Annotated in this window: 408 protein-coding genes, 6 tRNA genes, 16 pseudogenes and 2 riboswitches (2 of these 432 only partly in view); of the genes and pseudogenes, 193 read left to right on the top strand and 237 right to left on the bottom strand. The window is 67.1% G+C overall.

Annotated elements, in window-relative coordinates; genetic code table 11:
- From PSm6_RS29910 to PSm6_RS29900, 3 genes are all read left to right on the top strand, one after another.
- Positions 1-33 carry the end of a dienelactone hydrolase family protein gene (locus tag PSm6_RS29910; protein ID WP_265169158.1) on the top strand. It extends 693 nt beyond the left edge of the window, so 33 of the gene's 726 nt are visible here — the last part of the coding sequence; the start codon falls outside the window, past its left edge; the stop codon is at positions 31-33.
- A 150-nt stretch (positions 34-183) separates the two neighbouring features.
- Complete coding sequence (locus PSm6_RS29905; protein WP_265169157.1) at positions 184-3882, top strand: PAS domain S-box protein; 3699 nt, start codon at positions 184-186, stop codon at positions 3880-3882.
- Positions 3879-4886 (top strand): HD-GYP domain-containing protein, encoded by a 1008-nt coding sequence (locus PSm6_RS29900; RefSeq protein WP_021216868.1) that lies wholly within the window; start codon positions 3879-3881, stop codon positions 4884-4886. The genes PSm6_RS29905 and PSm6_RS29900 overlap by 4 nt, the downstream gene beginning before the upstream one ends.
- Before the next feature lie 64 nt (positions 4887-4950).
- Here the strand turns inward: PSm6_RS29900 and panB (PSm6_RS29895) are convergent, their stop codons facing one another.
- On the bottom strand, positions 4951-5781 hold the full coding sequence (panB, locus tag PSm6_RS29895) for a 3-methyl-2-oxobutanoate hydroxymethyltransferase (protein ID WP_021216869.1): 831 nt from the start codon (positions 5779-5781) through the stop codon (positions 4951-4953).
- An 85-nt stretch (positions 5782-5866) separates the two neighbouring features.
- Here panB (PSm6_RS29895) and PSm6_RS29890 point away from each other — a divergent pair, with 85 nt between their 5' ends.
- Positions 5867-6667: an AraC family transcriptional regulator gene (locus PSm6_RS29890; RefSeq protein ID WP_031286840.1), complete on the top strand. Its 801-nt coding sequence runs from the start codon at positions 5867-5869 to the stop codon at positions 6665-6667.
- On the opposite strand, the gene PSm6_RS29885 is transcribed toward PSm6_RS29890, so the two are convergent.
- From PSm6_RS29885 to PSm6_RS29870, 4 genes are all read right to left on the bottom strand, one after another.
- Positions 6664-7527, bottom strand: a complete 864-nt coding sequence (locus tag PSm6_RS29885; protein ID WP_265169156.1) for a pirin family protein — start codon at positions 7525-7527, stop codon at positions 6664-6666. The genes PSm6_RS29890 and PSm6_RS29885 overlap by 4 nt on opposite strands.
- A 67-nt stretch (positions 7528-7594) precedes the next feature.
- The gene (locus PSm6_RS29880) at positions 7595-8014 is read right to left on the bottom strand and encodes an OsmC family protein (protein WP_021216872.1); all 420 of its coding nucleotides are present in this window, start codon (positions 8012-8014) and stop codon (positions 7595-7597) included.
- Between the two features lie 78 nt (positions 8015-8092).
- Positions 8093-9373 carry a methyl-accepting chemotaxis protein gene (locus PSm6_RS29875; protein WP_371877167.1) on the bottom strand — a complete coding sequence of 427 codons (1281 nt, stop codon included), beginning with the start codon at positions 9371-9373 and terminating at the stop codon, positions 8093-8095.
- 237 nt (positions 9374-9610) lie between these two features.
- The gene (locus PSm6_RS29870) at positions 9611-10501 is read right to left on the bottom strand and encodes a substrate-binding periplasmic protein (RefSeq protein WP_265169154.1); all 891 of its coding nucleotides are present in this window, start codon (positions 10499-10501) and stop codon (positions 9611-9613) included.
- A gap of 91 nt (positions 10502-10592) precedes the next feature.
- Between PSm6_RS29870 and PSm6_RS29865 the strand changes: the two genes are divergently transcribed.
- Positions 10593-11624: an amidohydrolase family protein gene (locus tag PSm6_RS29865; RefSeq protein WP_021216875.1), complete on the top strand. Its 1032-nt coding sequence runs from the start codon at positions 10593-10595 to the stop codon at positions 11622-11624.
- A 199-nt stretch (positions 11625-11823) separates the two neighbouring features.
- Here PSm6_RS29865 and PSm6_RS29860 read toward each other — a convergent pair whose 3' ends face one another.
- Positions 11824-12165: a BRO-N domain-containing protein gene (locus tag PSm6_RS29860; protein WP_021216876.1), complete on the bottom strand. Its 342-nt coding sequence runs from the start codon at positions 12163-12165 to the stop codon at positions 11824-11826.
- Between the two features lie 611 nt (positions 12166-12776).
- Between PSm6_RS29860 and PSm6_RS29855 the strand changes: the two genes are divergently transcribed.
- From PSm6_RS29855 to PSm6_RS29830, 6 genes are all read left to right on the top strand, one after another.
- Positions 12777-13241, top strand: coding sequence for a DUF3859 domain-containing protein (locus tag PSm6_RS29855; protein WP_043246178.1), 465 nt, complete (start codon positions 12777-12779; stop codon positions 13239-13241).
- A 480-nt stretch (positions 13242-13721) separates the two neighbouring features.
- Complete coding sequence (locus PSm6_RS29850) at positions 13722-15677, top strand: DUF1302 domain-containing protein (protein ID WP_043246176.1); 1956 nt, start codon at positions 13722-13724, stop codon at positions 15675-15677.
- Positions 15678-15732: 55 nt separating this feature from the next.
- Positions 15733-17103, top strand: a complete 1371-nt coding sequence (locus PSm6_RS29845; protein WP_043246174.1) for a DUF1329 domain-containing protein — start codon at positions 15733-15735, stop codon at positions 17101-17103.
- Positions 17104-17259: 156 nt separating this feature from the next.
- Entirely contained in the window at positions 17260-17994 is a 735-nt protein-coding gene (locus tag PSm6_RS29840) for a response regulator (protein WP_265169153.1), read from the top strand.
- Positions 17995-18183: 189 nt separating this feature from the next.
- Positions 18184-21009 (top strand): hybrid sensor histidine kinase/response regulator, encoded by a 2826-nt coding sequence (locus PSm6_RS29835; RefSeq protein ID WP_265169152.1) that lies wholly within the window; start codon positions 18184-18186, stop codon positions 21007-21009.
- A 91-nt stretch (positions 21010-21100) separates the two neighbouring features.
- Complete coding sequence (locus tag PSm6_RS29830) at positions 21101-21832, top strand: hypothetical protein (RefSeq protein WP_265169151.1); 732 nt, start codon at positions 21101-21103, stop codon at positions 21830-21832.
- 146 nt (positions 21833-21978) lie between these two features.
- On the opposite strand, the gene PSm6_RS29825 is transcribed toward PSm6_RS29830, so the two are convergent.
- From PSm6_RS29825 to PSm6_RS29810, 4 genes are all read right to left on the bottom strand, one after another.
- Complete coding sequence (locus tag PSm6_RS29825) at positions 21979-23604, bottom strand: methyl-accepting chemotaxis protein (protein ID WP_043246170.1); 1626 nt, start codon at positions 23602-23604, stop codon at positions 21979-21981.
- Between the two features lie 210 nt (positions 23605-23814).
- Positions 23815-25032, bottom strand: a complete 1218-nt coding sequence (gene fabB, locus PSm6_RS29820) for a beta-ketoacyl-ACP synthase I (protein WP_043246168.1) — start codon at positions 25030-25032, stop codon at positions 23815-23817.
- 11 nt (positions 25033-25043) lie between these two features.
- Complete coding sequence (gene fabA / locus PSm6_RS29815) at positions 25044-25559, bottom strand: 3-hydroxyacyl-[acyl-carrier-protein] dehydratase FabA (protein WP_021220691.1); 516 nt, start codon at positions 25557-25559, stop codon at positions 25044-25046.
- A 209-nt stretch (positions 25560-25768) separates the two neighbouring features.
- Positions 25769-27697, bottom strand: coding sequence for an ATP-binding protein (locus PSm6_RS29810; RefSeq protein WP_021220690.1), 1929 nt, complete (start codon positions 27695-27697; stop codon positions 25769-25771).
- 320 nt (positions 27698-28017) lie between these two features.
- Between PSm6_RS29810 and PSm6_RS29805 the strand changes: the two genes are divergently transcribed.
- From PSm6_RS29805 to PSm6_RS29745, 13 genes are all read left to right on the top strand, one after another.
- Positions 28018-29040 (top strand): NAD(P)H-dependent glycerol-3-phosphate dehydrogenase, encoded by a 1023-nt coding sequence (locus PSm6_RS29805; RefSeq protein WP_043246165.1) that lies wholly within the window; start codon positions 28018-28020, stop codon positions 29038-29040.
- A gap of 30 nt (positions 29041-29070) precedes the next feature.
- Complete coding sequence (locus PSm6_RS29800; RefSeq protein WP_021220688.1) at positions 29071-29418, top strand: DUF4389 domain-containing protein; 348 nt, start codon at positions 29071-29073, stop codon at positions 29416-29418.
- Entirely contained in the window at positions 29415-29879 is a 465-nt protein-coding gene (sixA, locus tag PSm6_RS29795) for a phosphohistidine phosphatase SixA (protein ID WP_021220687.1), read from the top strand. Before PSm6_RS29800 ends, sixA begins: the two co-directional genes overlap by 4 nt.
- Positions 29880-29902: 23 nt before the next feature.
- Positions 29903-30337 (top strand): hypothetical protein, encoded by a 435-nt coding sequence (locus PSm6_RS29790; RefSeq protein ID WP_021220686.1) that lies wholly within the window; start codon positions 29903-29905, stop codon positions 30335-30337.
- A 376-nt stretch (positions 30338-30713) separates the two neighbouring features.
- Positions 30714-32381 carry an AMP-binding protein gene (locus PSm6_RS29785; RefSeq protein ID WP_265169150.1) on the top strand — a complete coding sequence of 556 codons (1668 nt, stop codon included), beginning with the start codon at positions 30714-30716 and terminating at the stop codon, positions 32379-32381.
- 55 nt (positions 32382-32436) lie between these two features.
- Positions 32437-32880 (top strand): hotdog fold thioesterase, encoded by a 444-nt coding sequence (locus tag PSm6_RS29780; protein WP_021220684.1) that lies wholly within the window; start codon positions 32437-32439, stop codon positions 32878-32880.
- A 61-nt stretch (positions 32881-32941) separates the two neighbouring features.
- Positions 32942-33751: an AraC family transcriptional regulator gene (locus tag PSm6_RS29775; RefSeq protein WP_265169149.1), complete on the top strand. Its 810-nt coding sequence runs from the start codon at positions 32942-32944 to the stop codon at positions 33749-33751.
- 109 nt (positions 33752-33860) lie between these two features.
- Positions 33861-34670, top strand: a complete 810-nt coding sequence (locus PSm6_RS29770; RefSeq protein WP_021220682.1) for an alpha/beta fold hydrolase — start codon at positions 33861-33863, stop codon at positions 34668-34670.
- Entirely contained in the window at positions 34667-35530 is an 864-nt protein-coding gene (locus tag PSm6_RS29765) for an alpha/beta hydrolase (protein ID WP_265169148.1), read from the top strand. The genes PSm6_RS29770 and PSm6_RS29765 overlap by 4 nt, the downstream gene beginning before the upstream one ends.
- A gap of 50 nt (positions 35531-35580) precedes the next feature.
- Positions 35581-36243 carry a glutathione S-transferase family protein gene (locus PSm6_RS29760; protein ID WP_265169147.1) on the top strand — a complete coding sequence of 221 codons (663 nt, stop codon included), beginning with the start codon at positions 35581-35583 and terminating at the stop codon, positions 36241-36243.
- 8 nt (positions 36244-36251) lie between these two features.
- Complete coding sequence (locus tag PSm6_RS29755; RefSeq protein ID WP_265169146.1) at positions 36252-37070, top strand: DUF4892 domain-containing protein; 819 nt, start codon at positions 36252-36254, stop codon at positions 37068-37070.
- A gap of 75 nt (positions 37071-37145) precedes the next feature.
- On the top strand, positions 37146-38219 hold the full coding sequence (locus tag PSm6_RS29750) for an AI-2E family transporter (protein WP_021220678.1): 1074 nt from the start codon (positions 37146-37148) through the stop codon (positions 38217-38219).
- 164 nt (positions 38220-38383) lie between these two features.
- Positions 38384-39916 (top strand): YdgA family protein, encoded by a 1533-nt coding sequence (locus tag PSm6_RS29745; protein ID WP_043246299.1) that lies wholly within the window; start codon positions 38384-38386, stop codon positions 39914-39916.
- 196 nt (positions 39917-40112) lie between these two features.
- Here the strand turns inward: PSm6_RS29745 and PSm6_RS29740 are convergent, their stop codons facing one another.
- The 3 genes from PSm6_RS29740 to PSm6_RS29730 form a co-directional block, all read right to left on the bottom strand.
- Positions 40113-40901: an EF-hand domain-containing protein gene (locus tag PSm6_RS29740; protein WP_265169145.1), complete on the bottom strand. Its 789-nt coding sequence runs from the start codon at positions 40899-40901 to the stop codon at positions 40113-40115.
- A 112-nt stretch (positions 40902-41013) separates the two neighbouring features.
- Positions 41014-42048 (bottom strand): ATP-binding protein, encoded by a 1035-nt coding sequence (locus tag PSm6_RS29735; protein WP_265170589.1) that lies wholly within the window; start codon positions 42046-42048, stop codon positions 41014-41016.
- Entirely contained in the window at positions 42045-42809 is a 765-nt protein-coding gene (locus PSm6_RS29730; protein ID WP_031288188.1) for a response regulator, read from the bottom strand. Before PSm6_RS29730 ends, PSm6_RS29735 begins: the two co-directional genes overlap by 4 nt.
- 307 nt (positions 42810-43116) lie before the next feature.
- Here PSm6_RS29730 and PSm6_RS29725 point away from each other — a divergent pair, with 307 nt between their 5' ends.
- Together PSm6_RS29725 and pyrF are read left to right on the top strand one after the other, a co-directional pair.
- A complete protein-coding gene (locus PSm6_RS29725) occupies positions 43117-43857 on the top strand; it encodes a ZIP family metal transporter (protein WP_021220673.1) in 741 nt (246 codons plus the stop codon).
- Between the two features lie 82 nt (positions 43858-43939).
- Positions 43940-44638 carry an orotidine-5'-phosphate decarboxylase gene (gene pyrF, locus PSm6_RS29720; protein WP_021220672.1) on the top strand — a complete coding sequence of 233 codons (699 nt, stop codon included), beginning with the start codon at positions 43940-43942 and terminating at the stop codon, positions 44636-44638.
- Between the two features lie 129 nt (positions 44639-44767).
- Here pyrF and PSm6_RS29715 read toward each other — a convergent pair whose 3' ends face one another.
- Complete coding sequence (locus tag PSm6_RS29715) at positions 44768-45772, bottom strand: NADP-dependent oxidoreductase (RefSeq protein WP_021220671.1); 1005 nt, start codon at positions 45770-45772, stop codon at positions 44768-44770.
- 228 nt (positions 45773-46000) lie between these two features.
- Here PSm6_RS29715 and PSm6_RS29710 point away from each other — a divergent pair, with 228 nt between their 5' ends.
- Positions 46001-46765, top strand: a complete 765-nt coding sequence (locus tag PSm6_RS29710) for an SDR family oxidoreductase (RefSeq protein ID WP_021220670.1) — start codon at positions 46001-46003, stop codon at positions 46763-46765.
- A 141-nt stretch (positions 46766-46906) separates the two neighbouring features.
- Positions 46907-47791, top strand: a complete 885-nt coding sequence (locus PSm6_RS29705; protein WP_021220668.1) for a bile acid:sodium symporter family protein — start codon at positions 46907-46909, stop codon at positions 47789-47791.
- A 286-nt stretch (positions 47792-48077) separates the two neighbouring features.
- Here PSm6_RS29705 and PSm6_RS29700 read toward each other — a convergent pair whose 3' ends face one another.
- Together PSm6_RS29700 and PSm6_RS29695 are read right to left on the bottom strand one after the other, a co-directional pair.
- Entirely contained in the window at positions 48078-49289 is a 1212-nt protein-coding gene (locus PSm6_RS29700; protein WP_021222683.1) for a benzoate/H(+) symporter BenE family transporter, read from the bottom strand.
- Positions 49289-49900 carry a LysE family translocator gene (locus PSm6_RS29695; protein ID WP_021222682.1) on the bottom strand — a complete coding sequence of 204 codons (612 nt, stop codon included), beginning with the start codon at positions 49898-49900 and terminating at the stop codon, positions 49289-49291. The genes PSm6_RS29700 and PSm6_RS29695 overlap by 1 nt, the downstream gene beginning before the upstream one ends.
- A gap of 154 nt (positions 49901-50054) precedes the next feature.
- Between PSm6_RS29695 and PSm6_RS29690 the strand changes: the two genes are divergently transcribed.
- Both PSm6_RS29690 and PSm6_RS29685 read left to right on the top strand, forming a co-directional pair.
- Entirely contained in the window at positions 50055-50273 is a 219-nt protein-coding gene (locus tag PSm6_RS29690) for a hypothetical protein (RefSeq protein ID WP_265169143.1), read from the top strand.
- Positions 50273-50686, top strand: coding sequence for a hypothetical protein (locus PSm6_RS29685; RefSeq protein WP_265169142.1), 414 nt, complete (start codon positions 50273-50275; stop codon positions 50684-50686). Before PSm6_RS29690 ends, PSm6_RS29685 begins: the two co-directional genes overlap by 1 nt.
- Position 50687: 1 nt before the next feature.
- On the opposite strand, the gene PSm6_RS29680 is transcribed toward PSm6_RS29685, so the two are convergent.
- Positions 50688-51146, bottom strand: coding sequence for a MarR family winged helix-turn-helix transcriptional regulator (locus PSm6_RS29680; RefSeq protein WP_031289025.1), 459 nt, complete (start codon positions 51144-51146; stop codon positions 50688-50690).
- An 82-nt stretch (positions 51147-51228) separates the two neighbouring features.
- Here PSm6_RS29680 and PSm6_RS29675 point away from each other — a divergent pair, with 82 nt between their 5' ends.
- Genes PSm6_RS29675 through PSm6_RS29660 form a run of 4 tightly spaced genes read left to right on the top strand, consistent with a single transcriptional unit; the run spans position 51229 to position 53985 of the window.
- Positions 51229-52395 carry an aminotransferase-like domain-containing protein gene (locus PSm6_RS29675; protein ID WP_265169139.1) on the top strand — a complete coding sequence of 389 codons (1167 nt, stop codon included), beginning with the start codon at positions 51229-51231 and terminating at the stop codon, positions 52393-52395.
- Between the two features lie 14 nt (positions 52396-52409).
- Positions 52410-53012 (top strand): glutathione S-transferase family protein, encoded by a 603-nt coding sequence (locus tag PSm6_RS29670; RefSeq protein WP_021222678.1) that lies wholly within the window; start codon positions 52410-52412, stop codon positions 53010-53012.
- Positions 53013-53042: 30 nt separating this feature from the next.
- Complete coding sequence (locus PSm6_RS29665; RefSeq protein WP_021222677.1) at positions 53043-53591, top strand: GNAT family N-acetyltransferase; 549 nt, start codon at positions 53043-53045, stop codon at positions 53589-53591.
- Between the two features lie 43 nt (positions 53592-53634).
- Positions 53635-53985, top strand: coding sequence for a GFA family protein (locus tag PSm6_RS29660; RefSeq protein ID WP_021222676.1), 351 nt, complete (start codon positions 53635-53637; stop codon positions 53983-53985).
- Positions 53986-54384: 399 nt separating this feature from the next.
- Here PSm6_RS29660 and folE read toward each other — a convergent pair whose 3' ends face one another.
- The 4 genes from folE to PSm6_RS29640 all read right to left on the bottom strand — a co-directional run bounded on the left by folE (position 54385) and on the right by PSm6_RS29640 (position 56819).
- Positions 54385-54945: a GTP cyclohydrolase I FolE gene (gene folE, locus PSm6_RS29655; RefSeq protein WP_021222675.1), complete on the bottom strand. Its 561-nt coding sequence runs from the start codon at positions 54943-54945 to the stop codon at positions 54385-54387.
- A 235-nt stretch (positions 54946-55180) separates the two neighbouring features.
- A complete protein-coding gene (locus PSm6_RS29650; RefSeq protein WP_021222674.1) occupies positions 55181-55843 on the bottom strand; it encodes a class I SAM-dependent methyltransferase in 663 nt (220 codons plus the stop codon).
- A gap of 74 nt (positions 55844-55917) precedes the next feature.
- Positions 55918-56127, bottom strand: a complete 210-nt coding sequence (locus PSm6_RS29645) for a cold-shock protein (protein ID WP_021222673.1) — start codon at positions 56125-56127, stop codon at positions 55918-55920.
- 350 nt (positions 56128-56477) lie between these two features.
- Positions 56478-56819: a winged helix-turn-helix transcriptional regulator gene (locus tag PSm6_RS29640; protein WP_265169135.1), complete on the bottom strand. Its 342-nt coding sequence runs from the start codon at positions 56817-56819 to the stop codon at positions 56478-56480.
- Between the two features lie 90 nt (positions 56820-56909).
- On the opposite strand from PSm6_RS29640, the gene PSm6_RS29635 reads away from it, so the two are divergent.
- Positions 56910-57458, top strand: a complete 549-nt coding sequence (locus PSm6_RS29635) for a carboxymuconolactone decarboxylase family protein (protein ID WP_265169134.1) — start codon at positions 56910-56912, stop codon at positions 57456-57458.
- On the opposite strand, the gene PSm6_RS29630 is transcribed toward PSm6_RS29635, so the two are convergent.
- The 3 genes from PSm6_RS29630 to PSm6_RS29620 form a co-directional block, all read right to left on the bottom strand.
- Positions 57459-58016 (bottom strand): Smr/MutS family protein, encoded by a 558-nt coding sequence (locus PSm6_RS29630; RefSeq protein WP_043244135.1) that lies wholly within the window; start codon positions 58014-58016, stop codon positions 57459-57461.
- Between the two features lie 43 nt (positions 58017-58059).
- Positions 58060-58380: a hypothetical protein gene (locus PSm6_RS29625; protein ID WP_021222669.1), complete on the bottom strand. Its 321-nt coding sequence runs from the start codon at positions 58378-58380 to the stop codon at positions 58060-58062.
- 100 nt (positions 58381-58480) lie between these two features.
- Complete coding sequence (locus PSm6_RS29620) at positions 58481-59077, bottom strand: cysteine hydrolase family protein (protein ID WP_021222668.1); 597 nt, start codon at positions 59075-59077, stop codon at positions 58481-58483.
- A gap of 150 nt (positions 59078-59227) precedes the next feature.
- Here PSm6_RS29620 and PSm6_RS29615 point away from each other — a divergent pair, with 150 nt between their 5' ends.
- Together PSm6_RS29615 and prmB are read left to right on the top strand one after the other, a co-directional pair.
- Entirely contained in the window at positions 59228-59359 is a 132-nt protein-coding gene (locus tag PSm6_RS29615) for a hypothetical protein (protein ID WP_021222667.1), read from the top strand.
- Between the two features lie 47 nt (positions 59360-59406).
- Positions 59407-60321 (top strand): 50S ribosomal protein L3 N(5)-glutamine methyltransferase, encoded by a 915-nt coding sequence (prmB, locus tag PSm6_RS29610; protein WP_031289021.1) that lies wholly within the window; start codon positions 59407-59409, stop codon positions 60319-60321.
- A 153-nt stretch (positions 60322-60474) separates the two neighbouring features.
- Here the strand turns inward: prmB and PSm6_RS29605 are convergent, their stop codons facing one another.
- On the bottom strand, positions 60475-61254 hold the full coding sequence (locus PSm6_RS29605; RefSeq protein WP_021222665.1) for a hypothetical protein: 780 nt from the start codon (positions 61252-61254) through the stop codon (positions 60475-60477).
- Between the two features lie 58 nt (positions 61255-61312).
- The gene (locus PSm6_RS29600) at positions 61313-62299 is read right to left on the bottom strand and encodes an alpha/beta hydrolase (RefSeq protein WP_021222664.1); all 987 of its coding nucleotides are present in this window, start codon (positions 62297-62299) and stop codon (positions 61313-61315) included.
- A gap of 130 nt (positions 62300-62429) precedes the next feature.
- On the opposite strand from PSm6_RS29600, the gene aroC reads away from it, so the two are divergent.
- The 5 genes from aroC (at position 62430) to mtnC (ending at position 66744) form a co-directional block, all read left to right on the top strand.
- Positions 62430-63521: a chorismate synthase gene (aroC, locus tag PSm6_RS29595; RefSeq protein ID WP_265169131.1), complete on the top strand. Its 1092-nt coding sequence runs from the start codon at positions 62430-62432 to the stop codon at positions 63519-63521.
- Positions 63518-64672 (top strand): MFS transporter, encoded by a 1155-nt coding sequence (locus PSm6_RS29590; RefSeq protein ID WP_265169130.1) that lies wholly within the window; start codon positions 63518-63520, stop codon positions 64670-64672. The genes aroC and PSm6_RS29590 overlap by 4 nt, the downstream gene beginning before the upstream one ends.
- Complete coding sequence (locus tag PSm6_RS29585; RefSeq protein WP_021222661.1) at positions 64669-65283, top strand: methylthioribulose 1-phosphate dehydratase; 615 nt, start codon at positions 64669-64671, stop codon at positions 65281-65283. Before PSm6_RS29590 ends, PSm6_RS29585 begins: the two co-directional genes overlap by 4 nt.
- A gap of 85 nt (positions 65284-65368) precedes the next feature.
- The gene (locus PSm6_RS29580) at positions 65369-65914 is read left to right on the top strand and encodes a 1,2-dihydroxy-3-keto-5-methylthiopentene dioxygenase (RefSeq protein WP_021222660.1); all 546 of its coding nucleotides are present in this window, start codon (positions 65369-65371) and stop codon (positions 65912-65914) included.
- A gap of 146 nt (positions 65915-66060) precedes the next feature.
- Complete coding sequence (gene mtnC / locus PSm6_RS29575; protein WP_265169129.1) at positions 66061-66744, top strand: acireductone synthase; 684 nt, start codon at positions 66061-66063, stop codon at positions 66742-66744.
- A 13-nt stretch (positions 66745-66757) separates the two neighbouring features.
- Here the strand turns inward: mtnC and PSm6_RS29570 are convergent, their stop codons facing one another.
- Positions 66758-67642, bottom strand: coding sequence for an endonuclease/exonuclease/phosphatase family protein (locus tag PSm6_RS29570; RefSeq protein ID WP_265169128.1), 885 nt, complete (start codon positions 67640-67642; stop codon positions 66758-66760).
- A gap of 138 nt (positions 67643-67780) precedes the next feature.
- Here PSm6_RS29570 and PSm6_RS29565 point away from each other — a divergent pair, with 138 nt between their 5' ends.
- Genes PSm6_RS29565 through PSm6_RS29555 form a run of 3 tightly spaced genes read left to right on the top strand, consistent with a single transcriptional unit; the run spans position 67781 to position 68771 of the window.
- The gene (locus tag PSm6_RS29565) at positions 67781-67978 is read left to right on the top strand and encodes a PLDc N-terminal domain-containing protein (RefSeq protein WP_021222657.1); all 198 of its coding nucleotides are present in this window, start codon (positions 67781-67783) and stop codon (positions 67976-67978) included.
- 50 nt (positions 67979-68028) lie between these two features.
- The gene (locus tag PSm6_RS29560) at positions 68029-68220 is read left to right on the top strand and encodes a PLDc N-terminal domain-containing protein (RefSeq protein WP_043244146.1); all 192 of its coding nucleotides are present in this window, start codon (positions 68029-68031) and stop codon (positions 68218-68220) included.
- Positions 68217-68771: a histidine phosphatase family protein gene (locus PSm6_RS29555; RefSeq protein WP_265169127.1), complete on the top strand. Its 555-nt coding sequence runs from the start codon at positions 68217-68219 to the stop codon at positions 68769-68771. Before PSm6_RS29560 ends, PSm6_RS29555 begins: the two co-directional genes overlap by 4 nt.
- 5 nt (positions 68772-68776) lie before the next feature.
- Here the strand turns inward: PSm6_RS29555 and PSm6_RS29550 are convergent, their stop codons facing one another.
- Together PSm6_RS29550 and PSm6_RS29545 are read right to left on the bottom strand one after the other, a co-directional pair.
- The gene (locus PSm6_RS29550; RefSeq protein WP_265169125.1) at positions 68777-69277 is read right to left on the bottom strand and encodes a methylated-DNA--[protein]-cysteine S-methyltransferase; all 501 of its coding nucleotides are present in this window, start codon (positions 69275-69277) and stop codon (positions 68777-68779) included.
- 3 nt (positions 69278-69280) lie between these two features.
- The gene (locus PSm6_RS29545; protein WP_021222653.1) at positions 69281-70171 is read right to left on the bottom strand and encodes a DNA-3-methyladenine glycosylase family protein; all 891 of its coding nucleotides are present in this window, start codon (positions 70169-70171) and stop codon (positions 69281-69283) included.
- Between the two features lie 169 nt (positions 70172-70340).
- On the opposite strand from PSm6_RS29545, the gene speE reads away from it, so the two are divergent.
- Entirely contained in the window at positions 70341-71201 is an 861-nt protein-coding gene (gene speE, locus PSm6_RS29540) for a polyamine aminopropyltransferase (protein ID WP_265169124.1), read from the top strand.
- Positions 71202-71536: 335 nt separating this feature from the next.
- Here speE and PSm6_RS29535 read toward each other — a convergent pair whose 3' ends face one another.
- The 4 genes from PSm6_RS29535 to PSm6_RS29520 all read right to left on the bottom strand — a co-directional run bounded on the left by PSm6_RS29535 (position 71537) and on the right by PSm6_RS29520 (position 75279).
- Positions 71537-72853 (bottom strand): MFS family transporter, encoded by a 1317-nt coding sequence (locus PSm6_RS29535; protein ID WP_265169122.1) that lies wholly within the window; start codon positions 72851-72853, stop codon positions 71537-71539.
- A gap of 505 nt (positions 72854-73358) precedes the next feature.
- On the bottom strand, positions 73359-73898 hold the full coding sequence (locus tag PSm6_RS29530; protein ID WP_265169121.1) for a GNAT family N-acetyltransferase: 540 nt from the start codon (positions 73896-73898) through the stop codon (positions 73359-73361).
- A complete protein-coding gene (locus PSm6_RS29525; RefSeq protein ID WP_265169119.1) occupies positions 73898-74242 on the bottom strand; it encodes a hypothetical protein in 345 nt (114 codons plus the stop codon). Before PSm6_RS29525 ends, PSm6_RS29530 begins: the two co-directional genes overlap by 1 nt.
- A complete protein-coding gene (locus PSm6_RS29520) occupies positions 74239-75279 on the bottom strand; it encodes an AraC family transcriptional regulator (protein ID WP_265169117.1) in 1041 nt (346 codons plus the stop codon). The genes PSm6_RS29525 and PSm6_RS29520 overlap by 4 nt, the downstream gene beginning before the upstream one ends.
- Before the next feature lie 164 nt (positions 75280-75443).
- Here PSm6_RS29520 and PSm6_RS29515 point away from each other — a divergent pair, with 164 nt between their 5' ends.
- The 5 genes from PSm6_RS29515 to PSm6_RS29495 all read left to right on the top strand — a co-directional run bounded on the left by PSm6_RS29515 (position 75444) and on the right by PSm6_RS29495 (position 80177).
- Positions 75444-76919, top strand: a complete 1476-nt coding sequence (locus PSm6_RS29515) for a flavin-containing monooxygenase (protein WP_265169115.1) — start codon at positions 75444-75446, stop codon at positions 76917-76919.
- On the top strand, positions 76903-77841 hold the full coding sequence (locus tag PSm6_RS29510; protein WP_021222646.1) for an alpha/beta hydrolase: 939 nt from the start codon (positions 76903-76905) through the stop codon (positions 77839-77841). The genes PSm6_RS29515 and PSm6_RS29510 overlap by 17 nt, the downstream gene beginning before the upstream one ends.
- A gap of 1 nt (position 77842) precedes the next feature.
- Complete coding sequence (locus PSm6_RS29505; RefSeq protein WP_265169113.1) at positions 77843-78604, top strand: SDR family oxidoreductase; 762 nt, start codon at positions 77843-77845, stop codon at positions 78602-78604.
- Positions 78605-78958: 354 nt separating this feature from the next.
- The gene (locus tag PSm6_RS29500) at positions 78959-79300 is read left to right on the top strand and encodes a ribonuclease E inhibitor RraB (RefSeq protein WP_021222644.1); all 342 of its coding nucleotides are present in this window, start codon (positions 78959-78961) and stop codon (positions 79298-79300) included.
- A 133-nt stretch (positions 79301-79433) separates the two neighbouring features.
- Positions 79434-80177, top strand: coding sequence for a type 1 glutamine amidotransferase (locus PSm6_RS29495; RefSeq protein WP_021222643.1), 744 nt, complete (start codon positions 79434-79436; stop codon positions 80175-80177).
- A gap of 198 nt (positions 80178-80375) precedes the next feature.
- On the opposite strand, the gene ydcS is transcribed toward PSm6_RS29495, so the two are convergent.
- The gene (gene ydcS, locus PSm6_RS29490) at positions 80376-81533 is read right to left on the bottom strand and encodes a putative ABC transporter substrate-binding protein YdcS (RefSeq protein WP_265169110.1); all 1158 of its coding nucleotides are present in this window, start codon (positions 81531-81533) and stop codon (positions 80376-80378) included.
- A 395-nt stretch (positions 81534-81928) separates the two neighbouring features.
- Here ydcS and PSm6_RS29485 point away from each other — a divergent pair, with 395 nt between their 5' ends.
- From PSm6_RS29485 to PSm6_RS29470, 4 genes are all read left to right on the top strand, one after another.
- On the top strand, positions 81929-83338 hold the full coding sequence (locus PSm6_RS29485) for a circularly permuted type 2 ATP-grasp protein (RefSeq protein ID WP_021222641.1): 1410 nt from the start codon (positions 81929-81931) through the stop codon (positions 83336-83338).
- Positions 83339-83341: 3 nt separating this feature from the next.
- A complete protein-coding gene (locus PSm6_RS29480; protein WP_021222640.1) occupies positions 83342-84292 on the top strand; it encodes an alpha-E domain-containing protein in 951 nt (316 codons plus the stop codon).
- Entirely contained in the window at positions 84289-85092 is an 804-nt protein-coding gene (locus tag PSm6_RS29475; protein WP_265169108.1) for a transglutaminase family protein, read from the top strand. Before PSm6_RS29480 ends, PSm6_RS29475 begins: the two co-directional genes overlap by 4 nt.
- A 133-nt stretch (positions 85093-85225) precedes the next feature.
- Positions 85226-85957, top strand: a complete 732-nt coding sequence (locus PSm6_RS29470) for a proteasome-type protease (protein ID WP_021222638.1) — start codon at positions 85226-85228, stop codon at positions 85955-85957.
- Between the two features lie 681 nt (positions 85958-86638).
- Here PSm6_RS29470 and PSm6_RS29465 read toward each other — a convergent pair.
- The 4 genes from PSm6_RS29465 to PSm6_RS29450 form a co-directional block, all read right to left on the bottom strand.
- On the bottom strand, positions 86639-89461 hold the full coding sequence (locus PSm6_RS29465) for a DUF4132 domain-containing protein (protein WP_265169107.1): 2823 nt from the start codon (positions 89459-89461) through the stop codon (positions 86639-86641).
- A gap of 22 nt (positions 89462-89483) precedes the next feature.
- On the bottom strand, positions 89484-89927 hold the full coding sequence (locus PSm6_RS29460; RefSeq protein ID WP_021217205.1) for a hypothetical protein: 444 nt from the start codon (positions 89925-89927) through the stop codon (positions 89484-89486).
- A gap of 90 nt (positions 89928-90017) precedes the next feature.
- Positions 90018-90812: a cytochrome c gene (locus tag PSm6_RS29455; RefSeq protein WP_021217206.1), complete on the bottom strand. Its 795-nt coding sequence runs from the start codon at positions 90810-90812 to the stop codon at positions 90018-90020.
- Positions 90812-91168, bottom strand: coding sequence for a rhodanese-like domain-containing protein (locus PSm6_RS29450; RefSeq protein ID WP_021217207.1), 357 nt, complete (start codon positions 91166-91168; stop codon positions 90812-90814). The genes PSm6_RS29455 and PSm6_RS29450 overlap by 1 nt, the downstream gene beginning before the upstream one ends.
- A gap of 120 nt (positions 91169-91288) precedes the next feature.
- On the opposite strand from PSm6_RS29450, the gene PSm6_RS29445 reads away from it, so the two are divergent.
- The 3 genes from PSm6_RS29445 to PSm6_RS29435 all read left to right on the top strand — a co-directional run bounded on the left by PSm6_RS29445 (position 91289) and on the right by PSm6_RS29435 (position 96088).
- Positions 91289-92176 (top strand): AEC family transporter, encoded by an 888-nt coding sequence (locus PSm6_RS29445; RefSeq protein WP_021217208.1) that lies wholly within the window; start codon positions 91289-91291, stop codon positions 92174-92176.
- Positions 92177-92722: 546 nt separating this feature from the next.
- Complete coding sequence (locus PSm6_RS29440; RefSeq protein ID WP_265169103.1) at positions 92723-93928, top strand: acetyl-CoA C-acetyltransferase; 1206 nt, start codon at positions 92723-92725, stop codon at positions 93926-93928.
- Between the two features lie 15 nt (positions 93929-93943).
- Positions 93944-96088: a 3-hydroxyacyl-CoA dehydrogenase NAD-binding domain-containing protein gene (locus tag PSm6_RS29435; protein ID WP_265169101.1), complete on the top strand. Its 2145-nt coding sequence runs from the start codon at positions 93944-93946 to the stop codon at positions 96086-96088.
- Between the two features lie 57 nt (positions 96089-96145).
- On the opposite strand, the pseudogene PSm6_RS29430 reads toward PSm6_RS29435, so the two are convergent.
- The 7 genes and pseudogenes from PSm6_RS29430 to PSm6_RS29400 all read right to left on the bottom strand — a co-directional run bounded on the left by PSm6_RS29430 (position 96146) and on the right by PSm6_RS29400 (position 106128).
- Positions 96146-98433: pseudogene (locus PSm6_RS29430) on the bottom strand (ATP-dependent DNA helicase).
- Complete coding sequence (locus tag PSm6_RS29425; RefSeq protein ID WP_265169099.1) at positions 98403-100058, bottom strand: VRR-NUC domain-containing protein; 1656 nt, start codon at positions 100056-100058, stop codon at positions 98403-98405. Before PSm6_RS29425 ends, PSm6_RS29430 begins: the two are co-directional and overlap by 31 nt.
- 107 nt (positions 100059-100165) lie before the next feature.
- Positions 100166-101128: a hypothetical protein gene (locus PSm6_RS29420; protein WP_043244168.1), complete on the bottom strand. Its 963-nt coding sequence runs from the start codon at positions 101126-101128 to the stop codon at positions 100166-100168.
- Positions 101129-101212: 84 nt separating this feature from the next.
- Positions 101213-102235 (bottom strand): FecCD family ABC transporter permease, encoded by a 1023-nt coding sequence (locus PSm6_RS29415; protein WP_043244169.1) that lies wholly within the window; start codon positions 102233-102235, stop codon positions 101213-101215.
- Positions 102232-103196: pseudogene (locus tag PSm6_RS29410) on the bottom strand (ABC transporter substrate-binding protein). Before PSm6_RS29410 ends, PSm6_RS29415 begins: the two are co-directional and overlap by 4 nt.
- Complete coding sequence (locus PSm6_RS29405; RefSeq protein WP_265169096.1) at positions 103193-103966, bottom strand: ABC transporter ATP-binding protein; 774 nt, start codon at positions 103964-103966, stop codon at positions 103193-103195. The pseudogene PSm6_RS29410 and the gene PSm6_RS29405 overlap by 4 nt, the downstream one beginning before the upstream one ends.
- Positions 103967-103989: 23 nt before the next feature.
- Positions 103990-106128, bottom strand: coding sequence for a TonB-dependent receptor (locus PSm6_RS29400; RefSeq protein ID WP_265169095.1), 2139 nt, complete (start codon positions 106126-106128; stop codon positions 103990-103992).
- A gap of 107 nt (positions 106129-106235) precedes the next feature.
- Positions 106236-106437: riboswitch (cobalamin riboswitch) on the bottom strand.
- Between the two features lie 251 nt (positions 106438-106688).
- Here PSm6_RS29400 and PSm6_RS29395 point away from each other — a divergent pair.
- Together PSm6_RS29395 and PSm6_RS29390 are read left to right on the top strand one after the other, a co-directional pair.
- On the top strand, positions 106689-107132 hold the full coding sequence (locus PSm6_RS29395) for a PaaI family thioesterase (protein ID WP_265169094.1): 444 nt from the start codon (positions 106689-106691) through the stop codon (positions 107130-107132).
- 3 nt (positions 107133-107135) lie between these two features.
- A complete protein-coding gene (locus tag PSm6_RS29390; protein ID WP_265169093.1) occupies positions 107136-108164 on the top strand; it encodes a zinc-dependent alcohol dehydrogenase in 1029 nt (342 codons plus the stop codon).
- Here the strand turns inward: PSm6_RS29390 and PSm6_RS29385 are convergent, their stop codons facing one another.
- Positions 108165-108632: a MarR family winged helix-turn-helix transcriptional regulator gene (locus tag PSm6_RS29385; protein WP_043244173.1), complete on the bottom strand. Its 468-nt coding sequence runs from the start codon at positions 108630-108632 to the stop codon at positions 108165-108167.
- A 116-nt stretch (positions 108633-108748) separates the two neighbouring features.
- Between PSm6_RS29385 and PSm6_RS29380 the strand changes: the two genes are divergently transcribed.
- Positions 108749-109354 (top strand): glutathione S-transferase, encoded by a 606-nt coding sequence (locus tag PSm6_RS29380; RefSeq protein WP_265169091.1) that lies wholly within the window; start codon positions 108749-108751, stop codon positions 109352-109354.
- 195 nt (positions 109355-109549) lie between these two features.
- On the opposite strand, the gene PSm6_RS29375 is transcribed toward PSm6_RS29380, so the two are convergent.
- A complete protein-coding gene (locus PSm6_RS29375) occupies positions 109550-110827 on the bottom strand; it encodes a hypothetical protein (protein WP_265169090.1) in 1278 nt (425 codons plus the stop codon).
- A 185-nt stretch (positions 110828-111012) separates the two neighbouring features.
- On the opposite strand from PSm6_RS29375, the gene PSm6_RS29370 reads away from it, so the two are divergent.
- Positions 111013-111354: a hypothetical protein gene (locus tag PSm6_RS29370; protein WP_148304319.1), complete on the top strand. Its 342-nt coding sequence runs from the start codon at positions 111013-111015 to the stop codon at positions 111352-111354.
- 171 nt (positions 111355-111525) lie between these two features.
- On the opposite strand, the gene PSm6_RS29365 is transcribed toward PSm6_RS29370, so the two are convergent.
- The 3 genes and pseudogenes from PSm6_RS29365 to PSm6_RS29355 form a co-directional block, all read right to left on the bottom strand.
- Entirely contained in the window at positions 111526-112737 is a 1212-nt protein-coding gene (locus PSm6_RS29365) for a Bcr/CflA family efflux MFS transporter (protein WP_167837249.1), read from the bottom strand.
- An 18-nt stretch (positions 112738-112755) separates the two neighbouring features.
- Positions 112756-115806, bottom strand: a pseudogene (locus PSm6_RS29360) (efflux RND transporter permease subunit); the annotation flags it as partial.
- A 1-nt stretch (position 115807) separates the two neighbouring features.
- The gene (locus PSm6_RS29355) at positions 115808-116929 is read right to left on the bottom strand and encodes an efflux RND transporter periplasmic adaptor subunit (RefSeq protein ID WP_265169088.1); all 1122 of its coding nucleotides are present in this window, start codon (positions 116927-116929) and stop codon (positions 115808-115810) included.
- 148 nt (positions 116930-117077) lie between these two features.
- On the opposite strand from PSm6_RS29355, the gene PSm6_RS29350 reads away from it, so the two are divergent.
- The gene (locus tag PSm6_RS29350; protein WP_265169086.1) at positions 117078-117722 is read left to right on the top strand and encodes a class I SAM-dependent methyltransferase; all 645 of its coding nucleotides are present in this window, start codon (positions 117078-117080) and stop codon (positions 117720-117722) included.
- 29 nt (positions 117723-117751) lie between these two features.
- On the opposite strand, the gene PSm6_RS29345 is transcribed toward PSm6_RS29350, so the two are convergent.
- From PSm6_RS29345 to PSm6_RS29330, 4 genes are all read right to left on the bottom strand, one after another.
- Complete coding sequence (locus PSm6_RS29345) at positions 117752-118405, bottom strand: peroxiredoxin (protein WP_265169084.1); 654 nt, start codon at positions 118403-118405, stop codon at positions 117752-117754.
- 114 nt (positions 118406-118519) lie between these two features.
- Positions 118520-119086: a DUF4291 domain-containing protein gene (locus PSm6_RS29340; RefSeq protein ID WP_265169082.1), complete on the bottom strand. Its 567-nt coding sequence runs from the start codon at positions 119084-119086 to the stop codon at positions 118520-118522.
- 43 nt (positions 119087-119129) lie between these two features.
- Positions 119130-119837: a DUF1963 domain-containing protein gene (locus PSm6_RS29335; protein ID WP_265169081.1), complete on the bottom strand. Its 708-nt coding sequence runs from the start codon at positions 119835-119837 to the stop codon at positions 119130-119132.
- An 83-nt stretch (positions 119838-119920) separates the two neighbouring features.
- Positions 119921-120361 (bottom strand): MarR family winged helix-turn-helix transcriptional regulator, encoded by a 441-nt coding sequence (locus PSm6_RS29330; RefSeq protein ID WP_265169080.1) that lies wholly within the window; start codon positions 120359-120361, stop codon positions 119921-119923.
- Between the two features lie 72 nt (positions 120362-120433).
- Here PSm6_RS29330 and PSm6_RS29325 point away from each other — a divergent pair, with 72 nt between their 5' ends.
- Positions 120434-121168 carry a siderophore-interacting protein gene (locus PSm6_RS29325; RefSeq protein ID WP_021222220.1) on the top strand — a complete coding sequence of 245 codons (735 nt, stop codon included), beginning with the start codon at positions 120434-120436 and terminating at the stop codon, positions 121166-121168.
- A 71-nt stretch (positions 121169-121239) separates the two neighbouring features.
- Here PSm6_RS29325 and PSm6_RS29320 read toward each other — a convergent pair whose 3' ends face one another.
- From PSm6_RS29320 to PSm6_RS29310, 3 genes are all read right to left on the bottom strand, one after another.
- Positions 121240-121704 carry an SRPBCC family protein gene (locus PSm6_RS29320; protein ID WP_021222219.1) on the bottom strand — a complete coding sequence of 155 codons (465 nt, stop codon included), beginning with the start codon at positions 121702-121704 and terminating at the stop codon, positions 121240-121242.
- Between the two features lie 71 nt (positions 121705-121775).
- Positions 121776-122018, bottom strand: a complete 243-nt coding sequence (locus PSm6_RS29315) for a hypothetical protein (protein ID WP_021222218.1) — start codon at positions 122016-122018, stop codon at positions 121776-121778.
- Between the two features lie 115 nt (positions 122019-122133).
- On the bottom strand, positions 122134-123081 hold the full coding sequence (locus tag PSm6_RS29310) for a LysR family transcriptional regulator (RefSeq protein WP_021222217.1): 948 nt from the start codon (positions 123079-123081) through the stop codon (positions 122134-122136).
- Between the two features lie 145 nt (positions 123082-123226).
- On the opposite strand from PSm6_RS29310, the gene PSm6_RS29305 reads away from it, so the two are divergent.
- Together PSm6_RS29305 and PSm6_RS29300 are read left to right on the top strand one after the other, a co-directional pair.
- Positions 123227-123976: a 3-oxoacyl-ACP reductase family protein gene (locus PSm6_RS29305; protein ID WP_021222216.1), complete on the top strand. Its 750-nt coding sequence runs from the start codon at positions 123227-123229 to the stop codon at positions 123974-123976.
- Between the two features lie 452 nt (positions 123977-124428).
- On the top strand, positions 124429-125400 hold the full coding sequence (locus tag PSm6_RS29300) for an IS110 family RNA-guided transposase (protein WP_043247430.1): 972 nt from the start codon (positions 124429-124431) through the stop codon (positions 125398-125400).
- A 234-nt stretch (positions 125401-125634) separates the two neighbouring features.
- Here the strand turns inward: PSm6_RS29300 and aauR are convergent, their stop codons facing one another.
- From aauR to PSm6_RS29260, 8 genes and pseudogenes are all read right to left on the bottom strand, one after another.
- Positions 125635-126957 carry a two-component response regulator AauR gene (gene aauR, locus PSm6_RS29295; RefSeq protein ID WP_021222215.1) on the bottom strand — a complete coding sequence of 441 codons (1323 nt, stop codon included), beginning with the start codon at positions 126955-126957 and terminating at the stop codon, positions 125635-125637.
- Position 126958: 1 nt separating this feature from the next.
- A pseudogene (locus PSm6_RS29290) lies at positions 126959-128857 on the bottom strand (sensor histidine kinase); the annotation flags it as partial.
- 94 nt (positions 128858-128951) lie between these two features.
- Positions 128952-129686, bottom strand: coding sequence for an amino acid ABC transporter ATP-binding protein (locus PSm6_RS29285; RefSeq protein ID WP_021222213.1), 735 nt, complete (start codon positions 129684-129686; stop codon positions 128952-128954).
- The gene (locus tag PSm6_RS29280; RefSeq protein WP_037022405.1) at positions 129683-130348 is read right to left on the bottom strand and encodes an amino acid ABC transporter permease; all 666 of its coding nucleotides are present in this window, start codon (positions 130346-130348) and stop codon (positions 129683-129685) included. The genes PSm6_RS29285 and PSm6_RS29280 overlap by 4 nt, the downstream gene beginning before the upstream one ends.
- A gap of 5 nt (positions 130349-130353) precedes the next feature.
- Positions 130354-131100 carry an amino acid ABC transporter permease gene (locus PSm6_RS29275; protein WP_021222211.1) on the bottom strand — a complete coding sequence of 249 codons (747 nt, stop codon included), beginning with the start codon at positions 131098-131100 and terminating at the stop codon, positions 130354-130356.
- 133 nt (positions 131101-131233) lie between these two features.
- Entirely contained in the window at positions 131234-132142 is a 909-nt protein-coding gene (locus tag PSm6_RS29270; RefSeq protein ID WP_021222210.1) for a glutamate/aspartate ABC transporter substrate-binding protein, read from the bottom strand.
- 418 nt (positions 132143-132560) lie between these two features.
- Entirely contained in the window at positions 132561-133448 is an 888-nt protein-coding gene (locus tag PSm6_RS29265) for an SDR family NAD(P)-dependent oxidoreductase (RefSeq protein ID WP_265169074.1), read from the bottom strand.
- Entirely contained in the window at positions 133445-135007 is a 1563-nt protein-coding gene (locus PSm6_RS29260; RefSeq protein WP_265169073.1) for a flavin-containing monooxygenase, read from the bottom strand. Before PSm6_RS29260 ends, PSm6_RS29265 begins: the two co-directional genes overlap by 4 nt.
- Before the next feature lie 114 nt (positions 135008-135121).
- Between PSm6_RS29260 and PSm6_RS29255 the strand changes: the two genes are divergently transcribed.
- Positions 135122-135853, top strand: a complete 732-nt coding sequence (locus tag PSm6_RS29255; protein WP_148304318.1) for a TetR family transcriptional regulator — start codon at positions 135122-135124, stop codon at positions 135851-135853.
- 66 nt (positions 135854-135919) lie between these two features.
- Here PSm6_RS29255 and PSm6_RS29250 read toward each other — a convergent pair whose 3' ends face one another.
- From PSm6_RS29250 to fnr, 4 genes are all read right to left on the bottom strand, one after another.
- Positions 135920-136756 carry a metal-dependent hydrolase gene (locus tag PSm6_RS29250; RefSeq protein WP_265169072.1) on the bottom strand — a complete coding sequence of 279 codons (837 nt, stop codon included), beginning with the start codon at positions 136754-136756 and terminating at the stop codon, positions 135920-135922.
- 144 nt (positions 136757-136900) lie between these two features.
- Complete coding sequence (locus tag PSm6_RS29245) at positions 136901-137866, bottom strand: fatty acid desaturase family protein (RefSeq protein ID WP_265169071.1); 966 nt, start codon at positions 137864-137866, stop codon at positions 136901-136903.
- Between the two features lie 162 nt (positions 137867-138028).
- Positions 138029-138577 (bottom strand): adenine phosphoribosyltransferase, encoded by a 549-nt coding sequence (locus PSm6_RS29240; protein WP_265169069.1) that lies wholly within the window; start codon positions 138575-138577, stop codon positions 138029-138031.
- Positions 138578-138630: 53 nt separating this feature from the next.
- Positions 138631-139365, bottom strand: coding sequence for a fumarate/nitrate reduction transcriptional regulator Fnr (gene fnr, locus PSm6_RS29235; protein ID WP_021222203.1), 735 nt, complete (start codon positions 139363-139365; stop codon positions 138631-138633).
- Between the two features lie 150 nt (positions 139366-139515).
- On the opposite strand from fnr, the gene PSm6_RS29230 reads away from it, so the two are divergent.
- Positions 139516-139995, top strand: a complete 480-nt coding sequence (locus PSm6_RS29230) for a hypothetical protein (protein WP_021222202.1) — start codon at positions 139516-139518, stop codon at positions 139993-139995.
- A 6-nt stretch (positions 139996-140001) separates the two neighbouring features.
- Here PSm6_RS29230 and hemN read toward each other — a convergent pair.
- The 14 genes and pseudogenes from hemN to ccoN (PSm6_RS29160) all read right to left on the bottom strand — a co-directional run bounded on the left by hemN (position 140002) and on the right by ccoN (PSm6_RS29160) (position 153858).
- Positions 140002-141383: pseudogene (gene hemN, locus PSm6_RS29225) on the bottom strand (oxygen-independent coproporphyrinogen III oxidase).
- A 203-nt stretch (positions 141384-141586) separates the two neighbouring features.
- On the bottom strand, positions 141587-142270 hold the full coding sequence (locus PSm6_RS29220) for a sulfite exporter TauE/SafE family protein (RefSeq protein WP_021222200.1): 684 nt from the start codon (positions 142268-142270) through the stop codon (positions 141587-141589).
- Complete coding sequence (gene ccoS / locus PSm6_RS29215; protein ID WP_265169067.1) at positions 142263-142499, bottom strand: cbb3-type cytochrome oxidase assembly protein CcoS; 237 nt, start codon at positions 142497-142499, stop codon at positions 142263-142265. Before ccoS ends, PSm6_RS29220 begins: the two co-directional genes overlap by 8 nt.
- A 61-nt stretch (positions 142500-142560) precedes the next feature.
- On the bottom strand, positions 142561-144960 hold the full coding sequence (locus PSm6_RS29210; protein WP_265169065.1) for a heavy metal translocating P-type ATPase: 2400 nt from the start codon (positions 144958-144960) through the stop codon (positions 142561-142563).
- Positions 144961-144970: 10 nt separating this feature from the next.
- A complete protein-coding gene (locus tag PSm6_RS29205; RefSeq protein WP_265169063.1) occupies positions 144971-145471 on the bottom strand; it encodes a FixH family protein in 501 nt (166 codons plus the stop codon).
- 14 nt (positions 145472-145485) lie between these two features.
- Positions 145486-146900: pseudogene (ccoG, locus tag PSm6_RS29200) on the bottom strand (cytochrome c oxidase accessory protein CcoG).
- 134 nt (positions 146901-147034) lie between these two features.
- Positions 147035-148009, bottom strand: a complete 975-nt coding sequence (gene ccoP, locus PSm6_RS29195) for a cytochrome-c oxidase, cbb3-type subunit III (RefSeq protein ID WP_043243476.1) — start codon at positions 148007-148009, stop codon at positions 147035-147037.
- On the bottom strand, positions 148006-148194 hold the full coding sequence (locus PSm6_RS29190) for a cbb3-type cytochrome oxidase subunit 3 (protein WP_265169062.1): 189 nt from the start codon (positions 148192-148194) through the stop codon (positions 148006-148008). The genes ccoP (PSm6_RS29195) and PSm6_RS29190 overlap by 4 nt, the downstream gene beginning before the upstream one ends.
- Before the next feature lie 5 nt (positions 148195-148199).
- Positions 148200-148811 (bottom strand): cytochrome-c oxidase, cbb3-type subunit II, encoded by a 612-nt coding sequence (ccoO, locus tag PSm6_RS29185; RefSeq protein ID WP_043243475.1) that lies wholly within the window; start codon positions 148809-148811, stop codon positions 148200-148202.
- On the bottom strand, positions 148811-150250 hold the full coding sequence (gene ccoN, locus PSm6_RS29180) for a cytochrome-c oxidase, cbb3-type subunit I (protein WP_031288829.1): 1440 nt from the start codon (positions 150248-150250) through the stop codon (positions 148811-148813). The genes ccoO (PSm6_RS29185) and ccoN (PSm6_RS29180) overlap by 1 nt, the downstream gene beginning before the upstream one ends.
- 433 nt (positions 150251-150683) lie before the next feature.
- On the bottom strand, positions 150684-151622 hold the full coding sequence (gene ccoP / locus PSm6_RS29175; protein WP_021222191.1) for a cytochrome-c oxidase, cbb3-type subunit III: 939 nt from the start codon (positions 151620-151622) through the stop codon (positions 150684-150686).
- The gene (locus tag PSm6_RS29170; protein WP_021222190.1) at positions 151619-151804 is read right to left on the bottom strand and encodes a CcoQ/FixQ family Cbb3-type cytochrome c oxidase assembly chaperone; all 186 of its coding nucleotides are present in this window, start codon (positions 151802-151804) and stop codon (positions 151619-151621) included. Before PSm6_RS29170 ends, ccoP (PSm6_RS29175) begins: the two co-directional genes overlap by 4 nt.
- Positions 151805-151810: 6 nt before the next feature.
- Positions 151811-152422: a cytochrome-c oxidase, cbb3-type subunit II gene (gene ccoO, locus PSm6_RS29165; RefSeq protein WP_021222189.1), complete on the bottom strand. Its 612-nt coding sequence runs from the start codon at positions 152420-152422 to the stop codon at positions 151811-151813.
- Positions 152423-152433: 11 nt separating this feature from the next.
- Positions 152434-153858 (bottom strand): cytochrome-c oxidase, cbb3-type subunit I, encoded by a 1425-nt coding sequence (ccoN, locus tag PSm6_RS29160; protein ID WP_021222188.1) that lies wholly within the window; start codon positions 153856-153858, stop codon positions 152434-152436.
- Between the two features lie 111 nt (positions 153859-153969).
- On the opposite strand from ccoN (PSm6_RS29160), the gene PSm6_RS29155 reads away from it, so the two are divergent.
- Positions 153970-154587, top strand: a complete 618-nt coding sequence (locus PSm6_RS29155; protein ID WP_021222187.1) for an alpha/beta family hydrolase — start codon at positions 153970-153972, stop codon at positions 154585-154587.
- A 7-nt stretch (positions 154588-154594) separates the two neighbouring features.
- Here PSm6_RS29155 and PSm6_RS29150 read toward each other — a convergent pair whose 3' ends face one another.
- Positions 154595-155071, bottom strand: a complete 477-nt coding sequence (locus tag PSm6_RS29150) for an Lrp/AsnC family transcriptional regulator (RefSeq protein WP_021222186.1) — start codon at positions 155069-155071, stop codon at positions 154595-154597.
- 130 nt (positions 155072-155201) lie between these two features.
- On the opposite strand from PSm6_RS29150, the gene kynB reads away from it, so the two are divergent.
- The 5 genes from kynB to PSm6_RS29125 all read left to right on the top strand — a co-directional run bounded on the left by kynB (position 155202) and on the right by PSm6_RS29125 (position 161054).
- Positions 155202-155843 carry an arylformamidase gene (gene kynB / locus PSm6_RS29145; RefSeq protein WP_021222185.1) on the top strand — a complete coding sequence of 214 codons (642 nt, stop codon included), beginning with the start codon at positions 155202-155204 and terminating at the stop codon, positions 155841-155843.
- Between the two features lie 8 nt (positions 155844-155851).
- A complete protein-coding gene (gene kynU, locus PSm6_RS29140) occupies positions 155852-157102 on the top strand; it encodes a kynureninase (protein WP_021222184.1) in 1251 nt (416 codons plus the stop codon).
- Positions 157103-157169: 67 nt separating this feature from the next.
- Positions 157170-158477 carry an OprD family porin gene (locus PSm6_RS29135; protein WP_371876995.1) on the top strand — a complete coding sequence of 436 codons (1308 nt, stop codon included), beginning with the start codon at positions 157170-157172 and terminating at the stop codon, positions 158475-158477.
- A gap of 34 nt (positions 158478-158511) precedes the next feature.
- Complete coding sequence (locus PSm6_RS29130; protein WP_265169061.1) at positions 158512-159972, top strand: amino acid permease; 1461 nt, start codon at positions 158512-158514, stop codon at positions 159970-159972.
- 74 nt (positions 159973-160046) lie between these two features.
- Positions 160047-161054 carry a virulence RhuM family protein/type II toxin-antitoxin system death-on-curing family toxin gene (locus PSm6_RS29125; RefSeq protein ID WP_021222181.1) on the top strand — a complete coding sequence of 336 codons (1008 nt, stop codon included), beginning with the start codon at positions 160047-160049 and terminating at the stop codon, positions 161052-161054.
- Between the two features lie 55 nt (positions 161055-161109).
- Here the strand turns inward: PSm6_RS29125 and PSm6_RS29120 are convergent, their stop codons facing one another.
- The 6 genes from PSm6_RS29120 to PSm6_RS29095 form a co-directional block, all read right to left on the bottom strand.
- The gene (locus PSm6_RS29120; protein WP_031288824.1) at positions 161110-162675 is read right to left on the bottom strand and encodes a methyl-accepting chemotaxis protein; all 1566 of its coding nucleotides are present in this window, start codon (positions 162673-162675) and stop codon (positions 161110-161112) included.
- A 93-nt stretch (positions 162676-162768) separates the two neighbouring features.
- Positions 162769-163401 (bottom strand): putative glycolipid-binding domain-containing protein, encoded by a 633-nt coding sequence (locus tag PSm6_RS29115; protein WP_021222179.1) that lies wholly within the window; start codon positions 163399-163401, stop codon positions 162769-162771.
- A complete protein-coding gene (locus tag PSm6_RS29110) occupies positions 163340-163714 on the bottom strand; it encodes a DUF2834 domain-containing protein (protein ID WP_021222178.1) in 375 nt (124 codons plus the stop codon). Before PSm6_RS29110 ends, PSm6_RS29115 begins: the two co-directional genes overlap by 62 nt.
- Before the next feature lie 76 nt (positions 163715-163790).
- Positions 163791-164138, bottom strand: coding sequence for an MmcQ/YjbR family DNA-binding protein (locus tag PSm6_RS29105; RefSeq protein ID WP_021222177.1), 348 nt, complete (start codon positions 164136-164138; stop codon positions 163791-163793).
- 10 nt (positions 164139-164148) lie between these two features.
- Complete coding sequence (locus tag PSm6_RS29100; RefSeq protein ID WP_265169060.1) at positions 164149-165348, bottom strand: MFS transporter; 1200 nt, start codon at positions 165346-165348, stop codon at positions 164149-164151.
- Positions 165349-165436: 88 nt separating this feature from the next.
- Complete coding sequence (locus tag PSm6_RS29095; RefSeq protein WP_265169059.1) at positions 165437-166345, bottom strand: LysR substrate-binding domain-containing protein; 909 nt, start codon at positions 166343-166345, stop codon at positions 165437-165439.
- 176 nt (positions 166346-166521) lie between these two features.
- Between PSm6_RS29095 and PSm6_RS29090 the strand changes: the two genes are divergently transcribed.
- The 3 genes from PSm6_RS29090 (at position 166522) to PSm6_RS29080 (ending at position 168928) form a co-directional block, all read left to right on the top strand.
- Entirely contained in the window at positions 166522-167028 is a 507-nt protein-coding gene (locus PSm6_RS29090) for a DUF1993 domain-containing protein (protein WP_043243466.1), read from the top strand.
- Between the two features lie 154 nt (positions 167029-167182).
- A complete protein-coding gene (locus PSm6_RS29085; RefSeq protein WP_371876994.1) occupies positions 167183-168193 on the top strand; it encodes an alpha/beta hydrolase family protein in 1011 nt (336 codons plus the stop codon).
- 126 nt (positions 168194-168319) lie between these two features.
- Positions 168320-168928, top strand: a complete 609-nt coding sequence (locus tag PSm6_RS29080) for an FMN-dependent NADH-azoreductase (protein ID WP_021222172.1) — start codon at positions 168320-168322, stop codon at positions 168926-168928.
- A 61-nt stretch (positions 168929-168989) separates the two neighbouring features.
- Here the strand turns inward: PSm6_RS29080 and PSm6_RS29075 are convergent, their stop codons facing one another.
- The 3 genes from PSm6_RS29075 to PSm6_RS29065 all read right to left on the bottom strand — a co-directional run bounded on the left by PSm6_RS29075 (position 168990) and on the right by PSm6_RS29065 (position 172494).
- The gene (locus PSm6_RS29075) at positions 168990-170351 is read right to left on the bottom strand and encodes a class II 3-deoxy-7-phosphoheptulonate synthase (RefSeq protein WP_021222171.1); all 1362 of its coding nucleotides are present in this window, start codon (positions 170349-170351) and stop codon (positions 168990-168992) included.
- Positions 170352-170429: 78 nt separating this feature from the next.
- Complete coding sequence (locus PSm6_RS29070; RefSeq protein ID WP_021222170.1) at positions 170430-171164, bottom strand: sulfite exporter TauE/SafE family protein; 735 nt, start codon at positions 171162-171164, stop codon at positions 170430-170432.
- Position 171165: 1 nt separating this feature from the next.
- Positions 171166-172494, bottom strand: a complete 1329-nt coding sequence (locus tag PSm6_RS29065; protein ID WP_021222169.1) for a flavin-containing monooxygenase — start codon at positions 172492-172494, stop codon at positions 171166-171168.
- Positions 172495-172669: 175 nt separating this feature from the next.
- Here PSm6_RS29065 and PSm6_RS29060 point away from each other — a divergent pair, with 175 nt between their 5' ends.
- On the top strand, positions 172670-173416 hold the full coding sequence (locus PSm6_RS29060) for a spermidine synthase (RefSeq protein ID WP_021222168.1): 747 nt from the start codon (positions 172670-172672) through the stop codon (positions 173414-173416).
- Here PSm6_RS29060 and PSm6_RS29055 read toward each other — a convergent pair.
- Both PSm6_RS29055 and PSm6_RS29050 read right to left on the bottom strand, forming a co-directional pair.
- Complete coding sequence (locus PSm6_RS29055; RefSeq protein WP_021222167.1) at positions 173371-174105, bottom strand: alpha/beta fold hydrolase; 735 nt, start codon at positions 174103-174105, stop codon at positions 173371-173373. The genes PSm6_RS29060 and PSm6_RS29055 overlap by 46 nt on opposite strands.
- 20 nt (positions 174106-174125) lie before the next feature.
- Complete coding sequence (locus PSm6_RS29050) at positions 174126-174917, bottom strand: crotonase/enoyl-CoA hydratase family protein (protein WP_021222166.1); 792 nt, start codon at positions 174915-174917, stop codon at positions 174126-174128.
- Positions 174918-175279: 362 nt separating this feature from the next.
- Here PSm6_RS29050 and PSm6_RS29045 point away from each other — a divergent pair, with 362 nt between their 5' ends.
- Complete coding sequence (locus PSm6_RS29045) at positions 175280-176962, top strand: DEAD/DEAH box helicase (RefSeq protein ID WP_043243461.1); 1683 nt, start codon at positions 175280-175282, stop codon at positions 176960-176962.
- A gap of 247 nt (positions 176963-177209) precedes the next feature.
- Here PSm6_RS29045 and PSm6_RS29040 read toward each other — a convergent pair whose 3' ends face one another.
- Positions 177210-177977 carry a DODA-type extradiol aromatic ring-opening family dioxygenase gene (locus PSm6_RS29040; protein ID WP_265169054.1) on the bottom strand — a complete coding sequence of 256 codons (768 nt, stop codon included), beginning with the start codon at positions 177975-177977 and terminating at the stop codon, positions 177210-177212.
- Between the two features lie 100 nt (positions 177978-178077).
- On the opposite strand from PSm6_RS29040, the gene PSm6_RS29035 reads away from it, so the two are divergent.
- The gene (locus PSm6_RS29035) at positions 178078-178734 is read left to right on the top strand and encodes a thiopurine S-methyltransferase (protein ID WP_265169053.1); all 657 of its coding nucleotides are present in this window, start codon (positions 178078-178080) and stop codon (positions 178732-178734) included.
- 59 nt (positions 178735-178793) lie between these two features.
- Here PSm6_RS29035 and htpX read toward each other — a convergent pair whose 3' ends face one another.
- From htpX to PSm6_RS29015, 4 genes are all read right to left on the bottom strand, one after another.
- Positions 178794-179666, bottom strand: a complete 873-nt coding sequence (gene htpX / locus PSm6_RS29030; RefSeq protein WP_021217366.1) for a protease HtpX — start codon at positions 179664-179666, stop codon at positions 178794-178796.
- A gap of 85 nt (positions 179667-179751) precedes the next feature.
- The gene (locus tag PSm6_RS29025) at positions 179752-180204 is read right to left on the bottom strand and encodes a hypothetical protein (RefSeq protein ID WP_021217365.1); all 453 of its coding nucleotides are present in this window, start codon (positions 180202-180204) and stop codon (positions 179752-179754) included.
- A gap of 2 nt (positions 180205-180206) precedes the next feature.
- Entirely contained in the window at positions 180207-180953 is a 747-nt protein-coding gene (locus PSm6_RS29020; protein ID WP_021217364.1) for an SDR family NAD(P)-dependent oxidoreductase, read from the bottom strand.
- Positions 180954-180964: 11 nt separating this feature from the next.
- The gene (locus tag PSm6_RS29015) at positions 180965-182176 is read right to left on the bottom strand and encodes a pyridoxal phosphate-dependent aminotransferase (RefSeq protein ID WP_021217363.1); all 1212 of its coding nucleotides are present in this window, start codon (positions 182174-182176) and stop codon (positions 180965-180967) included.
- 147 nt (positions 182177-182323) lie between these two features.
- On the opposite strand from PSm6_RS29015, the gene msrB reads away from it, so the two are divergent.
- From msrB to PSm6_RS29000, 3 genes are all read left to right on the top strand, one after another.
- The gene (msrB, locus tag PSm6_RS29010) at positions 182324-182722 is read left to right on the top strand and encodes a peptide-methionine (R)-S-oxide reductase MsrB (RefSeq protein WP_021217362.1); all 399 of its coding nucleotides are present in this window, start codon (positions 182324-182326) and stop codon (positions 182720-182722) included.
- Positions 182723-182829: 107 nt separating this feature from the next.
- A complete protein-coding gene (locus PSm6_RS29005) occupies positions 182830-183315 on the top strand; it encodes a glutathione peroxidase (RefSeq protein ID WP_021217361.1) in 486 nt (161 codons plus the stop codon).
- Positions 183312-183782, top strand: a complete 471-nt coding sequence (locus PSm6_RS29000; RefSeq protein WP_265169050.1) for a MarR family winged helix-turn-helix transcriptional regulator — start codon at positions 183312-183314, stop codon at positions 183780-183782. Before PSm6_RS29005 ends, PSm6_RS29000 begins: the two co-directional genes overlap by 4 nt.
- Here PSm6_RS29000 and PSm6_RS28995 read toward each other — a convergent pair.
- Positions 183763-186086, bottom strand: a pseudogene (locus tag PSm6_RS28995) (response regulator). The gene PSm6_RS29000 and the pseudogene PSm6_RS28995 sit on opposite strands and share 20 nt — an antisense overlap.
- 97 nt (positions 186087-186183) lie before the next feature.
- Here PSm6_RS28995 and PSm6_RS28990 point away from each other — a divergent pair.
- Together PSm6_RS28990 and msrC are read left to right on the top strand one after the other, a co-directional pair.
- Positions 186184-187071 (top strand): ATP-binding protein, encoded by an 888-nt coding sequence (locus PSm6_RS28990; RefSeq protein ID WP_265169049.1) that lies wholly within the window; start codon positions 186184-186186, stop codon positions 187069-187071.
- Positions 187068-187550, top strand: coding sequence for a free L-methionine (R)-S-oxide reductase MsrC (gene msrC, locus PSm6_RS28985; protein ID WP_021217357.1), 483 nt, complete (start codon positions 187068-187070; stop codon positions 187548-187550). Before PSm6_RS28990 ends, msrC begins: the two co-directional genes overlap by 4 nt.
- A 63-nt stretch (positions 187551-187613) precedes the next feature.
- Here the strand turns inward: msrC and PSm6_RS28980 are convergent, their stop codons facing one another.
- Positions 187614-188276, bottom strand: coding sequence for a glutathione S-transferase family protein (locus PSm6_RS28980; protein WP_265169048.1), 663 nt, complete (start codon positions 188274-188276; stop codon positions 187614-187616).
- A 33-nt stretch (positions 188277-188309) separates the two neighbouring features.
- A complete protein-coding gene (locus PSm6_RS28975) occupies positions 188310-189077 on the bottom strand; it encodes a hypothetical protein (protein ID WP_265169046.1) in 768 nt (255 codons plus the stop codon).
- A gap of 232 nt (positions 189078-189309) precedes the next feature.
- On the opposite strand from PSm6_RS28975, the gene PSm6_RS28970 reads away from it, so the two are divergent.
- The 6 genes from PSm6_RS28970 (at position 189310) to PSm6_RS28945 (ending at position 189868) form a co-directional block, all read left to right on the top strand.
- A tRNA-Glu gene (locus PSm6_RS28970) sits at positions 189310-189385 on the top strand.
- 25 nt (positions 189386-189410) lie between these two features.
- Positions 189411-189486: transfer RNA gene (locus PSm6_RS28965), tRNA-Gly, on the top strand.
- A gap of 32 nt (positions 189487-189518) precedes the next feature.
- A tRNA-Glu gene (locus PSm6_RS28960) sits at positions 189519-189594 on the top strand.
- 7 nt (positions 189595-189601) lie between these two features.
- Positions 189602-189677: transfer RNA gene (locus PSm6_RS28955), tRNA-Gly, on the top strand.
- Between the two features lie 32 nt (positions 189678-189709).
- A tRNA-Glu gene (locus PSm6_RS28950) sits at positions 189710-189785 on the top strand.
- A 7-nt stretch (positions 189786-189792) separates the two neighbouring features.
- Positions 189793-189868: transfer RNA gene (locus PSm6_RS28945), tRNA-Gly, on the top strand.
- A gap of 57 nt (positions 189869-189925) precedes the next feature.
- On the opposite strand, the gene PSm6_RS28940 is transcribed toward PSm6_RS28945, so the two are convergent.
- Positions 189926-190936: an ABC transporter substrate-binding protein gene (locus tag PSm6_RS28940; RefSeq protein ID WP_265169045.1), complete on the bottom strand. Its 1011-nt coding sequence runs from the start codon at positions 190934-190936 to the stop codon at positions 189926-189928.
- A 190-nt stretch (positions 190937-191126) separates the two neighbouring features.
- Entirely contained in the window at positions 191127-192014 is an 888-nt protein-coding gene (locus tag PSm6_RS28935; RefSeq protein WP_265169043.1) for a LysR substrate-binding domain-containing protein, read from the bottom strand.
- Positions 192015-192123: 109 nt separating this feature from the next.
- On the opposite strand from PSm6_RS28935, the gene PSm6_RS28930 reads away from it, so the two are divergent.
- From PSm6_RS28930 to PSm6_RS28920, 3 genes are all read left to right on the top strand, one after another.
- A complete protein-coding gene (locus tag PSm6_RS28930) occupies positions 192124-192867 on the top strand; it encodes a sulfite exporter TauE/SafE family protein (protein ID WP_265169041.1) in 744 nt (247 codons plus the stop codon).
- Between the two features lie 47 nt (positions 192868-192914).
- The gene (locus tag PSm6_RS28925) at positions 192915-193706 is read left to right on the top strand and encodes an AraC family transcriptional regulator (RefSeq protein ID WP_021217686.1); all 792 of its coding nucleotides are present in this window, start codon (positions 192915-192917) and stop codon (positions 193704-193706) included.
- A gap of 79 nt (positions 193707-193785) precedes the next feature.
- Positions 193786-194400 carry a LysE family transporter gene (locus PSm6_RS28920; RefSeq protein ID WP_265169039.1) on the top strand — a complete coding sequence of 205 codons (615 nt, stop codon included), beginning with the start codon at positions 193786-193788 and terminating at the stop codon, positions 194398-194400.
- A 34-nt stretch (positions 194401-194434) separates the two neighbouring features.
- Here PSm6_RS28920 and fahA read toward each other — a convergent pair whose 3' ends face one another.
- Positions 194435-195730, bottom strand: coding sequence for a fumarylacetoacetase (fahA, locus tag PSm6_RS28915; protein WP_265169038.1), 1296 nt, complete (start codon positions 195728-195730; stop codon positions 194435-194437).
- A 3-nt stretch (positions 195731-195733) separates the two neighbouring features.
- A complete protein-coding gene (gene hmgA, locus PSm6_RS28910) occupies positions 195734-197035 on the bottom strand; it encodes a homogentisate 1,2-dioxygenase (RefSeq protein ID WP_043246931.1) in 1302 nt (433 codons plus the stop codon).
- Between the two features lie 102 nt (positions 197036-197137).
- On the opposite strand from hmgA, the gene PSm6_RS28905 reads away from it, so the two are divergent.
- On the top strand, positions 197138-197926 hold the full coding sequence (locus PSm6_RS28905; RefSeq protein ID WP_021217682.1) for an IclR family transcriptional regulator: 789 nt from the start codon (positions 197138-197140) through the stop codon (positions 197924-197926).
- A 669-nt stretch (positions 197927-198595) separates the two neighbouring features.
- On the opposite strand, the gene hppD is transcribed toward PSm6_RS28905, so the two are convergent.
- The 6 genes and pseudogenes from hppD to PSm6_RS28875 all read right to left on the bottom strand — a co-directional run bounded on the left by hppD (position 198596) and on the right by PSm6_RS28875 (position 204480).
- Positions 198596-199672 carry a 4-hydroxyphenylpyruvate dioxygenase gene (gene hppD, locus PSm6_RS28900; protein ID WP_021217994.1) on the bottom strand — a complete coding sequence of 359 codons (1077 nt, stop codon included), beginning with the start codon at positions 199670-199672 and terminating at the stop codon, positions 198596-198598.
- Between the two features lie 164 nt (positions 199673-199836).
- Complete coding sequence (gene maiA, locus PSm6_RS28895; RefSeq protein ID WP_043246932.1) at positions 199837-200472, bottom strand: maleylacetoacetate isomerase; 636 nt, start codon at positions 200470-200472, stop codon at positions 199837-199839.
- A gap of 216 nt (positions 200473-200688) precedes the next feature.
- Positions 200689-202005, bottom strand: coding sequence for an MFS transporter (locus PSm6_RS28890; RefSeq protein ID WP_148304382.1), 1317 nt, complete (start codon positions 202003-202005; stop codon positions 200689-200691).
- A 240-nt stretch (positions 202006-202245) separates the two neighbouring features.
- Positions 202246-202602: a hydroxyisourate hydrolase gene (locus tag PSm6_RS28885; RefSeq protein ID WP_043246933.1), complete on the bottom strand. Its 357-nt coding sequence runs from the start codon at positions 202600-202602 to the stop codon at positions 202246-202248.
- Positions 202599-203104 (bottom strand): annotated as a pseudogene (locus tag PSm6_RS28880) (nucleoside deaminase). Before PSm6_RS28880 ends, PSm6_RS28885 begins: the two are co-directional and overlap by 4 nt.
- A 44-nt stretch (positions 203105-203148) precedes the next feature.
- Positions 203149-204480, bottom strand: coding sequence for a nucleobase:cation symporter-2 family protein (locus PSm6_RS28875; RefSeq protein ID WP_265169034.1), 1332 nt, complete (start codon positions 204478-204480; stop codon positions 203149-203151).
- 157 nt (positions 204481-204637) lie between these two features.
- On the opposite strand from PSm6_RS28875, the gene PSm6_RS28870 reads away from it, so the two are divergent.
- Complete coding sequence (locus tag PSm6_RS28870; protein ID WP_031287214.1) at positions 204638-205552, top strand: LysR family transcriptional regulator; 915 nt, start codon at positions 204638-204640, stop codon at positions 205550-205552.
- A 10-nt stretch (positions 205553-205562) separates the two neighbouring features.
- On the opposite strand, the gene PSm6_RS28865 is transcribed toward PSm6_RS28870, so the two are convergent.
- Positions 205563-206129, bottom strand: coding sequence for a TetR/AcrR family transcriptional regulator (locus PSm6_RS28865; protein WP_265169033.1), 567 nt, complete (start codon positions 206127-206129; stop codon positions 205563-205565).
- Between the two features lie 164 nt (positions 206130-206293).
- Between PSm6_RS28865 and PSm6_RS28860 the strand changes: the two are divergent.
- The 4 genes and pseudogenes from PSm6_RS28860 (at position 206294) to PSm6_RS28845 (ending at position 209010) form a co-directional block, all read left to right on the top strand.
- Positions 206294-207090, top strand: a pseudogene (locus PSm6_RS28860) (crotonase/enoyl-CoA hydratase family protein).
- 86 nt (positions 207091-207176) lie between these two features.
- Entirely contained in the window at positions 207177-208091 is a 915-nt protein-coding gene (locus PSm6_RS28855; protein WP_043244790.1) for an alpha/beta hydrolase family protein, read from the top strand.
- Between the two features lie 10 nt (positions 208092-208101).
- Positions 208102-208533 (top strand): hypothetical protein, encoded by a 432-nt coding sequence (locus tag PSm6_RS28850; protein ID WP_265169032.1) that lies wholly within the window; start codon positions 208102-208104, stop codon positions 208531-208533.
- A gap of 90 nt (positions 208534-208623) precedes the next feature.
- Positions 208624-209010, top strand: coding sequence for a hypothetical protein (locus tag PSm6_RS28845; protein ID WP_265169031.1), 387 nt, complete (start codon positions 208624-208626; stop codon positions 209008-209010).
- A gap of 36 nt (positions 209011-209046) precedes the next feature.
- On the opposite strand, the gene PSm6_RS28840 is transcribed toward PSm6_RS28845, so the two are convergent.
- Genes PSm6_RS28840 through PSm6_RS28830 form a run of 3 tightly spaced genes read right to left on the bottom strand, consistent with a single transcriptional unit; the run spans position 209047 to position 210451 of the window.
- Positions 209047-209391, bottom strand: coding sequence for a hypothetical protein (locus PSm6_RS28840; protein ID WP_043244793.1), 345 nt, complete (start codon positions 209389-209391; stop codon positions 209047-209049).
- A 33-nt stretch (positions 209392-209424) separates the two neighbouring features.
- A complete protein-coding gene (locus tag PSm6_RS28835) occupies positions 209425-209805 on the bottom strand; it encodes a hypothetical protein (RefSeq protein ID WP_043244794.1) in 381 nt (126 codons plus the stop codon).
- Positions 209806-209836: 31 nt separating this feature from the next.
- Entirely contained in the window at positions 209837-210451 is a 615-nt protein-coding gene (locus PSm6_RS28830) for a hypothetical protein (RefSeq protein WP_043244795.1), read from the bottom strand.
- A 138-nt stretch (positions 210452-210589) separates the two neighbouring features.
- On the opposite strand from PSm6_RS28830, the gene PSm6_RS28825 reads away from it, so the two are divergent.
- Positions 210590-210808 carry an AbrB/MazE/SpoVT family DNA-binding domain-containing protein gene (locus PSm6_RS28825; protein ID WP_043244796.1) on the top strand — a complete coding sequence of 73 codons (219 nt, stop codon included), beginning with the start codon at positions 210590-210592 and terminating at the stop codon, positions 210806-210808.
- Between the two features lie 8 nt (positions 210809-210816).
- On the opposite strand, the gene PSm6_RS28820 is transcribed toward PSm6_RS28825, so the two are convergent.
- Entirely contained in the window at positions 210817-211578 is a 762-nt protein-coding gene (locus tag PSm6_RS28820) for a DUF2092 domain-containing protein (protein ID WP_265169029.1), read from the bottom strand.
- Between the two features lie 123 nt (positions 211579-211701).
- Here PSm6_RS28820 and PSm6_RS28815 point away from each other — a divergent pair, with 123 nt between their 5' ends.
- Together PSm6_RS28815 and PSm6_RS28810 are read left to right on the top strand one after the other, a co-directional pair.
- Positions 211702-212598, top strand: coding sequence for an alpha/beta fold hydrolase (locus PSm6_RS28815; RefSeq protein WP_265169027.1), 897 nt, complete (start codon positions 211702-211704; stop codon positions 212596-212598).
- Between the two features lie 84 nt (positions 212599-212682).
- The gene (locus tag PSm6_RS28810) at positions 212683-213279 is read left to right on the top strand and encodes a chalcone isomerase family protein (protein ID WP_265169026.1); all 597 of its coding nucleotides are present in this window, start codon (positions 212683-212685) and stop codon (positions 213277-213279) included.
- Between the two features lie 12 nt (positions 213280-213291).
- On the opposite strand, the gene PSm6_RS28805 is transcribed toward PSm6_RS28810, so the two are convergent.
- The 4 genes from PSm6_RS28805 to PSm6_RS28790 form a co-directional block, all read right to left on the bottom strand.
- Entirely contained in the window at positions 213292-213702 is a 411-nt protein-coding gene (locus tag PSm6_RS28805) for a DoxX family protein (RefSeq protein WP_265170588.1), read from the bottom strand.
- A gap of 67 nt (positions 213703-213769) precedes the next feature.
- Positions 213770-214555: an HvfC/BufC N-terminal domain-containing protein gene (locus tag PSm6_RS28800; protein ID WP_265169025.1), complete on the bottom strand. Its 786-nt coding sequence runs from the start codon at positions 214553-214555 to the stop codon at positions 213770-213772.
- Positions 214552-215391: an MNIO family bufferin maturase gene (gene bufB / locus PSm6_RS28795; protein ID WP_265169024.1), complete on the bottom strand. Its 840-nt coding sequence runs from the start codon at positions 215389-215391 to the stop codon at positions 214552-214554. Before bufB ends, PSm6_RS28800 begins: the two co-directional genes overlap by 4 nt.
- 16 nt (positions 215392-215407) lie before the next feature.
- Positions 215408-215680 carry a BufA1 family periplasmic bufferin-type metallophore gene (locus PSm6_RS28790; RefSeq protein ID WP_021217973.1) on the bottom strand — a complete coding sequence of 91 codons (273 nt, stop codon included), beginning with the start codon at positions 215678-215680 and terminating at the stop codon, positions 215408-215410.
- 202 nt (positions 215681-215882) lie between these two features.
- Between PSm6_RS28790 and PSm6_RS28785 the strand changes: the two genes are divergently transcribed.
- The 3 genes from PSm6_RS28785 (at position 215883) to PSm6_RS28775 (ending at position 217772) form a co-directional block, all read left to right on the top strand.
- Complete coding sequence (locus tag PSm6_RS28785) at positions 215883-216449, top strand: sigma-70 family RNA polymerase sigma factor (protein ID WP_031287212.1); 567 nt, start codon at positions 215883-215885, stop codon at positions 216447-216449.
- Positions 216446-217087, top strand: coding sequence for a DUF1109 domain-containing protein (locus PSm6_RS28780; protein WP_265169023.1), 642 nt, complete (start codon positions 216446-216448; stop codon positions 217085-217087). The genes PSm6_RS28785 and PSm6_RS28780 overlap by 4 nt, the downstream gene beginning before the upstream one ends.
- 82 nt (positions 217088-217169) lie before the next feature.
- Positions 217170-217772, top strand: coding sequence for a flavin reductase family protein (locus PSm6_RS28775; protein ID WP_265169022.1), 603 nt, complete (start codon positions 217170-217172; stop codon positions 217770-217772).
- A gap of 144 nt (positions 217773-217916) precedes the next feature.
- On the opposite strand, the gene PSm6_RS28770 is transcribed toward PSm6_RS28775, so the two are convergent.
- From PSm6_RS28770 to PSm6_RS28745, 6 genes and pseudogenes are all read right to left on the bottom strand, one after another.
- Positions 217917-219506 carry a malate:quinone oxidoreductase gene (locus tag PSm6_RS28770; protein WP_021217969.1) on the bottom strand — a complete coding sequence of 530 codons (1590 nt, stop codon included), beginning with the start codon at positions 219504-219506 and terminating at the stop codon, positions 217917-217919.
- A gap of 397 nt (positions 219507-219903) precedes the next feature.
- A complete protein-coding gene (locus PSm6_RS28765; RefSeq protein WP_265169020.1) occupies positions 219904-221160 on the bottom strand; it encodes an HD-GYP domain-containing protein in 1257 nt (418 codons plus the stop codon).
- Positions 221161-221389: 229 nt separating this feature from the next.
- A complete protein-coding gene (locus PSm6_RS28760) occupies positions 221390-221884 on the bottom strand; it encodes a DUF1543 domain-containing protein (protein ID WP_265169018.1) in 495 nt (164 codons plus the stop codon).
- A 116-nt stretch (positions 221885-222000) separates the two neighbouring features.
- On the bottom strand, positions 222001-225375 hold the full coding sequence (locus PSm6_RS28755; RefSeq protein WP_265169016.1) for a PAS domain-containing protein: 3375 nt from the start codon (positions 225373-225375) through the stop codon (positions 222001-222003).
- A 215-nt stretch (positions 225376-225590) separates the two neighbouring features.
- Positions 225591-226001 (bottom strand): PA2817 family protein, encoded by a 411-nt coding sequence (locus PSm6_RS28750; RefSeq protein ID WP_265169014.1) that lies wholly within the window; start codon positions 225999-226001, stop codon positions 225591-225593.
- A gap of 88 nt (positions 226002-226089) precedes the next feature.
- A pseudogene (locus PSm6_RS28745) lies at positions 226090-228536 on the bottom strand (acyl-CoA dehydrogenase).
- 161 nt (positions 228537-228697) lie between these two features.
- On the opposite strand from PSm6_RS28745, the gene PSm6_RS28740 reads away from it, so the two are divergent.
- From PSm6_RS28740 to PSm6_RS28715, 6 genes are all read left to right on the top strand, one after another.
- On the top strand, positions 228698-229366 hold the full coding sequence (locus PSm6_RS28740) for a transglutaminase-like domain-containing protein (RefSeq protein WP_265169012.1): 669 nt from the start codon (positions 228698-228700) through the stop codon (positions 229364-229366).
- A 185-nt stretch (positions 229367-229551) separates the two neighbouring features.
- The gene (locus PSm6_RS28735; protein ID WP_021217961.1) at positions 229552-230172 is read left to right on the top strand and encodes a glutathione S-transferase family protein; all 621 of its coding nucleotides are present in this window, start codon (positions 229552-229554) and stop codon (positions 230170-230172) included.
- A gap of 85 nt (positions 230173-230257) precedes the next feature.
- Positions 230258-231190, top strand: a complete 933-nt coding sequence (locus tag PSm6_RS28730; protein WP_265169011.1) for an ABC transporter ATP-binding protein — start codon at positions 230258-230260, stop codon at positions 231188-231190.
- The gene (locus PSm6_RS28725) at positions 231187-231966 is read left to right on the top strand and encodes an ABC transporter permease (RefSeq protein ID WP_021217959.1); all 780 of its coding nucleotides are present in this window, start codon (positions 231187-231189) and stop codon (positions 231964-231966) included. Before PSm6_RS28730 ends, PSm6_RS28725 begins: the two co-directional genes overlap by 4 nt.
- Positions 231967-232520: 554 nt before the next feature.
- Entirely contained in the window at positions 232521-233540 is a 1020-nt protein-coding gene (locus tag PSm6_RS28720; RefSeq protein ID WP_043244814.1) for an efflux RND transporter periplasmic adaptor subunit, read from the top strand.
- Entirely contained in the window at positions 233537-236599 is a 3063-nt protein-coding gene (locus PSm6_RS28715) for an efflux RND transporter permease subunit (protein ID WP_265169010.1), read from the top strand. The genes PSm6_RS28720 and PSm6_RS28715 overlap by 4 nt, the downstream gene beginning before the upstream one ends.
- 274 nt (positions 236600-236873) lie before the next feature.
- Here PSm6_RS28715 and PSm6_RS28710 read toward each other — a convergent pair whose 3' ends face one another.
- Entirely contained in the window at positions 236874-238955 is a 2082-nt protein-coding gene (locus PSm6_RS28710) for a TonB-dependent receptor family protein (RefSeq protein ID WP_265169009.1), read from the bottom strand.
- Positions 238956-238977: 22 nt separating this feature from the next.
- The gene (locus PSm6_RS28705; protein WP_043244817.1) at positions 238978-239913 is read right to left on the bottom strand and encodes a LysR family transcriptional regulator; all 936 of its coding nucleotides are present in this window, start codon (positions 239911-239913) and stop codon (positions 238978-238980) included.
- Positions 239914-240074: 161 nt separating this feature from the next.
- On the opposite strand from PSm6_RS28705, the gene PSm6_RS28700 reads away from it, so the two are divergent.
- Positions 240075-241304, top strand: a complete 1230-nt coding sequence (locus tag PSm6_RS28700) for an acyl-CoA dehydrogenase (RefSeq protein WP_021221223.1) — start codon at positions 240075-240077, stop codon at positions 241302-241304.
- Positions 241305-241376: 72 nt separating this feature from the next.
- Here the strand turns inward: PSm6_RS28700 and PSm6_RS28695 are convergent, their stop codons facing one another.
- From PSm6_RS28695 to PSm6_RS28675, 5 genes are all read right to left on the bottom strand, one after another.
- Positions 241377-242405 (bottom strand): MerR family transcriptional regulator, encoded by a 1029-nt coding sequence (locus PSm6_RS28695; RefSeq protein ID WP_031288382.1) that lies wholly within the window; start codon positions 242403-242405, stop codon positions 241377-241379.
- 85 nt (positions 242406-242490) lie between these two features.
- Positions 242491-242697, bottom strand: a complete 207-nt coding sequence (locus PSm6_RS28690; RefSeq protein ID WP_021221225.1) for a hypothetical protein — start codon at positions 242695-242697, stop codon at positions 242491-242493.
- A gap of 6 nt (positions 242698-242703) precedes the next feature.
- The gene (locus PSm6_RS28685; protein WP_265169008.1) at positions 242704-243699 is read right to left on the bottom strand and encodes a TerC family protein; all 996 of its coding nucleotides are present in this window, start codon (positions 243697-243699) and stop codon (positions 242704-242706) included.
- Positions 243700-244350: 651 nt separating this feature from the next.
- Positions 244351-245478 carry an IS481 family transposase gene (locus PSm6_RS28680; RefSeq protein WP_265170587.1) on the bottom strand — a complete coding sequence of 376 codons (1128 nt, stop codon included), beginning with the start codon at positions 245476-245478 and terminating at the stop codon, positions 244351-244353.
- A gap of 517 nt (positions 245479-245995) precedes the next feature.
- Positions 245996-247366, bottom strand: coding sequence for a substrate-binding domain-containing protein (locus PSm6_RS28675; RefSeq protein ID WP_371876993.1), 1371 nt, complete (start codon positions 247364-247366; stop codon positions 245996-245998).
- Positions 247367-247667: 301 nt separating this feature from the next.
- On the opposite strand from PSm6_RS28675, the gene PSm6_RS28670 reads away from it, so the two are divergent.
- Positions 247668-247994: a YegP family protein gene (locus PSm6_RS28670; protein ID WP_021221228.1), complete on the top strand. Its 327-nt coding sequence runs from the start codon at positions 247668-247670 to the stop codon at positions 247992-247994.
- Between the two features lie 72 nt (positions 247995-248066).
- Here the strand turns inward: PSm6_RS28670 and xthA are convergent, their stop codons facing one another.
- Positions 248067-248879 (bottom strand): exodeoxyribonuclease III, encoded by an 813-nt coding sequence (gene xthA, locus PSm6_RS28665; RefSeq protein ID WP_265169006.1) that lies wholly within the window; start codon positions 248877-248879, stop codon positions 248067-248069.
- A gap of 134 nt (positions 248880-249013) precedes the next feature.
- On the opposite strand from xthA, the gene PSm6_RS28660 reads away from it, so the two are divergent.
- From PSm6_RS28660 to PSm6_RS28645, 4 genes and pseudogenes are all read left to right on the top strand, one after another.
- The gene (locus tag PSm6_RS28660) at positions 249014-249667 is read left to right on the top strand and encodes a GNAT family N-acetyltransferase (protein WP_031288386.1); all 654 of its coding nucleotides are present in this window, start codon (positions 249014-249016) and stop codon (positions 249665-249667) included.
- 37 nt (positions 249668-249704) lie between these two features.
- A pseudogene (locus PSm6_RS28655) lies at positions 249705-251434 on the top strand (autotransporter assembly complex protein TamA).
- Positions 251431-255078 carry a translocation/assembly module TamB domain-containing protein gene (locus tag PSm6_RS28650; protein ID WP_265169005.1) on the top strand — a complete coding sequence of 1216 codons (3648 nt, stop codon included), beginning with the start codon at positions 251431-251433 and terminating at the stop codon, positions 255076-255078. The pseudogene PSm6_RS28655 and the gene PSm6_RS28650 overlap by 4 nt, the downstream one beginning before the upstream one ends.
- A gap of 346 nt (positions 255079-255424) precedes the next feature.
- Entirely contained in the window at positions 255425-255613 is a 189-nt protein-coding gene (locus PSm6_RS28645) for a YjfB family protein (RefSeq protein WP_021218087.1), read from the top strand.
- A 37-nt stretch (positions 255614-255650) separates the two neighbouring features.
- Here PSm6_RS28645 and PSm6_RS28640 read toward each other — a convergent pair whose 3' ends face one another.
- The 9 genes from PSm6_RS28640 to PSm6_RS28600 all read right to left on the bottom strand — a co-directional run bounded on the left by PSm6_RS28640 (position 255651) and on the right by PSm6_RS28600 (position 267423).
- The gene (locus PSm6_RS28640; RefSeq protein ID WP_021218086.1) at positions 255651-257135 is read right to left on the bottom strand and encodes a sensor domain-containing diguanylate cyclase; all 1485 of its coding nucleotides are present in this window, start codon (positions 257133-257135) and stop codon (positions 255651-255653) included.
- Positions 257136-257214: 79 nt separating this feature from the next.
- Positions 257215-258042: a DUF4824 family protein gene (locus tag PSm6_RS28635; RefSeq protein WP_265169003.1), complete on the bottom strand. Its 828-nt coding sequence runs from the start codon at positions 258040-258042 to the stop codon at positions 257215-257217.
- Complete coding sequence (locus PSm6_RS28630) at positions 258039-259112, bottom strand: DUF2157 domain-containing protein (protein ID WP_265169001.1); 1074 nt, start codon at positions 259110-259112, stop codon at positions 258039-258041. Before PSm6_RS28630 ends, PSm6_RS28635 begins: the two co-directional genes overlap by 4 nt.
- A 235-nt stretch (positions 259113-259347) precedes the next feature.
- A complete protein-coding gene (uca, locus tag PSm6_RS28625) occupies positions 259348-262989 on the bottom strand; it encodes an urea carboxylase (protein WP_265168999.1) in 3642 nt (1213 codons plus the stop codon).
- A 261-nt stretch (positions 262990-263250) separates the two neighbouring features.
- Positions 263251-263886, bottom strand: a complete 636-nt coding sequence (locus tag PSm6_RS28620; protein WP_021218082.1) for an urea amidolyase associated protein UAAP2 — start codon at positions 263884-263886, stop codon at positions 263251-263253.
- Positions 263887-263896: 10 nt separating this feature from the next.
- The gene (locus PSm6_RS28615; RefSeq protein WP_021218081.1) at positions 263897-264625 is read right to left on the bottom strand and encodes an urea amidolyase associated protein UAAP1; all 729 of its coding nucleotides are present in this window, start codon (positions 264623-264625) and stop codon (positions 263897-263899) included.
- Positions 264626-264638: 13 nt separating this feature from the next.
- Positions 264639-265439 carry an ABC transporter ATP-binding protein gene (locus PSm6_RS28610; protein ID WP_021218080.1) on the bottom strand — a complete coding sequence of 267 codons (801 nt, stop codon included), beginning with the start codon at positions 265437-265439 and terminating at the stop codon, positions 264639-264641.
- Positions 265436-266251 (bottom strand): ABC transporter permease, encoded by an 816-nt coding sequence (locus tag PSm6_RS28605; protein WP_021218079.1) that lies wholly within the window; start codon positions 266249-266251, stop codon positions 265436-265438. Before PSm6_RS28605 ends, PSm6_RS28610 begins: the two co-directional genes overlap by 4 nt.
- Positions 266252-266355: 104 nt before the next feature.
- Entirely contained in the window at positions 266356-267423 is a 1068-nt protein-coding gene (locus PSm6_RS28600; protein ID WP_021218078.1) for a putative urea ABC transporter substrate-binding protein, read from the bottom strand.
- Positions 267424-267489: 66 nt separating this feature from the next.
- Positions 267490-267589: riboswitch (guanidine-I (ykkC/yxkD leader) on the bottom strand.
- Positions 267590-267909: 320 nt separating this feature from the next.
- On the opposite strand from PSm6_RS28600, the gene PSm6_RS28595 reads away from it, so the two are divergent.
- Positions 267910-268446, top strand: a complete 537-nt coding sequence (locus PSm6_RS28595; protein WP_265168998.1) for a hypothetical protein — start codon at positions 267910-267912, stop codon at positions 268444-268446.
- 128 nt (positions 268447-268574) lie between these two features.
- Here PSm6_RS28595 and PSm6_RS28590 read toward each other — a convergent pair whose 3' ends face one another.
- A complete protein-coding gene (locus tag PSm6_RS28590; RefSeq protein ID WP_265168997.1) occupies positions 268575-269480 on the bottom strand; it encodes a LysR family transcriptional regulator in 906 nt (301 codons plus the stop codon).
- A gap of 96 nt (positions 269481-269576) precedes the next feature.
- Here PSm6_RS28590 and PSm6_RS28585 point away from each other — a divergent pair, with 96 nt between their 5' ends.
- From PSm6_RS28585 to PSm6_RS28565, 5 genes are all read left to right on the top strand, one after another.
- Positions 269577-271364 (top strand): alkyl/aryl-sulfatase, encoded by a 1788-nt coding sequence (locus PSm6_RS28585; RefSeq protein ID WP_265168996.1) that lies wholly within the window; start codon positions 269577-269579, stop codon positions 271362-271364.
- A 123-nt stretch (positions 271365-271487) separates the two neighbouring features.
- Positions 271488-271733, top strand: a complete 246-nt coding sequence (locus PSm6_RS28580; protein ID WP_021218074.1) for a DUF1145 domain-containing protein — start codon at positions 271488-271490, stop codon at positions 271731-271733.
- A 484-nt stretch (positions 271734-272217) separates the two neighbouring features.
- Entirely contained in the window at positions 272218-272850 is a 633-nt protein-coding gene (gene lapG, locus PSm6_RS28575) for a cysteine protease LapG (protein ID WP_307735125.1), read from the top strand.
- Between the two features lie 10 nt (positions 272851-272860).
- Positions 272861-274810, top strand: coding sequence for a cyclic di-GMP receptor LapD (gene lapD / locus PSm6_RS28570; RefSeq protein ID WP_021218072.1), 1950 nt, complete (start codon positions 272861-272863; stop codon positions 274808-274810).
- Between the two features lie 646 nt (positions 274811-275456).
- Positions 275457-275903, top strand: coding sequence for an aldo/keto reductase (locus PSm6_RS28565; protein ID WP_021218071.1), 447 nt, complete (start codon positions 275457-275459; stop codon positions 275901-275903).
- Positions 275904-275944: 41 nt separating this feature from the next.
- On the opposite strand, the gene PSm6_RS28560 is transcribed toward PSm6_RS28565, so the two are convergent.
- Positions 275945-276283, bottom strand: a complete 339-nt coding sequence (locus tag PSm6_RS28560; RefSeq protein WP_021218070.1) for a hypothetical protein — start codon at positions 276281-276283, stop codon at positions 275945-275947.
- A 136-nt stretch (positions 276284-276419) separates the two neighbouring features.
- Positions 276420-292481, bottom strand: coding sequence for a retention module-containing protein (locus PSm6_RS28555; protein ID WP_265168993.1), 16062 nt, complete (start codon positions 292479-292481; stop codon positions 276420-276422).
- Between the two features lie 352 nt (positions 292482-292833).
- On the opposite strand from PSm6_RS28555, the gene PSm6_RS28550 reads away from it, so the two are divergent.
- From PSm6_RS28550 to PSm6_RS28520, 7 genes are all read left to right on the top strand, one after another.
- On the top strand, positions 292834-294183 hold the full coding sequence (locus PSm6_RS28550) for a TolC family outer membrane protein (protein WP_031288730.1): 1350 nt from the start codon (positions 292834-292836) through the stop codon (positions 294181-294183).
- 34 nt (positions 294184-294217) lie between these two features.
- Positions 294218-296374, top strand: a complete 2157-nt coding sequence (locus tag PSm6_RS28545) for a type I secretion system permease/ATPase (RefSeq protein ID WP_031288729.1) — start codon at positions 294218-294220, stop codon at positions 296372-296374.
- Positions 296364-297725, top strand: a complete 1362-nt coding sequence (locus tag PSm6_RS28540; RefSeq protein WP_037022326.1) for an HlyD family type I secretion periplasmic adaptor subunit — start codon at positions 296364-296366, stop codon at positions 297723-297725. The genes PSm6_RS28545 and PSm6_RS28540 overlap by 11 nt, the downstream gene beginning before the upstream one ends.
- A gap of 132 nt (positions 297726-297857) precedes the next feature.
- Positions 297858-298295, top strand: coding sequence for a nucleoside deaminase (locus PSm6_RS28535; RefSeq protein WP_043245969.1), 438 nt, complete (start codon positions 297858-297860; stop codon positions 298293-298295).
- A gap of 63 nt (positions 298296-298358) precedes the next feature.
- On the top strand, positions 298359-298898 hold the full coding sequence (locus tag PSm6_RS28530) for a hypothetical protein (protein ID WP_265168991.1): 540 nt from the start codon (positions 298359-298361) through the stop codon (positions 298896-298898).
- Positions 298899-298930: 32 nt separating this feature from the next.
- On the top strand, positions 298931-299278 hold the full coding sequence (locus PSm6_RS28525) for a hypothetical protein (protein WP_265168990.1): 348 nt from the start codon (positions 298931-298933) through the stop codon (positions 299276-299278).
- Positions 299279-299281: 3 nt separating this feature from the next.
- Entirely contained in the window at positions 299282-299455 is a 174-nt protein-coding gene (locus PSm6_RS28520; protein ID WP_265168989.1) for a hypothetical protein, read from the top strand.
- 103 nt (positions 299456-299558) lie between these two features.
- On the opposite strand, the gene PSm6_RS28515 is transcribed toward PSm6_RS28520, so the two are convergent.
- Positions 299559-300530, bottom strand: a complete 972-nt coding sequence (locus PSm6_RS28515) for an IS110 family RNA-guided transposase (RefSeq protein ID WP_265167841.1) — start codon at positions 300528-300530, stop codon at positions 299559-299561.
- A gap of 719 nt (positions 300531-301249) precedes the next feature.
- Between PSm6_RS28515 and PSm6_RS28510 the strand changes: the two genes are divergently transcribed.
- Complete coding sequence (locus tag PSm6_RS28510; RefSeq protein WP_265168988.1) at positions 301250-301738, top strand: GFA family protein; 489 nt, start codon at positions 301250-301252, stop codon at positions 301736-301738.
- On the opposite strand, the gene PSm6_RS28505 is transcribed toward PSm6_RS28510, so the two are convergent.
- Both PSm6_RS28505 and PSm6_RS28500 read right to left on the bottom strand, forming a co-directional pair.
- The gene (locus tag PSm6_RS28505; protein ID WP_265168987.1) at positions 301739-303244 is read right to left on the bottom strand and encodes an MFS transporter; all 1506 of its coding nucleotides are present in this window, start codon (positions 303242-303244) and stop codon (positions 301739-301741) included. It lies immediately after the preceding gene.
- Positions 303245-303372: 128 nt separating this feature from the next.
- A complete protein-coding gene (locus PSm6_RS28500; protein ID WP_265168986.1) occupies positions 303373-304191 on the bottom strand; it encodes a PH domain-containing protein in 819 nt (272 codons plus the stop codon).
- A gap of 295 nt (positions 304192-304486) precedes the next feature.
- On the opposite strand from PSm6_RS28500, the gene PSm6_RS28495 reads away from it, so the two are divergent.
- Both PSm6_RS28495 and PSm6_RS28490 read left to right on the top strand, forming a co-directional pair.
- Positions 304487-305359 (top strand): RNA ligase family protein, encoded by an 873-nt coding sequence (locus PSm6_RS28495; protein ID WP_021222453.1) that lies wholly within the window; start codon positions 304487-304489, stop codon positions 305357-305359.
- Positions 305356-306495, top strand: coding sequence for an AAA family ATPase (locus PSm6_RS28490; RefSeq protein WP_265168984.1), 1140 nt, complete (start codon positions 305356-305358; stop codon positions 306493-306495). Before PSm6_RS28495 ends, PSm6_RS28490 begins: the two co-directional genes overlap by 4 nt.
- 12 nt (positions 306496-306507) lie before the next feature.
- Here the strand turns inward: PSm6_RS28490 and PSm6_RS28485 are convergent, their stop codons facing one another.
- Together PSm6_RS28485 and PSm6_RS28480 are read right to left on the bottom strand one after the other, a co-directional pair.
- On the bottom strand, positions 306508-306951 hold the full coding sequence (locus PSm6_RS28485; protein WP_265168982.1) for an SRPBCC family protein: 444 nt from the start codon (positions 306949-306951) through the stop codon (positions 306508-306510).
- 40 nt (positions 306952-306991) lie between these two features.
- The gene (locus PSm6_RS28480) at positions 306992-307564 is read right to left on the bottom strand and encodes a TetR/AcrR family transcriptional regulator (RefSeq protein ID WP_265168980.1); all 573 of its coding nucleotides are present in this window, start codon (positions 307562-307564) and stop codon (positions 306992-306994) included.
- A gap of 119 nt (positions 307565-307683) precedes the next feature.
- On the opposite strand from PSm6_RS28480, the gene PSm6_RS28475 reads away from it, so the two are divergent.
- On the top strand, positions 307684-309123 hold the full coding sequence (locus tag PSm6_RS28475) for an amidase (protein WP_265168979.1): 1440 nt from the start codon (positions 307684-307686) through the stop codon (positions 309121-309123).
- A 6-nt stretch (positions 309124-309129) separates the two neighbouring features.
- On the opposite strand, the gene PSm6_RS28470 is transcribed toward PSm6_RS28475, so the two are convergent.
- The 13 genes and pseudogenes from PSm6_RS28470 to gbpA form a co-directional block, all read right to left on the bottom strand.
- Positions 309130-309594, bottom strand: a complete 465-nt coding sequence (locus PSm6_RS28470) for a type II secretion system protein M (protein ID WP_043245986.1) — start codon at positions 309592-309594, stop codon at positions 309130-309132.
- A gap of 40 nt (positions 309595-309634) precedes the next feature.
- Entirely contained in the window at positions 309635-309937 is a 303-nt protein-coding gene (locus tag PSm6_RS30785) for a hypothetical protein (RefSeq protein ID WP_503827124.1), read from the bottom strand.
- Positions 309938-310110: 173 nt separating this feature from the next.
- Positions 310111-310713, bottom strand: a pseudogene (gene gspL / locus PSm6_RS28460) (type II secretion system protein GspL); the annotation flags it as partial.
- A 5-nt stretch (positions 310714-310718) separates the two neighbouring features.
- Entirely contained in the window at positions 310719-311594 is an 876-nt protein-coding gene (gspK, locus tag PSm6_RS28455; RefSeq protein ID WP_265168977.1) for a type II secretion system minor pseudopilin GspK, read from the bottom strand.
- Entirely contained in the window at positions 311587-312168 is a 582-nt protein-coding gene (gspJ, locus tag PSm6_RS28450) for a type II secretion system minor pseudopilin GspJ (protein WP_265168976.1), read from the bottom strand. The genes gspK and gspJ overlap by 8 nt, the downstream gene beginning before the upstream one ends.
- On the bottom strand, positions 312165-312533 hold the full coding sequence (gene gspI, locus PSm6_RS28445) for a type II secretion system minor pseudopilin GspI (RefSeq protein ID WP_371876991.1): 369 nt from the start codon (positions 312531-312533) through the stop codon (positions 312165-312167). Before gspI ends, gspJ begins: the two co-directional genes overlap by 4 nt.
- On the bottom strand, positions 312520-313002 hold the full coding sequence (gene gspH / locus PSm6_RS28440; protein ID WP_265168972.1) for a type II secretion system minor pseudopilin GspH: 483 nt from the start codon (positions 313000-313002) through the stop codon (positions 312520-312522). Before gspH ends, gspI begins: the two co-directional genes overlap by 14 nt.
- 309 nt (positions 313003-313311) lie before the next feature.
- Positions 313312-313746 (bottom strand): type II secretion system major pseudopilin GspG, encoded by a 435-nt coding sequence (gspG, locus tag PSm6_RS28435; protein WP_265168969.1) that lies wholly within the window; start codon positions 313744-313746, stop codon positions 313312-313314.
- Positions 313747-313761: 15 nt separating this feature from the next.
- Complete coding sequence (gspF, locus tag PSm6_RS28430; RefSeq protein ID WP_265168967.1) at positions 313762-314970, bottom strand: type II secretion system inner membrane protein GspF; 1209 nt, start codon at positions 314968-314970, stop codon at positions 313762-313764.
- A gap of 1 nt (position 314971) precedes the next feature.
- Positions 314972-316444: a type II secretion system ATPase GspE gene (gene gspE, locus PSm6_RS28425; protein ID WP_184491721.1), complete on the bottom strand. Its 1473-nt coding sequence runs from the start codon at positions 316442-316444 to the stop codon at positions 314972-314974.
- Positions 316441-318339, bottom strand: a complete 1899-nt coding sequence (gene gspD, locus PSm6_RS28420) for a type II secretion system secretin GspD (protein ID WP_265168966.1) — start codon at positions 318337-318339, stop codon at positions 316441-316443. Before gspD ends, gspE begins: the two co-directional genes overlap by 4 nt.
- Positions 318336-318857 carry a type II secretion system protein N gene (locus tag PSm6_RS28415; RefSeq protein WP_052351289.1) on the bottom strand — a complete coding sequence of 174 codons (522 nt, stop codon included), beginning with the start codon at positions 318855-318857 and terminating at the stop codon, positions 318336-318338. The genes gspD and PSm6_RS28415 overlap by 4 nt, the downstream gene beginning before the upstream one ends.
- Before the next feature lie 104 nt (positions 318858-318961).
- Positions 318962-320503, bottom strand: coding sequence for an N-acetylglucosamine-binding protein GbpA (gbpA, locus tag PSm6_RS28410; protein ID WP_265168965.1), 1542 nt, complete (start codon positions 320501-320503; stop codon positions 318962-318964).
- 252 nt (positions 320504-320755) lie between these two features.
- Between gbpA and PSm6_RS28405 the strand changes: the two genes are divergently transcribed.
- On the top strand, positions 320756-322522 hold the full coding sequence (locus PSm6_RS28405; protein WP_265168964.1) for a putative bifunctional diguanylate cyclase/phosphodiesterase: 1767 nt from the start codon (positions 320756-320758) through the stop codon (positions 322520-322522).
- Between the two features lie 40 nt (positions 322523-322562).
- Here PSm6_RS28405 and PSm6_RS28400 read toward each other — a convergent pair whose 3' ends face one another.
- The 3 genes from PSm6_RS28400 to PSm6_RS28390 all read right to left on the bottom strand — a co-directional run bounded on the left by PSm6_RS28400 (position 322563) and on the right by PSm6_RS28390 (position 325142).
- On the bottom strand, positions 322563-322850 hold the full coding sequence (locus PSm6_RS28400; RefSeq protein WP_021222435.1) for a hypothetical protein: 288 nt from the start codon (positions 322848-322850) through the stop codon (positions 322563-322565).
- Positions 322851-323067: 217 nt separating this feature from the next.
- Positions 323068-324039 (bottom strand): IS110 family RNA-guided transposase, encoded by a 972-nt coding sequence (locus tag PSm6_RS28395; protein ID WP_265167663.1) that lies wholly within the window; start codon positions 324037-324039, stop codon positions 323068-323070.
- Between the two features lie 353 nt (positions 324040-324392).
- Positions 324393-325142 (bottom strand): TerC family protein, encoded by a 750-nt coding sequence (locus tag PSm6_RS28390; RefSeq protein WP_021222434.1) that lies wholly within the window; start codon positions 325140-325142, stop codon positions 324393-324395.
- Between the two features lie 244 nt (positions 325143-325386).
- Between PSm6_RS28390 and PSm6_RS28385 the strand changes: the two genes are divergently transcribed.
- Entirely contained in the window at positions 325387-326340 is a 954-nt protein-coding gene (locus PSm6_RS28385; protein ID WP_265168963.1) for a GlxA family transcriptional regulator, read from the top strand.
- 204 nt (positions 326341-326544) lie between these two features.
- Complete coding sequence (locus tag PSm6_RS28380; RefSeq protein ID WP_265168962.1) at positions 326545-328041, top strand: ATP-binding protein; 1497 nt, start codon at positions 326545-326547, stop codon at positions 328039-328041.
- Positions 328042-328381: 340 nt separating this feature from the next.
- Here the strand turns inward: PSm6_RS28380 and PSm6_RS28375 are convergent, their stop codons facing one another.
- From PSm6_RS28375 to PSm6_RS28360, 5 genes and pseudogenes are all read right to left on the bottom strand, one after another.
- On the bottom strand, positions 328382-328774 hold the full coding sequence (locus tag PSm6_RS28375; protein ID WP_031288907.1) for a helix-turn-helix domain-containing protein: 393 nt from the start codon (positions 328772-328774) through the stop codon (positions 328382-328384).
- A gap of 111 nt (positions 328775-328885) precedes the next feature.
- On the bottom strand, positions 328886-329797 hold the full coding sequence (locus PSm6_RS28370) for a LysR family transcriptional regulator (protein WP_021222430.1): 912 nt from the start codon (positions 329795-329797) through the stop codon (positions 328886-328888).
- 124 nt (positions 329798-329921) lie between these two features.
- Positions 329922-330785, bottom strand: coding sequence for a methyl-accepting chemotaxis protein (locus PSm6_RS30710; protein ID WP_371877166.1), 864 nt, complete (start codon positions 330783-330785; stop codon positions 329922-329924).
- Positions 330780-331532, bottom strand: a pseudogene (locus PSm6_RS30705) (MCP four helix bundle domain-containing protein); the annotation flags it as partial. The gene PSm6_RS30710 and the pseudogene PSm6_RS30705, both read right to left, overlap by 6 nt.
- Positions 331533-331801: 269 nt before the next feature.
- Positions 331802-333337, bottom strand: coding sequence for a sensor domain-containing diguanylate cyclase (locus PSm6_RS28360; RefSeq protein WP_265168958.1), 1536 nt, complete (start codon positions 333335-333337; stop codon positions 331802-331804).
- Positions 333338-333474: 137 nt separating this feature from the next.
- On the opposite strand from PSm6_RS28360, the gene PSm6_RS28355 reads away from it, so the two are divergent.
- On the top strand, positions 333475-334416 hold the full coding sequence (locus PSm6_RS28355) for a class I SAM-dependent methyltransferase (RefSeq protein ID WP_265168957.1): 942 nt from the start codon (positions 333475-333477) through the stop codon (positions 334414-334416).
- An 86-nt stretch (positions 334417-334502) separates the two neighbouring features.
- Here the strand turns inward: PSm6_RS28355 and ppnN are convergent, their stop codons facing one another.
- Positions 334503-335885 carry a nucleotide 5'-monophosphate nucleosidase PpnN gene (gene ppnN, locus PSm6_RS28350; protein WP_021220007.1) on the bottom strand — a complete coding sequence of 461 codons (1383 nt, stop codon included), beginning with the start codon at positions 335883-335885 and terminating at the stop codon, positions 334503-334505.
- Between the two features lie 625 nt (positions 335886-336510).
- Between ppnN and PSm6_RS28345 the strand changes: the two genes are divergently transcribed.
- Together PSm6_RS28345 and PSm6_RS28340 are read left to right on the top strand one after the other, a co-directional pair.
- The gene (locus PSm6_RS28345; RefSeq protein ID WP_265168956.1) at positions 336511-337719 is read left to right on the top strand and encodes a sugar transporter; all 1209 of its coding nucleotides are present in this window, start codon (positions 336511-336513) and stop codon (positions 337717-337719) included.
- Positions 337720-337814: 95 nt separating this feature from the next.
- Positions 337815-338162, top strand: a complete 348-nt coding sequence (locus tag PSm6_RS28340; protein WP_043242065.1) for a hypothetical protein — start codon at positions 337815-337817, stop codon at positions 338160-338162.
- A 296-nt stretch (positions 338163-338458) separates the two neighbouring features.
- On the opposite strand, the gene PSm6_RS28335 is transcribed toward PSm6_RS28340, so the two are convergent.
- Together PSm6_RS28335 and PSm6_RS28330 are read right to left on the bottom strand one after the other, a co-directional pair.
- Positions 338459-339109 (bottom strand): tetratricopeptide repeat protein, encoded by a 651-nt coding sequence (locus tag PSm6_RS28335; protein WP_265168955.1) that lies wholly within the window; start codon positions 339107-339109, stop codon positions 338459-338461.
- 51 nt (positions 339110-339160) lie between these two features.
- Positions 339161-339892, bottom strand: a complete 732-nt coding sequence (locus tag PSm6_RS28330) for a carbon-nitrogen hydrolase family protein (protein ID WP_265168954.1) — start codon at positions 339890-339892, stop codon at positions 339161-339163.
- Positions 339893-340095: 203 nt separating this feature from the next.
- On the opposite strand from PSm6_RS28330, the gene PSm6_RS28325 reads away from it, so the two are divergent.
- Both PSm6_RS28325 and PSm6_RS28320 read left to right on the top strand, forming a co-directional pair.
- Positions 340096-341199 (top strand): DUF2855 family protein, encoded by a 1104-nt coding sequence (locus tag PSm6_RS28325; RefSeq protein WP_265168953.1) that lies wholly within the window; start codon positions 340096-340098, stop codon positions 341197-341199.
- A gap of 125 nt (positions 341200-341324) precedes the next feature.
- Positions 341325-342518, top strand: coding sequence for a GGDEF domain-containing protein (locus PSm6_RS28320; protein WP_265168952.1), 1194 nt, complete (start codon positions 341325-341327; stop codon positions 342516-342518).
- A gap of 310 nt (positions 342519-342828) precedes the next feature.
- Here the strand turns inward: PSm6_RS28320 and PSm6_RS28315 are convergent, their stop codons facing one another.
- Entirely contained in the window at positions 342829-344085 is a 1257-nt protein-coding gene (locus PSm6_RS28315; RefSeq protein WP_184491667.1) for an OprD family porin, read from the bottom strand.
- A gap of 907 nt (positions 344086-344992) precedes the next feature.
- Here PSm6_RS28315 and PSm6_RS28310 point away from each other — a divergent pair.
- Positions 344993-346045: an NAD(P)-dependent alcohol dehydrogenase gene (locus tag PSm6_RS28310; RefSeq protein WP_021220015.1), complete on the top strand. Its 1053-nt coding sequence runs from the start codon at positions 344993-344995 to the stop codon at positions 346043-346045.
- Between the two features lie 197 nt (positions 346046-346242).
- Here the strand turns inward: PSm6_RS28310 and PSm6_RS28305 are convergent, their stop codons facing one another.
- Both PSm6_RS28305 and PSm6_RS28300 read right to left on the bottom strand, forming a co-directional pair.
- The gene (locus tag PSm6_RS28305; protein ID WP_265168951.1) at positions 346243-347688 is read right to left on the bottom strand and encodes a SulP family inorganic anion transporter; all 1446 of its coding nucleotides are present in this window, start codon (positions 347686-347688) and stop codon (positions 346243-346245) included.
- A 455-nt stretch (positions 347689-348143) separates the two neighbouring features.
- The gene (locus tag PSm6_RS28300) at positions 348144-348761 is read right to left on the bottom strand and encodes an NAD(P)H-dependent oxidoreductase (protein WP_265168950.1); all 618 of its coding nucleotides are present in this window, start codon (positions 348759-348761) and stop codon (positions 348144-348146) included.
- 95 nt (positions 348762-348856) lie between these two features.
- On the opposite strand from PSm6_RS28300, the gene PSm6_RS28295 reads away from it, so the two are divergent.
- Complete coding sequence (locus tag PSm6_RS28295; protein WP_265168949.1) at positions 348857-349480, top strand: TetR/AcrR family transcriptional regulator; 624 nt, start codon at positions 348857-348859, stop codon at positions 349478-349480.
- Here the strand turns inward: PSm6_RS28295 and PSm6_RS28290 are convergent, their stop codons facing one another.
- Positions 349481-350893, bottom strand: coding sequence for an MFS transporter (locus PSm6_RS28290; protein ID WP_265168948.1), 1413 nt, complete (start codon positions 350891-350893; stop codon positions 349481-349483).
- Positions 350894-351023: 130 nt separating this feature from the next.
- Between PSm6_RS28290 and PSm6_RS28285 the strand changes: the two genes are divergently transcribed.
- Positions 351024-351932 carry a LysR family transcriptional regulator gene (locus PSm6_RS28285; protein WP_265168947.1) on the top strand — a complete coding sequence of 303 codons (909 nt, stop codon included), beginning with the start codon at positions 351024-351026 and terminating at the stop codon, positions 351930-351932.
- Here the strand turns inward: PSm6_RS28285 and PSm6_RS28280 are convergent.
- The 3 genes from PSm6_RS28280 to PSm6_RS28270 all read right to left on the bottom strand — a co-directional run bounded on the left by PSm6_RS28280 (position 351917) and on the right by PSm6_RS28270 (position 353179).
- Positions 351917-352552, bottom strand: coding sequence for a hypothetical protein (locus tag PSm6_RS28280; protein ID WP_021220021.1), 636 nt, complete (start codon positions 352550-352552; stop codon positions 351917-351919). The genes PSm6_RS28285 and PSm6_RS28280 overlap by 16 nt on opposite strands.
- A 152-nt stretch (positions 352553-352704) precedes the next feature.
- Entirely contained in the window at positions 352705-352917 is a 213-nt protein-coding gene (locus PSm6_RS28275; protein ID WP_265168945.1) for a hypothetical protein, read from the bottom strand.
- 10 nt (positions 352918-352927) lie between these two features.
- Positions 352928-353179: a hypothetical protein gene (locus PSm6_RS28270; RefSeq protein WP_265168944.1), complete on the bottom strand. Its 252-nt coding sequence runs from the start codon at positions 353177-353179 to the stop codon at positions 352928-352930.
- Positions 353180-353345: 166 nt separating this feature from the next.
- Between PSm6_RS28270 and PSm6_RS28265 the strand changes: the two genes are divergently transcribed.
- Both PSm6_RS28265 and PSm6_RS28260 read left to right on the top strand, forming a co-directional pair.
- Complete coding sequence (locus PSm6_RS28265; RefSeq protein ID WP_021220024.1) at positions 353346-353546, top strand: hypothetical protein; 201 nt, start codon at positions 353346-353348, stop codon at positions 353544-353546.
- A 54-nt stretch (positions 353547-353600) separates the two neighbouring features.
- Entirely contained in the window at positions 353601-354152 is a 552-nt protein-coding gene (locus PSm6_RS28260; RefSeq protein WP_265168943.1) for an ATP-dependent Clp protease proteolytic subunit, read from the top strand.
- A gap of 89 nt (positions 354153-354241) precedes the next feature.
- Here the strand turns inward: PSm6_RS28260 and PSm6_RS28255 are convergent, their stop codons facing one another.
- Both PSm6_RS28255 and PSm6_RS28250 read right to left on the bottom strand, forming a co-directional pair.
- Positions 354242-355213 (bottom strand): IS110 family RNA-guided transposase, encoded by a 972-nt coding sequence (locus tag PSm6_RS28255; RefSeq protein WP_265167663.1) that lies wholly within the window; start codon positions 355211-355213, stop codon positions 354242-354244.
- 321 nt (positions 355214-355534) lie between these two features.
- On the bottom strand, positions 355535-356041 hold the full coding sequence (locus tag PSm6_RS28250) for a DUF4142 domain-containing protein (RefSeq protein ID WP_081711470.1): 507 nt from the start codon (positions 356039-356041) through the stop codon (positions 355535-355537).
- 179 nt (positions 356042-356220) lie between these two features.
- Here PSm6_RS28250 and PSm6_RS28245 point away from each other — a divergent pair, with 179 nt between their 5' ends.
- Positions 356221-356529: a DUF2061 domain-containing protein gene (locus tag PSm6_RS28245; RefSeq protein WP_021220027.1), complete on the top strand. Its 309-nt coding sequence runs from the start codon at positions 356221-356223 to the stop codon at positions 356527-356529.
- Positions 356530-356558: 29 nt separating this feature from the next.
- Positions 356559-356906 (top strand): YgaP family membrane protein, encoded by a 348-nt coding sequence (locus tag PSm6_RS28240; protein WP_021220028.1) that lies wholly within the window; start codon positions 356559-356561, stop codon positions 356904-356906.
- Between the two features lie 5 nt (positions 356907-356911).
- Here PSm6_RS28240 and PSm6_RS28235 read toward each other — a convergent pair whose 3' ends face one another.
- Positions 356912-357373: an HhH-GDP family DNA glycosylase gene (locus PSm6_RS28235; RefSeq protein WP_021220029.1), complete on the bottom strand. Its 462-nt coding sequence runs from the start codon at positions 357371-357373 to the stop codon at positions 356912-356914.
- Positions 357374-357678: 305 nt separating this feature from the next.
- On the opposite strand from PSm6_RS28235, the gene PSm6_RS28230 reads away from it, so the two are divergent.
- A complete protein-coding gene (locus PSm6_RS28230; protein WP_021220030.1) occupies positions 357679-357828 on the top strand; it encodes a hypothetical protein in 150 nt (49 codons plus the stop codon).
- A 6-nt stretch (positions 357829-357834) separates the two neighbouring features.
- Here the strand turns inward: PSm6_RS28230 and PSm6_RS28225 are convergent, their stop codons facing one another.
- Positions 357835-358149, bottom strand: a complete 315-nt coding sequence (locus PSm6_RS28225; protein WP_021220031.1) for a hypothetical protein — start codon at positions 358147-358149, stop codon at positions 357835-357837.
- Positions 358150-358249: 100 nt separating this feature from the next.
- Positions 358250-358483, bottom strand: coding sequence for a hypothetical protein (locus PSm6_RS28220; RefSeq protein WP_169708411.1), 234 nt, complete (start codon positions 358481-358483; stop codon positions 358250-358252).
- 124 nt (positions 358484-358607) lie between these two features.
- Here PSm6_RS28220 and galU point away from each other — a divergent pair, with 124 nt between their 5' ends.
- Complete coding sequence (gene galU / locus PSm6_RS28215; protein WP_265168940.1) at positions 358608-359504, top strand: UTP--glucose-1-phosphate uridylyltransferase GalU; 897 nt, start codon at positions 358608-358610, stop codon at positions 359502-359504.
- 14 nt (positions 359505-359518) lie between these two features.
- Here galU and PSm6_RS28210 read toward each other — a convergent pair whose 3' ends face one another.
- From PSm6_RS28210 to PSm6_RS28195, 4 genes are read right to left on the bottom strand one after another with little or no spacing between them, the layout of a single operon-like run.
- Positions 359519-359770: a carbon storage regulator gene (locus PSm6_RS28210; protein WP_021220034.1), complete on the bottom strand. Its 252-nt coding sequence runs from the start codon at positions 359768-359770 to the stop codon at positions 359519-359521.
- Positions 359767-359913, bottom strand: a complete 147-nt coding sequence (locus PSm6_RS28205) for a hypothetical protein (protein ID WP_164488214.1) — start codon at positions 359911-359913, stop codon at positions 359767-359769. Before PSm6_RS28205 ends, PSm6_RS28210 begins: the two co-directional genes overlap by 4 nt.
- Positions 359914-359937: 24 nt before the next feature.
- Complete coding sequence (locus PSm6_RS28200) at positions 359938-360903, bottom strand: methyltransferase (protein WP_021220036.1); 966 nt, start codon at positions 360901-360903, stop codon at positions 359938-359940.
- A 10-nt stretch (positions 360904-360913) separates the two neighbouring features.
- Entirely contained in the window at positions 360914-362326 is a 1413-nt protein-coding gene (locus PSm6_RS28195) for an iron-containing redox enzyme family protein (protein ID WP_265168939.1), read from the bottom strand.
- A 194-nt stretch (positions 362327-362520) separates the two neighbouring features.
- Between PSm6_RS28195 and PSm6_RS28190 the strand changes: the two genes are divergently transcribed.
- Positions 362521-363666 carry a carboxylate-amine ligase gene (locus PSm6_RS28190; RefSeq protein WP_265168938.1) on the top strand — a complete coding sequence of 382 codons (1146 nt, stop codon included), beginning with the start codon at positions 362521-362523 and terminating at the stop codon, positions 363664-363666.
- Between the two features lie 49 nt (positions 363667-363715).
- On the opposite strand, the pseudogene PSm6_RS28185 reads toward PSm6_RS28190, so the two are convergent.
- A pseudogene (locus PSm6_RS28185) lies at positions 363716-363871 on the bottom strand (con-10 family general stress protein); the annotation flags it as partial.
- Between the two features lie 304 nt (positions 363872-364175).
- Between PSm6_RS28185 and PSm6_RS28180 the strand changes: the two are divergent.
- Positions 364176-364400, top strand: coding sequence for a PLD nuclease N-terminal domain-containing protein (locus PSm6_RS28180; RefSeq protein WP_021220040.1), 225 nt, complete (start codon positions 364176-364178; stop codon positions 364398-364400).
- A 315-nt stretch (positions 364401-364715) separates the two neighbouring features.
- On the opposite strand, the gene PSm6_RS28175 is transcribed toward PSm6_RS28180, so the two are convergent.
- Both PSm6_RS28175 and PSm6_RS28170 read right to left on the bottom strand, forming a co-directional pair.
- Positions 364716-365213 (bottom strand): BRO-N domain-containing protein, encoded by a 498-nt coding sequence (locus PSm6_RS28175; protein ID WP_265168937.1) that lies wholly within the window; start codon positions 365211-365213, stop codon positions 364716-364718.
- Positions 365214-365526: 313 nt separating this feature from the next.
- A complete protein-coding gene (locus PSm6_RS28170; protein ID WP_265168936.1) occupies positions 365527-368103 on the bottom strand; it encodes a PAS domain S-box protein in 2577 nt (858 codons plus the stop codon).
- A 184-nt stretch (positions 368104-368287) separates the two neighbouring features.
- On the opposite strand from PSm6_RS28170, the gene PSm6_RS28165 reads away from it, so the two are divergent.
- The gene (locus tag PSm6_RS28165; protein ID WP_021220043.1) at positions 368288-368500 is read left to right on the top strand and encodes a hypothetical protein; all 213 of its coding nucleotides are present in this window, start codon (positions 368288-368290) and stop codon (positions 368498-368500) included.
- Positions 368501-368524: 24 nt separating this feature from the next.
- Here the strand turns inward: PSm6_RS28165 and PSm6_RS28160 are convergent, their stop codons facing one another.
- From PSm6_RS28160 to PSm6_RS28150, 3 genes are all read right to left on the bottom strand, one after another.
- Positions 368525-369565, bottom strand: a complete 1041-nt coding sequence (locus PSm6_RS28160) for a GGDEF domain-containing protein (RefSeq protein WP_265168935.1) — start codon at positions 369563-369565, stop codon at positions 368525-368527.
- 388 nt (positions 369566-369953) lie between these two features.
- On the bottom strand, positions 369954-370307 hold the full coding sequence (locus tag PSm6_RS28155) for a gamma-glutamylcyclotransferase family protein (protein ID WP_265168934.1): 354 nt from the start codon (positions 370305-370307) through the stop codon (positions 369954-369956).
- A complete protein-coding gene (locus PSm6_RS28150; protein WP_265168933.1) occupies positions 370304-370966 on the bottom strand; it encodes a M24 family metallopeptidase in 663 nt (220 codons plus the stop codon). Before PSm6_RS28150 ends, PSm6_RS28155 begins: the two co-directional genes overlap by 4 nt.
- 207 nt (positions 370967-371173) lie before the next feature.
- Between PSm6_RS28150 and PSm6_RS28145 the strand changes: the two genes are divergently transcribed.
- Complete coding sequence (locus PSm6_RS28145) at positions 371174-372091, top strand: bestrophin family protein (protein WP_265168932.1); 918 nt, start codon at positions 371174-371176, stop codon at positions 372089-372091.
- A gap of 25 nt (positions 372092-372116) precedes the next feature.
- Here the strand turns inward: PSm6_RS28145 and PSm6_RS28140 are convergent, their stop codons facing one another.
- Positions 372117-372455: a carboxymuconolactone decarboxylase family protein gene (locus PSm6_RS28140; RefSeq protein WP_021220047.1), complete on the bottom strand. Its 339-nt coding sequence runs from the start codon at positions 372453-372455 to the stop codon at positions 372117-372119.
- 113 nt (positions 372456-372568) lie between these two features.
- Here PSm6_RS28140 and PSm6_RS28135 point away from each other — a divergent pair, with 113 nt between their 5' ends.
- From PSm6_RS28135 to katG, 3 genes are all read left to right on the top strand, one after another.
- Complete coding sequence (locus tag PSm6_RS28135; protein ID WP_021220048.1) at positions 372569-373480, top strand: AraC family transcriptional regulator; 912 nt, start codon at positions 372569-372571, stop codon at positions 373478-373480.
- Between the two features lie 283 nt (positions 373481-373763).
- The gene (locus PSm6_RS28130) at positions 373764-374582 is read left to right on the top strand and encodes an alpha/beta fold hydrolase (protein ID WP_021220049.1); all 819 of its coding nucleotides are present in this window, start codon (positions 373764-373766) and stop codon (positions 374580-374582) included.
- 342 nt (positions 374583-374924) lie between these two features.
- Positions 374925-377189 (top strand): catalase/peroxidase HPI, encoded by a 2265-nt coding sequence (gene katG / locus PSm6_RS28125; protein WP_021220050.1) that lies wholly within the window; start codon positions 374925-374927, stop codon positions 377187-377189.
- A gap of 459 nt (positions 377190-377648) precedes the next feature.
- On the opposite strand, the gene PSm6_RS28120 is transcribed toward katG, so the two are convergent.
- Complete coding sequence (locus PSm6_RS28120) at positions 377649-378284, bottom strand: TetR/AcrR family transcriptional regulator (RefSeq protein ID WP_021220063.1); 636 nt, start codon at positions 378282-378284, stop codon at positions 377649-377651.
- A gap of 95 nt (positions 378285-378379) precedes the next feature.
- Between PSm6_RS28120 and PSm6_RS28115 the strand changes: the two genes are divergently transcribed.
- Positions 378380-379051, top strand: coding sequence for an O-methyltransferase (locus tag PSm6_RS28115; protein ID WP_043242110.1), 672 nt, complete (start codon positions 378380-378382; stop codon positions 379049-379051).
- A 61-nt stretch (positions 379052-379112) separates the two neighbouring features.
- On the opposite strand, the gene PSm6_RS28110 is transcribed toward PSm6_RS28115, so the two are convergent.
- The 5 genes from PSm6_RS28110 to PSm6_RS28090 form a co-directional block, all read right to left on the bottom strand.
- On the bottom strand, positions 379113-379499 hold the full coding sequence (locus PSm6_RS28110) for a hypothetical protein (RefSeq protein ID WP_021220065.1): 387 nt from the start codon (positions 379497-379499) through the stop codon (positions 379113-379115).
- The gene (locus PSm6_RS28105) at positions 379496-380671 is read right to left on the bottom strand and encodes a peptidase C39 family protein (protein WP_021220066.1); all 1176 of its coding nucleotides are present in this window, start codon (positions 380669-380671) and stop codon (positions 379496-379498) included. The genes PSm6_RS28110 and PSm6_RS28105 overlap by 4 nt, the downstream gene beginning before the upstream one ends.
- Positions 380672-380726: 55 nt before the next feature.
- Entirely contained in the window at positions 380727-380873 is a 147-nt protein-coding gene (locus PSm6_RS28100) for a hypothetical protein (protein WP_021220067.1), read from the bottom strand.
- Between the two features lie 71 nt (positions 380874-380944).
- A complete protein-coding gene (locus PSm6_RS28095; RefSeq protein WP_265168931.1) occupies positions 380945-381892 on the bottom strand; it encodes a magnesium transporter CorA family protein in 948 nt (315 codons plus the stop codon).
- Between the two features lie 13 nt (positions 381893-381905).
- The gene (locus PSm6_RS28090; RefSeq protein WP_265168930.1) at positions 381906-383486 is read right to left on the bottom strand and encodes a RimK family ATP-grasp domain-containing protein; all 1581 of its coding nucleotides are present in this window, start codon (positions 383484-383486) and stop codon (positions 381906-381908) included.
- A 411-nt stretch (positions 383487-383897) separates the two neighbouring features.
- On the opposite strand from PSm6_RS28090, the gene PSm6_RS28085 reads away from it, so the two are divergent.
- The 4 genes from PSm6_RS28085 (at position 383898) to PSm6_RS28070 (ending at position 388599) form a co-directional block, all read left to right on the top strand.
- Positions 383898-385349, top strand: coding sequence for a DUF1302 domain-containing protein (locus PSm6_RS28085; RefSeq protein ID WP_265168929.1), 1452 nt, complete (start codon positions 383898-383900; stop codon positions 385347-385349).
- A 34-nt stretch (positions 385350-385383) separates the two neighbouring features.
- Complete coding sequence (locus PSm6_RS28080; protein ID WP_265168928.1) at positions 385384-386766, top strand: DUF1329 domain-containing protein; 1383 nt, start codon at positions 385384-385386, stop codon at positions 386764-386766.
- 20 nt (positions 386767-386786) lie between these two features.
- Complete coding sequence (locus PSm6_RS28075) at positions 386787-387677, top strand: tyrosine-protein phosphatase (RefSeq protein WP_265168927.1); 891 nt, start codon at positions 386787-386789, stop codon at positions 387675-387677.
- A 250-nt stretch (positions 387678-387927) separates the two neighbouring features.
- Complete coding sequence (locus PSm6_RS28070) at positions 387928-388599, top strand: DUF3313 domain-containing protein (RefSeq protein WP_265168926.1); 672 nt, start codon at positions 387928-387930, stop codon at positions 388597-388599.
- A gap of 7 nt (positions 388600-388606) precedes the next feature.
- Here PSm6_RS28070 and PSm6_RS28065 read toward each other — a convergent pair whose 3' ends face one another.
- The 5 genes from PSm6_RS28065 to PSm6_RS28045 form a co-directional block, all read right to left on the bottom strand.
- Entirely contained in the window at positions 388607-389125 is a 519-nt protein-coding gene (locus PSm6_RS28065) for a GNAT family N-acetyltransferase (RefSeq protein ID WP_265168925.1), read from the bottom strand.
- Positions 389122-389475, bottom strand: a complete 354-nt coding sequence (locus PSm6_RS28060) for a VOC family protein (protein ID WP_265168924.1) — start codon at positions 389473-389475, stop codon at positions 389122-389124. Before PSm6_RS28060 ends, PSm6_RS28065 begins: the two co-directional genes overlap by 4 nt.
- Positions 389476-389540: 65 nt before the next feature.
- On the bottom strand, positions 389541-390440 hold the full coding sequence (gene yddG, locus PSm6_RS28055; protein WP_265168923.1) for an aromatic amino acid DMT transporter YddG: 900 nt from the start codon (positions 390438-390440) through the stop codon (positions 389541-389543).
- 29 nt (positions 390441-390469) lie between these two features.
- A complete protein-coding gene (locus tag PSm6_RS28050; protein ID WP_043242208.1) occupies positions 390470-390913 on the bottom strand; it encodes an NUDIX hydrolase in 444 nt (147 codons plus the stop codon).
- Positions 390913-391404: a GNAT family N-acetyltransferase gene (locus PSm6_RS28045; protein ID WP_021220078.1), complete on the bottom strand. Its 492-nt coding sequence runs from the start codon at positions 391402-391404 to the stop codon at positions 390913-390915. Before PSm6_RS28045 ends, PSm6_RS28050 begins: the two co-directional genes overlap by 1 nt.
- Before the next feature lie 858 nt (positions 391405-392262).
- Here PSm6_RS28045 and PSm6_RS28040 point away from each other — a divergent pair.
- The 5 genes from PSm6_RS28040 (at position 392263) to PSm6_RS28020 (ending at position 397449) form a co-directional block, all read left to right on the top strand.
- Positions 392263-393174, top strand: coding sequence for a LysR family transcriptional regulator (locus PSm6_RS28040; protein ID WP_031287958.1), 912 nt, complete (start codon positions 392263-392265; stop codon positions 393172-393174).
- Complete coding sequence (locus PSm6_RS28035) at positions 393171-394061, top strand: LysR family transcriptional regulator (RefSeq protein WP_043242129.1); 891 nt, start codon at positions 393171-393173, stop codon at positions 394059-394061. Before PSm6_RS28040 ends, PSm6_RS28035 begins: the two co-directional genes overlap by 4 nt.
- Before the next feature lie 431 nt (positions 394062-394492).
- Positions 394493-395122, top strand: coding sequence for a glutathione S-transferase family protein (locus tag PSm6_RS28030; RefSeq protein WP_021220081.1), 630 nt, complete (start codon positions 394493-394495; stop codon positions 395120-395122).
- Between the two features lie 56 nt (positions 395123-395178).
- The gene (locus tag PSm6_RS28025) at positions 395179-397239 is read left to right on the top strand and encodes a pyridoxamine 5'-phosphate oxidase family protein (protein ID WP_265168922.1); all 2061 of its coding nucleotides are present in this window, start codon (positions 395179-395181) and stop codon (positions 397237-397239) included.
- A 12-nt stretch (positions 397240-397251) separates the two neighbouring features.
- The gene (locus tag PSm6_RS28020) at positions 397252-397449 is read left to right on the top strand and encodes a hypothetical protein (RefSeq protein ID WP_043242132.1); all 198 of its coding nucleotides are present in this window, start codon (positions 397252-397254) and stop codon (positions 397447-397449) included.
- Positions 397450-397566: 117 nt separating this feature from the next.
- On the opposite strand, the gene PSm6_RS28015 is transcribed toward PSm6_RS28020, so the two are convergent.
- From PSm6_RS28015 to PSm6_RS28000, 4 genes are all read right to left on the bottom strand, one after another.
- Positions 397567-398295 (bottom strand): GntR family transcriptional regulator, encoded by a 729-nt coding sequence (locus PSm6_RS28015; RefSeq protein ID WP_265168921.1) that lies wholly within the window; start codon positions 398293-398295, stop codon positions 397567-397569.
- A 9-nt stretch (positions 398296-398304) separates the two neighbouring features.
- The gene (gene atzF / locus PSm6_RS28010) at positions 398305-400119 is read right to left on the bottom strand and encodes an allophanate hydrolase (protein WP_021220085.1); all 1815 of its coding nucleotides are present in this window, start codon (positions 400117-400119) and stop codon (positions 398305-398307) included.
- A 198-nt stretch (positions 400120-400317) separates the two neighbouring features.
- The gene (locus PSm6_RS30760; protein WP_031287962.1) at positions 400318-401943 is read right to left on the bottom strand and encodes a methyl-accepting chemotaxis protein; all 1626 of its coding nucleotides are present in this window, start codon (positions 401941-401943) and stop codon (positions 400318-400320) included.
- 124 nt (positions 401944-402067) lie between these two features.
- Positions 402068-403138, bottom strand: a complete 1071-nt coding sequence (locus PSm6_RS28000; protein ID WP_265168920.1) for an MASE2 domain-containing protein — start codon at positions 403136-403138, stop codon at positions 402068-402070.
- Between the two features lie 248 nt (positions 403139-403386).
- Here PSm6_RS28000 and PSm6_RS27995 point away from each other — a divergent pair, with 248 nt between their 5' ends.
- From PSm6_RS27995 to PSm6_RS27980, 4 genes are all read left to right on the top strand, one after another.
- Complete coding sequence (locus tag PSm6_RS27995) at positions 403387-403941, top strand: TetR/AcrR family transcriptional regulator (RefSeq protein WP_031287967.1); 555 nt, start codon at positions 403387-403389, stop codon at positions 403939-403941.
- A gap of 161 nt (positions 403942-404102) precedes the next feature.
- Complete coding sequence (locus PSm6_RS27990) at positions 404103-404588, top strand: DUF2165 family protein (RefSeq protein ID WP_021220090.1); 486 nt, start codon at positions 404103-404105, stop codon at positions 404586-404588.
- A gap of 29 nt (positions 404589-404617) precedes the next feature.
- Positions 404618-405334 (top strand): SDR family NAD(P)-dependent oxidoreductase, encoded by a 717-nt coding sequence (locus PSm6_RS27985; RefSeq protein WP_021220091.1) that lies wholly within the window; start codon positions 404618-404620, stop codon positions 405332-405334.
- 147 nt (positions 405335-405481) lie between these two features.
- On the top strand, positions 405482-406423 hold the full coding sequence (locus PSm6_RS27980) for a S1C family serine protease (RefSeq protein ID WP_158480945.1): 942 nt from the start codon (positions 405482-405484) through the stop codon (positions 406421-406423).
- 42 nt (positions 406424-406465) lie between these two features.
- Here PSm6_RS27980 and PSm6_RS27975 read toward each other — a convergent pair whose 3' ends face one another.
- A complete protein-coding gene (locus tag PSm6_RS27975; protein ID WP_021220093.1) occupies positions 406466-407416 on the bottom strand; it encodes a hypothetical protein in 951 nt (316 codons plus the stop codon).
- A gap of 765 nt (positions 407417-408181) precedes the next feature.
- Between PSm6_RS27975 and PSm6_RS27970 the strand changes: the two genes are divergently transcribed.
- Positions 408182-408994 (top strand): crotonase/enoyl-CoA hydratase family protein, encoded by an 813-nt coding sequence (locus PSm6_RS27970; RefSeq protein WP_265168919.1) that lies wholly within the window; start codon positions 408182-408184, stop codon positions 408992-408994.
- Between the two features lie 66 nt (positions 408995-409060).
- On the opposite strand, the gene PSm6_RS27965 is transcribed toward PSm6_RS27970, so the two are convergent.
- Complete coding sequence (locus PSm6_RS27965) at positions 409061-411256, bottom strand: OsmC domain/YcaO domain-containing protein (protein ID WP_021220095.1); 2196 nt, start codon at positions 411254-411256, stop codon at positions 409061-409063.
- Positions 411257-411644: 388 nt separating this feature from the next.
- Between PSm6_RS27965 and cobF the strand changes: the two genes are divergently transcribed.
- On the top strand, positions 411645-412412 hold the full coding sequence (gene cobF, locus PSm6_RS27960; protein WP_043242141.1) for a precorrin-6A synthase (deacetylating): 768 nt from the start codon (positions 411645-411647) through the stop codon (positions 412410-412412).
- Between the two features lie 168 nt (positions 412413-412580).
- Positions 412581-413753 carry a hydroxymethylglutaryl-CoA reductase gene (locus PSm6_RS27955; RefSeq protein WP_021220097.1) on the top strand — a complete coding sequence of 391 codons (1173 nt, stop codon included), beginning with the start codon at positions 412581-412583 and terminating at the stop codon, positions 413751-413753.
- On the opposite strand, the gene PSm6_RS27950 is transcribed toward PSm6_RS27955, so the two are convergent.
- Complete coding sequence (locus PSm6_RS27950; protein ID WP_043242142.1) at positions 413754-414254, bottom strand: hypothetical protein; 501 nt, start codon at positions 414252-414254, stop codon at positions 413754-413756.
- Between the two features lie 152 nt (positions 414255-414406).
- On the opposite strand from PSm6_RS27950, the gene PSm6_RS27945 reads away from it, so the two are divergent.
- The 3 genes from PSm6_RS27945 (at position 414407) to PSm6_RS27935 (ending at position 416384) form a co-directional block, all read left to right on the top strand.
- Entirely contained in the window at positions 414407-415294 is an 888-nt protein-coding gene (locus PSm6_RS27945; protein ID WP_265168918.1) for an AraC family transcriptional regulator, read from the top strand.
- Between the two features lie 176 nt (positions 415295-415470).
- Positions 415471-415893 carry a GNAT family N-acetyltransferase gene (locus tag PSm6_RS27940; RefSeq protein ID WP_021220100.1) on the top strand — a complete coding sequence of 141 codons (423 nt, stop codon included), beginning with the start codon at positions 415471-415473 and terminating at the stop codon, positions 415891-415893.
- A gap of 80 nt (positions 415894-415973) precedes the next feature.
- Positions 415974-416384, top strand: coding sequence for a hypothetical protein (locus tag PSm6_RS27935; RefSeq protein WP_265168917.1), 411 nt, complete (start codon positions 415974-415976; stop codon positions 416382-416384).
- A gap of 4 nt (positions 416385-416388) precedes the next feature.
- Here PSm6_RS27935 and PSm6_RS27930 read toward each other — a convergent pair whose 3' ends face one another.
- Positions 416389-416850 carry a MaoC family dehydratase gene (locus PSm6_RS27930; RefSeq protein ID WP_371876987.1) on the bottom strand — a complete coding sequence of 154 codons (462 nt, stop codon included), beginning with the start codon at positions 416848-416850 and terminating at the stop codon, positions 416389-416391.
- A gap of 78 nt (positions 416851-416928) precedes the next feature.
- A complete protein-coding gene (locus PSm6_RS27925) occupies positions 416929-417354 on the bottom strand; it encodes a hypothetical protein (RefSeq protein ID WP_265168915.1) in 426 nt (141 codons plus the stop codon).
- A 146-nt stretch (positions 417355-417500) separates the two neighbouring features.
- On the opposite strand from PSm6_RS27925, the gene PSm6_RS27920 reads away from it, so the two are divergent.
- Positions 417501-417698 carry a hypothetical protein gene (locus tag PSm6_RS27920; RefSeq protein ID WP_201769784.1) on the top strand — a complete coding sequence of 66 codons (198 nt, stop codon included), beginning with the start codon at positions 417501-417503 and terminating at the stop codon, positions 417696-417698.
- Between the two features lie 58 nt (positions 417699-417756).
- Here PSm6_RS27920 and PSm6_RS27915 read toward each other — a convergent pair whose 3' ends face one another.
- From PSm6_RS27915 to PSm6_RS27895, 5 genes are all read right to left on the bottom strand, one after another.
- Entirely contained in the window at positions 417757-418047 is a 291-nt protein-coding gene (locus tag PSm6_RS27915) for a DUF7660 family protein (RefSeq protein WP_081672258.1), read from the bottom strand.
- Between the two features lie 132 nt (positions 418048-418179).
- Positions 418180-418494 (bottom strand): hypothetical protein, encoded by a 315-nt coding sequence (locus PSm6_RS27910; RefSeq protein WP_265168913.1) that lies wholly within the window; start codon positions 418492-418494, stop codon positions 418180-418182.
- A gap of 145 nt (positions 418495-418639) precedes the next feature.
- A complete protein-coding gene (locus PSm6_RS27905) occupies positions 418640-418963 on the bottom strand; it encodes a hypothetical protein (RefSeq protein ID WP_021220104.1) in 324 nt (107 codons plus the stop codon).
- Between the two features lie 127 nt (positions 418964-419090).
- Positions 419091-420044, bottom strand: a complete 954-nt coding sequence (locus tag PSm6_RS27900) for a FecR domain-containing protein (RefSeq protein WP_265168911.1) — start codon at positions 420042-420044, stop codon at positions 419091-419093.
- A complete protein-coding gene (locus PSm6_RS27895) occupies positions 420037-420576 on the bottom strand; it encodes a sigma-70 family RNA polymerase sigma factor (protein WP_265168910.1) in 540 nt (179 codons plus the stop codon). The genes PSm6_RS27900 and PSm6_RS27895 overlap by 8 nt, the downstream gene beginning before the upstream one ends.
- 178 nt (positions 420577-420754) lie before the next feature.
- Here PSm6_RS27895 and PSm6_RS27890 point away from each other — a divergent pair, with 178 nt between their 5' ends.
- Positions 420755-423682 (top strand): TonB-dependent receptor, encoded by a 2928-nt coding sequence (locus PSm6_RS27890; RefSeq protein ID WP_265168908.1) that lies wholly within the window; start codon positions 420755-420757, stop codon positions 423680-423682.
- Between the two features lie 64 nt (positions 423683-423746).
- On the opposite strand, the gene PSm6_RS27885 is transcribed toward PSm6_RS27890, so the two are convergent.
- From PSm6_RS27885 to PSm6_RS27875, 3 genes are read right to left on the bottom strand one after another with little or no spacing between them, the layout of a single operon-like run.
- Positions 423747-424232: a MaoC family dehydratase gene (locus tag PSm6_RS27885; RefSeq protein ID WP_021220108.1), complete on the bottom strand. Its 486-nt coding sequence runs from the start codon at positions 424230-424232 to the stop codon at positions 423747-423749.
- Complete coding sequence (gene panB, locus PSm6_RS27880; protein WP_265168906.1) at positions 424229-425098, bottom strand: 3-methyl-2-oxobutanoate hydroxymethyltransferase; 870 nt, start codon at positions 425096-425098, stop codon at positions 424229-424231. The genes PSm6_RS27885 and panB (PSm6_RS27880) overlap by 4 nt, the downstream gene beginning before the upstream one ends.
- A gap of 17 nt (positions 425099-425115) precedes the next feature.
- Positions 425116-425733 carry a LysE family translocator gene (locus PSm6_RS27875; protein WP_265168904.1) on the bottom strand — a complete coding sequence of 206 codons (618 nt, stop codon included), beginning with the start codon at positions 425731-425733 and terminating at the stop codon, positions 425116-425118.
- Between the two features lie 139 nt (positions 425734-425872).
- Between PSm6_RS27875 and PSm6_RS27870 the strand changes: the two genes are divergently transcribed.
- The 3 genes from PSm6_RS27870 to PSm6_RS27860 all read left to right on the top strand — a co-directional run bounded on the left by PSm6_RS27870 (position 425873) and on the right by PSm6_RS27860 (position 427754).
- A complete protein-coding gene (locus PSm6_RS27870) occupies positions 425873-426325 on the top strand; it encodes an Lrp/AsnC family transcriptional regulator (protein ID WP_021220111.1) in 453 nt (150 codons plus the stop codon).
- Positions 426326-426568: 243 nt separating this feature from the next.
- A complete protein-coding gene (locus tag PSm6_RS27865) occupies positions 426569-426991 on the top strand; it encodes a hypothetical protein (protein ID WP_265168902.1) in 423 nt (140 codons plus the stop codon).
- A gap of 220 nt (positions 426992-427211) precedes the next feature.
- Entirely contained in the window at positions 427212-427754 is a 543-nt protein-coding gene (locus tag PSm6_RS27860) for a ProQ/FinO family protein (protein ID WP_265168900.1), read from the top strand.
- Positions 427755-427778: 24 nt separating this feature from the next.
- On the opposite strand, the gene PSm6_RS27855 is transcribed toward PSm6_RS27860, so the two are convergent.
- A complete protein-coding gene (locus PSm6_RS27855; protein ID WP_265168899.1) occupies positions 427779-428321 on the bottom strand; it encodes a GNAT family N-acetyltransferase in 543 nt (180 codons plus the stop codon).
- Between the two features lie 153 nt (positions 428322-428474).
- Between PSm6_RS27855 and PSm6_RS27850 the strand changes: the two genes are divergently transcribed.
- Together PSm6_RS27850 and PSm6_RS27845 are read left to right on the top strand one after the other, a co-directional pair.
- Positions 428475-429680 (top strand): hypothetical protein, encoded by a 1206-nt coding sequence (locus PSm6_RS27850; protein ID WP_265168898.1) that lies wholly within the window; start codon positions 428475-428477, stop codon positions 429678-429680.
- A 231-nt stretch (positions 429681-429911) separates the two neighbouring features.
- Entirely contained in the window at positions 429912-431084 is a 1173-nt protein-coding gene (locus PSm6_RS27845) for a GGDEF domain-containing protein (RefSeq protein ID WP_265168896.1), read from the top strand.
- Between the two features lie 230 nt (positions 431085-431314).
- On the opposite strand, the gene PSm6_RS27835 is transcribed toward PSm6_RS27845, so the two are convergent.
- From PSm6_RS27835 to PSm6_RS27825, 3 genes and pseudogenes are all read right to left on the bottom strand, one after another.
- Positions 431315-431845, bottom strand: a complete 531-nt coding sequence (locus PSm6_RS27835) for a M15 family metallopeptidase (protein ID WP_265168894.1) — start codon at positions 431843-431845, stop codon at positions 431315-431317.
- A 210-nt stretch (positions 431846-432055) separates the two neighbouring features.
- On the bottom strand, positions 432056-432634 hold the full coding sequence (locus PSm6_RS27830; protein WP_265168892.1) for a hypothetical protein: 579 nt from the start codon (positions 432632-432634) through the stop codon (positions 432056-432058).
- 333 nt (positions 432635-432967) lie between these two features.
- Positions 432968-433338: pseudogene (locus PSm6_RS27825) on the bottom strand (helix-turn-helix domain-containing protein); the annotation flags it as partial.
- On the opposite strand from PSm6_RS27825, the gene PSm6_RS27820 reads away from it, so the two are divergent.
- Positions 433339-433749 carry a LysR substrate-binding domain-containing protein gene (locus PSm6_RS27820; protein WP_307735148.1) on the top strand — a complete coding sequence of 137 codons (411 nt, stop codon included), beginning with the start codon at positions 433339-433341 and terminating at the stop codon, positions 433747-433749.
- A 125-nt stretch (positions 433750-433874) separates the two neighbouring features.
- Positions 433875-434318 carry an EF-hand domain-containing protein gene (locus tag PSm6_RS27815; RefSeq protein ID WP_265168891.1) on the top strand — a complete coding sequence of 148 codons (444 nt, stop codon included), beginning with the start codon at positions 433875-433877 and terminating at the stop codon, positions 434316-434318.
- Between the two features lie 126 nt (positions 434319-434444).
- On the opposite strand, the gene PSm6_RS27810 is transcribed toward PSm6_RS27815, so the two are convergent.
- Positions 434445-434729 (bottom strand): hypothetical protein, encoded by a 285-nt coding sequence (locus PSm6_RS27810; protein ID WP_148304224.1) that lies wholly within the window; start codon positions 434727-434729, stop codon positions 434445-434447.
- 34 nt (positions 434730-434763) lie between these two features.
- Positions 434764-435060: a hypothetical protein gene (locus tag PSm6_RS27805; RefSeq protein ID WP_148304225.1), complete on the bottom strand. Its 297-nt coding sequence runs from the start codon at positions 435058-435060 to the stop codon at positions 434764-434766.
- 271 nt (positions 435061-435331) lie between these two features.
- On the opposite strand from PSm6_RS27805, the gene PSm6_RS27800 reads away from it, so the two are divergent.
- Positions 435332-436285, top strand: a complete 954-nt coding sequence (locus PSm6_RS27800) for a lipid A deacylase LpxR family protein (protein ID WP_371877164.1) — start codon at positions 435332-435334, stop codon at positions 436283-436285.
- A gap of 30 nt (positions 436286-436315) precedes the next feature.
- Here PSm6_RS27800 and PSm6_RS27795 read toward each other — a convergent pair whose 3' ends face one another.
- Positions 436316-436990 carry a TetR/AcrR family transcriptional regulator gene (locus tag PSm6_RS27795; protein WP_021220131.1) on the bottom strand — a complete coding sequence of 225 codons (675 nt, stop codon included), beginning with the start codon at positions 436988-436990 and terminating at the stop codon, positions 436316-436318.
- A gap of 257 nt (positions 436991-437247) precedes the next feature.
- Here PSm6_RS27795 and PSm6_RS27790 point away from each other — a divergent pair, with 257 nt between their 5' ends.
- The 3 genes from PSm6_RS27790 (at position 437248) to PSm6_RS27780 (ending at position 441063) form a co-directional block, all read left to right on the top strand.
- Positions 437248-439692, top strand: a complete 2445-nt coding sequence (locus PSm6_RS27790; RefSeq protein ID WP_265170584.1) for a PAS domain-containing protein — start codon at positions 437248-437250, stop codon at positions 439690-439692.
- Between the two features lie 195 nt (positions 439693-439887).
- Positions 439888-440439 (top strand): GNAT family N-acetyltransferase, encoded by a 552-nt coding sequence (locus tag PSm6_RS27785; protein ID WP_043242183.1) that lies wholly within the window; start codon positions 439888-439890, stop codon positions 440437-440439.
- A gap of 153 nt (positions 440440-440592) precedes the next feature.
- On the top strand, positions 440593-441063 hold the full coding sequence (locus PSm6_RS27780; protein ID WP_031287989.1) for a PA2171 family ribosome-binding persister protein: 471 nt from the start codon (positions 440593-440595) through the stop codon (positions 441061-441063).
- Between the two features lie 235 nt (positions 441064-441298).
- Here PSm6_RS27780 and chrA read toward each other — a convergent pair.
- Positions 441299-442503 (bottom strand): annotated as a pseudogene (gene chrA, locus PSm6_RS27775) (chromate efflux transporter).
- Between the two features lie 132 nt (positions 442504-442635).
- Positions 442636-444474, bottom strand: a complete 1839-nt coding sequence (locus PSm6_RS27770; protein ID WP_265168887.1) for an ATP-binding protein — start codon at positions 444472-444474, stop codon at positions 442636-442638.
- A 409-nt stretch (positions 444475-444883) separates the two neighbouring features.
- On the opposite strand from PSm6_RS27770, the gene PSm6_RS27765 reads away from it, so the two are divergent.
- Positions 444884-445495, top strand: the 5' portion of a protein-coding gene (locus tag PSm6_RS27765; RefSeq protein ID WP_021220137.1) for a DUF1852 domain-containing protein. Its footprint extends 372 nt past the window's final position; the window shows 612 of its 984 coding nt (coding positions 1-612); the start codon lies at positions 444884-444886; its stop codon lies off the right edge, out of view.

Here is a 445495-nt window from a genome sequence, read left to right as displayed (position 1 = left end):
ATGGATGCATTGCTGGACGAAGTCTTCACCTGACCGGCCGGACAGGTGGTTTTGCATTCGCACGCGGATGATGGCATTTTGCCGGTCATGCGCGCATATCCACTGGCCGGCCCGACATTGACTGACGGGCCGCGACCGTGTTGATTCTCCAGATGCCCGCCCCGCCCGCGAGACCCGGATTCGATGCCCGATCTGTCCCCGTTCTTCTTTGATGCCAACCAGCCCAGCCTGCTGGTCTTCGGCCAGCACGACCCCTGGATGGTGCTGCTGTCGGTCCTGATCGCCATCTTCACCTCCGGCATGGCCCTGCAACTGGCCGGCGTCGCGCGCCTCAGCAGCAGCCGCTTGTATCGCCAGGTGGCCATCATCACCGGCGCCGCCGCGCTGGGCGGTGGCGTCTGGGCCATGCACTTCATCGGCATGCTGGCCTTCCAGCTGTGCGCCGCGGTGCGCTACGACCCGGCCGTCACCGTGCTCTCGGTGCTGCCCAGCCTGTTCGCCTCCTGGGTGGCGCTGAACCTGCTGGCGCGCAACCAGGTCAGCGCCGTGCAGTTCATCGGCGGCGGTGTGCTGGTGGGGGCCGGCATCGGTGCCATGCACTACAGCGGCATGGCGGCGATGCAGATGGCCCCGCTGCTGCGCTACGACCCCTGGGGCTTCGCCCTGTCGATCCTGGTGGCGGTGGTGCTGGCGATCATCGCCCTGTGGGTGCGCTTCGGCCTGCGCCGCCACCTCGGCGGCGTCCCGGCCATCGTCGTCAGCGGCACGGTGATGGGCCTCGCCATCGCCGGCATGCACTACACCGGCATGGCGGCGGCGCGTTTCGTCGGCACCGAGGAGTTCGCCATGCCCCAGGGCGTGCGCGGCAGCTTCTACCTGGCGCTGGCCGTGGCCATGGCCACCATTTCCCTCAGCGTGTTCGTCGGCGCCGCCAATGGCCTGCTGCGCTATCGCCACCTGTTCCGCGAGCTGGAGGCCGGGCGCAGCCACCTGTCCTCGCTGCTGGACGCGGCCTTCGAGGCCATCTTCACCATCGACGACGAAGGCGTGGTGCGTTCGGTCAACCACGCGGTGCTCGGCCTGTTCGGCTGGCCTCCCGAGGAGCTGATCGGCCAGCACATGAGCGTGCTGCTGCCCAGCGCCTACTCACGGGACCTCGAACGCGCGCTGGAGCAGTACCGCAGCACCGGCGAGAGCCGCCTTTCCGGCTCCGAGCTGGAGCTGGTCGGGCTGACCCGTGATGGCCGCGAGATCCCCGTGCGCCTCAGCCTCGGCGTCTCCCACCGCGAGGGCCGGCCCTGGTTCGTGGTCTTCGTCGCCGACATCAGCGAGCGCAAGGGCATGGAGGCCGCCCTGCGCGACAGCGAGCAGCAGTACCGCTCGCTGATCCGCAACATCCCCGGCGTGTCCTTCCGCTGCCTCCTGGACGACGACTGGACCACCCTGTTCATCAGCGACGCGGTGGAGCGCCTCACCGGCTGGCCGGCCGATGACTTCATCGCCCGTCGATGCACCCTCGCGCAACTGGCCCACCCCGACGACCGCGAACGTGTCGCCGACGAGGTCTACGCCGCCGCCCGCAAGGGCCGCAGCTATGTGGTGGAGTACCGCCTGCTGGACCGCGCGGGCCAGGAGCACTGGGTATGGGAAAGCGGCAGCGTCGAACTCGACGACCAGGGCCAGGCGCGCTGGGTCGATGGGGTGCTGCTGGACCAGACCGAGACCAAGCTGCGCAACGCCGAGTACGAAGGCAAGGTCAACGCCATCAGCAAGGCCATGGCGATGATCGAGTACGACCTCGATGGCCACGTGCTGGAGGTCAACGAAAACTTCCTCGACCTCTTCGGCTATTCCCGCGAGGAACTGCTCGGCCAGCACCACGGCCTCTTCTGCGACCCCGAACTGGTGGCCAGCGAGCGCTATGCCCGCTTCTGGCAGGACCTGCGCCAGGGCATGTTCCGCTCCGGCGAATACCGGCGCTTCGGCAAGGGCGGCCAGGACGTGTGGATCCAGGCCACCTACAACCCGATTCTCGACGCCGACGGCCGCCCCTTCAAGGTGCTCAAGCTGGCCACCGACCTGACCCCCCGGCGGATCATGGAGCAGGACCTGCGCAACGCCCGCGATCGTGCCGAACAGGCCGCAGCGGCGCGCAGCAGCTTCCTGGCCAACATGAGCCACGAGATCCGCACCCCGATGAACGCCATCATCGGCTTCTCCGAACTGCTGCTGGACACACCGCTGAGCGAGAGCCAGCGCCGCCACCTGCGCACCGTGCAGCACTCCTCGCGCTCGCTGCTGGGGCTGCTCAACGACATCCTCGACACCGCCAAGCTGGATCGCGGCGCCATCGAGCTGGAGCACCTGGACTTTTCCCTGCGCGAGCTCTGCGAGCAGGTCTGCGCGGCCCAGCGCCTGGGCGCCGAGAAAAAGGGCCTGGCGCTGCACCTGGAGTACGCCGCGCACCTGGGTGACTTCTTCAAGGGTGACGCGCTGCGCCTGCAGCAGGTGATCACCAACCTGCTGGGCAACGCCGTGAAGTTCACCGAGCGCGGCGAGGTGCGGCTGGTGGTGGACGGCGCGCCCGGTGCGCTGCGCGTGGCCATCCACGACACCGGCATTGGCATCGCCGAGGACCGCCTGGAAAAGATCTTCGACCCCTTCGCCCAGGCCGACGCCTCCATGAGCCGGCGCTTCGGCGGTACGGGCCTGGGCACCACCATCTCCCGGCAGCTGGTGGAACTCATGGGCGGGCACATCCGCGTGCAGAGCCGCGAAGGCGAGGGCAGCGTATTCACAGTCGAGGTCCCCCTCGGCCGTGGCGCCCAGGTGCGCCAGGGCGAGCAGCGCCCGGTGGCGATCCCGCAGCTGCCGCGCCTGCGCATCCTCGCCGCCGACGACGTGGCGCAGAACCTCGAACTGCTGGAGATCAACCTCAAGCGCCTCGGCCACGAAGTGAGTGGCGTCAGCGACGGCCGCGCGGCTGTCGAGGCCTTTGCCGCGCAAACCTTCGACCTGGTGCTGATGGACGTGCAGATGCCCGGCATGGACGGCCTGGAAGCCACCAGCCTGATCCGTGGCTTCGAACGCCGCGAAGGGCGCCCGCCGGTGCCCATCATCGCCCTGACCGCCAGCGTGCTCGACCGTGATCGGCAGAACGCCCTCGATGCCGGCATGAACGGCTTCGCCAGCAAACCCCTGGACGTCCCCGAACTGGTGGCCGAGATGGCCCGCCTGCTGGAGGGCCGACAGGCCGTCGTCATCGACACCGTGCCCCTGGAACGCGAGGTGGCCGCGCTGTTCGACTGGAACCGCGGCAAGGACCTCTGGGGCGGCCCGGTGCAGATGGCCGCCGCCATCGCCCGTTTCCTCAAGGAGCAGGACGACCTGCTCGCCCAGCTGCGCGCGGCGCTGGAACGCCAGGCCCTGGCGGATGTGGCGGCCATCGCCCACCGCCTGCGCGGCGCCGCCGCCAACCTCGGCCTGGGCCAGATGGCCAGCTGCGCCGGTGACCTGGAGCGTTGCGGGCTGTCCGGCAAGGTGGCCGAGCTGGAGCCGCTGCTGCACACCCTGGAGCGGGTGCTGGACACGGTACGCGACGCGCTGCCGCTGTTCCCCGGCAGCGCCGCGGTGCCGGCCGCCTCGGGCCCGGTGGACCTCACCCCCCTGATCCAGGCCGGCCGTGCCCTGGCCCAGGAACTCGCCCGTGGCGGGCTCGACGACGCCGCGCTGGAGACCCTGCGCCAGGGCCTGGAAGGCCGGCCCGGGCATTCGCGCTTGCAGGACCTGCAGGGCGCCATGGATGATTTCGACTTCGACCAGGCGCTGCGGCACCTCCACGACCTGCTGGCCTGGCTCGAAACGGGAGAGATTTCCGCATGACCGCTACCCCCCAGGACAACCGCCTCTGCCTGCTGCTGGTGGACGACGAGCCCACCAACCTCCAGGTGCTGCGCCACATCCTCCAGGACGACTACCGCCTGCTGTTCGCCAAGGACGGGGCCAAGGCCCTGGAACTGGCCCAGCGCGAGGCGCCGGACCTGGTGCTGCTGGACGTGATGATGCCGGGAATGACCGGCCACGAAGTCTGTGCGCGCCTCAAGGCCGACGAAGCCACCACCTCCATCCCGGTGATCTTCGTCACCGCCCTGGCCGATGTCGAAGACGAAGCACGCGGCTTCGAAGTGGGCGCGGTGGACTACATCACCAAGCCGGTGAGCCCGCCCATCGTCCGTGCGCGGGTGCGCACCCACCTGTCCCTGGTGCGCCTCGACGAGCTCAAGCAGACGCGCCTGCAGATCGTCCAGCGCCTCGGCCTGGCCGCCGAATACAAGGACAACGAGACCGGCCTGCACGTCATCCGCATGAGCCACTACGCCCGCATCCTCGCCCGCGCCCTGGGTTGGAGCGAAGCCGCCTGCGAAGACCTGCTCAACGCCGCGCCCATGCACGACGTCGGCAAGATCGGCATCCCCGACGCGGTGCTGCGCAAGCCCGGCAAGCTGGACGATGACGAATGGGTGGTGATGCGCGAGCACGTGCGCATCGGCGCCGAGATCATCGGTGAGCACCCCAGCGGCCTGCTGCGCATGGCCCGCAGCATCGCCCTGACCCACCACGAGAAATGGGACGGCAGCGGCTACCCCAATGGCCTGCGGGGCGAGGAGATCGCCATCGAAGGGCGCATCGTCGCCATCGCCGACGTCTTCGATGCCCTTACCAGCGAGCGCCCCTACAAGCGGGCCTGGTCGGTGGAGGACGCCATCGCGCTCCTGCGCGAGCAGAGCGGCAGGCACTTCGACCCGAGCCTGGTGGAACTGTTCATCAGCCAGATGCCGGCCGTCCTGGAAGTGAAGGAGCGCTGGGCGGAAGGGCGGGTGGTATAGCCGCCGCCGGCACGCAGTCGCGTAGGGTGGGCCGGGCGGCGCTCCGCTTCGACCCACCGCCGCTTCACCCCGAAACAGCCTTCACGCCAAAGCAATGCCCCGGCTCCGGGAAGCGCCCCGCGCGCACGTCCCCTGCATAGGCGGCTAACGCCTGCTCGATGCTGGGTGCCAGCTCGGCATAGCGTTTGACGAAGCGCGGCTGGTAGTCGCCGAACAGGCCCAGCAGATCCTCGGTCACCAGCACCTGGCCGTCGCAGGCGGGGGATGCGCCGATGCCGATGGTGGGGATCTCCAGCTCCTCGCTCAACTGCCGCGCCAGGGGCTCGGCGGTGCCCTCGATGACCACGGCGAAGGCGCCGGCCGCCTGCATCGCCAACGCATCGCGGCGCACCCGTTCGGCACCGGCCGCATCGCGCCCCTGGGCCTTGAAGCCACCCATGGTGTTGACCTGTTGCGGCATCAGCCCGATGTGGGCCAGCACCGGCACGCCCCGGTTCACCAGGAACGCCACGGTGGCGGCCATCTCCTCGCCGCCTTCCAGCTTCACCGCCGCGGCGCCGGTTTCGCGCAGCAGCCGCGCGGCGCTGACAAAGGCCTGCTCGGGGCTGGCCTGGTAGCTGCCGAAGGGCAGGTCCACCGCCACGCAGGCGCGGCTGGAGCCGCGCATCACCGCCTGGCCGTGGGCGATCATCATCTCCAGGGTCACGCCCAGGGTGCTGGGCATGCCGTAGAGCACCATGCCGACGGAGTCGCCGACGATGATCAGGTCCGCGTGGGCATCCACCCAGCGCGCCATGGGCGTGCTGTAGGCGGTCAGCGACACCAGGCTGCCGGCGCCCTTGCGCTGGCGGATGGCCGGGACCGTAAGGCGGGCGATGGGGGCATGGGTGCTCATGGGGGACTCCTGGGCAGTGCACGGATTGGCGTGGCGCAGGCTACCATCGGCGTTTTCCCGCTCACTTGAGCAAAAGGGACAGCCGATGCCGCAAGCGAGACAAGTGCCGCCCGCCATTCCCCCGATCCCGGAGTACCCGCGCCTGCCGCGCCCGGTGTACCTGCGCATGTTCGACATCCCCGCCGGCCACCCCATCGAGATGCACAGCCACGACTGGGTGCAGTTCACCTACGCCCGCGCCGGGGTCATGCAGGTGCTCACCGAGGGGCACAGCTACCTGCTGCCGCCGCAGTGCGCGCTGTGGATTCCCGCCGGGGTGCGCCACACCGCCTACAGCGAACGGGCCATCGAATTCCGCAGCCTGTACCTGGACGCCTCGGTGCTGGACGGCTACCAGCGCGACTGCGCCGTGCTGCAGGTGACGCCGTTGCTGCGCGAGCTGATGGAGCGTGCCTCGGGCTTCCCCCGCGACTACCCGGAGCAGGGCGCCGAGGCCCGGCTGCTGCGGGTGCTGGTGGACGAGGTGCGCAACCTGGAGGCGGCGCCCTTCAGCCTGCCGCTGCCCCGGGATGCGCGGCTGCGGCGGATCACCGATGCGCTGCGCGCCGACCCGGCGGACGACCGGGGCATCGAGGCGTGGGCGGGGCAGGTGGGGGCGTCACGGCGCACCCTGGTGCGGCTGTTCCAGGCCGAGACGCAGCTGTCGTTCCGCGAGTGGCGGCAGCGCCTGCGCCTGCTGGCGGCGCTGCCCCTGCTGGCCGATGGCATGAGCGTCACCACCCTGGCCAGCGAGCTGGGCTATGACTCCACCTCGGCCTTCATCGCCCTGTTCCAGCGCCACTACGGCTGCACGCCGGGCGCCTACGGCAATCGCTTGCGCAGTTAGCGCGGCAGCTCGATGCGGCTGGTCTCGCCCGGCACCTGCGGCCAGTCGGCGGCGGCCCAGCGGGCGCGTGCCGCGTCGATGCGCTGCGGGTCGCTGGACACGAAGTTCCAGTTCATCCGCCGGGGACCGTCCAGCGGCGCGCCGCCGATGATCACCAGGTGCGCGCTGCCACAGGCGGCGAGGCTGTATTCCACGCCTTCGGGCAGCACGGTGAGGGTGTTGATGGCCAGGGGCTGGTCGTCCAGCAGCACCTCGCCCTCCAGCAAATAGACAGCACGCTGTGGGTGCTCGGTGGGCACCAGCAGGGTGGCGCCGGCTTCCATGTGCACATCGGCGTAGAGCGTCGGGGAGAGCACCGGCACCGGGGACTCCAGGCAGAAGCCGCTGCCGGCGACCAGGCGGATGCGCACACCGAGGGCGTCCTGCTGCGGCAGGCTGGCGGCGCTGTGGTGGCTGTAGCTGGGCGCGCGCTCCTCTTCCTCGCGGGGCAACGCCAGCCACACCTGCAGGCCGTGGATGCGCGAGCCGCGGGCCACGAGCTCCGCCGGGGTGCGCTCGACGTGGGCGACACCGGCACCGGCGGTCATCCAGCTGACATCGCCGGGTTGCACGCGCTGGTCGGAGCCGAGGCTGTCCTTGTGCTGCAACTCGCCCTCGAACAGGTAGGTGAGGGTGGACAGGCCGATGTGCGGGTGCTGGCGCACGTCCATGCCCTGGCCGGCCGGGTAGGCGCTGGCGAGCATGTGGTCGAAGAACACGAAGGGGCCGACGCTGCGGCACTGGGCCGACGGCAGGGGGCGGAGGATGGGCAGCCCGGCGACTTCTTCGGCACGGGGGCGGAGGGTGAGGATGTCGTTCATGCTGGGCTTCCGGCGCGGTGGAGGCGCAAGCATAACGCGTCCACGCGGGAAGCCCAGAGGGGCGGGCTTACTGGCTGAAATCGCCTTCGGCCAGGCGGGTCTCGATGGTCACTTCGGTGGTGGTCATCAGCTTGTGCAGCGGGCACTTGTCGGCGATGCGCAGCAGGGTGGCGCGCTGGTCGTCGGTGAGGGCGCCGCGCAGGGTCAGCTTCACGCTCATGCCGTACTGGCCTTGCTTCTCCTTGCTGCTGTCGTGGGTCACGTCGACGCCGATGCCGGTCAGCGGGATGTCGTGGCTGCGGGCGTAGAGGGTCACGGTGAGGGCCTTGCAGGCACCCAGGGCGACGTCGAAATAGTCGTGGGGTTCCGGCGCGCTGCCTTCGCCGCCCAGGGCCTTGGGCAGGTCGGTGAACAGCTGGTGCTCGTCGCCGACGTTGATGCTGTGGCGGTAGCCGTCTGCGGATTCGGTGGTGACGGTAATGGTCATGGGCAGTCCTCTGCGTGGTTTGGGTAGGCGGTCCTGCTGGTTAGAGGCCGCCCACCTCCTGAGTGTTCCCGTGACCGTTCAGATCAGCGCGCTGAGGCGCACATCGGCACCGAGCACGCGCTGCAGTTCGCCACGGGGTCCGAAAACCGGCACCGAGACGGTGAAGCAGAAGTCGTCGGTGGCGGACGAACGGTACACCGGCGTGATGTGACTGGCGAGGCCATCGGCGACCGCGCGGAACCACGGGCGCTGCCCCCAGTGGCGGCCCTTGCAGGATTCGCCCTGGTGCGGCACGTCGAGGGCGAAGACGTTCTCCGAGAGCTGGGTGCCGGTGCGGTCCACCAGGTAGAACAGCTCGATGCGCGCATCGCGCTTCAGCGTATCGGCCAGCAGCCCCTCGGCCTGGGCCGCGTCGCCCAGCAGCGCCGGCTCGCAGGCCAGGCGCTCGATGCTGCGCTGGATGTCGCGGTGCATCTCCAGGCGGAAGCCGCCCAGGCCCTGCAACAGGCGGTCGCCATCCTCACGCACGGCCTGGCTGTGGCGCAGCACCTGGCCGGCCTTGCCCAGCAGCTCGGCGGCCACCTGGGCGATGTTCTGCACGTCGCCGTTGATCGAGCGCACGGCCTGGCCGATCTGCTCGGTGCCGGAGGCGATCTGGCCGACGCGGCCGTCCAGCTTGTCCATGGCCGCGCGGGTGCTGTCCAGCCCGGCGCCCACCTGGAGCATGCCCTGGTGCCCCTCGGCCACCGCCTGGTGCATGCGCTCGCCGGCGTCGGCCAGCTGCGCCATGCCATCGCGGAAACGCTCGATGATGCCGCTCACCTGGGTGGTGGCGTCGGTGGTGTGCCCGGCCAGGCGCCGTACTTCCTCGGCGACCACGGCGAAGCCACGGCCGTGGCTGCCGGCGCGGGCGGCCTCGATGGCGGCGTTGAGTGCCAGCAGGTTGGTTTGCTGGGAGATGCTGGCGATGACGCCTATCACCTTGCTGACTTCCTCCAGCTGGCCGGTGAGGTTGCCGATCACGCTGCCCAGCTGCTGCTCGCTGGTGCCGATGGCGTCCACCTGGCGCAGCACGTCCTGGCCGTTGCGCTGGCACTGGCGCAGGGTGCTGGAAACGTCGCCGGAGAGCCGCGCCACCTCGGCGGCACCGGGCACCAGCTCGGCGTCGAGGGTGGTGGTGACCTCTTCGCTGGCGCTGGCGATCAGCTCGGAGGATTGCGCCAGCAGCTGCCCGCTCTGCTGGTTGGCAGCGGCAATGCGCGCCAGCTCCGGGGCGTGGGCGGCGATGCCGACGGCGGCGCCGAGGCTGGTGCGGATGCGCTGTTGCAGGCCCTCGACGAAGCCGTTGAGGCGGCCCATCAGTGGGCTGCCGGCGGGTAGGCGGGTGGTCAGGTCGTGGGCGGTGAATAGCGCGTCGAGCGCGCCTTCATCCGTGGCGCGGCGTGCGGGACGCAGAAGCTGCAGCATGGCGATCTCCCTTTCTTCTCGGTTTTCGAGGCGCGTTGCAAGCGAAGTGCCATTACGGTGGCGCCAGGCGTTGCGTGGCGGGGGAGGGCGCGCGCTGCACCGGCGCGGGTCGGCCGGGGCGCTCAGGCGCTACTTGGGTGCAAGCGGGCGGTACCAGAGCGCCTCGCGGTCGATGGGGGTTTCTTCCGGCAGGTCGGGGTTGTCCAGTTCGATCACCTGGCGCTTGTCCATGCGTGCGCGGCGCAGGGTTTTGCCGTGGTAGCGCTGGAACAGGCGCTCGAAGCCGCCATCGGCGATGGCCGCCTCCAGGCCGCGCTGGATGGCGGCGGCCAGCTCGGGGCGCTGGCGCGAGGTGAAGAAGTAGAAGGCCGTCGGGTAGTGCAGCACCAGGTGCTCGTCCACGGCCAGGTGCAGGCCATCGGCTTCGGCGCGGCGCTGTTCGTCCCAGGCCACCACCACCTCGCGGGGGAACAGCTCGAAACGGCCGGCGTCGAGCATGCGGAACAGGCTCTCGTAGCCCGGCGTGGTCACCACGTTGAGGCCGTTGGCGCGCAGGATGGCGGTGTCGGGCCAGTCGTGGCGCTGGCCCATGCGCAGGGCTTCGAGCTGCTCGCGGCGGGTGACATCGGCGAGCAGGTCGCGCTGGTCGGCGCGCACCAGGAACACGCGCCAGCTGATCAGGCCCTTGTAGATGGGGATGCGGATCGGCAGCAGGTCGGCTTCGCGTTCGCGGGTGGTCATGGTCCACATCACGTGCACTCGGCCGTCGTTGCGCTCCAGGGACAGCTGCGCACGGGACTGCGGCATGGGTTCGAGCGAGGGTTCCAACTGGTAGTCGCCGCCGCTGCGTCGCAGGGCCAGTTGCAGCAGCTCGACCACGTAGGCTTCCGGGTCTTCGCCCTTGGAGTGCAGGGGATAGACCAGGCGCTCGCCGGCGGTCGAGGCTAGGGCGACGAAGCAGAGCAGGAGAAAGGCGCAGCGCGGCATGTTGGCGTTCTTGTGGCGGGCCTGCTGCAGCATAGTCTCAGAAGGCCATCAGAGCATCCGCCTGAACCCGCCAAGCGTGTCGCCGGTCTACCTTTGCCATGAATGATCGTCAGGAGGACGCCCCTTGCCCATCGCCCGCCATTGCCTCGCCGCCATCCTCGCCCTCAGTGCCTGCGCCAGCCAGGCGCGGGACTACCACTACAGCGACTCGCACCTGCACTACGTGGATTTCTTCCAGGAGAGCGAGGGCATGCAGGGGCTGCTCAATGCCATGGATGCAGGGACTATCGACCACGTGATGATCTCCGGCATCCCGGTGGCCAAGAAGTGGCATGAAGACGAGCCCAAGCGCCCGCGCTACTACGCCGGCGACGATGCCGATGCCTACTGGTACACCGCCACCGACGTGCTGGTGGCCGCCGCCGTGAAGAAGCTGCCCGAAGACCAGCGCCACCGCTTCCACCCCTTCCTCAGCGGCTTCAACCCCAACGACAAGAACTCCGACGCGCACATCCGCCGCATGCTGGAGCTGGACCCGGGGCTGTGGCAGGGCATAGGCGAGGTCTTCACCCGCCACGACGACCTCACCGCGCTGATCGACGGCGACACCCCGCGCGCCAACAACGAGGCCATGGCGCGCATCTACCACCTCGCCGCCGAGTACGACCTGCCGGTGATGCTGCACTCCAACATCACCTCCAAGCGCGAGCGCAACCCGCTGTACCTGCAGGAGATCGAAGAACCCCTGCGCAACCACCCGCACGTGCGCTTCATCTGGGCCCACGCCGGCACCAGCATGGAAATCCACCGCCACCAGAAGAAGCTCGACTTCCTCCTGCCCACCCTCAAGCGCATGTTGGGCGACTACCCCAACCTCTACGTCGACCTCTCCTGGACCGTGCTCCAGCCCTACCTCGTGGACAAGAACGGCACGCCCGACCCGGAGTGGCTCAAGCTGGTGGAGAAGTACCCCGAGCGCTTCATGCTCGGCTCCGATGTGGTGGGGCGCTTCGAAGGCCTGGGCGACTACCTGCGCGCCTACGACCCCTTCCTCGACGCCCTGCCTGCAGACGTCGCCAAGCGCGTGGCCCGGGACAACTTCCTCGCCGTGCTGCCGCGCAACCCCAAGCACCTGCAACACGTCGCCGCACCGTAATGCCGGGTTCAACCCGGCCTGCAACGGCTCGGTGCCGGGAGCGGCGTAGGGTGGAGGTCGCTTTCCACCTCCACCGATCGGCGTCCCCAGGGAGCACCGCTGGTGGATGAGAAGAGCGCCATCCACCCTACGCATCGACCAGCTCCCGCATGGGTTGCTGCCGGGTGCACCCAACCTGCAACGGTGTGTAGCCCGGGCTTCAGCCCGGGGTGCGGTACATCCACAATTCCGGTACCACGGCCTGGGTGACCCAGCGCCGCAGGTTGCGATTCTCCGGGTGGTAGCAGTAGGTGAAGAGCAGGGCGTGCAGGCCGGATTCGCTTACCACGGTTTCCTCTTCGAAGCCGCCATTGGCGGTGCGCAGGCATACGCGCTGGCGCTGGTCGTCGCAGAGGTTGGCGAGCAGGCGCTCGTGGATATCGGTGTTGAGCAGGCGGCGCAGGTCGCGGGTGGAGAACCAGGCTTCGTGGCCGACGAGAAAGGCGCGCAATTGGCGGCGGTAGCGCAGGAAGTGGCGCGGGGTGATCTGGGGAAGGGACATGGCAATGCTCCGTCCATAGGCTGGGGAGCCGCCACCGAATCCTTGAAGGGTGGCGGACCGTGCGAGTGTGGAAGTACCGGGCAAACCAACCGGCCGGGCCGAAACCCGCTCGCACAGTCCGCCATAGACTGCCGACGTGTTGCATGTCGCTATGGCGATAGGTTTGCACTGCAACGGGCTTCCACACCCGGTTGTGTCCAGAGGGGCACAACGGCGGGAACCCTAGCCAAGCCTCTTGTAGGCCGGCAATGCGGTCGTCGCGTAGGAATTTTCAGGCGGCACATTCGTAGGGGCGACTTCAGTCGCCAAGCAGCCCGCAGGGCTGCCCTTGTGCACGGTCCTTGCCGGGTTGCACCCGACCTACAACGGCACCGTGCCGTAGGTTGGCGCCGAGCGCAGCGAGGCCCAACGGTGCGGGGATCAACTTCGCGCGTTGGGCTTCGTACCTCAACCCAACCTACGGAAGCCGTGTTTCCCTGCAGCACCGCCGGTGGATTAAAAGAGCGCCATCCACCCTACGCACCGGTCAGCCTCGCAGCCGGGTCTCAACCTGTCATCAGTTAGTCATGAAGGTGTCATAGCCTCGCGCCATCCCAACCAAGGAGCGAGACATGAAAGCAACCCGACTGAGTGCATTGATCGCCCTCGGCCTGGCATCCGGCGTGGCGATGGCCGACGTGCGGGTCGAAGGGCCGATCGAGTTCGGCGTATTCGAAAGCCGTTACCAGGACTACCAGCCCGGTGAGCGCGTGCTCACCAGCAGCACCCAGAACATCCTGCCCACCGACCAGGTTCCGGCGAAGCTCGGCACCAAGTTCGGCATGCGCTACAAGCTGGTGGGCAAGCACGAGAACGACACCCCGCTGACCCTGCTGTACCTCACCCCGGGCGTGACCACCCCCGACGGCGTGCGCCACGACAAGTTCGAGGTGATCCAGAAGATGGCACCCGGCGCGCCCCAGGACGTGATGGCCTACGAGTTCACCGAGACCCACGAAGTGGTCCCCGGCGAGTGGCGCTTCCTGGTGTTCCAAGGTGACCGCCTGCTGGCAGAGAAGAGCTTCGACGTGCGCTGATCGACCCTCGCGTCGAACGGGACCCGGCCATGCGCCGGGTCTTTTCGTTTTGGCGGGCGGCGGCCGCGATTCACCCCTTGCCCACTGCCGGTGCGGGCTGCGCGCTTGGCCGGTCGGCTCAACCGGTGGAAGAGAGTGCTGGCCGCTTATCACCGGTCGCGCTGCTTTTAAGCGGCATTTTCCCGTGAGTTCTTTCTTGAAAATTTACCGTTTCTAGCTGAAATGGACGGTTGGCAGTGCGTACACACTTTGTTACCTTGCCTGCACTATCGTACCAATTAACGATTCCCGCTCATTACAAGAACAACAGCGTGACCGTCGCCGGCGTGCATTCCCGCGACGAAGATGGATACCTGCGAGAGCATCGCCGAGGCCTGCCTGAACTGCCCGGACGCCGCTCCGCAGCCGAGAGAAAACAACAAAAGGGCCGGACGTAGAGCCAGCCCAGAAATCTTGGCCGTCAAGGGAGGTACGTTTGCTATGAAGAGGCATATCCGCTTATCCGCGATCGGGTGCAGGCCCCTGCAGGCGGGGGCAGCTTTCGGGCTGTTGCCGCTGCTGATCGCCGGCTCCGCGCAGGCCGTGGAGTTCAGCCTGCTGGACAACCAGCTCAGCGGTTCCATCGACACCACGCTCTCGTACGGCGCCATGTGGCGGGTGCAAGGGCGCGACGCGGACAACATCAGCGACATCAACGCCGATGACGGCAACCGCAACTTCGATACCGGCCTGGTATCGGAGGTGTACAAGGCCACTTCCGACCTCTCGTTGAAGTACGACAACTACGGCGCCTTCGTCCGGGGCACGGCGTACTACGACACCCAGATCATGGACAAGCGCAACGACTACTACGGCACCACCGGTGGCGTGGAGCGGCCCAGCCAGTCCTTCCCCGATGACGACCATTTCACCCAGGACACCCGCCACATCGCCGGGCGCAAGGGCGAGATCCTCGACGCCTACCTCTACGGCAGCTGGGATGTGGGTGCCATGCCCCTCGGTGCCAAGGTGGGCCGCCAGGTGATCAACTGGGGCGAGGGCGTGTTCTACCGCGGCGGGGTCAACACGGTGAACCCGGTGGACGCGGCCAAGTTCCACCTGCCCGGCTCCGAACTGAAGGAAGTGCTGGTGCCCATGGAGGCGCTGAGCTTCAACCTGGGCCTGACCGACAACCTGTCCATGGAAGCCTTCTACCAGTGGAAGTGGAAGGAGACCCGCCTGGACCCGGTGGGCACCTACTTCTCCGAGACCGACCTGTTCGCCGATGGGGGGCATACGGCCTATACGACCTCGACGGACCTGGCGCCGCTGATGCCGCTGTATGACGTATTCGCCGGCTTCGGGCTGCTGGGCAACGGCGCCAATGGGCCGAATGCCTACCTCAATGGCGATACCGGTGTGTTCAAGGTGGCCAATATCGGCAAGGACCTGCAGGCGGACGACAGCGGCCAGTTCGGCGTGGCCTTCCGCTACATAGCCGAGGAACTGAACTCCACCGAATTCGGCTTCTACTTCGTGAACTACCACGCCAAGGAACCGCAGATCGCCATCGACCTGAACGGCTACCAGGGCGTCGACCTGGCCACCCTGGGCGGTGCACTGGCGGGCAACAGCCTGCCGCCCGAGTATGCCGGCGCGCTGGCGACCTTCGACCTGGCCAGCAACGCCCAGGCCCGTCGCCGTTATGTCGAAGACATCCGCATGTACGGCTTCAGCTTCAACACCACGGTGGGGGATGCATCCGTCTCCGGCGAACTCTCCTACCGTCCCAACGCGCCCATCGCCATCTCCGCCACCGATGACCTGCTCAGCGATCTGCTGCTCCAGGGCATCAATGGGTCCGACCTGGTCAATTCCGGGGTCGCCAACGATGCCGCCTGCGCCGCCGTCTCCGGCAAGCAGCTCTGCCGCAGTTCGATCTTCGACAACTACGAGCGGGCCGAGACCTACAACATCTCCCTGTCCACCATCTACAACTTCGGCCCGGCCCTGAGCTTCGATTCGGTGATCGGCGTCGCCGAGGTGGCTTCGCAGCACATCCGTGGCAGCAGCCTGAAGTACACCGCCTTCGACGGCTCGGTGCGCAAGTTCTCCAGCACCACCGACAAGGCCTACGAGGACGACCGCACCACCGACAGCGACCAGATCAGCCGCGACAGCTACGGCTACACGCTGCTGGTTTCCGGCAGCTGGAACGACGTCTACGCCGGGGTGAAGCTGTCGCCGTACGCCGTCTTCCAGCACGACTTCCAGGGCAACTCGGACCGCACCGGCAACTTCATCGAAGGCCGCAAGGCGCACACCCTGGGGATCGACGCCACCTACCTGAACAGCTTCGAGGTGGGCCTGCAGTACACCGAGTACTACGGCGCCGGGCGCAACAACAGCACCCGCGACCGCGACAACGTCTCGCTCACCGCCAAGTATTCGTTCTGATGCCGAGCGCCCGGCGGCAGAACGCCGGGCCGTACAAGACAGGGAGATGCAACCCATGTTGAAGAAATACTCGTTGCTGCTGGCCGCCATCGTGCTCGCCGGCAGCGCCACCGACGCCTTGGCCGCGGTCTCCGCCGAGCAGGCCGCCACGCTCAAGTCGACCCTCACCCCGCTGGGGGCGGAGCGCGCCGGCAACGCTGCCGGCACCATCCCGGAATGGACCGGCGGCATCACCCAGGCGCCTGCGGGCTACAAGGGCTCGGGCCAGCACCACGTCGATCCCTTCGCCGCCGACCAGCCGCTTTTCACCATCACCAAGGCCAACCTCGAGCAGTACAAGGCCAACCTCACCGACGGCGAGATCGCCCTGTTCAACGCCTACCCGGACAGCTTCCAGATGCCGGTCTACCCGACCCGGCGCTCCGGCTCGGCGCCGCAGTGGGTCTACGACAACACCCTGAAGAACGCCACCACCGGCAAGCTGCTCAATGGCGGCAACGGTTTCGCCGACGCCTATGGCGGCATCCCGTTCCCCATCCCGCAGAACGGCCTGGAAGCGATCTGGAACCACATCACCCGCTACCGCGGCACCTACATCGTGCGGCGCTCGGCGGAGGCGGGGGTGCAGCGCAACGGCGCCTACTCCCTGGTCACCTCCGAGGACGAGGCGCTGTTCCGCTTCTACGACCCCAAGGGCAGCTACGCCGACCTGCAGAACACCCTGTTCTACTACATGACCTTCACCACCGCCCCGGCACGCCTGGCCGGCAACGGCGCGCTGGTGCAGGAGATGCTCGACCAGGTCAAGGAGCCCCGCCAGGCCTGGGGCTACAACCCCGGCCAGCGCCGCGTGCGCCGCGCGCCGACCCTGGCCTACGACACGCCCATCGAGTCCACCGACGGCCTGCGCACCGCCGATGACACCGACATGTACAACGGCGCGCCGGACCGCTACGACTGGACCCTGGTGGGCAAGAAGGAGATCTACATCCCTTACAACAACTACAAGATCACCAGCCCCGAGGTGAAGTACAAGGACCTGCTGCTGCCCGGCCACGTGAACCCGAAATACACCCGCTACGAGCTGCACCGCGTCTGGGTGGTGGAAGGCAAGCTCAAGGCCGGTGCGCGGCACATCTACTCCAAGCGCACCCTGTACCTCGACGAGGACAGCTGGGGCGCCGCCGTGGTGGACCAGTACGACGGCCGTGGCGACCTGTGGCGCGTCTCCCTGGCCTACCTGAAGAACTTCTACGAGCTGCCCACCGTGTGGACCGCGCTGGACACCTTCCACGACCTGCAGGCGCGTCGCTATGGCGTGCAGTGGCTGGACAACGAAGAGGCCGGCACCGTGGACTTCAGCAAGCCCTCCCCGGGGGATGCCTCCTTTAACCCGGCCGCCTTGCGACGCAAAGCCTCGCGTTGACGAGGCCCATGTAGCCCGTGCTTCAGCGCGGGGAGCGGAATCGTCTGCGCTCCCGGGCTGAAGCCCGGGCTACGGTTGTGGTTCGTTGAGTCATTCGCGCGGGAGGCTGCTCGCCGCCGCAACGGCGCGCTATATTCCCCGCGTTCGCATTGACCGATGAGCGAGGGACCCATGGCCGGGCAGGTCAAGATTCTGGTGGTGGACGACGACGCCGAGATACGTGAGTTGCTGCAGGACTACCTGGGCGGCCACGGCTACCAGGTGGAGCCGGCCTGCGACAGCACCGGCATGCGCGCGGCCCTGGCCGCCGGCCTGCCGGACCTGGTGCTGCTGGATGTCGGCCTGCCCGGCGAGGACGGCCTCAGCCTGGCCCGCTACCTGCGCGAGCACCACGACCTGCCGGTGATCATGGTCTCCGGTGCCGGCAGCCCGGTGGACCGCACCATCGGCCTGGAAGTGGGCGCCGATGATTACGTGGCCAAGCCCTTCGACCCGCGCGAGCTGCTGGCACGGGTCAAGACCGTGCTGCGCCGCTACCAGCGGGTGCCGGCCTCCGCCGCTCCCACGATCCCTGTCGACGCCGGCAACAGCCTGCAACTGGGCGCCTGCCGGCTGGACCTGGACCGCCACCAGCTGTTCGACGGCAACGGTGCGGAAATTCCTCTTACGGCCATGGAGTTCGACCTGCTCCAGGCCTTCGCCCAGCGCCCCAACCGGCCGTTGTCCCGCGACCAGTTGCTCAACCTCACCCAGAACCGCGACTGGAACCCCTTCGACCGCTCCATCGACATCCGCATCGCCCGCCTGCGCCGCAAGCTGGAAACCGACCCCGACAAACCCCAGGTGATCCGCACCCTGCGCGGAGTGGGCTACATGTTCGTGCCGGGCTGATCAGCCGGCCTCTCCGCCAACCTCCCCGTAGGAGCAAGCTCTGCTCGCGAAGCTCCGGTGTTCCCCGCAGCTTCAGGACGCCGGTTGGCCGCCTTTGTTTCAATTGTTTCAACCGCGTTGTACCCCCTCAAAAGGCCCGGGCCGGCTCTCTATACTCCAGCCATCACCCAGGCTCGTGGAGGCCTTCCGATGAGCCAGACGGCACCCCGCCCGCTGTTCGATGGCGCCGCCGAGCACCAGCTGCGCCAGATCGTCGACAACAGCAGCGCGGTCATCTACGTGAAGGACCTGGAAGGCCGCCTGCGCCTGGTCAACCGTGCCTTCGAGCAGCTGTTCCGGGTGCGTGCGGAGGAGGTGATCGGCCACACCGACCACGAGTATTTCCCCAGGGAACTGGCCGATGTGCTGCGCGCCAACGACCTCAAGGTGGCGGAGCTGGGCCAGGAGCAGGAGTTCGAGGAGCGCCTGCCGTTCAACGGCGTGGTGCGCACCTACCTGTCCAGCAAGTTCCCGCTGTTCGACAGCGAGGGCCGGGTCACCGCCGTGTGCGGCATCTCCACCGACATCAGCTCGCGCAAGAGCGTGGAAGAGGTGCTGCGCTACGTCGCCCTGGGCATCTCGGCGGCCACCGGCAACGAGGTGTTCGAGGCCATCGCCCGCTACATGGTGCGCTCGCTGCACGCCGACTTCGCTTACGTCAGCCGCATCAGCGACGAGGGCCCGCACAAGCTCACCACCCTGGCCATGTACTACGCCGGCGAGCTGCGTGCCAACTCCACCTATGACCTGGAAGGCACGGCCTGCAGCGACGTGCTGGGCAAGGCCTTCCACTTCGTCGGCAGCAACCTGCTGGAGTGCTACCCGGGGGATGCGGTGTTTCGCGCCTCGGGCGTGGACAGCTTTGCCGGCTACCCGCTGTTCGCCAGTGACGGCCGCCCGCTGGGGCTGATCGCCGCCGGACGCCTGGGGCCGATGAAGGAGCGCGAGCGGGCCGAGTCGGTGTTGCGCATCTTCTCGGTGCGGGCGGCGGCGGAGATGGAGCGGCTGGAGGCGGAGGCCAGCTACCGGGCGATCTTCGCCGGCTCCGAGGACGCCATCCTGGTGCTGGATATCGACAGCGGCGCCCTGGTGGACGCCAACCCCCGCGCCTGTTCCACCGTCGGCTACAGCTACGAGGAAATGCTCGGGCTGGACATGGACGCCTTCAGCGCCGGCTACGAGCCCTACACGGCCAGGCATGCCGCCGGCTTCCTGGCCCGCGCGGCGGCCGGCGAGCCGCAGCGCTTCGAGTGGCACCGGCGCAACCGCGACGGCAGCCTGCATTGGGACGACGTCTCGCTCAAGCGCGTGACCCTGTCCGGCGTCGACCGCATCCTGGTGTTCTGCCGCGAGATCACCCAGCGCAAGGAGGCCGAGCAGGCCCTCCGCACCAGCGAGCAGCAACACCGTGCCATCGCCGACACGGCGCTGGACTGCTTCATCGGCATGGACCGCGCCGGGCGCATCCTTGCCTTCAACCCGGCGGCCGAGCGCTGCTTCGGTATCGCTCGTGACGACGCCCTGGGTCAGTGGCTGCTGAAGCTGATCATCCCCGAGCGTTTCCACGAGGTGTACGAGCGCGCCTTTGAGAGCTACGCCCAGACCGGCACCGGTGACTTCCTCGGCAAGCGTATGGAGGTGGTCGCCCAGCGTGCCTCGGGCGAGGAGTTCCCCGCCGAGCTGGCGCTGACCCAGGTACGCGGCGACGAGGGCCCGCGCTACATCTGCTACCTGCGCGACATCACCGAGCGGCGCCAGGCCGAAGAGGAAAAGGCGCGCCTGGAGCAACAGCTCCGCCAGGCCCAGCGCATGGAGGCCATCGGGCACCTTACCGGCGGCATCGCCCACGACTTCAACAACCTGCTGACCAGCATGCTGGGCTACACGGTGATGGCCCAGGAGCACGCCGAATCCCTCCATGACGAGCGCCTGGGCAAGTACCTCACGCGGGTGCAGCGCTCGGCGGAGAAGGCCCGCGACCTGATCCAGCAGATGCTCACCTTCAGCCGTGGCAGCCGGGGCACGCCCCAGGTGGTGGCGCTGGACCTGCTGCTGGGCAACTTCATCCGCCTGGTGGATTCCACCCTGCCGGCCACGGTGGAACTGGAGACGCGCCTGGCCCACGACCTGCCGGCGGTGCTGGTGGACCCAGTGCAGCTGGAGCAGGTGCTGATGAACCTGTGCATCAACGCCCGCGACGCCATGGGTGGGGCTGGGCGCCTGCAGGTGGGGCTGGGCCAGGTGCAGGTGCAGGCGGGCGTGTGCGCCTCGTGCCAGCAGCGCATCGACGGGCAGTTCGTCACCCTCACCGTCAGCGACAGCGGGCCGGGCATCGACGGGGCGTTGCGGGCACAGATCTTCGAGCCGTTCTTCTCCACCAAGGCCAGTGGCCAGGGCAGCGGCATGGGCCTGTCGATGGTGCACGGCATCGTCCACGAGTACGGCGGGCACATCCAGCTGGACAGCCCGGCGGGGCAGGGCGCCACCTTCCGCATCCTCATCCCGGCCCATCACCAGGCGCCGGAGGCCGCGTTCAACGTCATCGCCTGCCATGAGGCGCTGCCGCCGCGTTCGGCCCTGCGCGGGCGGGTGGCGGTGGTGGACGACGACCCCGTGGTTGGTGAGTTCATGGGCGAGCTGCTGGCCAACTGGGGCGTGGCCGCGCAACTGTTCGGCGACCCGGAAGAGGCCAGCCGGCAGCTCTGCGCCGATGCCTATGCCTGGGACTTCGTCATCCTCGACCAGAGCATGCCGCGCCTCACCGGGCTGCAGCTGGCGCGACGCCTGCTGGCAGCGCGGGCGGACCTGCCCATCGTGCTCTACACCGGCTTCAGCGACAGCCTGGTGGAGGCCGAGGTGCAGGCCCAGGGCGTCAAGGCACTGCTGACCAAGCCGCTGGACCAGGCGCGCCTGCATCGCCTGTTGCGCAACTGGCTGCCGGCGGCGGGCCACGGATACCAGACTGAAACAAACTGAGCGGTTACTGCCATCGGGCAGATACAGGGGGGCGGCAATCTGGCCCTGACTGCAGAGCCCTGCAGCCCCAGACCCCTGGCAGGACCGCATCATGAACAGCACACTCGGACGTACCGCGACCTTTACCTTCGGCGTTATCAGCTACCTGGTCTTTCTCGCCGCGTTCAGCCTTTCCATCGCCTTCGTGGCCAATCTTCCCTGGGCGCCGGCCCGTCTCGACGGCGAGCCGCTGTTGGTGCCTGGTTGGGCGCTGGCCGTCGATTTCGCACTGCTCGTCGCCGTTGGCCTGGTCTATTGGGCGAGCCGCGGCGTTACCCAGAACGGGCGGGTACTGCTGGTCAGCCTGGCGGTGTTGGCGTTGCTGGTGCTGTGGCAGCCGCTGAGCGGCGAGGCATGGCGCCTGCAGAGCCCGGCACTGCGCCAGGTGCTGGCGGCGGCCTTCGGTTTCGGCGGGGCCTTGCTGCTCTATGGGGTGCTGCTCAGTGACCAGTTGGCAGCGGGTGGCCTGCATGCCGCCGCGCGGCGCCTGTTCGGCCTGGCCGACGAGGGCAGCGATGAGGCGCGCGAGGAATGGCGCCGCCAGCGCGGTGATGCGCTGAGCCTGGGCGTGCTGCTGCTGGCGTGGGCTACGCCGGAGTTGAGCGTCACCCACCTGGTGCTGGCGCTGCTGGCGAGCCTGGGTGTTTACCTGGTTCGGCGCCGGGTGCTCGATGGCCAGCCGCAGGAGGGGGCCAAGCAACCTGAAGCGAGCCACCCCCGGCGTCCGGTGCTGGTGGCCTCGCGCAAGGCCGGGGCACCGATCGACCCGGTGCGCGCCGCCTGAGTGAGCAACCCGGTTCGCCCTGCGTCGAGGCCTTAGCCTGGATGCGTGCACGGCCGATACGAAAGAACCCCAGCACCGCGAGGTGCTGGGGTTCTTCGTTTGCAGCCTGCCCTGCGCCTCCCTGGCGGCGGGCCATGCGGGTGCGATCAGACGGTGAAGCGCGCGACCATACCGTTGAGCTCCACGGCCAGGCGCGACAGCTCGTGGCTGGCGGCGGCGGTCTGGTTGGCACCGGTGGCGGTCTGCACCGAGATGTCGCGGATGTTCACCAGGTTGCGGTCCACTTCGCGGGCCACCTGGGCCTGCTCTTCGGCGGCGCTGGCAATGACCAGGGTGCGTTCGTTGATCTGGCTGACCTGCTCGGTGATCTCCACCAGGGCGCGGCCGGCGGCTTCGGCGATTTCCAGCATCTGCCGGGCGCGCTGGTCGTTCTGGTTCATGGCGCCCACGGCTTCGCCGGTGCCGCTCTGGATGCTGCCGATCATCTGCTCGATTTCGCGGGTGGATTCCTGGGTGCGGTGGGCGAGGGCGCGGACCTCGTCGGCGACCACGGCGAAGCCACGGCCCTGCTCGCCGGCACGGGCGGCCTCGATGGCGGCGTTGAGGGCCAGCAGGTTGGTCTGCTCGGCGATGGCGCGGATCACGTCCAGCACCTTGCTGATGCTTTGTGCGCGGTCGGCCAGGCCTTCCACCAGGGTGGAGGTGTGGGCGACTTCCTGGCTCATGCTGCGGATCGCCTGCACCGTCTGCTGCACGCGGTCGCGCCCGTCCTGCGCCGATTCCTCGGAGGCACGGGAGGCGTCGGAGGTGGAACTGGCGTTGCGCGCGACCTCTTCCACGGCGGCGGTCATCTCGTTGACGGCGGTGGCGGCCATTTCGATTTCGTCGTGCTGGCGGGTGAGGGAGCGGTTGCCTTCCTCGGTCACCGCGTTGAGTTCCTCGGCGGCGGAGGCCAACTGGGTGGCGGAGGTGCCGATCTGCTGGATGGTGCCGCGCAATTGCTGCTGCATGCGCAACAGGGCGGTGAGCAGCTGCGCCGGTTCGTCCTTGCCGGCGGTGTCGATACGCCCGGTAAGGTCACCGCTGGCCACCACGCCGGCCGCCTGCACGGCTTCGCTCAGGGGCAGGGTGATGCTGCGGGTGAGGGCCCAGGCGAGGGCGACGGTGATCAGTGCGGCGATCACCAGCACGCTGATGACGGCGGTGGTGGCGCTGGCGTAGTTCTCGTCTGCCTGGGTGTTGGCGGCGTCGGCGCCCTGGGTGTTGTAGTCGGAGAGTTCGTTGAGCGCCTTGAGGGTGGTGCGGTAGTTGTCCAGCAGCGGGCCTTGGAGCAGTTCGGTGGCGGCCGCCTTCTCACCGCCCTTGGACATGGCGAGCAGCTTGTCGACACCGGCGATGAAGCCCTGGCGCTCCTGGGTGTAGCGGTCGAACAGCTGCTGGTCGCGGCCCGGGTCGATGCCGGCCTTGTAGGTGCTTTCGGCCTTGTCGAGCTGGGCGATGATTTCGCGCATGCGCGTTTCGAGGAACTGCTGGGAGGACTGATCCGTCGCCAGGACATGGCCGAGCTGCACCTGGCGCAGTTCGGTCAGGGACAGGTTGATCTGGGCGATGGTGCGCACGCTGGGCAGCCAGCTCTGGCTGATCTCGGTGGAGGCGTCGTTGATCACCGACATGCGGTTGAGCGAGAACAGGCCGGTCAACACCAGCAGCAACGTGATGATGGCGAAGCCGAAGGCGGCGCGTGGCGCGATGGGGAACTGGCGCAGGAACATGGGTACTTCTCCGGGGTGGCTGCGGGACGGACCAGGGAGGCTCGGAAAAAGTATAGGAAGCCCTGTGAATTACGCGTGAACTTCACCGCTTCGCTGGGCTTGCGAGCCTCTGGGACGGTAGTGGCGGGACTTTCCATGGCCCTGAAACGACCATGCCCGTATCGGTGATACGGGCATGGCGGGTGTTGCGTTCGCCTTGCGGCGCGGGCGTCAGGCCGAGAAGCGCTTGAGCACCAGGGTGGCGTTGGTGCCGCCGAAGCCGAAGCTGTTGGACATGATGGTGTCCAGCTTGGCGTTCTCGCGGGTCTCGCGCAGGATCGGCAGGTCGGCCACTTCCGGGTCCAGCTCGTCGATGTTGGCGGAGCCGGCGATGAAGTTGCCTTCCATCATCAGCAGGCAGTAGATCGCCTCGTGCACGCCGGCGGCGCCCAGGCTGTGACCGGACAGGCTCTTGGTGGAGCTGATGGCCGGGGCCTTGTCGCCGAACACTTCACGCACGCCGCGGATTTCGGCGACGTCGCCGACCGGGGTGGAGGTGCCGTGGGTGTTCAGGTAGTCGATCGGGGTGTCGACGGTGGAGAGCGCCTGCTGCATGCAGCGGATCGCGCCTTCGCCGCTCGGCGCGACCATGTCGTAGCCGTCGGAGGTGGCGCCGTAGCCGACGATTTCCGCGTAGATCTTGGCGCCGCGGGCGAGGGCGTGTTCCAGCTCCTCGACCACCACCATGCCGCCGCCGCCGGCGATGACGAAACCGTCACGCTTGGCGTCGTAGGCGCGGGAGGCCTTCTCGGGGGTGTCGTTGTACTGGGTGGAGAGGGCGCCCATGGCGTCGAACAGGCAGCTCTGGCTCCAATGCTCTTCTTCACCGCCGCCGGCGAAGACCACGTCCTGCTTGCCGAGCTGGATCTGCTCCATGGCCTGGCCGATGCAGTGGGCGCTGGTGGCGCACGCGGAGGAGATGGAGAAGTTCACGCCCTTGATCTGGAAGGGGGTGGCCAGGCAGGCGGATACGGTGCTGCCCATGGTGCGGGTCACACGGTATGGGCCGATGCGCTTGACGCCCTTCTCGCGCAGGGTGTCGATGGCTTCCATCTGGTTGACGGTGGAGGCACCGCCCGAGCCTGCGATGAGGCCGGTACGCGGGTTGGAGATCTGCTCGGGTTGCAGGCCCGAGTCCTTGATCGCCTGTTCCATCGCCAGGTAGGCGTAGGCGGCGGCGTCGCCCATGAAGCGGAAGATCTTGCGATCGATCAGCTCTTCGAGGTTCAGGTCGACCGAACCGGAAACGTGGCTGCGCAGGCCCATTTCGGCATAGGACGGGTTGTGGCGGATGCCGGCCCGGCCTGCACGCAGGTTGGAAGAAACGGTTTCCTTGTCATTGCCCAGGCAGGAAACGATGCCCAGGCCGGTGATCACGACGCGACGCATGCGGATAACCCTTAAAAGCTGTCAGTGGAAGTGAACAGGCCGACGCGAAGGCCTTCGGCGCTGTAGATTTCGCGGCCATCGACGCTGACGGTGCCGTCGGCGATGCCGAGGATCAGCGAGCGGCTGATGGTGCGTTTGATCTGGATGTTGTAGGTGATCTTTTTCGCCGTGGGCAGGATCTGGCCGAAGAATTTCACTTCGCCCGAACCCAGGGCACGGCCGCGGCCGGGGTTGCCCTGCCAGCCGAGGTAGAAGCCGACCAGTTGCCACATGGCGTCCAGGCCGAGGCAGCCCGGCATCACCGGATCGCCTTCGAAGTGGCAGGCGAAGAACCACAGGTCCGGGTTGATGTCGAGCTCGGCGACGATTTCGCCCTTGCCGTACTTCCCGCCGGTTTCGCTGATATGGACGATGCGATCGATCATCAACATGTTGGGGGCGGGCAGTTGCGCATTACCGGGGCCGAACAGCTCACCGCGACTGCAGCGCAGCAGATCTTCCCGGGAATAGGCGTTTTGTTTTGTCATGCGAGCTCCTCAATGGTCCCCGTACGCAGGGCTTGGCATTACGTCCACACCGCCGCGCGCACAGGCGTCGAATCGGCAGACTAGTCATAGACTGTTGCGTTGCGGTGAAAGTCACAGAGTACAGTCGTTCACTTGAATCAGGGACGCTTGCGCCTTTGCCCTGGCGCTTTTGTGACGCAAGCCTGCCGCACTTTAGCACTGTTGCCCACTCACCGAAGGTCGGGGGGGCAATCCGTCGCGCCGCCCAGCCAGCGCTGCAGGACGCGCTGCAGGTCGGCCCGTTTGAAGGGCTTGGCCAGGTAGTCGTTCATGCCGGCTTCCAGGCAGGCTTCGCGGTCGCCCTGCAGGGCGTTGGCGGTGAGGGCGATGATCGGCGTGCGGGCGCCACCATTCATCTTGCGAATCTGTCGGGTGGCTTCGTAGCCGTCGAGCACCGGCAGGCGGCAGTCCATGAGGATCGCCGAGAAGTGTTGCCGCGAGGCGCTCTGCACCGCCTGGGCGCCGTCGCCCACCAGGCTGACGCGGTAGCCGAGGCTGCGCAGCATGGCTTCGATCACCGTCTGGTTGACCGGGTTGTCTTCCACCAGCAGCACCTGCTGACCCGCGCCGTTGCTGGCTTCGTTGCCGTTGCCCTGGCTGGCGCGGTGCTCCTGCTGGCGGAACGGCAGGGGGATTTCCAGGGTGAAGATCGAGCCCCGCCCTTCCAGGCTTTCGGCGCGCAGGGTACCGCCCATGCGCTCGGCCAGGGTGCGGGCGATGGGCAGGCCCAGTCCGGTGCCGCCGTAGCGCCGGGAGATGGAGCTGTCGGCCTGCTGGAAGGCGTCGAACATGTGCTCCAGGCGTTCCGGCGGGATGCCGATGCCGCTGTCGTGCACGGCGCAGGTGAGCCAGAGCACCTCGTCGTCCAGCGGCTGCCATTGGGTGAGCACGCGGATACCGCCGTCCTCGGTGAATTTCAGCGCGTTGCCCACCAGGTTGACCAGGATCTGGCGGATGCGCGTCGGGTCGCCTTGCACCTCGATCTGCTCCAGGCCTTCCTGGGTCTCCAGGGTCAGCGCCAGGCCGCGCTGCGAGGCGCTGTGCTGGAACACCTGCACCGAGCCCTGCACCAGCTCCAGCAGGTTGAAGGAGATGCGCTCCAGCTCCAGGGCGCCGCGCTCGATGCGGGAGAAGTCGAGGATGTCGTTGATCACCTTGAGCAGGTGCTCGGTGGACTCGGCGGCCAGGGCGGCGTATTCGGCCTGCTCCTGGTTCAGTTCCGTTGTTTCAAGAAGTTGCAGCATGCCCAGCACGCCGTTCATGGGCGTGCGCAGCTCGTGGCTCATCATCGCCAGGAAGTCGGATTTCGCGCGGTTGGCCTGCTCGGCCTCTTCGCGGGCGGTGATCAGTTGGTCGATGGCCTGCTGCTGCTCGCGGCTGGCCTTGTCCAGGCCGCTGGCGAGGTTATTGATGTGCCGGGCCAGGTCGCCCAGCTCGCCTTCGTCCACCACCGGCAGGCTGGCCTGGTAGTTGCCGCCCTGGATGGCCTCCACCGCTTCGCCCATGGCGCTGATGGGCTGCGACAGGCGGGTGGCCAGGCGCCGCGCCAACAGGAAGGTGAGCACCAGGGCGAAGAGGGCGAGCACCGTGGCCTTGAGGAGGATTTCCTGCTGGCGGCTGCTGAACGCATCGTTGGACATGCCCACCACCACGCGGCCCAGGTAGCCGCTGGCGAGCTTGCCGTTGCTGCGTTCGCTGTGGAACAGGGTTTCGCTGTCCAGCTTCATCTGCTGCATGCGGATGGGCGCGTGGAACACCTCCACCTGGGGCCCGGCGCGATCCAGGCTGCCGGGCTGCTCGACATACACGAGGATGTTGTCCTCGCGGTCGCGCACTTCGAGGAAGCGCACGTGGGGGGTGTCCAGGGTGGCCTTGAGCAGGCCTTCGAGTACCGGCAGGTTGCCGGCGATCACGCCGTATTCGGCGGCCGGCGCCAATTGGTTGGCGATCAGCTGGCCGGTGTGGTTCAGCTCCTGGCGCAGGTCCTGGAGGCGGGCGAAGGTGAAGAAGCCGGTGAGCAGCAGCGTCAGCAGCAGGGCCGGGCCCAGGCTGATCAACTGGGTACGGGTGTGGATGTCCCAGCCGCGGCGCAGGCTCATCGGCAGCTCCCGGCACGGGCGCTGGCGGTGGAGCGGGGGAGGGCTGGGCGGCGGATCATCCGTGTGCCTCGTGACAGGCTCGTCCATGGAAAAGGTGATGGCATGGTGAAACTCTAGCTGGGCCTGCGCTCTGGTCGAATGGCATCCGTCGCGGCGGGTGTGGCACCTCGTTCGTCCGCTGCGGTCATAGAGGGCTGGATTGTCGTGCCTGGATTCGGACTTGACCAGTAGCAGATGGCGAGTTTGAGACTGGCTGGTCGCTCGGCCCTCCGTATAATGCGCGCAACCCGCCATCCCCGATGGCTCTACATGGACTGGTTATGACTCAACAGCAATCGATCGCGGTGCTGGGCGGCGGCAGCTTCGGCACCGCCATCGCCAACCTCCTGGGCGAGAACGGCAAGAGCGTGCAGCAGTGGATGCGCGACCCGGAGCAGGCCGAGGCGATCCGCGCCAACCGCGAGAACCCGCGCTACCTCAAGGGGGTGAAGATCCACCCCGGCGTCGAGCCCACCACCGACCTGGATGCGGTGCTCGCCAGCTGCGAGCTGATCTTCGTCGCCATCCCCTCCAGCGCGCTGCGCAAGGTGCTCGAACCGGTGGCTGGCCAGCTGAAGGGCCGCATGCTGGTCAGCCTGACCAAGGGCATCGAGGCGCAGAGCTTCCTGCTGATGAGCCAGATACTCGAAGACATCGCCCCCGAGGCGCGCATCGGCGTGCTGTCCGGCCCCAACCTGGCCCGCGAAGTGGCCGACCACGCGCTGACCGCCACCGTGGTCGCCAGTGAAGACGCCGAGCTGTGCCAGCAGGTGCAGGCCGCGCTGCACGGCAAGACCTTCCGCGTCTATGCCAGTGCCGACCGCTTCGGCGTCGAGCTGGGCGGCGCGCTGAAGAACGTCTACGCCATCATCGCCGGCATGGCCGCCGCGCTGGGCATGGGCGAGAACACCAAGAGCATGCTGATCACCCGCGCCCTGGCGGAAATGACCCGTTTCGCGGTGAAGCTCGGCGCCAACCCCATGACCTTCCTCGGCCTGGCCGGCGTCGGCGACCTGATCGTCACCTGCTCCTCGCCCAAGAGCCGCAACTACCAGGTTGGCCATGCCCTGGGCGAAGGCCTGAGCCTGGAAGACGCCGTCGCCCGCCTCGGCGAGGTGGCCGAGGGCGTCAACACCCTCAAGGTGCTCAAGGCGCGTGCCGAAGAGCTGCAGGTGTACATGCCGCTGGTCGCGGGCCTGCATGCCATTCTTTTCGAGGGGCGTACGCTGGCCCAGGTGATCGAAGCGCTGATGCGCGCCGAGCCGAAGACCGATGTCGACTTCATTCCCACCAGCGGCTTCTGAGCCCTGCCGATCAAGGACAAGGAGATTCCCATGAGTGAAGAGCGCGAAGACCTGCAGCGCGAGTCCATCCTGCTGCGCGTGCTGTGGATGCTGATCTTCGTCGTCGTCTGGCAACTGGCCGAGATCGTCCTCGGCGTGGTGGTCCTGGCGCAGCTTGGCTACCGCGCCTTCTATGGCGCGCCCAATGGCGGCCTGATGGGCTTCGGCGACAGCCTCAGCCAGTACCTGATGCAGATCGGCCGCTTCGGCACCTTCAACACCGAAGAGAAGCCCTGGCCCTTCGCTGATTGGCCCGCACCGCGCGCGCCGGAAGGCGAGGCCGCCCATTCGGTGCCGCCGGCGCCGCACCCGGTACGAGACGAAGAGCCCAAGCTGTGAGGCTGTGGCTGCTGCGCCACGGTGAGGCCGAACCCCGCGCCGCCACCGACGCCGAGCGCCCGCTGACCCGCAATGGCCGCCAGGAAGTGCTGCATGCCGCCGCACGCCTGGCCGGCCGGCCGCTGCAGCGGATCATCGCCAGCCCCTACCTGCGTGCCCAGCAGACCGCCGAACTGGTGCGCGAGGCGCTGGATTTCCAGGGCGCGATCATCACGCTGCCCTGGCTCACGCCCGAAAGCGACCCGCGCGAAGCCCTTGCGCAACTGGCCGAGCGGGAGGAGGGCGAGCTGCTGCTGGTGACCCACAACCCCTTCGTCGGTGAACTCGCCGGCCTGCTGCTCCATGGCCACCGCCAGCAACCGCTGCCCATGGGCACCGCCAGCCTTGCCGAGCTGGAGGGCGACATGGCCCTGGCGGGGCTGATGGAACTGCGCTCCCTGCACCACGCCCACCGGATCTGACCCCGCCCTCAAGGACGACCCCCATGCTCAGACGCATCACCCTCCGCGCCCTGCTGGCGCTGGTACCCCTGTTCACCGGTTCCGCCGTGCAGGCGGCGGACCATCCCGACGCGTCCTTCTTCGTCGGCAACTACTGGATCGTCGGCCGCGACATCGACACCGGCAAGCCCTACACCGGCGAGCTGGACATCTACCAGGACGAGGGCGAACTGTCCCTGGCCTGGACCGTGGGCGAGGAAAGCTGGACCGGCAAGGCGCACTTCGAGGATTCCGAGCTGGTGGACGGCGCCTCGGGGCTGCGCATCGACTTCAAGCGCAACGGCCAGGAGTACCAGGGCACCATGCTCTGGCGCACCGACTGGGATAACTACGCGCGGGTCTCCGGCTACATTTATCGACCCGGCCAGCAGACCGACAAACCCGGGCTGGAAGCCTGGTTCATCGCCCCCTCGAACTGATCTGGGCTACGGCTGGACGGGCGCGTCGCCATGATTCGTAGGATGGGTAGAGGTACGAAACCCATGCTGTAGGAGTCGTGGGTATGTGTTCGATGTGGGCGCTCATACCGAGCGTGTTCGAGCGCCCCTGCAACCGCGAGGTGACGTGTTTCCTTCCGCGAAACACGTCACTGCGCCGCCTCGATCGGGCCGACGCAATCTCCGCACAACCATCGATTTTCTCCTTTTTTCCCGCTGAAACCCCCGCCCCAGAGCCTCTCGGAAGCTGTGTCCGAGCCCGATACATTTCTTAACTTGCGCCGCTCCTTACTGCGTGGAATATTCGCCCAAGCAAGTGCTTGGTTGTCCCCAGAAAAACAAAAAAGGAGGAGGCCCTGTGGCTGATGCAGTCCGTTTGCCGCTTGAGATGTTTTTCGAGCGAGAAGCACGTCATCCCAACAAACGCTACCTGGTCCAACCGCTTTCCGGCGGCAGGGTCGAGGAGCTGACCTGGGGTGATGTCGGCGACCAGGCGCGACGCGCCGCCAGCTGGCTGAGAGGGCGCGACCTGCCGCCCGGCAGCCGCATCGCCATCATTTCCAAGAATTGCGCCCACTGGATAGTCGCGGACCTGGCGATCTGGATGGCCGGGCACATCTCCGTTCCCCTCTACCCGAACCTCACCGCCGAGTCGGTGAACCAGGTGCTGGCCCACTCGGAAACGGCGCTGGCCTTCATCGGCAAGCTGGACGACTGGCCTGCCATGGCCGGTGGCATTCCCGAAGGCGTGGCCACCATCGCGCTGCCGATCCACCCCGAGGGTGACTTCAGCTACCACTGGAGCGAGCTGCAGGCGGAGTCGCCGATCCGCGACAACCCCAAGACCAGCGCCGACCAGCTGGCCACCATCATCTACACCTCCGGCACCACCGGTACGCCCAAGGGCGTGATGCAGACCTTCGGCAACTTCGCCTTCGCCGCCGGCCATGGCGTGCAGCTGTTCAAGACCAGCGAAGAAGACCGCCTGCTGTCCTACCTGCCGCTGTGCCACGTGGCCGAGCGCATGTTCGTCGAAATGGCTTCCTTGTATGCCGGGCAGACGGTGTTCTTCGCCGAAAGCCTGGATACCTTCCTCGAAGACCTCAAGCGTGCGCGGCCCACGGCCATCTTCGGCGTGCCGCGCATCTGGACCAAGTTCCAGATGGGCGTCTACGCGAAGATGCCGGCGCAGAAGCTCGAACGCCTGCTCAAGCTGCCGATCATCGGCCGCATCGTTGGCCGCAAGGTGCTCGCCGGGCTTGGCCTGGATGCCGTGCGCGTGGCCCTGTGCGGTGCCGCGCCGGTGCCCGAGGCGCTGCTGCACTGGTACAAGCGCCTGGGCCTGGACGTGCTCGAGGTCTACGGCATGACCGAGAACTGCGGCTATTCCCACGTGTGCCGCCCCGGTGAACAGATGACCGGCTGGATCGGCCGCAACAGCCCCGGCGTCGAAGTGCGCATCCATGACGATGGCGAAGTGCAGGTGCGCAGCGGTGCCACCATGCAGGGCTACTACAAGGACGCGGAGAAGACCGCCGAGACCATCACCCCCGACGGCTTCCTGCGTACCGGCGACAAGGGCGAACAGGACGCCGCCGGCAACCTGCGCCTCACCGGGCGCATCAAGGAAATCTTCAAGACCAGCAAGGGCAAGTACGTGGCCCCGGCGCCCATCGAGAACCGCCTGGCGGTGCACACCCGCATCGAGCAGGTGTGCGTGGTGGGCGATGGCCTGCCGCAACCGATGGCGCTGTGCGTGCTTTCCGATGTCGGTCGCCACGAAGCCGCCAACGGCACCCGCGCCGAGCTGGAGGGCAGCCTGCGCGAGCTCTTGGAGCAGGTGAACGAGGCGCTCGACAAGCACGAGCGGCTGCTCGGCCTGGTGCTGGTGAAGGAGGTCTGGGCGGTCGACAACGGCTTCCTCACGCCTACCCTGAAGATCAAGCGCAGCGTGGTGGAAGGCACCTACGGCTCGCGCTTCCCCGAATGGATCGAGCGCCGCCAGGCGGTGCTCTGGCACGAGTGACCCCTGACCGCCGGGTGCCCTGGCCGCCCCGGCGGCAATCTTCCAAGGAGCCGACATGAGCCTGTGGCGCCAGACCCCTGACCTCGAAAAACTCAATGCCTCCCAGCAGGGCACCATCGGTGGCCTGCTGGACATCCGCTTCGAAGCCTTCGACGACGAATCCATCACCGCCAGCATGGTGGTCGACAGCCGCACCCACCAGCCCTACGGCCTGCTCCACGGCGGCGCCTCGGTGGTGCTGGCCGAGAGCCTCGGCTCCACCGCCAGCTTCCTCTGCATCGACACCAGCCGCTTCTACTGCGTGGGCCTGGAGGTCAACGCCAACCACCTGCGTGGCCTGCGCAGCGGTCGTGTCACCGCCGTCGCCCGCCCGGTGCACCTGGGCCGCACCACCCACGTCTGGGACATCCGCCTCAGCGGCGACGACGGCAAGCCCAGCTGCATCTCGCGCCTGACCATGGCCATCGTCCCCCTGGGCGAGCAGCCGCCGAAGGGGTGAGTGGGGGCCGGCTGCAATTTCATCCAAGCCGAGCACCCGTTCCGCGCGGTAGAGTGGCGCCATGGAGCACACCAGCCACCTTCCCAGCGCGCTGCCCGGCGTCCGCCTGATCGACGCCGAGTACCACGACTTCGCCTTTCCGCGGCATTTCCACCTGGAGTACCACGTGGGCCTGCTGCTGAGCGGGCAGCAGCGCTTCGTCAGTGGTGGCGAGCGCTGCCTGGCCGGGCGTGGCGATACCTTGCTGATGGCGCCGGAGCAGATCCACGACGGCGCCAGCCTGGGCGGGGAGGGCTACCGCATTCGCATCCTGGCTATCGAACCGGATTGGCTGGACGCCGCCAGCCGCAGCCTCAGCGATGGCCGCCAGGGCGCACCACGCCTGACCAGCAGCACCTTGCGCGAGCCGGTGCTGCAGCGGCACCTGCAGGCGGTGCATGCGGGCTTCTTCGGGGGCACGGCCCTGGCCCTGGAAAGCGCTTTGTGGCCGGCCCTGGCCTGCCTGCTGGGGCAGGGCTCGACGCTGCGGGTGCGTGAGCCGGAGCGGGGGTTCGATGCACCGACCTGGCAACGCCTGCGCGAGTGGCTGGAGTCACGCCTGGAGTCGCCACCCTCCCTGGAGGAACTGGCGGCGTTCTGCGGCCTCAGCCCCTGGCAGGCGCTGCGGCGTTTCCGCCAGCACTGCGGCCTGCCACCCCAGCAATGGCTGACCCAGCTGCGCCTGGAACGGGCCCTGCCGCTGGTGCTGCGCGGCACCCAGCCCCTGAGCCAGGTGGCCCTGCAGCTGGGCTTCTACGACCAGGCGCACTTCTCCCGGCTGTTCCGCCGCACCTACGGCCTGCCGCCCGCTCGCCTGCGCGCCGGGTACTGACGCACCCCGGCGGTGGCAATAGCGCCATCATCACTGGCAGTTACGGTCATTGCCGGCATCGCCGGGCTGCCGGAAAATCCCCGGCAGTCCCCAAACAGCCGGCACTGCCATGTCCCAGACGATCTTCTTCGCCCATGCCAACGGCTTCCCGTCGGCCACCTACGCCAAGCTGTTCGCGGCGCTGGGCCCGGACTTCCGCATCCAGCACCTGGAGCAGCACGGCCATGACCCGCGTTTCCCGGTCAACGACAACTGGGAAAACCTGGTGGACGAGCTCATCCACCACCTCGAAGCCCAGGGCGAGCCGGTGTTCGGCGTCGGCCACTCCCTCGGCGGCGTGCTGCACTACCACGCGGCCCTGCGCCGCCCGGACCTGTACCGTGGCGTGGCCATGCTCGACTCGCCGGTGCTGACCCTGGCCGACCGCATCGTCATCCGCGCGGCCAAGCGCTTCGGCTTCATCGACCGCATCACCCCGGCCGGGCGCACCCTGGGCCGGCGCGAGGAGTTCGCCGACCTCGACGAGGCGCGCCTGTACTTCTCCGGCAAGTCGCTGTTCCGCCGCTTCGACCCGGATTGCCTGGACGCCTACGTGCGCCACGGCTTCACCGAAACCGGCAGCGGCCTGCGGCTGAAGTTCGACCCCGCCACCGAGATCAGCATCTACCGCAGCGTGCCCCACAACAGCCCGGGCCGCCCGCAGCAGCTCGCCGTGCCCCTGGCGGTGGTGCGCGGGCGCCACAGCCGCGTGGTGCTGCCCCACCATGCGCGCCTGGTGAAACGCGTGCCCAAGGGCGAATACCTGTCCCTGCCCGGCGGCCACATGTTCCCCCTGGAGCGCCCGCAGGACACCGCCGAATTGCTGAAGAACCTCTTCAACCGCTGGCAGGGCCAGCGCACCGACCGGGAGCCCGCATGAGCGCGCACGTCGAGGAAATCCGCCTGAACCTGCCCCACGTTGAGCTGGCGGCACACATCTTCGGGCACGAGGACGGCCAGCCGGTGCTGGCCCTGCACGGCTGGCTGGACAACGCCATGACCTACGCGCGCCTGGCGCCGAAGCTCCAGGGGCTGCGCATCGTCGCCCTGGATTTCGCCGGCCACGGCCATTCCGGGCACTACCCGCCGGGCTCCAGCTACCAGCTGTGGGAATACGCCGAGGACGTGCTGCTGGTGGCCGAGCAACTGGGCTGGGAGCGTTTCTCGCTGATGGGCCACTCCCTGGGCGCCATCGTCTCGGTGCTGGTGGCCGGCTCCCTGCCCGAGCGCATCGAGCGCCTGGCGCTGATCGACGGCTTGATCCCCTATACCGGCGAAGCCGACGGCGCGCCCAAGCGCCTGGGCGATGCGCTCAAGGCACGGCTGGCGCTGCGCGATAAGCGCAAGCCGGTGTACGCCGATGTCGAGCGCGGCGTGGAAGCCCGCATGAAGGGCGTGGTGGCGGTCAGCCGCGAGGCCGCCGAACTGCTCGCCGGGCGCGGCCTGATGCCGGTGCCGGGTGGCTACACCTGGCGCACCGACATGCGCCTGACCCTGCCGTCGCTGATGCGCCTGACCTTTGCCCACGCCACCGAGTTCGTCCGCGCGGTGCGCTGCCCCACGTCCCTGGTGCTGGCGGAGGAGGGGCAGATCCGTGCCGAGCCGCGTATCGCCGAGCTGCTCCAGGGTCTAGGCTTCGAGGTGCATCACAAACCCGGTGGCCATCACCTGCACCTCAACGATGAAAACGGCGCCCAGGCCGTAGCAGACTGTTTCAATAGCTTCTTCGCCTCGCCTTGACTTGATCGGGGCAACCGGGAAGGCTGGGCGCCTTCCCAAGGAGAGCCCGGATGATCGACCTCTACACCGCTGCCACGCCCAACGGGCACAAGGTCTCCATCGCCCTCGAAGAACTGGGGCTGCCCTACAGGGCCCATGGCCTCTCGTTCGAGCGCAAGGAACAGAAGGCGCCATCCTTCCTCGAGATCAACCCCAACGGCCGCATCCCGGCCATCGTCGACCGCGATAACGGCGACTTCGCGGTGTTCGAATCCGGCGCCATCCTCGTTTACCTCGCCGAGAAGACCGGCCGGCTGCTGCCTGCCGACGCCAAGGGCCGCTCGGTGGCCATGCAATGGCTGATGTTCCAGATGGGCGGGGTCGGGCCGATGCAGGGCCAGGCCAACGTCTTTTACCGCTATTTCCCGGAAACCCTGCAACCGGCCATCGACCGCTACCAGCACGAGACCCGCCGCCTGTACGAGGTGCTCGACTCGCGCCTGGCGCTGGTGGAGTACCTGGCGGGCGACTACGGCATCGCCGATATCGCCACCTTCCCCTGGGTGCGCCTGCACGATTGGGCCGGTGTGTCGGTGGAGGGGCTCAGCCACCTGCAACGCTGGCTCGCGGCCATCGAGGCCCGCCCGGCGGTGCAGCGCGGCCTGCAGGTACCCAAGCGCCAGGAGTCCGCCGACACGGTGGTCAAGACCGGCCAGTCCATGTTGATTCGCTAAGGATGCGCATGCGCTCTTTCATCGTTACCGGCCTGCTGTTGGCCGCGTCCCTGCAGGTGGCTGCCGCCCACGCCGCCGACCTGCCCGACAGCCACGACCTCAGCGCCTTGCCGCGCTTCCCCCACGCCGAGATCGTCGACTTCAAGGAAGCCGCCGACCAGGAACGCATCTACCCCCAGGGCTCGATCCGGCGCATCAGCAACCAGCTGCGCTTCGAACAGAAGGTCGACGCCCAGGGCCGGCAGACGTCGGTCACCTACTTGTTGCCCAGCGGCCACAGCTCGGGCGAGGCCTTCGACGGCGCGCGCACCGCCCTGCTCGACAAGGGCGCGGTGCCGCTCTACTGGTGCCAGGGCCGTGATTGCGGCTCCAGCAGCCTGTGGGCCAACTCGGTGTTCGGCAACGCGCGCCTCTACGGCCCGGACGAACAGCAGGCCTACCTGCTGGTGCGCCTGGCCGAGCCGCAGCAGGACAGCCTGCTGGCGCTCTACGCCATCACCCGGGGCAACCGCCGCGCCTACCTGCATGCCGAGCAACTGGACGCCGCCACACCGCTGGGCGAAATCCTGCCCACACCCGCCACCCTGATGCGCGAGCTGAAGACCAGCGGCGAGCTGCACCTGACCGGCCTGCCGGCAGCGCCGACCCCCGCTTGGGCGACGCTGCTGGCACGCAGCCTCAACCTCGACAGCACCCTGCGCGCGAGCCTCTCCGGCGAGGGCGCCGAAGCCTGGCGCCAGGCCCTGGTGGAGCAGGGCGTGCGCGCCGCGCGCCTGGAGCTGGGTGATGCGGCCAACGACGGCCTGCACCTGGAGTGGCTGCGCTGAGGCACAGCGTCCATGCTTGCTTGACGTGGCGCCCGATGGCGCCACGTTTGCGTTTTTCCACGGAGTGTTTTGTTCATGCTGAATAACGATCGCCTGTTGGTGCAGATACTCCTGCTCGCCTTGCTGGGGGCCTGTATCTGGGTGCTGGCGCCGTTCTGGTCGGCGTTGTTCTGGGCCGCCGTGCTGGCCTTCGCCAGCTGGCCGCTGATGCGCCTGCTCACCCGCGGGCTGGACGGGCGCGTGTCCCTGGCCGCCGCCGTGCTCACCGCCGGCTGGATGCTGCTGGTGGCGGTGCCCCTGGTGTGGATGGGCTTCAACCTTGCCGACCACATCCGCGATGCCAACGAACTGGTGAAGAACGTCCAGGTGGAGGGCTTGCCGCAGCCGCCGGAATGGCTGGCCGAGATGCCCCTGGTGGGCGACCGCCTGGTAGCCCTGTGGCAACGTGTGGACGCCCAGGGCGCGGCCTTCTTCACCAGCCTCAAGCCCTACATGGGCCAGGCCGGCAACTGGATCCTGGCGCGCAGCGCCCAGCTCGGCGGCGGCATGCTGGAGCTGGCCCTGAGCCTGGTGCTGGTGTTCTTCTTCTACCGCGACGGCCCGCGCATGGCGCTGTTCGCCGAGCGCGCCCTGGAACGCCTGATCGGCGACCGCGCCCCGCACTACCTGGAGCTGGTGGCCGGCACCGTGCAGCGGGTGGTCAACGGCGTGATCGGCACCGCCGCCGCCCAGGGCCTGCTGGCGCTGATCGGCTTCTGGATCGCCGGTGTGCCGGGGGCGCTGGTGCTGGGCCTGGTCACCTTCGCCCTGAGCCTGATCCCCATGGGCCCGCCGCTGGTGTGGGTACCCGCCACCGCCTGGCTGTTCTGGCATGGCGAGTACGGCTACGGCGTGTTCCTGGCGATCTGGGGCTTCTTCATCATCAGCGGCGTGGACAACGTGCTGAAGCCCTACCTCATCAGCCGGGGCGGCAACCTGCCGCTGGTGGTGGTGTTGCTCGGCGTGTTCGGCGGCATCCTCGCCTTCGGCTTCATGGGGCTGTTCCTCGGCCCGACCCTGCTGGCGGTGGCCTACAGCCTGATTTCCGACTGGATCGGCCGGCCCCTGCCCGAGTCGACCGACAAGCCCCGGGAGCCGGACCCCAGCTAAACCACGACTGGCCAGCAGAACCGCAATCTGGGGGCTCTGCTGGCTTGGAAGCGCAGTGGCACGGTGATAGCCTTTTCGCCGCATTTTTCCGCGCCGCTTTGCATCGGCTCCGCTTGCGGATGCAGGGAAGCAACAATTCACACGGATATTCCGCGAGTCGAACCATGAGCAAAACCGCAAAGATCGCCCTGGGCGCAGTCGTCGCCATCGCCGCCGTTTCCGGCGCCGGTGCCTGGTACACCGGCACCCAGCTGCCCGCCGTGCTGGACACCTCCATCAAGGAAGCCAACGCGCAACTGAAGCAGTCCGCGCCGGCCTTCGGCACCTCCGCCACCCTGGAACTGGTCTCCCTCGAGCAGGGCGTGTTCACCAGCACCGCGCATTACCGCGTGCACGTCGGTGGGGAAGGCGAGGGCGCGGAGCTGTTGTTCGTCGACAAGATCGAGCACGGCCCCTTCCCGCTGTCGCGCCTCAAGGCCTTCAAGCTGGCGCCGGTGATGGCCGCCAGCAACTACGCCCTGGAATCCAGCCCCAGCGTCGAGAAGTGGTTCGCCGCCAGCAAGGGCGCCTCGCCCCTGGTCGGTGACGTGAGCATCGGCTACGACCGCTCCATGAGCGGCAGCCTGACCCTGCTGCCCCTGGACATGCAGATGGAGGACGAGTCCCACCTGAGCTTCTCTGGCCTGAACCTGGAAGTGCGCAGCGATGCCGGCGGCAACCGCGTCGCCGCCATCGGCACCATGGACAGCCTCAAGGTCGACGCCGTTTCCGAGCAGGGCGAGCCGGTGCACGTGCTGTTCCAGGGCCTGTCCCTGGCCAGCGACCAGAGCCGCGCCGCCAGCGGCCTGTACGTGGGCAAAAGCGATTTCACCCTGAAGACCGCCAATGTCATCGTCGGTGAAAACCCGGGCGTGCGGCTCACCGACCTGGCCCAGCGCCAGGACACCCGCGAGAACGGCAGCAACATCGAAGGCAGCCTGACCCTGGACGCCGGCAGCATCAGCTACGCCGACAAGCCCATCGGCAGCGCGCAGATGGTCTGGACCATGAAGAGCCTCGACTCGGTGGCGCTGAAGTCCCTGGCGGACTTCTACGGCGCGCTGTACCAGCAGGTCGGCCAGGTTGGCCAGGCCGGCGAGTCGACCCTCGAGGACCTGACCGAAGCCCAGCAGGAGCAGGCCAAGGCCGACCTCATCAAGCTGCTGGAAGGCAAGCCGCAGTTCGCCCTCGAGCGCCTGAGCCTGAAGACCGCCAATGGCGAGAGCCGCTTCAGCCTGGCCATGCAACTGGCCAAGCCGGCGTCCTTCGACCTGCCGCCGGACCAGATCGCCCGTGAAGCCATCACCAGCCTCGACCTGGACCTGAGCCTGTCCAAACCGATGATCAGCGATCTGGTCAGCGTGCAGGCCGTGCTTCAGGGCCAGGACGACCAGGAAGCCATCGCCCAGCAGGCCTCCATGACCACCGAGATGGCCAGCGGCATGCTGCTGTCCACCCAGCTCGTGGCCCTGGAAGGCAACGACATCCGCGCCCGCCTGCACTACGCCGACGGCCAGGTGGACTTCAACGGCAAGAAGATGACGGTCGAGGAATTCGCCGGCTTGGTCATGGCCAGCGCCGGTGGCCTGGGCGGCGCCATGGGCGGCGAGCAGCCGGCCTTCCCGGACGAAGAAACCCCGATGCCGATCGAGGAATAACCCTCCCTCGGTATTCCCAGAGGGCCGGCCGCCACCAGGCGCCGGCCCTTTTTCATGGATGGAATACCGCCCCGTAGGATGGCGTAGAGCGCAGCGAAACCCATCGATTTGAACCCACCATCGGGCTGATCGCCGAAACAAAAAACCGGCCGCTGCGCACTCACGCAGCGGCCGGTTTTCTTTTCGCGGGACGTGCTCAGGCGGCGATGCTGAGCTGGCTGCCGACGCGGGCCTCGTAGGTGCCGGCGCTGCTTTCGTACTGCTTGAGCAGGGCGGCGGCCAGGCGCGCGTAGACATCATCGCTGCTGGCGCTGGTGCTGCTGGTGTCGCTTTGGCTGCCGCTCTGGCCGAACAGGCTGCTTAACTCGTCCTGGCTGATGCTGCCGTTGCCATCGGCATCCAGGGAGCTGAACAGCTCGTCGCTGTCGCCACCGAAGCCACCGCCCGGCGGCGGGGGAGGCGGGGGGGCCAGGGCAGCGGTTTCGTCGACGCTGAGGCTGCCGTCACCGTTGGCATCGAGGCTGGCGAACAGCTCGCTGCTGTCGATGCCGCTGTCGTCGCCCAGGGCGCTGGTCAGCTCGCTCTGGTCGATGGCGCCATTGCCGTCGGCATCCAGTTCGGCGAACAGGTCCTCGGGGTTGGGGCCGCCGCGAGGGGGCGATGGGGGCGGGGTGAGGGCGGCGGTTTCGTCGAGGTCGATGGAGCCGTCGCTGTTGGCATCCAGCTGGGCGAACAACTCGTCGATATCGATGGTGATGCCGCTGTCGCTTTCCTTGGCGTTGGCCAGCGCGGTGCTCAGTTCGTCCTTGGCGACGCTGCCGTCGCCGTTGCTGTCCAGCAGGCTGAACAGCTTTTCCTGCAGTTTCGATTGCCCCGAAGCGCAGCCGCCACTGCTGTTGCTGCTGGCGGTGCTTTTCGAGGAGAGCGCCGAGCTGTAGCTGCTGTAGCTGCTGTAGCCCGAGTAACCACTGACGCCACTGATCATGGGAGTCACTCCTGTGCGTGATGGCAAGGCCGGAGTGGGTTCTCCGGTTCTCGCAGGTTCAGGCGCAAGCGTGTCGGGGGTTTATGCGCTTTGTATCAGCGTGGAGACGGGCTCAGGCGCGGGGGATGGTGAGGGTGGCCAGCAGGCCGCCGCCGGGGTTGTCGCCCAGCACGAGATCGCCGCCCTGGCGGCGGGCGGCTTCGCGGGCGATGGTCAGGCCCAGGCCGACACCGCCGGAGCTGCGGTTGCGCGAGCCTTCGAGGCGGAAGAAGGGTTCGAACACCGCTTCGCGTTGCTCGGGGGCGATGCCGGGGCCGCGGTCGCTGACATGGATGCGCACCTCGGTGGGGCCGTCTTCGAGGCGGACCCGCGCATGGCCGGCGTAACGCAGGGCGTTCTCCACCAGGTTGCTGACACAGGAACGCAGCGCCATGGGTTGGGCCCGCAGCGGCGCGCACTGGCCTTCGGCACGCACATCGGCGCCACGGTCCTGGGCGTCCTCGGCCATGGATTCCACCAGGGCCTGGAGATCGAACAGCTGCAGCGCTTCGTCGGCGCGCTGCTGGTGCAGGTAGCTGAGGGTGGCGTCGAGCATGGCGACCATTTCCCCCAGGTCCTGGTCCATGCGGCTGCGCAGCTGGGCGTCGGGCACCTGCTCCACGCGCAGCTTGACCCGGGCGATGGGGGTGCGCAGGTCGTGGGAGACGGCGGCAAGCATGCGGCTGCGCTGGGCCACCTGCTCGCGGATGCGCTGCTGCATCAGGTTGAAGGCATGGGCGGCCTGACGCACCTCGCGCGGGCCGCGTTCATCCAGGGGCGGGGCCTGGAGGTTTTCGCTGAGGCGGTCGGCGGCGCTGGCCAGGCGCTGGATGGGCCGCGACAGGACGCGGGCGCCGTACCAGGCGGCGACGATCAGGGTCAGCAGCTGGAAGGTCAGCGGCACCAGGGGGCCACCGAACAGCGGGCGCGGGGGCGGCGGCTGGCCGGGGCGCGGGCCATTGGTGGCATGGGGCGGGCCGGGCTGGGGCTGCGGCGGCGGGTTGCCGTACTGCTGGAACCAGAGGAAGGCCAGCAGGTGGGCGAGGACGATGGCGGCCAGGAAGATGCCGAACAGGCGTGCGAACAGCGTGTCGGCCTGGCGCATCAGCCAATCTCCCTCGCGTCGAACAGGTAGCCCTCGCCGCGTACAGTCTTGATCAGGCGTGGGGATTTGGGGTCATCGCCGAGCTTCTGCCGCAGGCGCGATACGAGCAGGTCGATGCTGCGGTCGAAGGCTTCGATGGAGCGGCCCCGGGCGGCGTCCAGCAACTGCTCGCGGCTGAGCACCCGCCGCGGGCGTTCGAGGAACACCCAGAGCAGGCGGAATTCGGCGTTGGACAGCGGCACCACCAGGCCTTCGGGGGATTGCAGCTGGCGCAGCACGCCGTTCAGGCGCCAGGCGTCGAAGCGGATGCTGGCGCGCTGGTCGGCCCGCAGGCCTTCGCGGTCGTCGCGCACGCGGCGCAGGATGGTCTGGATGCGCGCCACCAGCTCACGGGGCTCGAAGGGCTTGGCCATGTAGTCGTCGGCGCCCAGTTCCAGGCCGATGATGCGGTCGGTGGGTTCGCAGCGGGCGGTGAGCATGAGGATCGGGATATCGGACTCGCCGCGTAGCCAGCGGCACAGGGAGAGGCCGTCTTCGCCGGGCAGCATCAGGTCCAGCACCACCACGTCGAAGGGGGCGCTGGCCAGTGCCTCGCGCATCGCCTCGCCATCGTCGACGCCCACGGCCTCGATATTGAAGCGGGCGAGGTAGTCGCAGAGCAGGTCGCGGATCGGCACGTCGTCGTCCACCAGCAGGGCGCGGGTGTTCCAGCGGCGGTTGTCGGCGGGGGTGGGGGTTTGGTTGTGCATGGGTGTTCTTGCCATCTGGCGGGTTCACCGGGCCGGTGGACCACTGTGCTTCGCGTCTGGCGGTGGGGCGTCGAGCGGCGGGCCGTCGGCATCCATCGGGCGCATGCTACTCCGCCGTCCTGCTGCCGGCCATCGCGGCGAGAGGCTCGCCCATGGCGGTGTCGCCAGCGTGTCGGCTTTGTATCGGACTCGATACAAAGGCGCGGCGTTCATCTCGGAAAGGGCGCTCGCGACCCGGGGAAGGGCCATGGCTGCTTTCCCGGGCTGGATGGGTTACTTATGTCGCGCCGCGCTTGGATGCGCTTCCCCCACAGGAGTTGTCATGCAGATTTCCACCACCCTGCTCGCCGGTTTCTGGGGCTGGCTGGCCGCCAGCAGCCTGTTGCTCGGTGCCGCCATCGGCTTCTGGGTGTCCCTGCCCAAGGCGGTCACCGCCTCGGTGATGGCCTATGGCAGCGGGGTGCTGATCGCCGCGCTGTGCTTCGGGCAGATTCCCGAGGCCGAGCGCCTCGGCGGGCTGGGGCCGACCCTGGCGGGCATGCTCGCCGGTGGCGCGCTGTTCGTCCTCGCCAGCCAGTTGCTGGACCGCTGGGAGGCGCATCATCGCCAGCGCAGCGGCGGCGTGGGCTCCATGGTGGCGCTGCTGATCGCCGTGGGTGCCTTCCTCGATGGCATTCCCGAGTCCCTGGGGCTCGGCCTGGGGCTGCTGGATGGCGGGCAGGTGAGCCTGCTGATGCTGGTGGCGATCTTCCTCTCCAACCTGCCGGAGGGCCTGGCCAGCGCCGCCGGGCTGCGCGAGGAGAAGCGCAGCGGCCTGTTCGTGTTCGGCCTGTGGGGTGTCATCGTGCTGCTCTCGGGGCTGGCGGCCATGGCCGGCCCGGGGCTGATGAGCGACCTGCCATCGGCCTGGCTGGGCTTCGCCCTGGCGTTCTCCGCCGGTGCGGTGCTGTGCATGCTGGTGGATACGCTGATCCCCGAGGCCTTCGAAAGCACCCACGCCTGGACCGGGCTGATCACCCTGGCCGGCTTCATGACCGCCTTCGCCCTCGACCACCTGGCGTGAGCGCAGGCGATCACCGGGGCAGCGGCGGGCGCGGGCTTCCGCTACAATGCGCGCCGTTTTCGACTTGCCAGAGAGCCCGCCCATGTCCGCCTGCCAGACGCCCATCATCGTCGCCCTCGATTTCCCCACCCGCGAAGCCGCGCTGAAGCTGGCCGACCAGCTGGACCCAAAGCTGTGCCGGGTGAAAGTGGGCAAGGAGCTGTTCACCAGCTGCGCATCGGACATCGTCGCCACCCTGCGTGAGCGCGGCTTCGAGGTGTTCCTCGACCTGAAATTCCACGACATCCCCAACACCACCGCGATGGCGGTGAAAGCGGCGGCGGAGATGGGCGTGTGGATGGTCAACGTGCACTGCTCCGGCGGCCTGCGCATGATGGCGGCCTGCCGCGAGACCCTGGAACAGTTCAACGGGCCCAAGCCGCTGCTGATCGGCGTGACCGTGCTCACCAGCATGGAGCGCGAGGACCTGGCCGGCATCGGCCTGGACATCGAGCCCCAGGAGCAGGTGCTGCGCCTGGCCGCCCTGGCGCAGAAGGCCGGCATGGACGGCCTGGTGTGCTCGGCCCAGGAAGCCACCGCACTGAAGGCGGCGCACCCGAGCCTGCAACTGGTCACCCCCGGCATCCGCCCGGCGGGCAGCGCCCAGGACGACCAGCGCCGCATCCTCACCCCGCGCCAGGCCCTGGACGCCGGCTCCGACTACCTGGTGATCGGCCGCCCCATCAGCCAGGCCGCCGACCCGGCCAAGGCCCTGGCCGCCGTGGTTGCCGAGCTGGCCTGAGGCTCGATCGGCGCGCCCCGTGTGGTGTCGCGCGATGGTTTGTCGGGTTGCACCCGACCTACATGAGCCCCAAACGAAAATGGCCCGGACTGCACTGCAGCCCGGGCCATTTTTTATGATGCGGAAGGGTTACTTGACCTTCAGCACCAGCTTGCCGAAGTTCTCGCCGCTGAACAGCTTGCCGAGGGTTTCCGGGAAGGTTTCCAGGCCTTCGACGATGTCTTCCTTGCTCTTCAGCTTGCCGGCGGCCATCCAGCCGCCCATTTCCTGGGCGGCGCTGGCGAAGTTGGCGGCGTGGTCCATGACCACGAAGCCTTCCATGCGCGCGCGGTTGACCAGCAGCGACAGGTAGTTGGCCGGGCCCTTCACCGCTTCCTTGTTGTTGTACTGGCTGATGGCGCCGCAGATGACGATGCGCGCGCGCGGGGCCAGGCGGGTGAGCACGGCGTCGAGGATGTCGCCGCCGACGTTGTCGAAGTACACGTCCACGCCTTTCGGGCACTCGCGCTTGAGGCCGGCGGCGACGTCTTCGTTCTTGTAGTCGATGGCGGCGTCGAAGCCGAGTTCGTCGATCAGGAAGCGGCACTTGTCGGCGCCACCGGCGATGCCGACCACGCGGCAGCCTTTGATCTTGGCGATCTGCCCGGCGATGCTGCCGACCGCGCCGGCGGCGCCGGAGAGCACCACGGTGTCACCGGCCTTGGGCGCACCGACGTCGAGCAGGGCGAAGTAGGCGGTCATGCCGGTCATGCCCAGGGCGGAGAGGTAGAGCGGCAGCGGTGCGCGGCTCGGGTCGACCTTGTAGAAGCCGCGGGGCTCGCCGACGAAGTAGTCCTGCACGCCCAGGGCGCCGTTGACGTGGTCGCCCACTGCGAAGTCCGGGTGGTTGGAGGCGATCACCTTGCCCACGCCCAGGGCGCGCATCACTTCGCCCAGGCCCACCGGCGGGATGTAGGACTTGGCGTCGTTCATCCAGCCGCGCATGGCCGGGTCGAGGGACAGGTAGAGGTTCTCCACGACTATCTGGTTCGGCCCGGGCTCGGCCACCGGCTTCTCGACATAGGAGAAGGTGTCGCGGGTGGCTGCGCCGACCGGACGCTTGGCGAGCAGGAACTGGCGGTTTAGCTGGGACATGGCAGGGCACTCCGAATAGGGAAACCACCGGTTTAGTCTGCACGGCGGTGGAGGGCAAGCTTAGTCGCGGCAAGGAATGTCCGGCCATGAATGGCAATGATCATTGCGGGGGTGCTTCATCAGCAGATTGGATGCAGCACCCACCACGGACCTGATGATGCTGACGCCGAGCCCCCTCCAGTGACTAGACTCCAGCCCGGTTCCCCCATTCCAACCGAGGTTGCATAGATGAGCATGACTTTCTCTGGCCAGGTCGCCCTGGTGACTGGCGCCGCCAATGGTATCGGCCGCGCGACCGCCCAGGCATTCGCCGCCGAAGGCCTGAAGGTGGTGGTGTCCGATGTCGACGCCGCCGGTGGCGAAGGCACTGTGCAACTGATCCGCGATGCCGGTGGCGACGCCACCTTCATCCGCTGCAACGTCACCGTCGATGCCGAGGTGAAGGCCCTGGTAGAAGGCACCGTCGCCGCCTATGGCCGCCTCGACTACGCCTTCAACAACGCCGGCATCGAGATCGAGAAGGGCAAGCTGGCCGAGGGTTCCGAGGCCGAGTTCGACGCCATCATGGGCGTCAACGTCAAGGGCGTCTGGCTGTGCATGAAGTACCAGATCCCGCAGATGCTGGCCCAGGGCAGCGCCGGCGCCATCGTCAACACCGCCTCCGTTGCTGGCCTTGGCGCCGCGCCGAAGATGAGCATCTACGCCGCCTCCAAGCACGCGGTGATCGGCCTGACCAAATCGGCGGCCGTCGAGTACGCGAAGAAGAAGATCCGCGTCAACGCGGTGTGCCCGGCGGTGATCGACACCGACATGTTCCGTCGCGCCTACGAGGCCGACCCGAAGAAGGGCGAGTTCGCCGCCGCCATGCACCCGGTGGGGCGCATCGGCAAGGTCGAGGAGATCGCCGGCGCGGTGCTCTACCTGTGCAGCGACGCCGCGGGCTTCACCACCGGCCATTCCCTGGCCGTGGACGGTGGTGCCACCGCCATCTGACCCGTTGCGCGGTCATGCAGAGGCGCCTTCGGGCGCCTTTTTGCATTCTGTTACAGGTCGGGCCGGGGCTGGCCTGCGAGGCCACTATCCAGCCACGCGTCGCGTGCGCAGAATCCGCCAAGGTCCGACAAGGAGAACAACATGACCGCAAGCCCCCTGGTAACCGTCTTCCTGCCCCTGGCACTGGGCATCATCATGCTCGGCCTCGGGCTGTCCCTGACTCTGGCGGACTTCGCCCGGGTGGTGAAATTCCCCAAACCGGTGCTGATCGGCCTCGGTTGCCAGATCCTCCTGCTGCCGCTGGCCTGCTTCCTGCTCGCCAAGGGCTTCCAGCTGGAAGCAGCACTGGCGGTGGGCATGATGCTGCTGGCAGCATCCCCCGGCGGCACCTCGGCCAACCTCTATAGCCACCTGGCCCACGGCGACGTGGCGCTGAACATCACCCTGACGGCGGTGAACTCGGTGATCGCCATCCTCACCATGCCCTTTATCGTCAACCTGTCCCTGGCCCACTTCATGACTGGCGACCAGGCCATCCCCCTGCAATTCGCCAAGGTGGTGCAGGTGTTCGCCATCGTTCTCGGCCCGGTGGCCATCGGCATGTTCCTGCGCAGCCGCTTCCCCGGGTTCGCCGCGCGCATGGAAACGCCGGTGAAGATCATCTCGGCGCTGTTCCTGCTGCTGATCATCGTGCTGGCGGTGGCCAAGGACTGGCGCACCTTCGTCGACTACGCCCCGGTGGTGGGCCTGGCGGCGCTGGCGTTCAACCTCATCAGCCTGGCGGTGGGCTACTTCGTGCCGCGCCTGTGCCGCCTCAGCCAGCGCCAGGCGGTGGCCATCGGCATGGAGATCGGCATCCACAACGGCACCCTGGCCATCGCCCTGGCGCTGAGCCCGATGCTGCTGAACAACCCGACCATGGCCATTCCGGCGGCCATCTACAGCATCATCATGTTCTTCACCGCCGCCGCCTTCGGCTGGTGGGTCAACCGCGTGCACGGACGCGAGCTGACGTCGGAGGCCTGAAGGCACGTGCCAGTGTCCCGGGCTGAAGCCCGGGCTACGCGTTCGAGGGAGCGGGTAGGGTGGATGACGCTCTTTTCATCCACCAGCGGTGTTCGGCATGGCCTCGATTGGTGGACCGATGGAGTGTGCTCCACCCTACGTGGGCTCATCGTCCGTAATTGGCCGGTGGCAACGCATCGCGAATGAATTCGCACGGAGATGCGGCGCTGCGCGCCGCTTGGCGACTGAAGTCGCCCCTACAAACCCGCGGTGCAGGTCGTTGCACCGATGCCAGGCCGCCCGTGCTTCAGTTCTTGCCTGTATTCCAGTTGAGGATCACCAGGGTCAGCACCCCGGCCACCAGGCCCCAGAAGGCCGAGCCGATGGACAGCAGGCTCATGCCCGAGGCGGTGACCATGAAGGTGATCAGCGCCGCTTCGCGTTCTTTGGGTTCGTTCATCGCCACGGTCAGGCCGTTGCTGATGGAGCCGAACAGCGCCAGGGCGGCCACCGAGAGCACCAGCTCCTTGGGGAAGGCGGCGAACAGCGCGGCGAGGGTGGCGGCGAAGGTGCCGGCGATGCCGTAGAAGATGCCGCACCAGACTGCGGCGGTGTAGCGCTTGTTGCGGTCCTCGTGGGCGTGGGGGCCGGTGCAGATGGCGGCGCTGATGGCCGCCAGGTTGATGCCGTGGGAGCCGAAGGGCGCCAGCAGCAGCGAGGCGAAGCCGGTGACCGAGATCAGCGGCGAGGCCGGTACCTGGTAGCCGTCGGCGCGCAGCACGGCGATGCCGGGGATGTTCTGCGAGGCCATGGCGACGATGAACAGCGGGATGCCGATGCTGATGATGGCGGTGAAGGAGAAGCTCGGCGTGGTCCATACCGGCTGCGCCAGGGCGAAGTCGAAGCCGCTGAAGTCCAGCAGCCCCAGCGCCGCCGACATGGCGCACCCCACCAGCAGCGCCACCAGTACCGCGTAGCGCGGCTGCAGGCGCTTGAGCAGCAGGTAGCTGAAGAACATCGCCAGTACCAGCGCGGTGCGGTGCTGCGCGGCGACGAAGATTTCGCTGCCGATCTTGAACAGGATGCCCGCCAGCAGTGCGGCGGCCAGGGAGCCGGGCAGGCGGCGCATCAGGCGCTCGAAGCCGCCGGTGAGGCCGACCAGGGTGAGCAGCACGGCGCAGACGATGAAGGCGCCGATGGCCTCGTTGTAGGAGACGCCCGGCAGGCTGGTGATCAGCAGTGCCGCGCCGGGGGTCGACCAGGCCACGGTGATGGGCGTGCGGTAGCGCAGCGACAAACCGATGCTGCAGGCCGCCATGCCGATGGACAGGGCCCAGATCCACGAGGAAATCTGCCCGGCGCTGAGCCCGGCGGCCTGGCCTGCCTGGAACATCAGCACCAGGGAACTGGTGTAGCCGGTGAGCATGGCGATGAAGCCCGCCACCACCGCCGAGGGCGAGGAGTCGGCCAGCGGGCGCAGGCGGGGCAGGGCGGCGCTGGAGTCGGAAGCCTGGGTCATCAGACGGTTCCCTTGAAGTCGACGAGGATCGGATAGAGCGAGGCCACCAGCAGCAGGGCCATGCCGATATTGAAGGCACGCAGCACCCGTGGCGAGGACAGCCAGCGGCGCAGCAGGCTGCCGGCCACGGTCCAGAGCCCGACGCTGGGGCAGTTGATCAGAGCGAACAGCGCGGCGATCAGCAGGGCGTTGGTGACGAAGTTCTCCTGGGGGGTATAGGTGGTGATGGCGCCGATCGCCATGACCCAGGCCTTGGGGTTGACCCACTGGAAGGCCGCCGCCTGGAGGAAGGTGAAGGGCCGCGCGCCGCTGTCACGGCTGTCGGGGGCACCGGAGCCGGCGATCTTCCACGCCAGGTAGAGGAGGTAGGCCGCGCCCAGGTAGCGCAGGGTGGTGTAGAGCACCGGCACCTGCTCGAAGACCTGGTGCAGGCCGAGGCCGACCGCGATCACCAGGACCATGAAGCCCAGGCTGATGCCGAGCATGTGCGGCAGGCTGCGGCGCACGCCGAAGTTCACCCCGGAGGCGAGCAGCATCATGTTGTTGGGGCCCGGTGTGATCGAGGTAACGAAGGCGAACAGGGCGAAGGCGAGCAGCAGTTCCAGGCTCATGGCGGGGCACTCTTTTTGGAATGCTGGAAGCCTACGGCGTGGCGCGTTGCCGCGCCCCGTACAGCGAAGCGCGCAAAAAGCGATACAGTCGCGTGACGAGCGTGGATACAGCCAGTACTGTTCCGGTTTCGAGTTTCCCCAGGAGCCCCGCTACATGGACGAAAACCCCTACGCAGCGCCCCAGACTGACCTGGTCGACGCCCAGGCGCCGCGCGAACTGCCTGACTGGAGCCCGGGGTTGCTCAACCTGCTGGGCTGGCTGTGCCTGATCTCTGCGCTGAGCTCGGTGGTGGTGCTGGTGTTCATCTTCCTGGGGACTTCATCGGCCTCCAGGGCGCCTCGCTGGTCGCCGAATGGCTGGGTCTGGCGGTGATGCTGCTGGGCAGCTACCTGAGCCTGCGCCTGAAGGGCTTCGCCGAGGCGCGCTTCGCCGCCACCGGGCTGGGCTGGCCTACCTGGCTGGTGATCCTGGCGGGGATGCTGACCCAGGTGATGCTGATGCTGGTGAGCGACCAGTCGCTGGCCCGGCTGGGCTGGGAAATGGGGCTGTATCTGGGGCTGATGGTCGGCTACGGCGCGGTTACCGTGTGGCTGGCGGTACGCCTGCTCAAGGTGCAGAACGTCTACCCGGTGTTCCGGGTCATGGCCTGGCTGCTGCTGGTGGGCGGGGTGATGATGGCGACCGTGCTGCTGATGATGATCGCCCTGCTGCCGCTGCTGGGCTCGTCCATCGCCATGGCGCTGGTGTTCTTCCGCGGCGCCAGGGACATGGCCGGGCAGGCCTGAGTCAGGCGGCTTCTTCGCTCTCGCCCGGGCGCGCGCTGGACAATGCCTGGTTGACCTTCAGCCAGCCATCCACGGCGTCCGCCCCGGCCTCGCTGAAGGCGCGTTCCAGCAGGCGCGCCTGCTCGCGGCGCAGGCTCTTCTCCAGTTTCGAACCGTCGGCGGTCAGGCCCAGCTGGCGCTTGCGCTTGTCGTCGTCGGCGGCGGTGCTCTGCACCAGGTCCATCTCCATCAATTGGCGCAGGGGCGTGTTCAACGCCTGCTTGCTGACGCCCAGGTAGCCGAGCATCTCCTTGACGCTGAGCCCCGGGTACTTGGCGATGAAGAACAGGATGCGGTGGTGCACCCGCGACAGGCCGCGACGGGCGAGCATTTCGTCGGGCTTGCTGGTGAAGGCCTGGTAGCCGAAGAAGAAGGCTTCCATGGCGGCGTGCTGGACGGCTGGGTTTTTAAGGTCAAGCATATTGACGTATCCATCCCGGGCATCGTAATTTCGGTCAAGCAGTTTGACTCAATTTTCCCGCCTTCGCACCCGGTGACAACCCATGGCCTTCTCCGAACGCATCGCCCGCCTGAAAAGCTCCTTGATCCGTGAAATCCTTGCTGCGGCGCAGCGCCCGGAGGTGATGTCCTTCGCCGGTGGCCTGCCGGCCGAACCGATGCTGCCGAAGGTGGAGTGGGCGGACATGCCGGTGAGCATGGGCCAGTACGGTATGAGCGAAGGCGAGCCGGCGCTGCGCGAGGCCATCGCCGCTGAGGCGCAGAAGCTGGGCGTGCAGTGCGACGCCAGCCAGGTGCTGATCGTCAGCGGCTCCCAGCAGACCCTGGACCTGGCGTCCAAGCTGTTCATCGACCCGGGCACCGAAGTGCTGCTGGAGGCGCCGACCTACCTGGCCGCCCTGCAGGCCTTCCAGCTGTTCGGCGCCGATTGCATCGCCGTGGCCCAGGAAGCCGACGGCCCCGAGCTGGCCTCCCTGCGCCAGCGCCTGGAGCAGCACAAGCTGGCCTTCGCCTACCTGATCCCGACCTTCCAGAACCCCTCGGCCGTGCGCTACAGCGAAGCCAAGCGCGATGCCGTGGCGGCGCTGCTGGACGAGTTCGGCGTGACCCTGATCGAAGACGAGCCCTACCGTGAGCTGGTGTTCGACGAAGGCACCGCTACCCCTATCGTCAGCCGCCTGAAGAAGGCCAGCTGGATCTACACCGGCACGGTGTCCAAGACCCTGCTGCCGGGCCTGCGCGTGGGCTTCCTGATCGCCAGCCCGGACCTGTTCCCCTACCTGCTGCGCCTGAAGCAGTCCGCCGACCTGCACACCAACCGCATCGGCCAGTGGCAGGCCCTGCAATGGCTGGGCACCGAGCAGTACCGCGAGCACCTGGCCGAACTGCGCGACTTCTACCGCCAGCGCCGCGACGCCATGCAGGCGGCGCTGGAAGAGCATTTCGCCGACCTCGCCACCTGGCAGATTCCCCAGGGCGGCCTGTTCTTCTGGCTGGCGCTGAAGCAGCCGCTGGACACCCGTACTCTGCTCAAGCCGGCGCTGGAGCAGAACGTCGCTTTCATGCCGGGCGAGCCTTTCTTCATCGACCCGGACCAGCATCCCGGCTATCTGCGTCTTAACTTCAGCCATGTGGCACCCGAGCGCCTGGGCGAAGGCCTGCAGCGCCTCGCCGGGGTCATCCGTCACGCACTGGCCGCCGAGGCCGCCTGATCGAGGAGTACGACATGTACAAGGTTCACGGCGATTACATCTCCGGCAATTGCTACAAGGTCAAACTGATCCTCACCCTGCTCGGCAAGCCCTACCAGTGGGTGCCGGTGGACATCCTCAAGGGCGAGACCCAGAGCGAGGCCTTCCTGGCGCTGAACCCCAACGGCAAGATCCCGGTGCTGGAACTGGAAGACGGCACCACGCTCTGGGAGTCCAACGCCATCCTCAACTTCCTCGCCGAGGGCAGCGACCTGCTGCCCAGCGAGCCGCGCCTGCGCACCCAGGTGCTGCAGTGGCAGTTCTTCGAGCAGTACAGCCACGAGCCCTATGTGGCGGTGGCGCGCTTCATCAAGCTCTACCAGGGCATGCCCGCCGAGCGCGAAGAGGAATACCGCACCTGCCTGGTGCGGGGCTACAAGGCGCTCAAGGTGATGGAACAGCAGCTCTCGCGCACGCCGTACCTGGTGGGCGAGCAGTACTCCATCGCCGACATCGCCCTCTATGCCTACACCCATGTGGCGGAAGAGGGCGGTTTCGACCTCTCGCGCTTCCCGGCCGTACTGGCCTGGATGGACCGCGTGGCCAGCCACCCGAAACACGTGGGCATGCTGGGCTGACGACACACCACGAGGCAGGGAGGCCCGCAGATGACGACGCCATCGCTCAATGGCCCGCGCGTCGGGCTGCGCCCCTTCAGGGCCGACGACGCGCCCGAGGTCCAGCGCCTGGCCGGTGACCCGGCCATCGCGGCGACCACCGCGACCATTCCCCATCCCTATCCCCTGGAACTGGCCCAGGGCTGGATCGCCAGCCTGGAGCCTGGCTACCCGCAGCGCCCGCGCATCACCTGGGCCATCGTCCGGCGCGAAGACGATGCGCTGCTCGGCTGCATCAGCCTGATGGGGCTGCGAGCTGGCGCCGAATCCGGCGAGCTGGCCTACTGGATCGGCAAGCCTTACTGGGGCCAGGGCTACATGCAGGAGGCCGCACGCCTGGTGCTGGCCCACGCCTTCGAGGTGCTCGGCCTGGCCTGGGTGGAGGGTTACTGCCTGGCGCACAACCCGGCCTCGGCGCGGGTGATGACCGGCATCGGCCTGCAGCCCCTGGGGCAGCGCTTCCCCCGCGAGTTCCGTGGGCGCGAGGAGACGCTGCTGGGCTTCCGCCTGGACATGGCGCACTGGGCGACCCTGGTCTAACGTGGCGACATCGGCCCGCGACGAGCCAGGCAGGGAGAGACCCATGAAATACACAGGCGGCTGCCATTGCGGCCGGATCGCGTTCGAGGTGGATGGCAGCCCGCTCGCCGAAGTGATGGAGTGCAACTGCTCGCTGTGCAGCAAGCGCGGCTACCTGCTTTGGTTCGTGCCACGGGCGCAACTGACGCTGTCGACCCCGGACACGGACCTGTCCACCTACCGCTTCAACCGCATGCACATCGCCCATCACTTCTGTGCCAACTGCGGCTGCGCGCCCTTCGGCGAGGCGGCCGATCCCCAGGGTAATGCCATGGCGGCGGTGAACGTGCGCTGCCTGGAGGGCGTCGACCCCGACACCCTGAAGGTGGTGAAGGTGGATGGGCGCAGCTTCTAGCCCGCTTGGTTCAGGCAAGACGAAGTGCTGCACCCGGCTCCGCCGGACTTGTGTGCGAATTCATTTGAACGTGGGAAACCACGTCCTTGGGGCGTGGTCATGAGTCATCGGCTCTGCCTGTGACGATTTGAATTGAGAGCCCTACAGGATGAACGCGTGTCGTAGGGTGTGCCGTGTGCACCTCCGCGCGGTGCTTCCGGCGAGTCAGAGGTGCGCGCAGCACACCCTACGTCCGGAGTGAGCGGCGGCTGCAGGTTCCGAGGTCTGATTGCGCCCCTTTCTAGGGGGCCAAAAAGCAAAACCACGTGGACTTTTACTCGCGAGAAGAGCCCATCTTGAATCCTGAAACCCGATAAACGAAAAAACCGGCCGAGGCCGGTTTTTTCATGGGCGCGCGACTCAGCGGATCAGGCTGAGGAACTCGCTGCGGGTCGCGGCGTTCTGGCGGAACTCGCCGAGCATCACCGAGGTGACCATGGAGGAGTTCTGCTTCTCCACGCCGCGCATCATCATGCACATGTGCTGGGCTTCGATGACCACGGCGACACCGGCGGCGCCGGTGACCTGCTGCACGGCCTCGGCGATCTGGCGGCTGAGGTTTTCCTGGATCTGCAGGCGGCGGGCGAACATGTCGACGATGCGCGCGACCTTGGACAGGCCCAGCACCTTGCCGCTCGGCAGGTAGGCGACGTGGGCCTTGCCGATGAAGGGCAGCAGGTGGTGTTCGCACAGGGAGTACAGCTCGATGTCCTTCACCAGCACCATTTCGCTGTTGTCGGAGCTGAACAGCGCACCGTTGGTGACTTCCTCCAGCGTCTGCTCGTAGCCGCGGCAGAGGTACTGCATGGCCTTGGCGGCACGCTTGGGGGTGTCCAGCAGGCCTTCGCGGGAGACGTCCTCGCCGAGCTGGCCGAGGATCGCGGTGTAGTGTTGCTCGAGTTTCTGATTGCTAGATTCCATGGGGCTTCCAGGGGCTAGTGGAATATCAGCGTGCCCTTCGTGGGCCTCCCTTCCGGGGCCGCACCGCTTGCCCATCGTTGGTGGGCTCGGGACAGCTTTTGCACGCTATGGCCGGATCGAGTGGCGATAGAGGCGGGCATCATACCCGCCATGACGCTTCGGGTCGCGTCGGTGAAGCGGCCATTGTACTGCGGGCGCCGTTGCGCCCGGGTATCCGTATGCGCCATGCAAGGGCTCAGGCGGCGACGGCGCCTCGGCTGAAGTGCAGGTAGGAGCCCTTGAAGCGCTCGCCATTGGCCAGCATGCAGTCGGCGTGGCTAATGTCCATGCCGTAGCCGAGCTCGGCCATCTCGTCATGGAAGACCTGCTGGCCCTGGCGATCCGGGTCGACCAGCAGCACTTCCACGGAACTCGCGGAGTGGCGGTCGATGAAGTCGGCCAGGTCGGCCTGGTTGTCATGGTCATAGAGCAGGTCGCTGCCGATGATCAGGTCGAACTCGCCGAACGCTTCGGTGCCGCCCCAGTCGCAGGTTTCGTAGCGCATCGGTGGCAGGCCGTTGAGGCGGGCGTTCTCGGCGAGGAAGGTGGGGATCAGCGGGTGGATGTCGCTGGCGGTCATGTCACCGCCGCGCTGGTGGCCCACCAGGCTGGCCAGGCAGAGCCCGGCGCCGACTTCCAGCACGCGCAAACCGGTGAGGTCGCGGGTCGCCATCGTCTGGGCCAGCGCTTCGCCTGCCGGCCACACCTGGCCGAACAGCGCCCAGGTATCGGCGGTGATGCCCAGGTCGGCAGCCTCGCCCAGCGGGTCGTGGAACTGCTCGGCATCCAGCAGCGATTGCATGTGGAAGTCCCTGCCGCCCACCCGGAAGGTACTGGTCTTGATCAGATAGCCTGGCATGTCGCTCCGCTGCGCTGAAAAAAGAGAAGGCAAAAAAAAGCCCCGGAAACCCGGGGCTTCTTTCGAGGCGGGGGTTAGACCACCTGAACTTGCTCGGCTTGCAGGCCTTTCGGGCCTTTGGCGACGAGGTAGCTCACCTGCTGGCCTTCAGCCAGGGATTTGAAGCCGGCGCTTTCGATGGAGCGGTAGTGAACGAAGAGGTCCGGGCCTTCCTGGGGGGTGATGAAGCCGAAGCCTTTTTCATCGTTGAACCATTTGACGGTGCCGGATTGACGAGTGGACATGATGTATCTCCAGGGAAATGTAATGGCATCGACGCCGGGACATCCGGGTCGAGACTGAGGGCGAAAGCGAAAGAAGCCGAGGAGATGAAAGATTGAAATCGTTACATCAGGTCAGAAATCGCAATGACACGTTGCATCCAGTGCGCCCACCATACTCCTCTTGCCGGAATAACCCAGATTTATTTTTATCGGTGCGCTGTCAGGGGCGTTCGGGAGGGAAGAAAAGGCCGCCATCAGTTGAATTTGGGGGGACCGATGGCGGCCCTACAGCAAGCCCTCAGCAGGGCTTCCAGAGGATAGTGAGGCTCCTGCCGAGCGCCATCGCCGCCCGTCGCCGGGCATGGGCAGCGTCATTCGGCCGAGGGTGGCGGCAGGCGTTCGGCCCAGGTTTCAGCCCACTCGGCGAGGGGCAGGCAGCGCTGGATCAACTCGTCGCCATTCTCGCTGAGCCGATAGCCGGCATCCCCCAGGTCGACCAGCAGCGCCTGGCGCAACTCGCCCATGCGGGTATTGAGCACGGAGGGCGAGAGGCCTTCGCAGCGTGCCTGGAGCTCACGGAAGGTGGCCGGGCCCTGGTGCAATTCCCAGAGGATGCGCAGGCTCCAGCGACGGCCGAGGAGGTCCAGCAGGGCCATGATCGGGCGGCCGCTGGTGGAGCCGCGAACCGGTTTGCCGGGGAGGGGAAGGGGCATGATCGGATTCCTTGCTACTTTTTTAGTAGCAGGCGAAACGCTTTGCTGCTACGTTTTGCGTAGCGTAACAGCCCGACAGGAGATCCGGCCATGAGCACTGCGCGTATCCAACCCCTCGATGCCCCCTATGACCCGGCCGTGCAGGCCGCCTTCGACAAGGTCATGCCGCCCGACGTGCCGCCGCTCAAGCTGTTCCGCAGCATGGCGCGCAACCCCCGCGTACTGCAGCGCCTGATCGCCGGCGGCCTGCTGGACCCCGGCAGCATCACCCTGCGCGAACGCGAGGTGTTGATCCTGCGCACCACCGCCCGCTGCCGGGCCGAATACGAATGGGGCGTGCACGTGGCCTTCTTCGCCGAGCGCGCAGGGTTCAGTGCGGAACAGGTGGCGGACAGCTGCAGCGAGCGGCCTGACCCGGCGCTCTGGAGCGCGGCCGAACTGGCGCTAATGGAACTGGCCGATGGGTTGAACCGCTCGGCGCAGGTGGGGGAGGGGCTGTGGCAGCGGCTGGCCTCGCACTTCGGCGAGGAGCAGTTGATCGAGTGCCTGATGCTGGTCGGCTTCTACCACGCGGTGTCGTTCGTGGTGAACGGCACCGGCGTGGAGCGGGAAGCGGGGGTGCCGCGTTTTCCGCGCTGACTACTCGTCGCGGCCTTCGAGCATGGTGCGGCGCAGCATCACATAGACTGCGCCGGTGCCGCCGTGGCGCGGCAGGCAGGAGGTGAAGCCCAGCACCTGCGGGTGCTGGCGCAGCCAGGTGTTGACGTGGCTCTTGATCAGCGGGCGCTTGCCATCCAGGCGTGCGGCCTTGCCGTGGGTAATGCGCACGCAGCGGATTTCGAATTTCGCCGCTTCGGCGAAAAAGTCCCACAGGGTTTCGCGGGCTTTTTCCACGCTCATGCCGTGCAGGTCGAGGCTGCCTTCGAAGCCGATCTGGCCCAGCTTGAGCTTGCGCATTTGGCCTTCCTGGACGCCGTCGCGGGCCCAGTGCAGTTCGTCCTCGGCGCCGACATCGATGACGAACAGGTCGGAGAGGCCGTCCACCTTGGTCGATTCGGTTATCTGGGTCGCATTCTGGCGCAGGCTGGCGACCTGCTTGCGGTCGGCCTTCGGCTTGCCGGTGTCGGCGCGGTCGTGCTGGATGCGCTTCACACCACGCATCTGCTCGTTGAACAGGGAAAAGTCGTCGTCTTGCATAAGGCCTCCACGAAGGAGGCCTAGTTTACCCAGCGCCTGGGCGTCAGTCGCGTTTCTTCATCAGCCCGGGGGACAGGCTCAGGTCGTTGCGGCGGCGCGAACGGCGGCGGGCGATGCGCCAGCCGGCGACGCCGAACCAGAGGCACAGCAGGCCGATCACCAGCAGGGTCACGGCGGAACCCGTGCTGTCATTCAACGTACCCAGCGCCGGCGGGCGGCCGAGCAGGGTGGCGGCGCCGGCCATGGCGAGCAGGATGCCAAAACCGGCGACCAGCGCAGCGAAGGCCGCGGCGATACGCCAGCGCCAGCTGCCCGGCCCACGTGGACGCAGGCGGCGGGCATCGAAACCATCGGATAACTTCATCCGGACGTCCTCATTGGCAATCGGGCGTATGACCGGCGCCTGTCAGCGGGGTTCCGGTCGTTCGCCCGATTGGATGTCGCGAGATGTGTAGCGCTCAGGCTCAGGCCAGGGCGCGGGCGTGGGGCACGACGCTGGCGAAGTTATCGGCGAGGGCGATGACTTCGACGCGGTGCATCTCGTCGGCGCTGATCACGCCGCCATCGAGCGTGGGCAGGTCGCGGGTGGCGCAGGCGGCGCTGACCAGGGTGCAGCGGTAGCCGTAGTCCTTGGCGGCACGCACGGTGGTGCTGACGCTGGAATGGGTCATGAAGCCGCAGACCACCAGGTCCAGGTGGCCGATGTCCTGCAGGCGGTCATGCAGCTCGGTGCCGGCGAAGGCGTTGGGCAGGCGCTTCTCGACCACGGTCTCGCCCGGCAGCGGGGCGACTTCGGGGAGGTGCTGGCCACGTTCGCCCTGGGGGTCGAGCAGGCCGCCGGGAACGCCCAGGTGCTTGACGTGGACCACGGCGCTGCCGATGGCGCGGGCGGCTGCCAGCAGGGTGGCGATCTCCTCCAGCGCGGCATCCAGGCCGGGCAGGGCGAGAACGCCGCTGCGGTACTCCTCCTGCGCGTCGATGATCACCAGGGTGGCGTTGTTCAGGCTGGCAGGCGGGTAGCCGCGGCCACTCAGTTGGAACATGGATTTGGGGGCGGACATGCGAATCTCCGGTACGGCTTTGTCGGCCATTGTCCGCCGAGCGGAGCGATAAGTGAACCATGTCGCGCAACTGACTTGTCGATCGCCGGGCGGCCGTGCACTATCGGTGTGTTTCGCAGGACGCGAAGCCCCCCGCAGAAGGAGCTGCCCATGCCCGATTTCTCTGAGGTCCCCGCTTATTTCTGGTTGCTCTTCGCCTTGGCCGTGTCCATCGCGGTGATGCGCGAGTTGCGTAGCGAGCGCGAGGAAGAGCCCGGCCCGCCAACGCGTCGCAAGCCCTGAGCCGACGGGTGTAGAATCACCCACCCGAGTTTTCTGAGGTCGTCTTCGTGTCCGAGTCCCGTTTGCGCACCCTGCGTGATCACATCCGCTGGGCGGTCAGCCGTTTCCATGCGGAAAACCTGTTCTTCGGTCATGGCACCGACAACGCCTGGGACGAAGCGCGCCAGCTGGTGCTGGGCGCGCTGCACCTGCCTTATGAAGTGGCCGACAGCTATCTCGATTGCCGCCTGGAAGACGACGAGCGCGCCCACGTCCAGGCGCTGCTGCGCCGCCGCATTCTCGAGCGCGTGCCGGTGGCCTACCTGCTTGGCGAGGCCTGGTTCTGCGGCATGCCCTTCGTGGTGGACGAGCGCGTGCTGGTGCCGCGTTCCCCCATCGCCGAGCTGATCCAGCAGAGCTTCGAACCCTGGCTGGCCGCCGAGCCCGCGCGCATCCTCGACCTGTGCACCGGTTCCGGCTGCATCGGTATCGCCGCGGCCCATGCCTTCCCCAATGCCGAAGTGGTGCTGGCCGACCTGTCCTTCGATGCGCTGGAAGTCGCCAACCTGAACATCGAGCGGCATGACCTGGAAGACCGCGTCTTCACCGTCCAGGGCGACGGTTTCGAGGGGCTGCCGAACCAGCGTTTCGACCTGATCCTGTCCAACCCGCCCTATGTGGACGCCGAAGACTTCGCCGACATGCCCGAGGAGTTCCAGCACGAGCCGGCCATGGGCCTGGCCTGCGGCGACGATGGGCTGGACCTGGTACGCCGGATGCTGGCCGAGGCCGCCGACCACCTCACCGAGCGCGGGACGCTGATCATCGAAGTGGGCAACAGCCAGGTGCACGTCGAAGCCCTGTACCCGGAAGTGGACTTCACCTGGCTGGAGTTCGCCCATGGCGGCCACGGCGTGTTCCTGCTCAGTGCCAGCCAGTGCCGCGAGCACCAGGCGCTGTTCCGCTCGCGCCTGAACGGCTGAGCCACGGCAAGTCCGAAAGCCCGTCCCCGCCAGGCGACGGGCTTTTTCGTGCCTGGGCATTTGGGGGGACGTAGGGCGGGTGAAACCCGCGTGTCGGGTTGCACCCGACCTTCAGGCCCTGCCTCGCATTGCGTGCGTGGGTAACGCGCAGGCTCAGTGGGTGGCGATCCAGATCAGCAGCCCGGCCTGGAACACCGCGAACACCACCAGGCAGGCGATGGTGAAGCGCAGGCCGCTGTCCTCGCGCTGGAAGGCGTTGACCCGATCCTGCAGCTTGCGGATCTCGATCTCCTGCTGGTGCAGGTTGTGGTCGGCCTGCTGGAGCATGGCGGCGGCGTCGAGCATGTCGACGACCTGCACCTTTTCCTTGTTCCAGTCCTCGTGCAGCTCGCTGACGCGCCCGGCACGGTATTCGGCCTTGAGCTGCAGAGCGTCGAGGTAGGTGACCTCGAACCCCTGGGCCTTGAGGAAGTGATCGCGGCGCAGGCGGAATTCTTCGGCCACCGCGTCCTTGGCCGCCAGGGCGCCGCCTTCGACCTTGTAGTGCGGCCAGTGGCGCCGGGCCCAGCCGATGCCGCGTGCCAGCAGGAAGCGGCCCAGGCCACGGTTCTGCGGTTCCAGCTGCAGGCCGCTGTCGGCGCCGAAGCGCACCTCCTTGCTGCGGTGGTCGGCCCAGACCTCGAACAGGTTCTGCTCCTTGCGCACCCGCTGGCCGGGCAGGTGCAGGCTCAGGTGCAGCACGCTCTGGTCGGCGCTGTGGCGTTCCACCTCGCCGAACTGGACGAAGCGCAACGGCCGCGCGCCGGTCTGCCTGTCGGTGGGCAGCGGGGCCAGGCGCAGCAGCTGGAAACGCTCCGGCTCCAGGTCCGTCCACGGGTGTGGCTGGGCTATGGGTTCGGTGGTTTCCGTCTGTTCGGTTTCGTCTTCGGTCATCGAGCACAATCCTGTGGCTGGGCGCAGCGGGCCCCATGGCGGCGCGCTGACCTGTCCCTTATCGGCTGCTTTTGCCGTCGCTGGAGGGCAGCCGCTCGATGAAGGCGACCAGGCGCTCACCGAGCTCGCGGGCCAGGGGCAGGCCGGGGGAATTATAGGTGGCGAGCGGGTCGCGGGCATCCGCCGGGGTGATGCGCAGGATGTGGTTCATGCCAGGGATGATCGCCAGCTCGGCGTCCGGGCGGATCGCCTGCAGGGCGCGGGCGTCGCCCACGCTCACCTGGATGTCGTGGCTGCCCTGGACGATCAGCGCCGGCACCTTTACGGCGGTGAAGGCGGCGGCCGGGTCCTTGGCGAACAGCGAGATGAGGTAGGGCTGCACGCTCGGGCGATAGAGCACCAGCAGTGGCTTGGGCACGCGCAGCACCTGATGCCCGGCCTTGAGGCTGGCGAGGATTTCGTCGCTGCGGGCCATCAGCGGCGGTGGCAAACGCTGTTGCAGCTGTTCACGCAGCAACTGGTCGATGGGGCGGGCGCTGCCGGCGATGGACACCAGCGCGTCGGCCCCGGCACCCGGCGCGGCCAGGCTGGCGATCAAGGCGCCCTCGCTGTGGCCGATCAGCACCAGGCGCGAGAAGCGTGGGTCGGCCTTCAGCTTGTGACCCCAGGCCACCGCATCGGCCACATAAAGGTCGACGCTCAGTTGCCGCTCGTCGGGGCCGGCGGCCTGGCTCGCGGCGATACCGCGCTTGTCGTAGCGCACGCTGGCAATGCCGTTGCGCGCCAGCAGCTCGGCGAGCTTCTTCAGGCTGTCGTTGCGCCCGCCCATGGGGTTGTTGCCGTTGCGGTCGGTGGGGCCGGAGCCGGCCAGCAGCAGCGCCACCGGCACAGGCGCGTCGGTCTTGGGCCGCAGCAGGGTGCCGTGCAGCGTGCCGGTGGCGGTCTCCAGCTCGATGGGGCGCTGCAGGATGGTCCAGGGTGCGGCCAGGGCGGTGCCGGTGAGGGTCAGGAAGAGGAGGGCGAGCAGGGGGCGGAGGCGTGGCATGAAGGGTTCCAGGTACGGCGATGTGGCTTGGACGCCGGCGCCGGCGCAAGGTTCGTGGGTGAACTGGCCGGGCGCTGCAGGTATACTCCTCGGCCTTTCTTCGAGGCCCAATTTCAGCGGAGCACTGTGCATGTCCGGCAACACCTACGGCAAGCTGTTCACCGTCACCACGGCTGGCGAAAGCCACGGCCCGGCGCTGGTCGCCATCGTCGACGGCTGCCCGCCGGGGCTGGAGCTTTCCCTGGACGACCTGCAACGTGACCTCGATCGCCGCAAGCCGGGCACCAGCCGCCACACCACCCAGCGCCAGGAAGCCGACGAGGTGGAAATCCTCTCCGGCGTCTTCGAGGGGCGCACCACCGGCTGCTCCATCGGCCTGCTGATCCGCAACACCGACCAGAAGTCCAAGGACTACTCGGCGATCAAGGACCTGTTCCGCCCGGCCCACGCCGACTACACCTACCACCACAAGTACGGCATCCGCGACTACCGTGGCGGCGGCCGTTCCTCGGCGCGCGAGACCGCCATGCGCGTCGCCGCCGGCGCCATCGCCAAGAAGTACCTGGCCACCCTGGGCATCAGCGTGCGCGGCTTCATGAGCCAGCTCGGCCCGATCGAGATCCCCTTCAAGACCTGGGATTCGGTGGAGCAGAACGCCTTCTTCAGCCCCGACCCGGACAAGGTGCCGGAGCTGGAGGCCTACATGGACCAGCTGCGTCGTGACCAGGATTCCGTCGGCGCCAAGATCACCGTGGTCGCCGAAGGCGTGATGCCGGGTCTGGGCGAGCCGATCTTCGACCGCCTGGACGCCGAGCTGGCCCATGCGCTGATGAGCATCAACGCGGTGAAGGGCGTGGAGATCGGCGCCGGTTTCGCCAGCGTCGCCCAGCGTGGCACCGAGCACCGTGACGAGCTGACCCCGGAAGGCTTCCTCAGCAACAACGCCGGCGGCATCCTCGGCGGCATTTCCTCGGGCCAGCCGATCGTCGCCCACCTGGCGCTCAAGCCCACCTCCAGCATCACCACCCCGGGCCGCTCCATCGATGTCGACGGCAACCCGGTGGACGTGATCACCAAGGGCCGCCACGACCCCTGCGTCGGCATCCGCGCCACGCCCATCGCCGAAGCCATGATGGCCATCGTGCTGATGGACCACCTGCTGCGCCATCGCGGCCAGAACGCCGGCGTGCAGGTCGCCACCCCGGTGCTCGGCCAGCTGTGACGGGCAGCGCGCTGCCTTATTGGCGGCTGTCCGGTTTCTACCTGTTCTACTTCGCCCTGCTGGGCGCCACGGCGCCCTTCCTCGGGCTGTACTTCGCCCACCTGGGCTTCTCCCCGGCGCGCATCGGCGAGCTGGTGGCCATCCCCATGCTGATGCGCTGCGTGGCTCCCAACCTCTGGGGCTGGCTGGGTGATCGCAGCGGTCGGCGCCTGGCCATCGTGCGCTTCGGCGCGCTCTGCACCCTTTGCACCTTCGCCCTGATCTTCATCGACAAGAGCTACGCCTGGCTGGCGATGATCATGGCCCTGCACGCCTTCTTCTGGCACGCGGTGCTGCCGCAGTTCGAGGTGATCACCCTGGCGCACCTTCGGGAGCAGGCGGCGCGCTACAGCCAGATCCGCCTGTGGGGCTCCATCGGCTTCATCCTCACCGTAGTCGGTCTGGGCAAGGCCTTCGAGGTGTTCAGCCTGGACGTCTACCCGCTGGCGCTGGTGATCATCATGGCCGGCATCGTCGCCAGCAGCTGGTGGGTGCCCAACGCCACGCCGCTGGCCCGCGACAACGGCCTGCAGCAGGGCGGCTTCATCGCCCAGCTGCGCCAGCCGGGCGTGCTTGCCTTCTACCTGTGCGTGGGGCTGATGCAGCTGTCCCACGGGCCCTACTACACCTTCCAGACCATCTACCTGGAAGCCCTCGGCTACCCGCGCGGCTTCATCGGCCAGCTCTGGGCGCTGGGCGTGGTGGCCGAGGTCTTGATGTTCCTGGTGATGGCGCGCATCCTCGCGCGGTTCTCGGTGCGCCAGGTGCTGGCTGCGAGCTTCCTGCTCGCGGCGTTGCGCTGGCTGCTGCTGGGCCATTTCGCCGACAACCTCGCGGTGCTGCTGTTCGCCCAAGTGCTCCATGCGGCGACCTTCGGCAGCTTCCATGCGGCGGCCATCCATTTCGTGCAACGCCAGTTCGGCCCGCAGCAGCAAGGCCAGGGCCAGGCGCTCTACGCGGCACTCGCCGGCACCGGCGGCGCGCTCGGAGCCCTGTACTCGGGCTACAGCTGGACCAGCCTGGGCGCCTCCTGGACCTTCGTCATCGCCAGCCTGGCAGCCATGGCCGCTGCCGTTATCATTGCCACTCAATTGAAAGAGGAGCGGGCATGAACCGCCAACAACTCGCCCAGCAGATCATCGATGCCGGCCGCTTCCTGTATGGCCGCGGCTGGTCGCCGGCCACCAGCAGCAACTACTCCACGCGGCTGTCCGCCGACCAGGCGTTGCTGACCGTTTCCGGCAAGCACAAGGGCGAACTGGGCCTGGACGACGTCCTCGCCACCGACCTCGACGGCAACAGCCTGGAGCCGGGCAAGAAGCCCTCCGCCGAAACCCTGCTGCACACCCAGCTGTACCGCTGGAAGCCGGAGATCGGCGCCGTGCTGCACACCCACTCGGTGAACGCCACCGTGCTCTCGCGCATGACCCTGGCCGACTCCCTGGTGTTCGCCGACTACGAGCTGCAGAAGGCCTTCAGCGGCATCGCCACCCACGAATCCCAGGTGCTGGTGCCGATCTTCGACAACGACCAGGACATCGCCCGCCTCGCCGCCAAGGTGCAGCCCTGGCTGGACGAGCACCCCGATTGCGTGGGCTACCTGATCCGTGGCCACGGCCTCTATACCTGGGGCCCGCGCATGAGCGATGCGCTGCGCCAGGTCGAAGCCTTCGAGTTTCTTTTCGAGTGCGAGCTGAAGGTTCGCGCCATTACCCGAGCCTGACGCTTCCTTCCGCCGAAGGTGCATGACCGATAGTGCGTTCGCCCGACCCGCCCCAGAGCGGGAGCGCGGCGCCAGGAGTAGCCAGATGAGCAGCCTTACCGTCTACCACGAGACCAGCCCCGACGTACCGAACAAGGTACTGACCCATGTCGACGACATCGCCAGCACCCTCGCCGATGTCGGCGTGCGCTTCGAGCGCTGGCAGGCCAGCGCGCCGATCACCGCCGGTGCCCCGCAGGAGGAGGTGATCGCCGCCTACCGCCCGCAGATCGACGCGCTGATGAAGGAGCGCGGCTACGTCACCGTCGACGTGGTCAGCCTCGACCGCAGCCACCCGCAGAAGGCCGAGCTGCGCGCCAAGTTCCTCGACGAGCACCGCCATGCCGAAGACGAAGTGCGCTTCTTCGTCGCCGGGCGCGGCCTGTTCACCCTGCACATCGACGACTACGTCTATGCCGTGCTCTGCGAGAAGAACGACCTGATCTCGGTGCCCGCCGGCACCCGCCACTGGTTCGACATGGGCGAGGAACCGCACTTCGTCGCCATCCGCCTGTTCAACAACCCCGAGGGCTGGGTGGCTCAGTTCACCGGCGAGGAGATCGCCAGCCGGTTCCCGCGGTTAGAGGATTGAGCGTGCAAACCCCATCGGTGGGCTGAAGCCCACCCTACGCCCACCCTACGTTCCCCCGACGCATAGAGCCGCGACCTGATCGCCTTTGTTCTGCGGGGGCACTTGAAAGGGTGGGGTCCACTGAACATCGGAACACCGGAGCCTGCATGCCCATCAAAGCCATTCTCACCGACATCGAAGGCACCACCAGCGCCGTCAGCTTCGTCTTCGACGTGCTCTTCCCCTATGCCGCCCGCCACCTGCCGGAGTTCGTGTTGGCCCACGCGGAACGGGCGGATGTCGCCGAGCAGGTGCAGGCGGTGCGTCTGGAGAGCGGCGAGGCGGGCGCCGATGTGCAACGGGTGGTGGAGATCCTCCTCGGCTGGATCGCCGAAGACCGCAAGGCCACGCCGCTCAAGGCGCTGCAGGGCATGGTCTGGGAGCAGGGCTACGCTGCCGGCCAGCTCAAGGGCCACGTCTACCCGGATGCAGTGGAGGCGCTGAAGCGCTGGAAGCAGGACGGCTACGCGCTGTACGTCTATTCCTCCGGTTCGATCCAGGCGCAGAAGCTGATCTTCGGCTGCTCCGAGGCGGGCGACCTGACGCCGCTGTTCTCCGGCTACTTCGACACCACCTCCGGGCCCAAGCGCGAGGCGGCGTCCTATGGACGCATCGCCGACGCCATCGGCCTTCCCGCCGGCGACATCCTTTTCCTCTCCGATGTGGTGCAGGAACTGGACGCCGCCCAGCAGGCCGGCATGCCCACCATCGGCCTGGCCCGCGAGGGCGGCGAGCTGGGCAGCCACCCCACCGTGGCCAGCTTCGCGGTGATCGACCCGGCGCGCGCCTGAGCCCTGCCGGGCCTTACTGGTCCAGCCACACCGCGCGGTGATCCGAGCCGCGCCAGGGCAGGGTGCCCACCGCGCGCACCGGCCGTTCGCCGCGTACCAGGATGTGATCCAGCCCGAGCATGCCCGGCCACCAGGTGGGGCGGATGCGCGGGCTGGTCAGGCGCAGCCCGGCGTTGTCGAGAAAGTCCCGCAGGCGCGGTGAATAGGCCGTGACATTGAGGTCCCCCAGCACCACCACCTCCGGCCCTTCGGCGGCGATGCGCTCCGCCAGTTGCCGCAGTGATTCGTCACGGGCCAGCGCCAGTTGCGTACCCAGCGGCGGCGGTGGATGCAGGCCGAAGACCACCGTGCCGTCTTCCAGCTCGGCACGCAGGTAGGGGTAGCCGGCGGCAGGGCCGGTGAGTTCCAGCACCTGGCAGCGCTTCAGCGGCAGGCGCGAGAACAGCGCCAGGCCGAAGGGCGAATCGCTGTAGCGTGCGCAGGCCTCGAAAGGGCGCAGCGCGGCCAGTTGCTCGGACCAGGCGGGCGTGGCCTCACTGACGAAGATCAGGTCCGCCCTCTGTTCCGCCAGCCAGCGGGCATCGGCGGTGGCATCCGCGTTGTCCAGCTTCAGGTTGAAGGCGAGGAAGCGCCGCGTGGGCGCATCGGTCGCCAGGGGCTCGGTGGGCAGCGGCGTCAGCGACCAGGCCAGGGCACCCAGCCCGCACAGGGCGAACAGCAGCGAGGAGGCATTGCGCGGTTGCACGGCAGCGCCGACCAGCATCACCAGGGCCTGGATCGGCATGAAGTGACTGAGCAGCTCCAGGCCCCAGTGCAGGCGGCCGAACTGGCCAAGCACCAGGGTGACCAGGGCCAGCCAGGCGAGCTGGTTGAGGTGAAAGCGCAAGGCCTTGAGCACGCGTGCATCCTGGGTGGGGGAGAAAGGCGCGATTGTAGGGCCATCCGACGCGACGTGGGAGCCTTGATAACGGTGCCGGGAACACCCTGGCCGGCGCCCGTGTCCTAACACTGGATAGCCACCCTGCAGGAGCCCGCCATGAGCCAACACGCGATGACCCTGTACGCCGTGCTGGGCACGCTGTACCTGCTGCTCACCGCCTGGGCGCTGTTCAACGTGCTGGGCAGCGGTGTGCGGCGCGAGCAGAAGGTCCTCTGGACCGCGCTGTTGCTGCTGTTCCCGTTGCTCGGGCTGTTCAACTGGGCCTGGATGGGGCCGCGTCGCCTGCACCGTTGATCCAGGCTCACCTATCCTGCACTCATAACCCCGCAATAAGGAGCATCGCCATGGGTTCGATCCTCAACAGCCTCGCCGGGCTGATCATCCTCGCCCTGGATATCTGGGCCATCCTCAACGTCATCAAAAGCAATGTCGAAATCGGCATGAAGGTGTTGTGGATCCTGCTGATCGTGCTGCTGCCGGTGATCGGCCTGATCATCTGGGCCATCGCCGGGCCCCGTGGCAATGTGAGGATATGAGCCGGCGCCGCGGCGCCTGGCTGCTGCTCGGCGCCTGCCTGGCGCTGCCCGTTCACGCCTCTGAAGACGCCGCCTGGGCTGCCTTGCGCAGTGGCCAGGCGGTGTTTCTCATGCATCACGCCAGCGCACCGGGCGCGGGCGACCCGGACAGCTTCCGTCTCGGCGATTGCACCACCCAGCGCAACCTCGACGGTGGCGGGCGCTACCAGGCCCAGCAATGGGGCCAGTTGCTGCGCAGCCACTGGATCGAGGCACCGCGCCTCTTCACCGGGCGCTGGTGCCGCACCCAGGACACCGCCCTAGAACTGCACATGGGCGCGCCACAACCCATGGCCGAGCTGGATTACTTCGAGGGTGATACCGCCGCCATCCAGCGCATGCGTCAGGCCATCAACGCACTGCCGCGCGGCCTGCCGCTGGTGCTGGTGACCCACGGGGTGAACATGGCGGCGTTGACGGGAACGGCGGCGGCGCCGGATGAAGCCCTGATCGTCGCGCTGCCCCTCACCGAGCCGGCCCGGGTCCTGGCGCGCATCCCCGCACCGCACTAGCCGCGCTAGATCAGCTGCAGCTGGTCCTGCACCGGCTGTACCGCCGCGCCTTCCAGGCGCAACAGGATGGCCTTGCGCTCCAGCCCGCCACCGAAGCCGGTGAGGCTGCCGTCGCGGCCGATGACCCGGTGGCAGGGGATGATCACCGCGATGGGGTTGGCGCCGTTGGCCAGGCCGATGGCGCGCACCGCCTTGGGCCGGCCGATGCGCTGGGCCTGGGTGGCGTAGCTGATGGTCTGGCCGTAGGGGATCTCCAGCAGCGCCTGCCAGGCGGCCCGCTGGAATTCGGTGCCCTGGGGCGCCAGCTGCAGGTCGAAGCGTTTGCGCTTGCCGGCGAAGTATTCGTCCAACTGGCGACAGGCCTTGTCCAGCTGGCGGGTGGCGGGTTGCCAGAGAGGGTCCAGCGCCGTGGACTGTTCAGTCTCCATGTGCAGCAGGCGCAGCCCGGCCTCGTCGCCGGCCAGCAGCAGCGGGCCTAGGGGGCTGTCCTGATAGCGGAAGTACATGGATCAATTCTCCGATGCGTAGCTGTGCCAGAGGTAGACGGCGGCGTAGGCGCGCCAGGGTCGCCAGTGCTCGGCGCGGCTGGCCAGGGCCTTGGCGCTGATGCCGGTTTCCCCCCAGAAGGGTGACTTGAGCAGGCCCAGGTCGGCGGTGGGGAAGGCATCCGGCTGGCCGAAGGCACGCAGGGCGATGTATTCGGCGGTCCAGGGACCGATGCCGGGCAGGGCGCAGAGCCGTGCGATGAGGGCTTCGACGCCCTCGGCCACCGAGAGTTCCAGGGCGCCGGAGGCCACCGCGTCGGCGAAGCGGCGCAGGGTTTCCACGCGTTTGCCGGGCATGCCGATACCCGGCAACGGGTCATCGGCGATGGCGCGGGCGGTGGGGAACAGGCGCAGCGGGCCGTCATCGGGGGAGTCCGCCAGGGGCTCGCCGAGGCGTTCCACCAGGCGCCCGGCGATGGTCACCGCCGCCTTCACCGTCACCTGCTGGCCGATGATGGTGCGCACGCCCTGCTCGAAGGGGTCGAAGGCCACCGGCAGGCGCAGGCCCGGGTAGCGCTCCAGCAGGGGTTGCAGCTGCGGGTCGCCGCGCAGGTGCCGGGCGATGGCCAGGGGGTCGCTGTCGAGGTCGAACATCTGCCGCACCCGCGCCACCAGTTCCGCCTCGCGGCCGATGCACGAGGGGCTCAGTTCCAGGGCGAGGTGCCCGGCGCCGGGGCGCACGCGGAACCAGCCGTGCAGCTCGCCGAGGCGGAAGCTGCGGCAGTAGCTGGCGGCGTCGATGCGTTCGACGCCGGGCAGGCGGCGCAGGGCGAAGTGGCGCAGGAACTGCTCCCAGCTCCAGGGTTCGATGTAGGGCAGGTGCAGGCCGGTGGCGGCGGGGAGGGATGCGTTCATGGCGCGACGATACCGCCGGTCGTGACGGCTGTCTCTCGGAAACTGACCATCGAATTCCTGGCCTTCACGGTTCGACCTGTAACCCGGGCCATCGTAGAATGCGCGCCTTTTCTTCGGGACGGACCCGGCTCGCCGCCCGCCCACCTGCAGCCATCACGGGAGACCCCTCATGAGCGACTACCAGGAAACTCTCTACGAAGGCTACGGCCAGCGTTTTCGCATGGACAAGCTGCTCCACGAAGTGCGCACCGAGCACCAGCACCTGGTGATCTTCGAGAATCCGCGCATGGGCCGCGTCATGGCCCTGGACGGCGTGATCCAGACCACCGAGGCGGATGAATTCATCTACCACGAGATGCTCACCCACGTACCCATCCTCGCCCACGGCGTCGCGCGCCGCGTGCTGATCATCGGCGGTGGCGACGGCGGCATGCTGCGCGAAGTGCGCAAGCACAAGGGCGTCGAGAGCATCACCATGGTGGAGATCGACGGCACGGTGGTGGAGATGTGCAAGGAGTTCCTGCCCAACCACTCCAAGGGCGCCTATGAAGACCCGCGGCTGAACCTGGTGATCGACGACGGCATGCGCTTCGTCGCCAGCACCGAGGAGAAGTTCGACGTGATCATCTCCGACTCCACCGACCCGATCGGGCCGGGCGAGGTGCTGTTCTCCGAGAACTTCTACCAGGCCTGCCGCCGCTGCCTGAACGACGGCGGCATCCTGGTCACCCAGAACGGCACGCCCTTCATGCAACTGGGCGAAGTGCAGACCACCGCCGGCCGCATGAACGGCCTGTTCGCCGACTGGCACTTCTACCAGGCGGCCGTGCCCACCTACATCGGCGGCTCCATGACCTTCGCCTGGGGCGCCACCAATCCCGCGTCGCGCAAGGTCTCCCTGGACACCCTGCGCCAGCGCTTCGCCGGCAGCGGCATCGTCACCCGCTACTACAACCCCGAGATCCACCTCGGCGCCTTCGCCCTGCCGCAGTACGTGCTGCAGGCCATCGGCAAGCCGAGCAACGACTGAGCCGAGTGCCATGCAAAAGGCCCCGCAAGGGGCCTTTTTTGTGCCCGTCCGATGGGGCACGGGGCTTTTTCCGTGGGAGCGGTTTCAACCGCGAAATGGGCTCGCGAAGGACGCCGTTGCAGCACACAACCTGTAGGGGCGAATTCATTCGCCCAACGGCGTTGCCCTGATGTGGGCAGTCGTAGGGCGGGTGAAACCCGCGATCCAGGTGCACGGACAATGTCGGGTTGCACCCGACCTACGGGCTGGGGGCTTCTTCCGTGGGAGCGGTTTCAACCGCGAAGGCCGTGGCAGGGTGCCCATTCGCGAATGAATTCGCTCCCACGATGGGGCCCCTACAGATCGTGATGCAGGTAGCTCGCCTGTTTCGGCAGCCGCAGGCTGAAGAGGAAGGCCACCACCATCATCGCCGAGACGTACCAGTAGAAGGTCTCCTCCATGCCGATGGATTTCAGTCCCAGGGCCGCGTATTCCGCCGAGCCGCCGAAGATGGCGTTGGCCACCGCGTAGGCCAGGCCGACGCCCAGGGCGCGGACTTCCGGGGGGAACATCTCGGCCTTCACCAGCCCGCTGATGGAGGTGTAGAGGCTGACGATGGCCAGGGCGAGGATGATCAGCGCGAAGGCGATGTAGGGGCTCTGCACGCCCTTGAGTGCGGTGAGGATGGGCCAGGTGCACAGCGCACCGAGGGCGCCGAACCAGAGCATCGAGGTGCGCCGGCCGATGCGGTCGGAGAGAGCGCCGAACAGCGGTTGCATGAGCATGTAGACGAACAGCGCGCAGGTCATCACGGCACTGGCGGTCTTGGTGGTCATGCCGGCGCTGTTGACCAGGTATTTCTGCATGTAGGTGGTGAAGGTGTAGAAGATCAGCGAGCCGCCGGCGGTGTAGCCGAGCACGGTGATGAAGGCGCGCTTGTGGTGGCGGAACAGGTGGCCCAGGCTGCCGGATTCCTCGTTGTGCAGCTGGTCCTCGCGGGCGGTTTCGTTCAGCGAGCGACGCAGGTAGAAGGCGATCACCGCCGTCGCCGCGCCGATCACGAAGGGAATGCGCCAGCCCCAGGCGCGCAGCTCGTCCTCGCTCAGCAACTGCTGCAGGATCACCACCACCAGCACCGCCAGCAGTTGGCCGCCGATCAGGGTCACATACTGGAAGGAGGCGAAGAAGCCGCGCTGGCCCTTCAGCGCCACCTCGCTCATGTAGGTGGCCGTGGTGCCGTACTCGCCACCCACCGACAGCCCCTGGAACAAGCGCGCCACCAGCAGCAGCGCCGGGGCCAGGGCGCCGATGCTGGCGTAGGTGGGCATGAAGGCGATGGCCAGGGAGCCGGCGCACATCATCAGCACCGAGATCATCATCGAGACCTTGCGCCCGTATTTGTCGGCCACGCGACCGAACAGCCAGCCGCCGATGGGGCGCATGAGGAAGCCGGCGGCGAACACGCCGGCGGTGTTCAGCAACTGCACGGTCGGGTCGTCGGAGGGGAAGAAGGCCGGGGCGAAATAGATGGAGCAGAAGGCGTAGACGTAGAAGTCGAACCATTCCACCAGGTTGCCGGAAGAGGCGCCGACTATGGCGAACACGCGTTTGCGGCGTTCTTCGAAGCTGTAGTGCGGATGGGGGCTCTCGAGGTGTTCGGTCGTACTGCTCATGGGGCGTGGCACTCGTTCTGGAATGAGTTCCGGCCCGCGTCCTCGAGCGGAAGCGGGCCGGGCCTGTCCATTGGATTGACTGCCGATGTCACAAAATGTTGCGGCGTCCTGATATCAGCCAAGCCCCGCTCGGGCGGAAACGCAATGACCGCAGGGCGGGTCGTGGGCGGGGGCTCCCGGACTGTACCGGTGGCGCTGGTGTGGGCTTGGGCCTTGGATCGATGGGTTTCACTGCGCTCTACGCCATCCTGCGGACGGGCGTGGCGTGCGGGGTACGTAGGATGGGTAGAGCTTGGCGAAACCCATGCTGTGGTGGCTGATGACTTGGGTGTGGGATAGGGCTGGGAACGATGGGTTTCGCTGCGCTGTACGCCATCCTGCGGGCGGGCGTGGTGTTCGGGGTACGTAGGATGGGTAGAGCTTGGCGAAACCCATGCTGGGGGGCTGATGACGTGGGTGTGGGGTAGGGCTGGGACCGATGGGTTTCGCTGCGCTCTACACCATCCTACGGGGCGGGGATCACCGGGCCGAGGCGCAGTTGCATGGCCACCCGGTCGGCCAGGCCGAAAGCCTGTTCTTCCCTGAGACGGCGGATCAGCTCGTCGTGCAGCTCGGCTTCCTCCAGCGGGCGGAAGCCGAGGCGGGCGTAGTAGGGCGCGTTCCACGGCAGGTCGGCGAAGGTGGTCAGGTACAGCGCTTCGTGGCCGCGTGCCTCGGCCCAGTCGCGGGCGGCGGCAATCAGGCGGCGGCCGATGCCACGGCGGCCCAGGGCGGGCAGCACGTCCAGCTCCGCCAGCAGCGCGATGCCACCGAGCACCTCCACCAGGGCGAAGCCCGCGGCGATGCCGCCTTCGTCCTGGGCCACCCACAGGCGGCCCTCGGCCTGCCCCTGGGCCAGCAGCGCCTGGGGCACGGTCTGTTCGCGCAGCAGCGCGGGGATGGCCTGTTCGGGGAACAGGCTGGCGGCGGCGCGTTCGATCTCGGCCAGGGCTGCCAGGTGGCGCGGCTCGGCGGGTACCACGGCGTAGTCGTCGGCCTGGCCCATCAACGCCACTCCCCTTGCTGGTCCACCAGGGTGCGCTCGCCCCGGGTCACGCTCAGGTGGCCGTCCTCGCTGACGAAGTAATGGGTGTCGCCGTTGTTGAACTCGTAGCCCAGGGAGTGGCAGGGGGTGACGCCGTCGGCGCACATGCGCATCAGCTGGCGGCCCTTGAGTTCCAGGGTGTTGCCGCTCTTCTTGCTGGTGCCGCGGTAGAGCACGTTGTCGCAGCCGACCGTGCCTTCCTCGCACTGGTCGATGATCTCGATGCGGTAGCCGGGGGTTTCCAGGGTCTGGGCCAGCAGCGGGCCGGCGGCGAGCAGCAGGGGCAGGGCGAGGGCGTATCTCATGAAAGGGCGTTCCGGGGCTGGAGTTGGCTGCGGTACTGGCCGGACGTGATGCCCTTCCAGCGCTTGAAAGCATGGATGAAGTTGGACAGCTCGCCATAGCCGAGGCGTTCGGCGATCTCTTCCAGTCGGATGCCATCGGCGGCCAGCAGTTCCTCGGCCAGGGCATTGCGCACCTCTTCCTGCAGCTGGCGGAAGGAGGTGCCCTCGGCGTCCAGGCGGCGGCGCAGGGTGCGCGAGGTCATGTGCAGTTCGGTGGCGATGCGCTCCATGTCCGGCACCTGGCCGGGCTGCGACAGCAGGCGATCGCGGATGCGCCCGGCGAGCCCGGCACGCACCCGGCGGCGGGCCAGCAGTGCCTTGCACTGGGCCTCGCACTGCTGCGCCACCTGGGGGTTGGCGCCAGGCAGCGGCAGGTCGAGCAGGGCGCGGGCGAAGACCATGTGGTTCTCCGCTGCGGCGAAGCTCGGCGTCACCCCCAGCAGCTCGCGGTAGGGCGTGGGGTCGGCCGGCTCGGGCAGGGCCAGGCTGACGCGGGTCAGCGGCAGGTCGGCGTTGTTCAGGTCGCGCTGCACGCTGAGGGCGCCGGAAATGTCGCGCTCCAGCAGGAAGCCGCGCAGGTCCTCGGGCAGGCCGCGCCCTTCGAGCACCAGGTGCGCTTCATCGTTGTGTTCTTCCAGGCGCATGCTGTGAAAGGCATAGGTCAGGTCCAGGTAGCGCAGGCCCAGTTCGGCGGCGCTGCGGTAGGTGGGGCTGCTGAGCAGGGCGAAGCCCCAGATGCCATAGGTGCTGAGGTGGTAGCGGCGGCCGGCCTTGAGGCCGATGCCGGGGATGTGCCCCAGCGCCTGGACGATGTTGCGCACCAGGGCCAGCTCCTGGTCGGCGTTGACCTCGGCGCCGGGGTCGGCCAGGGCGTTCCAGTCCAGGCCGGTGCCGGCCAGGCAGCGTTCCACGGACAGGCCGTGGTCGAGGCCGAACTGGGTGAGCAACTGCACGCTGATGGCGCTGCGGCGGGGTGGCCAGTGGGCGGTGTGGTGCATGGTGGTCGCGGTCCTGGGCGGTTGAACGGGGGCTTCTGTCCGAAAAGCACAATTCGCTGTCCGATGATGCCATAAACAGCGTGCGCCGCCGCGCATTAGCATCCGTTCATCCGCACGCTGGCTGGCCTGGTCCCCGGCGGTTGCGGCGAACATGGGAGATAACAATGAACAACAATCCCCAGCACCCGGCGCCTCTGCGCGTGCTGATCATCGGGGCAGGTTTCGGCGGCCTCGGCCTGGCCATCCGCCTGCAGCAATGCGGCATCGAGGATTTCCTCATCCTCGAAAAGGCCGACGACCTGGGCGGTACCTGGCGCGACAACACCTACCCCGGCGCGGCCTGCGACGTGCCTTCGCACCTCTACTCCTTCTCCTTCGAGCCCAAGCTCGACTGGTCGCGCAAGTTCGCGCCCCAGGCGGAGATCCACGCCTACCAGCAGCAGTGCGCCGAGCGCCACGGCCTGCGCCGGCGCATCCGCTTCGCCACCGAAGTGGCCGGGGCGCGTTTCGACGAGGCGGCCGCGCTGTGGCGGGTGGAGACCACGGCGGGCGAGCACTTCAGCGCCCAGGCCCTGGTCAGTGCCTGCGGCCAGCTGAACCGCCCGGCGGTGCCGCGCCTGCCCGGCATCGAGAACTTCACCGGCGAGGTGTTCCACTCGGCGCGCTGGAACCATGACTACGACCTGGCCGGCAAGCGCGTGGCGGTGATCGGCACCGGTGCCAGCGCCATCCAGTTCGTACCGCAGATCGCCCGCAAGGTGGCGCAGCTGCACCTGTTCCAGCGCTCGGCCGCCTATGTGATCGCCAAGCCCGACCGCGCCTACCGCCCCTGGGAGCTGGCGCTGATGAAGCGCCTGCCGGCGCTGCAGAAGCTCGACCGCCTGCTCAAGTACGTGCAGCACGAGGCGCGGGCCCTGGCCTTCACCGTGTTCCCGCCGCTGATGAAGGTGATGCGCCTGAGCTTCCACCTGCATCTGGCACGGGGCATCCGCGACCCCGAGCTGCGCCGGCGCCTGCAGCCGGACTACCCGCTGGGTTGCAAGCGCATCCTCATCTCCAACGATTTCTACCCGGCCCTGGCCCAGGACAACGTCGAGGTGGTGGACCAGGCCATCGCCGGCATCAGCGAGCGCGGCGTGCTCACCGCCGATGGTCGCGAGCGCGAAGTCGACGCGATCATCTACGGCACCGGTTTCGCCGCCACCGACTTCCTCGCCCCCATGAGCATCCAGGGGCTTGGTGGGCGCGACCTCAACGAGGCCTGGCGCGAGGGCGCCGAAGCCTATCTGGGCATCAGCGTCAGCGGCTTCCCCAACCTGTTCATCCTCTATGGGCCGAACACCAACCTGGGGCACAACTCCATCCTCTACATGCTGGAGAGCCAGTTCGCCTACGTGCTCGGCTGCCTGCGCGCGCTGAAGCGCGACGGGCTGCGCTACATGGACCTCAAGCCCGAGGTGCAGCGTCGCTTCAACGACAAGCTGCAGCACGCCGTGCGCCATACCGTGTGGGAGCGCGGCTGCAACAGCTGGTACAAGACCGCCGATGGCCGCAACACCAACAACTGGCCCGGCTTCACCCTGACCTACCGCCAACAGACCCGCCAACCGGAGCTCGACCACTATGAATGCGTCCGTTGACTTCACCGCCCCGGATGCCGGCCAGCCGCTGCTGCGTGCGGTGCTGCGCGGGGGCTTGCGGGTGCTGTTCCGGGGCCTGGTGCGCCCGCCGATGCCCATCGCCGGGCAGCGGGCGGTGATCCGCGCGCTCACGGCCACGCCCGTGTCGATGCGCGGTGTCACCCGCAGCCGCGACAGCCTCGGCGGCGTGCCCTGTGAATGGCACCGCCCGGCGCAGGACAACGGCAGCGTGCTGCTCTACCTGCACGGCGGCGCCTTCTTGATTGGCGCCGCCTCCACTCATCGCGCCATCACCGCCACCCTGGCGCGGCGGGGCGGGTTGGCCGTCTGCGCGCTGGACTATCGCCTGGCGCCCGAGCACCCGTTCCCCGCCGCCCGCCAGGATGCCGTGGCCGCCTACCGTGCGCTGCTGGCCCAGGGCTACGCCAGCGAGCGCATCTTCATCGGCGGAGACTCCGCCGGTGGCAACCTCAGCCTGATCACCGCCCTGGAGCTGGCGCGCCAGGGGCTGCCACAGCCGGCAGGGCTGGTGCTGCTGTCGCCGGTCACCGATTTCAGTGGCGAGCAGATGCACCAGCCGCCGGCGGGCGATCCGCTGCTCAACCCGCTGTGGATGGAGCAGGCCATCAGCCTCTACGCCCCGGCGGGGCTGGACCGCCGCGACCCCGGCCTGTCACCGATCTACGCCGACCTGGCCGGCCTGCCGCCGATCCTGGTGCAGGTGGGCGAGGACGAGTTGCTGCTCAACGACAGCCTGCGCTTGGCGGAGGCGGCGAGGGCCGCCGGGGTGCCGGTGCGCCTGGAGCGCTACCCCGGCCTGTGGCACGTGTTCCAGGCCCACGCCGGCATGCTGCGGGCCGCCGACCAGGCGCTGGCCAGCATTCTCGCCTTCATCCGTGCCCGCAGCGGCGAGGGGGTCTGAAATGCACAACATCCTCATCACCGGGGCCGCCTCCGGCATCGGCCGGGCCACCGCGCGGCTGTTCCACGAGAAGGGCTGGACGGTGGGCCTGCTGGACATCGCCCCGCAGCCCCTGGAGGAACTCTCCGCCGAGCTGGGCGGGCTCTGGTACCAGGCCCTGGACGTCACCGACCTGGCCGCCGTCGAAGGCGCCCTGGCGGACTTCTGCGGGCGTCACGACGGCCAGCTGCGGTTGCTGTTCAACTGCGCGGGGTTGCTGCGTTTCGGCCACTTCGAGGCGATCGACATGGCCGAGCACGCGCGCATCCTCGCGGTGAACGTGCTGGGCCTGGTGCAGATGACCCACGCGGCCTTTCCCTACCTCAAGGCCACCGCCGACGCCCAGGTCATCAACATGGGCTCGGCATCGGGGCTCTACGGCACGCCGCACATGGCCAGCTACTCCGCCTCCAAGTTCGCCGTGCGCGGTTTCACCGAGGGCCTGGAGCTGGAGTGGCGCCGCCATGGCATCCGTGTCGGCGACCTGATGCCGCCCTTCGTGCGCACGCCCATGGTCGAGAGCCAGCGCTTCGAGCCGCCGACCCTGCGCCGCCTGGGGGTCAACCTCAAGGCCGAGGACATCGCCGCGGCGGCCTGGCAGCAGGCCCACGGCGCCGCCGTGCACCGGCCCATCAGTGCGCTGTTCAAGCTGATGTACTGGTCCGGGCAGATGTCGCCGCCCTGGATCAGCCGGCTGATCATGGGCTGGTTGAGCCGGGAATAGGGGGCGCTGAGGCCCTGCACGCCGGGTTGGCGATAAGCCCGGCGAATGGGCGCGGGGTGAGGTTCTATGGCGCGCTCGCCCGGCGCCATTCCCGTGCCGCCCGTCGTGCCGGGGGCGGGAAAATTCGCTCCCCGGCGGGCAGACCGGCCGAGCTGACGCTACCCTGCATTCTGATGCAGTAGATCGTTGTGCGTGAGCTGAAGCAGCGGCCGGTTCCGCTTTCGCGGGCCTGGCCAGGGCCCTGTCCCATGTCCGTGGGGCAGCCCCGTGGCGGCGCCGCCGGGCGTCGCGAGGCCGAATCCTTCGGCCGTCTACAAGCGAAACTCATCAATCGCCAGAGAGGAGGTCGTAACCATGAGCACAACCTTCCACGATGACGTCAGCAGCAATGTTCTGCGCCGCATGAAAGAGGGCGGTTTCGATTTCGCCCGTGTGCACCCCATCGAGTTCTACGCCATCTTCCCCGACGAGGACCGGGCCCGGATGGCGGCGCGAAAATTCAGTGGCGAGTGGTTGAATGCCCAGGTTTCCCCCCGTGACGACGGGGCCTGGCACCTGCAGGTGAGCAAGGTCATGTATGCCACCCATTCCGGTATCGGTGATTTCGAGCACGACCTGGAGGAGCTGGTCGTACCACTGGGCGGAACCCTGGATGGATGGGGCGTGACCCAGGAATTGGCGGCGCCCGCGCGCTGAATTCCCGTTCCCTTGTGCAATCACCGGCCAGCCATGTGCTGGCCGGTGTCGTTTCCGCAGTCGGAAAACTTACATTTTCCTGACTCGACCTCGGCACGGGCTTTGCCTCAGACTGCGGAAACGGAGGGTTCACATGACCGATATCCTGATTCTTACCCACGCGGATTTCTGCCCGCCCGGCCACCTCGCAAGCCTGCTGGACGCGGAGCAGCGGGCATTCACGGTGCTGCGCGTGGACCAGGGCGAGTTGCAGGGCTACGACCTCGACCGCCCGAAAGCGGTAGCAGTGATGGGCGGGCCGATGAGCGTGAACGACCCACTGCCCTGGATCGAGGCAGAAATCGAAGCACTGCGGCATTTCATCGCGCGGGACATCCCCATCATCGGCCACTGCCTCGGCGGCCAATTGCTGGCGCGGGCCCTGGGTGCCGCGGTGCACCGCATGCCCTACACCGAGATCGGCTGGCAGCCCCTGGAGAAACGCGCACTGGCAGTGGGCAACCCCTGGGTGGCGCACCTGCCCATGCAGTTCCCGGTCTACCAGTGGCACAGCGACACCTTCGACCTGCCCAGCGGCGCCCAATGGTTGTTCGACAGCCCCTGGTGCCCGAACCAGGGCTTCGCCTGGGGCGACAAGGTGCTGGCCCTGCAAGGCCACCCGGAAATGACCGAGGAGCTGGTGCAGCTGTGGCTGACCGACTGGGCCCACCTGCTCGACGAGACCCAGCCCAGCCAGCAGGCCAAGGGCCGCATGCTCACCGACCTGCCGGCCAAGGTGGAGGCGCTGCACGGGGTAGCGGAGGGGTTCTACCGCCGCTGGCTGGACCTGGCCTTCCAGGATCAGCCCCTGCGCATGGCCCCCGCGCTGAGCGCCTAGCGTTGGGTTCCGGTGGGCTGAAGCCCACCCTACGGCAGGGCGTCGAGTGCTTCGCGCTCCAGTGCGTAGAGCGGGTGAAACCCGCAGCGTTACGCACCATTGTCGGGTTGCACCCGACCTACATCAGGCGCAGACCCTGTAGGGGCGAATTCATTCGCCAAGCGGTGCGCAGCGCCGCCGCTCTTGTGGGCGTGAACGCTAACGCCCACCCATGATCGCGATGTAGTCCTGGGTCCAGCGGCTGTAGGGCACACACTGCCCGTCGCCGCACTTGGCCTGGGGTGTCTTCCAGAAGGCGATCTTGTCGAACTGGTCGTAGCCGTTGGTGGCGCAGCCGCCGGCGCCGAGCAGCTCGCTGCCGCTGCAGCCCTTGGGCGCCGCCGGCACCGAGCCGAACCAGGCGGCCACATCGCCCTGTACCTTGGGCTCCAGGGACCAGTTCATCCACTTGTAGGCGCAGTTGGGGTGCTTGGCCTCGGCGTGCAGCATGGTGGTGTCGGCCCAGCCGGTGGAGCCTTCCACGGGAATGGTCGAGGCGATGGGCTGCTTGTCGCCGCGCAGGGCGTTGACCTGGTAGGGCCAGGAGCCCGAGGCGACCACGCCTTCGTTCTTGAAGTCGCTCATCTGCACCGTCGCGTCGTGCCAGTAGCGGTGGATCAGCGGCTGCTGGCCGCGCAGCAGGGCGATCACGGTGGCGTACTGCTCTTCGTTCAGCGCATAGGGGTCGCCGATGCCCAGTTCGGGCCGGGTGGTGCGCAGGTAAAGGGCGGCGTCGGCGATGTAGATGGGGCCGTCATAGGCCTGCACGCGGCCCTTGTTGCTCTTGCCGTCGGGCAGGGTGGTTTCCTCGAACACCACCTTCCAGCTGGTTGGCGCCTTGGGGAACACCTGGGTGTTGTACATCAGCACGTTCGGCCCCCACTGGTAGGGCGTGCCGAAGTGCTGCCCGGCCACGCTGTGCCAGGGGGCGTCCTTGAGCCGGTCGTCGAGGTTCTTCCAGTTGGGGATCAGCGCGACGTTGATCGGCTGCACGCGCTTGCCCGCCACCAGGCGCAGGGAGGCATCGCCCGAGGCGGTGACCAGGTCGTAGCCGCCCTTGGCCATCAGGCTGACCATCTCGTCGGAGGTGGCGGCGGTCTTCACGTTGACCTTGCAGCCGCTGTCCTTCTCGAAGGCGGTGACCCAGTCGTAGGCCTTGTCGGTTTCGCCGCGCTCGATGTAGCCGGGCCAGGCAATGATGTCGAGCGCGCCTTCGCCCTCGCCGAGTTGCTTCAGGGGTTCGGCGGCCTGCAGCGCGCCGCTGAGCAACAGGCTGGCGCAGGCGAAGGCCGGGAGGGTGGTCCGGATGAAAGGCATGGTCGACTCCTGTTGCAGCTGCGGGCGGAGCCTGGGAGGCGGACGCCGGAGGGGCGGGCCTTGAGGCGGGAGGTGCTCAAGGCAGCGTAGTTCGGGGCCTGTGGCCTGACAAGCGCGGTTACCGATGGCGCCGGGCAGGCGCGCGGGCGTGTCCTAGACTGCTTGCGTGGGCGCATTCGCGACAAGCGAAGAATTAGGGAACAAGTACGCGCAGCTCCCCGTCCTAATCCGTATCGCCGCCAAACGGGGCGGTGGCACCCGTTCCGCTTCCGAAGCTGCACCATCGCAGTGCGTCGGAACTGAAGTCCGTGTGCAACTCATTGATACGTATAGGGTTGAGTCGCTGGCACGAGGCTTGCGACTGCAAGATGGTCGGTGGTGACAAGGAGTCCGGCATGGCCCGCACCTTTTTTGACGAAATGTATGACGCGAACGGCGACTGCCGTCCGCATTACCGGGAATTCGCCCGCTGGTTGGCCGATACCCCCGAGGAACTGCTTGCCCAGAGGCGGCGCGAAGCCGACCTACTGTTCCATAGGGCAGGCATCACCTTCACCCTCTACGGGGACGAGCAGGGCACCGAGCGCCTGATCCCCTTCGACACCATTCCCCGCTCCATCCCCATGAGCGAGTGGCGCGTCGTCGAACGCGGCTGCATCCAGCGCGTCAAGGCGCTGAACATGTTCCTCGCCGACCTCTACCACGGCCAGCGCATCATCAAGGCGGGCATCGTCCCGGCCGAGCAGGTGCTGGCCAACGAGGGCTACCAGATCGCCATGCAGGGCCTGGACCTGCACCGCGACATCTACGCCCATATCGCCGGCGTGGACCTGGTGCGCGACGGCGATGGCACCTACTACGTGCTCGAAGACAACCTGCGCACCCCCAGCGGCGTCAGCTACATGCTGGAAGACCGCAAGATGATGATGCGCCTGTTCCCCGAGCTGTTCTCGGCCCAGCGCGTAGCCCCCATCGACCACTACCCGAACCTGCTGCTGGAGACCCTCAAGAGCTCCAGCCCGCTGGATAACCCCAGCGTCGTGGTGCTCACCCCGGGGCGCTTCAACAGCGCCTACTTCGAGCACGCCTTCCTTGCCCGCGAGATGGGCGTGGAACTGGTCGAGGGCGCCGACCTGTTCGTCCGCGACGACCGCGTCTACATGCGTACCACCTCCGGCCCGCAGCCGGTGGACGTAATCTACCGCCGCCTCGACGATGCCTTCCTTGACCCGCTGGCTTTCAACCCGGATTCCATGCTCGGCGTGCCCGGCCTGCTGGCGGCCTACCGCTCCGGCAACGTAGTGCTGGCCAACGCCATCGGCACCGGGGTGGCGGACGACAAGTCGGTCTACCCCTATGTCGGCGACATGATCCGCTTCTACCTGGACGAGGAACCCATCCTCGCCAACGTGCCCACCTGGCAGTGCCGCAAGCCCGAGGAGCTGTCCCATGTGCTGGCCAACCTGCCGGAACTGGTGGTGAAGGAAACCCAGGGCTCCGGCGGCTACGGCATGCTGGTCGGCCCGGCCGCCACCAAGGCCGAGATCGAAGCCTTCCGCGAACGCCTCAAGGCGCGCCCGGAGGCCTACATCGCCCAGCCCACGCTGAGCCTCTCCACCTGCCCGACCTTCGTCGAGAAGGGCATCGCCCCGCGGCATATCGACCTGCGCCCGTTCGTCCTCTCCGGCCGCGAAACGCGCCTGGTGCCCGGCGGCCTGACGCGCGTCGCGCTACGCGAAGGCTCGCTGGTGGTCAACTCGTCGCAGGGCGGCGGTACCAAAGACACCTGGATCGTGGAGGACTGACCCGTGCTGAGCCGTACTGCCTCCGATCTGTACTGGATGTCGCGCTACCTGGAACGCGCCGAGAACCTCGCGCGCATGCTCGATGTGAGCTACTCGCTGTCGCTGATGCCCCAGGACGGCCGTGGCGATGGCCTGGAAGAGCTGGCCATGCCGCTGCTGATCACCGGCACCCTGGACGCCTACCTGACCCGCCACGGCCAGCTGCACGCCGAGCGCATGCTGCACTTCTTTGCCCTCGATGCGGAGAACCCGGCGAGCATCTACAGCTGCCTGGGGGCCGCCCGTACCAACGCCCATGCCGTGCGCGGCCGCATCACCGCCGACATGTGGGAGAACATCAACGCCACCTGGCTGGAGATGCGCGGCATCGCCGGCGAGGGCCTGGGGCGCTATGGCATCAAGCGCTTCTGCGAGTGGGTCAAGGAGCGTTCGCACCTGTTCCGCGGCGCCACCTTCGGCACCATCATGCGCCACGACCCCTACCGCTTCATCCGTCTCGGAACCTTCATAGAACGGGCGGACAATACGCTGCGCCTGCTCGATGCACGCTACGAGATGCTCGGCGAGGAGGCGGAGGAGGTCAGCGATACGTCCGCACGTGGCTACTACCAGTGGAGCGCCTTGCTCCGCGCGCTGTCGTCCTTCGAGGCGTACACGGAAGTCTTCCGTGGCTCGCCCGGTGCGCGCCAGGTGTCCGAGCTGCTGTTGCTGCGCCCCGATGTGCCGCGCTCCCTGCGGGCCTGCATGGAGGAGCTCAACCTGATTCTCTCCAGCCTGCCCGGCGAGAACGGCCGGCCGGCCCAGCGCCTGGCCGCCGAGCTGGATGCACGCCTGCGCTACACGAGCATCGACGAGATCCTCGGTGAGGGCCTGCACGGCTGGCTCACCGACTTCATTCTGCTGGTTCGCCAATTGGCCAGAGCGATCCACAGCTCTTATCTGGAGGCCGTATGAAACTGTCCATCCGCCACGAAACCACCTATCGCTACGACGACCAGGTTCGCGCGAGCATCCAGTACCTGCGCCTGACGCCCCACGACAGCGAGCGCCAGCACATCCTCAGCTGGCAGCTCGACCTGCCACGCCCGGTGCGCGCGCAGATCGACCCCTACGGCAACATCCTCCACGTGCTGACCCTGGATGAACCCCACGAGGCCATCGTCATCGGCGCCCGTGGCCAGGTGGAGATCGACGAGCACAGCGAGGTCGAGCACGACAAGCTCTCGGCGCTGCCCTTCCTGCGCTCCACCCGCCTGACTGCGGCGGACGAGGCATTGCGTGCCTTCGCCCACACCCACTGCCAGCTGCGGCCAGAGCGCAGCGGCCTGATCACCCTGATGGACGCGCTGCACGAGCACATCGACTACCAGACCGGCGTCACCGCCGTGGACAGCACCGCCGCCGAGGCCTTCGCCGGTCGCGCGGGGGTTTGCCAGGACCATACCCACGCCTTCCTCGCCTGCGCCCGCACCCTCGGCGTGCCGGCGCGCTTCGTCTCCGGCTACCTGTACAAGGAGAACAACGCCCACCTGGTCAGCCACGCCTGGGCGGAGGCCTGGCTGGGCGATGCCTGGTACAGCTTCGACGTCACCAACCGTCTGTCCCGCCCGGAGCGCCACCTCAAGCTCGCCGTCGGCCTGGACTACCTGGACGCCTGCCCGGTGCGCGGCATGCGCCGTGGCGGCGGCGAGCAGATGCACGCACGTGCGGATGTCGCCGTACCGCCGTTGCTGATGGTCCAGGAACAGCAGTAACACGCGTCACAGGACTTCTCGCCGCATCACCGGTCATTCGACTGCCCGCCTGCCATCCCGGCAGGCACGGGCCGGTGATGCCGAAGCGCAAGGCGCGGGGGAGGCGGGGGGCATATAAAAACGGGAGAGAACCATGACCTACTGCGTCGCCATGCACCTTGCCGATGGCCTGGTGTTCGTTTCCGATTCGCGCACCAACGCGGGCATCGACCACATCGCCACCTTCCGCAAGCTCTTCACCTTCGGCACGCCGGGCGAACGCCTGATCGTGCTGCAGACGGCGGGCAACCTGGCCACCTCGCAATCGGTGGTCAACCTGCTCAAGCAGCGCCTGGGCAGCACCCTGGTGAACCTCGACAGCGTGCCCACGCTCTACGACGCCACCGCCCTGGTCGCCGAGACCATCCGCGAAGTGGTCGCCCGCGACGGCGCGCCGCTGGCGGGCAACACCGACCTGACCTGCTCCTTCCTGGTCGGCGGGCAGATCGCCGGCCAGCCGCCCGCGCTGTACAGCATCTACCCGCAGGGCAACTTCATCCAGGCCACCGAGGACACGCCCTTCCTGCAACTGGGGGAGAGCAAGTACGGCAAGCCGATCCTCGATCGCAACCTCAAGCACGACACCAGCCTGGAGGAGGCACTGCGCTGCGCGCTGGTCTCCTTCGACTCCACCATCCGCAGTAACCTCTCGGTGGGCATGCCGCTGGACCTGCTGGTCTACCACACCGACAGCCTGATCCTCCCCGCCGGCTACCGCGTCACCGAAGACGACGAGTACTACGAAGGCGTGCGCCGCCAATGGGCCGCCGGCCTGCACGAGGTGCTGGAGAAGCTACCGGCGCCGCCGGCGGCGTACAACGTCTGACGGCGAGGTCACGGGCGGCGCGAAAGAGCGGGCGAATGAATTGGCTCTGTCGGCGTTAGCTGTTGTGGTTTTAATGCAGGCGCTCAAGCACGGTACTTTCCGGGCGCTTGAGGGTTTGTGCCACCTTCACCGCATGGGTTTCGCTTCGCTCTACACCATCCTACGAAAGCCTGTGCGCACCACGTGGTGATGCGCTGGACGAAGAAAGTTGGAGCAGCTGCCAACGCCCCTCCAGGAGGCCGAACGCAGTCGTTGCGCCGGGGGACGAGCGGCATGGATGCCGCGAGAGGCGCGCCAGGCCATGGATGGCCCATCGCGCCGGCCCCCGATAGCGACGATGGAGTGAGGGAACCCGACGCAGTCGGGCCGGATGATGGGGCAAGCCCTTTTGGTTCCTTTTTTGGCGATTGAAAAAAGGGACTCGCCCGGGGGGGCGAAACCAGAAACATCACCAGAGCTCGGCAATCAGCTGGACTCAAATCCTCTAGCAACACTTAACGCAGACAGAGCCAATGAATTCGCCCCTACAGGGTTGCCAGGCCGAACATCACTCTGTTGGGCCTCGCTGCGCTCGGCGCCAACCTACGGCACCGGCTGTGGGAGCGGCTTCAGCCGCGAAAGGGGCGGGCAGGGTGCCGGCTTTATCGCGAATGAATTCGCTCCTACGGGTTGCGCCCGTCCCTAGGCCGGCACCGCGCTGCGGCGGATCTGTTCGAGGATGCTGGGGTCGTCGATCGCCCCGTCGTCCAGCAGCAGGAACAGCTTGCTGATGATCTCGCTGGTGCGTGCATCGCTGTCGGCGAAGGGCAGGTAGAGGTCATCCGCCGGTTTGCCAGCAGGGACGATGCACAGGTAGTTGCCCGGCTCGATGTGGATGACCCCGCTGCCCAGGTGCAGCCGGTAGCGTGCGCGGCTGCCGGTGATGTGGGCGTGGTGGCCTTCGCAGCGCACGTTGGCCAGCCCCAGGTCGGCCACCAGCGCCTGCACCAGTTCGGCACGGCGCTGGATGGTCTCGGCGCTGCCGGCGTGGCTGGCGGTCTCGCCGGTGAAGGCCACCGAGACGATCAGGTCGGCGTCGCGCAGGGTTTCGGAGAACAGCAGCGGCGGCACCTCCTCCAGCGGCAGGGCGGCGCGGTCGTGGACGAACTCCACCTCCCGCAGGGTGATGGCCTCGGTCAGGGGCAGGTAGCGCTGCGCATCGGGGAAGTTGAGGAAGGCGTACAGGCCCTGGCCCCAGTTGCGGAACACTTCCTCGCCATCGTGGGTGGTCCAGCCCCGGGCCCGCAGCAGGCGCGCAGCCACGGCGCTGCGCAGCACATGGCCGGCGAAGCGCAGGGACTTCAGGCCGTTCTCCCGCTCGGCCGGGGTCAGCAGGTACAGCTCGCGGAATACCTGCTTGAACGGCTGCACCCGGCGCTGGGCCACCAGGGCCTGCTGCCAGGCGGAGAGCGCCCCGGCTTCGAACAGGTGCAGGGGGTGGGCGATCAGCAGCGGGCCGTCGATGGCACGGGCCGGTCCCGCCAGGGGGCAAAGGGTGAAGGCGTCGCCGTCCAGCCAGCCCAGTTGGCCGTCACCGTCGCGCAGCACCAGGTGGTCCAGCAGCAGGCGCGCCGCCGGCATGCGCAACAGCTGGCGCAGCTGCGCCGGCTCCAGGGCCTCGCCCCGTGCCATCATGGCTTCCAGGGTCAGGCGGAAGCGGCGGATCTGGTCCTTCATGCGGGCCTGCAAGGTCTTCAGCTCGGCCAGGCCTTCGTGCTTGCGCAGGGCGGCGGGTACCGACTTCAGGCGCTTGCCGCCCTTGCTGGCGACCATGACCGGGTTGAGGCCCTGCAACTCCAGCCACAGGTCGTAGCCGTCCAGGTGCAGGCGGTCCGGGGTCTGCTCGGCGATCTCCGCTTCCATCGCCCACTCCAGCCGGGTGGCGTCACCATAGCCGGCGGTGCGGGCGAGGTTCTCCAGGCCGGCCTGGATGGCGGCCTGGGAGTTGGCCTGGCGCTCGGCGCCGTAGCGTTCCACTTCGCGGTGATAACGCTTCAGGGCCAGGTAGCGCTCGCGGGTTTCGTCCGCGCCGCTGATGGGCAGCAGGCCGTAGGCGCGCAGGGCGGCCTGGGCGTGGCGCTGCAGCTTCTTCTCCAGGGCCTTGCGCTCCAGGCCGCGGAAGGCGTCCAGCAGCAGGCGGGTATTGGGAAAGGCCCAGGGCGTGCCGTCGAAGCTGGCCAGGTAGTCGGCCAGGTGCCCGGCGTCGGCCTGGTCCAGGGCGGCCTGCAGGGCGGGGCGGTCCACCACGCCCAGCTCCGGGTCGTCGCTGCTCTGCAGGTCCTCGACCAGGCGGCCGCTGTGGTCGACGGCCAGCGCCAGGTCGAGGTACAGGCGCTGCAGGGGCTTCAGGTCGCTCCAGCCGAGGGCGTCCAGCACGGCCTCGCTGGCCGCGCCGCTGAAGGGCAGGGCGGTGAGCAGGCTGGCGCGGGGTAGGCCGGCGAGCTGCTTGGCCAGTTCGGCCTCTTCGCCCTTTTCCAGGTGGCCGACGTCGAGCAGGGCGGTCAGTACCCGGCCCAGGTGGTTTTCGTAATGTCTTTCGAGGGCGTCCGGCGCCAGGTCGAGGCGCGACAGTTCGCGCACGCCGGCCAGCAGCCAGTGTGCAGTGGAGGTTCCGGGCTCATCGATCAGGCTTCGCAACAGCGTGGCGCTGTCCGGCAGTTGGGCCAGCGCGTGATCGACGAACTCGGCGTTGAGCGCGTCGAGCCGTTGCTCGCCCGTGCTGTCGCCTTGGACGAGGGGCGGCAGCGTGCACAGGCTCTCGGCCCAGGTACGCACCGCTCGCTCGTGCAGGGTCGCCTCCAGGCGGCCGGCCTCGGCCAGGCCCACGGCGAAGCGCCGGATGGCCTCCGTCGCCTTGCCTTGGTAGACCTCGGCGAGGCGCGGGTAGTCAGCGTTCTCGGCGGGGCTGGGGCGGTCCCACCCGCCGCCGAGCAGCCACTGGGCGAAGTCCAGCCAGGCACCGTCGATGGGGTGCCCGGCGAGCAGCGCCAGGCAGTCTTCCAGGTTGGGCGTGACCCAGGCGCCGGTGGGGTAGTGCCAGTGGGCCTGGGCCTTGAAGCCGGGTTGCAGGGCGTAGTCGCTGTCTTCGAAGGCCTGGGTCAGCATGTGCCGCACACGCCGTTCCAGGGCCTGGAAGCCATAGGCGCCGGGGTGCGCCGCGACGCCCGCGTGGCTGGCGATCTGTGCCAGGCGCTGGCGGGTGTAGAGGTGCATGGTCTCGTCGTGGCCCCAGATGCGCGGGAAGACCAGGGCATCCACCAGGGCCTGCTGGCCGTCGGGGCCGGCTTCGGCGAGGAAGGCATCGGCCAGGGCGAGGCCGTCGACCTCGTCCCAGAACGGGTGCTGGTAGCCGTCTTCGGCCAGCAGGGCGTCGCGCTCGGGCAGGGCATCCAGGGTGCGGTCGAGGAAGGCATCGAGCAGGGCGATGCGGGCCTGCTGGCGGGTGTCGGCTTGGTAATGCTGCATGGGGAGTCCGTTCGTCATGGGCTCAACCACCCACCAGGGGGACCAGGCGCAGGAAGGTGAGCCGGGCCTGGGCGGGCAGGTCGAGGGAGTGGTCGAGGTCGTGGAGCATCTGGCCGTCGAGGAGGACGCGGTAGCGGCGCTGGCGGAAGCCGTCCAGGGCGCGCTGCACCTCGGCTTCGGCGTCTATCCGTGGGGCGCCGGGCACCTGGGTGCGCAGCTTGATGGCGCCCCGGGCGGACTGGTGGCGGATGTCTTCTTCGCTGAGGTAGCCGGGGCCGCTGCTGGCCTGCAGGCGGTCCAGCCAGCGCTCGGTGGTCTGTTCGGCCACGACATGCAGCACCACCCGGCGGATCAGCTCGCCCAGGGTGAGCCGGGAAGCGTCCAGGTGCAGGTTCAGGTCCGGGGTGAGGGCCTCGTTGCGGGCCCCGCGCAGGACCAGGCTTTCGACGTGGAGCTCGGTGCTCATGCTGGCTCTCCCGGCCGGCGGTTCAGGTGGGAGAGCGTAGCGCCGGCGCGGTTGGCGGAGAAGCCCGGCCGCCACCGTCCGTGAGGGCCGTCACGGCGTCTTGCGGCCGCTCATGTGGCGCAGGTAGGCGACCAGCTGTTCCAGCTGCGCGTCGTCGATCACCGCCGCCGGGAAGGCGGGCATGCGCCCTTGCGGCCAGCGACGCATGGCCTGCGGGTCGCGGATGTAGCGCTGGAGGAAGCCTTCGGCGAAGTATTCGGTGGGGTTGTAGGGCAGGTTGAGGTCGGGGCCGAACTGGGCATCGCCGGCGCCATTGAGGCGGTGGCAGGCCAGGCAGTTCTTCTGGAACTGGGCGAAGCCGGCCTGGATGTCGGCGCTTGCATCGCTCGCCGGCAGCAGCGCGGGGAAGCGCTCGGCGACCGCAGCCAGGTAGCGCAACTTCGCCACCTGGAAGGGCCACTGTTCCGGGCCTATGCCGCCAGCCTGCGGGTCCGTCCACACCAGGTAGAAGGGCCCGGCGCTGGGCTTGCCCTTGGCCAGGGGTGGCCAGGGCTTGCCCGGGTCTTCCACCGCCAGCCAGGCCCGGGCGCCATCCTTGGCGAGCAGGGGCGTGGCGGGCAATTCGGCGGCGAACCCGTCCAGCGCCACGGCCTGCAGGTGCTGGCCGGGTTCGACCCCATCCAGCAACGCTGCCAGGGGCAGGGCGCGGTAATGCATGGTGCGTTTGTAGGCGACGTCGGCGGGTATTTCGATATCCCGCGCCTGGGGGTGGGCCAGCAGCCTGGCGCTGTCCCAGCGCTGCGTGCCGCCGGGCAATTCGAGCAGCAGCTCGGCGGCGTGCAGGGTAGGGGTCAGCAACAGCAGGCAGAACAGCAGGTGGCGCATCAGGGTGTGTCCAGAATCGGCTTGAGGGTGGTGTAGCCGCCGGCATTCTGCACATTGGTGTAGCCCCTGGCACGCAGATCGTCCTGGGCGATGCCGGAGCGGCGACCGCTTCGACAGTAGAGGACGATAGGGGTGTGTTTGTCCGGTGCCAGTTCCGCGATTTTCGTACCAATGTCTTCGAAGCCGATGTAACGGGCACCGGGCAAGGCTCCTGCCTCGATTTCTTCCGGCGTACGCACGTCGATCAGCACAGCGCCCGGTTGCTTCAGTGCTTCCAGCGCCGCTGCCTGGTCGACATCGGCGGCGAGTGCGGGAAGGCTGAGGGAAAGGGCCAGTGTGGCGAGCATCTTGCGCATGGTGTAACTCCCTGAAAAACAAGAACCCTTGGACCCTAGCACAATTGCCGGAGGTCATCGCCAGCCGTTAGGATCGGGCCTTTCCGTCATTCCACGCCCCTCCGGGCTAAGGAGCGGGCCATGCTGGCCGCGCTGTTCGCCGTCATGGCGCCGATCCTCATCACTGCTGGCATCGGCTATGCCTGGGCACGCTCCGGACAGAATTACCCAACAGACTTTATCGCTCGTCTGGTTCTTAACGTCGGCACGCCGAGCCTGGTGCTTTCCACCCTCAGCCAGGCGGAAATCGACAAGCACGCCTTCGGCCAGATCGCCATCGCCTGCCTGCTCACCACCCTGGTGATGGGCGTGATCGGCCTGGGCCTGAGCCGGGCCATGAAACAGGACTGGCGCGTGCTGGTGCCGGCCTTCCTGTTCCCCAATTCCGGGAACATGGGCCTGCCGGTGGCGCTCTACGCGTTCGGCGAGCCGGGCCTGGCCCTGGCGGTGGGCTTCTTCCTGGCCCTGGCGGTGGTGCAGTTCAGCCTGGGGCTGCTGCTCTCGGGCAGCGAGCGTTCGGTGAAGAAGCTGTTCATCAACCCCATCGTCATCAGCCTGGCCCTGGCCATTCCGCTGATCCTCTTCGACCTGACACTGCCGCGCTGGCTGGCCAACACCATCGAGCTGCTGGGCGGCATGACCATCCCGCTGATGCTGCTGACCCTGGGCGTGTCCCTCGCCAGCATCCGCGTCGGCCACCTGGGCAGCGGCCTGCTGCAGGGGGCGTTGCGCATCCTCTTCGGTGCGGGCGTGGGCTGGGGAGTGGGCCTGGCACTGCAGCTGGAGCCGCTGACCCTGGGCGTGCTGGTGATGCAGTCGGCGATGCCGGTGGCGGTGTTCAACTACCTGCTGGCGGTGCGCGCCGGGCGTTCGCCGGAGCAGGTGGCGAGCCTGGTGATGTGTTCGACGCTGTTGTCGTTCGTGACCATTCCGCTGTTGCTGGTCTGGTGGCTACCTGCGCTGCGTTGACCGCAGGGCGCGGTGCGCAGCACAGGACGATGCCCGCGTTGTCAGCTGACCAGTCGGGTCAGGTTGGGGAGGATGAGGATGACGGTGGTGGCGAAGACGATGAGGCTCGCTTGCCGCATTTTCGGCTGTTTGAACATAGCCTTGTGCCTTTGTTTTTGTTGGAGGCGCCATGCGTCGGGCGTGAACGGCCTGCCGGTCGGCGTGGCCGCCTCCTTGGCGGTGGGTGGAAAAAGCCGCCCCGGCAAAACCCGGCAGCGACCTCTGACAACCTCAACTCTAGGGGCCGGTTCCCCGGCCCTTTAGAACGCTTGGGATCAACAGCCCGCTGCTTAGAACGCCGTTCGCGGGTCGCCCCGGGCCTGTGGATGGCAACCCTTGAGCCAGACACATCGCGTTGACCTGGGAGTCAGGTGACCGTTCGTCTGAGCGCAGAAGTCAATGGCACTGAGCAGTTCGGTCATTGAGTGCGGCCCGCGTGCCGCTAAGGTAAGCCCACAGCGGTCGGCCCCTGGCTGGCCCGTCTGCCTAACGACAAGAGAGAACCCCATGACCGAAGCATATATCTACGACGCGGTGCGCACGCCCCGCGGCAAGGGCAAGAAGGACGGCGCGCTGCACAGCGTCAAGCCGGTCAACCTGATCGCCGGCCTGCTCAAGGCCCTGGAAGCGCGCAACAAGCTGGATACCAGCCAGGTCGACGATATCGTGCTCGGTTGCGTGACCCCGGTGGGCGACCAGGGCGCCGACATCGCCAAGACCGCCGCGCTGGTGGCCGACTGGGACGAGACCGTCTCCGGCCAGCAGATCAACCGCTTCTGCGCCTCGGGCCTGGAAGCCGTCAACCTCGCCGCGATGAAGGTGCGCTCCGGCTTCGAAGACCTGGTGGTGGCCGGTGGCGTGGAATCCATGTCGCGCATCCCCATGGGCTCCGACGGCGGTGCCTGGGCCATGGACCCGGAAACCAACCTGCACACCAACTTCGTGCCCCAGGGCATCGGTGCCGACCTGATCGCCACCCTCGAAGGCTTCAGCCGCCAGGACGTCGACGCCTTCGCCCTGCGCTCCCAGCAGAAGGCCGCCCGCGCCAGCGCCGACGGCTCGTTCAAGAAATCCCTGGTGCCGGTCACCGACCAGAACGGCATCGTGCTGCTGGACCATGACGAGTTCATCCGTGGCGAATCCACCCTCGAAGGCCTCGGCGCGCTGAAGCCGAGCTTCGAGATGATGGGCCAGATGGGCTTCGACGCCACCGCCCTGCGCAAGTACAGCCATGTCGAGCGCATCGAGCACGTGCACACCCCAGGCAACAGCTCCGGCATCGTCGACGGCGCCGCCGCCATGCTCATCGGCTCCGCTGCCAAGGGCAAGGAGCTGGGCCTCAAGCCCCGCGCGCGCATCGTCGCCACCGCGGTGACCAGCACCGACCCGACCATCATGCTCACCGGCCCGGCGCCGGCCACCCGCAAGGCCCTGGCCAAGGCCGGCCTGGCGGTGGGCGACATCGACCTGTTCGAAGTCAACGAAGCCTTCGCCTCGGTGGTGATGAAGTTCATGAAGGACATGGGCGTGCCGGAGGAGAAGGTCAACGTCAATGGCGGCTCCATCGCCATGGGCCACCCCCTGGGCGCCACCGGTTGCGCCATCCTCGGCACCCTGCTCGACGAGCTGGAGAAGCGCCAGCTGCGCTATGGCCTGGCCACTTTGTGTGTCGGCGGCGGTATGGGTATTGCCACGATCATTGAGCGCGTTTGAGGCCGGAGAATAAAAATGACTGACGCCATTCGTTACGAAAAGGGCCAGGACAATATCGTCGTCCTGACCATCGACATGCCCGGCCAGAGCGCCAACACCATGAACGCGGTGTACCGCGAGGCCATGGGCGCCACCGTGGACCGCCTGGAGGCCGAGAAGGATTCCATCGCCGGGGTCATCGTCACCTCCGCCAAGAAGACCTTCTTCGCCGGCGGCGACCTCAATGAGCTGATCAAGGTCACCAAGGCCGATGCCAACGGCTTCTACCAGATGATCCTCAAGATCAAGGGCCAGCTGCGCCGCCTGGAAAGCCTCGGCAAGCCCGTGGTCGCCGCCATCAACGGCGCGGCCCTGGGCGGCGGCTGGGAAATCTGCCTGGCCTGCCACCACCGCATCGCCGTGGACGAAAGCCACGTCCAGCTCGGCCTGCCGGAAGTCACCCTGGGCCTGCTCCCCGGTGGCGGCGGCGTGGTGCGCATGGTGCGCCTGCTGGGTATCGAGAAGGCCCTGCCGTACCTCGCCGAAGGCAAGAAGGTGCGCCCGGACCAGGCCCTCAAGGCCGGCCTGATCCACGACATCGCCAAGGACCGCGACGAGCTGCTGGCCAAGGCTCGCGCCTTTATCGCCGCCAACCCCAGCGCCGTGCAGCCCTGGGACGTGAAGGGCTACAAGATCCCCGGCGGCACCCCGTCGACCCCCGCCGTGGCCCAGATGCTGGCCATTGCCCCGAGCGTGCTGCGCGACAAGACCAAGGGCTGCTTCCCGGCGCCGGAGAAGATCATGTGCGCCGCCGTCGAAGGCGCCCAGGTGGACTTCGACACCGCCCAGCTGATCGAGGCGCGCTACTTCACCGAGCTGACCACCGGCCAGGTGGCGAAGAACATGATCGGCACCTTCTGGTTCCAGCTGAACGAGATCAACGCCGGCAGCTCCCGTCCCAAGGGGCCGGCCCGCTATGAAACCAAGAAGGTCGGCGTGCTCGGCGCCGGCATGATGGGCGCGGGCATTGCCTACGTCTCTGCCGCCGCCGGCATCGAGGTGGTGCTCAAGGACGTCTCCATCGAAGCCGCCGAGAAGGGCAAGGCGTACTCCGCCGGCCTGCTGGACAAGAAGGTCTCCCGTGGCCATATGAGCGCCGAGAAGCGCGACGCCTTCCTCGCCCGCATCAAGCCGACCGTGGATGACGCCGACTTCGAAGGCTGCGACCTGATCATCGAAGCCGTGTTCGAGAACCGCGAACTCAAGGGCAAGGTCACCGCTGCCGCTGAAACCCATGCGCTGGCCGATGCCGTGATCGCCTCCAACACTTCCACGTTGCCGATCACCGGCCTGGCCGCTGCCGTGGCCAAGCCGGAGAAGTTCATCGGCCTGCACTTCTTCAGCCCGGTCGACAAGATGCCGCTGGTGGAGATCATCCGGGGCGAGAAGACCACGGACGAGACCCTGGCCCGTGGCTTCGACTACGTGCTGCAGATCAAGAAGACCCCGATCGTGGTCAACGACAGCCGTGGCTTCTTCACCTCGCGGGTGTTCGGCACCTTCACCAACGAAGGCATCGCCATGCTCGGCGAAGGCGTATCGGCGGCGATGATCGAGAACGAGACCCGCCAGGCCGGCATGCCGGTGGGCCCGCTGGCGATCTCCGACGAGGTCTCCATGAGCCTGATGACCCACATCCGCAACCAGACTGCCGCCGACCTCAAGGCCGAAGGCAAGGCGCTGCCGCAGCACCCGGCCTTCGCCGTGATCGACCTGATGGTCAACGAGTACAAGCGCCCCGGCAAAGCCGCCGGCGGTGGCTTCTACGAGTACCCGGCCAGCGGCAAGAAGCGCCTGTGGCCGGAGCTCAAGGCGCGCTTCGAGAAGGCCGACAAGCAGATCCCGGCGGAAGACGTGCGTGACCGCATCCTCTTCATCCAGGCCATCGAGACCGTGCGCTGCGTGGAGGAGGGCGTGCTGCACTCCACCGCCGACGCCAACATCGGTTCGATCTTCGGCATCGGTTTCGCCGCCTGGAGCGGTGGCGCCCTGCAGTTCATCAACCAGTACGGCGTGCAGGACTTCGTCGCCCGCGCCAAGTACCTGGCCGAGCAGTACGGCGAACGCTTCGAGCCGCCGGCCCTGCTGCTGGAGAAGGCCGCCAAGGGAGAGGGTTTCTGATTCCCTGATGGTGTAAACACAAAGCCGGCCCCTGGGCCGGCTTTGTCGTTCCTGGGCTCAGCCCGGCTCCACCTGCCACCAGGTGGGCAGCAGGCGGCGGATCTCGGGTTGGGCGAAGCGCTCGTCCATCAGGTGCACCACGCCCCGGTCGCCCTGGGTGCGGATCACCCGGCCGGCGGCCTGCACCACCTTCTGCAGGCCGGGGTAGAGGTAGGTGTAGTCGTAGCCGGCCTGGAAGATCGCACCCATGCGCTGCTTCAACTGCTCGTTCACCGGGTTGACCTGGGGCAGGCCGAGGGTGGCGATGAAGGCGCCGATCAGGCGTTCGCCGGGCAGGTCGATGCCTTCGCCGAAAGCCCCGCCAAGCACCGCGAAGCCGATGCCGCGCCCGCCCTCGGCGAAGCGTTCGAGAAAGGCCGTGCGCGCGCCTTCGTCCATGCTCCGTGACTGGCTCCAGGCGGGAATGAAGGGGTGGCGCTTGGCGAACAGCGCGGCCACCTGCTCCAGGTACTGGTAGCTGCTGAAGAAGGCCAGGTAGTTGCCCGGGCGCTCGTGGTACTGGTCGGCCATCAGCTCGACGATGGGCGCCAGCGACTGCGCCCGGTGCTGGTAGCGGGTGGACAGGCGCCGCGCCACGCGGACCTGCAATTGCTCGGCGGCGAAGGGCGACTGCACCTCCAGCCAGGGCGTGTTGGCCGGTACCCCCAGCAGGTCGGCGTAGTAGCGACGCGGGTTGAGGGTGGCGGAGAACAGCACCGTGGAACGGCTGCCGGCCAGGCGCGGGCCGAGGAAGGGCGCCGGCACCAGGTTGCGCAGGCACAGGGTGGAGCGGCTGCTCTTGCCCGCCTGATATTTGCTCAGGTCGAACAGCGAATGGTGGTCGAACAGCTCGGCCATGCGGCCGAAATGCATGGCGTCGAAATAGAACGCCATCAGCTCCGGGTCCAGCGGTGCGCCGGGCTGTTCGGCGAGGTGGTCGGTGATGGCGGTGACTGCACTCTGCAGGGCGCCGAGCAGCTTCTGCGGCGGTTCGTCGTAGGCCTGGTAATCCACCACCTGGGCCTTGTTCAGCTCGCTCCAGCTGCGCTGCACCCGCTCCAGGGGCTTCTTCAGCGGTGCCGGCACGCTCTTGCACAGGGCCTTCAGCGCGCCCTGGCGCAGCTCGGCGGAGTACATGGCGCGGGCCCGCTCCACCAGGTTGTGGGCTTCGTCCACCAGCACGCCGACGCGCCACTGGTTGGCTTGGGTGAGGCCGAAGAGCAGGGCGCCGAGGTCGAAGTAGTAGTTGTAGTCGCCCACCACCAGGTCGCTCCAGCGCGCCATCTCCTGGCCCAGGTAGTAGGGGCAGACGTCATGGGCCAGGGCCACCTCACGCAGGGCCGCGCGATCCAGCCAGCGACGCCCGGCGGCGGCCGCGCGGGCGGCTGGCAGGCGGTCGTAGAAGCCCCGCGCCAGCGGGCAGGCCTCGCCGTGGCAGGCGCTGCCGGGGTGCTCGCAGGCCTTGTCGCGGGCGGTGAGCTCCAGCACCCGCAGGGGCAGTTCATCGACGCTGTCGCGTAGGGTCGCCAGGCTGTGCAGGGCCAGCTGGCGCCCCGGTGTCTTGGCGGCGAGGAAGAAGATGCGCTCCAGGCGCTCGCCGCCCAGGGCCTTGAGCTGGGGGAACAGGGTGGCCAGGGTCTTGCCGATGCCGGTGGGTGCCTGGGCCAGCAGGCAGCAACCGGTGCTGGCGGCCTTGTACACCGCCTCGGCCAGTTCCCGCTGGCCGCTGCGGAACGCCGCGTGGGGGAAGCGCAACGCCTGCAGTGCCGTGTTGCGCACGCCCTGGTGGGCCAGCTCCTGCTCGGCCCAGGCGATGAAGGCCAGGCACTGGGCCTCGAAGAAGGCGCGCAGCTCGGCGGCGCTGACGCGCTCGGTGAACAGGGTTTCCTTCTGGCTGGCGACATCGAAATACACCAGGGCCAGTTCCACCTCGTCCAGGCCACGCTCCTGGCACAGCAGCCAGCCGTAGACGCGCACCTGGGCCCAGTGCAGCTGGCGGTGGTTGGCCGGCTGGCGGGCCAGGTCGCCGCGGTGGGTCTTCACTTCTTCCAGGCGGTTGCGCGCGGGGTCGTAGCCATCGGCGCGGCCGCGCACCTTGAGGTTTCGGAACTCGCCGGCCAGGGCCACTTCGCTCTGGTAGCCCTCGCCACGGCGCGCGGCCACCAGGGCGTGGCCGGCCATGCCTTCGAGGGCGGTGGGGCGGGGGTGAAGCGCAGGTCCAGGTCGCCGCACTTGGCGGTGAATTCGCAGAGCGCGCGCACCGCCACCTGGTAGCTCACGCCAGGGCGGCCTCGGTTTCGGCCCATTGCACGTAGCAGACGGTGACCGGCATCTGGTGCTCGGCGCAGAAGTCCAGCCAGCGCAGCTGGTTGTCCTGCAGGCGGTCGCCGGGGCCCTTCACCTCGATCATCTGGTAGCGCCGCTCCCCGGGCCAGAAGCGGATCAGGTCCGGCAGCCCGGCGCGGTTGGTCTTGATATCCAGCAGCAGGCGCTGGAACCACAGCTTCAGGTGCGCGGCGGGCAGGCACAGCAGGGCCTGTTCCAGCAGGGTTTCATCGAGCACGCCCCAGTAGACGAAGGGCGACTGCAGGCCGTACTTGGCCGCGTGGTTGCGGCGGATGGTGGCCTGCCAGGCGTCGCCATCCAACTGCGCCAGGCAGGCGGCGAAGGCCTCGGCGCGGCGGGCGTGGAAGTCCGCCGCCAGCAGGTCCGCCGGTGCGGCGTGGAAGGGGTGGAAGAAGGCGCCCGGCAGCGGCAGGAAGATCGCCTCCCAGCACAGCAGGCCGAACAGCGAGTTGATCAGGGTGTTCTCGACGTAATGCACCGGGCCCGGCTCGTCCGCCAGGTGCCGGGCGACGCAGTGCTCCACCGAGACGAAGTCCTCGCCCCGGGGCAGCTGCAGGTCCAGCCGCAGCACCGGCGCCGGCTTGCGGGCCGCCGCCTTGGGCAGGCCCAGCTTGCGCTGCAGGCGCGGCAGGATGCGCGCCAGGTGCTGGCGTTCTTCCTCACTGTGGGCGCCGGCGGCCAGGTCCAGGGCGAGGCGGTGAGCCTCGTCGAATTCGGCGGTCTTCTCCAGCACGCGGATACGGCGGATGCGCGCACCGGGGTAGCTGCACCCGGCGTAGATCTCCAGGGCCAGCGCCCATTCGCCCAGGCGTTCGCAGTGCTGGCCGAGCTGGAACAACAGGCGCGCGCGGCGGCTCTGCAGCCAGGGGTTGTCGTGGGCTGGGGGAATGTCGGCGAGCACCTCGGCGGGCGCCTCGCCGGCCTCGAAGCGTTCGCGGCACTGGTAGAGGTGCAGGTAGAAATCGATATCGGCGCGCTGGCGGAAGCCCCGGGAGGCGGCGTCCAGCTCGACCTTTTCGTACTGGTAGATGCCCAGGTCGGCGAGGACGAACTCGGACCAGTCCTGGGCCAGGTTGCCGAAGAACATCAGCCGCAGGCGGTCGCACAGGGCCATGAGCTGCAGGGCATAAATGCGCTCGTCCAGCGTCGGGTACCAGGCCTCCAGGGGCTGCGCCTCGGGGTATAGGGGGTGCAGCAGGGCGAGCTGGTCGGCCTTGCGCAGGGTCGCGCGGCCCAGTTGCGTGCCGAAGCAGGCGGCGATCTCCGGCTTGCGCAGCAGGGCGAAGAGCTGCGCGAGCTCCAGACTGGGCGCCGCATCCACCCAGCCTTGTGCCACCAGCGGCAGCATGGCGTCGCGGGTGGGGCCGATCTCGGCGTACGCCAGCTTGCTATCGCGGAATAGCGTGCCCTTGCGCATCACCATGCGCACCAGCAGCGCCCGGGACGCCTTGGGCAGGCCGGCGAAGGCGGCGATGAAGCCGCGTTCCTCGTCGTCCAGCAGGTCGTCATAGCGGGCGCCGATCCAGTCGAGCACGGCCTGGAAGTTGTTCAGGTAGTAGAAGGGATCGTCGAGGGCGCTGGGCATGGCGGAACGGCTTGGGTAAATGGCTGGCTATTTATACAGCTATCGACCCCTGCCGCCCAAGGGGATTTCGATCAGTGGGATGGCATCGGGCGCCACCCCACTTGGCTTCAGTAGAAGGCCACGGCTTTCAGCCGGTCCATCGAGTCGCCGAAGTGGTAGCTGAAAGGACGACCCAGGGCGCCGGCCAGATGTTCACATTTCGATGCCAGGTCCATGTGGGTGTTGACGCCGACCTTGGCGTTCTCGTGTTCGACGCCCCCGACGGGGCCGATGACGAACTCGAACTGGTTCAGTTCGCGCTTGTTGCGAAGGGGAGTCGATCGGTCGGTCACGGCAGAGGTGACCAGGATCGTCTCCTGGCTCACCAGGGCCTCCATGGCCGGGTCTGCGAAGCGAATCTCCACCGGGATCTCGTCGTAGGAGTAAGGGGTGGAAAGGTTCAGCAGCATCATGTGGCGATAGGGGCTCCCTTCCTGCTCCGGTGCTTTCAAACCGATGAAGGGCAGGGCGGGCTCGAAGTGCGCCGTCACATTGCAAACCGCCTCGCTCTGCATGCTCTGCGAGCCCTTGAGGGCCATGCCGACCAGGTCGGTCAGGCCGTAGGCCACGCTCAGGGATACGTGGTCGAGGCTGAAGTGAGCGTCGTACTCGCGAGGCAGTTCGAGGGCCTCGGCGCGAGCTTTGGCCTCGGTGGGATCCATGGCGTCGGGGTGAATGGCCAGGTGCATGTCCAGCGAGGCGTTGCGGCCCTCGACGATGGCCTTGAGGGCGGCTTGCAGGGCCGTCTTCTGTGCCGGTTCCAGACCACCGAACAGCGGCTCGCTGAGCACCAGTTCCTGACTCAGGCTGCCGGCGACCCGAAAGGTGACCTTCTCCGGATCGATGCCCTGTGCATGAATCAGCGCTGACAATTGTTCGTGGTAGATCGGCAGGAGTTCGTCACCGAAAGTGGTATCCAGTACCGAGCGCTCGAAGGTGAGCGTGGCGAAATCACTGTCGCATCCACCGAGCAGGAGCGCGGCGGCAAGCAGTGACAGGGAGCGGGTGGTTCGGGGTGTGCTGGAGGTCATCGTGCGTCCTTGTTGATGGGCGGCGGTATTTCACCACAGGCCCTGCCCTGCGTGCATCGCTGCGTCCCGTCCTGCTGCCGGCGGTCAACGCCGACGCAGCAGGCCAATGAAGAACAGCCCGCCGATGGCTGCGGTGGCGATGCCGATGGGCAGGTCCTCGGGGGCGACCAGGGTGCGGGCGGCGACGTCGACCCAGACCAGGAACAGCGCGCCGAGCAGGGCGGCGACCGGCAGCAGGCGGCGGTGCTCGGCGCCCACCAGGCGCCGGGCCAGGTGCGGCAGCATCAGGCCGACGAAGCCGATGGCGCCGCTGAGGGCCACCAGCACCCCGGTGAGCAGCGAGGCGCAGACGAAAACCTGCAGGCGCACCCGCCGGGCGCTGAAGCCCAGGCTGACGGCGGTCTGCTCGCCGGCCATCAGGGCGTTGAGCCCGCGCGCCTGGGCGAGCAGCACGAGCAGCCCCAGGGCCAGGCACAGCGCCGGCGGCCAGAGCAGCTCCCAGCGCGCGGCGCCGAGGCCGCCGAGCATCCAGAACACCACCGAGCTGGCGGCGTGGTGGTCACCGAGGAACAGCAGCAGGTTGACCAGCGCCATGCACAGGAAGGACACGGCGACGCCCGCCAGCAGCAGGCGGTCGCTCTCCAGGCGGCCGTGGCGGCTGGCGATGGCCAGCACCAGCAGGGTGCTGCCCAGGGCGCCGACGAAGGCGGCCAGGGGCAGGCTGAGCACGCCGATGAACTCGCCCAGGTAGAGCAGCACCAGCACCGCGCCCAGGGCCGCGCCGGAGCTGACCCCCAGCAGGTGCGGGTCGGCCAGCGGGTTGCGCGTGGCTGCCTGCAACGCGCCGCCCACCAGGGCCAGGCCGGCGCCCACCAGCGCACCGAGCAGCACCCGGGGCGCGCGGATCAGCCAGACGATGTGTTCCTGGCCACGGCTCCAGTCGCCCGCAGCGCTCATGCCCAGGCGCTCGGCGAGGATGCCCCAGACGTGGGCCTGGGGTACCGCGGCCGGGCCGAAGCCCAGGGCGACGATGCAGGAGAGCGCCAGCGCCACGGCCAGGCCGAGCAGCAGCAGGCGGTAGGCGCCGGGCGTGCGCACCGGGCTCATGGCGTCTTCCCGGCGAAGCGTTCGGGGTGCAGGCCGGCGGCCAGGGTCTCGATGGCCTCGATGTTCTCCACCGAGGGGGTGACGGCGAGGTAGGGCAGGACCAGGAAGCGCTGCTCGCGGATCGCCTCGACCGATTGCAGGGCCGGGTGGGCCAGGAGGAAGTCGCGCTTCTGCTGCCAGCTGCGTTCGCCGTAGTCGACGATGAGGATCACCTGCGGGTCGCGCTCGACCACGGTTTCCCAGTTGACCTGGGTCCAGCTGGCGGCGAGGTCGTCCATCAGGTTGTGGCCGCCGGCGGCGTCGATGATCGCTTGCGGCATGCCCAGGCGGCCGGAGGTGAAGGGGCGGTCCTCGCCGCTGTCGTAGAGGAACACCCGGGGGCCTCGCCGCCGTTCTCCAGTCGCCTGGCCACCTCGGCCTGGCGCGTGCGCAGGCCGGCGACCAGGGCGTTGGCGCGGGCCTCGACGTCGAAGATGCGGCCGAGGTTGTCGAGGTCGCGGTAGAGGTCCTCCAGGCTGGCAGCCTCGCGCGGCATCACGTGGGCGCAGGATTCGCTCAGCTCGTACACCGGGATGCCCAGGGGCGCGAGGGTGGCCGGGGTGACTTCGCCGCCCACGCGCATGCCGTAGTTCCAGCCGGCGAAGAAGAAGTCGGCGTCGACGTTGAGCAGCGTTTCGATGGAGGGGTATTTGCGCGCCAGCTCCGGCAGGTCGCCCAGGGCGGCCATCAGCCGGGCGTCGGGGGTCTTCCAGCCGCTGATGCCGCTGTAGCCGACCATGCGCGATTGCAGGCCGAGGGCGACCATCATCCCGGTGAGGTTGATGTCCTGGCTCACCGCCCGCTGCGGTGCGCGTTCGAACACCACCTGGCGGTCGCAGCTGGTGACGCTCAGCGGGTAGTCGGTGGCCTGGGCGAGGGGCGCCAGGAGCAGGGCGAGCAGGGCGATAGGCGAAGGCTTCATGGGGTGATCCAGGTGATGCGCGGGTGGTCGGCGAGGGGGTGGCGGTCCACCAGGGCGTGCACGCCGAACACCTGTTGCAGCAGCTCGGCGGTGAGCACGTCGGTGGGGGTGCCGCTGGCCACCACGCGGCCTTGGTCCAGTACGTAGAGGCGGTCGCAGAAGGCCGCCGCCAGGTTGAGGTCGTGGAAGCTGGCCAGGGTGCTCAGGCGCAGCTCGCGCAGCTGCTGCAGCAGCTCCAGCTGGTAGCGCGGGTCGAGGTGGTTGGTGGGCTCGTCGAGCAGCAGCAGGCCGGGGCGTTGGGCCAGGGCGCGGGCCAGCAGCACGCGCTGCTTCTCGCCGCCGGAGAGGCGGGCGAAGGCCTGCTCGCGAAGCCCGGCCATGCCCACCGCCGCGAGGGCTTCGTCGACGATGCGCGCGTCCTCGGCATCGTCGCCGTCGAACAGGCCCTTGTGCGGCGAGCGGCCCATGGCTACCACCTCGGCCACGGCCAGGCCGAAGTCCTGGGGGAACTCCTGCAGCACCACGGCGATGCGTTGCGCGCTCCAGCGCGGGCTGCGTCGCCAGAGGTCGTCGCCGTCCAGGGCCACCCAGCCGAAGGCCGGGCGGTCGGCGCGGTAGGCGCAGCGCAACAGGCTGGTCTTGCCGCTGCCGTTGGGGCCGATGAGGCCGACGAACTCGCCCGCGCGCACCTGCAGGTCGATGCCCTGCAGAAGCCAGCGCGGGCGGCCGTCGGGTGCCCAGGCGAGGTCGCTGATGTTCAGTGATGGCATGCCGGGCACTCCCTTTCGCCGGATCAGAAGCTGTAGTCGGCGGTGACGAAGAACGACCGCGGCTGGCCCAGCAGCCATTGCTGGCCACCGTTCTGCTGGGTGACGGCGTAGCGGCGGTCCAGCAGGTTGTTCAGCTCCAGGCCCAGGCGCGTGTCGGGCAGCACCTGCCAGCCGAGGTTGGCGTCGAGCACGGTGTAGCCCGGCACCTTCACGGTGTTGGCCGCGTCGGCGTAACGGGCGTCGACGTAGCGCGCGCCGAGGCCGGCGTCCAGGTCACGGCCCAGCTGCTTGCTCAGCCACAGGTTGGCGGTGCGTCGCGGCACGTCGGTGGGGCGGTTGCCGGAACGGGAGATCAGCTGGCCACCGGCGGACTCGTTGAAGTCGTCGTACTCGGCGCGCACCACGGCGGCGTTGGCCGAAACGTGCCAGCCCTGCTCCAGCGCCAGCTCCAGGGTGGCTTCCAGGCCATCGGAGGATTGCTGGCCGATCTGCTGGGTGGGCCGGGTCACCGACTCGCGGGAGAGCAGTTTCTTCTTGACGATGTGGTAGGCGGCCAGGGTCCATTCGCCGCGCCCGTCCCAGAACTGCTGCTTGAGGCCGAACTCGGTCTGCTTGGACTCGGTGAGGTCCATCTTCTGCTGGGTGGGGCTGAGGGTGATGAGGTTGCTCACCCCGTCCTCGCTGGTGGAGTACTGGCCGTAGAAGGACAACTGCGGCGTGGCGGCGAACACCAGGCCGGCGCGCCAGTTGCCGCCGGAGAGGCTGCTGTCGCTGCGGGTGTTGGCGCGCAGGTCGTCGCGGTCGATGTGGTTCTGGTCGCGGCGGATGCCGGTGACCAGGGACCAGCGCTCGTCGAACTGGGTGCGGTTCTCGGCGAACAGGGCGACGGTGCGGGTTTCGCTGCGCGAGTGCGGGCCGTAGGCCGAGGCGCTCTGGTAGTAGCCGGGCGTTGGGTTCCACGGGTCGACGTAGTCGCCGCCCACATCGATGTAGGGCGAGTTGTTCAGCAGGTTGAAGCGGATGCGGTTGAACTCGGCGCCCACCAGGGTGCGGCTGCTGAGGCCGAACAGCGAGTGGTCGAAGGTGAAGGTCTGGCGGTCGCCGATCTGCTCCTGCTCGTGCTTGATGCGCAGGTTCTCGGCGCGCTCCAGCTGGCCCAGGCCGGCGTCCCAGTTGTAGGCCTCGGCGTTGCGCCAGTAGCGGCGGCTCTTGATGTGGTAGAGCTGGTTGCTGGCGCTGATGCCGTCGGCCAGGGTCCAGTCGGTGACGAGCCGGGTCCACTGGTCGTTGTAGTGCTGCTCGGCGTTGTGCAGGTTGTAGTTCTTCTCCTTCAGGCTGTCGCGTAGGTGGCCGTCGATCAGCGGCGTGCCGAAGTAGTTCATCGGCGTGAGGTCGCCCTGGTCATGGGCCAGGGTGAACGCCAGGTCGTCGCGGGCCTGCCAGCGCAGGGCGGCGCTGAGGCCGAGGTTCTTCGAGTCGCCACGGTCGATCCAGCCGTGGCTGGTTTCGCGGTTGAGGTTGAGGCGGTAGCTGAGGGTGTCGGTGAGCGAGCCGCCGCTGTCCAGTGCCATCTGCTGGCGGTCGTCGGAGCCGTAGCCCAGGCGCAGGCGGTTGCGGATCTCGCCCTCGAAGGGCTTCTTCGGCACCACGTTGATCACCGCGCCGGTGGCGCCTTCGCCGTAGAGTACCGAGGCCGGGCCACGGATCACGTCGATGCGCTCGACCATCCACGGGTCGGTGGGGAAGGTGACGGTGCCCATGCCGGTGTAGAAGCGCGTGCCGTCGTAGAGTTGCATCACCGAGGCGTGGCCGGTGAAGCCCCGGGCCGAGAGCGCGGTGCCGCCGTTGCCGGGGGTGCCGATGTTGCTGATGCCGGGGGAGCGGGTCACGGCGTCCTGCACGGTGGCGTTGTTGCGCCCGCGCACCTCTTCGCCGCTGATGCTGCTGGTGCTGGCCGGGGTCTCCAGGGCGGAGAGGCCCAGGCGCGAGCCGGCGGGCAGCGGCGTGTCGAGGCTGATGGGGGCGTCGTCCGCCTGGCCGGTGACGGCGGTGGTGGGCAGGGCCAGGGCGCCGTCTTCGGCGTGCAGGGCGAGGGAGATAGAGAGCGCGAGCAGGCCGAGGGCGGCGCTTGCCGGAGCGTTGGAGCTGAAGGTGCGGGACATGTCGTTCCTATCACGTCAGGAATGAATGGAGCCCGGAGGGAATGCAAAGGCGTGCGCAGGCGCGAGCGCCCAAGCGAAAACCGGCCCGTGCCCGCCCACCGCGGGTTTGCCTATCGATGCTCCAGGCCGGTCTCCGGGCTTGCGAGGATCACGCGGCATTCGCCTTCCCATGCAGGTGCACAGTGGCGTTTCGAATGCAGCGCTCGCTTACCGTTGCGGGGGCAGCGCCGGACTGGTCCTGAGGACGCACCGGCTTCCCGTTTCACCCCACGCACGACGGCGTGGGACACCTGGAACGGCGCGCATATGACCATCCACACGCCCGGTCGTCAACGCCAGTGTGTTGCGGCAGATGGCGGAAAAGCCCGTTCCAGAGCCCTGTCGACCTTGCCGGAATGCCTTCTTTTTTGTCATATCAACAATGTTGATTTGAGAGTTGGCGCTCACGTATCGTCCGTCCACGGGCTGCAGGGCGATTCCCTCGCGCTGGCCCTGTGGAGGGCTGCCGGCCCTCCATCCCGCAATCGCTCGCCGACCCCGGCAGAGCCAGGAGCCCTGTGATGACCGATACCCCCAACAGAACCCTGCCTTCGGGCCTGCAACTCCTCCAGGCGGTGATCGCCGGCAAGCTGCCCGCACCCGCCATCGGCGACACCATGGCGATGAAGGTGGTGGGCGTGGAGCCCGGGCGCGTCTTCATCGAGGCGCGGCCGGATGCCCGCCACCTCAACCCGGCCAACGCGGTGCACGGCGGTTTCGCCGCCACCTGCCTGGATGGCGCGGCGGCCCTGGCGCTGTTCTCCACTCTGGCCGCCGACACGCCCTATTCGACGGTGGACCTGGGCGTGAAGTACCTGCGCCCGCTCAAGGTCGGCGAGCTGTACAGCGTCGAGGGCTGGCTGGTGGAGCGCACCCGCAGCCTGGCGGTGTGCGACGCCCATATCCGCGACGCGGCCGGCAAGCTCTGCGCCCGCGCCACCACCACCTTCAACGTGCGGGACTGAGCCATGCGCGAACTCATCGTCAAGGGCGCGGGGCGCCTGGCCTGGGAGGAGGCACCGTCGCCGGTGCTGGATTCGCCGCTGGCGGCGCTGGTACGGCCCATTGCCTCGGCCTCCTGCGACCTCGATCGGCGCCTGGTGGCCGGGCTGACGCCGTTCAAGCCGCCCTTCGCCCTGGGCCACGAGTGCGTGGCCGAGGTGCTGGAAGTGGGCGCACAGGTGACCACGGTGAAGCGCGGCGACCTGGTCTCGGTGCCCTGGAAGATCGCCTGCGGCACCTGCCGCCAATGCCTGGCGGGGCGCAGCACGGCCTGCACCGGTGTCGCCCGCCACGCGGCCTATGGCGTGCCGGCCGGCGGCCACTGGGGCGGGTTGTTCTCCGAGGTGGTGCGGGTGCCCTTCGCCGACGCCATGCTGGTGGTGCTGCCGCCGGGGCTGGACCCGGTGGCCGTGGCCAGCGCCAGCGACAACCTCACCGATGCCTGGGTGGCCACCAGCCGCCCGCTGGCGACGCGGGAGGAGGCGAAGGTACTGGTGGTGGGCGGCACCGAGAGCCTGGGCATTCTCGCGGTGCAGATGGCCCGCGCCGCCGGAGCCGCCGAGGTGGATTACCTGGATGGCGACGGCTACCGCGATGACCTCGCCGTGCGCAGCGGCGCCACCTTGCGCAACGGCGGCGACGGCGCGCTGAACGAGCGCTATGACCTGGTGGTGTCCGCCACCCGCGACCCGCAGGCCCTGCGCACCGGCCTGCTGGCGCTGGCGCCGGGCGGGCACTGCTCGTGCATCGGCATCATCTTCGAGGACCCGGCCATCCCGCTGTTTGGCATGTACATGCGCGACGTCACCCTCTCGGTGGGCGCCTGCAGCGTGCGGCCGCACATCCCCAGGGTGCTGGAGCTGGTGGAGCAGGGGCATTGCGACCCGCTGCTGGTGAGCCCCAGCGTGGTGCCCTGGGAGGAGGCGACCGAGGCATTGATCCAGCCGCTGGCCAAGTGCATCGTGGTGCGCGAGCGCATCACCTCGGCGGGCTGATCAGTCGAGACGGGCGGCCAGGGATTGCATGACCGAGTGCCAGGCGATCCGGCCGTCCGTGTCGGTGGTGTCCAGTGCGGCGCGGATGACCCGGCGCTCCAGGTCAGTGGCGCGGTGCTCCACGTCATGGCCTTCCGTGCTGAGGGAGAGGCGCTTGTAGCGGTGCTGTTCCGGGTCGCGCTGCTGGGTCACCAGGGCGCGTTCGAAGAGGTGGGTCAGCGGGCGGTGCAGCGCCTGCTTGCTGACGCCGAGGAGGGCGGCCAGTTCGCCGACGTTGATGCCGTCGACGCGCCGGATGGCGTAGAGGATGCGATGGTGCACGCGCGACAGGCCGAGAGTTTCCAGGTAGGCGTCGGCGTCCACGGTGAGGCCGCGGAAGCCGAAGTGCAGCAACTCCAGCGCGACATCCAGATCGTCCAGGCGTCTGATGTCGGCGGAGTCCAGTTTGATTTTCCTGTCGATGACCATGGGCAGCTCCCGGGCGCGATGGGCGGGGATGCTACCGGCGCCGTCGGTGGTGGTCCAGTTGCAACCACAGCGGATGCCGGCAACCGAGCCGGCCCGCACACAGGAGGAACTGCGTGATGAAACTGATCTATGCCGGAGCGTCGCCTTTCGCCCGCAAGGTCCGGGTGCTGGCCCTGGAGGCCGGGCTCGCTGCGGGCATCGAGATGCTCGACACCGCCGTACTGCCGATCAAGGAAAACGCCGAGGTCAACCGCGCCAACCCGCTGGGCAAGATCCCGGTGCTGCTCACCGCCGAGGGCGAGGCGCTGTTCGACAGCCGCGTCATCTGCGAATACCTCGATGCCCTGCAGAGCGGCGACGCCTTCTTTCCCCATGGCAGCGAGCGCTGGACCTGCCTGACCCGCGCGGCCCTGGCCGACGGCCTGATGGATGCGGCGCTGCTGGTGCGCTACGAGGGCGCCATCCGCCCCGAGGCGTTGCAGTGGCAGGAGTGGAAGGACGGCCAGCTGGGCAAGATCCACCGCGCGCTGCAGGCCCTGGAAGCCATCGCCGACCAGCTCCAGGGCCCGGTGGACATCGCCCAGATCGCCGTGGGCTGCGCCCTCGGCTACCTCGACTTCCGCTTCGCCGACCTGGGCTGGCGCAATGGCCACCCGGGGCTGGAACGCTTCTTCGCCGCCTTCTCCGAGCGTGAATCGATGAAGGCGACGGTGCCGGCCTGACACCGTTGCGTTGGGCCTCGCTGCGCTCGGCGCCAACCTACGGCGCGGCCCCAATCCCGCGCCGGGGCTGACCGCTGTGTAGGGTGGATGGCGCTCCATCATCCACCAGCGGAGTCACATGGAAACCCGGAGTTCTTGTAGGTCGGGTGCAACCCGACAATGACCGTGCATAGGTCCACGCGGGTTTCACCCGCCCTACGGGCTACGGTCTGCGCTCGACACCAACCTACGAAGCCGGGGTGTAGCCCGATCGCGAATGAATTCCCACAGGTTCGGGGTCTGCCTAAGTGGTCGGCGGCGGGATGATGCCGTTGGCCTGCCAGCGCAGCACGGCGGGGCCGGTGAGGACGATGCGCACCAGGTCGGCCTGGCGGCTGGTGCCGGCCTTGGCGGCGGCGGATTTGAACTGGGCGCGCACGGTGTGCAGGGAGACCTGCTGGCGCTCGGCGTATTCCTGGGGGTGAGGCCGTTGACCAGGGCCTCGGTGAGCCGCGCTTCGGCCGGGGTCATGCCGTAGATCGCGCGCAGCATCGGTGCCAGGGAGCCGATCACGGCGCCGGGGTCGCTGAGGAAGACCACCACCGAACTGCGCTCGCCGAAGGGCGAGGCCCAACTGGGCAGGGGCGCGATCACGGCGTCCAACTGCGAACCTTCCAGCCCGCGCAAACGTAGGGCACCACCGCCGTCGCCCGTGGCGCCCACGCCGGTGCGCAGGGCGCCGAACAGGCGTTGTTGCAGCAGGTTGTCGTCGGCGGCGTAGGTGGCCCGCAGGCTGTCGGCAGGGCCGAAGCGCAGCAGCCCGGAGCGGTTGGCCAGGCCGTGGGCCAGGCTGTTGGCATGGAGTACGCGGCCGCGATGGTCCAGCAGGATGATGCCGAAGGTGCTGGTCTCCAGCGCCGCCATCGAGGCCTGGGACAGCGCCTCCAGCCGGTGCAGCCGGCGGTGCAGGGCGAAGGCGGCCTGCAGGTGCGGCATCAGCGCGGAGATCACCTGCAGTTCTTCCTCGCGAAAGATGCCCACCCGCTCGGAGCGCACCACGGTGACGTTCAGCGAGCGGTCCTCGCGCTTGGACACCACCGCGGCGGATGAATAGAAGAAGTCCTGGTGGCGCAGCCAGTCGGCGTAGTACTCGGTGCGTTTGAGCTGGTCGTCCGGGAACAGGCTGGAGGAGGTGACCACATGGCCCTCGCCGTGCTTCAGCGGGTCTTCCATCCAGACGTTGCGCTGGCAGTAGTACTCGGCGAAGTCCGCCATCGCCTGGGCGTCGATGCCGGTGAAGGTGGCGATGGAGCCGGTGCTGTTGTCGATCTCGGCGCTGCGGTCGCTGAAGTCGTGGCCCCAGATCATCGCAGCGTGGGAGTCGAGGCGCGCGGCGAAACCGGCGAGGAAGGCGTTCCAGCGGCCATTGTCCAGGGCAGCCTCATAGATGCTGGCGATCAGCGGGCCCAGGCCCAAGGGTTCAGAGACATCCATGCTTCTTATCTCGGGACACGCGGAGTGTTGGCTTTTTGCCATTATTCGTCAGCCCGAGTCGTCCGGTAAACAGCCGCCTAGCCAATTCTGGTGATAGGCAATGCCATCCGCTTCCCGGAGAATGCCGTTGGCCGTGGGCAGCGGTGCCCGCGCCATCGACCAGACGTGCTCTGGAGGGGAGAAGGATGATCAGAAAAATTGCGTTGGGCCTGTTGGTGCTGGCCGGGGTGGCGACCTACGCCCAGGCGGATGAAGACATTTGCGAGGGCTGGACCCACAAGGCCTACCCGGTACACATGGAAGCTTGCTCCTATCCGAATGGTGGCTCGGGCTACACCCGCATCACCAACAACGGCAGCACCGCCGCCGCCATCTGCTGGACCGTGGTGACCAACAGCGGCCGCGAGATCAACGGCTGCAACAGCCACATGGAAGCCGGGGAGACCAACGAGGCCGCCTGCGCCAGCTGTGGCCACAAGAACGGCGGCGTGCAGTACATCCTGCTGCAGAAGTACGAAGAACGCTGATCGCACCCGCTCGATCACTTCGCGCACGGTCGCGCGACCTCGGGTGACAGCATGCGGGCCCCTTCCAACGCTCCGGGGCGGGCCCGCGTCACCCGATTCTTTTGTTTCCATTCAGCCGCTCCCACAGGTGTACTGCATCCCGTAGGAGCGAGCTCTGCTCGCGAATCGCCCTCAGTCCGTCGCCAGCGCCACCGCGCGTGCCTGGTGCGCCCGGGCGAGGCGGAACAGGCCGAAAGCGGCGACGGCGAAGGTGACGTTGAGGCCGATCATCGGCAGCGCGCTGTCGTTCTGCAGGGCGCTGAGCAGGAGGCCTGAGAGCGTGGCACCGGCCATCTGGGCGAAGCCGATGAAGCCGGCGGCGAGCCCCGCGCGGGTCGGGTTGGGGATCACCGCGCCGGCCACCGAGCCGGGCAGCACCATGCCGGCGCCGAGGGTGAGCAGCACCTGCGGCAGCAGCAGGCCCGGCACCGATGGGCCGGCGGCGAGCAGGATGGCGAGGGTGAGCAAGGCACCGCCGGCCACCAGTGCCGTGCCCACGCCCACCAGGCGCGCCGGGCCCCATTTCATGATGAGACGGTTGCTGAGGATGGCCCCGGCGATCAAGCCCGAAACGATGCCGCCGAAGACCAGTCCGTACTGGGTGGGGCTCAGGCCGAGCTGGCCGACGAACACCCGCGAGGAGCCGGCGATCACGCAGAACATGGCGCCGTAGGTGCCGGCGATGGCGAAGGAGAAGGCGCGCACTTCGGCGCCCTTGAGCAGGGCGCGGTAGTTGCCGGCGAGTGTGGCCAGGCGCCCGGCGAGCGGGTCGCGGGCCTGGTTGCTCTCCCGGTAGAGCAGGGTGCAGGCGAGCAGGGCGAGGATGCCGATGATCACCGTGGCCACCACCACCGCACGCCAGGAGCCGGCCTTGGCGGCGATCAGACCGCCGATGACCGGTGACAGCATGATGGTGCAGAGCATGCCGATCACGGTGAGGGCCATGATCGGGCCGGCCTTCTCGCGCCACACGTCGCGCACGATGGCCCGGGCCACCACCAGCGCCGCGCAGGCGCCGAGGCCCTGCAGGGCGCGGCCGGCGATGAACTCCGGCATGGAGTGGGCGAAGGCCATCCACAGCGAGGCCAGCACATAGGTGGCGACGCCGGCCAGCAGCACCGGCTTGCGCCCGATGCGGTCCGACAGCGGGCCGAAGAACAGTTGGCCCACGCCGAAGGCGCCGACGAACACCGAGAGCGCCACCAGGGACGAGCCGGGCGCTGCCGCCAAGCCATGCTCGATGGCGGCGAGGCTGGGCAGCAGCAGTTGGGTGGACATCTCGCCCAGGCCGCAGAGCACGATGAGCAGGGCCAGCAGCAGGCCGGAGCGGCGGGTGGCGTCCATGGGGGAATCCTCCGGTGGGCGACGGGGTTTGCGCACCAGCACCAGGGTGCAGAGTGCCGGCAGGAACAGCAGGGTGAGCAGGGTGCCGACCAGCACGCCGCCGATCAGCACGAAGGCCAGGGACGACCAGAACACCGAGAGCGTGAGCGGGATGAAGGCCAGCGCCGCCGCCAGGGCGGTGAGCACCACCGGGCGGGCGCGGCGCACCGTGGCTTCGATGATGGCCTCGCGCACCTCCTGGCCGGCCTCGCGGTTCTGGCGGATCTGGTCGGTGAAGATCAGCGTGTTGCGCATGAGGATGCCGCCGATGCCGATCAGCCCGAGGATGGCGTTGAAGCCGAAGGGCTGGTCGAACAGCAGCAGTGTGGGCACGGCGCCGATCAGCCCCAGGGGCGCGGTGGCGAAGACCATGAACATCACGCCGAAGGAGCGCACCTGGAACATGATCACCACCAGGGTCAGCAGGATCATGATGGGGAACAGCGCAGCCAGGGCCTTGTTGGCCTTGGCGCTTTCCTCCACGGGCCCTGCGATCTCCACCCGGTAGCCGGACGGCAGCTGCGCTAGCAGCGGCTGCAGGTCGCGCCACACGGCCATTTCCACGTCCGGGGGCTGGGTGCCGTCGACGATGTCGGCGCGCACTTCGAAGGTGATGTCGCGGTCGCGACGCTTGAGCACCGGGTCCTCCATCACCGCCTGGAAACGCCCGACCTGTTCCAGCGCCACGGACTGGCCGGCGGCGTTGGTCAGGGTCAGGTCGGCGAGGTTGCCGAGGTTCTCGCGCTGGTCGTCCAGTGCCCGGGCGATGACCAGCACATTGCGGGTGCCTTCGCGCACCTCGGTGACGGTGTTGCCGGTGAGCAGGGCATTGACCTGGCTGCGCACCTGGTCGGGGGTGAAGCCGAGCAGGCGCAGGCGGTCCTGGTCCAGCACCAGGCGGTAGGCGCTGGTGCGCTCGCCCCAGTCGAGGAAGCTGTCGCGGGTCAGGGCGTTGGCGGCCACCACCTGGCGCACGTCCTCGGCGATGCCGCGCAGCACGTCGGCGTCCGGCCCGGCCACGCGGAACACCACGGGGAAGGGCACCGGCGGGCCGAACAGCAACTGGGTGACGCGCACCCGCGCCGAGGGGAATTCACCGGCGGCGATGCGTTCGCGCATGCGCGCCTTGAGGGCGTCGCGGTCGTGGGCGCTGGCGGTCTGCACGATGAGCTTGGCGAAGGCCGGGTCCGGCAGCTCCGGGTTCAGCGAGAGGAAGAAGCGTGGTGCGCCGCCGCCGACATAGGCGTCCACCAGTTTGGTTTGCGGCTCCTCCAGCAGGGCGCTTTCCACCTGGGCGACCACCGCTTCGGTGGCCTTGAAGGCGCTGCCCGGCGGCATGTAGACCTCGAGGATCAGCTCGGAGCGGTCGGAGTTGGGGAAGAACTGCTTCTTCACCGCGCCCATGCCCAGCACGCAGAGCACGAAGGCACCGAGCACCAGGGCGGTGACCAGCCAGCGGTGTTCGACGCAGGCGCTCACCAGGCGGCGCAGGCGCGCATACCAGGGGCCGGCGTAGAGAGCGTCGTGGCCGCCAGGCACGGGAACGATGCGCGGCAGCATCTTCACCCCGAGGTAGGGCGTGAACACCACGGCCACCAGCCAGGAGGCGATCAGCGCGAAGCCGACGATCCAGAAGATGTTGCCGGCGTATTCCCCGGCGCCGGAGCGGGCGAAGCCCACCGGCAGGAAGCCGATGATGGTCACCAGGGTGCCGGTGAGCATGGGCGCGGCGGTGGAGCTCCAGGCGAAGGTGGCGGCCTTCATGCGGTCGAAGCCTTCCTCCAGTTTCACCACCATCATTTCGATGGCGATGATGGCGTCGTCCACCAGCAGGCCGAGGGAGAGGATCAGCGCGCCAAGGGTGATGCGGTCGAACTCGCGGCCGGTCATCAGCATGATCACGAAGACGATGGACAGCGTCAGCGGCACCGCCGCGGCCACCACCAGGCCGACGCGGAAGCCCAGGGCGAGCAGGCTGATGAGCATGACCACGGCCAGGGCGACGAAGAACTTGAGCATGAATTCGTCCACCGCCAGGCGGATGTTCTTCGCCTGGTCGGAGACCTTGTCGAAGCTGACGCCCAGGGGCAGGTCGGCGTGGATGCGGTCTTCCTCGGCCTGCAGGGTGCGGTCCAGGTCGAGGCCGTTGAAGTGCGGCTCCATGATCACCCCGAGCATCAGCGCCGGGTCGCCCTGGTGGCGGATGCGGTAGCTGGCCGGGTCTTCGTAGCCGCGGCTGACCGTGGCCACGTCGGCGATGCGCAGCACCTTGCCGCCGGCGGCGATGGGCACGTTCTCGATCAGCGCGAGGGTGTCGAAGGCGCCGTCGATGCGGATGTAGGCACGCGGGCCGGCGGTCTCGACGAAGCCGGCGGGGGAGACGCCGTTCTGTGCGGCGAGGGCGGCGAAGATCTGCTCCGGCTTGATGCCGAGGGTGGCCAGGCGCTGGTAGGAGAACTCGACGAACACGCGCTGGGCCTGCTCGCCGAGGATGTTGACCTTCTTCACCCCCGGCAGGCGCAGGAAGCCCTGGCGCAGGTCCTCGGCCATCTTCACCAGCTCGCGGTGGGGCAGGGCCTTGGCCTCCAGGGCATAGAGGGCGAAATAGACATCGGAGTATTCGTCGTTGAAGAACGGCCCCTGCACGCCACGGGGCAGGCGCGCGGCCTCGTCACTGAGCTTCTTGCGGGTCTGGTAGAACAGCTCCTGGATATCGCCGGGGCGGGTGGATTCGAGGAACTGCACCTTCATCGAGACGAAGCCGGGCTGGGCGATGGTTTCCACGCGGTCGTAGAAGTCCAGCTCCTGCAGGCGCTTCTCCAGGCGGTCGGCGACCTGCTCCTGCATCTCCCGCGCCGTGGCGCCGGGCCAGGTGGCGGTGACGGTCATGGTCTTGACGGTGAAGGAGGGGTCTTCGGCGCGGCCCAGCTTGCCGAAGGCGAAGACCCCGGAAAGGATCACCGCGATGATCAGGAACAGGGTCACCGCCGGGTTGCGTACGGCGATTTCGGAGAGGTTGAGGCCGCGCATCTCAGCGCACCTCGTCGTTCTGGCGGGCCAGCGCCAGGGCCTGGCCGGGCAGCAGGCGCACCTTGTCGCCCTCGTGCAGCAGGTGGGCGCCGAGGGCGACCACGCGCTGGCCGGCGCTGACGCCGCCTTCCAGCAGGGCGTATTCCTGGCCGAGGCGGGCGACCTTCACGGCGGCGAAGTGCACGCTGTCGTCCTCGCCTATGACCCAGACGCCGCTGCCCGAACCCGGGTTGTGCAGGGCGCCGATGGGCACCCGCAGCAGCTCGGCCTGCTCGCTCTGCAAGCGCACGGTGATGGTGGAGCCGATGCTGAAGCGCTCGGCGGCGCCATCGAGGATGTAGCGGGCGCGGTAGGTGCGGGTGACCGGGTCGGCGGAGGCGGAGAGCTCGCGCAAGGTGGCTTTCACCGCCTGCTCGCGGGCATCGAAGGGGTAGGCGAGGGCATTGCTGCCGGCCAGGGCGCGCTGGGTTTCCGGCAGGTCGATCACCGCTTCGCGGGCGCCGTCGTGGGCCAGGCGGGCGACGATCTGCCCTTCGGCGACCACCTGGCCGCGCTCGACGCGCACGTCGGTGATGATGCCGTCGCCATCGGCCTTGAGGGTCGAGTAGTTGCGGCGGTTCTGCACCTGGCTGGCTTCGGAGCTGGCGGCGGCCAGTTCGGCCTCGGCGACCCGCAGGTTGGTGGCGGCCTGGTCGAACACCTGGCGCGACACGGCGCCGGTGGTGGACAGGCGGCGGTAGCGGCTTTCGTCGTCACGGGCCTGGCGCAGTTGCGCACGGGCGGCGCTGACGCGGTTGTTGGCGGCGCGCAGGGCCAGCTCGAAGTCCTCGATATCCAGCACCAGCAGGGTGTCGCCCTTGGCCACCCGGGCGCCGGGGTCGACGCGGCGCTCGATCACCTTGCCGCCGACGCGGAAGCCCAGGTCGCTCTCGGTGCGCGCCGCCACCACCCCGGTGTAGGCGGCCTGGTGGTGGCTGGCGCTTTCCACCTGGGCGGCCAGTACCGGCCGTGGCTGCGGGCCGCTGGCAGTGGGCGAGGTGTCGGCCTGGCTGTTGCAGCCGCCGAGGGCCAGCAGTGCTGCCAACAGGGCCAGGGGGCGGAGGGTGTGCGCGTGTCGGTTCATGGTCCTGCACTCTCGGGGATGCCTGCGATTGTTTGGATGATATGCGTAATATTATTCGTCGCATAGATGTCGTTCGTCATTTAAAGGGGCGGTGAGCGCGGTGGCGGGGGCGGGTAGAATCCCCGGGCCTATCTCACGAGAGACCCCCATGCCCTTGCTGCCCGATGAGCTCGCCAACCTCAGCGCCACCACGCTGGAGGACTACAACCAGAACGCCGATGGCTTCCGCGAGAACACCCGCGACCATGATGTGAGCCAGAACATCGAGGCCCTGTTGCGGCATATCCACGGCCCGGCGCCGCTGGCCATCCTCGATTTCGGCTGCGGGCCGGGGCGCGACCTGCGCACCTTCCGCGCCCTGGGCCACGCGCCGGTGGGGCTGGACGGCGCCGAGCGCTTCGTCGAGATGGCACGGGCGGATTCCGGGTGCGAGGTGTGGTTGCAGTCCTTCCTCGACCTGCAGTTGCCGGCCGAACGCTTCGATGGTGTGTTCGCCAATGCCACGCTGTTCCACGTGCCAGGGCAGGAGCTGCCGAGGGTGCTGCGCCAGCTGCACGCGACGCTGAAGCCGGGTGGGGTGCTGTTCAGCTCCAACCCGCGCGGGCAGAACCAGGAAGGCTGGAGTGGCAACCGCTATGGCGCCTGGCACGACTTCGCGGCCTGGAAGGCGCTGCTGGAGGCGGCAGGGTTCGATGAGCTGGAGCATTACTACCGCCCGGCGGGCCTGCCGCGGGAGCAGCAGCCCTGGGTGGCGAGCGTGTGGCGCAGGAGCGGGACGGTGGCCCCGGGCTGAAGCCCGGGCTACCAACGGGTGGAGCGGACCTACTTCGGCGCGGCGGTGGTGCGCAGGTAGGGCAGCTTGATGTCGATGCTGCCGTACTTCTCGCGGGCCTGGTCGTCATTGAGGGCGAGGGCGACGATCACGTCCTGGCCTTCGGTCCAGTTGGCCGGGGTGGCCAGGGGCACGTTGTAGGTCAGCTGCAGGGCGTCGAGGGCGCGCAGCACCTCGGCGAAGTTGCGGCCCACGGACATCGGGTAGGTCATGGACAGCTTGAGCTTCTTGTCCGGGCCGATGATGAACACCGAGCGCACGGTGGCGGTGTCGGCGGCGGTGCGGCCATCGGGCAGGTAGGCCTCGGCGGGCAGCATGTCGAAGGCCTTGGACACGGCCAGGGACTCGTCGGCGATGATCGGGAAGGTCGCGTTGGCGCCACAGAACGCCTCGATATCACCCTTCCACTTCTGGTGCGCCTGCACCCCGTCCACCGAGACGCCGATCACCTGGGTGCCGCGCTTGGCCCATTCGGCGGCCAGTTGCGCCACGGCGCCGAACTCGGTGGTGCACACCGGGGTGAAGTCCTTGGGGTGGGAGAAGAGGATGGCCCAGTTGGAGCCGATCCAATCGTGGAAGCTGATGCTGCCCTGGTCGGTTTCGGCCTTGAAGTCAGGGACCGTATCGTTGATGCGCAATGCCATGGTGGTGTCCTCCTGGAGTGGATGGCGGGCGGGTCGTGGGTGAGCGTAGACGGCTTTCGTGACGACGCTAACCCGCTGACGCACGCCGCCGGCCGGGTCGGAGGAGCAGGTGTTTCAAGGGATGTATTCGCGCTCTTCGGGCAGCCTGCGCCGCGCCTCTTCCAGCTCTCCGGCCTGCACCAGGGCGTGGATGTCATGGGCCAGGTCGGTGACCTCGGTGATGCCCTGTATCCACTGCTCCACGTAGCGCCTTGAAGCCTCTGGGCCCAGGCCGATCTGGATCGCGCGGTGGGGCAGCGGCTCGAGGTGCAGGTTGCGCTCCGGGTCCCACTGGATGCGCACCGGCGAGGCGTTCTTGATGCGCTCCCATTCCTCCTTGCCCTGACCCGGCTCCGGGTGGCTGGGGCAGCTGTTGGCCAGGGCCCAGGCGAAGCCTTCGTGGCTGATGTCGAGGGCGAGGATGCGCTTCTGCCCGCTGTCCTTCAGGCCCCAGCCGGCGCGGTACATCATCCAGAGGAAGGAGGGCTTTATCCAGGTCATGCGCTCCAGCTTGAAGGGCGGCGAGACGAAGGTGCCGTGGGCCAGCGCGCTGTCGGCGATGGCGTCGGAGTAGGCCTGGTAGACGCGGAGGGTGCGGGCGTCGTAGTGGGCCCTGATCTGTTTCTGGGGGAATGCCTGCATGGGGGCCTGCGTTGGGATGAGCCGTGGGTGAGGGGGCTGGGGCTCAGTAGAAGTCGTAGTAGAGCGCCCATTCGCCGCTGCTGCGGTGCTTCCAGAACATCAGGCTGCCGCTGTCCACGACGTTGAGGTTGATCTTGGCGTCGGAGGAGATCTGGAAGACGAATTCGAAGCCGTCGCCCGGGTCGATGCCGGACTGGCAGAAGGACGGGTAGCCGCCGATCTTGTGCGCGTAGCAGTGGCTGACGATGTCGTAGTAGCTGTCGATCGTGCCTTGGCGCTCCAGTTCGAGGATGCGGTCTTCCAGGTCCGCCGGCACGCCGCCGCCGTCCCACAGCGGGTAGTCCTCGTCCAGCCGTTCGGCCTTGAGCGGGAAGGGTTTGATGAAGGAAGCCGGCGCGGCCAGCTCCTTGCGCTCCAGCACCTCGTGGTGACCGTATTCACGGATGAGCCAGTGGGCGCCCATGGGCTCCAGCGGCTCGCCGAAATCGGCGGAGATGAACAGGGTCAGCACCCGTACATCCGCCAGCAGCGGGTGGTTGACCGGCAGGCTCGGCAGGTGGAACTGGGCCAGGGGCAGCATTGCGTCCCCGGCCGCGTTGCAGGGGATGCCTTCGTCGGCGCGGAACAGGAAGACCCGGCCCAGCCAGCTTTCGTCGTCGGCCTGGGTGGGGCGGAAGCCGCCAGCGGTGAACTGCGTGGCGGGGCGGGCCAGCTGCTGGCGGATCGCCTGGATTTCATCGTTGTCGTGCATCTGTCGTCCCTGACCGGTGGGGAAAATCGCGGCGCCTATTCTGCGGTGTCGGCGGCCGCTGCGCATCCTTCGGGGGTTGGGCGTCAGTCTTCGGCGTTCAGGTTGGCCTGCACCCGCGCCAGCAGGTCGAGCAACTGCTGGCATTCCTCCTGGCTGAAGCCGTCCACCGCCACCTGGTTGAGGCGTCGGCCCTGTTGGCGCACCGCCTGGTGGAGAGCCGTGCCGGCGGCGGTGGGGTAGAGCCGGATGCTGCGCTTGTCGGCCTCGTCGGCCTTGCCTTCCAGCAGCGTCTTGGCGCGCAACGCCTGGATCAGGCGGGCGATCTGCGCCTTGTCGCGCCCGGAGTGGGCCACCAGGTCGCTCTGGGTCGCCCCCGGATTGTGGGCGAAGAAGTTCAGCGCCTTGAATTCCATGTGGGCGAGGTCGTGGGCGCCGTCGCGCAGCGTCCGGTATTGCCGGGCGCGGTAGAGGTGCATGACGGAGTGGATGGATTCGAAGACGTCTTCGGCTGTATCGGCGGTCATATGGTTGACAATATCAACTAGTGGTTTTTATGATCGTTGATGTTATCAACCATCCCTTGCGAGCAACAGCCCATGGACCAACCCGTACAGACCCGCCGCGTGCAGCGCGTGCGCCACGAACTGCGCCGCCGCGAGCTGGACGTGCTCCGCGTGGAGCGCATCAGCCCGCATTTCATGAGCGTCACCTTCGGCGGTGACGAACTGGCGGACTTCGTTTCCGCCTCCTTCGACGACCACATCAAGTTCATGTTCGTGGACGAGCAGGGCGAGCTCATCCGCCGCGACTACACGCCGCGCCACTTCGATCTTGAACGTCGCGAGCTGACCCTCGAATTCGCCCTGCACGGCGAGGGCGGCGCCTGCGAATGGGCCGAGCGCACGCAGCCGGGCGACTCCGCGCTGATCGGCGGTCCGCGCGGCTCGATGATCATCCCCCTGGATTACGACTGGCACCTGCTGGTGGGCGACTCCAGCGCCTTGCCGGCGATCCACCGCCGCCTGGAGGAGCTGCCGGCCGGCGCCCGCGTCACCGCCATCGTGCAGCTGGCCGAGGCCGACCGCCGCGATTTGCGCAGCGCCGCGAACCTCGACCTGCGCTGGGTCGATACGCCGGAGGAACTGGTCGCCGCCGTACAGGCCCTGCAGCTGCCGACTGGCGAAGGCTACGCCTGGGGCGCCGGCGAGCACGGCATGATGACCCGCTCCCGCGCCCTGCTGGTGGAGAAGGGGCAGCCGAAGGAGGCGATGCGCGTCGCGGCCTACTGGCGGCAGGGGTTTTCGGATCACCATGAGGACCTGGGGGACTGAGTTGGCGGCGCATCGATGGGTTTCGCTGCGCTCTACGCCATCCTACGGGAGCGGTGCGGGCGCTGTGGCGCTTAGGCCATGGGCCAGTCGACGTTGTGCACTTCGGCGGTTAGGCGGTCGAGGTTTTCCTCGTTGGCCGGCAGCACGAAGGTGGCGATCTGTTCGCGGTGTTCCGCGCTGTCGAAGACCTGCTGCCAGCCCACCCGCGTGCCGGTGCCTTCCAGGGTGAGGGTGATGGTGAGGAAGAAGTGGTGGTCGTCCGAGAAGTGTTCGATTAGTACCCGCCCGGGGGTGATCTCGCGGAACAGGTTGTGGTTGGGGTAGTCGGTGCCGTCGGGGCCGTGGAGGGTGAAGCGCCAGTGGCCGTCGGGGCGGAATTCGAAGAGCTCGAAGGTGCTGCTGAAGCCGTTCGGGCCCCACCAGCGGGCGAGGTGCTCGGGGCTGGCGATGGCGCGGAATACCCGGGCCGGCGGTGCGTCGATGAGCCGTGAGGTGGCGCATTCGCGATGGGCGGTGGGGGAGGCGGTGCTGCTCATTGGGGCGGGCCTTTCGCTCGGTCGTGGCCGCCTGGTGGCCAGGCGGTCGAGCGCAAAGCATAGCCCCGGGTTCAGCCCTCGTTGCGGCGGATGAAGGCGGCCTCGTAGTCGCGGCTGGCGCTGGAGACCTTGGGGTTCATCAGCGCGGAGCGGACTTTCTCGTAATCCTCGTAGGGCAGGCCGGCGCGGTTGAGCATCTCCAGGGAGAACTGCTTGACCTCGGCATCGGTGTACGGGCGCGGCTCCGGTTGGCTGGCGCAGCCGGCGAGGATGAGGGTGGTAGCGGCGAGTGCGATGGCGAGCAGGCGATTCATTTCGGGCCCCCTGGGGTGGCGTTGTCCTTTGATGAACAAAGGTTATCCGCGGCTCCGGGGGCGGAAAAATCACCCACTTCGATAATGACTATTGCCTGAGTGGCAACGGTGCCGATCAGCCCCGGCCGCCGCAGGCCGGGCCCTGGGCGGAGAAGCGTTCGGCCAGGCCCTGCTCGCGGAAGGCTTGCACCACGTGGTCGATGAAGACGCGGGTCTTGGCCGGCAACAGCTTCTGCGCGCTGAAGTAGAGGCACAGCGGGTCGGAGAGCACGTGCCAGTCCGGCAGTACCCGCACCAGTTGGCCGCGCTCGATGAAGTGCACCGCGTGCACCGTGCTGACCAGTGTGATGCCCAGGCCCATGCACGCGGCGTGGCAGGCGGCTTCCGGGTCGCTCATCAGCATGCGCGGCCGCAGGTCGATGGGGGACTGGTCGTCACTGCCGTTGCGCAGCACCCAGTTGCGAACGCGGCCGGTCTGCGGTGAACGCAGGAGGATGCCGTCGTGCTGGGTGAGTTCCGCCGGCGCTTGTGGCTGCGGGTGTTTCTCCAGGTAGCTGGGTGAGGCCAGCAGCACGCGATGCCCCGGGCCGATCTGCCGGGCGATCACCCCCTGGGGCAGCTCGAAACCGCCGCCGATGCCGATGTCGAAGCCTTCGCCGATGAGGTCCACCTGGCGGTTGTCGAAATGCCAGTCGGGGACGATGGCGGGATAGCGGGCGAGGAAGCCCTCGAGCAGCGGCACGATGTATTCGCGGCCGAACATCAGCCCCATGCTCACCTTGAGGTTGCCCGCCGGCTGGCCGCCCGCGCTGGCGAGGTTGGCCACCGCGCCCTGGAGGGTGGCGAGGCCGCCGCTGACCTCGATGAGGAAGCGCTCGCCGGCCTCGGTGAGTTTCAGGCTGCGTGTACTACGCTGGAACAGCTGCACTCCCAGCCCACGCTCCAGTTTCGCCACGTTCTTGCCGACTGCCGCTGGCGTCAGGCCCAGGCGCCGTGCGGCCTCGGCAAAGCTGCCAGCCTCAGCGCTGCGGACGAAGCATTCGATGTTGTTCAGGGTTCCCATGGCGTCACTGTAAACCGTTTGGATCGAAAGAATATAGCGATTGCCGGCTTATCGGTTGTCAATCTCTCTCCGATACTGGCCCCGTCATCGAGCAACAGCCAACCGGCCAAGCCCGAATCCCCCTACAGACAATTGGAGAACCATCATGACCTCGACTCAAACGCTCAGCGGCAAGGTTGCATTCATCCAGGGCGGTTCCCGCGGTATCGGCGCCGCCATCGCCAAGCGCCTGGCCCGTGAAGGCGCCGCCGTGGCGCTGACCTACGCCGCTTCCGGCCAGGCCGCCGAAGAGGTGGTGAAAGCCATCGAAGCAGCCGGTGGCCGCGCCTTGGCCATCAAGGCCGACAGCAGCGACGAGCAGGCCCTGCGCGGCGCCATCCGCTACACCGTGGACAGCTTCGGCCGCCTCGACATCCTGGTGAACAACGCCGGCGTGCTGGCCGTGGCGCCCATCGAGGAATTCGCCATCGAAGACCTCGACCGCACCCTGGCAGTGAACGTGCGCAGCGTGGTGATCGCCAGCCAGGAAGCCGCCCGGGTGATGGGCGAGGGTGGCCGCATCATCACCATCGGCAGCACCAATGCCGAGCGTATGCCCTTTGCCGGTGGCTCGGTCTACGCCATGAGCAAGGCGGCGGTGGCGGGCTTCACCCAGGGCCTGTCCCGTGACCTGGGCCCCCGTGGCATCACCGTGAACAACGTGCAGCCCGGCCCGGTGGATACCGACATGAACCCGGCCGAGGGCGACTTCGCCGAATCGCTCAAGCAGATGATGGCGCTGGCGCGCTACGGCAAGGCCGAGGAGATCGCCAGCTTCGTGGCCTACCTGGCCGGCCCGGAAGCGGGCTACATCACCGGTGCCAACCTGACGATCGACGGTGGTTTCGCCGCCTGACGTCTCGGGTACAAGGAAAACGCCGGCCACTGGGCCGGCGTTTTTGTTTGTGGCTCGTTTTCGGTGCCCAGCAGAAGAGCGGGCGAATGAATTCGCCCCTACACCCATTTCCATCCTTGGTGTTTTGCGGTGGCACCTTTGTAGGGTGGATGACGCTCCTTTCATCCACCAGCGGAGTGGCCGGTGAGTACGAAAGGTGGACCGATGGAGCGGGGTCCACCCTTGTATCTCGACTAACTACCCCTTCAGGGGTAATAGTTCCCGACTGATCATCGGGGGAGGGGCTGGAAGTCGTGTCCACCCTTAGGCCCTGAGCCTGCGATGTAGATAGTGCTCCGCCCCTCCACACTCACTCGAACAGCCCGAACGGTATCTTGAGCCCAGAGCTCGCATTCACAAGGTTGGGCCGGGTGCAGTGATGATCGCATTTGGAACGATCAGGAGGAGCACACATGCCCAGTGTCATTGGTGTCGACATTGCGAAGCACACGTTTGATATCGCCACCCTGCAGGCGAACGGCAAGTACCGCACCAAGGCCAAGTTGGCCAACAGCGAGGCGGGCTTTCGCACGCTGCAGGAGTGGCTGAACAAGCACAGCGAGGCGGGTGCCTGGGTCGTGATGGAAGCCACCGGCATCCACCATGAAGCCCTGGCCGAATGGCTGCTGGAGCAGAACTATCGGGTCTGCGTCCTCAACCCTGCGCAGATCGCCCACTACGCCCGCAGTCAGCTGCAGCGCGTGAAAACTGACAAGGTCGACGCCAAGCTGATCGCCGAATACGGCGAGCGCCACCAAGACGAGCTACGGCCCTGGCAGCCTGAACCTCGCGCCATACGGCGCCTGAAAGCACTGATGCGGCGCCTGGCGGATCTGCAGGAAATCCAGCAGATGGAGAGCAATCGCCTGGAGGTGGCCGATACCAGCGTGCAGGAGTCGATCCGCTCAGTGTTGCGGCACATCGAGCAACAGATCGAGGAAACCCTCAAGGCCATCAACGACCACATCGACAATGACCCGGATCTGCGTGGCAAACGTGATCTGTTGACCAGCATCGATGGCATCGCGGACAAGACAGCCGCCCTGATCCTGGCGGAGCTGGGCGACCCTCATCGCTTCACCAGCAGCCGCGCGATTACCGCCTTTGCCGGACTCAACCCGCGTTTGCAGGAGTCTGGTAAGTACCGGGGGCAGACCCGCATTTCCAAGATGGGCTCATCGCGGCTGCGTGCTGGGCTGTACATGCCTGCCGTTTGCGCCCTGCAGCACAACGGGGCGATCAAAGCGATGAGAGAACGCCTCAGAGCCAAGGGCAAGACCGGCATGCAGATCATCTGTGCAGCGATGCGTAAGCTGCTGAACATCGCTTATGGCGTCTTGAAATCGGGCCAGCCGTACGACGTAAAACTGGCCCTTGCTCACTAGGGATCAAGACGGTATCTACGTGGCGAGGGCATCCGGGTTTGGCCGGTGGCAGGGCATCGCGAATGAATTCGCTCCCACGGGGGCGCTGTCCTCCACATCCGTGCGGCTTGCGGGCGTAGGGTGGATGGCGCTTTTTTCATCCACCGGCGGAGTGGCCGGCGGGCACGGAAGGTGGACCGGTGGAGCGGGGTCCACCCTACGTGGTGAGGGCGTCCGGGTTTGGCCGGGGACGGGTCAGAGGCCGTATTTCTTGACCTTGTCGAACAGGGTGGTCTTGGCCATGCCGAGGGCGATGGCGGCCTGGCTGAGGTTGCCGCCGTGGCGTTCCAGGGCGTCGCCGAGGAGGTTGCGTTCGAAGGCTTCCACGGCTTCGGCGAAGCTGGGTTCGTTGCCGTCCAGGGCCAGGCCGGTCTTCTTGAACACGGGGAGGCCAAGGGCGTAGCGCTCGGCGACGTTGCGCAGTTCGCGCACGTTGCCCGGCCAATCGTGGGCCATGAGGCTGGAGACGGTGGCGCGGTCGATCTCCGGCATGGCGCGGTCGAAGCGCAGCGAGGCGAGCTGCAGGAAGTGGTCGAACAGCAGCAGGATGTCTTCGCGTCGGTCGCGCAGCGGCGGCAGTTCCAGGGTCACCACGTTGAGGCGGTAGTAGAGGTCGCTGCGGAACTGGCCGGCCTTGCCCTGTTCGTCGAGGTCGGCCTTGGTGGCGGCGACCACGCGGCAGTCCACCGGGATCGGCTGGTTGGAGCCGAGGCGCTCCAGGGTCTGCTCCTGCAGCACGCGGAGGAACTTGATCTGCAGGTTCATGGGCATGCTCTCGATCTCGTCGAGGAACAGGGTGCCGTTGTGGGCGTGCTCGATCTTGCCGATGCGGCGCTTGCCGGCGCCGGTGAAGGCGTGGGCCTCGTGGCCGAAGATTTCGCTGTCGAAGAGGTTCTCCGGCAGGCCGCCGCAGTTGAGCGCGACGAACTGCTGGGGCTGGCGCCGGCTGTAGTCGTGCAGGCAGCGGGCGACCAGCTCCTTGCCGGTGCCGGTTTCGCCTTCGATCAGCACGTTGGCGGCGGTGTCGGCGACGTTGGCGATCAGCTCGCGCAGAGCCTGCATGGCCGGCGAGCGGCCGATGATGCGTTGCTCCAGGGACTGGCGCCCGGCCAGTTGGCGGCGCAGGGCGGTGACTTCGCGGGCCAGGCCGCGCTGCTCCAGCGCGCGGCGGGTGACCTCCACCAGGCGTTCGGGGGAGAAGGGCTTCTCCATGAAGTCGTAGGCGCCGTCGCGCATGGCGCCCACCGCCATGGAGATGTCGCCGTGGCCGGTGATCAGCACCACCGGCAGGCTGCGGTCGCGGGCCTTGAGGCGGGCGAGCAGCTCGAGGCCGTCGATGCCCGGCAGGCGGATGTCGCTGATGACGATGCCGGCGAAGTCGGTGCCGATCTGCTTGAGGGCTTCCTCGGCGCTGGCGACACCGATGCTGGGGATGTCTTCCAGGGCCAGTGCCTGCTGGCAGCCGAGCAGGACGTGGGGGTCGTCTTCGACGATAAGGACGCTGAGCGGCTCGGTCATGGGCGGGGGCTCGTTTCGGAGGGGCGGCGATCTGCGGCAGGCGCAGCTCGAAGGCCGTGCCGCCGTCCTCGGGGTGTTGCACGCCGAGGCTGCCACCGGCGGCGGTGGCGAGGCTGGCGGACAGGGTGAGGCCAAGGCCCAGGCCGTGTTCGCCGGGCTTGGTGGTGAAGAAGGGTTCGAACAGGTGCTCGCGCACGGCCGGGGAGATGCCGGGGCCGTTGTCGCGCACGCGGAGGATGTAGGTGCCGTCTTGGTCGTGGCCGTCGAGCCAGAGCTGGCAGTCGGCCTGCCCGCTCATGGCGTCAAGGGCGTTGGCGATGAGGTTGACCAGGATCTGCTCCAGGCGGGTCTGGTCGATGGCCAGGCGGGCATCGGCGAAGGCGCGGTGCAGGGTCAGCGGGGTGTGTTCCAGGCGCGTGTGGAGGATGAACAGCGCCGCGTCCACGGCCTTGCCCAGGCTGGCCTGGCCATGGTCGTCGGCGCGCCGGGCGAAGGCGCGCAGGCTGGCGGTGATGCGGCCCATGCGATCGACCAGCTCGTTGATGGCGGTGAGGTTGGTGCTGGCCACGTCCAGCGCGCCGCGCTGGAGGAAGCGCACGGTGTTGCCGGAGAGGGTGCGCAGGGCGGCCAGGGGCTGGTTGAGTTCGTGGGCGATGCTGGTGGACATCTGCCCGATCACCGCCAGCTTGCCGGCCTGGACCAGTCCGTCCTGGGCCTTGCGCAAGTTCTCCTCGGTCTGCCGGCGTTCGCGGATCTCGCCCATCAGGCGCTGGTTGCTGGAGCGCAGGTCCTGGGTGCGTTCGGCGATCTTGCGTTCCAGTTCGTTGTTGGCCTGGAGCAGCGCCTCGCGGGCGGCGAGGCGGGTGGCGAGCACCTTGCGCCGCTCGTTCCAGGCGATGGCGAGGAAGGCCAGCAGGGCCAGGCCGGCGGCGGCCAGCAGGCCGTGGATGACGGCCTCGCGGCGCAGGTCGGCCAGGGGCGAGAGCAGGCTGAAGTGCCAGGGGGTGTCGCTGAGCGGCCGGCTCTGCGCCAGGTAGGCGATCTCCTGCTCGCCGCCGTCGGGCAGGGGCGAGGCGAAGCTGAGGGTTTCCAGGCCGTCGCCCAGGTCCTGGCGCGAACGCGGCTGCCATTCGTTGAGCGCCCACCAGTGGTATTGCAGGCTGCGGGCCAGGCGCTCCTTGTCTTCGGCGGAGAGCGCGCGGATGGCCTTCATGCGCAGGACCGGGTCGCTGGAGAGGATGATGATGCCGTTCTCGTCGCTGACGAAGGCCTGCAGACGGGCCTTTTCCCAGCGCTCCTGCAGCGCCTCGAGTTTCACCTTGACCACCGCGACGCCGATGATGCGGCCTTCGTAGCGCAGGCCGTGGGCCAGGTAGTAGCCGGCCTCGCCCGTGGTGCTGCCGATGCCGTAGAAGCGCCCGGGCTCGCCCTTCATCGCTTGCTGGAAGTAGGCGCGGAAGGCCAGGTCTTCACCCAGGAAGCTGTCGGCGTCGCGCCAGTTGCTGGTGGCCAGCACGCGGCCGTTGGTGTCGAGGAGGAAGATGGCGCGGTTGCCGCTGAGGCGGTTGAGCCCTTCGAGGTAGTCGTTGACCAGGTTGCGCCGGTAGGGCGTGGGGTTGAGCAGCAGGTGGCTGACGCTGGATTCCAGCTCCAGCAGGCTGGGCAGGTAGGTGTAGCGGTTGATTTCGCTCTCCACGGCGCGGGCGTGGAGTTCCAGCTGGCGTTCGCCGTTCTCGCGCAGGGCGCGGATGCCGGAGAGCTCGCTGAGGTGGTAGCCGACCCAGCCGACGCCGAACATGGCCAGGACCAGCAGCAGGGTCAGCGAGAGGTGGCGGAGCAGGCGCGGTTTCACGGTCAATGCGGGCGGCACGGCGCGGAGGCTGGCGGGAGGGCATTGCATCATAAGTGGTCCGGGCCTTGCCAGTCGGTGCGGGGCGCCGAGCGGCGGGTGGGGCGACGCGGCCCCTCTCCGAGGTGGAGAGGGGCGCGGTGCATCAATGTTGCAGGATCTTGGCGAGGAACTGCTGGGCGCGTTCGGAGCGCTGGCTGACGTCGCCGAAGAACTCTTCCTTGGGGCAGTCTTCGACGATCTGGCCGGCGTCCATGAAGATCACCCGGTCGGCGACCTTGCGGGCGAAGCCCATCTCGTGGGTGACGCACATCATGGTCATGCCTTCGTTGGCCAGTTGCACCATCACGTCGAGCACTTCGTTGACCATCTCTGGGTCGAGCGCCGAGGTGGGCTCGTCGAACAGCATCACCACCGGGTCCATGGCCAGGGCGCGGGCGATGGCGACGCGCTGCTGCTGGCCGCCGGAGAGCTGGCCCGGGTGCTTGTGGGCGTGGGCGGAGAGGCCGACGCGCTCCAGCAGCTTGAGCCCCTTGGCGGTGGCTTCTTCCTTGCTGCGGCCAAGCACCTTGATCTGGGCGATGGTGAGGTTCTCGGTGATCGACAGGTGCGGGAACAGCTCGAAGTGCTGGAACACCATGCCGACGCGGGAGCGCAGCTTGGGCAGGTCGGTCTTCTTGTCGGCGATGGAGGTGCCGTCGACGACGATGTCGCCCTTCTGGAAGGGCTCCAGCGCGTTGACGCACTTGATCAGGGTGGATTTTCCGGAGCCGGACGGCCCGCAGACGACCACCACTTCACCTTTCTGGACCTCGGTGCTGCAGTCGGTCAGCACCTGGAATTCCCCGTACCACTTGTTGACGTTCTTGATCGAAATCATACGGCTAACCTTTTTTGCAGGAGCTTGACCAGCTGCGAGGCGGCGAAGCTGACGGTGAAGTACACCAGGCCGGCGAAGATCAGGAATTCGTGCGGCTGGCCGATGATGTCGCCACGGGAACGGGCGGCGTTGAGGAAGTCCATCAGGCCCACGGTGTAAACGAGCGAGGTGTCCTGGAACAGGATGATGCTTTGCTGCAGCAGCAGCGGGGTCATCTTGCGGAACGCCTGGGGCAGGATGATCAGGCGCATGGTCTGGCCGTAGGTCATGCCCAGGGCCTGGGCGGCGCCCATCTGCCCACGGGGGATGGCCTGGATGCCGGCGCGGACGATTTCGCAGAAGTACGCCGCCTCGAACATCATGAAGGCGATGAGGCAGGAGGTGAACGCGCCCACCGGGGTGTCTTCGCCGGTGATCCAGCGCAGCACGAAGGGCACCGCGAAGTAGAACCAGGTGATCACCAGCAGCAGCGGGATGGAGCGGAAGTAGTTGACGTAGAGGGCGCCGAGCTTCGACAGCAGCGGGTTGTGCGACAGGCGCATGAGCGCCAGCAGGGTGCCGAGCACCACGCCGCCGATGATGCCCAGCACCATGAGCTGCAGGGTCATCAGCATGCCGTCGACCAGGCCTGGCAGGGCGGGGATGATTGCGCTGAAATCCATCTCCATCATTTGCCTCCTACGGCGATCAGGCCCGGGACTGCGACCTTGCGTTCAACCATGCGCATGAACAGCATCAGGCTCATGTTCAGGGTGAAGTAGATCAGCGTGGCGAGGGTGAAGGCCTCGAACAGGTTGGCGGAGAACTCGGCGGTCTGCTTGGTCTGCGCGAGCAGCTCCATCAGGCCGATGAGGGAGGCCACCGAGGAGTTCTTGAAGATGTTGAGGAACTCGCTGGTCAGCGGCGGAATGATGATGCGGAAGGCTTGCGGCAGCAGCACGTAGCGGTAGATCGCCGGCATGCGGAAGCCCATGGCGCGGGCGGCGGAGGCCTGGCCGGCAGGCAGCGCCTGGATGCCGGTGCGCACCTGCTCGCAGACGCGGGCGGCGGTGAACAGGCCGAGGCATACGACCACGCTCAGGTAGGCGGACGTGGCCGGGTTGAGGTCTTGCTTGAACCAGATTTCCAGTGGCTCGGGCAGCAGGTCCGGCACCAGGAAGTACCAGAGGAACAGCTGCACCAGCAGCGGCACGTTGCGGAAGATTTCCACGTAGGTGGTGGCGATGCCGGACACCCAGCGGTTGGGCACGGTACGCATGACGCCGAGCAGCGAGCCCAGCAGGAGCGCGACGATCCAGGCGGCGAGGGCGATGGCGATGGTCCAGCCCAGGCCGGTGACGAACCAGTCCAGGTAGATTTCGCTGCCGATGCCGGTGGACTTGAAGAACACGCCCCAGTCCCAGTTGTAGTTCATCAGGGTTTTCCCCTCAGGGTTCTTGTCTTTCTGCGGTTGAAAGCAGTGGAGGGAGGAGGGGCCGGCCGGCGCCGCGGGGAGCCGGCGGCCCTTGCTCCTGGCCCATCCCGCGAGGCGGGATGGGCGCGACAGGTCAGATTTCTTCGGCCGACTTGTCGGTGGGGGAGGCGATCAGCTTCTTCAGCTCGTCGCTCATGGGGAAGTTGAGGTTGAGGTTCTTCGGCGGGATCGGCTGGGTGAACCACTTGTCGTAGATGCCGTTGATCTCGCCCGAGGCGAAGGTGTCGGCGATGGCCTTGTCGACCACTTTCTTGAAGGCCTCGTCTTCCTTGCGGACCATGCAGCCGTAGATTTCATAGGACTGCGGTTCGCCGGTGACGACCCAGTCGGCGGGCTTCTTGGCCTTGGCCATCTCACCGTAGAGCAGGGCGTCGTCCATCATGAAGGCGATGGCACGGCCGGATTCCAGCATCAGGAAGGATTCGCCGTGGTCCTTGGCCGAGATGATGTTCATGCCCATCTGCTTCTCGGCGTTCATGGACTTGAGCAGGCGCTCGGAGGTGGTGCCGGCGGTGGTCACCACGTTCTTGCCCTTGAGGTCGGCGAAGTCGTTGATGCCGGCGGTCTTCTTCGACAGCAGGCGGGTGCCGACTTCGAAGATGCCGACGGAGAAGCCGACCTGCTTCTGGCGCTCGAGGTTATTGGTGGTGGAGCCGCACTCGATGTCGACGGTACCGTTCTGCACCAGCGGGATGCGGGTCTGCGAGGTCACCAGGTTGTAGCGCACCTTCAGGTCCGGCAGGGCCAGTTCCTTCTTGATGGCTTCGACGACCTTCAGCTGGATGTCGTGGGAGTAGCCCACCGGCTTGCCCGGCTCGGTGCCGAGGTAGGAGAAGGGGATGGAGGCGTCACGGTGACCGAGGACGATGGTGCCGCTGTCCTTGATCTTCTTGAGTGTGCCGGTCAGTTCTTCGGCGATAGCGGGAGCGGAAATCAGGGTCGCTGCAATGGCGGCGGCCAGAACCTTCGGAAGGATACGCATGTGTTTCAGTCCTCGACTTTGTTTGTTCTTATCGACGCCAGCGGTTCGGCGCCGTCGGGGATCTGTAATGGCAGGATGCGTGCCATCTGTATGGTCTTGTCGTTTCGTATTTAACTTATTGATTTATATGGATTTATTTTTATGTGCGGAAAGCGCTTTGAGGTGCGATGTTCGGGGTTCCGGCTTTGGTGGGTTTTATCGTTCGGATATCCGAACGGATTTTGCAGGAATAGGGGCGTGAGGGGAGTGAAGGGGGGCAGGGAAGAGCAGGGCTTCGCGAGCAGAGCTCGCTCCTACGAGGGGGGTGCAGGTAGGTCGGGTGCAACCCGACGATAAGGGCGATACGACCACCGCGTAGCCCGGGCTTCAGCCCGGGGAGATGAGCCCCCCGGGCTGGGCACGGGCTACGCGGGGTGGATCAGTCCGCCAGGTTCTGCGCTTCACGGTCCCGACGGGGTTTGGGTGCGAAGCGGGCGGCCAGGCGCATGGAGGTAGTGACCAGGCGCTGGTAGAAGGTCGGCAGCAGGCGCTGCATGCCGTCCAGGGTCCAGGCGTCGGCGCCGATGAGGATGCGCCGGTTGTCCTTGAGCACGCCGCGCAGGATCACCGAGGCGGCCTTGTCCGGGGTGGTGCGCAGCAACTGGTCGTTGAACTGCTTGCGTGCCTGGTCGGTTTCCTGGCCGACGACCCGGGCGAGGCTGTCGTTCATCCGGGCGGTCTTGGCGATGTTGGTCTTGATGCCGCCGGGGTGCACGCAGCTGGCGGAGACGCCGCAGCCTTCCATGTCCAGCTCCTGGCGCAGGGCTTCGGTGAAGCCGCGCACGGCGAACTTGGTGGCGTTGTAGGCGCTCATGCCGGGCTGGGCGAACAGGCCGAACACGCTGGAGACGTTGACGATCTGGCCGTCGCCGGTGGCCTTGATGTGCGGCAGGAAGGCCTTGGTGCCGTGCATCACGCCCCAGAAGTTGATGTTCATGATCCACTCGTATTCCGAGTAGTCGCTGCCTTCCACGGTGCCGGCATGGGCGACGCCGGCGTTGTTGAAGATCAGGTTGACCCGGCCGTGGTCGAGCACCACCTGGTCGGCCCAGGCGTGTACCGCTTCGCGGTCGGCGACGTTGACCAGGGTGTCGGTGACCTGCACGCCGAGCTTGCGGGCCTGGGCAGCGGTTTCCGCCAGGCTTTCGGCGTTGACGTCGGAAAGCGCCAGGTGACAGCCCTGGCGGGCCAGGCCGTAGGCGAGGGCGCGGCCGATGCCGGAGCCCGCGCCGGTGATGGCGGCGACCTTGTTCTCGAAGGACTTCATGCCGGTACTCCTTCTGCTGCAGTGGTGGTGGCGAGGGTCAGCGGCCCCTGGGCGGCGTGCACCGGCTGGATGCGGCTGAAGTGATAGGCCGCCGGGTCGAAGTTGCGGGTCAGCAGGCGGAAGCGCCAGGTGAAGCCGGGCCATACGGTGCAGTTGCGGCCGCTGACCGGGTGGATGTACCAGCTCTTGCAGCCGCCGGCGTTCCACACGGTGTTGCCCAGGCTGCCCTGGATCTTGCCGTTGAATTTGTCCTGCACCTCGCGCTTGACCTCCAGGCTCTGCAGCTTGCGCTGGTCGAGCAGGTCGAGGGCGCCGAGCACGTAGTGGATCTGCGATTCGATCATGTAGACCATCGAGTTGTGGCCCAGGCCGGTGTTCGGGCCCATGAGGAAGAACAGGTTGGGGAAGCCGGCGGTGAGGGTGCCCTTGTAGGCTTCCGGGCCTTCCGGCCAGGTGTCGAGCAGGTCGACGCCACCGCGGCCGAAGACCACGCCGCGCGGCAGCGGGTCGCTGGGGGTGAAGCCGGTGCCAAAGATGATGGCGTCAACCGGGCGTTCCTGGCCATCCTGGGTGACGATGCTGTTGGCGCGGATTTCCTGGATGCCATCGGTGATGACGTCGACGTTGGCCTGGGTCAGCGCCGGGTAGTAGTCGTTGGAGATCAGCACGCGCTTGCAGCCCATGGTGTAGTCGGGCGTGACCTTGGCGCGCAGCACCGGGTCCTTGATCTTGCGCTTGATGTAACCCTTGGCCACCAGCTGGGCGAGCTTCATCACCTTCGGGGTCAGGGCGAAGCCGATCACGCGGCTTTCGAGGATGGCGTAGATGCCGCCGCGCCAGAGCTTCTGCAGCAGGGGGAAGCGCTTGAAGCGCGAGCGTTCGTTTTCGCTGATGGCGCGGTCCGGCTTGGGCATGACCCAGGGCGCGGTGCGCTGGTAGAGGTCGAGCTGGCCGACCACCTTCTGGATCTGCGGTACGAACTGGATGGACGAGGCGCCGGTGCCGACCACGGCGATGCGCTTGCCCGCCAGGTCGTAGTTGTGGTCCCACTGCTGGGAATGGAAGCTCTTGCCGGCGAAGTTCTCCAAGCCATTGAGGTGGGGGATGGCCGGGGTGGACAGGGCGCCCATGCCGGACACCACGAACTGCGCGGTGTAGTGATTGCCGGCGGCGTCGTCTATGTGCCAGAGCTCTTCGCTGTCGCTCCAGGCCACGCGGGTGATCTCGGTGCCGAGCAGGGTCTTGTCCTGCAGGCGGTATTTCTCCCAGCAGCCTTCCAGGTAGCCCTTGATCTCTTCCTGCTTGGCGAACATCCGCGTCCAGTTGGGGTTCGGCTCGAAGGAGAAGGAGTAGAGGTGCGATTGCACGTCGCAGCCGCAGCCCGGGTAGTTGTTGACGCGCCAGGTGCCGCCGACGCCGGCTTCCTTCTCGAACAGGAGGAAATCGTTCTCGCCTTTCTGTTTCAGGCGGATCGCCATGCCCAGGCCGGAGAAGCCGGAGCCGATGATGGCAACCTTGCAGTGGCGGGCAGGGGTGGGAGGTGATACGGGCGCGTTCATGGCCAAGCTCCTGTTATGCTTATTTTGTGGCGTATACAGCTGTATACCAATGTAGACAGATGTATACTCGCCAGCAAGCCATCGCGGTACAACCAACCTTAGGTAGGGTCAGCCATGAGTTCTGTGCTGGACGACGGGCAACAGTCCAAGGAAAGAGCAGTCGATGCACCGGGCAAGCGCCTGCTGATGGAGGCGGCCCTGCGCCTGACCTCCCAGAGCCGCAGCCTGAGCAGCCTCGGCCTGCGCGAGCTGGCGCGGGAGGCGGGGCTCAACCCCAATACCTTCTATCGCCATTTCAAGGACGTGGACGACCTGGGCCTGGCGATGATCCGCAACATCTCCACCCAGTTGCGCCAGCCCCTGCGTGACCTGCGCCGGGAAGCGGCGGCGCGGGCGGTGCAGGGCGAGCACAGGGCCATGCCCAAGCTGATGGGCATCGACCTGGGGCGCGGCAAGCGCGTGTGCCATGAGACGGTGAACCTGTTCTTCGACTTCGTCGCCGACAACGCCGAGGCCTTCATCATCGGCGTGCGCGAGCTGCATGGCGCGTCGCCGGCCATGCGCGAGGCGTTGCGCGAGGTGATGGACGCGTTCGCCGATGATATGGCCGAGGACATAGTCGAGTTCAAGCTGCTGCCGGCGCTGGTGCCCGATGCGGTGGTGCGGCGGGTGTCCAGCCTGATCAGCCGCAACCTGTTCCAGATGTCCCTGGATTTCATCGGTGAGCCCGAGCGCCGTGCCGACATCCGCCTGGAGGCCGAGGAGCAGGTGCTGTTCCTCTTCACCGGTGCCAGCGTGCTGCAGGGGCTGGAGGCGATGGGGTCGCTGGGCGACGGCCCGCGATAGGGCCCGCGTGGATGCGTGAAATGAAAAGCCCGGCGATTTCCGGGCTTTTCGTTGGGCGTGAATCACTCAGCCGTTGAAGCCGAGGCGCTCCTTCCAGCGTTGTTCCAGCGCCTTGGTTTCATGGTCGAAGGGGTGGAAGCCGGGGCGGTAGTAGTCCAGGTAGGGCTTGATCATGCGCGGGAAGTAGCCGGTGCGCAGGCTGAACAGGGTCTTCAGGCCATGCCCCCAGCTGCGCAGGTTGAACAGCTGGCCGTCCTTGCGCAGCAGGTGCAGCTGGAAGGCGCCGATCACGCCGATGAACATCACGGTGGTCAGGGCCATGGTGATGGTGCGCTCGAAGTAGCCGCCGCCAACCGCCATGTAGGCGTCGTAGCACACGGCCTTGTGCTCGTTCTCTTCGATCGCGTGCCACATCCACAGCTGGTACATCTTCTGGTCGTCCATCTGCGTGCTGAGGTCTTCGCGGCGCAGCAGTTGCTCGGCCATGGTCGCGGTGAAGTGTTCCAGGGCACAGGTGGCGGCCAGGCGCTGCTTCTTGGTGGTGAAGCGGGTGACCCACTCCAGCAGCACCTTGATGCGCAGTTCCAGGCGCTCCAGGTCGATGCCGTGGGCGGCGGCGTAGTCGTTGTAGGTGGCGTGTTCCTTGGAGTGCATGGCTTCCTGGCCGATGAAGGCGCTGATGTCCTTCTGCAGCTGCGGGTCGCTGATCTGGTCGCGCACGCCGCGCACGCTGTCGACGAAGAACTTCTCGCCATAGGGGAAGAGCGACGACAGGTTGTTCATGAAGTGGCTCATGAAGGGATCGCCGCTCCACCAGTATTTCTGGGTGGAGTCGAAGCTGAAGTCCATGCGACGGACGGGAAAATTGGCCTTGGGCAGGTTGGCGGCGGCGCTGGCGGTCATTGGGCAATCCTCGTGGTTGGGAGCCGTCCCTTGTTGTTGTCTGGCTCTTGCTGACACGGCTGACCGTGCCATCGAACGATGTAACTGTTGAGGATTAACGCAGTTTTCGCACGCTCCCACCGACCAACTTTCGGCGGGTTATGGCTATTTTGTGGCCGTCTCGCTGACCCGGCGCAGCACCTCCAGATAGCCGGGAGGGACCGGCACCAGGCCGCGCTGGCGCAGCAGCCGGTGGGCTTCGGCCAGGCGGAACCAGGGCAGGGCGGCCATCAGGTGGTGCTCGATGTGGTAGTTCACCCGCAACGGCGCGACGGTGGCCCGCGCCAGCCAGCCGGCATGGGTGGTGCGGGTGTTGCGCAGCATGTCGCGGCCGCGCTCGGTGCAGGCGTGCTCGGCCAGGGAGCGGATGCGCATGAACAGGCTGTAGGTGGTGAGGTTGGCCAGCCACCAGACGCCGAACAGCCAGAACTCGCCGCAAGCGGCCAGGACCCCGGCCAGCACGGCGTTGGCCAGGAGCATCGGCCCCATGTTGCGGGCGCCTTCGGCGAGGTAGTGGTGCCAGCGGCGATCGCCCCGGGGGCGCCGGGTGACCTCGGCGGCCACGGTGTACTCCAGCACGCCCAGGTCCATCAGCAGCTGGCCCAGTAGCCGGCGCAGGCCGCTGATGCCGGACAGGTCGCGGGCGAACTTGCGCAGCAGCGAGGCGCGGCGGGTGGGGAAGGGGCGCGACAGGCTCCAGTCCGGGTCCTCATCGGTGCCGGTGTGGGCGTGGTGGCGGATGTGGTGCTTGCGGTAGCGGGCGACGTCGACCCAGATGACCCGCGCGCAGAGCCAGTCGGTAAGGCGGTCGTTCAGCCAGCGGGTGCGGAACAGCGTGCCGTGGGCGGCTTCGTGCATGAGGATGGCCAGGGCCAGCTGGCGGCCGCCGAGGATGACCAGGGCGAGAACGAAGGTCACCGGGTTGGGCCAGAGGGCGAGCACGGCGAAGGTGGCGGCGATGATCGCCCAGGTGGAGCCGACGGCCCACCAGCCGGCGGCGTCGGAGCGCTGGCTCAGGCGCTGGATTTCTTCACGGCTGAAGCAGTCGGAGAGCTTGCTGCGAGGGTTCATGGCGACCTCTTGTTGTACGCAGGGGTCGCCATCATTGCCCGCCATGGCCCGAGCGGCCAGGGGCTCGCCCCGGTTTCGCGCGGGCGGCCGCAAGCCTGGCGCAAATGCCATGGGTTCAGACTTTGGGAGGGGATTGGGGCCTGGCGTGCAGGCCCCGACAGATCACTTCTCGTCGAGGGCGAAGGCGGTGAGCGAGAAGGTGGGGATGCCGATGTCCTGCAGGCGCTGGGAGCCGCCGAGTTCCGGCAGGTCGATGATGGCGGCGGCCTCGAACACGCTGGCGCCCATGCGGCGGACCAGGGCGGTGGCGGCCAGCAGGGTGCCGCCGGTGGCGATCAGGTCATCGAAGATCAGGACCTTGTCGCCGTCGCAGAGGCTGTCGCTGTGCACTTCGAGGAAGGCTTCGCCGTACTCGGTCTGGTAGCCCTGGGTGAGTACGTCGGCGGGCAGCTTGCCCTGCTTGCGGAACAGCACCAGCGGCTTGTTCAGCTCATAGGCGACGATGGAGCCGATCAGGAAGCCGCGGGCATCCATGGCGGCGATGTGGCTGAACTCGGCTTCGACGTAGCGCTGGATGAAGCTGTCCACCACCAGGCGCAGGGCGCGGGGGGACTGGAACAGCGGGGTGATATCGCGGAAGACCACGCCGGGCTTGGGGAAGTCCACCACCGGGCGGATCAGGGTCTTGATATCGAATTCGTCGAAAATCATGGTGCGGAACCTGGAGAGAGGGGAGGGCGCCGGCCGAGCGGCCGGCGCGGGGATCAGTCTTCGATGCTGCCGCCAGCGAGGGCGCAGAGCTCGATGGGATCGAGGATGTGCACTTCCTTGCCTTCGGCGGCGATCAGGTTGCTCTGCTGGAAGCGGGTGAACACGCGGGAGACGGTCTCGACCGCAAGGCCCAGGTAGTTGCCGATCTCATTGCGCGACATGGCCAGGCGGAACTGGTTGGCCGAGAAACCGCGGGCACGGAAGCGCGCGGAGAGGTTCACCAGGAAGGTGGCGATGCGCTCGTCGGCGGTTTTCTTGGAGAGCAGCAGCATCATCTGCTGGTCGTCACGGATTTCGCGGCTCATGACGCGCATCAACTGGCGACGCAGTTGCGGCAGCTGGACGGAGAGCTCGTCGAGGCGCTCGAAGGGAATTTCGCAGACCGAGGTGGTTTCCAGTGCCTGGGCGGATACCGGGTAGAGCTCGGTGTCCATGCCGGAGAGGCCGACCAGCTCGCTGGGCAGGTGGAAGCCGGTGATCTGCTCTTCGCCGGCATCGGTGACACCGAAGGTTTTCAGCGCACCGGAACGCACGGCAAATACCGACTCGAAGGTGTCGCCCTGGCGGAACAGGTAGTCCCCTTTCTTCAGTGGACGACCGCGCTTGACGATTTCGTCCAGCGAGTCCATGTCTTCCATGTTCAGCGACAGGGGCAGGCAAAGGGCGGCGAGGCTGCAGTCCTTGCAATGTGCCTGAGGCAGGTTGCGTACCTTGATGATCTCGGACATCCACGGATCCCTTGCAAAAGCAAACACACAATGGGCGTAAGGGTAACGCATGGGGCGCGCTCAGGGCTAGGAAAAGGCCGAAGGAAACGTATTCAAGTTCTTCGTTGCGCAGTCGATATCTCGGTATTGATCCCAATGGAGCGAGCGATCATGAGAGTAGACGTTTCCGGCTGGCCGCAGATCGGCCAGCGTTTCGCGGCTGCGCGTGGTGATGAGGCCAGGGATGCCGGGCAGGGTGAAGAGAGTGCCGACGGCGGCCTCGACGACCGTATCGGCCACGTGGGCATCCGCGTGAGCCTGTCCGAAGCGGGCAAGGCGCGCTCCGATGAGGCGAAGAAGAACCAGGATATCGACGAGAGCAGCTTGCCGGACACCGTCAAGCAGATCCTCAAGATGATTCGCAAGCTGAAGGAAGACCTGCGCGAGAAGATGGCCGAGCTCCAGTCGATCGCCACCGACCAGAGCCTGGACGAGGAAACTCGCCTACGCAGCATGGAAGGCCTGCAAAGCGAGATTTCCAGCCTCAACGGCGCCATTTCCCAGGCCACCGCCAGCCTGATGAAGGCCATGCGCGACGCAGGCCTGAGCGGCGAGCAGATGCTCGAGGCCGCCCAGCTGCTGATGAAGTGATGCCCCTCAGATCACCCGGGAGAAACGCTGGGTGGTCTCTGGCGTCAGGTAGTGGTCGAAGAGCATGCACACCGAGCGCACCAGCAGGCGCCCGGGCGGCAGGATGTCGATGCCGCGCTCGCTGAGGGTGATCAGGCCATCGGCGGACATCTGCTCCAGCTGCGGCCAGATATCCGCGAAATACCCCCTGAATTCGATGTTGAAGAGCGCTTCGATCGACTGGAAATCCAGCTCGAATTCGCAGATCAACTGCTGGATCACCGCCCGGCGGATGCGGTCGTCCTCGATGCAGGCGAGGCCGCGTCGGGTGGCGAGCAGGCCGTTTTGCAGCTTTTCCTGGTAAGTGGCGATGTTGGCGTCGTTCTGGCAGTAAAGGTCGCCGATCTGGCTGATGGCGGAGACGCCGAGGCCGATCAGGTCGCAGTGCCCATGGGTGGTGTAGCCCTGGAAGTTGCGTTGCAGGCGGCCGTCTTCCTGGGCGATGGCCAGTTCGTCGTCGGGCAGGGCGAAGTGGTCCATGCCGATGTAGCGGTACCCGGCGCTGGTCAGCTGTTCGATGCTGCGCTGGAGCATCTCCAGCTTCTGCGCGGGGCTCGGCAGCTCCTCGGTCTTGATGCGCCGCTGGGGCATGAAGCGTTCCGGCAGGTGCGCATAGTTGAACACCGAGAGCCGGTCCGGCTGCAGGGCGATGACTTCGGCCACGGTGCGCGCGAAGCTTTCCGGCGTCTGCCGGGGCAGGCCGTAGATCAGGTCGATGTTCACCGAGCGGAACTGCAGCGTGCGCGCCGCTTCGACGATGGCGCGGGTCTCCTCCAGGCTCTGCAGCCGATTGACGGCGCGCTGCACCACCGGGTCGAGGTCCTGCACGCCCAGGCTGACGCGGTTGAAGCCCAGCTCGCGCAGCAGCCCCATGGTCGACCAGTCTGCTTCACGCGGGTCGATCTCGATGCCGTAATCCCCGAATCGTCATCGAGCAGGCTGAAGTGCTGGCGCAGGTGCCCCATGAGGCGGCGCAGTTCGTCGTGGCTGAGGAAGGTCGGCGTGCCACCGCCGAAGTGCAGTTGCTCGACCTTCTGTTGCGGGTCGAGGTGGCAGGCGATCAGTTCGATCTCGCGCTCGAGCTTTTCCAGGTAGGGCAGGGCGCGGCCGCGATCCTTGGTGATGACCTTGTTGCAGGCGCAGTAGTAGCAGATGTTCGCGCAGAACGGCACATGCACATAGAGCGAGACCGGGCGCAGGGCCTTGCGGCTGTCGCGCAGCGCGTGAAGCAGGTCGAAGGAGCCGATGCGCTCGTTGAATTGCACGGCGGTCGGGTAGGAGGTGTAACGAGGGCCTGCGGCGTCGTAACGGCGGATCAGGCCGGAGTCCCAGCGAATATCGTCGAGCATGCGGGCATTCCAGGTTCAGCAGTCAGTGCTCGGCAGTCTAGGTGCCGCCTGACCGGCGCTTCTTGACCTGGGTCATGCTGTCGCAGCGCCGGGGCCCGGTGGCTGCTCATGCGCTCGAATCAATGCTCGACCCCACAACTCGCCGTGCCAGACTTTCCAGCTTCCAGCTTCCAGCTTCCAGCTTCCAGCTTCCAGCTTCGCTGTCAGTGCCCCATCAACCAATGCTGGTGCGGGCCGGGCAGGGTCCAGATGCCGAAGAGGATCACCAGCAGGCCGCCGGCGATGCGGATGCCACGTTTGCGCAGCAGAGCGGTGATGCGTTCGGCGGCGAGGCCGGTGGCCAGCAGCACCGGCCAGGTGCCGAGGCCGAAGGCCAGCATCAGCAGGGCGCTTTCACTGGCCGAGCCCTGGCTGGCCGCCCACAGCAGGGTGCTATAGACCAGGCCGCAGGGCAGCCAGCCCCAGAGGGCGCCGAGCAGCAGCGCGCGGGGCAGGGTGGAGACCGGCAGCAGCTTGCTCGCCACCGGCTGGATATGACGCCAGAGGCCGCGCCCCAACGCTTCGATACGGGTCAGGCCGCTCCACCAGCCTGCCAGGTAGAGCCCCATGGTGATCAGCAGCAGTGCTGCGATCACCCGCAGCACCATGGCCGCCGGGCTGCTGGCCACGGCCCAGCCGGCCAGGCCGATGAGCAGGCCGGCGGTGGTGTAGCTGAGGATGCGGCCGAGGTTGTAGGCGATCAGCAGGCGGAAGCGTCGAGCACGTTGCTCCGGCGGGATGGCCAGGGTCAGGGCGCCCATCAGGCCGCCGCACATGCCGATGCAGTGGCCGCCGCCCAGCAGGCCGAGGATCAGCGCCGAAACCAGCAGGGGTGCCAGTTCAAGCACCGCGCTTGTCCTCGTCGTCGGGGCTTTCCTCGTTCTTGCTCTCGCCCTCGCTTTCGTCGGCTTCGACGATACCGGCCTTGTGGCCCGGGTCTTCGTCGTCGAAGAGGATGCTGTGGGCGGGGCCGTCGAGGTCGTCGTACTGGCCGCTGTCCACGGCCCAGAAGAACAGCCAGATGGCGAAGCCGACCAGGCCGATGGCGACGGGGATCAGGATGTATAACGCAGGCATCGGGAAATCTCGCTATGGAGCCTGGGCGATAGGCCGGAAGGGAGGGCGCCCCGACCGGTCTCTAGCTTCTGGCCAGCCGCAGGGCGTTGATCACCACCAGCAGCGAGCTGACCGACATGCCGAATGCGGCCCAGACCGGAGTGACCCAGCCCAGCGCCGCGAAGGGCAGAACCAGGCCATTGTACAGGGTCGCCCAGGCCAGGTTCTGGATGATGATGCGGCGCGTGCGACCGGCCACCGAGAGGGCCTGCACGAGGCTTTCCAGGCGGTTGGAGAGCAGTACGGCGTCGGCGCTGGTCTTGGCCAGGTCGGTGGCGCTGCCCATGGCGACGCTGATGTCGGCGCCGGCCAGGACTGGTACGTCGTTGACGCCGTCGCCCAGCATCAGCACGCGGCGGCCCTGCTGGTGCAGGTCGCGCAGCACGTCGAGCTTGGCGTCGGGGCTGAGGCCGCCGCGGGCGTCGTCGATGCCGAGGCGACGGGCGATCTCGCCGACCATGGGTGAGCTGTCGCCGGAGAGCAGCATCACCTGCCAGCCACGGGCGCGGCAGGCATCGAGCAGCAGCGGGGCGTCTTCGCGCAGGCGGTCATCCAGCACCAGCCAGGCCAGCGGGCCCTGTTCATTGCCGAGCAGCAGCCACTGGCCGTTGCTGCCGGGAATCTCCGGCTCGGCCCAGCCGCCCAGCTCGGCCACGAACGCAGCCTGGCCGATGCGCAGGCGCTGGCCGTCGACAAGGCCTTCGAGGCCCTTGCCGGGGACGTTCTCCACCTGTTCGGCGGGGCGTGGCGCGCGGCCGAAGGCGCGGGCGATGGGGTGCTCCGAACGGTTCTCCAACGCGGCAGCCAGGGCCAGGCAGGCGTCGTTGTCGAGCGGGCCCAGGGGGTGGATGGCGCTGAGGGTGAGGCGGCCTTCGGTGAGGGTGCCGGTCTTGTCGAAGATCACCGTGTCGATCTGGTTCAGCCCCTCCAGCACGTGACCACGGGTCAGCAGCAGGCCGAGTTTGTGCAGGCTGCCGGTGGCGGTGGTGAGTGCGGTGGGCGTGGCCAGGGCGAGGGCGCAGGGGCAGGTGGCGACCAGCAGCGAGAGGACGATCCAGAAGGCCCGCGACGGGTCGATCTGCCACCAGGCCAGGCCGACGATGGCGGCGGCCAGCAGCACGATGATCAGGAACCATTGCGCGACCTTGTCGGCCAGCTCGGCGAGGCGCGGTTTGTCCGCCTGGGCGCGTTCCAGCAGGCGCACGATGGCGGAGAGGCGGGTCTGGTCGCCGAGTGCCTGCACTTCGAGGGTGAGCGGGCCTTCGACGTTGAGCGTGCCGGCGGTGACGGCGTCGCCGCGCCCGCGAGGCAGGGGCAGGTATTCACCGGTGAGCAGGGATTCGTCGACGCTGGACTGGCCTTCGAGGATCAGGCCGTCCGCCGGCATCAGTGCGCCCGGTGGGACCAGGACGCGATCGCCCACGGCCAGCTCGCCGAGGAGGATGCGCTGGCTCTGGCCACTGGCGTCCAGGCGCAGGCAGGAGGCGGGCAGCAGGTTGACCAGTTGCGCGGTGGCGGCGGCGGTGCGCTCACGGGCGCGGCGCTCCAGGTAGCGGCCGGCGAGGAGGAACAGGGCGAACATGCCGACGGCGTCGAAGTACAGCTCGCCGATGCCGGTGACGGTGGACCAGATGCCGGCGGCATAGGCCCCGCCGATGGCCAGGGACACCGAGACGTCCATGCTCAGGTGGCGGGTGCGCAGGTCACGCAGGGCGCCACGGAAGAACTGGCCGCAGCAGTAGAAGACGATGGGCGTGGTGAGGAACAGGCTGACCCAGCGCAGGATCTTGTCCAGCTCCGGGCTCAGGTCGATGTTGAATTCGGGCCAGGTGGCCATGGCGGCCATCATCACCTGCATCCACAGTAGACCGGCGACACCGAGCTGGCGCATGGCGCGCTTGTTCTCGGCGGCCAGGCGCTCGGCGGCGTCATCGGCCTTGTAGGGGTGGCCGGCGTAACCGATGCGGCGCAGCTCCTTGAGCAGCTCGCTGAGGGGCAGCTGGCTGTCGGACCAGCGCACGTGCAGGCGGTGGTTGGACAGGTTGAGGCGCGCCTCGTCCACGCCCGGCAGGGTGCGCAGGTGCCGTTCGATCAGCCAGCCACAGGCGGCGCAGCTGATGCCTTCGATCAGCAGGCTGGTTTCGCTGAGCTCGCCCTGGTGCTGGACGAAGGGGCGCTGCACATCCTCGCGGTCGAACAGGGCCAGTTCGTCGGGGAGTGCGCTGGGCAGGGCTTCGGGGTTGGCGGCGGTTTCGCTGCGGTGGCGGTAGTAGCCTTCCAGGCCGCCGGCGACTATGGCTTCGGCCACGGCTTGGCAACCCGGACAGCACATGGCCCGCGTCTCACCGAGTACGCGGGCCTCGTAAGGGCTGCCGGAGGGTACCGGCAGGCCGCAGTGGTAGCAGGATAGGGGCGCGGGCATGGGGCCTGGCTTATTCGCCCAGTAGGGTCACGCTGCCGTTCTCGAGGGTTTCTTCCTCGAACAGGCGCCAGTCCTGGCCATCTTCCTGGCCGATCAACTCGACGAAGCGGCGGCCGCTGACCGAGTCTTCCAGGTGGCCGCTGTACAGGTCACCGGACTGCGGTTGCAGCACGATGCGGCGGTCCTTCTCCTGCTGGGTGGGGGAGAGCAGGCTGAGCACCAGCTGTTGCGGGTGGCTGTTGCCGGTCAGGTTGACCTGGACCACGCCGCTCTGGTCATCCAGGCGCACCTGGGCCTTCATGCCGAGGCGCTTGGCCAGCTCCTCGCGCTCGAGCGAGGTGTTGATGCCCTTGCCGACGTCGTAGTAGTTGTCGACCACCAGGCTCGGCGGGTTCTTGATGGCGATCACCAGCATCGAGGTGCCCAGCACCACGGAGGTGCCGAGGATGCCGAGGATGAACCAGGGCCAGGGTTGCTTGTACCAGGGGCTTGCGGGAGATTCGGACTGCATGGGGATCTCGTTGTTCAGCGGACGCTGGGGCCGATGAAGCGGCTGTCGGCGTCGGTGGTGATGCTGGTGTCATCGACCGAGCGGACCCGGAAGAGAATGTTGTTGGTGCTGGAGGGCAGGTTTTCCGGGTCGATGGACAGTTCCACCGGCACCGAGAGCACTTCGCCCGCTTCCGTCTTGACCTGGGTCTTGCCTTCGTAGACGAGGCCGTCGAGGCCTTCGGCTTCGATGGTGAAGACCTGGTCCTTCTGGGCCTTGTTCATGATCTTCAGGGTGTAGACGTTCTCGATGCGACCCTGCTCGTTCTCGCGGTACAGGACGCGGTCCTTGATCACGTCCAGTTCCACCAGCGAACGGGCGGCGACGGCGTAACCGAACAGGCCGATCATCGCAACGAGCGCGGCAGCGTACCCGATCAGGCGTGGGCGCATGAGCTTGGTTTGCTGCCCGTTCAGGTTGTGTTCAGTCGTGTAGCTGATCAGCCCCTTGGGGTAGTTCATCTTCTCCATGATGCTGTCGCAGGCGTCGATGCAGGCGGCGCAGCCGATGCACTCGACCTGCAGGCCGTCGCGGATGTCGATGCCGGTGGGGCAGACCTGGACGCACATGGTGCAGTCGATGCAGTCACCAAGGCCCTGGGCCTTGTAGTCGACGTTCTTCTTACGTGGGCCACGGGATTCGCCGCGGCGCGGATCGTAGGAGACGATCAGGGTGTCCTTGTCGAACATCACGCTCTGGAAGCGGGCATAGGGGCACATGTAGATGCACACCTGCTCGCGCAGCCAGCCCGCGTTGCCGTAGGTGGCCAGGGTGAAGAAGCCGACCCAGAAATAGGCCCAGCCATCGGCGTTGCCGGTGAAGAGGTCGATCACCAGTTCGCGGATGGGGGTGAAGTAGCCGACGAAGGTGACGCCGGTGACGAAGCCGATCAGCAGCCAGAGGCTGTGCTTGGCGGATTTGCGCATGAGCTTGGCGCCGCTCATGGGCGTCTTGTCCAGCTTCATGCGCTGGTTGCGGTCGCCTTCGGTGACCTTCTCGCACCACATGAAGATCCAGGTCCAGACGCTCTGCGGGCAGGTATAGCCGCACCAGACGCGACCGGCGAAGACGGTGATGAAGAACAGGCCGAAGGCGCAGATGATCAGGAGCCACGACAGCAGGACGAAGTCCTGGGGCCAGAAGGTGGCGCCGAAAATGTAGAACTTGCGCTCGGGAGGTTCCACCAGACGGCTTGCCGGTCGTTCCAGCTCAGCCAGACGGTACCGAAGTAGAGCAGGAAGAGGAGGGCGCCGCCTGCCATGCGCAGGTTGCGGAAGATGCCGGTGAAGGCGCGGGTGTAGATCTTTTCACGGCTGGCGTAGAGGTCGGTGTTGGCACCGCTCTTGGCCGGGGGAGGGGTAATGTTCTGGACGGGGATCTGTTCGCTCATCTACTCGTACCACGACGGTTGGGGCTTGCCCCGATCAGTGCGTGCCGAACGGGATCTTTTTTGCCTGCCGCATATGGTACGCCTCATAGCAGCCTGCCATGTGCGACAGTGCGTCGCGCATGGCAGGCTCGGCGTTACTTGCTTTCGGTCTCTGCGGCGTTCTTGTGCGACAGACTGTAGACGTAGGCGGCAAGCAGGTGAACCTTGTCGTTGCCCAGGTGTTCTTCCTGAGCCGGCATGGTGCCCTGGCGGCCGTAACGAATGGTCTGCTGCAGCTGAGCGAAGCTGCTGCCGTAGATGAACGCGCCCGGGTGGGTCAGGTTCGGCGCGCCCATTGCCGGGGTGCCCTTGCCTTCCGGACCGTGGCACGCCACGCAGTTGGCAGCGAAGATCGCCTTGCCGGCTTCCGGATTGGCGTTGGCGTCCTTCGGCAGGTCGCGGCCATCCAGGGTCACGCGGACGAAGGCGGCGACATCACGTACGCCTTGTTCGCCGATGACTTCGCCCCAGGCGGGCATGATGCCGTGGCGGCCGCCAAGGATGGTGGCCTTGATGGTTTCGGCCTCACCGCCCCAGCGCCAGTCGGCGTCGGTCAGGTTCGGGAAACCATAGGAGCCCTTGGCGTCGGAGCCGTGGCAGACCGAGCAGTTGGAAGCGAACAGACGACCACCCATTTTCAGGGCTTTCTCGTCCTGGGCCACTTCCTCGATCGGCATGGCAGCGTACTTCTGGAACAGCGGGCCGTATTGCTTGTCGGCCTTGTCCATTTCCTTTTCCCACTGGTGAACACCGGTCCAGCCGGGCTGGCCGTCAGCGAAGGGCTTGCCTTCGGTGACTGTGCTGTAGCCGGGGAAGATGCCTTTCCAGTTGCCCATGCCCGGGTACAGGACCAGGTAGCCGACGGCGAAAATCAGGGTGCCGACGAACAGCATGAACCACCACTTGGGCAGCGGGTTGTCATATTCCTCGATACCGTCGAAGGCGTGGCCGACGGTTTCTTCGGTGCTTTCCTGGCGCTGGCCTTTGCGGGTGGCAAAGATCAGCACGGTCAGCGCCACCAGTGTGGCGCTGGTGAGCAGGGTTACGTACCAACTCCAGAACGTGGTCATTCGCTCTTACTCCTAGAAGCTTCTTCGTCGCTCTTGGTGTTCGCTGGCTTGTCGTCTGCGAAGGGCAGGTTGGCAGCTTCGTCGAAGCTGTCCTTGCGCTTGCTGTTGTACGCCCAGAGCACGACGCTGATGAAGGCGACGAACACCAGGATGGTTCCCAGCCCGCGGAGAGTCTGGATATCCATCATGCTTACCGTTTGTTCTTGATCGAGGTGCCAAGGCCTTGAAGGAACGCGACCAGCGCGTCCATCTCGGTCTTGCCCTTGACTGCGTCTTTGGCGCCGGCGATGTCATCGTCGGTGTAGGGCACGCCTACGGTACGGAGAGCTTCCATCTTGGCGGCAGTGTGCTTGCCGTCGAGTTTGTTCTCCACCAGCCACGGGTAGGACGGCATCTTCGATTCCGGAACCACGTTGCGCGGGTTGTACAGGTGCGCGCGGTGCCAGTCGTCGGAGTAGCGGCCGCCTACGCGGGCCAGGTCCGGGCCGGTACGCTTGGAACCCCACAGGAAGGGGTGGTCCCAGACGCTTTCGCCGGCAACGGAGTAGTGACCATAACGCTCGGTCTCGGCACGGAACGGACGGACCATCTGCGAGTGGCAGCCTACGCAGCCTTCGCGGATGTAGATGTCACGGCCTTCGAGTTCCAGCGCGGTGCGCGGCTTCATGCCTTCGACCGGGGTGTTGGTGACGTCCTGGAAGAACAGCGGAACGATCTGCACCAGACCACCGATGCTCACGGCGATGACCATGAACAGCGCCAGCAGACCTACGTTCTTCTCGACTAATTCGTGTTGCTTCATTAGTGAGCTCCTTGCGGGATCTGGGCAGCGGCTTCGTATTCGGACGGCTTGGCGGCACGCACGGTGCGCCAGGTGTTATAGGCCATCAGCAGCATGCCGGTGACGAAGAACGCGCCGCCGATCATGCGTACCAGGTAACCGGCATGGCTGGCTTCCAGCGCTTCGACGAAGGAGTAGGTGAGGGTGCCGTCTTCGTTGACTGCACGCCACATCAGGCCTTGGGTGATGCCGTTGACCCACATCGAGGCGATGTAGAGAACGGTACCGATGGTGGCCAGCCAGAAGTGGGCGTTGATCAGACCGACGCTGTGCATCTGCTCGCGACCGAAGACCTTCGGAATCAGGTGGTACAGCGAACCGATGGAGATCATCGCTACCCAGCCGAGGGCGCCGGCGTGTACGTGGCCGATGGTCCAGTCGGTGTAGTGGGAGAGGGCGTTGACGGTCTTGATCGCCATCATCGGGCCTTCGAAGGTGGACATGCCGTAGAAGGCCAGGGAAACCACCAGGAAGCGCAGGATGGGGTCGCTGCGCAGCTTATGCCAGGCGCCCGACAGGCTCATCATGCCGTTGATCATGCCGCCCCAGCTCGGAGCCAGCAGAATCAGGGACATCGCCATGCCCAGGGACTGGGCCCAATCCGGCAGAGCGGTGTAGTGCAGGTGGTGCGGACCGGCCCAGATGTACAGGGTGATCAGCGCCCAGAAGTGCACGATGGACAGGCGATACGAGTAGATCGGACGCTCGGCCTGTTTCGGAACGAAGTAGTACATCATCCCCAGGAAGCCGGTGGTCAGGAAGAAGCCCACGGCGTTGTGGCCGTACCACCACTGGATCATCGCGTCGGTCGCGCCGGCGTACACGGAGTACGACTTGAAGGCGTAGACCGGGATTTCCGCGCTGTTGACGATGTGCAGCAGTGCAGTCACCAGGATGAAGGCGCCGAAGAACCAGTTGCCCACATAGATGTGCTTGGTCTTGCGCTTGACGATGGTGCCGAAGAACACGATTGCGTAAGTGACCCAGACGATCCCCAGGAGGATGTCGATCGGCCACTCGAGCTCAGCGTATTCCTTGGAGGAGGTGTAACCCAGGGGCAGTGTGATCACTGCCAGCACGATCACGGCTTGCCAGCCCCAGAACGTGAAGGCTGCCAATCCATCGGAAATCAGCCGGGCCTGGCAGGTACGTTGCACCACGTAGTAGGACGTGGCGAACAGGGCGCAACCACCGAAGGCGAAGATCACCGCGTTGGTATGCAAGGGGCGCAGACGGCCGAAGCTGGTCCACGGAAGGTTCAGGTTGAGTTCCGGCCACACGAGTTGTGCGGCGATGAACACGCCTAGACCCATCCCAATGACCCCCCAGATCACCGTCATAACGGCGAACTGGCGGACCACCTTATAGTTATAAGCAGTCTGACTGATTGCTGTGCTCATGCTAGGGGTTCCACGGTTAATGGAGTTTTTCGGGGGACAAAAAAGCGGCGGCAGTATGGAGAAAGAGGGTAGTCATTGCAACGACACATGCCGACACAATCACCCTTTCAGAGCCCTCGGGGCAAGGATTCCAGCCGGGTCGCCCAGGGTCTGATGGAGCACTTCGAGCCGGGGGCGAGGAGGGGGAACCGCCTTGTCCTCATGACCGATGAGGACTATTCAGCAGCGTAGACGATGAGCTTTGGGGGGGAAGGCAGCTGGTCGGGAGGGGTGCGACATTGGGTCGCACTATATATAAGGAGGGGCTGTGGAGGGGTGGACACATCCTTGTGTCCGTGTTGCCCGTCTTGCGTTGGGCTGCCTTTGCGCGGCTCCGTCCGGTGCCTTTCGGTCCGGCCGGTGTGGCGACGCCTCCTTGCGTCGCCGGTTCGGATCACTCGCTGGCTACTTTCTCGCCGTCCTTGCGGGACAGGCTGTACACGTAGGCGGCAAGGATGTGCACCTTGTCCTGACCGAGGTATTGCTCCTGGGCAGGCATCTGGCCGTTGCGGCCGTAGCGGATGGTCTGTTGCAGCTGGGCCAGGCTGGAACCGTAGATCCAGGCGGCCGGTTGGGTCAGGTCCGGAGCACCCATGGCTGCAGTGCCGTGGCCTTCTTGACCGTGGCAGGCGGTGCAGGTGGTGGCGAACATGGCTTTACCGGCTTCCACGTCGGCTTTCACATCGTCCGGCAGCTTCAGGCCGGCCAGGTCCTGGCGAACATAGGCCGCGACGTTCTTCACGCCTTCATCACCCAGCACTTCACCCCAGGCCGGCATGGCAGCCATGCGACCGTGGAGGATGGTGGCCTTGATGGTTTCGGCGTCGCCGCCCCACCGCCAGCTGCTGTCAGCCAGGTTGGGGAAGCCCACTGCGCCCTTGGCGTCCGAGCCGTGGCAGATGGAGCAGTAGGTGGCGAACAGGCGGCCGCCCATTTTCATGGCTTGCGGATCCTGGGCGACGGCTTCCAGCGACATGGCCGAGTACTTGGCGAAGATCGGGCCGTACTGTGCGTTGGCCTTGTCCACTTCACGCTGCCACTGCTTCTCCTGGGTCCAGCCACCTTCGTAGCCGGGGAACAGGCCGGTCCAGTTGCCCAGGCCGGGGTAGAGCACCATGTAGCCGATGGCGAAGACGATGGTGCCCACGAACAGCATGAACCACCATTTGGGCAGCGGGTTGTCGTACTCCTCGATACCGTCGAAGGCATGGCCCATGGTCTTGTCGACCGTGCCCTTGGCCTCGCCCTTGCGGGTGGCGAACACCAGCCAGAGCAGCGCCACCAGGGTGAAGAGGGTGAGCAGGGTTATGTACCAGCTCCAGAAAGTGGTCATTCGTGTGTGCTCCTAGAAACATTCCGGTCTTGCAGGCTGGGCTCGGCGTCATCACCGAAAGGCAGCAGCGCGGCTTGCTCGAAGTCAGCCTTGCGCCGGCCGCTGTAGGCCCAGCAGAACACCCCGATCATCGCGACCAGCACCAGCAAGGTGCCGAGGCCGCGCAGTATTCCAACGTCCATGGCGCCTTACCTCTTGGTCTTCAGGCTGGTGCCGAGCACCTGCAGGTAGGCGACCAGGGCGTCCATCTCGGTCTTGTCCTTGACCGCCTCGGAGGCACCGGCGATGTCCTCGTCGGTGTAGGGCACGCCCAGGGTCTTCATGGCGCTGAGCTTGGCGGCGGTGTCCTTGCCGTCGAGCTTGTTCTCCACCAGCCACGGGTAGGCCGGCATCTTCGACTCCGGCACTACGTTGCGCGGGTTGTAGAGGTGCGCGCGGTGCCAGTCGTCCGAGTAGCGGGCGCCAACGCGGGCCAGGTCCGGGCCGGTACGCTTGGAACCCCACAGGAAGGGGTGGTCCCAGACGCTTTCGCCGGCGACGGAGTAGTGGCCGTAACGCTCGGTCTCGGCACGGAACGGACGGATCATCTGCGAGTGGCAGCCAACGCAGCCTTCACGGATGTAGATGTCGCGACCTTCCAGTTGCAGCGCGGTGTAGGGCTTCATGCCTTCGACCGGGGTGTTGGTGACGTCCTGGAAGAACAGCGGGACGATCTGTACCAGACCGCCGATGCTGACTGCCAGGATCATGAACAACGCCATCAGGCCGACGTTTTTCTCGATGACTTCATGCTTTTTCATCTATCGATTCCTCAGGCGATCTGGGCGATGGCGTCGTATTCGGCCGGCTTGGCAGCCTTCACGGTGCGCCAGGTGTTGTAAGCCATGAGGAGCATGCCGCTGAGGAAGATCGCGCCGCCGATCATGCGCACCACGAAGCCGGGGTGGCTGGCTTCAAGCGCTTCGACGAAGGAGTAGGTCAGGGTGCCGTCCTCGTTCACTGCGCGCCACATCAGGCCCTGGGCGATGCCGTTGACCCACATCGAGGCGATGTAGAGAACGGTGCCGATGGTGGCCAGCCAGAAGTGGGCGTTGATCAGGCCGACGCTGTGCATCTGCTCGCGACCGAAGACCTTCGGGATCAGGTGATACAGCGAGCCGATGGACACCATGGCGACCCAGCCGAGGGCACCGGCATGTACGTGGCCGATGGTCCAGTCGGTGTAGTGGGAGAGGGCGTTGACGGTCTTGATGGCCATCATCGGGCCTTCGAAGGTGGACATGCCGTAGAAGGCCAGGGAGACCACCAGGAAGCGCAGGATCGGATCGTCGCGCAGCTTATGCCAGGCGCCCGACAGGGTCATCATGCCGTTGATCATGCCGCCCCAGCTCGGCGCCAGCAGAATCAGCGACATCACCATGCCCAGGCTCTGTGCCCAGTCCGGCAGCGCGGTGTAGTGCAGGTGGTGCGGGCCGGCCCAGATGTAGACCGCGATCAGCGCCCAGAAGTGGACGATGGACAGGCGGTAGGAGTAGACCGGGCGACCCGCCTGCTTCGGAACGAAGTAGTACATCATCCCCAGGAAGCCGGCGGTCAGGAAGAAGCCCACGGCGTTGTGGCCGTACCACCACTGGATCATCGCATCGGTTGCACCCGCATAGAGCGAGTAGGACTTGGTCAGGGTGACCGGGATCTCCAGGTTGTTCACCACGTGGAGGATGGCCACGGTGAGGATGAAGCCACCGAAGAACCAGTTACCGACGTAGATGTGCTTGGTCTTGCGCTTCATCACCGTGCCGAAGAACACGGCGGCGTAGCTGACCCAGACGATGGTGATGAGAAGGTCGATCGGCCATTCCAGCTCGGCGTATTCCTTGGAGCTGGTGAAGCCCAGCGGCAGGCTTACGGCGGCCAGGACGATCACCAGTTGCCAACCCCAGAAGGTGAAGGCAGCGAGTTTGTCCGAGACCAGGCGGGTCTGGCAGGTGCGTTGGACGGCGTAGTAGGAGGTGGCGAACAATGCGCAACCACCGAACGCGAAGATCACCGCGTTGGTGTGCAAGGGTCGCAAGCGCCCAAAGCTGGTCCAGGGCAGGTTGAAGTTGAGCTCCGGCCAGGCTAGCTGGGCAGCTATGAGAACGCCGAGCCCCATCCCGACGATTCCCCAGACCACCGTCATAATGGCGAACTGGCGGACCACCTTGTAGTTGTAGGCGGTACTGACTGCTGTGTTCATGTTTGTGGGCTTCCGTACACGGTTTCTTGGAATTGCGTGCGAAGCATGGTGAAAGCCCCTTCAAGTCCTATTGATTTGGATCAACGGACGCCGTCCACCGGAGATTTCCCTATGTTGTTGTGGAACCGGCCTTCGGGCCCTATCGAGAGCACATTGGTGCTGGCCCATGGCGCGGGGGCGCCGATGGACAGCGCCTTCATGGATGAAATGGCGCAAAAGCTTGCCGCGCGGGGCATTGCGGTGGTTCGTTTCGAGTTTCCCTACATGGCTGCGCGGCGTGAGGATGGGCGCAAGCGCCCGCCGAATCCCCAGGGGCAATTGCTCGATCACTGGCGTGCCGTGCATGCCGAGGTGCGACAGCACGTCACGGGGCAATTGGCCATCGGTGGCAAATCCATGGGCGGTCGCATGGCCAGCCTGCTGGCCGACGAGCTGGGCGCGGATGCGCTGGTCTGCCTGGGTTATCCCTTCTATGCCGCCGGCAAACCGGAGAAGCCGAGGGTCGCGCACCTGGCCGAACTGAAGACCCCGACCCTGATCATCCAGGGCGAGCGTGATGCCCTTGGCGACCGCCCTGCCGTCACCGGCTACGCGTTATCCCCGTCGATCCATCTGCACTGGCTTGTCGCAGGCGACCATGACCTCAAGCCCCTCAAGGCGTCGGGCCTGACTCACGAGCAGCACATGGACGGCGCTGCGGATGCCGTGGCGGCCTTCCTGGCGAGTTGAGTGCGCGCTACTTTCGCGCGACGAGCAGGTCGAGCACGCCGCCGCCATCCTTGATCTGCTGCAGGATGATCTCGGAGCGGATGTCGGTGACGCCCCGGGCGCGGTTCAGGCGGTTGACGATGAAGTCGGAGAACTGTTTCAGGTTGCGCGCCTGGACCCGCAGCACATAGTTGCTGTGGCCGGTGACGATGAAGGCGCTCACCACCTCGGGCCAGCTCTGTACCTGCTCCATGAAGCGCTCGTGCCAGCCATCCTCGTCCTGGCGCATGGAAAGGTGCACCAGGGCATCCAGCTCGATTCCCAGGCGCTCGGCATCCAGCAGCGGTCGATAGCCGCGGATCACCCCACCGTCTTCCAGGTTGCGTAGCCGACGCAAGCAGGCTGAGGGCGAGAGCGCGACCTTCTCCGCCAGTTCCTGGTTGCTGATGCGTCCGTTCTGCTGGAGGCAGAGGAGGAGGCGCAGATCGGTAGTATCCAGGGTCATTGAATATTCTTTCAGTGAACTGTTGTCTGGCGAAATTATCTTCGAATAAGTGCCGCTTTCGGGACGAAGATAGCACGAACATTCTTCGGCCCCTGACCCATGATCATCCTCCTTTCACGGGAGTCCGATCATGCAAGACGGCCAGTCCCTCTGGGACATCAGTCCACCGCTAGACGCCAGCACGCCAACCTGGCCGGGCGATACGCCCTTCCAGGAGGAACGCTGCTGGCACATCGACGAGCACTGCCCGGTCAACGTGGGGCGCATCACCCTGTCGCCCCACACGGGCGCCCATGCCGATGCACCGCTGCACTACGACGCGTCCGGTGCGGCGATCGGGGACGTCGACCTGGCGCCCTACCTCGGCCCTTGCCGGGTCATCCACTGCCTGGATGCCGGCGGCCTGGTACGGCCTGCGCAACTGGAACCGCATCTTCACCAGTTGCCGCCCCGGGTCCTGATCCGCACCTGGCGGCAAGCGCCTCTCGACAGCTGGCCCGAGGCCTTCGCGGCCATCGATCCGCTGGCCGTCGAACTGCTGGCCCGCCACGGTGTGCGCCTGGTGGGTATCGACACGCCGTCGCTGGACCCCCAGGACAGCAAGACGCTCGATGCGCACCAGGCCGTTCGCCGTTGGCGCATGGCGATCCTCGAAGGCCTGCTGCTCGATGACGTCGCTCCGGGCGACTACGAACTGATCGCCCTCCCGCTCAAATTCACCCATCTCGATGCCAGCCCGGTTCGCGCCGTGCTGCGTCGCCTGCCTGCCTAGGAATCGACATGACTACAAGAGAAGACTGCCTGGCCCTCGATGCCCGCGACCCCCTCGGCCCCTTGCGCGAAGAATTCGTCCTGCCCGAAGGCGTGATCTACCTCGACGGCAACTCCCTCGGCGCCCGGCCGAGGCCCGCGCTGCAGAGGGCTCGCGAAGTGGTGGAGAAGGAGTGGGGCGAAGGGCTGATCGGCAGCTGGAACAGCGCCGGCTGGCGCGCGTTGCCGGAGCGCCTGGGCAACCGGCTGGCTCGCCTGATCGGCGCGGGCGAGGACGAGGTGGTCATCACCGACACCACATCCATCAACCTCTTCAAGGTGCTGGTGGCAGCGCTTCGTGTGCAGGCCGATCGCGACCCGTCGCGCAAGGTGATCGTCACCGAACGCAGTAACTTCCCCACCGACATCTACATGGTCGAAGGCCTCGCCGACATGCTCCAGCAGGGTTACAGCCTGCGCCTGGTGGATGCACCGGAGGAGTTGCCCGCGGCCATCGGCACCGACACCGCCGTCGCGCTGATCACCCAGGTGAACTACAAGACCGGCCACCTCCACGACATGGCCGCGCTCACGGCGCTGGCACACGAGTGCGGTGCGCTGACCATCTGGGACCTCTGCCATTCGGCCGGCGCGGTGCCGGTCGACCTCAAGGGTTCCGGCGCCGACTACGCCATCGGTTGCACCTACAAGTACCTCAACGGCGGCCCAGGCTCGCCGGCCTTCGTCTGGGTCGCCCCGCACCTGCGCGAGCTGGTCTGGCAGCCGCTCACGGGCTGGTGGGGCCATGTCCGCCAGTTCGGCATGGAGGCCCGCTACGAGCCGGCCCCGGGGATAGGCCGCTACCTCTGCGGCACCCAGCCGATCACCTCCCTCGCCATGGTGGAGTGCGGCCTGGAGGCCTTCGAGAAGACCGACATGCAGGCCCTGCGGGAGAAGTCCCTGGCACTGACCGACCTCTTCATCGAACGCGTCCGCGCCCGTTGTGGCGAGCACCCGCTGACCCTGGTGACGCCGCTGGAACACGCCCGCCGCGGCAGCCACGTGAGCTTCGAGCACCCCGAGGGCTACGCCGTGATCCAGGCGCTCATCGACCGTGGCGTCATCGGCGACTACCGCGAGCCGCGGATCATGCGCTTCGGCTTCACCCCGCTCTACACCGGCTTCACCGATGTCTGGGATGCCGCCGAGGCGCTCGTTGACGTGCTCGACAGCGATGCCTGGCGCGCAGAGCGCTTCATGACCCGCAAGCAGGTGACCTGAACCCAACCGGGCGCCCGGGGAGGGCGCCCAGCCTCGAGCCCATAACCACAAGAAGAGGTCGATGATGATGAAATCCCGTTTCCCAATGGCGTGTGCCTTGCTCTGTGCATCCCTCAGCCCCCAGGCGATGTCCGGGGAGCCGGCCGAAGGCTTCCTGGAGGACAGCCGGCTGGTCCTGACCCAGCGCAACTTCTACTTCCACCGCAACATGCTCAACAACCCCGGTGGGCAGAACTACCGGGAGGAGTGGGCCCATGGCATGCAACTGGACTACAGCTCCGGCTATACCCGGGGAACGGTGGGCCTCGGTGTCGATGCGTACGCCAGCCTCGGGCTCAAGCTCGACAGCAACCGTGCTCGCACCGGCACCGACCTGCTGCCCCTGGACTCCGCCGGGCGGCCTGAAGACGACTACAGCGAGGTCGGCGCGGCGCTGAAGCTGCGTATCTCGCGCAGCGAGCTGAAATACGGCAGCCAGGCACCGATGAACCCGGTGTTCGGCACCGGCAACGCACGGCTGTTCGCGCCGATGGCCATCGGCTTCTCGCTGGCCAGTCGCGAACGCGACGACCTGTTGCTGGAGGCCGGTCACTTCACCGCCGGCAACGACGGCAACTCCACCAATGGCGACGGCGCACTCAAGGCCCTGTTCGCCCAGGTGGAAACGCGTCGGGTCGACTACGCCGGCTTCGACTGGACCCCGGCGGAAGGCACCGGGCTGTCCGCCTACACCTCGAGGTTCGAAGACGTCTGGCGCCAGCACTACCTGGGAGCCAACCACCGCGTGGGGCTGGATGAAGCGCGTACCCTGACCTTCGACTTCAACCTCTATCGCACCCGTGGCCAGGGGCGGCGACTGGCGGGCGGGATCGACACCACCGCCTGGTCCGCTTCCGCACGCTACAGCCAGGGCGCCCATGCCCTGACCCTGGCGCATCAGCGGGTAAGCGGCGACGAGCCATTCGACTACCTGGGCTTCGATCGCCAGCCCGGCACATCGATCTACCTCGCCAACTCGGTGCAGGTGCTCGACTTCAACGCCCCCAACGAGCGCTCCTGGCAACTGCGCTACGACCTCGACCTGGCGCTGTTCGGCGTACCCGGCCTGGGCTTCATGACCCGCTACATCCGCGGTGACCACATCGACGACAGCCATCACAAGGGGCCGGGCTCCTACCAGCGTTACGGCGAGGCCGGCAAGCGCTGGGAGCGGGACATCGAGTTGCGCTACGTCGTGCAGTCCGGCTCGGCCAAGGACCTGTCCGTGCGCCTGCGCCAGGCCAGCATCCGCTCAACCGGGCAGGTGGCCCGTGCCGATACCGCAGACAACAACGAACTGCGGGTGATCATCGAATACCCGCTGCAACTTCTCTGACGCCTGCACAACGACAATAAGGACGAGGCACGAAATGACCACCAAGACTGGATTCGCCGCCATCGCGGCCCGCGAGCAGGGCCTCAAGCGCCAGCTCACTTCGGCGCAGATGAGCATGATCGCCATCGGGGGTGCCATCGGCACCGGGCTGTTCATGGGGAGCAGCTTCGCCATCGGCTTCGCCGGCCCCGGGGTGCTCGTCAGCTATGCCCTCGGCGCCTTGATCGCGCTGCTGTTGATGGGGTGCCTGGCGGAGATGACCGTGGCCCATCCCACCTCCGGCTCCTTCGGTGCCTACGCCGAGTTCTACATCAGCCCGCTGGCGGGGTTCCTGGTGCGCTACGCCTACTGGGCGTCCATTGTCCTGGCGGTGGGAACGGAGGTCACCGCCATCGCGATGTACATGAAGCACTGGTTCCCCGACGTGGCCGGGTGGGTGTGGATCCTGCTGTTCTCCTCGGTGCTGATCTTCACCAACGCAATCAGCGTCAAGGCGTTCGGCCACTTCGAGTACTGGTTCTCGGCCATCAAGATCAGCGCCATCCTCGCCTTCATCCTGCTGGGGGCCTGGCTGGTGTTCGGTGGGCAGAACCCGGAGTACGGCTTCCACCACTACGTCGAGCACGGCGGCTTCATGCCCAACGGCATTTCGGGCGTATGGATCGCGGTGATCATCGCCATCTTCAGCTACCTCAGCATCGAGATGATCGCCGTGGCTGCCGGCGAGGCGGAACACCCCGAGCAGGCGGTGAAGAAGGCCTTCAAGGTGACCATGGTGCGGCTGGTGGTGTTCTACCTGCTCACCCTCGCGCTGATCCTCGCCATGGTGCCCTGGCACCAGTCCGGACAGGGCGCGCAGAGCCCCTTCGTCAGCGTCATGGCACAGGTCGGGATTCCGGGTGCCACGGGCTTGATCAACTTCGTGATCCTGGTGGCGGCGCTCTCGGCCATGAACAGCCAGCTGTACACCACCACGCGGATGATGTTCAGCCTGTCCCGCGCGGGCCACGCACCCAAGGCGATGGGCCGGCTGAGCGAGGCCGGAGTGCCGCTGAACGCCCTGGCGCTCTCCTGCACCGGCATCGCCCTGGCGACCCTGGTCAACCTGGTATTCCCCGAGCAGTCCTTCATGCTGATGATGGCCATCTCCATCTTCGGCGCGCTCTTCGCCTGGATGATGATTTTCCTCACCCACTACCGCTTCCGCCGCTATCACCAGCGCCTGGGCAATGCACCGTTGGCCTTTCGCATGTGGGGCTTCCCCTATGGAACGCTGCTGGGCCTGGTCCTGGTGCTGGCGGTCCTGATCACCACGGCCTTCGTGCCGGCGTTCCGCATGACCCTGGTATTCGGTGTGCCGTTCCTGGCGCTGCTCTCCATCGCCTACCTGTTGGTCCTGCGCAGGGCTGCACCGGCAATCGGGGCGGAAGCGGGCGACCTCCCTGTCCAGCTGAGTGGCGTCGGAGCCAGGACGCCAGAACAGGAACGTTCCTGACAGGCCGGCGAGCCACGCACCCGGCAGGGTGCAAGCAGACTGCGGAGTCCATCACCACAAGGAAGGGCGACGATATGGATGCCTTGCAGGAAGCCCTGCCGATCCTGATCTACCAGCGGGAAGGGGGAAGCGTTACCGAGGTACGCATGGAGGAGGGGGAGACCGTCTGGCTGACCCAGCGGCAGATGGCGGAGCTGTTCGATACGAGCTCGGACAACGTTGGGCTGCACCTCAAGAACATCTACCAGACAGGGGAGTTGGAGGAGCTGGCAACTGCCGAGGAATACTCGGTTGTTCGCCGGGAAGGGCAGCGGGACGTCACTCGCCGTCTGAAACACTACAACCTCGATGCGATCATCTCGGTTGGTTATCGCGTCAACTCAAGGCAGGGCACGCGTTTCCGCATCTGGGCCAACGCCGTGCTCAAGGAGCTCCTGCTCCAGGGCTACAGCCTCAACCGGCGAAGGCTGGAGGCGCAGCAGGCGCGTATCGGGCAGTTGCAGAAGACCCTGACGCTGTTCCGTGACGGCCTGGTGGATCGGGCCAGCCTGACCGAGGCGCGTGGTTTGGTGAGCGTCATCGCCGGGTATGCGCGTACCTTCGTGCTGCTCAACCAGTTCGACGGCGAACGCCTTGCCCGCGATGGTTTCACCGAAGACATCCGCTATGTGATCGAGCCGGGCGAGGCCGCCGAATGCATCGCCGCGCTGAAGGCCGACCTGATGCACAGGGGGGAGGCCAGCGAGCTGTTCGGCCAGCCGAAGGACGACAGCTTCGAGGGGCTGCTGGGCAATATCGTGCAGTCCTTCGGCGGGCAGTTCCTTTACCCGAGCATCGAGGAGCAGGCGGCCAACCTGCTGTACATGGTGATCAAGAACCACCCCTTCACCGATGGCAACAAGCGCATCGGAGCCTTCTTGTTCATCTGGTTCCTGAGGCGAAACCGACATCACCTGAAGACGGATGGCGAACTGAAGATCAACGACAACGCCCTCGCGGCCATCGCCCTGTTGGTGGCCCAGAGCGATCCGCGACAGAAGGAGCTGATGGTCCACCTGGTGATGAACCTGATCATGGAGTGAACCGGCAGGCAAAGGAAAAGGGCGCCCCGAGGCGCCCTTTTTCATACCCGCTGATTCAACGGTTGAAGCGGTCCACCAGCGAGTACTGGCCTTGCGCGGTGGTGGTGAGCTCTTCGCTGAGCAGTACGGTGCGCTGGGCTTCGCCGGAGGTCTGGTCGGCGAGCTGGGCGATGCTGCTGATGCTCTGGTTGATCTGCTCGGCCACGGCGCTCTGTTCCTCGGTGGCGGCGGCGATCTGGTCGGTCATCTGGGTGATGTTGGCCACCGCCTCGCTGATGCCCACCAGGGCCTGGTCGGCCTCCAGCACGCGCTCCACGCCTTCGTCGGCCTGGCGGCGCCCGGTTTCCATGGTGCGCACGGCTTCCTCGGCGGTCTTCTGCAGCTGCGCGATGAGCTGGTGGATCTGCCCGGTGGATTCGGCGGTGCGCTGCGCCAGCTGGCGTACTTCATCGGCGACCACGGCGAAGCCACGGCCCATCTCGCCGGCACGCGCTGCTTCGATGGCGGCGTTGAGCGCCAGCAGGTTGGTCTGGTCGGCGATGCCCTTGATCACGTCGACCACGCCGCCGATCTCGTTGCTGTCCTGGGCCAGGCGGGTGACGGTCTCGCCGGTTTCCCCCACCGCGCGCGACAGGCGCTGGATGGCTTCGCGGGTTTCGGCGGTGATGCTGCGGCCCTGGCCGGTGAGGCGATTGGCTTCCTGGGTGGCGTCGGCGGTGCGCTGCACGTTGCTGGCGACTTCCTGAGTGGTGGAGGCCATCTGGTTCACTGCCGTGGCCACCTGTTCGGTTTCCACCCGCTGGCGTTCCAGCCCTTCGGAGCTGTTGTGGGCCAGGGCGTCGGCCTGGCGGGCCTGCTCGGTGAGGTGCTCGGCGGTGTCCTGCAGGCGGGTCAGGCAGGTTTTCAGGCGCGCTTCCTGGCTGAGGATGGACATCTCCAGGCGGGCCTGGGCGCCGCGGCTGTCGGTGTACATCTGCGCGATCAGCGGGTCCGAGGTGGTCTGCTCGGCCAGGCGCAGCAGGCGCTTGATGCCGCGGTTCTGCCAGGCCAGGCCGCTGAGGCCCAGGGGCACGGACAGCAGCGCGGCGAGGAGGAAGCCCCAGTGCGAGTTGAGCCAGGCGCCGATCATGAAGCCGATCTGGCTGATGAGGATGAAGGGCAGCCAGTCCTGCACGATGGGCAGCCAGCGATCGCGGCTGGGGATGGCCGACTTGCCGGCGTTGATGCGCTGGTACAGCGCTTCGGCGCGGCGTACCTGCTCGGCGGTGGGCTTGACCCGCACCGACTCGTAGCCGACCACCTGGCTGCCTTCGAAGATCGGCGTCACGTAGGCGTTGACCCAGTAGTGATCGCCGTTCTTGCAGCGGTTCTTGACGATGCCCATCCAGGGGCGGCCCTTCTTCAGCGTCGCCCACATATGGGCGAAGACGGCGGGCGGAACGTCCGGGTGGCGCACCAGGTTATGCGGCGAACGGATCAATTCGTCGCGGCTGTAGCCGCTGATATCGGTGAAGGCTTCGTTGCAATAGGTGATCACGCCCTTGCTGTCCGTCGTGGAGATCAGACGTTGCTGGGGAGGGAAAGTACGTTCGCGCTGAGTGACTGGCTGATTGTTTCTCATAGTGTTCTTCCGCAAGGCTTAGAGCGCGTATCGGCGTGGATGCACCAAAGTTGAGCCGAAATTTTTTGTGAAGTGTATCTAAAACTTTACAACTCATGAGCGGGATTTTTCACGTAAATCGCGTTCCAGAGCCTTCGGCGGTAGCGGGCCCTGTTGCGCCCATCGGCGCAGCCGGCGGAACAGGCCCGGGTAGTCTTCCACCAGCCCGTCATCGCCAAGCGTGAGTACAGCATGAAAGCCATCGCCATCCAGGTTCTGGTACAGCAGGTGGCGCGCGTCCAGCCGTGTATAGGCCTGGCGCATCACTTGCAGGTCGAGGCTCGGCGCCTCGATGTAGGCGACGGCGATCTCTTCGCGTTGGTCCTGGGCCAGGTCCAGGCGCCAGATCGCCGGGCTGTTGGTGAAGGGCGTGGGCCAGAGGTCGAGGTCCAGGCAGCCGCTTAGCTGCGGCAGTGGGGTGCCCGCGCCATCCCGCCATTCGCCGCTGCGGTTGCAATGCAGGCGTAGCTCGCGGGTGCCGCGCTCGTCGTCGACGCGGACGTGCAGGTGGCGGGGCCGCCAGTGCTGGCTGTACTCCAGCCGATAGCCCAGGCGGTAGGGGCTGCCCTGTTCGTCGAAGGCCAGCAGGACGCTGCCTGCGCGCCGGCCTTCAAGGCGCAGGTGCTCAAGCCCTGGGGTCGGTGCCCGGCTGTTCCACAGGTGCTGCCACAGCGCGGTGGCTTCCATCGTCGGTTTTCCGGTTGGTGGGCCTGCGCAGTGCCAGGTAGAGCAGCGGGCCGATGGAGGCGAATACTGCCGTGACCAGGTAGAAGGGCAGCAGATAGAGCAGCCCACGCCCCTGGCGGCGGTTGTCCTGGTACATCCAGATGCCGATCAGGCCGCAGGCGAGGTAGAGGTCGATCACCACCTGGGCGGTATCCGGGCGGCTCATCAGCTGGGCTCCGAACTCCAGGAGCGGTTGTTCGCTGATGGCCATGACATAGAGGGTATAGCCGCCGAAGGCGACAAGGGCGAGAAGTGCGGACAGGCGTGCAGGCATGGTGACGTCCTTGTTGTTGGATTGACGCGGACGATAGAACGGCGAAGGCCCCCGTGCAGCTGACGGATTGTCGCAGTCAGTCCAGCAGCAGGCCGGCGCGCTTGTACTTGGGCAGCTTGGCCACCACCAGTTGGTGGGAGCGGGTGAGCAGCGAGCGCAGCTCTTCACCGCCCACCGAAGGCGGCATGGCCAGGGTCACCCAGTGGGCGCGGGCGAGGTAGGGCGCCGGGCGGATGCCGGGGCGGTCGACATGGCCGAGGAACAGGTCGGCGTCCACCTTGAAAGCCAGGTCGCTGCCGAGGAAGTCGAGGATGGCGAACATCTTGTTCTCGGCCACCGAGAACACCCGGTTGCTGCCCCATTTGAGGTCTTCACGGGCGCCCGGCAATTGCAGGCAGAAAGCGGCTATCTCGTCGGCGGTCATGGGCGTTCCTTCACGGGGCGGGGGTGGGCCCGCTGCGTTCGTCGATACGCAGCAGGTAGAAGCTGAGCAGCATACCCACGAGCGCCATGCCGGCGGCAACCATGAAGATGGAGCCGAAGCCGAATCCCGTGGCGATGGCGCCCATCAGGGGGCCGGCGATGCCCAGCGCGAGGTCGAAGAACACCGCGTAGGCGCCCAGGGCCGAACTGCGGCTGGAGGCGGGAATGCGCGAGATGGCTTCCACGCCCAGCGCCGGGTACACCAGCGACAGGCCGAAGCCGGTCAGCGCCGCGCCGCACAGGGTCAGCCAGGGCTGCGGGGCCAGCCACAGCAGGAGCAGGCCGAGGCTCTCGATGCCGAGGCAGGCGATGGCCACGCGGTAGCCGCCACGGCTGTTGATGGCCCCGGCGAAGAGCAGCCGCGCACCGATGAAGGCACAACCGAAGGCGGTCAGGCACCAGGCCGCGCCATCCCAGCCACGGCTCGCGTAATAGAGGGTGACGAAGGTGGCCAGGGTGCCGAAACCGATGGAGCCCAGGGCCAGCGCCGTGCCGTTGGGGGCGATGCGCAGGAAGACGTTGCGGAATGGCAGGCGCACGCCCTGGACGATGGGGGCCGCCTCTTTGTTCCAGGCCAGCGCCAGGGCGCCGAGCCCGAGCAGGCCGATCAGCGCGCCCATGCTCCACAGCCCCACGCTGCCCACCATCAGCACCCCCAGTGGCGCGCCCAGGGCCACGGCGCCATAGGAGGCGATGCCATTCCAGGAGATGACCCGCGCGGTGTTCTCGGCGCCGACCCGGCCGATGCCCCAGCTGATGGAGCCGGTGCCCACCAGGCCCTGGGCGACGCCGAGGGCGACGCGCCCGGCCAGCAGCAGCGTCATGCTCAGGGTGGAGAACTGCTGCAGCGAGGTGGACGCCAGGGTCAGCACGCCGCTCAGTGCGCAGCCGGCAAGCCCGTAGAGCACGGCGCGTTTGGGCCCCTGGCGGTCGGCCACGGCGCCGGACATGGGCCGCGAGAGCAGGGTGGAGGCGTATTGGGTGCTGATGACGATGCCCGCCAGTACCGAGCCGTAGCCGAGGTCGTTGTGTACGTAGCCCGGGAGTACGGCCAGCGGCAGGCCGATGCAGAGGAAGCTGATGAAGGTGAAGAAGACGATGGAGACGATCTGCAAGGTGGTGGCGGTTGCAGACTGCTCGGCGGCACTCATGGGGCTTGTCCGGGTGGGGCTGGGGAAGAGCGCCATCATCACCCAGTCATGGGGTTAATGAAAGCTAGCTAACTATTCTTCGCAAGCCTCAGATGGGCTGCAGCCCCTCGGCCTGGCAGGCCTCGGCCAGGTGCTCGATCCAGGCGCGCACCGCCGGCAGCATGCCGCGCCGGTGGGTGTAAACGGCTTGCAGGTTGCCGCCCGGCAACTCCCAGCCCGGCAGCAGGCGAACCAGGGTGCCGGCTTCCAGCTCCTGCTGGCAGTTCATCTGCGGCAGCATGGTCATGCCCAGGCCTTGCAGCGCGGCGAGCTTGCGGATCTCGAAGTCCTCGATGCTCAGGCGTGCTTCCAGGACGATGTCGCAGCGGTTTCCACGGCTGTCGCGCAGCAGGTAGTGCAGGCGGCGGTCGGTCTCCAGGGCGCCGAGGGCCGGCAGTTGCTGGAGGTCGTCCGGGTCGTTCAGGGTCACGCCCTCGAGCAGGCTCGGTGCGCACACCAGCATGGCGCGGGCGGGGCTCAGTTGGCGGCAGATCAGCGACGGGTCTTCGTCGTCCTGCTCGCGCACCCGCAGCGCCACATCGACGCCTTCGTTGACCAGGTCGATGCGGCGGTTGCTCAGCATGACTTCCAGCTGCACCTGCGGATAGCGCTGGAGGAAGCTGGGGAACACATGGCGCAGGCGCATGCGCGCCACCTCGGTGGGGCAGGAGACGCGGATGCGCCCGCGCGGTTCGCTGGTCAGCGAGGCCACTGCTTCGTCGGCCTGCTCGGCCTCCAGCAGCATCGCCTGGCAATGGCGCAGGTAGCGCTCGCCGACATCGGTCAGGGCCAGCTTGCGCGTGGTGCGTTGCAGCAGGCGGGCGCCCAGGCGGGTTTCCAGTTCGGCGATGCGGCGCGACAGGCGCGACTTGGGAATGCCCAGCAGGCGCCCGGCGGCCGCGAAGCCGCCGTGTTCGACGACTTTGGCGAAGTAGAAGAGGTCGTTGAGGTCTTGCATGGGGATTGTCCTGTAGAGGGGACGAACTATGGCATCGGCGCTGATTCCGGCGCCACGGATTTCGTCAGCGGGACAATCTCGCAGGCCTGCACAAGCCGCCCGCTGCGGGTGTATCGTGGAGCGGCGACCGGCACCTTCGCCCGGTCCATCCCCCTGCCATCACGGAGTCAGCACCCATGTCCTTGTCCATGTACGAGGCTTCCATTCCTGTCTTCACCCGCATGCTCGGCAACCTGTCCACCATTCTCGACAAGGCCGCTGCCCACGCCGAGGCGCAGGGCATAGAGCCGGCTGTGTTCCTCAACTCGCGCCTGGCGCCGGACATGTTCCCCCTGGTGCGCCAGGTGCAGATCGCCACCGACTCGGTGAAGGGCTGCGCAGCGCGCCTGGCGCAGCTGGAGGTGCCGCCCTACGCCGATACTGAAGCGAGCTTCCCGGAGCTGCAGGAGCGCATCGCCCGCACCCTCGGCTTCATCCAGGAAATCCGCCCGGAGCAGATAGATGGCAGCGAGGGGCGCACCGTGGTGCTGAAGATGCGTGGCAGCGAGGTGAGCTTCCCGGGGCAGGCCTTCCTGCTGAATTTCTCCCTGCCGAACTTCTATTTCCACATCACCACCGCCTACAACATCCTGCGCCACAACGGGGTGAAGATCGGCAAGATGGATTTCCTCGGCGGCGTCTGATCGCCCCTCCCGCGCCACGACTTGTGGCGTGATCCATGCAATGCATGTGGCGCCGGCGGATAGGCCGTCGGCGCTGCCGGCTCAAGGAACGAAGCAAGGCGCAATTGATGGCAGGCACGCCCGATTCCTGAACCTGGAACGGAAGGTGAGCACCATGTTGGTTCGTCTTTCTGCAGTACTGGCCCTGGCGTCGCTGCTGGCGACCCTCCCCGCATTCGGCGCGCAAGCGGTGGGCGTGCACCGCCTGGTTCTCGCCGACCCGGTGGACGGGCAGCGCGAGATGAGTGCCGTCGCCTTCTATCCTGCATCCGGAGAGCCGACCCGCACCGAGCTTGGCTTCTACCAGGTCGATGCCGGCATGGATGCGCCCATCGCCACCGGCCATTTCCCCCTGGTGCTGCTCTCCCACGGCAACGGCGGTTCGCCACTGGCCCATCACGACCTCGCCACCGCCCTGGCGCGGCGCGGTTTCGTCGTGCTGGCGGTGCTGCACACCGGCGACAACTACAAGGATCAGAGCCGCAGCGGCACCCTGAGCAACCTCTATGGGCGCCCGCTGCAGCTGACCGCCGCGATAGACGCCGCCGAGCAGGACGCACTGCTGGCCGGCAGCCTGGATACCGAGCGGGTCGGCGTGATCGGCTACTCGGCCGGCGGCGAGACGGCGCTGATTCTCGCCGGCGCCCAGCCCGAACCCGAGCGCCTGCGTGCCTACTGCCGGCAGTGGCCGGACGACGATGACGCCTGCGGCCATGCCGGCGAGCTGATTTCCGACCGCGACGACCTCGAAGCCATCGCCGATTCCCGGGTCAGTGCGCTGATGCTGATGGCCCCGCTGGGCTTGATGTTCGGCCGCAAGGAGCTCGAACCGGTGCAGGTACCGGTGCTGCTCTATTCCGGGGATGACGACCGCACCCTGCAGCTGGAGCAGAACGCCGGGGCCCTGCAGCGCAGGCTGCCCAATCCCCCGGATTTCCGCCTGCTGCCGGGGGCGGGGCACTTCGTGTTCATGGCGCCGTGCTCGACGGAAATGGACGCCATGCTGCCGCAGCTGTGCCAGGACGCCGAGGGCGTCGACCGGGTCGCCATCCACCGTCAGCTGAATGCCGAGGCGGTGCGCTTCTTCACCCAGACCCTGAGCGACCTGCAGACCTCGGCACGATGATCCGTAGGTTCGTCCTACCGATGAGACAGTGCATCGCATTTTTGCCGACTAATCAGGGTTTCGCTTCATGGATAGGATTCTCCTCACTTCGATCACATCCGGTGATCGCCAAATCAGGGGATACCCATGAAGCTTCTGCACCTTGACTCCAGCATCCTCGGCGACGCCTCCGCCTCCCGCCAACTGAGCGGTGCCGTGGTTCAGGCCTGGCAGGCCGCCGAGCCCGCCGCCCAGGTCAGCTACCGCGACCTCGCCACCGACGCCTACGCCCACCTTTCCGCAGCCAGCCTGGTGGCCGGCGGCACCCCGGCGGAACTGCGTGACGCCGCGCAGAAGGCCGAAGTGAAGCTGGCCGAGGAAACCCTCGCCGAATTCCTCGCCGCCGACGCCATCGTCATCGGTGCGCCCATGTACAACTTCACCGTGCCGACCCAGCTCAAGGCCTGGATCGACCGCATCGCCGTCGCCGGCAAAACCTTCGCCTACGACGAGAACGGCCCCAAGGGCCTTGCCGGTGGCAAGAAGGTGGTGATCGTTTCCACCGCCGGTGGTATCCACGCCGGCCAGGCCAGCGGCCAGGCCCATGAGGCTTACCTGCTGCAGGTGCTGGGCTTCCTCGGCATCACCGATATCGAGATCGTCCGCGCCGAAGGCCTGGCCTACGGCGAAGACCCCCGCGCCAACGCCATCAAAGGCGCCCAGCAGCGCATCGGCGAGCTGTTCATCGCCGCCTGAGCCCGCTGAAAACACGAAGCCCCGCATTGGCGGGGCTTCGTCGTTTCTGAAGGCCGTGCCCTCAGCGGCGGACCTGTTTCAGGGTCTCGGCGATGAGGAAGGCCAGCTCCAGCGACTGGTCGGCGTTGAGGCGCGGGTCGCAGTGGGTGTGGTAGCGGTCGGAGAGGCCATCCTCGGTGATGGGGCGGGCGCCGCCGATGCACTCGGTGACGTTCTGCCCGGTCATCTCGATGTGGATGCCGCCAGCGTGGCTGCCCTCTGCCTGGTGCACCTGGAAGAACTGCTTCACCTCGGACAGGATGATGGCGAAGTCGCGGGTCTTGTAGCCGCTGGACGCCTTGATGGTGTTGCCGTGCATCGGGTCCGAACTCCACAGCACCTTGCGGCCTTCCGCCTGTACGGTGCGGATCAGCCGAGGCAGGTGCTCGCCGACCTTCTCGGCGCCCATGCGCACGATGAGGTTGAGGCGGCCCGGGTCGTTGTCCGGGTTGAGGGTGTCGATCAGGCGGATCAGGTCTTCGCTGGGCATGCTCGGCCCCACCTTCACGCCGATGGGGTTGCCGACGCCCCGCAGGAACTCGACATGGGCGCCGTCCAGCTGGCGGGTACGGTCGCCGATCCAGAGCATGTGCGCGGAGCAGTCGTACCAGCCGCCGGTGAGGCTGTCGCGGCGCACGAAGGCCTGCTCGTAGTTCAGCAGCAGCGCCTCGTGGGCGGTGAAGAAGCTGGCCTCGCGCAGTTGCGGGGCGGTGTCCAGGCCACAGGCGCGCATGAAGGCTAGGGTCTCGTCGATGCGGTCGGCGAGCTGGCTGTACTTCTCGGTCAGTGCCGAGTTGGCGATGAAGTCGAGGTTCCACTGGTGCACCTGGTGCACATCGGCGAAGCCGCCCTGGGCGAAGGCGCGCAGCAGGTTGAGGCTGGCGGTGGACTGGTGGTAGGCCTGCAGCAGGCGCTCCGGGTCGGGAATCCGGCTGGCCGGGTCGAAGCCGATGCCGTTGACGATGTCGCCGCGGTAGGCGGGCAGGGTGACGCCATTGATGGTTTCGTCATCGGCCGAGCGCGGCTTGGCGAACTGGCCGGCCATGCGCCCCACCTTCACCACCGGGCAGCCGGCGGCGAAGGTCATGACGATGGCCATCTGCAGCAACACCTTGAAGGTGTCGCGGATCTTCGCGGCGGAGAACTCGGCGAAGCTTTCCGCGCAATCGCCACCCTGGAGGAGGAAGGCGCGGCCTTCGGTCACTTCGCTGAACTGGCGGCGCAGCTCGCGCGCCTCACCGGCGAACACCAGGGGCGGGTAGCTGGCCAGGGTCTGCTCGACCTTGGCCAGGCGAGCGGCGTCCGGGTAGGTCGGTTGTTGCAGGATCGGCTTGGTTCTCCAGCTTTCCGGGCTCCAGTCTGCGCTGGACGACAAGTTGCTCATCAGGGTCTCGATCAGGGCTGTGTGGCGGATGGCGCATGGTAACCGAAAGGCCCCGCGCTGCCAGCGCCTGGCGGTGCTTCAGGCGTGCCAGGCCAGCAACAGGCCACAGAGACACAGCAGCAGGTAGGTGAGGGTGCGGAAGTGCCGCTCGGCCACGCGGTGGTGCAGCCATTCCCCAGCCGCCACGCCCAGCACCAGCAGGGGCAGGTAGAGCGCCAGGTGGGGCAGGGCGGGGGCCAGGCGGCCGTCCACCAGGAAGGCCAGGCTGAGCAGACCGTTGAGGCTGAGCCAGACGCAGGCCAGGGTGGCCCGCAGGCGCGCCTTGCACAGCGGCGTGCCGGCCAGGGCGTAGACCAGCAGCGGGCCGCCCGAGGCGAACAAGCCATGGCAGACGCCGCCGGCGCCGATCTGCAGGCGGGTCATCCAGGCGGGTGAATGGCCCCGTGGCCGTTCATGGCGCTGGCGCCACAGCTCGCGCAGGGCGAACCAGAGGATCAGCACGCCGAAGCCCTGCTTCAGCGCGGCACCCTCGAGCCAGGGCAGCAGGGCGTAGCCGAGCAGGGTACCGGCGAGCATCGCGGGGAGGATGCCGCCCAGCAGCAGCGGCCCGTCGGCCAGGTGCCGGTAGCGCCAGGCCAGGTAGCCGCTCATCAGCAGGTTCAGGGGTACCAGCACCGGCAGCAACTGGCCGATCGGCAGCAGCAGGGCGCCGAGGGACAGGGCCACCACCGTGCTGCCGAAGCCGGTGACGGCTTCCAGGCCATAGGCGAAGAGGATGAACAGGCCCAGCCAGAGCCAGGGGTCGCCCGCCACCTCAGGCCAGGGCGCTGATGTCGGCGGGCTGTTCGCGCAGGTCGCGGCGCAGCTCGTCGATATGCCGTTTCACGCTGCTGCGGTAGCTGTCCTTGTGCACGTAGTAGGCCATGCGCTCCAGCTCCAGGTAGGCGTAGCCGCCGTCCAGGCGCTGCCCGGCGCGCTCGGCCTTGAGGCGGCGAAAACGCTCGGCCGAGGCGCTGCCGGCCTGGCACTGGCGGATGAACAGCGCCACCAGCTCCGCCTGTTCGGCGCGGCCCTGCCAGCCGAGGCCGGAGGCTTCCACCATGCCCATCATGAACAGGTCGTCATGCTGGGGATGGAAGATGTTCAGGTACAGCTGCGGCGCCCCGGCGCGCTCGGGCCAGTTCAGCTCCTCGCGGGCGATGAAGGGGTAGTCCAGCTTGTAGCCGGTGGCCTGGAGGATCAGGTCGTAGTCTGCGCGGCTGCCATCGCAGAACACCGCCTGGCGGCCCTCGATGCTGGCCAGGTCCGGCCGCGCCTTGATGTCGCCATGGCCGAGGTGGTGCAGCACCAGGGAGTTCACCACCGGGTGGGATTCATAGAGGCGGTAGTCCGGTTCGGGCAGGCCGTAGTCGGAGGGCTTGCCGATCAGGGCGCGGATCAATGCGCCGTCGATGCGTTGCTTCAGTGCCCGCGGCAGTTTTACCGCGCCGCCGAAGGTATCGATGGGGCGGCCGAGGAGGAACTTCGGCAGAAAGTAGTAGCCACGGCGTACCGAGATATCCACCGAGCGGGCGCGGTGCACGGCATCGACGGCGATGTCGCAGGCCGAGTTGCCGCAACCGATCACCAGCACCCGCTTGCCCTCGAACAGGGCCGGGGAGCGGTAGTCGGCGGAATGCAGCAGTTCGCCGTCGAAGCGGCCGGGCAGCTCCGGCTGGTTGGGCGCGTGCAGCGTGCCGTTGGCGATGAGCACGCCGTCCACCAACCACTCGTGGCGTTCGCCGTTGCGCTCGCTGGTGAGCTTCCAGCCCTTTTCCCGGCGCTCCAGGGATTCCACGCGGGTGCCGAACTGGTAGTGCGCGCGCAGGCCGAAGTGCTGGGCGTAATCACGGAAATAGCGGCGCATCTCGCTGTGGTGCGGGTAGGGCGCCACGTCGTCGGCCATGGGGAACTCGCTGAACTCGGTTGTGCGCTTGGAGGAGATCAGGTGCGCGGACTCGTACATGGTGCTGTGGGGGTTGTCGATGTCCCAGAGCCCGCCGACGTCCTCGTGCAGCTCGAAGCCGACGAAGGGGATTCCATGCTTCTGCAACTGGCGGGCCGCGCAAAGGCCCATGGGGCCGGCGCCGATGATGGCGTACATGAGTGGGATGCACCTCTTGGCTGTTATTCTTCTCGGGTTTTTTCGGGCAGCGCCTGGCGAGGCCTGCGGCATGCCCGGATTATGGCGAGGTGAGGGCACCTCGCTTCAATGGCAAACGGCGCCTTTGTGGCGTGCCCCTGGTGCGAAATGTCACGGGGCGGATTGGGGAGTGGTGATGCGCGAGGAGCGTTTGCTGGCAGAGGTGCATGACGAGTTCGGCGTCATCCGCGTGCTCGAGGTGGGTGACTACCGGTTTCTCGAATTCGGCGAGGCGGTGGAGCAGAGCTGCGTCTTCACGGCCGATCCCGCCTGGCTGGAGTACGACTACACCCGCGCCATGCTGCTGGGTGCGCTGTGCCACGAGTACCCGGAAAGCGCGCTGTTCCTCGGCCTGGGCGCCGGCACCCTGACCCAGGCGTGCATGAAGTTCCTGCCACTGGACGACGTCGAGGTGGTGGAACTGCGCCCGGACGTGCCGCGCCTGGCCATGGAATACCTCGGCCTAGACGACGACCCGCGCCTAACCGTGCGTATCGGTGATGCCCTGGAGCTGCTGGAAACCGCCGAAACCGCCGACCTGATCTTCGTCGACCTCTACACCGACACGGGCCCGGGCGTCGGCCACCTGGCCTGGCGCTTCCTTGAAAACTGCCAGAAGCGCCTGAATCCCGGTGGCTGGCTGGTGATCAACCAATGGGCCGGCAACGACGGTCGCCCGCTCGGCGCCGCTCTGCTGCGCGGCCTGTACCACCGGCATTACTGGGAGTGCCCGGTGAAGGAGGGCAACGTCATCCTTATCGTCCCCGCCGATCTCGAGCAGCAACTCGACATCCGTACGCTCACCGCCCGTTGCGAGGCCCTGGCACCGCGCCTGGGCTACTCGCTGCAACCCCTGCTGGATGTGCTGCGCCCGGCGACCTGATCGCCCTGATCAGTGCCGACCGTCTTAGCGAAGCGCTCCAGCGCGTGGGCTGCTTCGTGGGGGCGTGCTTGCAGCAGGCAGTGCGGGGCCTCCAGCTGCAGGCATTGAAAGTCCCCTGAATAGCGTTCGATGAGGCGCGCGGCGTCCGCCGGCACCAGCCGATCGGCCGTCGCCTGTAGATAAAGCAGCGGTACCTGGATCTGTTGCAGGTGCGCGGTGGCATCCACCTCCAGCACCGCCCGCAGCCGGGCTTGCAGGGTGGCCGATGACAAGGGGGCCAGTGCACCGGCCAGGGCCTGGTCCAGCGCCGGGGTGGCGAACCTGCCGAGCAGCAATTGGCTCAGCAGGGCGCGGGGCGCCAGCCGGGGAGACACCAGCGGCACCAGGCCGCTCAGCCAGGCCAGGCCTGGGCGAGGGTTGCGGATAAAGGTGCAGCAAAGCACCAGGCCCAGCAGCCCGGCCGGGCGCTCGGCCGCGAGGCTGACGGCAATGGGCCCGGAGAAGGATTCGCCGAGCAGGATGAACGGCCGGCCAGCGGGCAACTGCCGCCGGACCTGCTCTATCAATGGCCCATAACCCAGTGGTTGTTCCGGCGGGTAGCGCACGACCTGGGTGTGCAGGTCGGCACCCAGTACCTGGATCAATGGGGCGAACAGCTCGCCGCTGCCGTCCATGCCCGGCAGCAGCACCAGCGTGATGCCCGACAGCTTCAGCGCCCCTTGAACTCGCCCGGGCGGCGTTCGAGCATTGCCCAGACGCCTTCCTGGGCATCTTCGGAGCCCAGCAGGCGCTTGGCGACCACGGACAGGTTGCGGGCGGCTGCTTCTTCGCCTTCGCTTACCGTCTGGCGCGCGGAGGCGAGGGTGGCCTGGATGCCGAGGGGCGCCTGGGCGGCCACCCGTTCGGCCAGCCAGAGTGCGCGGGGCATCAGTTCTTCACTGGCCAGCACCTCTTGCACCAGGCCCAGGCGGTAGGCCTCGTGGGCGTCGAATTCGTCGCCGGTCAGCAGCCAGCGCATGGCATTGCCCCAGCCAGCGGCCTGGTGCAGGCGCAGGGTGGCGCCGGCGAAGGGGAAGATGCCGCGTTGCACTTCCATCTGGGCGAAGCGGGTGTTGCTGGCGCACAGGTTGATGTCGGCCGCCAGCATCAGCTCGATGCCGATGGTGAAGCAGTAGCCCTGCACCGCCAGGATCAGCGGCTTGGACAGGCGCTTGCCGCCGAAGGTGCCCCAGGGGTCGACCGCGCCATCGGGCAGCTGCCAGCCATTCCTGAAGGTTTCGGCGACATTGGCCAAGTCCAGCCCCGCAGTGAAGTGCTCGCCATGGGCGAACACCAGTGCGCAGCGCGCCTCGTCGTCACGCTCGTACTCGCCCAGCGCCGTGACCAGGTCGTCGAGCATCGCCTGGTCGAAGGCGTTGCGCTTGGCGGTGCGGTCCAGTCCGAGCAGCAGGACGTGGCCGCGTTTCTCACGGCTTACGCGGCCAGGGGTGGCTTGGGTCATGGGGTGGGTCCTTTGGCGTGGGAGGGGCGGGGGCATGGAGGATATAGCCGGAGCGCCGGCCCTTGTCCACGAGGGAATGACCGTCCGGCGGCGTTGATGACGAACGTGTGAAAAACCCGCACGGCGGTCAGCTTTTTCCGGTATGATTCGCGCCGGCCTTAACTGGCCCCGTTCAGGAACTGCATTTTTCGAGGCATTCGCCTTCGGCTGCACCGTCCGCTACGCGGACTACCCTTGACGTTACATCCATATCAATAAGCAACTCGCAAATTCTCTCCCAGGCTGCCAGGGTGACCCACAAGGTCTTTCGGCATATGCAGCTCTGGGATTTGGGTCTTTGCGGATGCACATGAGGCAGACCCATGACCCAGGATATCGGCGGATTCGCCGCGCTCGGACTTCATCCCAATGTTCTCTCCGCCATCACGGCAGTGGGCTATGAAGAGCCATCCCCCATCCAGGCCCAGTCGATTCCGGTGATCCTCGCCGGTCACGACATGATTGGCCAGGCCCAGACCGGTACCGGCAAGACCGCAGCCTTCGCGCTGCCCATCCTTTCCCGTATCGATCCGGCCAAACGTGAGCCGCAGGCGCTGATCCTGGCACCGACCCGCGAGCTCGCACTGCAAGTCGCCACCGCTTTCGAAACCTACGCCAAGCAGATGCCCGGCCTGAGTGTGGTCGCCGTATACGGCGGCGCGCCCATGGGCCCGCAGCTCAAGGCCCTGCGCCAGGGCGCCCAGGTCATCGTGGCCACCCCCGGCCGCCTGTGCGACCACCTGCGCCGTGACGACCAGATGCTCACCACCGTGCAGCAGTTGGTGCTGGACGAAGCGGACGAAATGCTCAAGCTCGGCTTCATGGACGACCTGGAAGTGATCTTCCAGGCCCTGCCGGAAAGCCGTCAGAGCGTGCTGTTCTCCGCCACCCTGCCGCCGTCGATCCGTTCGATCGCCGAGCGTCACCTGAAAGAGCCGCAGCACGTCAAGATCGCCGCCAAGACCCAGACCGTGGCCCGCATCGAGCAGGCTCACCTGATGGTCCACGCCGACCAGAAGGTCGGTGCCGTGCTGCGCCTGCTGGAAGTCGAGGAATTCGACGCCCTGATCGCCTTCGTGCGTACCAAGCAGGCCACCCTGGACCTGGCCTCCGCCCTGGAAGCCAAAGGCTACAAGGCTGCCGCGCTGAACGGCGACATCGCCCAGAACCAGCGTGAGCGCGTGATCGAATCCCTCAAGGACGGTCGCCTGGACATCGTCGTCGCCACCGACGTCGCTGCCCGTGGTATCGACGTACCGCGCATCACCCACGTACTGAACGTGGACATGCCGTACGACCCCGAGTCCTACGTGCACCGTATCGGCCGTACCGGTCGTGCCGGTCGCGAAGGCCGTGCCCTGCTGCTGGTTACCCCGCGCGAGCGCCGCATGCTGCAGGTGATCGAGCGCGTGACCAACCAGAAGGTCGCCGAAGTACGCCTGCCCAACGCCCAGCAAGTGCTGGACGCACGCATCAAGAAGCTGACCACCGGCCTCGCGCCCCTGGTGGCCGATGCAGAAGCCACCCATGGTGAGCTGCTGGATCGCCTGATCGCCGACATCGGTTGCAGCCCGCGTGCCCTGGCCGCAGCCCTGCTGCGCAAGGCCACCAATGGCCAGGCGCTGAACCTCGCCGACGTCGAGCGCGAGCAGCCGCTGGTGCCGAGCGCCTCGCAGCCGCGTGAGCGTCGCGAGCGTGATGGCGAGCGTTCCTCGGGGGAGCGTGGCGAGTACCGCGAGCGTCGTGCTCCGCTGCCGCTGACCGAAGGCCGCGTGCGTTGCCGCACCGCGCTGGGGACCCGCGACGGCATCGCCGCGAAGAACCTGCTCGGCGCCATCCTCAATGAGGGTGGTCTGGCACGTGACGCCATCGGTCGCATCCAGATCCGCGAGACCTTCAGCCTGATCGAGCTGCCGGAAGACGGCCTGGATCGCCTGCTGGGCAAACTCAAGGATACCCGCGTCGCGGGCAAGTCCCTGAAGCTGCGCCGCTACCGCGAAGACTGATCAGCGCCTGACGAAAAAGCCCCGCAATAGCGGGGCTTTTTTATGGGCGGTGGTTGGGTGGTTGGCTCTGTCTGTGGCGATTCGAGCTAAGGACCCGACAGGATGGGCTCGTGCCGTAGGGTGTGCCGCGCAGCACACCCTACGTCCGCAGCTAGTGGCGGCTGCATGCGCCGAGATCCCCAAAAAGCCAGGGGGAGGGTGTCTGCTTGACCAAAGCTACAGGGCCGCCCTCGGTGCGCCCGGGGCCTCAACCGAACCTATAGATATCCATCCCCAGCGCGCCGAGGGTGAAGCCGCTGTGCTCCACCTTGAAACCCCCACCGGCGCCCCGGGCGAAATACAGCGGCAGCAGGTGTTCGTCGCTGGGGTGGCTGCGGCGGGCGTGGGGAGCCTGGGTGCGGTAGTCGTGCAGGGCCTGCTCGTCGACGGCCTCCAGGCGCTCCACCATCCAGTCGCGGAATTCCAGGGCCCAGGGCGTGATCACTTCCGGCCCGGCGCGCCAGTTCAGTTCGCCGAGGTTGTGAGTGATGCTGCCGGAGCCGATCAGCAGCACGCCGCGTTTGCGCAGGGCGGCCAGGGCGTGGCCGATCCGGGTCTGGAAGGCGGGGCCCAGGCGGCTGGGCAGGGACAGTTGCAGCACCGGGATATCGGCTTCGGGGTACATCAGCGTCAATGGCACCCATACGCCGTGATCCATGGGCCGCTGCGGGTCGATGGCGGCCTCCAGGCCGTTGTCGCGCAGCAGTTGCTGCACCTCCCCGGCCAGCTCCGGGGCGCCATGGGCGGGGTACTGCACCGCGTAGAGTTCGGGCGGGAAGCCGTAGAAGTCGTGCCAGGTCTCTAGCTGCGTGCCGCCGCTGATCGCCAGGCGTTCGCTTTCCCAGTGGGCGGACACCACCAGGATCGCCTCCGGGCGCGGCAGCTCGCGCGCCAGCCGCGCGAGCGCGGGGCCGCTGGCGCCGGGTTCGAGGGCGAGCATCGGGGAACCATGGGAGATGAAAAGACTGGGCAGCATCTGGCGTTTCCTCCGTTAGGATGGGCGCCATATTCGGGGCTGGACGTATCGACATCCAGCATAAAATCTTGAGTGTTCTTATCGAATCGGCAGGTGGATTGTGCACGAGAGTTTCTGGCAGGACAGATGGGCCAACGACCAGATCGGTTTTCATCTGGATGAGGTCAACCCTTACCTGCAGCAGTATTGGTCGTCGCTTGGCCTGGCCCAGGGCTCGCGGGTGCTGGTGCCGCTGTGCGGCAAGAGCCTGGACCTGGTCTGGCTGGCTGCCCAGGGCCATCGGGTGCTGGGCGTGGAGCTGGCAGAGAAGGCGGTGACGGACTTCTTCGAAGAGCGGGGCCTGGTGCCTGAGGTGAGCGAGGAGGGTGCCTTGCGCCGTTACCGCGCGGGCGGCATCGACATCCTCCAGGGGGATTTCTTCGCCCTGGATGCGCAAGAGGTCGCAGACTGTGGCGGGCTCTACGACCGCGCCGCGCTCATCGCCCTGCCGCCGGAGATGCGTGAGCGCTATGTGGCGCACCTCGCGGCGATACTCCCGGCCCACTGCGAGGGGCTGGCGGTGACCCTGGAGTACGACCAGCAGCGCCTGGACGGCCCGCCGTTCTCGGTGCCGGAAGCGGAGGTACGCCAGCGCTTCGAGCCCCTCTGGAGCGTGGCGCTGCTGGAGCGCCAGGACGTGCTGGAGAAGAACTGGAAGTTCGCCTCCCGTGGGCTGGACGCGCTGTTCGAGCCGGTGTTCCGCTTGCACCGGTCCTAGCGGTTTATTGCGGGCATGAAAAAGGCGGCCGATTGGCCGCCTTTTTCGTTTGCCGTGTATCAACCGCGGCGGCGCAGGGCCTCGATGCGGTCTTCCAGGGGCGGGTGGCTCATCAGCAGGCCGGCGAGGCCGTTCTTCAGGCCACCGTTGATGCCGAAGGCGGTGAGGCTGTCGGGCATCTGCACCGGCACGCCCTGTTCGGCACGCAGGCGCTGCAGGGCACCGATCATGGCGTTGGTGCCGGCCAGCTGGGCGCCGGCTTCGTCGGCACGGTATTCGCGCTTACGCGAGAACCACATGACGATGATGCTGGCGAGGATGCCCAGGACCAGCTCGGCGAAGATGGTCGCCACGAAGTAGCCGATGCCGTGACCTTCCTCGTTCTTCAGGATCACCTTGTCGACGAAGTTGCCGAAGATGCGCGCGAAGAACATCACGAAGGTGTTCACCACGCCCTGGACCAGCGCCAGGGTGACCATGTCGCCGTTGGCCACGTGGCCGATCTCGTGGGCCAGCACGGCCTTCACTTCATCGGGGGAGAAGCGCTCCAGCAGGCCCTGGCTCACGGCGACCAGTGCGTCGTTGCGGTTCCAGCCGGTGGCGAAGGCGTTGGCCTCGTAGGCGGGGAAGATGCCGACTTCCGGCATCTTGATCCCGGCTTCGCGGGACAGTTGCTCCACGGTCTGCAGCAGCCACTGTTCGTGGCGGGTGCGGGGCTGGGTGATGATTTCGGTGCCGGTGCTCATCTTCGCCATCCACTTGGAGATGAACAGCGAGACCAGGGAGCCGGCGAAACCGAACACGGCACAGAACACCAGCAGGCTGCCGTAATTCTGGCCGGTGAAGCGGTCTACGCCCAGCAGCTTGAGGGTGATGCTGGCGATCACCAGAACTGCAAGGTTGGTGGCCACGAACAACAGGATGCGCATCATGGTTAAAGCGGTCTCCTCAGGGAAAGACGGTGTAATGCGGGGTTATATAAGGTGCGCCAGAGGCCTATTCAACCTGGGCTCTATTTCAAACTGTGTCGCCTGCGGGGTTGCCGGCTCCGGCGAAGAGCAGCCGGGTGAGGCGGGCGGTGCGTTCGCTGTTGCGGCTGGCCAGCGCTTCGCGCAGTTGGTGGGCGAGGGTTGAGTGAACCCGGCGCACGCTGGGTGGCAGTTCGTCGTCGCTGCGCACGACGTGGGGCAGGGTGCGGGACAGGCGCAGGAAGCCTTTTTCGCTGAGCACGGCCTGGTCCAGCGCCTCGTAGCGAATGGCGCTTTCGTAGCGGATGTAGCCTTCCTCGGCCAGCCAGATCAGGGCCCCGAGGCAGCTCTGGTGGCGCTTGCTGGGCAGGCCGAACTCGTCCGGTTCCTCGTGGCCGATCAGGTCCTCGATATAGAGGGCGACCTTGCGCGGGAAGGCCTGGTAGAGCATCAGCATGCCGGCCGCGCAGTCCTTGTAGAAATCGTCGATCTGCAGGTCCATGGTCACAGCGCCCTGGCGATCAGCGAGGTGGGCAGCAGCGGCAGCAGGCGGCCGATCAGGGCCCAGGGCCAGCCGGGTACATAGGCGCTGCGCGTGCGTTTCTCGATGTGTCGGGCGATCAGTGCGGCGCCTCGCTCGACGTCGATGAGGAAGGGACGGGGCCCGGCATCCTGGTTGATCGGCGTGTCGATGTAGCCGGGCAGCAGCAGGGTGGTGGCGATGGGGCTGCGGTGCAGTTCCAGCTCCAGGGATTCCATGTAGCTGATCAACCCGGCCTTGCTCGCCGAATAGCCCGCGGTGGCGGGCAGGCCGCGCTTGCCGGCGACCGAGGCGATGGCGATGAGGTGACCGTGGCCCTGCTCGCGAAAAAGCTCGGCGGCGGCATCCAGGCAGGCGATGGCGCCGAGCAGGTTGGTTTCCAGGGTCTGCCGGTAGCGCTCGAAGCGGCCGCTGCCGGCCTTGCCAGCGAGGCCCATGCCGGCATTGGCGATCAGCCCGTCGAGGCCGCCCAGGGCGTTCTGCGCCAGGCCTACGGCGTCCTTGCAGGCGGCGTAGTCGGTGACGTCCAGCGGCAGCACGGCGATGGTGCGGCCGTACTGGCTGCGCAGCTCTTCGGCCAGTTGCTGCAGGGTTTCCTCGCGCCGTGCGGCGAGGGCGAGGTCATGCCCCTGGCTGGCGAGGCGCCGGGCCAGGGCCATGCCGATGCCGGAGCTGGCACCGGTGAGCAGGTAGCGTCTGGCCTGGCCCATGCTGGCGTTCCTTACTGGCGATAGGATTTGAGGAAGTTGCCGATGCGGCCGATGGCCTGCTCCAGGTCGTCGACGCGGGGCAGGGTGACCACGCGGAAGTGATCCGGCCAGGGCCAGTTGAAGGCGGTGCCCTGGACGATCAGCAGCTTCTCGGAGAGCAGCAGGTCGAGGACGAACTTCTCGTCGTTGACGATGGGGCAGACCTTCGGGTCGATGCGCGGGAAGGCGTAGAGCGCGCCCATGGGCTTGACGCAGCTGACGCCGGGGATGTCGTTGAGCAGCTCCCAGGTGCGGTTGCGTTGCTCCAGCAGGCGGCCGTTGGGCAGGACCAGGTCGTTGATGCTCTGGTAGCCGCCGAGGGCGGTCTGGATGGCGTGCTGGCTCGGCACGTTGGCGCACAGGCGCATGTTGGCGAGGATGTCGATACCTTCGATGTAGCTCTGCGCACGCTGCTTGGGCCCGGAGATGGCGACCCAGCCGGAGCGGAAGCCGGCCACGCGGTAGGACTTGGACAGGCCGTTGAAGGTCAGGCAGAGCACGTCCGGCGCCAGGGAGGCGGTGGAGATGTGCACGGCTTCGTCATAGAGGATCTTGTCGTAGATCTCGTCGGAGAAGAGCACCAGGTTGTGCTGGCGGGCCAGCTCGACCATCCCTTCCAGCAGCTCCTTGGAGTACACGGCGCCAGTGGGGTTGTTGGGGTTGATGATCACCATGGCCTTGGTGTTCGGGGTGATCTTGGCCTTGATGTCTTCGAGGTCGGGGAACCAGTCGGCCTGCTCGTCGCACAGATAGTGCACCGGCTTGCCGCCGGCCAGGCTCACGGCGGCGGTCCACAGCGGGTAGTCGGGGGCCGGGATCAGCACCTCGTCACCGTTGTTGAGCAGCGCCTGCATGCACATCACGATCAGCTCTGACACGCCGTTGCCGAGGTAGATGTCCTCGATGCCGATGCCTTCCACCTGCTTCTGCTGGTAGTACTGCATCACCGCCTTGCGCGCGCTGAACAGGCCCTTGGAGTCGCTGTAGCCCTGGGCGGTGGGCAGGTTGCGGATCACGTCCTGGAGGATTTCCTCCGGGGCTTCGAAACCGAACGGCGCCGGGTTGCCGATGTTCAGCTTGAGGATGCGATGGCCTTCCTCTTCCAGGCGTTTGGCGTGCTTGAGCACGGGCCCGCGGATGTCGTAGCAGACGTTGGCGAGCTTGTTCGATTTGCTGACCTGCATGGTTGTTCGTGTCCCGATCTGAGGAAACTGCGCCTTGGCAGCCTGTAACGCCGCTGCCAGACTGGCGTCTAAAGCCACGCATGATACGTGCGGCCCGATGACCGGAAAAGGTACTGGTCGGGCTTTTTTCCGTAGCCGAGGTGACCCATGGAAAAGCTGGACAAACCCCTAGAATCCTGGCGTGAAGAGCTGAGCGAAGCGCAGTTCCACGTCTGTCGCCTGGGGGGCACCGAACGCCCCTTCACGGGGGAATACAACGGCACCAAGACGCCGGGTATCTACCACTGTTCGTGCTGTGGGGCGGCGCTGTTCGACTCCGATGCCAAGTACGACTCCGGCAGCGGCTGGCCGAGCTACTTCCAGCCGGTGGATGACGTCTCGGTGGCCGAGAAGGAAGATTTCAGCCACGGCATGCACCGTATCGAGGTGCGTTGCGCCCGCTGCGACGCTCACCTCGGCCACGTGTTCCCGGATGGCCCGCGCCCGACCGGGCTGCGCTACTGCATCAACTCGGTGTCGCTGAAGCTGGTGCCGCGCGAAGCCTGATCCATAAGGCCCGCTAATGAGCGGGTCTTTTTTGTGGCAATTAAATTGCGTGCAATTTAATTGCAAGCTATCTTCCTGCCGTCATTCCTTCCTCCAGGTGAAAGTCCATGAGCAGCAAGCTTTTCGATATCCCCGTCACCACCATCAAGGGCGAGCAGAAGACCCTCGCCGATTTCGGCGGCAAGGCCGTGCTAGTGGTCAACACCGCGAGCAAGTGCGGCTTCACCCCGCAGTACAAGGGGCTGGAGAGCATCTGGCAGCAATACAAGGACAAGGGGCTGGTGGTGCTCGGCTTCCCCTGCAACCAGTTCGGCAAGCAGGAGCCGGGCGACGAGGGCGCCATCTCCGAGTTCTGCGAATTGAACTTCGGTGTCAGCTTCCCGCTGTTCAAGAAGATCGACGTCAATGGCTCCGACGCCCATCCGCTCTACGTCGAGCTGAAAAGCCGCGCGCCGGGCCTGCTGGGCAGCAAGGGCATCAAGTGGAACTTCACCAAATTCCTGATCGATGGCGAAGGCCGCGAGGTTAAGCGTTTTGCGCCGACCACCAAGCCGGAAGACCTGGCCACCGAGATCGAAGCGCTGCTGAAATGACCCCACCAGACCTGCCCGACGCCGACCTGCTGCTGGACAACCAGCTGTGCTTCAAGCTGTACGCCGCGTCGCGCGCAGTGATCCGGGGCTACCGGCCGATGCTGGACCAGCTAGGCCTGACCTACCCGCAGTACCTGGTCATGCTGGTGCTCTGGGAATGGCATGCCAAGCCGCCCGAGCAGCCCACGGTCAAGGCCCTGGGGGAGCGTCTGATGCTGGATTCCGGCACCCTCACGCCACTGCTCAAGCGCCTGGAGCAGCTCGGCCATGTGCAGCGCCGCCGGGCGGCCCATGACGAGCGCGAGGTGCACCTGGCGCTGAGTGAAGCGGGTATCGCGCTGCGCGAGCAGGTATCGGCATTGCGCACCGAACTGCTGTGCAGCAACGGTCTGGACCTCAACGAGATGGTGGAGCTGCGCGGTCGCCTGGCCGAGCTGCTCGGCCGCTTCACTGGGCTGGCTGGGTAGTCGGCAGCCAGTTGTCCAGCAGGGCGACCAGCTCTTCACGGCGGAAGGGCTTGGCCAGGTAGTCGTCCATGCCGGCGGCGCGGCAGCGTTCGCGTTCGTCCGGCAGGGCGTTGGCGGTCAGCGCCACCACCGGCAGGCCCGGCCAGTTGCCGCTCTGGCGGATGCGCCGAGTGGCTTCATAGCCATCCATGATCGGCATGTTGCAGTCCATCAGCACCAGGTCTACCGGGTGTTCCGCGAGCATCTGCAGCGCTTCACCGCCATGGGCGGCGACCAGCACTTCACAACCCAGCTTGCCGAGCATGCCCTTGGCCACCAGCTGGTTCACCGCGTTGTCTTCCACCAGCAGCACCCGTGCCGAGCGCGCCAGGCGTTGCTTGGGCGTGGGGCTGGGCGCCGGCTCCTCCGGCAGTTGCTGCAGGCTGCGGCGCAGTGCCTGGTAGAGCGCCGAGCGGGCCAGCGGCCGTGCCAGTTGCTGCAGCGGCGCCAAGGGCGTGGCCTGCTCGGCCTGGAGGAAGTTGCCGTAACCGGTGATCAGCAGGATCGGCGCCGCGCTCTCGTCGCGCAGACGCTGCAGTTGTTCCGGCGAGTCGGTGATGATCTGGTCGAACACCTGGCCTGCCAGGCTGGTATCGACATCGCTTCGTTGGTAGTTGATGCCCCAGGCCGGCAGCCAGGTCTTCAGCAGTTCGGCCAGGCCGCTACCGGCGGCGCACAGCGCGATGACGCGCCCCTGCAGCGCCGGTGCCGGCGTGGCATCGGCATGGCTGGCCAGCGGCAGTTCGGCACTGAACAGGCTGCCGATGCCTTCTTCGGAACGCACTTGCAGCGTGCCGTCCATGGCTTCGCAAAGCCGACGGGTGAGGGCGAGGCCGAGGCCCGTGCCACCGAACTGCCGGGTGATGCCGGCGCCGGCCTGGGCGAAGGGCTGGAACAGCTTGGGCATGGCATCGCTGGAGATGCCGATGCCGGTGTCGCGGACGCCGATCAGCACGCCCTCGGCGGTGGGCGTGACGCGCAGGTCGACGCGGCCGAAGCGGGTGAACTTGAGGGCGTTGGACAGCAGGTTGCTGACGATCTGGCGCACGCGGGTCGGGTCGCCCACCACCAGGGCCGGTAGGCGCGGGTCGATCAGGCAGCTCAGCTCCACGCCCGGGGCGGCGTTCTGCGACAGCAGGCTGGCGGTGTCTTCCACCAGCACGCCGAGGTCGAAGGGGATGGCTTCCAGCTCCAGCTGGCCGGCCTCGAACTTGGACAGGTCGAGGATGTCGTTGAGCAGTTCCACCAGCACGTTGCCGGAGTCGTGGGCGATGGTGAGCTGCTGGCGTTGCTCGGCGTTCAGCGGGCTGTCCAGGGTCAGGGCGAGCATGCCCAGCAGGCCGTTGAGCGGGGTGCGGATCTCGTGGCTCATGTTGGCCAGGAAGGCGGCACGGGCCTGGGCCGTTTCAATGGCGTGGGTGCGGGCCATGTCCAGCTCCTGGTTGGACTGGCTGAGGCGGCTGTTGGTGGCCTTCAGTTCGGCGGTGCGCGCCGAGACGATGTTCTCCAGCTCCGCCAGGTACTGGGTGAGCCTGTCTTCGGCGTCGCGGCGTTGCTCCATCTCGGCGAAGAGGTTCGCCAGTTGCCGGTTGATCACGTCCACCAGGACGCCGATCTCGTCCTGCTCGTGGCCGGGGGGCAGGGCAGGCGGTTGTCCACCGGGCTGCGCGAGTCGCCTTCGCTGAGGGCACGGATCAGCCCCACCAGCGGCTTGGTGAGCATGCTGTAGAAGAGCACCAGGAGGATCAGCGACAGCAGCAGGCTGCGCACGAACCCGGAGATCAGGGTGAGCATGGAGCGCCGCAGAAAGTGGTTGCCGAAGGCGAAGGTGTCCACTTCCAGGCGCAGCAGGCCCAGGGTTTCCGCGGGGGCGTGGGCGATGTAGAGCGGGTCCTGGAAATCCCGGCGCTCACCGAAGAGGAAGTCGCTGAAGATGCGGTAGTCGCTCTCGGTGCGCGGGCGGCTGACGCTGGCGAGCACGGTGCCGCTGTTGTCGATGATCTCGGCGCGGATCACCGCCGGCGAACGCAGCAGCCCCAGCACCAGTTCCTGGGCCAGTTCGGCGTCGATGTTGTAGGCGATGCGGGCGGCGGGGTTGTGGCTGATTTCCAGCAGCGCATTGATCTCGCGCTCCAGCGAGGCGTTCTCGCTGGCGTAGTCGATGCCGACCTGAATGATGCTGAGAAGGGTCCCGAGTACGAACGCCACCAGCACGGTGATGCTGGCCTGTTTGAACGACAGGCGTTGGGTTAGCGGGATATCCATGGGCGTGAAGATTTGGCCTTGTTCCGTGGGCTTGCCAAGCATAGCCTATCCCACCTGCTGACAGCCCGGCTCTCCGAGCTGAACCAAGGAGTTTATTGTGGATTCCCGTTTGATCGACTTCCTGGAGCGCGCCGACGCGGTACTTGCGCGCCTCGATCCCCTGCTACCGGCGCTGCGCCCGGCCATCGACTGGCAGGACTGCATCGCCGCCCGCTGGCACCGCGAGGGACGCGGCGGTTACCTGCAGCCGCTGCAGGTGAGCCTGGATCTCAACCTCACCGACCTGATCGGCGTCGATGCCCAGCGCGAGCAACTGGCGCGCAACACCCGCCAGTTCGTCGATGGCCTGCCGGCCAACCATGCGTTGCTCTGGGGCGCCCGTGGCACGGGTAAATCCTCCCTGGTGCGTGCGCTGCTGGCCGAGCACGCCGGTGCCGGCCTGCGCCTGATCGAGATCGAGCGCGACCACCTCGCCGACCTGCCGCGCGTGGTGGAGCAGGTGGCCAAGCTGCCGCAGCGCTTCGTGATGTTCTGTGACGACCTGTCCTTCGAAGCCGGTGAAGGCGATTACCGCGTACTCAAGAGCGTGCTCGACGGCTCGCTGGAGCGCGCGCCGGACAACGTGCTGCTCTACGCCACCTCCAACCGCCGCCACCTGGTGCCGGAGAAGCAGAGCGACAACGAGCATTGGCAGATGGTCGACGGCGAGCTGCACCCCAATGAGGCGGTGGAAGACAAGATCGCCCTGTCCGACCGCTTCGGCCTCTGGTTGTCCTTCTACCCCTTCACCCAGGAGCACTTCCTGGCAGTGGTGCGCCACTGGATCGAGACCCTGGCGCCCCGTGACCTGGCCTGGGAATGGAATGAAAAGTTGGAAAAAGCGGCCATCCGCTGGGCCCTCGGGCGTGGCAACCGCAATGGCCGTTGTGCCTATCAATTCGCCCGCCAATGGGTTGGCCGGGCGCTGCTGGAGACTTCCCGATGATCGACCTGCAACAGGCCGGTGCCGGCCTCGAGGGCTATGCCCTGCTGGCCGCCCAGCTGGAGTCGTTGCTCGCCGACGAGCGCGACTTCATCGCCAACGCCTCGCAATTCTCGGCCTTCCTCTATAACGAGCTGCCGGAGCTGAACTGGGCGGGCTTCTACCTGAACAAGCAGGAGCAGCTGGTGCTCGGCCCCTTCCAGGGCAAGGTCGCCTGCGTGCGCATTCCGTTCAGTCGGGGTGTGTGTGGCGCCGCCGCGCGCACCCGCGAGACCCAGCGCGTGGAGGACGTGCACGCCTTCCCCGGGCATATTGCCTGTGACAGCGCGTCCAACAGCGAGCTGGTGGTGCCCCTGGTGAAGGACGGTGCGCTGATCGGTGTGCTCGACCTCGACAGCCCGAGCGTTGGCCGCTTCAGTGAGGCGGACCAGGCCGGCATCGAGAACCTGGCGGCGATCTTCCTGCGCCTGACCGACTGCTGATCGGTCGCGCCATGAAAAAGCCCGGCAAGTGCCGGGCTTTTTCGTTTCTGCGGGGCAGGGCGGTCAGGCCGCGCCGCTGAGCTTGGCCAGGGTCCGCTGCTCGCCGGGCAATACCGTCTGCACCGACTCCCGCGCGCGGATGCGCTGGTAATGGGCGGCCAGGGCCGGCCAGCGGCCGCTGTCCAGCAGCTCGGTGCCGTGTTCCATGTTGATCAGTTGGCAGCACAGCGCCAGGTCCGCCAGGGTCAGCTCGCCGCCGACGAAGTAGTCGGCATCGCCCAGGGTCTTTTCCAGGTAGTTGAAGTGCTGCGGCAGCTTGTCCTGCAGCGTCGCCTGCACCGCCGCCTCGTCGCAGGGCTTGCCCATGGTCGGCTTGAGTACGCGGTTGCGGAACACGCAGAAGGTGGTCAGCGGTGCCAGCTCGTAGTCGGCGTACTTCTCCAGCCAGCGCACCCGGGCGCGTTGCTGGGCGTCGCGGCCATAGAGCGGGGCCAGTTCGGGGTGCTTTTCTTCCAGGTACTGGCAGATGACGCTGGAGTCGGCGAGGGTGAAATCACCGTCGCGCATCGCCGGGATGCGCCCCAGCGGGTTCAGTTCCCGGTACCAGGCGGGCTGGCCGAAGGGCGTGACGACTTCCAACTGGTAGTCGATGCCCTTTTCCAGGAGGCACAAGCGCACTTTGCGCACGAAGGGGGAGAGCGGGGCGCCGTAGAGGGTGATGCTCATCGTGGGTGTCCTTGTCTGAGCGGGGCCGGGCTGTCAGTCGTAGATGTTCTTCTTCTTCCAGGTGTCTTCGTCGTCCAGGGATTTCAGGGCATCCCCGAGCTCGCTCGGCTCATCGGCGGCCGGCGGCTTGTCCAGGGCCAGGGCGTTGGCGCGGGCCAGCTGGTTCTGCAACTGCTGCAGCTGGTTCTGGTAGCGGGCGGGATCGGGCTGCTTCTGCAGGTACTGCACGCCACGTTCGAAGGCCAGGCGGGCCTGGCGCGGCTGGCCTTCCTGCAGGGCCTGCAGGCCGAGGTTGGTGAAGAATTCGATATGCAGCTGCACCAGCATGCCGCGGATTTCGTTGACCCAGCGTTTGGCATCGTTGACGGGCATGAAGCCGTCCTTGGCCGAGCGGGTCAGTTGGCCGTGCAGGGATTCCAGCTGGAAGCGGATTTCCTTGGCCTGGGCTTCGTTGCTGATCTTCAGCGGCGCATTGCGGATCGGCATCCCTTCGCCCAGGGCCACCAGGCCACGCAGTTCCTCGGCCTGGACCTTGAGCTGGGCGTTGCTTTTGTCCAGGGGCAACAGGCGCTCGCAGAAGAGCAATTGCAAGCGGGTCAGCTGCAGCTTCAGCGCGGGGGTCATGAACTGCCCGGGCAGGCTTTCGGAGAGCATGCTGGTGCGGCGCAACCTGTCGATGAGGTCGGCGCGCAGCCGGGCTTTCTCCAGCTTGCTGTTCTCCACCATATGGTTGGCGTAGCCGATGATCAGCAGTACCGCTATGCCGGCTATCACCATCAGGGTGATCACGAGTGGCGACATCTTTATACAGCTCCCGTGTGCGTTTTCTGCGGGAGTGTAGAGGGTTGGCCACCCTGCTGATAGCTCCGTGTCAGTTTTTGCCCTGAACTCGTTGATTTTAAAAGTTTTTTGTCGAAGGGTTGACGGGTGCCAAAACGCTCCCTAGAATGCGCGCCACTTCGACGCGAAGCCTGAGGGCAAAAGCGGCGAAGGCCGGAAGAAAGCGTCATAGCTGTTGTAAGCTCCGGGCCGCGTCCCCTTCGTCTAGTGGCCTAGGACACCGCCCTTTCACGGCGGTAACAGGGGTTCGAGTCCCCTAGGGGACGCCACTTTCTGGCTGTATGTAGTTGTATTGCGGGAATAGCTCAGTTGGTAGAGCACGACCTTGCCAAGGTCGGGGTCGCGAGTTCGAGTCTCGTTTCCCGCTCCAGATTTTCAAGCAATGCTTGTTGAGTGTTGTTTGTCCCCTTCGTCTAGTGGCCTAGGACACCGCCCTTTCACGGCGGTAACAGGGGTTCGAGTCCCCTAGGGGACGCCAGTTTCATGCGGGAATAGCTCAGTTGGTAGAGCACGACCTTGCCAAGGTCGGGGTCGCGAGTTCGAGTCTCGTTTCCCGCTCCAGTTTCACAAGCGATGCTTGCCAGGTTTTACCTGTCCCCTTCGTCTAGTGGCCTAGGACACCGCCCTTTCACGGCGGTAACAGGGGTTCGAGTCCCCTAGGGGACGCCAGTTTCACGCGGGAATAGCTCAGTTGGTAGAGCACGACCTTGCCAAGGTCGGGGTCGCGAGTTCGAGTCTCGTTTCCCGCTCCAGTTAAACGAAAACGCCGCTCATTCGAGCGGCGTTTTCGTTTGTGCGTCTTTTACCTCTCAGAGCCCGGCAGCCACCTTGGCGCGGGCTTCTTCGGGCAGCCAGTTCTTCCAGGCATCGGGATGGGCGCGCAGGTAGTCGCGCGCAGCGTCGCGGGGTGGCTGGCGTTTCTCACTCATGGTTGCCAGTGCCTGGTTCAGGCCGTCGATGGGCAGGTCCACCTTGGCGAACATCTCCGCCAATTGCGGGTAGCGCTGGCGAAAGGAGGCGGAAACGCCTATGGCCAGGCGTGCGGGCAGCGAGCGGGTGCCGCGTGGCTTGGGGTGGCTGGCGTCGGCCAGGGTCTTCCAGGCGTCGGCATCGAAGGGCGGCTCTTCCAGCTTGATCAGCTTGTAGCGGCCCAGCAGGGGCGTCGGCGACCAGTAGTAGAACAGCACCGGCTGGCCGCGACGGATGGCCGAGGTGATCTCCGCGTCCAGGGCCGCTCCGGAGCCGGTGCGGAAGTTGTTGTAGCTGCCCTCGAGCCCATAGGCCTTGAGCTTCTGGCTGTTGACGCCTTCGGAGGTCCAGCCGGTCGGGCTGTTGAGGAAGCGCCCCTTGTTCGGTGACTCCGGGTCGCGGAACACCGCCTTGTAGCGCGCCAGGTCCTGCACCGAACGCAGCTCCGGCGCCACGGCCTTGATCCCGCGCTCGGCGTCGCCTTCGATCACATAGGCCGGCACCCACCAGCCTTCGTCGGCGTTCTTGACGATATCGCCGAGGGCGAACACCTTGCCTTCCTGCTCCGCCTTGATCCACACCGGGCTGCGCCCCGGCCATTCCTCGGCGATGACCTGGATGTCGTCCTGGGCCAGCGCGGCTTCCAGGCTGACGGTGCTGCCGGGCAGGGTGTCCGTCGGGTAGCCGTAGCCCTTCTCGACCACCAGCCGGAGGATCTCGGTGATCAGGCTGCCGCTTTCCCAGGTCAGGTCGCCGAAATGGATCGGCTCGCGCGGGTCCGCCGTTGCGCCCTGGCTCAACAGGGTGGCGGCGAGCAGGGCGCCGCCCAGCAGGTGCTTGATCGATCGCATGGGGTTCTCCACGGTTGCGGGTACGGGGACGAAGGTTAGACCGCCCTGAACGGGTGCGCCTGCTTGGCGCCCGTCACGCAATGGTCATGGCGCCGACATGATTCGGTAGCCATCGCGCCCTAGTCTCGGCGCTACACATCGTGCTCCTGATTCATTTGCGGCCGCCTCCGGGCGGCCTTTTCTTTGCCCGTTATCCGGCGAGCAGCGTCTGCGCCAGGCGCGCGGCAGGGGGTGTCAGGGCGTCGAAGCGCATGGCGCAGAGGTGCAGGTGGCGGGTGGCCCAGGCATCGGCCAGGGGCAGGGCGCGCAGCGCGTGACGGTCCCTGGCGCGCTGCAGCGTCGCCTCGGGCACCAGGGCAATGCCCACGCCACGGGCCACCAGGCTGCAGACCGTATCGAAATCGCTGACCCGCAGGCGCAGCTCCAGGTGGCGACCGGCGTTGAGCGCCTTGCCGGCGATGTGCTGTTGCAGCGGGTTGTCACGGCCCAGGCCGACGAAGGCGCGGCCGAGCAACTGCTCGAAGTGCAGCGGCCCGTCGCCGTCGAGGCTGCCGTCATCCAGGCGCGTCACCAGCAGCAGGCGGTCGACGCGGAAGGGGCGCGCCTCCAGGCCGGCCATGTCGGTGCTATCGGCCAGCACGCCCAGGTCCGCCTGGCCCCGGGTCAGCGCCTCGACTATGGCGTGGCTGGGCTTTTCCTCGATATCCAGGTCGATCTGCGGGTGCATCAGCAGGAAGTCGCCCAGCACGCCGGGCAGGTGCTCGGCCAGGGCGGCGGTATTGCCCAGCAGGCGCACCCGTGCGCGCAGGCCCGTGGCGAAGTCGCCCAGCTCATCGGCCATCAGTTCCAGCTGGTGCGTCACCGCGCGGGCGTGATGGGCCAGGGCGCGGCCTGCCGGGGTAGGGCGGACGCCATGACGCTGGCGCTCGAACAGCGGCGTACCGAGGCTTTCCTCCAGCCCCTTGAGGCGCGCGCTGGCCGAGGCCAGGGCCAGGTGGCTGCGCTCGGCGCCGTGGGTGATGCTGCCGGCGTCGAGGATGTCGAGGAACAGCTTGAGGTCGATCAGGTCGTAGCGCATCGCGGGCTTCCAGGCTTCGTCCAGGGCGTAGCCTGGGCTCGGGAATCACAGATTCAGCCCTGGCGCGGCAGCGCGCAAGCTAAAGCCATTCTTCTGTGTGGTGATCGATATGCTGCTGCTTTTCAGTGCCCTGGTTTTCCTGCTCGCCGGCCTGGTCAAGGGCGTGCTCGGCATGGGCCTGCCCACCGTGGCGATGGGCCTGCTGGCGGTGGCGATGACGCCGGGCGAGGCCTCCGCGTTGCTGCTCGTGCCTTCGCTTCTGACCAACCTCTGGCAACTGTTCGTCGGCCCGGCCCTGTTGCCGTTGCTGCGTCGCCTGTGGCCGCTGCTGCTGACGCTGACCCTGGGCACCCTGGTGACCACGCGCTGGCTGGTGGAGTCCGCCAGCCCCTGGATTCCCGTCGCGCTCGGGGCCTGCCTGCTGGCCTACGGCGCGCTCGGGCTGCTGTCCATCCGCCCGCCGGCCCCGAAGAGCCGAGAGGGTGCCTGGTCTGCGCTGGTGGGGCTGCTCACCGGCCTGGTGACGGGGCTTACCGGGGTCTTCGTGATCCCGGCGGTACCCTACCTGCAGGCCCTGGAGTTGCCGCGGGAGGCGCTGATCCAGGCCCTGGGGCTGTCCTTCACCGTCTCCACCCTGGCGCTGGGCCTGGGCCTGTTCATCCACGGCGGCAGCCAGAGCCTGGACCTCGGCCTCACCTGGCTGATGCTGCTGCCGGCACTGCTGGGCCTGGAAATCGGCCAGCGCATCCGCCGGCGCCTGAGCGAGGCCATGTTCCGCCGGCTGTTCTTCCTCGGCCTGCTGGGCCTGGGGGCGCATTCGCTGCTGCGCGGGGCGATGGCCCTGGCCGGCTGAATCGCCGGGGCGTTATGCTCGGCGCCTCCCGATCCCGAGTTCCCACCATGCTCCACAGCCGACAGGCCTTCCTCGGCCGCCTGGAAATCGCCAGCAACAGCGGCAGCGGCCACGCCTTCGCCAAGCACAGCCACGACGAATGCGTCATTGGCGTGAACCTGGTGGGTGAGGAGCAGGTGTGGCTGGACCGGCGCAGCTTCCGCGCCGGCGCGGGCGATATCACCCTGTACAACCCGGGGCAGATCCAGGGCGGCGGGGTGAAGGAGGGCGAGCCCTGGCGCTATGTCGGCCTCTACGTCACCGCCGAGCAACTGGCCGATGACCTGGGCCTGGCGCGGGTGGAGTTCCAGCAGGCCTGCAGCCACCAGCCCGACCTCGCCGCCAGCCTGGCCGACGCGGTGGAGCGGGCGCTGGGTGGCGATGCCCTGGTGCGCGAACGCGCGGAGGAGCGCCTGCTGCTGTGGCTCGGGCACCTGGTGCAACGCACCGCCGGGCCCCTGCCGGATGCGGCGGCGGTAGGCGTGGGTCCAATGGCGCGGGTGCAGGAACTGCTGGCCGAGCGGCTGCAGGCCAGCCCGAGCCTCGACGAGCTGGCCACCGAGCTGGGCCTGTGCAAGTTCCACCTGTTGCGTGCCTTCCAGAAACACACCGGCCTCAGCCCCCGGCAATGGGCCATGCAGCTGCGCACCCGCCGCGCCCGTGGCCTGCTGCGCGCGGGCTGGTCGGCCACCGATGCCGCGCACGCCCTGGGGTTCGCCGACCAGAGCCACCTCAACCGCCACTTCCGTGCCGCCTACGGCATCACCCCCGGCGAGATGAAGCGCCTGCTCAACGCCTGAGTGCAATCCTGTTCAAGTCCATGGGCGCGGGGCCGGGCAGAATGCGCCCATCCGCTCCCCTGCATCGTTCGAGGTTTGCATGCTCCTGCTGTTTTGCTCGGCTTTCGTCTTTGGCGTGGTCTTCTGCCTGTCCCCCGGCGCCGTGCTTGCCGAAACCCTGCGCCGCGGGCTGCTGCATGGCTTCCGCCCGGCGCTGCTGGTGCAGTTCGGTTCCCTGGTGGGCGACGCGGTCTGGGCGGTGCTCGGCCTGGCAGGGCTGACCCTGCTGCTGGGGCAGGACCAGGTGCGCCTGCCGCTGACCCTGGCCTGCGCGGCCTACCTGGCTTGGCTCGGGCTGCGCAGCCTGCGCGATGCCTGGCAACTGCCGGAGGAGGGCGAAGCGGAGGCGCATGAGGATCGCGGTGCACTGCTCACCGGCGCGGCGATCTCGCTGACCAACCCGAAGAACATCGTCTACTGGGGCGCCCTGGGTACCGCCATGGCGGGCATCGTCGGCGGTGCGCCGGACATGGCCCAGGCCGGCGTGTTCTTCGCCGGCTTCATGACCGCCTCGCTGGCCTGCTGCTTCCTCTGTGCGGCGCTGGTGGACTGGCTGCGGCGCAACAGCTCGCCGACCTGGCATCGGGTCAGCCACGGGCTGTGCGGGATGTTGCTGCTGGGGATGGCGGCCCTGGCCCTGCGCGGGCTGGCCTGAACAGGCGCGGGCCCGGGAGGGCCCGCGTTGAAACTCAGAGCACCCGGCCACGGCACTCGCCGAAGCCGATGCGCACCCGACCTTCGCCCTCGCACCAGGCGCGCAGGATCACCTCGTCACCGCTTTCCAGGAAGGTGCGCTGCTCGCCGTTGGCAAGGGACAGCGGCTGCTTGCCGCCGAAGGTGGTCTCCAGCAGGCTGCCGAAGGCGTCGGCTTCCGGGCCGGACAGGGTGCCGGAGCCGAACAGGTCGCCCGGTTGCAGCTTGCAGCCGCCCACCGCGTGGTGCGCCACCAGCTGCGCCACGGTCCAGTACATGTGCTGGGTGTTGCTCAGGGCCAGGCGTTGCGGCTGCTGGCCGCGCTCGCGCATGGCGGCGGTCTGCAGCAGCACCTCCAGCTGGATGTCGAAGGCACCACGGGCCTGGTCGTTGGCATCCAGCAGGTAGGGCAGCGGCTGCGGGTCGCCTTCCGGGCGTGCCGGCTGGGCGGTGCGGAAGGGCTCCAGGGCCTCGGCTGTCACCACCCAGGGCGACACGCTGGTGGCGAAGTTCTTCGCCAGGAAGGGGCCCAGCGGCTGGTATTCCCAGGCCTGCAGGTCACGCGCGGACCAGTCGTTGAGCAGGCAGTAGCCGGCGATGTGCTGTTCCGCCTCGCCGATGGCGATGGCGTCGCCCATGGCGTTGCCCTGGCCGATCCAGATGCCCAGCTCCAGTTCGTAGTCCAGGCGCTTGCTGGGGCCGAAGTTCGGCACCTCGGCGCCCGGCGGCAGGGTCTGGCCGTTGGGGCGGTGCACCGGGGTGCCGGACACGCACACGGTGGACGCGCGGCCGTGGTAGCCGATGGGCACGTACTTGTAGTTGGGCAGCAGCGGGTTGTCCGGGCGGAACAGGCGGCCGACGTTGTTGGCGTGGTGGATGCCCACGTAGAAGTCGGTGTAGTCGCCGATGCGCGCCGGCAGGTGCAGCTGGCAGTCGGCGGCGGCCGGCAGCAGCTCGGCACCCAGGGCTTCCAGGCGTGCCTGGGCGGGGCTGCCCTCGGCGAGCAGGTCCTGCAGTTGGCGGCGCAGGGCGCGGCGGGCGTTGGCGCCAAGGGCGAAGAAGGCGTTGAGGTCTTCCCCGGCGGCGACGCGCGCGGCGTCGGCCGCTTCACCTTCGAACAGGCCGGTGGTGGTGGCGACCTTGAGGTCGAAGACCTGCTCGCCGATGGCGACGCCACCGCGCGGGGTGCCGCCCACCGGGCTGAAGATGCCCAGGGGCAGGTTCTGCAGGGGGAAGTCGGGGTGTTCGTTGGCCGAGGCTATCCAGCTGCGGCGGTTGTCATTCTGGGTCATCGGTCAGTTCCTGCCGTTGAAGGTCTTGGCCATGCCGTTCCAGCAGGCATCGTAGTCGTTCTGCAACTGCGGGCACTCTAGGGCGTAGCGGGTTGGGCGCAGCACGCGGCCGGTTTCGAACATGAACGCCATGGTGTGATCGAGCTTGTGCGGCTTGAGTTCCGCGGCGATGGCAGCGGTGGTGCTGGCGTTGTCCGGGCCGTGGGCGCTCATGCAGTTGTGCAGCGAGGCACCGCCGGGGGTGAAGCCGCCGGCCTTGGCGTCGTAGGCGCCCTGGATCAGGCCCATGAACTCGTTCATCAGGTTGCGGTGGAACCACGGCGGGCGGAAGGTCTTCTCGGCCACCATCCAGCGCGGCGGGAAGATCACGAAGTCGACGTTGGCCATGCCCGGGAAGTCGCCCGGGGAGGTCAGCACGGTGAAGATCGACGGGTCCGGGTGGTCGTAGCTGACCGTGCCGATGGTGTTGAACAGGCGCAGGTCGTACTTGTAGGGCACGTTGTTGCCGTGCCAGGCGACCACGTCCAGGGGCGAGTGGTCCAGCTCGGCGGCCCAGAGCTCGCCGAGGAACTTCTGCACCAGGGTCACGGGCGCGTCGCTGTCCTCGTAGTGGGCCACCGGGGCGAGGAAGTCGCGGGGGTTGGCCAGGCCGTTGCTGCCGATGGGGCCCAGGTCCGGGATGCGCAGCGCGGCGCCGTGGTTCTCGCAGATGTAGCCACGGGCGCTGTCGTCCAGCAGTTCGACGCGGAACTTCATGCCACGGGGGATCACCACGATCTCCAGGGGCTCAACGTCCAGCAGCCCCAGCTCGGTGACCAGGCGCAGGCGGCCCTGTTCGGGGACGATCAGCCATTCGCCGTCGGCATTGAGGAAGGCACGCTGCATCGAGGCGTTGGCGCGGTAGACGTGCACGCTGACGCCGGAGGCCTGCTCGGCATCGGCGGTGGCGGCGATGGTCAGCAGGCCATCGATGAAATCGGTGCGCTCGGCGGGGATGTCATGGGCATCCCAGCGCAGGCGGTTGGGGTCGATCGGCCCCAGGTGGCGGCCGGGGATCTGCCGCTCCAGGCGCTGGAAGCGCGGGTGCGCGGCGGACGGGCGGATGCGATACAGCCAGGTGCGACGGGCCTCGGCGCGGGAAACGGTGAAGGCGGTGCCGGAGAACTGCTCGGCATAGAGGCCATAGGGCGGGCACTGCGGCGAGTTCTGCCCGACGGGCAGGGCGCCCGGCAGGGCTTCGCTGGCGAACTGGTTGTTGAAGCCGGATTGATAGGCGAGGGCGGTGGGGGGCAGCGAGGAGCTCATGAGAACCTCTGTGTTTTTTGTAATTGAATTACGGATAACGTAATTTGAAAGCCTGAGAGGGTCAAGCTATAACAGCGCCTCCATTGCCAACCGAGGTAGTAGATGGCCATCCAACGGGACGACGCCGAGGCGCCCAAGCGGCAGAAAGTACAGGCGGCCGAAGTCGGCACCGAGATTCTCAAGGGGCTCGCCGACCTCGCGCCGGCCACCTCCCTGTCTCGCCTGGCCGAGCACGTCGGCATGCCGGCGGCCAAGGTCCACCGCTACCTGCAGGCGCTGATCGCCAGCGGCTTCGCCGAGCAGGACGTGGCCACCAACCACTACGGCCTGGGGCCGGAGGCGCTGTTCGTCGGCCTCGCCGCCATCGGCCGGCTGGATGTGGTGCGTGCCGCGACGGCGCAGCTGTCGGAGCTGCGCGATGCGCTCAACGAGACTTGCTTCCTCGCCGTGTGGGGCAACAAGGGGCCCACCGTGGTGCACGTCGAGCAGCCGCTGCGGGCGGTGACCCTGGTCACCCGCGTGGGTTCGGTGCTGCCACTGCTGGGATCTTCCACCGGCCTGGTGTTCGCCAGCTACCTGCCCGATGCCGAAACGGCGCCGCTGCGCGAGGAGGAGGCGAACCTGCCCGGCGTGCCCGACGCCAAGGCGCTGCGCAAGCAGATTGCCGAGATCCGCGCCAGCGGCCTGCACCACGTGCACGGCCTGCTGATGCCGGGGGTGAATGCGCTTTCCGCACCGGTGTTCGCCGTGGGCGAGCAGATTGCCGGGGTGATCACCGTGGTCGGCGCCGCCAGCGGCTTCCAGGCCGAAACCAGCGGCCGCGCGGCGCAGTTGCTGAAGCAGGCGGCCGAATCCATCACTGCGCGCATGGCGGGTGTTCGTCCGGCTTGAGCGTCGGGTGTCTCGGTAGGCTTCGCGTTCGCGAGCAGAGCTCGCTCCTACGTTGGCATTGTGCAGTTGTGGGCGAATTCATTGGCTCTGATGGCGTTAGCTGTTGTGGTTTTAATGCAAGCGCTTAAGCACGGCCATTTCCGGGCGCCCAAGGGTTCATGCCACCTCCACCGCATGGGTTTCGCTTCGCTCTACACCATCCTACGAAAGCCTGTGCGCACCGCGTGGCGATGCGCTGGACGAAGAAAGTTGGAGCAGCCGCCAAGGCCCCTCCAGGAGGCCGAACGCAGTCGTTGCGCCGGGGGACGAGCGGCATGGATGCCGCGAGAGGCGCGCCAGGCCATGGATGGCCCATCGCGCCGGCCCCCAGAGCGGCGATGGAGTGAGGGAACCCGACGCAGTCGGGCCGGATGATGGGGCAAGCCCTTTTGGTTCCTTTTAAGTGGTTCGGCATTCCGACGATTGTTAAAAGGGACTCGCCCGGGTGGGCGAAACCAGAAACATCACCAGCGCTCGGCAATCAACTGGGCTCAAATCCTCTAGCAACACTTAACGCAGACAGAGCCAATTCATTCGCGATGCGCTTCGCGGTTGAAACCGCTCCCACAGGCAAACCTGCCGACCCATGAAAAAGCCCGCGGATGCGGGCTTTTTCGTTGCGGCGGTGACTCACTCGGTGGTGAGCACGCCCCGGCGGATCTGGTCGCGTTCGATGGATTCGAACAGGGCCTTGAAGTTGCCCTCGCCGAAACCGTCGTCGCCCTTGCGCTGGATGAACTCGAAGAACACCGGGCCCATCAGGGTTTCCGAGAAGATCTGCAGCAGCAGGCGGCGGTCGTTGGCCTCGGTGGAGCCGTCCAGCAGGATGCCACGGCTCTGCAGTCGCTCCACCTTCTCGCCATGGTTGGGGATGCGGCCTTCGAGCATCTCGTAGTAGGTGGCCGGCGGTGCGGTCATGAAGCGCATGCCCAGGGCCTTGAGCTCGTCCCAGGTCTTCACCAGGTCGTCGGTGAGGAAGGCCACGTGCTGGATGCCTTCGCCGTTGAACTGCATGAGGAATTCCTCGATCTGCCCGGCGCCCTTGGAGGATTCCTCGTTGAGCGGGATGCGGATCATGCCGTCCGGCGCGGTCATGGCCTTGGAGGTCAGGCCGGTGTACTCGCCCTTGATGTCGAAGTAGCGGATCTCGCGGAAGTTGAACAGCTTCTCGTAGAAGTCCGCCCAGTAGGCCATGCGCCCGCGATACACGTTGTGGGTGAGGTGGTCGATGATCTTCAGCCCGGCGCCCCTGGGGTTGCGCTCCACGCCTTCGATGAACTCGAAGTCGATGTCGTAGATGGACGAGCCTTCGCCGAAGCGGTCGATCAGGTACAGCGGCGCGCCGCCGATGCCCTTGATTGCCGGCAGGCGCAGCTCCATCGGGCCGGTGGGGATCTCGATCGGCTGGGCACCCAGCTCCAGGGCGCGGGCATAGGCCTTGTGCGCGTTCTTCACACGGAAGGCCATGCCGCACACGGAGGGGCCGTGCTCGGCGGCGAAATAGGAGGCGGCGCTCTTCGGCTCGTTGTTGAGGATCAGGTTGATCTCGCCCTGGCGATACAGGTGCACGTCCTTGGAGCGGTGGGTGGCCACCTTGGTGAAGCCCATGCTGGCGAAGATGGGTTCCAGCAGGTTGGGCACCGGCGATGCCAGCTCGATGAATTCGAAGCCCATCAGGCCCATGGGGTTTTCAAAGATGTCGGCCATGTTCTGGCTCCTTGCAGTGGCGCGCGGCGGCGCCTGAATCGGATGAAAGTCGGTGTGGCGTCGATTCAGGCAAGGGGCGGTGGCGCGCAGGGAACGCCGCGCACGCTGCGGGCGAGGAAATCGCCGATGGTCACTTTGAAACCGAGGGTCTGCATGTGTGCTCCTCAGGCCGGCTTGTCGGCCTGGGCGTCCGGGTGGGCCTTGCGGAAGGCCGGGTGTTCCAGGGCCAGGCGCTCAACCCTGAGGATACGCGGGTAGGGCGCCAGGTCTACGGCAAAGCGTCGGGCGGCGTAGAGCTGGGGCAGCAGGTAGACGTCCGCCAGCCCCGGCTCGGTGCCGAAGCAGAAACCGTCGTCGCCGATCAGCGCTTCGACGGCGGCCAGGCCTTCGCTGATCCAGTGGCCGATCCAGGCGTTCACGCCATCCTCGTCGGTGCCCAGCTGGCGCAGGCGGTTGAGCACGGCGACGTTGTGCAGCGGGTGGATGTCGCAGCCGATCAGCGCGGCGACCTGGCGCTGGCGTGCGCGCTGCAGCGCATCGCCGGGCAGCAGGGCCGGTCGCGGGTGGGTCTCTTCGAGGTATTCGATGATGGCGGGGGACTGGATCAGCACCTCGCCGGAGTCGGTGCGCAGGGCGGGAACGCGGCCCTGGGGGTTGATCGCGCGGTACTCGGGCTGGCGGTGTTCGCCGCCGTCGCGGATCAGGTTGACCGGCAGGTGCTGGACCTCCAGGCCCTTCAGCGCAAGCGCGATGCGTACGCGATAGGACGAGGTGGAGCGGTAATAGGTGTAGAGGTCCATGGCGGGCACTCGCAGGGCAGGGCGTCGGTCGGCAGGCTCACCGCTGACGCTATTGTTTTCATAATCTATTTACACTCTGCGTAATTTTTGCCGCTGCGGCAAGTCCGGCGTTCGAATAATCCGCTAGCCTGGGGCATCTGGACGTTCGAGTCCCCAGGCGGGCGGGATGTTCCGCCGCCGGTCAGCGACAGGGCGTCTTTGCCGGGGCGGCGGCTGTCATTCCGGCTGGTAATCCAGGGACCGTTTGCAAGACTCCGGCAGCGCCATGCCGCCAGCCAGGGCCAGCAGGGCGATGGCGATCAGGTAGAAAGCGGGCGACATGGGATTGCCGGTCTGCCCGATCAGCCAGGTCGCCACCAGCGGTGCGGTGCCCCCGAAGACCGTATAGGCCAGGTTGTAGGTGAATGCCGAGGCGGTGTAGCGCACCTGGGTCGGGAACTGCTCGGACAACAGCACCGCCGTCACCACGCCACAGACCACTGCACCCACCGCCAGCAGCATCGCCCCCAGCGCTGCGGCGAGCAGGCCGCCCGAACCTGCCAGCATGAAGGCCGGGTAGACCGCGACGATCAGGCAGGCGCACCCCGTGAAGATGGTGCGCCGACGCCCGACCCGGTCCGAATAGCGCCCCACCAGCGGGCACAGCAAGGCGGCGAACAGCAGGGCCACCAGGCTGGCGAGCAGGGCGGTCGGCCGCGAGGCACCGCCGACCACCTGCATGTAGGTGGTGAGGTAGGTGGTGAAGGTATAGAACGACAGCGCGGTGGCGGAAATGAAGGCCGAGAGGCAGAAGATCGTGCGGCCATGCTCCAGCAGGGTTTCCTTCAGCGGCGAGTGAGCGGCCTGCGGGGCCGCCGCCAGAGCACGGAACGCCGGTGACTCGTCCAGATGCAGGCGCATGTACAGGCCAATCAGGCCCAGGGGGGCGGCGACCAGGAAGGGCACACGCCAGCCCCAGCCCTGCATCTGGGCCTCGGACAGGAGCAACCCCATGCCGAACACGATGCCTGCGGCGGCGGCAAAGGCCATGAAGGTCGACACCGGGACGAAGCTGCCGTACCGGGCTTTCCGCTCGGTGGGCGCATGCTCCATGACGAACGCGCAGGCGCCGGCATACTCCCCGCCGGCGGAAAAGCCCTGGATGCAGCGGGCCAGGGCCAGCAGCAGCGGGGCGAGCAGGCCGATGGACCCATAGGTCGGCAGCAGGCCGATCAGGGTGGTGGCCGCGGCCATCAGCAATACAGTGATGGCCAGGATGCGCTTGCGCCCGACCTTGTCCCCGAGGATGCCGAAGACGATCCCGCCCAGCGGGCGCAGGGCGAACGACACGGCAAACACGGCGAAGGTTTGCAGCAGCGCGAGGGAGGCGTTGCCCGGCGGAAAGAACAGGCCGGCGATGGTCACCGCGAGGAAGCCGTACACGGCAAAGTCGAACCACTCGACGAAGTTGCCGATGGCCGAGGCGGCGATGACCTTGCGCAAGGTCGCCGGATCGACGGACGAGGTGGTATGGGAAATAGCCTGGATGGTCATGGTCGCTCCGAGCCCTCTGGTGGTCACGGACGCGTCTGGCCTGGGCCTTGGCGTCCCCCTGCCGGCAACCTACCGAGCCTGTCCGCGACCTTGCCCCCGGATGCGACCCGTAACCAGCCGACAGCGACACTGGCGCGCGCCTGCCTGGTTCCTGCCGCGCCGGTATGACTGGGGCGATGGCGGGCATTTCCGTACCTGCAGCGCAGGGTCGCACGCACGGAAATGCCGGCGCTGGCAGGCTCAGGCGCCGCCGCGGAAGCAGGAGACGCCCCAGGCGGTGAGCTTGAAGGGCAGGTGGTAGTGCTGCCCGCTGTCGGCCAGGCCGAAGCGGTAGACCAGCAGGTCGAGGAAGGCCGGTTCGGGCAGCGCCATGCCTTGGGCGCGGTAGAAGTCCGCCACCTGCAGGCGGACCTCGTAGACCCCCGGCACGCAGCGGCCGGCTTCGCCCGCGAGCCCGGCGAACAGCCCGTCCGCGCCGATGCGCCCGGCGTGGATCAGCTCGCGGCGTTCGCCGTCGAGGCGCTCCAATTGCAGCGCCAGCCCTTCGGCGACGCAGCCGCTGGCGACGTCGACGACATGGATGGAAATGCCCTTCACGTCCAGAACCCTTCGTGGGGCGCCGCCGCCTCCTGCTCCAGCATCGGCCCAGCACCGTCACCTGGCGCTGGCCGCGGGCGAACACCTCGCGGCAGGGCAGGGAGAAGGTGGGGTTCTCCGGGTGGGCGCCGGTCAGCTCCAGCAGCGCGTGCTCGGACAGCGCATAGACCACCCGGCCGACACCGGTCCAGTACACCGCGCCGGCGCACATGCAGCAGGGTTCGGCACTGGTGTAGAGGGTGCATTCGGCCAGGGCCTCGGGGCTCAGCAGGCGTGCGGCCTTGGCCACCGCCACCAGTTCGGCGTGCTGGGTCGGGTCGCCTTCCGGCGGCATCGAGTTGTTGCCGGCGCTGGCGATCACCTTGCCGTCGCGGTCCGCCACCAGGGCGGCGAAGGGGTGGCGGCCGCGCTGGCGCGACGCCTGCGAGAGGCGGATGGATTCGCGCAGCAGTTCCAGGTCGAGGTCGCTGACCCCGGCGGGTACCAGGTGGGTGAAGGTCATGGGTGACTCCTTGGGCAGTGGGTGCGCAGGGCGCGTGAGAAAGGTCAGTCGGCGAGGTCGGCGGTGCCGCTCGCGGTGTGCTCGGCGGGCTCACGGCCGTTGAGCAGCAGGTTGAGGACGATGGCGGTGATGGCGCCGAGGAAGATGCCGCTCTCCAGCACCAGCTTCAGGGCGCCGTGGGCATGGGCGAAGAGCGCGGGGAAGGACATCGGCAGCACGCCGACGCTCACCGAGACGGCGACCACCAGTGCATTGCGCGTGCCCTCGAAGCGCACCCGCGAGAGCTCCTGGATGCCCGCCACCGTGGTCATGCCGAACATCACGATGGCGCCGCCGCCGAGCACGGGGGTCGGCACGGCGGCGATCAGGGCGCCGAGCTTGGGGAACAGGCCCATGAGGATCATGATCCCGCCGGCGGCGGCCACCACGAAGCGGCTCTTCACCTGGGAGAGGGCGATCAGCCCGGTGTTCTGGGTGAAGGCGTTGTAGGGGAAGCTGTTGAACAGGCCGCCGATCACCGTGGACAGGCCGTCGGCGCGGAAGGCGTTGCCCAGGGTGCGCGCATCCACGGAGCGGCCGGTGAGTTGGCCGATGGCCAGGCAGTTGCCGGTGGTCTCGGCCATGATCACCAGCATCGCCAGGGTCATGATCAGGATCGGTGTCAGCGAGAACTGCGGCACGCCGAAGGCCATGGGGGCGGAGAGTTCGAACCAGGCCGCCTCGCCGACGCGGCTGAAGTCGGTCATGCCGCAGGCCACCGCCAGCAGGCTGCCCAGCAGCAGGCCGATGAGCACGCTGAGGTTGCCGATGAAGCCGGAGAAGCGCGCATAGACCGCAAGGATGATGGCGGCCGTGGCCAGCCCCAGCAGCAGGTTGGCCGGCGCGCCGAAGTCGGCGGCATCCGGGTTGCCGCCGCCGAGCCAGATGGCCGCTGCGGGCATCAGCGAGATGCCGATGATGGTGATCAGGCTGCCGATCACCACCGGCGGGAAGAAGCGCAGCAGGCGGCTGAACACCGGTGCCAGGGCGATGGTGATGACCCCGGCGGCGATCACCGCGCCGAACACCTGGGCCAGGCCGTATTCCTTGCCGATCATGATCATCGGTGCCAGGGCGATGAACGAGCAGGCCTGCACCAGCGGCAGGCGCGCACCGAACTTCCAGAAGCCCAGGGTCTGGATCAGCGTGGCGATGCCCGAGGTGAGCAGGTTGGCGTTGATCAGCAGGACGATCTGCGCGTTGCTCAGGCCCAGGGCGCTGCCGAGGATGAGCGGCACGGCCACGGCACCGGCGTACAGCACCAGGACGTGTTGCAGGCCGAAGGTCAGAAGTTGCCGGAGGGGGAGTCGCTGGTCGACCGGATGGGTGGGGCTCATGGGTATCTCCTGAAGGTGCAGCTGTTTTTGTTATTGGGGGCGGGTTGCCCAGCGTTTCGAGGAGGCAGTGCTGGCTTGCGGGCATCTTCAGGGGCTTGAAGGCGATGGAACAAATGAATAACCATCGCTTATTCCGATGGTTGCGGTGGGTACGGCGATGCGTTTTTCCCTTGATCAGCTCCAGGTGTTCGTCGCCGTGGTGCAGGCCGGTTCCTTCTCCGCCGCTGCCCGGCGCCTGGGGCGCACCCAGTCCACCGTCAGCGCGGCCATCGCCAACCTGGAGACCGACCTGGGCGTAGAGCTGTTCGACCGCTCCACGCGCATCCCCACCCTCACCGCCGGTGGCCACAAGCTGCAGCTGGAGGCCGAGGCGGTGCTGGCGCGTTGCCTGGCCTTGCAGGGGCATGCCGACAGCCTGGCGGAGGAGACCGAGCCCAGCCTGACCCTGGCCATCGAGGTGCCCTACGCGACGGTGATGCCGGTGCTGCGGGACTTCGAGCAGGCCTTTCCCCATGTCGACCTGATCATCCGCCACCCGCACCACGGTGATGTCGCCGGCATGCTGCAGCGCGGCGAGGTGGAGCTGGGCATCGCCTTCTCCCAGCCGGAATACCCGCGCGAGCTGGAATTCCAGCAACTGGGCAAGCTGATCATGGTCCACGTCACCCACCCCCGGCACCCGCTGGCACAGCGCGAGGAGGTCAGCTTCGACGACCTGCACACCCATCGCCGGCTGGCCTTCAGCGCCCACGCCAGCAAGCTGCCCAGCAGCGAATACCTGCGCGCCACGCGCCTGTGGCAAGCGGAGAGCTACATGGCGCTGGTGGAGATGGTGCGGGCCGGCCTCGGCTGGGCGACCCTGCCGCGCCAACTGGTGCAGCGCGAGCTGGCCGCCGGCGAACTGGTGGAGCTGCAGCTCGCCGCCTACCCACACACCGATTGGCTGGTGGGGGTCGACCTGCTCTGGCAGCGCCGCCATGGCCGTGGCCAGGCGCAACGCTGGCTGCGCGAGCGGTTGATGGGCACCAAGGTGTTCGAGCTGGACCGCCAGGGCAGGGCGACCACGCTCTGATGCGTGCGGGTCAGCCCTGCGCCTGAAGCTGTTGCAGTGCGCGGCGGGTGACGGCGTCGATATAGGCGGGGGCGTTGTAGATACGCGCGAGGAGGATGGCGCCTTCGTAATCGGCCACCAGTTGGCGGCCCAGCTCGCCGGCCTGCGCCTCGCCGAAGTCCGCTCGATAGAGGTTGGCGAAGGCGGCGGCCCAGTCGTCGAGGAAGCTGCGGATCGGCTCCATCAACTCGCTCTTGCCGTAGGTCGCATCCACCGCGACCACCGCCATCAGGCAGCCGATGGCATCGTCCTGGAACAGCTTGCCGGCCTTGTGGCCGATCTTCGCCAGGCGCTCGTGGGGCGCCAGTTCTTCATCGAAGGCGATGGCGAACAGCGCCTTGCCGATGCGCTCGTGGGTCCAGGCCAGCACGTCGCGCAGCAGCGACTCCTTGTTCGGGTAGTGGTGGTAGAACGAGGCCTTGGTCAGCCCGCACGCCGTCGCCAGCGCATCCATGGTGGTGCCGTGGTAGCCCAGCCGCTTGAAGGTGTTGGCGCAGTGCTGGAGGAGTTCGTCGCGGGAGATTTTTGGCGGTCGCACGGTGGATTTCCTGCTCTCGATCAAGGCCGCTGATTCTAGGGCATAAGCCTCGCCACCTCAATTTGACGGTTACCGAATGTTTGTTTAGTTTCTTCTGGCCGAACAAACGGTAAGTAACTGGCGAAGCCTTCGCCAGACAGCCATCGACACCCAGGAGACTATTCATGAGCGAAGCCAACAGCGGGCGGGACGCGTCACGCGGGAACGGCGGGACCAGTTGTTTCTGATCGGCCTGGACCGGGCCGGCAAGCGCAATGCCTTCGACAGCGCCATGCTTGCCGACCTGTCCCTCGCCATCGGCGAATACGAGCGTGACGAGGCCATGCGCTGCGCCGTGCTCTTCGCCCATGGCGAGCACTTCACCGCCGGCCTGGACCTGCTGGAGCTGACGCCCAAGCTCGCCTCCGGCGGCTTCCAGTACCCCAGCGAGGGCATCGACCCCTGGGGCGTGTCCAAGCCGCGCCGCACCAAGCCGGTGGTGGTCGCGGTGGAAGGCACCTGCTGGACGGCGGGCATCGAGCTGGTGCTCAACGCCGATATCGCCATCGCCGCCCGCGACGCCCGTTTCGCCCATCTGGAGGTGCTGCGCGGCATCCCGCCGTCCGGCGGCTCCACCGTGCGCTTCACCCAGGCCGCCGGCTGGACCGACGCCATGCGCTACATGCTCACCGGCGAAACCTTCGACGCCGCCGAGGCGCTGCGCATGCGCCTGCTCACCGAGGTGGTCGAGCCGGGCCAGGCGCTGGCGCGGGCCATCGAATATGCCGAGCGCATCGCCAAGGCCGCGCCCCTGGCCATCCGCGCCACGCTGCAGTCCGCCTTCCAGGCGCGGGACGAAGGCGCTGACGCGGCACTCTCGCAGCTCAACGAACTGCTGTTCGGCCTGATCCGCAGCGAAGACTTGCGCGAAGGAGTGATGGCGATGATGCAGAAGCGCGAACCGGTCTTCAAAGGCCGCTGAAGCATGGTTAAACGGTCGGCGGCCACCCGGGCGCCGGCCCGACCTGGATAGCTGGATAGATGAATAGCTGGAACATGAACGAGACGATGACCAAGCACCTTCCCGAACAGGGCATCCGCGTGGAGAAAGTCAGCCTGCCCGCACGCGACGGCTACCCCCTGGTCGCCACCCGCTACCACGCAGCGGGCGAGGCCCGGGGCAACCTGCTCCTGGCCGGCGCCACGGGTGTGCAGCAGCGCTTCTACCGACGCTTCGCCGAGCATGCGGCGTGGCAGGGGCTCAACGTACTGACCCTGGATTACCGCGGCGTCGGCGAATCCGCCCCGGCGACGCTCAAGGGCTTCCACATGGCCTACCTCGACTGGGCCTACCAGGACCTGGCTGCCGCCGTGGACCTGCTCGGCGCCGACGCGCTGCCGCTGTACTGGGTGGGGCATTCCTTCGGCGGGCACGCCATCGGCCTGCTGCCCAACCATGATCGCCTCGCCGCGTGCTACAGCCTCGGCAGTGGCGCCGGCTGGAGTGGCTGGATGCCCCGCGACGAGGCCCTGAAGACCCGCCTGCTGTGGAGCCTGGTGCTGCCGCCCATCGTCGCCTGGAAGGGCTACATGGCCTGGAGCCTGCTGGGCATGGGCGACGACCTGCCACTGGGTGTGTACCGCGACTGGAAGCGCTGGTGCCGCCACCCGCACTACTACTTCGACGACCCCGGCATGGCCCATGTCGCCGGGCTCTACGCCAGTGTCCGCACGCCCTGCGTGTTCGCCACCTCGGTGGACGATCCCTGGGCACCGCCGCGCTCGCGGGACGCCTTCGTCAAGGGCTACAGCAACGCCCCGCTGACCCGGCGCGACCTGCATCCCCCGCAGGGCGGCGAGCCCATCGGCCATATGGGCTACTTCCGCGCAGGCTCCGAACCGCTTTGGGACGACATCCTGAAATGGCTGCTGGCCCACGCGCCGCAACGCCGTGCCAGGCACCCCGAACCCACTCCCTGCTGAGGATATGGCCATGCCCCTGCTGCTGCAGCTCCACCTGTTCGCCGTGGCCTTCTGGCTCGGCGTCGTCGCGGTCGAATTCCTGCTGGAGCAGGGGCGCGCCACCAGCCGTGCCCAGGGCTTCAACGTGGCGCGGATGCACCGGCGCATCGACCTGTTCTTCGAGATGCCGGCCTTCAGCCTGGCGCTGGTCACCGGGCTGCTGCTGATCGAGCCGGCGCGCTTCGACGGCCTCTATGCCTTGAAAGTGGTCGCGGGCCTGGTGGCCGTGGCCGGCAACGCCCTCTGCCTGATCCCCGTGCTGCGCCGCCGCAGCGCCGCCGAAGCCGATGACCTCGGCGGTGTGATCCGCCTCTCCCGGCAGATCGACCGCATCTCCCTGCTGGCCATCCCCGCCGGGCTGCTGGCCCTGGCCTGCGGCGTCTACCTGGCGCTGATGCGTTGAGGCTCCCGGGCTGAAGCCCGGGCTACAAGGCGGACATAATGCGCGGCGATATGCACAATGCGCGCGCATCCATAAGGCTACGGAACGCCCATGCGTTATCACGACTATCACCTGAAGGCTTACTCGGTAGAGGAGTACGGTCAGACCGTCACCCTGCATCTGTCCTGGGACTATGAAGGGGCGTCAATCGAAGACTCCTTCATCCGCTTCTCCGACGTTTCGCTCTACCACTTCGTGCACATCCAGGGCGCGATCATCACGCATCTGGATGAAGTCGAGCTCACCGACCTGCTGGAAGAGTTCGCTGATCGACTGCCCGAGTGGGATCGCTGGTACGGCGTTCGGGGCTGGAAGGGTGATTGCCAACGCACTGCTGCCCACCTGCAGGCGGAGGGTTACCGGGCGTGGTCCATCGTCTCCGCAATCGGCTTCTATGGTTTTGTGATAGCCCGCTCCGTTGGCGAAGTGACCCCGTAGGTTGGGCTGAGGTACGAAGCCCAACGTAGCGAGGTTTCAGCTTGATAATGGACGGGGTGGCAGCAGGGTCAGCCGGGGCTTTTCTGGTTCCAGCAAACTCTGCACCGTCCATTCGAGCGGGTCCTGGTTGCAGAAGTACTGTTCGATGGTGCCTTGCTCGCGGTAGGTCGAGAGGTTGAAGCCTTCCTCGATGTCGTTGTACCAGAGCACCTGATTACTATTCAGCGCGACTATCCAGAAAGGGCCCTGGGTTTCTTCATCCCACCGGACGGGCGTGATCTTGATCGCGCTCCAAAGCCCCAACTGTTTCGGTGTCATCCGAGCCTCGGCTTCGGCAATCAGGCCGGTGAGCGCAGTCAGTGATATGGGCTCCCATGTCATCTTGTGTGTCGTCCCTGTGGTCGGGTGGATTGGCTAGGCCATGTGCAGCTGGACGAGGCAATAGCTGGCAGCTTCCGCAACGAACGCCTCACCGTCGTGGCTCAGCGCTTCAAGCTCTGGTCTGAATTCATGGATGGCGTTATCGCCGACGATGTCGCATGCCTGCTCGCGCACCCGTGCATTGCTGCTGGCCAATCCAAGACGCAGCATCTCGTGATGCTCGGACGGTGCGCTGTAGTAGCGATAGGCAAAGACCCAACCGTCAATGAACGGGTCGCCTCTGGACTCAAGCAGGGTGAGGTCCTGCTGGCTCAGTACGAACTGGCGCAGCCGTATGAGTTCCGAGAGAGCGCTGCATACCGTGCCCATTCGCGCACTCAATGCCTTTTTGTGCAGCTCGGAAGTCATCTGCATGAGCGTGCCTTCTCCAAGTGATGAACGGCGACTACCGGCCCGCCGAACCGGCAATCCCCTCGATCATCGCCTTGACCGCCGCTTCGCTGTCCACCGATGCGGGCGCGGAGACGCGGAACTTGAGCAGGCTGTCGCCCAGCTCGAACAGGTAGAGCGAGGAGCGGATCGGTTGCACTTCGCCGGCGAAGGGCTCGACGAATTCGAAGTCCGCGCGCAGGCCGGTGATGGCCTGGCCCCGGTAGTCCAGGGTTGCCGGCTGCTCGCCGACCAGCGTGCCGGTCTTGTGGAAGGCGAGGATTTCCTGCTTCTGCTGTTGCTGGTGGTTGAGCACCAGTTGGTGGCGGGCCGCTGCGATGACATCCGCCGGCGAGCCGATCGAGCTGACCTGCGGTACCGGGTAGACATAGGCGGTGAAGACGACGGGCTGGGCGATCAGCTCGGAGTTGTAGCCGACCATGATGTGCCGGGCCCGCTCGTCGAAGCGCATGATCTGGGTGCGGAGGAAGATGCCAGCGGTGGTCGGGAAGACGATGCCGGTATCGTCATGCCGGTAGGGGCCGGCGGCGGGGATGTCCTGGGGCTGGAACTGGCTGTTCTGGCAGCCCGCGAGGGTGATGGCCAGCAGCAGGGTGAGCAGGTACTTCATGGGACGTTCCTTGTCGTGGCGGCCATCAGGGGCGCCGAGGCGGCAGAAATTAGCGCCTCTCCGGTGGGCTGTCCACGGCGTTATGGGTACGCCTCCACTGGTATACGCGCCCTAGTATTAGCAGTAGGAGGTTCAAACATGCAGGTGGAGAAGTGGGGTGACGGTCTGGCAGTGCGTATTCCGGCCAGCGTGATCGAGGCGCTGGGGCTCAAAGATGGCGACGATATCGAAATCCTGATCGAGGGCGATCGTACTTTCGCCATTCACAAGAAGCCTGGCGTCGCGCAGCGGCTGGAACGGTTGCGTACCTTCCGTGGCCGGCTACCGGCCGATTTCCGTTTCAAACGCAACGAGTGACAGGTCGCTCAGGGCTTGCGTTCTCCACCCACCCCCGACTGCAACTCCAGCAACGGCACCGCCTTCGCCCCTTCGGGCGGGGTGAAGACGAAGTCGGTGGGGCCGACCATGGGCAGGGTGTCCCACTGGTAGGTCACGCTGTGGCGGGGGCGTTCGGGTTGGTCGAGGCGGGTCAGCACCCTCTTGCAGGGCAGGGGCTCGTCGCCCTGGCGTAGCCACAGTTGCCAATCCAGGCCCGGCTGGCGGTAGGCGTAGTGCTCGCAGCTCTGGTCGCCGACCTGCTCGGTGCCGACGTGCAGGGCGCTGCCGATGCCGACCCGCTGGGCGGTGTCTGGCCCCCAGTGGATGAGATCGGCCAGCGGCAGCTGGATGCCGTAGCGCTCGCCAAGCAGGGCCAGCAGTTCCTCCTGGCTGGTGGGCGCCACCTCCCGGCCGAAGTAGCCCTGGCGGCTGTCGTAGAGGGTGAACTGCTGGCCGTCGTAGAACAGGCTGCGCTGGTAGTCGGTACTCGTCACCTGCACGCGCAGCTTGTCCGGCGCGCTCATCAGCAGTTGAGTGCGGGCATGCACCACCAGCGCCTGGCCGTTTTCCAGCAACTGGTCGCTGTCGCTTTCGGCGTCTACGGCGTACTGCTGCAGGCCGCGCAGGTGTTCGCCCATCTTCACCAGGGCGGCGAGGGCGCCTGGGTCGGGGGCGTCTTCCTCGGCGGCCAGGGCGGTGCAGGTGACGAGGGCGAGGACGAGCAAGGGGCGCTGGAGAGAGGCGGGCATGGCGGGTGACCTCGATGCGAGGCTGTCGATGGTCGTTAGGTTCCAGGGCCGCGGAGTTGGTTCCGGCCGGCGGTTCGGCGGCGGCTGGCTAAGCTGTCCCGATCATCGATGAAGGAGCACGGCATGACCGCAAGGGAGATCCACAAGGTCCGCACACCCAGCCTGGCGCTGGCCTATGAGGAGCATGGCGCGGGGGATGAGGTGGTGATCCTGCTCCACGGCTTCCCCTATTCGCCGCGCGCTTACGACGCCGTGGCACCGGCTCTGGTCGCCCAGGGGCTGCGGGTGCTGGTGCCGCACCTGCGTGGCTATGGCTCCACGCGCTTCCTGGCCGGGGACACCCCGCGTTCCGGCCAGCAGGCGGCCCTGGGCCAGGACCTGCTGGACTTCATGGATGCGCTGGCGATCCCCCGGGCGACCCTGGTGGGTTACGACTGGGGCGGGCGCGCCGCCTGCATCGTCGCGGCGCTGTGGCCGGAGCGGGTGCGGGCACTGGTGACGGGGGATGGCTACAACATCCAGAACATCGCTGTCTCGGGCACGCCGGCCGCGCCCGAGCAGGAGTTCCGCTATTGGTACCAGTTCTATTTCCACACGCCGCGCGGGCACCTGGGGCTGGATGCGAACCGGCGGGCGTTGTGTCGCCTGCTCTGGCAGCTGTGGTCACCAACCTGGCGCTTCGATGAGGCCACCTATGCCGCCAGCGCCGAGGCCTTCGACAACCCGGACTTCGTCGAGGTGGTGATCCATTCCTACCGCCATCGCTACGGCTACGCACCGGGCGACCCGGCGCTGGAGGCCATCGAGCGGCAGCTGGCGGCGCAACCGGTCATCGGCGTGCCAAGCATCTCCCTCAGCGGCCTGGACGATGGCGTCGGCCCACCGCCGGAGGAGGACGACGACGCCGTGCACTTCAGCGGCCCGTACCGCCGGCGCCTGTTGCCCGGTGTCGGCCACAACATCCCCCAGGAAGCACCGGAGGACACGGTAGCTGCCGTGCTGGAGCTGCTGCAGCGCTGAGCCGACGAAGCGAAGGGCCCGTACGGAATATTGCAATCTGGCGGCAGCACACTGCCCGCATCCATTCCCAGGAGGCGTCATCCCGTGAGCCAGAATCCCCTTTCGCCGTACCACCTGCTGGTCGCCACCTTCATCGGCCTGCTGGGCCTGCAACAGGCACTGGCCGACGGTTGGCGCGAGGCTGTGCCGGATGCGCAGGTGGTGGGCAGCGGCGAGTTCAGCGCCTACGGCTTCCATATCTACGACGCCAGGCTGTGGGCCCCCGGCGCGGTGCTGGGGGAGGACCGGCCCTTCGCCCTGGAGCTGGTCTACCAGCGCACCATCAGCCGCGACACCCTGGTGGAAGCCAGCCTCGACGACCTGCAGCGCCTCGGCGGCGAGGCGGTGGATGCGGCCCGGCTGGGTGCCTGGCAGGCGGAGATGGAGCGCGCCTTCGTCGATGTCGAACCCGGCCAGCGCATCACCGGCGTCTACCTGCCCGGCGTCGGCGGGCGCCTGTACGTGGAAGGGCGCGCGCCCTATGAGGTGCGCGACCCGCTGTTCGCACGGACCTTCTTCGGCATCTGGCTGGACCCACGCACCCAGGACCCCGAACTGCGCCTGCAACTGCTCGGCGGCCTGCGCTCGCCCTTCGAGCCGGGCACGGCGGTGGTCACCGGCTGCTGCCCCGTGCAGCCCTAGCGGCCGCCTGCCTTAGCGCAGGCCCAGCCTGCAGTCCAGCGACCAGGCGCCCGCACCGCGCCCGACGAGCAGCAGCAGGAGCCCGGCCCAGCTGAGGTGGGTGGACCAGGCGTCGGGGTAGACGAATACCTGGATCACCAGCGTCATGCCCAGCAGCGCCAGGGCCGAGAGGCGGGTGCACAGGCCCAGCACCAGCAGCAGCGGGAACAGGTGTTCGGCATAGGTGGCCAGGTGCGCGGCCAGCTCTGGCGGCAGCAGGGGCAGGGCGTACTCGCTGCGGAACAGCTCGTAGGTGCTGTCGGTGATGGTCAGCACACCCTCCACCTTGGTGCGCCCGGAGAGGAAGAACACCCCGGCGATGCCCAGGCGCGCCACCAGCAACAGCAACGCGTCGGGGAGCAGGGCGTGCAGCCGCGCGGCCAGGCTGCGGGGGCGATGGGGCCGGCCGAGATCGGCTGGGCATGCGGGGTATCCATGGGCGGTGCTCCGGTCAGGTGTCGCGCGAGGCGAGCAGGGGAGTGAAGGCGCCGGCCGCCAGCAGGCGGCCGAGCAGGTCGATGAAATCGAGTGTGGGGTCGGCGGCCAGGGCCAGGCCGCTGGCCTCGTCCAGTGTCAGGCCCCGGGCGCAGGCGTCGAGGAAGGCGCAGCCGCCCGGGCCCAGGGGCTGCCAGGTCACCTGGCCGCCGCTGCGGCCGAGCAGGGCGCCTTCGCCGTGCCATTCCAGGCTGTCGGGCAGGGGCCGCTCCTCGCGCTGGTGGCGCCAGATGCTGTAGGCCGGCATGTCGGCGCACCAGAGCCAGCGCAGTGCCGGTCGTGGGCGCAGGCACAGGGCGCCCAGCGCCTCGGGGCCGAGGTCGGCGATGGCGCCGAGCGCGAGAGACGGCCGCTCCGCTGCGGCGAACACCTCGACCCAGAGCCGGTCCAGCCGCGCCACCGCGCCCAGGTAGGGCAGATCGCGGGCCGGCTCGAAGGCATCGAGGAAGTCAGCGAAGCCAAGGCCGTAGTCGAGCAACTGCACCGAGGCCGGGGGCGACTGGCGCACATGCAACGCCGCCGCCGCGCCGAACCAGTCGGCGCCCACCAGGCGCTCCACTGCCGGGAAGTTGGCCCGCAGCGCATCCACGCAGCCCTTCATCAGCGTGTTGCGGTAGAGGTCGAAACCGGCCTGGCCGGCGAGCTCGGCCACCAGCCGCCGCTCTGCGCTGTCCGGTGCCCCGGGGTTGCCACGGGCGGCGTCGATGAAGGCGTCCTGGAAGGCGCCGAGGGCGAGGCTCATGGCCGTGGCTCCAGGCCGTCCAGCACGGCCTGGGCGGTGTCGCGCTCGGCCAGCAATTCGGTGAAGGGGGGGATGCGGTCGTCGCGTTCGATCAGGGTCGGGCGCGGGCCGATGCGGGCGATCAGGCGCCGATACAGTGCCCAGACCGCGGCGTCGATGGGGGCGTCGTGGGAGTCCACCAGCAGCCCGCTGCCGCCTTCGTCGCGGCTGTGCCCGGCGAGGTGCAGTTCAAGGATGGCCTCGGCGGGGAAGGCGTCCACGTAGGCGCCCGGGTCGAAGTCCAGATTGTGCGCGCTGACCTGCACGTTGTTCAGGTCCAGCAGCAATCCGCAACCGCTGCGCCGGCTCAGTTCGGCGAGGAAGTCGATCTCCTGGCGTTCGTGGCCGTTCATGCGCAGGTAGTGGCTGGGGTTTTCGATGGCGATGCGCCGCCCCAGGGCGTCCTGGGTGCGGGCGATGTTGTTGGTGATGCGCGCCAGTGCCGCCTCGGTGCGGGGGAAGGGCAGCAGGTCCGGGTTGTAGACGCCGCGCCAGGTGGACCAGGCGAGGTGCTCGGAGACCAGGGCCGGCTGTACCCGACCGGCCAGGGCGCGCAGGCGCCTCAGGTGGTCCGGGTCGGGCGGGCAGTCCGCTGCCAGGGACAGCGAAACCCCGTGCAGCGACAGCGGGTGGCGCGCGCCTATGGCTTGCAGCCAGTCCAGGCGCGGGCCGCCGTCGACCATGTAGTTCTCCGGGTGCACCTCGAACCACAGCCCCGGCGCCGTGCAGGCGTGAGCCTGTTCGTAGTGCTCGGGCTTGAGGCCCAGTCCGGCGCCCAGCGGCGCATGGCGTTCCATGGTCGACGGCCGGCGATCAGGACTTGATCGGGGTCAGCGAGCCCATGCCGTTGGGCGTCTTGATCGAGGTGCAGGTGCCGGCCGGGACGTTCTTCCAGGCGTCGCCCTGGTAGTCCTTTTTCGAGGTGCCCGCGCAGCTGGTGCCGGCGCCGGCCTTGCAATCGTTCTGCCCGGCCATGGCCACGCCGTAGCACTTCTCCATGGCGCCGGGCTTGGCGTCGGCGGCGACGGCACCGCCGGCGAGGGTGGCGAGGGCCAGGGCAGCGGCGGTGAGAGCGATGTTGTTCATGTCGTATCTCCAATGTCCGTTGAGGGTGGCGACCGGCCTTTCACCGGTGGCTCGATGGGTAATTCGCCGGCACCGGGCATTCGGTTACAGCCCACTGAAAATTTTTTGAGATTTTTTTCGCCGCGCCCTAACGTGTGTCGCCCGAACCCCGGCAGGTGCCGGTGGCGGGAAAATTTCATCCGGTGTGTAACCAGGGCGGTCGATGAAGCGAACTAGTGACCAAGAGGCGCTCGAAGCACGGGAAGCCGGATTGCAGGCCCTGCTGCTCAAGGGGCTGGCGGGTGAGGCGGCCGCGTACCGGGAGTTCCTCGGCCGGCTCGGCGCCCATCTGCGGGCCTTCCTGATGCGTCGCCTGCAGCAGCCGAGTGATTGCGAGGACCTGGTGCAGGAGGTGTTGCTGGCCGTGCACAACGCTCGCCACACCTACCGCGCCGACCAGCCGGTGACGGCCTGGGTGCAGGCCATCGCGCGCTACAAGCTGGCCGACTATTTCCGCGCTCGGGGTCGGCGCGAGGCGCTGCACGACCCGCTGGACGAGGACGACCTGTTCGATGAGGCCGACGCGCAGCCAGGCGAGGCCAGCCGTGATCTGGGCCGCCTGCTCGAGCAACTGCCCGACAAGCAGCGGCTGCCGATCATCCACGTGAAGCTGGAGGGCCTCTCGGTGGAGGAAACCGCGCAGCTCACCGGGCTTTCCAGCTCTGCCGTCAAGGTCGGCATACACCGCGGGCTCAAGGCCCTGGCGGACATGATTCGAGGTAAGCGATGAAGACCGATGACCTGATTTCCATGCTCGCTGCCGGCAACCCGGCCCCGCCACGGGCGCCTTCGGCGCGGCGTTTCGCCCTGGCGCTGTTCTGCGGCCTGCTGGGCGCATTGCTGCTGATGGCCTGCCTGTTCGGCGTGCGCAAGGACCTGGCCGAGGTGGCCGCCACTCCGCTGTTCTGGGCCAAGGTGGCGTTGCCGGCGGCCCTGGTGCTGGGGGCACTCTGGGCCAGCGGCCGGCTGGCGAGGCCGGGCGTGGCGGTGGGCGCGCGCTGGGCGGCCATCGGCGTGCCCGTGGCGCTGGTTTGGGGTGCGAGCCTGGTGCTGTTGGCGGCACTGCCCGCCGGGGACCGGTTGGCGCAGGTGCTGGGCACTACCTGGCGCACCTGTCCGTTGAACATCGCCTTGCTCTCGGTGCCGGCGTTCATCGCGGTGCTCTGGGCCATCCGTGGCCTGGCACCCACCCGGTTGCGCCTGGCCGGGGCGGCTGGCGGCCTGCTCGCGGGGGCGTTGGCGACCCTGGTCTATTGCCTGCACTGCCCGGAGATGGCGGTGCCGTTCTGGGGTGTCTGGTACGTGCTCGGCATGGCGCTGCCGACCTTCGCCGGCTGGCTGCTGGGGCCCCGCTGGCTGCGTTGGTGATCCGGCCTCGCCGGGCTTGCCCTGAAGCGCCGCGCTGGTGCAGGCTGCGCCGTCCCGTTTCGCAGCCTTCCGGAGCCTTGCCATGTCCGCCGATCACCGCCGCCCCGTTCCCCTGGCCAAGGCCTATCGCCTGATCAACCACGGCCCCACCGTGCTGGTCAGCGCGGCCCATGGCGGCAAGCGCAATGTCATGGCGGCGGCCTGGGCCATGGCCCTGGATTTCGAGCCGCTCAAGGTCTCGGTGGTGCTCGACAAATCCACCTGGACCCGCCGCCTGCTGGAAGCCTCCGGCAGCTTCGTGCTCAACGTGCCGGCGCGTCACCAGGTCGACCTGGTGCAGACGGTCGGCTCCAGCTCCGGGCAGACCCTGGACGAGGCGGGGCACGACAAGTTCGACGCCTATGGCATCGCCACCTTTTCCGGCGAGCAGGTCGAGGCACCGCTGGTGGAGGGCTGTGTGGCCTGGCTGGAATGCCGCCTGCTGCCCGAGCCGCACATCCAGGAGCGCTACGACCTGTTCCTAGGCGAAGTGGTGGCCGCCTGGGCTGATGCACGGGTGTTCAGCGAGGGCCGCTGGAACTTCGAGGGGCATGACGACCTGCGCACCCTGCACCATGTGGCGGGCGGGCATTACCTGGTGATAGGCGAGGGCGTTGGCGGGAAGGAGTTGCCGCTCAAGGGGTGAGGGCTTCCCGTTAGGTGTGGGAGCGGTTTCAACCGCGAAAGACCTTGCGCAGGCACTCGGCTGCGAATGGCCAGGTAGCCCATTCGCGAATGAATGGGCTCCCGCAAGGGGAGACGCCCCACCCGTGAGGGTGGGGCGCTTGCATCACTCGGCGGTGGCGGCCGGGGCGGCCTCGGGCTGGACGGGAATGAAGTCCAGCTGCAGGCGCTCGTGGCTCCAGGCGCGGGTGGCGTTGGTCAGCTCGACGTCGTCGTTCAGCTTGCGGCCGTAGGAGGGGATGATCGCCTTCAGGCGGGCCTGCCAGGCATCGCTTTTCATCTTCTCGGGGAAGGTCTTTTCCAGCACGCTGAGCATGATCGGCGCGGCGGTGGAGGCACCCGGGGAGGCACCCAGCAGCGCGGCGATGGAACCGTCGGCGGCGCTGACCACTTCGGTGCCGAACTGCAGCACGCCGCCTTTCTCGGCGTCCTTCTTGATCACCTGCACGCGCTGGCCGGCCTGGATCAGTTCCCAGTCGGCGTCCTGGGCATCGGGGAAGTACTCGCGCAGGGCGGCCATGCGGTCATCCTGGCTGAGCATCAGCTGGCCGATCAGGTACTGGCTGAGGTCCATGTTGTCGATGCCGGCATTGGTCATCGGGCCGATGTTGTCGGTGGTGATGGCGCTGAACATGTCCATGTGCGAGCCATTCTTGAGGAACTTGGTGGAGAAGGTGGCGAAGGGGCCGAACAGCAGCACCTCCTGGCCATCGACCACGCGGGTGTCCAGGTGCGGCACGGACATGGGCGGCGAGCCGACCGAAGCCTTGCCGTAGAGCTTGGCGTGGTGGCGCGCGACGATGTCCTGGTTGCGGGTCATCAGGAACGAGCCGCCCACCGGGAAGCCGGCGTAGCCGTCCGCTTCGGGGATGGCGGATTTCTGCAGCAGCTTGAGGGCGCCGCCGCCGGCGCCGATGAACACGAAGCGGGCGTTGACCGCGCGCTCCTCGCCGCCCTTGGCCAGGTCGGCGACCACGACTTTCCAGGTGCCGTCTTCGTTGCGCACGATGTCGCGCACTTCATGGCTGAGGTTGAGCTTGAAGGTGGGCGACTCGGACAGCGAGCCGAACAGCTGGCGGGTGATCTCGCCGAAGTTCACGTCGGTGCCGATGGGCATGCGGGTGGCGGCGATCTTCTGGTCCTGGGCGCGGTTCTCCATCACCAGCGGTACCCACTGGGCGATCTGCGCGTGGTCCTCGCTGTACTCCATGCCGCGGAACAGCGGGCTGTGCTGCAAGGCCGCGTGGCGCTTCTTCAGGTAGGCGACGTTGTCGTCACCCCAGACGAAGCTCATGTGCGGCACGGTGTTGATGAAGGAGTGCGGGTTCTTCAGCACGCCCTGGTCGATCTGGTAAGCCCAGAACTGCTTGGAGATCTCGAAGGATTCGTTGATCGCCACGGCCTTGCTGATGTCGATGCCGCCATCGGCGGTCTCGGGGGTGTAGTTCAGCTCGCAGAAGGCGGAGTGGCCGGTGCCGGCGTTGTTCAGGGCGTTGGAGCTCTCCTCGGCGACCTGGTCCAGGCGCTCGAAGGTTTCGATCTTCCACTCGGGTTCGAGCTCGTGCAGGTAGGTGCCGAGGCTGGCGCTCATGATGCCGCCGCCGATCAGCAGCACGTCCAGGGGTTTCTCGGAGGAATCGGGCTGGGAGCAGCCCATGACGCTCAGGCACAGGAGCGCCAGCAGTAGTTTCTTCATTTACCAACCGTCCAGATTTCGAGCATGGCCTGCCGCCCCGGGGGCACGCGGAGTGACGAACCCCGCTGGCTCGGTGGCGCTCGGATGGTTCGTCTTCCTGGGCTGGCGGCCATGCATTCTCGTGGCCGGGGCGTGTGCGGCGCCCCGGTCAGGCGCCTCGGCGCCCTGCATGCGGTGGCTGTTCGCCACCGTGGGCGGCCAATAGAGCAAGGAGCGTGCCTGGCGGCTTCAGGCCAGGCGCTGTGCGGGTCATGCCGTCAGGCAGGGGGCTTGTAGTGGCGGGAGTCCGCCATTACAGGGGCACACGTGGGGTGATCTAGGCGGAATTTCGCCCGACCGGCCGTAACCGAGCGCTCCGAGGCTGTTTTTACGCAGCATCACCGAGCGCAGGTATTTTTCAGCCCCGGGTGCGCGGGTCCACGTAGTAGGTCACCTGCTGCCGCGGGTCGAGGTATTCCAGCGCATCCGCTGGCACCTGCCCGGGGCGCACGCTGCGGGCGATGGTGATCGAGGGCTCGTGCTCGAGGTTGACGATCAGCGCTTCTTCCTTCGGCACCTTGGGGTCGAAGAGGATCAGCGTCGGCTTCAGCGGCAGGGTCGGGTGCATGCCCAGCACCAGGCCGTAGCGATCGTCCTGCAGCTGCACCAGGCTGCCCGGCGGGTAGACGCCCATGCAGCGGATGAAGGCCTTGAGCATCACCTCGTCGAAGCGCTGGCGGTACTGCCCGTACATGCGCGACAGGGCCTCATGGGGGCTGAGGCCGTCGCGTGGGTTGAGCGGGTTGCACAGGTTGTCGAAGTGGTTGGTGATGCTCACCACCCGGCTCAGGCGGCCGATGCTCGCCTCGTGCAGCTGCTTGGGGTAGCCGCTGCCGTCGCAGTACTCGTGGTGCTCGTGGATGATCCGCTGCACCTCGTCATCGAGCATCAGCTGCTGGCTGCGGCGCAGGCCGAATTCGGTGTGCATCTGCAGCAGCTGCTGCTCGGGGCGGGTCAGGGGTTCGGGCTTGAGCAGCACCTTGCTGGGCACGTCCATCTTGCCCATGTCGTGGAGCAGGGCGCCGAGGCCGAGGCTGTGGCAGGCCTCGCTGTCGTAGCCGAGCTGGCGGCCGAGCATGACCGAGAGCACGGTGACGTTCAGCGAATGGAAGTAGGCGTCTTCGGCGGGCTTGCCGTTGATGCTGTGCAGAGCGGCGCCGTCTTCGCCGAGCACCGACGCCACCAGGTCGCCGACCACCTGGCCGGCCTGCTTGAGGGCCTCCTCGGGCTGGCTGCGCAGGGTCTGGTTGAGCTGCTTGACCTGCTGGCTGGCGAGGATGAACTTGCGGTCCACCTCCGCCAGGCGCTTGCGCAGCTTGCTGAGCTTGACCACCCGCTCCTGGCGGGCGATGTCCTCGGGGCTGGGCGCTGGTGCTTCCTCGGGTTCCGGCGGGTGCGGCGCGTCGGGTTCCAGCTCCAGGGGCTCGCAATCGCTGCGCGCCGGGTCGTAGCGCAGGCGCTTGAGGCCGAGGTCGCGCAGGGCCTTGATCTGCCCCTCGTCCTTGATCTTGAAGTTGCTGAAGGTGAAATCGTGCTCCCACCAGCCCAGTTCGAGCTGGATGTAGAGGCCGACGCAAAGCTGGTCCGGCGTGATGTAGGCAGGTGCTGCGGTCATTCCATGGCCCAGGTGCTGGCTAAGTGATGGCAGTCTAACGGTTTGCCTTCCTCGGAGCAGCCCTGTCATCCGTTCGGCCGCCCGTGCCCGGCCGTCAGGATTCGCGGGGTTGCATCGGCGCCGGTCGATGCCGCGATCCGCCCTCGTTTCCTTTGAGTGGCCAGGTTTCACGGGGTTCAGCATAGTTGCTCCGCAGGCGGCGCAAGGGCCGGCCGCCTGCGGGGCGTGCTCAGGAGAGGATCACGTAGTCGCTGCGCTGGGTGATGCCGCGGTGCTCGCCTTCCACCAGTTGCACGTAGCGGCCGTCCACCTGGTCGATGGGAACGCAGTCGTCGACGTCCAGCAGGGCGTCGGTGTGGGGTTTGTCCCAGCCGGCGAGCATGCGCCGCTTGCCCTTTTCCTTGGCCTCGGCCTTGTCCCGCGCCACCACCAGCAGGTAGCGATGGGCTTCGCCGAAGGCGCCCGGCTCGTAGCCGCCGAGGTTGAGGAAGAACAGGCGAGGCGCACCGGCAGCGGGGGCGGCATTGCCGAGGCTGACGCGGTAGCCGTCGACGCCTTCGATGGCCATCCACGAGTCGATGTGCAGGCCGGCGGGGCTGCCGAACCATTCGTGGCGCAATTGCGGGTGGGTGTCTTCGATGGCGTCGGCGAAGGCGAACACCACGTCATGGACTTCGATCTTGGCCCGGGGGTGCTTGCCTCCGAGCATCACGACGAACAGCATCTTGGGTCCTGGCAGGTCGATCGGGCCCGGCATCCGGTGCCGGGTGGGGGCGCCATGGTAAGGCGCCGCTTCGTTGGGTGGTAGCGCCGTCCGGCGCCCGGACGAAGCGTCGTCCCTCAACCGCGCCTGGCGGCGAGCCCGGCGATGCCGTCCACCGCTTCGGCGAGCTGGCGCTGGGTGAAGGGCTTGGACAGGCGCGGCAGGTCCAGGCGCACCCCGGTGGGCAGCTCGGCGTAGCCGGACACCATCAGCACCGGCAGCCCGGGGTGGCGCGCGCGAACCTCCAGTGCCAGCTGCGCGCCGGTCATGTAGGGCATCGCATGGTCGGTCACCAGCAGGTCGTAGCGCTCGCGCTCGAGCAGGTCCAGGGCTTCCTTGGCGGAGTGGGCGACGGCCACGTGGTGGCCGAGGTCCTCCAGCATCTCGGCGGTGTTGGTCAGCACCAGGTCGTCGTCGTCCACCGCGAGAATCGCCAGGCCCGGCGCTGTCGAGGCACCGGCCGGTGCCAACACCGTGACCTGCCGCACCGGGGGCTCGCCGTGCAGCGCCTCTTGCGCGGGCAGCCAGATCTCCGCCGTGGTGCCGCGCCGTGGCGTGCTGTGCAGGCGCAGCACGCCGTCGGACTGCTCGGCGAAACCGTGGACCATGGACAGCCCGAGCCCGGTGCCCTTGCCGATGCCCTTGGTGGTGAAGAAGGGCTCGGTGGCGCGCTTGAGCGTGGCTTCATCCATGCCTTCGCCCATGTCGGTGACGGCCAGGCACACGTAGCGCCCGGGCCGTAGCCCGCTGTCGCCCAGGGGCACCGCCTCCTCGCGGGCGGCGATGACGATGCGGCCTTCGCCGCCCATGGCGTCGCGGGCGTTGACGGCGAGGTTGAGCAGGGCGGATTCCAGCTGGTTGGGGTCGGTCTCCACCGCCGGCAGCTGCAGCGGGAAGAGGGTCTCGACGGCGATGGTTGAGCCCAGGGCGCTCTGCAGCAGCTCGGTCATGTCCTCCACCAGCTGGCGCAGGTCGATGAGTTCGCGGCGCAGGTCCTGGCGCCGGGCGAAGGCGAGCATGCGTGTGGTCAGCGAGGCACCGCGTTCGGCGGCGGTGCGGGCGTTGTCCACCAGGCGCAGCAGCGGCGCCTCCTGGGGCATGCGCCGGCGCAGCAGTTCGAGGCTGCCGAGCACCGCCATCAGCAGGTTGTTGAAGTCGTGGGCGATGCCGCCGGTGAGGCTGCCGATGGCCTCCATCTTCTGCACCTGCTGCAGGGCCTGCTCGGCCTTGACCCGGGCGGTTTTCTCCACCGCTTCGGGCACCATGGCGACCACCTCGCCGGTTTCGTTGAGCACCGGCCGCAGGGAGAAGTCGAACAGCCTGGTGCCGCCGGGCAGGTCCAGGGCCATGCCGAGGTTCTCGGTGGCGCCGGCGGCGACCCGTTGCACCGCCGCGCGGATCACCTCGGGCATGCCGGGCGTGCGGGTGAACCAGGGGGTTTCCCAGAAGGGCTTGCCGGCCACCTGTTCCAGGCTGGCGTCGATACCCGCCAGGGCGGTGGCGTTGAAGTGCAGCACTTCGCCACTGGCGGCGATCAGCCCCTGGTAGAGGTGCGAGGTTTCGAAGATGGCGCGGATGTTGGCTTCGCTCTGGGCCAGGGCGGCGGTGCGTTCGGCCACCTTGGCTTCCAGCTCCTCGCGGAAGCGGCGCTCGCCCTCGCGGGCCTCGGCCTCCGAGCGCACCCGTTCGATGTGGGCCCAGGAGCGCTCGGTCACCTCGGTGAGCAAGGCCAGCTCCTTGTGCGTCCAGTTGCGTGGGCGGCTGTCGTGGATGGCCATCAGTGCGGTGAGCCGGCCGCCCTTGACCAGGGGCAGGCAGAGGGTCGCCGCCAGGCCGATGGCGAGGTAGGTGGCGGCCTCTGCGGGCGCCAGTTGGCCACGGTTGTCGTCCAGCACCAGGGGCAGCCCGGCGCCGAGGCGCTGCACCGCCAACTGGCCGAAATCGGAAAGGTGATAGTGGCCGACGATGCTCTGGCTGCCCGGGGCGGCCCAGTCGCCGCGGATGGTGAAGCCGTCGCCGTCGGGGTCCATGTCGGCGTAGGCGCAGACGGCCACGCCCAGGTGCTCGCCGAGCATGCGGGTGGTGATGGCGAGGATCTGGTCGGCATCGACGCTGCGGGAGGTTTCCTTGCCGAGGGCGTCGAGGAACAGCAGCCGCGCCTCATTCTCGCGCAGGGCGTCCTCGGCCAGGTGGCGCCCGGTCATGTCGCTGGCGGCACCGAACCATTCGCTGATCTCGCCGTCGGCATCCAGCAAGGGCACGGCACGGGAGAAGGTCCAGCCCAGGCTGCCATCGAGCAGGTACACGCGGTGCTCCAGCTGGAATATGCCTTTGGTGCGTACGGCCTGGTCGATGGCCGCGCGTACCCGGGGCTGGTCCTCGGCGGGGATGTAGTCCTGCAGCCAGTTGGCGGTGGGGCGGCGAAGGTCGGCGATCAGGCCCTTGCCGTCGAGGCGGCGCATTTCGGTCCAGTGCGGGTCCATGCGAAAGAGCATGTCGGAGGAGGCGTTGACCAGCGCGCGGAAGCGCTCCTCGCTCTCGCGCACGCGGGCCTCGGCGGCGGCGCGTTCGGTGATGTCCTGGCCCTCGACGAAGATGGCGGTGACCCGGCCCTGGCCATCCACCACCGGCTGGTAGACGAAGTCGAGCACGCGCTCTTCCTCTATGCCGCCGGGTTCGCGCTGCAGCATGACGTGCACGCCGGTGCCGACATAGGCCTTGCCGCTGGTGCGGACCTGGTCGAGTAGCTCGATGAAACCTTGTCGCTCCACCTCCGGCAGGGCCTCGCGCAGGGGGCGGCCGATCAGGTCGCGGTCGCCCACCAGGCGACGGTAGACGGGGTTGGCCAGCTCGAACACGTAGTCCGGCCCGGCGAGCAGCGCCATCAGTCCCGGGGCCTGTTCGAACAGGCTCTGCAGGCGGCTGCGCTCGGCCTGCATGTGGCGCTCGGCGCGGACCCGCTCGGTGGTTTCGACGACGATGGCGATGACCCCGGCGGGGTGGCCGCTCTCGTCCAGCACGGGTGAGTAGTCGAGGTTCATCCACACCGATTCGGGGCGGCCGTTGCGGTGCAGGGTGAGCTCCTGGTCCTTGTAGGCGAGGGTGCCGCCGGCCAGGCCGACCTTCATCACGTTGTCGTTGAAGTCGGCGACCTCGGGCCAGCCCTGGCGCACCTCGGAGCCCAGCAACTGCGGGTGGCGCCCGCCGGCGAACACCGAATAGGCGTCGTTGTAGATCATGGTGCCGGTCTCGCCCCACAGCAGCACGATGGGCACCGGCGAGAGCAACAGCATGCCGGTGACGGTCTTCAGGCTTTGCGGCCAGGCCTCGATGGGCCCAAGGGGCGTCGCCGTCCAGTCATGGGTGTTGATCAGCCGGCCCAGCTCGCCGCTGCTGGGCAGGAATTGCGGGCTCGGCGTGCCGGTTGGCGAGCGGGGCGCTTCATCGGTCATCGGGGCTGGATCCAGGGCGGCAAGGCTGTCGACGAGAGGGCATGGGCGGGCATGGCCCTGGCTTTCGGCAGCATAGCATCGGGAAAGTTGCGACCCTAAGGGGGCGCTCGACGCAGCGCTATGGCCGCGCGGCGATCATGCAGTCGATGGTCGAGGCGATCGTGGCGTTGCGGGGGGCGCACCGGGCCGGTTGAACCGGCCCGGGCAGAGGGGGCTCAGTGCTTGCCGCTTTCGTCGGGCAGGGCGAGGAATTGCTTTTCCTGGTTCCAGTCGAAGGGCTCGTCGTTCTCTTCGGCTTCGAAGCGGCGTTCGTCGAGGCGCTGGAACAGGGCGATTTCTTCGTCGGGCATGAAGTGCAGGCAGTCGCCGCCGAAGAACCACAGCAGGTCGCGGGGGACCAGGTGGGCGATCTGCGGGTAGCGGTGGAACACCTGGCTGATCAGGTCCTGGCCCAGGTAGAGGCTGGCCTCGGGGTCGCGCGGCAGTTCGCTCATCAGCTCTTCGAAGCGTTCGACGAAGAGGGCGTGGTTCTCTTCGGGAACCTGCTCGGCTTCGCCCAGGGCGACCAGGATGCCGCGCAGGTGGGCGAGCAGGGCGAGGTGGTGGTCGAGGTAGGGATTGGCCATGGCGTGGGTCCTGGAGCGGAATGGAAACGGGCGCGGAGTATAAGTCGCTCCGCGCCCGCTGTCCCGCCCGCCGGGCCGGGTGGTGGCCCTAGCGGACCTGGCCTTCGTTGAGCAGCAGCTCTTCCTTGGCGTAGTCGTCGACGTCGATCACCTTGCGCCGCGCCACTTCGGCGGCGCGCAGGCGCTGGGCCTCGCTGGCGTCGACCACGCCGGCGGCCAGGGCGGCGTCGATCAGGTTCTCGCCGGCTGCGGGTTTCACCTGGCCTTCCTTGACGGCCTTGTGCAGCTTCTTCTGCAGCGGCTGTACGGCGGCCAGGGCGTCGACGGCGTGCTGCAGTGCGCCGACCGGGTCGTTTTCGGCCTGTGGGCGGAAGCAGCCGGCGAGCAGGTTTTCCAGCGCCGGGTCGCCACGGTCGCGGCCGATGATGGCGGCGATTTCCGCATCGAGTTCATCCGACGGCCCCTTGTGGCGGCGGCCGAAGGGGAACACCAGCACGCCGAGCAGGCAGCCGAAGATGCGGTTGGGGAAGTTGGCCAGCAGGCCGGCGAGGGCGTCCTCGGCCTTGCCCAGGCTTTCCTCCAGGGCCCAGCGCAGCAGCGGGCGCAGGTGCTCGGGGCTGTCCAGGTCGTGGTAGCGCTTGAGCGCGGCGGAACCCAGGTAGAGGTGGCTGAGAACATCGCCCAGGCGCGCCGAGAGGCGTTCGCGGCGCTTCAGCTCGCCGCCCAGCAGCATCATGCTGAAGTCGGCGAGCAGGGCGAAGGCGGCGGCCAGGCGGTTGAGGCTGCGGAAGTAGCCCTGGGCCAGGCGATCGCCGGGGGCGCTGCCGAGCTGGCCGAAAGTCAGGCCCAGCAGCAGGGTACTGGCGGCGTTGCTGACGGCGAAGCCGATGTGCTGCATCAGCAGGTCGTCGAACTCTTCCAGGGCACGGTCGTGGTCCTCGCGGCCGGCGAGGGCCATTTCCTTGAGCACGAACGGATGGCAGCGGATGGCGCCCTGGCCGAAGATCATCAGGTTGCGCGAAAGGATGTTGGCGCCTTCCACGGTGATGAAGATCGGCGCGCCCTGCCAGGAGCGGCCCAGGTAGTTGTTCGGGCCCATGATGATGCCCTTGCCACCGTGCACGTCCATGGCGTGGCCGATGCACTCGCGGCCGCGTTCGGTGAGGTGGTACTTGAGGATGGCCGAGAGCACCGAGGGCTTCTCGCCCAGGTCCACCGCGTTGGCGGTGAGCATGCGCGCGGCGTCCATCATCCAGGCATTGCCGCCGATGCGCGCCATGGCTTCCTGGATACCTTCGAAGGCCGACAGCGGCACGTTGAACTGCTCGCGCACGCGGGTGTACTGGCCGGTGACCAGGCTGGTGTACTTGGCGGCGCCGGTGCCCACCGCCGGCAGGGAGATGGAGCGGCCGACGGAGAGGCAGTTCATCAGCATCATCCAGCCCTTGCCGAGCATGGGCTGGCCGCCGATCAGGTAGTCCAGCGGCACGAACACGTCCTTGCCGGAGTTGGGGCCGTTCATGAAGGCGGCGCCCAGGGGCAGGTGGCGGCGGCCGATTTCCACCCCGGGGGTGTCGGTGGGGACCAGCGCCAGGCTGATGCCGAGGTCTTCCTCGTCACCCAGCAGGTGCTCGGGGTCGTAGGCCTTGAAGGCCAGGCCGAGCAGGGTGGCCACCGGGCCCAGGGTGATGTAGCGCTTCTCCCAGGTCAGGCGCAGGCCGATCACTTCTTCACCCTCCCACTGGCCCTTGCAGATGATGCCGACGTCGGGCATGGCGCCGGCGTCGGAGCCGGCCAGCGGGCCGGTGAGGGCGAAGCAGGGGATGTCTTCACCACGGGCCAGGCGCGGCAGGTAGTGCTGGCGCTGCTCGTCGGTGCCGTAGTGCAGCAGCAGTTCGGCCGGGCCGAGGGAGTTGGGCACCATCACGGTGGAGGCGAGGTCGCCGCTGCGGGTGGCCAGCTTCATGGCCACCTGGGAGTGGGCGTAGGCAGAGAAGCCCTTGCCGCCGTATTCCTTGGGAATGATCAGGGCGAAGAAGCCGTTGGCCTTGATGTGTTCCCAGGCTTCCTGGGGCAGGTCCATGCGCTGGCCGATGTCCCAGTCGCTGACCATGGCGCAGAGTTCTTCGGTGGGGCCGTCGATGAAGGCCTGCTCTTCGGCGGTGAGTGCCGGGCGCGGGTAGTCGAGCAGCTTGTTCCAGTCGGGGCGGCCGCTGAACAGTTCGCCGTCCCACCACACGGTGCCGGCCTCGATGGCGTCGCGCTCGGTCTCCGACATGGGCGGCAGCACGCGCTGGAACCAGGAGAACAGTGGAGCGGTGATCAGCTTGCGGCGCATCTCTGGCAGGGCCAGGGGCAGGGCGACCGCCAGCCACAGGACCCAGAGGATCGCCAGCAACCAGCCGGGCGAGTGGCTGAACACCCCCATGGCCAGGAGGTACAGGGCCACCGCGCCGAGGGCGGGCAGGGGGGCGGTACGGCGGTGCGCCAGCCAGGCGACCCCAGGACCAGAACGAGCAACCAGACGAACACCATGTGTGATCCTCCTTGATGACGGTGCGGTAAGGGCACGACCGTCACGAGCGTAGTCGTCGCCATGGAAGGTGGCGACATGGGCAGTGAGCTTGGCCGGATCGTCGTTAGGCGGGCGTCGGGGCCGCCCCTAGACTGGGAACGGTTCACCGAGGAGAGATGCCATGCAGCCTTACCTGCGATCCGGTCGCTTCGTTGATAGTGACCACCCCCTGGTGGTTGAGTTCGCCTCGCGAAACTGCGGCGGGAGCGCGCAACCGCGTGACCGGGCAGTCAGTCTGTACTACGCCGTGCGCGACTCCATCCGCTACAACCCCTATGCCTTCAGCCGCGACCCCGAGTCGCTCAGGGCCAGCACCGCCCTGGCGGTGGGCGAGTCGTACTGCGTGCCCAAGGCCATCCTCCTCGCGGCCTGTGCGCGGCATTGCGGCATTCCGGCGCGCATCGGCCTGGCCGATGTACGCAACCACCTCGCCACCCCGCGCCTGCTGCAGCTGCTGAAGAGCGAGGTGTTCGCCATGCACGGCTACACCGAGCTGTACCTCGATTGGCGCTGGGTCAAGGCGACGCCGGCTTTCAACCTGGAGCTGTGCCGGCTGTTCGACGTTGCGCCGCTGGAGTTCGACGGCGCGACCGACAGCGTCTTCCATCCCTTCAACCGCCAGGGCGAGCGCTACATGGAATACCTCGCCGACCACGGCCAGTTCGATGACCTGCCGGAGGCGCTGTTCTTCGGTCACCTGGAACAGGTCTACCCGCACCTGTTCGAGGCCGATGCGGCCTTCATGAGCGGTGACCTCCACGCCGAGGCTGCCGCCGTAAAAGCGCCGTAGGTGGGTGCCGAGCGCAGCGAGGCCCAACGGAGCCTGGTCCGACTCCGCCATGTTGGGCCTAAGCACGCATTCGCCCATCCGCCACCCCGCTCCGGTCGATATGCGTTATCAACGCAAATCCTTGGCCAGGGTGGGGGGATTTGCCTCTAGAATCGACGCCTCAAGAAAAGTCAGGACAATCACAGATGCTGAAGATCTGGGGCCGCAAGAATTCGTCCAATGTGAGAAAGGCGCTCTGGGCCGCCGAAGAGGCCGGCATCGCCTTCGAGGCGATCGATGCCGGAGGCGCCTTCGGCCTGGTCAACGACCCCGAGTACCGGGCCAGGAACCCCAACGGCCTGGTGCCGCTGATCGAGGATGGCGAGCTGGTGCTCTGGGAGTCCAACGCCATCGTCCGCTACCTGGCCGCGCGTTATGCTGCGGGCCGTCTCTACCCTGAAGACCCGGTGCTGCGTGCCCGGGGCGACAAGTGGATGGACTGGACCACCTCGGCCTTCGCCCCGGTGTTCCGCGACCTGTTCTGGGGCACCCTGCGTACGCCGCCGGCGGAACGCGACCCGGCGAAGATCGCCGCCGCCCTGGCCCGTTGCAGCGAGCTGCTGGCGATGCCCGAGCGGGCCCTGGCCGAGCAGCCATTCCTCTCCGGCGAGCATTTCGCCATGGGTGACATTCCCCTGGGCAGCTTCATCTATGCCTGGTTCGAGATGCCCATCCAGCGCCCCGAGCTGCCGGCCCTGGAGGCCTGGTACGGCCGCCTCAAGGAGCGCCCGGCCTACCGCAAGGCGGTGATGACCGCCCTGACCTGATGCTAGGCTCAACCCATCAAGCGGCTTGATGGTTGCGTTTGCAGCCATCAAGACGAATTTCCATCTATTTGCACAAAGGCACGTCATGACATCTGCTCTGTCCATCCGGCAGCTGACCAAGACCTACGGCAACGGCTTCCAGGCCCTCAAGGGCATCGACCTGGAAGTGGCCGAAGGCGATTTCTTCGCACTGCTGGGCCCCAACGGCGCCGGCAAGTCCACCACCATCGGCATCCTCTCCACCCTGGTGAACAAGACCAGCGGCACGGTCAATGTCTTCGGCAACGACCTCGACAAATCGCCCTACGCGCTCAAGCGCTGCCTCGGCGTGGTGCCCCAGGAGTTCAACTTCAACCAGTTCGAGAAGGTCTTCGACATAGTCGTGACCCAGGCTGGCTACTACGGCATCCCGGCGAAGATCGCCAAGGAGCGCGCCGAGCAGTACCTCACCCAGCTGGGCCTGTGGGACAAGCGTGACGCGGCGTCCCGCGAGCTGTCCGGCGGCATGAAGCGGCGCCTGATGATCGCCCGAGCGCTGGTCCACGAGCCGCGCCTGCTGATCCTCGACGAGCCCACCGCCGGCGTCGACATCGAGCTGCGCCGCTCCATGTGGAGTTTCCTCACCGGGCTCAACGCCCAGGGCATAACCATCATCCTCACCACCCACTACCTCGAGGAAGCCGAGCAGCTGTGCCGCAACATCGGCATCATCGACCACGGCACCATCGTCGAGAACACCAGCATGAAGTCGCTGTTGAAGAAGCTCCACGTGGAGACCTTCCTGCTCGACCTCAAGGATTCGCTGACCAGCCTGCCGCAGCTCGCCGGCTACCCGGCGCGCCTGGTGGACCACCACACCCTGGAGGTGCAGGTGGACAAGAGCCAGGGCATCACCGAGCTGTTCCGCCAGCTCTCGGCGCTGAACATCGATGTGATCAGCCTGCGCAACAAGACCAACCGCCTGGAGGAGCTGTTCGTGTCCCTGGTCGAGAAGAACCTGTCGAAGGTGGCCGTATGAGTTCCGAACTGCGCGCCAACCTGGTCGCCCTCAACACCATCGTCTACCGCGAAGTCCGCCGCTTCACCCGCATCTGGCCGCAGACCCTGCTGCCCCCTGGCATCACCATGGCCCTGTACTTCGTGATCTTCGGCAACCTGATCGGCCGGCAGATCGGCGACATGGGCGGCTTCAGCTACATGGAGTACATCGTGCCGGGGCTGATCATGATGTCGGTGATCACCAACTCGTACAGCAACGTGGTCTCCAGCTTCTTCGGCAGCAAGTTCCAGCGTTCGGTGGAGGAGCTGCTGGTGTCGCCGGTCTCGCCGCACACCATCCTCCTCGGCTACACCATCGGCGGCGTGCTGCGCGGCCTGGCGGTGGGGGTGATCGTGACCCTGCTGTCGCTGTTCTTCACCAAGCTGCAGGTGCACCACCTGGGCGTGACCGTGCTGGTGGTGCTGCTGACCGCCACCACCTTCTCCCTGGGTGGCTTCATCAACGCGGTGTATGCGCGCAACTTCGACGACATCTCCATCGTCCCGACCTTCGTGCTGACGCCGCTGACCTACCTGGGCGGGGTGTTCTACTCCATCAGCCTGCTGCCGCCGTTCTGGCAGACGGTGTCCCTGGCCAACCCCATCCTGCACATGGTCAACGCCTTCCGCTACGGCATCCTCGGCGTCTCCGACATCAACATCGGCATCGCCATCGGCCTGATGACCCTGACCACGGTGATCCTCTACATCGCCTGCATCCGCCTGCTGGTGAGCGGGCGGGGTATGCGCCAGTAAGGCATCGCTGATGAGGGCAAGGGTGCTCCAGCCGTAGGAGCGAGCTCTGCTCGCGAACCTTGAATGGCGGGGGCTGGATGGCATTGCTCTGTCATGGGAGCGAATTCATTTGAACTTGGAAAACCACGTCCTTAGGGCGTGGTCATCGGTTCTGCCTGTGACGATTTGAATTGATAGCCCTGCAGGATGAACGCGTGTCGTAGGGTGTGCCGTGCGCACCTCCGCGCGGTGCTTCCGGCGAGTCCGAGGTGCGCGCAGCACACCCTACGTCCGAAGTGAGCGGCGGCTGCTTGCTCCAAGGTCTGATTGCGCCCCTTCTAGGGGGCCAAAAGCAAAGCACGTTCTAAGAACGTGGATTTTTACTCGCGAATAAAGGCCCGTACCGGGCATCGCGGTTGAAACCGCTCCCACGCTGGCCCGCCTCCGAAATGCATCAACCCCGATACAAAGCGTCACAGACTGCATCTATCTTTACGTGCCCCTGACAAAACTCTGCCGATACTCCCGGTAGACTTTTTCATTTCCGACAAGAACGACTCGAAAAGAGGCTGTTGATGATCGCTCGTCGCCGCGCCTGGCCGTTGCTGCTGTGTGGATTGCTCGCCTGTCCGGCCTTCGCCGCCAATCCGCCCCTGGTGGAGGTGGCCGAGCCCCAGCGGGCGCTGGTGCGGGATGAGCTGGTGACCTTCGGCTCGTTGCGCTCCGACGAGTCGGTGACCATCCGCCCGGAGATCGAAGGGCGCCTGGCCAGCCTGCACTTCAAGGAAGGGCAGCAAGTGAAGGGCGGCGACCTGCTGGTCAGCCTCGACGATGCCATCGCCCGCGCCGAGCTGGACCAGGCGCGGGCCAATCTGGAGCTGGCGGAGAAGAGCTATCAGCGCGCGCAGATGCTGTTCAAGCGCGGTGCCAGCAACGCCCAGGCCCAGGACGAGGCGCAGTCCCAGCAGCAGGCCGCCCGTGCCAGCCTGGCCCTGGCCCAGGCGCGCCTCGACAAGACCCAGATCCGTGCTCCCTACGATGGTTTCCTCGGCTTGCGCCAGGTGAGCACCGGCGACTACCTCAGCCCCGGCCAGGACATCGTCAACCTGGAGGTGCTCGACCCGCTCAAGGTGGATTTCCGCGTGCCGCAGAAGGCCGTGGCCCAGGTGCATGTCGGCCAGACCGTGGAAATCAGCGTCGACGCCTACCTGGGTGAACGCTTCCGTGGCCGCATCATCGCCCTCAACCCGCGCCTGGACGAAGTCGGCCGCAGCCAGGCCATCCGCGCGCAGATCGGCAACGCCGACCACCGCCTCAAGCCCGGCCAGTTCGTCAAGGTTTCGGTCATTCTCGAAGAGCGCCCCGACGCGCTGCTGATTCCCGAGGAAGCGGTGATCCCCGTGGGCCAGCAACTGTTCGTCGCCATCGTCGTCGACGGCAAGGTGGAGCGCCGGCAGATCCGCATCGGCCAGCGCCAGCGCGGCAAGGCCGAGGTGCGCGAGGGCCTGCAGGGCACCGAGCAGGTGATCACCGCGGGCTGGCAGAAGGCCGGGCCCGGGCAGGAGGTGCGTAGCGTGGCGCGGGGTGAGCTATGACCCTTTCCGACCTGTGCATCCGTCGCCCGGTATTCGCCACCGTCCTCTCCCTGGTGGTGGTGCTGCTGGGGCTGATGGCCTACCAGCGCCTGACGGTGCGTGAGTACCCGAACATCGACGTGCCCATCGTCACGGTCAACGTCATCTACCCCGGTGCCAGCCCGGAGATCATGGAATCCCAGGTGGCGCAGCCCATCGAGGACGTGCTCTCGGGCATCGAGGGGCTGGACTTCGTGTCCTCCATCAGCCGCTCCGAGAACACCCAGATCACCGCGCAGTTCCGCCTCGGCACCGACGCCGACGAGGCGGCCAACGACGTGCGCGACCGCCTTGGCCGGGTACGCGGGCTGCTGCCCACCGAGATCGACGAGCCGGTAGTGCAGAAGGTCGAGGCCGATGCCCAGCCGGTGGTGTGGATCGCCTTCTACAGCGAGCAGCACTCGGCTATGGAAATCACCGACGTGCTGGAGCGGGTGGTGCAGGACCGCCTGCAGACCATCCCCGGCGTCTCCGAGGTGCAGATCCGCGGCGCGCGCACCTACGCCATGCGCATCTGGCTGGACCCGGAGAAGCTCGCCGCCCACGACCTCACCGTGCAGGACGTGGAAGATGCCCTGCGCCGGCAGAACGTGGAGATCCCCGCCGGGCGCATCGAGTCGGTGCAGCGCGAGTTCAGCGTGCTCTCGGAAACCGACCTGAAGACCCCCGAGGAATTCAACGACCTGATCATCGACGACCGCCGTGGCTACCTGCTGCGCCTGTCCGATGTGGGCCACGCCGAGATCGGCGCCGCCGACGAGCGCTCGCTGGTGCGCTTCAACGGCCGCCCCGCGGTATCCCTCGGCCTGGTGCGCCAGGCCACGGCCAACCCGCTGGAGATTTCCGACGGCCTCAACGCCGCGTTGCCGGATGTGCGCGAGCTGCTGCCCGAGGGCATGCAGATGGCCATCGCCAACGACAACTCGCTGTTCATCCGCGAATCCATCTCCAACGTCTACGCCACCATCTGGGAAGCGGTGGTGCTGGTGGTGCTGATCATCTTCCTGTTCCTGCGCTCGCTGCGGGCGACGCTGATCCCGCTGGTGACCATCCCGGTGTCGCTGATCGGCGCCTGCGCGCTGATGGCGTTGATGGGCTTCACGGTCAACACCCTCACGCTGCTGGCGATGGTCCTGGCCATCGGCCTGGTGGTGGACGACGCCATCGTGGTGCTGGAGAACATCCACCGGCACATCGAGGCGGGCCTGTCGCCGGTACAGGCGGCGTTCAAGGGCAGCCGCGAGATCGCCTTCGCGGTGATCGCCATGACCCTGACCCTGGCCGCCGTCTATGCGCCCATCGGCTTCATGCAGGGCACCTCGGGCAAGCTGTTCACCGAGTTCTCCTGGACCCTGGCAGGTGCCGTGCTGGTTTCCGGCTTCGTCGCCCTGACCCTGTCGCCGATGATGTGCGGCCAGTTGCTCAAGCCGCACCGGCCCGATCACCGCCACGGCCGCGTCTACAACCTGATCGAAGGCTTCCTCAACGGCCTCACCTACAGCTACCGCCACCTGCTGGAGCGGGTGCTGCGGGCCTGGGTGCTGATCGCCATCTTCCTGGTCGGCGTGTTGCTGCTGTGCGCCTGGATGTTCACCGGCCTGCGCAGCGAGCTGGCGCCCACTGAGGACACCGGCACCATAGTCGGCACCCTCAACGGCCCGGACGGCGCCACCCTGCAGTACACCAGCCGCTACGCGAAGATGCTCGAGGACGCCTACAAATCCATCCCCGAGACCAACCGCTACATGGTGGTGGTGGGCTTCCCCACGGTGGCCCAGGGCTTGTCGTTCATGAAGCTGGAGGACTGGGACAAGCGCAGCCGCAGCCAATTCGAGATCCGCGACGAGCTCCTGCCCAAGCTGCAGGACATCCCCGGCGTGCGCGCCTTCCCGGTCAACCGCCCGCCGCTGGGGCAGAGCGCGCGCAACCAGCCGGTGAACTTCGTCATCCGCTCGTCCCTGGAATACGCCGAGCTGCAGCAATACGTGGACAGGCTGCTGGAGCGTATCCGCGACTACCCGGGGCTGGAGAGCATCGACACCGACCTCAAGCTCAACACCCCGCAGCTCAAGGTCACGGTCAACCGCGAGCAGGCCACCGCCGTAGGCACCGACGTCGCCACCATCGGCCGCAGCCTGGAGAGCCTGTTCGGCAGCCGCCAGGTGACCCGCTTCAAGCAGAACGGCGAGCAGTACGACGTGCTGGTGCAACTGGCCAACGTCGACCGCAGCAACCCCGACGACCTCAACCGCGTGTACGTGCGCGGCCGCGACGACAGCATGGTGCAGCTCTCCAACCTGATCGAGGTGAAGGAGACGGTGGCGCCGCGCGAGCTCAACCACTTCAACCAGCTGCGCGCGGTGACCCTCAGCGCCAACGTCGGCAGCGGCTACACCTTGGGCGAGGCGCTGACCCACCTGGAGCGCGTGGCCCGCGAGGTGATGCCGCCGGAGACCCAGTTCGACTACACCGGCACCTCCCGCGACTTCAAGGAATCCAGCGCCGGGGTGGCGCTGACGTTCGCCCTGGCCCTGGTGTTCATCTACCTGGTGCTGGCGGCGCAGTTCGAAAGCTTCGTCGACCCGCTGATCATCCTCTTCAGCGTGCCGCTCTCCATCGCCGGCGCCTTGCTCGCCCTGGAGCTGTTCGGCGGCACCCTGAACATCTATTCCCAGGTGGGCATGGTCACGCTCATCGGCCTGATCACCAAGCACGGCATCCTCATCGTCGAATTCGCCAACCAGCTGCTGCGCGAGGGCCGCAGCCTGGACGAGGCGGTGATGGAAGCCTCGGTGCAGCGCCTGCGGCCGATCCTCATGACTACCGGTGCCATGGTTCTTGGCTCGCTGCCCCTGGCCATCGCCACCGGCGCCGGCGCGGAAAGCCGCCGGCAGATCGGCATGGTGATAGTCGGCGGCCTGCTGGTGGGCACCTTCTTCACCCTGTTCGTGGTGCCGACCCTGTACCGCAAGCTGCGCCAATGGCGGCCGATGCGCCTGGAAGAGCCGGCACTGGCGTGATGCCTTGCAGGCTTGTTGGGGCGAATTCATTCGCCCGCTCTTGCCGTGGCACCGACTATCAAGGGGTGTAGGGTGGAGGTCGCTTTTTACCTCCACCAGGCGGACTTGGGATCAGCACGCGTTCAGGCCCTGAATCGATGGCCGGAACGGTTGGCCGATTCATACCGGGCTGAAGCCCGGGCTACGGGACACGGTGTTCGCGAGCAGAGCTCGCTCCTACAGGTGGACTCCCTCGGGCCGTAGGTCGGGTGCAACCCGACGGATTGCGGACCCTTCAATCGAACGCGTATTCCACACCCGCCGCGACATACCAGGCCCGCCCCGGGCCGGGTTCGTAGTAGCGCTGGTTGCCGTCGCCGACGATGACCGAGCCGACGTAGCGGCGGTCCAGCAGGTTGTCCAGGCGCAGGGTCTGGCTGAAGGTCAGGCGCTCGAGTTTCTGCTCGAAGCGGGCGCGCCAGTTGAGCAGGGCGTAGCCGGGCGCCGGGCGGGCGCTGTTGCTGTCCTCCACATAGAGCTTGCTGCGGTAGAGACCCTCCAGCGCGGTGCTGATGCCCTCGCGCGGGCGCCATTCCAGTTCGCCCCAGAGGCTGGTGGCGGGCACGCCGGGCAGGTGGCGGCCGGCGGGGATGTCGCGGCCGCCGCTGGTGAAGCCCTGGTCATAGGTGGCGCTGAGGCGGGTGTAGGCCAGGCGGGTGTGCAGGGTTTCGCCGAGCGCGCTGTCCACGGACAGCTCCAGCCCCTGGCGCCGGGTGCGCGCGGCGTTCTGGTAGCGGGTGCGGCCACCGCTGGCGGCGTCCACCACCAGCTCGTCCTCGGTGTCGATGCGGAACAGCGCCAGGTTGAGGCGGGTGGCTTCGCCGATCAGGCTCTTGAGGCCCACTTCGTATTGCCGGCTGGTGGCCGCGCCCAGGTCGAAGCCGAAGCTGTCGCCGGACCCGGAGTAGGACAGCTCGTTGAGCGTCGGCGTCTCGAAGCCCTTGCCCCAGCTGGCGTAGAGGTTCAGTTCCGGGGTCAGCGCGTAGCTGGCGCCCAGGGTCGGGGTCAGGTCGCGGTAGGTGACCGAGCCGCTGTCATCGCCGTTGCCGGGGCGGATGTAGTGGTCGTCCACGTCGAAGGCCACTTCGTTGTAGCGCAGGCCGCCCTGCAGGTTGAAATCCCCCAGGCGCCAGCCGAGCTGCAGGTAGGGGGCGATGCTGCTGACTTCGTCGCGCTCGTCCCGGCGCAGGTTGCCGCGCACGCCCAGTTGGCTGCCGACGAAGTTCTCGTAGCCCTGGCGGTCGTCGCTGGACTGGTCGTAGTCCACCCCGGTGGTGAGGGTGAGGTTGCCCAGGCCGGGGTCGAAGTCCTGCAGCCAGCGGGTGCTGGCGCCGTGGAAGCTGCGCTCGAAATCGATCACGCCGCCGGCGCTGCGCGGGCTGGCCTGGGCGGACGAGGGGATCGCCTGGTACTGGATCACCCGCCGCGTGCCGCCATAGAGGGTGGCCTGCCAGGTGCCGGCAGCAAAGGCGCGCTCGTAGTTGAGGCCGGCCTGGCGGTGGTCGATGGTCTTGCGCGTGTCGTAGTTCAGCGCCGCATCGGCGACGCCGCGCGGGTCGGCCTGGTAGCTGGCCCAGGTCAGGCCGAGCGGGTCCTGGGTGCCGTTCTGGTTCAGCTGGCTGAAGGTCAGCGCCAGCTTGCTGTCGTCGTCCGGGTACAGGGTCAGCTTGGCGAAGCTCTTGTCCAGGGTCGCGGCGCTGTGCTTGCGGTAGCCGTCGCTTTCGTAATGGGCCTGGTTGACCAGGAAGCCGGCCCGGTCGTTGCCGCCCTCGGCGGTGATGCGGGTGCGCGAAGTGCCCCAGGCACCCTGGGAGGTTTCGCTGGAGACCTTGGGTGCGCCCTGGCCGTCGCGGGAGAACACCTGGATCACCCCGCCGGCGTTGCTGCCATAGATGCTGGCGAAGGGGCCGCGCAGCACCTCGATATGGTCGAGGGTGTCGAGGTCGAAGGTGGCCGCCTGGCCCTGGCCGTCCGGGTTGGAGGCGGGGATGCCGTCGGCGATCAGCTTGATGCCGCGGATGCCGAAGGCCGAGCGGGCGCCGAAGCCGCGCGAGGACACTTGCAGGTCCTGCGCCTGGTTCTGGCGGTTCTGCACCACCAGGCCGGGCACGGCGTTGAGCGCTTCGGAAAGGTTGACCCCGGGCTGGCCGAGGCTGGCCTGTTCGCGCTCGATGCGGTCGACGGAGAAGGGCAGCTCGAAGCCGCTGGCCGGGTAGCGGCTGCCGGTGATCACCAGCGGGTCGACCTGCAGCGTCTCGGCCTGGGCCAGCGGGGTGAGCGCGAGGGACAGCGCCCAGGCAGAACGGTAGGTCGGCATGGGGGCGTCCTTGCGTGGCGGGTCAGGCTTTCTCGGCTTTTTCCGCGCGTTGCTCCTGGGCGGTGACCTGCTGGCAGATCTCGATCATCTGCTCGCGCATCCAGCGGTTGGCCGGGTCCTGGTCGGTGCTCTCGTGCCAATAGAGGTGGGTTTCCAGGGAGGGCACGTCGTTCACCGGCAGCTCGACGTAGTGCAGCTCGTGGCGGCGGGCGAAGCGCTCGGGCACGGTCATCGCCATGTCGGTGTTCTGCATCACGGTGGAGGCCATCAGGTAGTGCTGGGAGCGCAGGGCGATCTTGCGCTGGATGCCCATCTTGCCGAGGGACAGGTCGATGTAGCCGAGGCCGCTGCGGCGGCTGGAGATATGGATGTGGGTCAGCGACAGGTATTCGTCGAGGCTGATCTTCTCCTTCGCCAGCGGATGGCCACGGCGCATGGCGCAGACGTAGCGGTCTTCCATCAGCTTGACGTGGCGCACCTGCGGGTCGGTGTTCAGCGGCGCGTCGACGGCAAAGTCCAGGCGCCCGGCGGCCAGCTCCTTGGTGGTTTCACGGCGCTTGGCCAGGAAGCTCTCGATCTGCACGTTGGGGGCGAGCCGGCGCAGGCGCTGGAACAGCGGCGGCAGGATCACCGTCTCGGTGAGGTCGGTCATGCTGATGCGGTAGGTCTTGTTGGCCTGGCTCGGGTTGAAGGTGCGGCTCTCCTGCACCGAGATGCGCAGCTGCTGCAGGGCGTTGCGCACCGGGCCGATGATGTTCTGCGCCATGGGCGTGGGCACCATGCCCTGGGCGGTGCGCACAAAGAGCGGGTCGTTGAAGGTCTCGCGCAGGCGGGCGAGGGCGTTGGAAACGGCGGGCTGGGTAATGCCTACGATCTGCCCGGCGCGGGTCAGGTTGGCCTCGGTATAGATGGCATCGAAGACGATGAAGAGGTTGAGGTCGACCTTGTTCAGGTTCATGTCCGAGTGCACTCCGTAGGCTGTTTTTATGGGCGGATCATATATCGGTGATGAATGTTTATACACGGTGAAAATAGGTTAGATAAATCTTAATCGCTGTTCTAGCATCATTTCCACACCTCACCCGTACCCAGAAAACATCCGTCAGAAGGTAGCTCCGCATGGATTTCGCCTACTCCCCCAAGGTCCAGGAACTGCGTGAACGCGTAACGGCGTTCATGGACACCTACGTCTACCCGGCCGAGCCGGTATTCGAGCAACAGGTCGCAGAGGGTGATCGCTGGCAGCCCACCGCGATCATGGAAGAGCTCAAGGCCAAGGCCAAGGCCGAAGGCCTGTGGAACCTGTTCCTGCCCGAGTCCGAACTCGGTGCCGGCCTGACCAACATGGAATACGCACCGCTGGCCGAGATCATGGGCCGCTCGCTGCTGGGCCCGGAGCCGTTCAACTGCTCCGCGCCGGATACCGGCAACATGGAAGTGCTGGTGCGCTACGCCAACGAAGAACAGAAGAAGCAATGGCTGGAGCCGCTGCTGCGCGGCGAGATCCGCTCCGCCTTCGCCATGACCGAGCCGGGCGTGGCTTCGTCCGATGCCACCAACATGGAAGCCCGCGCCGTGCGCCAGGGTGACGAGTGGGTGATCAACGGCCGCAAGTGGTGGACCTCCGGCGCCTGCGACCCGCGCTGCAAGATCCTCGTGTTCATGGGCCTGTCCAACCCGGACGCGCCGCGCCACCAGCAGCACTCGATGATCCTGGTCCCGGTGGATACCCCCGGGGTGAAGATCCTCCGCCCGCTGCCGGTATTCGGTTACGACGACGCGCCCCACGGCCACGCCGAAGTGCTGTTCGAAGACGTGCGCGTGCCCTATGAGAACGTGCTGCTCGGCGAAGGCCGCGGCTTCGAGATCGCCCAGGGCCGCCTCGGCCCAGGCCGCATCCACCACTGCATGCGCTCCATCGGCATGGCCGAGCGCGCGCTGGAGCTGATGTGCAAGCGCGCCGTCAGCCGCACCGCCTTCGGCAAGCCGCTGGCCCGCCTGGGTGGCAACATCGACAAGATCGCCGACTCGCGGATGGAGATCGACATGGCCCGCCTGCTGACCCTGAAGGCGGCCTACATGATGGACACCGTGGGCAACAAGGTGGCCAAGAGCGAGATCGCCCAGATCAAGGTCGTGGCGCCCAACGTCGCCCTGCGGGTGATCGACCGCGCCATCCAGATCCACGGCGGTGCCGGTGTCTCCAACGATTTCCCGCTGGCCTACATGTACGCCATGCAGCGCACCCTGCGCCTGGCCGACGGCCCGGACGAAGTGCACCGCGCGGCCATCGGCAAGTTCGAGATCGGCAAGTACGTACCGAAAGAGATGCTGCGCAGCGGTCACTGATCGCCGAGCAGTAATAAAGAGGCCCGCACGGGAAACCGTGCGGGCCTCTTTCGTTTCAGGCGGTGGAAGGCCTCAGCCGCGTGCGGCCATCAGGTAGCCCATGGCCTGGCGCAGGTAGTCCAGCAGTGCATCGCTGGCCCAGGAGCCGTGGCGCAGTTCCGGCTCGCTCACCAGCGCCTGACGGATCTTCTGCTGGGTGGCCGGGTCATCCCCCGCATAGGAGCGGAACAACTCCAGCCAGCGCCGGGCGAGGGCCAGGGTGGCGGGGGACGAGGCCGGGGCGCCGGACTCCATCTGCCGATGCACCTCGGCGATCAGCGGCGGCCACTCGTGCATGCGCTTGCCGTAGTTGGCCTTGAGGAAGGCGAACTCCTCGGGCGTCAGGTGGCGCTGGTAGATCGCCATCTTGGTTTCGCTGAAGGCCTGGACCACATAGGCCATGGTCTGCGGGGTGATGCCCGTTTCCTCGCGCAGCGCCGGCTCCGCCTCGTGCATGGCATTGAGCTTGGCGAACAGCACCGGGTTGCCGCCGGTGTCCGCCTCCAGCATGGTCATCCAGGTACGCGACAACGCCTGAGCCTCCTCGGCCTGGGGCGGTACGCCTTGGGCGATCAGCGCCTGGACCCGGGCCACCAGCCCGGCCCATTCGCGCCGCCGCGCCTCGTCCGCATACAGGCGCAGTTGCTGCAGTTCTTCCGGGGAGAAATAGCTGTCGTACATATTCATCAACTCCAGAGTGGTGAGCCATTCGGAGAGCTCCGGCTCCTGGCCGCTCTTCAGCTGGCCACCGAGGGTGGCCAGGCGTTCGCGCAGAAGCTGCCGGTGGGCGATCTCCCGGTCGAGCTGGTGGATCTGCTGCTCGATGAGGGGGGAGAGCGATACCGGCGCCTCATCCAGCCACCCGCCGATCTCCGCCAGGGACAGGCCCAGCTTGCGCAGGACCTGGATCTGGTGGAGACGGGCAATGTCCGAGCGGCCATAGAGGCGATAACCGGAACCCGAGCGCGCGGAAGGGCGGAGCAGGCCGATCTGGTCGTAGTGGTGCAGGGTGCGGACGGTCAGCCCGCAGCGCTTGGCCAGTTCACCGACTTTCAATGACATGTCCTTGTGTCTCCTCGCGTGCCTGGCGGCATCCTCGGGCCTGACGTTGCGTGAGGGTCAAGCGAGGGCTGGAATCAATCCTGATTCAATCCTGGTGGGGCAGGGAGGGTTCGTGAGAAAGGGGCGGCGCGGCGTCGCGCTGCTGGCGCAGCCACTCCAGGCGCATGTGCAGCTGGGCGGCGAAGGTGCGCGCGGCGAGCTCCTCGTGGAAGCTCACCCCGCGTTGTCCCATCTTTACCTGCCAGATCACTCGACCCCGTTGTTCGAGCACTACGATCTGCACGTCTCGCATCGATTCTCAGTCTCCGGCTGATGAAGCCTGGGGGCGGTCGCGGGTCTTGAACAGCGACAGCAGCACGCCACCGGCAAGCAGGCCAAAGGTTACGCCAAGAGAGATCAGCGCGGGAATCTTGCCGATGAAACCGTGCAGGAAGATCTTGCCGCCGATGAAGATCAGCACCAGCGCCAGGGCGTACTTCAGGTAGACGAAGCGGTGCATCAGCGCGGCCAGGGCGAAGTACAGCGAGCGCAGGCCGAGGATGGCGAAGATGTTCGAGGTGTAGACGATGAAAGGGTCCTGGGTGATGGAGAAGATCGCCGGCACGCTGTCCACGGCGAACACCAGGTCGGCCAGCTCGATCAGCACCAGGGTGAGGAACAGCGGGGTGGCCCAGAGCAGGTGGTGCCCGGAGGTGTTCTGCAGGCGCACGAAGAAGTGCGCGCCGTGCAGGTCATCGGTGACCCGCATGTGCTTGCGCACGAACTTCAGCACGGGGTTCTGCGAGAGGTCGCGCTCGGCGTCCTCGCGGGCGAACAGCATCTTCACCCCGGTGAACAGCAGGAAGGCGCCGAAGATGTAGAGGATCCAGTCGAACTCTTTCACCAGCGCGGTGCCCAGGCCGATCATCAGCGCGCGCAGCACGATCACCCCGAGGATGCCCCAGAACAGCACCCGGTGCTGGTAGCGGCGGGGGATGGCGAAGAAGCCGAAGATCATCGCCATGACGAAGACGTTGTCCATGGACAGCGACTGCTCCACCAGGAAACCGGTGTAGAACTCCAGCGCGGCCTGGGAACCCAGCTCGTACCAGACCCAGCCGCCGAAGGCGACGCCCACGCAGAAGTAGCCGCTGTAGAGCAGCAGGCTCTCGCGCATCTCGATTTCATGCTGGTCGCGGTGCAGGACGCCGAGGTCGAACACCAGCAGGCCGAAGACGATGGCCAGGAACACCAGCCACAGCCAGGTGGCGGTGCCGAGGAAGTCGGCGAACAGGAACGTGTGCAGAGCTGACATGAGCCCCTCCTTGCTTGTCGTGTTGAATGCTCAACAGTGACTCCGACATGGCGGGTGCAAACCGTCAGAGGGGCCCGGCGTCACATAAGGGAAGGCTAGCGCAGCGGCGTCGCCGGTAAAACCGGCAACGTTTCATTTCATTGCGCGCGGTCAAGGTTATCGACTGCGGAAGGGGCGGGGAGTGCGAAGGGAATGTTCAGCCGTGCTTTCCGGGACGAGGTGCCCGGCCTTCCACGAGGTTCATCGATGCGGCGTTCCAGGCACGGTGACGTGCCGCGCAGGACTCCGTCTGGTGGAGGTAAAAAGCGACCTCCACCCTACACATCGGTCATGTCCGGCGTGGGGCATTCGTAAGGGCGATTGTAGGGGCGACTTCAGTCGCCAAGCGGCGCGCAGCGCCGCCATCCCCGTGGGAGCGAATTCATTCGCGAAAAGCGTCCCGTCCCGGGCATCGTGGTTGAAACCGCTCCCACACTTGAGCCAAAAGAAATGGCTCTGTCTGCGTTAAGTGTTGCTAGAGGATTTGAGCCCAGCTGATTGCCGAGTTCTGGTGATGCTTCTGGTTTCGCCCACCCGGGCGAGTCCCTTTTCTCAGTCGCATGTATAGACCGGAGACATGGTGGACACATGTGCGGGGACATGGTTGACACATTATGGTCCGTAGTCAGGGTTGTTCAGGTCGATAGTTCGTAGAAATTGATGGCAGAAGTACACGTCGTACAACGCCTCGCTTTCAGGCCTGGGACGTATAGCGATCAAGTGCCCAGCAAGCCCCTTGGCGATGCGGAAGTAGTGTTTTCTAAAGCGGAATCGGCTGTGATAAACCTTTGTCACTTCGTCATCCGGGGCATATTCGAAGTCCTCCAGTTTTTCTGGAAATGGCCAGGGGCTTGTGCGGTATCGCTCCATGGGAACCTGATAGCCCAGCGCTTCGTGGGGCCGTTGAAGGTTGTAGATCTCCCTCCATTGATCGAAAGCAGCCTGGGCTTCGATCAAGTCGTGAAAGTGCTTTCCCTTGAGTACTTCAGCTTTGAGCGCGCGATGAAAGCGCTCGTTTTTGCCATTGGTTTGTGGATGGTAAGGCCGGCTGAAGCTCAGGCGAATGCCCAGCCGGACCAGCCAAACACCCAGCTCGGATAGTTCACCCGGATTACGTGGCGAGCCCCAAGGGGAGCCGTTATCGGTGTTGATTCGGGCAGGCAAACCATAGCGGCGGAAGACTTCGCTCAGCTTTTCCTGAACCGTTTCCTTGCGCTCATTGGCGCAGGCCTGGATCGCCAGGTTGAAGCGGGAATGGTCATCCACAACCGTCAACGGATGACACTGGCCTTGCTGGGTCGGAAAGTAGCCCTTGAAATCCATCTGCCAGAGGTCATTGGGGGCCTCGTGCTCGAAGCGCTGCCAGGGCTTCTTGGCTTCCTTTTCGGGCGGCAGGATCAGCAGATGACGGTGCAGGACGTTAGTCACAGTGCTGGGGGCAATACCGCAGTTAAGGACATGGCTGATCTTGCGTCCGCCCCACGCAGGATGCGCCTGACGCAACGCAACCACCTCCGTTTCCAGCGCGGGAGGGGTCCGCTTGGGGCTATTGAGCGGCCGGCGGGATTTCTCGTGCAGGCCATCTCTCCCGCTCTGTTCGTATCGCTTAAGCCACTTGTAAGCCGTTTGCGGGCTGATACCGAAGCGTCGGCACAGTTCTCGCCTGTTGCTGTCAGGCTGTAAGGCCAACGCAATGAATTCCTCTTTCAAGCTCATGGCGTCTCTCGTGTTCCAAGGCATGGTATGGATCCCCGGCAAGGCAGCTCGCCGGAAAGTGTCAACCATGTCTCCGTACACCTGTCAGCTATGTCCTCGGTCTATACATCAGTCGCCAGAAAAGGAACCAAAAGGGCTTGCCCCATCATCCGGCCCGACTGCGTCGGGTTCCCTCACTCCATCGCCGCTCTGGGGGCCGGCGCGATGGGCCATCCATGGCCTGGCGCGCCTCTGGCGGCATCCATGCCGCTCGTCCCCCGGCGCAACGACTGCGTTCGGCCTCCTGGAGGGGCGTTGGCGGCTGCTCCAACTTTCTTCGTCCAGCGCATCGCCACGTGGTGCGCACAGGCTTTCGTAGGATGGTGTAGAGCGAAGCGAAACCCATGCGGTGGAGGTGGAAGAAGTCCATAAATGCCCGGAAAGCACCGTGCTTGAGCGCTTGCATTAAAACCACAACAGCTAACGTAGATAGAGCCAAAGAAATCGCCCCCGTCTGGAGCGAACCGGACAGGGGCGACCATGACGCGGAAGGTCGGATCGGTCAGTAGACCCAGACTTCCACGCGACGATTCTTGATGCGGCCTTCCTCGCTGTTGGCGGCCACCGGCAGCTCGTCACCGAGGCCGGTGATCTCGCGGAAGGACACACCGGCCTTGGCCAGTTCGCGGCGCACGGCCATGGCGCGCAGCTTGGAGAGGAGGGCGGCACGGCCCGGGTCGGCCTTGGGGTCGCCGAAGCCCACCAGGGTCACCTGGTTGGAGAGCTTGCCGCTCTCCTTGAGGTAGTCCAGCACGCGTTCCACGTCGCGCAGGGCCTTGTTGTCGAGGTTGGCGCTGCCTTCCTGGAAACGGAAGTTCACCGACAGGCGCTGGGCGTCGCGGGCCAGTTGCTGGTAGTCCTTGGGCATGTCGGGCTGGGCGGCGACCTTCACCGCCTGCACCGTCTGCGCGACGAAGCCGGTCTGGGCGACGATGGCCTGGCCGCGCGGGCCTTGGGCGAAGCGCACCAGGGCCTGGGCCCAGGGGTTCTTCTCGCCGGGCTTCATATAGAAGAACAGGCGGCGCGACAGCGGGTAGTCCTCGGTGGCGATCTGCGTCACCGACGGCGCCATGGCCTGGGACTCGCCATCGGCGATGGAGGCGGCGCGGGACTTGCCCACCGAGGCGAGGCCGACGAAGCCGATGCCGGCGGCGTCGGCGCTGACGGCTTCGGAGAGCTTGTCGTTGGATTCGAAGCGCTTGGCGCTGGCGGCGAGGCTCTTGCCGTGGGCGGCCAGCACCAGTTCCTTGAAGGTGTCGAAGGTGCCGGACTTGTCGTCGCGGGCGTACAGGTGGATGGCACCGCCCTTGCCGCCGATCTCCTCCCAGGTCTTCACCTCGCCGGCGAAGATGCGTGCCAGTTGCTCGGTGCCGAGGCTGGCCAGGGTGTTGCTCGGGTTGACGATGATGGCCAGGCCGTCGATGGCGATCACGTGCTCGCCGTAGCGGCTCTTCAGGTCGCCGAACACCGAGAGGTCGGTGGCTTCGGCGTCCTTGATCGGGCGCGAGGCGGCGGCCAGGTCGGCGCTGCCGTCCTTGATCGCGACGAAGCCGGTGCCCGAGCCGTGGGCGGCCACGGTGATGCGCACGTCGCGGCCGTTGGGCGCGCGGCCCACCAATTGCACTTCGTTTTCCTGGGTACCGGGCTCCTGGCGGATGCCGCCCAGGCCTTCCTCTTCCATCAGGCCGCGCACCAGCGCCGGGCCGAGCTTGGCGCCGATGGTGTTGGAGCCCTGGATGCGCAATGCCGGGCTCTTGTCGGCGGGCAGGGGCAGGGCGGCGAACACCGACCAGGGCAGGGCGTAGCAGACGAAACCGAGCAGCAGCATGCTGAGGGTCCGGCTCCAGATATCTCGTTCACTGAGGTCGCGCATCATGCGGCGGGCCTTATCGCTAGGGGTGACTGGGAAGTGCCGCGAGATTAAGTCAGCGAGGTGACGGAGATATTACAAAGCGCTCTGCAATGGGCCTCGGGACCTTTCCCGCCCCGCGTATGGACCAGGGCCTACGACGGCTGCCCGGGCACCCCGACATACCGCTCGCGCGGCCATCGGTATGGTTCGCAACTTTGTCTGGCCGGGCGGCAGGCAAGGAAGCTCAAGCGTCCCTCGTCCGCCTGTGCCAGGCACCAAGCCCCGCTTTTTGGGGCATCCATCTGTGACTAAGGAGTTGGAAATGGCTGGCTGGTTCGAGCTGAAGAAGTACGGTAACGGTGAATATCGCTTCCGCCTGAAGACCCGGGAGGCGCAGGTCGTGCTGCAAAGCGGCCGCTACCCCTGCCGGGACAGCGCCGAAAGTGCCATCGCGCTGTTCCGCAACCACTGCGCCAATGAGGAGCGCTATGAGCGCCGCATGGCCACGGGTGGCAAGAACTACTTCCGCCTCAAGGCCGGTCGCGAGGTGATCCTCGAAAGCCACCTCTACGATTCGGAGCCGACCCTCGACGCCGCCATCGAAAGGATCATGACCCTCGGCACCACGCCCAAGGTCGAGCTGGCCTAAGCCCGGCGGATAGCAAAAAGCCCATCGCGAGATGGGCTTTTTTGTGCCTGATTGCCAGGAAACCCGGCGCGATCAGCTCAGTTCCAGCCAGATCGGCGCGTGGTCGGAGGGTTTCTCCATGCCGCGCAGGTCGTAGTCGATGCCGGCGTCCTTGATCCGTGCCTGCAGCGGGCTGGTGGCGAGGATCACATCGATGCGCAGGCCGCGCTTGGGGTCGTCCTCGAAGCCGCGGCTGCGGTAGTCGAACCAGCTGAAGCGGTCGTTCACCTCGGGGTTGAGGTGGCGGAAGCTGTCCACCAGGCCCCAGCTCTTCAGGGTCGCCAGCCACTCGCGCTCTTCCGGAAGGAAGCTGCACTTGCCGGTCTTCAGCCAGCGCTTGCGGTTCTCCTCGCCGATACCGATGTCGCAGTCTTCCGGCGAGATGTTGATGTCGCCCATCACCACCAGCGGCTGATCCGGCTTGAAGTTGCCCAGCAGCAGCTCCTGCAGGTCGGCGTAGAAGCGTTGCTTGGCCGGGAACTTGGTCGGGTGGTCGCGGCTCTCGCCCTGGGGGAAGTAGCCGTTCATCACCGTCACCGGGTTGCCCTGTTCATCGGCGAAGGTGCCGTAGATGAAGCGGCGCTGGGACTCGTCGTCGTCGTTGGGGAAGCCCTTGTGCAGGGACAGCGGCTCCTGGCGCGAGAGCAGGGCGACACCGTAGTGGCCCTTCTGCCCGTGGTAGTGCACGTGGTAGCCGAGCTTGCGGATATCCGCCTCGGGGAACTGGTCGTCGGAGACCTTGGTTTCCTGCAGGCCGATGACGTCCGGCTGGTGTTTGGCGATCAGCGCTTCGAGCTGGTGAGGACGGGCACGCAGGCCGTTGATATTGAAAGAAACGATCTTCATGACGGAGCCATCCTGGAAAAACGCCGATCCTAGCCCATCGTCGGCACGCCCTGCCACCCGTGTGGCGAGGCCCTGGGGGCGGTGCTACCTTGCCTGTGGGCCTGATAACCACATAACAAACGAGGTCACCGTGAATGCCTGGATACGTCCCCACCGCGCCGGTTGAAGTCCGCATGCTCGACGGCGGCTATGCCCGCGAGGCACGTTCGCTGCTCTACCACGCCTATCGCCACGAACCCACCTTCGCCTACCTCTTCGAGGCCGAGCGCGCCGGCTACGACCAGCGCGTGCGCGCCACGGTGCGCGAACTGGTGCAGCAGCATTTCCTCGAAGACCTGCCGGCCATCGGCCTGCTCATCGAGGACCGCCTGGTGGGCATCGCCCTGATCGCACCGCCGCAACGCCGGCTGGACATCACCGAAAGCTGGGGTTGGCGCCTGCGCATGCTGATGACCACCGGCTTCCGCTGCACCAAGCGCTACCTGGAGTACCACGACGCGGTGCTCGCCTGCCTGCCGCCGGGGCCTTACCACGTATTGCCGCTGCTGGGGATCCACCCGGAGTTCCAGGGCAAGCACCTGGGCGAGAAGCTGCTGCAGGCCCTGCACGACTGGTGCGCCGAGGACGCCGGCTCCCAGGGCGTGGTGCTGGACACCGGCAACGCCCGCTACCTGGATTTCTACAAGCGCCAGGGCTACGAGGAGATCGGCGAGGTTGCGCTGGGGCCTGTGCTGGAACACGTGTTCTTCCATCCCAATCCGACGCCGGCGCTGCAAGCGAACGCGTAGGACGAGACTGTAGGCAACACGTGCTAGCATCCCGCGAATGAATTGGTGCCAAGGATTGCGTGGGCTACTCGCGCTCGGATTGTCGTGTCTCTGTTCGACCGCTCTGGCCAAGGCCTCGCTGGACGTCAAGGTGACCCCCGCCAATGCTGCCGTGAAGGCCAATATCGAGGCCTTCATCGGCAGCCTTGGCGACCGTGATGAAACCGCCCTGCGGCGTTACCGCCGTGCCGCGGAGGACCAGGCGCAGCAAGCTGTCCAGGCCCTCGGCTACTACCAGGCGGAGATCGACAGCCGTGTACTTCCCGGCAACGACCCCAAGCTGCAGCTGGAGGTCGTGCCCGGCGAACCCGTGCGCCTGCGCAACGTGCAGGTGCGCATCGAGGGCGAAGCGGGTGTCCTCAAGGCGTTCCGCGTGCCCCAGAGCAAGGCGCTGCAGCCCGGCCAGCCGCTCAATCACGGCGCCTATGAAGATGCCAAGAAGCTCATCCAGAACCAGGCCCTGCGCTACGGCTTCTTCGATGGCAAGTTCCTCTCCCAGCGCCTCGACATCGACCCCCGCGCCGGCATCGCCGACATCGACCTGGTGTACGCCAGCGGTCCGCGCTACGACCTGGGCCGGGTCAGCTTCCAGGGCGATACCCCTTTCGACGAGGCGCTGCTCGCGCGCCTGGTGCCCTTCGCCGCCAACACCCCCTACGACGCCGACCTGGTGGCCAAGCTCAACCAGAACCTCCAGGCCAGCGGCTACTTCGACGAGGTGCGGGTGGATGCCCTGCCCGACCCGGGGAGGGCCGGCGGATACCGGTCAAGGTCCAGCTCAGCGCGGTGAAGCCGCGCACCATGGGGCTGGGCGTCGGCTTCTCCACCGACGTCGGGCCGCGCGCGCGGGCCAACTGGACGCGCCATTGGGTCAACCCCCAGGGCCATCGCCTGGGCGCCGAGACCGAAGTCTCCGCGTCGCGGCAGAACGTCGGCGCCTGGTACGAGATTCCCCTCGACCCGCCGCTGACCGACAGCCTGCGTTTTACCAGCGGCTTCCAGCGCGAACAGCTGGTGGACGTCGAGAGCCGCCGCTTCACCCTCGGCACCCAGTGGCAATCGAAGCTGCCGGACGACTGGCAGCGGGTCGTCTCCCTGCGCTGGGAGCAGGAGAGCTATGACTTCGGCGACGGCAGCCCGGACGGGCGCAGCAGCTTCCTCATCCCCGGCATCGGCTACAGCGTCACCCGCAGCGACAACCGTCTCGACCCCAGCCAGGGCTACCACCTGCAGGTGGACCTGCGCGCGGCCAAGGAGGGCATCCTCTCCGACGCCGACATGACCTACGCCAGCGCCCTGGCCAAGGGGCTCTACACCCTGCCCGGCGGGCACCGGGTGCTGGCCCGGGCCCAGGTCGGCGGCATCGCCACCACCGACTTCAGCGCCATCCCGCCGTCGCTGCGCTTCTTCGCCGGTGGCGACCAGAGTGTGCGCGGCTACGACTACCAGACCCTGTCCCCCGAGGACCGCCAGGGCAACAAGGTCGGCGGTCGCTACCTGGTGGTGGGCAGCGCCGAATACCAATACCCGGTGGCCGAGCGCTGGCGCATCGCCGCCTTCGTCGACCGCGGCAACGCCATGGACTCGCTCAACGCGGCGATGAAGACCGGCGCCGGCATCGGCGTGCGCTGGGTGTCGCCGGTGGGGCCGATCCGCCTCGACCTGGCCAAGGCGCTGGACGACCCCGGCGGCTTCCGCATCCACTTCTCCATGGGCCCCGAACTGTGAGGCGCGGGCTCCGGCTCGGCCTGTTCGCGGTGGCCGGCGTGCTGGTCCTGACGCTGGCGGGTGTCGGTGCGCTGCTGTTCAGCGAAGCCGGCGGGCGCTGGCTGCTGGCGCGGGTGCCGGGCCTCACCGTGGAAGGCTTCAGCGGCACGCTTGGCGGGCGCTGGAGCGCCGAGCGCCTGGCTTGGCAACAGGCGGGCGACAGCCTGTCGATCACCGCGCCGGTGCTGGAATGGTCGCCAGGCTGCCTGCTGCAGCTGACCCTGTGCATCGACACGCTGACGGCCGACGACGTGGCCCTGAGCCTGGCCCCGGGCGGCGAGGCTTCCGATGAGCCGCTGCAACTGCCGGCCCTGGAGCTGCCCCTGGCGATCCGCCTGGGCGAGGTGCGCGTGCAGCGCTTCGAGCTGGACGGCAGCGAACAGCTCAGCGGCCTGCACCTGCGCGCCCAATGGCTGGGCGACGGCCTGCATATAGACGAAGCCAGCCTGCGCCACGGCGACCTGGCCCTGGCACTCCAGGGCACCTTGCAACCCCGTGACGGCTGGCCGCTCAAGGCCAGTGGCAGCCTGCAATTGCCCGCCGTCGAGGGCCAGCCCTGGTCCCTGGCCCTGGAGGCGAAAGGCGACCTGCAAGGCACCCTCGTGGCCCGTGCGACCAGCAGCGGCTACCTGGCCGCCACCCTCGACGGCCAGTTGCAGCCCCTGGCGCCGCACCTGCCCGCCAGCGCGCGCATCCGCGCCGCCGCCTTCAAGGCCCAGGCCGGGCTGCCGGACACCCTCACCCTGCAACGCGTGGAGCTGGACGCCAAGGGCGATCTGCAACAGGGCTATGCCGTGCAGGGCCGCGCCAACCTGCCGGGGCAGGGCGGTGACGTCGCTCTCGACCTGGCCGGCAAGGTCACCGCCGCCGGGGCCGAGATCCAGCGCCTGCTGCTCAGCGCCGCCGCCGAACAGAGCGTTCAGCTGCAAGGGCGCATCGACTGGCAGCAGGCCCTGGCCATCGACGCCCAGCTCGCCTGGCGCGACTTCCCCTGGCAGCGCCTCTACCCCCAGGAGCAGGAGCCGCCCGTGGCGCTGCAACGCCTGGACGGCGAAGTGCATTTCAGCGAGGGCCGCTACCAGGGCCGCTTCGACGCCGCGCTCAAGGGGCCGGAAGGCGACTTCAGCCTGGCCAGCCCGCTGCAGGGCGACCTGGCCCGCGTCGAGCTGCCCGACCTGCAGGTGACGGCCGGGCAGGGCAAGGCCCGCGGCCGCCTGCAACTGGGCTTCGCCGACGGCGTCGACTGGGACAGCGAACTGACCCTGAGCGACCTCGACCCGGCCTACTGGCTGGCCGAATTGCCGGGCCGCCTGGCCGGCACCCTGGCGAGCAAGGGCCGCTTCCGCCAGCAGCTCGAACTCAAGGCCGACCTCGATCTCAAGGGCCAGCTGCGCGGCCAGCCGGCGCTGCTCAAGGCCGTGGCCGAGGGCGCCGGGCAGCGCTGGGACCTGGGCCAGCTGCAGGTCCGCCTGGGCGACAACCGTATCGATGGCAAGGGCCGCCTCGGCCAGCGCCTGGACGGCCAGTTGGACATTGCCCTGGGCCGCCTGGGCCAGCTCTGGCCCGGCTTGTTCGGCGGGCTCACCGGCAAGCTGGTGGTGGCCGGCAGCGCCGACGCACCCCAGGGGCAGCTGGACCTCAAGGGCGATCGCCTGGGCATGGGCGACCAGCGCCTGCGCCAGCTGACCCTGCAGGCGCGGCTGGATGAACGGCAGAACGCCACCCTGCAGCTGGACGCCAGCCAGCTCCAGGCCGGCGACAAGGCCCTGGGCGACCTCAGCCTCAAGGCCTCGGGCGACAAACAGCGGCAGCAGCTGGAAACACGCCTGCGAGGCCCCTTGCTCGACCTGCAACTGGCCCTCGACGGCCTGCTGGACAAAGGCGACTGGCGCGGCCGCCTGAGCCGTGGCGAACTGCAAAGCGGCGGCCAGGACTGGCGCCTGGAGCAACCCGCGAAGCTGCAACGCCTGGCCGACGGTCGCCTGGAACTGGGCGCCCATTGCTGGCGCTCCGGCCCCGCCAGCCTCTGTGGCGGCGACCAGCGCCTGCTGCCCGAGCCGAAGCTCGACTACCGCCTGCGCGACTTCCCCCTCGACAGCCTGGCCGAATGGCTGCCGGACGATTTCGCCTGGCACGGCACGCTCGACGGCGATGTGCAGCTCGAATTGCCCGCGCGTGGCCCCAGCGGCCGCGTGCAGCTGGACGCCAGCAACGGCGTGCTGCGCCTGCGCGAGGAGGGCAAGGACGGCAAATGGGTCGACTTCCCCTACCAGGCCATGCGCCTGGAAAGCACCCTGCGCTCGCAGAGCATCGACAGTCGCCTGCTGTTCCAGGGCGAGCGCCTCGGCCGCCTGCAGGTCGACGCCCGGCTCGACCCGCGCCCGCTGCGCAAGCCGCTGTCCGGCGACTTCCGCCTGGAGGGCCTGGACCTCGCCGTGCTGCGCCCCTTCGTCGCCGGTGTCGAGGAACTGGAAGGCCAGCTGGACGGCGCCGGCACCCTCGGCGGCACCCTGCTGGCGCCCAATGTGCTGGGCCAGGTGCGCCTGCACGGCGGCAAGCTGGCCGGCGGCGACCTGCCCACCCGCATCGAAGACCTGAACCTGGATGCCCGCATCGCCGGCGAGAGTCTGGAACTCAGCGGCGCCTGGCGCAGCGGCGAGAAAGGCAACGGCAACCTCTCCGGCACCCTGGCCTGGAGCCAGGGCCTGGACATGGACCTGGCCATCCGTGGCAGTTCGCTGCCGGTGGTGGTGGAGCCCTACGCCAACCTGGAAGTGGACCCCGACCTGCGGGTGCGCCTGGCCGACCAGCGCCTGGCGCTCACCGGCAAGGTGCGGGTGCCCCGTGGCCAGATCAAGATCCGCGAGCTGCCGCCCCAGGCGGTCAAGGTGTCGCCGGATGCGCACCTGGTGGGCGAGCGGGAGGAGGAGCAGGCGCCGCTGCAGCTGGCCATGGACATCGACGTCGAGGTGGGCCAGGAGCGCCTGTCCTTCAGCGGCTTCGGCCTCACCGCCGATCTGGCCGGCCACCTCAAGGTGGGCGACAACCTGGCCGGGCGCGGCGAGCTCAACCTGAAGAACGGCCGCTACCGCGCCTACGGCCAGCGCCTCGACCTGCGCCGCGCGCGCCTGCTCTTCGCCGGGCCGCTGGACCAGCCCTACCTGGACGTGGAAGCGATCCGCAAGATCGGCGACGTCACCGCCGGCATCCGCCTCAACGGCCGTGCCGACGAACCCACCACCCAGGTCTTCTCCACCCCGGCCATGAGCCAGGAACAGGCGCTGTCCTACCTGGTGCTGGGCCGCCCGCTGGAGCGCGGCAGCGACGGCAATGCGCTGGGCCAGGCGGCACTGGCGCTGGGCCTGTCCGGCAGCGCGCCGCTGACCTCGGAGTTGGCGCAGAAACTCGGCCTCAAGGACTTCCAGATCGGTGACGACGGCGCTACCGGCGTGCTCACCGACCGCCTCAGCATCCGCTACGGCCTCGGCGTGCTCGAGCCCACCAGCGTCGTCGCCCTGCGCTACGAACTCACCAAGCGCCTGTACATCGAAGCCGCCAGCGGCCTCGCCAGCTCCCTGGACCTGTTCTACAAACGCGACTTCTGATGGGGCAGGGGACGTAGGGGCGAATTCATTCGCCCATGGGCAACGGAGCGGCCCTGTTGGTGAGCGAAGCGGAACTCTGCTCCAACTTTCTTCGCCCAGCGCACCGCCACGTGGTGCGCACGGGCTTCCGTAGGATGGCGTAGAGCGGAGCGAAACCCATGCGGATCGGCGCGGCCCATGATGGGTTTCGCCGGGCTCTACCCATCCTACGGTTCTGTGCCTTGGGGAGGCTGGAAGGCCGCCGCAAGCGCAACGGCGCGGGTTTCAGGCGACTGACGGTGCTTTTCAGGGGCAGCGATGGGCTTCAGAATCCATACCGAACCCACCTCCCCGGGAATCGAAACGCGTGGAAGTTTCCGCCGCCTCCATCTCCGACGCCAGCTCCGCCCAACTCGCCATGAAGGTGCAGGTCGCCGTGCTCAAGCAGTCGATGGACATTCAATCCCAGAGCGCCCTGGCGCTGCTGGAGGCGGTGCCATCGCCGGTTTCCAGCAACCCGCCGAACCTCGGCAACACCATCGACGTAATGGCCTGAGCCGCTGCGCTCGGCGTCCCCGATCCGTCCGCTTTCCTCAGTCGCCGTTACCCGGCTCGCTGCACACACGGTTGCGCCCTGACTGCTTGGCCCGATAAAGGGCGCGGTCGGCGCGGGCGATCAGGCTGTGCAGGGTGTCGTCCGGGTGCATCTCGGCCAGGCCGATGCTCACCGTCACCTGCAATTCCTTGCCTTCGAACGGGTAGTGCTGCGCCTGCACCTGCTCGCGGATCTTCTCCGCCAGCAGGAAGGCCGTGGCGCTGCCGCTGTCCTTGAGCAGCAGGATGAACTCCTCGCCACCCCAGCGGCAGATGATGTCCGACTGGCGCAGGCCGGCTTTGAGGTTCTGCGCGAAGCCATGCAGCACATGGTCGCCGGCCAGGTGGCCATAGGTGTCGTTGAGCACCTTGAAGTGGTCGAGGTCCAGCAGCAGCGCCGTCAGCGGGCGCTGTTCGCGGCGGGCTTCCTGCAGCGCCTGGCCGGCGAGGATGTCGAAGCCACGGCGGTTGGGCAGGTCGGTCAGCACGTCGGTGGTGGCCAGCGCGGCGATGCGCACCTGGTAGCGGCGCACCAGCAGGTTGAGCAGGGTGAGCACCACGGCGGTGACCACCAGGCAGATGAACAGGTTGAGGTAGAGCGTGTTGCGGATGTGCGAGAGTGCGCCGTCCTCGGCCTTGTCGACGAACAGGTACCAGTCCAGCTCGGGGATGAAGCGCACGTTCAGGTAGTGGCTGTCGCCCTGTTCGTTCCAGGTGAAGTCGCCGCCCTGGGGGCGCGGCAGCTTGGCCACCAGGTCGCGCATGCCGTCGATATCCGCCAGGTTCTGCCCGACCGTGGCCCCCATCGGCCCGCCCTGGGCGCTGGTCAGCACCAGCTTGCCGGTGGTGTCGACGAAGTAGATGGAACGCTCGTAGCGCTCCTGGTAGGCGTCGATCAGCTTGACCACCGCATCCACCGTCAGGCCCACGCCGGTGGCGCCGATGAAGCGGCCGTCGTAGTCCAGCACCTTGTAGTTGATGAAGATGGTCATGCGGTCCTGGTTGGCCATGTCGACGTCGACATTGATCTCGTAGGGCTCCTTCATGTCGCGCACACGGTAGTACCAGACGTCGCGCTGCTCGTCCTCGCTCACCTTCTTCAGCACGCCCTTGGCCTGGTAGTAGGTCTGGGTGCGCTCGGAGATGTAGAAGCTGGTGAAGGCGCCGTAGTGCTCCTGCACCTCGCGCAGGTAGCGGGTCATCTGCCCCGGGTCCTGCTCGCCCTGCATGGCCCAGTCGCGCAGGAAGGTGTCGCGGCTCATCATCGAGGAGATGAGGATCGGCCGCACCAGGTCCTTCTGGATCTCGGAATAGACGTTGTCCGAGGTCAGCGGCAGCTCGGTGTTGACGATGCTGTCGCGGATCGACTCCAGGGAGGCGTAGTAGCTCACCAGCGAAGTGACGAGAAAGCCGCTGGCAAGCAGCAGCACGAGCAACACCACCAGCAGGTGCTGGGTCTTTCTGGAGCGTGGGCTGGAAGGCATCGGGCGAGGAGGTCCCTGGTCAAGTGGCACTATGCTAGCCACTCGTCAGGGCGGCGTCACGGGTGATATGCCCGGCATTTCAGCCTTTGGGCACCACCACCTCGCTGATCCAGGGCTCCAGGCGCTTGCCGTAATTCAGTTGCAGTTCCAACGGCCCGTTGGGCGGCATGTAGGCGCTGTCGCGCAACTGGTTGTCCAGAGCCTCACGCCAGTGGAGGGGCACCTGCACGGCCGGCACCGCGAGCCGCGAAATCTCGCCCACCATGCGCGTCTTGCCGTCGTCGGTGCGCAGCCAGACATAGACTTCGCCACGCACCACCGCCTGTCGCTGGCGGTCGGGGTGGCGTGCACGCAGGGCTTCGGCGTCCAGGCCGACGTCGACCACGAACAGGCGGCTGGCGGTATCACGTTCCTGCTCCAGCGCCTTGCGGGCGTCCGACTCGCGCTCCTTGCGTTCACTGTCGCCCGGGTCGCGGGCCAGGGCCTCGGTGGCCTTTCGCAGCCGCTGTTCGGCGCGCTGCAGCGCCTGCTGCCGGGCCGGGCCGTCCAGTTCCAGCACCAGGAAGGCTTCATGGGTGTTCAGGTCGATTTCATTGGCGGCCGGGTCATAGGGCGGGAAGCCGAGCTCCACCAGGCGGTCGTTCTCCAGCCATTCACCCCGGTATGGCTCGTCCTCGTCGTTGAGCGGCAGTACGCGCCAGTCCAGCCTCAGGGCCAGGGCGCTGTTTTCATCGCTGCCCCAGCCGAAGCTGGTGTAGTCGCGGTGCACTTCCCGTTCGCTCAGGCGCAGGCTGCTGTCCGGCTCGCCGGAGCGGTTGTACCAGGCGCCGCCGAACACCACGGCATTGGTGGCCAGCACCAGGGCCAGGGCGGCGGGCAGGGCGTAGGTGCGGTCGAAGAGCTTCATGGGCGTTCCTCCCCATTGAGCCAGCTGCGGCGCAGGCGGCCCAGCACCAGCAGGATGAGCACGGCGATCAGGCCGAGCAGCAGGAAGAACAGGTACTTGGGCATCAGCTCCCACCACCAGTCGAAGAGCTTGGTATAGAGGAAGATGATGAAGAAGGTCAGGGCGCCGTTGACCACTTCGGGCCAGTCGCGGCGGGTGCCCAGCCAGATGCCCAGGGCCGCGAGCACGAAGCCGGCCAGCTGGTAGCCGCCCTCGATCAGGTCGTGGCTGCCGGGCAGGTAGCTGCCGCTGCCCCAGTTGGCGAGGATCAGCAGGGTGAGGAACAGGGTGATCAGCCCCACCAGGCGGTAGGTGGCGGCGAAGCCGGCGTAGCCCGCCTGGGAGATGAACTGCGGGATCAGGAACACCCCCAGCGCGGCCGGGATGAAGTTTTCCGGGCGCTCGCCCACCTGCAGCCAGTAGCAGCCGCCCCAGCTGCCGACCCGTGCCGAGACGAAGCCCATCAGGCAGATCAGCCCGGCCACCAGCAGCAGGCGTGCGTCACAGCCATAGGCCAGCAGCAGGGCGAAGGCACCCCAGGCGAGGAAGGCACGGTCGGAGGGGGTGATGTTGAAGATTTGCCCGAGCATCACCAGGTTCAGCACGAAGGCGACGAAGGTGAGCATTGCCGCCAGCTTGCTGAAGTAGCCGGAGGGGTCGCGGCGGCGTACCTGCCAGGTCAGCGCCAGGCCGAGCAGCGGCGCGCCGCCCAGGATCAGCACCTGCGCGCTTTCCGGCAGCAGGCCCCAGAACTGGTAGAAGAAGAACAGCAGGCTGGCGCCCAGGGCCAGTGCGCCCAGCAGCGAGGCGATGCGCATGCTCAGGGAGAGGCGGCGGGTCTGCTTGTCGGAGTCGATATCGAAGCGGTCGTGGAAGTCGGCCAGCACCCGGCGATGGCGCTCGCCCAGGCGCGCCATCTGCGCGTCGTCCAGGGGCAGTGCCTGCTCCTGGCGCAGGCGTTCCGCTTCACGCTGGAAGGCCTGGATGTCGTCAGCGCGTTGCTGCGCCTGGTCGCGGTTTTGCGGCTGCATGGCGGGTCCTTTTGCGTGCGTTGCCGCCTCGCACTCTAGAACCGTCGCGGTGGATGGGCAATGCGTAGAGTGCGGGCGCGCGACATGGATCGCTTTATGGCAACGGGCACAGCCTTGTAGGAGCGGCTTCAGCCGCGAAAGACCCGCCGCCGGCACCTTGCTGCGAGCGGCCGGATGATCCATCGCGAATGAGTTCGCTCCCACAAAATGGAGAGGGGCGTGCCGTGTGTGGCCCCTACGCTTCTTCCATCACCACCACCCGCTGCCCGGCGCGCACCGGGGAACCGGGTTGCACGCGGACTTCGCGGACCACGCCGTCGCGGGGGGCGGTGAGGGGGATTTCCATCTTCATCGACTCCAGGATCACCAGCACATCGCCGGCCTTCACGCTGGCGCCGGTCTCCACCTGCACCTGCCAGAGGTTGCCGGCGATATGGCTTTCGATGGCGTGCTGGCCGGCGCCCAGGGGCGCGTCTTCGCCCAGGTCCGGCGCCAGCTCCTCGCTGTCGAAATGCGCCTGGCCGGAGGCGATCCAGCGTTCCCGCTCGGCGTTGAAGGCCGCCTGCTGCTGGGCGCGGAAGGTGGCGATGCCCTCGGCTTCGGTGGCGAGGAAGGCCTGGTAGTCGGCCAGGCGCAGCTCGCTGTGCTCGATGCGCAGCGGGAAGCGCCCCAGGGGGAAGTCGCGGCGGATGCGCAGCAGCTCATCGGCGCTTACCGGGTAGAAGCGGATCTGGTCGAAGAAGCGCAGCAGCCAGGGCTTGCCGTCGAAGGCCGCGACGTCGCGGTAGCGGTTCCACATCTGCAGGGTGCGGCCGACGAACTGGTAGCCGCCGGGGCCTTCCATGCCATACACGCACATGTAGGCGCCGCCGATGCCCACCGAGTTCTCCGCCGTCCAGGTGCGCGCCGGGTTGTACTTGGTGGTCACCAGGCGGTGGCGCGGGTCCAGCGGGGTGGCCACCGGCGCGCCGAGGTAGACGTCGCCCAGGCCCATCACCAGGTAGCTGGCGTCGAACACCGTGCGCTGCACCTCGTCGAGGTTGGGCAAATCGTTGATGCGGCGGATGAACTCCAGGTTGCTCGGGCACCAGGGCGCGTCCTTGCGCACCGTGGTCATGTACTTCTCGATGGCCAGCTGGCAGGCCGGGTCGTCCCAGGACAGCGGCAGGTGGACGATGCGCGATGGCACGGCGAGGTCGCCGGCGGCGCAGACGCCGTCCCAGAGCCCCGCGACCACCTGCAGCAGGCGTTCCAGGGGCAGGGTCTCCGGCTGGTAGTGCACCTGCAGCGAGCGGATGCCGGGGGTCAGGTCGATGACGCCTTGCAGCGCCTCGGCCTCCAGTGCCTGCATCAGCGCGTGGCCGCGGAAGCGCAGCACCAGGTCCAGCTCCGCCGCGCCGATCTCCAGCAGCAGATGGGTGTCGCCGGAGAGGCGGGCCACCAGGCGTGTGGCGTCCTGGCCCAGGTCGAGGACGATGGGGCTCGAAAGCTCGGCCGTACTTGTAGGAGCGGATTCATCCGCGATTTGGCTGCTACCCGCATCGCGCATGAATTCGCTCCCACGGAGGGTGGTGCATTCGCGGTTGCGTGCCTGGGCCAGTTCCCGCGCCGTGGTGATATCCACCGGCTCGAAGCGCACCTTGTCGCCAGCCTTGAGCTGGCCGAGCTGCCAGAGGTCGGCTTCGATGATGGTCACCGGGCAGACGAAACCGCCGAGGCTGGGGCCGTCCGGGCCGAGGATCACCGGCATGTCGCCGGTGAAGTCCACCGCGCCTATGGCATAGGGGTTGTCGTGGATGTTGGAGGGGTGCAGGCCGGCCTCGCCGCCGCTCTCGCGCACCCATTCCGGCTTCGGGCCGATCAGGCGCACGCCGGTGCGGCTGGAGTTGAAGTGTACTTCCCAGGCGGTGGCGAAGAAGGTCTCGATATAGGCCGGGGTGAAGTATTCGGGCGCGCCGTGGGGGCCGTAGATCACCCGGATGCGGCGCAGCGCCGGCAGCGGCGGGCACAGCTCGGCGGGCAGGCTGGCGCCGGCTGCATGGTCGGCCAGGTGCAGCAGGTGCAGCACGTCGCCGGCGCGCAGGGCACGGCCGCCATGGCCGCCGAACTGGCCGAGGGTGAAGGTGCTCTTGCTGCCCAGGTAGTCCGGCAGCTGCAGGCCGCCGCGCAGGCACAGGTAGCTGCGTGCACCGGCGCCGGCGATGGTGCCGAGTGTGAGGGTGGCGCCGGCGGGAACCCGCAGCGCGGTGTTCAGCGGCTGCGGTTGACCGTCGAGGGTGAGCGGGATCGGCGCGCCGGTGACGGCCACCACCGCGTCGGTGTTGAAGCGCAGGCTGGGGCCGCTCATGGTGATTTCCAACGCGGCGGCGCCTTCCTCGTTGCCCAGCAGGCGGTTGCCCAGGCGCAGCGCGCGGCTGTCCATGGGACCGGACGGCGGCACGCCCACGGCCCAGTAGCCGAGGCGGCCGGGGTAGTCCTGCACTGTGGTTTGGGTACCGGCGCCGAGCACCTCGAAGGTGTGGGCGCGGTAGGTGAGGTTTTCCAGGCAGCGGGTCCAGGGCTGGCCGTTGGCGAAGGGTGCGTCGATCAGGATCTGCCGCAGGTAGTCGCGGTTGCTTTCCACGCCGTAGAGCAGCGAGCCGGCCAGGGCGCGATCGAGGGCAGCGCTGGCCTCGTCGCGGGTCGGCGCCCAGGTGATGAGCTTGGCGATCATCGGGTCGAAGTAGGGCGGGATCTCGCAGCCGGCTTCCACCCAGGTGTCGATGCGCAGGGCGCGACCGTCCGCCTCGGGGAAGTGCACGGCGGTGAGCAGGCCGGGGCTGGGCTGGAAGTCGCGGCCCGGGTCCTCGGCGTAGAGGCGCGCCTGGATGGCGTGGCCGCTGGGGCGCAGCTCTTTCGCCAGCTCGGCGAGCGGGGGCAGGGTGCCGGCGGCCAGCTCGACCATCCAGCGCACCAGGTCGACGCCCCAGACCTGTTCGGTGACGCCGTGCTCCACCTGCAGGCGGGTGTTCACTTCGAGGAAGTAGAAGCGCTCGGCCTCGCTGTCGTAGACGAATTCCACGGTGCCGGCGCTGCGGTAGCTGACCGCCTTGGCCAGCTGGATGGCGGCGGCGCAGAGGTCCTCGGCCATGCCGGCGGGCAGGTTGGGCGCGGGGGTTTCCTCCAGCACCTTCTGGTTGCGCCGCTGCACCGAGCAGTCGCGCACGCCGAGGGCGATCACCTCGCCCTGGCCGTCGCCGAACACCTGCACTTCCAGGTGGCGGGCCCGCTGGATGTACTTCTCGATGAACACTCCGGCGTCGCTGAAGTTGTTCTGCCCCAGGCGCTTCACCGCGTCGAAGGCCTCGCTCAGCTCACTGGCCGAGCGGCACACGCGCATGCCGATGCCGCCGCCGCCGGCGGTGCTCTTGAGCATCACCGGGTAGCCCACCTGTTCACCGGCCACCAGCGCCGCGTCGAGGCTTTCCAGCAGCTCGGTGCCTTCGAGCATCGGCACCCCCTCGGCCTTGGCCAGGGCGCGGGCGGTGTGCTTGAGGCCGAACACCCGCAACTGCTGCGGCGTCGGCCCGACGAAGGCGATGCCGGCCGCCTCGCAGGCTTCGGCGAAGGCGGCGTTCTCGGAGAGGAAGCCGTAGCCGGGGTGGATCGCCTGGGCGCCGCTGTCGCGGGCCACGGCGAGGATCTTCTCCACCACCAGGTAGGTGTTCGCAGCCGGGCCTTCGCCCAGGCTATGGGCCTCGTCGGCCTGCTGGATGTGCAGGCTGGCGATGTCCGCCTCGGAGTACACGGCGACGCCGCGCACGTCGAGCTGGCGCAGGGTGCGGAGGATGCGGCAGGCGATAACGCCGCGGTTGGCGATCAGCAATTTCTCGAACATGAGGTCGGCCTCATGGGGGGCGGGCCGTCCCGCCGGAATTGGGTCTGCGCCACGGTCGTCCGCGGAGCATCAGTTGGAATCTGGAATCTGGAAGCTGGAAGCCAGAAGCCAGAAGCCAGAAGCTAGAAGCTAGAAGCTAGAGCGTCGGCTCCGATTTTTTCGGCGGTGTTTGCAGGCATTGCCCTGAGCGGCTCTGGCACAGGCGGAACAGCCAGCGCCGAAAGGCTTCCTGCCTCCGGCTTCCCGCTTCCAGCTGCTCTTTCACTCCCATACCAACACCTGCGCCGGGGTGGGGTTGTAGCCGTTGCAGGGGTTGTTCAGCTGTGGGCAGTTGGAGATGAGGACGATGATGTCCATGTGCGCGACCAGCTCGACGTATTTGCCGGGGGCGGAGATGCCGTCCTCGAAGGTGAGGCCGCCTTCGGGGGTGACCGGCACGTTCATGAAGAAGTTGATGTTGGCGCTGATGTCGCGCTTGGCCAGGCGGCCGTCATGCAGGCTGGCGCGCAGGAAGTTGTCGCGGCAGCTGTGCATGTAGCGGGTGTCCAGGGCGTAGCGCACGGTGTTGCTTTCCTGGGCGCAGGCGCCGCCGAGGGTGTCGTGGCGGCCGCAGGTGTCGGCGCTGATGCTCAGCATGGGGTTGCCGAGGTTCGAATAGAGCACGCTGCCGGCGCTGAGGTAGACGCGGTTCTGCTTGCGCAGGGTGCGCTGCACGTCATAGCGCTCGCGGGGGTTGCGCGCGCTGTAGAAGAGGGTGTCCACCGCCTGGTTACCCTCCAGGTCGAGCAGGCGCAGGGTCTGGCCGGCCTTCACTTCGGTCATGAAGGGTTCGCCGGCGGCGATCACGGCGGTGTAGACGGCGGCTTCGGGGTGCTTGTCGCTGGGAGTGGGGTTCATCGGGCAGCCCTCAGATGTACAGACGTTCGGTGTTGTGGAAGCCGCGGCCGTTTTCCGGGCGCGAGGTGCGGCAGAGCACGCTGATGCCGTCGCTCTCGACCTTGTGCCAGCTCAGGTTCACCGGCTTCGGGGCGTAGACGGGGTCGGGGTCCATGGGGTGCTGCAGGGCGGTGAGCACCACCAGGCTGTCCATCGGCGCGTAGAGCTCGACGTAGTCGCCGGCTTTCGAGTGGCCGGGCTGGAAGTGGAAGCAGCCGTCGGCGTCCACCGTGACCTTGCTGAACAGGTTCAGGCACATGAGCAGGTCCTGCAGGTTCAGGTCCCACTTGCCCATCTCCACCAGCAGGTTGTCGACGCCGTTGCGGAAGAAGCCGTTGCGCAGTTCCTGGTAGCGGCCGGCGCCGTATTTCTCCTGCACTTCATTGGCGCTGAGTACGCCGCCGAAGCTGTCGTGCCAGCCGCAGCTGTCGGCGGTGATGGCGGCGAGCACGCGGCCCATGTCCGAGTACAGGCAGTGGCCGGCGGTGAGCTTGGCGGTGTGCTGGCACTTGAGGCTGTCCGGCAGGTTCAGGCGCTCGCTTTTCTCGGCGGCGTTGAACAGCAGCAGGCTGACGTTGGCGCCGCCCTCGATGTCGCTGATGCGCAGCAGCTGGCCGCGCTTGAGGACGAAGGAGGTGTGGCCGCCGCCGGGGACGGTTTCTTCATAAAGGGTGGGGCGCAGGGCCAGGGGTGCGGTCATGGGCGGGCTCCTTTCAATGGGCCGGGGCGGGCTGCAGGGCACGGGTGACGCGCTCCGGCAGGGCTTCGACGGCGGCGCGCGCGGCGCGGCGGTCGCTGTTCAGGGGGATGTCGTAGGTGATGCGCGCGCCATAGGCGCCGGGCGCCTGCGGGTCATGGCGGACCTTGTCGAAGACCATCAGCCGGGTGCCGAGGGTGAAGCCTTCGGCCAGGTCGTGGGTGACCATGAACACGGTCAGCCGGGTTTCCTGCCACAGGCCCAGCAGCAGCTCGTGCATGTCCTTGCGGATGCCCGGGTCGAGGGCGCCGAAGGGTTCGTCCAGCAGCAGCACGCGGGGCTTCATCACCAGGGCCTGGGCGATGGCCAGGCGCTGCTGCATGCCGCCGGAAAGCTGCGCGGGGTACTTGTCCAGGGCGTGGCCGAGGCCGACCTTCTCCAGCATCACGGCGGCCTGTTCGCGGGCGGCGCGACGGGCACCGCCGAACAGGCGGCCGAACAGCGGCGCGCGGGGCAGCTCCAGGCCGAGGGCGACGTTGTCCAGCACCGAGAGGTGGGGGAACACCGAGTAGCGCTGGAACACCACGCCGCGGCTGGCGTCGGGCTCGGCCACCAGGGGCTGGCCGTCCAGCAGCAGCTGGCCGCGGCTGGGCGTTTCCTGGCCCAGCAGCATGCGCAGGAAGGTGGACTTGCCGCAGCCCGAGGCACCGACCAGGGTGCAGAACTCGCCTTCGGCGACGCTCAGGCTGAGGTTCTCCAGCACCACCTGGTCGCCGTATTCCTGCCACAGGTTTTTCACTTCGATGAAGGCGCTCATGCCTTGGCTCCTTCGTACCAGGGGAAGGCCAGGCGGGTGAGCTGGCGCAGGCCCAGGTCCATCAGCCAGGCGAGCAGGGTGATCCACACCACGTAGGGCAGGATCACGTCCATGGCCAGGTAGCGGCGGACCAGGAAGATGCGGTAGCCGAGGCCGTCGGTGGAGGCGATGGCTTCGGCCGCGATGAGGAACAGCCAGGCCGAGCCCAGCACCAGGCGCAGGGAGATGAGCAGGCGCGGCAGCAGCTGCGGCAGCACCACGCGCAGGATCAGGGTCCAGGTGTTGGCGCCCAGGGTCTGCGCCTTGATCAGCAGTTCGCGGGGGATCTCCCGGGCGCGCTGCTCCAGGTCGCGGGCGAGCACCGGGGTGATGCCGATGACGATCAGCATCACCTTGGACAGCTCGCCGAGGCCGAAGACGATGAACAGGATCGGCAGGATCGCCAGCGGCGGCACCATCGACAGCACCGTGAGCAGCGGCGACAGCGGCGCGCTGAACAGCGGCAGGGTGCCGGCGGCGATGCCCAGGCACAGGCCCAGCAGGGCGGCGACGGCGAGGCCGATGGCCAGGCGCTTGAGGCTGGAGGCGCTGTCCTGCCAGAACAGGTATTGGCCGCTGCGCTTGTCTTCGGTGAAGGCCAGGCGTTGCACCGCGTCGACCATCTGCGTGGCGCTGGGCAGCAGCTTGTCGTTGGGGTTTTCCGTGAGCCGCGCCGCCGACCCGGTGAAGTAGGCGAACAGCAGCAGGGCGAAGGGCAGCAGGATCAGCAGCAGCCTTCCTGCACGGTCCGGGTGGCGGTTGATCAGGCGCATGGCGAGGTCTCGGTGATAGGGGGCGGGTAGGTTGGTGCCGAGGAACGAGGCCCAACGTTGGGCCGCGCTGCGCTTGGCACCAACCTACGGAACCGTGTCGGCGGTCAGAGCTTCCCTTCCGCGGCCATCTGCACGTAGGTCGGGTCGAAGCGCAGCTTGACGTTGGCCTTGTCGCCGGTGACCACGCCCTTGGCGAAGCTCATGCCCACCGCGTGGGCATCCTTGGCGCCTTCACCCAGCAGGCCGTGGGCGAAGGAGAAGGTGGCCACCTTATCCATGGTCGCCGGCAGCTTCGGGCTGGTGACGAACTCCAGGGCCTCGGCCGGTGTGGCGAACAGGCGGGTGGCGTCCAGCTGGGCCTGGTAACCGGCCAGGTCTGTGCCCGAGGCCTTGGCCATGTGCGTCAGTGCGGCGGTGCTCTCGGCGCTGCCGGCCTTCATCAGCGCGACGATCTCGAACCAGGCACCGGTCAGCGCCTTGCCCAGGGCCGGGTTGTCCTTCAGGGTCTCGGTGTTCACCACCATCATGTCCATGATCTCGCCGGGCACCTTGCTGGAGTCGAACACCAGGCTGGTGCCGGGCTTGGCCTTGATCTCGGCGAGCATCGGGTTCCAGGTGGTTACCGCCTGCACTTCGTCGGTGTCGAAGGCGGCGGCGATATCGGCATCGGAGGTGTTCACCACCTGCACGTCCTTCTCGGCCAGGTGGGCGCGCTCCAGGGCGCGGGCCAGCAGGTAGTGGGAGACGGACAGCTCCACCAGGTTCACCGGCAGGCCCTTGAGGTCGCCGAGGGTCTTGCCTTCACCCTTGAGCACGATGCCGTCGTTGCCATTGGAGAAGTCGCTGACGATCAGCGCGGTGCTGTCCACGCCGCCGGCAGCGGGGATGGTCAGGGCGTCCATGTTGGTCATGGTGCAGCCGTCGAACTGGCCGGCGGTGTACTGGTTGATCGACTCGACGTAGTCGTTGAGCTGGGTGACCTGGATGTCGATCCCGTACTTCTTCGCCCATTTGTCGACGATGCCCTGGGTGGCACCGTATTCCCATGGCATCCAGCCGGCATAGATGGTCCAGCAGACGTTGAAGCTGTCCTTCTGCGCTGCGTTGGAGTTGAAGCTGATGGCGGCGGCTAGGCCGGCAGCGAGTACGGCGAACAGACGGGGCTTGCGCATGGATGACCTCCAGTTCGGTTAGGGACAGCGGGAGCGTCGCGGCACTTCCCTGCATGCAGGGGCGCGTTCTCCCGGGCTTTTGTCCCGCCGTGTAACCTCGGAGGAGGTCGCCGGCTCTCGGACCAGCCACCCGCTTTCGCGAGCCGGAACCCTAGCCAGCCATTGCAAGTTGTGGTGCCGCGGACCCCGGCTTCCACCGGGTTGCTCCTGCACGCCTGATCCTTAGCGAAGGCCGTGCCAACCCGGCGCGAGCCGCTGGCGGCGGGCGTTGTGGGGCAGGGCGGAGTGAATGCCAGCGCTGTAAAGGGGCGGGGCGTGCCCGTCTCTGGGGCGGGGCGCTTCATGCTGGTGCGCGGTAATAACTGGAAATGGATTTTGCCGACGGAGGGATGCACACCGGCCGTGTGAAACGGTGTCGAAGATTGTGGGAGAAATCCCGGGTGCCGACATTCGTTGGCGCCGTCCCAGCGGTCGAAGGAGGCCGCCATGTCCTATCGAACGATGTTGATCGCAGTACTGGGCCTGTCCCTGGGTGGTTGTGCCGTCTACGACTATGACGACGATTACCGTGGCTACCCGCGCAGCTATGGCGGCGGTGGCTATGTCGTGCAGCAGCCGGCCTATTACCAGGGTTCCCCGACCTATTACTACCGGACCGAGCGCATCTACCAGCCGCAGCGCTACTACCAGGTGCGCCCGCAGCCCTACCAGCCGCCGCGCAATGACCGCCGCTACGACGGGCGCAACGACCATCGCTACGACCGCCACGACGATCGCCATGACAACCGGCACGACTCGCGGCGTTGGGACAACCGCAACCCGCCGCGCCCGGACTGGAACGAGCGTCGCCACGACTACACCCCGCGCCTGCAGAACTGGGGCGGCAACCGCCCGCCGCAACAGGGCTGGAACCAGGGCGGCGGTCGCCCCAGCTACGCTGTGCCGCCGGCCTACCAGGTGCGCCCCCACGAAAACCCCATCCGCCCGCACCGCAGTGACTGGTCGCAGCAGAACCGTCGCTAAAGCAGAGCACTGAAACCTAGGCGAGGAAGCCAGCGCAAGGCGAAAACGGGCGAGAGAGCGGAGTTTACGCGCCGTAAATGAGCCTCTTGAGCCTGTTTTCAACGCAGCGATGGCAACGCAGATAGTTGTCAGTAGCCGGTAATGGGTTGGGCGTCTTCTTCCAGCAAGTACTCCACCATCGCCCGCGCAGCCGGTGACAGGCTGCGCCCGGCGTGGCTGACGATGCCATAGGCCGAGCGGGCGTCGAGGTTGTCCACCGGCAGCAGCACCGCCAGGCGGCCGGCCGCGACGTCTTCGGCCAGTACGTCCCAGGGCGCCATGCTGATCACCTCGCTGTCGGCCACCAGGGCCTTGAGCACCATGAAGTTGTCGCACTCGATGCCCAGCGGTTGCGCCTTGTTGTTCAACGCGCCGAGGGTGCGCGCCACCTCGACGGGCAGCTGGGTGCCGGCCAGCGGGTAGACGGCCAGGTCCTCGACCCGCAGGCGGGGTCGTTGCAGCAGCGGGTGGCTGGGGCGGCAGAAGAGGGTGCCGGCGTGGCGGCGCAGGGGCGTGATGTGCAGCAGCGGGTCGCCTTCGAACTCGCGTACGTCCGCCACGAACAGCTCGATGGCGTCCCCCAGCAATTGGCTGCGCAGGCTGTGCCAATCCTCGATGCGCAACTGCACCTGCACGCCCGGGTGGGCCCCGGCGAAGCGGCCCAGCGTGCGGGGCACCAGGCGCGCGGCGGGGTAGGGGCCGGCACCCAGGCGCAGTTCGCCGCTGTCGAGGTTCTCCAGTTGGGCCACGGCGCTGTGCAGGGCGCGGCGGCCGTCCAGCAGGCGCCGGGCGTGTTCCAGCACCAGGCGGCCATGGGCGGTGAGGGTGATCTGCCGGGGGCCGCGGTCCAGCAGGCTGCAACCGAGGCTGGCCTCCAGGGCCTGGATGCTGCGGCTCAGGGCCGGCTGGCTGAGGTTGACCGCCTCGGCCGCGCGGGCGAAGTGGCCGTGTTCGGCGAGGGCGACGAAGTGGCGGAGCTGGCGTAGGTCGTTCATGCGTATCCCGCATCGATTTCGGCAGAGGAATGCATTGGAATTATTGATCGGCGCCTGCCAGCCTGTCTGCTCCCATAACAACAACGAGCCGACATCATGCGCATCACCACCCGCTTCGGCGGCCTGCTGCTGGCCGCCGCCCTGCCATTCGGCGCCGACGCCGCGCTGCCCGACGAGACTTTGGAGCCGAGCATCAACGCCGAGCTTGCCGAGCACACCCGGCACTTTGACGAGAAGGTCTACAAGATCGCCGACAACGTCTGGTCGGCGGTGGGCTGGAACCTGGCCAACAGCGTGATGATCGAGGCGCCGGAAGGGCTGATCATCGTCGACACGGGCGAGTCCGCCGAGCAGTCGCGCAAGGTGCTGGCGGAGTTCCGCAAGATCAGCGCCAAGCCGATCAAGGCCATCGTCTACACCCACTTCCACCCGGACCACATCAACGGCGTGAAGGGCTTCGTCAGCGAGGAGCAGGTGAAGCGCGGCGAGGTGCAGATCTACGCCCAGGAAACCCTGCTGGACAACGTGGTGACCCAGGGCGCGCTGGTGGGTCCGATCCTCGGCATGCGCTCGGGCTACAGCTTCGGCGCGGCCCTGCCGGACAGCGACAAGCGCGACATGAACGCCGGCCTCGGCCCGCTGGCCCATCCCGGCGCCTCCACCTTCATCGCGCCGACCGTCACCTTCAAGGAAGCCCTGGATACCACCATCGCCGGGCTGAAGGTGCAGTTCCTCCATGTGCCCAGCGAGGCGCCGGACGAGATCGTCCTCTACCTGCCGGACAACCGCGTGCTGATCAGCGCCGAGGTGACCCAGGGGCCGACCCTGCCCAACGTCCACACCCTGCGCGGCACCAAGTTCCGCGACCCGGGGGTGTGGGTGCAGAGCCTCGACAAGCTGCGTGCCTTCAAGGCCGACTACATGGTGCCGCTGCACGGCCAGCCGGTGTCCGGCCGCGACAAGGTGGAAGAGGTGCTGCGCATGACCCGCGACGCCATCGCCTACATCCACGATCAGACCGTGCGCTGGATGAACAAGGGCCTGACCCCCGACGAGTTGGTGGAGAAGGTCAAGCTGCCGCCGCACCTGGCCGGTTACACGCCCTACCTGCGCGAGTACTACGGCACCGTGAAGCACAGCGTGCGGCAGATCTACCAGGGCTACCTGGGCTGGTTCCAGGGCGACCCGGTGGACCTCGACCCGACGCCGCCGGCGGAGAAGGCCAAGCGCCTGATCGCCCTCATGGGTGGGCGTGACAAGCTGCTGCTGGCCGCCGGCGACGCCTACCTCAAGGGGGACTGGCAATGGGCGGCCGAGCTGGCCAGCTACGCCATCCGCGTCGACCACGACGACAAGTTGGCTCGCGACATCAAGGCCCGCAGCTTCCGCCGCCTGGGCTACGCCAGCATGAACATCAACTGGCGCAACTGGTACCTGATGAGCGCCATGGAGCTGGAAGGCAAGCTCGAGGGCGATGCCGCGCTGCAGCTGTCCCAGGGGCTGCGCAACGCCTTCCTCTCGCCGGACATGCTGAAGAACCTGCCGGCGCGGATCTTCCTGCAGAACTGGGTCACCCGCATCGATCCGGAGAAGAGCGCCGACGTGAACCTCACCCTGGGCTTCGTCTTCCCCGATATCAACGAGCAGTGGGCGCTGGAGATACGCCGCGGCGTGGTGGAGATGCACCCGGGCATCCCCGAGGGCACCACGTTGAAGCTGACCTTCGACAAGACCTACCTCGACACCGTGATCAGCGGCGAGAACGGCCTGCTCAAGGGCGCGCTGCTGGGCGACGTGAAGGTGGACGGCAACCTGCTGGACATCAAGACCTTCCTCGGTTGCTTCGACTTCGAGGACGCCCCCATCGCCCTGACGGTGCGCTGACCCACCCCGAGCGCGCAGGCGGGCTGACCCACCGTCGCGCGCGCCGGCCAAACGAAAGTGCGGAAGGCGCGCGCGGCCGGAGACGGCACACTGCAAGGCTCAACCTTGCAATGGAGAACCCCTATGCACGTCCTGTCGTTCGCCAAGGGCGCCCTGGCCATGTTCTGGCTGGTGGCGATCCTCAATATCGTCTACCCCTTCGGCGAGCCCCTGCACCGCCCCCTGCTGCTGGTGGCCGGTGTGATGCTGCTGGTCCACGTGGCCGAGGCCGCGCTGTTCAACCGCAAGCTCAAGGCCCGTCCCTTCCCCTGGCTGGAGCGCACCCAGGTGCTGCTGTTCGGCTTCCTCCATCTGCGCGGGCTGCGCTGATCCTGCCTCCACCGTTCCCGGGCTGAAGCCCGGGCTACGCCTGGGTGCTCCCGCCGCCACCGTCGGTGGAGTGCGGCGGTAGGGCGGGTGAAACCCGCGATGTTGTTGTGCGAAACCCCTGTCGGGTTGCACCCGACCTACACCGGCACGGTGATTGGGTTGGGCATGGCGCCGTAGGTTGGCGCCGAGCGCAGCGAGGCCCAACGGTGCGATGCTCGGCCTTGCTGCGTTGGGCTTCGTACCTCAGCCCAACCTACGGGGGCTCCCTGTTTTCCGATGGCACTGAAACCCGCATGGCCTTGCCCACGGCGCAGGTCGGATAGGGGCACTGTGCCATTGTTTTTTCTGCTGCCAGCCCGCACCATTCGCGCCTCGTTATCGGGGCCGCCCGGCGGTTCCATTGGCAGGAAATCGGATTTTGCTCAGCAGTATCGGCAAATGGCGAAGCACGGGTAGGCCGGGCGTTATAGGCCCGGCGCTGCTGTTGCTGTTCGCCTTGCTGGCCGGTGCCCTGCAGGCGGATTGGGATTTCACCCTGATCAGCCGTCGCGCCGAATCCCTCTATGGCCCCCTGGGCGATGGCAAGCAGCGCATCGATGACTGGCAGCGCCTGCTGGCCAGCCAGGTGGGCGCCAGCGAGGCGGAGCAGTTGAAGGAGGTCAATCGCTTCTTCAACGCCAAGCTGCGTTTCACCGATGACCTCGCCCTGTGGAACCAGGTGGATTACTGGGCGACACCGGTGGAGGCGTTGCGCCGCGGGGCGGGCGATTGCGAGGACTACGCCATCGCCAAGTACATCAGCCTGCGTCACCTGGGGGTGCCGGCGGAGAAGCTGCGCATCACCTACGTCAAGGCACTGCGCCTGAACCAGGCGCACATGGTGCTGACCTATTACGAGAAACCCGACGCGGTACCCCTGGTGCTGGACAACCTGATCGGCAGCATCCTGCCGGCGTCCCAGCGCAGTGACCTGTTGCCGGTCTACGCCTTCAACGGTGAGGGCCTGTGGCTGACCAACCAGGGCGGCGGCAAGAAGGTGGGCGACGCCAAGCGTCTGTCCCGCTGGCAGGACCTGTTGAAAAAGATGAAAGCCGAAGGCTTTCCCACGAGCGAATAGCGGAGTCGAGATGTCCCTGTTCAAACAGCTGTTGATCGCCATCTGCCTGTTCCTGGTCGTCGCCTTCAGCGGCAGCTTCATGGTCAGCCTGGAAAGCTCGCGCGAGCAGTACGTCAACCAGTTGCGTTCCCATGCCCAGGACGCGGCGACGGCCCTGGGCCTGTCGCTGACGCCGCACATCGACGATGCGGCGATGGTCGAGCTGATGGTCAGTTCGATCTTCGACAGCGGCTACTTCGAGCGCATCCGTGTGATCGACATGGCCACCGGCAAGGTGATCGTGGAGCGCACCGGCGTGCCCGACGCGGTGGCGGCCCAGGTGCCGCAGTGGTTCGTGTCGCTGATCGGCCTGGAGTCGGCCGGCGGCGATGCCATCGTCAGCCGTGGCTGGACCCAGGCCGCGCGGGTCGAGGTGCAGAGCCACCCGATGTTCGCCATCGCCAAGCTGTGGCAGAGCGCCCTCGGCAGCCTCGGCTGGCTGGCCCTGTGCGGCCTGGTCAGCGCTGGCCTCGGCGCCGTGCTGCTGCGCCGCCAGCTGCGCCCGCTGGACTACATGGTGGAGCAGTCCCACGCCATCGCCCGTCGCGAATTCCTCAGCCTGCCGCAGTTGCCGCGCACCCCCGAGCTGCGCCGCGTGGTGCAGGCGATGAACCAGATGGTGGAGAAGCTCAAGGCGCTGTTCCAGGAGCAGGCCGAGCGCAGCGAGCGCCTGCGCGACGAGGCCTACCAGGACAGCCTCACCGGCCTGGGTAACCGCCGTTACTTCGAGATGCAGCTCAGTGCCCGCCTGAGTGCCGAGGACCAGGCCAGCAGCGGCTACCTGCTGCTGTTGCGGGTCAACGACCTGGCCGGCCTCAACCAGCGCCTGGGTGGCCAGCGCACCGACCAGTTGCTCAAGGCCGTGGCCGAGCAGCTCGCGCGCAACAGCGCGGGGCAGGGCGCCGGCCAGTTGCTGGCGCGCAGCCGCGGTGGCGAGTTCATCCTGCTGGCGCCGGGCCTGGTGCGCGAGGAGGCCGAGCAACTGGCCACCCGCCTCGATGGCGCCCTGGGTAGCCTGGCCAGCACCGGTGCCACCGACACCCATCCCGTGGCCCATATCGGCCTGGTGCCCTTCGCCCCGGGCGAGTCGCAGCAGGACCTGATGATGCTCGCCGACGAGGCCCTGGCCCAGGCCGAGCGCCAGGCCGACCGCGCCTGGGCGTGCATCGAGCAGACCCGCGCCGGCAACGTCGGCGATGACCGTCACGCCTGGCACGCCTTGCTGGACAAAGCCCTGGCCCAGGGGCGCTTCCAGCTGTTCTTCCAGCCGGTGGTGGCCAGTCGCGACCCCACGCGGGTGTTGCATTACAAGGTGCTGTCGCGCCTGCCGGACGAGCAGGGCGAGAGCATCCCCGCCGGGCGTTTCCTGCCCTGGCTGGAGCGCTTCGGCTGGTCCACGCGCCTCGACCTGGTGATGCTGGAACTGGTGCTGGCGCAGATGGCCGGCCACGACCAGCCCCTGGCGCTGAACCTGTCCGGCGCGCTGCTGCGTGACGAGAAGGCGCTGAACCGTGCCCTCGACCTGCTGCGTCAGCATCCGCAACTGGGCCCGCGCCTGACCCTGGAACTGGAGGAAGACCAGTTGCCCGAGCAGGCGGTGCTGGAGAGCCTGACCCGGCGCCTGCGCGAGCTGGGTTTCGCCCTCAGCCTGCAGCACTTCGGCGGTCGCTTCAGCATGATCGGCAACCTGGCGCGCCTGGGCCTGGCCTACCTGAAGGTGGATGGCAGCCACATCCGCGCCATCGACACCGAGAACGACAAGCGCCTGTTCATCGAGGCCATGCAGCGCGCGGCCCACAGTATCGACCTGCCGCTGATCGCCGAGCGCGTCGAGACCGAGGGCGAGCTGCGGGTGCTGCAGGAAATGGGCATCCAGGGTGCCCAGGGCCAGCTGTTCGGCGCTCCCGCTCCCTGGCGTTGATCCCGGGCGGAGGCGGGCGCCACGGCCCCGCCTTCCGGCCGCTGCCTTGAACCATCCCGCGCTTTGCCCGGTCCCCTGAAGTACGCCAGAACACGGACTTCAGGAGGCTCCATGGGCATCCACCTGCCGAGTATCGGGCTGGGCGGCGCACCGCTCGGCAATATGTTCGGCTTAAGTGTTGCTAGAGGATCTGAGCCCAGCTGGTTGCCGAGGTTTGGTGGGGCTTCTGGTTTCGCCCCCCCGGGCGAGTCCCTTTTGACAATCGTCGGAATGCCGAACCACTTAAAAGGAACCAAAAGGGCTTGCCCCTCCATGCGGGTCTGGCTTCGCCAGACTTCCCTCGCTCCATCATCGCTCCAGGGGCACGCCGCGAAGGGCCATCCCTGGCCCATCGCGGCTCTCGCGACATCCATGTCGCTCAACCCCTTACACGACGATTCACTCGGCCTTCTGGGAAGGGGCGTTTGGTGGCTGCTCCAACTTTCTTCGCCCAGCGCATCACCACTTGGTGCGCACGGACCTTCGTAGGATGGGTAGAGCGGAGCGAAACCCATGCGGTGGACGTGGCAGAAGTCCATAAATGCTCGGAAACCACCGTGCTTAACCGTTTGCTTTAAACCTCAACAGCTAACGCAGACAGAGCCACATGTTCCGCCCCGTGGCTGAAGAACAGGCCGACCCGGACCTGTTCCTGCTGGCCGGGCGCTACAGCCTGCTGGACCACCGCGAGGCGCTGGAGACGCTGTTTCCCGCCTGCCTAGCGCGCGGCGTGGGCATCGTCGTCGGTGGGCCGTTCAATTCCGGTGTGCTGGCCGGGGGCGATCACTACGAGTACGACCGCATCCCGGCGGAGGTGAATAGCCGGGCGCAGCGCCTGATGGCGCTGTGCGAGCGCTTTGGTATCGACTCGCGGGCAGCGGCGTTGCAGTTCTGCCTGGCCAACCCGGCGGTGCTGTCGGTGATTCCCGGCACCGCGACACCGGTACGCCCGGCGCAGTACATGGCGCAACTGCAGGCCGAGGTGCCTCGGGCGTTCTGGCTGGCACTACAGGAAGAGGGGCTGGTGGGCGCGGATGTGCCGTTGCCGGTGTAGGGCCCGGCGCAGCGGCGGCAAAGGGGGAGGCAGGGGCCGGGTCAGATGACGCCTGACTCCTCGTCGTTGATCAGGCGGTTCAGGCCGCCGAGGGCCTCGCGTGCCTGGTTACGGCTGAGCAGCTTGGATTGCGCGGCCTGGGGCAGGTCGGTGATGCGGATCACGCCCTTGGTCATCAGCAGGCCGATGAGGTCTTCCAGTACCCGGATCATTTCCTGGTCGCTCTGCTTGAGCTGCATCAGGCTGGCTTCGACGGTCTGGTTGGAATACCAGGCGAGCACGAGCTGGTCATCGGCGGGGAGCATGCCGGTGAAGCCTTCGAACTCTGCCGCTTCCACGCGCACCAGTTGACCCTGGTCGTCTTGCTGAACGTAAAGCATGGGGTACCCCCTTTCTGAGGACATGAAAAGACCTGCGCCAATCTACACGCGCAGGCCAGTGGGGAACATGGGGAAAGCGAACCGGCCGCCTCCCCGCCGCCGGTGCACGGCGACGGGGAGGGGCGTTGTCGGTGGATCAGTGGTGCTCGGTCTTCACCAGCGGGTCGGAGCCGGCCACCAGGGAGCTGACGATCTGCGAGGAGGTGGAACCGTACTGGGTCAGGTCCACGCCTTCGAGCTTGATGGTCACATCGGCGCCGCTGTTGACGTTGCCGGTGGTGCTCACCTGCAGGGTGCTGGTGGCGGTGTCGACCTTGAGGTAATCGAGGAGGTTGCCGGAGTGCGCGGCATCGGGCAGCAGGTCGCTGAGGTCGATGCGGTCGCCCTGGGTGGCGTTGAAGTCCTTGATCACGTCGTTGCCGACATCGCCCGCCTTCCACATGAAGACGTCCGCGCCTGCGCCACCGGTGAGGGTGTCGTTGCCGATACCGCCGATCAGCAGGTCGTTGCCGTCACCACCGTTGAGCAGGTCGTTGCCAGCGTTGCCGTAGAGCACGTCGTGGCCGTTGCCGCCGTTGATGATGTCGGAGTACTTGCTGCCATTGATCAGGTCGCTGGCTTCGGTGCCGGTGGTGGTCTGGATGGTGTGAACCGCCCAGCCGGTGCTGGTTTCCACGAATTCCTGGCCGCTGGACAGGGTGGTGGCCTGGAACAGCTGGTAATCGCCGGTACCGAGGGTCTTGTACGCCGAGTCATCGCTGCCGCTGGGCTTGAGCTCGATCTTCAGGGTGGCGGAGCCGCCCTGGTCCCAGTACAGCAGTTCCAGCGCCTGCAAGCCGCCGGTGAGGCTGACGTTCTTGTAGGTGTCGGTGGTGGTGGACTGGATCTTGTCGGCGTTGGCGACGTCCTGGCCGTCGATCAGCAGGCGGTAACCGTCGTCCGCCGTGATGCGGATGTCGTAGGTTCCGCCGTTGCCGACGTCGATGAAGCCGTGAGCGCGGATGATGGCGTCACTGGTGTCACCCAGGTTCGACCCGCCGGCCTTGAGGCTGGAGACGTTGCCGGTACTGGCTGCCGTGAGGAAGTCGTACAGGTTGTTCTGGCTGTTGTTGGATGTGCCGATGGTGGTGCCGTTGTTGACGGTGCGGTTGTCACCGAGGTCGTCGCTGAACACCGGGCTGCCGTTCTTCAGGCCGTAGTCGATGACATTGGCGATGAAGGTGGCATTGACCGAGCCGTTCGCCGCGTTGGTGTTGGAACCCACCAGGCTGCTGTTGTTGCCGGAACGGCCCTCGATGTAGTTCTCGACCTGGCTCAGGGTGGTGAGGTTCGGCCGGCTGGTGCCGTTCTCGCTGTAGCCCCAGTACTCGCCGGTCAAGCCGCCGCTCAGGCTGGTGGTGCCGGTGGCGTCGGCCATGGTGATGGTGTTGGTGGTGTAGCTGGTGTGCTCCACGCCGCCATCGACGATGTTCAGGGTCAGGTGCTGGGACGCCGTGCTGGCAGTGCTGCCGTTGGGTTCGGTGCTGACCGCCTTGACGTCCAGGCCGATGTCGCCGCGCACGTCACCGGAAACCTGCAGCTTGGCGGTGGCCAGCTGGGCCGCGGTGAGGGTGTACACGCCGTTGACCGCGCTGAGGGTGGTGCCGCCGACGACGATGCTCGAACCGTTGGACAGGTTGCTCAGCTGGTAGCTCAGGCTCTCGGAGCCGTCTGTGTCGGTCAGTGCGCCGCCAATGTAGTTGGCCAGGGCGATGCTGGTCTTGCCGCTGACGCCGCCATCGCCGGCCACCACGCCCTGGGACGAGGTGAGGGTGATGTTGTCGATCAGCGCGCCACGACCGCTGGAGTCGGTGGAGGTGCCGGCCAGCTTGATGGTCAGGGCCTCGGTGTTGCCGGTGCCGACGAAGCTGAAGTGGATGTTTTCCCAGTTCAGGCTGGTCTGGCTGCTGGTGGAGGCGTATTCGCCCACCAGGGTGCTGCCGAGGTAGACGGCGATCTTGGTGAAGCTGGTGTCGAAGCCCAGGCGACCGGCGTAGTCCAGGTTCAGCTCGTAGACCTTGCCGACCTCGGTGGCGACGTTGCGGGTCACGCCCAGGGTCTGCGACATGCTGCCGCCGGCGTCGTTGAGCTCCAGGGCGTCGTTGTTGCCGGTGCCCTGCAGCTTGACGGTGACCATGTTGCCGGCCTGGTTCTGCATGCTGTCGCCGTTGGCCCAGACTTCGAACACGTTGCTGCCGCCACTGCGTACATCGCCGGTGGTGACCAGGCTCCAGTTCTCGAAGGTGGCACTGGTGACGTCCTGGGAGGTGCTGTCGCTGTTCGGCGCGCTTTCCCAGGTGGTGGTGAACAGGTTGGCCGCGGCCGCCGACTTCACGGTGAGCGTCGGGACGTCGGCCGACGGCGCGATGTCGATGCTCATGGTGCTGCTGGCGGTGCTCAGGGAGCCGTCGCTGCCGCTGTACTTGAACTCGGCGTAGGTCTGCTTGTTCAGGCCGACACCGGTGTTGCTGAAGCTGTCGTGACCGGATTCGTTGGAATCCGGCACGAAGCGCAGGCCGCCGCCATCGATCACCGACTTGGTGACGGTGGTGTTGGCGCTGACATCGGTCCAGGTGTTGCCCACCTTGACCTGCAGCTTGCCTTCGCCCGGCAGGCTCTCGACCTTGATCGACAGGCTGCTGTTGGCGTCCACGTCGCTGACCTTGAAGTCGCTCCAGCTGAAGACGTAGTTGGTGTCTTCGTTGCCGGTGACCGCAGCGCCAGCGACCACCACGGGGGCTTCGTTGACGTTGGTCACGGCGATGGAGTAGGTCGCCGACTGGGTGCTGCCGTCGGAGCTGGTGGCCAGCACGGTGATGGTGTGGCTGGTAGCCGCCTCGTAGTCGAGCTTGCTGCCATCGGCCACGGTGACGACACCTGTGGTGGCGTTGATGGCGAAGCGGCCGCCGGCGTTGTCGGTCAGCGCGTAGGTCACGCTGGTGCCGGCATCGCCGTCCACACCCAGGGCGGTGACGCCCACGCGGGTGCCGGTGGCGGCGTTCTCGGCCACGGTATTGGTGGCGCTGTCGGAGTCGCTGAGGGTCACGCCGTTGTCGTTCACATTGCTCAGGTTGATGGTGAACACCTGGGTGTTGGTGCTGCCATCGGAGCTGGTGACCTTGACGGTGATGTTGTGGCTGGTGGCGGCCTCGTAGTCGAGCTTGGTGCCATCGGCCACGGTGACCACACCGGTGGTGGCGTTGATGGCGAAGCGGCCACCGGCGTTGTCGGTCAGTTCGTACTTGGTGATGGTGGCGCCGGCGTCGCCGTCGGTGCCCAGTACGGTGAGGCCGACGGTGCTGCCGTTGGCGGCATTCTCGGCAACGGTGTTGGCGGCGGCGTTGCTGTCGGTGATGACCACGCCGTTGTCATTGACGTTGGTGAGGTTGATGGTGAACACCTGGGTGTTGGTGCTGCCATCGGAGCTGGTGACCTTGACGGTGATGTTGTGGCTGGTAGCCGCCTCGTAGTCGAGTTTGCTGCCATCGGCGACGGTCACCACGCCAGTGGTGGCGTTGATGGCGAAGCGGCCACCGGCGTTATCGGTCAGCTCGTACTTGGTGATGGTCGCGCCGGCGTCGCCGTCGGTGCCCAGTACGGTCAGGCCGACGGTGGAACCGTTGGCGGCGTTCTCGGCAACGGTGTTGGCGGCCGCGTTGCTGTCGGTGATGACCACGCCGTTGTCGTTGACGTTGGTGAGGTTGATGGTGAACACCTGGGTATTGGTGCTGCCGTCGGAGCTGGTCACCTTGACGGTGATGTCGTGGCTGGTAGCCGCCTCGTAGTCGAGTTTGCTGCCGTCAGCGACGGTCACGACACCGGTGGTGGCATTGATCGCGAAGCGGCCACCGGCGTTGTCGGTCAGCTCGTACTTGGTGATGGTCGCGCCGGCGTCGCCGTCGGTGCCCAGTACGGTCAGGCCGACGGTGGAACCGTTGGCGGCGTTCTCGGCAACCGTGTTGGCGGCGGCGTTGCTGTCGGTGATGACCACGCCGTTGTCGTTCACGTTGCTCAGGTTGATGGTGAACACCTGGGTGTTGGTGCTGCCATCGGAGCTGGTGACCTTGACGGTGATGTTGTGGCTGGTAGCCGCCTCGTAGTCGAGTTTGCTGCCGTCAGCGACGGTCACGACACCGGTTGTGGCGTTGATCGCGAAGCGGCCGCCGGCGTTGTCGGTCAGCTCGTACTTGGTGATGGTGGCGCCGGCGTCGCCGTCGGTGCCCAGTACGGTCAGGCCGACGGTGGAACCGTTGGCGGCGTTCTCGGCAACGGTGTTGGCGGCCGCGTTGCTGTCGGTGATGACCACGCCGTTGTCGTTGACGTTGGTGACGTCGATGGTGACGGTGGCGGTGACCGGGGTCTTGCCGTCGGTGGCGCTGACCTGCAGCTGGTGCTGGGTGGCGGTCTCGTAGTCCAGGGTCTTGCCGTTGGCGAGGGTGATCACGCCGGTGCTGGAGTTGATGCTGAACAGGCCAGCGTCGTTGCCACCGGTGATGCTGTAGAACAGCGGCTCGCCATCACGGTCCTGGTCGGTGCCGGTGAAGCGGTCGCTGAGGTCGGCGATGGTGCTGCCGGAGGCGATGTTTTCGGCGAAGCTCACGGTGCTGTTGGCCAGGCCTGGGGCACTGTCCAACGCCGCGACCTGGATGGTCATGGTGTTGGGCGTGGAGAAGGCGCCGCTCTGGTCCTGCACCGAGAAGCTGAAGCTGCTGTTGCCGTTGGCATTGGCTGCCGGGGTGTAGACCAGGGAGGCGATCTGCGCCGCGGTGATGATCATGCCGACGGTGACGGCTTCGTTGCCCAGGCTGAGGCTGCCGCTGGCCGGCAGGCTGTTGATGCGGATGCCCTTGAGGCTATCGCCGGTATCGACATCGTTGAAGGCGAAGTCGCCGCTGGTGAAGCTGCGCGGGGTGTCTTCGTTGGTGTTGACGGTGTTGTCGGCGCTGGTGGGCGCGTCATTCACGGCGTGCACGGTCACCGGCAGGGTCAGGTTGGTGCTGGCCTTGTCGCCGTTGGCGCCTTCGGTAGCGGTCGCGGTGACCTTCAGGTCGAAGGTGCCGTTGTAGTTGGCTGGCGGGGTGATGCTCAGGTTGCCCAGGTTCCAGCTGCTGATGTCCGTGCTGGTGCTGCCGCTGGTGGCGGTGAAGCTGTTCACACCGTCTGTCAGGGTGGCGCCCTCGGGGATCTGCGAGATGCCCACGGAGAGGCTTTCCGAGCCGTCGGTGTCCTTCAACGAGGCGGTCAGGCGCGACAGCGGGATGCTGCTGTCCTCGTCACCTTCGTTGACGTTGTAGAGCTGGTAGTAGCCCTTGCCGTCGCTGCCATGCAGCTCCGACAGGTGCAGGCCGTTGCCGGCCAGGTCGCTGGGCTTGGTGTAGAGCTGCACGTTGGCGCTGGACAGGTCCTGCACCGGGCCGTTGCCGACCTTGACGTTGACGTCCAGGGTGCCCGGGCCGCTCTGGTTGTGCTGGTAGATGTCCAGGGTGTAGTAGCCGCTCTCCTGGGCGGTGTAGCTGCCGCTGAACTGGCCAGTGGAGCCGCCCCAGGTGGCGTTGGCCACGGTGGTGCCACCCACGGAGACGAGCACGCTGTCGTCACCCGAGCCGCTGAAGGTGTAGGTCTGGCCGGCTTCGAGGTAAATCAGGCCGGAAAGCTTGTTGGCCACGCCGGCGTTGACGCTGTCGATGTGGGCATCGGCCAGGTTGCCGCTGCTGGCGGGGGTGCCGGCGGCGTCGATGGTGCTCTTCAGGGTGGCCGGGTTGGCACCGTTGCCGCCGCTGCCCAGGGGCAGGTTGTTCCAGCTCTGTTGGAGCAGACCGGTGGCCGCGGGGTTGCCGCTTGGGGCCTGGGCGCCGAGGTTCGGGGCATCGGCCACGGCCTGGATGCCGACCTGGACGGTGGCGGTGCTGTTGCCGCCCTTACCATCGGTGACGGTGTAGGTGATGGTGTCCGCACCGCTGTAGTCGCCGGTGGGGGTGTAGACCAGCTTGCCGTCGACGATGCTGACGCTGCCGTGCTGCGCGTTGGCGCCGGTCAGGGTCAGGCTGTCGCCGTCGGTGTCGCGGTCGTTGGCCAGCACGTCGATGGTGACGGCGGAGTCTTCCAGGGTGCTGGCGGTGTCGTTGGCCGCCGTCGGGGCATCGTTGACCGGGTTGACGGTGATGTTGACCACGGTGTCGACCACGCCGCCCTTGCCGTCGCTGACGGTGACCACGAAGCTGTCCGGCCCGTTGTAGTCGCCGTTGGGCTTGTAGGTGTACTCGCCGGTGTTCGGGGTGAGCACCAGGCTGCCGTTGGCGGTGCCGGTCTTCAGGGTGTAGGTGAGGCTGTCGCCTTCCGCATCGGTGGCGGTGATGCGGCTGGTCAGGGTGCCGTCCTCGTCCACGCTGGCGGTGCTGTCGGGCGCGACGGGGGCATCGTTGACCGGCTTGACGGTGACGCTGACCACGCTGGTGGTGGTGCCGCCGTTGCCATCGCTGATGGTGACGGTGAAGGCATCGCTGCCGTTGAAGTCCTTGGCCGGCTGGTAGGTGTAGGTGCCGTCGGCGTTGAGCGTGACGGTGCCGTGCTGCGGGCCGTTGCCGTTGGCGATGCTGTAGGTGAGGGTGTCGCCGTCGACGTCACGGGCGGTGACCTTGCCGTCGATCGGGGTGTCCTCGTCGGTGCTGACGCTGGACGGGCTGCTGGTCGGTGCATCGTTGACCGGGTTGACCTTGATGGACACCACGGAGTCGGCATAGCCGAGCTTCGGATCGTAGACCCGGATGGTGAAGGTGTCGGTGCCGTTGAAGTCCTTGTTCGGCGTGTAGGTGTACTCGCCGGTGACGGTGTTGAGCAGCAGCGAGCCGTGGTCGACGCCGGCCTGGATGACGTAGGTCAGCTTGTCGCCGTCCACGTCGCTGGCGACGATCTTGCCGCTGACGCTCTGGTCTTCATCGGTTTCCTTGGCCTGGTCGGCGGTGACCGGGGCGTCGTTGACCGGTTTGACGGTGACGCTGACCACGCTGGTGGTGGTGCCGCCGTTGCCATCGTCGATGGTGACGGTAAAGGCGTCGCTGCCGTTGAAGTCCTTGCCCGGCTGATAGGTGTAGCTGCCGTCGGCGTTGAGCGTGACGGTGCCATGCTGCGGGCCGTTGCCATTGGCGATGCTGTAGGTGAGGGCGTCGCCATCGGCATCGCGGGCGACGATCCGGCCGTCGATCGGGGTGTCTTCGTTGGTGCTGATGCTGGACGGGCTGCTCACCGGTGCGTCGTTGACCGGGTTGACCTTCACGCTCACCACGGAGTCGGCGTAGGCGCCTTTGGCGTCATAGACGCGGATGGTGAAGGTGTCGTTGCCGTTGTAGTCCTTGTTCGGCGTGTAGGTGTACTCGCCGGTGACGGTGTTGAGCAGCAGGGAGCCGTGGTCGACGCCGGCCTGGATGATGTAGGTCAGCTTGTCGCCTTCCACGTCGGTGGCGACGATCTTGCCGCTGACGCTCTGGTCTTCGTCGGTTTCCTTGGCCTGGTCAGCGGTGACCGGTGCATCGTTGACCGGAATCACGTTGATGCTGATGAGGCTGGTGGTGGTGCCGCCCTTGCCGTCGCTGATGGTGACGGTGAAGGCATCGGGCCCGTTGTAGTCCTTGTTCGGCCGGTAGCTGTAGCTGCCGTCGGAGAAGAGGGTGAGCGTGCCGTTCTGCGGGCCATTGCCGCTGGCGATGCGGTAGGTGAGGGTGTCGCCGTCGATGTCGCGGGCATCCACCTTGCCGTTGATCGGCGTGTCCTCGGCGGTGCTCAGGTTGGCCGGGTTGGCAGTCGGCGCGTCGTTGATCGGGTTGACGGTGATTTGCACCACGGCGTCGACCACGCCGCCCTTGCCGTCGTTGACGGTGACGGTGAAGGAGTCCGGACCGTTGTAGTTGGCGTTGGGCTTGTAGGTGTACTCGCCGGTGGCGGTATCCAGGACCAGCGTACCGTTGCTGGTGCCGGACTTGAGGGTGTAGGTCAGGGTGTCGCCATCGGCGTCGGTGGCGTTCAGCTGGCTGGTGAGGCTGCTGTCTTCGTCCACGTTGACGGATGCGTCGTTCATCACCGGCAGGTCGTTCACCGGGTTCACGCCCAGGGCGACCTGGCCGCTGACGGTGACGGTGCCGTCGTTGACGCTGTAGGTGAAGCTGCCAACGGCCTGGCCGGCGCTGTAGTCGGCCGGGGCGTTGTACTTCAGGCCCTGCAGCTGGGCACTGGTGAGGGTCTGGCCGTTGATGAGGGCGGTGCCGTCGGCCAGGGTCACGCTGCCGAGGGTGGGCAGGCCGGTGACGGTGATGGTGAGGCTGTCGCCATCGGCGTCGGTCGGGGCCTTGAGGCCCAGGTCGGTGCCGACGCTTTCTTCGTTGACGGTCAGGTTGGCGCTGTCGGCGACCGGCGCATCGTTCACCGGATTCACGCCCAGGGCGACCTGGCCGCTGACGGTGACGGTGCCGTCGTTGACGCTGTAGGTGAAGCTGCCGACGGCCTGGCCGGCGCTGTAGTCGGCCGGCGCGTTGTACTTCAGGCCTTGCAGCTGGGCGCTGGTCAGGCTCTGGCCATTGGTCACGGCGGTGCCGTCGGCCAGGGTCACGGTGCCCACGGTGGGCAGGCCGGTGACGGTGATGGTGAGGCTGTCGCCATCGACATCGCTCGGCGCCTTGAGGCCCAGGTCGGTGCCGATGCTTTCTTCGTTGACGGTCAGGTTGGTGCTGTCGACGACCGGCGCATCGTTCACCGGAGTGACGCCCAGGGTGACCTGGCCGTTCACGGTGGCGGTGCCGTCGTTGACGCTGTAGGTGAAGTTGCCAACGGCCTGGCCGGCGCTGTAGTCGGCCGGGGCGTTGTACTTCAGGCCTTGCAGCTGGGCGCTGGTCAGGGTTTGGCCATTGGTCACGGTGGTGCCGTCGGCCAGGGTCACGGTGCCGAGGGTCGGCAGGCCGGTGACCTTGATGGTCAGCGGGTTGCCGTCCACGTCGGTCGGGGCTTTCAGGCCCAGGTTGGTGCCGACGCTTTCCTCGGCCACTGTGAGGGAGGTGCTGTCGACCACCGGTGCATCGTTGACCGGCTTGACGCCTACGGTGACGGTGGCGGTATCGGTGCCGCCGTGGCCGTCACTCACGGTGTAGGTGAAGGAGCCGGTGCCGTTGAAGTTCGGCGCAGGGGTGAATACCACCTTGCCGTTGACCAGTTCTACGGTGCCGTTCTTGGCGCCCTGGACGCTGAGGATGGTGAGGCTGTCGCCGTCGACATCGGTGTCGTTGCCCAGCAGGGTGGAGGGCTCGATGGTCAGCGGCTGGTCTTCGTTGGTGGTCAGTACGTCGTTGCCGGCCTGGGTCAGCTGGCTGCCGCCGACCACGGTGTAGGTGCCGCCTTCCGGACGCAGTTCGACCTTCAGCTGGGCCTGGCCGCCCTGGTCCCAGTAGACGATCTGGATATTGTGGGCGCCGCTTTCGGTAAGGGTGAAGGTGGCCGATTCGCGCGCGGTCGGGCCCTGGTTGCCGTTGTATTCGGCGACCACCTTGCCGTCGATGACGATGCTGAAGCCGTCGTCGGCGGTGACCTTGAACTGGTAGGTGCCGGCGGCGAGGCTGATCTGGCCGGTGAGCTGGATGATGGCGTCCGAGCTGTTCGCCGGGTCGGTGTTCAGGGAGCCGGCATCGGCGCCGAGGAATTTCTGCAGCTGCTGGTCGCCGCCCAGGTTGCTGGACACGCCGTTGCCGTAGTTCAGCTCGGTGGCGGTGAAGGTGGCGCTGGGGGTGCGGCCGGCGATGAAGGCGGCGACCCCGGCGAGGTTCTCCAGGTTGCCGCCGTCGGTGCCTTCACGGTAGGCGTAGTAGTTGCCCTTGAGGCCGGCGATGACACCGAAGTCGTCGTTGGCATCGGGCGCGTCGTTGATCGGGTTGACGCCCAGGGTGACCTTGCCTTCGACGGTGGTGGTGCCGTCGTTGACGCTGTACTTGAAGTCGCCAACCGGGTCGCCGGCCTTGTAGTCGGCCGGGCCGTTGTACTTCAGGCCCTGCAGCTCGGCGCTGGTCAGGGTCTGGCCGTTGGTCACCGGGGTGCCGTTGGCCAGGGTCACGGTGCCCACGGTGGGCAGGCCGCTGACGGTGATGGTCAGGACGTTGCTGGTGTCTACGTCGGTCGGGGCGGCGATGTTCAGCGGAGTGCCGGTGCTTTCCTCGTCGACGGTGACGCTGGTGTCGGTGACCACCGGGGCGTCGTTGCGGCCCTCGATGGTGACCGAGGCGTTGGCGCTGGTGACGCCGCCGTGGCCGTCGCTGACTTCGTAGCTGTAGGTGAGGACGACCTTCTCGCCCACGGCCAGGTAGTCGTACTTGGACGGATCGATCTTCAGGCTGTTGCTGGCGGCGTCGAAGCTGACGCCGGACGCATCGCCGCTGCCGACCTGCTGGAGGTTGCCGACGCTGAGGACGTCGTTGGCATCTTCGTCGGAGGCGTGCTGCAGCAGGTCGAGGCTGTAGGCGGACGCGTCTTCGTGGGTCAGGGTGGTGGCGACACCGCTCACCACCGGGGCGTCGTTGCTGCCGGTGAGGGTGATGGTGACGTCACGGGAGACCGGGGCGCCGCTGCTGTCGGTGACGGTCACGCGGTAGACCAGGGTGACGGTCTCGCCGGCGCCCAGGTAGTCCAGCGCGCCGGCGGCGACGCTGTAGTTCCAGTGCACGGAGCCCTGGCCGTCGCCCTGGGCGGCATCGCTGATGTTGGCGCTGAGGTTGCCCAGCACGTTGACGCTCTGGCCGTTGCCGTCCTTCGCGCTGACCAGCTCGGTGCCCACGGTGTGGGTGTTGCTCAGGTCGGCGTCGCTGAAGCCGAAGTCGCCGCTGGCGGTCAGGCTGCCGGCGTTCTCGCCGGGCACGCCGTCGGCGCGCTCGGTGATGCTGCCGCTCTGTACGGTGCTTTCCAGCACGGGGGCGTCGTTGCGACCCTCGATGGTGAGGGTGGCGGTGGTGGGGGTGATGCCGCCGTTGTTGTCGACCACGTCGTAGCTGTAGGTGAGCACCAGCTTCTCGCCGGCGGCGAGGTAGTTGTAGGCGTTCGGGTTCACCTGCAGGCCGTTGCCGCTGAGGGTCACGCCCGAGGCGTCGCCGCTGCCGACCTGCTTGAAGTTGCTGATGCCCAGCACGTCGCTGAGGTCGACATCGCTGGCCTTGGCCAGCAGGTCGACGCTCAGGGAGGCGGCGTCTTCGTTGCTGTCCACGGCGATGGCGCTGCTGACCACCGGCGCGTCGTTGACGCCGTCGATGGTGACGGTGGCGCTGGTGGTGACCAGGCCGCCCTTGCCGTCGCTGACCTGGTATTCGTAGGTCAGGACGACGCTCTCGCCCTTGGCCAGGTAGTTGTACCGGGACGGGTCGACCACCAGGGTGTTGCCCTGGACGGTGACACCGGCGGCGTCGTTGCCGCTGGTTTCCTTGATGTCGACGGCGCTGAGCACGTCCTTGGCGTCGGCATCACTGGCCTTGGCCAGCAGGTCGATCACCTGGCCGGCGGCGTCTTCGTTGGTGCCGTAGGTGATGGCGCCGCTGACGACCGGCACATCGTTCACGCCGGTGACGGTGATGGTCAGGGTGTTGCCGCTGGACAGCGAGCCGTCGGTGGCGGTGAAGGGAATCTGGATGATCAACTGCTCGCCCTGGCCCAGGGCCTGGTAGGCGGCATTGCTCGGGTCGAAGGTCCAGGTGCCGTCGGCGTTCAGGCTGAAGCCGGCCGGGGCGGGGTTGTTCAGGGTGAAGGTCAGGGTGTCGCCGTCGACGTCGGTGGCATCGAGCTTGCCGCCGATGGCCGGGGCGTCTTCGACGGTGGTGGCGCTGCTGGCGCTGGCCACCGGGGCGTCGTTCACCGGAGTGATGTTCAGGGTGATGCTGTCGGTGTCGCTCAGCTTGCCGTCGCTGGTGCTGATGGTCAGGGTGTCCTGGCCGTTGTAGTTGGCGGCGGGGACGTACTTCAGGCCCTGCAGGGCGGCGTTGATGGCCGCCTGGCTGCCGGACAGGGTGATGCTGCCGGTGCCGTTGCCGCTGAAGGTCAGGCCGTTGGCGAGGATCGGGCCGAGGCTCAGCACGCCGTGGTCGACGCTGAGGGTGGTGGTCAGCTTGTCGCCGTCCACGTCGCTCACGGCGACGCTGTTGTTGCCGAAGAGGCTGAAGACCTTGCTGCCGTCCTCGGCCAGGGTCTGGGCGCCCGGGGTGCTGTTGACCGGGGCATCGTTGACCGGGGTGATGTCGAACTTGAGGGTGGCGGTGCTGGTGAGGCTGCCGTCGCTCAGGGTGTAGGTGACGCTCGGGACCGGGCCGTTGTAGTCCTTGGCCGGCTCGAAGGTGAAGTCACCGTTGGCCTTGATGGTCAGCTTGCCGGTGCCCAGCAGGTCGATGGTGCCGCCGGCATTGGCGCTGACGAGCGGGAAGCCGGTGATGTTGAACTTGGTAACCACCAGGGTATCGCCGTCCACGTCCTTGTCGTTGGTCAGGACGTTGCCGGTGGCGGTCTGGTCTTCGTTCAGGGTGACGCTGTCGTTGACGCCGACCGGGCGGTCGTTGACCGGGGCGACGGTGATGGTCGCGGTGGCCTTGTCGGCCGAGACGGCGCCATTGTTGTCGACGGCGCTGTATTCGAAGGTGGTGGTGCCGTTCCAGTCCTTGGCCGGGACGAAGTACACCGGGCCGGTGACGCTGTCGCCGGCCTTCAGGGCGGTACCGCCGTTGGCGCCGGCGTACAGGGTGCCGTTGGCGGGCACGGAACCGATGGTGAAGCCGGTGACGCTGCCGTCGACATCGCTGCCGGACAGGTTCACCTGGATGCGTGCGGCCTGGTCTTCGTTGCCCGAAGCGCTGACGGCATTGGCCACCGGTGCGTCGTTGGTGCCGGTGAGGGTGATGGTCAGGGTGCTGTCGGCACTGGCGCCGTGCTCGTCGGTGACGGTGACCGGTACCGTGATGACCAGTTGCTCGCCACCTTTGAGGTAGTCGTAGGCGGCGTTGCTGGCGTCGAAGGTCCACTTGCCGTCGCTGCCCAGGGTCAGGCCGGCGACATTGGCGGTGGTGCTGAAGGCGAGGACCGCGCCGTCGTCGACATCATTGGCGGCGATCTGGCCGTTGATCTGGCCGTCGCCTTCGCTGGCGGCAGCGGTGGCGGCGGTGATGGTCGGCTTGTCGTTCACGCCGGTGACGGTGATGGTCAGGGTGCTGCTGCTGGACAGCTTGCCGTCGGTGGCGGTGAAGTTGATGGTCAGGGTGGTGGACGCGCCTTCGGCCAGGTGCTGGTAGTCGGCGTGGCTCGGGTCCAGGGTCCAGGTGCCATCGGTGTTCAGGGTGAGGCCGCCGGGGAGGGTGCCCTTGGCGCTGTAGGTCAGGGTGTCGCCGTCGACGTCGGTGGCGGCCAGTTTGCCGCCGATCACGGGCGCGTCTTCGGTGGTGGCCTCGGTGGTGGGGGTGGCCACCGGCGCGTCGTTCACCGGCTTGATGGTGAGGGTGACGCTGTCACTGTCGCTCAGCTTGCCGTCGGTGGTGTTGATGGTCAGGGTGTCCTGGCCGTTGTAGTCCTTGGCCGGAACGTATTTCAGGCCCTGCAGGGCGGCATTGATGGCCGCCTGGCTGCCCACCAGGGTGATGCTGCCGGTGCCGTTGCCGCTGAAGGACACGCCGCCGCTCAGCGGGCCGAGGGTCAGCGCGCCGTGTTCGACGGAAAGGGTAGTGGTCAGCTGGTCGCCGTCGATGTCGCGGACCGCGATGCTGTTGCCGGTCAGCAGGCTGAAGCTCTTGCTGCTGTCTTCGTTCAGGCTCTGGGCGCCGGGCACGGTGTTGACCGGGGCGTCGTTGACCGGGGTGATGTCGAAGGTGAGGGTGGCGGTGCTGGTGGCGCTGCCATCGCTCAGGGTGTAGGTGATGGACGGCACCGGGCCGTTGTAGTCCTTGGCCGGCACGAAGGTGAATTCGCCGTTGGCCTTGATGGTCAGCTTGCCGATGAGCAGGTCGGCGGTCTCGCCGGCCTTGAAGCTGACGAAGGGCAGGTTGGTCAGGCTGAACTTGGTGACGGTCAGGCTGCTGCTGTCGACGTCGGTGTCGTTGCTCAGCACGTTGCCGGTGGCGGTGGTGTCTTCGTCCAGGGTGATCTTGTCGGCCACGCCCACCGGGGCATCGTTGGTGCCGTTGATGGTGATGGTGACGCTGGTCTTGGTGCCGTCGGCAGCGGAGACCTCGAAGCTTTCGGTGCGCTTGTCACCGACGTTCAGCTCGTTGAAGGCCGAGTTGGCGACGAAGGTCCACTTGCCGTCGGTGCCGATGCTGAAGGTGCCGTAGTTGCCGGCGACGTTGTTCTGCGCCACGAAGGTGTTCGGGCTGTCGACGTCGCTGATGGTCAGGGTGCCGTTGGCGGTCACCGGGGCGTTGGTCTCGGTCAGCTGCACGTTGGCGCTGCTGAGGACGGCCGCGTCGTTGGTTCCATTGATGGTGACGGTGACGCTGGTCTCGGTGCCGTCGGCGGAGACGACCTTGAAGGATTCGCTGTAGGACTGGCCAACGTTCAGCTCGTTGAAGGCCGAGTTGGCGACGAAGCTCCAGTTGCCGTTGGCGTCGATGTTGAAGGTGCCGTAGGTGCCGGCAACGTTGCTCTGGGCAACGAAGGTGTTCGGGCTGTCGACATCGCTGATGGACAGGGTGCCGGCGGTGCTCAGCGGGGCGTTGGTTTCGGTCAGCTGCACGTTGGCGCTGCCGAGGATGGCCGGGTCGTTCACGCCGGTGACGGTGACGGTCAGGGTGTTGGTGGCCTGGGCGCCGTGCTCGTCGGTGACGATGTACTGGATGGTGACGGTGGTGGTCTCGCCTTCAGCCAGGGACTGGTAGGCGGCGTCGCCGGCGTTGAAGGCCCAGGAGCCGTCGGCATTCAGGGTGAAGCCGGCCGGGGCCTTGCCATCCACCGCATAGGAGAGGACCGCGCCCTTGTCGGCGTCGGTGGCCACCAGGTTGCCGGTGATGCTCTGGTCTTCGGTGACGTCCGCAGTGGTAGCGGTGGCGATCGGGGTGTCGTTGGTGCCGGTGAAGTTGATGGTGATGACGCGGGTATCGCTAGCGCCGGAGGGGTCCTTCACGGTGACGGTGAAGTTCTCGCTGGCGTTCTCGCCCAGGCCCAGGCCGTTCACGGCATCGGCATTGACGACATAGGTGTAGCTGCCATCGGCGTTGACGGTGAGCTCGCCGTAGGCGCCCTTGGCGCTGCCGCTCCAGGTCAGAACGGTGTCGTCGACGTCGGTGGCGGTGAGTTGGCCCTTGATGTCGGCGAAGGTGTCGGCGGCGGCGGTGTCATCGACATTGGCTTCATAGGTGCCGCTGGCGACCGGGGCGTCGTTCACCGGGTTGATGCCGACGTTGACGGTCAGCGGGGTGGAGGCGCCGCGGCTGTCGCTCACGGTTACTTCGAAGCTGTCGCTACCGTTGTAGTCCTGGCCCGGGGTGTAGGTCCAGGTGCCGTCCGGGTTCAGGGCGAGGGTGCCGTTGGCCGGTACGCGGGTGACGGAAAAGGTCACAAGGTCGCCGTTGGCGTCACGGCTGGTGAAAGTGCCGCTCAGCGGCACGTCTTCGTCGGTGGTCAGGTTGAAGGTGGTGATGGGGTTGCCGGAGCCGTCGACGAACTCGGGGGCGACGTTCTGCAGTGGGTCCTGGGTTTCGTCACCGCCGGCCGCCTGGAAGGCCAGGCCTTCGGTGTTGAAACCGACGGTGGGGTCGACGCGCTCGCCCGTGGCGTCCAGCAGCACGAAGCTGTGGCTGCCGCCGGCCGTGCCAGTACCGCCAGCACCGCCCGCAGCAGGGGCGCCGCCGGCCGCGGTGGCTTCGAAGGCTTGGGTCGGGTCGACGCCGGCGGCGATGGCTTTCTGCAGCTCATCGGCGCTGGGTGCCTGGGTGGCCGGCTTGTCGTCAGCGGCCTGGGGGGCGATCTCGGCGCTGCTCCACTGGGTGTCGCGGCCGAGGTCGAGCATTTTGCCGTTGGGCAGTTCAAGGGTCACCATGCCCGCAGCGCCGGTGATCAGCTGATCGCCCTGGAAGATGCGATCACCTTCTATGAGCTGGCGCTGCACACCCTCCGGAGAGACTGCAACTACTTGGCCGACAACGCTCTTGACGATTGCAACGACACTGCTCATGAGGGTGACTCTCCTGGTTTGGCTCTAGCTTCGGCGTGCTGCTTCGGTGCTCTTGCGAAGAGCCGTTTCGATGCAGGCATTCCCTTGTTTAATGGTGGTATTTTTTTGTCGTCAATTTATTGGCTTATCGCGTTTTGCTATTAAGTTTATGCCAATGTATTGACCAATTGGCATCCATCCTAAACAATCGTTTTCGTAATGTCACTTTGATATTCGATGGCCGTCCGGAATTTTTCAATGAGACTTGGATCACGGTTTTCTGCTCCGCGAGAGCGAGGTTGATGCCAATTTCATGACGGTGATTTCGGCCTTCAAACTACTGTCTCCAACACTCTGATAAGGATGCCAATCCATGCGTCTGCGTTTTGCTTGTGTCGTGCCTTTCGCTCTTGCTGCGAGTCTTCCGCTCCATGCCCAGACTCTTTCCGAAGCCATGCAGCGCGCACTGGATGTACACCCCGAAGTCCAGGCCGGCATCAATAGCCGGATGTCCGCCGACTACCAACTGAAGGCCGCCAAGGGCGGTTACCTGCCGAAAGTCGACCTGCTCGCCGGCTACGGCCGTGAGGGTTCCGACAACACCACCACCCGTGGCCAGGGCGACCACTGGAAGACCATGACCCGTGGCGAATCGTCGCTGCGCCTGCAACAGATGGTGTTCGACGGCTTCGCCACCTCCAGCGAAGTGGCCCGCCAGCAAGCCACAGTCAATTCCCGTGCCTACTCGCTGCTCGGTACGTCGGAAAGAACGGCCCTGGACGCAGCCCAGGTCTACATCGACGTGATCCAGCGCCAGGAGATGGTCCGCCTGGCGGAAAACAACCTGAAGAGCCACCAGCGCATCTATGACCAGATCAGCCTGCGCAGCAGCCGTGGCGTCGGTCGCCTGGCCGACCAGGACCAGGCCGAAGCGCGCCTGGCCCAGGCCCGCAACAACCTGATCACCGAGCAGACCAACCTGGCTGACGCCCGCACCAACTTCTATAGCGTAGTCGGCATCGACCCGGTGGACCTGAGCGAGCCGGCCGGCCTGGCGGGCCAACTGCCCACCGACATCGCCGAAGCCCGCCAGACCCTGTTGGCCAACAGCCCGATCCTGCGTTCCGCCGAGTCGGACGTCGCCGCTGCCGAGAAGCAGTACGACGCGGCCAAGTCCTTCTTCTACCCGCGCTTCGACGCCGAGCTGAGCCGTGGCGCCGACAACGACCTGGACGGCCAGAACGGCCACGTCAACGAATGGCAGGCCATGCTGCGCATGCGCTACAACCTGTTCGCCGGTGGCAGCAACAAGGCCGACCTGGAATCCAAGGCCTACCAGATCAACCAGGCGCTGGACATCCGCAACAACGCCCTGCGCGTGCTCAACGAAGACCTGGGTCTGTCCATGAACGCCCTGGCCAACGCCCGCGAACAAATCCCGATCGCCCAGCAATATGTCGACTACAGTACCCGGGTACGCGAGTCCTACCAGAAGCAGTTCAGCATCGGTGAGCGCACCCTGCTGGACCTGCTGGACAGCGAGAACGAACTGTTCACCGCGTCCCGCCGCCTGGTGGAAATTCGCTACGTCGAACTGTTTACTCAGTACCGGATCAAGGCGACCATTGGCGAACTGCTCAAGAGCCAGGGCGTGGTTGCGCCGATGGCCTCCGTCGTCCAGTCCGAACTCAAGCCCGAGGCGACCCTGCCGGGCCTGAACTGAGCCTTCACCCGTCCTAGAGAAAGAGTGTCCAAGCGTGGATCCAGAAGTCAGCCGAGTACCCTTCAGTCACGATCCACGCGGACAGCTTGACGATCCACTCCTGGATAGCCTGCTCTCCCTTTGCCTGCAGCATCAGCGTCCGGCCAGCCGAGCCATGCTCACCGCCGGCCTGCCGCTGCCCGGCCAGCGCCTGACCCCCGAGCTGCTGCCCCGTGCCGCAGCCCGTGCGGGCCTGCAGGGGCGGGTGCTGCAACGCAAGCTGGAGCAGATCCCGGCGATCGCCTTGCCGGCCCTGCTGCTGCTCAAGGAAGGGCGCTGTGCCCTGTTGCTGTCCTGGGAAGAAAATGGCGACGCGCGCCTGCTGCTCAGCGAAAGCGATGGTGGCGAGGTGCGGGTCAAGCGCGAACTGCTGGCCGAGGACTACAGCGGCCAGTCGTTCTTCGCCCAGCCGCAGCACAAGTTCGACCTCAACCACGGCAGCCTCATTCCCCGGGTCAGCCACTGGTTCCGCGACACCCTCAAGCGTTCCCGCTGGCTCTATATAGATGCGGTGGCCGCCAGCCTGCTGATCAACCTGATCGGCCTCGGCGCCCCATTGTTCGTGATGAACGTCTACGACCGCGTGGTGCCCAACCAGGCCGCCGCCACCCTCTGGGTGCTGGCCATCGGCATCTCCGGCGCCTACCTGTTCGACCTGCTGCTCAAGACCATGCGCGGGCTGTGCCTCGATCTTGCCGGCAAGAAGACCGACATGATCATCTCGGCCACGCTGTTCGAGCGCATCGTCGGCATGGCCATGAAGAACCGCCCGGCGCGGGTCGGCAGCTTTGCCCAGAACATCCACGAATTCCAGTCGCTGCGGGACTTCCTCGCCTCGCTGACCATGACCAGCGTGATCGACCTGCCGTTCACCCTGTTGATCCTCCTGGTGATCGGCATCCTCGGCGGCCACCTGGTGTGGATCCCCGTGGTCGCCTTCGTCCTTGCGATGACCATCGGCTGGCTGCTGCAGAAGCCCCTGGTGGAAACCATGGACCGCACCATGGCGCTGTCCGCCGAGCGCCAGTCCAGCCTGATCGAAACCCTGGCCGGCCTCGACGCGGTCAAGGTCAACAACGCCGAAAGCGAGCGCCAGTACCTCTGGGAGCAGACCATCGGCACCCTCGGCCGCCTCGAGCTGCGGGTGAAGATGCTCTCCAGCCTCTCGCTCAACCTCACGCTGCTCATCCAGCAGTTGGCCGGCGTGGTGATGATCGTCGCCGGCGTCTACCTGATCATTGCCGGCGAGCTCAGCATGGGCGGCCTGATCGCCTGCTACATGCTCAACGGCCGCGCCCTCGGCCCGATGACCCAGCTCTCGGGCCTGATCACCCGCTACCAGCAGGCGCGCCTGACCATGCACTCGGTCAACCACATGATGGAGCTGCCCCAGGAGCGCCACGAGGATGAACGCCCGCTGACGCGCCAGACCCTGCAGGGCGCCGTCGAAATGCGCCAGCTGAACTTCACCTACCCGAACCAGCAGACCCCGGCGCTGAACAACATCAACCTGATCGTCCGCCCCGGCGAGAAGATCGGCATCGTCGGCCGCAGCGGCTCGGGCAAGAGCTCCCTGGCCAAGCTCATCGTCGGCCTCTACCAGGCCGACTCCGGCAGCCTGCTGATCGACGGCGTCGACGTGCGCCAGCTGGACGTCAGCGACCTGCGCCACAACATCGGCTACGTGCCCCAGGACATCCAGCTGCTGGCCGGCACCCTGCGCGACAACCTGGTGTCCGGTGCCCGCTACGTCGAGGACGAACTGGTGCTGCAGGCTGCCGAGCTGTCCGGCGTCCACGAATTCGTCCGCCTGCACCCCCAGGGCTACGAGCTGCAAGTGGGCGAGCGCGGGCAGAACCTCTCCGGCGGCCAGCGACAGAACGTCGCCCTGGCGCGCGCGCTGCTGCTCGACCCGCCCATCCTGCTGCTCGACGAGCCCACCAGCTCCATGGACAACACCGGCGAGGAACGCCTCAAGCAGCGCCTCAACGCGGTGATCACCAACAAGACCGTGCTGCTGGTCACCCACCGCGCCTCCATGCTCTCGCTGGTGGACCGCCTGCTGATCGTCGACAAAGGGCAGATCATCGCCGACGGTCCGAAGGACGCCGTGATGGAAGCGCTGAAAAAGGGGCAGATCAGTGTCGCGTAAGTCTCTGGGCCAATCGTTGCTGAGCTATTTCAAAGGCCGCGAAGACCTCTCCGGCCAGCCCCTGCCGGAAGTCAGCAAGGCACTGGTCGAGGACGCCCCCCGCGTGGTGCGCCTGACCATCTGGACGCTGATCGGCTTCACCCTGTTCCTCGGCTTCTGGGCGCATTTCGCCGAGATCGACGAAGTCACCCGTGGCGATGGTAAGGCGATCCCCTCGTCCAAGCTGCAGAAGATCTCCAACCTCGAAGGCGGCATCATCTCCGAGATGTTCGTCCACGAAGGCCAGGTGGTCGAAATCGGCGACCCGTTGTTGCGCCTGGATGCCACGCGCTTCCAGTCCAACGTCGGCGAAACCGATGCCGACCGCGTCGCCATGGCCCTGCGCGTCGAGCGCCTGAGCGCCGAGGTGGAGGGCCGCGAGCTGGCCATCAGCGAAGAGCTGCGCGCCAAGGCACCTGGCCAGGCGCAGAGCGAGGAAGCGCTGTTCGGCAGCCGCCAGCAGCAGTTGCACGACGAAGTCGCCGGCCTCGAAGAGCAACTGGTGCAGAAACAGCAGGAACTGCGCGAATTCGCCTCCAAGCAGGGCCAGTACCGCAACAGCCTGGAGCTGCTGCGCCAGGAGATCGCCATCTCCGAGCCCCTGGTAGCCGACGGCGCCATCTCCAAGGTGGAAGTGCTGCGCTTGCGCCGCGCCGAAGTGGAGAACCGTGGCCAGCTCGAGGCCACCAACCTGGCCATCCCCCGCGCCGAATCGGCGATCAAGGAAGTGGAACAGAAGATCGCCGAAACCCGCTCGCGCTTCCGCAGCGAGGCGCTCACCCAGCTCAACGAGGCGCGCACCGACCTGAACAAGGCCGAGGCCACCGGCAAGGCGCTGGAGGACCGGGTCAACCGCACCCTGGTCACCTCGCCGGTGCGTGGCATCGTCAAGCAACTGCTGATCAACACCATCGGCGGCGTGATCCAGCCGGGCAGCGACCTGGTGGAAATCGTCCCGCTGGACGACACCCTGCTGGTGGAAGCGCGCATCCGTCCCCAGGACATCGCCTTCCTCCACCCCGGGCAGAAGGCCATGGTGAAGTTCACCGCCTACGACTACACCATCTACGGCGGCCTGCAGGCCGAGCTGGAGCAGATCGGCGCGGACACCATCACCGACGAAGAGGGCAACAGCTTCTACCTGATCAAGCTGCGTACCCGCAAAAGCCACCTGGGCACCGATGAGAAGCCGCTGCTGATCATCCCCGGCATGGTCGCCTCGGTGGACATCATGACCGGCAAGAAGAGCATCCTCAGCTACCTGCTCAAGCCCATCATCCGCGCCCGCGCCGAAGCCCTGCGCGAGCGTTGATTGCTTCACGCCGTGCCGCCCTCCGGCACGGCGTTCATCGCTTCGTCACATCGCCTTCACGCGCCAGTGGACAGCCCGCCGGCCATCTCGTAGCGTTCGCTCCATCGCCGCAACCGCGCAAGGAGCACCACCATGGACGCATTCATGCAGGCCGCCATCGACGAAGCCCGCCAGGGCCTGGCCGAAGGCGGCATTCCCATCGGCTCGGTCATCGTCCACAAGGGCCGTATCATCGGCCGTGGCCACAACCGCCGGGTGCAGGAAGGCAGTGCCATCCGCCACGGTGAAATGGACGCCTTCGAAAACGCCGGCCGCCAGCCCGCCAGCGTCTACCGCGAAGCGGTGCTCTACACCACGCTGTCGCCGTGCTCCATGTGCAGCGGCGCGATCCTCCTTTACGGCATCCCGCGCATCATCGTCGGCGAGAACCGCACCTTCCTCGGTGAGGAAGAACTGCTGCGCTCCCGCGGCGTCGAGGTCGAGGTGCTGCAGGACGCCACCTGCATCGCCCTGATGGAAGAATTCATCGAGGCCCGCCCGGAACTCTGGAACGAAGACATCGGCGAATAACGCCGCCCGGTACAGGGACGTACGCATGCCATCCACCTCCCTCCAGGCCCGCCGGTGCCGGTCATGAGCGCTCAGCTCCGCTCCCTCGGGGTGTCGCTGCGCCTGCTCTGCTACCTGCTGTTCGGTGTGCTCACGGCCCTGCCGCTGGCGCTGCTCTCCCTGCTGTTGCCCTGGAGCACTCATCTGTTCTCGGCGTTTTTGTTGCTGGGCGCCTGGGCGGGTACCGTCGGCCTGGTGCGTGCGTTGCTGATCGAGCCGGCCCAGGCTTCGCTGCTGGGCAACCTGACCACCAGCGCGCTGCTGATGATCGGCATACGGGCCATGTTGTTCGGGCTGCTGGTTGACCAAGACTCGGAAAGCCTGCGCCAGGGTGGCCTGGAGCAAGACTTCGACCTGCGCATGCTGGGCCTGCTGGCGATGGTCTACGGGCCGATACTGGTCGCCCTGCATTACCTGGCGCGCGTGGCCTGGACCTTCTACCGCGACGCCGATTGCCAGGGCCTGCGCCTGCTCGCCGGCCTGGCCCTGGTCATATTGCTGGTCCCGCAGCTGGTCAAGCTCGCCTGGCCCATGCTGCTTCCGGTGTTCATGCAGATCACCTAGTCCTCCCTTCTTTTCCCGCCCAAGGATCGACCATGAAACCCGCCTCGCTCGCCTTGACCCTCGCCACGCTGCTGCTCGCCACCCGCGCCGGCGCCGCCGACTACAGGCTCAACGACCTCTACGGCCCCTGGTGCCTCAAGGGCATGTCCCTGACCCAGGACGGCGAGCGCGAACCCGACAACTCCACCTACGACTTCACCCGCGCAGGCACCCTCGACTACAGCATGGGCGGCTTCACCCAAAGCGGCGCCTACCGCGTCGAAGGCGACACCATCAGCACCGAAGGCATGGGCAACTACAAAATCGTCTCCATCGGCAAGCAGGAGATGGTGCTGCACTACATGGGCTACTTCTTCTACCAGCGCGGGGCGTGCGAGTAAGGCATGGATGAGATCTTTGGCGGGGTGTTGCGGGTGTTGGGGTGGTTTCTCCAGTCCATCATCATCGATATCCTCTGCTGGCTGCTCTACTGGATCGGCTTGCCCTTCATGCGCCTGCTCAGCCTGGGCCGAACGACAACACCGAATCCATCCTCACCGGTTGCCTGGGCCTGGTGATCGTCGTGCTCGTCATTCTCTGGGCGACGGGGCAACTGTAGGTCGGGTGCAACCCGACGACCCCAGCACGGAGTCATGCCGTGTGTAGATACCGTCTTGATCCCTAGTGAGCAAGGGCCAGTTTTACGTCGTACGGCTGGCCCGATTTCAAGACGCCATAAGCGATGTTCAGCAGCTTACGCATCGCTGCGCAGATGATCTGCATGCCGGTCTTGCCCTTGGCTCTGAGGCGTTCTCTCATCGCTTTGATCGCCCCGTTGTGCTGCAGGGCGCAAACGGCAGGCATGTACAGCCCAGCACGCAGCCGCGATGAGCCCATCTTGGAAATGCGGGTCTGCCCCCGGTACTTACCAGACTCCTGCAAACGCGGGTTGAGTCCGGCAAAGGCGGTAATCGCGCGGCTGCTGGTGAAGCGATGAGGGTCGCCCAGCTCCGCCAGGATCAGGGCGGCTGTCTTGTCCGCGATGCCATCGATGCTGGTCAACAGATCACGTTTGCCACGCAGATCCGGGTCATTGTCGATGTGGTCGTTGATGGCTTTGAGGGTTTCCTCGATCTGTTGCTCGATGTGCCGCAACACTGAGCGGATCGACTCCTGCACGCTGGTATCGGCCACCTCCAGGCGATTGCTCTCCATCTGCTGGATTTCCTGCAGATCTGCCAGGCGCCGCATCAGTGCTTTCAGGCGCCGTATGGCGCGAGGTTCAGGCTGCCAGGGCCGTAGCTCATCTTGGTGGCGCTCGCCGTATTCGGCGATCAGCTTGGCGTCGACCTTGTCAGTTTTCACGCGCTGCAGCTGACTGCGGGCGTAGTGGGCGATCTGCGCAGGGTTGAGGACGCAGACCCGATAGCGCTGTTCCAGCAGCCATTCGGCCAGGGCTTCATGGTGGATGCCGGTGGCTTCCATCACGACCCAGGCACCCGCCTCGCTGTGCTTGTTCAGCCACTCCTGCAGCGTGCGAAAGCCCGCCTCGCTGTTGGCCAACTTGGCCTTGGTGCGGTACTTGCCGTTCGCCTGCAGGGTGGCGATATCGAACGTATGCTTGGCAATGTCGATACCAATGACACTGGGCATGTGAGCTCCTCCTGATCGTTCCAAATGCGATCATCACTGCACCCGGCCCAACCTTGTGAATGCGAGCTCTGGGCTCAAGATACCGTTCGGGCTGTTCGAGTGAGTGTGGAGGGGCGGAGCACTATCTACGTCGCAGGCTCAGGGCCTAAGGGTGGACACGACTTCCAGCCCCTCCCCCGATGATCAGTCGGGAACTATTACCCCTGAAGGGGTAGTTAGTCGAGATACAAGGGTGGATGACGCTCTTTTCATCCACCAATGGCGGTCCGTCCGGGCTGTGAGGGTGGGTCTCGCTGCGCTCCACCCATTTCGCGAATGAATTCGCTCCTACGGTCGGGGAGGGTGCCTGGCCGGGAGCGCTGCGCGCTCCTTGGCGACTGAAGTCGCCCCTACAGGTCCTGCCACGGAGTCATGCCGTGTGTAGGGTGGATGACGCTCTTTTCATCCACCAATGGCGGCTCGTCCGGGCGATGAGGCTGGGCGTCGCTGCGCTCCATCCATTTCGCGAATGAATTCGCTCCTACGGTCGGGGGAGGGGCGCTGTAGCGGTGCCGCGACGGTGGGGTCCGCTGCCGTAGGTTGGCGCCTCGCGCAGCGAGGCCCAACGGCGCAATGCCGAATGGGGCGCCATTTACCCCTAACCGACGAACGACCCCGTGCAAACCCGGCGTTCCTTCTGTCCAGATGCCCTGCAATCCATTCGACCCCGGGAGGTCAGCATGCACCTGGAAGGCTCCTGCCATTGCCGAGCCGTGTCCTTCAGCCTGGACAGCACCCACCCCTATCCCTACCAGCGCTGCTACTGCTCCATCTGCCGCAAGACCCAGGGCGGCGGTGGCTATGCCATCAACCTCTCCGGGGATGCGCAGAGCCTGAAGGTCACCGGGCGCAAGCACATCAGCGTCTACCACGCGCGGCTCAAGGAGGAGGGCGACAAGCGCGCCCATGCCAGCACCGCCGAGCGGCATTTCTGCTCGCTGTGCGGCAGCGGGCTGTGGCTGTTCAGCCCGGAATGGCCGGAACTGATCCACCCCTTCGCCTCGGCCATCGACACGCCCCTGCCGGTGCCGCCGGAGCACACCCACCTGATGCTCGGCTCGAAAGCCGAATGGGTGGAGGTGGAGGCCGGCGCCAAGGACCAGCGCTTCGACCTCTACCCGCAGGAGTCCATCGCCCAGTGGCACCAGCGCCTGGGCCTGGAGGGCTGATCAGGCCGTGCGCGGCACCTCGTCCACCTGGGACAGCGGCGCCGCCACGCTTTCCAGCGGCTGGCGCTCCGCTGCCACGCCCCAGAACGCCTGCACCAGGCCGGCGCCGACCATCAGCGCGGCACCGATCAGGTAGCCGATGAACACGTTGCTGCGCTCGGCGCTCTCGATCAACTGGCCGAACAGCAGCGGGCCGACGATGCCGCCCAAGCCGGTGCCGAAGGCGTAGAACACGGCGATGGCCAGGGCGCGGATCTCCAGCGGGAAGGTCTCCGCCACCGTCAGGTAGGCCGAGCTGGCCGCTGCCGAGGCGAAGAAGAAGATCACCATCCAGGCGAGGGTCTGCTGGGTGGCGTCGAGCATCTCCTGCTGGAACAGGTAGCCGCTCAGGGTCAGCAGCACGCCGGAGATGATGTAGGTGCCGCTGATCATCACCCGCCGCCCTACATGGTCGAACAGCCGGCCGAGCAGCAGCGGCCCGCAGAAGTTGCCCAGGGCGAAGGGCAGGATGTACCAGCCCACGTTCTCGCTGGGCACGTCGTAGAAGTCGGTCAGCACCAGGGCATAGGTGAAAAAGATGGCGTTGTAGAAGAACGCCTGGCTGGTGAGCAGGCTCAGGCTGACGATGGCGCGGCGCCGGTGCACGTTGAACAGGGTGTGGAACACCTCGTTCAGCGGCGTGTGGTCGCGGCCGCGCAGGCGCATCTTCGGCAGGTGATCGACGCTGGAAAGCTCATGGCCCTCGCGGCGGAAGCGCGCCTCGATGTCGTCGATGATCGCCAGGGCCTCCTTGGGCCGGTTGTGGATCATCAGCCAGCGCGGGCTTTCCGGCAGCCACAGGCGCATCAGCAGGATCACCAGGCCCAGCGCCGCACCGATGCCGAAGCACAGGCGCCAGCCCATGTCGCCGCCGAGGATGTCCGGGTCCAGCAGGATCACCGAACCCACCGCGCCCAGGGCCGCGCCGACCCAGAAGGTGCCGTTGATGCCCAGGTCCACCCAGCCACGGAAGCGCGCCGGGGTGAACTCCTGGATGGTCGAGTTGATGGCCGAATACTCGCCGCCGATGCCGGCGCCGGTAAGGAAGCGGAACAGCATGAAGCTCCACATGTTCCAGGCGAAGGCGGTGGCGGCGGTGGCGCTGATGTACACGGCCAGGGTGAGGAAGAACATCTTGCGCCGGCCGATGCGGTCGGTGAGCCAGCCGAAGAACAGCGCCCCCAGCACTGCTCCGGCGATGTACATGCCGCCGGCCAGGCCCACTTCGGCGTTGGTCAGGTGCAGCACGGGGCTGTCCTTCAGCGCGCCGGCCACCGAGCCCGCCAGCGTCACCTCCAGCCCGTCCAGCAGCCAGGTGATGCCCAGGGCCATCACCAGCAGCGTATGGAAGCGGCCCCAGGGCAGGCGGTCCAGGCGCGCCGGCAGGTCGGTCTCGTAGCAGTGCGGGTCGTCGCCCGTGGTCGCGCGTTCCCGGGCGGCATCGGCGGGCAGGGTGGTCGAGTTCATCGCAGGCTCCCTTGATCTTGTTCTTGCAGGCCGTGGGCCTGGCCATTGATCAAGAGAGCGCGGTGTCTGGCGGGGAGTTCAGGTTGTTTGCCGACCGGCGCAGGGCGCGCCGGTGGCGGGGCGGGCGGTCACAGGCTGCTGAGGACCTTGGCTTTCGCGCTCTCGTACTCGGCGGCGGACAGCTTGCCCGCGTCGAACTGCTTCTTCGCCTCGGCCATGCCCTTGGCCAGCTTCTCGGCGCTGGCGGACGCGGTCGCCGGGTTCATCAGCTTGGCCATGCCGGCCAGGGCGCCGAAATCCCCCTTGCCCTGGAAGGAGAAGGAGTCGCCTTCATCCACGGTGCTTTCGACGGTGGTGCTGCTGGTGGTGCGCGGTGAGCCGACGGTCGTGTGGCTGACCGTGCCAGGCGTCGCACCGGAGAAGGCGGCGGAAAAGAGCGCGTCGAAGGCCGGGGTTCCCGGCATGGGGATGTTGGGCATGGGAGCGCCCGCCGTTCCGGCGGTTCCGGCAACGCCGGTGGTACCCGGCATGCTGGCAAAGCCGAACCCCGAGCGCTCTTCCATGCCGCGGACGCGGTTCTTTTCGCGCCACTCCTGTTCCTGCCGCTGGCAGTACACGTACAGGGCGCGGGCGCTCACCGGCTCCAGGCCGTCGATGCGCACCAGGGTGCCGTTGTACAGGCGCAGGCTCAGCACGGCGCCGAACAGGCCCGGCAGCAGGTTCTCGTCGATGGCGGCGTCCTGCAGGTCCTGCCAGCGGATGTCGTGCATGCGGTAGCCGCCGAACACGCGGCGGATGAATACGATCAGGCGCATGTTGGTGGCGACCACGATCTCCCGCCGGTGCTTCAGCGCCTTCAGGCGCAGCTGGTGCGAACTCTGGATGACGGTCTCGTCGGTGAGCAGCAGGGACTTGAGGGTGGTGAGGGCGGCCTCGATCCGGTCCATGGACATTTCCTGGGAAGTGGAGTGGCGGCAGATTGCCAGCTGGCGCCATGTCGGGCAAGCGCTCTGCGACGCACTTCACACGACCGTGTTGACAGCGCGTGTGCTGCGGGTTTTCAATGCGCGCCTTTCCGATCCACCCCTCCATCCAAGTGGTGAAGCCAATGCCCCGCGCCAGCCAACACGCCTGATACCGACGACGGTTCACCGAGCCCTGTTGCTGGCCGCCCCTGGGTGGCTTCCACTGATTCCCCGCTGAAGCGCGTCGTCGGTTTTCCCTTTTTCACAGGAGAAGACCATGACGGATCATTCCTGCGCCCATGCGCAAAATCTCGAGCTGTTCAAATACCCGCGGACCCCGCACCTCGAATCCTCACGCCTGCAGGTCGGTGACAGCGACGCCGACCAACTGGCCTACCGCGAGCTCGCCGGCTGCCACCTGGTGGTGGAAGAGAAGCTCGATGGCGCCAATGCCGCCATCAGTTTTTCCGCCGGTGGCGAGCTGCTGCTGCAGTCCCGTGGGCACTACCTGATCGGTGGTGGCCGCGAGCGCCAGTTCAGCCAGTTCAAGCAGTGGGCCCGGGCCCACGAGCACCTGCTGCTGGAACGGCTGGAGGACCGCTACGTGCTGTTCGGCGAGGTGTGCAGCAAGCTGCATTCGGTGTTCTACGACCGCCTGCCGCACCTGTTCCTCGAGTTCGACATCTGGGACCGCCAGCAACGGGCCTTCCTTTCCACCCGGGCGCGGCGCGCGCTGCTGGCCGGCAGCCCGGTGCTGTCCGTGCCGGTGCTCCACGAAGGCGCACCGCCGCCCCGGCTGGCGGACCTGCTCACGCTGGTGCGGCCGTCCCTGGCGCGCTCCGCCGGCTGGCGCGAGGCCTTCGAGCACACCGTGCGGCGCGAGGGGCTGGACCTGGCCCGCGCCTGGGCCAACGGCGATAGCTCCGAGCTGATGGAAGGGCTGTACCTGAAGATCGAGAGCCCCGAACACACCCTTGGCCGGGTCAAGTGGGTACGCCCGGACTTCGTCCAGGCCATCCTCGACTCCGGCATCCACCATTCACAGCAGCCGTTCATCCCCAACCTGCTGGCACCGGGCGTCGATCTCTACGCCCCCGAGCCGGTGGTGACCTGGGCCGACCTGGCCGCTGCACAAGGACGACACCCATGAACATGGAACACCTGCGGGCCCTGGTGCCCGCCCCCGGCGGCGCAGCGGACTTCGCCGCCTGCCTGGCGCTGATCCCGGCGCTGGGCGAGCTGGCCAGCACCCCGCAAGACCCGGTCTACCACGCCGAAGGCGATGTCTGGACCCACACGCAAATGGTGGTGGAGGCGCTGCTGGGGCAGGGCGCCTACGCCACGGCGGACGCCGACGAGCGCTTCGTGCTGTTCATCGCCGCGCTGCTGCACGACATCGCCAAGCCGGCGACCACGGTGATCGACGACATCACCGGCAAGATCGGCCAGCCCGGCCATTCCCGGCGCGGCGCCATCGACGTGCGCATCCTGCTGTGGCGCGCCGGCGTGCCCTTCGCCTTGCGCGAGCGCATCTGCCGGATCATCGCCGTGCACCAGCTGCCGTTCTTCGCCCTGGCGGGGGACAAGAGCGGGCGTTCGGCGGAATTCATCCTGCACAAGCTGTCCTGGGAGCTGCCGGTGTGGATGCTCTGCGCCGTGGCGCGGGCCGATATGCAGGGCCGTCACTTCCACGGCAAGCAGGCGCTGCTGGACGACATCGAGCTGGTGGAGCAACTGGCTGAGGAGGAGGGCTGCCTGCGCGGGCCCAAGGCCTTCGTCGACGACTACACGCGGGTGCGCTACTTCCGTGGCGCGCGGGTGCTGCCGGACTATCCCCTGCACCGCGAGGTGGAGGGCTCCCAGGTGATCGTGCTGTCCGGGCTGCCGGCCAGCGGCAAGAACTCCTGGCAGGCGAAGCACCAGCCCGAGCTGCCGGTGATCTCCTTCGACGACGCGCGCGAGGCGCTGGGCCTGCGCCATGGCCAGAACGAGGGGGCCGCTGCGCACTTCGCCATCGACCAGGCCAAGGCACTGCTGCGTTCGCGCCAGCCCTTCGTGTGGAACGCCACGCACCTGTCGGCGCAGATGCGCAAGAAGACCCTCGACCTGCTCTACGCCTACGACGCCCGCGTGCAACTGGTGTACCTGGAGGCCAGCGAAGCGGAGATCCGCCGGCGCAACACCCGGCGCGACAGCAGCCTGCGCAACCAGGACATCGCGCGGATGCTGTTCAAATGGGAAGTGCCGCTGCCCACCGAGGCCGAGGAGGTGCTCTACCCCGGCTGAGGTGGTGCCGCGTCAGGGGGTGTCGAGGGCGCGGGCAAGATGGCCGAGGATCATGTTCCAGCCGTCGCGGGTGGCGGTGGCGTAGTGGGCCCAGGCCGGGCGCATCTCATGCTCCAGCAGCAGTTCGCAGCCCTCGCCCAGGGGGGTGAAGCTGAGGCTGATGCGGTCGCGTGAAGGGTCGTCGCGGTCGATGCCGAAGGTGAACACCAGGCGCGTCGGCCGCTCGATCTCCAGGTACTCGCCCAGGTGCTCGGCATCCTCCTCGCCGCGTCGCTCGATGATGCAGTAGCTGCCTTCGACCCGGGCGTCGATGTCCACCACGCGCATCTCGCCGTCCGCCGTGGCGAACAGGAAGCGCGAGGCGATCGCCGGGTCGAGCCAGGCGTCGAACACCTGCTCGGCGCTCTGGCGGAAGCGCCGAATGACGCTGATGGTGGTGGGGGCCGCTTCGGTCATCGGGTGGCTCCTGGGCCATGGATTGCTGTGTTGGACCGCCTCAGGCGCCGATCTTCTTCCTCACCATGCGCAGGAGCTTCTCGCCGACCCGCTCGATGCCCTTGTTCTGCGAGACGATCTGCGCGCCCTCCATCAGGTAGGTCAGCTCCTCGGCGACCTCCTGCGCATCGGCCAGGCCGGCCTCTTCGCAGAGCGCGGCGAGGCGGCGGAACTGCGCCTGCTTGTGCGCCTCGATCAGCACACGCGCAGGGTGCTGGTCGTCGGGGATCTCGGCGATCACGTTGGTGAACGAGCAGCCCCGGTAGGAGGAGGTCGACAGATCGTCGGCGATGAACTGGGCGAAGCCTAGCAGCTGCGCCCGGGCGTCGCCGGTGTGGGCCTGCGCCAGGCGCTCGAAGATGTCGCGGTACTGCTCGATGTGCAGGCGGATCCACTCCAGCACCAGGGCATCCTTGGATTCGAAGTGACGGTACAGGGTCATCTTGGTGGACTCGGCCTTGGCCGCGATGGCGTCCACCGTGACGCGGGTGATCCCCTCGTTGAAAAACAGCTCCTGCGCGGCATCGATGATGCGTTCGCGAGGGGGCAGGCGCATGACGCGCTCGGGTCGCATGGCGTTCTCCGCTTGACGGACGATACTGATGAGTATCACTGTATACCGAACAGTATCGTTCGATACTGAATGGTATCAATCATACCTGCTTCAGCTGGCAGGTGAACCTGGAGAGCCCCATGAATCTGTCTGAATACGCCGCTCAGGATGCACTCGGCCTGGCCGCGCTCATCGCCCGCCGCGAGGTGACCGCCGCCGAGGTCAGGGACGCCGCGTTGGCGGCTTTCGCGGCGCTCAACCCCGCGATCAACGCGCTGGTCGAGCACTGGGACGACGAGCCGGCACCTGCCGCCGGGCCGCTGCACGGCGTGCCGTTCCTGATCAAGGACGTGGGCGTGGCCATGGCCGGGCGCCGCAACGAGCTGGGCAGCCGCCTGGCCGAGGGGCTGGTGAGCCCGGCTGATTCCAACCTGATGCAGCGCTTCCGCCAGGCCGGCCTGGTGACCCTGGGCCGCACCACGGTGCCGGAGCTGGCCGCCAGCACCGCCACCGAATCCCTGGCCAACGGCCCCACCCGCAACCCCTGGAACCCGCAGCACGGTGCCGGCGGCTCCAGCGGTGGCGCCGCCGCTGCCGTGGCGGCCGGCCTGGTGCCGGTGGCCCATGCCACCGATGGCGGCGGTTCGATCCGCGTGCCGGCGTCGGTCACCGGCCTGTTCGGCCTCAAGCCCAGCCGCGGGCGGGTGTCCATCGGCCCGGCACTGGACGAGGTATGGAGCGGGCTGGCAGTGCAGGGCGTGCTCAGCCGCTCGGTGCGCGACAGCGCCGCGCTGCTGGATGCCATCCAGGGCCACGCCACCGGCGACCCGTATCGCATCCCCGCGCCCGTGCGGCCCTACCTGGAGGAAGTGGGGCGCGAACCTGGCCCGCTGAAGATCGGGCTGCTGCTGCACCCGCTCGATGGGGGACGCAGCGCGGCGTCCATCGTCCAGGCGACGGAAGGGCTCGCCCGGCAGCTGCAGGAAATGGGGCACCGGGTCGAGGCAGTGCAGCCGGATATCGGTTTGAGCTGGGAGGCCTTCGTCGAACTCAATGCGCGCTTCTGGGCCGCCAACACCGCCGACTGGATCGACGCCCTGGCAGCGCAGACCGGCCGGCCCATCGACGCCAGCACCCTGGAGCCGGCCAGCCTGGCCCTCTATGAGCTGGGCCGCGGCCTCAGCGCCATCGACCTGCTCGGTGCCATGCACATGCGCAACACCGTAGCCCGGCGCATGGGCGAATTCTTCACCCGCTTCGACCTGCTGCTGAGCCCGATCCTGCCGCACCTGGCGCCGCCCATCGGCGAATACAACCGGGGCCAGGAGACGCTGGACGGCCGCGGCTGGATGCAGCGGGTGTTCCGGCAATCGCCCTTCACCGCCCTGGCCAACGTCACCGGTGCCCCCTCCATGTCCGTGCCCCTGGCCCAGGACGCGGCCAGCGGGCTGCCCATCGGCCTGCAGTTCAGCGCCGACTGCGGCCGCGAAGACCTGCTGCTGCGCCTCGCCGGGCAACTGGAACGCGCATTGCCCTGGGCCAGCCGCCGGCCACCGATCTGGGTGGGCCGCCAGGCCTGAGGCGCGCTAGGCCCCAGCCTCCACCTGCAACCGCGCCCGCGCCTGGCCGTCGGGGCTGACCTCCAGCCCCAGGCTGGCGACCCGGGCGCCGGCTTGCTGCAACTGCCGCAGCCAGCCGATCAGGTCATCCAGCGCCCCCTCCAGGCCGAGGTTGATGCGCCCGGCGCCTTCATGGTCCATGCGCTCGATGTTCAGCCGTGCCTCGGCGCTGGTGCGTGCCAGCAGGCCGGGGAGGGCTTCGGCGGTCAGCGTCGCTTGCGGGCGCGCAGCTGGCAGGCGCGCCAGGTCGGCCTGCAGGGCCAGGGCCTGCTGGTAGTCCTGTTCAGCCTGGTGCAGGGCCTGGCGCTGGGGCTGCAACAGCAGCATCCAGGCCAGCACCGGGCCGAGGAACAGGCCCAGCAGGAGCAGTGCCCGACGCTCACGGGCGGGCAGCTGGCGCCAGCGGTTTTGCAGGGAGGAGAGCGGGTTCATCAGCGGGGTTCCTTGGTTTGGAGGGTACCGGTTGCGGGGTTCATTCGGCGATGCGCAGGCGCGTGCTCACGCCCTGGGCGCTGCGCACGCTGGAGTCGGCCTGCACCTCCAGCCCCTGGCTGGCGAGGCCTTCGCGCAGGCGTTCGATATCGGCGAAGGAGCCGGCCTCCACGCGCAAGGTCCAGCCTTCGCCGGCCTGGTAGTCGAGGCGCTGCACCCGGGCCAGGCTGCCGCCACCTGCACTCCAGCTATTGGCCAGGCTTTCCAGGCCGTTGGCCAGGCCCTGGGCTGGGCGCTGCGCCGCAACCAGCCGCGCCTGCACCTGGCGGCCCAGGTCGACCACCCGACGCTCCTCCGGGAAACGCCGCTGCCACTCGTCGAGGTTGGCCTGTTGCAGCGTGGCGCTGCCCTGTTCCAGCCAGTGGCGATGCAGCAGGTCCTGGGCCAGCTGGGCCCCCCGGCGAGAACGGCGACCAGCGCCAGGGCGCCGACGGGCACGCGCTTGCCGTTCCGTTGGGCGAATTCGCCCTGGCGCAGGTCGATGGCCCGTTGCGCGCCTTCCACCAGCAGCGGCCAGGGGGACTCCTCGCGGCGTATGAGCCCTTCCGGCAGCAGCTCCGCGAGGGCGTCCCATTGCGCGTCGGGCAGCGCCGCACACTGGCCTGCTCCGCCGCCCAGCAACCAGCGGCCCGCACAGTACAGGGCGCAGGGCTCGCCCGCTGGCAGGCAGTCGGCATCGAGGTGGATGCGGCTGGGCACCAGGCCGTGCTGGGCGAGCCGGGCCAGGCACCCCTGCAGCCAGGCACGGTCCAGTGCGATCACCCGGCAGCGGCGCCCGTCCAGCAGGGGGGCCCGGGCCAGGTGCAGGTTGTCGATGTCATCCAGCAGGCGCTCCTCCAGGGCGGAGCGCAGCGCCTGGCGCAGCCAGCGGCCGCTGCGGGCCGGCACCTCCACTTCATGGGTGCTGGCGGCTTCGGCGGGCAGCAGCAGGGTCAGCCGCTGGCCGGCCAGCGCCGTGGCCGCCTGGTGGAGGTCGCCCTGTTCGGGGGCGTGGGCGTCCAGCCACCAGGTCAGGGGGCTGTCGTCATGGGGAGTGGCGAGGTGGAGCCAGGCGTGCACGGGGGTTACTCCGGGTGTGAAAGGTCGGGCGCCAGCAGTTGCCGGCGCAGGACGTTGATACGGCCATCGCGCTCCAGGCGCAGGTCACTGGCGAGGTACAGCTGCCGCTCGCCCAGGCGCACCTGCAGGTGGGCGCGGAAATGCCGGCTGTCGACGCCCAGCTCCCGGCTGCTCACCTCGCGGCCGTGCAGCAGCGGCTGCTCCATGAAGGCCTGCACGCTGGCATAGCCCTGGGGCGGTCGTGCCTGCACCAGGGTGCGGGCGATGGCCGGGTCGAGGCCTTCGAGGCTGGCCAGCACCTCGGCGGATGCGGTGTTGAGGTTGAGCGCTACGCCGCCGAAGGTGGCGACATGCGGGCGCAGGCGTTGCAGGCCGGCTGCGTCCAGTTGCTCCAGGCGCGCCAGTTCGCTGCTGTCGGCGAAGGGCTGCGGCTTGCCGTCGGCGCCGGGCCGTTGCGGCAGCAGCGCCGGGTCGTGGTGGGGCAGGCCGAGGTTGGCCAGCAGGCGCTGGTAGCGTGCACGGGCCAGGCGGCTGGTGCTGCGCTGGGTGTCGAGGTCGAAACGCCCGGCCAGGTCTTCGATGCGGATGCGGATCTGCCCGCCATCGATGTCGAACAGGTTGCCGTTCCGGGCCCAACCCTGGCCCAGGTGCACCCGCAGCGGCTCCTCGCGCGTGGCGAGGTCATCGTGCAGCTGCTGGCGGGCCCAGGCCTCGCCGCTCAGGGCCAGTTGCCAGAGCTGTTGCTGCTGCAACTGGTTGGCGCTGCTGGTCAGGCTCAGGCGCTGACGGGCGAGCATGTCGCTGATGATCAGGGTGACCAGCGCCGTGACCAGCAGCACGCTGATCAGCGCCACGCCGCCCTGGCGGTGCCGTTCACTCATGGTCCGGCACCTTCAGGCCCGGCAGCAGGATGACCCGGCGCAGCCCCGGGTAGCCCGGCGCGTCCAGCTCGATCTCCAGCGCCCGGGGCAGGTTCAGCGGGCCGCCGCCTGCCGGCCAGGCGTCCGTGGGCTGACCCCGGTCATCGATGTAGCGCAGCCGGGTCAGTTCCACGCCTTCCAGCAGGCGCTGGCTGTGCCCCGCGCCGTCGTCGCCCCGGTAGGCCCGCAGCCACTGGCCCTGTTCCCAGCGGTGCTCGACCCACATCACCTCGCTGCGGCGCTGCTGCAAAGGGTTGGCCCAGCCGCCGCGCATCAGCCGCAGCTGGTGGTCGCGGCCGATCAGCGCCTGGCGTCGGCTCGGGTCATCGGGCAGGGCGGCGGGGAGGGCCTGCCACAGGTCGCGCTGGAAGATGTCCAGCGCGCGCTGCAACTGGCGCAGCTGCTGCTCGTGCTGCTGGATGCGCCGCTCGCTGTGCAGCACCCGCTCCAGCAACTGGTAACTGGCCAGGCCGAGCAGGGCGAACAGGGCGATGGCGATCAGCACTTCCAGGAGGGTGAAGCCGCGCTCGTTCATCGCGGCGCCTCGATGAAGCCGCTGAGCAGCGCGCGGGTCAGCGGTGGGTCGTTGGGCACCGCCACGTCCACCTTTACCTCCAGCAGGCGCGGGTCGGGGGCGGCGCTGACCTCGGTACCCAGCAGCCATTGGCGGCCGGCGAAGGCGATGCGCTCCTGGCGGTAGCCGCGTTGTGGCTCGCGCATGCCCGCGCGCAGCTCATTGAGGCGGTTGTCCGCCAGCCACTGGGCGAGGCTGCGCTCGGTGAGCCCGGCGTTGTTGCCGGCGATATGCCCGGCGGCGCTGTACAGCGCCACGGAGAGGGTGGCGAAGATGGCCAGGGCGACCATCACCTCCAGCAGGGTGAAGCCCTCACAGCGTTTCAATGCGCACCTCTTCCAGGCCATCGCTGGCCAGGGTCAGCAGCGGCTTGCCGCGCAGCTCCAGGTACAGGGTGAAGGGTGAGATCTCGTCGCTGGAGAGCACCAGCAACTGCGGCGCGCTGCCCCCGGGTGCATTGCCCAGCTGCGCGGCATCCTCGGCGGCTTCCATGCGCAAGCGCAGGGGCTCGGCCAGGTGCTGCGGGCGGTAACCGGGAGCGGGGGCCCAGCGGCCGTTGGGCTCCAGGCGCTGCACGGCGTAGCCGTCGGCGTCCACGCGCAGGCCGAACTGGCGCTGGGCGAGCAGCGCATCCTCGCGCAGCAGGGCGATCAGCACGCGCAGGCGCTCGGCCTCGCGGCGTGCCTGCTGGCCGCCGTGGTCGCCCTGGGCCAGGCCGGCCAATCCCGCCACCAGGCCGATCAGCAGGATGACCACGAGGATCTCCAGCAGGGTGAAGCCCCGCGCGCGGTTCATGGGTGGGCTCCGGTGTGGGCGGCATCGCGAATGAATTCGTTCCCACAGGGCCGCGAGGGAGTCACCTCTCTTCGTAGGATGGGTAGAGCGGAGCGAAACCTATGCGGCCGAGGTGATGGGTTTCCCGGCCCCATACGAAGCGGCGAATGCCCGGTGCGATGTGCTGGCGATGGCGTTGCCTTGGCTCCCTCGGTGCGGCAGCCCGCTTCGTAGGATGGGTAGCGCGGAGCGAAACCCATGCTGCCGAGGTGATGGGTTTCGCGGGGCTCTACCCATCCTACGGGAAGCGTTTTCACATGCTGCGGCATTTCAGCGATCCCAGTTGCCGATGTCGGCGTTGAGGCCATCGCCGCCGGCGCGGCCGTCGGCGCCGAAGGAGAACAGGTCGTAGGCCTTGCCCTGGCTGCCGGGGGTGATGAACTGGTAGGGGTTGCCCCAGGGGTCCACGGGCAGGCGCTTGAGGTAGCCGTCGGGGTTCCAGTTGCGCGCCGGCGGGCTGCCGCTGGGCTTGCTCACCAGCGCATCGAGGCCTTGCTGGGTGCCGGGGTAGCCGTGGTTGTCGAGCTTGTAGATGTCCAGGGCCATGGCGATGGCGTTGATGTCGGCGCGCGCGGCGGTGACCTTGGCCTGGTCGGGGCGGCTCATGATCTGCGGCACCACCAGGGCGGCGAGCACGCCGAGGATGACCACCACGACCATGATCTCGATAAGGGTGAAGCCTGCTTGGCTGCGTTTGCTGTGCATGGGGAGTCCTGCCGTTCAGGCGATGAGTTGGTTGAGGCTGAGGATGGGCATGAGGATCGCCAGCACGATCACCAGCACGCTGGCGCCCATGAACACGAGCATCGCCGGCTCGAACAGGCCCACCAGCATGGCGATGCGGGTGGCCAGTTGCGCTTCCTGCTGGCGCGCGGCGCGGTCGAGCATGGCGTCCAGTTCGCCGGAGCGTTCACCGCTGGCGATCATGTAAAGCATCATCGGCGGGAAGTGGCCGCTGCGTTCCAGGGCCCGTGTCAGCGGGCCACCTTCGCGCACGGCGCGGGCGACGTCTTTCAGACCGGTCCGAATCTGCCCGTTGGCCACCACTTCGGCGGCGATCTCCAGGGCATCCACCAGGGGCACGCCGCTGCGCCCGAGGATCGCCAGGGTGCTGGTGAAGCGCGTGCAGTCGCTGGCCCGCACCAGGCGCCCGAGCAGCGGCAGGCGCAGCAGCAAACGGTGCCAGGCGAGCCGCGTGGCGGGCCTGCGCAGGGCCAGGCGCAAGGCGCAGATGCCCCCGGCGCTGGCCAGCAGCAAGGCCAGGCCGTGGTGTTGCAACAGTTCGCTGGCGGCGATCAGGCCGCGGGTCAGCGCGGGCAGCTCCTGGCCGCTGTCGATGAACACCTTGACCACGTCCGGCACCACGAAGCCCAGCAGGAAGCCGACGATGCCGAAGGCGGCCAGCAGCAGGATGCTCGGGTAGAGCAGGGCCAGTTGCACCTGCTGGCGCGCAGCCTGGCGCGATTCGGTGTAGTCGGCCAGTTGCAGCAGCACCTGGCCGAGGTGCCCGGCGCGCTCGCCGGCTGCCACGGTGGCGCGGTACAGCGGCGGGAAGGCGCGGGGAAAGCCGGCCATCGCCTGGGCCAGGCCGTGGCCCTCCAGCACCCGCGCGCGGATGGCCAGCACCATGGCCTGCTGGCTGCGCTTTTCCGACTGCGCGGCGACGGCGGCGAGCACTTCCTCCAGGGGCAGGGCGGCCTGCACCAGGGTGGCCAGCTGGCGGGTCAGCAGGGCCAGTTCGGCGGCGCCCAGGCCACGCCCGGAGGGCTTGCCACCGGCGCTGCGGCTGCCCTTGGCCAGGCGCAGGCGCAGCGGCACCAGCTGGCGTTCACGCAGCAGCTGGCGGGCCTGGCGTTCGCTGTCGGCTTCCTGCACGCCGCGCTGCTTGCCACCGCCTGTATCCATGGCGAGGTATTCGTAGGCCGCCATCTCAATCCTCCCGAGTCACGCGCAGCAGCTCTTCGAGGCTGGTGACGCCGGCCAGGACCTTGTCCCGGCCGTCGGCGAACAGGCTCGGCCCGTGCTGGCGGGCATGGCGTGCCAGGTCGGCCTCGCCGCTGCCCTGGTGGATCAGCTGGCGCAAGGTTTCGTCCAGCAGCACCAGTTCGTAGAGGCCCTGGCGGCCCCGGTAGCCGCTGTGCTGGCAGGCCGGGCAACCGCTCGGCTGCCACAGCCGGGGCGCGGCGTCCGGGGCCAGGCCCAGCTGGGCGCAGGCAGCGGCGTCGGCGCGGGTTTCGACCTTGCAATGGGGGCAGAGCACGCGCACCAGGCGCTGGGCCAGCACGCCGAGCAGCGAGGTGCAGAGCAGGAAGGGTTCGACGCCCATGTCCACCAGGCGGGTGACCGCACCCACGGCGCTGTTGGTGTGCAGGGTGGAGATCACAAGGTGCCCGGTGAGGGAAGCCTGCACGGCGATCTCGGCGGTTTCGCGGTCGCGGATTTCGCCCACCATCACCACGTCCGGGTCCTGGCGGAGGATGGCGCGCAGGCCCCGGGCGAAGGTCATGTCGACCTTGGTGTTGACCTGGGTCTGGCCGATGCCGGGCAGGTGGTATTCCACCGGGTCTTCGATGGTGAGGATATTGCGCGACTCGCTGTTGAGGCTGGAGAGCCCGGCGTACAGCGTGGTGGTCTTGCCCGAGCCGGTGGGGCCGGTGACCAGGAGGATGCCGTGGGGCCGCGCCAGGGCGCCTTCGAGGCGCGTGCGGGTGGCGGCGTCCATGCCCAGGCGGGCGAGGTCGAGGCGCCCGGCCTGTTTGTCCAGCAGGCGCATCACCACCCGCTCGCCATGGGCCGAGGGCAGGGTGGAGACGCGCACGTCGACCTCGTGGCCGGCGATGCGCAGGGCGATGCGGCCGTCCTGGGGGATGCGCTTCTCGGCGATGTCCAGCCGCGCCATGACCTTGATCCGCGACACCAGCAGGCCCGCCAGTTCGCGACGCGGCCGGAGGATCTCGCGCAGCAGGCCGTCCACGCGCATGCGCACCGAAAGGTGCTGCTCGAAGGTCTCCAGGTGGATGTCCGAGGCATGGGCCTTCACCGCCTCGCCGAGGATGGCGTTGATCAGGCGGATGATCGGCGCGTCGTCTTCCTGGTCCATCAGGTCGGTGGTCTGCGGCAGGTGCTCGGCCAGGCTGGCGAGGTCGTCGTCGCCGGCCATCTGCTCGCCCAGGCCGGCGGCCACCTGCTGGGCGTCGCCCTGGCCGTCCCGATAGTGCAGGGCCAGGCGTTCGGCGAAGGCGTCCTGGCCGAGCACCCGGCAGCGCGCCGGCTCGCCGTGCAGGCGGCGCACCTCGGTGAGGATGGCCAGGTGCGTGTCGGCGCGGCACAGCAGTTCGCCATCGTCCAGCAGCACCCCGTGGCGCCGGGCGTAGCTGAAGGGCAGGCGGGCCACGGCGCTCATCGGCGCGCCCCGTCGCGCAGGTCGACGGCCGGCTCGGCGGTGGGGTCGAACAGCTGGCGCGGCGCGCTGGGCAGCAGCAGGCGGTTGGCCGCCGGGTCGTTGCTGCGCAACTGGCGCAGGTCTTCGTACTTGCGCTGGCCGAGGCGTTCGGCGGCTTCGCTGCTGCGCAACAGGGTGGGGCGCAGGAACACCATCAGGTTGGTCTTCTCCACCACGTCCTTGCTGGAGCGGAACAGTGCGCCCAGCAGCGGGATGTCGCCCAGCAGCGGCACCTTGCTGACCTGGGTCTTGACGTTGTCCTTGATCAGCCCGCCGATGACGATGATTTGCCCGTCGTCGGCGAGGATGGTGCTCTTCACCGCGCGTTTGTTGGTGATCACGTCGCTGGTGGAGATGCCCGCCGGCGCGGCCGCCAGCTCCGAGCTTTCCTGCTCGACCTTGAGCCGCAGGGTGTCGCCGTCGTTGATGTGCGGGGTGACCTTGAGGGTGATGCCGATGTCGCGGCGCTCCACCGTGGTGAAGGGGTTGGAGGCGCCGGCGCTGTCGGTGGTGTAGGAGCCGGTCTGGAAGGGCACGTTCTGGCCGACGAGGATTTCCGCCGCCTCGTTGTCCAGGGTCAGCAGGCTGGGGGTGGAGAGCAGGTTGTTGTTGGAGTCGCTGGACAGGGCGCTGATCAGCGCACCGAAGTTGCGGCTGCCGATGCCGATCAGGGTGCCGTCCGGCAGCGTCGGGCGCTTGCCGTCCTCCAGGGCGTTGATCACCGAGCCGATGGCGATGCCGTTGCCGCCGAACTGCACGGCGCCGGCGATATCGCCGCCGCGACCGGCCCACTGCACGCCGAGGGCTTCGTTGATGTCGCCGCTGACTTCGACGATCGCCGCCTCCACCAGCACCTGGGCGCGGGGGCGGTCGAGCTGGGCGATGATGCCGTCGAGCATCGCCAGTTGCGCCGGCTCGGCCATCAGCACCAGGGCGTTCTGGCTCTCGTCGGCACTGATGAGAATGGAGCCGGCCTGGCCGTCCTTGCCGCCACGCCCCACTTCCAGGCGCTTGCCGATGCCGCTGAGCAACTCGGCCAGGCGCTTGGCGTCGCTGTGGTGCAGGCGGACCACGCGGGTGCCGTCGCTGGCGTCACCGGGCGTGTCCAGGGCGCGGGCCAGGCGCGCCATCTGCGCGCGGGCCGGCTCCGGGCCGATGAGGATCAGGCGGTTGCTGCGGGCATCGGCCACCGCCTTGGCGCCCGGTGCGCCGCCATTGGCCTGGTTGACGCTCTCGCTCAGGGTGCTGGCCAGGTCGCTGGCCCAGGCGTGCTTCAGGCTCAGGGTGCTGAAGGCACGCTGGCCGGAGTCGTCCAGTTCGCGGACCACCTGGCGGATGCGCTCGACGTTGCTGGCGCTGTCGGTCACCACCAGGGCGTTGGCGGTGGTGGAGGGCGCGATATAGGCGTCGGTGGCCACCAGCGGACGCACCACGGCGGCCACTTCGGCGGCGCTGGCGTTGTGCAGCGGCAGTACCTGGGTGACCACGGCTTCACCGGCGCTGCCGTCGTGTTCGCTGGCGCGGGTCTTGGCGTCGGCCACCGGCACGATGAGCACGCGGTTGCCCTGATCCAGCGCGGCGAAGCCCTGGCTGCGCAGCACGCTGAGGAACAGCGCATAGATGCCGGCCTGGTCCATGGCGGCGGCCGATTGCACGGTGACCTTGCCGCTCATGCGTGGGTCCAGGACCATGGTCTTGCCGGTGATCGCACCGACTTCGCTGACCAGGTCGCGCAGGTCGGCGTCCTTCATGTTGAGGGTCCACTGGCGCTGCTCGTCCTTGGCAGCGTATGCGGCGAGGGGGCAGAGCAGGGTGCCGAGCATCAGCAGGGCGCGGGTGGTGCGGGTGAGGTTCATGGCGTCGTCTCGGGCGAGGGCGCTGGCGCGGCCAGGGGCACCAGCAGGGTTTCGGCGGGGCGGGCGAAGCCCAGGCGCTGTTCGCGGCCATTGCGCAGGATGAGCACGTGGTCGGCCTCCACGCTGCGCAGCAGGGCGCCACCGGGCAGGCGCTCGCCGGGGCGGTGGAAGGCGCTGCCGCCGGGGGAGGCGATCAGCGCGCGGGAATCTTCAGGGTGGTCGGCACGCAGGCTGGCGAGCAGCGTCAGGAGCATGCCGGGGTCTTCCTCGTGGGCGTCCTGCTGCGGCGGCATGGCGCCGAACATCAGGGCGATGGTGGTGGCATCCAGGCTCGGCGCTGGCATGGCCGTCGGCAGCGACGGTCGGGTCGGCGGTGCGTCGGCTTGGGCCCGCAGGGCCTGGTGGTAGTCGCCGCTGCCCAGGCCCAGCCAGGCCAGCCAGGCGCACAACAGCAGCGCAGCCAGGCCATGCAGGGCTTGGGGCGGCAGCGCGCGCGGCAGGGTGGGGATGAGCGTCATGGCGGCAGTTCCGTCGGGGACGGGAACGGCCCGGCGGCTCCTGGCCGTCGGGCGTTCCGGTTCATCGGGGTGGGGGCTCGGGTGATGGCCCGGCCCCGGTCGGGTTACTTGCGATCCCAGGCCATGCCGGAGTGGGAACCCTTGCCCGGCTCGAACTGGTTCGAACCCGGGGTCCACTGCTTGCAGTAGCCGCTGGCGGGGAAGGGCTTGCACTCGTAGACGTTGCCGTCCTTGGCCAGCACGGTGGTGCCGGCCTTGTAGTCGGCCAGGCCGTCCGGGAAGACGAAGTCGTACTTGGCGTTGCCCGGGTTTTCGCCTTCGCCCGGGTTCTCGCCACCGTTACCCGGTTCGGCGATCAGGCTGAAGCTGTGGGTCTGCTGCAGCAGCTCGCCCTTCTTCGGCGTGGCCACGACCACCAGGTCGTGCTTGCCGGCTTCGGCCTTCAGCAGCGGGATGTGGAAGTGCGGAATGTTGCCCGGTGCGGCTTCCTGGTGGGCGACGGTCTCACCCTTGGCGTTGAGCACCGTGGCCTTGACCTGATACTCGCCACCCTGGGCGATGGCGTTGAAGTGCAGGTCGGCCTTGCCATCCTTGATCTGGTAGCTGTCCTGCAGGCCGGTCAGGCCCAGGGAGCCCGGTACGCTCGGCTGGTCTTTCTGCACTTCGACGCGCACGACCTTGCTGTCGGCCTTCACGTGGATGCCGTTACGGCCGTAGTTGGGCACGACGTCGCCGGTGGTGTTCAGCTCGCCCAGCTTGTAGCCGAGGTCGGCGGCGTTGACCTTCTGCGCCAGCAGGAAGGGCCAGTTGTTGGCCTGGGCCTGGTTGGCGTTCTCGATCTTCAGCGAAATGCTGTTGAGCTGGCCGGTCTTGGCGAAGGCGCGCAGGGTCACGGTGTCGCCGACGCTGAGGGGCTCGGGCTGCACGGCGCCGATCTGGTTCCATTCCGGTGCCGGCGGGGTGGTGCCGCCGTTGCCGGCGCCATCGTTGTCGATGTTGACGTCGACCGCCTGGTAGAAGGTGGCGTCGGTGTCGCCGATGCGCCAGGTGGCGAGGATCACGTGGTAGCCGCTGCGGTCAGCGGGGATGTTCAGGCGGTGGGTGCTGGAGCCTTGGGAAACCGGCTTGGCATGACCGCTGGTGGCGAAGTCCTCGTGCAGCAGCGGGGCGGCTTCGAAGGAGGCGCGGGTCAGCGGCTGGTTGGGGTTCCAGTCCTTCTTGGTGATGTAGAACTGCCAGTAGGCGGTGGCGTGGCCGGCGGTGTACTTCCAGCGGAAGTCCTGCAGGCCGGGCTTGATGGTGGTCTTGTGCCAGCGGGTGGCGGTCTGTTCGTTCAGCGGGCTGTAGGAGTTGTGGCCGCCGGCGGCGATGGTGCCATCGGCCGGGCCGCATTCACGGAAGGTGCCGCCGCACCATTTGCCGCCGAAGTGGTTCTGCGCGTCAGGGCGGTATTCCACGCTTTGCGGTTCCCACTGGATGGAGCCGCAGTTGGCGTTGAGGTTGCCGCCGCCCATGCTGCACATCAGCGAGCGGGATTTCGGGCTCTCGATGTAGCCATGGGAGAAGGCTTGCTGGGATGCCAGGGTGGCGAGGCCGACCGCGAGGGCCAGGGGCAGCTTGCGCAGGGTGCGCTTGGAAATGCTCATCGAAGTACCTTTCTGAGAGGGGTTCAAAATGGGCGCTCCGATATCGCTGCCTGTTGCAGGCAGGCCCGCCGCGACAGGTTGGCAGCGATATCTGGAGCGGATTCAGGATGCCTCCGGGGAGGTTCCTGTCCCATCGGACGAGTCCGAGAATGGCCTTGTGAATATGCGGGGCGGCGCCACGGCGATCGGGCTGCTTGAATCAAAGGTCGTCGAGGGCTGTCAGAGCCAAGGGTCCAGTCGTCGGGAGGACATATGGACGTAACCCCTCTCCCCACCAATGAAACCGAACGCCAGAACAGGGTCCGCGCGCTGCGGCCGCTGGAAAATCGACAGGACGAGGTCTTCGAGAAGCTGGTGCAGATGGCCACCGAATATTTCGAGGTGCCCATCGCGCTGATCTCGATCATCGATGACAACCGCCAGTGGTTCTGCGCCAGGGTGGGACTCGCCGTGAGCGAGACGCCCCGGCGTGACGCGTTCTGCGCCCACGCGGTGATGTCGGAGCAGTTGTTCCAGGTCGGCGATGCGCGCCTGGACGAGCGCTTTTGCGACAACCCGCTGGTCACCGGCGAGCCCGGCATCCGCTTCTACGCCAGCGTGCCGCTGCTCACCGAGGAGCGCCTGGCCCTGGGCAGCTTCTGCATCATCGACAGCGAGCCGCGCCCGCCGCTGTCGGCGCGCGATGCCGCCATGCTGGAGTCCCTCGCGGAACTGGCGATGCTGCGCCTGCGCAACATCCGCGAGGCCACCTTCATCGACCAGCCAACCGGCCTGTACAACCGCTTGCGCCTGGAGGAGGACGTGGAGGGCGCGCTGCGCGCCGGTCAGCGCATCACCGTGGTCGCGGCGGACATGATCGCCCCGGCCTTCCTCAACGACATCGTCAAGGTGCTCGGCTACCCCTTCTCGGCGGCGTTGATGCTGCTGATCAAGACCCGTCTGCAGCAGGCGCTGCCGGAGGGGCACCTGCTCTACAAGATCAGCCCCACGCGCTTTGGCTTCATCATCCACGGCGCCCGGCGCGAGGCCGTGGAAAGGCTCTCCCACCGCCTCGCCGACGTTTTCTCGGCGCCCATCGAGTGCGAGGGCATCCCGCTGCAGATCCGCTTCGGCGCCGGCATTCTCGATCTCGATCCGCAGACGGACCATCGCGACTGGCTGCGGTTGCTGGTCAGCTCCGCCGACAACGCCCGGGAAACCGGGGTGCGCTGGCGCTACTACGAGGCCGCGCTGGACCATGCCCAGCAGCGTGCCTTCATCCTCCTGTCGTCGTTGTCCAGGGCGGTGCACGCCGAGGACCAGCTGCGTCTGGAGTACCAGCCCCGTGTCGACCTGGTCAGCGGTCGCCTGGTCGGGGTCGAGGGGCTGCTGCGCTGGCGCCACCCGCAACTGGGAGGCATCAGCCCGGCGGAATTCATCCCTCTGGCCGAGCGCACCGCGCTGATCCGCCCGTTGAGCCTGTGGGTGGCCGAGCGGGCCATCGTGCAGGCCCGCGAATGGCAGCGGCAGGGCTGGGGCTGGAAGGTGTCGATCAACGTCTCGGCCAGCGACATGGACGATGCCGATTTCGTCGACCGCATCATCGAGCTGGTGCGCAGCCACCAGATCGACGGCTCATGCTTGGAGCTGGAGTTCACCGAAAGCGTGCTGATGAAGAACCCGGAGGAGGTGCGGCGCAACCTGTTCCGCCTGCGCGACCAGGGCATCGAGCTGGCCATCGACGACTTCGGCACCGGCTACAGCAACTGGTCCTACCTGCGCGACCTGCCCGCCAGTTCGGTGAAGCTGGACCAGTCGTTCATGCGCAACGTACAGACCGAGCTGCGCGACCAGCGGGTGGTGGGCGCGGTGATCCAACTCGCGCGGCAATTGGGCTATCGCGTGGTGGCCGAGGGCGTGGAGACCGAGGAGCTGTACCGCCTGATGCAGTGGTGGGGCTGCGACGAGGTGCAGGGCTACTACGTGGCCCGACCGATGTCACCGGAGCAGCTGGAGGAGTGGCACCGCTCGCGCAGCTGACCCGGGCCGGCGAGGGCCCGGGCAGGCTGGAGCGGAGCGATCAGGACAGGGCGGGCTGGCCTTCGGTGGCCGGGCCGGCCTGGGCGAGGATGAAGGCCTGGGGCACCAGCGGATGCAGCGCGGCATCCGTTTCCTGGCGCACGGCTTCGGCCTCGTCGAGCAGGTGGCGCCAGGTTTCCGCATCCAGCCCGGCGAAATCACGCAGCGCGTTGATATAACCCTGTGCCACGCCGAAACGGTAGGCGAGGGTGCGTCCATCAGCGGCGTTGCGCATGTGCTGCAGCCGTTCGCGGGCTTGGGACAGGGCCAGTTCAGGGGAAATATTCATCGAAGTTCGACTCCTTCGTAACGATATGGCGCTTCGATCGCCACCTGGCGCATCGATATGATGTTGATCTCATATCTATATGAAGGGTTCAGGTCAGTTTCGCGGTTTTTGCAGCGAACAGGGCATGTAGGGGCGGTTTCATCCGCGAAAGGCATCGCGAATGAATTCGCTCCCACCGGGCCCGGTGCCTATCGGGGTGTAGATACCGTCTTGATCCCTAGTGAGCAAGGGCCAGTTTTACGTCGTACGGCTGGCCCGATTTCAAGACGCCATAAGCGATGTTCAGCAGCTTACGCATCGCTGCACAGATGATCTGCATGCCGGTCTTGCCCTTGGCTCTGAGGCGTTCTCTCATCGCTTTGATCGCCCCGTTGTGCTGCAGGGCGCAAACGGCAGGCATGTACAGCCCAGCACGCAGCCGCGATGAGCCCATCTTGGAAATGCGGGTCTGCCCCCGGTACTTACCAGACTCCTGCAAACGCGGATTGAGCCCGGCAAAGGCGGTAATCGCGCGGCTGCTGGTGAAGCGATGAGGGTCGCCCAGCTCCGCCAGGATCAGGGCGGCTGTCTTGTCCGCGATGCCATCGATGCTGGTCAACAGATCACGTTTGCCGCGCAGATCCGGGTCATTGTCGATGTGGTTGTTGATGGCCTTGAGGGTTTCCTCGATCTGTTGCTCGATGTGCCGCAACACTGAGCGGATCGACTCCTGCACGCTGGTATCGGCCACCTCCAGGCGATTGCTCTCCATCTGCTGGATTTCCTGCAGATCCGCCAGGCGCCGCATCAGTGCTTTCAGGCGCCGTATGGCGCGAGGTTCAGGCTGCCAGGGCCGTAGCTCATCTTGGTGGCGCTCGCCGTATTCGGCGATCAGCTTGGCGTCGACCTTGTCAGTTTTCACGCGCTGCAGCTGACTGCGGGCGTAGTGAGCGATTTGCGCTGGGTTGAGGACGCAGACCCGATAGTTCTGCTCCAGCAGCCATTCGGCCAGGGCTTCATGGTGGATGCCGGTGGCTTCCATCACGACCCAGGCACCCGCCTCGCTGTGCTTGTTCAGCCACTCCTGCAGCGTGCGAAAGCCCGCCTCGCTGTTGGCCAACTTGGCCTTGGTGCGGTACTTGCCGTTCGCCTGCAGGGTGGCGATATCAAACGTGTGCTTCGCAATGTCGACACCAATGACACTGGGCATGTGTGCTCCTCCTGATCGTTCCAAATGCGATCATCACTGCACCCGGCCCAACCTTGTGAATGCGAGCTCTGGGCTCAAGATACCGTTCGGGCTGTTCGAGTGAGTGTGGAGGGGCGGAGCACTATCTACGTCGCAGGCTCAGGGCCTAAGGGTGGACACGACTTCCAGCCCCTCCCCCGATGATCAGTCGGGAACTATTACCCCTGAAGGGGTAGTTAGTCGAGATACAAGGGTGGATGACGCTCTTTTCATCCACTAGGCGGGGTTGGGCGCGGCCCCGGGCTGAAGCCCGGGCTACGGTGCTGTCCTGGGCAACGGAAGTCGCCCCTCTCGCGCAGGAGAGGGGCGGTGCGTCACTCCTGCGGCTGCGCCTTGCGACGGGCGCGGCGGGACAGCATGTTGAGCGCTTCGATGGCGGCGGAGAAGGCCATGGCGGCGTAGATGTAGCCCTTGGGCACATGGGCGCCGAAGCCTTCGGCGATCAGGGTCATGCCGATCATGATCAGGAAGCCCAGGGCCAGCATCACCACGGTGGGGTTGTTGTTGATGAAGCGCGCCAGGGGATCGGCAGCCAGCAGCATCACGGTGACGGCGGCGACCACGGCGATGACCATGATCGGCACATGCTCGGTCATGCCCACGGCGGTGATGATGCTGTCGACGGAGAACACCAGGTCCAGCAGCAGGATCTGCACGATGGCCGAGCTGAAGCCGATGGCGGCGACCTGCTTGCCGACGAACAGGTCGCCTTCCGGCGCCGGGTCCACCGAGTGGCGGATTTCCGTGGTGGCCTTCCACAGCAGGAACAGGCCGCCGGCGATGAGGATCATGTCCTTCCAGGAGAACGCGTGGTCGAACACCTCGAACACCGGGTGCACCAGTTGCACGATCCAGGCCACGGTGCCGAGCAGGCCCAGGCGCAGGATCAGCGCCATGCCGATGCCCAGGCGGCGGGCCTTGGCGCGCTGGTGCTCGGGCAGCTTGTTGGTGAGGATCGAGATGAAGATCAGGTTGTCGATACCCAATACCACTTCCATGACCACCAGGGTGGCCAGGGCGATCCAGGCGGTGGGGTTCGACACGAGTTGCAGGAGGTAATCCACGTCGGCTATCCGAAGATTCAGGGAGGCGCCATTCTGGAGATTCGACCGAACGGCGGCGATGGAGGAATAGCAACAAGTCTTTTCAAAGCGCACGCCGGCGCAAGGCGCTGTCCCGGGTTCCCGACAGGCGGTGCAGCGGCGGCGCCAATGGGGGCTCGGGCCGAGGCGGGAAATTGTTCGCAGACAGTGTCCCAGAGCCTGTTCATACTGCCCACACCCTCCCCCGGAACGACCCTGCCGCTGCATGAAGACCGTTGCCATCCTGCTATTCCCCGACCTGCTGATGCTCGATGTGGCCGGCCCCATGGATGTGTTTTCCATCGCCAACCGCTACCTGCCGCCGCAAGAGGCCTATCGCATCGTCACCCTGGCCGCCGGCGAGCGCACGGTGCGCGCCTCCAACGGCCTGGCCATGCAGGCCGACCTGCTGATAGAGGACGCCGAGCCGACCTATGACCTGTTGCTGGTGCCCGGTGGCCCGGGTGCCTACAACGACCGCCAGGATGAGGCCATGCTCACCTGGCTTGGCCGGGCCGCCGAGGCGTCGCGGCGCTATGGCTCGATCTGCACCGGTGCCTTCATCCTCGGCGAGGCCGGGTTGCTCGAAGGCCGCCGCGTCACCACCCACTGGCACTACATCGAGCGCCTGGCCGCGCGCTGTCCGGGCGCCGAGATCGAGACCGACCAGATCTACATCCGCGACGGCAAGCTGTTCACCTCCGGCGGCGTCACCGCCGGCATCGACCTGGCCCTGGGCGTGGTCGCCGAGGACCATGGCCGCAAGCTGGCCCTGGACGTGGCCAAGGTGCTGCTGGTGGTGATGCAGCGCCAGGGCGGCCAGGCGCAATTCAGCCCGCTGGCGGCCGGCGTGGTGGGAGGTGATTCGCCCATTGCGCGGGTGCAGAACCACGTGCTGGAGCACCTGGACGAGCCCTTCAGCATCGAGCGCATGGCCACCCTGGTGGCCATGAGCCCCCGGCACTTCTCCCGGGTGTTCGCCCGCGAGGTGAAGATGACGCCCATGGAGTTCCTCCAGGGCGCGCGCCTCGACCGCGCCCGCCACCTGCTGGAAACCGGCGACCTGCCCCTGAAGACCGTGGCCTATCGCAGCGGTTTCGGCAGCGTGCGGCACATGAGTTTCCTCTTCGCCAAAAAGCTTGGCCTCAGCCCTGCACAGTATCGCCGCCAGTTCAGTTGACCCCGGGGTGCCGGGCCAAGGGCCTCGCCGGGGCCCGTGTCCGTCCTGGGCATCGCCTTGGCCGTTCTTATCCTCCCGTTGCCGTTGTCCTGTCGCATCAGGCTGGGATGATGGGAAGCATTCTCGAAAGGAGGGTGCACGGGCCCGGATCGGGGCCTTGCAGGCAGTTCGCAGGGTGCCCGCCGGTTGCCGGCATACAGTGACATGCACGACATCAGCACCACCCGGGATGAGCGGGTCCTGCGCTTCGGCGCGTTCCGCTTTCACGTTCAGCAGCGCCTGCTGCTCGAAGACGGCCAGCCGCTGCGCCTGGGCAGCCGAGCCCTGGACATCCTCCAGCTGTTGCTGGAGAACGCCGGCCACCTGGTCGGCAAGGACTGCATCATCGCCCGCGTCTGGCCGACCACTGTGGTGGAGGAAACCAACCTGCGGGTGCACATCGCCGCCCTGCGCCGCGCCCTTGGCGATGGTCGCGACGGGCGCCGCTTCATCGCCAATGTGCCGCAGCGCGGCTACAGCTTCGTCGCCGAAGTCGCCTGTGAAGGCAGTGTCTCGACCCCGGCGGCGCTACCGGCACACAACCTGCCCATACGGCTGACCCGTATCGAGGGGCGCGATGCCGTGGTCGGCACGCTGGTGAGCCAGTTGCCGGCGCGGCGCTTCTTCACCCTGGTGGGCCCCGGCGGCATGGGCAAGACCACCGTGGCCCTGCGCGTCGCCGAGTTGCTGCTGGAGCACTACGCGGACGGCGTGCACTTCATCGACCTGGCCGCCTGCGGGCCCGAAGGCGTGGCCGCTGCGGTGGCCACGGTGCTTGGCCTGGCGCCGGCCAACGGCGAGCCCCTCGCCGCCCTCGGCTGCCAACTGCGGCAGCGCCACGCGCTGCTGGTGCTGGACAACTGCGAGCACGTCATCGATGCCAGCGCGCTACTTGCCGAAGGCCTGCTGCGCCGTGCGCCGCGCCTGGCGATCCTGGCCACCAGCCGCGAACCCTTGCTGGCCGAAGGCGAGTGCATCCAGCGCCTGGCGGGGTTGCCGGTGCCGCCACCACCGGGCGACTGCGGCGTGGACGAGGCGCTGGGCTGTGCGGCCATCCGCCTGTTCGTCGCCTGCGCCCGTGCGCGCCAGGACGGCTTCCGCCTGCGCCCCGGGGACGTGCCGCTGGTGAGCGACATCTGCCGTCGCCTCGACGGCCTGCCCCTGGCCATCGAACTGGCGGCGGCCCAGGTGGATGGCCTGGGCCTCGAAGGCCTGCAACGGCTGCTCGATGGCCAGTTCCAGCTGTTGGCCCAGGGGCGTCGCACCGCAGCGGCCCGGCATCAGAGCCTGCGGGCGAACCTGGATTGGAGCTACGGTCTGCTCTCTGCCCTGGAGCGTGTCGTGCTGCAACGCCTGGCGCTGTTCAAGCAGGCCTTCACCTTCGAAAGCGCCGTTCGCGTCATCGGCTGCGAGCGCCTCAGCGAGACACGGCTGTACGAGGCCATCAGCCATCTGGTGGCGAAATCCCTGCTGCTGGCGGAGCCGGAGGAGGAGCAGGTGTGCTACCGCCTGCTGGAAACCACCCGCGCCTACGCCCTGGACAAGTTGCACAGCGGCGGCGAGCTGCTGGAACTGCACCCCCCGCGTGCCCCCGAATGGCGCCAGGCGCTGCTGCTGCCCAGCCTCTGGCGCGGCGCACCGATGCCGGTAGTGCCCCATTGAGTCTGCAGGTTGAGCGAACCCTGCAGCGAGGCCGAACCTCGCCCCGTTGGGTCTCGCTGCGCTCGGCGCCAACCTACGGCGCCGTGCCCCACCCGAACCACGGTGCCGACCGGTGTGTAGGGTGGATGACGCTCTTTTCATCCACCGAGCGATGCCGCCAGGGGCACCGTGTCAGGGCAGCCCTGCGGCCTGCTTGGCGACTGAAGTCGCCCCTACATGGGTCGCGAGCCAGCCCGTAGGTCGAGCACGTAGGGCGGGTGAAACCCGCGGTGAATGGGTTGCGTCGCTGTCGGGTTGCACCCGACCTACATGAGGCACCAAGGGAACGAACTCATTGGGATCACTCGCCGATCAGCCGCCAGCTCATCGGGTTGACCCCTTCGGCGCGGGTGAAGAGGCGGGAGAAGTGGGCCTGGTCGTAGAAGCCGCATTCGAGGCCGATGCGGGTGAGGCTGAGGTCGGAGGTGCGGATCAGCTCCTTGGCGCGGGCCAGGCGTTGCTGGCGCAGCCAGTCCTGGGGCGTCATGCCGGTGCTGCATTTGAAGGCGCGGGCGAAGTGGCTGCGGGAGAGGGCGCAGGCCTCGGCCAGGCGGGCGACGGGGATGCCCTCGGCGAGGTGGTCGAGGAGCATCTGCTTGGCCAGGCGCTCGCGCCAGGGGGCGAGGCCGCCGGAAGTGCCGGCATCGACGGGCTGTTCGTGCTCGCAGGTGCTGTCGTGGTGGAGGCTGGCCATGGCGTTCATCCCGGTTCGCGGTGGCTGGCCCGTGGCCTGGGGCCACGGGAGGATCACCGGGATTGTTCGGGGCGCCGCCCTGGGGCGCGAGTTAAACGTTGTTAATTCGCCTCAGAGCCCGTCTTCGCTCATGAACCGCACGATCTGCGTGCGCAGCCAGCGCTCGGCGGTGTCATTGTCCTGGGCACCGCGCCAGGCCATGGTCAGCTTGGCCGGGACGATCTCGAAGGGTGGTGGCTCGGCGCGCAGGCCGCCGCCGGCCACCAGTTCGCTGGCGGCGTAGTCGGGCACGGTGGCGATCAGCTCGGAGTTGGCCAGCAGCGCGCGCAGGCCGTTGAACTGCGGCACGGCCAGGGTCACGCGGCGCGAACGGCCGATGCGCGCCAGGTCCTGGTCGATGTTGCCGCACAGGTCGCCGGAGAAGGAGATCAGCGCGTGGGGACGGCTGCAGTAGTCGTCCAGGGTCAGCGGCTCGGGGCGCTTGTCGGCGCGCAGCACCATGGTCTGGATGCGCCGCAGGGTGCGGCACTTGGCGTTGGCCGGCAGCTCGGTGGTGTAGCTGACACCAACGGAAATCTCCCCCGAGGCCAGCAGGCTGGGCATCAGCAGGAAGTTGGCGCGGCGCACCACCAGCACGATGTTCGGCGCCACCTCGCGCAGGTGGTTGAGCAGCGGCGGCAGCAGGCCGCACTCGACGTCGTCGGAAAGGCCGATGCGGAACACCAGGTTGCTGGTAGCCGGGTCGAACTCGTGGGCGTGGCTGAGGGCGTTGGACATGGCGTCCAGTGCCGGGCGCAGCTGCTGGAGGATCTCCACCGCGCGGGTGGTGGGCTCCATGGCGCGGCCGCTGCGCACGAACAGCGGGTCGTTGAAATAGTCACGCAGGCGCGACAGGGCGGCGCTGATCGCCGGCTGGCCGAGGAACAGCTTCTCGGCGGTGCGGGTCAGGTTGCGTTCATGCATCAGTGTCTCGAAGACGATCAGCATGTTGAGATCGACGCGGCGCATTTCGCTGCGGTTCATGCGTGGGTTCCTTTATCCGTGCAGAGGGGCAGCGGGCCGTCAGCCTTGCACAACGGCCGGCGGCCGGCTTGTACGCATGTGCGCTTGTGCAGCGCCTGCGCGAGGGGGCGCGCAGGCGCTGCGATCACACGCGGAAGCGCGCCACCAGGCCATTGAGGTCAATGGCCAGGCGCGACAGCTCCTGGCTGGCGGAGCTGGTCTGGTGGGCGCCGGCGGCGGTCTGCTGGGCCAGGTCGCGGATGTTCACCAGGTTGCGGTCCACCTCGCGGGCCACCTGGGCCTGCTCCTCGGAGGCGCTGGCGATCACCAGGTTGCGCTCGCTGATGTGGCTGATGGCTTCGGTGATGGTGTCCAGCGCCTGGCCGGCGGCGCGGGCCATCTCCAGGGTGGCGCGGGCGCGCTGGCTGCTGTTCTGCATGGCATCCACCGCCTGGTTGGTGCCCTGCTGGATGCCGCCGATCATCTGCTCGATCTCCTGGGTCGACTGCTGGGTGCGGTGGGCGAGGGCGCGCACCTCGTCGGCGACCACGGCGAAACCGCGGCCGGCGTCACCGGCGCGGGCGGCCTCGATGGCGGCGTTGAGGGCCAGCAGGTTGGTCTGCTCGGCGATGGCGCGGATCACGTCGAGGACCTTGCTGATGCCCTGCACCTTGCCGGCCAGTTCTTCCACTTGGCTGGAGGTCTGGCCGACGTCACGGGCCAGGTCGCTGATGGAGTCCACCGTGCGGTTGACCTGGTCCTGGCCGCCGCGTGCGGTGCGGTCGGATTCCCGCGATGCCTCGGAGGTGGCGACGGCGTTGCGCGCCACTTCGTCCACGGCGGTGGTCATCTCGTTGACTGCGGTGGCGGCCTGCTCGATCTCCTGGTTCTGCTGGTGCAGGCCACGGCTGGAGTCCTCGGTCACCGCGTTGAGTTCCTCGGCGGCGGAGGCCAACTGGTCGGAGGAGCGGGCGATGTGCTCGATGGTGGTCTTCAGGCTCTGCTGCATGGTGCGCAGGGAGCCGAGCAGCAGGGCCGGTTCGTCGCTGCCGTGCACCTCGATGCGCTCGGTGAGGTTACCGGAGGCCACGCTGTCGGCCACCTTCATCGCCTCGTCCAGCGGGGTGACGATGCTGCGGGTGAGAATCAGGGCGAACACGCCGGTGAGCAGGGCGGCGAGGATCATCACCGCGCTGACCACCAGCACCGCGCTGTCGTACTGGTCTATGGCGTGCTGCTCTGTCTCGGCGGCGTTGCGCTGGTTGATCTTCATCAGGGTTTCCAGCTGCACGCCCAGCTCGTCGGAGTACTTCTTGTACTCGCCGCCCAGCAGCGTGCGGAGCTCGTCGAGCTTGTCGGCATCGGAGAGCCGCACCAGTTGGTCGTTGACCCGGTAGTAGCCCTCCAGCACCGACTTGAAGCGGTTGTACTGGGCCAGCTCCTCGCCGTCGTCCACCAGCTTCTCGTAGTCGCCCTGGGCCTTGTGCAGCTGGCCGGTGAGCTCTGCCTGGCGCTGGTTGGTGGCGCGCAGCAGCGCCGGCTCGCGGTCCACCAGGATGCGGAAGGAGACGATGCGCAGGCGCAGCATCTTCTCGTTGATCGTGCCCAGTGCCGCGTAGCTGGGCATGCTGTTTTCGCTGAGCATCACGGTGGAGGCGCGGATGCCTTTCATCTGGTGCAGGGCGAATAGCCCGAGCAGGATCACCAGCAGCGCAACCACGGAGAAGCTGAAGATGGCGCGCGGCGCGATCTTCATACGGCGTAAAAGCATGGGGACGACTCCCGATTTGTTATGAATCGTTTTGGGGTAGCCAGTTGCAGACACGGCGCCGGCCCTGGGCTTAAGCGAAGCGCGTACCAGGCTATCGGCAGGGGCTGTGGGAAGCTGAAGGGTGAGGTGTGAGGTTGTTTACGGATGGGGGTGGCGTCTGGACGGTGTGATGCGGGGGGAGGGGGGTAGGGGCGACTTCAGTCGCCCACGTGGGCGAATTCATTCGCGAATGACCTTCACCGTGACGCCCCGGATCAGCCGGCCCCGTCCTCAGGCGGATGCACCCGGTCACGACCGGCGGCCTTGGCGCTATAGAGTGCTTCGTCGGCGGCGCGCAGCAGGTGGCTGTCCGGGGTGTTGTCGTTGGGGACGGGGATGTAGGCGTAGATGCCGGCACTGAGGGTGACCAGCCCCAGGTCGCTGCCTTCGTGGCGGATGCCCAGCTCGCGCACGGCGAGGCGCACCTGTTCGGCGACGGCGCGGGTTTCCGCCTCGCTGGTGTTGGGCAGCAGCAGGGTCATCTCTTCGCCGCCATAGCGGGCAGCCAGGTCGCCGGCACGGCGGGCGAAGCTGCCCACCACCTGGGCGACGGCCCTGATGCACTGGTCACCGGCGGGGTGGCCGTAGCGGTCGTTGTAGCGCTTGAAGTGGTCGATATCGAGCATGACGATGCCCAGCGGCGCGCCCTGGCGTCGTGCGCGGTTGGCTTCGATGGGCAATACGGCGTCGAGGCGGCGTCGGTTGGCCAGGCCGGTGAGGCCATCGACCATGGCCAGTTGTTCGAGGGCGTCGTGGGCCAGGCGCAGCTCCTCTTCGGCCAGGGCGCCGGATTCGATGCGGCGTATCAGCGCCTGGGCGAACAGCACCAGGCCGACGATCATCGCCACCACCACCATGGCCGAGCGCGCCACCTGGTCCAGCCAGGGCGCGGTGATGGAGCGGGTGGCGATACCGGTTTCCACCACCAGCGGGTAGTCCGCCAACTGGCGGTAGCTGAACAGCCGCTCCATGCCGTCCACCTGGCCATGGAAGATCGCCGTGCCCGCCGGCGCCTCGCGCAGCAGCTCGCTGAACACCAGCCCCTTGGCCAGGCTGGCGCCGATGGATTCGGGGAGGAAGGGGCGGCGCACCAATAGGGTGCCGTCCTGCAGGGCGAGGATGATGATGCCCGAGTCGCCGACGTCGAAGCTGTCGTAGAAGCGCACGAAGTAATCCACCTTGAGCGTGGCCAGGGCGACGCCGGCGAAGCTGCCGTCAGGGTTGTTGATGCGCCGTGACACCGGGATGACCAGGTCACCGGTGGAACGGCTGCTGATCACCTTGCCGATGTACAGGTCGTTGTCGGCGTGTTCGCGGTGATGGATGAAGTACTCGCGGTCGGCGTTGTTGGCGCCGGGGGGGACGTGGTCCTTGTCGGTCACCAGCCAGTTGCCGTCCTTGTCGTAGATGAACAGGCCGTGCAACTGGGGCAGGTAGCGCTGCTGCCGCTTCATCAGGCCGCGCATGCGCTCCACCTGGAGCTTGTCGATGCCGTCCCATTCCACCCGTTCGATCAGCCCCACCAGCAGCGCGTCGGCCTGGCGTACCGCGTCGCGGGCATGCTGGGCGGCAGCGCTGGCGACGTTGGTGGCGTTGACCTCGGCGCGGCGGAACTCTTGCTGGTGGGCCTTCCATACCTGCCAGCTCTCCATGGCCAGGATCGCCACGATCACCAGCGCGGTGAAGCCGAACGCCAGGCGGCGTGCCTGGATATGGCCCTGGGGGTTCTCCATGGGGGGCGGCCTGTTCATGGCTGTCGGGCTCGACGATTACGCAGGGACGTCATGGTTGTGACCATGGTCGCGGGAAAACCTCCGAAGAGTCGGGACACAGGCAGCCTAGCAGCGCTGCGGTTAGAATGCCGCGCCTCTGAACCAGGACTCCCTTCATGACCCCCGCCGCCCTCGACACCCTCCGCCTCCAGCTGACTGCCGCCCTGGGCGACCTGCCCACCGAGACCCGCCGCCTGTTCCACGGCCGTGGCCGGCGCTGGCCGGGGCTGGAGCATCTGGTGGTGGATTGGCTGGAGGGCGTGGTGCAGGTGGCGCTGTTCCGCGAACCGGAGGACGAGGCCCTGGCCGCGCTGAAGGCGATGCTCGCCGAGCTGGTGGCCAGCGACGCCTGGCGTGCCGCACCGGTGCGCAGCCTGCTGCTGCAGCGGCGCTACCTGCCGGGCAGCGAGACCGAGCTGCTGTGGGGCGAGGCGGTGGCGCAATGGAGCATGCACGAGGACGGGCTGGCCTACCGCCTGGACCTGATGCGCAACCAGAACATCGGCCTGTTCCTCGACATGCGCTACGGCCGCCGCTGGGTGCGCGAGCAGGCCGCCGGCAAGCGCGTGCTCAACCTGTTCGCCTACACCTGCGGCTTTTCCGTGGCCGCCCTCGCCGGCGGCGCCGTGGCGGTGGTCAACCTGGACATGGCCCGCGCCGCGCTGAGCCGGGGCCGCGACAACCACCGGCTGAACGGACACGACCTGACCCAGGTGATGTTCCTCGGCCACGAGCTGTTCAAGTCCTGGGGCAAGGTGAAGAAGTGCGGGCCCTATGACCTGGTGATCATCGACCCGCCGTCGTTCCAGAAGGGCAGCTTCGAGCTGGACCGCGACTACCGCAAGATCCTCCGCCGCCTGCCGGAGCTGCTGGCCGAGGGCGGCCAGGTGCTGGCCTGCGTCAACGACCCGGCCACGGGGGCGGATTTCATCGTCCGCACCATGGCCGAGGAAGCGCCGGGGCTGGCCTTCCGCGAGCGCCTGGCCAACCCGCCGGAATTCGAGGACGTGGACCCGGAAGGCGGGCTCAAGGCCCTGGTGTTTACCCAGGGCGTGTAAGGCGTAGCCCAGACTTCAGCCCGGGAAGGCAGGGAATGCGGGATGCAGGGGCCGTCCCTGCACCCCTGCCTGGCTCCGCTGGCGGCTCAGTGGCCGCTTTCCACCACCCGGTAGCAGGGCACGTAGGCCGCGCCGCCGGGGAGCTTCATGCGGTGTTGCTCGACGAAGGCCTGGAGCAGACGGTCCAGCGGCTGCATCACTTGCGCGTCGCCGTGGATCTCGTAGGGGCCGTGTTCCTCGATCAGGCGGATGCCCTTGTCCTTGACGTTGCCGGCGACGATGCCGGAGAAGGCGCGGCGCAAGTTGGCGGCCAGCTCGTGGGGCGGCAGCGAGCGGCTGAGCTGCAGGCTGGCCATGTTGGCGTGGGTGGGGTCGAAGGGGCGCTGGAAGCCTTCGTCGATCTTCAGCAGCCAGTTGAAGTGGAAGGCGTCGTTGCGCTCGCGGCGGAAGCGCTTCACCTCCTTCAGGCCCTGGGCCATCTGTCGGGCCACTTCGGCCGGGTCGTTGATGATGATCTGGTAGCGCTTCTGCGCCTCCTCGCCCAGGGTGGCGCCGACGAAGGCGTGCAGTTGCTGCAGGTAGGGCTCGGCGCTGCGCGGGCCGGTGAGGATGACGGGGAAGGGCAGCTCGAGGTTGTCCGGGTGCATGAGGATGCCCAGCAGGTAGAGGAACTCCTCCGCCGTGCCCACGCCACCGGGGAAGATGATGATGCCGTGGCCGACGCGGACGAAGGCCTCCAGGCGCTTCTCGATGTCCGGCAGGATCACCAGCTCGTTGACGATGGGGTTGGGCGCTTCGGCGGCGATGATGCCCGGCTCGGTCAGGCCCAGGTAGCGGCCGCCGACGATGCGCTGCTTGGCGTGGCTGATGGTGGCGCCCTTCATCGGCCCCTTCATCACGCCCGGGCCGCAGCCGGTGCAGACGTCGAGGCTGCGCAGGCCCAGCTCGTGGCCGACGCGCTTGGTGTACTTGTATTCCTCGGTGCTGATGGAGTGGCCGCCCCAGCACACGACGATCTTCGGCTCCACGCCCGGGCGCAGGGTGCGGGCGTTGCGCAGCAGGTGGAAGACGTAGTCGGTGATGCCCTGGGAGCTCTCCAGGTCGATGCGCAGGCTGTCCAGCTCGCTGGCGGCGTAGACGATGTCGCGCAGGGCGCTGAACAGCATTTCGCGGGTGCTGGCGATCATCTCGCCGTCGACGAAGGCATCGGCCGGGGCGTTGAGCAGTTCCAGGCGCACGCCGCGGTCCTGCTGGTGGATGCGCACCTCGAAGTCCTTGTAGGCGTCGAGGATGGTCTTGGCGTTATCGATCTGCGCGCCGGTGTTGAGGATGGCCAGGGCGCACTGGCGGAACAGCGTGTAGATGCTGCCGGAACCGGCTTCGCTCAGTTGCTGCACTTCGCGTTGGGAGAGGGTTTCCAGGCTGCCTTTGGGGCTTACTTCGGCGTTGACCACGTGTCTCGGGGGCATTCTCTATTCCATGAAAAGCGATGTCGGGCGGGCCGCTCGGCCCCCGCATCGGGGTGATGAGCGCCGGGCGCGGATTCTGGCGTGGCACCGGCAGTCGTGTGACGCGCCGGGGGTGTGCTTCAGGCACTGTCGATCGGCGCACCGCAATCAGGTGGGTTCATGTAGATAGCGGGAACCCTTGGGCTCTGACAAGCATTTTGTGCGATCTGCTCCGCGAGGAATGGGCACAATCAATGCCGTCGGGTTGCACCCGACCTACGGGGGCGCCGTACCTATAGGGGCGAATTCATTCGCCCAGCAGACCGCAGGTCTGCCCCCGCTCAATGTCACAGGCCACCTCGTCGTGGGAGCGAATTCATTCGCGAAAGATGCCGTGCCAGGCCCCGCGGTTGAAACCGCTCCCACCACTCGCCGGCCCACTCCGGCGACCCACCGGTCATTCGCCTTGGTGCCATGGCCGCTGGAGGCGTAGAATCGCCGCTTCCAGGCCGTACCCCCTCCCATTCCAAGAACAAACCCTGCCGCAGCCGTCCGCCCCGTGCCTTGCTCCCCGGGCGGCCCCTGGCATGCGCGGTGGAGGCGCATCGACCCTGTCCCGACTCCAGCCACAGCCCCGGAACAGCCCTTGAGCCCTGAACGCCCCACCCTCGACCCGACACCCGAACCCCGCGCCGGCAGCTGGCTGAGCGTAATCGCCCTGGCCCTGGCCGCCTTCATCTTCAACACCACCGAATTCGTTCCGGTGGGGCTGCTCAGCGACATCGGCCGCAGCTTCGAGATGCCCACCGCCCAGGTCGGCCTGATGCTGACGCTCTACGCCTGGGTGGTGACCCTGGCCTCGCTGCCGCTGATGCTGCTCACCCGCAACATCGAGCGGCGCAAGCTGCTGGTGTTCGTCTTCGTGCTGTTCATCGCCAGCCACCTGCTGTCCAGCGTGGCCTGGAGCTTCGGCGTGCTGATGCTCAGCCGCATCGGCATCGCCTTCGCCCATGCGGTGTTCTGGTCCATCACCGCGTCGCTGGCGGTGCGCGTGGCGCCGCCGGGCAAGCAGGCCAAGGCCCTGGGGCTGCTGGCCACCGGCACCATCATGGCGATGGTCCTGGGCATTCCCCTCGGTCGCGTGGTGGGCGAGGCCCTGGGCTGGCGCACCACCTTCCTCGCCATCGCCGGGCTGGCGGTGCTCACGGCGCTGTGCCTGGCGCGCACCCTGCCGCTGTTGCCGAGCCAGAACTCCGGCTCCCTGCGCAGCCTGCCGATGCTGCTCAAGCGCCCGCCGCTGGTGGCGCTCTACGTGCTCACCGTGCTGGTGATCACCGCGCAGTTCACCGCCTACAGCTACGTCGAGCCCTTCTCCCGGGACGTGGCCGGCATGAGCGGGCAGATGACCACCCTGTTGTTGCTGCTCTCCGGCGGTGCCGGCATCTTCGGCTCGGTGCTCTTCAGCCGCTACAGCGACCGCTTCCCCCGGGGGCTGCTGCTGGTGGCGGTCAGCACCCTGGCGGCGAGCCTGCTGCTGCTCCTGCCGCTGGCCCAGCACCATGGTTGGCTGCTGGGCATGAGCATGCTCTGGGGCATGGCGATCATGTGCTTCGGCCTGGCTCAGCAATCCAGCGTGCTGCGCCTGGCGTCCGACGCCACGGACGTGGCCATGGCGCTGTTCTCCGGGCTGTACAACGTCGGCATCGGCGGTGGCGCGCTGCTGGGCAGCCTGGTCAGCCAGCACATCGCCCTGCAGCAGGTGGGCAATGCCGGTGCGGTGCTCGCCGTGACGGGTCTGGTGCTGGCGCTGTTCGCCTGCTGGAAGTTCGCCGATGCCTTGCGGGGTGGGCGCTGAGCAGAAGGGGACCGGCTTCACGGCAACGGCGGGCGGCGCTTGCTAACGTGGCGCCGCTGGCACTCCGCCACCCACCCCAACGAGAAGGATTTCCCATGGCGCTCCGTTCCCTGCTGCTGATCGGCTCCCTGCTGCTGCCCGTCGCTGTGCAAGCGACCACCCTCGACGCGGATCAGTCGCGCTACCGGGGCGCGGTGTCCTGCATCGACCGGCTGTTCTACGACGGCGGCTATGACGTTGGCGATGCCAAGCGCGAGGCGCTGATCACCGAATTCCTCGCCCACTACCAGCTGCCCGCCTATGACGAGGCCCGCTACGCCGCCGGCGAAGGCGCGGACATCGACCAGGACGCCTACATGGCGGGCTACATGCTGTGTGACGAGGACGTGGACTACGTCGACAAGCTCGGTGCCAAGCACGGCAAGCACCTGCCCAGCGAGTAAGGCGAGCTACCTGCGTTGCCCCCACGCCTCACATCGCTGCGCGCGCTGCAGCTCTCGTAGGATGGCGTAGAGCGAAGCGAAACCCATGCTGTGGGGGCTAAGGCATAACGAAAGACGCTATGCCTGCGTTAGCTGTCGTGGTTTTAGATAAGGCGCCCAAGCACGGTTCCGCAGGATTCCTACCACCTCTGCCGCGTGGGTTTCGCTTCGCTCTACCCACCCTACAAAAGCTCATGTGCACCACGTGGTGATGCGTTGTGCAAGGGAAGTGGGCTCAGGCATGGCGGGACGCGTCGTCAATCGGCCGGCTTGGCCTTATCCAGCGTCTTCCTGATGCTCGCGCCGAGCTGCAGGGCGTTGCTGCAGGCGGGGTCTTCCTCGCCGTGCTTGCAGGATTTCTTCAGCACCTCCAGGGCCTTTGGCAGGTCCTTCTTCACGCCGATACCGCGAGCCAGGTACATGCCGAGCATGGTGCAGGCCCAGGGGTCGTCCTGGTCGCAGGCGCGGGTGAAGCTGCGGGCGGCGCAGGCCTGCACGCGCTCGCTCTGCATGTCGGCGCGATACAGCCCGGCGGCGTGGTTGGTGCAGCCGGAGGCGGCGCCCAGCTTGCAGGCGCGCTGGTACAGGGGTTCGAAGCCGGCGGGGTCGCCGCCGAGTTGCTGCAGGGTCACGGCCGTGCGCAGGCAGGAGTAGGCGTCCCCGGCGGTGCAGAGCGTGAGGCAGCCATCCAGCTGGTCGGCGGTATTGCAGTCATAGGCGTTGATTTCCAGTGCTCGGCGAGCGGGCATCAGGTCGGCCGGGCATTGTTCGGCCTCCTGGGTCCATTGCGCGTTGGCGCGGACCTGGGCGTCGATGCGCTCGACGATCTGCGCGTCCTCCTCGGCCACGGCGGTTTGCAGCAACGAGAGTGAAACGGCGGCGAGAAGCATCAGCTTCCTGATGACCATGGGAATTCCTTTGCGTGAAAGAGGGTTGTTGCACGCCCCGCAGCGGGGGCGTCAGGGGCCGGGAATCAGCTCGACGCGTTCGCTTTCCAGGTCCAGCAGCACCAGGCCTTCCTGTCCGTCGGGGAGGGTGCCGAGGCAGTCGCCCTGGCGGTTCCAGGCGGCGGATTGGCCGGTGGTGAGGAAGCCTTCCACCGGGCCGATGCTATTGCTCATCAGCAGCGGCATGCCATGGCGGCGGGCCATGGCGGGGTAGTGCTGTTGCCCTGCGGCGATGCCGTTGGCCGATTTGGCGACGCTGACCAGATAGAAGTCGGCACCCGCCGCGACGGCCTCGTCGGCGTGCTCGGGGAGCATGGATTCGTAGCAGATGGCCGGCGCCAGGCCGTGTTCGCCGAGGCGGATCAGCGCCTGGCCTTCGCCGGGGCTGAACCAGGGCAGCTCGTCGGCGTGCAGGCGCTGCTTGCAGTAGAGACCGCGTGGCTGGTGGGCCTGGAAGATGACCATGCCGATGCGCGGCAGCGGCGCGCCGGTCACCGGCAGGCCGGCGCAGATGATGATGCCGTGCACGTCGGCGAGGTGCTGCAGGGCGTCGAGGCGTGGGTCGTCGGGCGTGGTGGCCAGGCCCTGGGCCAGGGACGGCGCGTAGTGGGTCAGCGAGAGCTCGGGAAACAGGATCAAGGCGGCGCCCTGTTCCACCGCCCGCTGGATGAACGCGCAGTGCTTGCCGATATTGCCTTCGATGTCGCCCGTGATCGACGACAGTTGCGCGGCGCAAAGCTTCACGTGGTGTGCTCCTGCAGATGAGGGCGCCATGCTAAATCGCCGTGGCAGCCCCACGCCAGAGCCTTTTCGAGGGGTGGCCCATGCACCTGTACCCTGTGCACGTCATTCAGCGGCTGATTGATCCATGGCGGCATCTGGACGCGCTTCCGGCGCCTTTCTAGACTGGCTTTCCGCTGGCCGCCCACCCCACAAGGAACCGCCCCATGAGCACCTATCAGGAACTGCGGATCAACCGCACGCAGCTGGATGATTGCCAGTCCCACCGTCGCGAGCTGGCCGTCGAGCTGGATGAGGGGCAGGTGCTGCTGGGCGTCGAGCGCTTCGCCTTCACCGCCAACAACATCAGCTATGCGGCGCTGGGCGATGCCATGGGTTACTGGCGCTTCTTCCCCACGGTGGAGGGCCAGGGGCTGATCCCGGTCTGGGGCTTCGCCGTGGTGCTGCAATCGCGCTGCGAGGGTGTCGGCGAGGGTGAGCGCTTCTACGGTTACTACCCCATGGCCAGCCATGTGGTAATGGAGCCGGGGCGCGTCGATGCCCAGGGCTTCACCGACACCATCGCTCATCGCCAGGGCCTGCCGGCCATCTACAACCACTACCTGAACTGCGCCACCGACCCGCTCTACAGCGACGACAGCGAGGCCCCGCAGATGCTCCTGCGGCCGCTGTTCACCACCGCCTTCCTGCTCGACGAATTCGTCGCCGGCAACCAGGCCTTCGGCGCGCGCCAGGTGATCATCACCAGTGCGTCGGCGAAGACCGCCATCAGCCTGGCCTACCTGCTCAGCCGGCACCGTGCCGAGCGTGGCCAGGACTACGAGGTGATCGGCCTGTCCTCGACGGCCAACCGCGCCTTCGCCGCCGGGCTGGGTTGCTATGACCGGGTGCTGGAATACGGCGAGGTGGAATCCCTGGCCGGTGATGTGCCGTCGATGGTCATCGACCTGGCGGGCAACAGCCAGCTACTCGCCCGCCTGCACGGCCACTTGCAGGCGGCGCTGCGCTACAGCTGCCAGGTCGGCGCCTCCCACTGGGACCAGCGCCAGGCACTGCCGAATGGCCTGCCGGGGCCGAAACCGGTGTTCTTCTTCGCCCCCAACGAGGGCAAGCGCCTGCACCAGCTGTGGGGATCGGAGGCCTTTGCCCGCACGCTCGCCGAGCGCTGGCAGGCCTTCAACGGCTTCGCCCGCTCGTGGCTGATCTTCGAGTACGGCCACGGCGCCGAGGTGGTGCGCGAGCGTTACCTGGCGGCCTTGCAGGGGCAACTGGAGCCGCAAGTGGGTGTGGTGCTTTCCCTGGCCGAGTGAGCCGCGGGGCAGGGCGCGCGGTGAGGGCGGAATGATTCTCGTCCCAGTAGACGCGGCCCGCGCGCCTGCTTAGACTGGCCAACTGCTATGACCGCCGCCCCGGCGGCATCCCAGGCTAAGCGCCCATGACCCTTCCCGAGTCCCCGACAGTACCGGCCCGGCACCGCCGAGGGCGCATTCCCGACCTGTTGCAGCCGGCGTTCCGCGCCTATGTGCTGGAGCACCACCGGGGCTTCCTGCTGGCGATCAACTTCATCGCGATGATCGCCTACGACTCCTACGTGCTGGCCGACGCGGTGCTGATCCCGGACATGGGAATGGAGTCGCTGGTCACCCGTGGCCTGCTCAGCCTGCTCGGGCTGCTGAATATCTTCCTGGTGTTCCGCTACAGCCGCAGCGTGCTGCTGATGGACATGCTCATGCCGCTGCATGACATCGTCTCCACCGTCGCCTGGTTCGAGCTGCTCAAGCGCAGCGACTCGCCCGATGTGGCCACCTTCCTCTATGCCTCGGTGGTGTTCATCGTGCTGGGCAACCTGGGGGTGCGCTACTCGTTCCGGGGCATCCTGGCCTGCTCGCTGGTCATCTCCGGGGTGATCCTCTACAACGTCGCGCTGCTCCATCCCGGCGATACCAAGGCGCTGCTGATCTTCACCCTGGTCTACCTGCCGGTGCTGGTCTTCAGCCTGTTCATCAGCTGGACCAATATCCGAGGCGTGCGCCAGGCCTTCCTCGCCGACCTGGAAGGGCGCCACCAGCGCGCCGAGCTGGCTACGCTGAACAGTCGTTTGCACGAACTGGCCAGCACCGATGCGCTCACCGGCGTGGGCAACCGTCGCGCCTTCGACCGTGTGCTGGAGGAGTACTGGTACCAGATGAGCCTGCACGGCCGGCCCTTCGCGCTGCTGCTGGCGGACATCGACTACTTCAAGCCCTACAACGACCACTACGGCCACCTGGCCGGCGACCGCTGCTTGCGCGAGGTGGTGGGCAGCCTGGTGCACACCCTGCGCGACGGCCAGGCGAAAGTCTTCCGCTATGGCGGCGAGGAATTCGTCGTGCTGTTGCAGGTGAGCTGCCAGGCCGAGCTGGAGCACATCACCGAGCGCCTGCGGGTGCAGGTGGCGGGCCTGGACATGGAGCACCTGCACCGCCCCGATGGCCTGCGCCATCACACCATCAGCCTGGGCGCCTCGCTCTCCAGCGGCGAGGGCCTGGTCCAGGCCCAGGACCTGCTGGCGCGCTGCGACCAGCTGCTCTACCAGGCCAAGCAGGAAGGCCGCAACCGTGCCTGCCTGGCGGCCATGACGCTCTGCTGAGCGGGTTAGACAATGCCCGGGTGAAGCAGCGCTGTGTTGGGCCTCGCTGCGCTCGGCGCCAACCTACGGGTACCGGGGCACGATCCCGTAGGAGCGAGCCCTGCTCGCGAAGCGCTTGCGGGAATCTGTAGGAGCGAATTCATTGGCGATGGAATAACCGGCCACCCGCAGCCTTGTGCCGGCGGCGAGTCTTTCGTGGCTGAAGCCGCTCCTACGGGGAACGCCTGAGCGAGGCCGGACATTGCTGCCCTCGGCGCCGCCAGGGCGACGAGGGCGAGCGCGCCGGATTGCCCGGCGCACATGCGGGTGATCAGAGGATGCTGATCGGGTACTCGACGAAGGCGCGGATTTCGTTCAGGTCCGGGCCCACGTTGTTGTCGGCGCGGTAGATCGAGTTGCGCAGCTTGAGGGACAGGTCCTTGGCCGGGCCGTCCTGCACCACGTACTTGAACTGGTTGAACAGCTCGCGCTCGGTGCCGTCGCTCTCGCCGCCAGCCTCGATGTTGCTGCCGCGTACGTAGGCGACCTTGTAGCTCAGGCCGGGTACGCCGTAGGTGGCGAAGTCTAGCTCGTAGCTCGCCTGCCAGGAACGCTCGTTCTTCAGGTTGAAGTCGGAGTAGTAGGAGTTGGCCACGTATATGGTGCTGCCGCCGTCGCCGTAGTCGTACGCGTAGCCGGCGTCACCGGTGTTGCGCTGGTGGGCGATGATGAACGCGTGGGCGCCGACGCTGTACTTGGCGGCCAGGCTCCACAGGGTGTTCTTGTCGTTGTTGCCGTCACCGCCGAAGTCCAGCGCGGCATCGGAGTTGTCGTCGTAGTCGGTGCGGTAGATGTTGAAGTCGAAGTTCAGGGCCTGTTCCGCGTTGAACGGAATCGTGTAGTTCACATTGCCGTAGTACTTCTTGAAGGTGTCTTCGACATCGGAGTGGTACAGGGCCACGGACAGCGCATCGTTGACGACGTAGCTGCCGCCGATCACATCGATGCTCTTCAGGCGATTGGGGTCGCGTGCCGGGTCGCCCATGGGGCTGTCGGCGGTGAAGCGGCCGACGTTCAGTTCCAGGCCTTCGATTTCCTTGCTGGTCACCAGGGTGCCGGTGAAAGCTTGCGGCAGCAGGCGGCTGTCGTCATAGGCGAGCACGGGCAGGGAGGGGAACTGGTTGCCGTACTTGAGCACGGTGTTGGAGAAGCGCAGCTTCACCGCGCCGCCGGCTTCGGAGAGGTCATCCACCGGGTGGCCGTCGCTGTCGGTGTCGAAGAAGGCGCTGTAGTTACGGCCCCGGCCGCTGTCCAGCTTGATGCCGAGCAGGCCGTACGCGTCCACGCCGAAACCGATGGTGCCCTGGGTGAAACCGGACTCGAAGGTACCGATGAAGCCCTGGCCCCAGACCTTGGCGTCGTTGGTCTTGTCCTTGTAGTCACGGTTGAAATAGGCGTTGCGCAGCAGGACCTTGAGGCTGGCGTCTTCGACGAAGCCCTTGGCGTCGGACTGCTCGCTGGCGTGGGCCTGTGCGATGCTCAGGGCCAACAGCGTGCAGGCGGCGGCTATATAGTTTCGGTTATGCATGGATGCTCCCAGATATTGGTTTTTTTGATGGCTTGGAGTCGGCAGGAAGAGACCGCTTATTCAATTGCCGATCGACCGGGAAACTGTAGATTCCCAACCGTGACAGTGCGAACTAATTGTTGCTTATAAGGTCCGCAGAATAAGTGGCGGGTAACAGTTAACACGCGCGCGCAAGTAATCCGTAACTGATGAGATTGATGATTAATATCAATGAAATTAATAGTTTGCGATTGGGTGTGGCGCGTATTCTGGCGGCGATGAATACCTCAGGGCGCTGCTCCAGTTCGTTGTCGGAGTGGCGCCTTGCTCCAGTTCATCATCCTTTGGTTTATTTGCCGCTTCTCTTGAAGCGGCTTTTTTTTTGGCCGCGATTTATAGGCGCGAGAAGAGGATTGCTGCACTCGCCAAGTTGCACTGTTGGAGTATCGGGCAATGGGTTAAATATCGGTTCGAGCGAAACGCGTGCAATGCATCTTACATATATAAGTCTGGGCAGTTGATTGCTCATTCACTTCCGCCCTATGCGTCATGGCGCCGCACAAGCTAACCGCATGGCCAGGTTTTTCGCCGCCTGGCGGGCAGGGTGGGTCGACTCCCCGGAGAGCCGGTCCGGCGCTCCACAAACCTCGTATCAGAGCCTGGCAGAGGCCTCGCCGGGCTAATGCCCCATCATCGATACGGCGAATGGCCAAGCGCCTCGTTGCAGTATCAGGCAATGCGCCGAGCGCTCTGGAATGCACCTTTCAAGTCGTTCGACGATTGGCAGGAATGGGCAATCACGCCGGAGTAGTCGGCTACCGGACAGACCCCGTCGACGCTTAATCTTCGCTCCTGGCCGGATTCCGGGCCCGCCTATCCCATCGAAGGCCGACGCGTCGGCTGATCCTCAACCCCTGGAGTACTGCTCATGTTCACAATCGGTTATGCCGCGCAAACCGCCGCTGCACCGCTCGCGCCCTTCAAGTTCGAGCGCCGCGAACTGCGCCCCAACGACGTGGCGATGGAAATCCTCTACTGCGGCGTTTGCCACTCCGACCTGCACCAGGCCCGCAATGACTGGGGCTTCAGCCTGTACCCCATCGTCCCCGGCCACGAGATCATCGGCCGGGTCATCGAAGTGGGCTCGGCGGTGACGCGCCACAAGGTCGGCGACAACGTGGCGGTGGGCTGCATGGTCGACTCCTGCATGCAGTGCGACCAGTGCCGCAAGGGCGAAGAGCAGCTGTGCCGCGAGCGCAACACCCAGACCTACAACAGCCGTGATCGCATCACCAAGGAAGTCACCCTGGGCGGCTACTCCAAGCACCTGGTGGTGCGCGAGGAGTTCGTCCTGCGCGTGCCGGAAGGCCTCGACCTGGCCAAGGCGGCGCCGCTGCTCTGTGCCGGCATCACCAGCTACTCGCCGCTGCGCACCTGGAACGTCGGCCCCGGCAGCCGCGTGGGCGTGATCGGCCTCGGCGGCCTCGGCCACATGGCGGTCAAGCTCGCCGTCGGCCTGGGTGCCGAAGTCACCGTACTCAGCCGCAGCGCCGACAAGGCCGATGACGCCAAGGCCCTGGGCGCCGACCGCCTGCTGGTGTCCTCCGACAAGAAGGCGATGACCGCCGCGCAGTCCAGCTTCGACCTGATCATCGACACCGTGCCCTCGCGCCACGACGTCTCGCCCTACATGTCGCTGCTGGATATCGACGGCACCCTGGTGATAGTCGGGCAGATCGGCCCCATCGACGAACAGCTGACCATCCCCTTCGTCCTCGGCCGCCGTCGCCTCGCCGGCTCGCCCATCGGCGGCATCGCCGAGACCCAGGAGATGCTCGACTTCTGCGCCCGCAAGAACATCCTCCCGGACTGCGAAATGATCCGCATGGACCAGATCAACGAAGCCTTCGAGCGCATGGAGAAATCCGATGTGCGCTACCGCTTCGTGATCGACATGGCCTCGCTGTCCGAGGCGGGCTGATCGACGCAGGGGCCTGAGCCGCCAGGCCCAGGCACAGAAAAATGCCCGGCCATCGCATCAGCGGTGGCCGGGCATTTTCATTTCGTCTGTGGCTGCTTTCGCGAGCAGAGCTCGCTCCTACATCCGTGCCAAGGGCGTGCGCCGACTTCCCGGTAGACGCCTTTCCACCGTAGGAGCGAGCTCTGCTCGCGAAGAACTCACCCGTGCTGCACACCCGCCCGCTTGAGCAACTGCTTGCAACGCTCGGACAGGTGCACCACGCGCAGGTGCTTGCCGGCCTTGGTGTAGCGCTCGCGCAGGGTCATCAGCGCGGTGAGGGCCGAGTAGTCGACGAAGCTCAAATGGCGGCAGTCCAGGGTCACCTGGGCCGGATCGCCCGCCGGGTCGAACTGGGCGAGGAAGGGCGTGGTGGAGGCGAAGAACAGCGTGCCGTGCACCTGGTACAGCTTGCTGCCGTCGGCTTCCAGGTGGCTGTCGGCGTAGAGCTCGCGGGCGTGCTGCCAGGCGAAGTTGATGGCGGCGATGACGATGCCCAGCATCACCGCGGTGGCCAGGTCGGTGAACACGGTGATCACGGTCACCGCGATGATCACCAGCATGTCGTTGACCGGCACCTTGTGCAGGACCCGCAGCGAGGCCCAGGCGAAGGTCTGCTGCGACACCACGAACATCACGCCCACCAGCGCGGCCAGGGGGATGCGCTCGATCAGCGGCGAGAGGAACAGCACGAAGAGCAGGATCATGCCCCCGGCCACCACGCCGGAGAGGCGGCCACGGCCGCCGGAGCTGAGGTTGATCACGGTCTGGCCGATCATCGCGCAGCCGCCCATGCCGCCGAACAGGCCCGAGGCCATGTTCGCCGCGCCCAGGGCCACGCACTCGCGGTCCGGGTAGCCCCGGCTCTCGGTGATCTCGTCGGTGAGGTTCAGGGTCAGCAGGGTTTCCAGCAGCCCGACCATCGCCATCAGCAGCGCATAGGGGGCGATGATGCGTAGCGTCTCCAGGCTCCACGGTACCTCGGGCAGCGCAAAGGCCGGCAGGCCGCCGGCGATATGCGCCATGTCGCCCAGGGTACGGGTGGGCAGGCCGATGAAGTACACCAGCAGGCCGACGCCGAGGATGGCCGCCAGGGCCGGCGGGATGGCGCGGGTCAGGCGCGGCAGCAGGTAGACGATGGCCATGGTCAGCGCCACCAGGCCGAGCATGGTCGCCAGCGGCATGCCCGACAGCCAGGTCTCGCCGGCCTTGAAGTGCTCCAACTGGGCCAGGGCGATGATGATCGCCAGGCCGTTGACGAAGCCCAGCATCACCGGGTGCGGCACCATGCGCACCAGCTTGCCCAGGCGCAGCAACCCGAAGGCCATCATGATCACCCCGCCCAGCAGCACCGTGGCCAGCAGGTACTGCACGCCGTGCTGAACCACCAGCGCCACGATCACCACCGCCATCGACCCGGCTGCGCCGGACACCATGCCCGGCCGCCCGCCGAACAGCGCCGTCAGGGTGCAGATGATGATCGCGCCATACAGACCCATCAGCGGATTGAGCTGCGCCACCAGGGCAAAGGCGATGCACTCGGGCACCAGGGCGAAAGAAGTCGTCAGGCCGGCCAGGACGTCGGCGCGAATGCGGGCTGGTTTCATGGATTACCGGGGGAGGGCGGGACAAGGGAAGGGGCGGCGGATTCTACGGAAACTCCCCCGCCCGGGCCAGTTGCCCCGGTCGGCTGGCCCGAGCCGGACGTCCACCCCACAGCCCATCTCGTGGGAGCGAATTCATTCGCGATGGAGCATCCGACAACGCGTAGCCAGGTGTTGGCGGCGAGTCTTTCGCGGCTGAAGCCGCTCCCACAGGTTGAGCTCGCCGCGAGACCGGACATGGTTGTGTTGGGCCTCGCTGCGCTCGGCGCCAACCTACGGCACCTTGCCCAATCCAGGCCACGAAACTGACCGATGTGTAGGGTGGATGGCGCTCTTTTCATCCACCAAGCGGTGCCATATGGAGTCCCGGAGTTGGGGCAGTCCTGCGGACTGCTTGGCGACTGAAGTCGCCCCTACAAGTCGCCCCGACAGGTGGGGGCCGCCTTTGGGGGAGGGCCTCACGCCTCCACGGGGCGCGCTACGGGCGCCTGGGCGAACAGCGATTGGCCGAGGCTGCGGGCTGCCCGCAGGTAGTCGGCCGGGTCGCGGCTTTCCGATTCCAGCAGCAGTTCGGAGCTGAGCACCTGGGCGCCGCAGTAATCGAAGATGCCGTGGTCGATCTGCGCCTTCATCGCTTCCAGGTAGCCGTGGCGTTCATAGGTGCCGGCATCGGCGCCGCCGACCCCGATCAGGTGCACCTTGAGGTGGCCGAGCTTCTTCTCGAAGCGCTGGTCGAGGACGAAGTCGAAGGCCCAGCCGTTGCTGAACACCCGGTCTATCCAGCCCTTGAGCAGGCCCGGCATCGACCACCAGTACACCGGGTAGACCAGCACCAGGGCATCGGCGTTGTCGATGCGCGCCTGCTCGGCGAGCACATCCGCCGGCGGCGTGGCCTGGTGGCGGTGCACGGCGTGGTCGGCGGGGTTGAAGCGGGGGTCGAAGCCTTCCTGGAAGAGGTCGGCGGTTTCACTGCCGTTGCCCGGCGCGGACTCGGCCACGCCACGGGCGACTTCGGCGGCGATGGCGTGGGTGAGCGACTCGGGGTCGTGATGGGCGACAACGATAAGGGCGTGCATGTCGGTGGCTCCTGTGGCTCGATTGCGGGAGAGCTGAAAGCGCTTATATACTTTCAGTAAGTTACGATTGGTAAGTTGCTTTTGGTAGGTTTCCCATGTCAAGCGATGAGAAGCAACAGGATTCCGCCGCGCAGCCGCGCCGTCGGTTGTCCCGCGAGGAGCGGCAGAAACAACTGCTGGAAGCGGCCTGGCGCCTGGTGCGGGAGGAGGGCAGCGATGCGCTGACCCTGGGCCGCCTGGCCGAGCTGGCCGGTGTGACCAAGCCGGTGGTGTACGACCACTTCGGCACGCGGCAGGGCTTGCTGGCGGTGCTCTACCAGGATTTCGACGCGCGCCAGACGGCGGTCATGGATGCGGCGCTGGACACCGCCGAGCCAACGCTCGAGGGCATCGCCCGGGTCATCGCCTCGTCCTACGTCGCCTGTGTGCAGCAGCAGGGGCGCGAGATCCCCGGGGTCACCGCGGCGCTGGCCGGCTCGCCGGAGCTGGAGCGCATCAAGCGTGAATACGAGGCGATCTTCCTCGCCAAATGCCGCGCAGTGCTGAGCCCGTTCACCGGGCAGGGCGGCCTCGGCGCCCCTGGGTTGCGGGCCATGCTCGGCGCGGCGGAGGCGCTGTCACACGCCGCCGCTGCCGAGGAGATCACCCCCGCCCAGGCCGAGGAAGAACTCTTCGCCACCATCGTCGCGCTGGTGCAGCGCAGCCAGCGGGCGGGCTGATCAAGTCGCGCGGCGCGGGCTGTCGGCGAGGGCGAGTAGCAGTGCGATGAGCACCAGCCCCAGGGCGACGAGGAAGGTGCCGCGCATGCCGGCGGCGATGGCCTCGGGCGCCGCGCGGGTGATGTCGTCGCTCGCCGCGCCCAAGGCGAACACCGCGCCCAGGGCCGAGGCACCGGTGACCAGCCCCAGGTTGCGCGACAGGTTGAGCAGGCCCGACACCAGGCCGCGCCGCTGTGCCGGCACCTCCGCCATCACCCGGGTGTTGTTGGCCGCCTGGAACAGCGCATAGCCCGCCGTAAGCCCGGCCAGCGGCACGATATAGCCGAGCACGCCCAGGTGCGTCGGCAGCAGTGGCAGGGCCAGGGTGGCCAGCGCCATGCCCAGCAGGCCGATGCGCACCATGGGCGCGGCGCCGAGGCGGTCCACCAGGCGCCCGGCGGGCACGCCCATCAGCGCCGACACCAGCGGCCCGCAGGACATGGCCAGCCCCACCTGGGCCGGCGCCAGATGCAGCGCGCCGGAGAGGTAGAAGGGGCCCACCACCAGGGTTGCCATCAGCACGCTGGTGACCAGCGCCCCCATGGCCAGCCCGGCGCGCAGCTGCGGGTCGCGGAACATCGCCAGGCGCAGCAGCGGCGAGGCGACGTGCCTTTCCACGCGGATGAACAGTGCCAGGCCCAGGCCCGCTGCCAGCAGCAGGGCGCCGTTGAGCGAGCCGAAGTGGCCGTGGCCCAGGGTCAGCCCCAGGGCATAGGCGGCCAGGGTCAGGGCCAGCAGCAGGGTGCCGGGGATGTCGAAGCGGGCGCCGCCGTCGTTCGCCCGGTCGCGCGACAGGTGGCGGTGGGCGAGGGCGAAGGCCAGCAGGCCCAGGGGCAGGCCGACCAGGAACAGCGCCCGCCAGCCGGGCCCGGCCAGCAGCAGCCCGCCGAGGGAGGGGCCCAGTGCGGTGCCGATGGCCGACAGGGTGCCGAGCAGGCCCATGGCGCTGCCGGTCTTCTCGCGTGGCACCGTCTCGCCGATCAGGGCCATCGCCAGGGTCATCATCATCGCCGCACCCAGGCCCTGCAGCGCGCGGGCGCCGATCAGCCAGCCGAGGGACGGCGCCAGGCCGCACAGGGTGGAGGCACCACTGAACAGCAGCAGGCCCGCCAGCAGCAGGCGACGGCGCCCCAGCAGGTCGCCGAGGCGGCCCGCACCCACGCTCAGTGTGGTTATGGCCAGCAGGTAGGCCAGCACCACCCACTGCACGTTCTGGAAGGGAGCGCCGAAGGCTTCGGCCAGGGTCGGCAGGCCGACGTTGGCGATGCTGGTGCCCAGGGAGGCGAGCAGGGTGGCCAGGGCAAGGCTGGCCAATGCCCATTTCGAGCCGCTCGCCTGTTCGGTGGTCGCTGGGTTGGCTGTGGGGGTCTGCATGGCGGGGCTCCGTGGGGTGGGTCGCCAGCACAGTCTGGGCGCGGTGCTGATAGGGCGGAAGGCGCAGCATTTGCACTTTATTCATGCACCAGACGCCATAGATAGGCTGGCCGTGCTAGTTTTTCCGTCCATGAGCCATCCCGATTTCAACCTGCTGATCACCCTCGACGTGCTGCTCGCCGAAGGCAGCGTCGCGCGTGCTGCCAAGCGCCTGCACCTGAGCCCCTCGGCCATGAGCCGGGCCCTGGCGCGGCTGCGGGAAACCCTTGGCGACCCGCTGCTGGTACGCGCCGGTCGCGGCCTGGTGCCCACGCCCCGGGCGCTGGAGTTGCGCGAGCAGGTCAGCCAGCTGGTGCTGGGAGTGGAGGGCGTGCTGCGCCCGGTGGAGCACCTCGACCTGCAGCGCCTGGTGCGCACCTTCACCCTGCGCGTGGGTGATGGCTTCGTGGAGAACTTCGGCCCGGCACTGATCGAGCGTATGGGGGCCGAGGCGCCGGGCATGCGCCTGCGCTTCGTGGCCAAGACCGACAAGGACAGTGCGCCCCTGCGTGACGGCAGCGTCGATCTCGATACCGGCGTGGTAGGCGCCGACGCCGGCCCGGAGATCCGCACCCGTGCGCTGTTCCAGGACCGCTTCGTCGGCGTGGTGCGCCAAGGCCATCCGCTGACCCGTGGCGCTATCACCGCCGAACGTTATGCCGGTGGGCGCCATGTGCTGGTGTCGCGCCGTGGCAAGGACCGCGGCCCGGTGGACGACGCTCTCAAGGCTGCCGGCCTCGAACGGGATGTCGTCACCCTGGTGGGCGGCTTCTCCGCCGCCCTGGCGCTGGCCCGCGCCACCGACCTCATCGCCACCGTGCCCGAGCGCCACAGCGGCAGCCTGCGCGCGGGGCTGTTCAGCTTCCCGCTGCCGCTGGATGTGGAACCCATCAAGGTCTCCATGCTCTGGCACCCACGGATGGATGCCGACCCCGCACACCGCTGGCTGCGCGAGTGCGTGCGGGGCGCCTGTGGGGAGGGCGGTCAGCCCAGCGGGTAGACGCGGCTGCTGCCGTCGGCGTTGTACACCGTCAGCACTGGGGCGGCGCACTCGCTGCGCCGTTGTGGCGGGGTGCCGGCTTGGCGGCCGATCTTGCCGGGGGTGTTGCGCAGTGTGTGCAGGGTGGTGCAGACCATCACCTCGTTGAAGGCCCGGGCCAGCGGCCCACTCCGGGGCGCGGCGAGCTGGCGGCCGCTGAACTGCCGGGCGCTGTCTTCCAGCCCCTGCAGCACCACCACGCAGAGCAGGCGCTCGACGTTGCGGGGGATGCGCCGGCGGTGCGTCGGGTTGACCCCGAGCAGGTCCAGCAAGCGGGGCGTCTCCAGTTCGTCCAGCACCTGCGGTTCGTTGGCGATCAGCAACTGGCCGGTGGAGCGCAGCAGCGCCTGGTAGGAAGCCAGGTGCGCGTGCTGCGCGGCTTCGAGTTCCTTGAGGGTGTGGCGGGTGAAGGGCAGGTGCTCGCGCATGCGGCGGCGCTGGTCCCACAGCTTGCCCTGCTGCAGGTCGTGCTGCTGCGCCGCCTTGCGGATCGCCATGCGCGTCGCGGCCAGGCGGTTGGCCCAGCCCCGTTGCGGGTCATTGGCGATGCTCAGCAGCTTTTCGAAATATCCAGGTACCACGCTTCGGCTCTCCGCCTACTGACTTCAACCCCACCCCAGGCACCATCCGGGTGCCCGTTTCAGCCGCATAGACACCACGATCCAGGCCTTGCGCTCAAGGAGTTTATTGGCACCGAGTCAATTGCGCAGGGGGACATGGGTCGCTAGGGCGCTCAGGGGCGTTGCCCGATGTGCCGGCGCAAGGCGGCCTGGGCGATCAGCGATGCAGCCTGGTCGGAGCCGCTCTTCAGCGCCGAGGTGGCGATGCCCCGGGCGGCGGCGAGCAAGTCGTCACGGTCCACACCGGCTTCTTCCGCGGCCGCCAGGGTGGCCTCCAGCGCTATCCACAACGCTTCCTGCAGGGCTGCCGTCCGCACTGGGTTCATGTCCCGCTCCTCAGTTCAGGGTGACGATATTGAGCATGCGTCCATCCTGGTAGGTGATCAGCCCCTCCACGCTGAGGCCGTTGGGCAGGGTGATGCGCAGCGAGTCGGCATCGCCCAGGTCCAGGTCGCAGGTGAGGCTGAAGATGCCGGGGATGGCTTCGTCGAGCACGACGGTGGTGCTGCAGGCGGTCGGCATGGTCGACCTGCCCTGGTGGCCGGGCGCGTAGACGAGGGTGGCCTGGCCTTCATAGTGGGTGTGCATGGTGCGGTCCTCCGAGGGTCATGCTGGAGTGACTGCGGCGGCTTCGGCGGAGTTCAGGCTATGGGATGACCGGGGCTGCCGAGGGCCGCCACCGGCCGACGGATTGACGGAACAACAAGCGGCGCGGGCGGCTCCACCGAACCTGAGCCATCCACTGGAGACGACCATGAACGACCTTCCCCGCACTCCTGATAACCAGAGCGTCGAATCGAGCCCGGGCAGTGACCGCGAGGCGCCCACCCGCGAGCGCGAAGGCATTCCGCCCGAGCTGCACCCGGAGTGGCAGGCCCCGCGCAACCCCTCCACCGAGGATCGCCCCGGCAGCAGCGACGCGCCCGACCGCCCGCGCCAGGCAGGCGCGAGCTGACCTGGCAGAGGCCACCACTCAGAACCACCCAGACAAAAAAGGAGGAGGGCAGCCATGGCCAGCCACATCGTGCATTTCACCGCGCCGATCAACTCCACCACCAGCGGCCAGCTCATCGAGCGCTGCACCCAGGCCGTGCAGCAGGGCGCGGACGAACTGGTAATCAAGATCGCCACCATGGGCGGGGAGTGCAGCTACGGCTTCTCCCTGTACAACTTCCTCATCTCGCTGCCCATCCCCGTGCGCACCCACAACCTGGGCACGGTGGAGTCCATGGGCAACATCATCTTCCTCGCCGGGCAGCGGCGCAGCGCCTGCCAGCACAGCAAGTTCCTCTTCCACCCCTTTCACTGGAACCTCAACGGCTCGGTGGACCACGCGCGGATGTCGGAATACGCCATGAGCCTGGACTACGACCTGCACCTCTACGCGCGCATCGTCGCCGAGTGCACCCCAGCCGGCGCCGAACCGCTGGACATCCTCGACTACCTCAAGGCCGCGCCACGCATCCTCGACGCCGAGGCGGCGCTGGCCACCGGGATGATCCACGAGATCGACTGCCTGGGCATGGCCGCCGACGCCGTTACCTCATCGATCCATTCCTGAGGGCGTGGTAACTGGGCCTGTTACAGGCTCGAGACGGCCCATCGCCGGCATGACTGCTGAGTGGCTTTTCGTAGATACCGTCTTGATCCCTAGTGAGCAAGGGCCAGTTTTACGTCGTACGGCTGGCCCGATTTCAAGACGCCATAAGCGATGTTCAGCAGCTTACGCATCGCTGCGCAGATGATCTGCATGCCGGTCTTGCCCTTGGCTCTGAGGCGTTCTCTCATCGCTTTGATCGCCCCGTTGTGCTGCAGGGCGCAAACGGCAGGCATGTACAGCCCAGCACGCAGCCGCGATGAGCCCATCTTGGAAATGCGGGTCTGCCCCCGGTACTTACCAGACTCCTGCAAACGCGGGTTTAGCCCGGCAAAGGCGGTAATCGCGCGGCTGCTGGTGAAGCGATGAGGGTCGCCCAGCTCCGCCAGGATCAGGGCGGCTGTCTTGTCCGCGATGCCATCAATGCTGGTCAACAGATCACGTTTGCCGCGCAGATCCGGGTCATTGTCGATGTGGTTGTTGATGGCCTTGAGGGTTTCCTCGATCTGTTGCTCGATGTGCCGCAACACTGAGCGGATCGACTCCTGCACGCTGGTATCGGCCACCTCCAGGCGATTGCTCTCCATCTGCTGGATTTCCTGCAGATCCGCCAGGCGCCGCATCAGTGCTTTCAGGCGCCGTATGGCGCGAGGTTCAGGCTGCCAGGGCCGTAGCTCATCTTGGTGGCGCTCGCCGTATTCGGCGATCAGCTTGGCGTCGACCTTGTCAGTTTTCACGCGCTGCAGCTGACTGCGGGCGTAGTGAGCGATTTGCGCTGGGTTGAGGACGCAGACCCGATAGTTCTGTTCCAGCAGCCATTCGGCCAGGGCTTCATGGTGGATGCCGGTGGCTTCCATCACGACCCAGGCACCCGCCTCGCTGTGCTTGTTCAGCCACTCCTGCAGCGTGCGAAAGCCCGCCTCGCTGTTGGCCAACTTGGCCTTGGTGCGGTACTTGCCGTTCGCCTGCAGGGTGGCGATATCGAACGTGTGCTTGGCAATGTCGACACCAATGACACTGGGCATGTGTGCTCCTCCTGATCGTTCCAAATGCGATCATCACTGCACCCGGCCCAACCTTGTGAATGCGAGCTCTGGGCTCAAGATACCGTTCGGGCTGTTCGAGTGAGTGTGGAGGGGCGGAGCACTATCTACGTCGCAGGCTCAGGGCCTAAGGGTGGACACGACTTCCAGCCCCTCCCCCGATGATCAGTCGGGAACTATTACCCCTGAAGGGGTAGTTAGTCGAGATACAAGGGTGGACAACGCTCTTTTTGTCCACCAGCGGAGCCCCGGTTGGAGCAGCGGAGGTGGACGCCACTATCGGCATCCACCCCTACCGCTGCATCAGGGCTTCTTGTGGGTGGCGGCGAGGTCGCGGGCCATCTGCAGGTGATGCTCGAGCTTGGGCAGGGTCTTGGTGGCCCAGGCGGCGATTTCCTTGTCATCCGAAGCGGCGGCTTCCTTGAACAGCTCGATGGTCTTCTCGTGGGCCGCCACCTGGTTGTTGGCATAGGCCTCGTCGAAGTTCTCACCGTCACGCAGCTTGAGGATCAGGGCCTTGGCCTTGCTCATCAGTTCGGCTTCGGTGGCCACCTCCAGCTTCTTCTCGCGGGCCAGTACCGCCAGCTCGCGGTTGGCCGCGCCGTGGTCGTCGATCATCTGCTGGGCGAAGGTCTTGACGCTGGCCGAGGAGGATTTCTCCAGTGCCAGCTTGCCGCCCTCGATCTCGGCGATGCCGCCGGCACTGGCTTCGTCGACGAAGTCGTCCGCGTCGATCGTGTCGGCGGCGAACAGCGGGGCGCTGAGGGAGGCGCAGAGCAGGGCGGGTAAAGCGAGTCGGGCGAATCTCATGGCGATCTCCTGGGATCGGGGGTTCATGGCAGTAGAAGCGGCGCCCCGGCGGAAAGTTGCAGCAATCGGATGGGCGCCGCGCCCGTGCCTGCCCGGGCACCACCCGCCCGATTCCCTGAACCTCGACCGGGCCCTTGCCCTTCCAATCCATAGCGACCGACAGAACCAGGAGAAGGCCCATGGCGATACGCAACGAACGCTCGACGAACACGGCACGGTCCCGGGCGGCGACGCCCCAGCGCCGCCAGCCGCTGGCCAAGACGCTGAGCTTCGCGGTGTTGCACTTCACCATCGCCTTCACCGTGGCCTACCTGCTCACCGGGAGCCTGCTGACCGGCGGCCTGATCGCCCTGATCGAACCGGCCTGCAATACCATCGCCTTCTATTTCCACGAGCGTGTATGGGAGCGTTTCGGCGTGCGCTCCGCGCCGCAGAAGGGCCATGGCCACGGCAACCTTTCCCATGACTTGCGGCGCGCCTTGCGCTAGCGCCGCCTCAACCCTCAGGAGACAGCCTCATGTACCCACAACCCCATAACGTCCATGGCGTCGAGCGCGCCTTCTCGGTCGCCGCCGGCCTGGTTTCCATCGCATCCGGTGTGTACCGCGGCGGTGCCCCGGGGGTGATCAAGGCCCTGGGCGGTGCCGCATTGCTGCTGCGCGGGGTCAGCGGCCACTGCAGCATGAAGGGACTGGTGTTCGACTCCGATACGGAGCTGGAGTACCTGCGCCAGCGCGTGGCCGCTTTGCGCGCCGCACTGCCGCGCATCGAAGACCACCCGCTGCGCAGCCAGCGGGCCCTGGAGGCCAAGGTCGATAACGCCGTGGAAGAGACCTTCCCTGCAAGCGACCCCATCTCGCCCTGAGCGGCTCAACCGTGCCGGGCCGCCCTGCCGAACAGCGCAGGGCCGGCCTCGCGCATGAAGATCTCCACGGTCTTCGGCCCGATCCCCTCGAACGCCAGCAGCCGCTTCTCGCACTCGGCACGGTCGGTGCTGCGCTCGACCAGGGTGCCGAGGCGGTCGCCGTATTCGTCGTGCAGCTTGCCGCACAGCTTGAGCAGGCGCTCGGCGGTGGAATTGTCGTAGCGCACGTAGTGCGCCTGGCCGAGCATCCGCACCAGCTCGGCGTGGCTGCACTGGCCCAGCTTGCGCGGTGTATCGCGCCCGTGCTCCTCGACTATCACCCGATAGGCCTGCACGGCGATGGCCTGCTGGATGGGCTTGCCGAACAGGAAGCTGGCGATCAGCCATTTGAACAGGGCGCTTTCCTCGGCGCGGGCCAGTGCCTGGTCCAGGCCGAGCTGGTGGGCGGTGATGCGTTGGGTCGCCATGGCGGTTACCTCCTCCGAAGGGCTTTACGGGTCTGTCCGGCGGCCCGCTGAAACGTTCAGGGAATCCGCCTCGCCGGCACCTGCGTGGGACAGTCGAAATCTGCAACTCGGGCCGCTTCCCGCGTGTCACTGATGAAACACCTGCGCTCAGGAAGCCCCATGCGAACGCTCACCCGCCAGGATCTGGCCTGGCTCTGGAAATAGTCGCCGCCCCGCATTCACGGGGGGAAGAACCGCTGCAGGCGTTGCGGCGGCTGATTGCACGAGCCCGCGCAAGCGGCGAGGGCAGTGCCGCGGAGACGGAATTGCAAAGGCTGGCCGAGCAATTGCGGGAGGCGGGGGCGGTAACGGAGGTGGTCGGTGGCACCGACCCGTTCGACGCGGGCATCGGCGCCGCCCTGAAACTGATAGAACGGCGGCTGGAGGAGCTGCGCGCGCTCCAGCCGCCGCCGTGAGCGCCGCTACGGCGCGGGCTGTTCCGGCTGCACTGCCTCCGCCTCGCGCTTCTGGCGGTAGTAGGGCTGCGGGCGGGAAAACGCTATCGGCTGTAGCCCCGTTCGATCATCCCGCAACAGGCTGATGTCCAGAATCTCCAACCCGCAGCTGGCGAGCCAGACCACTGCGGACAGGTTGCCGAGCGGCCTGGGGGGCTTGTCGCCGAAAGCGTGTTCCACCACGCAGCGGGCAGCCGTCTTGTGGTTGGGCAGATGGCCCGAGCGAATGGTGACCGACTTCTCCTGACCTTCAGCGTTGCGGTAGCTGATGAGCCAATCCATATCTCCTCCTGATTGCAATGACCCACGGGAAGGGGCGGACAGCGCTATAGAGCGGAGTGGCCAGGAGAATGTTTCAGCAAAAAAACAGACGAACCGACGATCAGGATTTCGCCTCGGCCGCCTTGGCCAGCTCGTGCTCGATGCTATCGGTGATGCGCTGGATGATCTGGCTGTATTCCTCGCCCTCCACCAGCTCGCACAGCTGCATCGCCGCCGCCATGCCGATGGCCACGGAGTAGGAAATCTGCCGGGCGGGGAAGGGGCCGCCGCGCTGGGAGTCGAGGGTGGCCTGGATCGCGTCGTTGAGACGGCTCTTCATCTCGTCCTTGGTCATGGCGTTCTCCGCTGGCTGGGAAAACCAAGCATAGACCGCGCCCACGCTCAGCCCATTTTCCTTGAACCGAGCGGCGATGCCGGCAGTCAGCATCTCACTGCACCCATACCAAGGAGATGCCCCGATGATCAGGAAATGCCTGTTCCCCGCCGCCGGCTATGGCACGCGCTTTCTGCCTGCCACCAAGTCGATGCCCAAGGAGATGCTCCCGGTGGTGGACACGCCGCTGATCCAGTACGGCGTCGAGGAGGCGCTGGCGGCCGGGCTGCACGAGATCGCCATGGTCACCGGGCGTGGCAAGCGCTCGCTGGAGGACCACTTCGACATCAGCTACGAGCTGGAGCAGCAGATCAGCAACACCGACAAGGAGCGGGCCCTGGGCGGTATCCGCCGGTTCATCAGTGAATGCACCTTCTCCTATACCCGCCAGGTGGAAATGAAGGGGCTGGGCCACGCCATCCTCTGCGGCCGACCGCTGATCGGTGATGAAGCCTTCGCCGTGGTCCTCGCCGACGACCTGTGCCTCAACCCCGGCGGCGATGGTGTGCTCGCCCAGATGGTCCAGCTGTACAACACGTTTCGCTGCTCCATCGTCGCCATCGAAGAGGTGCCCTGGGAGGAGACTGGCAAGTACGGCATCGTCGTCGGCGATGCCCTGCGCGACGACCTGGTGCGGGTCGAGCGCATGGTGGAGAAACCCAAGCCGGAGGATGCGCCCTCCAACCTGGCCATCATCGGCCGCTACATCCTCACGCCGGACATCTTCGAGCACATCGAACGCACCGCACCGGGCAAGGGCGGCGAAATCCAGATCACCGACGCGCTCATGGAGCAGGCCCGGCAGGGGTGCGTGCTGGCCTACCGCTTCAAGGGGCGGCGCTTCGACTGTGGCTCGGCGGAAGGCTATGTGGAGGCGACCAACTTCTGTTTCGAGAACCTCCGTGGCCACAAGCGCGTGGCGAAGGCTGCCGAACCCGCGGCCAACGAACACCTGCCCGTGCAGGTCGAAGTGCCCGCCTGAGTCCAGCGCGCCCGTCAGGGTTCGCGGGCGCCCGTGGCCTTGCGCTGCTCGGCCTCCAGCGCCTGCTGGATGCGTCGGTAGATCTCCTCGCGGTGCACCGGTACGGAGCGCGGCGCGCCGATGGCCATCTTCACCGAGAAGCCGCGGATCTCGGTGATGGTGATCACCACATCGTTGCCGATGTGGAACTGCTGGTCCCTCTCACAGGTGATGATGCGCGTCCGGCCCTCGGCAGCCTGCTCGGGCGGTACCGGGGCGGGCGTCATTGCGGGTCCCCCGAGCCGTCGTCGCCCTGAATGTCCGGGTCGTCCGGGTGCACCTCGGCATCGTCCTCGGGCAGCCGTTCGACGGCGGAGCCCGGGTCTTCGTTGCCGGGGTCGTTGATGGTGTCGTCCTTATCGTCCTGCATGGCGTGGTCCTCGTCGTGGGGCACTCAGCCATTGGCCGGGCGCGTCAGCTCCAGCACCACCGCGGCGATGCGGTCGGCCTGGGCATAAAGGGGGTTGTCCAGTTCCTCGCCGAACACGTCTGGGTCCATTTCCCGATAGCGCCACGGCCAGGCATGGGCGTCGAGTAGCGGCTGGAAACTGTCGCGAAACGGGTCGCGGCCACCGAACATCGCCACCCCCGTGTACAGCAGCAGCGAGCCGCCGGGGGCGAGGCGTTCCAGCGCGGCCTCGATGATCGCCTGAGAGAGCCCGGCGCCATGCTCGCCGCCGCCATGGCGATAGGCGCGTTCCGCCGGGTCCAGCATGTAGGGCGGGTTGGCGATGATCAGGTCGAGCGGCCCGTCCACCTGGTGCAGCAGGTCGCTGTGCCGCGGGATCAGGTTCGCCGCGCCGGCCAGCCGCGCATTGACGGCGGTGCAGGTCAGCGCGCGGTCGTTGATGTCCAGGGCCAGGACCTCCGCCTGGGGCTTGGCCAATGCCGCAAAGAGGGCGCCCGGGCCGGCGCCGCAGCCGATGTCGGCGATCCGCAGGGCGGTGCGCGTTTCGCCCGCCAGGTGCTGGTGCAAGGCCTGGGCGAAGCGGTAGGTATCGGGGCCGAAGAACACCGCGTCGGCATCGGTGGTCGGGTAGCGCGAGTGCACGAACAGGTGGCCGTCGAGGCTGGACCAGCGGACGCGGCTCGACCACAGCTCGCCCTGGGCTTCCAGGGCGTCCGCGTCGCGCAGCAAGGCGAACAGCTCAGCGCCCACCAGCGACTCCCGGAAGGGGCGGCTCCAGCCGAAGACGTCCTCCAGGGTGCGCGCTTCCCGGTTGCCCGGTCGCGCATTGACGCGCTGGTGCGACAGCGGGGTGATGGTGGTGAAGCGATAGCCGCGCTTGGCCAGCAACTGGCCCAGACGCAGCAGCGGGTGGTCGGCCGCCACGCCGAGGTGATCCAGGGGGTAATACAAGGTGCGCTCCTCAGCGGGTCAGTTCGGAGAACAGCCGGGTGGCGAGCAGCCCGGCCGGCGTCCAGTGGGTGGCGGGGCCCTGCAGCTCGATCAGCCGCGCTTCGTAACGGGCTTCGTCAAGCCGCTGCAGCTCGTCCAGCAGTTGGCGCTGCTCGGGGTTTTCCCGGGGTTGCAGCGAGGGGCGCTGGCGCTCCTGGGAGGGCATGTGCGGCTGCCGGTGGCGGCTGCGGAACACGCCGTTGCGGGACAGCGCGCCCGTGCCGGGGCGCTCCCAGGTGCCGGCGATCCAGTCATGCAGCAGTTGCTGCTCGTAGAGCGAGAACACGCCGAACATCGCCGCGCGCTCACCCTGCACCAGTTGCCAGAAGCGGCTCTCGGCGGGGTCGTGGTGGCGGCGTATCCAGCCCCGGCGTTGCAGCGCCGAGAGGAAGCTGGCGATGCCTTCGTCGGCGCCGAGCCACTGGTTGACGGTGCGCCCTTCGATGCGGCAGTAGTCGGAGTGCACCTGCCCGGCGACGCCGCGCTTGCGCTCGAACATCTCCAGCAGCTCGCGCTCCAGGTCGAAGTCGGCGATCACCGCGCGGGAGCCCAGGCCCAGGTCGTTGAGGCGATAGCCGAGGCTGACGCGGCGGTAGAAGTCCTCGGCGTCGGCCACCAGCGGGTGGTTGTCCAGCACCGCCTGCACGGCCCTGTGCGCATGGCCGGTGGCGCTGTTGTCGATGGTCACGTGGAGCTGGAAGTAGTACGGGTCGATGTCCAGCTCGTCGAGCTCGAAGGCACTGATCAGCAGGTGCAGCGGCAGCTGTTCGTAGCCCAGGTTGTAGCCGATGACCTCCGGCAGGAACTCCTCGGCCAGGGCGCCGAGCGCGAGCTGGGTGGCGCCCTGCAGGTAGTGCGCATCGTCCAGCCCGGTGAGGTCGTCGCAGCCGTGGCTGGCGAGCAGGCGGCGGTACAGCAGCACATGGTTCTGCGCGGCCACGCCATCGCCCAGCTCCTCGAGAAAGGTGCGCACCAGCGGGGTGAAACGGGTGTCGCGCCAGTGGCGCAGGGTGCCGTGGAGCCAGGCGCCATCCACCAGCTTGGTGGGCGCTACGCCACGGAGGAAGTACAGCGCATGGGCGCGGTCGGCGAAGTAGCGGCGGCCCGCACCGTTGCGGCGCTCTTCCAGGTAAGCCGCGTATTGGTGGGTGACCTGGGCGGCGTTGCGGCGGGACCAGGCCGCCAGGTCGGCGGGCTCGCCCGGCAGGTCGCAAGGCAGCGCGGCGGCCTGCCGCAGTTGTTCGTGAAGGAAGGCCCGCGCATCGTCCAGGTTCTCCGCGGGCTGTTGCAGCAGCTCCTGATACAGGCGCTGGGCGGGGCCGAGCGGGGCCATGGCCAGGGGCACATCGGCCTGGGTGGTATCGACTGGGCTGAGAACGGACATCGGCAGTTTCTCCGGAACGGGCAGGACCTCGCGAAGCGGGCGCTTCGCTGCTCTCGTACGGGCGCTTTTGCACCTCTTGGTTGTGAGGGGGCCAGGCCGGAAAAGATTCCGACTTATTTCGCCAGGCGAAACGACTGGAACCGGGCGGGGGCGACGGGCGTCCTCTTGGGATGCATCACTGAAGGAGAATGCTGATGGCAACCGATTCGCCGGGTGGCTTCGGGATAGAAGAGGAGTACTTCATCACCGACCTCGCGACGCGCGGGCTGGCCCGGCGCTCGGTGCAACGCTACGTCGACGCCTGCCGGCAAGCGCTGGGCGAGCGGCTGGCGACCGAGATGTTCACCACCCAGATCGAGATCGCCACACCGGTGCTGTACCGCCTGGACGACGCCCGCGACTGCGTGGCCGGCGTACGCGCCACGCTCGACACGCTGGGGCGCCCGCACGGGCTGGGCATCCTCGCGGTGGGCACCCATCCCCTGGGCGGCTGGCGCCAGCAGAGGAGCAGCGCGCCGGCCCGTTACCAGCAGCTGTTCGACGATCATCAACTGGTGGCCAGGCGCAGCGTGCTGTCCGGCCTGCACGTGCACGTGGGCATCGCCGAGGGGCTGGACCGCATCCGGGTGATGAACCGGGTCACGCCCTGGCTGCCATTGCTGCTGGTGCTCAGCGCCTCCTCGCCGTTCTGGGAAGGGCGCCCATCCGGGTTGCTGAGCTATCGCCAGGCGGCCTGCGGGGAATGGCCGCGCATGGGCATACCCGATCACTTCACCGACGAGGCGGCCTATGACGATTACCGGCGGTTACTCCTGGGCTCCGGGCTGATCCGCACCGAGGCCGATGTCTGGTGGGCGCTGCGGCCTTCCGCGCGCTTCCCCACGCTGGAGCTGCGCATCGCCGATGCCTGCCCGCGGCTCGATGATGTGCTGTGCATCGCCGGGCTGTTCCGTGCCATGGTGGCGGTCGCCTCCCAGGGCGACGAGCCCCATTGGGTGAGCGACCCGCTGACGCGCCTGATCACCCGTGAGAACCATTGGCAGGCCATGCGCCATGGTCGCCACGGGCGCTTCGTCGACCCGCACACGCGTGTCGTCACCGGTTTCGGGGACTGGCTGGAGTCGGTGCTCGGGCCGGTCGGCGAACAGGCGCGGGCCGTGGGCGACGAGGCGGCGCTGAGCCGGGCGCGATGGTTGGCCGAGGCGGGCAGCGCGGCGGAGTTCCAGCTCGGGTTCTATCAGCGCAGGAGAGGCGAGGGGCGGAGCGGACGGCAGGCCCTGGTGGACCTGGTGGATGCGTTGCGGCGGCAGATGGGCCTCGAAGGCGGCGAGGCGGTTTGAGGTCCAGCCCCGGCTTCGCCTGAGCGAAGCCCGGGCTGCGTACTACGACTTACGCGTTACGGTTGCCACCGCTGCTCTGGCCGCCTTTGCGGCCCGCTTCGGAGGCTTTCTCGCGGTCATTGGCGAAGTTGTTGCCGCCGCTGCTCTGGCCACCCTTGCGGCCGGCTTCGGAGGCTTTTTCACGGTCGTTGCTGAAGTTGCCGGGGTTCTTGTTGCTCATGGTGGTGCTCCTTTCAGGCAGGCCGGGATTGGCCCTACCTGAACTCTGAACGGCGCCCGGCGCAATTGTTCGCCTCGCCTCGCGCTTCGCTAAGCGATTGATCGACAAACGGTTTTCATGATGACTCGGCGATGGCGCGGTGATGTTCGCGCGGTGGCCAAGACCTGCCCTGGCGGCTTTTCAGGGCCCGATTCCCTGAACCTGTGGGTTGGCAGGCTCTTCCAATGTTGCAAGGGGGAGCGCTGTGCGCGGCGGCTCCCCGTCATCGCCAGCACTGGAGGAGACGACCATGTCCGCACCCTTTTCCTATTTCTGGATCGCCATGGCGGCGATCCTGATCCTGCTCGATATCTGGGCCATCATCAGCGTCTTCCGCAGCGACAAGACCGTGGGCACCAAGGCGCTCTGGGCCCTGGGCATCTCGCTGTTCCCCATACTCGGCCTGGTCTACTGGGGCATCGCCGGGCCACGGGGCGTGGTGGAGGGGCCGTCGTCGCCGGAGCACAGCAAGTAGCCTGAACCTATCGAGCGGCCCGCCCTCCCACTAAAGGTGTGACCTTCACCTCTTCATCCACCCGGGTTTTCACTTGGCCCAGGTGGATTTTTTTTGGCTATGCCTGGATGTGCGCATCACCACCGGTATGCGCCGCGGCTGGCAGCGTTCGTAGGATGGTGTAGAGCGAAGCGAAACCCATGGGTGGGCGTTCCAGGAATCCAGAAAGACGCTTCAAGCACTGTTCTTGAGCCTTTTCATTGAATTCACAACAGCGAACGCAGACAGAGCCATTTTTCTCCCACCTACAGGCATAGCCTGGGTGCGCCCCTGCCGTCAGCGCAGGCGCTTCCAGCTCGGTTCATCGCTCAGGGCGGGGTCATCGTGGGCGGCGAGGAACACCGGTAGGTCGCCCCGGGCGATCCACAGTTCGCCCTGCCACTTCAAGGCGTTCACCGGGTGTTCGGCCCACACCATGTAGGCCCGCCGTGGCGTGGCCTCGTCGTCGCGGTGCTGGTCGTACAGGGTGGGCACCACCTCTTCGCTGAGCCAGCGGCTGATGCCGCGATGCTCGGGGTGGTTGAAGCGGTACAGCAGGCGATAGGCACCGGCCTCGCTGATGGCCAGCACCTCCTCGCGGCCACCGCTGGCGTGGCGCAGCACCACGACACGGCGCTGGTGCGGGTCCACCAGGCGGGTCATGCAGTAGGGGCGCAGGGCGCCGATCAGGCGGGCGAAATCGTGGGCGACGAACCAGGGCTGGTTGTCGACCATCACGGTGCGCAGCTGGTGGTTGTGGCGTTGGAAAACGATGGGGGTGGATGCGTCATGCATGGTGGAGCTCCAGTATGAATTGGAAGACTGCCACCAACGTCGTCAAACATTAGGGTGGCAGACCGCGCAGGGTTGACGAACCGGCATACTGGAAACCGGCAGACCCGCGAGGGTCTCCCTGCGCGATCTGCCATAGAGCAGAGCAGCTAAAAACTGCATGCGCGCCGATGCCTGCAAAAAACGTCCGCCGTTTTTCGCATGCGCCTTGGCTACGCATTCGCGCCAGTATGTTCGGGTCGTCAAACCCGGCCGCGGGATTGACCGCGACCGGCGCAGGATAGGGAGCGAAGCGGAGGAGGGCAAGGGGCCGGGCTCAGCCGGCCGCCTCCACCAGCCGGGCGAGGCGCTCGGCCAGTTCCGCGCGGCGGAAGGGTTTGCTCAGCACCTCGGTGCCTTGGAGCTGCGCCGCAGTGAGGGTGGCGAAGCCGGTGATGATCAGTGCCGGCATGGCGATCTTGCGCTGGCGCAATTCCTCGACGAGCTGGGCGCCGGTCTGGTCGACCATGATGTGGTCGGTGACCAGCACGTCTGGCAGCGGGCCCTTCTCGATGATGCGCAACGCGGCGCTGGCCGAACTCGCTTCGGTCACCTGGTAGCCCAGGTCCTGCAGTTGCAGGGCGACGGTCTGGCGGACCATCTCCTCGTCGTCCACCAGCAGCACGTGGGTGGGTTTCTGTGGCGCTGGCGCGGCGTCGGCGAGGGGCGTCTCGTGGCTGCCCTGTTCGGCGCTGATGGGCAGCCACAAGGTCACCCGGGTGCCCTTGCCGGCTTCGGAGCCGATCGTGATACCGCCACCGGATTGCGCGGCCAGCCCCTGCACCATCGACAGGCCGAGCCCAGTGCCCTTGCCCACGCCCTTGGTGGTGAAGAAGGGCTCCAGGCAGCGGTCGAGGGTGACTTCGTCCATGCCGCTGCCGGTATCGCTGACGCTCAGGCTGACGTAGCGGCCCTCGGCGAGGCCCGGCACCCGGCCGGCGGGCACGGTGTCCAGCGCTGCGGCGAGGGTCAGCTGGCCACGGCCCTCCATGGCGTCGCGGGCGTTGACCGCGAGGTTGAGGATGGCCAGTTCGAGCTGGTGCGGGTCGACCACCACGGCCGGCAGGCGGCCGGGGATGTTCACCTCGACGTCTATCATCGGCCCCAGCGAGCGCTCGATGAGTTCGCGCATGTCGTTGACCAGCACGCTCAGGGCCACCGCCCGGGGGTTGAGCGTCTGCCGGCGGGCGAAGGTCAGCAGCCGGGCCACCAGCACCCGCGCGCGGTCGGAGGCCTGCAGGGCGCTGTCGATGAGGGTGCGGCTGCGCTCGTCATCCACGCGCCGGCGCACCAGTTCCAGCGAGGCCATGATCGGTGTCAGCAGGTTGTTGAAGTCGTGGGCGATGCCGCCCGTGAGCTGGCCGATGGTTTCCATCTTGCGGGCTTCGTGCAGTTGCGCCAGCGCCGTTTCGCGCTGCGCGACCATGGCCGTGACGCGGGCCTCCAGGCCCTCGTTCAGCTCCCGCAGCTGCGCCTCGGCCTGGATGCGCGAGCTGATGTCCATGCACACGCAGAGCATGCTGTTGACGCTGCCCTGCTCATCCACCAGGGGGGTGATCTGGCTGTGCACCCAGGCCGGTTCGCCGTCGGGGCGGGTGTAGCGCTCGGTCATCTCGAAGGGCGAGTCGGCGTCGAGGGGGTGCAGGTGCAGGTGCGCGGAGGGGCTTTCCGGGTGGGCGATTTCCTGCAGGCTCAGGCCGAGCAGGGCTTCGCGCGGCCGGCCGACGATCTGGCAATAGCGGTCGTTGACCAGGGTGAAGTGCCAGGTGCGGTCGTACACGGCAATGCCGGCGCTGGCCTGGTCGAACATGGCCGATATCTGCGCCGAGCTGGCGTGCAGGGCGCGCTCGGCACGGGCGTGGCTGATCAGCATCCAGGCCAGCTTGGCGGTTTCTTCCACCAGCCGGCGTTCCTGTTCGGAAAACACGTGGGGGTGCGCGTGGTGGATGACCAGCATCGCCTCCAACTGCTCATGGCGCAGCACCGGTACGTGCAGCGTGGCGGCCAGGCCAAGCTCGTGGGCCAGTGCCCTTTCGCCGGGGCCCAGGCCGGAGTCCTGGTGGAGGTCGTCGCGCGCGACGCTTTCGCCCGCCTGCAGCGAGGCCAGCAGGTTGGCGCCGAAATTGCGGTAGCGGTGGTGGCCGGCGGCGGAGCAGGCGTCGCGCAGGTATTCATGGCGCACGCTGAAGGTCTGCCCGTCGCCGTTGTCCTCGCCGAACAGCACCCGCGCCGCGCCCAGTTCCTCGCCGAGGCGGCGTGCGGTGAGGGTGGCGATGCGCTCGGGATCGGTGATCGAGGGCAGGATGCGGCCCAGTTCGAGGAGGAAGGCCTGGCGGTGCTCGAAGCGCACCCGTTCGGTGGTCTCGTTGACGATGCACAGCACGCCGCCCACCGCGCCATCCTCCTCGCGCATCGCCGAGTAGGAGACGTCGAAGTACACGGTCTCGCCGTGGCAGTGGCGCTCGATGTAGAAGGGGCGGTCCTTGGCGTGAAAGGTCTCGCCGGTCTCCCGCACGCCGCGCAACAGGGGTTCGAGGTCGTCCCAGAGCTCGCTCCAGTTTTCCTGCGCCGGGCGGCCCAGGGCCCGTGGGTGCTTGGTGCCGATGCTTGGCGCGTAGGCGTCGTTGTACAGCGCCACGTAGTCAGGGCCCCAGAACAGCACGATCTGCGCCTTGGCCGGCAGCACCATGGCCATCAGCGTCTTCAGCGCCGGGGTCCAGTCTTCGGGCGGGCCGAGCGGTGAATCCTTGCAGTGGCCGTGTCGCAGCAGCGCAGCGATGTCGCCGCCGTTGCGCAGGAAGCCGGGGGTGGCCGGCAGGGCATTCTCGCGGGGGGTGTCTTGAGGCGATTCCATGTCGTGGGTCAGGTTCCGCGCGTGGGCTGGTCAACAACTATGAGCGGCGAAGTCGGCCAGGCGTTCAGTCCATCTGCGCCTGAAGCGTGAGAAGAAAAGCAGCCGCGACGGCCGGCGGCAAGGCGGGGGAGCGGGGTTGCCCGACTGGTCTACCCTTTCCCTCTCTTGCAGAAGGACGAGACCGATGGAAGACATTCGCCACACCGCCGTGAACGACGCCCTCTGGGTGGCCCTGGAGGCCGTGCTGGCTGCCGCCGTGGACGCGGGGCTGGACCGCGAACAGCTGGTTCGCGCGGCCAAGCGCGAAGCTGCCACCGGGCTGAGCGCCAATGCCGTGCAGGCGCCGGAGTTCATCGAACTGGCGGTGCTGCGCCGGCATATCGGCCCGAAGATCTGAGCGCCCACCGACGGGCGCCCGGGCTCAGTGCAGGATGGCAGCGTTGCGCTTGCGTTCCTGTTTGATGCGGTACATCTCGCGGTCGGCGCGCTTGATCGCTTCCTCCGCGTCGACGCCCTCGGGCAGCAGGGCCACCACGCCGGCGCTGGCACCGCAGTAGTCGATGCTGCTCTCGCCACTCAAGGTGTAGTGCCCGACGGTGGCACTGGCCAGACGCTGTTGCAGGTGCGTGGCGGCACGGCTCATTTCGCTGGCCAGGTCCTGTTGCTCGCCACGCGGGCCCAGGGCCACGACGATGAACTCGTCCCCACCGGTGCGGCCGAGCATGTCGCTGGTGCGTAGGCCGTTCTGCAGGTTGGTGGCCACCTGGGTGAGGAACAGGTCCCCGGACTGGTGGCCGTGTTCGTCGTTGATGGCCTTGAAGCCATCGAGGTCCACCACCCCCACCAGCAAGTAGCGCTCCTCGCGCCGGGCCAGGGCCAGCAGGCGCGGAATCTCCGCGAGGATGGCGCGGCGGTTGTAGAGCCCCGTCAGCGCATCGGTCAGGGCCAGCCGGGCCAGCTCCGCATTGGTGCTTTGCAACTGCTCCACGAGGATTTCCCGCTCCAGGGAAAAGCTCAGCAGGCCGGACATCAGCAACAGTGTCGGTTCCACTTCCGGCGCGCGCGCCATCTGGCTGGCGCTGGCCGCACACACGGTGCCCAGCAGCCGACCGTCGCGGGCCCGCAGCGGAGCACTGACATAGGTGCGGATGCCCAGCGCCTTGGCCGCCTCGGAGTCCCCCCAGCATTCGGAGACATCGTCCGAATACAGGCGGTTCTCATCGAGCGCGCGTTTGCACAGGGTGTCTCCCCAGGGCACGGCGAGCCCTTCGGGAATCTCCATATCCCCCGCGTTGCGGGCGAACTCCACCCGCTGGACGCCGGCATCGAGGTCGATGGTGGTGAGGTAGGTGGATTCCATCCCGGTGACCTTGCTGAGCAGAGTCAGCAACGGACGAGTGAGTTGCTCGACCGTCTTGGCGTCGGGAACGGTTTCAGAAAGCAGAGACAGTAGGTTTTCCATGCTGAACTTCACTGGCGCATGACAGCGAGAATTGTTGCTCAACCTCCTTCCCGGTGAGTAGCTCCGTAATGCCGCGGTCTTCGAATATGCAGATTAGTCGACTTTTCCAGCGGCTTCGCTTGGTGTCGACCAACGCCCGCGCCCGCACTCTGCCGGTGGCTGCCCGTAGGGCGGGTGCAACCCGCGTGGCGTTGCATACGGCCCCGTTGGGTTGCACCCGACCTACAACCGCGGGCATGCGTGCGGGCTGCAAGGTCGCCTGGTGGATGAAAAGAGCGCCATCCACCCTACACACCGGTCGGCGCCGTGGTGCGGGTTGGGCAGGGTGCCGTAGGTTGGCGCCGAGCGCAGCGAGGCCCAACGTAGCGATGTTGGGCCCCGCCGTGCCTCAGGCCTTCACATACACCCAGGCCGCTGTGCCGGACTTGAGGGTCACCTGCACGCGCTTGTAGTCGTCGACCTCGTATTCATCGGCTGCCGCCAGTTCCCGGGCGGTGATGAGGAACACGGTGCCCGCGACCTCGCTGGCGGGGTCGTCGCTGGGCTGGACGATGGGGTGGTGGGTCTTGCCGCTGGTGCGCAGCACCTCCGGGTCGGTGATCTCCACCCAGTCCTGGCGGTAGCCGGGCATGGCGTCGGCCCGGCCTTGCAGCTCGCGGCTGAAGTTGGCCAGCTGCACGGCCTTGTCCTGCAGGGTGCCGTAGGAGAACAGCTGCTCGGTGGCGTCGGTGTGGTCGGTCATGCCAACAGGTCCTCGTAGAACGCACCGAAGGGCCGCTGCGGGTGGGCCAGCTGGATTTCCAGGATCCACAGGCCGACGTTGGGGCAAGCGGCGAAATCGCCCAGGTCGCCGGCGCGGTAGATGGCGTGGGGGAAGTCGCTGACGCGGTGGCCCTTGATGTCGAGGTTGAGCACCCAGCCCATGGCTTCGGCCTGTTCGGCGGCGTAGCGGTACAGCTCCTGGCCGGCCACCTGTTCTTCGCGCCAGTAGCGCTCGACCTGGTCGAAGAGGGTCTTGCAGGCGGCGGCGCAGGCCAGCATCTCGGGGTCATTGCCGGTGGTGAAGGTGGCGCCGGCGTCGCCTTCATGGCCGCCCCACACCGCGCCCAGGTCGATGAAGTAGATGTCGTGCTCGCCGAGCCGCGGGTCGCCGTCGGAGCGCTGCTTGAAGGTCTTCAGGGTGTTGGCGCCGAAGCGGATCAGCAGCGGGTGCCAGATGCGCTGCATGCCCAGCTCGGTGAGCACCTGCTTGCCGAGGGCGGTGGCCTCGGATTCCAGCATGCCGGGGCGAATCAGCTCCGAGAGCTGTTCGATGGCGCGCCAGGTCATGCTCTGCGCGTACTTCATGGCGTCCAGGCTGTAGAGCTCGCCCACGGCTTCCTTCGCTGCTGATGCAGTCATTCTTGCCCTCCAAGGCTGTATCGGCACGGTACCGAAGCGCAGTATTAAATTTTATACAGCGATGCCGATCAATGCTCAGTTGCGAACGGCCGGAGCGGTACACTTTGCCTTGCCCGCACCTCGGGTGCTGCTGTGCGTCGCAGGCCAAACGGGGTCGCCAGGCTCTATAGTTGCGCCATCCCCGCCGTACCTGCCGAGCCCTATCCGATGATCACGCGCCCCCAGAATCCTTCGATCCCGGTCCTGCTGTTCTCCCTCAAGGGGTCGATCATCCCGGCCATCTGGCGCAAGGTGCTGTTCACCGTGCTGATCAGCTCGGTGGTGGTGGCCACCCACGGCACGCTCTATCACTACAAGGTGATCCTCACCGCCACGCCCTTCACCCTCTGGGGGCTGACCCTGGCGATCTTCCTCGGCTTCAGGAACACCGTGGCCTACCAGCGCTTCTGGGAGGCGCGCACGCTGTGGGGCGAGCTGCTGATCGTCACCCGCAACCTGACCCGCCAGCTGCTGAGCCTGACCCCGGCCATGGCGCCAACCGAGCGCCGCCGGCTGGTGGATGCGCTGGCCGCCTTCAGCCATGCGTTGCGCGACCACCTGCGTGGCGGTGGCGACGGTGCGGACGTGCAGCGCCTGCTGGACGAGCCCACCCGCGCGCAACTGGCCGGCAAGGGCAACGTGCCCAGCGCGCTGCTGGGCCTGATCGGTCAGCGGGTGATGGCGGCGAGCCGCGAGGCGGGGGCGGGGGAGATGGTCCAGGCCACCCTCGACGAGCAGCTCTCGCGGCTGTCGTACGTGCTAGGCGGTTGCGAGCGCATCAAGAACACGCCCATTCCCTATCCCTACATCCTCATGCTGCACCGCATCGTCCACGTGTACTGCTTCCTGCTGCCGTTCTGCCTGGTGGACAGCATCGGCTGGTTCACGCCCTTCGCGGTCTGCGTGCTGGCGTACACCTTCTTCGGCCTGGACGCCCTGGGCGACCAGATATCCGACCCCTTCGACACCCAGCCTAACGACCTGCCGCTGAACGCCATGTGCCGCAACATCGAGATCACGGTGCTGGAGCTGCTGGACGAGCCGGCGCCCGAGCCGGAGCAGCCGATCAAGGGCGTGCTGCTCTGACTCCGGCGTCGTTCAGCTAGCGGTTTCAGGCCGTCTGCTCGAAGGCCTCCAGGGCGCGCAGCGAGTAGATGTAGGCTGCGCCGGCGTTGAGCGAGATGGCGGTGGCCAGGGCCTGGGCCAGTTCGGCCTCGGTGGCGCCGGCCTTGCGCGCGGCCTCGGCATGCACGCCGATGCAGCCGTCGCAGCGGGTGGTGATGGCCACGGCCATGGCGATCAGTTCGCGAGTCTTGGCGTCGAGCGCGTCGCCATCGCTGGCGGCAGCACCCAGGGCCTGGTAGGCGGCGAGCATCTTGGGGTGGGACTTGCCGAGCTTGCCGAAGGCTTTTTTAACGGCGGGAACGTAGTCGGACCAGTTGAACAGCATGATGGCTTCTCCTAGCTTTGCACGGGGCCGGTGATCGGCCGGTGAGGAGAGTGTCCCGCTGGCGCGCTCCCGGCGTTTTGCATTCCTGCCCATCCCTTTGCCGAAACGTCCCAATGCATGCATTCGACCACCTGATCGACCTGGCCAACCTGCGTGGCGTGCTGGACCTGCGCTGCCAGCTGCACGGCAACTGGGCCCTGGACCACCCACGCCTGCCGGCGGGCCAGGCCAGCTACCACATCCTGCTGCGCGGAGAGTGCCGCCTGGAACTCGCCGGCCAGCCGCCCCGACGCCTGCGCGCGGGGGAGATCCTGCTGCTGCCGCGTAGCGACTCCCACCTGTTGCAGGCAGACCAGACGGGACGCGTGCGCACCCCGCCGCCCCCGTACCAAGAGCCCGGGCGCATCCCGCTGCTGCGCATCGGCCAGGGCGGGGAGGGCTTCGAGATGCTCTGCGGGCGCATCCACTACAGCCCGGGTGCGACCCTGCTGGAGGCGCTGCCGGATGTGCTGGTGGTGCCGGCCGGGGAGGCCAGGCAGGGCCGGCTGGCCGCCGTGGTGGAACTGATGCGCCTGGAAGCTGAGGGCGAGGAGGTGGCCAACCAGGCGATGGTCGATGGACTGTCGGTGATCCTCTTCACCCTGGTGATGCGCGCCTACCTGCAGGAGCAGCATGAATTGCCGGGAATCTTCGCCCTGCTGCGCGACCGGCGCCTGGGCAAGGCGGCGCTGGCGCTGCTGGCGGACCTCTCGCGGGAGTGGCCGGTGGAGGCCCTGGCGGCCGAGGCGAACATGTCCCGCTCCAGCTTCATGCGCAGCTTCACCCAGCTCGCCGGCACCTCGCCCGGCGCCCTGGTCACGCGCCTGCGCCTGGAGCGTGCGCAACAGTTGCTGCTGGGCACGGCGATGAGCATCGGCGCCATCGCCCTGGAGGTCGGCTACCCGAGCCAGGCCTCCTTCAGCCGCGTGTTCCGCCAGCACCTCGGCGAATCGCCCGCAGCGTTCAGGCAGCGCAAGCGCGGGTAAGCGGGCCTGGGGCCGCTGGGTATCTCCTGTGGGAGCGGCTTCAGCCGCGAAAGACCTCCAGTAGGCACCCGGCTGGGAATGGCCGGATGCGCCATCACGAATGAACTCGCCCACGACGGGTATGGCAGCGGTGTTGTCTGGTGCACCTTCGCAGGGTGGAGTAGAGCGCAGCACACACGTGCAATCCCACTGTTATCCGAGGAGGGGATAGTGCGGGCTTGAGCGGTTGCGCATAGCCCGCTCCAGCACCACCTATCCCAACAACGTTCAACTGGAGGTTTGCATGACCACGTTCTTGACCCGTGATGGCACCGAGCTCTATTACAAGGATTGGGGCAGCGGCAAGCCCGTGCTGTTCAGCCATGGCTGGCCGCTGGATGCCGACATGTGGGAATACCAGATGCAGTACCTGAGCAGCCGCGGCTACCGCACCATCGCCTTCGACCGCCGTGGCTTCGGTCGCTCCAGCCAGCCGTGGAATGGCTACGACTACGACACCTTCGCCGACGACATCGCCCAGCTGATCGAGCACCTGGACCTGCGTGACGTGACCCTGGTGGGCTTCTCCATGGGCGGTGGCGACGTCAGCCGCTACATCGGCCGCCACGGCACCGGCAGGGTCGCCAAGCTGGCGCTGCTGGGCGCGGTGACGCCGATCTTCGGCAAGACCGCCGACCACCCGCAGGGCGTCGACCAGGCGGTGTTCGACGGCATCAAGGCCGGCCTGCTGCAGGACCGCGCGCAGTTCATCGCCGACTTCGCCGCGCCGTTCTACGGCATCAACCACGGCCAGCAGGTTTCCCTGGGTGTACTCACCCAGACCCTGAATATCGCCTTGCTGGCGTCGCTCAAGGGCACTATCGACTGCGTGACCGCCTTCGCCGGCACCGACTTCCGTGGCGACCTGGCCAAGGTCGATGTACCCACCCTGGTGATCCATGGCGACGACGACCAGATCGTGCCGCTGGAGGCTACCGGCAAGCTGGCGGCGGAGCTGATCCCCGGTGCCGAGCTCAAGGTCTACGCCGGCGCACCGCATGGCTTCGCCGTGACCCACGCGGAGCAATTGAACGAAGACCTGCTGGCCTTCCTCGCGCAGTAGTTACACCGCTTCGAACATCGGCTCCGCGCCAGTGGGGCGTGGAGCCGATGAGCCTGATGGACCCGATCTGATGCTGGCGGCTGACAGAGCCAGGCTATCGACCCCCAATGCTCGCTCTATTAGACCTCCGGTGCAGGGGGGCTAGTCTTGATCTGGCGTTGGGCTTGGACCGACGCCAACTGATGAAGGGATAACAACAGAGTCCTGCTGCAACCGTGGTTGGAACACCCTGCCAGTCAGCGCTCCCGCGTGGCCGTGACGGCCTTGCGTCGGGTCCGCTCCTCGGTGTTCCGGCCTGCGCGGGTTGGGCAGATGGACCAACGCGACCCGAGGTGAATCAAAATGTCGACCGAATCGAAATGCCCGTTCAACCATGCCGCTGGCAGTGGCACCAGCAACCGTGACTGGTGGCCCAACCAGCTCAACCTGAAAATCCTCCACCAGCATTCCTCCCTGTCCGACCCGATGGACCCGGACTTCGACTACGCCAAGGCCTTCAAGAGCCTCGACTTCGCTGCGGTCAAGCGCGACCTGACCGCCCTGATGACCGACTCCCAGGACTGGTGGCCCGCCGACTTCGGCCACTACGGCCCGCTCTTCGTGCGCATGGCCTGGCACAGCGCCGGCACCTACCGCACCGGCGATGGCCGTGGCGGCGCCGGCACCGGCCAGCAACGCTTCGCCCCGCTCAACAGCTGGCCGGACAACGTCAGCCTGGACAAGGCGCGCCGGCTGATCTGGCCGATCAAGCAGAAGTACGGGCGCAACCTGTCCTGGGCTGACCTGATCGTCCTCACCGGCAACGTCGCCCTCGAATCCATGGGCTTCAAGACCTTCGGCTTCTCCGGCGGCCGTCCCGATGTGTGGGAGCCGGACGAGGACGTCTACTGGGGCACCGAGACCGTCTGGCTCGGCGGTGACGAGCGCTACGGCAACACCAAGGCGGTGCAGGAGCCGGGCGACGGCACCCTGGTGGCCGAACCCGGGAAGCACGCCCAGGAAGAGAGCCGCACCAACCAGGGCGAGCGCAACCTGGAGAACCCCCTGGCCGCCGTGCAGATGGGCCTGATCTACGTGAACCCGGAAGGCCCTGAAGGCAACCCGGACCCGCTCGCCTCGGCCAAGGACATCCGCGAGACCTTCGGCCGCATGGCGATGAACGACGAGGAAACCGTGGCGCTGATCGCCGGCGGCCACGCCTTCGGCAAGACCCACGGCGCCGGCCCGGCCGACAACGTCGGGCCCGAGCCCGAGGCGGCAGGCCTGGAAGAGCAGGGCCTGGGCTGGAAGAACGCCTTCGGCAGCGGCAAGGGCGGCGACACCATCACCAGCGGCCTGGAGGTGACCTGGACCTCGACCCCGGCACGCTGGAGCAACGAGTACCTGGAGAACCTCTTCGGCTACGAGTGGGAACTGACCAAGAGCCCGGCCGGCGCCCACCAGTGGCGGCCCAAGGGCGGGGCGGGCGATGGCAAGATCCCCGACGCCCACGACCCGAGCAAGCGCCGCGCGCCGTCGATGCTCACCTCCGACCTGGCGCTGCGCTTCGACCCGATCTACGAGCCGATCTCGCGGCGCTTCCTGGCCAACCCGGACCAGCTCGCCGACGCCTTCGCCCGCGCCTGGTACAAGCTGATCCACCGTGACATGGGGCCGCTGTCCCGCTACCTGGGGCCGGAACTGCCCGCCGAGGAACTGCTGTGGCAGGACCCGATCCCCGCCGTGAACCACCCGCTGGTCGACGATGCCGACGTCGCCGCGCTCAAGGCCAAGGTGCTGGGTTCGGGGCTGTCGGTGGCGCAGCTGGTGTCCACCGCCTGGGCGGCTGCTTCCAGCTTCCGTGGCTCGGACAAGCGCGGCGGTGCCAACGGCGGGCGCCTGCGCCTGGAGCCGCAGCGCTCCTGGGAAGCCAACCAGCCCGAGCAGTTGAAGAACGTGCTGGCGATTCTCGAAAGCATCCAGGGCGAGTTCAACGGCGCCCAGGCCGGCGGCAAGAAGATCTCCCTCGCCGACCTCATCGTCCTGGCCGGCAGCGCCGGCGTGGAGCAGGCGGCGAAGAGCGCCGGGCACAGCATCACCGTGCCCTTCACGCCGGGGCGCATGGACGCCTCCCAGGAGCAGACCGATGTGGAATCCTTCGGCTTCCTGGAGCCCATCGCCGACGGCTTCCGCAACTACCTCAAGGGGCGCTACAGCGTTTCCGCCGAGCAGCTGCTGGTGGACAAGGCGCAACTGCTGACCCTGTCCGCACCGGAGATGACCGTGCTGGTGGGCGGCCTGCGCGTGCTCGGGGCCAACGTGGGGCAGAGCACGCACGGCGTCTTCACCGACCGCCCCGGGGTGCTGAGCAACGACTTCTTCACCCACCTGCTGGACATGGGCGTGGAATGGAAGCCGGCCTCGGCCACCAGCTACGAAGGGCGCGACCGCAGGACCGGCCAGGTGAAGTGGACCGGCACCCGCGTCGACCTCGTGTTCGGCTCCCACGCGCAACTGCGCGCCATCGCCGAGGTGTACGCCAGCGCCGATGCCAAGGACAAGTTCGTCAAGGACTTCGTCGCCGCCTGGACCAAGGTGATGAACCTCGACCGCTTCGACCTGGCCTGATCCACCCCCCGGGCTGAACCACGGCGCCTCCTTCGGGAGGCGTCGTGCATTCGGGGTGCGAGTGCCCGTCACTCGGTGCTGCATTCGACTCCGCCTGGTGGATGAAAAGAGCGTCATCCACCCTACACAGCGGTTGGCTCCGTAGGGCGGGTGAAACCCGCGTGGTGGGGGCGGGGGTGTCGGGTTGCACCCGACCTACAGGCTGCGTCGTAGGTTGGCGCCGAGCGCAGCGAGGCCCAACGGTGCGGTGTTCGGTTCCGCTGCGGGCATTCCCGTGGGAGCGGCTTCAGCCGCGAAAGACCCACTGCCGGCACTGGGCTGCGAGTGGGCGGATGTTTCATCGCGAATGAATTCGCTCCCACCAGGCGGTGCGGCGGTGCGGGGCTCGATATCGCCTGGTGGATGAAAAGAGCGTCATCCACCCACAACGGTCATGCCCGCGCGGGGACGGTTCCCCCTCTATCCCCGCGCGGCGACCGATTCCAGGTAGGCGCAGAGCATGTCGGCCATGGCGTCGGCGTAGCGCTCGATCTCCTCCGCCGTGCGCGGGCGCTCGGAGAATTGCTTGCCCACGGTGCCGAGGGTGGTGGTGACCAGGTCGCTGGCCAGGGTGCGGGTGGCGCCCGGGGCGGCGGGCAGTACCTCCTCCATGAAGGTCTCGAAGATGCGCCCGGCAGCGGCCTTGGCTTCCTGCGCTTCGGGGGCGTCGCGGTAGAGCGGGGCGGCATCGTCGAGGGCGACGCGCATATCGGCTTCCTCGCATTCGGAGCGGAGGAAGGCGTGCACCAGGGTGCGCAGGCGTGCCAGCGGCGGGGTGGCGAGGTCTTCGAGGATGCGGCGCAGCAGCTCGCTGGTCTGGCGCCACTCGTCGCTCTGCAGGCGGAAGAGGATGGCCGCCTTGTTGGGGAAGTACTGGTACAGCGAGCCGACGCTGACACCGGCGCGCTCGGCCACCCGGGCAGTGGTGAAACGCTGCGCGCCTTCCTTGGCCAGAACCTGAATAGCGGCCTGGAGGATGGTGGCCACCAGCTCGTTGGAGCGGGCCTGCTGGGGTTGCTTGCGCGAGGAAATACGCGGGTTCTGGCGTTCGGTCATGGCGGGGCCTGGCAATGCGAATAGTAAAACCTGACGGATTGATCGCATTCTATTCCGGCGCCAACGATGCGCTCAATGACTCCTGGAGACCTTGCATGAACACCCTGACCGATACCCACCTTGCCGCCCTGCTGGACCGCCTGTTCGCCGAGGCCGACACGGCCTGGCAGACCCTGGCGAGCACCCTGACCGACCTCCCCGAAGGCGAGGTGGCGCGGCTGATGCGGAGCAAGACCGAATACCGCGAGTTCTACGGCCGCCTGAAGGATGTCGCGCTGCCCGTTTCCCGCGAGACCGGGCGCCTGCTGTACCTGCTGGCGCGCAGCAGCGGCGCGCGCACCATAGTCGAGTTCGGCACCTCCTTCGGCATCTCCACGCTGCACTTGGCAGCGGCCCTGCGCGACAACGGCGGTGGCCGCCTGATCACCAGCGAGTTCGAGCCCACCAAGGTGGCGCGGGCCCGGGGCAACCTTGCCGCCGGCGGTCTGGAGGACCTGGTGGAGTTCCGCGTGGGCGATGCGCTGCGCACCCTGGCCCAGGACCTGCCCGACTCCATCGACCTGCTGTTGCTCGACGGTGCCAAGGCGCTCTACCCGGAGATCCTCGCCCTGGTGGAAAGCCGCCTGCGCCCCGGCGCGCTGGTGATCGCCGACAACGCCGACCACTGCCCCGAGTACCTGGCGCGGGTGCGTGAGGCCAACAGCGGCTACCTCTCGCTGCCCTTCGCCGAGGACGTGGAGCTGTCCATGCGCCTGGCGGTGGATTGACGCCGCAGCCAAAGAAAACCCCGCGCCAGGCAGGGTTTCGGGTCGGTGCGGCGGTGGCCGATCAGATGGGGATAGGAGCCGGGGCGGGCGCCGGGGTCTTGTGGTCGTCATCGCTGTTGGACCAGCCGCCACCGAGGCCGAAGTCGACCGATTGGCTGCCCAGGTTGTAACCGACGTCCGCGCCGCTGAAGTAGCCCTCGCCCTGGTAGGCGACGCCGATGTTCGGGCGGAAGGCGCCCGCCTGCACCAGGTAGTCCAGGCCCAGGGAACCGACGGTTTCGTTGTCCTCGTCGTTGGAGAAGGCCTTGACGCCCACGGACAGGCCACCCCCGCTGCCGAAGACATAGCTCAGGCCGACGCCGAAGCCGACATCGGCACTGGCGAGGGTCGGGGTGAGAGCGCTGCCCAGCAGGGCGGCGGAGGCTAGCGCGATTCGGAGTCTGTTCATGGGGTGGGCTCGCTGCATGGGGAAGGTGCTTGAACGCTAGTCGGCGGATGGGCGTTCGTCCATCGAGGCGGGCTGCCAGCCGGGCTGTAGAGCACCACCGAGGCACGCAGCTTGCTGCCGCCGAACAGGCGCATGCGCTGGAAGCGTGCGTGGCTCACCGGCATGTGCTGGCAGTCCAGCGCCTGGCGGTGGCGGCTGTGGTCGATGTCCGGGTCGTGGAGGTAGACGAAATCCTCGTCGCAGCCGGTGACCAGCACCCAGTGCGGGGCCTTGGTGCGGGTCAGCTGGTAGCTGCTGATCAGCACCAGCGGCAGGCCGCCCTCGGCGAGCAGCGCCGGCAGGTCCTGGCGGCTGGCAGGCACCTGCTCCACGTCGCTGGCGCGCAGCTCGTCGCAGAAGGCCTCGTGCACCAGGCGCATCACCTCGCGCTTGCCTTCGCTGCGCACGCCGCTGAGGAACAAGGGGCCTTCGACGCTGACCTGCAGGCGCACGCGAAAGCCCCGGCGCCAGGCGGCCAGGGCCAGCCCCTGGGGGCTGCAGCCGCCGTGGCCGGAAGTCATGAACACCGTGGTCGCCTCGCGCCACAGCTGTACTTCCTCGCGCCGCGAGAGGGGGCGGCCGGGCTGCAGGCCGGCCATGGCCATCATCAGGCAAGCCGGGCCGCAGGTGAATTCGGTGCTCTGCTGGTAGTAGGGCACCGCCCGCGCGGCGTCGAGGGGGCGCTGGACGATGCGCTTCTCGTAGCGCAGGGCCTGGGCGTGGTCCTCGTAGTAGTCGTCGACACAGGCGAAGCGGCGGTAGCCGGCCTGCTCGTAGAGGCCGATGGCGGCCGGGTTGTCCGGGCGTACCTCCAGGCGCAGGTAGGCGCAGTCGTGGTCGCGGGCGCGGCGTTCGGCCTCCGCCAGCAGCGCCTTGCCCAGGCCGTGGCCACGGGCCTGCGGGGCGATGGCGATGGAGTAGAGCCGCGCCAGCGAGGTGCCGCGGTGGAACAGCAGCAGCGCGTAGCCCATGACCCGGCCGGCGGCCTCGGCCACCGCCAGGCTGGCGTGGGCGCGGGCGATCATCCACTGGAAGCTGCGCGGCGACAGGCGATCGAGTTCGAAGCACTGGTTCTCCAGGTGGAGCAGGGCGTCGAGGTCGTCGGGGCGGGCATCGCGAAAGCTGAAATTCATGGCGCTTCCTGGCTCAGGCAGGGGGCCGGGCACGGTTGCGCCCGGCGCGAGGGGCTTAGCGGCGGGGTGTCCGTCGCGACGCCTTGTCGCGCGCCTGTCGCGCCAGGTCGCCGGGCTTCATGCGGCTGTCGACGTAGTTGATGGCGATGCTCAGGGCGACGATGGCGACGAGGACGCTGAGGGCGATGTGCAGGGGTTCCATGGGGCTTCCTTGGGGTGAGTGATGCCAGCGGGCGGGATGCCCGGCGGCGGTTGCGAGTGGGGGGCGTTGCGTCAGCTGGCCGGGGGCGATGCGCGGGCGGCCACCAGCCGGCGCAGGGCCAGCAACATCAGGCCCGCCAGCACGGCGAGGGCGAGGACGAACAGCGGGTAGGAGAGCCACCAGGGGATGGCGGCGGTCATCATGCTGAACTCGGACATGCCGCCGATGCCGGCGATCAGGTTGAGCGGCAGGAACACCACGTTGATCAGGGTGAGCTTGCGCAGCATCTCGTTCATGGTGGTGTTCAGCAGGCTGCCGCGCGCCTCCATGAGGCCGGCCAGCACCGTGGAATAGATTTCCGCCTGCTTGATGCACTGGTCGTTCTCGATGATCAGGTCGTCGAGCAGCTCCAGGCTTGCCGGGGGGAAGCCCAGGCGCTCGCCCTGGCTGCGCAGGCGGGCCAGCACCGCGCCGTTGCCGTGGATGGCGTTGAGGTAATACACCAGGCTTTCGCTGAGGCCGAGCATCTGCAGCAGGTGGCGGTTGTGCTGGCTCTGGTTGAAGCGCTGCTGCAGTTCGCGGGCGACCAGCTTGATCACCTTGAGGTGGCCCTCGTAGTGGTGGATGTTGCCCAGCAGGATGGCCAGCAGCACATCCAGCGGCTGGTGCAGGTCATGGCGCCCGGAGAGGCCGCCGAGCAGCGAGTCGGCGTTGGAGATCAGCACCAGTTGGCGCTCGTCCAGGAGCATGCCGAAGGAGGACACCTCGAAGGCGAAACGCTCGCCGCCGGAGTAGTTCTCCGGGCGCTTCCAGATGAGGAACAGCGAGCCGGCGCGGAATTCCACGCGGGCCACCTCATCCGGGTCCAGGGCCGAGGCCAGGGCATGGGCGTCGAGGCCGAAGCGGCTGCGCAGCCACTCCAGCTCCTCGGCCTCGGGGGCGATGCACAGCTGCAGCGGCGCCGCGTCGTCGGTGCAGGGGCGCAGGGTGCCGTCGGTCAGCCTGTAGCTCTGGCGCATGGGCCGTGCTCCTTCAGTGGGCGCCGCCACGGCGCTTGAGTTCGAGGCGGCGGATGAAGTCCTCCAGCACCAGGCTATAGAGCTCATCGCGCAGGTGGGCGTCCTCGATGCCGGCGTCGAGGTTGGGGTTGTCGTTCACCTCGATGACCTTGACGCTGCCGTCCACTTCCTTGAGGTCGACGCCATAGAGCCCGTCGCCGATCAGGTTGGCGGTCTTCAGCGCCAGCTCCACCACCGCCTTCGGCGCCTGTTCCACCGGCAGGGTGCGGCATTCGCCGATCACCTCGGTGCCCTGGGCCTTGTGGTTGACGATCTGCCAGTGGCCCTTGGACATGAAGTACTGGCAGGCGAAGATCGGCCGGCGGTTGAGGATGCCGATGCGCCAGTCGTATTCGGTGAAGAGAAATTCCTGGGCGAGGAGCAGCACCGAGTGCTCGAACAGCCCGGCGCTGGCCTCGCGCAGCTGCTGCAGGTTCTCCACCTTGATCACCCCGCGCGAGAAGCAGCCGTCGGGGATCTTCAGCACCAGGGGGAAGCCCAGGCGCTCGCCGACCTTGTCCAGCTCCTGGGGGTTGTCGCGGTAGAGGATTTCGGTGGCCGGCATGCTCAGGCCGTGGCTGCGCAGCAGGTCGGTGAGGAACACCTTATTGGTGCAGCGCAGGATCGACGCCGGGTCGTCCATCACGATCAGCCCCTCGCTCTCGGCCTTCTTGGCGAAGCGGTAGGTGTGGTCGTCGACGCTGGTGGTCTCGCGGATCAGCAGCGCGTCGTACTCGGCCAGGCGCGAATAGTCCTTCTTCTCGATCAGGTCCACTTCGATGCCCAGGCGCTTGCCGACCCGCACGAAGTTCTCCAGGGCGCGGGCATTGGAGGGCGGCAGCGGCTCGTCCGAGTTGTGCAGGATGGCCAGGTCGTAGCGCGCCACCCGGCGCGAGCGCGGCAGGCGCCAGACCTTGCGGTTGAAGCCGTCGAGGGCGCTGGCGAACTGGTCTTCCTGGGCCTCGCGCAGCTTGTGCAGCGAACCCGGGCGCAGGCCGGCGATGCGCCAGGTGTCGCCCTTGCGTACGTCCACCAGGAGGATGGGGCAGGGGAAGGCCTCGAACAGCTGGCGGGCGATCTCCTGCAGCGGTTCGAAGTCGGTGCGGCCGAAGTACAGGCTGAGGGTGAAGCCTTCGGTGTTGGCCCAGGGGTGCTGGGCGAGGGCCTCTTCCAGGGACTTCTCCAGGTCGTCCAGGGCCAGGCCGTAGAGCGACTTGCGCGCCAGCTCGCTGATGGTGCGCACCGAGGGGATGACCTTGTGCCCGCGCGCCTCGGCCAGCAGCGAGCAGTAGTAGCCGTGGCCCAGGTACTTGTAGTGGCGGCACAGGTTGATGACCTGGACCTTCTTGTCCAGCTCGCCGCCCCGCGACTGCTCGAGGTACTCCCGCGCGGTGAGCATTTCCTCGCTGGGGATGTAGGAGGACCAGTCCTCCTTGCGCTCGACGATGATCAGCACCTGGCCGCCGTTGCGCCGCTGCAGGAGGCCCTGCGCGAGGCCGACGGCCTGGAGTGGGTCGGGGGGGATGCTGCTGAGACTGGCTTGAACCGAAGACATCTTCACGGGCCCGCTTGAGAGGTGGTGCGCCTCAATTAAGCAGTAAGCCGCGGCCCTGTCTCGCGTCGTTACGCAGGCTTTACGGGGCGTTTGCGAACCTTACGCAAACGTTGCGCAGCGGGCGTTCGACGGGCTCCGATGCGGCGCGCGCAGATGGGCGCTTCCTGCCGTGGAAATGGCCCGGGCCTCCGTACGACGGTGCCTCGCTCGCCCGGCCCGGGGACACGCGCGGATCGCCTCGCGCCGCTCTGCGCCGTGACGTTCGGCCGCGCCCGGTGCCTCGCCCACCAAGGACCGTGAAGGGCGAGCCTAGTCCCAACGGACTATGACCGGCCCCGCCTCTCGTTTCGATAGTGGCCTCCCCCATGACTGAGCTCGGCGGCATCTCGCCAACCGGGTTGGAGGCCAACAATGACAACAACAGCGTGCTTCACCCTTCCGGCCCTGGCCGGCCTGCTGCTGGCCAGCACCACTGCCGCTGCGGCGCTCTTGGAGCCCGGTGACGAGGTGAAGATCCAGGCCAGCCACGTGATCTCCTACGGGCTGGCCTGGCGTACGGAGAAGCCGGCCCACGCCCTGGGCGGCAACGACAACGCCAACGGCAACGACGGCAACAACGCCTTCAAGCGCGGCAGCCTGATCAGCCACCGCCTGGGCATCGTCAGCGACGCCGACATCAGCTACCGCAAGGACTTCGGCCTGTTCATCCGTGGCAGCGCCTACTACGACGACGTCTACCACCGTGGCAACGACAACCGCACGGGCACCTCCAACTGCTTCGCCGCCGGGCAGTGCTCGCGCCCCGACCGCTTCTCCTCGCAGACCCGCGACGCCCATGGCGGTGGTTTCGAGCTGCTCGACAGCTACCTCTACGGCACCTGGCACATCGACGGACGACCGCTCAACCTGCGGCTCGGGCGGCAGGTGGTCTACTGGGGCGAAAGCGTCTACAACGGCAACGGTGTCGCCTCGGCCATGAGTCCCTTCGATGCCACCAAGTCCAACGTGCCGGGTGTCGAGGTCAAGGAGCGCACCCTGCCGGTGGGCCAGCTGTTCGCCTCCTTCGGCCTCACCGAAACGCTCGACCTGCAGGCCTACTACCAGTACGAGTGGAAGAAGACCCGACTCAGCGCGGTCGGCAACTATTTCTCCACCACCGACCTCATCGACAAGGGCGGCTTCAGCAACGCCACCGGGCGGTTGCAGCGCCTGCGTGACGACGAGCCCGGCGACAGCGGCCAGTTCGGCCTGGCCCTGCGCTACGTCGCCGAGCGCTTGAACAACACCGAGTTCGGCGTCTACCGCCTGCGCTACCACGCCAAGACGCCGGTGGTGGACACCAACGTCAATGGCGAGATCAGCGTGCAGAACCACCTGCCGCTGGCGGTGAACATCGGCGGCGCCCGACACACCGCGCGGGGCCGCACCGGCCAGGCGCTGCTCTCGGTGACCCACGGCTTCGGCCACACGCCGTTCGCCGACAACTTCACCCTCAACGGCGAGGTCGGCTACAACCGCGTGCTCGACAACGACAGCGCGCACCTGGCCGGGCGCGCCGCCAGCGACGAGCTGTGGAACGACCGCTCGGCATGGGGCTACACCCTGAGGGCCAGCGCGCGCTACATCGAGGTCCTGCCCGGCTGGGACCTTTCCATTCCGGTTTCCTTCAACCAGGGCGTGAACGGCAAGTCCTCCCTCGGCAGCTACAGCCGGGGTCGCAACCGCCTGTCCGTCGGTACCACCTGGGAGCACCTCGGCAACCTGTCGCTGGAGGCGAGCTACAACGCCTACCTCGGCAGCCCGGCCGACAACGCCCAGACCGATCGCGACCACATCGCCTTCAGCGCCAAGTACAGCTTCTGACCGCCTTCGACCCCATACGACAGGAGGACCTTCCATGTCCCGCCAATCCGATTTGCGTCACCTTCTCCTCGCCGCCGCCATCGGCCTCAGCCCCTTGACCGAGGCCGCTCTCAGCGAGGCCGAGCTCGCCAGTCTCGACCAGGACCTCACGCCCATGGGCGCGGAGCGAGCCGGCAATGCCGACGGCAGCATCCCGGCCTGGAGCGGGCGTTGGCGCGGTGCGCCGGAGCATGTCGACTTCGCCGGCAGCGGCTCGCTCCAGCCCGATCCCTATGTCTCCGAGCGCCCCCTGTTCCGCATCACGGCCGAGAACGTCGGGCAGTACCAGGAGCGCTTGAGCGATGGCCAGGTGGCGTTGTTCAAGCGTTATCCGCAGAGCTACTGGATGGACATCTACCCGAGCCATCGCGACTTCCGTGCCAGCGAGAACATCGAGCGCCACCTCCGTGAGAATGGCCGTACTGCAAAGCTGACCGAGGACGGCCATGGCGTCACCGGCGCCTTCGGCGGATCGCCTTTCCCGATACCCCGCAGCGGCAACGAGCTGATCCTCAACCACTCCCTCCAGGGGCGCGGTCCCGGCGAGGAGGGGATCTACACGCTGGTGGTGACCCTGGCCAACGGCAAGCGGGCACGCCAGGTGCAACATCACCAGACGTTCAACGTGTGGACCAACCCCGATAACCCCCGCGTGGAGGTCGAGGCTCCCATCCTCAGCCACTTCATGTACAAGACCCTGGAGCCGACCCGCGAGCTGGGCAAGATCACCTTCGGCCACGGCTTCGTCGACCCCCTCGCCAATGCGCAGCAAAGCTGGCAGTACGACCCCGGCAGCCGGCGCGTCAGGCGGGCCCCCAACGTCGGCTACGACAACCCCTCCAGCGGCGCCAGCGGCAGCCTGCGGGTCAACGACGACAGCCGCATGTTCAACGGGGCGTCGGATCGCTACGAGTGGACCCTGCTCGGCAAGAAGGAGCTGTTCATCCCCTATCACAACTACCGCATCAACGACCCGGCCTTGAGCCTGGCGGCCCTCACCGAGACCCTGGGCCATCCCAACCCTGCCGCCTTGCGCTACGAGCTGCACCGGGTGTGGGTGCTGGAGGCCCGGCTCAAGACCGGCAAGCGGCACATCTACGCCAAGCGCCGCTTCTACCTCGACGAGGACACCTGGGGCGCCGTGCTCGCCGACAGCTACGACGCGCGCGACTACCTGTGGCGCACCAACCTGCAGACCACCTTCTACGCCTACGACACCCAGAGCTACCAGGCCGGGCCGTCGGTCTACCACGACCTCATCTCCGGCGCCTACCTGGTGGATCGGCTGACCAACGAACACGCGCCGATACGCCTTTCCGAGCTCGCCCACGATGCCAGCGATTTCACCCCCGCCACCGTGCGCAAGCGCGCCAAGTGACCCGCCGAGGAGCAATGGCAATGACCCGGATCTGCCTGGTTTTCAGCTTCGCGCTGTTCTGTGGCCTGGCCCAGGCCACCACCCTGCCGCTGGCCCGTGACCTGCCCGCCGCCGAGCGGGAGGCGCAGCGGCTCTTCGCCTTGCCCAGCGTCCCGAACCTGCGGGACCTGGGCGGCTATCGCACCGCCGATGGGCGCACGGTGAAGTGGGGCCTGCTCTACCGCGCCGGCACCCTCGATGCGCTCGAGGAGGCCGACCAGCGGGAACTGCAGCGCCTGCAACTGCGTCGCCTGGTCGACCTGCGCAGCCGCCAGGAGATCGACGACGCCCCCGATCGCCTGCCGCCGGAGCTGGCTGCCCTGCGGGTGGAGATGCCGGTGCGCGCGGGCACCATCGACGTGCGTGAGCTGAGCCGGCGCATCAACGGCGGGGACATCGGCGACCTTCGGCTGGATGACCTGCTGGTGGATGCCAACAGGAGCTTCGTCCGCGAGCACCGGCAGGTCTTCAGCGACTGGCTGCATGGCCTGCTCGACGAACAGGGCACGCCCGTCCTCTATCACTGCACGGCCGGCAAGGACCGCACGGGCTTCGCCTCCGCCATCCTGCTGCTGGCGCTCGGCGTGCCGGAAGGCACTGTGATGCAGGACTACCTGGCCTCCAACCCGTACCTGGAGGACAGGAACCGGCGCATCGGCGAGCGGGTCCGGCAGGCCTCCGGCGGGCGTACCGATCCCGCCATCCTGCAGCCTCTGCTGGAGGTGCGGCCCCGGTACCTACAGGCGGCACTGCAGGCGATGCGCGAGGACTACGGGACGGTTGAGGGGTTCCTCAGGGACGGGCTCGGTATCGACGACGACCTGCGCGCGCGGTTGCGCGAGCGCTTCCTCGAGCCGCTGGCCTCGCGTTAGAAGACCGGGGCCGCCGGGGTTGCCGGAGAGGCGTTTCGCTCGATCCGCCTTGGCAGTTGGCGGGAGTCTGCTAGCGTCAATCCGGCATCCACCGTTTCGATCACGTTCGCGCTCGGGTGGGGGGCAAGGCGCCGGGGGTCGACTTCTCACATCCGTGCGAGACCTTCGGTGGTGTGCCCGTGGGGCGATGACGTGAGGGCGTCGCCGACGCTTCCAGCCTTCCCAAACTTGCTCGGACAAGGAGTCTTCGATGAAACATGCATTGGCGTTGGGCGTGGCGCTGGCGCTTTCCACCGCGCTGGTCGGCTGCTCGAGTACGGTTACCCAGCCGGATGAGTATTCCGGGTTCCTCTCCAGTTACGGCAGCCTGCAGGAGGCGACCACTCCCTCCGGCGCGCAAGTGATGCGCTGGATCGACCCCAAGGTGGACATCGGCCGCTACACCGCCGTCTACGTCGAGCCCACCCAGTTCTACCCACGCCCCCAGGCCACCGAGAAAATCCCCCAGAGCACCCTGGACGGCATCACCCGCTACTACGACACGGCGCTCAAGCGCGAAATCAGCAACAGCCTGTCGCTGGCCAGCAAGCCGGGGCCGGGCGTCATCGTCGTGCGCGCGGCCATCACCGGTGTCAGCAGCAAGACCGAAGGGCTCAAACCCTATGAGGTCATTCCGGTGGCCCTGGTGGCAGCGGCGGTGAGTACCGCCAGTGGCATCCGCGACCAGGAGACCGAACTGGCCACCGAGGCGCAGTTCCTCGATGGCGGCAGCAACAAGGTGATCGCCCAGGTGGTGCGCAAAGGGACCGGTACGCCGCTGGAGAACAGCGCCCAGGTGATGCAGCCGGCGGATGTCACGGGCGTTATCGACGGCTGGGCCAAGGACATGAACCAGAGCTACCAGAAGCTCAAGGCGAAGTAGCGCGCCCTCAGCCCGCCCTGGCGGGCAGCTCCAGCTCCATGGCCTGGGCCAGCAGCGCGGAGCCTTCGCGCAGCGGCTCCGGCTCGCCGATGGGGCGGAAGCCCTGGGCGCGGTACAGGCCCATGGCCGGGCTCTCGGCCAGGGTGACGCCGAGACGCACGCGGCGCACGCCCAGGCCTTGCGCCCAGGCCAGGGCATCGGCCAGCAGTGCGCGGCCGGCACCGAGGCCACGGCGCGCCGGGTCGACCCACATCTGGTAGAGGTCGGCCACGGCGGGCTCGCTGGCCGAACGGCGACACCAGAGCAGCCCGCAGGCGGCACCCTCATCGAGCGCGAACAGCACCCGGTCATTGCTGGAAGCAATCGCGTTGGCGATCCGGCTCGCCCAGGCGTCGTCCGGCCGCGTGTGCTCCGCTGCGAAGGTGCTGCCGAAGGCCTCCGGCGAGTCGCGCAGGGCCTGCAGGCGCAGGTCGCGGTAGGCCGGCCATTCGCCGGCCTCTATCGGGCGTATGCGCAGCGCCGTCATTCGGCGGTCCACACCGCCAGCTCGTAGCCGTCCGGGTCGATGAAGTGGAAGCGACGCCCGCCGGGGAAGGCGAAGGCTTCACGGCTGATGGTGGCACCGGCGGCCTGCAGGCGGCTCTGGGTCTGTGCCAGGTCGTCGGCGTAGAGGATCACCAGCGGGCCACCCGGGCGCACCGGCTCACCCGTGGTGAAGCCGCCAGTGAGGCGGCCGTCGGTGAACTCGCTGTAGGTGGGGCCGTAGTCGGTGAAGGTCCAGCCGAAGGCCGCGCCATAGAAGGCCTTGCTGCGGGCGATGTCGGTGACGTTGAACTCGATGTTGTCGATCTGGCGGTCGTTCCCTCGGGTGCTCATTGGCGGCTTCCTTGACGTGTGTGGAGGGCCATCTTAGAGCCCTCCGCTCGCTATCGGAAGCGCGATCAGCGTTGGTCTTTGCGTTCCCGAGTGGCGTGCCAGCAGATCAGTGAGCCGGCGGTAACCAGCACCGCACCCTGCCAGAACTGCAGCGTCAGGCTGGCGCCGAGCCAGGCCGCGGCGAAGGCCGAGGAGAGCACCGGGGCGAAGTAGGAGGCGGTGGCCAGCAGGGTGAGGTTGCCGCGCAGGATGCCGATGTTCCACAACGCGTAGCCGCCGGCCATGGCGATGCCGGCGGCGAATAGTTCGGCGCCGCCACGCAGGGTGAACTCAGGCAGTGCCTGGCCGGCGAAGGCGAACTTCAGCCAGAGCACGGCCGCCGTGAGGATGAAGAAGAACGCCACGTGGTTCTCGCCCCGGGCATAGCGCCGGGTGACGTTGCAGTAGAGCGCGAAGGTGATGGCGCAGGCCGTCGCCAGGCTGTAGCTCAGCGGGTTGGATTGCACGTTGGCGATAAGGCTCGGTAGCGACAGCCCATCGGTGCTCACCACCCAGAGGATGCCGAACAGCGCGATGGCGGTGCCGGGCAGGATCAGCCAGCGCGCCGGCTGACGGTTCATGACGATGGCCAGCAGCACCGTGAGGCTCGGCCACAGGTAGTTGACCACGCCGAGCTGGATGGCCTGGTTGCTGTCGAGGGCGTAGCCCAGGGCCAGGGACAGGCAGATCTCGTAGGTGACGAACAGCGCCGTGCCGGTCACCAGGTAGAAGCGCGAGCTGGACCGCAGGCGCGGCCGGCCCAGCAGGGTGATGAGCAGGATGGCGCCGAGGCTGTAGATCAGCGCCGCGCCGCCGATGGGACCGAAGAAGCCGCTCACGCTGCGGATCAGCCCGGAGGCGGTGCTCCACAGGAGGATGGCCGCCAGTCCACACGCCGTCGCGCTTCGCCCACTGCTGATCCGCATCGTTCACCCACAGGAAAAAGGCGGTGATTCTACAGGCCCGAGCGGCTCAGGGGGCGGTTTGCGGCCGTCTCCGCCAGCCGCTGTCGGATGACGGCCAGGGCGTCGCGGAAGATCGGGTGCCATTCCTCGGTGGGCTCGACGTCCAGCGGGTGCCAGAAGAAGCGGAACACATGGCCGCCATCGTCGGCCGTGTGGTGGCTCCAGGCATCCGCCAGGTCTGCGGCCGCCCGGCAGAGGTGGAAGGCCCAGGTGTGCCCGGTGGGGGTGGCTTGCCAGGTGCCCAGGTCGAGGATCGCCTCGCCCTGGATGCCGGCCTCTTCGGCCAGCTCGCGAACGGCCGCCGCCGCGCTGCTTTCCCCGGGCTCGACGCTGCCCTTGACCAGCTGCCGGCCCGCCAGGGGGTGGAGGAAGGCCAGTACCTCCAGCCTGTCGCGCTGGCGCAGCACCACGGGGCAGGCCTTGTCGACTGCGATCACAGGGTCATGACCATCTCGTGCCAGGCCATGCCGCCGTGGTCGGACGGGGAGGGCCGCACATAGGCGTAGCCCATGCGCCGGTACAGCTCGATGTGGCGCTCCTTGCACATCAGGTGGATGGTCGCCTTGCCCATCTCGCGCATGCGCTGCACGAAGGTGCGCATCAGCAGCGTGGAGAAGCCCTTGCCCTGGTGCGACGGGTCGACCACCACCGACATGATCACCACGTTCGGCGCGGCGGCGTCATGGCCCACCAGCTCCTTGAAGGCATCGTCGGACATCACCACCTCCTGGGCGCAACCGCTGTTGATGAAGCCCACCACCTCGCCGTCCTGCTCCAGGATCAGGAAGCCTTCCGGGTACTGGGCGATGCGCGTCTCGATCTTCTCGCGGGTCGCAGCCTCGTCGCCTTCATAGGCGGAAATCTCGATCTGGTAGCAGCGGTCGGTATCGGACAGGGTGGCGTTGCGGAAACTGGGCGTGCTCATGGAAGACCTCGATGCAAGTGCGGCGCGGCATGGTAAAGCAGGGGCCGGAGCCTGGACAGGTGCGGGGTTCGGCCTCGCTGCGAGCGCCCCCGGTGGGAGCGGCTTCAGCCGCGAAAGACCCGCAGCCGGCACAGGGCTACGCGTGGGCGGGTATTCCATCGCGAATGAATTCGCCCACGAGGCGGGCGGCGGTGCTGGCGGCAAGATTCTTTGGTGGATGAAAAGAGCGCCATCCACCCTACACACCGGTCGGCGTCGTGGTTTGGGTTGGGCACGGTGGCGTAGGTTGGCGCCGAGCGCAGCGAGGCCCAACGAAGCCATGTCCGGTCTCGCGGCGGGCTCTCCCTGTGGGAGCGGCTTCAGCCGCGAAGGACCCGCAGCCGGCACAGGGCTACGCGTGGGCGGGTATTCCATCGCGAATGAATTCGCCCACGAGGCGGGCGGCGGTGCTGGCGGCAAGATCCTTTGGTGGATGAAAAGAGCGCCATCCACCCTACACACCGGTCGGCGTCGTGGTTTGGGTTGGGCACGGTGGCGTAGGTTGGCGCCGAGCGCAGCGAGGCCCAACACAGCCATGTCCGGTCTCGCGGCGGGCTCTCCCTGTGGGAGCGGCTTCAGCCGCGAAGGACCCGCAGCCGGCACAAGGCTGCGCGTGGGCGGATATTCCATCGCGAATGAATTCCCACGGGGCGGGCGGCGGTGTGGGCTGCAAGATCGCTTGGTGGATGAAAAGGGCGCCATCCATCCTGTACACCGATTGGCGCCGTGGTGCGGGTTGCGCTGTCTCTCGTCTTCGACGGGGGCCGGGCGCTAAGCTGTGGCCCTCTCGAAAATGGGGCGTGATGCCGGGCGGTGTGGGTGGACAGGTTCCAGGAAATGAAGGTGCTGCTGGCGGTGACCGAGGCGGAGAGCTTCGCCGGCGGCGCCAAGCTGATGGGCATGTCGCCACCCGGCGTGACCCGCGCCATCGCGGCGCTGGAGGCGCGGCTGGGCACCTTGCTGCTGGCCCGCAGCACACGCAGCCTGCGCCTGACCGAGGCCGGGCGGCGCTACGTGGAGGACTGCCGACGCATCCTGCTGGAACTGGAAGAGGCCGAGGAGCTGGCCGCCGGCAGCCATGTGCGCCCGCGCGGGCGGCTGACGGTGACGGCGCCGGTGATGTTCGGCGAGCTGTACCTCATCCCGCTGATCGCCGAGTACCTCGACGCCTACCCGGAAGTGGAGATCAACGCGCTGCTGGTGGACCGCGTGGTGAACATGGTGGAGGAGGGCGTGGATGTGGCGGTGCGCATCGGCCACCTGCGCGAGGGCGAGCAGGGGGCGCTGCAGGTGGGGCAGATACGCCCGGTGGTGTGCGCGGCACCCGGCTACCTCGACAAGGTGGGGCGGCCGCGCCGGCCGGAAGAGCTGCAGGACGCGCCCATCGTCATGTCGTCCGCCAGCGGGCTGTTGCGCCACTGGCAGTTCGAGGGGCCCGATGGCCCCTTCGGCTTCACGCCCACGCCGCGCCTGCTGGTCAGCTCCAACCAGGCGGCGATCAACGCCGCGCGCCTGGGCTGGGGCTATACCCGGGTGCTGTCCTACCAGGTGGCGGGCGCCGTGGCCCGGGGTGAGCTGGAAACCGTGCTGGATGCCTTCGAGACCGCGGCGTTGCCGGTGCACATCATCCAGCAGGGCGGGCGCCGGGAGTCGGCCAAGGTACGCACCTTCATCGACCATTGCGTGACGCGCCTGCGGGCCGACAGCGCCCTGCGCGCGGCCGGGCGATGAGCAAACACCGCGAGATGCAGGTGTTCCTGGCCGTGGCCCAGGCGGGCAGCCTGGCGGCGGCGGCGCGGGCGCTGGAACTGTCCCAGGCCACGGTGATGCGCACCGTCGTCGCGCTGGAGGCGCGCATCGGCTCGGCCCTGCTGGTACGCAGCCCCCGTGGCGTGAGCCCGAGCCCGGCCGGCGAGCGCTTCGCCGAAAGCTGCCAGCGCATCCTCGAACAGCTCGGCGAGGCGGAGCGTTCCGTGGCCGGGTTGCACGCGCAACCCGTGGGGCAACTGACCCTGGCCATGCCGCTGCTCATGGCGCACCAGGTGTTCACCCCCATCGCGCTCGATTACCTCAATGCCTTCCCCGAGCTCTCGCTGAACATCCAGGCGTGCGAGGCCCTGCCCAGGTTGCTGGAGGAGGGCGTGGACGTGGCCCTGGTGGTCGGCCAGTTGCCGGATTCCTCCGGCTTCGCGGTGCCGGTGGGGCGGGTGCGCCCGGTGGTGTGCGCGGCCCCGGCCTACCTGGCGCGCCGGGGGCGCCCGCAAAGCCCCGAGGCGTTGCAGGAGCACCGCACCATCGCGACCTCATCCACCGGCCATGCAGGGGATTGGCGCTTCGCCGGCGGCGCGGTGAAGGTCGTGCCCCGCTTGATCTGCAGCACCCCCCAGGCGGCCATCCGCGCCGCCGTCGCCGGCTTCGGCCTGGTCCACTGCCTGAGCCACGAGGTGCACCAGGAGCTGCAGGACGGCCAGTTGCAACGGCTGCTGGAACCCTTCGCCGCCGAGCCCGTACCGGTGCAACTCTTCTACCGCGAAGGACGCCGCGCCGCCGCCCGGGTGCGCAGCTTCCTCGACTTCGCCGTGCCACGGCTGCGCGCGCACCCTGCGTTCGAGGGCTGAGCCGGGTTGCACCCGACCTACGACGGCTGTGGGCATCCCTGTGGGAGCGGCTTCAGCCGCGAAAGACTCACCGCCAGCACCTGGCTGCGGGTTGCCGGATGCTCCATCGCGAATGAATTCGCTCCCACGATGGCGCCTCTGGGTGAATGAATTCGCCCCTACAGAAGCCGCTGCACGGGCATGACCGCTGCGTAGGGTGGAGGTCGCTTTTTACCTCCACCAGGCGGGGCCGCGTACGGCACGCCGTTTTGCCCAACGCCCCATCCGCGATGACAGGCCCGGCCATTTCGTTATTTCAGAAACTGAAAGAGTGGATTGCCTTTGATGGTGATTCTGCTTGGCGGTGCGTGGGCTCAACATGGCTCCATCGTCGTGAACGCCCAGCCGGGCGGTTCACGGTGAACCACCCGAACCCATAAGGAGCCACCGCCATGTCCCGTCCCGCCATCAAGCTGTACCGCCACCCGCTGTCCGGCCACGCCCACCGTGTGGAGCTGATGCTCTCGCTGCTGCAGCTGCCCACCGAGCTGGTTTTCGTCGACCTGGCCAACGGCGCCCACAAGCAGGCCGACTTCCTGGCCATCAACCCCTTCGGCCAGGTGCCGGTGATCGATGACGCCGGCACCCTGGTCAACGACTCCAACGCCATCCTCGTCTACCTGGCCAAGCGCTACGGCGAAGGCCGCTGGCTGGCCGAAGACGCCGTCGGCGCCGCCCAGGTGCAGCGCTGGTTGTCGGTGGCCGCCGGCCAGGTGGCCTACGGCCCGGCCGCAGCGCGCCTGATCACCGTGTTCGGTGCGGCGTTCAACGCCGATGAAGTGATCAACCGTGCCCACGTGCTGCTCACGGTGATGGAAGGCGAGCTGGGCTCGACGGCGTTCCTGACCGGCACCGAGCCCTCCATCGCCGACGTGGCCAACTACAGTTACATCGCCCATGCGCCGGAGGGCAACGTGTCGCTGGAGGCCTACCCGAATGTGCGTGCCTGGTTGGCCCGCATCGAAGCGCTGCCGGGCTTCGTGCCCATGCAACGCACCGCCGCCGGCCTGCAGGCGGCCTGAGCCGACCCGAGGCTGCCGGCTCACCCGGCAGCCCTTTTTCACAAGGAGGGCAAACCATGGAACCGATTCTCAGCCAGCGCCCCTCGCCCTGGCATGCCGGTGAAAGGCAGCTGCAGGAAACGGTCGGCGTGGCCGAGCGGATGGAAGCCCACGGGCAGAAGGTCATCCGCGACTACATGCCCGACCAGCACCGCGCCTTCTTCCATCAATTGCCCTTCCTGATCGCCGGTGCGGTGGATGGCGAAGGCCGGCCCTGGGCCACCCTGGTCGAAGGCCCGGAAGGCTTCGTCACCTCGCCCGACCCCAAACGCCTGGTGTTCGACCTGGCCGCGCGCCCGCTGGACCCACTGGACCCGGCCACCCCCGGCCTCGGTGCCGGCGCCGCCCTCGGCCTGCTTGGCATCGAACTGCACACGCGGCGGCGCAACCGCCTCAATGGCTCGATCGGCCAGGCTTCGGCGCAGCAACTGGAGGTGCAGGTCGAGCATTCCTTCGGCAACTGCCCGCAGTACATCCAGCTGCGTGAATGGAGCAGTTCCCCCGAGCCCCGTGGCACGGTCCGCCAGGACGCCAGCGAGCTGGACGAGCGCGCCCGGGCGATGATCCTCGCTGCCGACACCTTCTTCGTCGCCAGCTACGTCGACCACGAGGAAGGTGGCCGCGCCGTGGACGTTTCCCACCGTGGCGGGCGCCCCGGCTTCGTGCGGGTGGAAGGCAACCGCCTGACCATCCCGGATTACGCCGGCAACCTGCACTTCAATACCCTGGGCAACCTGATCAGCAACCCGCGTGCCGGCCTGCTATTCGTCGATTTCGAGCAGGGCGATGTGCTGCAGGTGCAGGGCCGTGCCGAGGTGATTCTCGACAGCCCGCTGATCGCCGCCTTCGAAGGGGCCGAACGCATCTGGACCCTGGATATCGAGCAGGTGGTGTTCCGCCCGGGCGCGATGTCGCTGCGTTGGGCCTTCGACGAATACGCCCCCACCAGCCTGATGACCGGCACCTGGGCCGAAGCGGAAGAGCGCCTGCGTGAAGGCGAGCGGCGTCGCCAATGGCAGCAGTGGCGGGTGCTCAGCCAGCAGCAGGAGAGCGCCGATATCCGCTCCCTGGTCCTGGCCCCGGAAGACGAGGGCGAGGTGAGCTTCACCCCCGGCCAGCACATTCCCCTGCGCCTGCTCACCGCTGATGGTGAGGCCCTGGTGCGCACCTACAGCGTCTCCAGCGCGCCGAGCGACGGTTACCTGCGCATCAGCGTCAAGGCGCAGGGCAAGGGCTCGCGGCACCTGCACGAACAGGTGCAGGTCGGTGATGTGCTGGAGGCGCGCCCGCCCCTGGGCAGCTTCACCCTGAAGACCGACAGCCAGCGCCCGGTGGTGCTGATCGGTGCGGGGGTGGGCATCACCCCGATGGTTTCCATGGCTCGTGAGCTGGTGGCGCTCAATGAGAGGCAGGCGCAGGGTCGGCGTATCCACCTGTTCCAGGGCGCCCGGACGCTGCACGACCTGCCGTTCCAGGCCGAGTTGCAGGCCCTGGTGCAGCGCGGCAATGGCCTGTTGAAGCTGACCCGCGCCCTGAGCGCCCCCGAGGCTGAAGCGCAGCCGGGGCGCGACTTCGAGTTGAGCGGCCGGCTGGGCCTGGCGCAGATCCAGGCCGCCTTGTCCTTCGATGACTACGACTTCTACCTGTGTGGCCCGGGTGGGTTCATTCAGGCCATCTACGACGGTTTGCGCGGGCTGAATGTCGCCGACGGCCGCATCCATGCCGAAGCCTTCGGCCCCTCGGCCCTGCAGCGGCACAGCGAGGCCCAGGCCGCGGTGCCGTCCCAGCCGCCGGCGGCGACCTCGGCGGTGCCGGTGTACTTCACCGCCTCGGCCAAGGAAGCGCGCTGGACGCCGGAGAGCGGCACTCTGCTGGAGCTGGCCGAGAGCCGTGGGCTGACCCCCGAGTTCAGTTGCCGGGGCGGTTCCTGCGGCACCTGCAAGACGCGCCGGGTCAGTGGCCAGGTGCATTACCCCAACCCGCCGGCGGAGCTGCCGGAGGCGGACATGGTGCTGATCTGCTGCGCCGTACCGGCCGAGGGCGAGGATGGCCCGCAGCCCCTTGTGCTCGATCTCTGACGAGGTGATGACATGTTCGACAAACCGCAAGCCAATGCCCGCCCCGTCGCGCTCCTGCAGTGGAGCGACGCCCCGGACCCAGCCACCCACGCCGCTTCAGGTGTGCAGCGCTGGGCGGAATCGGAGGCCGGTTACCTGCTGCCGCAGTTGTTGTTCCCCATGGAGTGCGTGGCGCCGGCCCAGCCAGGTTGCTCTGCGCCTTTCATCTGAGCCTGGTCATGGGCCCGCTGAGGGCTCGGCAGGATGTGCGCGTGCCGTAGGGTGTGCCGTGCGCACCTCCGCACGGTGCTTCCAGTGAATTCCAGGTGCGCGCAGCACACCCTACGCTCAATCCGCTCCGACGCTGTCGCCAGTCCGCTGCCGGGCGCAGTGGAGCCTGTGCAGGGTGATCTTGCGCACCTCCGCCTTGCTCACTTCGATGTGCTCGCGCAGCAGCTGGCAGGCCGGCTCGGCGTGCCGTTGCAGGATGGCCTCGAGGATGCGCACGTGCTCGTCGTAGGTGGCGGCGATGCGTGGCTGCTGAGTGAAATCCAGGCGCCGGATGATGCGGATCTTCTCGGTGATCTCGCGGTGCGTGCGGGCCATTTCGCGATTGCCGGCGGCCGCCACCAGGGCGCAGTGGAAGGCTTCGTCCAGCTCCGATACCGTGCGCCCATCGGTTAGCCGCTGGTGCGCTTCCACCTGCCAGGTGCGGGTCAGCGCGTCCAGGCGCTGCGGCAGCTCGGCACCCATTTCGCACAGGCGCCGGACCGCCGCCAGCTCCAGCACGATGCGCAGGTCGTAGAGCTCCTCGAAGCGCTCGAAGTCGAAGGGCCGGACCTGCCAGCCGCTGCGGAAGTGCACCTCCAGGTAGCCCTCGCGTTCCAGCCGGTGCAGGGCCTGCCGCACCGGGGTGCGGCTGACCGCCGTGCGCGCGGCGACGTCGCCTTCGCTGAAGCGATCACCGGGCAGCAGGCGGAACTCGAAGATATCGTCCTTCAACACCTGGTAGATGCGCTCGACCAGGTTGTCGGGCCGCTCCTTGGCGGCCCGGGTGGCGGTGGTGGCGAGTTGCATGGTGGCGGCTCAGGCTGGCGTGCGGCTGGCGATGAAGGCGCGCCAGCCACCGAAGGCGGTGATGTCTTCGGCGCTGTGCAGGGCCCAGGGCTCGCAGATGAAGCCCTTGACCCAGCGACCGTCCTCCAGCTGCAGGTTGCCGATGCCCAGGGGCGGCGGGATCTCCGCCACGAACTCGCCGAAGCGGGCGAGGGGGATGTCCCACAGCTCGACGATGATCGACGCGCCTTCGGCGGCCCTGGCCAGCCCCGGCTTGGGCGGCACCGAGCCGGGCAGCGCATAGAGGCGGTAGGTGGGGGAGGTAAGGGTCTGCTCCACCAGTACCGCGTTGCGGGTGACCAGCTGGAAATTCAGCGGCATGCCGGTGAGGTGCGCGCCGACCACGGCGACCCGCACGCTGCCAGGGGCCTGCACGGGCGTGGCGGCGGGCGGCAAGGGGCGACCGGTGGCACCCAGGGGCAGGCCGAGGGCGGCTTGCCAGCGCTTGCCCAGGGAGGCCAGGGCGTGGTCGTGCCAGGCCGGGGCGAGCAGGGTGATGCCGGCAGGCAGGCCGTCGTCGCGCAGGCCGGCGGGCAGCGCCAGGGCGCTGAGGTCGGCGAGGTTGGTGAAGTTGGTGTAGGTGCCGAACTGCGAGTTGAACAGCACGGGCTCGGCGGCCATTTCCTCCAGGGTGCGCAGGGTGGGGGAGGTGGGCACCACCAGGGCGTCGAAGCCGGCCAGGGCGAGGTTGATGGCGCGGCTCAGCTCGGCCCGCAGGTACTCGGCGCGGTAGGCGTCGCAGGCGCTGTAGCCGAAGCCCTTCTCGACGATGCCGCGCACCACGGGGTCGATTGCCTCGGCGGCGTTTTCCAGCATGCCGGCCATGGCCACGGTGCGCTCGGCCACCCAGGAGCCCTGGTAGAGCTGTTCGGCCAGTTGGCGGAAAGGCGTGAAGTCGATGGGCACCAGCTCGGCGCCGAGCTCGCGCAGGCGCTCCAGGGCCTGCTGGAAGACCGCCTGGTTGCGGCTGTCGCCGTGGAATTCGAGGCTGTCCGGGATCGCCAGGCGTGGCCTGGCGCCGATCGCCACCGGGGCGCTGCCGGGGTTGGCGCGGGAGTAGGCGTCGGCGGCGTCGTAGCCCCCGGCGATGTCGGCGACGCGCTCGGCGTCCTCCACCGTCAGGGCGAACACCGAGATGCAGTCCAGGGTGCGGCAGGCGGGCACCAGGCCCTTGTTGGATAGCCAGCCACGGCTGGGCTTGAGCCCGACGATGTTGTTGAAGCCCGCCGGCACGCGGCCGGAGCCGGCGGTGTCGGTGCCGAGTGAGAAGGGCACCAGGCCGCGCGCCACCACCGAGGCGGAGCCGGAGCTGGAGCCGCCGCTGACGTAGGCGGCATCGAAGCTGTTGGGCACCGCGCCGAAGGGCGAGCGGGTGCCCACCAGACCGGTGGCGAACTGGTCGAGGTTGGTCTTGCCGATCAGCACCGCACCGGCGGCCTGCAGGCGAGCGACCACGGTGGCGTCCGCGCTGGCCGGGTAGGCGAACGCCGGGCAGGCGGCGCTGGTGGGCCAGCCGGCGGCGTCGATGTTGTCCTTGATGGCGAAGGGCACGCCGTAGAGCGGCAGCCGGGAGAGATCACCGTCGACGGCAGCCAGCTGCTTGGCGAGGGCGGTGAGGCGTTCGCTCAACTGCACCGGGGTGGCGAGGACGATCCAGGCCGGGTCTTCGTCCTGCAATTGCTGCAGCAGCTCGAAGAGGATGGCGGGGCTGAGGGTGGCGTCGCGGTAGGCGGCCTGCCATTGGCCGAGGGTCCAGCCGACGCTGTGCGGAGTCGCGGATTGCATGAGGTGCTCCATCTTGTATCCAAGTTGGAGTGCAGGATTGCAACCGCCGGGCCAAGGTCCTGTAACCCTTGTAGGGCCTGGCGCGGGTGGATTCGGGTAAGCACTGGATGCAGCCTGGATGCTAACGATTGGTGCAAGCGTGCATGGATGTGGTGCGCAGAGCGCGCCTGCCGCGATGGCGGCAGGCGCGGGCCGGCATCAGACGCGGAAGCGGGTGACCATGCCGCTGAGCTCGATGGCCAGGCGCGACAGTTCCTGGCTGGAGGCGCTGGTCTGGTTGGCGCCGGCGGCGGTCTGCAGGGACAGGTCGCGGATGTTGGTGAGGTTGCGGTCCACCTCGCGGGCCACCTGGGCCTGCTGTTCCGAGGCGCTGGCGATGATCAGGTTGCGCTCGTTGATGTGGGTGATCGAGGCGGTGATGCGCTCCAGTGCCATGCCGGCGTTGGCGGCCGACTTGAGCGTCTGCTCGGCCTGCCCGGCACCGGCGAGGAGGGCGTCCACGGTGCCCTGGGTGCCGGTCTGGATGTTGTCGATCATTTCTTCGATCTCCTCGGTGGAGCTTTGCGTGCGCTGCGCCAGGGAACGCACCTCGTCGGCGACCACGGCGAAGCCACGGCCGGCCTCACCGGCACGCGCGGCCTCGATGGCGGCATTGAGCGCCAGGAGGTTGGTTTGCGCGGCGATGCCACGGATCACGTCGAGCACCGTGCTGATGTCGCGGGTCTGGCTGGCCAGCTCCGAGGCGCGGACGGAGGCCTGGGTGACCTGGCCGGCCAGGGTGCGGATCGAGGTGATGGCGTCGTTGACCTGGATGAAGCCCTGGCGGCCGGCTTCGTCGCTTTCCTTCGAGGCGGCGGCCGTGCTCACGGCGTTGCGCGCCACTTCTTCCACGGCGGCGGTCATCTGGTTGACGGCGGTGGCGGCCTGCTCGATCTCGGCGTTCTGCTGGTGCAGGCCACGGTTGGCGTCTTCGGTCACTGCGTGCAGTTCTTCGGAGGCGGAGGCCAACTGGTCGGACGAGCTGCCGATCTGCTGGATGGTGGCCCGCAGGTTGCCCTGCATGGTGCGCAGGGCGGCGAGCAGCATGGCCGGCTCGTCCTTGCCGATGACCGTGATGTCGCGGGTCAGGTCGCCGCTGGCCACGCGTTCGGCGATGACCACCGCCTCGCCCAGCGGAGTGACGATGCTGCGGGTCAGCACCAGGGCGACGGTTACGGTGACGCCGAGGATCACTACCAGGGCGACCAGGGCGAAGAAGAAGGCGTCGTCCGATGCTTCGTCGCTGCGCTTGGCCGCTTCGGATGCCCCGGTGGAGTTGAAGCGGATCAGCTCGCCCAGCGCACTCATCATCGCGTTGGCGTAATCCACCAGGGGGCCATTGACCAGGCGGTCGGCCTCTTCCAGATGGTCGTCATCGATGGCGTCGAGTATCTGCTCCTGCAGCCCTCGGTAGGTTTCGTAGGTGTGGATGAAGCGCTTGAAGAGTTCGCGATCCTGCGCCTGGGCGATGGTGCTTTCATAGGCGGCGAACTGCCCAGGCAGTGCGGCCTGGATGCCTCGGATGGTGGACACGGCGCGGAGCTGCTCGGCCCGCTCGTCGACGATGATGCCGCGCAGCGTCAGTGCTCGCCCATTACCGATGGCGGTGCCTATTTCGCTCAGTGCGATGATCCCGGGCAGCCAGGTGCCACGGACCTCGATCGACGCGTTGTCCATCCTGTTGGTTTGGTACAGGTTGCTGCCGCCCATGGCCAGGACCAGCAGGGCCAGCAGTGAAAAGATAAGTCCCGCGCGTTTTCCGATGGCAAGGTTTCTCAACTGAATACTCCTTCAAACGACAGTTGGTGGTGGCTGAAAAGGCTGAAAGCCGGGTGCAGGCGAGCGCCAGCGGGTGGCCGGAATCGGTGATCAGCGATCAGGTGTCGCTGCGTGTGGCAGTGGGGCGCAGCTAGGGAACGGGCAGGGGGCCGGCGGCCGGGGTGGCTCGCGGGGCTTCTTCCAAGGGGCGTAGTGCCTGGGGCCGGGGCTGGCCCGAGCGCTGTTCCGCCAGGCGCAGCCATTCGTTCTCGCTGGCCAGGCTGTTGCTGAACTCGGCGAGGCCAACACGGATGCGCGCCTCCGGCAGCCCGGTGCCGCCGGCGAAACAGTGGGCGAAACCGTCTTCGATGCGGTCGGTGAGGGATTGCGCGCCGAGCCGCCTGGCCTGCAACAGAAGCACTAGGAATTCCCCCCGGCGCTTCATGCACAGCAGGTCGGTGCTGCGTATCCCGGCCTTGATCAGGTGCCCGAGCCGAACGCTCAGTGCGTCCGCCACCAGCGCACCGTGGCGCTCGCGCAGCAAGGGGAATTCATCGATGCGGATATGCGCCACGGTGGCCTGGCCGGAACCGCAGCGGCAGCGCAGGAAGACCCGCGCCAACTGGTACATCCAGCGGTTGTGGGAGGTGAGCATGCGCTCGTCGAAGCCGCTGACGATGGACAGCGCCTTCTGCTGCCTGACCAGCCGCTGCGTCAGGCTGTAGCTCGTCCAGCCGACCACGAAGGGGTAGATCACCAGCATCGGCAGGCAGGCCCAGACCACGGCCGGCGGGGTTTCCAGCGCCACTTCGAAGCCGAGGGCGGCCCCGGCCAGGGCCATCCCCAGCAGGTTGGCGACCAGGCCATAGAGCATGAAACGGATGCCCTTGGCGCTGACGCTGTTCATGGCGACCATCGACAGGAGCAGCAAGGATGGCAGCACGCTGAACTGCATCGCGGCGACCCAGCCGCCGGCGAAGACGCAATCGAGCAGAAGATTGCGCAGCTCGGTGCGGTAGGGCACGCGGGCTCGCACTGCCAGCTGGTACGCCAGGCAGGGCCAGATGAAGGCATTGAGCAGCATCAGCACCCAGAGCGGCGAGGGCCCGGGGTAGGTGGTGGTGGTGACGAAAATAAAGCTGAGCGCGCAGCCCAGGGCTCGTGGTTTGTAGACGCGGTTGGCAAAGCCGATACCCGCGCCCCTAGTACGATCAAAAGCCATGAGCCCTCGCGGATTGGCGGTAAAATTACCGTTGTATGCCTTGAATAAACCGGGGTGCGCGGGTGTGGGGTTCCCGAGGGAATTCGCCAGCGGTTCCGGTCGATGGGCAGAGGTGCATTCGGGCGCGCGTCGGAGCCTGGTCCTGTAACGGGCGAGGCACGTGCCATAAGCGGGATGGACCTCACTGTGAGCCCCGGTGAGGGGGTGGAAAATAAAAATACGATCGTATTCTAATTCGAGAAGGCCTGATGAGTAAACGCCCTGTGATCGACAGGAACCTGGTGCTGGATGCCGCCATATCGGTGGTGATGGACCAAGGCATTTCTGCATTGAGCATTGGTGAGGTGGCCAAGGCCGCCGGCATAAGCAAGGGCGGCGTGCAGTCCTGCTTCGGTACCAAGGACGGCCTGGTCGAGGCCATGGTCAACCGCTGGAAGGCCGACTACGAGGCGTCGGTGATGGCCCGGCTGGCACCGGATGCGGGGGTGCTGGAGTTGCTGACCGCGCAGATCCACATCATCGCCATCCCGGACGAAGAGCTGAGCAAGCGGGCGGCGGCGATCCTTACGGCGATGTTCAGCCAGGACAGTCTGCGCGCCCAGGCCAACGACTGGTACCGCTCCCTGCTGCTGGGCGGAGCGTTCGAAAGCGAGCGCGGCAAGCGTGTGCGGCTGGCCTTTCTCGCGGCCACCGGGGCCTTCTTCCTGCGCTCCTTCGGCATCATGGAAATCTCGGAAGCGGAGTGGAAAACCTTCAGCGAGGACATCGCCCGGTTGCTGCCCGCCGACGCCTCCGCGCCCTAGGTGACCGCCCCCTTGCCCCTTCCCAGGGGCTGGCCATTGCTCTTGTGCTGCGCTTGTTGACCTCAAGTTAGGTTGAGGTTTTAGAGTGCCGCTCGGCTCGCCTGTCGCTGCCCGCCCGGGTTCGCTTCAGGCGCTTCCGAACCCACGCACAAGGACCAGGAATGGATACCCAGACCTCACTGATGATTTTCCAGGGCACCTGCTTTCTCGGCTTCAGCCTGTGGCTGAGCGTTGCGCTGATCAACAACCTGCACGCCTTCGCCAGTTCGGTCGGGGCCATCGGCGCGACCATGTCCATGGCGCCCCTGCGACAGCCGCCGGTCATCGACATCCCGCTGCTGCGGCGTGGCTTGGATTCCCCCTTCATGCATCGCCTGGCGCTGCTGGTCATCGTGGTGTTGCAGGCGGCTGCCGTGCTCGCGGCCTGGGCCGGTTGCTACCAACTGCTGCTCGGCACCGGGCTGGAGGCCGCCCGGCCCTGGCTGAACCTGGCCCTGAGCGCTGCCCTGGGCTTTCTGTTCGCCATGCTGCTGGGCGGGCTCTGGTTCGGTTACTGGATACGCCAGGAAGGGCTGCAGCTGACCCACCTGGTGCTGGTCATCTGGGTGTTGCTGGATTTCGTCGTGCTCAACCTGCGTTGGGCCTAGCAGGCAAGGAACGGACAAGGAGCAATGGCATGAAGATGATGATCGTAGGGGCGAGCAGGGGGCTGGGCCGGGCGCTGGTGGAAGGGCTCGGCAAGCCGGGTGACGAGGTGATAGGTGTCTCGCGCAGGCGGCCGGAGCACCTGCCGCTGGCTCCGGGCGTCGAGCTCGGCTGGATCGAGGCGGACCTGGCCCGCCCCTCGGTGGCCGTGGCGCAGATCGAGGCCGGGGCGCCCGCCGCGCTCGATGTGCTGGTGTGCAATGTCGGCATCTGGGAAGAGCACGCCTTCAGCGAGCACTACGACTTCCTCGGCGACAGCGATGAGTCCATCAGCCGGCTGGTGGAGGTGAACATCACCGCCACGCTGTTGCTGCTCAAGCGGCTGGTGCCCCGGTTGCTGGCGTCCGCCAGGCCGCAGCTGATCCTGATTGGCTCCACCTCGGCCCTGCGCCAGAGCGGGCGCCCGGAAGTGGCGTTCGGCGCCTCCAAGTTCGCCCTCAATGGCATGGCCGATGCGTTGCGCGAAGGCTTCCGCGGTCAGCGCCTGGCGGTGACCGTGCTGCACCCGGGCTACCTGAATACCGACGACCTGCTGTCCACGCCGCTGGCGGCAGCCGCCGCGCGCGGGGAGGGGCAGTTGGTGCCGGTGCATGACGTGGTGACGATGGTGGATGCGCTGCTGCGGCTCTCCGCCGCTTCGTTCGTGCGCGAGCTGACGTTGCCGGCGATCGGGGATGAGCGCTTCTGAACGGATGTAACCGGGAGCGGAGGGGCCGCCTTCCCTGACGCTTCCGGCTGTCGCTGAGACGCTGTAGCCATCCGTGTGACGTGCGTTAGCCATTGCCTATTCAATGGTGGCAGTATGCCTGCAAATAAAACAGGGACTGGTCACCTCATGAGACAGGCATTGCCGTTACTTTTCGTCGTCGCTGGAACACTGAGCGGTTGCATGCTGGACCCGATAACCTTGGCGATGAGTGCCGCCGATGCGGCCGGCCCCAGCGAGGCTGAATACCAGGCCGAGTTCGAGCGCTCCGTCCGCGAGTCGGTGATCGCCGACTTTCGCACCCAATCCTGCACGCAGCTCACGAATCTATGGCCGGAGGTCAAGGCGCTGCATCAGAAGGACGCTGAAAACGGGCAGATGTTCATCGAAACGCGTGAGCAGGTGATCGCCGAAAAAGGCTGCACAGTGCCAGCGCCCCTGGCAGGAAGCACTGCCCAGGCGAAGCCGGATGCAGGCAAGGCCGCCGCCGCACCGGCGGCGGTCGCTGCGGCCTCGTCCACCCCCGTCTCTCCGGCGCCTGCTCCTGCCGTAACGCCCGCCAGCAGCGGGGCGTTGAGCACGACGATTGCAGAGTACATCGCCATGGAAACACCGGAGCGCTACCGCAACCGCTCCTGCGATTACCTGCATGCGCGGTTGATCGAAACCTCTCCGGGGTTCGCCAGCGAAGACCCCGAAATCAGGCAATGGGTGCAGAAGGCACAAACCGTCGTCACCCAGACCCTGGCGGAAAAGCGTTGCGCACCGGCTTCCTGGGTGGGGGGCCGGATCGGGGCGAGGATATCCACCATCGACCCCGTCAAGGCGCCACGCCTGAGGCTTCCAAGCACCGGGGTCTGGGTTGAGGGAACCCTGCCCGGCAGCCCATCGGCAGCGGCCGGGCTGCTGCGTGGTGACACCCTGGTGTCGGTCAACGGCACGCCCGTCGCAGACGCTTCGGAGTTCTTCGTCATCGTCCTCAAGCAGCCCATTGGCTCGACCATCCAGGTGAAGTTCTGGCGCGTGAACGCCTTCCAGGAAGTCCCGGTCGTGATCGGTGCGCCGCAGTAGCGAGACAGGCCTGGCCCTGGACTCGCGTGCCGCTGCCGTGGGTCAGTCGTTCAGCATCGACTGCAGCGGGGCGGGGGCGTAGAGCGCGCTCTGGAAGCTCGGCACGTACTCGTATTTCATCATCGTGCCCAGGTCCAGGGCCTTGATGTAGGTCGACAGGCTGCCGTCGCCGAGCACCAGCTTCACTGTGCTCTCGTCGCTGCTGGAGGCGTGGCTCAACTGGCGGGAAACCGCGTAGCCGTAGGTCAGTTCGCCGTCGTGCCCGGTGTTGGTGAAGCTGTTGGTGACCAGTTCGGCCTCGCTGGAGAGGTCGCCCAGCTTGTCCGTTTCCAGGGTGACGTCGACCTTGCCCGTCTGGCTGTCGATGATCTCGTAGACCACCGTCTTGTCGTTGTCCTTGAGGTGGATGCCGGTCAGCCACTTGGGCAGGTTGTAGCCCACCACGCCGCGCACCCTGGCGAGCTCGGTGTCCACCGGCAGCTTGAGCACGTAGCCCCAGAAGTCCTTCGACATCGACTGGCCGACCAGGGAGACCGGGCCCAGGTTGGCGTTGCCGGGCCGGTTGGTGACGATGGACAGCGAGACCTCGTTGTAGCTGTCGTTGTCGCAGTATTCATAGGTGTAGGCGGTCAGCGCCACCAGGCCGCGGCCGGGCCACACCTGCAGCGGCTGCACCTGCTCCAGCACCTTGGCAGGCATCAGCGACTTGAGCGTGGCCAGGTCGGCGGTGAACACCGCCGTCACCTTGCTGTTCTTGTAATAGAAGTTCGGTGAGTAGGACTCGAAGCCGATGTCGACCCTGGTTTTCTGCAGGGTCTTGAACCAGCTCAGGTCCACATCCGGCGCCTCGGAGGCGATGACGGAAAGCGGCGGGTTGGAGTGGAATCGGTCATACAGGCCGCCCGCCAGTAGCGGCACCGTGTGGCCGGCGATCACGGTGCTGGCGGTCCCGACCGGATGCGTGGCCGGCACCTCGGTTGCCCATGAGGTCATCGCGATGGTGCTGAGGAAAATACCTGCCGCTGCTGCAACCCTGGTGGATCTCATGTCTGTCTGTTCTCCGCGTCGTGATGGGGTCCATGCCCCTGGAACCCCGGCGTATCTGCCCCCGGAAATGAGCCCGGGAGATGGGGTGCGGAAACCCTAACGTTCAACTCAACTTTAAGGTCAAGCGTCGTTTTCAGGCCGTTTGGCGTTCCTGTCGCGGTATCGATTGGCTGAATCCCCGGTAATAACCGGGAGGCGTATCGGGTTGCCCAGGACGGGCCCGGCAGGACGTGTTCGTGCCCAGTGCATCGCCGCTATTTGCGAAGCCTTGCCGCCGGCCAATCACGGACCAACACGCGGGGTGGGCATCTACGACTAGCCGCCTGTAGGTCGGGTGCAACCCGACAGATTCGGCGCTGGGGATTCGCGGGTTTCACCCGCCCTACGACGTACCGCAACAGCCAGCACGGAGCGGGTCCATGTGTAGGGTGGACCACGCTTTATCGGTCCACCTTTCGGGCTCGCCGGACGCTCCGCAGGTGGATGAGAAGAGCGTTATCCACGCCAGGTCAATTCCGTGCAGTTGCAGAGCATGGGTTTCGCAGAGCTCTACCCATCCTACGGGCCTCCACGTCACACCGGCCTTTGGGTTGGCCGGTTTCCGGCCGGCCCTTTTTTTGCCATGCCCCCCGCACCCAAACCGCCGGAGCGCGCTTACCATGAGCGGCGCAACGCCTACCCACCCTTCCAACAAAACGAGGACCTGCCGGCGTGACCCAGCCCGTGTGGAACCATGTAGACCTGAGCTATGACGGCGCCATCGCCACCGTGCGCCTGAACCGCCCCGACAAGCACAACTCGATCAGTGCCCAGCTGTTGCTGGAACTGATCGCCTGCGGCGAATTCCTCAAGCGCGACCGGGCCGTGCGCGCGGTGATCCTGGCCGGCAACGGCCCGTCCTTCTGCTCCGGCATGGACCTCAAGGACATCGTCACCGGCAGCCCGCTGAAGAAGATCATGGCCCTCCTGCCGCTGTGGAAGCCCAGCATTAACCGATACCAGAAGGTCTCGCTGGTGTGGCGCTCGCTGAGCGTCCCAGTCATCGCCGCCATCCACGGCAACTGCTTCGGCGCCGGCCTGCAGATCGCCCTGGGCGCCGACATCCGCGTCGCCGCGCCCACCGCCCAGCTGTCCATCATGGAATCCCAATGGGGCCTGGTTCCGGACATGGGCGGCACCGTGCTGTTGCGTGAGCTGCTGCCCAAGGACGTGGCGATGGAGCTGACGTTCTCCGGGCGCATCATCGACGCCACGCAGGCCCACCAGCTGGGCCTGGTCACCCACCTGGCCGACGACCCGCTGGCGCAGGCCCGCGCGCTTTGCCTGGAATTCGCCCAGCAATCGCCGGATGCACTGGCCGCCGCCAAGCACCTGCTGATCGGCGCCTGGAGCACCTCGGAATCGGCTGCCCTGGGGCAGGAGCGGTTGTGGCAGCGGCGGGTGATCGGTCGCAGGAACCAGGCCACCGCCGTGAAGCGCCGCTTGCAGAAATCCCAGGACGCGTACCGGGAGCGGACCTGGTGACGGGAGGAGGGGGCGGGTAGATACGGCCCCCGCCCGAGAAGGGGCGAGGGCCGCTGGCGGGGCGGGTTACTTGGCTGCTGCCCTGGCCCGCGCGGCGTGGAGCTTCTTGTAGCTCTCCACCAGGCGTTGGTGCCGGTCGAGGCCTTCCAGCTTCATGCTGGTGGGCGTCAGGCCGTAGAAGCGCACGCTGCCATCCAGCGAGCCCAGCACCGCGTCCATGCGCGGGTTGCCGAACATGCGGCGGAAGTTGGCTTCGTAGTCGTCCATCTCCAGGTCGTCGTCCAGGGTCACTTCCAGCGCCGCGTTCAGGGCCTGGTAGAACAGCCCGCGCTCGACGGTGTTGTCGTTGTATTGCAGGAAGGCTTCCACCAGCTCCTTGGCGTCTTCGAACTTCTTCAGCGCCAGGTGGATCAGCAGCTTCAGCTCGAGGATGGTCAGCTGGCCCCAGACGGTGTTGTCGTCGAACTCGACGCCGATCAGCGTGGTGATGTCGGTGTAGTCGTCGACCTCGGTGTTGTTGAGGTTCTTCAGCAGGGACTTCAGGCCACGGTCGGGCAGGCTGTGCAGGTTGAGGATGTCCGCACGGAACAGCAGCGCCTTGTTGGTGTTGTCCCAGATCAGGTCCTCCACCGGGTAGATCTCCGAGTAGCCCGGCACCAGGATGCGACAGGCGTTGGCGCCGAGGTCGTCGTAGGTGGCCACGTACACTTCCTTGCCCATGTCCTCGAGGATGCCGAACAGGGTGGCGGCTTCCTCGGCGTTGCTGTCTTCGCCCTGGCCGGAGAAGTCCCACTCGACGAACTCGAAATCGGCCTTGGCGCTGAAGAAGCGCCACGACACCACGCCGCTGGAGTCGATGAAGTGCTCGACGAAGTTGTTCGGCTCGGTCACCGCGTGGCCTTCGAAGGTCGGCTGCGGCAGGTCGTTGAGGCCTTCGAAGCTGCGGCCCTGGAGCAGCTCGGTGAGGCTGCGCTCCAGCGCCACTTCGAAGCTGGGGTGGGCGCCGAAGGAGGCGAACACGCCGCCGGTGCGTGGGTTCATCAGGGTGACGCACATCACCGGGAATTCACCGCCCAGGGAGGCGTCCTTCACCAGCACGGGGAAGCCTTGCTCTTCCAGCCCACGGATGCCGGCGAGGATGGAGGGGTACTTCTCCAGCACGGCTTGGGGCACGTCCGGCAGGGCCATCTCGCCTTCGAGGATTTCGCGCTTCACCGCGCGCTCGAAGATTTCCGACAGGCACTGCACCTGGGCTTCGACCAGGGTGTTGCCGGCGCTCATGCCGTTGCTGAGGTAGAGGTTCTCGATCAGGTTGGACGGGAAGTACACCGTCTCGCCATCCGACTGCCGCACGAAGGGCAGCGAGCAGATGCCGCGCACGGTGTTGCCGGAGTTGGTGTCGTACAGGTGCGAGCCGCGCAGCTCGCCGTCCGGGTTGTAGATTTCCAGGCAGTGGGCGTCGAGGATCTCGGCGGGCAGCGCGTCCTTCGGGCCCGGCTTGAACCAGCGCTCGTTGGGGTAGTGGACGAAGTCGGCGTTGGCGATGTCCTCGCCCCAGAACTGGTCGTTGTAGAAGAAATTGCAGTTAAGCCGCTCGATGAACTCGCCCAGCGCGGAGGCCAGGGCGCTTTCCTTGGTGGCGCCCTTGCCGTTGGTGAAGCACATCGGCGAGGCGGCGTCGCGAATGTGCAGCGACCAGACGTTGGGCACGATGTTGCGCCATGAGGCGATCTCGATCTTCATGCCCAGGCTGGCGAGGATGCCGGACATGTTGGCGATGGTTTCTTCCAGCGGCAGGTCCTTGCCGGCGATGTAGGTGCTCTGCTCGCTGCTGCTCGGGATCAGCAGGGCCTGGGCGTCGGCGTCGAGGTTCTCCACCTCTTCGATGACGAACTCGGGGCCCTGCTGCACCACCTTCTTCACGGTGCAGCGGTCGATGGAGCGGAGGATGCCGAGGCGGTCCTTCTCGGCGATGTCCGCCGGCAGCTCGACCTGGATCTTGAAGATCTGCTGGTAGCGGTTTTCCGGGTCGACGATGTTGTTCTGCGACAGCCGGATGTTCTCGGTGGGGATGTTGCGCGTCTGGCAGTACAGCTTCACGAAGTACGCCGCGCACAGGGCCGAGGAGGCCAGGAAGTAGTCGAACGGCCCCGGTGCCGAACCGTCGCCCTTGTAGCGGATCGGTTGGTCGGCGATGACCGTGAAGTCGTCGAACTTGGCTTCGAGACGAAGGTTGTCGAGAAAGTTGACCTTGATTTCCATGCGGGGGTACCAGCGTAAAAAGTGGAGCGATGAAGGGGGGCGCACTGAGCAGCCGGGACGATCGGCCCCGTCGGCAACGCGCGTGGCCAGGCCAGGGCGTGCAGGTTCCAGCAGAGGGAGCGGGGCGGGATCGGGCTGCGCAGGGCGTGCATGGAAGCGGTCCTGTGACCGGCATTCGATGCCGCAGTGGGTTCGCCGGCGGGAAGGATAGGGGAATTGGCGGCCAGTGCCCAGGCTGACCTGCCCGGATGCAGCCATTACCCGACCGTGGCGACGGCCGGTGTCGGGCTGGCGCGGGGGCTTGCAGACCCTCGGGCCGGGCTGCCCTCTTTCATCACCACCACCTTTGCGCTCACCATGGCGGCCTGTGAACGGGCGAGGAGCCGCCATGAAGAAACTACTGGTCATCGGCATCGGGGCGGGCGATCCCGACTACATCACCCTGCAGGCCGTGAAGGCGCTCAACCAGGTCGATGTGTTCTTCATCCTCGACAAGGGCAACAGCAAGGACAAGCTCATCCACCTGCGCCGGGAAATCTGCGAGCGCTACATCAGCGGGCGCGACTACCGCTTCGTCGAGGCGGGCAGCCCAGAGCGCGAGCGCGGCGGCGAGTACGACGCGGCCGTCAAGGACCTGAACCTGGCCAAGCAGCAGGTGTTCGAGCGGCTGATCGGCGAGGAGCTGGGGGAGGGGGAGTGCGGCGCCTTCCTGGTCTGGGGCGACCCGTCGCTCTACGACAGCACCCTGCGCATCCTGCAGGCGATCCTCCGGGACGGGCGGCTGGCGTTCGAGTACGAGGTCATCCCCGGCATCAGCAGCATCCAGGCGCTGGCTGCCCGTCACAAGGTGCCGCTGAACCGCATCGGCCGGTCCATCGAGATCACCACCGGCCGGCGCCTCGCCGAGGGCTTCCCCAGCAACGTCGACAGCGTGGTGGTGATGCTCGACGCGGAAGACACCTACACCCGCCTCGACGCCCCCGACCTGTACATCTACTGGGGCGCCTACGTGGGCACGCCGGATGAAATCCTCATCGCCGGCAAGCTCAAGGACGTGGCCGCCGACATCGCCCGCACCCGCCAGCAGGCGCGCGAGGCCAACGGCTGGATCATGGACACCTACCTGCTGCGCCGGGGGGATGACGAAGGGGTGTGAGGCGCGGCTCTCCGCCCGTGGTTCTGGCGCCAGCGGCCACTGTCACTAAGATTGACGCGTTGGATCACCTGATTGGCGTGATCGGTCATGCCGGCTCCGGCGCCCTTGGGCACACTCGGGGCAACGGATTTCACCCAGGGCGATCCGCCCGACCATCAGGAGAGCACGATGTCCAGAGGCGCCCCGATTCCCCGCAACCCCGAGAACGATTACTCCAACGAGCAGGCCGGCGTGCGCCGCGACTTCATCAAGGCGCAGACCGGCGCCGCGCTGGATGTGGTGGGCCAGTACGCCATCGACCCGGCCGTCACCCAGGGCAATATCGAGAACTTCATCGGCGTGGTGCAGATGCCCCTGGGGCTGGCCGGCCCGCTGCGCATCGAGGGCGAGCACGCGCGCGGCGACTTCTACGTGCCCATGGCCACCACCGAAGGCACCTTGCTGGCCAGCTACAGCCGGGGCATGCGCGCCATCAGCGCTTCCGGCGGGGTGAAGACCACGGTGGTCAAGCACTCCATGCAGCGGGCGCCGGTGTTCATGTTCGAGGATGCCTTGCAGGCCCGTGAGTTCGGCGTCTGGCTGGTGCGCGAGTTCGAGGCGATCAAGGCGGCCAGCGAAACCACCACCCGCAGCGGCAAGCTGTTCGAGATCGAGCAGTACCCGGTGGCCAACATGCTCTACACCCGCTTCTGCTACACCACCGGCGATGCCGCCGGGCAGAACATGACCAGCAAGGCCACCTACGCCGCCTGCGAGTGGATCAAGGCCAACCACCCGCTGCAGCCGCGCTACATCCTCTCCGGCGCCATCGATACCGACAAGAAGCACTCGGCGATGAACATGATCCAGACCCGTGGCAAACGGGTGATCGCCGAGTTCACCCTCAAGCGCGAGGTGGCCCACGAGCTGCTGCGCGTCGACCCCGCCAACCTCTACCGCTACCGGCAGATCGCCGCCGTGGGCGCCTTCCAGGCCGGCTCGGCGTACAGCGGCGCGCACTCGGCCAACGGCCTGGCGGCGCTGTACATCGCCACCGGGCAGGATGCCGCCAACGTCGCCGAATCCCACGGCGGCATCACCTACGGCCAGTTGCTGGACAACGGCGACTACTACTGGTCGGTGACCCTGCCCGCGGTCATCTGCGCCACCCACGGCGGCGGCACCGGCCTGCCGACTCAGCGCGAATGCCTGGAACTGCTGGGCTGCTACGGAACCGGCAAGGCGGACAAGCTGGCGGAGATCATCGCTGCGGTGGTGCTGGCGGGGGACGTGTCGCTGACCTCGGCCATATTGGCCGGTGACTGGGTCAGCAGCCACGAGGCGCTGGGGCGCAACCGCTGATCAGGCGTTGCCGGGCGTGCCGAGCCGCGCGCCCTGCCGGCGCAGGTAGACGACCTGCGCCGTCACGCCGAGAACCAGCGCCAGCAGCAGGCTGCCCTGGGCGCCCACCAGCAATGGCGCGTGCAGGTCGGTCACCAGCGGGTGGCCATCCGGCACGCGGCGCAGCACCTCGGTGACGGTGGGCAGCATCAGCAGGAACGCCGTCAGGCTCAGCAGGATGGTTTCCAGGTACACCCGCGCGCGGCCCAGTGCGCCTATCCGCCCAACCCCGTAGCCGACGACCAGCAGCACCAGGGTGACCACCGCGATGGCGTTGCTCACCGGTTGCCGCGCAACCAGGAACACCGTGCCCGCACCCAGCAGCATCGAGACGAAGTAGCCCAGGCCCGCCCCGGAGCGCGGCACGATGCGGCCATGCCGCGCGAACATATAGAGCGCCAGTGGAATGGCCGGCAGGCTGCCCAGGGTGTGCAGCCAGCCGAGGGGGGAGATTCCGAACATTCGCTGTTTCCTTCTGGTTGGACGATCGGCATAGCCGCTGCTGCCGGTCACGGTGCCGCAACGCTTCTGCAGCGCTATACCGGGGCGCTATGATTCAGGCCCCAGGTTATTCAACACGCGACCAGCTCGACATGACGGATTCACTGGAAAACTTGACCATTCTTCCGGAAATGCAGTTGGAGGGTCTCGCCACCGGGGACCTGCTCTCCCAGGTGCTGGCGCAGATCCGCCTGACCGGCGACCGCGTCTATTCCTCCGCGCCGGGCAGCGGGGAGCGCCTGGCGCTGGACAGCAACAGCGCCCACATCTGCGTGCTGCAGCAGGGGCGCCTGCACATCCGCTGCACCAGCCAGCCGGCGGTGACGGTGGAGCAGGGCGACATCCTCCTGCTGCCCCACGACCCGTCGGAGTTGAGCATCACCGCAATCGACGGGCCGGCGACCGTGATCATCTGCCGTTTCTGGTTCGACGCCGGCAGCTTCCAGGCCATGCTCTTCGCCCTGCCGTGGCTGATCCACATTCGCCAGACGGACGCGGCGGCCTGGTCCGAGGGGCTGATGCACTTCATGCTGCTGGAAGCCCATGACGTCCAGCCCGGCGGCGCCTTGATGATCTCGCGCCTGATCGACCTCACCGTCATCCGCATCCTGCGCACCTGGGTGCAGCAGGGCGCCGCCTCCGGCTGGCTGGGCGGCCTCGCCGATGCGCGCATCGCCCGGGTGCTGCGGGCCATTCACGAGCAGCCCGGGCAGCAATGGCGCATCGACGCCCTCGCCGAGCTGGCCGGCATGTCGCGCTCCAGCTTCTGCGAGCGCTTCAGCGTGCTGGTGGGGCGTTCGCCCTTGCGCTACCAGAACGAATGGCGGCTGACCCTGGCGAAAACCATGCTGGCCCGGCACGACAGCCGCATCGGCGAGATCGGCTTTGCCATCGGCTACGAATCCGAAGCCGCCTTCAGCCGCGCCTACAAAGCCTTCTTCGGCCGCTCGCCGCGGGATGACCTGAATGCGCGGGGTGGGGCGGAGGGGAAGGACGCCTAGTCGCTCGGCAACTGCGCATCAGCGATGCCAATGGGCGGCCTATTCATCGTGCCGTCGCTGTACTGTCGGCCACACGAGGGGAAAGGTTCGCCAGCCATTCGATGAGGCGCTTCTATCCATGGCCGGCGGCCATCTGGCTTACTAGCCCTACCTCGAACTCAACCAGGGTGACTCGATTGACTGACTATTCCTGCCTGCTGGAGACGCCATCCGTTCAGGTCTACCAGGCTCTGCGCACCGGCTCCGGCCTCAGCGGCAAGACCGATGAAGCCGCGGTGCGGGGGCTGCCCAATACGCTATTCGCCGTGCAGATTCTCCACCAGTCGCAACCTGTGGGAATGGGGCGGGTGATCGGCGACGGCGGGTGCTTCTTTCAGGTCGTGGACATCGCCGTGCTCAAGGCGCACCAAGGCAAGGGCCTGGGCAAACGCATCATGGGCGAGATCCTCAAGTACATCGAAGCCAATGTTCCGGAAAGCGGCTACGTCAGCCTCATTGCGGATGGCCAGGCACAGGACCTCTACGCGCAGTTCGGCTTCGTGCATACCGCGCCGCGCTCGGTGGGGATGGCGTATAGGCGACCAGGGGAGGGGGCTTGATCGGTAGCTCGAAAGAGCCCCTCAAGCCGAGTTACATTCACGCCCTTCAGCTAAAGAAGGGCGTCCCGATGCACGTTCCGATGATCAATCTACTTAACGAGGTGCTGCGCTCGAGCGCCTTTCGGCTTCTGGCCGCCGTATTGCAGGCCAGCGGCATGGGCACTGCCGGGTTGGCTCTCGCGGCGACTCCGGCCCCCGTTGCTGAAAGCACCTACCTCGACTATTCCGAGGCTGATCAGCCCGAACTCTATGCGCTGTGGGGGAAGGAAGGCATAGAGCGCATCAAGGTGATGGAGCGCAAGGCCGTTGCCCATGTCGCCTTGTCGCCCGCCTGCAATCGCATCATCACCGTCGAACCCAAGAGCGCGAAAAGCACCCCGCCCACGGTGGTGGTGGTTTCGGTCGTCTGCGACAACGGCAACAGGTTCTACGTAGGGGAGAGTGAACTGAGGAAGGCGCCGGGCGAGCTGACCTACGAGAAGCTCTTCTAGCGGCTCAGCTTTCCTTCCTGAAGCACAGCACCTTGGTGACCATGCGTTGCAGCACCTGCTCCTGCTGATTCGAGGTGATGCACTCGAGGATGACGATTCCCCGGTCTGCCTTGGAGCGGGAGGGGATGATCTCGATGATCGTGCTGGTGACCTTGAGCACATCGCCGGGGCGAGTGGGCTGGGGCCAGGAAACCTCCGCACCGGCACCGATCACGCCCTTGGCGAAGTGCATGCTCTTGACGATGAGGCGCATGGTGAGAGCTGTGGTGTGCCAGCCACTCGCGGCCAGGCCCTGGAAGAAGCTGCCTTGCGCCGCCTCGGCATCCAGGTGGAACGGCTGCGGGTCGAACTGCGAGGCGAACTGGACGATCTGCTCGGCATCCAGCGCGTGGGTGCCGCTGGTGAATTGGTCGCCCACTGCCAGGTCGTCCAGGTAGAGCCGTTCGGGCCTGTTCGTTGCGTCCATCGTCATGTCCTCGGTTCAGTGGCGTTCAACGGTGCGTTGGCAGTCCGTGGCGGTCATCAATAGGTCTTCGATAGGCTCTCAGCGAGGGGGCGCCATGAGCTCCATAACGCTTGCATCACACCGAGGGCAATGCTCGACATACCCGCTCCCATGAGTTCGCAAATGATCGCGAAGATCAGCACCACATGAAATGCAGGGGTGAAGATCAGAAGGCCAAGGCATCGTTGAGTCTTGCACATCGTTGAGGTTGAGCACGGCGACCCAAGCGCCCACACGGCCCGCCGGATCAGTCAACTGATCGTCGAAATGCGCGAAAGCTTCGCATTGGATGTCGCCAGGCTCAAAAAGCAAAAGTGGCATTCCCTCTGTTAAGCGAATGCCTTGCTGGGCCAGGCTCTGGAGGGTTCCATAACCTGTGATGGGCATTTCGACTTCTGACGTGCCCTCCCTCTTCTTCGCGCACAGAACGGCATTGAAGTCTGCATAAATGCAGGGAATCGTCATGAGTGCATCCTGGCAAGTGTGGGGGGAACAGAGGGGCTCGGACTTTCCACGCTTTGCGCGGCACAGCATTCCTTGTCCATGCGTAGCTCCGGGAAGACTCTGGGTGTAGGCGAGGTGCGGGACATGGAGAGAAAATGGAACCCGGCATGTCTTTCGCGCACGTTATCGATGCATCAGAAACCTGTCCATTCCATAAGTACATCGAAGCCAATGTTCCGGAAAGCGGCTACGTCAGCCTTATTGCGGATGGCCAGGTACAGGATCTGTACGCGCAATTCGGCTTCGTGCATACCGCACCGCGCTCGGTGGGGATGGCGTATAGGCGGCCGGAGCAGGATTCCTGATCGGCAATAGCGCCGGGGGATTCAGTGTTCGCCATGAGTCGCGCGCCTGGTTGGGCGGTCACTCATAGATTTTTCCGCAGTAAAGAAAGGCAGCGAATTGCTGCCACGGATTGGCTGAGGAAAGGCCCTGGGCCACGCCAAAATCACTGTCCTCAGCCCAAGCAATTGCGCCTTCAAGAAATGACTCGATCGAGGTGTTTTCCCAGCCATGTGCATCAGGCCCATAGGCTGAGCTGGGATCTATCTTTTCCTGGGCAACTGATGCAGCACGATCTGCTGCCAATGCGCGTGCGAAGACCAGGAAGGTCTCAATATCCTTGACGTGATCAAGCAGTTCGCTGACATCCACTGTTTAGCATCCGAGTTTGAGTAGGCGACACACGCGAGGTTGGCTATGTCGCCATAACCTCTTAAAGGTGAAGTTGCTTTGCCCGCTGCATTGAAGTCCAGCTCTCTTGAGATTGTTCTCGATTCCGCTTTTTCATGAACGCCATGTATCAACGCTAGAAAAAAGAATGGCCAGGGTTTCTGGGTGTAGAACGAAGCTATAGGTTTTCCCAAAGCCAGAAAGCGGTTCTGGCTTTCGAGCTGAGGTCCAGTAGATAACCATCAGGACAGACTCGGCATCCGCTAGTGGAAGTGGGATAGGGACCTTTTTGACAAAGCTCTTTGCTGCGTAGAAAACATCGCTTTCGCAGTATGTCCAAGCGCTGGCCTCCTGATACAAGGGGTGCTGCTGCACTGCTGCAAGAGCATCCAGCTTGACGGGCTCAGGCACATTGGTAGGTATGCTCACTTCTGCTTGATCCTGCGTTGAGTACACGATGCCTGCATGTGCGCTAGTGCTCCAACTAAGTGCTGCATGGGCTCAGGTGCTGAAGTGCTAATGAACACCTGGATGCTGGAATCACTGCTGCTCGAACTGCGCTTCCTGAGGCGTCTTAAGCAAGCCCGTTTACTGCCGATGCCTCTGACGCTTGGCGATGGTAGGTCGCCAGTAACACCAGCCCTATGAGCGGCACCGCCCACGAGAACAAACAGGCAAAGATTGCTCTTACGATCGAGCCTTTGAGCGCGTATGAAAAGACGCCGGCCAGCGGGCCTTGGGCAATCACCAGCAGTAGCATGGTGTAGAAGGCTGGCTTTCCGATTGATTCGGGCTGGGTATAGAAGATCGCGAGGAATCCGGATATCAGCAGCAGTGCTATGGAGATCAGCGCGAGTGCTTTGAGCGTGGTGTGAGGCTTGCTGGTTGTTGCATTCATCTGCAGTGCATTCCCTTGACTGGTTCCAGAGCTGAGCCTGCGGAAAATAGCTGAGCAGATAGCACGATGTCATCAGGAAAATGGGAGCCCTCGCTGGCGTTCCTCGGCGTCAGGCTTCCCACTCAACTCATCGCCCAATAACCACCCCGTTCGCCCCTGCCTGAACCCGCAACCCATGACTCTTGGTCAACATCGCCAGCGCCAATGGCAGGTCGTCGAGGGGGAAGGTGCCGGAGACGCGCAGGTTCGCCAGGGCCGGGTCGCAGGCGAGGCTTTGGGCGCTGTAGCGCATCAGCTCCTGGGTCCATTGCTGCAGGGGCATGTCGTCGGCCACCAGCAGGCCGTTGCGCCAGGCGAGGGAAGTGTCGCGGGCCGTTTCGAGGGGGCCGAACCGGTCGCGGCCGAAGCGTATCTGCTGCCCGGCGTGGATGGTTTCTTCCTGCGGGGCGCCGGCGAGCTGCACCCGTACGGCGCCTTCGTAGACGGCGAGCAGGGTTTCCTGCGGCAACTGGCGCACGCTGAAGCGGGTGCCCAGTGCCTGCATGAGGCCCTGTTCGCTTTGCACCCGTAGCGGGCGAGGAGGGGCGTGCCGGTCCGCCGCCGTGGCGATGTAGAGCTCGCCGCGGCGCAGGTGCAGCAGGCGCTGTTCGGCGGTGAAGCGCACGGCCAGGGCGGTGTCGCTGTTGAGCGAAACCTGGGTGCCGTCTTCCAGCACCAGGTCCCGGCGTTCGCCCAGGGCGGTGAGGTAATCGGTGCCTGCGCTGCTGCGCTGCCATAGCCACCAACCCAGGGGCGCGGCCCCCATGAGTACGAGCAAGCCGCGCAGGACGGTGCGGCGGCTGGCAGCCGGGCGGTCGAGGGTTTGCCTGGCCAGTGCTGGTGGCAGGGTGCCGAGGCGGGCGAGCAGGCTTTGCGCACGCTTCCAGGCCCGTTCGTGTTCCGGGGCGAGGTGCCGCCAGCGCTCCAGTTCGGCCTGTTGCGCAGGGCTCAGCGGCCCTTCCTGCATCAACAGCAGCCAGGAGGCGGCCTGGGCGAGTACGGCCTGGGCGATGGGTTCGCCATTGGCGCTGACGTCATGCATCGGGCATCTGGCTCAGGCAGGCCACATAGCCCTCGTGGATGTATTTCTTCACGGTGGGCAGGGCGATGCCCAGGGCCTGGGCGATGTCTTTCTGTTTCATGCCGTCCAGGGTCGCCATGAGGAAGGCCTGCCGAACCCGTGGGCGCAAGGCGTCGAGGAGGGCGTCGATCTCATGCAGGGTTTCGAGGATGACGCTCTGCTGCTCGGGCGATGGATGCTCCGGCTCGGGCAGCAGTAGCAGCGCTGCCAGCCAGGCCTGCTCCAGCGAATTGCGCCGCCGCCAGCTGACCAGCACGCAGTTGGCGATACGGGTGAGGTAGGCCCGTGGCTGGCGGATGGCTTCGGGTTGGTTCGCCTCCCGGCTGACCAGCACGCGCAGGAATACGTCCTGGGCCAGGTCGTCGGCCACGCCGCGCCCCCAGGACCTGAGCCGGTACGTCAGCCAGGTGCGCAGCCAGGCGTGGTTCTCGACATAGAGCGTCGTGAGGGCACAGCGATCGGTGAGCAGGGGCGGGGTGTCGAGGGGGTTCATGGTGAGCTGAATCGGCAGGCGGTTGTCGCAAATGAAAACAATTATCACTAAAATCTTTTGCGCCACAAGCCCAGATGAAAATACGAATATTCCGCATATACCTTTTTTGATCTCGTGCGACAGAGGGAGTGAGAGCCCGCATCGAGTGCCGGGCATACACCCTACGAGCGAGAGAAGCATGCCCGCAGTACACCGGCTTTCCCCTGTTCCGCGCCCCCCGCAACGTCTGTCCCCGGTCGCTCTGGCCGTGGGCTGCGCCATGATCGGCTGCCTGCTGGCGAGCGGTGTGCCCATGAGGGCCCACGCCGCCGGCACCACGGCGACCACCGCCACCCGGCTGGACGATGCCACGCCCCGGGACTACGACATCGCCCAGGGGCCGCTGGGTACGGTGCTCGGCCGCTTTGCCAGCCAGTCCGGCCTGCTGCTGTCCTATGACGCCGAACTGACGCGCGGCCATACAGCACCGGCGCTCAAGGGGCGCTACACCGTGCTCGAAGGCGCCCAGCGCCTGCTGCGGGGCTCCGGCTTGCAGCTGCTGCCGAGTTCCCCTGGCACCTATGTGCTCGTGCCCCAGGGCACGGAGCCGAAGGCCGCGCTGGAGCTGACGCCCACTGTGGTCGGCGCCACCGGCCTGGATGAGCAGGACACCTACCGCGCCCCCCGATCCTCGGTGCGCCTCTCGCGGGAGGACATGGAACGCTTCGGCACGGTCTCTGTGGGCGACACGCTCAAGGGCGTGGCCGGCGTGCAGGTGGGTGACAGCCGCAACGGTGGTGCGCTGGACGTGAACATCCGTGGCATCCAGGGGCAGAGCCGCGTCGCGGTGCGGGTCGACGGTTCGGAGCAGGCGCTGGATGTCTACCGGGGCTACGGCGGCACCCAGCAGCGCAGCTACATCGACCCGGACCTGCTCAGCAGCGTGACCGTGAACAAGGGCCCCAGCTTGCGCTCCGGCGCCATCGGCGGTGCGGTGGAGATGACCACCCTCGGCGTGGACGACATCCTGGTGGACGGCAAGGACATCGGTGTGCGCTTCACCGGCAACCTGTGGAACAACGGCGTCGAGCCCGCCCACCGCAGCCGCCATTCGAAGGACGAGGAGCTGAGCACCGTGCCGCGTGACGACCGGGCCAGCCTTTTCGGTTCGGCGGCCGAGTCCGGCAGCGCCGCCTTCGCTTACAGCCATGAGCGTTTCGATCTGGTCGCCGCCTATGCGCACCGCAACCAGGGCAACTACTTCTCGGGCAAGCACGGGCAGGAGCGCTACCGCCTCTACGATCGCTGGGGTGATGAGCAGGCCAGCGTGGCCAACACCTACGAACCGGGCGAAGAGGTGCTCAACTCCTCCGCGGAGACGGATTCCTACCTGTTCAAGACCACCTGGCGCCTGGCCGACGAGCACACCCTGGACCTGGGCTACCGGCGCTTCGACGGCAACATGGGCGAGATCATGCCGTCGGACATCTTCCGCTACGGCACCGCCGGCATCTATCAGTACCCCACCAGCGAAGTGAAGATCGACGGCTACACCGCGCGCTATCACTACCTGCCCGAGGGCAACCCGCTGGTGGACCTCACCGGCAACCTGTGGATGACCGACTCGAAGACCAGCACCCTGAGCGCGGCCTGGATGGCGCCGAAATCCCAGCTGTTCCGCACTGACCGCAGCTGGGCCCGCCAGGACAACCGGCGCATCGGCGGCGACCTCAACAACATCTCGCGCTTCGCCACCCGCCACGGCGATTTCACCCTCGACCTGGGCGGCGGCTTCCAGCTCGAAGACCTGCAACCGCAGAAGAGCGTGGTCACCACCCAGCACGACATCAACGCCAACCGTGGCCTGCGGGATGCCTCGCGCCAGGAGTTCAGCTTCAACGGCAAGCTGGAATACCAGCCCATCGAGGAGGTCATGCTCTGGGGCGGCGGCCGCTACAGCCACTACCGCACCCAGGACAACACCCTGCTAGCCGAGGCCCGGCGGCAGGATCGGCAGATGCGCTGGATCACCGTGAGCAGCCCCACGAGCTGGGGCAGCATGATGTGGTTCCCGGACGAAAACGGGCAGTACACCGACGCCACCGACCCGCGGCTGAACAACGGCATCGTCTTCGGCAACAGCAACGAGCCGTTCAATGGCGTGCCGTTCAACGAGTCCGGCGCCACCAACGTGACCGTGCACCCGGAAGGCGTCAGCAACGTGGTCACCGGCTACGACTACACCCCGCAGCGCGGCAGCAGCGGCGGTGGTTTCTCGCCGGCCTTCGGCATCAATGTCGAGTTCCTGCCCGACACCTTCGTCTACGCCTCCTACACCCAGGGCCTGCGCCTGCCGTCGCTGTTCGAAACCAGCCAGGGCACCCAGCAGGTGACGCCGGGCAAGCACCTCAAGCCCGAGCGTTCGCGCAGCTGGGAAGTGGGCGTCAGTGCGCTGCGCAGCGACCTGCTGGTGGGCGGCGACTCGGCCTCGGCCAAGCTGGCGTACTTCGACAACGACATCCGCAACTACATCACCCGTTACTACGACCCGAGCCCGGGCCTGTGGGGGCAGATGACCTTCAGCAACACCGACAGCTACAGCACCCGGGGCCTGGAGCTGCAGTCGCACTACGACGCCGGGCGCGTGTTCGCCGACTTCTCGGCCACCTACTACCTGAAGACCGAAACCTGCGACGCGGCCTTCGCCGCCAAGCTGCGCGCCTCCGCCAACCAATACCAGCCCACGCAGGACACCCCCGACTGCACGCCGGGCAGCTACATGGGTTCGTACACCAACACCCAGAACCCGCCGCGCTACTCGGCCAACCTGCTCGCCGGCCTGCGCTTCTTCGACGAGGCCCTGACCGTGGGCGGGCGCATGACCTACAGCTCCGGCCCCACCGCACAGATGGACAAGCCCTGGCAGACCGGCGCCACCACCCCGCAGATCGACTACCGCTCGGTGACGCTCCTCGACCTGTTCCTCAAGTACCAGCTGCTGGAGCACACCGAGATGAATGTCTCGGTGCAGAACCTCACCGACCGCTACTACCTTGACCCGCTCGCGCAAAGCTACATGCCCGCACCGGGGCGCACTTGGCGGGTGGGGTTGCAAACGCGATTCTGAGTTGGGGGCTTTCTGCCTGGCTGTTCCCGGTGCCCGCTTCTGGCTTGAAGCGGGCACTCAATGTTCAGCGCTCAATACGTGCTGCAATGTTCGTGGGATCGCCTTCTCGCAACATTTCAAATAGACGCTGCCTCTCCTTCAACCCCGGCGGGATGCCTGTAGTCTCTGCTTCTATCACCACCTCGCCTTGTGCATTGCGCATCGTTACCACGGCTCGCCCCCATCCTTGGTCGTTAAATTCAGTGATGACCCAATCGCAGGTGATGGTGTCGCCGGCATATACCGGTCGTTTGAAGCGGAACATCATTTCCGCTGCTAGCCAACCAATCTGACCCCCGATTTCGGTCATCAAACTGGCAGTGAGCAGCCCTTGGGAGACGGGTTTCTTGAAGCCGCGTAACGCAGCGTAAGGGGTGTCGAAATGCACGGGGTTGTAATCCCGAGAGATTAGGGCGAAGTCGTCAATATCCTTTTCCGAGAAGCGACGTGTGAGGGTGAAGGCATCACCTGCGGCCAACCCCGCTGCGGCTCGCTCTCGAAAGCGTTTCATAATTGCACCTCGGGCTTTTCATCAGTGAAGGAGTGTTCTGGCTCTGGGAAGGTACCTGCCTGCACTTCCCTGGCAAATGCCTGAGCGGCGCGATGCAACACACCACGCATATCAGCGTACTGTTTGACGAAGCGCGGTAACCGCCCGCTGCGCAAGCCGACCATGTCCTGCCAGACCAGTACCTGGGCGTCGCAGCCGCTTCCGGCACCGATTCCTACGGTAGGGATTGTCACGGCGCGGGTTATTGCCGCGGCTACCTCGCCAGGCACCATTTCGATGAGCAATGCAAAGGCACCCGCTCGCTCAAAAGCCTGAGCCACATCCACAAGGCGCTGGGCATCCGCGCCACGCCCCTGCACACGGTAGCCGCCCAATTGATGCTCTGCCTGGGGTGTGAAACCAATATGAGCCATAACCGGGATGCCAGAAGACACCAGCTTTTCTACCTGCGGCAGCACCTCGACACCGCCTTCGATTTTCACAGCATGCGCGCCGCCCTCTTTCATGAAACGAACTGCGGTGTGAAAGCATTGCTCAGCAGAGGCCTGATAGGAGCCGAATGGCAGGTCAGCGATAACCAATGCGCGCCGCGTCGCGCGGGCAACCGCGCCGACTAGGGGTAGCAATTCGTCCACTGTCACAGTGAGGGTGGAGCCGTAGCCAAATACGTTGTTGGACGCGGAGTCACCAACCAGCAATGCCGGGATGCCGGCAGCTTCGAAAATTTCAGCCGTGTATATGTCGTAGGCGGTGAGCATTGCCCACTTCTGACCATTCACCTTCATCTGCTTGAGGTGAGGAATTCTCACCCGGCTGGGTTGGAGCGATTCTTCCAAAACCTTATAGGGTGGGCTCTGTTCACTCATGCGCGTGTCCTTGAAGTTCAACCAAATGCCTGCTCAGTGAGCAAAGCCAGGCCGACCATGATCATGGCCGCCCCGGAAAGATTGCTAACGAACAGAGCCGCATGCGGGCGCGCCCGAAGTACAGACTCGGAGCTGAAACCGACCAACAGATAGACCACGCCGCAACTCAGGGTATGCGCCAGACCCAGCGCGGTGATCTGCATGGGAACGGGCCAGGCGAAAGAGGTATTGGCGAACTGAGGCAGCAAAGCGAGGAATAGCAAAAGCACCTTCGGGTTGAGGCCGCTGATGCAGGCGCCTTTTAATGCCCAGCGCGCCCATGAGCTGGACTCTTGAGCCTCGCCAATCTGTGGTGTGGACGGATTACGCAGCAGGTTGAGACCCAGCCAGATCAGGTACGCCGCGCCGGCGATGTTCATCACTAGCATTGCGGCGGGATGACCCGCAACGACTCCACCGACCCCTGCCGCAACGATCAACGTTGCCAAAAGATGCCCACTCAACAGCCCACTCACGGCAGGTATAACGACCCGTCCTCGCAAGCCCGCTGAAATGGCATAGGCCCAATCGGCCCCCGGAGTAATTACGAATAGGAACGAAACCGCCCAGAAGGCGGCAAAAGTGCTGAGGCTCATTTCATCTTCCGAATGGGCTGGCTGCACGACTGAAAGGCCCGCAGCGAGATTGGCTTCGGAAAGGAGAATATAGAGGTGATATCAGAATTATCTTTTAAACTGACCCTAATTGATCGGTCCATTGGGGAGAAAATTCAGATTGGATAGGCTTGATAGGAAGATTCTTTCTGAGTTGCAGAAGGATGGTCGACTCACAGTCACAGAGCTGGCCGAGCGCGTGGGACTCAGCTTGTCTCCCTGTCATCGTCGCGTTCGCAGCCTGGAAGAGTCAGGAGCGATCCAGGGATACCGTGCCCAGCTCGATCCAGCCATCTTGGGCTTGAATTTTTCAGCTGTTGTCTTCGCCACCTTGCGCGAGGGTGATCGCGACGCTGTTGCTGCATTCGAGGCTGCATTGACCGACATACCGCAGATAGTGGAAGCACAACGCCTGTTCGGTGAGCCTGACTATCTGCTGCACGTCGTTACGCGCGACCTACCGGCTTTTCAAGCACTCTATGACGAGAGTCTCTCGGGGCTACCCAATGTCCAGCGGTTAACCTCAACCCTTGTAATGAAGCGAGTTATTCAGGACAGAGAGTTGCCTTTGTAGGCCGTCCATCGAATGTCCGCTATTTGCCGGTAGCTGCCTGTCGCCGGCGTCTGCTTCCGGCAGACGCGGCCTCTCACGAGCACCAGCTTGCGCCGACCTCTGCACGCGTCATCGAATGTCGGATTGCTTCAGGTCATACGTCGTGACCGGCTGCTGCTCGCAAAGGCGCACGATCAAGGCCTTGGTTTTGTGTGACGCCCGCCATTAGCATCGAGGTAAATCTGCCCCACCTCGAGCCCAGCCATGCACGACGATTACCCTCCGTTCCACCTGTTCGGAGCCACCTTTGCCTCTGACGCCGAGGCTGAGCGCTACGCCTTCGAACAGTGGGAACCGGAACCCTCCAGCAGTGCAACCGACGTCGAGTACTCCGCCTGGGAGGATCGGAATCCCACCTGGCGGCTGGCCGAGGAACTGGAGTTCTACATGGATTCGGATTTTGTTGAGCTGTTGGGCGGCGTGGCGGATGTCGTTACGCAGATTCGAACGCCCCATGACGCCGCACGGATCAGCGCCGAATCAACAGGGTTCACTCATTTCATCGTCGTCATGGCTAATGCAGACGCGATCTGGGCTGACCGACGCGCTACTTCTGCCCAGGTCAAACCTGTCGTGCGTGCGCCTGAAAGCACTGCGACAGTCACCTACCTTGGCCGATTCAATTGAGCAGCAACACAACGCCAGGCGGGCGTTCTGTTTCGGGTTCAGGACGGCCGATAGGGGCCAGTTGCGTACCGTTCCGAACGGCTTTAGGGCGCTACGGCCCTTATCTCATTCATCGTCAATTCGTCTGGAATTGATGCTTACCGCGCAGTCCCATCGCCTACAGGCGACCGCATGGGATAATCTTGCGCCACGAAACAACCATGAAGCGGTGATTTGAACGATGGGTTTTGAGCAATTAGCTGAGCTACGGGACCGCCTGCGGGCTGAAAAGCAACAGGCACAGGGTGAGCGCCCCGAGCGCCCTGAACGCCCGAAACAGCGCAAGCGAGACGCCGCGCCCCAGCAGGCCAAGCCGCGTGAGCAGGACCCTGCGGTGGAAGCGATCTGGCGGTTGCAGAAGCACTTCCCCCTGGCCTTCCCGGTCAACCCCGCCCCCAAGGTGCCGCTCAAGGAGGGCATCCTCAAGGACGCCGAGCAACACCTGGCGCTGCTGGGGTTGAGCCTCGAACAGCTCAAGCTGGGCGTTGCCGCCTGGTGCACGAGCAGTCGCTACTGGGCAAGCATGGTGGAGAACGCGCCCCGTCTGGACCTCAACGGCCAAGCCGTTGGTACGGTGACGGCCGGGCAGGCGCTGCACGCCAAGCAGCAGGCTGCGCGGAAGCGTGGGCAAGCGCGCCGCAAGCAGTCGAAGCGCAAAGAGGGCGCCAAAGAGAGCCCTCAAGCGCCCGCCGTCGATGCCGAGGCGCAGCAGCCCGCGAGCTGACGGCTCCGGCCGGGCACGAACCTGCTACGGCTTCTGGCCAGTGGCAGTTCCAGTGCCCGACGCCAGCCACGCGTAGACGTGGTCGAGCGCGCCGCTTTCATCCCGGCGCTGCTCCACCAGCCGCATGCCGGCCTTCAGCAGCACACGCTGCGAGGGCAGGTTCTCCGGCGCCACTGTGGCGATGATTCGGTCGAGCCCATGCCTGGCGTGCCCATAAGCCAGCAGCGCCGGAATGGCCTCGCTGGCCAGGCCTTGCCCCCAGGCCGAGCGGAGGAGGGCGTACTTCACTTCGGGCTCGACCTGCCCGCCAGGGTGAACCAGGCCGCAAAAGCCGATGACCGCCCCCGAGGCGATGCCTTCCAGCGCAAACATCCCATAGCCCCGCTCGCTGTAATTGGCCCAGGTGACTTCCAGCCAGTGTTCGCAGGCGGTGCGGCGGATCGGCTGCCCGTCGCCCACCCAGCGCATGGCCTCCGGGTCGGAATAAACCGCGTGAATCACGTCGAGGTCCTCGGCCGCCCACTGCCGACAGCGAAGGCGAGGGGTGGTGAACAGGAGGCGGGTCATGGGGCGTATCAGCCTGCGCTTTGGGTGGCTGCTGATCTTAGCAACCAGGATTCACCCAGGCGTCCTTCGCCTGCTCGTGCAAGGGTGGCAGAATCTGCTTCGATTACCTGGCCGGCCAGCCTGCGGCCCCTCCCTCTCAACGGTCCCATCGCCATGAAAACCAGCCTGCCCTGGCTCGCCCCGTTGCTCGCCATCTGCCTGGGTGCGCCCCTGCCGTGCGCCGCTCAGCGTCTTGCTGCCGAAAACCATCGCGTCGGCGTGCAGGTGCTCGACCCCGATGCCCCCGCCGTCGGCACCTGGCGGGTCAAGGTGCATGCGACCTACCGGCCATTGGTGGAAGGCTCGCCGAACACCACGGAGACCACCACCTCTCGCGCCAACTGCCCGTCGTCGCGCTTCAGCGTGCCGTCACTCAAGCGCTGCACCCGCACCTGGAGCCGGACGGTGTGGCTGAAGCTGCCCGCCGCGCAGGTCATGACGGCAGGCCCGCACGCCCTGGACCTGGACTTCGCCCCGGTAATCGAGGACCACGGCGGCACCTTCCGGATCGACAGCCTGGCCCTGGAATACATGACCTGCGCCAAAGGCTGCGAGATCGAGCGCGTGGATATCCCGCTCAGTTGCTATGCCGACGACACCGAGCCGGGCGAGGTGCTCGCCGCCGGCCTGCTGCTCAGCTACTCACGCGGCGCCAAGGCTGCTCGAGAGGTGGCCGAGTGCGGGCTCAAGGTCGGCCGGGAAGTCAGCTGGGCCAACCGGGAGACGGTAATGGCGCGCGTGCGTGGCCACTTCGGCGACGAGCAGCAGATGGTCAGCAGCGAGCTGCTCAACGCATTCCCGGCAATCCCGGGCGCCGACCATCGCTGGCGGTGGAACCCGGCGACGGACCGCGATCTGCTCGACGATCGCTGCCCGTTGCCGGCCAACCAGAGCTACGTGAACAGCACCTACTTCGCCACGCTACCGGTCACCACGGGCTGGCCGTACCGGCATGAGGCCGAGGTTTACGTCACCAGCAAACCGAATGGCGAGGTGTGCAACATCTGGCTGACGGGCACCGGTGATGAGATGTACCTGCGTTATTTCTACAGCTACCAGGCGGGCACGCTGATACAGGCGGCCACCGACGGTGAGGCGGACCGGGTATCACACGAGTGGCGCTGGGCGAACCGGGAACCCTGGGAATATACGCGGCGGCAGATGCCGGACTCGGTTGCCGGGCACGACGCCATCCTCTACTGGCACAGAACCGCTGCCGAGCAGTGGCCCAAGCGCATGGACTACACACCCGACTTCGAAGAGTTCAAGGCTCTGAACGCGTTCTCCCAGCAGTTGCTCGAACGTTTTCCGGCGAAGTAGAGGCAGGATCATCACAGGGGGCGTGTAGATTGCCCATGCCAGGATGCGGCGCGACAGCGAAGCAATACCCTGACACTTTCATCGGAATAACTTGAGGCGATTGATCGGGCTTTGCGATATTAAACGGCCATGCCGAAAGTGTAGGAAGCGTTCCTCAGCCCTTGGCACATACGCTTCCGTCATTCCTCCACCCCCTGGCTCCCCTTGCCACTCCACTCGTTGTGCAACTACATGGTCGCTACCGTCATCCTCGGCATGCTCTGCGTGCACCTGCTGTGTTTTTGCGTGATGTTCCTGCTGATCAGCACCCGGCTGAACAGCAAGAAGATGGGCATGGAAGTCTTCGCCCTGGGCAATTTCCTGCTTGGGCTCGCCTACATCCTGCAGTTGGTGGACGGCCCTGCGGGCTGGGGGCTGGTGAGTGTGGTCAACCACTCGCTGACGCTGTGCGCCCCTGTGGCCTATGTGCTGGGCGCCTTGCGCTTTTTCGACCGCCCGACGCCTGTGGTGCGCCCGCTGCTGATCCTCGCCGGCACCTACACCGTGGTGCAGGTGCTGGTGCAATGGGCGCTGGGCAGCGAGGCGCGCTATGCACTGCTGGCGGGGGCCTGTGCGTTGCTCTTCCTGGGCATGACGGGGACGTTGCTCTATACGGGACGGACCATTGCCCGGGACCTGCGCGTCGAGATGGCCGTGTTCGCTGTCCTGGTCGCCGGCATCTGCGGCCTCAACGCCGCGAAGCTCGGCATGATCCTCACCGGCGGCATGGCGGCGCTGGATATGAACACCGGCTTCCAGAAGATCTTCTACATCTACATGTCTTTCCTGGCGACCGTGCTGCCGCCGTGCGCCGTGTGGCTGGTGCTGCGCCGCCTAACCGATGAGCTGCGCAGCATGGCCGCCCATGACCCGCTCACCCACTTGCTCAACCGTCGGGGGCTGATGGAGGGCCTGGATGCGCACTTCCGTTCCCGCAGCGCCGGGCCTGCATATCTGCTGATCGTTGATATCGATCACTTCAAGAACATCAACGATAGCCATGGCCACAAGATCGGCGATCTCGTCCTGTGCCGAGTCGCCGATGTCCTCAAGGCCACCGCCCGCCAGGGCGATCTGATCTGCAGGCTGGGCGGGGAGGAGTTCGTGATCATCACCCTGGACACCGACAGGGCGGGTGCCCTGCAACTGGCGGAGCGCACCCGCGCGGCCATCGAGAGCAGCGAGGTGCCCGGCACCGATCAGCAAACGCCGATCCGCTGCACGGCCACCATCGGCGTTTCGGAAGGCTTCACCCACTCGCAAGCCCTCGACGGGGTCATGCAGCAGGCGGACAAGGCCCTGTACCAGGGCAAGGCCTCGGGGCGTAATCGCGTCGAATGGGCGGGGCGTTCGATCGGCTTCTAGACGTACCCGGCATCGAGGCTGGGCTGCTATCCCCGTCGACCCTTCAGGATCGGCGCCGTTTTCCCAACAAGCCACGCCTCGTGCCAGGCCCGGTTGTGCCCGTCGAACTCCGGATTGTCGTACTGCGAAGCCCACTCGCGAAAGGCCACCTGTATGCCGTGTATATCGCCGCCAGGCGCAATCCGCTCACCAAGGCGTTCCTTTCACGGATCTTATTGGGTTATGGCTGCTCAGCCCGGGGTGGGGATGAACCGCCAATGCCAGGGCTCATAGTCGAACCCGTTCGGGTTGCCTCGCGGGTACGACAACTGGAAGCCGAACGCCGCTGCGTGTTTTTCCAGCCAGGCGAACGCCGGTGTGTTTTCAAACTCGGTCTCCAGCGCCGGGCAACCCGGCGTGCCGATATCCACCGCCAGCCCCGTGTGGTGCTCACTGAAAAGTGGCGGTGCCGACACGGCCAGGATCTGCTCGAGGCTCAGCCCGGCCTTGAGCTTTCTCTCGATAATCGACACCTGCCGCGCCACGCTTCTGAACGCCGAGACGATATGCAGGTCGACTCCATCCGCGCTTGCGCCGGATTTGAGCCTTGCCCAGGCTTTGGCGGCGGATGGTGCCAGCTGGTGTTCCCTGCCATTCGCATCGACTTCGGCCACCTCCAGAACGGTCGCCTCGGTGAACTCCTGCAGGCCTTTGGCAACAACCAGCCCGACGGGGATTCCCAGCTTGTCGAGCATGGCCAGAGCGGCGGCGGAATAGTGCATGTGATGGCCTATGGGGGAGGGCATGACTCGGTGGGCGTGGTGCCTTGGAGTAAAGCGGAGGGGCTTGTCATTAGTCGAGGGCTGGGTGCGCTTCTGGTCGACAACTGCTCATTGCGACAGGTTGCTATCGGCCATTAGTGGTCACTAGGTTGGGGCGACTGACTTGAGCAAGTTGTTAGATACGAGTGGCCTTGAGCGGGGGCATGGATATCACACCGGCACGACGGCTGTTCCTGTCCTGCTCTCGGTGGCAAATTTTATAAGCACTTGACCACACTTAGATCTCTCGATCATTTCCGGCGAGACGGGAGTCTTCAATCGGACCCATGTGCTATCTCTGCTGCCAGGGTCTAAGAGTGTGTAAGCGGTCTTGTTGTTCAGACCGAACTTGATTTGTAGTGAATTCTTAAAGATGCCGGACTTAAAGTTTGAAGCAACCGATGCACCAGCGTGCGAGAAGAAGCAAAATCTGCGCACACGTGGCCGGAATGCCGCAGCCGCTAAGAAAACTGGCGCGCCTGTCTCGTTGATGATCTCAATGTGAAGGACAGGTTGAGGGGAGTCAGGAGACTCTGCGCCAACCTGATCTTGGGGCTCGTTGAAGACGGCATGCTCGACATATACGTGAGCTGTCAAACCTCTGAGGCCACGGCCTTGATAGTCGAGCAGAGTCGTTTGGAGGCGGAGCCAGACCCAAGCTAGTACCGCAACGGCCACGCCTACCAAGCCTTTTGCTACCTCGGCTGGAAGCGACTCAAGGATTTTCTGTAGCAGTTCAGCCATGGTCATTGTTGCCATCTCCGCTGGCTTGTTCAGAGTGATCTGGTGATGCCTAGCGTTCGCCGCCTCACATATAGGGCCGTCGGTTTGCAGCGAATGGTTAGGAATAAAGCCAGTCAAGTACTTCCTTTACTTTCAGAGGAGCAGCGGCAAGACCTCCGTGGAGATTAGAAAGCCCTTGGCAGTGTGTCCACAGTCTGCTTTTGGCGGATAACTGCCGCCTCTACCGGTCCGTTTACCTCCAGCAAACACCTCATGCAGTTCCGCGCACTGGGACGACTCGGCGGCCCCACTACGTGTACACCGGCCACGCCCAAACACCAGGCCCAATCGGGTCGAAACTCAATGCGACGACACAAAAGGCGACGGGCTCGTCGGTGCCGGCAACGCATAGGCCTGTTTCATCCAGGCCACTTCCGCCAGCGGCGTGCGGCCGAACAGGCGCTTGAAGTCGCGGCTGAATTGCGAGGCGCTTTCATAGCCCACCAGGAAGGCCGAGTGGGCGGCCGTCAAGTCGTTGCGCAGCATCAGCAGGCGCGCCTGGTGCAGGCGTGTCGACTTGAGGTATTGCATGGGCGAGGTGTCGGTCACCTTGCGAAAGTGCAGGTGGAAGTTGGGCACGCTCATCTGCGCTTCCCGGGCCAGGGCTTCCACATCCAGGTGCTCGTGGTAGCAGCTGTGGATCTTGTGGATGGCCCGCCTCACCGGCCTATCTGGCCAGGCGCGGCACGCCGCTGGAGCTCAGGGACCTGGCGAACCACGACTGCGTGAACTTCCGCTATCAGAGCTCGGGCCAGGCATTGCGCTGGCCCTTCAGCGTGGACGGCAAGGTGGTGGAGCTGGTGCCGGATGCGGCCATCGTCATCGACGCCAGCGACGCGGTCGCCGCAGTGGTGGCTGCGGGTGGTGGAATCGGTATTTCACCCACCTATGTGGCGGCGCCCTATGTGGCCCGTGGCGAGTTGACGCCGCTGTTCCCCGAGTTCGCGGTGGACCGCTCCTCCATCACCGCGCTATGGCCGGAAAGCCGGCGGGGCAGCCCCAACGTCAAGGCCTTCGTCGGCTTTCTCGAGGAGCTGTTCCCGAACCCCACGGCCTGGGACGAGATCGTTCGCAACGCGTGAGTCGAGCGCTAGTGCGCATGTGCTAATTGACCCTGCATTTTTGCGCTTCTAGATTCCCAGCTTTTACTCTGCGTGCGGGGAGGGCGCCTGCCCGAGTCGCCGCCGTTTTCTACAGGGAGTTGCACATGCTATCGCTCACTCGGATGTTCTCCGCCGGCTTGCTGTTCACGCTGGCCGCCACCCATGTAGCGGCGGCCTCGGTGGATGAGATCTTCCGCTCGGAAGACACCGACGGCGATGGCGCGCTGTCCGTGGCGGAAGCCCAGGCTGCCGCCCCCAAGACCTTCCGCACCATGGACAGCAATGGCGACGGCGTGCTCAAGGTGGATGAGATCGCCGCCTACACCGCTGCCGAGAGTGCCCCCGAGATGGTCTGGCCCGCAGAGGTGCTGGCGTCGGTTTCGCAGAAGACCCTGGAGTACTGGGACGGCAACCACGACGGCAAGGTGACCGAGCAGGAGTATGTGAAGGCTTCGGTCGACATGATGCTGCTGGCCGACGCCGACGGTGACCGCAAGGTGACCCGTGAAGAGCTGCAACGCTTCCGGGGTGAAGCCGTTACGCCTTGATGGTTCAAGCGCTTGGCTGTGGCGGCGTGAGCCCCGACGCTCCAGGCCGACATGAGCCCCTGATGCAGCGGGGTTCAGCACGCCGCAGGTGGAAGGCTGATCGGCATCAGCGGATGAGTTCGGGCCTTACCCCAGCAACCCGCCCAAGCCGCGGTAGGCCGGCTCATCGCTCGAGATCACCAGGGTCGCGGTCTGGCCGGTCTGGCAGAGCACTTTGCCCTTATAGGTCTGGCCGTTGGGCAGGGCTACCGTCACCTCGCCGGCCTGCCTGAGGTCGGCGCTGCAGGTGATGTCGTAGACGCCGGGTGCCGTGCGCTTCAGAAGGATGCGCGTTCGGCGCTGGAAGGTGCCGGTAAGCTCGCCATGGGTTCCCGTGTAGGTGAGGATGGCTTGTCCTTCGTACCTGGTCATCTGCAGCTCCTCCTTGCTGGCAGCGCTGCCTGCGCTATCCACGTTGCTCCTGGTGCCTGGCCTGCTCGGGGCGGCTGGGCGTGGTTTCCTGCCCTGCCACCAGGGTCACGACCTGGCCTTCCTGTGCGGCCACCGTGCCGCTGATGTGCTGCCGCTCGGGCAGCGTGATGCGAACCTCTTCAGCACCCCTGAGGTTCAGCCCACAGGTGAGATTGAAGACGCCCGGGGCGGTTTCTTCGAGCCCGATTTCGGTTCGCCGGCTCTGGATGCCGAGCATCTGGCCCGCCCGCGCGCTGAAGGAAACGATGGCCTGCCCGTGATAGCTGATCATGCTGGTCTCCACTGCGTTCCTGGTGCATTGGAGGCCCATGAGCGGGTGCGGTTCAGCCCGGCCCGTCCTGGGGTGACGGGCGGGGCGGCGGGGTTAGAAGCGCTGCAAGGCACGCACGGCCTGGTCTTGGCCGGAAACTAGAATCCATCGTCTATTTTTGTTGAACGGTTTTTCGCGCCGGCTTTCATAGCTTTGCGGCCCAGCCGCCTGCCCCTCGGAAGCCACTAAAAACAACCTGGAGCCCCCCATGAAAGCCTCCGCTATCAGCGCGATGTTCGTCACTTCCCTGCTAGTTGCCAGCGGCGTGAACGCCGAAGTCTTTTCGCTGAAGGTCGAAAACGATGTGTTTACCGGTGGCCAGGACGGCCACTATACCAACGGCATCGAGGGCTCCTTGGCTTTCGAGCCCGAGCAGGCGCACTGGACGCGCAACCTGGCAGGCGTGCTGCCCGGCTGGTCCACCAGCGACCTGAGCTACGCGGCCTACCGCTTCGGCCATCAGCTCTACACCCCCGAGGAGATCGAGACCGCCGAGCTGCAGGAGCAGGACCGCCCCTACGCCGGGCTGGTGTTCGGCGGGGTGACACTGTTCGCCGATGAGCAGCGGGAAGGGCTGCGCATGAGCGACACCTTCACCCTCGACGCCGGCCTGGTCGGCCAGGGCGCGGGCGGCAAGCGATTGCAGCGGGCGGTGCACAAGGTCACCGGCAGCGATGCGCCGGAAGGCTGGGACAACCAGCTGGAGAACGAACCCTTCGTCAACCTGGGCTACGAGAAACGCTGGTGGCTGCAGCATCAGCTGGGTGGCCTGGAGCTGGAATACGGCCCCAGCGTCGGGGGCGCGGTGGGCAACCTCTACACCTACGCGTCCACCGGCGCGGGCGTGCGCTTCGGCCAGGGGCTTGCGCGCAGCCTGAGCCAACCCGCCGTCACGCCGGCGCCCAGCGGCGCGCAGTACTTCAAGCCCGGTGAAGGCTTCGGCTGGTTCGTGTTCGCCAACCTCGAAGGGCGCTTCATGGCCCACAACATGCTGCTGGACGGCAACACCTTCAAGGACAGCCATTCCGTGGACCGCGAGAAGTGGGTGGGCGACGCTCAGTTGGGGGTCGCCATGCTGTGGGACCGCTGGCAGCTGTCGTTCGCCAACGTCTGGCGCAGCCATGAGTTCAAGACCCAGCAGGAGCACGACCAGTTCGGCTCGGTCACCCTGTCCACCTGGCTGTGACGAGCCGGGCGCCTGCAGGCGCCCGGCACCTCAGGAGGCGTCGCGCCCCTGGCTCGCCTCGATGGCCTGGATGTAGGCGGTGAGCGCCCGGGGGATTTCCTCGTGCAGCACCGCGGCTCGCATGTCCTTGTCGTAATCCACCATCAGGTCGGTCACCAGGCCCAGGGGCAGGCCGAGCAGGGTGGCCGCATAGACCTTCCTGGCACGCTCGTCGGTGGCTGGCAGACGCAGCGCCAGGATGCGTATGCACAAGGCCTGCAGCAGGGGCTGGACGGGGGTGTCGGTGGGGGACTTGCCCGCTGCCCTGTCGAGCCGGATCAGGGACAGCAGCACCGGGTTCTGCGCCACATAATCCAGCAGTGGCTTGACCAGCAGGGCGACCAGTCGCTCCGCGCTGGCGCCCTGCCAGGTGGCATCGTCGATGCGGCCAATCTCCTCGGCGATCGCCTGGATGGCCAGCTCGTGGCGTTCGGAAAGGGCGAGGAGCATGCTCTGCTTGTTCGGGAAGAAGTGGTAGAGCGAGCCGATGGAGGTCTCCGCTTCCGCCGCGATCCGGTGCATGCCGAGCGCCGCTTCGCCTTCCTCCACCAACAGCCGCTCGCAGGCCTTCAGGATGGCCGTGACGCGCTGCTCGCCACGGCTTTGCCGGGGCTGGCGCTGGGCCTTGCGCCGGGGCGTGCGGGTGGGTTCTGTGACGAGAGGCATGGGGCACCCTGGGAGTCCGAGCAACTAAAGACAACGGCCTGGTCGATTTGTGCGCGCGCAATGCGTCGAATCCCCAGCGGCACAGCCACCTCGTGCAAACCGGCCTGGATTTTGGTCTGATGCAGGCGCACCCGATGCGACCCCTCCGTCCATCCAACACCACACGCGAGTACCGGACCCTGAACAACCTGACCCGAGAAGAACTGCAGGCCGAGGTCGCCCGCCTGCGCGCCGCGCTGGATGCGGCGCAGGCGGGTATGCGGCAACCCGCCGAACTCGCGCGGGACGAAACCCTGGAACGTTACCGCCTGGCCGCCAAGGCCACTAACGACGCCATCTGGGACTGGGACCTGCTCGCCAACCACGTGCTGTGGAACGATGCCCTGGAGCACGCCTACGGTTACCCCGCCAATAGCGTCGAGCCGACGGGCGACTGGTGGATCGCGCAGATCCACCCCGATGACCGGGAGCGCATCAGCGCCTCCATCCACGCGGTGATCGACGGCACCGGCACGGCCTGGTCGGACGGTTACCGCTTCCGCTGCCACGATGGTTCCTACGCCGAGGTGCTCGACCGCGGCCATGTGATCCGGGACGCGCAAGGCCGGGCGCTGCGCATGATCGGCGCGATGCTGGACCGCACCAAGGTACGCACCGCCGAGGCGGCGTTGCTGCGCAGCGAGGAGCGTTTCAGAACGGTGCTGGAAACCACCGAGGCGGCCTTCGCCATCGTGCAGGTGAAGTTCGACGAAAACGACGAGCCGGTGGACTACCGCTTCGTCGAGGCCAACGCGGCGTTCGAGCGCGAGTCGGGTGTGAACCTGCGCGGCAAGTGGGTCACCGAGTTCGCCCCCGATCTCGAGCGCTTCTGGTTCGAAACCTACGGCCATGTGGCGAAGACCGGCGAGCCGGCCAATTTCGAAAACTACGCCAAGGCCTTCGAGCGCTGGTTCGACGTACGCGCGGTGCGGATCGGCGAGCCGGCCGAGCGCCAGATCGCCATCATCTTCAGCGACGTCACCCAGCGGCGTGACGCCGAGGAGCGCCTGCGCATCAGCGAGGCCCAGGCCCGCGAGAACGGCGAGCGCGTGCAACTGGCCCTGGCGGCCGGCGCCATCATCGGTACCTGGCACTGGCACCTGCCCACCGATAGCTTCACCGTCGACAAGCCCTTCGCCGACTCCTTCGGCCTGGACCCGGCGCTGGGCCGCGAGGGCCTTGCCCTCGAACAGATCATTGCCAACGTGCACCCCGAGGACCGCGAAGGCCTGATCGCGGCAATAGACGAAGTCATCGCCCGTGGCGGCGCCTACGCCCACCAGTACCGGGTCCGTCGCAGAGACGGCAATTACTACTGGATCGAAGCGAACGGGCGCGTGGAGCTGGCCGATGACGGCAGCCCGCTCAACTTCCCCGGCGTGCTCATCGACGTCGAAGGGCGCCGCGCCGTCGAGGCCGAGCGCGACCGGGCGATCGCCGCCCTGCGTGCCTTCACCGACACCCTGGAACAGCGGGTCGCCGAGCGTTCGGCCGAGCTGATGCAGGCCGAGGAAAAGTTGCGACAGTCGCAGAAGATGGAAGCCGTGGGTCAGCTCACCGGCGGCCTGGCCCACGACTTCAACAACCTGCTGGCTGGCATCTCCGGCGCCCTTGACCTGATGGGCCTGCGCATCGCCCAGGGGCGCTGGCAGGACATCGAACGGTACATCGGCACCGCCCAGGGCGCGGCCAAGCGAGCAGCGGCCCTGACCCATCGGCTCCTGGCCTTCTCCCGGCGGCAGACGCTGGCTCCGCGGGCCACCGACGTGAACCTGCTGATTGCCGGGATGACCGAGCTGATCCAGCGCACCGTGGGGCCCAGCATCCGTGTCGAGACCTCCGGCGCGGCCACCTTGTGGCGTGCGCTGGTGGATGCGAGCCAACTGGAGAATGCGCTGCTCAACCTGTGCCTCAACGCGCGCGATGCCATGCCCGAGGGCGGCTCCATCACGGTTGAAACCACCAACCTGATGCTGGACCCGAGTGCGGCCCGCGCACTCGACCTCCCCGAGGGTGAATACCTGTGCCTGTCGGTGGCCGACAACGGCATCGGCATGACGGCGGAAACCATGGCCAAGGCCTTCGATCCGTTCTTCACCACCAAACCCATCGGCCAGGGCACCGGCCTGGGCCTCTCGATGATCTACGGCTTCGCCCAGCAATCCGGCGGGCAGGTGCGCATCCACTCGACGCCGGGTCGGGGCTCCACCGTCAGCATCTACCTCCCGCGCTATCACGGCGACATGAGCGGGGAGGAGGCCGAGACGCCCGGCAACCCTTCCGCCCGTGCCGAAACCGGCGAAACCATCCTGGTGGTCGACGACGAGCCGTCGGTGCGCATGCTGCTGACGGAAGCCCTGGGCGACCTGGGCTACACCCTGATCGAAGCGGCCGACAGCCTGGCTGGGCTCAAGGTACTGCGCTCGGATGTGCACATCGACCTGCTGATCACCGACGTCGGTTTGCCCGGTGGCATGAATGGCCGGCAGATGGCAGACGCCGGGCGGGAAATTCGCCCCGGCCTGAAGACCCTGTTCATCACCGGCTACGCCGAAAATGCCGTCTTCGAACCCAGCTACCTCGGCCCGGGGATGGAGGTGCTGACCAAGCCCTTCACCCTCGAAGCGCTGGTGGCGAGGGTGCGTGGGTTGGTGGTGGGCTAGTCAAAGCACCCTGGGGCTGTGGTACTTCTTCTGGTTGAACGCCGGGGATCACAGCAGGCTGCTTGCGGCCCTGGCTGTGTAAAAAACGCTGCGGCTGATGGATAGCTGCATATCGAATGGTTTTAGCCGCTGGTCAATCAAAACACCCCGGCAGCCGGCACTCTTGAAACACCTTGGCCAACAGGCGGTTCATTCATGCAGACATACTCCATAAACGCTGTTTCACCTGCCGACTTCGATGCGTTCATGGCCTATCTCGACGATCACCTGCGCGAGAACGGCTCGCCGGAAGTCGGCTATTTCCAGCCTTTGTCGCGTAGCGCTTCTTCCTACCCGCCTGAGCGGAAAGCGGCGTTCCGCGCTGGCTTGGAGATAGCGCTCGGCGAGCCCGGTTGGCGCCGGGCCTGGGTCGCGCGAGCCGAGGATGGGCAGATCGCCGGGCACATCGACCTCCGCAGCCACGCCGAGCGCTACGCGACTCATCGCTGCCTGCTGGGCATGGGTGTGCACTGTGCCCACCGACGCCGTGGGTTGGGCGCTTTGCTGATCGAGCAGGCTGGGCGATGGGCTGCATCCACGGCCCTGCTGGAGTGGATCGACCTGCAAGTGCTTGGCAGCAATGCAGCAGCCATTGCCCTCTACCGGCAGGCAGGCTTCATCCAGGTGGGAGAGGTGCCGCAGATGTTCAATATCGATGGCCAGTCTTTCTCGTACATCACCATGACGAAGCGCTGTTCGAACCAGTAGTACCGCTCCTGGCCGGACGCCAACCGGGTGGGCGCGATGCCAATCCAACTTCCCCGGCCCTGCAAACACCTTGAACAAGCCGAGGGCACACGCGTCAGTTCTTATGAGAGGCGCCGGCATGAACCGGCCTCCACAACCGATGAGGACATGACCATGAATGCGATCGAACTGCTCAAGCAGGACCACGTCACCGTGAAAGCCCTTCTCGAACGACTCGGCAGCACCACGGAGCGCGGGGTGAAGACGCGCACCGAGCTGCTGCGCAAGATCGAGGTGGAGCTGCTGGTGCACACCACCCTCGAAGAACAGATTTTCTATCCGGCCTTCAAAGCCGCCGGCGGCAAGGACGAGACCATCATGTCGGCCGAGGCCAAGGAGGAGCACCGCACGGTCGATTCCCTGGTACTGCCGGACCTCAAGCAGACCTCGCCGTCTTCCCTCGAATTCGCCGGCCGCGCCAAGGTGCTCAAGGAGCTGCTGGAGCACCACATCGAGGAAGAGGAAACCGAGATGTTCCCCAAGGCCGCCAAGCTGCTGGGCAAGCAGAAACTGGCCGAGCTGGGAGCCGAGATGGAAGCGCTGAAGAAATCCATGAAGCAGGATCTGCAACGCCACGCGGCCTGAACCGCGACCAGCCCTATAGGCCGAAGCCCAAGACTGCGGAGCTGCTTTTCGGGTGGACAACGCTTTTTTGTCCACCAACGGAGCCCCGGTCAAGCGCGCTTGGTGGATGTAAAAAGCGACATCCACCCTACATCCAGGCATGGCTGCGGAGTGGCTTTCGTAGGGTGGACAGCGCTCTTCCTGTGCACCAACGGAGCTCCGTTCGAGCACCCAGGCGGGATGTGAAACGCGACCGTCAGCCCACCACCGACAACGCCCAACCCGCCGCGCTGCTGGCGATCACCACCAGCCAGGGCGGCAGCTTCAGCCACGTCAACGCCAGTAGCGCGGGCAGTGCCAGGGCGAGGTCCGCCGGTTGGTGGATGGCGCTGGTCCATACCGGGTCGTAGAGAGCGGCCAGCAGCAGGCCGACCACGGCGGCGTTGAGGCCCATCATCGCCGCCTGCATGCGGGTGCTGTGGCGCACCTGCTCCCAGAACGGCAGCGTGCCGGCCACCAGCAGGAAGGCAGGGAGGAAGATCGCCGCCAGGCAAACCAGCCCGCCCACCCAGGGCGACGGGAAGTGGCTCATGGCCGCGCCCAGGAATGCCGCGAAGGTGAACAGCGGCCCCGGAACCGCCTGCGCGGCCCCATAGCCGGCCACGAAGGTTGTCTCGCTGACCCAGCCCGGCGGCACCACCTCGTTGTGCAGCACCGGCAGCACCAGATGGCCGCCGCCGAACACCAGGGCACCGCTGCGGTAGAAGGCGTCGATGATGGCCAGCCAGGGGGCAGGGTAGAGCCGGCTCAACAGCGGCAAGGCCACCAGCAGGGCGAAGAACAACCCCAGCCACAGCACGGCGGAGCGCTTGCCGATGCGGATCGGCAGCGGGTCATGGGCGGCACCCGGGGGCGGGCGGAACACCAGCAGCCCCAGCACCGCGGCGCCGAGCATGATCGCCACCTGGCTCCAGGCAGGGGCGCCAGCAAGGCGAGCCCCGCCGCCACGGCCATGATCGCCACGCGCGGCGCGTCCGGGCACAGGTTGCGTCCCATGCCCCACACCGCCTGTGCCACCACGGCCACCGCCACCACTTTCAGCCCGTGCACGGCACCCTCGGGAATGGCATCGCCATGCTCCGTGATGCCCAGGGCAAGCAGCATCAGCAGCACCGCCGATGGCAGGGTGAAGCCCACCCAGGCCGCCAGTGCGCCGAGGTAGCCGCAACGGCCGAGCCCCAGCGCCATGCCCACCTGGCTGCTGGCCGGCCCGGGCAAAAACTGGCAAAGCGCCAACAGGTCGGCATAGCTGCGCTCGCTCAGCCAGCGCCGGCGCGTGACGAACTCGTCACGGAAATAGGCCAGGTGCGCCACCGGCCCACCGAAGCTGGTGAGCCCGAGGCGCAGGAAGATCAGGAAGACGGCCCAGGGCGTCGGGTCGCGGTGCGCAGGCGGTGTCATCTCATGGGGTTCTGGAAGCGGTGCGGCTGATTATGCGGCGCGGCCGTGTCGGTATTCCATGGGTTACTGCGGCCCAGGCCGGGGCGATTCCAATCGCCCTGGGCAGCGCCCTTGCGCGGCGGAACGGGGCCGCTAAAGCGCCAGCAGCTCGCGCACCCGGCTGCCGAGGGCATCCACGGAAAAGGGCTTCGTCAGCACGTGCATGGCCGGCTGCAGCGGGGTATTGCCGGTGAATACGCTCTCGGCGTAGCCGGTGATGAACAGGGTCTTGAGACCGGGGCGAAGCTCGCGGCCGGCATCGGCCATCTGCCGCCCGTTCATGCCGCCGGGCAGGCCCACGTCTGTGATCAGCAGGTCGATCAGCACATCGGAGCGCAGCAGCTTCAGCCCGGCAGCGCCGTCGGCCGCCTCGATCACCGTGTAGCCGAGCTCGTTCAGCACATCGGCCATCAGCATGCGTACCGCCGGCTCGTCGTCCACCAGCAGCACCGTCTCGCCGTGCTGCGTGATCGCCGTGTCGGTTACGCAGGGCGCATGCTCATCATCGGGGGCGTCGCCGTCGTGGCGGGGCAGGTAGATCACCACCCGGGTGCCTTCACCCACCGTGGAGCTGATGCGCACCTGTCCACCGGATTGCTGGGCGAAGCCGTAGATCATCGAAAGCCCCAGCCCGGTGCCCTGGCCGATGGGCTTGGTGGTGAAGAAGGGCTCGAAGGCATGGGCCATCACATCGGGCGTCATGCCGGTGCCTGTGTCGCTCACGCACAGGCTGAGGTAATACCCCTCCGGCATGTCGTGGACCTGGGCCGCCTCGTGGTCCAGCGCCAGGTTGGCCGTCCTGAGGGTGATGCAGCCGCCATTCGGCATGGCGTCGCGGGCGTTGATGCACAGGTTGAGCAGGGCGTTCTCCAGTTGGCTGGCGTCGACGAACGCCGGCCACAGCTCCGGGGCGTTTCGCGTTTCAAGCTGGATGGCGGGCCCCACGGTGCGGTTGATCAGCTCCGTCATCCCATGCACCAGTGCGTTCACATTGGTGGGGCGGGGCTCCAGCGTCTGCCGGCGCGAGAAGGCGAGCAGCCGGTGGGTCAGCGCTGCGGCGCGCTTGGTGGCGCTCTGTGCCATCGCCATGTACTTGTCGATGTCGTTGACGCGGCCCTGGCCAATGCGCTTGCCCATCAGCTCCAGGGAGCCTGCGATCCCCGCCAGCAGGTTGTTGAAGTCGTGGGCGAGGCCACCGGTCAGTTGGCCGACCGCTTCCATTTTCTGGGACTGGCGGAGCTTTTCCTCGGCATGCATCAGCTCGGCCGTACGCTCGGCCACGCGCTGCTCCAGCGTCTCGTTGAGGCCGCGTAGGTCGACCTCGGCCTGGCGCAAGGCCTCCTCGGCTATCGTGCGCTCCAGCAGGTCGGCCGCCTGCCGCGCCAGGATGTCGAGCAGGCGCCGGTCCCGCTGCGAGGGCTCGTGGGGCTCTCGCCAGTGCGTGGAGATCATCCCCAGCAGGTTGCCGCTGCGTGAAATCAGTGGCGTTGTCTGGGCGGAGCGGATGCCGGTGCGACGGAAGGCGAGCAGGTCTTCGGTGCCGGCGATGGCGTCCCATTGCTCGAAGTCGGGGATCACCGCCCGCTCGCCGAGCTTCAGCGCCATGGTGCAGCTGCTGTAGGCGTTGGGGCTCACCCATTGCCAAAAGCCAACTGCCTCGGGCGGCAGCCCGCGTGAGCACAGAAGCTGGAGTTCACCCCCGTGCCCTGAGCTGTGGCCATCAGGGCAAAGCCGCTGCATCGTCCCGAACTGCGAGCCGGTGATGGTCACTGCCGCGTCGACGATCTTGCCGTAGAGCGCTTCGCGATCCTGCTCGCCAATCAGGGCGATGCTGATCTGGTGCAGAAGTTCGATGTCGGAAAGGTCATTCCCCGAGCTGCCGGAAACGGCCGAAGAAGGCTCCGCCGAGGCGGTGGGATGCGGGGAGGGCATGGGGGCTCCTAGGGAGCTGGAGGCAGGTTGGCGCAGCCTAGCAATAAACGCCTTCCAGCGCGACGCAGTGGGCCGCTGCGTCAGCGTCATCAGCTGCAAGAACTCCCACTGATGCCGGCCTGGTCGCTTTCGGAGTCCTGCCCGCCTATCGCTTTTTCTCTACAGGGGCAGTGGGCATTCCAGAGCCTGATCATCCGGCCGTTAAAACCCGTGGATGACGTCATGAGCGTGACTAATGACCCGCTGAGATCATTTCATTTTCAATCAATTAATGGCGCTGCATAGAATGGTTTTACTTTCAGTGAATCTAAATATCGCTGAGCGGAAACAACCAGAAGAAAGCTGAAAAGTGCTGTGCAAGTACAGAGCAGACTCAGGTTTCTCTCACGTATTCAGGTGCCGGATTGCGATGAACAACGACTTCACCTTTGCCATTAAAAGCATTCGTTTCGACGAGCATTACCACCCCTCCGAGAACACGCGGATCACCACCAATTTCGCCAACCTGGCCAGGGGCGAGAGCCGCCAGGAGAACCTGCGCAACGCGTTGAAAATGATCGACAACCGTTTCAATGCCCTGGCGCATTGGGACAACCCCAAGGGCGATCGTTATGCCGTCGAGCTGGAAATCATTTCCGTTGAAATGAATATCGATGTGGCGGGCAGCGACAATGCGCTGCCGCTGATCGAGATATTGAAAACCAATATCGTCGACCGCAAGACCGGCGAGCGTATCGAAGGCATCGTGGGGAATAACTTCTCTTCCTACGTGCGCGACTATGACTTCAGCGTACTGCTGCTGGAACACAACAAGAGTCAGCCCGGCTTCAGCACGCCAGACGATTTTGGCGGGCTGCACGGGAAGCTGTTCAAGTGCTTCGTGAATTCGGATGCGTACAAGGCGCACTTCAAGAAATTGCCGGTCATCTGCCTGAGCGTTTCGAGCAGCCGGACCTACCACCGCACTGAAAACCAGCACCCCGTACTGGGCTTCGAATACCTGCAGGATGAGTACTCCCTG

Origin of the sequence: Pseudomonas solani, from assembly GCF_026072635.1 — a bacterium.
Lineage (GTDB): Bacteria > Pseudomonadota > Gammaproteobacteria > Pseudomonadales > Pseudomonadaceae > Metapseudomonas > Metapseudomonas solani.
The sequence above is the reverse complement of the archived record's forward strand: the minus strand, read 5'-3'. Positions and strand labels throughout refer to the sequence as shown.

Coding starts and splice junctions, on each gene's coding strand:
- PSm6_RS29905 (WP_265169157.1), top strand. CDS start 184: ATGCCCGATCTGTCCCCGTTCTTCTTTGATGCCAACCAGCCCAGCCTG.
- PSm6_RS29900 (WP_021216868.1), top strand. CDS start 3,879: ATGACCGCTACCCCCCAGGACAACCGCCTCTGCCTGCTGCTGGTGGAC.
- panB (WP_021216869.1), bottom strand. CDS start 5,781: ATGAGCACCCATGCCCCCATCGCCCGCCTTACGGTCCCGGCCATCCGC.
- PSm6_RS29890 (WP_031286840.1), top strand. CDS start 5,867: ATGCCGCAAGCGAGACAAGTGCCGCCCGCCATTCCCCCGATCCCGGAG.
- PSm6_RS29885 (WP_265169156.1), bottom strand. CDS start 7,527: ATGAACGACATCCTCACCCTCCGCCCCCGTGCCGAAGAAGTCGCCGGG.
- PSm6_RS29880 (WP_021216872.1), bottom strand. CDS start 8,014: ATGACCATTACCGTCACCACCGAATCCGCAGACGGCTACCGCCACAGC.
- PSm6_RS29875 (WP_371877167.1), bottom strand. CDS start 9,373: ATGGGCCGCCTCAACGGCTTCGTCGAGGGCCTGCAACAGCGCATCCGC.
- PSm6_RS29870 (WP_265169154.1), bottom strand. CDS start 10,501: ATGCTGCAGCAGGCCCGCCACAAGAACGCCAACATGCCGCGCTGCGCC.
- PSm6_RS29860 (WP_021216876.1), bottom strand. CDS start 12,165: ATGTCCCTTCCCCAGATCACCCCGCGCCACTTCCTGCGCTACCGCCGC.
- PSm6_RS29855 (WP_043246178.1), top strand. CDS start 12,777: ATGAAAGCAACCCGACTGAGTGCATTGATCGCCCTCGGCCTGGCATCC.
- PSm6_RS29850 (WP_043246176.1), top strand. CDS start 13,722: ATGAAGAGGCATATCCGCTTATCCGCGATCGGGTGCAGGCCCCTGCAG.
- PSm6_RS29845 (WP_043246174.1), top strand. CDS start 15,733: ATGTTGAAGAAATACTCGTTGCTGCTGGCCGCCATCGTGCTCGCCGGC.
- PSm6_RS29840 (WP_265169153.1), top strand. CDS start 17,260: ATGAGCGAGGGACCCATGGCCGGGCAGGTCAAGATTCTGGTGGTGGAC.
- PSm6_RS29835 (WP_265169152.1), top strand. CDS start 18,184: ATGAGCCAGACGGCACCCCGCCCGCTGTTCGATGGCGCCGCCGAGCAC.
- PSm6_RS29830 (WP_265169151.1), top strand. CDS start 21,101: ATGAACAGCACACTCGGACGTACCGCGACCTTTACCTTCGGCGTTATC.
- PSm6_RS29825 (WP_043246170.1), bottom strand. CDS start 23,604: ATGTTCCTGCGCCAGTTCCCCATCGCGCCACGCGCCGCCTTCGGCTTC.
- fabB (WP_043246168.1), bottom strand. CDS start 25,032: ATGCGTCGCGTCGTGATCACCGGCCTGGGCATCGTTTCCTGCCTGGGC.
- fabA (WP_021220691.1), bottom strand. CDS start 25,559: ATGACAAAACAAAACGCCTATTCCCGGGAAGATCTGCTGCGCTGCAGT.
- PSm6_RS29810 (WP_021220690.1), bottom strand. CDS start 27,697: ATGAGCCTGCGCCGCGGCTGGGACATCCACACCCGTACCCAGTTGATC.
- PSm6_RS29805 (WP_043246165.1), top strand. CDS start 28,018: ATGACTCAACAGCAATCGATCGCGGTGCTGGGCGGCGGCAGCTTCGGC.
- PSm6_RS29800 (WP_021220688.1), top strand. CDS start 29,071: ATGAGTGAAGAGCGCGAAGACCTGCAGCGCGAGTCCATCCTGCTGCGC.
- PSm6_RS29790 (WP_021220686.1), top strand. CDS start 29,903: ATGCTCAGACGCATCACCCTCCGCGCCCTGCTGGCGCTGGTACCCCTG.
- PSm6_RS29780 (WP_021220684.1), top strand. CDS start 32,437: ATGAGCCTGTGGCGCCAGACCCCTGACCTCGAAAAACTCAATGCCTCC.
- PSm6_RS29775 (WP_265169149.1), top strand. CDS start 32,942: ATGGAGCACACCAGCCACCTTCCCAGCGCGCTGCCCGGCGTCCGCCTG.
- PSm6_RS29770 (WP_021220682.1), top strand. CDS start 33,861: ATGTCCCAGACGATCTTCTTCGCCCATGCCAACGGCTTCCCGTCGGCC.
- PSm6_RS29765 (WP_265169148.1), top strand. CDS start 34,667: ATGAGCGCGCACGTCGAGGAAATCCGCCTGAACCTGCCCCACGTTGAG.
- PSm6_RS29760 (WP_265169147.1), top strand. CDS start 35,581: ATGATCGACCTCTACACCGCTGCCACGCCCAACGGGCACAAGGTCTCC.
- PSm6_RS29755 (WP_265169146.1), top strand. CDS start 36,252: ATGCGCTCTTTCATCGTTACCGGCCTGCTGTTGGCCGCGTCCCTGCAG.
- PSm6_RS29750 (WP_021220678.1), top strand. CDS start 37,146: ATGCTGAATAACGATCGCCTGTTGGTGCAGATACTCCTGCTCGCCTTG.
- PSm6_RS29745 (WP_043246299.1), top strand. CDS start 38,384: ATGAGCAAAACCGCAAAGATCGCCCTGGGCGCAGTCGTCGCCATCGCC.
- PSm6_RS29740 (WP_265169145.1), bottom strand. CDS start 40,901: ATGATCAGTGGCGTCAGTGGTTACTCGGGCTACAGCAGCTACAGCAGC.
- PSm6_RS29730 (WP_031288188.1), bottom strand. CDS start 42,809: ATGGCAAGAACACCCATGCACAACCAAACCCCCACCCCCGCCGACAAC.
- PSm6_RS29725 (WP_021220673.1), top strand. CDS start 43,117: ATGCAGATTTCCACCACCCTGCTCGCCGGTTTCTGGGGCTGGCTGGCC.
- pyrF (WP_021220672.1), top strand. CDS start 43,940: ATGTCCGCCTGCCAGACGCCCATCATCGTCGCCCTCGATTTCCCCACC.
- PSm6_RS29715 (WP_021220671.1), bottom strand. CDS start 45,772: ATGTCCCAGCTAAACCGCCAGTTCCTGCTCGCCAAGCGTCCGGTCGGC.
- PSm6_RS29710 (WP_021220670.1), top strand. CDS start 46,001: ATGAGCATGACTTTCTCTGGCCAGGTCGCCCTGGTGACTGGCGCCGCC.
- PSm6_RS29705 (WP_021220668.1), top strand. CDS start 46,907: ATGACCGCAAGCCCCCTGGTAACCGTCTTCCTGCCCCTGGCACTGGGC.
- PSm6_RS29700 (WP_021222683.1), bottom strand. CDS start 49,289: ATGACCCAGGCTTCCGACTCCAGCGCCGCCCTGCCCCGCCTGCGCCCG.
- PSm6_RS29695 (WP_021222682.1), bottom strand. CDS start 49,900: ATGAGCCTGGAACTGCTGCTCGCCTTCGCCCTGTTCGCCTTCGTTACC.
- PSm6_RS29690 (WP_265169143.1), top strand. CDS start 50,055: ATGGACGAAAACCCCTACGCAGCGCCCCAGACTGACCTGGTCGACGCC.
- PSm6_RS29685 (WP_265169142.1), top strand. CDS start 50,273: ATGCTGCTGGGCAGCTACCTGAGCCTGCGCCTGAAGGGCTTCGCCGAG.
- PSm6_RS29680 (WP_031289025.1), bottom strand. CDS start 51,146: ATGCTTGACCTTAAAAACCCAGCCGTCCAGCACGCCGCCATGGAAGCC.
- PSm6_RS29675 (WP_265169139.1), top strand. CDS start 51,229: ATGGCCTTCTCCGAACGCATCGCCCGCCTGAAAAGCTCCTTGATCCGT.
- PSm6_RS29670 (WP_021222678.1), top strand. CDS start 52,410: ATGTACAAGGTTCACGGCGATTACATCTCCGGCAATTGCTACAAGGTC.
- PSm6_RS29665 (WP_021222677.1), top strand. CDS start 53,043: ATGACGACGCCATCGCTCAATGGCCCGCGCGTCGGGCTGCGCCCCTTC.
- PSm6_RS29660 (WP_021222676.1), top strand. CDS start 53,635: ATGAAATACACAGGCGGCTGCCATTGCGGCCGGATCGCGTTCGAGGTG.
- folE (WP_021222675.1), bottom strand. CDS start 54,945: ATGGAATCTAGCAATCAGAAACTCGAGCAACACTACACCGCGATCCTC.
- PSm6_RS29650 (WP_021222674.1), bottom strand. CDS start 55,843: ATGCCAGGCTATCTGATCAAGACCAGTACCTTCCGGGTGGGCGGCAGG.
- PSm6_RS29645 (WP_021222673.1), bottom strand. CDS start 56,127: ATGTCCACTCGTCAATCCGGCACCGTCAAATGGTTCAACGATGAAAAA.
- PSm6_RS29640 (WP_265169135.1), bottom strand. CDS start 56,819: ATGCCCCTTCCCCTCCCCGGCAAACCGGTTCGCGGCTCCACCAGCGGC.
- PSm6_RS29635 (WP_265169134.1), top strand. CDS start 56,910: ATGAGCACTGCGCGTATCCAACCCCTCGATGCCCCCTATGACCCGGCC.
- PSm6_RS29630 (WP_043244135.1), bottom strand. CDS start 58,016: ATGCAAGACGACGACTTTTCCCTGTTCAACGAGCAGATGCGTGGTGTG.
- PSm6_RS29625 (WP_021222669.1), bottom strand. CDS start 58,380: ATGAAGTTATCCGATGGTTTCGATGCCCGCCGCCTGCGTCCACGTGGG.
- PSm6_RS29620 (WP_021222668.1), bottom strand. CDS start 59,077: ATGTCCGCCCCCAAATCCATGTTCCAACTGAGTGGCCGCGGCTACCCG.
- PSm6_RS29615 (WP_021222667.1), top strand. CDS start 59,228: ATGCCCGATTTCTCTGAGGTCCCCGCTTATTTCTGGTTGCTCTTCGCC.
- PSm6_RS29605 (WP_021222665.1), bottom strand. CDS start 61,254: ATGACCGAAGACGAAACCGAACAGACGGAAACCACCGAACCCATAGCC.
- PSm6_RS29600 (WP_021222664.1), bottom strand. CDS start 62,299: ATGCCACGCCTCCGCCCCCTGCTCGCCCTCCTCTTCCTGACCCTCACC.
- aroC (WP_265169131.1), top strand. CDS start 62,430: ATGTCCGGCAACACCTACGGCAAGCTGTTCACCGTCACCACGGCTGGC.
- PSm6_RS29585 (WP_021222661.1), top strand. CDS start 64,669: ATGAACCGCCAACAACTCGCCCAGCAGATCATCGATGCCGGCCGCTTC.
- PSm6_RS29580 (WP_021222660.1), top strand. CDS start 65,369: ATGAGCAGCCTTACCGTCTACCACGAGACCAGCCCCGACGTACCGAAC.
- mtnC (WP_265169129.1), top strand. CDS start 66,061: ATGCCCATCAAAGCCATTCTCACCGACATCGAAGGCACCACCAGCGCC.
- PSm6_RS29565 (WP_021222657.1), top strand. CDS start 67,781: ATGAGCCAACACGCGATGACCCTGTACGCCGTGCTGGGCACGCTGTAC.
- PSm6_RS29560 (WP_043244146.1), top strand. CDS start 68,029: ATGGGTTCGATCCTCAACAGCCTCGCCGGGCTGATCATCCTCGCCCTG.
- PSm6_RS29555 (WP_265169127.1), top strand. CDS start 68,217: ATGAGCCGGCGCCGCGGCGCCTGGCTGCTGCTCGGCGCCTGCCTGGCG.
- PSm6_RS29550 (WP_265169125.1), bottom strand. CDS start 69,277: ATGTACTTCCGCTATCAGGACAGCCCCCTAGGCCCGCTGCTGCTGGCC.
- PSm6_RS29545 (WP_021222653.1), bottom strand. CDS start 70,171: ATGAACGCATCCCTCCCCGCCGCCACCGGCCTGCACCTGCCCTACATC.
- speE (WP_265169124.1), top strand. CDS start 70,341: ATGAGCGACTACCAGGAAACTCTCTACGAAGGCTACGGCCAGCGTTTT.
- PSm6_RS29535 (WP_265169122.1), bottom strand. CDS start 72,853: ATGAGCAGTACGACCGAACACCTCGAGAGCCCCCATCCGCACTACAGC.
- PSm6_RS29530 (WP_265169121.1), bottom strand. CDS start 73,898: ATGGGCCAGGCCGACGACTACGCCGTGGTACCCGCCGAGCCGCGCCAC.
- PSm6_RS29525 (WP_265169119.1), bottom strand. CDS start 74,242: ATGAGATACGCCCTCGCCCTGCCCCTGCTGCTCGCCGCCGGCCCGCTG.
- PSm6_RS29520 (WP_265169117.1), bottom strand. CDS start 75,279: ATGCACCACACCGCCCACTGGCCACCCCGCCGCAGCGCCATCAGCGTG.
- PSm6_RS29515 (WP_265169115.1), top strand. CDS start 75,444: ATGAACAACAATCCCCAGCACCCGGCGCCTCTGCGCGTGCTGATCATC.
- PSm6_RS29510 (WP_021222646.1), top strand. CDS start 76,903: ATGAATGCGTCCGTTGACTTCACCGCCCCGGATGCCGGCCAGCCGCTG.
- PSm6_RS29505 (WP_265169113.1), top strand. CDS start 77,843: ATGCACAACATCCTCATCACCGGGGCCGCCTCCGGCATCGGCCGGGCC.
- PSm6_RS29500 (WP_021222644.1), top strand. CDS start 78,959: ATGAGCACAACCTTCCACGATGACGTCAGCAGCAATGTTCTGCGCCGC.
- PSm6_RS29495 (WP_021222643.1), top strand. CDS start 79,434: ATGACCGATATCCTGATTCTTACCCACGCGGATTTCTGCCCGCCCGGC.
- ydcS (WP_265169110.1), bottom strand. CDS start 81,533: ATGCCTTTCATCCGGACCACCCTCCCGGCCTTCGCCTGCGCCAGCCTG.
- PSm6_RS29485 (WP_021222641.1), top strand. CDS start 81,929: ATGGCCCGCACCTTTTTTGACGAAATGTATGACGCGAACGGCGACTGC.
- PSm6_RS29475 (WP_265169108.1), top strand. CDS start 84,289: ATGAAACTGTCCATCCGCCACGAAACCACCTATCGCTACGACGACCAG.
- PSm6_RS29470 (WP_021222638.1), top strand. CDS start 85,226: ATGACCTACTGCGTCGCCATGCACCTTGCCGATGGCCTGGTGTTCGTT.
- PSm6_RS29465 (WP_265169107.1), bottom strand. CDS start 89,461: ATGCAGCATTACCAAGCCGACACCCGCCAGCAGGCCCGCATCGCCCTG.
- PSm6_RS29460 (WP_021217205.1), bottom strand. CDS start 89,927: ATGAGCACCGAGCTCCACGTCGAAAGCCTGGTCCTGCGCGGGGCCCGC.
- PSm6_RS29455 (WP_021217206.1), bottom strand. CDS start 90,812: ATGCGCCACCTGCTGTTCTGCCTGCTGTTGCTGACCCCTACCCTGCAC.
- PSm6_RS29450 (WP_021217207.1), bottom strand. CDS start 91,168: ATGCGCAAGATGCTCGCCACACTGGCCCTTTCCCTCAGCCTTCCCGCA.
- PSm6_RS29445 (WP_021217208.1), top strand. CDS start 91,289: ATGCTGGCCGCGCTGTTCGCCGTCATGGCGCCGATCCTCATCACTGCT.
- PSm6_RS29440 (WP_265169103.1), top strand. CDS start 92,723: ATGACCGAAGCATATATCTACGACGCGGTGCGCACGCCCCGCGGCAAG.
- PSm6_RS29435 (WP_265169101.1), top strand. CDS start 93,944: ATGACTGACGCCATTCGTTACGAAAAGGGCCAGGACAATATCGTCGTC.
- PSm6_RS29425 (WP_265169099.1), bottom strand. CDS start 100,058: ATGCCCAGCGCCCTCGACGATCCCTTCTACTACCTGAACAACTTCCAG.
- PSm6_RS29420 (WP_043244168.1), bottom strand. CDS start 101,128: ATGACCTCCAGCACACCCCGAACCACCCGCTCCCTGTCACTGCTTGCC.
- PSm6_RS29415 (WP_043244169.1), bottom strand. CDS start 102,235: ATGAGCCCGGTGCGCACGCCCGGCGCCTACCGCCTGCTGCTGCTCGGC.
- PSm6_RS29405 (WP_265169096.1), bottom strand. CDS start 103,966: ATGCCATCACTGAACATCAGCGACCTCGCCTGGGCACCCGACGGCCGC.
- PSm6_RS29400 (WP_265169095.1), bottom strand. CDS start 106,128: ATGTCCCGCACCTTCAGCTCCAACGCTCCGGCAAGCGCCGCCCTCGGC.
- PSm6_RS29395 (WP_265169094.1), top strand. CDS start 106,689: ATGACCGATACCCCCAACAGAACCCTGCCTTCGGGCCTGCAACTCCTC.
- PSm6_RS29390 (WP_265169093.1), top strand. CDS start 107,136: ATGCGCGAACTCATCGTCAAGGGCGCGGGGCGCCTGGCCTGGGAGGAG.
- PSm6_RS29385 (WP_043244173.1), bottom strand. CDS start 108,632: ATGGTCATCGACAGGAAAATCAAACTGGACTCCGCCGACATCAGACGC.
- PSm6_RS29380 (WP_265169091.1), top strand. CDS start 108,749: ATGAAACTGATCTATGCCGGAGCGTCGCCTTTCGCCCGCAAGGTCCGG.
- PSm6_RS29375 (WP_265169090.1), bottom strand. CDS start 110,827: ATGGATGTCTCTGAACCCTTGGGCCTGGGCCCGCTGATCGCCAGCATC.
- PSm6_RS29370 (WP_148304319.1), top strand. CDS start 111,013: ATGATCAGAAAAATTGCGTTGGGCCTGTTGGTGCTGGCCGGGGTGGCG.
- PSm6_RS29365 (WP_167837249.1), bottom strand. CDS start 112,737: ATGGACGCCACCCGCCGCTCCGGCCTGCTGCTGGCCCTGCTCATCGTG.
- PSm6_RS29355 (WP_265169088.1), bottom strand. CDS start 116,929: ATGAACCGACACGCGCACACCCTCCGCCCCCTGGCCCTGTTGGCAGCA.
- PSm6_RS29350 (WP_265169086.1), top strand. CDS start 117,078: ATGCCCTTGCTGCCCGATGAGCTCGCCAACCTCAGCGCCACCACGCTG.
- PSm6_RS29345 (WP_265169084.1), bottom strand. CDS start 118,405: ATGGCATTGCGCATCAACGATACGGTCCCTGACTTCAAGGCCGAAACC.
- PSm6_RS29340 (WP_265169082.1), bottom strand. CDS start 119,086: ATGCAGGCATTCCCCCAGAAACAGATCAGGGCCCACTACGACGCCCGC.
- PSm6_RS29335 (WP_265169081.1), bottom strand. CDS start 119,837: ATGCACGACAACGATGAAATCCAGGCGATCCGCCAGCAGCTGGCCCGC.
- PSm6_RS29330 (WP_265169080.1), bottom strand. CDS start 120,361: ATGACCGCCGATACAGCCGAAGACGTCTTCGAATCCATCCACTCCGTC.
- PSm6_RS29325 (WP_021222220.1), top strand. CDS start 120,434: ATGGACCAACCCGTACAGACCCGCCGCGTGCAGCGCGTGCGCCACGAA.
- PSm6_RS29320 (WP_021222219.1), bottom strand. CDS start 121,704: ATGAGCAGCACCGCCTCCCCCACCGCCCATCGCGAATGCGCCACCTCA.
- PSm6_RS29315 (WP_021222218.1), bottom strand. CDS start 122,018: ATGAATCGCCTGCTCGCCATCGCACTCGCCGCTACCACCCTCATCCTC.
- PSm6_RS29310 (WP_021222217.1), bottom strand. CDS start 123,081: ATGGGAACCCTGAACAACATCGAATGCTTCGTCCGCAGCGCTGAGGCT.
- PSm6_RS29305 (WP_021222216.1), top strand. CDS start 123,227: ATGACCTCGACTCAAACGCTCAGCGGCAAGGTTGCATTCATCCAGGGC.
- PSm6_RS29300 (WP_043247430.1), top strand. CDS start 124,429: ATGCCCAGTGTCATTGGTGTCGACATTGCGAAGCACACGTTTGATATC.
- aauR (WP_021222215.1), bottom strand. CDS start 126,957: ATGACCGAGCCGCTCAGCGTCCTTATCGTCGAAGACGACCCCCACGTC.
- PSm6_RS29285 (WP_021222213.1), bottom strand. CDS start 129,686: ATGATTTCGATCAAGAACGTCAACAAGTGGTACGGGGAATTCCAGGTG.
- PSm6_RS29280 (WP_037022405.1), bottom strand. CDS start 130,348: ATGGATTTCAGCGCAATCATCCCCGCCCTGCCAGGCCTGGTCGACGGC.
- PSm6_RS29275 (WP_021222211.1), bottom strand. CDS start 131,100: ATGAACTACAACTGGGACTGGGGCGTGTTCTTCAAGTCCACCGGCATC.
- PSm6_RS29270 (WP_021222210.1), bottom strand. CDS start 132,142: ATGCGTATCCTTCCGAAGGTTCTGGCCGCCGCCATTGCAGCGACCCTG.
- PSm6_RS29265 (WP_265169074.1), bottom strand. CDS start 133,448: ATGAAGTCCTTCGAGAACAAGGTCGCCGCCATCACCGGCGCGGGCTCC.
- PSm6_RS29260 (WP_265169073.1), bottom strand. CDS start 135,007: ATGAACGCGCCCGTATCACCTCCCACCCCTGCCCGCCACTGCAAGGTT.
- PSm6_RS29255 (WP_148304318.1), top strand. CDS start 135,122: ATGAGTTCTGTGCTGGACGACGGGCAACAGTCCAAGGAAAGAGCAGTC.
- PSm6_RS29250 (WP_265169072.1), bottom strand. CDS start 136,756: ATGACCGCCAGCGCCGCCGCCAACCTGCCCAAGGCCAATTTTCCCGTC.
- PSm6_RS29245 (WP_265169071.1), bottom strand. CDS start 137,866: ATGAACCCTCGCAGCAAGCTCTCCGACTGCTTCAGCCGTGAAGAAATC.
- PSm6_RS29240 (WP_265169069.1), bottom strand. CDS start 138,577: ATGATTTTCGACGAATTCGATATCAAGACCCTGATCCGCCCGGTGGTG.
- fnr (WP_021222203.1), bottom strand. CDS start 139,365: ATGTCCGAGATCATCAAGGTACGCAACCTGCCTCAGGCACATTGCAAG.
- PSm6_RS29230 (WP_021222202.1), top strand. CDS start 139,516: ATGAGAGTAGACGTTTCCGGCTGGCCGCAGATCGGCCAGCGTTTCGCG.
- ccoS (WP_265169067.1), bottom strand. CDS start 142,499: ATGCCTGCGTTATACATCCTGATCCCCGTCGCCATCGGCCTGGTCGGC.
- PSm6_RS29210 (WP_265169065.1), bottom strand. CDS start 144,960: ATGCCCGCGCCCCTATCCTGCTACCACTGCGGCCTGCCGGTACCCTCC.
- PSm6_RS29205 (WP_265169063.1), bottom strand. CDS start 145,471: ATGCAGTCCGAATCTCCCGCAAGCCCCTGGTACAAGCAACCCTGGCCC.
- ccoP (WP_043243476.1), bottom strand. CDS start 148,009: ATGACCACGTTCTGGAGTTGGTACGTAACCCTGCTCACCAGCGCCACA.
- PSm6_RS29190 (WP_265169062.1), bottom strand. CDS start 148,194: ATGGATATCCAGACTCTCCGCGGGCTGGGAACCATCCTGGTGTTCGTC.
- ccoO (WP_043243475.1), bottom strand. CDS start 148,811: ATGAAGCAACACGAATTAGTCGAGAAGAACGTAGGTCTGCTGGCGCTG.
- ccoN (WP_031288829.1), bottom strand. CDS start 150,250: ATGAGCACAGCAATCAGTCAGACTGCTTATAACTATAAGGTGGTCCGC.
- ccoP (WP_021222191.1), bottom strand. CDS start 151,622: ATGACCACTTTCTGGAGCTGGTACATAACCCTGCTCACCCTCTTCACC.
- PSm6_RS29170 (WP_021222190.1), bottom strand. CDS start 151,804: ATGGACGTTGGAATACTGCGCGGCCTCGGCACCTTGCTGGTGCTGGTC.
- ccoO (WP_021222189.1), bottom strand. CDS start 152,422: ATGAAAAAGCATGAAGTCATCGAGAAAAACGTCGGCCTGATGGCGTTG.
- ccoN (WP_021222188.1), bottom strand. CDS start 153,858: ATGAACACAGCAGTCAGTACCGCCTACAACTACAAGGTGGTCCGCCAG.
- PSm6_RS29155 (WP_021222187.1), top strand. CDS start 153,970: ATGTTGTTGTGGAACCGGCCTTCGGGCCCTATCGAGAGCACATTGGTG.
- PSm6_RS29150 (WP_021222186.1), bottom strand. CDS start 155,071: ATGACCCTGGATACTACCGATCTGCGCCTCCTCCTCTGCCTCCAGCAG.
- kynB (WP_021222185.1), top strand. CDS start 155,202: ATGCAAGACGGCCAGTCCCTCTGGGACATCAGTCCACCGCTAGACGCC.
- kynU (WP_021222184.1), top strand. CDS start 155,852: ATGACTACAAGAGAAGACTGCCTGGCCCTCGATGCCCGCGACCCCCTC.
- PSm6_RS29135 (WP_371876995.1), top strand. CDS start 157,170: ATGAAATCCCGTTTCCCAATGGCGTGTGCCTTGCTCTGTGCATCCCTC.
- PSm6_RS29130 (WP_265169061.1), top strand. CDS start 158,512: ATGACCACCAAGACTGGATTCGCCGCCATCGCGGCCCGCGAGCAGGGC.
- PSm6_RS29125 (WP_021222181.1), top strand. CDS start 160,047: ATGGATGCCTTGCAGGAAGCCCTGCCGATCCTGATCTACCAGCGGGAA.
- PSm6_RS29120 (WP_031288824.1), bottom strand. CDS start 162,675: ATGAGAAACAATCAGCCAGTCACTCAGCGCGAACGTACTTTCCCTCCC.
- PSm6_RS29115 (WP_021222179.1), bottom strand. CDS start 163,401: ATGGAAGCCACCGCGCTGTGGCAGCACCTGTGGAACAGCCGGGCACCG.
- PSm6_RS29110 (WP_021222178.1), bottom strand. CDS start 163,714: ATGCCTGCACGCCTGTCCGCACTTCTCGCCCTTGTCGCCTTCGGCGGC.
- PSm6_RS29105 (WP_021222177.1), bottom strand. CDS start 164,138: ATGACCGCCGACGAGATAGCCGCTTTCTGCCTGCAATTGCCGGGCGCC.
- PSm6_RS29100 (WP_265169060.1), bottom strand. CDS start 165,348: ATGAGTGCCGCCGAGCAGTCTGCAACCGCCACCACCTTGCAGATCGTC.
- PSm6_RS29095 (WP_265169059.1), bottom strand. CDS start 166,345: ATGCAAGACCTCAACGACCTCTTCTACTTCGCCAAAGTCGTCGAACAC.
- PSm6_RS29090 (WP_043243466.1), top strand. CDS start 166,522: ATGTCCTTGTCCATGTACGAGGCTTCCATTCCTGTCTTCACCCGCATG.
- PSm6_RS29085 (WP_371876994.1), top strand. CDS start 167,183: ATGTTGGTTCGTCTTTCTGCAGTACTGGCCCTGGCGTCGCTGCTGGCG.
- PSm6_RS29080 (WP_021222172.1), top strand. CDS start 168,320: ATGAAGCTTCTGCACCTTGACTCCAGCATCCTCGGCGACGCCTCCGCC.
- PSm6_RS29075 (WP_021222171.1), bottom strand. CDS start 170,351: ATGAGCAACTTGTCGTCCAGCGCAGACTGGAGCCCGGAAAGCTGGAGA.
- PSm6_RS29065 (WP_021222169.1), bottom strand. CDS start 172,494: ATGTACGCCATCATCGGCGCCGGCCCCATGGGCCTTTGCGCGGCCCGC.
- PSm6_RS29060 (WP_021222168.1), top strand. CDS start 172,670: ATGCGCGAGGAGCGTTTGCTGGCAGAGGTGCATGACGAGTTCGGCGTC.
- PSm6_RS29050 (WP_021222166.1), bottom strand. CDS start 174,917: ATGACCCAAGCCACCCCTGGCCGCGTAAGCCGTGAGAAACGCGGCCAC.
- PSm6_RS29045 (WP_043243461.1), top strand. CDS start 175,280: ATGACCCAGGATATCGGCGGATTCGCCGCGCTCGGACTTCATCCCAAT.
- PSm6_RS29040 (WP_265169054.1), bottom strand. CDS start 177,977: ATGCTGCCCAGTCTTTTCATCTCCCATGGTTCCCCGATGCTCGCCCTC.
- htpX (WP_021217366.1), bottom strand. CDS start 179,666: ATGATGCGCATCCTGTTGTTCGTGGCCACCAACCTTGCAGTTCTGGTG.
- PSm6_RS29025 (WP_021217365.1), bottom strand. CDS start 180,204: ATGGACCTGCAGATCGACGATTTCTACAAGGACTGCGCGGCCGGCATG.
- PSm6_RS29020 (WP_021217364.1), bottom strand. CDS start 180,953: ATGGGCCAGGCCAGACGCTACCTGCTCACCGGTGCCAGCTCCGGCATC.
- PSm6_RS29015 (WP_021217363.1), bottom strand. CDS start 182,176: ATGCAGGTCAGCAAATCGAACAAGCTCGCCAACGTCTGCTACGACATC.
- msrB (WP_021217362.1), top strand. CDS start 182,324: ATGGAAAAGCTGGACAAACCCCTAGAATCCTGGCGTGAAGAGCTGAGC.
- PSm6_RS29005 (WP_021217361.1), top strand. CDS start 182,830: ATGAGCAGCAAGCTTTTCGATATCCCCGTCACCACCATCAAGGGCGAG.
- PSm6_RS29000 (WP_265169050.1), top strand. CDS start 183,312: ATGACCCCACCAGACCTGCCCGACGCCGACCTGCTGCTGGACAACCAG.
- msrC (WP_021217357.1), top strand. CDS start 187,068: ATGATCGACCTGCAACAGGCCGGTGCCGGCCTCGAGGGCTATGCCCTG.
- PSm6_RS28980 (WP_265169048.1), bottom strand. CDS start 188,276: ATGAGCATCACCCTCTACGGCGCCCCGCTCTCCCCCTTCGTGCGCAAA.
- PSm6_RS28975 (WP_265169046.1), bottom strand. CDS start 189,077: ATGTCGCCACTCGTGATCACCCTGATGGTGATAGCCGGCATAGCGGTA.
- PSm6_RS28940 (WP_265169045.1), bottom strand. CDS start 190,936: ATGCGATCGATCAAGCACCTGCTGGGCGGCGCCCTGCTCGCCGCCACC.
- PSm6_RS28935 (WP_265169043.1), bottom strand. CDS start 192,014: ATGCGCTACGACCTGATCGACCTCAAGCTGTTCCTCGACATCCTCGAC.
- PSm6_RS28930 (WP_265169041.1), top strand. CDS start 192,124: ATGCTGCTGCTTTTCAGTGCCCTGGTTTTCCTGCTCGCCGGCCTGGTC.
- PSm6_RS28925 (WP_021217686.1), top strand. CDS start 192,915: ATGCTCCACAGCCGACAGGCCTTCCTCGGCCGCCTGGAAATCGCCAGC.
- PSm6_RS28920 (WP_265169039.1), top strand. CDS start 193,786: ATGCTCCTGCTGTTTTGCTCGGCTTTCGTCTTTGGCGTGGTCTTCTGC.
- fahA (WP_265169038.1), bottom strand. CDS start 195,730: ATGACCCAGAATGACAACCGCCGCAGCTGGATAGCCTCGGCCAACGAA.
- hmgA (WP_043246931.1), bottom strand. CDS start 197,035: ATGAGCTCCTCGCTGCCCCCCACCGCCCTCGCCTATCAATCCGGCTTC.
- PSm6_RS28905 (WP_021217682.1), top strand. CDS start 197,138: ATGGCCATCCAACGGGACGACGCCGAGGCGCCCAAGCGGCAGAAAGTA.
- hppD (WP_021217994.1), bottom strand. CDS start 199,672: ATGGCCGACATCTTTGAAAACCCCATGGGCCTGATGGGCTTCGAATTC.
- maiA (WP_043246932.1), bottom strand. CDS start 200,472: ATGGACCTCTACACCTATTACCGCTCCACCTCGTCCTATCGCGTACGC.
- PSm6_RS28890 (WP_148304382.1), bottom strand. CDS start 202,005: ATGACCATCCAGGCTATTTCCCATACCACCTCGTCCGTCGATCCGGCG.
- PSm6_RS28875 (WP_265169034.1), bottom strand. CDS start 204,480: ATGAGCCCCACCCATCCGGTCGACCAGCGACTCCCCCTCCGGCAACTT.
- PSm6_RS28870 (WP_031287214.1), top strand. CDS start 204,638: ATGCGTTTTTCCCTTGATCAGCTCCAGGTGTTCGTCGCCGTGGTGCAG.
- PSm6_RS28855 (WP_043244790.1), top strand. CDS start 207,177: ATGACCAAGCACCTTCCCGAACAGGGCATCCGCGTGGAGAAAGTCAGC.
- PSm6_RS28850 (WP_265169032.1), top strand. CDS start 208,102: ATGCCCCTGCTGCTGCAGCTCCACCTGTTCGCCGTGGCCTTCTGGCTC.
- PSm6_RS28845 (WP_265169031.1), top strand. CDS start 208,624: ATGCGTTATCACGACTATCACCTGAAGGCTTACTCGGTAGAGGAGTAC.
- PSm6_RS28840 (WP_043244793.1), bottom strand. CDS start 209,391: ATGACATGGGAGCCCATATCACTGACTGCGCTCACCGGCCTGATTGCC.
- PSm6_RS28835 (WP_043244794.1), bottom strand. CDS start 209,805: ATGCAGATGACTTCCGAGCTGCACAAAAAGGCATTGAGTGCGCGAATG.
- PSm6_RS28830 (WP_043244795.1), bottom strand. CDS start 210,451: ATGAAGTACCTGCTCACCCTGCTGCTGGCCATCACCCTCGCGGGCTGC.
- PSm6_RS28825 (WP_043244796.1), top strand. CDS start 210,590: ATGCAGGTGGAGAAGTGGGGTGACGGTCTGGCAGTGCGTATTCCGGCC.
- PSm6_RS28820 (WP_265169029.1), bottom strand. CDS start 211,578: ATGCCCGCCTCTCTCCAGCGCCCCTTGCTCGTCCTCGCCCTCGTCACC.
- PSm6_RS28815 (WP_265169027.1), top strand. CDS start 211,702: ATGACCGCAAGGGAGATCCACAAGGTCCGCACACCCAGCCTGGCGCTG.
- PSm6_RS28800 (WP_265169025.1), bottom strand. CDS start 214,555: ATGAGCCTCGCCCTCGGCGCCTTCCAGGACGCCTTCATCGACGCCGCC.
- bufB (WP_265169024.1), bottom strand. CDS start 215,391: ATGGAACGCCATGCGCCGCTGGGCGCCGGACTGGGCCTCAAGCCCGAG.
- PSm6_RS28790 (WP_021217973.1), bottom strand. CDS start 215,680: ATGAACAACATCGCTCTCACCGCCGCTGCCCTGGCCCTCGCCACCCTC.
- PSm6_RS28785 (WP_031287212.1), top strand. CDS start 215,883: ATGAAGCGAACTAGTGACCAAGAGGCGCTCGAAGCACGGGAAGCCGGA.
- PSm6_RS28780 (WP_265169023.1), top strand. CDS start 216,446: ATGAAGACCGATGACCTGATTTCCATGCTCGCTGCCGGCAACCCGGCC.
- PSm6_RS28775 (WP_265169022.1), top strand. CDS start 217,170: ATGTCCGCCGATCACCGCCGCCCCGTTCCCCTGGCCAAGGCCTATCGC.
- PSm6_RS28770 (WP_021217969.1), bottom strand. CDS start 219,506: ATGAAGAAACTACTGCTGGCGCTCCTGTGCCTGAGCGTCATGGGCTGC.
- PSm6_RS28765 (WP_265169020.1), bottom strand. CDS start 221,160: ATGACCGCAGCACCTGCCTACATCACGCCGGACCAGCTTTGCGTCGGC.
- PSm6_RS28760 (WP_265169018.1), bottom strand. CDS start 221,884: ATGCTGTTCGTCGTGATGCTCGGAGGCAAGCACCCCCGGGCCAAGATC.
- PSm6_RS28755 (WP_265169016.1), bottom strand. CDS start 225,375: ATGACCGATGAAGCGCCCCGCTCGCCAACCGGCACGCCGAGCCCGCAA.
- PSm6_RS28750 (WP_265169014.1), bottom strand. CDS start 226,001: ATGGCCAATCCCTACCTCGACCACCACCTCGCCCTGCTCGCCCACCTG.
- PSm6_RS28740 (WP_265169012.1), top strand. CDS start 228,698: ATGCAGCCTTACCTGCGATCCGGTCGCTTCGTTGATAGTGACCACCCC.
- PSm6_RS28735 (WP_021217961.1), top strand. CDS start 229,552: ATGCTGAAGATCTGGGGCCGCAAGAATTCGTCCAATGTGAGAAAGGCG.
- PSm6_RS28730 (WP_265169011.1), top strand. CDS start 230,258: ATGACATCTGCTCTGTCCATCCGGCAGCTGACCAAGACCTACGGCAAC.
- PSm6_RS28725 (WP_021217959.1), top strand. CDS start 231,187: ATGAGTTCCGAACTGCGCGCCAACCTGGTCGCCCTCAACACCATCGTC.
- PSm6_RS28720 (WP_043244814.1), top strand. CDS start 232,521: ATGATCGCTCGTCGCCGCGCCTGGCCGTTGCTGCTGTGTGGATTGCTC.
- PSm6_RS28715 (WP_265169010.1), top strand. CDS start 233,537: ATGACCCTTTCCGACCTGTGCATCCGTCGCCCGGTATTCGCCACCGTC.
- PSm6_RS28710 (WP_265169009.1), bottom strand. CDS start 238,955: ATGCCGACCTACCGTTCTGCCTGGGCGCTGTCCCTCGCGCTCACCCCG.
- PSm6_RS28705 (WP_043244817.1), bottom strand. CDS start 239,913: ATGAACCTGAACAAGGTCGACCTCAACCTCTTCATCGTCTTCGATGCC.
- PSm6_RS28700 (WP_021221223.1), top strand. CDS start 240,075: ATGGATTTCGCCTACTCCCCCAAGGTCCAGGAACTGCGTGAACGCGTA.
- PSm6_RS28695 (WP_031288382.1), bottom strand. CDS start 242,405: ATGTCATTGAAAGTCGGTGAACTGGCCAAGCGCTGCGGGCTGACCGTC.
- PSm6_RS28690 (WP_021221225.1), bottom strand. CDS start 242,697: ATGCGAGACGTGCAGATCGTAGTGCTCGAACAACGGGGTCGAGTGATC.
- PSm6_RS28685 (WP_265169008.1), bottom strand. CDS start 243,699: ATGTCAGCTCTGCACACGTTCCTGTTCGCCGACTTCCTCGGCACCGCC.
- PSm6_RS28680 (WP_265170587.1), bottom strand. CDS start 245,478: ATGCCTTGGAACACGAGAGACGCCATGAGCTTGAAAGAGGAATTCATT.
- PSm6_RS28675 (WP_371876993.1), bottom strand. CDS start 247,366: ATGCGCGACCTCAGTGAACGAGATATCTGGAGCCGGACCCTCAGCATG.
- PSm6_RS28670 (WP_021221228.1), top strand. CDS start 247,668: ATGGCTGGCTGGTTCGAGCTGAAGAAGTACGGTAACGGTGAATATCGC.
- xthA (WP_265169006.1), bottom strand. CDS start 248,879: ATGAAGATCGTTTCTTTCAATATCAACGGCCTGCGTGCCCGTCCTCAC.
- PSm6_RS28660 (WP_031288386.1), top strand. CDS start 249,014: ATGCCTGGATACGTCCCCACCGCGCCGGTTGAAGTCCGCATGCTCGAC.
- PSm6_RS28640 (WP_021218086.1), bottom strand. CDS start 257,135: ATGCCTTCCAGCCCACGCTCCAGAAAGACCCAGCACCTGCTGGTGGTG.
- PSm6_RS28635 (WP_265169003.1), bottom strand. CDS start 258,042: ATGAAGCTCTTCGACCGCACCTACGCCCTGCCCGCCGCCCTGGCCCTG.
- PSm6_RS28630 (WP_265169001.1), bottom strand. CDS start 259,112: ATGCAGCCGCAAAACCGCGACCAGGCGCAGCAACGCGCTGACGACATC.
- uca (WP_265168999.1), bottom strand. CDS start 262,989: ATGTTCGAGAAATTGCTGATCGCCAACCGCGGCGTTATCGCCTGCCGC.
- PSm6_RS28620 (WP_021218082.1), bottom strand. CDS start 263,886: ATGAACCCCACTCCCAGCGACAAGCACCCCGAAGCCGCCGTCTACACC.
- PSm6_RS28615 (WP_021218081.1), bottom strand. CDS start 264,625: ATGACCGCACCCCTGGCCCTGCGCCCCACCCTTTATGAAGAAACCGTC.
- PSm6_RS28610 (WP_021218080.1), bottom strand. CDS start 265,439: ATGAGCGCCTTCATCGAAGTGAAAAACCTGTGGCAGGAATACGGCGAC.
- PSm6_RS28605 (WP_021218079.1), bottom strand. CDS start 266,251: ATGCGCCTGATCAACCGCCACCCGGACCGTGCAGGAAGGCTGCTGCTG.
- PSm6_RS28600 (WP_021218078.1), bottom strand. CDS start 267,423: ATGCGCAAGCCCCGTCTGTTCGCCGTACTCGCTGCCGGCCTAGCCGCC.
- PSm6_RS28595 (WP_265168998.1), top strand. CDS start 267,910: ATGTCCTATCGAACGATGTTGATCGCAGTACTGGGCCTGTCCCTGGGT.
- PSm6_RS28590 (WP_265168997.1), bottom strand. CDS start 269,480: ATGAACGACCTACGCCAGCTCCGCCACTTCGTCGCCCTCGCCGAACAC.
- PSm6_RS28585 (WP_265168996.1), top strand. CDS start 269,577: ATGCGCATCACCACCCGCTTCGGCGGCCTGCTGCTGGCCGCCGCCCTG.
- PSm6_RS28580 (WP_021218074.1), top strand. CDS start 271,488: ATGCACGTCCTGTCGTTCGCCAAGGGCGCCCTGGCCATGTTCTGGCTG.
- lapD (WP_021218072.1), top strand. CDS start 272,861: ATGTCCCTGTTCAAACAGCTGTTGATCGCCATCTGCCTGTTCCTGGTC.
- PSm6_RS28565 (WP_021218071.1), top strand. CDS start 275,457: ATGTTCCGCCCCGTGGCTGAAGAACAGGCCGACCCGGACCTGTTCCTG.
- PSm6_RS28560 (WP_021218070.1), bottom strand. CDS start 276,283: ATGCTTTACGTTCAGCAAGACGACCAGGGTCAACTGGTGCGCGTGGAA.
- PSm6_RS28555 (WP_265168993.1), bottom strand. CDS start 292,481: ATGAGCAGTGTCGTTGCAATCGTCAAGAGCGTTGTCGGCCAAGTAGTT.
- PSm6_RS28550 (WP_031288730.1), top strand. CDS start 292,834: ATGCGTCTGCGTTTTGCTTGTGTCGTGCCTTTCGCTCTTGCTGCGAGT.
- PSm6_RS28535 (WP_043245969.1), top strand. CDS start 297,858: ATGGACGCATTCATGCAGGCCGCCATCGACGAAGCCCGCCAGGGCCTG.
- PSm6_RS28530 (WP_265168991.1), top strand. CDS start 298,359: ATGAGCGCTCAGCTCCGCTCCCTCGGGGTGTCGCTGCGCCTGCTCTGC.
- PSm6_RS28525 (WP_265168990.1), top strand. CDS start 298,931: ATGAAACCCGCCTCGCTCGCCTTGACCCTCGCCACGCTGCTGCTCGCC.
- PSm6_RS28520 (WP_265168989.1), top strand. CDS start 299,282: ATGGATGAGATCTTTGGCGGGGTGTTGCGGGTGTTGGGGTGGTTTCTC.
- PSm6_RS28515 (WP_265167841.1), bottom strand. CDS start 300,530: ATGCCCAGTGTCATTGGTATCGACATTGCCAAGCATACGTTCGATATC.
- PSm6_RS28510 (WP_265168988.1), top strand. CDS start 301,250: ATGCACCTGGAAGGCTCCTGCCATTGCCGAGCCGTGTCCTTCAGCCTG.
- PSm6_RS28505 (WP_265168987.1), bottom strand. CDS start 303,244: ATGAACTCGACCACCCTGCCCGCCGATGCCGCCCGGGAACGCGCGACC.
- PSm6_RS28500 (WP_265168986.1), bottom strand. CDS start 304,191: ATGGACCGGATCGAGGCCGCCCTCACCACCCTCAAGTCCCTGCTGCTC.
- PSm6_RS28495 (WP_021222453.1), top strand. CDS start 304,487: ATGACGGATCATTCCTGCGCCCATGCGCAAAATCTCGAGCTGTTCAAA.
- PSm6_RS28490 (WP_265168984.1), top strand. CDS start 305,356: ATGAACATGGAACACCTGCGGGCCCTGGTGCCCGCCCCCGGCGGCGCA.
- PSm6_RS28485 (WP_265168982.1), bottom strand. CDS start 306,951: ATGACCGAAGCGGCCCCCACCACCATCAGCGTCATTCGGCGCTTCCGC.
- PSm6_RS28480 (WP_265168980.1), bottom strand. CDS start 307,564: ATGCGACCCGAGCGCGTCATGCGCCTGCCCCCTCGCGAACGCATCATC.
- PSm6_RS28475 (WP_265168979.1), top strand. CDS start 307,684: ATGAATCTGTCTGAATACGCCGCTCAGGATGCACTCGGCCTGGCCGCG.
- PSm6_RS28470 (WP_043245986.1), bottom strand. CDS start 309,594: ATGAACCCGCTCTCCTCCCTGCAAAACCGCTGGCGCCAGCTGCCCGCC.
- gspK (WP_265168977.1), bottom strand. CDS start 311,594: ATGAGTGAACGGCACCGCCAGGGCGGCGTGGCGCTGATCAGCGTGCTG.
- gspJ (WP_265168976.1), bottom strand. CDS start 312,168: ATGAACGAGCGCGGCTTCACCCTCCTGGAAGTGCTGATCGCCATCGCC.
- gspH (WP_265168972.1), bottom strand. CDS start 313,002: ATGAACCGCGCGCGGGGCTTCACCCTGCTGGAGATCCTCGTGGTCATC.
- gspG (WP_265168969.1), bottom strand. CDS start 313,746: ATGCACAGCAAACGCAGCCAAGCAGGCTTCACCCTTATCGAGATCATG.
- gspF (WP_265168967.1), bottom strand. CDS start 314,970: ATGGCGGCCTACGAATACCTCGCCATGGATACAGGCGGTGGCAAGCAG.
- gspE (WP_184491721.1), bottom strand. CDS start 316,444: ATGAGCGCCGTGGCCCGCCTGCCCTTCAGCTACGCCCGGCGCCACGGG.
- gspD (WP_265168966.1), bottom strand. CDS start 318,339: ATGAACCTCACCCGCACCACCCGCGCCCTGCTGATGCTCGGCACCCTG.
- PSm6_RS28415 (WP_052351289.1), bottom strand. CDS start 318,857: ATGACGCTCATCCCCACCCTGCCGCGCGCGCTGCCGCCCCAAGCCCTG.
- gbpA (WP_265168965.1), bottom strand. CDS start 320,503: ATGAGCATTTCCAAGCGCACCCTGCGCAAGCTGCCCCTGGCCCTCGCG.
- PSm6_RS28405 (WP_265168964.1), top strand. CDS start 320,756: ATGGACGTAACCCCTCTCCCCACCAATGAAACCGAACGCCAGAACAGG.
- PSm6_RS28400 (WP_021222435.1), bottom strand. CDS start 322,850: ATGAATATTTCCCCTGAACTGGCCCTGTCCCAAGCCCGCGAACGGCTG.
- PSm6_RS28395 (WP_265167663.1), bottom strand. CDS start 324,039: ATGCCCAGTGTCATTGGTGTCGACATTGCGAAGCACACGTTTGATATC.
- PSm6_RS28385 (WP_265168963.1), top strand. CDS start 325,387: ATGAAGACCGTTGCCATCCTGCTATTCCCCGACCTGCTGATGCTCGAT.
- PSm6_RS28380 (WP_265168962.1), top strand. CDS start 326,545: ATGCACGACATCAGCACCACCCGGGATGAGCGGGTCCTGCGCTTCGGC.
- PSm6_RS28375 (WP_031288907.1), bottom strand. CDS start 328,774: ATGGCCAGCCTCCACCACGACAGCACCTGCGAGCACGAACAGCCCGTC.
- PSm6_RS28370 (WP_021222430.1), bottom strand. CDS start 329,797: ATGAACCGCAGCGAAATGCGCCGCGTCGATCTCAACATGCTGATCGTC.
- PSm6_RS30710 (WP_371877166.1), bottom strand. CDS start 330,785: ATGCAGCAGAGCCTGAAGACCACCATCGAGCACATCGCCCGCTCCTCC.
- PSm6_RS28360 (WP_265168958.1), bottom strand. CDS start 333,337: ATGAACAGGCCGCCCCCCATGGAGAACCCCCAGGGCCATATCCAGGCA.
- PSm6_RS28355 (WP_265168957.1), top strand. CDS start 333,475: ATGACCCCCGCCGCCCTCGACACCCTCCGCCTCCAGCTGACTGCCGCC.
- ppnN (WP_021220007.1), bottom strand. CDS start 335,885: ATGCCCCCGAGACACGTGGTCAACGCCGAAGTAAGCCCCAAAGGCAGC.
- PSm6_RS28340 (WP_043242065.1), top strand. CDS start 337,815: ATGGCGCTCCGTTCCCTGCTGCTGATCGGCTCCCTGCTGCTGCCCGTC.
- PSm6_RS28335 (WP_265168955.1), bottom strand. CDS start 339,109: ATGGTCATCAGGAAGCTGATGCTTCTCGCCGCCGTTTCACTCTCGTTG.
- PSm6_RS28325 (WP_265168953.1), top strand. CDS start 340,096: ATGAGCACCTATCAGGAACTGCGGATCAACCGCACGCAGCTGGATGAT.
- PSm6_RS28320 (WP_265168952.1), top strand. CDS start 341,325: ATGACCCTTCCCGAGTCCCCGACAGTACCGGCCCGGCACCGCCGAGGG.
- PSm6_RS28315 (WP_184491667.1), bottom strand. CDS start 344,085: ATGCATAACCGAAACTATATAGCCGCCGCCTGCACGCTGTTGGCCCTG.
- PSm6_RS28310 (WP_021220015.1), top strand. CDS start 344,993: ATGTTCACAATCGGTTATGCCGCGCAAACCGCCGCTGCACCGCTCGCG.
- PSm6_RS28305 (WP_265168951.1), bottom strand. CDS start 347,688: ATGAAACCAGCCCGCATTCGCGCCGACGTCCTGGCCGGCCTGACGACT.
- PSm6_RS28300 (WP_265168950.1), bottom strand. CDS start 348,761: ATGCACGCCCTTATCGTTGTCGCCCATCACGACCCCGAGTCGCTCACC.
- PSm6_RS28295 (WP_265168949.1), top strand. CDS start 348,857: ATGTCAAGCGATGAGAAGCAACAGGATTCCGCCGCGCAGCCGCGCCGT.
- PSm6_RS28290 (WP_265168948.1), bottom strand. CDS start 350,893: ATGCAGACCCCCACAGCCAACCCAGCGACCACCGAACAGGCGAGCGGC.
- PSm6_RS28285 (WP_265168947.1), top strand. CDS start 351,024: ATGAGCCATCCCGATTTCAACCTGCTGATCACCCTCGACGTGCTGCTC.
- PSm6_RS28275 (WP_265168945.1), bottom strand. CDS start 352,917: ATGAACCCAGTGCGGACGGCAGCCCTGCAGGAAGCGTTGTGGATAGCG.
- PSm6_RS28270 (WP_265168944.1), bottom strand. CDS start 353,179: ATGCACACCCACTATGAAGGCCAGGCCACCCTCGTCTACGCGCCCGGC.
- PSm6_RS28265 (WP_021220024.1), top strand. CDS start 353,346: ATGAACGACCTTCCCCGCACTCCTGATAACCAGAGCGTCGAATCGAGC.
- PSm6_RS28260 (WP_265168943.1), top strand. CDS start 353,601: ATGGCCAGCCACATCGTGCATTTCACCGCGCCGATCAACTCCACCACC.
- PSm6_RS28255 (WP_265167663.1), bottom strand. CDS start 355,213: ATGCCCAGTGTCATTGGTGTCGACATTGCCAAGCACACGTTCGATATC.
- PSm6_RS28250 (WP_081711470.1), bottom strand. CDS start 356,041: ATGAGATTCGCCCGACTCGCTTTACCCGCCCTGCTCTGCGCCTCCCTC.
- PSm6_RS28245 (WP_021220027.1), top strand. CDS start 356,221: ATGGCGATACGCAACGAACGCTCGACGAACACGGCACGGTCCCGGGCG.
- PSm6_RS28240 (WP_021220028.1), top strand. CDS start 356,559: ATGTACCCACAACCCCATAACGTCCATGGCGTCGAGCGCGCCTTCTCG.
- PSm6_RS28235 (WP_021220029.1), bottom strand. CDS start 357,373: ATGGCGACCCAACGCATCACCGCCCACCAGCTCGGCCTGGACCAGGCA.
- PSm6_RS28225 (WP_021220031.1), bottom strand. CDS start 358,149: ATGGATTGGCTCATCAGCTACCGCAACGCTGAAGGTCAGGAGAAGTCG.
- PSm6_RS28220 (WP_169708411.1), bottom strand. CDS start 358,483: ATGACCAAGGACGAGATGAAGAGCCGTCTCAACGACGCGATCCAGGCC.
- galU (WP_265168940.1), top strand. CDS start 358,608: ATGATCAGGAAATGCCTGTTCCCCGCCGCCGGCTATGGCACGCGCTTT.
- PSm6_RS28210 (WP_021220034.1), bottom strand. CDS start 359,770: ATGACGCCCGCCCCGGTACCGCCCGAGCAGGCTGCCGAGGGCCGGACG.
- PSm6_RS28205 (WP_164488214.1), bottom strand. CDS start 359,913: ATGCAGGACGATAAGGACGACACCATCAACGACCCCGGCAACGAAGAC.
- PSm6_RS28195 (WP_265168939.1), bottom strand. CDS start 362,326: ATGTCCGTTCTCAGCCCAGTCGATACCACCCAGGCCGATGTGCCCCTG.
- PSm6_RS28190 (WP_265168938.1), top strand. CDS start 362,521: ATGGCAACCGATTCGCCGGGTGGCTTCGGGATAGAAGAGGAGTACTTC.
- PSm6_RS28180 (WP_021220040.1), top strand. CDS start 364,176: ATGTCCGCACCCTTTTCCTATTTCTGGATCGCCATGGCGGCGATCCTG.
- PSm6_RS28175 (WP_265168937.1), bottom strand. CDS start 365,213: ATGCATGACGCATCCACCCCCATCGTTTTCCAACGCCACAACCACCAG.
- PSm6_RS28170 (WP_265168936.1), bottom strand. CDS start 368,103: ATGGAATCGCCTCAAGACACCCCCCGCGAGAATGCCCTGCCGGCCACC.
- PSm6_RS28165 (WP_021220043.1), top strand. CDS start 368,288: ATGGAAGACATTCGCCACACCGCCGTGAACGACGCCCTCTGGGTGGCC.
- PSm6_RS28160 (WP_265168935.1), bottom strand. CDS start 369,565: ATGGAAAACCTACTGTCTCTGCTTTCTGAAACCGTTCCCGACGCCAAG.
- PSm6_RS28155 (WP_265168934.1), bottom strand. CDS start 370,307: ATGACCGACCACACCGACGCCACCGAGCAGCTGTTCTCCTACGGCACC.
- PSm6_RS28150 (WP_265168933.1), bottom strand. CDS start 370,966: ATGACTGCATCAGCAGCGAAGGAAGCCGTGGGCGAGCTCTACAGCCTG.
- PSm6_RS28145 (WP_265168932.1), top strand. CDS start 371,174: ATGATCACGCGCCCCCAGAATCCTTCGATCCCGGTCCTGCTGTTCTCC.
- PSm6_RS28140 (WP_021220047.1), bottom strand. CDS start 372,455: ATGCTGTTCAACTGGTCCGACTACGTTCCCGCCGTTAAAAAAGCCTTC.
- PSm6_RS28135 (WP_021220048.1), top strand. CDS start 372,569: ATGCATGCATTCGACCACCTGATCGACCTGGCCAACCTGCGTGGCGTG.
- PSm6_RS28130 (WP_021220049.1), top strand. CDS start 373,764: ATGACCACGTTCTTGACCCGTGATGGCACCGAGCTCTATTACAAGGAT.
- katG (WP_021220050.1), top strand. CDS start 374,925: ATGTCGACCGAATCGAAATGCCCGTTCAACCATGCCGCTGGCAGTGGC.
- PSm6_RS28120 (WP_021220063.1), bottom strand. CDS start 378,284: ATGACCGAACGCCAGAACCCGCGTATTTCCTCGCGCAAGCAACCCCAG.
- PSm6_RS28115 (WP_043242110.1), top strand. CDS start 378,380: ATGAACACCCTGACCGATACCCACCTTGCCGCCCTGCTGGACCGCCTG.
- PSm6_RS28110 (WP_021220065.1), bottom strand. CDS start 379,499: ATGAACAGACTCCGAATCGCGCTAGCCTCCGCCGCCCTGCTGGGCAGC.
- PSm6_RS28105 (WP_021220066.1), bottom strand. CDS start 380,671: ATGAATTTCAGCTTTCGCGATGCCCGCCCCGACGACCTCGACGCCCTG.
- PSm6_RS28100 (WP_021220067.1), bottom strand. CDS start 380,873: ATGGAACCCCTGCACATCGCCCTCAGCGTCCTCGTCGCCATCGTCGCC.
- PSm6_RS28095 (WP_265168931.1), bottom strand. CDS start 381,892: ATGCGCCAGAGCTACAGGCTGACCGACGGCACCCTGCGCCCCTGCACC.
- PSm6_RS28090 (WP_265168930.1), bottom strand. CDS start 383,486: ATGTCTTCGGTTCAAGCCAGTCTCAGCAGCATCCCCCCCGACCCACTC.
- PSm6_RS28085 (WP_265168929.1), top strand. CDS start 383,898: ATGACAACAACAGCGTGCTTCACCCTTCCGGCCCTGGCCGGCCTGCTG.
- PSm6_RS28080 (WP_265168928.1), top strand. CDS start 385,384: ATGTCCCGCCAATCCGATTTGCGTCACCTTCTCCTCGCCGCCGCCATC.
- PSm6_RS28075 (WP_265168927.1), top strand. CDS start 386,787: ATGACCCGGATCTGCCTGGTTTTCAGCTTCGCGCTGTTCTGTGGCCTG.
- PSm6_RS28070 (WP_265168926.1), top strand. CDS start 387,928: ATGAAACATGCATTGGCGTTGGGCGTGGCGCTGGCGCTTTCCACCGCG.
- PSm6_RS28065 (WP_265168925.1), bottom strand. CDS start 389,125: ATGACGGCGCTGCGCATACGCCCGATAGAGGCCGGCGAATGGCCGGCC.
- PSm6_RS28060 (WP_265168924.1), bottom strand. CDS start 389,475: ATGAGCACCCGAGGGAACGACCGCCAGATCGACAACATCGAGTTCAAC.
- yddG (WP_265168923.1), bottom strand. CDS start 390,440: ATGCGGATCAGCAGTGGGCGAAGCGCGACGGCGTGTGGACTGGCGGCC.
- PSm6_RS28045 (WP_021220078.1), bottom strand. CDS start 391,404: ATGAGCACGCCCAGTTTCCGCAACGCCACCCTGTCCGATACCGACCGC.
- PSm6_RS28035 (WP_043242129.1), top strand. CDS start 393,171: ATGAGCAAACACCGCGAGATGCAGGTGTTCCTGGCCGTGGCCCAGGCG.
- PSm6_RS28030 (WP_021220081.1), top strand. CDS start 394,493: ATGTCCCGTCCCGCCATCAAGCTGTACCGCCACCCGCTGTCCGGCCAC.
- PSm6_RS28025 (WP_265168922.1), top strand. CDS start 395,179: ATGGAACCGATTCTCAGCCAGCGCCCCTCGCCCTGGCATGCCGGTGAA.
- PSm6_RS28020 (WP_043242132.1), top strand. CDS start 397,252: ATGTTCGACAAACCGCAAGCCAATGCCCGCCCCGTCGCGCTCCTGCAG.
- PSm6_RS28015 (WP_265168921.1), bottom strand. CDS start 398,295: ATGCAACTCGCCACCACCGCCACCCGGGCCGCCAAGGAGCGGCCCGAC.
- atzF (WP_021220085.1), bottom strand. CDS start 400,119: ATGCAATCCGCGACTCCGCACAGCGTCGGCTGGACCCTCGGCCAATGG.
- PSm6_RS28000 (WP_265168920.1), bottom strand. CDS start 403,138: ATGGCTTTTGATCGTACTAGGGGCGCGGGTATCGGCTTTGCCAACCGC.
- PSm6_RS27995 (WP_031287967.1), top strand. CDS start 403,387: ATGAGTAAACGCCCTGTGATCGACAGGAACCTGGTGCTGGATGCCGCC.
- PSm6_RS27990 (WP_021220090.1), top strand. CDS start 404,103: ATGGATACCCAGACCTCACTGATGATTTTCCAGGGCACCTGCTTTCTC.
- PSm6_RS27985 (WP_021220091.1), top strand. CDS start 404,618: ATGAAGATGATGATCGTAGGGGCGAGCAGGGGGCTGGGCCGGGCGCTG.
- PSm6_RS27980 (WP_158480945.1), top strand. CDS start 405,482: ATGAGACAGGCATTGCCGTTACTTTTCGTCGTCGCTGGAACACTGAGC.
- PSm6_RS27975 (WP_021220093.1), bottom strand. CDS start 407,416: ATGACCTCATGGGCAACCGAGGTGCCGGCCACGCATCCGGTCGGGACC.
- PSm6_RS27965 (WP_021220095.1), bottom strand. CDS start 411,256: ATGGAAATCAAGGTCAACTTTCTCGACAACCTTCGTCTCGAAGCCAAG.
- cobF (WP_043242141.1), top strand. CDS start 411,645: ATGAAGAAACTACTGGTCATCGGCATCGGGGCGGGCGATCCCGACTAC.
- PSm6_RS27955 (WP_021220097.1), top strand. CDS start 412,581: ATGTCCAGAGGCGCCCCGATTCCCCGCAACCCCGAGAACGATTACTCC.
- PSm6_RS27950 (WP_043242142.1), bottom strand. CDS start 414,254: ATGTTCGGAATCTCCCCCCTCGGCTGGCTGCACACCCTGGGCAGCCTG.
- PSm6_RS27935 (WP_265168917.1), top strand. CDS start 415,974: ATGATCAATCTACTTAACGAGGTGCTGCGCTCGAGCGCCTTTCGGCTT.
- PSm6_RS27930 (WP_371876987.1), bottom strand. CDS start 416,850: ATGGACGCAACGAACAGGCCCGAACGGCTCTACCTGGACGACCTGGCA.
- PSm6_RS27925 (WP_265168915.1), bottom strand. CDS start 417,354: ATGACGATTCCCTGCATTTATGCAGACTTCAATGCCGTTCTGTGCGCG.
- PSm6_RS27920 (WP_201769784.1), top strand. CDS start 417,501: ATGTCTTTCGCGCACGTTATCGATGCATCAGAAACCTGTCCATTCCAT.
- PSm6_RS27905 (WP_021220104.1), bottom strand. CDS start 418,963: ATGAATGCAACAACCAGCAAGCCTCACACCACGCTCAAAGCACTCGCG.
- PSm6_RS27900 (WP_265168911.1), bottom strand. CDS start 420,044: ATGCATGACGTCAGCGCCAATGGCGAACCCATCGCCCAGGCCGTACTC.
- PSm6_RS27895 (WP_265168910.1), bottom strand. CDS start 420,576: ATGAACCCCCTCGACACCCCGCCCCTGCTCACCGATCGCTGTGCCCTC.
- PSm6_RS27890 (WP_265168908.1), top strand. CDS start 420,755: ATGCCCGCAGTACACCGGCTTTCCCCTGTTCCGCGCCCCCCGCAACGT.
- PSm6_RS27885 (WP_021220108.1), bottom strand. CDS start 424,232: ATGAAACGCTTTCGAGAGCGAGCCGCAGCGGGGTTGGCCGCAGGTGAT.
- panB (WP_265168906.1), bottom strand. CDS start 425,098: ATGAGTGAACAGAGCCCACCCTATAAGGTTTTGGAAGAATCGCTCCAA.
- PSm6_RS27875 (WP_265168904.1), bottom strand. CDS start 425,733: ATGAGCCTCAGCACTTTTGCCGCCTTCTGGGCGGTTTCGTTCCTATTC.
- PSm6_RS27865 (WP_265168902.1), top strand. CDS start 426,569: ATGCACGACGATTACCCTCCGTTCCACCTGTTCGGAGCCACCTTTGCC.
- PSm6_RS27860 (WP_265168900.1), top strand. CDS start 427,212: ATGGGTTTTGAGCAATTAGCTGAGCTACGGGACCGCCTGCGGGCTGAA.
- PSm6_RS27855 (WP_265168899.1), bottom strand. CDS start 428,321: ATGACCCGCCTCCTGTTCACCACCCCTCGCCTTCGCTGTCGGCAGTGG.
- PSm6_RS27850 (WP_265168898.1), top strand. CDS start 428,475: ATGAAAACCAGCCTGCCCTGGCTCGCCCCGTTGCTCGCCATCTGCCTG.
- PSm6_RS27845 (WP_265168896.1), top strand. CDS start 429,912: ATGGTCGCTACCGTCATCCTCGGCATGCTCTGCGTGCACCTGCTGTGT.
- PSm6_RS27835 (WP_265168894.1), bottom strand. CDS start 431,845: ATGCACTATTCCGCCGCCGCTCTGGCCATGCTCGACAAGCTGGGAATC.
- PSm6_RS27830 (WP_265168892.1), bottom strand. CDS start 432,634: ATGACCATGGCTGAACTGCTACAGAAAATCCTTGAGTCGCTTCCAGCC.
- PSm6_RS27815 (WP_265168891.1), top strand. CDS start 433,875: ATGCTATCGCTCACTCGGATGTTCTCCGCCGGCTTGCTGTTCACGCTG.
- PSm6_RS27810 (WP_148304224.1), bottom strand. CDS start 434,729: ATGACCAGGTACGAAGGACAAGCCATCCTCACCTACACGGGAACCCAT.
- PSm6_RS27805 (WP_148304225.1), bottom strand. CDS start 435,060: ATGATCAGCTATCACGGGCAGGCCATCGTTTCCTTCAGCGCGCGGGCG.
- PSm6_RS27800 (WP_371877164.1), top strand. CDS start 435,332: ATGTTCGTCACTTCCCTGCTAGTTGCCAGCGGCGTGAACGCCGAAGTC.
- PSm6_RS27795 (WP_021220131.1), bottom strand. CDS start 436,990: ATGCCTCTCGTCACAGAACCCACCCGCACGCCCCGGCGCAAGGCCCAG.
- PSm6_RS27790 (WP_265170584.1), top strand. CDS start 437,248: ATGCGGCAACCCGCCGAACTCGCGCGGGACGAAACCCTGGAACGTTAC.
- PSm6_RS27785 (WP_043242183.1), top strand. CDS start 439,888: ATGCAGACATACTCCATAAACGCTGTTTCACCTGCCGACTTCGATGCG.
- PSm6_RS27780 (WP_031287989.1), top strand. CDS start 440,593: ATGAATGCGATCGAACTGCTCAAGCAGGACCACGTCACCGTGAAAGCC.
- PSm6_RS27770 (WP_265168887.1), bottom strand. CDS start 444,474: ATGCCCTCCCCGCATCCCACCGCCTCGGCGGAGCCTTCTTCGGCCGTT.